Source organism: Aliiroseovarius subalbicans (assembly GCF_022678625.1).
Lineage (GTDB): Bacteria > Pseudomonadota > Alphaproteobacteria > Rhodobacterales > Rhodobacteraceae > Aliiroseovarius_A > Aliiroseovarius_A subalbicans.
Map to the genome: position 1 here is coordinate 1 of NZ_JALBYQ010000003.1, position 455,925 is coordinate 455,925.

At 61.3% G+C, this 455,925-nt stretch carries 434 protein-coding genes, 6 tRNA genes, 5 pseudogenes and 1 riboswitch (1 of these 446 only partly in view); of the genes and pseudogenes, 220 read left to right on the forward strand and 225 right to left on the reverse strand.

Annotation, left to right across the window (positions count from 1 at the left end; all coding sequences use genetic code 11):
* Nucleotides 1-516 precede the first annotated feature (516 nt).
* The 3 genes from msrQ to MN188_RS10440 form a co-directional block, all read right to left on the reverse strand.
* Nucleotides 517-1,113 (reverse strand): protein-methionine-sulfoxide reductase heme-binding subunit MsrQ, encoded by a 597-nt coding sequence (gene msrQ, locus MN188_RS10430; protein ID WP_242108963.1) that lies wholly within the window; start codon nt 1,111-1,113, stop codon nt 517-519.
* A gap of 3 nt (nt 1,114-1,116) precedes the next feature.
* Nucleotides 1,117-2,025, reverse strand: a complete 909-nt coding sequence (gene msrP, locus MN188_RS10435; protein WP_242108966.1) for a protein-methionine-sulfoxide reductase catalytic subunit MsrP — start codon at nt 2,023-2,025, stop codon at nt 1,117-1,119.
* 100 nt (nt 2,026-2,125) lie between these two features.
* Nucleotides 2,126-3,619: an FMN-binding glutamate synthase family protein gene (locus tag MN188_RS10440; protein ID WP_242108968.1), complete on the reverse strand. Its 1,494-nt coding sequence runs from the start codon at nt 3,617-3,619 to the stop codon at nt 2,126-2,128.
* A gap of 313 nt (nt 3,620-3,932) precedes the next feature.
* Between MN188_RS10440 and MN188_RS10445 the strand changes: the two genes are divergently transcribed.
* Nucleotides 3,933-5,873, forward strand: a complete 1,941-nt coding sequence (locus tag MN188_RS10445) for a calcium-binding protein (protein ID WP_242108970.1) — start codon at nt 3,933-3,935, stop codon at nt 5,871-5,873.
* Between the two features lie 19 nt (nt 5,874-5,892).
* Here MN188_RS10445 and MN188_RS10450 read toward each other — a convergent pair whose 3' ends face one another.
* Both MN188_RS10450 and clpB read right to left on the reverse strand, forming a co-directional pair.
* Nucleotides 5,893-6,351 carry an Mpo1 family 2-hydroxy fatty acid dioxygenase gene (locus tag MN188_RS10450; RefSeq protein WP_242108972.1) on the reverse strand — a complete coding sequence of 153 codons (459 nt, stop codon included), beginning with the start codon at nt 6,349-6,351 and terminating at the stop codon, nt 5,893-5,895.
* Nucleotides 6,352-6,439: 88 nt separating this feature from the next.
* A complete protein-coding gene (gene clpB, locus MN188_RS10455; protein ID WP_242108973.1) occupies nt 6,440-9,055 on the reverse strand; it encodes an ATP-dependent chaperone ClpB in 2,616 nt (871 codons plus the stop codon).
* Nucleotides 9,056-9,241: 186 nt separating this feature from the next.
* Between clpB and MN188_RS10460 the strand changes: the two genes are divergently transcribed.
* Together MN188_RS10460 and pyrF are read left to right on the forward strand one after the other, a co-directional pair.
* On the forward strand, nt 9,242-9,514 hold the full coding sequence (locus MN188_RS10460; RefSeq protein WP_242108974.1) for a hypothetical protein: 273 nt from the start codon (nt 9,242-9,244) through the stop codon (nt 9,512-9,514).
* A 54-nt stretch (nt 9,515-9,568) separates the two neighbouring features.
* Nucleotides 9,569-10,273 carry an orotidine-5'-phosphate decarboxylase gene (gene pyrF, locus MN188_RS10465; protein WP_242108975.1) on the forward strand — a complete coding sequence of 235 codons (705 nt, stop codon included), beginning with the start codon at nt 9,569-9,571 and terminating at the stop codon, nt 10,271-10,273.
* Between the two features lie 206 nt (nt 10,274-10,479).
* Here pyrF and MN188_RS10470 read toward each other — a convergent pair whose 3' ends face one another.
* Together MN188_RS10470 and MN188_RS10475 are read right to left on the reverse strand one after the other, a co-directional pair.
* Nucleotides 10,480-10,749 (reverse strand): NfeD family protein, encoded by a 270-nt coding sequence (locus MN188_RS10470; RefSeq protein WP_242109484.1) that lies wholly within the window; start codon nt 10,747-10,749, stop codon nt 10,480-10,482.
* Nucleotides 10,749-11,645, reverse strand: a complete 897-nt coding sequence (locus MN188_RS10475; RefSeq protein WP_242108976.1) for an SPFH domain-containing protein — start codon at nt 11,643-11,645, stop codon at nt 10,749-10,751. The genes MN188_RS10470 and MN188_RS10475 overlap by 1 nt, the downstream gene beginning before the upstream one ends.
* Before the next feature lie 125 nt (nt 11,646-11,770).
* On the opposite strand from MN188_RS10475, the gene MN188_RS10480 reads away from it, so the two are divergent.
* Nucleotides 11,771-13,024 (forward strand): DNA polymerase IV, encoded by a 1,254-nt coding sequence (locus MN188_RS10480; RefSeq protein ID WP_242108977.1) that lies wholly within the window; start codon nt 11,771-11,773, stop codon nt 13,022-13,024.
* Nucleotides 13,025-13,065: 41 nt separating this feature from the next.
* Here the strand turns inward: MN188_RS10480 and MN188_RS10485 are convergent, their stop codons facing one another.
* Nucleotides 13,066-13,926: an N-formylglutamate amidohydrolase gene (locus MN188_RS10485; RefSeq protein ID WP_242108978.1), complete on the reverse strand. Its 861-nt coding sequence runs from the start codon at nt 13,924-13,926 to the stop codon at nt 13,066-13,068.
* A gap of 147 nt (nt 13,927-14,073) precedes the next feature.
* On the opposite strand from MN188_RS10485, the gene MN188_RS10490 reads away from it, so the two are divergent.
* From MN188_RS10490 to MN188_RS10500, 3 genes are all read left to right on the forward strand, one after another.
* A tRNA-Val gene (locus tag MN188_RS10490) sits at nt 14,074-14,148 on the forward strand.
* Between the two features lie 71 nt (nt 14,149-14,219).
* Nucleotides 14,220-14,345: a type B 50S ribosomal protein L36 gene (gene ykgO / locus MN188_RS10495; RefSeq protein WP_005850168.1), complete on the forward strand. Its 126-nt coding sequence runs from the start codon at nt 14,220-14,222 to the stop codon at nt 14,343-14,345.
* Between the two features lie 181 nt (nt 14,346-14,526).
* A complete protein-coding gene (locus MN188_RS10500; protein WP_242108979.1) occupies nt 14,527-16,239 on the forward strand; it encodes a PHA/PHB synthase family protein in 1,713 nt (570 codons plus the stop codon).
* Between the two features lie 52 nt (nt 16,240-16,291).
* Here the strand turns inward: MN188_RS10500 and MN188_RS10505 are convergent, their stop codons facing one another.
* Nucleotides 16,292-17,512 carry a phenylacetate--CoA ligase family protein gene (locus MN188_RS10505; protein ID WP_242108980.1) on the reverse strand — a complete coding sequence of 407 codons (1,221 nt, stop codon included), beginning with the start codon at nt 17,510-17,512 and terminating at the stop codon, nt 16,292-16,294.
* Between the two features lie 145 nt (nt 17,513-17,657).
* On the opposite strand from MN188_RS10505, the gene MN188_RS10510 reads away from it, so the two are divergent.
* Nucleotides 17,658-18,470, forward strand: coding sequence for a hypothetical protein (locus MN188_RS10510; RefSeq protein WP_242108981.1), 813 nt, complete (start codon nt 17,658-17,660; stop codon nt 18,468-18,470).
* Between the two features lie 44 nt (nt 18,471-18,514).
* Here MN188_RS10510 and MN188_RS10515 read toward each other — a convergent pair whose 3' ends face one another.
* The 6 genes from MN188_RS10515 to MN188_RS10540 all read right to left on the reverse strand — a co-directional run bounded on the left by MN188_RS10515 (nt 18,515) and on the right by MN188_RS10540 (nt 25,838).
* The gene (locus tag MN188_RS10515) at nt 18,515-19,339 is read right to left on the reverse strand and encodes an ABC transporter ATP-binding protein (RefSeq protein WP_242108982.1); all 825 of its coding nucleotides are present in this window, start codon (nt 19,337-19,339) and stop codon (nt 18,515-18,517) included.
* Between the two features lie 77 nt (nt 19,340-19,416).
* The gene (locus MN188_RS10520; RefSeq protein ID WP_242109485.1) at nt 19,417-20,697 is read right to left on the reverse strand and encodes an ABC transporter substrate-binding protein; all 1,281 of its coding nucleotides are present in this window, start codon (nt 20,695-20,697) and stop codon (nt 19,417-19,419) included.
* A 77-nt stretch (nt 20,698-20,774) separates the two neighbouring features.
* Nucleotides 20,775-21,851 carry a branched-chain amino acid ABC transporter permease gene (locus MN188_RS10525; RefSeq protein WP_242108983.1) on the reverse strand — a complete coding sequence of 359 codons (1,077 nt, stop codon included), beginning with the start codon at nt 21,849-21,851 and terminating at the stop codon, nt 20,775-20,777.
* 3 nt (nt 21,852-21,854) lie between these two features.
* Nucleotides 21,855-22,853 (reverse strand): branched-chain amino acid ABC transporter permease, encoded by a 999-nt coding sequence (locus MN188_RS10530; protein WP_242108984.1) that lies wholly within the window; start codon nt 22,851-22,853, stop codon nt 21,855-21,857.
* 10 nt (nt 22,854-22,863) lie between these two features.
* Nucleotides 22,864-23,685, reverse strand: coding sequence for an ABC transporter ATP-binding protein (locus MN188_RS10535; RefSeq protein ID WP_242108985.1), 822 nt, complete (start codon nt 23,683-23,685; stop codon nt 22,864-22,866).
* On the reverse strand, nt 23,682-25,838 hold the full coding sequence (locus tag MN188_RS10540; protein WP_242108986.1) for an AMP-binding protein: 2,157 nt from the start codon (nt 25,836-25,838) through the stop codon (nt 23,682-23,684). Before MN188_RS10540 ends, MN188_RS10535 begins: the two co-directional genes overlap by 4 nt.
* 218 nt (nt 25,839-26,056) lie before the next feature.
* On the opposite strand from MN188_RS10540, the gene MN188_RS10545 reads away from it, so the two are divergent.
* Both MN188_RS10545 and MN188_RS10550 read left to right on the forward strand, forming a co-directional pair.
* Complete coding sequence (locus tag MN188_RS10545) at nt 26,057-27,973, forward strand: PAS-domain containing protein (RefSeq protein WP_242108987.1); 1,917 nt, start codon at nt 26,057-26,059, stop codon at nt 27,971-27,973.
* On the forward strand, nt 27,970-28,671 hold the full coding sequence (locus MN188_RS10550) for a response regulator transcription factor (RefSeq protein WP_242108989.1): 702 nt from the start codon (nt 27,970-27,972) through the stop codon (nt 28,669-28,671). The genes MN188_RS10545 and MN188_RS10550 overlap by 4 nt, the downstream gene beginning before the upstream one ends.
* Nucleotides 28,672-28,705: 34 nt before the next feature.
* Here the strand turns inward: MN188_RS10550 and MN188_RS10555 are convergent, their stop codons facing one another.
* Nucleotides 28,706-29,530, reverse strand: a complete 825-nt coding sequence (locus MN188_RS10555) for an alpha/beta hydrolase (RefSeq protein ID WP_242108990.1) — start codon at nt 29,528-29,530, stop codon at nt 28,706-28,708.
* Between the two features lie 186 nt (nt 29,531-29,716).
* Here MN188_RS10555 and MN188_RS10560 point away from each other — a divergent pair, with 186 nt between their 5' ends.
* Complete coding sequence (locus MN188_RS10560; RefSeq protein ID WP_242108991.1) at nt 29,717-30,073, forward strand: VOC family protein; 357 nt, start codon at nt 29,717-29,719, stop codon at nt 30,071-30,073.
* 12 nt (nt 30,074-30,085) lie between these two features.
* Here the strand turns inward: MN188_RS10560 and fdhF are convergent, their stop codons facing one another.
* Nucleotides 30,086-32,845 carry a formate dehydrogenase subunit alpha gene (gene fdhF, locus MN188_RS10565; RefSeq protein ID WP_242108992.1) on the reverse strand — a complete coding sequence of 920 codons (2,760 nt, stop codon included), beginning with the start codon at nt 32,843-32,845 and terminating at the stop codon, nt 30,086-30,088.
* 201 nt (nt 32,846-33,046) lie between these two features.
* On the opposite strand from fdhF, the gene MN188_RS10570 reads away from it, so the two are divergent.
* Genes MN188_RS10570 through MN188_RS10580 form a run of 3 tightly spaced genes read left to right on the forward strand, consistent with a single transcriptional unit; the run spans nt 33,047 to nt 35,904 of the window.
* On the forward strand, nt 33,047-33,697 hold the full coding sequence (locus tag MN188_RS10570) for a histidine phosphatase family protein (RefSeq protein WP_242108993.1): 651 nt from the start codon (nt 33,047-33,049) through the stop codon (nt 33,695-33,697).
* Nucleotides 33,698-33,707: 10 nt separating this feature from the next.
* On the forward strand, nt 33,708-34,757 hold the full coding sequence (locus MN188_RS10575; RefSeq protein WP_242108994.1) for a saccharopine dehydrogenase: 1,050 nt from the start codon (nt 33,708-33,710) through the stop codon (nt 34,755-34,757).
* Nucleotide 34,758: 1 nt separating this feature from the next.
* On the forward strand, nt 34,759-35,904 hold the full coding sequence (locus MN188_RS10580) for a saccharopine dehydrogenase family protein (protein ID WP_242108995.1): 1,146 nt from the start codon (nt 34,759-34,761) through the stop codon (nt 35,902-35,904).
* Nucleotides 35,905-35,955: 51 nt separating this feature from the next.
* On the opposite strand, the gene MN188_RS10585 is transcribed toward MN188_RS10580, so the two are convergent.
* From MN188_RS10585 to MN188_RS10630, 10 genes are all read right to left on the reverse strand, one after another.
* Nucleotides 35,956-36,348, reverse strand: coding sequence for a DUF3775 domain-containing protein (locus MN188_RS10585; protein WP_242108997.1), 393 nt, complete (start codon nt 36,346-36,348; stop codon nt 35,956-35,958).
* 66 nt (nt 36,349-36,414) lie between these two features.
* Complete coding sequence (locus tag MN188_RS10590) at nt 36,415-37,659, reverse strand: DNA recombination protein RmuC (RefSeq protein ID WP_242108998.1); 1,245 nt, start codon at nt 37,657-37,659, stop codon at nt 36,415-36,417.
* The gene (gene mutL / locus MN188_RS10595; protein WP_242108999.1) at nt 37,656-39,503 is read right to left on the reverse strand and encodes a DNA mismatch repair endonuclease MutL; all 1,848 of its coding nucleotides are present in this window, start codon (nt 39,501-39,503) and stop codon (nt 37,656-37,658) included. Before mutL ends, MN188_RS10590 begins: the two co-directional genes overlap by 4 nt.
* 109 nt (nt 39,504-39,612) lie before the next feature.
* Entirely contained in the window at nt 39,613-40,923 is a 1,311-nt protein-coding gene (locus tag MN188_RS10600) for a M16 family metallopeptidase (RefSeq protein WP_242109000.1), read from the reverse strand.
* Entirely contained in the window at nt 40,920-42,260 is a 1,341-nt protein-coding gene (locus tag MN188_RS10605; RefSeq protein ID WP_242109001.1) for a M16 family metallopeptidase, read from the reverse strand. The genes MN188_RS10600 and MN188_RS10605 overlap by 4 nt, the downstream gene beginning before the upstream one ends.
* Before the next feature lie 98 nt (nt 42,261-42,358).
* On the reverse strand, nt 42,359-42,889 hold the full coding sequence (locus MN188_RS10610; RefSeq protein WP_242109002.1) for a DUF3035 domain-containing protein: 531 nt from the start codon (nt 42,887-42,889) through the stop codon (nt 42,359-42,361).
* A gap of 51 nt (nt 42,890-42,940) precedes the next feature.
* A complete protein-coding gene (lspA, locus tag MN188_RS10615; protein WP_242109003.1) occupies nt 42,941-43,411 on the reverse strand; it encodes a signal peptidase II in 471 nt (156 codons plus the stop codon).
* A gap of 4 nt (nt 43,412-43,415) precedes the next feature.
* Nucleotides 43,416-45,005, reverse strand: coding sequence for a bifunctional phosphoribosylaminoimidazolecarboxamide formyltransferase/IMP cyclohydrolase (purH, locus tag MN188_RS10620; protein ID WP_242109005.1), 1,590 nt, complete (start codon nt 45,003-45,005; stop codon nt 43,416-43,418).
* Nucleotides 45,006-45,025: 20 nt separating this feature from the next.
* A complete protein-coding gene (locus MN188_RS10625) occupies nt 45,026-46,798 on the reverse strand; it encodes a heparinase II/III family protein (protein WP_242109007.1) in 1,773 nt (590 codons plus the stop codon).
* Between the two features lie 56 nt (nt 46,799-46,854).
* On the reverse strand, nt 46,855-48,096 hold the full coding sequence (locus MN188_RS10630) for an RsmB/NOP family class I SAM-dependent RNA methyltransferase (protein WP_242109009.1): 1,242 nt from the start codon (nt 48,094-48,096) through the stop codon (nt 46,855-46,857).
* A 69-nt stretch (nt 48,097-48,165) separates the two neighbouring features.
* Here MN188_RS10630 and MN188_RS10635 point away from each other — a divergent pair, with 69 nt between their 5' ends.
* The gene (locus MN188_RS10635) at nt 48,166-48,348 is read left to right on the forward strand and encodes a DUF1674 domain-containing protein (protein ID WP_242109010.1); all 183 of its coding nucleotides are present in this window, start codon (nt 48,166-48,168) and stop codon (nt 48,346-48,348) included.
* A gap of 124 nt (nt 48,349-48,472) precedes the next feature.
* A complete protein-coding gene (locus tag MN188_RS10640; RefSeq protein ID WP_242109011.1) occupies nt 48,473-49,147 on the forward strand; it encodes a hypothetical protein in 675 nt (224 codons plus the stop codon).
* A 19-nt stretch (nt 49,148-49,166) separates the two neighbouring features.
* Here MN188_RS10640 and dapB read toward each other — a convergent pair whose 3' ends face one another.
* A complete protein-coding gene (gene dapB / locus MN188_RS10645; RefSeq protein ID WP_242109012.1) occupies nt 49,167-49,976 on the reverse strand; it encodes a 4-hydroxy-tetrahydrodipicolinate reductase in 810 nt (269 codons plus the stop codon).
* 95 nt (nt 49,977-50,071) lie between these two features.
* Between dapB and rbfA the strand changes: the two genes are divergently transcribed.
* On the forward strand, nt 50,072-50,482 hold the full coding sequence (gene rbfA / locus MN188_RS10650) for a 30S ribosome-binding factor RbfA (RefSeq protein WP_242109013.1): 411 nt from the start codon (nt 50,072-50,074) through the stop codon (nt 50,480-50,482).
* On the forward strand, nt 50,482-51,387 hold the full coding sequence (gene truB / locus MN188_RS10655) for a tRNA pseudouridine(55) synthase TruB (protein WP_242109014.1): 906 nt from the start codon (nt 50,482-50,484) through the stop codon (nt 51,385-51,387). Before rbfA ends, truB begins: the two co-directional genes overlap by 1 nt.
* On the opposite strand, the gene deoA is transcribed toward truB, so the two are convergent.
* Nucleotides 51,377-52,684 (reverse strand): thymidine phosphorylase, encoded by a 1,308-nt coding sequence (gene deoA / locus MN188_RS10660; protein WP_242109015.1) that lies wholly within the window; start codon nt 52,682-52,684, stop codon nt 51,377-51,379. The two genes, truB and deoA, sit on opposite strands and share 11 nt — an antisense overlap.
* Before the next feature lie 102 nt (nt 52,685-52,786).
* Between deoA and MN188_RS10665 the strand changes: the two genes are divergently transcribed.
* Complete coding sequence (locus MN188_RS10665) at nt 52,787-53,293, forward strand: DUF1643 domain-containing protein (protein WP_242109016.1); 507 nt, start codon at nt 52,787-52,789, stop codon at nt 53,291-53,293.
* Nucleotides 53,294-53,405: 112 nt separating this feature from the next.
* Here MN188_RS10665 and MN188_RS10670 read toward each other — a convergent pair whose 3' ends face one another.
* Nucleotides 53,406-54,794 (reverse strand): calcium-binding protein, encoded by a 1,389-nt coding sequence (locus MN188_RS10670; protein WP_242109018.1) that lies wholly within the window; start codon nt 54,792-54,794, stop codon nt 53,406-53,408.
* Nucleotides 54,795-54,921: 127 nt separating this feature from the next.
* Between MN188_RS10670 and MN188_RS10675 the strand changes: the two genes are divergently transcribed.
* Entirely contained in the window at nt 54,922-55,221 is a 300-nt protein-coding gene (locus MN188_RS10675) for a DUF5665 domain-containing protein (RefSeq protein WP_242109020.1), read from the forward strand.
* On the opposite strand, the gene MN188_RS10680 is transcribed toward MN188_RS10675, so the two are convergent.
* Nucleotides 55,222-56,049: a calcium-binding protein gene (locus MN188_RS10680; protein ID WP_242109022.1), complete on the reverse strand. Its 828-nt coding sequence runs from the start codon at nt 56,047-56,049 to the stop codon at nt 55,222-55,224.
* A 322-nt stretch (nt 56,050-56,371) separates the two neighbouring features.
* Between MN188_RS10680 and rpsO the strand changes: the two genes are divergently transcribed.
* From rpsO to yghX, 6 genes are all read left to right on the forward strand, one after another.
* Nucleotides 56,372-56,641: a 30S ribosomal protein S15 gene (gene rpsO, locus MN188_RS10685; RefSeq protein ID WP_242109024.1), complete on the forward strand. Its 270-nt coding sequence runs from the start codon at nt 56,372-56,374 to the stop codon at nt 56,639-56,641.
* A 151-nt stretch (nt 56,642-56,792) separates the two neighbouring features.
* Entirely contained in the window at nt 56,793-57,206 is a 414-nt protein-coding gene (locus tag MN188_RS10690) for a PH domain-containing protein (protein WP_242109026.1), read from the forward strand.
* A 15-nt stretch (nt 57,207-57,221) separates the two neighbouring features.
* Entirely contained in the window at nt 57,222-57,527 is a 306-nt protein-coding gene (locus MN188_RS10695; RefSeq protein WP_242109028.1) for a hypothetical protein, read from the forward strand.
* Between the two features lie 11 nt (nt 57,528-57,538).
* On the forward strand, nt 57,539-57,898 hold the full coding sequence (locus MN188_RS10700) for a hypothetical protein (RefSeq protein WP_242109029.1): 360 nt from the start codon (nt 57,539-57,541) through the stop codon (nt 57,896-57,898).
* Nucleotides 57,899-58,147: 249 nt separating this feature from the next.
* Nucleotides 58,148-60,292 (forward strand): polyribonucleotide nucleotidyltransferase, encoded by a 2,145-nt coding sequence (pnp, locus tag MN188_RS10705; protein WP_242109030.1) that lies wholly within the window; start codon nt 58,148-58,150, stop codon nt 60,290-60,292.
* Nucleotides 60,293-60,545: 253 nt separating this feature from the next.
* The gene (gene yghX / locus MN188_RS10710) at nt 60,546-61,478 is read left to right on the forward strand and encodes a YghX family hydrolase (RefSeq protein WP_242109031.1); all 933 of its coding nucleotides are present in this window, start codon (nt 60,546-60,548) and stop codon (nt 61,476-61,478) included.
* A gap of 26 nt (nt 61,479-61,504) precedes the next feature.
* Here yghX and MN188_RS10715 read toward each other — a convergent pair whose 3' ends face one another.
* The 4 genes from MN188_RS10715 to MN188_RS10730 all read right to left on the reverse strand — a co-directional run bounded on the left by MN188_RS10715 (nt 61,505) and on the right by MN188_RS10730 (nt 65,539).
* Entirely contained in the window at nt 61,505-62,242 is a 738-nt protein-coding gene (locus MN188_RS10715; RefSeq protein ID WP_242109032.1) for a metallophosphoesterase, read from the reverse strand.
* A gap of 90 nt (nt 62,243-62,332) precedes the next feature.
* Nucleotides 62,333-63,925, reverse strand: a complete 1,593-nt coding sequence (gene serA, locus MN188_RS10720) for a phosphoglycerate dehydrogenase (protein ID WP_242109033.1) — start codon at nt 63,923-63,925, stop codon at nt 62,333-62,335.
* Between the two features lie 62 nt (nt 63,926-63,987).
* Nucleotides 63,988-65,130, reverse strand: a complete 1,143-nt coding sequence (locus MN188_RS10725) for a phosphoserine transaminase (RefSeq protein WP_242109034.1) — start codon at nt 65,128-65,130, stop codon at nt 63,988-63,990.
* A 184-nt stretch (nt 65,131-65,314) separates the two neighbouring features.
* Entirely contained in the window at nt 65,315-65,539 is a 225-nt protein-coding gene (locus MN188_RS10730) for a hexameric tyrosine-coordinated heme protein (RefSeq protein ID WP_242109035.1), read from the reverse strand.
* Nucleotides 65,540-65,679: 140 nt separating this feature from the next.
* Here MN188_RS10730 and serB point away from each other — a divergent pair, with 140 nt between their 5' ends.
* Nucleotides 65,680-66,558 (forward strand): phosphoserine phosphatase SerB, encoded by an 879-nt coding sequence (serB, locus tag MN188_RS10735; protein WP_242109036.1) that lies wholly within the window; start codon nt 65,680-65,682, stop codon nt 66,556-66,558.
* Between the two features lie 176 nt (nt 66,559-66,734).
* On the opposite strand, the gene MN188_RS10740 is transcribed toward serB, so the two are convergent.
* Complete coding sequence (locus MN188_RS10740; RefSeq protein WP_242109037.1) at nt 66,735-67,733, reverse strand: asparaginase; 999 nt, start codon at nt 67,731-67,733, stop codon at nt 66,735-66,737.
* A 180-nt stretch (nt 67,734-67,913) separates the two neighbouring features.
* Here MN188_RS10740 and MN188_RS10745 point away from each other — a divergent pair, with 180 nt between their 5' ends.
* The 4 genes from MN188_RS10745 to MN188_RS10760 all read left to right on the forward strand — a co-directional run bounded on the left by MN188_RS10745 (nt 67,914) and on the right by MN188_RS10760 (nt 71,197).
* The gene (locus tag MN188_RS10745; RefSeq protein WP_242109039.1) at nt 67,914-68,438 is read left to right on the forward strand and encodes an invasion associated locus B family protein; all 525 of its coding nucleotides are present in this window, start codon (nt 67,914-67,916) and stop codon (nt 68,436-68,438) included.
* Nucleotides 68,439-68,512: 74 nt separating this feature from the next.
* A complete protein-coding gene (locus MN188_RS10750) occupies nt 68,513-69,523 on the forward strand; it encodes a Hint domain-containing protein (protein WP_242109041.1) in 1,011 nt (336 codons plus the stop codon).
* 53 nt (nt 69,524-69,576) lie between these two features.
* Nucleotides 69,577-70,755, forward strand: coding sequence for a dual-specificity RNA methyltransferase RlmN (gene rlmN / locus MN188_RS10755; protein ID WP_242109043.1), 1,179 nt, complete (start codon nt 69,577-69,579; stop codon nt 70,753-70,755).
* A 238-nt stretch (nt 70,756-70,993) separates the two neighbouring features.
* Nucleotides 70,994-71,197, forward strand: a complete 204-nt coding sequence (locus MN188_RS10760; protein WP_242109044.1) for a hypothetical protein — start codon at nt 70,994-70,996, stop codon at nt 71,195-71,197.
* A gap of 7 nt (nt 71,198-71,204) precedes the next feature.
* On the opposite strand, the gene MN188_RS10765 is transcribed toward MN188_RS10760, so the two are convergent.
* Entirely contained in the window at nt 71,205-72,050 is an 846-nt protein-coding gene (locus MN188_RS10765) for an LOG family protein (RefSeq protein WP_242109045.1), read from the reverse strand.
* Nucleotides 72,051-72,142: 92 nt separating this feature from the next.
* Between MN188_RS10765 and dapD the strand changes: the two genes are divergently transcribed.
* The 3 genes from dapD to MN188_RS10780 all read left to right on the forward strand — a co-directional run bounded on the left by dapD (nt 72,143) and on the right by MN188_RS10780 (nt 74,201).
* Entirely contained in the window at nt 72,143-72,970 is an 828-nt protein-coding gene (dapD, locus tag MN188_RS10770) for a 2,3,4,5-tetrahydropyridine-2,6-dicarboxylate N-succinyltransferase (RefSeq protein ID WP_242109046.1), read from the forward strand.
* Between the two features lie 251 nt (nt 72,971-73,221).
* Complete coding sequence (locus MN188_RS10775; RefSeq protein ID WP_242109047.1) at nt 73,222-73,572, forward strand: hypothetical protein; 351 nt, start codon at nt 73,222-73,224, stop codon at nt 73,570-73,572.
* Complete coding sequence (locus MN188_RS10780) at nt 73,569-74,201, forward strand: HAD family hydrolase (RefSeq protein WP_242109048.1); 633 nt, start codon at nt 73,569-73,571, stop codon at nt 74,199-74,201. The genes MN188_RS10775 and MN188_RS10780 overlap by 4 nt, the downstream gene beginning before the upstream one ends.
* A gap of 4 nt (nt 74,202-74,205) precedes the next feature.
* Here MN188_RS10780 and MN188_RS10785 read toward each other — a convergent pair whose 3' ends face one another.
* From MN188_RS10785 to MN188_RS10800, 4 genes are read right to left on the reverse strand one after another with little or no spacing between them, the layout of a single operon-like run.
* On the reverse strand, nt 74,206-74,808 hold the full coding sequence (locus MN188_RS10785; protein ID WP_242109049.1) for a hypothetical protein: 603 nt from the start codon (nt 74,806-74,808) through the stop codon (nt 74,206-74,208).
* 53 nt (nt 74,809-74,861) lie between these two features.
* Nucleotides 74,862-75,917 (reverse strand): transporter substrate-binding domain-containing protein, encoded by a 1,056-nt coding sequence (locus MN188_RS10790; RefSeq protein WP_242109050.1) that lies wholly within the window; start codon nt 75,915-75,917, stop codon nt 74,862-74,864.
* Nucleotides 75,918-75,977: 60 nt separating this feature from the next.
* Nucleotides 75,978-77,066, reverse strand: coding sequence for a Hint domain-containing protein (locus MN188_RS10795; protein WP_242109052.1), 1,089 nt, complete (start codon nt 77,064-77,066; stop codon nt 75,978-75,980).
* 12 nt (nt 77,067-77,078) lie between these two features.
* Nucleotides 77,079-78,644: a Hint domain-containing protein gene (locus MN188_RS10800; protein ID WP_242109053.1), complete on the reverse strand. Its 1,566-nt coding sequence runs from the start codon at nt 78,642-78,644 to the stop codon at nt 77,079-77,081.
* A gap of 283 nt (nt 78,645-78,927) precedes the next feature.
* On the opposite strand from MN188_RS10800, the gene dapE reads away from it, so the two are divergent.
* The 4 genes from dapE to MN188_RS10820 are packed head-to-tail and all read left to right on the forward strand — an operon-like array spanning nt 78,928 to nt 84,152.
* Nucleotides 78,928-80,067 carry a succinyl-diaminopimelate desuccinylase gene (gene dapE, locus MN188_RS10805; protein WP_242109054.1) on the forward strand — a complete coding sequence of 380 codons (1,140 nt, stop codon included), beginning with the start codon at nt 78,928-78,930 and terminating at the stop codon, nt 80,065-80,067.
* 13 nt (nt 80,068-80,080) lie between these two features.
* Entirely contained in the window at nt 80,081-80,644 is a 564-nt protein-coding gene (locus MN188_RS10810; RefSeq protein WP_420838977.1) for a TIGR04282 family arsenosugar biosynthesis glycosyltransferase, read from the forward strand.
* Between the two features lie 31 nt (nt 80,645-80,675).
* A complete protein-coding gene (rnr, locus tag MN188_RS10815) occupies nt 80,676-82,931 on the forward strand; it encodes a ribonuclease R (protein WP_242109056.1) in 2,256 nt (751 codons plus the stop codon).
* A 42-nt stretch (nt 82,932-82,973) separates the two neighbouring features.
* Complete coding sequence (locus MN188_RS10820) at nt 82,974-84,152, forward strand: lytic murein transglycosylase (protein ID WP_242109057.1); 1,179 nt, start codon at nt 82,974-82,976, stop codon at nt 84,150-84,152.
* On the opposite strand, the gene MN188_RS10825 is transcribed toward MN188_RS10820, so the two are convergent.
* The 10 genes from MN188_RS10825 to MN188_RS10870 form a co-directional block, all read right to left on the reverse strand.
* Nucleotides 84,126-84,794 carry an HAD-IA family hydrolase gene (locus MN188_RS10825; RefSeq protein ID WP_242109058.1) on the reverse strand — a complete coding sequence of 223 codons (669 nt, stop codon included), beginning with the start codon at nt 84,792-84,794 and terminating at the stop codon, nt 84,126-84,128. The two genes, MN188_RS10820 and MN188_RS10825, sit on opposite strands and share 27 nt — an antisense overlap.
* Nucleotides 84,791-85,426, reverse strand: coding sequence for a phosphoglycolate phosphatase (gene gph / locus MN188_RS10830; protein WP_242109059.1), 636 nt, complete (start codon nt 85,424-85,426; stop codon nt 84,791-84,793). The genes MN188_RS10825 and gph overlap by 4 nt, the downstream gene beginning before the upstream one ends.
* Nucleotides 85,426-85,977: a thioredoxin family protein gene (locus MN188_RS10835; protein WP_242109060.1), complete on the reverse strand. Its 552-nt coding sequence runs from the start codon at nt 85,975-85,977 to the stop codon at nt 85,426-85,428. The genes gph and MN188_RS10835 overlap by 1 nt, the downstream gene beginning before the upstream one ends.
* On the reverse strand, nt 85,977-86,921 hold the full coding sequence (locus MN188_RS10840; protein ID WP_242109062.1) for an MBL fold metallo-hydrolase: 945 nt from the start codon (nt 86,919-86,921) through the stop codon (nt 85,977-85,979). Before MN188_RS10840 ends, MN188_RS10835 begins: the two co-directional genes overlap by 1 nt.
* 64 nt (nt 86,922-86,985) lie before the next feature.
* The gene (gene rpe, locus MN188_RS10845; RefSeq protein WP_242109063.1) at nt 86,986-87,681 is read right to left on the reverse strand and encodes a ribulose-phosphate 3-epimerase; all 696 of its coding nucleotides are present in this window, start codon (nt 87,679-87,681) and stop codon (nt 86,986-86,988) included.
* Nucleotides 87,682-87,733: 52 nt separating this feature from the next.
* Nucleotides 87,734-89,122, reverse strand: coding sequence for a ribulose-bisphosphate carboxylase (locus tag MN188_RS10850; protein WP_242109064.1), 1,389 nt, complete (start codon nt 89,120-89,122; stop codon nt 87,734-87,736).
* An 18-nt stretch (nt 89,123-89,140) separates the two neighbouring features.
* Nucleotides 89,141-90,223 (reverse strand): class II fructose-bisphosphate aldolase, encoded by a 1,083-nt coding sequence (gene fba, locus MN188_RS10855; protein ID WP_242109065.1) that lies wholly within the window; start codon nt 90,221-90,223, stop codon nt 89,141-89,143.
* Nucleotides 90,224-90,300: 77 nt separating this feature from the next.
* Nucleotides 90,301-92,286, reverse strand: coding sequence for a transketolase (tkt, locus tag MN188_RS10860; protein ID WP_242109066.1), 1,986 nt, complete (start codon nt 92,284-92,286; stop codon nt 90,301-90,303).
* Nucleotides 92,287-92,298: 12 nt separating this feature from the next.
* Entirely contained in the window at nt 92,299-93,171 is an 873-nt protein-coding gene (locus MN188_RS10865; protein WP_242109067.1) for a phosphoribulokinase, read from the reverse strand.
* A gap of 11 nt (nt 93,172-93,182) precedes the next feature.
* Nucleotides 93,183-94,190, reverse strand: a complete 1,008-nt coding sequence (locus tag MN188_RS10870) for a class 1 fructose-bisphosphatase (protein WP_242109068.1) — start codon at nt 94,188-94,190, stop codon at nt 93,183-93,185.
* A 106-nt stretch (nt 94,191-94,296) separates the two neighbouring features.
* Between MN188_RS10870 and cbbR the strand changes: the two genes are divergently transcribed.
* Nucleotides 94,297-95,220: a LysR family regulator CbbR gene (gene cbbR, locus MN188_RS10875; protein ID WP_242109069.1), complete on the forward strand. Its 924-nt coding sequence runs from the start codon at nt 94,297-94,299 to the stop codon at nt 95,218-95,220.
* Between the two features lie 63 nt (nt 95,221-95,283).
* Here the strand turns inward: cbbR and MN188_RS10880 are convergent, their stop codons facing one another.
* The 3 genes from MN188_RS10880 to MN188_RS10890 form a co-directional block, all read right to left on the reverse strand.
* Nucleotides 95,284-98,247 carry an error-prone DNA polymerase gene (locus MN188_RS10880; protein WP_242109070.1) on the reverse strand — a complete coding sequence of 988 codons (2,964 nt, stop codon included), beginning with the start codon at nt 98,245-98,247 and terminating at the stop codon, nt 95,284-95,286.
* A gap of 62 nt (nt 98,248-98,309) precedes the next feature.
* A complete protein-coding gene (locus MN188_RS10885) occupies nt 98,310-98,795 on the reverse strand; it encodes a hypothetical protein (protein ID WP_242109071.1) in 486 nt (161 codons plus the stop codon).
* Nucleotides 98,792-99,286, reverse strand: coding sequence for an RNA pyrophosphohydrolase (locus tag MN188_RS10890; RefSeq protein WP_242109073.1), 495 nt, complete (start codon nt 99,284-99,286; stop codon nt 98,792-98,794). The genes MN188_RS10885 and MN188_RS10890 overlap by 4 nt, the downstream gene beginning before the upstream one ends.
* A 109-nt stretch (nt 99,287-99,395) precedes the next feature.
* Here MN188_RS10890 and MN188_RS10895 point away from each other — a divergent pair, with 109 nt between their 5' ends.
* The gene (locus MN188_RS10895; protein WP_242109075.1) at nt 99,396-99,800 is read left to right on the forward strand and encodes a rhodanese-like domain-containing protein; all 405 of its coding nucleotides are present in this window, start codon (nt 99,396-99,398) and stop codon (nt 99,798-99,800) included.
* On the opposite strand, the gene MN188_RS10900 is transcribed toward MN188_RS10895, so the two are convergent.
* The 4 genes from MN188_RS10900 to gpmI are packed head-to-tail and all read right to left on the reverse strand — an operon-like array spanning nt 99,797 to nt 104,220.
* Nucleotides 99,797-100,228 (reverse strand): GNAT family N-acetyltransferase, encoded by a 432-nt coding sequence (locus MN188_RS10900; RefSeq protein ID WP_242109077.1) that lies wholly within the window; start codon nt 100,226-100,228, stop codon nt 99,797-99,799. The genes MN188_RS10895 and MN188_RS10900 overlap by 4 nt on opposite strands.
* Entirely contained in the window at nt 100,225-101,559 is a 1,335-nt protein-coding gene (locus tag MN188_RS10905) for a S41 family peptidase (RefSeq protein WP_242109078.1), read from the reverse strand. The genes MN188_RS10900 and MN188_RS10905 overlap by 4 nt, the downstream gene beginning before the upstream one ends.
* Nucleotides 101,560-101,566: 7 nt before the next feature.
* On the reverse strand, nt 101,567-102,703 hold the full coding sequence (locus MN188_RS10910) for a murein hydrolase activator EnvC family protein (protein ID WP_242109079.1): 1,137 nt from the start codon (nt 102,701-102,703) through the stop codon (nt 101,567-101,569).
* Nucleotides 102,700-104,220, reverse strand: a complete 1,521-nt coding sequence (gene gpmI, locus MN188_RS10915) for a 2,3-bisphosphoglycerate-independent phosphoglycerate mutase (protein WP_242109080.1) — start codon at nt 104,218-104,220, stop codon at nt 102,700-102,702. The genes MN188_RS10910 and gpmI overlap by 4 nt, the downstream gene beginning before the upstream one ends.
* Before the next feature lie 190 nt (nt 104,221-104,410).
* On the opposite strand from gpmI, the gene MN188_RS10920 reads away from it, so the two are divergent.
* The gene (locus tag MN188_RS10920) at nt 104,411-104,968 is read left to right on the forward strand and encodes a GNAT family N-acetyltransferase (protein ID WP_242109081.1); all 558 of its coding nucleotides are present in this window, start codon (nt 104,411-104,413) and stop codon (nt 104,966-104,968) included.
* Here the strand turns inward: MN188_RS10920 and rlmH are convergent, their stop codons facing one another.
* The 3 genes from rlmH to MN188_RS10935 form a co-directional block, all read right to left on the reverse strand.
* On the reverse strand, nt 104,969-105,439 hold the full coding sequence (gene rlmH, locus MN188_RS10925; protein ID WP_242109082.1) for a 23S rRNA (pseudouridine(1915)-N(3))-methyltransferase RlmH: 471 nt from the start codon (nt 105,437-105,439) through the stop codon (nt 104,969-104,971).
* A gap of 12 nt (nt 105,440-105,451) precedes the next feature.
* Nucleotides 105,452-105,895, reverse strand: coding sequence for a ribosome silencing factor (gene rsfS, locus MN188_RS10930; protein ID WP_420838978.1), 444 nt, complete (start codon nt 105,893-105,895; stop codon nt 105,452-105,454).
* A gap of 437 nt (nt 105,896-106,332) precedes the next feature.
* On the reverse strand, nt 106,333-107,676 hold the full coding sequence (locus tag MN188_RS10935) for a mechanosensitive ion channel family protein (RefSeq protein WP_420838985.1): 1,344 nt from the start codon (nt 107,674-107,676) through the stop codon (nt 106,333-106,335).
* Between the two features lie 240 nt (nt 107,677-107,916).
* Here MN188_RS10935 and leuC point away from each other — a divergent pair, with 240 nt between their 5' ends.
* The 6 genes from leuC to MN188_RS10965 all read left to right on the forward strand — a co-directional run bounded on the left by leuC (nt 107,917) and on the right by MN188_RS10965 (nt 113,466).
* Nucleotides 107,917-109,323: a 3-isopropylmalate dehydratase large subunit gene (leuC, locus tag MN188_RS10940; protein ID WP_242109084.1), complete on the forward strand. Its 1,407-nt coding sequence runs from the start codon at nt 107,917-107,919 to the stop codon at nt 109,321-109,323.
* Nucleotides 109,324-109,335: 12 nt separating this feature from the next.
* Nucleotides 109,336-109,941, forward strand: a complete 606-nt coding sequence (gene leuD / locus MN188_RS10945) for a 3-isopropylmalate dehydratase small subunit (protein ID WP_242109086.1) — start codon at nt 109,336-109,338, stop codon at nt 109,939-109,941.
* 274 nt (nt 109,942-110,215) lie between these two features.
* Nucleotides 110,216-111,055 (forward strand): hypothetical protein, encoded by an 840-nt coding sequence (locus tag MN188_RS10950; RefSeq protein ID WP_242109087.1) that lies wholly within the window; start codon nt 110,216-110,218, stop codon nt 111,053-111,055.
* A 47-nt stretch (nt 111,056-111,102) separates the two neighbouring features.
* Nucleotides 111,103-112,098: an endonuclease/exonuclease/phosphatase family protein gene (locus tag MN188_RS10955; RefSeq protein ID WP_242109487.1), complete on the forward strand. Its 996-nt coding sequence runs from the start codon at nt 111,103-111,105 to the stop codon at nt 112,096-112,098.
* 60 nt (nt 112,099-112,158) lie between these two features.
* The gene (gene leuB, locus MN188_RS10960; protein ID WP_242109088.1) at nt 112,159-113,265 is read left to right on the forward strand and encodes a 3-isopropylmalate dehydrogenase; all 1,107 of its coding nucleotides are present in this window, start codon (nt 112,159-112,161) and stop codon (nt 113,263-113,265) included.
* 124 nt (nt 113,266-113,389) lie between these two features.
* Nucleotides 113,390-113,466: transfer RNA gene (locus MN188_RS10965), tRNA-Pro, on the forward strand.
* A gap of 290 nt (nt 113,467-113,756) precedes the next feature.
* On the opposite strand, the gene MN188_RS10970 is transcribed toward MN188_RS10965, so the two are convergent.
* Nucleotides 113,757-116,447 (reverse strand): DUF3131 domain-containing protein, encoded by a 2,691-nt coding sequence (locus MN188_RS10970; protein WP_242109089.1) that lies wholly within the window; start codon nt 116,445-116,447, stop codon nt 113,757-113,759.
* A 165-nt stretch (nt 116,448-116,612) separates the two neighbouring features.
* Between MN188_RS10970 and MN188_RS10975 the strand changes: the two genes are divergently transcribed.
* A complete protein-coding gene (locus tag MN188_RS10975; protein ID WP_242109090.1) occupies nt 116,613-120,101 on the forward strand; it encodes a trifunctional glycoside hydrolase family 18/polysaccharide deacetylase/glycosyltransferase family 2 protein in 3,489 nt (1,162 codons plus the stop codon).
* 131 nt (nt 120,102-120,232) lie between these two features.
* Here MN188_RS10975 and MN188_RS10980 read toward each other — a convergent pair whose 3' ends face one another.
* A complete protein-coding gene (locus MN188_RS10980; RefSeq protein WP_242109091.1) occupies nt 120,233-120,703 on the reverse strand; it encodes a hypothetical protein in 471 nt (156 codons plus the stop codon).
* Nucleotides 120,704-121,484: 781 nt separating this feature from the next.
* Here MN188_RS10980 and MN188_RS10985 point away from each other — a divergent pair.
* The 5 genes from MN188_RS10985 to MN188_RS11005 all read left to right on the forward strand — a co-directional run bounded on the left by MN188_RS10985 (nt 121,485) and on the right by MN188_RS11005 (nt 126,556).
* Nucleotides 121,485-122,627, forward strand: a complete 1,143-nt coding sequence (locus MN188_RS10985; protein ID WP_275116183.1) for an alpha-hydroxy acid oxidase — start codon at nt 121,485-121,487, stop codon at nt 122,625-122,627.
* Nucleotides 122,628-122,728: 101 nt separating this feature from the next.
* Nucleotides 122,729-123,592 (forward strand): FAD binding domain-containing protein, encoded by an 864-nt coding sequence (locus MN188_RS10990; protein WP_242109092.1) that lies wholly within the window; start codon nt 122,729-122,731, stop codon nt 123,590-123,592.
* The gene (locus tag MN188_RS10995; protein WP_242109093.1) at nt 123,589-124,068 is read left to right on the forward strand and encodes a (2Fe-2S)-binding protein; all 480 of its coding nucleotides are present in this window, start codon (nt 123,589-123,591) and stop codon (nt 124,066-124,068) included. Before MN188_RS10990 ends, MN188_RS10995 begins: the two co-directional genes overlap by 4 nt.
* Nucleotides 124,068-126,311 (forward strand): xanthine dehydrogenase family protein molybdopterin-binding subunit, encoded by a 2,244-nt coding sequence (locus tag MN188_RS11000; protein ID WP_242109094.1) that lies wholly within the window; start codon nt 124,068-124,070, stop codon nt 126,309-126,311. The genes MN188_RS10995 and MN188_RS11000 overlap by 1 nt, the downstream gene beginning before the upstream one ends.
* Nucleotides 126,311-126,556, forward strand: coding sequence for a MoaD/ThiS family protein (locus MN188_RS11005; RefSeq protein WP_242109095.1), 246 nt, complete (start codon nt 126,311-126,313; stop codon nt 126,554-126,556). The genes MN188_RS11000 and MN188_RS11005 overlap by 1 nt, the downstream gene beginning before the upstream one ends.
* Here the strand turns inward: MN188_RS11005 and MN188_RS11010 are convergent.
* Genes MN188_RS11010 through MN188_RS11030 form a run of 5 tightly spaced genes read right to left on the reverse strand, consistent with a single transcriptional unit; the run spans nt 126,553 to nt 133,889 of the window.
* On the reverse strand, nt 126,553-128,532 hold the full coding sequence (locus MN188_RS11010) for an oxidoreductase (protein WP_242109096.1): 1,980 nt from the start codon (nt 128,530-128,532) through the stop codon (nt 126,553-126,555). The genes MN188_RS11005 and MN188_RS11010 overlap by 4 nt on opposite strands.
* On the reverse strand, nt 128,529-129,251 hold the full coding sequence (locus MN188_RS11015; protein WP_242109098.1) for an NAD(P)-binding domain-containing protein: 723 nt from the start codon (nt 129,249-129,251) through the stop codon (nt 128,529-128,531). Before MN188_RS11015 ends, MN188_RS11010 begins: the two co-directional genes overlap by 4 nt.
* Nucleotides 129,248-130,264, reverse strand: a complete 1,017-nt coding sequence (locus tag MN188_RS11020) for a trans-3-hydroxy-L-proline dehydratase (RefSeq protein WP_242109101.1) — start codon at nt 130,262-130,264, stop codon at nt 129,248-129,250. Before MN188_RS11020 ends, MN188_RS11015 begins: the two co-directional genes overlap by 4 nt.
* Entirely contained in the window at nt 130,264-132,306 is a 2,043-nt protein-coding gene (locus MN188_RS11025) for an NADH:flavin oxidoreductase (RefSeq protein ID WP_242109102.1), read from the reverse strand. Before MN188_RS11025 ends, MN188_RS11020 begins: the two co-directional genes overlap by 1 nt.
* Nucleotides 132,307-132,317: 11 nt before the next feature.
* Nucleotides 132,318-133,889 carry a trimethylamine methyltransferase family protein gene (locus tag MN188_RS11030; RefSeq protein WP_242109104.1) on the reverse strand — a complete coding sequence of 524 codons (1,572 nt, stop codon included), beginning with the start codon at nt 133,887-133,889 and terminating at the stop codon, nt 132,318-132,320.
* Nucleotides 133,890-133,971: 82 nt separating this feature from the next.
* On the opposite strand from MN188_RS11030, the gene MN188_RS11035 reads away from it, so the two are divergent.
* Nucleotides 133,972-134,598, forward strand: a complete 627-nt coding sequence (locus tag MN188_RS11035) for a TetR/AcrR family transcriptional regulator (RefSeq protein ID WP_242109105.1) — start codon at nt 133,972-133,974, stop codon at nt 134,596-134,598.
* A 43-nt stretch (nt 134,599-134,641) separates the two neighbouring features.
* Here the strand turns inward: MN188_RS11035 and nhaA are convergent, their stop codons facing one another.
* Nucleotides 134,642-136,435: a Na+/H+ antiporter NhaA gene (nhaA, locus tag MN188_RS11040; protein ID WP_242109106.1), complete on the reverse strand. Its 1,794-nt coding sequence runs from the start codon at nt 136,433-136,435 to the stop codon at nt 134,642-134,644.
* Nucleotides 136,436-136,587: 152 nt separating this feature from the next.
* Between nhaA and phnN the strand changes: the two genes are divergently transcribed.
* Nucleotides 136,588-137,172, forward strand: a complete 585-nt coding sequence (phnN, locus tag MN188_RS11045) for a phosphonate metabolism protein/1,5-bisphosphokinase (PRPP-forming) PhnN (protein WP_242109107.1) — start codon at nt 136,588-136,590, stop codon at nt 137,170-137,172.
* On the opposite strand, the gene MN188_RS11050 is transcribed toward phnN, so the two are convergent.
* The 4 genes from MN188_RS11050 to MN188_RS11065 are packed head-to-tail and all read right to left on the reverse strand — an operon-like array spanning nt 137,139 to nt 140,043.
* On the reverse strand, nt 137,139-137,822 hold the full coding sequence (locus MN188_RS11050) for a DUF1045 domain-containing protein (RefSeq protein ID WP_242109108.1): 684 nt from the start codon (nt 137,820-137,822) through the stop codon (nt 137,139-137,141). The genes phnN and MN188_RS11050 overlap by 34 nt on opposite strands.
* A 12-nt stretch (nt 137,823-137,834) precedes the next feature.
* Nucleotides 137,835-138,632, reverse strand: coding sequence for an ABC transporter substrate-binding protein (locus MN188_RS11055; RefSeq protein ID WP_242109109.1), 798 nt, complete (start codon nt 138,630-138,632; stop codon nt 137,835-137,837).
* Nucleotides 138,629-139,345 carry an ATP-binding cassette domain-containing protein gene (locus MN188_RS11060; protein ID WP_242109110.1) on the reverse strand — a complete coding sequence of 239 codons (717 nt, stop codon included), beginning with the start codon at nt 139,343-139,345 and terminating at the stop codon, nt 138,629-138,631. Before MN188_RS11060 ends, MN188_RS11055 begins: the two co-directional genes overlap by 4 nt.
* The gene (locus MN188_RS11065; protein WP_242109111.1) at nt 139,339-140,043 is read right to left on the reverse strand and encodes an ABC transporter permease; all 705 of its coding nucleotides are present in this window, start codon (nt 140,041-140,043) and stop codon (nt 139,339-139,341) included. Before MN188_RS11065 ends, MN188_RS11060 begins: the two co-directional genes overlap by 7 nt.
* A gap of 178 nt (nt 140,044-140,221) precedes the next feature.
* Here MN188_RS11065 and MN188_RS11070 point away from each other — a divergent pair, with 178 nt between their 5' ends.
* The 10 genes from MN188_RS11070 (at nt 140,222) to MN188_RS11115 (ending at nt 150,345) form a co-directional block, all read left to right on the forward strand.
* A complete protein-coding gene (locus tag MN188_RS11070) occupies nt 140,222-141,550 on the forward strand; it encodes an NAD(P)-dependent oxidoreductase (protein ID WP_242109113.1) in 1,329 nt (442 codons plus the stop codon).
* A 3-nt stretch (nt 141,551-141,553) separates the two neighbouring features.
* The gene (preA, locus tag MN188_RS11075) at nt 141,554-142,876 is read left to right on the forward strand and encodes an NAD-dependent dihydropyrimidine dehydrogenase subunit PreA (RefSeq protein WP_242109114.1); all 1,323 of its coding nucleotides are present in this window, start codon (nt 141,554-141,556) and stop codon (nt 142,874-142,876) included.
* Between the two features lie 222 nt (nt 142,877-143,098).
* Nucleotides 143,099-144,349: a Zn-dependent hydrolase gene (locus tag MN188_RS11080; protein ID WP_242109116.1), complete on the forward strand. Its 1,251-nt coding sequence runs from the start codon at nt 143,099-143,101 to the stop codon at nt 144,347-144,349.
* 89 nt (nt 144,350-144,438) lie between these two features.
* The gene (gene hydA / locus MN188_RS11085; protein ID WP_242109117.1) at nt 144,439-145,893 is read left to right on the forward strand and encodes a dihydropyrimidinase; all 1,455 of its coding nucleotides are present in this window, start codon (nt 144,439-144,441) and stop codon (nt 145,891-145,893) included.
* Between the two features lie 16 nt (nt 145,894-145,909).
* Nucleotides 145,910-146,680, forward strand: coding sequence for an ABC transporter ATP-binding protein (locus MN188_RS11090; RefSeq protein ID WP_242109489.1), 771 nt, complete (start codon nt 145,910-145,912; stop codon nt 146,678-146,680).
* Between the two features lie 80 nt (nt 146,681-146,760).
* Nucleotides 146,761-147,015, forward strand: a complete 255-nt coding sequence (locus tag MN188_RS11095; protein ID WP_242109118.1) for a hypothetical protein — start codon at nt 146,761-146,763, stop codon at nt 147,013-147,015.
* Entirely contained in the window at nt 147,012-147,887 is an 876-nt protein-coding gene (locus MN188_RS11100; protein WP_242109119.1) for an ABC transporter permease, read from the forward strand. The genes MN188_RS11095 and MN188_RS11100 overlap by 4 nt, the downstream gene beginning before the upstream one ends.
* Entirely contained in the window at nt 147,884-148,729 is an 846-nt protein-coding gene (locus MN188_RS11105; RefSeq protein WP_242109120.1) for an ABC transporter permease, read from the forward strand. The genes MN188_RS11100 and MN188_RS11105 overlap by 4 nt, the downstream gene beginning before the upstream one ends.
* 39 nt (nt 148,730-148,768) lie before the next feature.
* Complete coding sequence (locus MN188_RS11110) at nt 148,769-149,752, forward strand: ABC transporter substrate-binding protein (RefSeq protein WP_242109121.1); 984 nt, start codon at nt 148,769-148,771, stop codon at nt 149,750-149,752.
* Nucleotides 149,753-150,150: 398 nt separating this feature from the next.
* Nucleotides 150,151-150,345 carry a hypothetical protein gene (locus MN188_RS11115; protein ID WP_242109122.1) on the forward strand — a complete coding sequence of 65 codons (195 nt, stop codon included), beginning with the start codon at nt 150,151-150,153 and terminating at the stop codon, nt 150,343-150,345.
* A 38-nt stretch (nt 150,346-150,383) separates the two neighbouring features.
* Here the strand turns inward: MN188_RS11115 and MN188_RS11120 are convergent, their stop codons facing one another.
* A complete protein-coding gene (locus tag MN188_RS11120; RefSeq protein ID WP_242109123.1) occupies nt 150,384-151,481 on the reverse strand; it encodes a TIGR03032 family protein in 1,098 nt (365 codons plus the stop codon).
* Nucleotides 151,482-151,899: 418 nt separating this feature from the next.
* Entirely contained in the window at nt 151,900-152,538 is a 639-nt protein-coding gene (locus tag MN188_RS11125) for a hypothetical protein (protein WP_242109125.1), read from the reverse strand.
* Between MN188_RS11125 and MN188_RS11130 the strand changes: the two genes are divergently transcribed.
* Nucleotides 152,528-153,874, forward strand: coding sequence for a helix-turn-helix domain-containing protein (locus MN188_RS11130; protein ID WP_242109126.1), 1,347 nt, complete (start codon nt 152,528-152,530; stop codon nt 153,872-153,874). The genes MN188_RS11125 and MN188_RS11130 overlap by 11 nt on opposite strands.
* Nucleotides 153,875-154,233: 359 nt before the next feature.
* Here the strand turns inward: MN188_RS11130 and gcvA are convergent, their stop codons facing one another.
* Nucleotides 154,234-155,130 (reverse strand): transcriptional regulator GcvA, encoded by an 897-nt coding sequence (gene gcvA, locus MN188_RS11135; protein WP_338023244.1) that lies wholly within the window; start codon nt 155,128-155,130, stop codon nt 154,234-154,236.
* A gap of 108 nt (nt 155,131-155,238) precedes the next feature.
* Here gcvA and MN188_RS11140 point away from each other — a divergent pair, with 108 nt between their 5' ends.
* A complete protein-coding gene (locus MN188_RS11140; protein WP_242109131.1) occupies nt 155,239-155,946 on the forward strand; it encodes an SDR family oxidoreductase in 708 nt (235 codons plus the stop codon).
* A gap of 62 nt (nt 155,947-156,008) precedes the next feature.
* Nucleotides 156,009-156,863 (forward strand): annotated as a pseudogene (locus MN188_RS11145) (NAD(P)/FAD-dependent oxidoreductase).
* 50 nt (nt 156,864-156,913) lie between these two features.
* Here MN188_RS11145 and MN188_RS17620 read toward each other — a convergent pair.
* From MN188_RS17620 to MN188_RS11155, 3 genes and pseudogenes are all read right to left on the reverse strand, one after another.
* Entirely contained in the window at nt 156,914-157,807 is an 894-nt protein-coding gene (locus MN188_RS17620) for a tyrosine-type recombinase/integrase (RefSeq protein ID WP_338023246.1), read from the reverse strand.
* Between the two features lie 45 nt (nt 157,808-157,852).
* Nucleotides 157,853-157,993, reverse strand: a pseudogene (locus MN188_RS17625) (Arm DNA-binding domain-containing protein); the annotation flags it as partial.
* Between the two features lie 267 nt (nt 157,994-158,260).
* Nucleotides 158,261-158,347, reverse strand: a tRNA-Leu gene (locus tag MN188_RS11155).
* Between the two features lie 154 nt (nt 158,348-158,501).
* Between MN188_RS11155 and MN188_RS11160 the strand changes: the two genes are divergently transcribed.
* Nucleotides 158,502-159,482, forward strand: coding sequence for a complex I NDUFA9 subunit family protein (locus MN188_RS11160; RefSeq protein WP_242109134.1), 981 nt, complete (start codon nt 158,502-158,504; stop codon nt 159,480-159,482).
* Nucleotides 159,483-159,539: 57 nt separating this feature from the next.
* Here MN188_RS11160 and MN188_RS11165 read toward each other — a convergent pair whose 3' ends face one another.
* Complete coding sequence (locus MN188_RS11165) at nt 159,540-160,343, reverse strand: undecaprenyl-diphosphate phosphatase (RefSeq protein WP_242109135.1); 804 nt, start codon at nt 160,341-160,343, stop codon at nt 159,540-159,542.
* 224 nt (nt 160,344-160,567) lie between these two features.
* Between MN188_RS11165 and MN188_RS11170 the strand changes: the two genes are divergently transcribed.
* Genes MN188_RS11170 through gltB form a run of 4 tightly spaced genes read left to right on the forward strand, consistent with a single transcriptional unit; the run spans nt 160,568 to nt 167,652 of the window.
* Nucleotides 160,568-162,001 carry an NAD(P)-dependent oxidoreductase gene (locus MN188_RS11170; RefSeq protein WP_242109136.1) on the forward strand — a complete coding sequence of 478 codons (1,434 nt, stop codon included), beginning with the start codon at nt 160,568-160,570 and terminating at the stop codon, nt 161,999-162,001.
* Nucleotides 161,998-162,696, forward strand: coding sequence for a hypothetical protein (locus MN188_RS11175; protein ID WP_242109137.1), 699 nt, complete (start codon nt 161,998-162,000; stop codon nt 162,694-162,696). The genes MN188_RS11170 and MN188_RS11175 overlap by 4 nt, the downstream gene beginning before the upstream one ends.
* Complete coding sequence (locus MN188_RS11180; RefSeq protein ID WP_242109138.1) at nt 162,686-163,117, forward strand: GFA family protein; 432 nt, start codon at nt 162,686-162,688, stop codon at nt 163,115-163,117. The genes MN188_RS11175 and MN188_RS11180 overlap by 11 nt, the downstream gene beginning before the upstream one ends.
* A complete protein-coding gene (gene gltB, locus MN188_RS11185) occupies nt 163,114-167,652 on the forward strand; it encodes a glutamate synthase large subunit (RefSeq protein ID WP_242109139.1) in 4,539 nt (1,512 codons plus the stop codon). Before MN188_RS11180 ends, gltB begins: the two co-directional genes overlap by 4 nt.
* Nucleotides 167,653-167,690: 38 nt before the next feature.
* Here gltB and MN188_RS11190 read toward each other — a convergent pair whose 3' ends face one another.
* Nucleotides 167,691-168,197 (reverse strand): hydrolase, encoded by a 507-nt coding sequence (locus MN188_RS11190; protein WP_242109140.1) that lies wholly within the window; start codon nt 168,195-168,197, stop codon nt 167,691-167,693.
* A gap of 73 nt (nt 168,198-168,270) precedes the next feature.
* Here MN188_RS11190 and mtgA point away from each other — a divergent pair, with 73 nt between their 5' ends.
* From mtgA to queG, 3 genes are read left to right on the forward strand one after another with little or no spacing between them, the layout of a single operon-like run.
* Nucleotides 168,271-169,035, forward strand: coding sequence for a monofunctional biosynthetic peptidoglycan transglycosylase (gene mtgA / locus MN188_RS11195; protein ID WP_420838979.1), 765 nt, complete (start codon nt 168,271-168,273; stop codon nt 169,033-169,035).
* Nucleotides 169,036-169,092: 57 nt separating this feature from the next.
* Nucleotides 169,093-169,758 (forward strand): FtsZ-binding protein FzlA, encoded by a 666-nt coding sequence (fzlA, locus tag MN188_RS11200; protein ID WP_242109142.1) that lies wholly within the window; start codon nt 169,093-169,095, stop codon nt 169,756-169,758.
* Entirely contained in the window at nt 169,755-170,792 is a 1,038-nt protein-coding gene (gene queG, locus MN188_RS11205; protein ID WP_242109143.1) for a tRNA epoxyqueuosine(34) reductase QueG, read from the forward strand. The genes fzlA and queG overlap by 4 nt, the downstream gene beginning before the upstream one ends.
* Here the strand turns inward: queG and MN188_RS11210 are convergent.
* Both MN188_RS11210 and MN188_RS11215 read right to left on the reverse strand, forming a co-directional pair.
* Nucleotides 170,783-171,187 carry a hypothetical protein gene (locus MN188_RS11210; protein WP_242109144.1) on the reverse strand — a complete coding sequence of 135 codons (405 nt, stop codon included), beginning with the start codon at nt 171,185-171,187 and terminating at the stop codon, nt 170,783-170,785. The two genes, queG and MN188_RS11210, sit on opposite strands and share 10 nt — an antisense overlap.
* 246 nt (nt 171,188-171,433) lie before the next feature.
* Nucleotides 171,434-172,300: a branched-chain amino acid aminotransferase gene (locus MN188_RS11215; protein ID WP_242109145.1), complete on the reverse strand. Its 867-nt coding sequence runs from the start codon at nt 172,298-172,300 to the stop codon at nt 171,434-171,436.
* A 178-nt stretch (nt 172,301-172,478) separates the two neighbouring features.
* Here MN188_RS11215 and MN188_RS11220 point away from each other — a divergent pair, with 178 nt between their 5' ends.
* The 7 genes from MN188_RS11220 to MN188_RS11250 all read left to right on the forward strand — a co-directional run bounded on the left by MN188_RS11220 (nt 172,479) and on the right by MN188_RS11250 (nt 178,020).
* Nucleotides 172,479-172,982, forward strand: a complete 504-nt coding sequence (locus tag MN188_RS11220; RefSeq protein WP_242109146.1) for a MarR family winged helix-turn-helix transcriptional regulator — start codon at nt 172,479-172,481, stop codon at nt 172,980-172,982.
* Nucleotides 172,979-173,680: a response regulator gene (locus MN188_RS11225; RefSeq protein ID WP_242109147.1), complete on the forward strand. Its 702-nt coding sequence runs from the start codon at nt 172,979-172,981 to the stop codon at nt 173,678-173,680. The genes MN188_RS11220 and MN188_RS11225 overlap by 4 nt, the downstream gene beginning before the upstream one ends.
* Before the next feature lie 49 nt (nt 173,681-173,729).
* Nucleotides 173,730-174,665: a histone deacetylase family protein gene (locus tag MN188_RS11230; RefSeq protein ID WP_242109148.1), complete on the forward strand. Its 936-nt coding sequence runs from the start codon at nt 173,730-173,732 to the stop codon at nt 174,663-174,665.
* Nucleotides 174,662-174,904 carry an exodeoxyribonuclease VII small subunit gene (locus tag MN188_RS11235; RefSeq protein WP_242109150.1) on the forward strand — a complete coding sequence of 81 codons (243 nt, stop codon included), beginning with the start codon at nt 174,662-174,664 and terminating at the stop codon, nt 174,902-174,904. The genes MN188_RS11230 and MN188_RS11235 overlap by 4 nt, the downstream gene beginning before the upstream one ends.
* A complete protein-coding gene (locus MN188_RS11240) occupies nt 174,904-175,758 on the forward strand; it encodes a polyprenyl synthetase family protein (RefSeq protein ID WP_242109152.1) in 855 nt (284 codons plus the stop codon). The genes MN188_RS11235 and MN188_RS11240 overlap by 1 nt, the downstream gene beginning before the upstream one ends.
* An 18-nt stretch (nt 175,759-175,776) precedes the next feature.
* On the forward strand, nt 175,777-177,705 hold the full coding sequence (dxs, locus tag MN188_RS11245; RefSeq protein WP_242109153.1) for a 1-deoxy-D-xylulose-5-phosphate synthase: 1,929 nt from the start codon (nt 175,777-175,779) through the stop codon (nt 177,703-177,705).
* A 114-nt stretch (nt 177,706-177,819) separates the two neighbouring features.
* A complete protein-coding gene (locus MN188_RS11250) occupies nt 177,820-178,020 on the forward strand; it encodes a hypothetical protein (protein WP_242109154.1) in 201 nt (66 codons plus the stop codon).
* A gap of 3 nt (nt 178,021-178,023) precedes the next feature.
* Here MN188_RS11250 and MN188_RS11255 read toward each other — a convergent pair whose 3' ends face one another.
* Nucleotides 178,024-178,842, reverse strand: a complete 819-nt coding sequence (locus MN188_RS11255; protein ID WP_242109155.1) for an SDR family oxidoreductase — start codon at nt 178,840-178,842, stop codon at nt 178,024-178,026.
* A 62-nt stretch (nt 178,843-178,904) separates the two neighbouring features.
* Here MN188_RS11255 and MN188_RS11260 point away from each other — a divergent pair, with 62 nt between their 5' ends.
* Complete coding sequence (locus MN188_RS11260) at nt 178,905-179,531, forward strand: class I SAM-dependent DNA methyltransferase (protein WP_242109156.1); 627 nt, start codon at nt 178,905-178,907, stop codon at nt 179,529-179,531.
* A 3-nt stretch (nt 179,532-179,534) separates the two neighbouring features.
* Here MN188_RS11260 and MN188_RS11265 read toward each other — a convergent pair whose 3' ends face one another.
* The 3 genes from MN188_RS11265 to MN188_RS11275 are packed head-to-tail and all read right to left on the reverse strand — an operon-like array spanning nt 179,535 to nt 183,475.
* Nucleotides 179,535-180,317: a carnitinyl-CoA dehydratase gene (locus MN188_RS11265; protein ID WP_242109157.1), complete on the reverse strand. Its 783-nt coding sequence runs from the start codon at nt 180,315-180,317 to the stop codon at nt 179,535-179,537.
* On the reverse strand, nt 180,310-182,322 hold the full coding sequence (locus MN188_RS11270) for an acetate--CoA ligase family protein (RefSeq protein WP_242109158.1): 2,013 nt from the start codon (nt 182,320-182,322) through the stop codon (nt 180,310-180,312). Before MN188_RS11270 ends, MN188_RS11265 begins: the two co-directional genes overlap by 8 nt.
* The gene (locus MN188_RS11275) at nt 182,315-183,475 is read right to left on the reverse strand and encodes an acyl-CoA dehydrogenase family protein (RefSeq protein ID WP_242109159.1); all 1,161 of its coding nucleotides are present in this window, start codon (nt 183,473-183,475) and stop codon (nt 182,315-182,317) included. Before MN188_RS11275 ends, MN188_RS11270 begins: the two co-directional genes overlap by 8 nt.
* A 76-nt stretch (nt 183,476-183,551) precedes the next feature.
* Between MN188_RS11275 and MN188_RS11280 the strand changes: the two genes are divergently transcribed.
* Nucleotides 183,552-184,493 (forward strand): GlxA family transcriptional regulator, encoded by a 942-nt coding sequence (locus tag MN188_RS11280; protein WP_242109160.1) that lies wholly within the window; start codon nt 183,552-183,554, stop codon nt 184,491-184,493.
* Nucleotides 184,494-184,496: 3 nt separating this feature from the next.
* Here MN188_RS11280 and MN188_RS11285 read toward each other — a convergent pair whose 3' ends face one another.
* On the reverse strand, nt 184,497-185,468 hold the full coding sequence (locus MN188_RS11285; protein ID WP_242109161.1) for a sterol desaturase family protein: 972 nt from the start codon (nt 185,466-185,468) through the stop codon (nt 184,497-184,499).
* On the reverse strand, nt 185,458-186,213 hold the full coding sequence (locus MN188_RS11290) for a class II aldolase and adducin N-terminal domain-containing protein (protein WP_242109162.1): 756 nt from the start codon (nt 186,211-186,213) through the stop codon (nt 185,458-185,460). Before MN188_RS11290 ends, MN188_RS11285 begins: the two co-directional genes overlap by 11 nt.
* A gap of 110 nt (nt 186,214-186,323) precedes the next feature.
* Here MN188_RS11290 and ade point away from each other — a divergent pair, with 110 nt between their 5' ends.
* From ade to MN188_RS11320, 6 genes are all read left to right on the forward strand, one after another.
* Nucleotides 186,324-188,129 (forward strand): adenine deaminase, encoded by a 1,806-nt coding sequence (gene ade, locus MN188_RS11295; protein ID WP_242109163.1) that lies wholly within the window; start codon nt 186,324-186,326, stop codon nt 188,127-188,129.
* Nucleotides 188,129-189,613: an AMP nucleosidase gene (locus MN188_RS11300; RefSeq protein ID WP_242109164.1), complete on the forward strand. Its 1,485-nt coding sequence runs from the start codon at nt 188,129-188,131 to the stop codon at nt 189,611-189,613. The genes ade and MN188_RS11300 overlap by 1 nt, the downstream gene beginning before the upstream one ends.
* Before the next feature lie 149 nt (nt 189,614-189,762).
* Nucleotides 189,763-190,050, forward strand: coding sequence for an HU family DNA-binding protein (locus tag MN188_RS11305; RefSeq protein WP_242109165.1), 288 nt, complete (start codon nt 189,763-189,765; stop codon nt 190,048-190,050).
* 79 nt (nt 190,051-190,129) lie between these two features.
* Nucleotides 190,130-191,005 (forward strand): DMT family transporter, encoded by an 876-nt coding sequence (locus tag MN188_RS11310; protein ID WP_242109166.1) that lies wholly within the window; start codon nt 190,130-190,132, stop codon nt 191,003-191,005.
* Between the two features lie 56 nt (nt 191,006-191,061).
* Nucleotides 191,062-191,775: a cytochrome c biogenesis CcdA family protein gene (locus MN188_RS11315; protein ID WP_242109168.1), complete on the forward strand. Its 714-nt coding sequence runs from the start codon at nt 191,062-191,064 to the stop codon at nt 191,773-191,775.
* A gap of 12 nt (nt 191,776-191,787) precedes the next feature.
* Entirely contained in the window at nt 191,788-192,195 is a 408-nt protein-coding gene (locus tag MN188_RS11320; RefSeq protein ID WP_242109169.1) for a thioredoxin family protein, read from the forward strand.
* Here MN188_RS11320 and MN188_RS11325 read toward each other — a convergent pair.
* From MN188_RS11325 to MN188_RS11335, 3 genes are read right to left on the reverse strand one after another with little or no spacing between them, the layout of a single operon-like run.
* On the reverse strand, nt 192,192-193,124 hold the full coding sequence (locus tag MN188_RS11325) for an AEC family transporter (RefSeq protein ID WP_242109170.1): 933 nt from the start codon (nt 193,122-193,124) through the stop codon (nt 192,192-192,194). The two genes, MN188_RS11320 and MN188_RS11325, sit on opposite strands and share 4 nt — an antisense overlap.
* Nucleotides 193,124-194,227, reverse strand: a complete 1,104-nt coding sequence (gene aroC, locus MN188_RS11330) for a chorismate synthase (protein ID WP_242109171.1) — start codon at nt 194,225-194,227, stop codon at nt 193,124-193,126. The genes MN188_RS11325 and aroC overlap by 1 nt, the downstream gene beginning before the upstream one ends.
* Before the next feature lie 51 nt (nt 194,228-194,278).
* On the reverse strand, nt 194,279-195,232 hold the full coding sequence (locus MN188_RS11335) for a DMT family transporter (RefSeq protein ID WP_242109172.1): 954 nt from the start codon (nt 195,230-195,232) through the stop codon (nt 194,279-194,281).
* Between the two features lie 88 nt (nt 195,233-195,320).
* A riboswitch (TPP riboswitch) is annotated at nt 195,321-195,424 on the forward strand.
* Between the two features lie 33 nt (nt 195,425-195,457).
* Between MN188_RS11335 and thiB the strand changes: the two genes are divergently transcribed.
* From thiB to MN188_RS11350, 3 genes are read left to right on the forward strand one after another with little or no spacing between them, the layout of a single operon-like run.
* Nucleotides 195,458-196,438, forward strand: a complete 981-nt coding sequence (gene thiB, locus MN188_RS11340; protein WP_242109173.1) for a thiamine ABC transporter substrate binding subunit — start codon at nt 195,458-195,460, stop codon at nt 196,436-196,438.
* Nucleotides 196,414-197,973, forward strand: a complete 1,560-nt coding sequence (locus MN188_RS11345) for a thiamine/thiamine pyrophosphate ABC transporter permease ThiP (RefSeq protein ID WP_242109174.1) — start codon at nt 196,414-196,416, stop codon at nt 197,971-197,973. Before thiB ends, MN188_RS11345 begins: the two co-directional genes overlap by 25 nt.
* Nucleotides 197,960-198,652, forward strand: coding sequence for a thiamine ABC transporter ATP-binding protein (locus MN188_RS11350; protein ID WP_242109175.1), 693 nt, complete (start codon nt 197,960-197,962; stop codon nt 198,650-198,652). The genes MN188_RS11345 and MN188_RS11350 overlap by 14 nt, the downstream gene beginning before the upstream one ends.
* Nucleotides 198,653-198,700: 48 nt before the next feature.
* Here the strand turns inward: MN188_RS11350 and MN188_RS11355 are convergent, their stop codons facing one another.
* From MN188_RS11355 to dapF, 9 genes are all read right to left on the reverse strand, one after another.
* The gene (locus tag MN188_RS11355) at nt 198,701-199,498 is read right to left on the reverse strand and encodes a cytochrome c1 (RefSeq protein WP_242109176.1); all 798 of its coding nucleotides are present in this window, start codon (nt 199,496-199,498) and stop codon (nt 198,701-198,703) included.
* A 17-nt stretch (nt 199,499-199,515) separates the two neighbouring features.
* Entirely contained in the window at nt 199,516-200,841 is a 1,326-nt protein-coding gene (gene petB / locus MN188_RS11360) for a cytochrome b (protein ID WP_242109178.1), read from the reverse strand.
* Between the two features lie 14 nt (nt 200,842-200,855).
* Nucleotides 200,856-201,419 carry a ubiquinol-cytochrome c reductase iron-sulfur subunit gene (gene petA, locus MN188_RS11365; protein ID WP_242109181.1) on the reverse strand — a complete coding sequence of 188 codons (564 nt, stop codon included), beginning with the start codon at nt 201,417-201,419 and terminating at the stop codon, nt 200,856-200,858.
* A 232-nt stretch (nt 201,420-201,651) separates the two neighbouring features.
* Entirely contained in the window at nt 201,652-202,842 is a 1,191-nt protein-coding gene (locus MN188_RS11370) for an NADH:flavin oxidoreductase/NADH oxidase family protein (RefSeq protein ID WP_242109182.1), read from the reverse strand.
* A 46-nt stretch (nt 202,843-202,888) separates the two neighbouring features.
* A complete protein-coding gene (locus tag MN188_RS11375; protein ID WP_242109184.1) occupies nt 202,889-203,494 on the reverse strand; it encodes a glutathione S-transferase in 606 nt (201 codons plus the stop codon).
* A 5-nt stretch (nt 203,495-203,499) separates the two neighbouring features.
* Nucleotides 203,500-203,778 (reverse strand): hypothetical protein, encoded by a 279-nt coding sequence (locus MN188_RS11380; protein ID WP_242109186.1) that lies wholly within the window; start codon nt 203,776-203,778, stop codon nt 203,500-203,502.
* 52 nt (nt 203,779-203,830) lie between these two features.
* On the reverse strand, nt 203,831-204,451 hold the full coding sequence (locus MN188_RS11385) for an FMN-binding negative transcriptional regulator (RefSeq protein ID WP_242109188.1): 621 nt from the start codon (nt 204,449-204,451) through the stop codon (nt 203,831-203,833).
* A 31-nt stretch (nt 204,452-204,482) separates the two neighbouring features.
* Complete coding sequence (gene mtaB, locus MN188_RS11390; protein WP_242109190.1) at nt 204,483-205,742, reverse strand: tRNA (N(6)-L-threonylcarbamoyladenosine(37)-C(2))-methylthiotransferase MtaB; 1,260 nt, start codon at nt 205,740-205,742, stop codon at nt 204,483-204,485.
* The gene (gene dapF / locus MN188_RS11395; protein WP_242109192.1) at nt 205,742-206,575 is read right to left on the reverse strand and encodes a diaminopimelate epimerase; all 834 of its coding nucleotides are present in this window, start codon (nt 206,573-206,575) and stop codon (nt 205,742-205,744) included. Before dapF ends, mtaB begins: the two co-directional genes overlap by 1 nt.
* A 107-nt stretch (nt 206,576-206,682) precedes the next feature.
* Between dapF and MN188_RS11400 the strand changes: the two genes are divergently transcribed.
* Both MN188_RS11400 and MN188_RS11405 read left to right on the forward strand, forming a co-directional pair.
* Nucleotides 206,683-206,758, forward strand: a tRNA-Lys gene (locus MN188_RS11400).
* A 652-nt stretch (nt 206,759-207,410) separates the two neighbouring features.
* Nucleotides 207,411-208,220, forward strand: a complete 810-nt coding sequence (locus tag MN188_RS11405) for a hypothetical protein (RefSeq protein ID WP_242109194.1) — start codon at nt 207,411-207,413, stop codon at nt 208,218-208,220.
* 455 nt (nt 208,221-208,675) lie between these two features.
* Here the strand turns inward: MN188_RS11405 and MN188_RS11410 are convergent, their stop codons facing one another.
* The 11 genes from MN188_RS11410 to MN188_RS11460 all read right to left on the reverse strand — a co-directional run bounded on the left by MN188_RS11410 (nt 208,676) and on the right by MN188_RS11460 (nt 223,404).
* A complete protein-coding gene (locus MN188_RS11410; RefSeq protein ID WP_242109196.1) occupies nt 208,676-209,515 on the reverse strand; it encodes an alkaline phosphatase family protein in 840 nt (279 codons plus the stop codon).
* Between the two features lie 6 nt (nt 209,516-209,521).
* Nucleotides 209,522-211,159, reverse strand: coding sequence for an ABC transporter ATP-binding protein (locus MN188_RS11415; protein ID WP_242109198.1), 1,638 nt, complete (start codon nt 211,157-211,159; stop codon nt 209,522-209,524).
* The gene (locus tag MN188_RS11420; RefSeq protein ID WP_420838987.1) at nt 211,156-211,968 is read right to left on the reverse strand and encodes an ABC transporter permease; all 813 of its coding nucleotides are present in this window, start codon (nt 211,966-211,968) and stop codon (nt 211,156-211,158) included. The genes MN188_RS11415 and MN188_RS11420 overlap by 4 nt, the downstream gene beginning before the upstream one ends.
* Nucleotides 211,968-212,924, reverse strand: a complete 957-nt coding sequence (locus tag MN188_RS11425; protein WP_242109202.1) for an ABC transporter permease — start codon at nt 212,922-212,924, stop codon at nt 211,968-211,970. Before MN188_RS11425 ends, MN188_RS11420 begins: the two co-directional genes overlap by 1 nt.
* Nucleotide 212,925: 1 nt before the next feature.
* Nucleotides 212,926-214,509, reverse strand: a complete 1,584-nt coding sequence (locus tag MN188_RS11430) for an ABC transporter substrate-binding protein (RefSeq protein WP_242109203.1) — start codon at nt 214,507-214,509, stop codon at nt 212,926-212,928.
* A gap of 123 nt (nt 214,510-214,632) precedes the next feature.
* Nucleotides 214,633-216,618, reverse strand: coding sequence for a CocE/NonD family hydrolase (locus MN188_RS11435; protein WP_242109204.1), 1,986 nt, complete (start codon nt 216,616-216,618; stop codon nt 214,633-214,635).
* Between the two features lie 72 nt (nt 216,619-216,690).
* Nucleotides 216,691-219,345 (reverse strand): TRAP transporter large permease subunit, encoded by a 2,655-nt coding sequence (locus MN188_RS11440; protein WP_242109205.1) that lies wholly within the window; start codon nt 219,343-219,345, stop codon nt 216,691-216,693.
* 13 nt (nt 219,346-219,358) lie between these two features.
* The gene (locus MN188_RS11445; RefSeq protein ID WP_242109206.1) at nt 219,359-220,351 is read right to left on the reverse strand and encodes a TRAP transporter small permease subunit; all 993 of its coding nucleotides are present in this window, start codon (nt 220,349-220,351) and stop codon (nt 219,359-219,361) included.
* A 103-nt stretch (nt 220,352-220,454) separates the two neighbouring features.
* Nucleotides 220,455-221,540, reverse strand: coding sequence for a TRAP transporter substrate-binding protein (locus MN188_RS11450; RefSeq protein ID WP_242109207.1), 1,086 nt, complete (start codon nt 221,538-221,540; stop codon nt 220,455-220,457).
* Between the two features lie 232 nt (nt 221,541-221,772).
* Nucleotides 221,773-223,077, reverse strand: coding sequence for a cytochrome-c peroxidase (locus MN188_RS11455; RefSeq protein ID WP_242109208.1), 1,305 nt, complete (start codon nt 223,075-223,077; stop codon nt 221,773-221,775).
* Between the two features lie 126 nt (nt 223,078-223,203).
* Nucleotides 223,204-223,404: a heavy-metal-associated domain-containing protein gene (locus tag MN188_RS11460; protein WP_242109209.1), complete on the reverse strand. Its 201-nt coding sequence runs from the start codon at nt 223,402-223,404 to the stop codon at nt 223,204-223,206.
* Nucleotides 223,405-223,545: 141 nt separating this feature from the next.
* Between MN188_RS11460 and MN188_RS11465 the strand changes: the two genes are divergently transcribed.
* Nucleotides 223,546-225,177: an alpha-D-glucose phosphate-specific phosphoglucomutase gene (locus tag MN188_RS11465; protein WP_242109210.1), complete on the forward strand. Its 1,632-nt coding sequence runs from the start codon at nt 223,546-223,548 to the stop codon at nt 225,175-225,177.
* Between the two features lie 149 nt (nt 225,178-225,326).
* The gene (locus MN188_RS11470) at nt 225,327-225,809 is read left to right on the forward strand and encodes a fasciclin domain-containing protein (protein ID WP_242109212.1); all 483 of its coding nucleotides are present in this window, start codon (nt 225,327-225,329) and stop codon (nt 225,807-225,809) included.
* 102 nt (nt 225,810-225,911) lie between these two features.
* Here MN188_RS11470 and MN188_RS11475 read toward each other — a convergent pair whose 3' ends face one another.
* The 5 genes from MN188_RS11475 to MN188_RS11495 form a co-directional block, all read right to left on the reverse strand.
* Nucleotides 225,912-226,571: a HEAT repeat domain-containing protein gene (locus MN188_RS11475; protein ID WP_242109213.1), complete on the reverse strand. Its 660-nt coding sequence runs from the start codon at nt 226,569-226,571 to the stop codon at nt 225,912-225,914.
* A gap of 146 nt (nt 226,572-226,717) precedes the next feature.
* A tRNA-Thr gene (locus MN188_RS11480) sits at nt 226,718-226,793 on the reverse strand.
* Between the two features lie 86 nt (nt 226,794-226,879).
* Nucleotides 226,880-228,388 carry a heme biosynthesis protein HemY gene (locus MN188_RS11485; protein WP_242109214.1) on the reverse strand — a complete coding sequence of 503 codons (1,509 nt, stop codon included), beginning with the start codon at nt 228,386-228,388 and terminating at the stop codon, nt 226,880-226,882.
* A 10-nt stretch (nt 228,389-228,398) separates the two neighbouring features.
* Nucleotides 228,399-229,652 (reverse strand): COG4223 family protein, encoded by a 1,254-nt coding sequence (locus tag MN188_RS11490; protein WP_242109215.1) that lies wholly within the window; start codon nt 229,650-229,652, stop codon nt 228,399-228,401.
* A gap of 75 nt (nt 229,653-229,727) precedes the next feature.
* A complete protein-coding gene (locus MN188_RS11495; protein ID WP_242109216.1) occupies nt 229,728-230,435 on the reverse strand; it encodes a uroporphyrinogen-III synthase in 708 nt (235 codons plus the stop codon).
* 73 nt (nt 230,436-230,508) lie between these two features.
* Between MN188_RS11495 and tsaD the strand changes: the two genes are divergently transcribed.
* The 5 genes from tsaD (at nt 230,509) to MN188_RS11520 (ending at nt 233,688) form a co-directional block, all read left to right on the forward strand.
* A complete protein-coding gene (tsaD, locus tag MN188_RS11500) occupies nt 230,509-231,606 on the forward strand; it encodes a tRNA (adenosine(37)-N6)-threonylcarbamoyltransferase complex transferase subunit TsaD (protein ID WP_242109217.1) in 1,098 nt (365 codons plus the stop codon).
* Entirely contained in the window at nt 231,603-232,544 is a 942-nt protein-coding gene (locus MN188_RS11505; protein WP_242109219.1) for an NAD(P)H-dependent glycerol-3-phosphate dehydrogenase, read from the forward strand. The genes tsaD and MN188_RS11505 overlap by 4 nt, the downstream gene beginning before the upstream one ends.
* Nucleotide 232,545: 1 nt before the next feature.
* Entirely contained in the window at nt 232,546-232,812 is a 267-nt protein-coding gene (locus tag MN188_RS11510) for a YciI family protein (RefSeq protein ID WP_242109220.1), read from the forward strand.
* A complete protein-coding gene (locus tag MN188_RS11515; RefSeq protein ID WP_242109221.1) occupies nt 232,812-233,231 on the forward strand; it encodes an EVE domain-containing protein in 420 nt (139 codons plus the stop codon). Before MN188_RS11510 ends, MN188_RS11515 begins: the two co-directional genes overlap by 1 nt.
* A gap of 61 nt (nt 233,232-233,292) precedes the next feature.
* Nucleotides 233,293-233,688: a DUF1761 domain-containing protein gene (locus MN188_RS11520; protein WP_242109222.1), complete on the forward strand. Its 396-nt coding sequence runs from the start codon at nt 233,293-233,295 to the stop codon at nt 233,686-233,688.
* A gap of 264 nt (nt 233,689-233,952) precedes the next feature.
* Here the strand turns inward: MN188_RS11520 and MN188_RS11525 are convergent, their stop codons facing one another.
* Nucleotides 233,953-234,294, reverse strand: a complete 342-nt coding sequence (locus MN188_RS11525) for a DUF2853 family protein (RefSeq protein ID WP_242109223.1) — start codon at nt 234,292-234,294, stop codon at nt 233,953-233,955.
* A 169-nt stretch (nt 234,295-234,463) separates the two neighbouring features.
* Between MN188_RS11525 and lysM the strand changes: the two genes are divergently transcribed.
* The 3 genes from lysM (at nt 234,464) to MN188_RS11540 (ending at nt 237,164) form a co-directional block, all read left to right on the forward strand.
* Nucleotides 234,464-234,880 (forward strand): peptidoglycan-binding protein LysM, encoded by a 417-nt coding sequence (lysM, locus tag MN188_RS11530; RefSeq protein WP_242109224.1) that lies wholly within the window; start codon nt 234,464-234,466, stop codon nt 234,878-234,880.
* Between the two features lie 134 nt (nt 234,881-235,014).
* Nucleotides 235,015-236,220, forward strand: coding sequence for a tryptophan synthase subunit beta (gene trpB / locus MN188_RS11535; protein WP_242109225.1), 1,206 nt, complete (start codon nt 235,015-235,017; stop codon nt 236,218-236,220).
* Nucleotides 236,221-236,393: 173 nt separating this feature from the next.
* Nucleotides 236,394-237,164: a lysophospholipid acyltransferase family protein gene (locus tag MN188_RS11540; RefSeq protein ID WP_242109226.1), complete on the forward strand. Its 771-nt coding sequence runs from the start codon at nt 236,394-236,396 to the stop codon at nt 237,162-237,164.
* A 65-nt stretch (nt 237,165-237,229) separates the two neighbouring features.
* On the opposite strand, the gene ahcY is transcribed toward MN188_RS11540, so the two are convergent.
* Nucleotides 237,230-238,618 carry an adenosylhomocysteinase gene (gene ahcY / locus MN188_RS11545; protein WP_242109228.1) on the reverse strand — a complete coding sequence of 463 codons (1,389 nt, stop codon included), beginning with the start codon at nt 238,616-238,618 and terminating at the stop codon, nt 237,230-237,232.
* Nucleotides 238,619-238,750: 132 nt separating this feature from the next.
* On the opposite strand from ahcY, the gene MN188_RS11550 reads away from it, so the two are divergent.
* The 3 genes from MN188_RS11550 (at nt 238,751) to MN188_RS11560 (ending at nt 240,587) form a co-directional block, all read left to right on the forward strand.
* Nucleotides 238,751-239,437 carry an FkbM family methyltransferase gene (locus MN188_RS11550; protein WP_242109229.1) on the forward strand — a complete coding sequence of 229 codons (687 nt, stop codon included), beginning with the start codon at nt 238,751-238,753 and terminating at the stop codon, nt 239,435-239,437.
* Between the two features lie 65 nt (nt 239,438-239,502).
* The gene (locus tag MN188_RS11555) at nt 239,503-240,096 is read left to right on the forward strand and encodes an HD domain-containing protein (RefSeq protein ID WP_242109230.1); all 594 of its coding nucleotides are present in this window, start codon (nt 239,503-239,505) and stop codon (nt 240,094-240,096) included.
* Entirely contained in the window at nt 240,093-240,587 is a 495-nt protein-coding gene (locus MN188_RS11560; RefSeq protein WP_242109231.1) for a GNAT family N-acetyltransferase, read from the forward strand. Before MN188_RS11555 ends, MN188_RS11560 begins: the two co-directional genes overlap by 4 nt.
* Here MN188_RS11560 and MN188_RS11565 read toward each other — a convergent pair.
* From MN188_RS11565 to MN188_RS11575, 3 genes are all read right to left on the reverse strand, one after another.
* On the reverse strand, nt 240,584-240,913 hold the full coding sequence (locus MN188_RS11565; protein ID WP_242109232.1) for a hypothetical protein: 330 nt from the start codon (nt 240,911-240,913) through the stop codon (nt 240,584-240,586). The two genes, MN188_RS11560 and MN188_RS11565, sit on opposite strands and share 4 nt — an antisense overlap.
* On the reverse strand, nt 240,910-241,464 hold the full coding sequence (locus MN188_RS11570) for an ActR/PrrA/RegA family redox response regulator transcription factor (RefSeq protein ID WP_242109233.1): 555 nt from the start codon (nt 241,462-241,464) through the stop codon (nt 240,910-240,912). Before MN188_RS11570 ends, MN188_RS11565 begins: the two co-directional genes overlap by 4 nt.
* A gap of 86 nt (nt 241,465-241,550) precedes the next feature.
* Entirely contained in the window at nt 241,551-242,171 is a 621-nt protein-coding gene (locus MN188_RS11575) for an SCO family protein (protein ID WP_242109234.1), read from the reverse strand.
* 98 nt (nt 242,172-242,269) lie between these two features.
* On the opposite strand from MN188_RS11575, the gene regB reads away from it, so the two are divergent.
* From regB to trxA (MN188_RS11615), 8 genes are all read left to right on the forward strand, one after another.
* Nucleotides 242,270-243,667, forward strand: coding sequence for a sensor histidine kinase RegB (gene regB, locus MN188_RS11580; RefSeq protein WP_242109235.1), 1,398 nt, complete (start codon nt 242,270-242,272; stop codon nt 243,665-243,667).
* Nucleotides 243,668-243,749: 82 nt separating this feature from the next.
* Nucleotides 243,750-245,336, forward strand: coding sequence for a PAS-domain containing protein (locus MN188_RS11585; RefSeq protein WP_242109236.1), 1,587 nt, complete (start codon nt 243,750-243,752; stop codon nt 245,334-245,336).
* Between the two features lie 46 nt (nt 245,337-245,382).
* Nucleotides 245,383-245,856, forward strand: coding sequence for a tRNA (adenosine(37)-N6)-threonylcarbamoyltransferase complex ATPase subunit type 1 TsaE (gene tsaE / locus MN188_RS11590; RefSeq protein WP_242109237.1), 474 nt, complete (start codon nt 245,383-245,385; stop codon nt 245,854-245,856).
* Entirely contained in the window at nt 245,849-246,862 is a 1,014-nt protein-coding gene (locus MN188_RS11595; RefSeq protein ID WP_242109238.1) for an aminoglycoside phosphotransferase family protein, read from the forward strand. The genes tsaE and MN188_RS11595 overlap by 8 nt, the downstream gene beginning before the upstream one ends.
* The gene (locus MN188_RS11600) at nt 246,838-247,515 is read left to right on the forward strand and encodes a nucleotidyltransferase family protein (protein WP_242109239.1); all 678 of its coding nucleotides are present in this window, start codon (nt 246,838-246,840) and stop codon (nt 247,513-247,515) included. Before MN188_RS11595 ends, MN188_RS11600 begins: the two co-directional genes overlap by 25 nt.
* A complete protein-coding gene (gene addB / locus MN188_RS11605; protein WP_242109240.1) occupies nt 247,508-250,462 on the forward strand; it encodes a double-strand break repair protein AddB in 2,955 nt (984 codons plus the stop codon). The genes MN188_RS11600 and addB overlap by 8 nt, the downstream gene beginning before the upstream one ends.
* Nucleotides 250,459-253,824 (forward strand): double-strand break repair helicase AddA, encoded by a 3,366-nt coding sequence (addA, locus tag MN188_RS11610; protein WP_242109241.1) that lies wholly within the window; start codon nt 250,459-250,461, stop codon nt 253,822-253,824. The genes addB and addA overlap by 4 nt, the downstream gene beginning before the upstream one ends.
* A 38-nt stretch (nt 253,825-253,862) precedes the next feature.
* Nucleotides 253,863-254,183, forward strand: coding sequence for a thioredoxin (gene trxA, locus MN188_RS11615; RefSeq protein ID WP_242109242.1), 321 nt, complete (start codon nt 253,863-253,865; stop codon nt 254,181-254,183).
* Between the two features lie 69 nt (nt 254,184-254,252).
* Here trxA (MN188_RS11615) and MN188_RS11620 read toward each other — a convergent pair whose 3' ends face one another.
* Complete coding sequence (locus MN188_RS11620) at nt 254,253-254,855, reverse strand: L,D-transpeptidase (protein WP_242109243.1); 603 nt, start codon at nt 254,853-254,855, stop codon at nt 254,253-254,255.
* A gap of 167 nt (nt 254,856-255,022) precedes the next feature.
* On the opposite strand from MN188_RS11620, the gene dalA reads away from it, so the two are divergent.
* Nucleotides 255,023-255,535 carry a divisome-associated lipoprotein DalA gene (dalA, locus tag MN188_RS11625; RefSeq protein WP_242109244.1) on the forward strand — a complete coding sequence of 171 codons (513 nt, stop codon included), beginning with the start codon at nt 255,023-255,025 and terminating at the stop codon, nt 255,533-255,535.
* A gap of 7 nt (nt 255,536-255,542) precedes the next feature.
* Here dalA and MN188_RS11630 read toward each other — a convergent pair whose 3' ends face one another.
* From MN188_RS11630 to hslO, 5 genes are all read right to left on the reverse strand, one after another.
* Entirely contained in the window at nt 255,543-256,034 is a 492-nt protein-coding gene (locus tag MN188_RS11630; RefSeq protein ID WP_242109245.1) for a L,D-transpeptidase family protein, read from the reverse strand.
* 75 nt (nt 256,035-256,109) lie between these two features.
* Complete coding sequence (locus MN188_RS11635) at nt 256,110-257,324, reverse strand: class I SAM-dependent RNA methyltransferase (protein WP_242109246.1); 1,215 nt, start codon at nt 257,322-257,324, stop codon at nt 256,110-256,112.
* Entirely contained in the window at nt 257,321-258,478 is a 1,158-nt protein-coding gene (locus MN188_RS11640) for a CCA tRNA nucleotidyltransferase (RefSeq protein ID WP_242109247.1), read from the reverse strand. The genes MN188_RS11635 and MN188_RS11640 overlap by 4 nt, the downstream gene beginning before the upstream one ends.
* Nucleotides 258,475-259,074 carry a CoA pyrophosphatase gene (locus MN188_RS11645; RefSeq protein WP_242109248.1) on the reverse strand — a complete coding sequence of 200 codons (600 nt, stop codon included), beginning with the start codon at nt 259,072-259,074 and terminating at the stop codon, nt 258,475-258,477. Before MN188_RS11645 ends, MN188_RS11640 begins: the two co-directional genes overlap by 4 nt.
* Nucleotides 259,064-260,056, reverse strand: coding sequence for an Hsp33 family molecular chaperone HslO (hslO, locus tag MN188_RS11650; protein ID WP_242109250.1), 993 nt, complete (start codon nt 260,054-260,056; stop codon nt 259,064-259,066). Before hslO ends, MN188_RS11645 begins: the two co-directional genes overlap by 11 nt.
* A 69-nt stretch (nt 260,057-260,125) precedes the next feature.
* On the opposite strand from hslO, the gene MN188_RS11655 reads away from it, so the two are divergent.
* On the forward strand, nt 260,126-260,563 hold the full coding sequence (locus MN188_RS11655) for an NUDIX hydrolase (protein ID WP_242109251.1): 438 nt from the start codon (nt 260,126-260,128) through the stop codon (nt 260,561-260,563).
* On the opposite strand, the gene MN188_RS11660 is transcribed toward MN188_RS11655, so the two are convergent.
* Nucleotides 260,551-261,828 (reverse strand): PP2C family protein-serine/threonine phosphatase, encoded by a 1,278-nt coding sequence (locus MN188_RS11660; protein WP_242109252.1) that lies wholly within the window; start codon nt 261,826-261,828, stop codon nt 260,551-260,553. The two genes, MN188_RS11655 and MN188_RS11660, sit on opposite strands and share 13 nt — an antisense overlap.
* A gap of 163 nt (nt 261,829-261,991) precedes the next feature.
* Between MN188_RS11660 and MN188_RS11665 the strand changes: the two genes are divergently transcribed.
* Nucleotides 261,992-262,303: an Hpt domain-containing protein gene (locus MN188_RS11665; RefSeq protein WP_242109253.1), complete on the forward strand. Its 312-nt coding sequence runs from the start codon at nt 261,992-261,994 to the stop codon at nt 262,301-262,303.
* Here the strand turns inward: MN188_RS11665 and ilvA are convergent.
* Nucleotides 262,296-263,543, reverse strand: coding sequence for a threonine ammonia-lyase IlvA (gene ilvA / locus MN188_RS11670; RefSeq protein ID WP_242109254.1), 1,248 nt, complete (start codon nt 263,541-263,543; stop codon nt 262,296-262,298). The two genes, MN188_RS11665 and ilvA, sit on opposite strands and share 8 nt — an antisense overlap.
* A gap of 132 nt (nt 263,544-263,675) precedes the next feature.
* On the opposite strand from ilvA, the gene MN188_RS11675 reads away from it, so the two are divergent.
* The 4 genes and pseudogenes from MN188_RS11675 (at nt 263,676) to MN188_RS11690 (ending at nt 266,479) form a co-directional block, all read left to right on the forward strand.
* Nucleotides 263,676-264,305 (forward strand): hypothetical protein, encoded by a 630-nt coding sequence (locus MN188_RS11675; protein WP_242109255.1) that lies wholly within the window; start codon nt 263,676-263,678, stop codon nt 264,303-264,305.
* Nucleotides 264,306-264,444: 139 nt separating this feature from the next.
* Complete coding sequence (locus MN188_RS11680) at nt 264,445-265,671, forward strand: argininosuccinate synthase (RefSeq protein ID WP_242109256.1); 1,227 nt, start codon at nt 264,445-264,447, stop codon at nt 265,669-265,671.
* Between the two features lie 131 nt (nt 265,672-265,802).
* Nucleotides 265,803-266,123, forward strand: a pseudogene (locus tag MN188_RS11685) (GNAT family N-acetyltransferase); the annotation flags it as partial.
* Nucleotides 266,124-266,191: 68 nt separating this feature from the next.
* Nucleotides 266,192-266,479 (forward strand): SCP2 sterol-binding domain-containing protein, encoded by a 288-nt coding sequence (locus MN188_RS11690; protein ID WP_242109259.1) that lies wholly within the window; start codon nt 266,192-266,194, stop codon nt 266,477-266,479.
* On the opposite strand, the gene MN188_RS11695 is transcribed toward MN188_RS11690, so the two are convergent.
* The 4 genes from MN188_RS11695 to MN188_RS11710 are packed head-to-tail and all read right to left on the reverse strand — an operon-like array spanning nt 266,469 to nt 271,245.
* The gene (locus tag MN188_RS11695; RefSeq protein WP_242109260.1) at nt 266,469-267,173 is read right to left on the reverse strand and encodes a sulfotransferase; all 705 of its coding nucleotides are present in this window, start codon (nt 267,171-267,173) and stop codon (nt 266,469-266,471) included. The two genes, MN188_RS11690 and MN188_RS11695, sit on opposite strands and share 11 nt — an antisense overlap.
* Entirely contained in the window at nt 267,170-268,081 is a 912-nt protein-coding gene (locus MN188_RS11700; protein WP_242109261.1) for a D-amino acid aminotransferase, read from the reverse strand. The genes MN188_RS11695 and MN188_RS11700 overlap by 4 nt, the downstream gene beginning before the upstream one ends.
* Nucleotides 268,078-268,956: a ribokinase gene (locus tag MN188_RS11705; RefSeq protein WP_242109262.1), complete on the reverse strand. Its 879-nt coding sequence runs from the start codon at nt 268,954-268,956 to the stop codon at nt 268,078-268,080. Before MN188_RS11705 ends, MN188_RS11700 begins: the two co-directional genes overlap by 4 nt.
* A gap of 33 nt (nt 268,957-268,989) precedes the next feature.
* Nucleotides 268,990-271,245, reverse strand: coding sequence for an NADP-dependent malic enzyme (locus tag MN188_RS11710; RefSeq protein WP_242109263.1), 2,256 nt, complete (start codon nt 271,243-271,245; stop codon nt 268,990-268,992).
* Nucleotides 271,246-271,510: 265 nt separating this feature from the next.
* Here MN188_RS11710 and galE point away from each other — a divergent pair, with 265 nt between their 5' ends.
* Together galE and mutS are read left to right on the forward strand one after the other, a co-directional pair.
* A complete protein-coding gene (gene galE / locus MN188_RS11715) occupies nt 271,511-272,521 on the forward strand; it encodes a UDP-glucose 4-epimerase GalE (RefSeq protein ID WP_242109264.1) in 1,011 nt (336 codons plus the stop codon).
* Between the two features lie 92 nt (nt 272,522-272,613).
* A complete protein-coding gene (gene mutS / locus MN188_RS11720) occupies nt 272,614-275,232 on the forward strand; it encodes a DNA mismatch repair protein MutS (protein WP_242109491.1) in 2,619 nt (872 codons plus the stop codon).
* Between the two features lie 81 nt (nt 275,233-275,313).
* Here the strand turns inward: mutS and grpE are convergent, their stop codons facing one another.
* Nucleotides 275,314-275,889 (reverse strand): nucleotide exchange factor GrpE, encoded by a 576-nt coding sequence (gene grpE / locus MN188_RS11725; protein WP_242109265.1) that lies wholly within the window; start codon nt 275,887-275,889, stop codon nt 275,314-275,316.
* Between the two features lie 11 nt (nt 275,890-275,900).
* Nucleotides 275,901-276,962, reverse strand: coding sequence for a heat-inducible transcriptional repressor HrcA (hrcA, locus tag MN188_RS11730; RefSeq protein WP_242109266.1), 1,062 nt, complete (start codon nt 276,960-276,962; stop codon nt 275,901-275,903).
* Between the two features lie 69 nt (nt 276,963-277,031).
* Here hrcA and rph point away from each other — a divergent pair, with 69 nt between their 5' ends.
* From rph to hemW, 3 genes are read left to right on the forward strand one after another with little or no spacing between them, the layout of a single operon-like run.
* A complete protein-coding gene (gene rph / locus MN188_RS11735; protein WP_242109267.1) occupies nt 277,032-277,745 on the forward strand; it encodes a ribonuclease PH in 714 nt (237 codons plus the stop codon).
* Nucleotides 277,742-278,353 carry an RdgB/HAM1 family non-canonical purine NTP pyrophosphatase gene (gene rdgB / locus MN188_RS11740; protein ID WP_242109268.1) on the forward strand — a complete coding sequence of 204 codons (612 nt, stop codon included), beginning with the start codon at nt 277,742-277,744 and terminating at the stop codon, nt 278,351-278,353. Before rph ends, rdgB begins: the two co-directional genes overlap by 4 nt.
* A complete protein-coding gene (hemW, locus tag MN188_RS11745; protein ID WP_242109269.1) occupies nt 278,346-279,491 on the forward strand; it encodes a radical SAM family heme chaperone HemW in 1,146 nt (381 codons plus the stop codon). The genes rdgB and hemW overlap by 8 nt, the downstream gene beginning before the upstream one ends.
* On the opposite strand, the gene MN188_RS11750 is transcribed toward hemW, so the two are convergent.
* From MN188_RS11750 to MN188_RS11780, 7 genes are all read right to left on the reverse strand, one after another.
* Nucleotides 279,488-280,366 carry a ParB/RepB/Spo0J family partition protein gene (locus MN188_RS11750; RefSeq protein ID WP_242109270.1) on the reverse strand — a complete coding sequence of 293 codons (879 nt, stop codon included), beginning with the start codon at nt 280,364-280,366 and terminating at the stop codon, nt 279,488-279,490. The two genes, hemW and MN188_RS11750, sit on opposite strands and share 4 nt — an antisense overlap.
* A 9-nt stretch (nt 280,367-280,375) precedes the next feature.
* Nucleotides 280,376-281,167 (reverse strand): ParA family protein, encoded by a 792-nt coding sequence (locus tag MN188_RS11755; protein WP_242109271.1) that lies wholly within the window; start codon nt 281,165-281,167, stop codon nt 280,376-280,378.
* Nucleotides 281,160-281,783 carry a 16S rRNA (guanine(527)-N(7))-methyltransferase RsmG gene (gene rsmG, locus MN188_RS11760; RefSeq protein WP_242109272.1) on the reverse strand — a complete coding sequence of 208 codons (624 nt, stop codon included), beginning with the start codon at nt 281,781-281,783 and terminating at the stop codon, nt 281,160-281,162. The genes MN188_RS11755 and rsmG overlap by 8 nt, the downstream gene beginning before the upstream one ends.
* Entirely contained in the window at nt 281,780-283,648 is a 1,869-nt protein-coding gene (gene mnmG, locus MN188_RS11765; RefSeq protein ID WP_242109273.1) for a tRNA uridine-5-carboxymethylaminomethyl(34) synthesis enzyme MnmG, read from the reverse strand. Before mnmG ends, rsmG begins: the two co-directional genes overlap by 4 nt.
* Nucleotides 283,649-283,672: 24 nt before the next feature.
* Nucleotides 283,673-284,959: a tRNA uridine-5-carboxymethylaminomethyl(34) synthesis GTPase MnmE gene (gene mnmE, locus MN188_RS11770; protein WP_242109274.1), complete on the reverse strand. Its 1,287-nt coding sequence runs from the start codon at nt 284,957-284,959 to the stop codon at nt 283,673-283,675.
* A gap of 31 nt (nt 284,960-284,990) precedes the next feature.
* Nucleotides 284,991-286,262 carry a transcription termination factor Rho gene (gene rho, locus MN188_RS11775; RefSeq protein WP_242109276.1) on the reverse strand — a complete coding sequence of 424 codons (1,272 nt, stop codon included), beginning with the start codon at nt 286,260-286,262 and terminating at the stop codon, nt 284,991-284,993.
* Nucleotides 286,263-286,382: 120 nt separating this feature from the next.
* A complete protein-coding gene (locus MN188_RS11780) occupies nt 286,383-286,832 on the reverse strand; it encodes a CopD family protein (RefSeq protein ID WP_242109278.1) in 450 nt (149 codons plus the stop codon).
* A 407-nt stretch (nt 286,833-287,239) separates the two neighbouring features.
* On the opposite strand from MN188_RS11780, the gene MN188_RS11785 reads away from it, so the two are divergent.
* Genes MN188_RS11785 through dnaQ form a run of 4 tightly spaced genes read left to right on the forward strand, consistent with a single transcriptional unit; the run spans nt 287,240 to nt 289,989 of the window.
* Entirely contained in the window at nt 287,240-287,839 is a 600-nt protein-coding gene (locus MN188_RS11785; protein WP_242109279.1) for a Maf family protein, read from the forward strand.
* Entirely contained in the window at nt 287,836-288,669 is an 834-nt protein-coding gene (locus MN188_RS11790) for a shikimate dehydrogenase (RefSeq protein WP_242109281.1), read from the forward strand. Before MN188_RS11785 ends, MN188_RS11790 begins: the two co-directional genes overlap by 4 nt.
* Entirely contained in the window at nt 288,666-289,265 is a 600-nt protein-coding gene (gene coaE / locus MN188_RS11795; RefSeq protein WP_242109284.1) for a dephospho-CoA kinase, read from the forward strand. Before MN188_RS11790 ends, coaE begins: the two co-directional genes overlap by 4 nt.
* The gene (dnaQ, locus tag MN188_RS11800) at nt 289,258-289,989 is read left to right on the forward strand and encodes a DNA polymerase III subunit epsilon (RefSeq protein WP_242109286.1); all 732 of its coding nucleotides are present in this window, start codon (nt 289,258-289,260) and stop codon (nt 289,987-289,989) included. Before coaE ends, dnaQ begins: the two co-directional genes overlap by 8 nt.
* Here the strand turns inward: dnaQ and secB are convergent.
* Nucleotides 289,982-290,482 carry a protein-export chaperone SecB gene (secB, locus tag MN188_RS11805; protein WP_242109288.1) on the reverse strand — a complete coding sequence of 167 codons (501 nt, stop codon included), beginning with the start codon at nt 290,480-290,482 and terminating at the stop codon, nt 289,982-289,984. The genes dnaQ and secB overlap by 8 nt on opposite strands.
* A 113-nt stretch (nt 290,483-290,595) precedes the next feature.
* Between secB and idi the strand changes: the two genes are divergently transcribed.
* Nucleotides 290,596-291,117 carry an isopentenyl-diphosphate Delta-isomerase gene (idi, locus tag MN188_RS11810; RefSeq protein WP_242109289.1) on the forward strand — a complete coding sequence of 174 codons (522 nt, stop codon included), beginning with the start codon at nt 290,596-290,598 and terminating at the stop codon, nt 291,115-291,117.
* Here the strand turns inward: idi and MN188_RS11815 are convergent.
* Nucleotides 291,097-291,588: an FxsA family protein gene (locus tag MN188_RS11815; protein ID WP_242109290.1), complete on the reverse strand. Its 492-nt coding sequence runs from the start codon at nt 291,586-291,588 to the stop codon at nt 291,097-291,099. The two genes, idi and MN188_RS11815, sit on opposite strands and share 21 nt — an antisense overlap.
* 105 nt (nt 291,589-291,693) lie before the next feature.
* Between MN188_RS11815 and MN188_RS11820 the strand changes: the two genes are divergently transcribed.
* From MN188_RS11820 to MN188_RS11830, 3 genes are read left to right on the forward strand one after another with little or no spacing between them, the layout of a single operon-like run.
* On the forward strand, nt 291,694-292,356 hold the full coding sequence (locus MN188_RS11820) for a Tim44/TimA family putative adaptor protein (RefSeq protein ID WP_242109291.1): 663 nt from the start codon (nt 291,694-291,696) through the stop codon (nt 292,354-292,356).
* Nucleotides 292,353-293,372, forward strand: a complete 1,020-nt coding sequence (mltA, locus tag MN188_RS11825; protein WP_242109292.1) for a murein transglycosylase A — start codon at nt 292,353-292,355, stop codon at nt 293,370-293,372. Before MN188_RS11820 ends, mltA begins: the two co-directional genes overlap by 4 nt.
* Before the next feature lie 3 nt (nt 293,373-293,375).
* The gene (locus MN188_RS11830; protein ID WP_242109293.1) at nt 293,376-293,972 is read left to right on the forward strand and encodes a Smr/MutS family protein; all 597 of its coding nucleotides are present in this window, start codon (nt 293,376-293,378) and stop codon (nt 293,970-293,972) included.
* Here MN188_RS11830 and MN188_RS11835 read toward each other — a convergent pair.
* Genes MN188_RS11835 through hslV form a run of 3 tightly spaced genes read right to left on the reverse strand, consistent with a single transcriptional unit; the run spans nt 293,949 to nt 296,961 of the window.
* Entirely contained in the window at nt 293,949-295,049 is a 1,101-nt protein-coding gene (locus MN188_RS11835; protein WP_242109294.1) for an alpha/beta hydrolase, read from the reverse strand. The two genes, MN188_RS11830 and MN188_RS11835, sit on opposite strands and share 24 nt — an antisense overlap.
* 53 nt (nt 295,050-295,102) lie before the next feature.
* The gene (hslU, locus tag MN188_RS11840) at nt 295,103-296,407 is read right to left on the reverse strand and encodes an ATP-dependent protease ATPase subunit HslU (RefSeq protein WP_242109295.1); all 1,305 of its coding nucleotides are present in this window, start codon (nt 296,405-296,407) and stop codon (nt 295,103-295,105) included.
* On the reverse strand, nt 296,404-296,961 hold the full coding sequence (gene hslV / locus MN188_RS11845; RefSeq protein WP_242109297.1) for an ATP-dependent protease subunit HslV: 558 nt from the start codon (nt 296,959-296,961) through the stop codon (nt 296,404-296,406). The genes hslU and hslV overlap by 4 nt, the downstream gene beginning before the upstream one ends.
* 94 nt (nt 296,962-297,055) lie before the next feature.
* Here hslV and MN188_RS11850 point away from each other — a divergent pair, with 94 nt between their 5' ends.
* Nucleotides 297,056-297,979: a hypothetical protein gene (locus tag MN188_RS11850; protein ID WP_242109298.1), complete on the forward strand. Its 924-nt coding sequence runs from the start codon at nt 297,056-297,058 to the stop codon at nt 297,977-297,979.
* Here the strand turns inward: MN188_RS11850 and hemH are convergent.
* Nucleotides 297,976-299,010, reverse strand: coding sequence for a ferrochelatase (hemH, locus tag MN188_RS11855; protein ID WP_242109299.1), 1,035 nt, complete (start codon nt 299,008-299,010; stop codon nt 297,976-297,978). The genes MN188_RS11850 and hemH overlap by 4 nt on opposite strands.
* Before the next feature lie 53 nt (nt 299,011-299,063).
* Entirely contained in the window at nt 299,064-299,882 is an 819-nt protein-coding gene (locus MN188_RS11860; protein WP_242109300.1) for a methyltransferase domain-containing protein, read from the reverse strand.
* A 30-nt stretch (nt 299,883-299,912) separates the two neighbouring features.
* Here MN188_RS11860 and MN188_RS11865 point away from each other — a divergent pair, with 30 nt between their 5' ends.
* From MN188_RS11865 to MN188_RS11880, 4 genes are read left to right on the forward strand one after another with little or no spacing between them, the layout of a single operon-like run.
* Nucleotides 299,913-300,629 carry a ComF family protein gene (locus MN188_RS11865; protein ID WP_242109301.1) on the forward strand — a complete coding sequence of 239 codons (717 nt, stop codon included), beginning with the start codon at nt 299,913-299,915 and terminating at the stop codon, nt 300,627-300,629.
* A 27-nt stretch (nt 300,630-300,656) separates the two neighbouring features.
* Entirely contained in the window at nt 300,657-300,914 is a 258-nt protein-coding gene (gene grxC, locus MN188_RS11870; protein ID WP_242109302.1) for a glutaredoxin 3, read from the forward strand.
* Entirely contained in the window at nt 300,914-301,732 is an 819-nt protein-coding gene (locus MN188_RS11875) for a carbon-nitrogen hydrolase family protein (RefSeq protein WP_242109303.1), read from the forward strand. The genes grxC and MN188_RS11875 overlap by 1 nt, the downstream gene beginning before the upstream one ends.
* On the forward strand, nt 301,732-302,178 hold the full coding sequence (locus MN188_RS11880; RefSeq protein ID WP_242109304.1) for a MarR family winged helix-turn-helix transcriptional regulator: 447 nt from the start codon (nt 301,732-301,734) through the stop codon (nt 302,176-302,178). Before MN188_RS11875 ends, MN188_RS11880 begins: the two co-directional genes overlap by 1 nt.
* A gap of 70 nt (nt 302,179-302,248) precedes the next feature.
* On the opposite strand, the gene ubiG is transcribed toward MN188_RS11880, so the two are convergent.
* Nucleotides 302,249-302,989, reverse strand: a complete 741-nt coding sequence (gene ubiG, locus MN188_RS11885; RefSeq protein ID WP_242109305.1) for a bifunctional 2-polyprenyl-6-hydroxyphenol methylase/3-demethylubiquinol 3-O-methyltransferase UbiG — start codon at nt 302,987-302,989, stop codon at nt 302,249-302,251.
* A gap of 51 nt (nt 302,990-303,040) precedes the next feature.
* On the opposite strand from ubiG, the gene pip reads away from it, so the two are divergent.
* From pip to infB, 6 genes are all read left to right on the forward strand, one after another.
* Nucleotides 303,041-304,030, forward strand: coding sequence for a prolyl aminopeptidase (pip, locus tag MN188_RS11890; protein WP_242109306.1), 990 nt, complete (start codon nt 303,041-303,043; stop codon nt 304,028-304,030).
* Between the two features lie 92 nt (nt 304,031-304,122).
* Nucleotides 304,123-304,737 (forward strand): class I SAM-dependent methyltransferase, encoded by a 615-nt coding sequence (locus MN188_RS11895; RefSeq protein WP_242109307.1) that lies wholly within the window; start codon nt 304,123-304,125, stop codon nt 304,735-304,737.
* Nucleotides 304,738-305,215: 478 nt separating this feature from the next.
* The gene (gene rimP, locus MN188_RS11900; RefSeq protein ID WP_242109308.1) at nt 305,216-305,800 is read left to right on the forward strand and encodes a ribosome maturation factor RimP; all 585 of its coding nucleotides are present in this window, start codon (nt 305,216-305,218) and stop codon (nt 305,798-305,800) included.
* 2 nt (nt 305,801-305,802) lie between these two features.
* Nucleotides 305,803-307,440 (forward strand): transcription termination factor NusA, encoded by a 1,638-nt coding sequence (gene nusA, locus MN188_RS11905; protein ID WP_242109309.1) that lies wholly within the window; start codon nt 305,803-305,805, stop codon nt 307,438-307,440.
* 21 nt (nt 307,441-307,461) lie between these two features.
* Nucleotides 307,462-308,094 carry an RNA-binding protein gene (locus MN188_RS11910; protein WP_242109492.1) on the forward strand — a complete coding sequence of 211 codons (633 nt, stop codon included), beginning with the start codon at nt 307,462-307,464 and terminating at the stop codon, nt 308,092-308,094.
* Complete coding sequence (gene infB, locus MN188_RS11915) at nt 308,091-310,589, forward strand: translation initiation factor IF-2 (RefSeq protein ID WP_242109310.1); 2,499 nt, start codon at nt 308,091-308,093, stop codon at nt 310,587-310,589. The genes MN188_RS11910 and infB overlap by 4 nt, the downstream gene beginning before the upstream one ends.
* Nucleotides 310,590-310,659: 70 nt before the next feature.
* Here the strand turns inward: infB and MN188_RS11920 are convergent, their stop codons facing one another.
* The 4 genes from MN188_RS11920 to MN188_RS11935 all read right to left on the reverse strand — a co-directional run bounded on the left by MN188_RS11920 (nt 310,660) and on the right by MN188_RS11935 (nt 313,461).
* On the reverse strand, nt 310,660-310,800 hold the full coding sequence (locus MN188_RS11920) for a hypothetical protein (RefSeq protein WP_242109311.1): 141 nt from the start codon (nt 310,798-310,800) through the stop codon (nt 310,660-310,662).
* Nucleotides 310,801-310,906: 106 nt separating this feature from the next.
* The gene (gene mutT / locus MN188_RS11925) at nt 310,907-311,305 is read right to left on the reverse strand and encodes an 8-oxo-dGTP diphosphatase MutT (protein WP_242109312.1); all 399 of its coding nucleotides are present in this window, start codon (nt 311,303-311,305) and stop codon (nt 310,907-310,909) included.
* Nucleotides 311,302-312,603, reverse strand: a complete 1,302-nt coding sequence (gene argJ, locus MN188_RS11930) for a bifunctional glutamate N-acetyltransferase/amino-acid acetyltransferase ArgJ (protein WP_242109314.1) — start codon at nt 312,601-312,603, stop codon at nt 311,302-311,304. The genes mutT and argJ overlap by 4 nt, the downstream gene beginning before the upstream one ends.
* Before the next feature lie 15 nt (nt 312,604-312,618).
* On the reverse strand, nt 312,619-313,461 hold the full coding sequence (locus MN188_RS11935) for a peptidylprolyl isomerase (protein WP_242109315.1): 843 nt from the start codon (nt 313,459-313,461) through the stop codon (nt 312,619-312,621).
* A 175-nt stretch (nt 313,462-313,636) separates the two neighbouring features.
* On the opposite strand from MN188_RS11935, the gene secA reads away from it, so the two are divergent.
* From secA to MN188_RS11950, 3 genes are all read left to right on the forward strand, one after another.
* Nucleotides 313,637-316,327, forward strand: a complete 2,691-nt coding sequence (gene secA, locus MN188_RS11940) for a preprotein translocase subunit SecA (protein WP_242109316.1) — start codon at nt 313,637-313,639, stop codon at nt 316,325-316,327.
* A gap of 211 nt (nt 316,328-316,538) precedes the next feature.
* Complete coding sequence (locus MN188_RS11945; protein ID WP_242109318.1) at nt 316,539-317,636, forward strand: hypothetical protein; 1,098 nt, start codon at nt 316,539-316,541, stop codon at nt 317,634-317,636.
* Nucleotides 317,637-317,657: 21 nt separating this feature from the next.
* On the forward strand, nt 317,658-319,208 hold the full coding sequence (locus MN188_RS11950) for a substrate-binding domain-containing protein (RefSeq protein WP_242109319.1): 1,551 nt from the start codon (nt 317,658-317,660) through the stop codon (nt 319,206-319,208).
* 35 nt (nt 319,209-319,243) lie between these two features.
* Here MN188_RS11950 and radC read toward each other — a convergent pair whose 3' ends face one another.
* The 3 genes from radC to dnaK all read right to left on the reverse strand — a co-directional run bounded on the left by radC (nt 319,244) and on the right by dnaK (nt 323,188).
* Entirely contained in the window at nt 319,244-320,014 is a 771-nt protein-coding gene (gene radC / locus MN188_RS11955) for a RadC family protein (RefSeq protein ID WP_242109320.1), read from the reverse strand.
* Nucleotides 320,015-320,052: 38 nt separating this feature from the next.
* On the reverse strand, nt 320,053-321,204 hold the full coding sequence (dnaJ, locus tag MN188_RS11960) for a molecular chaperone DnaJ (protein WP_242109321.1): 1,152 nt from the start codon (nt 321,202-321,204) through the stop codon (nt 320,053-320,055).
* A gap of 70 nt (nt 321,205-321,274) precedes the next feature.
* Nucleotides 321,275-323,188, reverse strand: coding sequence for a molecular chaperone DnaK (gene dnaK / locus MN188_RS11965; RefSeq protein ID WP_242109322.1), 1,914 nt, complete (start codon nt 323,186-323,188; stop codon nt 321,275-321,277).
* A gap of 194 nt (nt 323,189-323,382) precedes the next feature.
* Between dnaK and MN188_RS11970 the strand changes: the two genes are divergently transcribed.
* Nucleotides 323,383-324,003, forward strand: coding sequence for an alpha-ketoglutarate-dependent dioxygenase AlkB family protein (locus tag MN188_RS11970; protein WP_242109323.1), 621 nt, complete (start codon nt 323,383-323,385; stop codon nt 324,001-324,003).
* A gap of 6 nt (nt 324,004-324,009) precedes the next feature.
* Here MN188_RS11970 and MN188_RS11975 read toward each other — a convergent pair whose 3' ends face one another.
* Nucleotides 324,010-324,567 (reverse strand): COG3650 family protein, encoded by a 558-nt coding sequence (locus MN188_RS11975; RefSeq protein ID WP_242109324.1) that lies wholly within the window; start codon nt 324,565-324,567, stop codon nt 324,010-324,012.
* A 44-nt stretch (nt 324,568-324,611) separates the two neighbouring features.
* Nucleotides 324,612-325,436 carry an ABC transporter permease gene (locus MN188_RS11980; protein ID WP_242109325.1) on the reverse strand — a complete coding sequence of 275 codons (825 nt, stop codon included), beginning with the start codon at nt 325,434-325,436 and terminating at the stop codon, nt 324,612-324,614.
* Nucleotides 325,437-325,594: 158 nt separating this feature from the next.
* Here MN188_RS11980 and cysQ point away from each other — a divergent pair, with 158 nt between their 5' ends.
* The 7 genes from cysQ (at nt 325,595) to MN188_RS12015 (ending at nt 333,779) form a co-directional block, all read left to right on the forward strand.
* On the forward strand, nt 325,595-326,365 hold the full coding sequence (cysQ, locus tag MN188_RS11985) for a 3'(2'),5'-bisphosphate nucleotidase CysQ (RefSeq protein ID WP_420838988.1): 771 nt from the start codon (nt 325,595-325,597) through the stop codon (nt 326,363-326,365).
* Entirely contained in the window at nt 326,365-327,165 is an 801-nt protein-coding gene (gene kdsB / locus MN188_RS11990) for a 3-deoxy-manno-octulosonate cytidylyltransferase (protein WP_242109328.1), read from the forward strand. The genes cysQ and kdsB overlap by 1 nt, the downstream gene beginning before the upstream one ends.
* A gap of 424 nt (nt 327,166-327,589) precedes the next feature.
* Complete coding sequence (gene galU / locus MN188_RS11995; RefSeq protein ID WP_242109329.1) at nt 327,590-328,486, forward strand: UTP--glucose-1-phosphate uridylyltransferase GalU; 897 nt, start codon at nt 327,590-327,592, stop codon at nt 328,484-328,486.
* 45 nt (nt 328,487-328,531) lie between these two features.
* The gene (locus MN188_RS12000; protein ID WP_242109331.1) at nt 328,532-329,515 is read left to right on the forward strand and encodes a glycosyltransferase family 2 protein; all 984 of its coding nucleotides are present in this window, start codon (nt 328,532-328,534) and stop codon (nt 329,513-329,515) included.
* Nucleotides 329,516-329,685: 170 nt separating this feature from the next.
* On the forward strand, nt 329,686-330,672 hold the full coding sequence (locus MN188_RS12005; RefSeq protein ID WP_420838989.1) for a glycosyltransferase family 2 protein: 987 nt from the start codon (nt 329,686-329,688) through the stop codon (nt 330,670-330,672).
* Nucleotides 330,669-332,366, forward strand: a complete 1,698-nt coding sequence (locus tag MN188_RS12010) for a DUF5927 domain-containing protein (RefSeq protein ID WP_242109335.1) — start codon at nt 330,669-330,671, stop codon at nt 332,364-332,366. The genes MN188_RS12005 and MN188_RS12010 overlap by 4 nt, the downstream gene beginning before the upstream one ends.
* Nucleotides 332,367-332,369: 3 nt before the next feature.
* Nucleotides 332,370-333,779, forward strand: a complete 1,410-nt coding sequence (locus tag MN188_RS12015) for a sulfotransferase family 2 domain-containing protein (protein WP_242109336.1) — start codon at nt 332,370-332,372, stop codon at nt 333,777-333,779.
* Nucleotides 333,780-333,783: 4 nt separating this feature from the next.
* Here the strand turns inward: MN188_RS12015 and MN188_RS12020 are convergent, their stop codons facing one another.
* The 6 genes from MN188_RS12020 to MN188_RS12045 all read right to left on the reverse strand — a co-directional run bounded on the left by MN188_RS12020 (nt 333,784) and on the right by MN188_RS12045 (nt 337,658).
* The gene (locus tag MN188_RS12020) at nt 333,784-334,248 is read right to left on the reverse strand and encodes a PTS sugar transporter subunit IIA (protein WP_242109338.1); all 465 of its coding nucleotides are present in this window, start codon (nt 334,246-334,248) and stop codon (nt 333,784-333,786) included.
* A 40-nt stretch (nt 334,249-334,288) separates the two neighbouring features.
* Nucleotides 334,289-334,861, reverse strand: coding sequence for a ribosome hibernation-promoting factor, HPF/YfiA family (gene hpf, locus MN188_RS12025; protein ID WP_242109339.1), 573 nt, complete (start codon nt 334,859-334,861; stop codon nt 334,289-334,291).
* Nucleotides 334,862-335,081: 220 nt separating this feature from the next.
* Nucleotides 335,082-335,843 carry an LPS export ABC transporter ATP-binding protein gene (lptB, locus tag MN188_RS12030; RefSeq protein WP_242109340.1) on the reverse strand — a complete coding sequence of 254 codons (762 nt, stop codon included), beginning with the start codon at nt 335,841-335,843 and terminating at the stop codon, nt 335,082-335,084.
* A complete protein-coding gene (locus MN188_RS12035; RefSeq protein WP_242109341.1) occupies nt 335,843-336,346 on the reverse strand; it encodes an LptA/OstA family protein in 504 nt (167 codons plus the stop codon). The genes lptB and MN188_RS12035 overlap by 1 nt, the downstream gene beginning before the upstream one ends.
* Before the next feature lies 1 nt (nt 336,347).
* Nucleotides 336,348-336,968, reverse strand: coding sequence for a hypothetical protein (locus tag MN188_RS12040; RefSeq protein WP_242109342.1), 621 nt, complete (start codon nt 336,966-336,968; stop codon nt 336,348-336,350).
* Between the two features lie 78 nt (nt 336,969-337,046).
* Nucleotides 337,047-337,658, reverse strand: coding sequence for a ribonuclease D (locus MN188_RS12045; RefSeq protein ID WP_242109343.1), 612 nt, complete (start codon nt 337,656-337,658; stop codon nt 337,047-337,049).
* Between the two features lie 173 nt (nt 337,659-337,831).
* Here MN188_RS12045 and MN188_RS12050 point away from each other — a divergent pair, with 173 nt between their 5' ends.
* Entirely contained in the window at nt 337,832-338,923 is a 1,092-nt protein-coding gene (locus MN188_RS12050; RefSeq protein WP_242109344.1) for a YeeE/YedE family protein, read from the forward strand.
* A gap of 49 nt (nt 338,924-338,972) precedes the next feature.
* Here MN188_RS12050 and MN188_RS12055 read toward each other — a convergent pair whose 3' ends face one another.
* From MN188_RS12055 to MN188_RS12075, 5 genes are all read right to left on the reverse strand, one after another.
* Nucleotides 338,973-340,070, reverse strand: a complete 1,098-nt coding sequence (locus MN188_RS12055) for an Mrp/NBP35 family ATP-binding protein (RefSeq protein ID WP_242109345.1) — start codon at nt 340,068-340,070, stop codon at nt 338,973-338,975.
* A gap of 23 nt (nt 340,071-340,093) precedes the next feature.
* Nucleotides 340,094-340,969, reverse strand: a complete 876-nt coding sequence (locus MN188_RS12060) for a dimethyl sulfoxide reductase anchor subunit family protein (protein ID WP_242109346.1) — start codon at nt 340,967-340,969, stop codon at nt 340,094-340,096.
* Complete coding sequence (locus tag MN188_RS12065) at nt 340,969-341,709, reverse strand: 4Fe-4S dicluster domain-containing protein (RefSeq protein ID WP_242109348.1); 741 nt, start codon at nt 341,707-341,709, stop codon at nt 340,969-340,971. The genes MN188_RS12060 and MN188_RS12065 overlap by 1 nt, the downstream gene beginning before the upstream one ends.
* Nucleotides 341,706-344,549 (reverse strand): molybdopterin oxidoreductase family protein, encoded by a 2,844-nt coding sequence (locus MN188_RS12070; RefSeq protein ID WP_242109349.1) that lies wholly within the window; start codon nt 344,547-344,549, stop codon nt 341,706-341,708. The genes MN188_RS12065 and MN188_RS12070 overlap by 4 nt, the downstream gene beginning before the upstream one ends.
* 131 nt (nt 344,550-344,680) lie before the next feature.
* A complete protein-coding gene (locus tag MN188_RS12075) occupies nt 344,681-344,983 on the reverse strand; it encodes an ArsR/SmtB family transcription factor (protein ID WP_242109351.1) in 303 nt (100 codons plus the stop codon).
* Nucleotides 344,984-345,135: 152 nt separating this feature from the next.
* Here MN188_RS12075 and dsrE2 point away from each other — a divergent pair, with 152 nt between their 5' ends.
* Both dsrE2 and MN188_RS12085 read left to right on the forward strand, forming a co-directional pair.
* Complete coding sequence (dsrE2, locus tag MN188_RS12080; protein ID WP_242109352.1) at nt 345,136-345,636, forward strand: sulfur carrier protein DsrE2; 501 nt, start codon at nt 345,136-345,138, stop codon at nt 345,634-345,636.
* A 24-nt stretch (nt 345,637-345,660) separates the two neighbouring features.
* Entirely contained in the window at nt 345,661-345,885 is a 225-nt protein-coding gene (locus tag MN188_RS12085; RefSeq protein ID WP_242109353.1) for a sulfurtransferase TusA family protein, read from the forward strand.
* 55 nt (nt 345,886-345,940) lie between these two features.
* Here the strand turns inward: MN188_RS12085 and MN188_RS12090 are convergent, their stop codons facing one another.
* From MN188_RS12090 to dsrA, 15 genes are all read right to left on the reverse strand, one after another.
* The gene (locus MN188_RS12090; protein WP_242109354.1) at nt 345,941-347,902 is read right to left on the reverse strand and encodes a bifunctional 2',3'-cyclic-nucleotide 2'-phosphodiesterase/3'-nucleotidase; all 1,962 of its coding nucleotides are present in this window, start codon (nt 347,900-347,902) and stop codon (nt 345,941-345,943) included.
* 71 nt (nt 347,903-347,973) lie between these two features.
* A complete protein-coding gene (locus MN188_RS12095; protein WP_242109355.1) occupies nt 347,974-349,341 on the reverse strand; it encodes a cobyrinic acid a,c-diamide synthase CobB in 1,368 nt (455 codons plus the stop codon).
* Nucleotides 349,338-350,345 (reverse strand): glycosyl transferase family protein, encoded by a 1,008-nt coding sequence (locus MN188_RS12100; RefSeq protein ID WP_242109356.1) that lies wholly within the window; start codon nt 350,343-350,345, stop codon nt 349,338-349,340. Before MN188_RS12100 ends, MN188_RS12095 begins: the two co-directional genes overlap by 4 nt.
* Nucleotides 350,346-350,354: 9 nt before the next feature.
* Nucleotides 350,355-351,548, reverse strand: coding sequence for an NrfD/PsrC family molybdoenzyme membrane anchor subunit (gene nrfD, locus MN188_RS12105; RefSeq protein WP_242109357.1), 1,194 nt, complete (start codon nt 351,546-351,548; stop codon nt 350,355-350,357).
* A 7-nt stretch (nt 351,549-351,555) separates the two neighbouring features.
* A complete protein-coding gene (dsrO, locus tag MN188_RS12110) occupies nt 351,556-352,296 on the reverse strand; it encodes a sulfate reduction electron transfer complex DsrMKJOP subunit DsrO (protein ID WP_275116185.1) in 741 nt (246 codons plus the stop codon).
* Complete coding sequence (locus MN188_RS12115) at nt 352,293-352,724, reverse strand: hypothetical protein (RefSeq protein ID WP_242109358.1); 432 nt, start codon at nt 352,722-352,724, stop codon at nt 352,293-352,295. The genes dsrO and MN188_RS12115 overlap by 4 nt, the downstream gene beginning before the upstream one ends.
* Before the next feature lie 2 nt (nt 352,725-352,726).
* The gene (locus tag MN188_RS12120; RefSeq protein WP_242109359.1) at nt 352,727-354,670 is read right to left on the reverse strand and encodes an NAD(P)-binding protein; all 1,944 of its coding nucleotides are present in this window, start codon (nt 354,668-354,670) and stop codon (nt 352,727-352,729) included.
* Entirely contained in the window at nt 354,663-356,177 is a 1,515-nt protein-coding gene (gene dsrK / locus MN188_RS12125; RefSeq protein WP_242109361.1) for a sulfate reduction electron transfer complex DsrMKJOP subunit DsrK, read from the reverse strand. Before dsrK ends, MN188_RS12120 begins: the two co-directional genes overlap by 8 nt.
* Nucleotides 356,170-356,901, reverse strand: a complete 732-nt coding sequence (locus tag MN188_RS12130) for a respiratory nitrate reductase subunit gamma (RefSeq protein ID WP_242109362.1) — start codon at nt 356,899-356,901, stop codon at nt 356,170-356,172. Before MN188_RS12130 ends, dsrK begins: the two co-directional genes overlap by 8 nt.
* A 102-nt stretch (nt 356,902-357,003) precedes the next feature.
* On the reverse strand, nt 357,004-357,336 hold the full coding sequence (locus tag MN188_RS12135) for a TusE/DsrC/DsvC family sulfur relay protein (RefSeq protein ID WP_242109363.1): 333 nt from the start codon (nt 357,334-357,336) through the stop codon (nt 357,004-357,006).
* 30 nt (nt 357,337-357,366) lie between these two features.
* Entirely contained in the window at nt 357,367-357,675 is a 309-nt protein-coding gene (gene tusB, locus MN188_RS12140) for a sulfurtransferase complex subunit TusB (protein ID WP_242109364.1), read from the reverse strand.
* A gap of 10 nt (nt 357,676-357,685) precedes the next feature.
* Complete coding sequence (gene tusC / locus MN188_RS12145; RefSeq protein ID WP_242109365.1) at nt 357,686-358,090, reverse strand: sulfurtransferase complex subunit TusC; 405 nt, start codon at nt 358,088-358,090, stop codon at nt 357,686-357,688.
* A gap of 9 nt (nt 358,091-358,099) precedes the next feature.
* Complete coding sequence (gene tusD, locus MN188_RS12150) at nt 358,100-358,492, reverse strand: sulfurtransferase complex subunit TusD (RefSeq protein WP_242109366.1); 393 nt, start codon at nt 358,490-358,492, stop codon at nt 358,100-358,102.
* A 12-nt stretch (nt 358,493-358,504) separates the two neighbouring features.
* The gene (dsrB, locus tag MN188_RS12155; RefSeq protein ID WP_242109367.1) at nt 358,505-359,587 is read right to left on the reverse strand and encodes a dissimilatory-type sulfite reductase subunit beta; all 1,083 of its coding nucleotides are present in this window, start codon (nt 359,585-359,587) and stop codon (nt 358,505-358,507) included.
* Between the two features lie 22 nt (nt 359,588-359,609).
* On the reverse strand, nt 359,610-360,893 hold the full coding sequence (dsrA, locus tag MN188_RS12160; protein ID WP_242109368.1) for a dissimilatory-type sulfite reductase subunit alpha: 1,284 nt from the start codon (nt 360,891-360,893) through the stop codon (nt 359,610-359,612).
* A 412-nt stretch (nt 360,894-361,305) separates the two neighbouring features.
* Between dsrA and MN188_RS12165 the strand changes: the two genes are divergently transcribed.
* The 10 genes from MN188_RS12165 to lpxK all read left to right on the forward strand — a co-directional run bounded on the left by MN188_RS12165 (nt 361,306) and on the right by lpxK (nt 369,222).
* Nucleotides 361,306-362,025 carry a TauD/TfdA family dioxygenase gene (locus MN188_RS12165; protein WP_242109369.1) on the forward strand — a complete coding sequence of 240 codons (720 nt, stop codon included), beginning with the start codon at nt 361,306-361,308 and terminating at the stop codon, nt 362,023-362,025.
* A gap of 1 nt (nt 362,026) precedes the next feature.
* Entirely contained in the window at nt 362,027-362,224 is a 198-nt protein-coding gene (locus MN188_RS12170) for a hypothetical protein (RefSeq protein WP_242109370.1), read from the forward strand.
* Nucleotides 362,217-362,420: a DUF6967 family protein gene (locus MN188_RS12175; protein WP_242109371.1), complete on the forward strand. Its 204-nt coding sequence runs from the start codon at nt 362,217-362,219 to the stop codon at nt 362,418-362,420. The genes MN188_RS12170 and MN188_RS12175 overlap by 8 nt, the downstream gene beginning before the upstream one ends.
* Nucleotides 362,420-363,397, forward strand: a complete 978-nt coding sequence (locus MN188_RS12180; RefSeq protein ID WP_242109372.1) for a siroheme synthase — start codon at nt 362,420-362,422, stop codon at nt 363,395-363,397. The genes MN188_RS12175 and MN188_RS12180 overlap by 1 nt, the downstream gene beginning before the upstream one ends.
* A 66-nt stretch (nt 363,398-363,463) precedes the next feature.
* On the forward strand, nt 363,464-364,462 hold the full coding sequence (locus MN188_RS12185; RefSeq protein ID WP_242109373.1) for an ArsJ-associated glyceraldehyde-3-phosphate dehydrogenase: 999 nt from the start codon (nt 363,464-363,466) through the stop codon (nt 364,460-364,462).
* The gene (gene arsJ, locus MN188_RS12190) at nt 364,459-365,697 is read left to right on the forward strand and encodes an organoarsenical effux MFS transporter ArsJ (RefSeq protein ID WP_242109374.1); all 1,239 of its coding nucleotides are present in this window, start codon (nt 364,459-364,461) and stop codon (nt 365,695-365,697) included. The genes MN188_RS12185 and arsJ overlap by 4 nt, the downstream gene beginning before the upstream one ends.
* Before the next feature lie 18 nt (nt 365,698-365,715).
* Nucleotides 365,716-366,633, forward strand: a complete 918-nt coding sequence (locus MN188_RS12195) for an alpha/beta hydrolase (RefSeq protein ID WP_242109375.1) — start codon at nt 365,716-365,718, stop codon at nt 366,631-366,633.
* A 62-nt stretch (nt 366,634-366,695) separates the two neighbouring features.
* Entirely contained in the window at nt 366,696-366,941 is a 246-nt protein-coding gene (locus tag MN188_RS12200) for a DUF4170 domain-containing protein (RefSeq protein ID WP_242109376.1), read from the forward strand.
* A gap of 8 nt (nt 366,942-366,949) precedes the next feature.
* On the forward strand, nt 366,950-368,227 hold the full coding sequence (locus MN188_RS12205; protein WP_242109377.1) for a 3-deoxy-D-manno-octulosonic acid transferase: 1,278 nt from the start codon (nt 366,950-366,952) through the stop codon (nt 368,225-368,227).
* Nucleotides 368,228-368,229: 2 nt separating this feature from the next.
* Entirely contained in the window at nt 368,230-369,222 is a 993-nt protein-coding gene (gene lpxK, locus MN188_RS12210) for a tetraacyldisaccharide 4'-kinase (RefSeq protein WP_242109378.1), read from the forward strand.
* Here the strand turns inward: lpxK and MN188_RS12215 are convergent.
* Genes MN188_RS12215 through MN188_RS12225 form a run of 3 tightly spaced genes read right to left on the reverse strand, consistent with a single transcriptional unit; the run spans nt 369,219 to nt 371,582 of the window.
* Nucleotides 369,219-370,379 (reverse strand): CaiB/BaiF CoA transferase family protein, encoded by a 1,161-nt coding sequence (locus MN188_RS12215; RefSeq protein WP_242109379.1) that lies wholly within the window; start codon nt 370,377-370,379, stop codon nt 369,219-369,221. The two genes, lpxK and MN188_RS12215, sit on opposite strands and share 4 nt — an antisense overlap.
* A complete protein-coding gene (locus tag MN188_RS12220; RefSeq protein WP_242109380.1) occupies nt 370,380-371,039 on the reverse strand; it encodes a DsbA family protein in 660 nt (219 codons plus the stop codon).
* A 3-nt stretch (nt 371,040-371,042) separates the two neighbouring features.
* On the reverse strand, nt 371,043-371,582 hold the full coding sequence (locus MN188_RS12225; RefSeq protein ID WP_242109381.1) for a DUF721 domain-containing protein: 540 nt from the start codon (nt 371,580-371,582) through the stop codon (nt 371,043-371,045).
* 62 nt (nt 371,583-371,644) lie between these two features.
* Here MN188_RS12225 and MN188_RS12230 point away from each other — a divergent pair, with 62 nt between their 5' ends.
* Both MN188_RS12230 and MN188_RS12235 read left to right on the forward strand, forming a co-directional pair.
* Entirely contained in the window at nt 371,645-372,697 is a 1,053-nt protein-coding gene (locus tag MN188_RS12230; protein WP_242109382.1) for an A/G-specific adenine glycosylase, read from the forward strand.
* Between the two features lie 53 nt (nt 372,698-372,750).
* Entirely contained in the window at nt 372,751-373,890 is a 1,140-nt protein-coding gene (locus tag MN188_RS12235) for an alkane 1-monooxygenase (RefSeq protein ID WP_242109383.1), read from the forward strand.
* Here MN188_RS12235 and MN188_RS12240 read toward each other — a convergent pair.
* The 4 genes from MN188_RS12240 to MN188_RS12255 form a co-directional block, all read right to left on the reverse strand.
* Nucleotides 373,887-374,504 carry a glutathione S-transferase gene (locus MN188_RS12240; RefSeq protein WP_242109384.1) on the reverse strand — a complete coding sequence of 206 codons (618 nt, stop codon included), beginning with the start codon at nt 374,502-374,504 and terminating at the stop codon, nt 373,887-373,889. The genes MN188_RS12235 and MN188_RS12240 overlap by 4 nt on opposite strands.
* Before the next feature lie 113 nt (nt 374,505-374,617).
* Nucleotides 374,618-375,718, reverse strand: coding sequence for a site-specific DNA-methyltransferase (locus tag MN188_RS12245; RefSeq protein WP_242109385.1), 1,101 nt, complete (start codon nt 375,716-375,718; stop codon nt 374,618-374,620).
* A gap of 106 nt (nt 375,719-375,824) precedes the next feature.
* Complete coding sequence (locus MN188_RS12250) at nt 375,825-376,448, reverse strand: ribonuclease HII (protein ID WP_242109386.1); 624 nt, start codon at nt 376,446-376,448, stop codon at nt 375,825-375,827.
* Nucleotides 376,449-376,562: 114 nt separating this feature from the next.
* Nucleotides 376,563-377,003, reverse strand: a complete 441-nt coding sequence (locus tag MN188_RS12255) for a hypothetical protein (protein ID WP_242109387.1) — start codon at nt 377,001-377,003, stop codon at nt 376,563-376,565.
* 186 nt (nt 377,004-377,189) lie between these two features.
* Between MN188_RS12255 and MN188_RS12260 the strand changes: the two genes are divergently transcribed.
* Entirely contained in the window at nt 377,190-377,480 is a 291-nt protein-coding gene (locus tag MN188_RS12260) for a hypothetical protein (RefSeq protein WP_420838980.1), read from the forward strand.
* Nucleotides 377,428-378,156 carry a winged helix-turn-helix domain-containing protein gene (locus MN188_RS12265; RefSeq protein ID WP_275116186.1) on the forward strand — a complete coding sequence of 243 codons (729 nt, stop codon included), beginning with the start codon at nt 377,428-377,430 and terminating at the stop codon, nt 378,154-378,156. Before MN188_RS12260 ends, MN188_RS12265 begins: the two co-directional genes overlap by 53 nt.
* 175 nt (nt 378,157-378,331) lie before the next feature.
* Here the strand turns inward: MN188_RS12265 and MN188_RS12270 are convergent.
* The 5 genes and pseudogenes from MN188_RS12270 to MN188_RS12290 all read right to left on the reverse strand — a co-directional run.
* Nucleotides 378,332-378,643, reverse strand: a pseudogene (locus MN188_RS12270) (carbohydrate kinase family protein); the annotation flags it as partial.
* A 508-nt stretch (nt 378,644-379,151) separates the two neighbouring features.
* Nucleotides 379,152-379,228: transfer RNA gene (locus tag MN188_RS12275), tRNA-Arg, on the reverse strand.
* 35 nt (nt 379,229-379,263) lie between these two features.
* Nucleotides 379,264-380,298, reverse strand: coding sequence for a LacI family DNA-binding transcriptional regulator (locus MN188_RS12280; protein ID WP_242109390.1), 1,035 nt, complete (start codon nt 380,296-380,298; stop codon nt 379,264-379,266).
* Between the two features lie 185 nt (nt 380,299-380,483).
* Nucleotides 380,484-381,263: an inositol monophosphatase family protein gene (locus MN188_RS12285; protein WP_242109391.1), complete on the reverse strand. Its 780-nt coding sequence runs from the start codon at nt 381,261-381,263 to the stop codon at nt 380,484-380,486.
* Nucleotides 381,250-382,596 (reverse strand): TldD/PmbA family protein, encoded by a 1,347-nt coding sequence (locus MN188_RS12290; protein WP_242109392.1) that lies wholly within the window; start codon nt 382,594-382,596, stop codon nt 381,250-381,252. The genes MN188_RS12285 and MN188_RS12290 overlap by 14 nt, the downstream gene beginning before the upstream one ends.
* 115 nt (nt 382,597-382,711) lie before the next feature.
* On the opposite strand from MN188_RS12290, the gene MN188_RS12295 reads away from it, so the two are divergent.
* From MN188_RS12295 to MN188_RS12310, 4 genes are all read left to right on the forward strand, one after another.
* Entirely contained in the window at nt 382,712-383,464 is a 753-nt protein-coding gene (locus MN188_RS12295; protein ID WP_242109393.1) for an SDR family oxidoreductase, read from the forward strand.
* On the forward strand, nt 383,461-384,072 hold the full coding sequence (locus MN188_RS12300; RefSeq protein WP_242109394.1) for an enoyl-CoA hydratase/isomerase family protein: 612 nt from the start codon (nt 383,461-383,463) through the stop codon (nt 384,070-384,072). The genes MN188_RS12295 and MN188_RS12300 overlap by 4 nt, the downstream gene beginning before the upstream one ends.
* A 79-nt stretch (nt 384,073-384,151) precedes the next feature.
* Nucleotides 384,152-385,471, forward strand: a complete 1,320-nt coding sequence (locus MN188_RS12305) for a mechanosensitive ion channel family protein (RefSeq protein WP_242109395.1) — start codon at nt 384,152-384,154, stop codon at nt 385,469-385,471.
* Nucleotides 385,468-386,628 (forward strand): TIGR03862 family flavoprotein, encoded by a 1,161-nt coding sequence (locus tag MN188_RS12310; protein ID WP_242109396.1) that lies wholly within the window; start codon nt 385,468-385,470, stop codon nt 386,626-386,628. The genes MN188_RS12305 and MN188_RS12310 overlap by 4 nt, the downstream gene beginning before the upstream one ends.
* Nucleotides 386,629-386,688: 60 nt before the next feature.
* Here the strand turns inward: MN188_RS12310 and MN188_RS12315 are convergent, their stop codons facing one another.
* From MN188_RS12315 to MN188_RS12335, 5 genes are all read right to left on the reverse strand, one after another.
* On the reverse strand, nt 386,689-387,279 hold the full coding sequence (locus MN188_RS12315) for a glutathione S-transferase family protein (protein ID WP_242109398.1): 591 nt from the start codon (nt 387,277-387,279) through the stop codon (nt 386,689-386,691).
* Nucleotides 387,276-388,301, reverse strand: coding sequence for a DNA polymerase III subunit delta (gene holA / locus MN188_RS12320; protein ID WP_242109399.1), 1,026 nt, complete (start codon nt 388,299-388,301; stop codon nt 387,276-387,278). The genes MN188_RS12315 and holA overlap by 4 nt, the downstream gene beginning before the upstream one ends.
* Entirely contained in the window at nt 388,298-388,783 is a 486-nt protein-coding gene (gene lptE, locus MN188_RS12325; protein WP_242109400.1) for an LPS assembly lipoprotein LptE, read from the reverse strand. The genes holA and lptE overlap by 4 nt, the downstream gene beginning before the upstream one ends.
* Nucleotides 388,770-391,316, reverse strand: coding sequence for a leucine--tRNA ligase (gene leuS / locus MN188_RS12330; RefSeq protein WP_242109401.1), 2,547 nt, complete (start codon nt 391,314-391,316; stop codon nt 388,770-388,772). Before leuS ends, lptE begins: the two co-directional genes overlap by 14 nt.
* Nucleotides 391,317-391,475: 159 nt before the next feature.
* Nucleotides 391,476-392,009 carry a DUF3576 domain-containing protein gene (locus tag MN188_RS12335; protein ID WP_242109402.1) on the reverse strand — a complete coding sequence of 178 codons (534 nt, stop codon included), beginning with the start codon at nt 392,007-392,009 and terminating at the stop codon, nt 391,476-391,478.
* A 280-nt stretch (nt 392,010-392,289) separates the two neighbouring features.
* Here MN188_RS12335 and MN188_RS12340 point away from each other — a divergent pair, with 280 nt between their 5' ends.
* From MN188_RS12340 to MN188_RS12350, 3 genes are all read left to right on the forward strand, one after another.
* Nucleotides 392,290-393,141, forward strand: a complete 852-nt coding sequence (locus MN188_RS12340) for a porin (protein ID WP_242109403.1) — start codon at nt 392,290-392,292, stop codon at nt 393,139-393,141.
* A 105-nt stretch (nt 393,142-393,246) separates the two neighbouring features.
* Nucleotides 393,247-393,900: a YggS family pyridoxal phosphate-dependent enzyme gene (locus MN188_RS12345; protein WP_242109404.1), complete on the forward strand. Its 654-nt coding sequence runs from the start codon at nt 393,247-393,249 to the stop codon at nt 393,898-393,900.
* A gap of 74 nt (nt 393,901-393,974) precedes the next feature.
* Nucleotides 393,975-394,364 carry a YbhB/YbcL family Raf kinase inhibitor-like protein gene (locus MN188_RS12350; protein WP_242109405.1) on the forward strand — a complete coding sequence of 130 codons (390 nt, stop codon included), beginning with the start codon at nt 393,975-393,977 and terminating at the stop codon, nt 394,362-394,364.
* On the opposite strand, the gene MN188_RS12355 is transcribed toward MN188_RS12350, so the two are convergent.
* Nucleotides 394,352-394,849, reverse strand: a complete 498-nt coding sequence (locus MN188_RS12355; protein WP_242109495.1) for a L,D-transpeptidase family protein — start codon at nt 394,847-394,849, stop codon at nt 394,352-394,354. The genes MN188_RS12350 and MN188_RS12355 overlap by 13 nt on opposite strands.
* A gap of 20 nt (nt 394,850-394,869) precedes the next feature.
* Nucleotides 394,870-395,958, reverse strand: coding sequence for a GTP cyclohydrolase II (gene ribA / locus MN188_RS12360; RefSeq protein WP_242109406.1), 1,089 nt, complete (start codon nt 395,956-395,958; stop codon nt 394,870-394,872).
* A gap of 140 nt (nt 395,959-396,098) precedes the next feature.
* Between ribA and MN188_RS12365 the strand changes: the two genes are divergently transcribed.
* The 6 genes from MN188_RS12365 (at nt 396,099) to MN188_RS12390 (ending at nt 400,640) form a co-directional block, all read left to right on the forward strand.
* Complete coding sequence (locus MN188_RS12365) at nt 396,099-396,785, forward strand: response regulator transcription factor (protein WP_242109407.1); 687 nt, start codon at nt 396,099-396,101, stop codon at nt 396,783-396,785.
* Nucleotides 396,786-397,020: 235 nt separating this feature from the next.
* Entirely contained in the window at nt 397,021-398,007 is a 987-nt protein-coding gene (locus tag MN188_RS12370; protein ID WP_242109408.1) for a zinc-dependent alcohol dehydrogenase family protein, read from the forward strand.
* A gap of 30 nt (nt 398,008-398,037) precedes the next feature.
* Entirely contained in the window at nt 398,038-398,826 is a 789-nt protein-coding gene (locus tag MN188_RS12375; RefSeq protein ID WP_242109409.1) for an exodeoxyribonuclease III, read from the forward strand.
* Nucleotides 398,827-398,878: 52 nt separating this feature from the next.
* On the forward strand, nt 398,879-399,790 hold the full coding sequence (gene trxA, locus MN188_RS12380; protein ID WP_242109410.1) for a thioredoxin: 912 nt from the start codon (nt 398,879-398,881) through the stop codon (nt 399,788-399,790).
* A 26-nt stretch (nt 399,791-399,816) separates the two neighbouring features.
* The gene (locus tag MN188_RS12385; RefSeq protein WP_242109412.1) at nt 399,817-400,455 is read left to right on the forward strand and encodes an LON peptidase substrate-binding domain-containing protein; all 639 of its coding nucleotides are present in this window, start codon (nt 399,817-399,819) and stop codon (nt 400,453-400,455) included.
* Complete coding sequence (locus MN188_RS12390) at nt 400,452-400,640, forward strand: Trm112 family protein (RefSeq protein WP_242109413.1); 189 nt, start codon at nt 400,452-400,454, stop codon at nt 400,638-400,640. The genes MN188_RS12385 and MN188_RS12390 overlap by 4 nt, the downstream gene beginning before the upstream one ends.
* A 122-nt stretch (nt 400,641-400,762) precedes the next feature.
* Here the strand turns inward: MN188_RS12390 and MN188_RS12395 are convergent, their stop codons facing one another.
* Entirely contained in the window at nt 400,763-401,989 is a 1,227-nt protein-coding gene (locus MN188_RS12395; RefSeq protein ID WP_242109414.1) for an FAD-dependent monooxygenase, read from the reverse strand.
* An 81-nt stretch (nt 401,990-402,070) separates the two neighbouring features.
* On the opposite strand from MN188_RS12395, the gene MN188_RS12400 reads away from it, so the two are divergent.
* From MN188_RS12400 to MN188_RS12415, 4 genes are all read left to right on the forward strand, one after another.
* Complete coding sequence (locus MN188_RS12400; RefSeq protein ID WP_242109415.1) at nt 402,071-403,399, forward strand: amidase; 1,329 nt, start codon at nt 402,071-402,073, stop codon at nt 403,397-403,399.
* Between the two features lie 129 nt (nt 403,400-403,528).
* Nucleotides 403,529-404,713, forward strand: coding sequence for an aminotransferase class I/II-fold pyridoxal phosphate-dependent enzyme (locus tag MN188_RS12405; RefSeq protein WP_242109497.1), 1,185 nt, complete (start codon nt 403,529-403,531; stop codon nt 404,711-404,713).
* 14 nt (nt 404,714-404,727) lie between these two features.
* On the forward strand, nt 404,728-407,637 hold the full coding sequence (locus MN188_RS12410; protein ID WP_242109416.1) for a DNA translocase FtsK: 2,910 nt from the start codon (nt 404,728-404,730) through the stop codon (nt 407,635-407,637).
* Nucleotides 407,638-407,702: 65 nt separating this feature from the next.
* Nucleotides 407,703-408,305: a LolA family protein gene (locus tag MN188_RS12415; protein WP_420838981.1), complete on the forward strand. Its 603-nt coding sequence runs from the start codon at nt 407,703-407,705 to the stop codon at nt 408,303-408,305.
* 3 nt (nt 408,306-408,308) lie between these two features.
* Here MN188_RS12415 and MN188_RS12420 read toward each other — a convergent pair whose 3' ends face one another.
* Both MN188_RS12420 and MN188_RS12425 read right to left on the reverse strand, forming a co-directional pair.
* Nucleotides 408,309-408,893: a transglycosylase SLT domain-containing protein gene (locus tag MN188_RS12420; RefSeq protein ID WP_242109418.1), complete on the reverse strand. Its 585-nt coding sequence runs from the start codon at nt 408,891-408,893 to the stop codon at nt 408,309-408,311.
* 63 nt (nt 408,894-408,956) lie between these two features.
* Complete coding sequence (locus tag MN188_RS12425; RefSeq protein ID WP_242109420.1) at nt 408,957-409,838, reverse strand: AEC family transporter; 882 nt, start codon at nt 409,836-409,838, stop codon at nt 408,957-408,959.
* A gap of 84 nt (nt 409,839-409,922) precedes the next feature.
* Between MN188_RS12425 and hspQ the strand changes: the two genes are divergently transcribed.
* Complete coding sequence (gene hspQ, locus MN188_RS12430; RefSeq protein WP_242109422.1) at nt 409,923-410,249, forward strand: heat shock protein HspQ; 327 nt, start codon at nt 409,923-409,925, stop codon at nt 410,247-410,249.
* 22 nt (nt 410,250-410,271) lie between these two features.
* Here the strand turns inward: hspQ and MN188_RS12435 are convergent, their stop codons facing one another.
* From MN188_RS12435 to MN188_RS12445, 3 genes are all read right to left on the reverse strand, one after another.
* Nucleotides 410,272-411,855: a gamma-glutamyltransferase family protein gene (locus MN188_RS12435; protein WP_242109424.1), complete on the reverse strand. Its 1,584-nt coding sequence runs from the start codon at nt 411,853-411,855 to the stop codon at nt 410,272-410,274.
* A gap of 276 nt (nt 411,856-412,131) precedes the next feature.
* Complete coding sequence (locus tag MN188_RS12440) at nt 412,132-412,620, reverse strand: ATP-binding protein (protein WP_242109426.1); 489 nt, start codon at nt 412,618-412,620, stop codon at nt 412,132-412,134.
* 13 nt (nt 412,621-412,633) lie between these two features.
* Nucleotides 412,634-412,978: an STAS domain-containing protein gene (locus MN188_RS12445; RefSeq protein ID WP_242109428.1), complete on the reverse strand. Its 345-nt coding sequence runs from the start codon at nt 412,976-412,978 to the stop codon at nt 412,634-412,636.
* A 103-nt stretch (nt 412,979-413,081) separates the two neighbouring features.
* On the opposite strand from MN188_RS12445, the gene MN188_RS12450 reads away from it, so the two are divergent.
* From MN188_RS12450 to rarD, 10 genes are all read left to right on the forward strand, one after another.
* On the forward strand, nt 413,082-414,260 hold the full coding sequence (locus tag MN188_RS12450) for a thiolase family protein (protein WP_242109430.1): 1,179 nt from the start codon (nt 413,082-413,084) through the stop codon (nt 414,258-414,260).
* A gap of 5 nt (nt 414,261-414,265) precedes the next feature.
* On the forward strand, nt 414,266-414,718 hold the full coding sequence (locus tag MN188_RS12455; protein WP_242109431.1) for a GAF domain-containing protein: 453 nt from the start codon (nt 414,266-414,268) through the stop codon (nt 414,716-414,718).
* A 110-nt stretch (nt 414,719-414,828) separates the two neighbouring features.
* Nucleotides 414,829-415,401 carry a helix-turn-helix domain-containing protein gene (locus tag MN188_RS12460; RefSeq protein WP_242109432.1) on the forward strand — a complete coding sequence of 191 codons (573 nt, stop codon included), beginning with the start codon at nt 414,829-414,831 and terminating at the stop codon, nt 415,399-415,401.
* Nucleotides 415,402-415,411: 10 nt separating this feature from the next.
* Nucleotides 415,412-415,792: a GFA family protein gene (locus MN188_RS12465; RefSeq protein ID WP_242109433.1), complete on the forward strand. Its 381-nt coding sequence runs from the start codon at nt 415,412-415,414 to the stop codon at nt 415,790-415,792.
* A gap of 74 nt (nt 415,793-415,866) precedes the next feature.
* A complete protein-coding gene (locus MN188_RS12470) occupies nt 415,867-418,314 on the forward strand; it encodes a GcvT family protein (RefSeq protein ID WP_242109434.1) in 2,448 nt (815 codons plus the stop codon).
* Nucleotides 418,315-418,366: 52 nt separating this feature from the next.
* Nucleotides 418,367-419,326 carry a GlxA family transcriptional regulator gene (locus MN188_RS12475; protein WP_242109435.1) on the forward strand — a complete coding sequence of 320 codons (960 nt, stop codon included), beginning with the start codon at nt 418,367-418,369 and terminating at the stop codon, nt 419,324-419,326.
* A 63-nt stretch (nt 419,327-419,389) separates the two neighbouring features.
* Nucleotides 419,390-420,292, forward strand: coding sequence for a homocysteine S-methyltransferase family protein (locus MN188_RS12480; RefSeq protein ID WP_242109436.1), 903 nt, complete (start codon nt 419,390-419,392; stop codon nt 420,290-420,292).
* Nucleotides 420,293-420,314: 22 nt separating this feature from the next.
* Complete coding sequence (locus MN188_RS12485; RefSeq protein ID WP_242109437.1) at nt 420,315-422,765, forward strand: GcvT family protein; 2,451 nt, start codon at nt 420,315-420,317, stop codon at nt 422,763-422,765.
* Nucleotides 422,762-422,959, forward strand: coding sequence for a hypothetical protein (locus tag MN188_RS12490; protein ID WP_242109438.1), 198 nt, complete (start codon nt 422,762-422,764; stop codon nt 422,957-422,959). The genes MN188_RS12485 and MN188_RS12490 overlap by 4 nt, the downstream gene beginning before the upstream one ends.
* A gap of 42 nt (nt 422,960-423,001) precedes the next feature.
* Nucleotides 423,002-423,895: an EamA family transporter RarD gene (gene rarD / locus MN188_RS12495; protein WP_242109439.1), complete on the forward strand. Its 894-nt coding sequence runs from the start codon at nt 423,002-423,004 to the stop codon at nt 423,893-423,895.
* Here the strand turns inward: rarD and MN188_RS12500 are convergent.
* The gene (locus MN188_RS12500; RefSeq protein ID WP_242109440.1) at nt 423,887-424,303 is read right to left on the reverse strand and encodes a nuclear transport factor 2 family protein; all 417 of its coding nucleotides are present in this window, start codon (nt 424,301-424,303) and stop codon (nt 423,887-423,889) included. The genes rarD and MN188_RS12500 overlap by 9 nt on opposite strands.
* 110 nt (nt 424,304-424,413) lie before the next feature.
* Between MN188_RS12500 and MN188_RS12505 the strand changes: the two genes are divergently transcribed.
* Together MN188_RS12505 and MN188_RS12510 are read left to right on the forward strand one after the other, a co-directional pair.
* Complete coding sequence (locus MN188_RS12505; RefSeq protein ID WP_242109441.1) at nt 424,414-425,058, forward strand: RluA family pseudouridine synthase; 645 nt, start codon at nt 424,414-424,416, stop codon at nt 425,056-425,058.
* 91 nt (nt 425,059-425,149) lie between these two features.
* Nucleotides 425,150-426,277: a beta-ketoacyl-ACP synthase III gene (locus MN188_RS12510; RefSeq protein ID WP_242109442.1), complete on the forward strand. Its 1,128-nt coding sequence runs from the start codon at nt 425,150-425,152 to the stop codon at nt 426,275-426,277.
* A gap of 54 nt (nt 426,278-426,331) precedes the next feature.
* On the opposite strand, the gene MN188_RS12515 is transcribed toward MN188_RS12510, so the two are convergent.
* The gene (locus MN188_RS12515; RefSeq protein WP_242109443.1) at nt 426,332-427,771 is read right to left on the reverse strand and encodes an aldehyde dehydrogenase family protein; all 1,440 of its coding nucleotides are present in this window, start codon (nt 427,769-427,771) and stop codon (nt 426,332-426,334) included.
* A gap of 182 nt (nt 427,772-427,953) precedes the next feature.
* Between MN188_RS12515 and MN188_RS12520 the strand changes: the two genes are divergently transcribed.
* Complete coding sequence (locus MN188_RS12520; RefSeq protein ID WP_242109444.1) at nt 427,954-428,607, forward strand: peroxiredoxin; 654 nt, start codon at nt 427,954-427,956, stop codon at nt 428,605-428,607.
* Between the two features lie 83 nt (nt 428,608-428,690).
* On the opposite strand, the gene MN188_RS12525 is transcribed toward MN188_RS12520, so the two are convergent.
* The 4 genes from MN188_RS12525 to MN188_RS12540 all read right to left on the reverse strand — a co-directional run bounded on the left by MN188_RS12525 (nt 428,691) and on the right by MN188_RS12540 (nt 432,130).
* On the reverse strand, nt 428,691-428,885 hold the full coding sequence (locus MN188_RS12525) for a DUF2783 domain-containing protein (RefSeq protein ID WP_242109445.1): 195 nt from the start codon (nt 428,883-428,885) through the stop codon (nt 428,691-428,693).
* A 5-nt stretch (nt 428,886-428,890) separates the two neighbouring features.
* Nucleotides 428,891-430,501: an FAD-dependent oxidoreductase gene (locus MN188_RS12530; RefSeq protein ID WP_242109446.1), complete on the reverse strand. Its 1,611-nt coding sequence runs from the start codon at nt 430,499-430,501 to the stop codon at nt 428,891-428,893.
* A gap of 146 nt (nt 430,502-430,647) precedes the next feature.
* Nucleotides 430,648-431,598: an MBL fold metallo-hydrolase gene (locus MN188_RS12535; RefSeq protein ID WP_242109447.1), complete on the reverse strand. Its 951-nt coding sequence runs from the start codon at nt 431,596-431,598 to the stop codon at nt 430,648-430,650.
* Between the two features lie 4 nt (nt 431,599-431,602).
* Nucleotides 431,603-432,130 (reverse strand): dihydrofolate reductase family protein, encoded by a 528-nt coding sequence (locus MN188_RS12540; protein WP_242109448.1) that lies wholly within the window; start codon nt 432,128-432,130, stop codon nt 431,603-431,605.
* A gap of 46 nt (nt 432,131-432,176) precedes the next feature.
* Between MN188_RS12540 and MN188_RS12545 the strand changes: the two genes are divergently transcribed.
* A complete protein-coding gene (locus MN188_RS12545; protein ID WP_242109449.1) occupies nt 432,177-432,740 on the forward strand; it encodes a DUF2585 family protein in 564 nt (187 codons plus the stop codon).
* Between the two features lie 21 nt (nt 432,741-432,761).
* On the opposite strand, the gene fahA is transcribed toward MN188_RS12545, so the two are convergent.
* Entirely contained in the window at nt 432,762-434,024 is a 1,263-nt protein-coding gene (gene fahA / locus MN188_RS12550; RefSeq protein WP_242109450.1) for a fumarylacetoacetase, read from the reverse strand.
* A 25-nt stretch (nt 434,025-434,049) separates the two neighbouring features.
* Nucleotides 434,050-435,408 (reverse strand): homogentisate 1,2-dioxygenase, encoded by a 1,359-nt coding sequence (gene hmgA / locus MN188_RS12555; protein WP_420838982.1) that lies wholly within the window; start codon nt 435,406-435,408, stop codon nt 434,050-434,052.
* A 207-nt stretch (nt 435,409-435,615) separates the two neighbouring features.
* Between hmgA and MN188_RS12560 the strand changes: the two are divergent.
* Nucleotides 435,616-435,738, forward strand: a pseudogene (locus tag MN188_RS12560) (chemotaxis protein MotB); the annotation flags it as partial.
* A gap of 203 nt (nt 435,739-435,941) precedes the next feature.
* Here MN188_RS12560 and MN188_RS12565 read toward each other — a convergent pair.
* Both MN188_RS12565 and MN188_RS12570 read right to left on the reverse strand, forming a co-directional pair.
* Nucleotides 435,942-436,295: a flagellar biosynthesis protein FlgN gene (locus MN188_RS12565; RefSeq protein WP_242109451.1), complete on the reverse strand. Its 354-nt coding sequence runs from the start codon at nt 436,293-436,295 to the stop codon at nt 435,942-435,944.
* The gene (locus tag MN188_RS12570; RefSeq protein ID WP_420838983.1) at nt 436,282-436,584 is read right to left on the reverse strand and encodes a rod-binding protein; all 303 of its coding nucleotides are present in this window, start codon (nt 436,582-436,584) and stop codon (nt 436,282-436,284) included. Before MN188_RS12570 ends, MN188_RS12565 begins: the two co-directional genes overlap by 14 nt.
* A 116-nt stretch (nt 436,585-436,700) precedes the next feature.
* Between MN188_RS12570 and MN188_RS12575 the strand changes: the two genes are divergently transcribed.
* A complete protein-coding gene (locus MN188_RS12575; protein ID WP_242109452.1) occupies nt 436,701-438,395 on the forward strand; it encodes a flagellar hook-length control protein FliK in 1,695 nt (564 codons plus the stop codon).
* Between the two features lie 11 nt (nt 438,396-438,406).
* On the forward strand, nt 438,407-439,087 hold the full coding sequence (locus MN188_RS12580; protein ID WP_242109453.1) for a flagellar hook capping FlgD N-terminal domain-containing protein: 681 nt from the start codon (nt 438,407-438,409) through the stop codon (nt 439,085-439,087).
* A gap of 165 nt (nt 439,088-439,252) precedes the next feature.
* Here the strand turns inward: MN188_RS12580 and ubiB are convergent, their stop codons facing one another.
* Nucleotides 439,253-440,782: a 2-polyprenylphenol 6-hydroxylase gene (gene ubiB, locus MN188_RS12585; protein WP_242109454.1), complete on the reverse strand. Its 1,530-nt coding sequence runs from the start codon at nt 440,780-440,782 to the stop codon at nt 439,253-439,255.
* A gap of 1 nt (nt 440,783) precedes the next feature.
* On the reverse strand, nt 440,784-441,536 hold the full coding sequence (gene ubiE / locus MN188_RS12590; RefSeq protein ID WP_242109455.1) for a bifunctional demethylmenaquinone methyltransferase/2-methoxy-6-polyprenyl-1,4-benzoquinol methylase UbiE: 753 nt from the start codon (nt 441,534-441,536) through the stop codon (nt 440,784-440,786).
* 72 nt (nt 441,537-441,608) lie between these two features.
* On the opposite strand from ubiE, the gene mutM reads away from it, so the two are divergent.
* The 9 genes from mutM (at nt 441,609) to gyrB (ending at nt 451,180) form a co-directional block, all read left to right on the forward strand.
* Nucleotides 441,609-442,460: a bifunctional DNA-formamidopyrimidine glycosylase/DNA-(apurinic or apyrimidinic site) lyase gene (gene mutM, locus MN188_RS12595; RefSeq protein ID WP_242109456.1), complete on the forward strand. Its 852-nt coding sequence runs from the start codon at nt 441,609-441,611 to the stop codon at nt 442,458-442,460.
* A gap of 64 nt (nt 442,461-442,524) precedes the next feature.
* Nucleotides 442,525-443,301, forward strand: a complete 777-nt coding sequence (locus MN188_RS12600; protein WP_242109458.1) for an enoyl-CoA hydratase — start codon at nt 442,525-442,527, stop codon at nt 443,299-443,301.
* A 156-nt stretch (nt 443,302-443,457) separates the two neighbouring features.
* A complete protein-coding gene (rpsT, locus tag MN188_RS12605) occupies nt 443,458-443,721 on the forward strand; it encodes a 30S ribosomal protein S20 (RefSeq protein ID WP_242109460.1) in 264 nt (87 codons plus the stop codon).
* A 205-nt stretch (nt 443,722-443,926) separates the two neighbouring features.
* Nucleotides 443,927-444,376, forward strand: coding sequence for a rhodanese-like domain-containing protein (locus MN188_RS12610; RefSeq protein ID WP_242109462.1), 450 nt, complete (start codon nt 443,927-443,929; stop codon nt 444,374-444,376).
* A gap of 77 nt (nt 444,377-444,453) precedes the next feature.
* Nucleotides 444,454-445,803 carry a chromosomal replication initiator protein DnaA gene (dnaA, locus tag MN188_RS12615; protein WP_242109463.1) on the forward strand — a complete coding sequence of 450 codons (1,350 nt, stop codon included), beginning with the start codon at nt 444,454-444,456 and terminating at the stop codon, nt 445,801-445,803.
* 105 nt (nt 445,804-445,908) lie between these two features.
* On the forward strand, nt 445,909-447,027 hold the full coding sequence (gene dnaN / locus MN188_RS12620) for a DNA polymerase III subunit beta (protein WP_242109464.1): 1,119 nt from the start codon (nt 445,909-445,911) through the stop codon (nt 447,025-447,027).
* Nucleotides 447,024-448,136 (forward strand): DNA replication/repair protein RecF, encoded by a 1,113-nt coding sequence (gene recF / locus MN188_RS12625; RefSeq protein ID WP_242109465.1) that lies wholly within the window; start codon nt 447,024-447,026, stop codon nt 448,134-448,136. Before dnaN ends, recF begins: the two co-directional genes overlap by 4 nt.
* Nucleotides 448,133-448,549 carry a VOC family protein gene (locus MN188_RS12630; RefSeq protein WP_242109466.1) on the forward strand — a complete coding sequence of 139 codons (417 nt, stop codon included), beginning with the start codon at nt 448,133-448,135 and terminating at the stop codon, nt 448,547-448,549. Before recF ends, MN188_RS12630 begins: the two co-directional genes overlap by 4 nt.
* Nucleotides 448,550-448,762: 213 nt before the next feature.
* On the forward strand, nt 448,763-451,180 hold the full coding sequence (gene gyrB / locus MN188_RS12635; protein ID WP_242109467.1) for a DNA topoisomerase (ATP-hydrolyzing) subunit B: 2,418 nt from the start codon (nt 448,763-448,765) through the stop codon (nt 451,178-451,180).
* A gap of 6 nt (nt 451,181-451,186) precedes the next feature.
* On the opposite strand, the gene MN188_RS12640 is transcribed toward gyrB, so the two are convergent.
* Nucleotides 451,187-454,966: a translocation/assembly module TamB domain-containing protein gene (locus MN188_RS12640; RefSeq protein WP_242109468.1), complete on the reverse strand. Its 3,780-nt coding sequence runs from the start codon at nt 454,964-454,966 to the stop codon at nt 451,187-451,189.
* Nucleotides 454,963-455,925: the 3' portion of an autotransporter assembly complex protein TamA gene (locus tag MN188_RS12645; protein ID WP_242109469.1), read on the reverse strand. It continues 792 nt past the right edge of the window; only the last 963 of its 1,755 coding nucleotides appear in the window; the start codon falls outside the window, past its right edge — the gene reads right to left on this strand; the stop codon is at nt 454,963-454,965. Before MN188_RS12645 ends, MN188_RS12640 begins: the two co-directional genes overlap by 4 nt.

Here is a 455,925-nt window from a genome sequence, read left to right on the forward strand (position 1 = left end):
TGCAGTTGTTTGTTCATCGAAATAAACCAAACCGCCCACATATCTCTTCAGATATCATCAATGTCAAAGAACGTGGAGACAACATAAACTGAGATGCGCCGTAAGATTCAGCGCGCCCCGCCTGTATCATCTCCGATATTCGTCTGCGTCTCGTTGCCGGTGCGTTTCCGCTGTGGCCCGTCTGGCGCCCCGTTGCTGCGTTGCCGCCGCTTCGGTGAGGGGGTGTTTAGGCCGCAGCTTCCGGGGCCGCAAGTGCTTTTTTTCACAAAGGTGCGTTTTTTTGCGCATCCCCCGTTTTTTTGAGGAAAAAGAGCAGGTTGCGAAAGGAAACAACCGAAACACGTCCGCTGTCGCAACAAAATTTGCCGGTTTCCGGGCGGTGAACCAAGCCCGAATGCTGCGGTGCAGAGTTATCCACAGGGATTGCTGTCGGAAAACCATCTTTCGGGCGACTCGAAGCAAGAATCAAAGCGAGTCGGGCACCGCTCTCAGCCGTCACAGCCCACAAAACGGCCCTCAGGCCCGCGCCAGGGTCCGGCGCGGGGTCAGACGCAGGGCCAGAAGGCCAAGGATAACGCCCAGATAGATCAGCGGCTCCACCTGCCAGCCTTTGACCAGCATCACAAAATGCACGGCCCCCAACACGGCCGCCGGATAGACCAGCTTGTGCAGCTTGCGCCAGCGCGCGCCCAGTTTGCGCACCGACCAATTGTTCGACGTCACCGCCAAGGGGGCCAAAAGCACGAACCCGACCATCCCGATGGTGATATAGGGACGTTTCAGAATGTCGGCCCAGATCTGCGCCAATATCTGCACATCCAGCACCAGCCAGACCAGCAGGTGGCACGCGATATAGTAGAAGGTCAGCACCCCAATCGCGCGGCGAAACCGCATCAGGTTCAGCCCGGCGAACCGTCTGAGCGGCGTGACCGCGAGGCCCAGGATCAGCGCCTGAAGCCCCAGTTCGCCCAGTTCGTGCTCCAAGGCCTTGATCGGCTCGACCCCCAGCCCCCCGGTGAAGCCCTGATACAGAAGCCAAAGCGGCGGGGTGAGGCCGACAAAGTAGACAAGCCAGATCGGGATCTTGCGCAGAAAGTGGTTGAGAATGTTCATCGCTCAGAAGTTCTTGCTCAGGTCCATGCCGTCATAAAGGTGCGCGACCTCGTCGCCATAACCGTTGAACATGAGCGTGTCCTGCTTCTTGGAAAACAGCCCACCACCGATCTTGCGTTCGGTGGCCTGTGACCATCGCGGATGGCTGACGCGCGGGTTCACGTTGGAATAGAACCCGTATTCGCGCGGGTTTTGCATGTTCCAGGTGGCTTCGGGCTGCTTGTCCGTCAGGCTGATGCGCACAATCGATTTGATCGACTTGAACCCGTATTTCCACGGCACAACCAGACGCATCGGCGCGCCGTTCTGGTTCGGCAGGTCCTCGCCATAAATTCCCGTGGCCATCAGGGTCAGCGGGTGCATCGCTTCGTCCAGCCGCAGCCCTTCGCGGTACGGCCAATCCAGAATGGCGCGTTTCTGCCCCGGCATTTCCTCGGGCCGCACCAGCGTTTCGAAATAGACGTATTTGGCGGACGACTGCACGCCCACGCGGTTCAACAGCTGGGACAGCTGGAACCCGTTCCAGGGGATCACCATCGACCAGGCCTCGACACAGCGGAAGCGATAGATCCGTTCTTCGATGTCCACACCGCCCAGGATGTCGGCCAGGTCATAGTTGCCCGGATTGTCCACCAGGCCGTCGATCTTCACCGACCACGGGTCGGTCGTCAGCGTATGCGCATTGCGCGCCGGGTCTTCCTTGCCAGTGCCAAACTCATAGAAGTTGTTGTAGGCGGTGATTTCCTTGAGCGTGTTGGGCGCCTCATCCGTCGAATACTGCCCGGCGCCGAAGGACGGCCCGGCAATTGCCCCCAGGCCAAGGCCGCCAAGACCCACCATCAGTTGCCGCCGGTTCAGGTAATCCGCCTTCGGCGTGATGTCGGCGTATTTCAGATCGGTCTTGAAACCCATGTCAGAGCGTCCTTTTGCTTTGTCCTGATCCTGACCTAAGCCAGCATCCGATCAAAGCCAAAGCACATGATCTCACGAAGGTGTTGGTGCGCTGTAACAATTACCCTTCGGGACGGGGGGAGTAGCTGGGGAACAGCTCGTTCATCGGGATCGAGTGGCCGTCCGATTGCACCAACCGCACGTGTCGCCGCCGCATCTGGCGCGGCTCGGCCACGCCGACGGAATGCGCGATGGTCTCGACCTCATGGGTGATGCAATCGGCATAGGCCGCGACCTTTTCGAACTTGGTCTCCGGCACCAGACCCTTGTGCAACGCCGGGTCATGGGTGGTGATCCCTGTGGGGCAGGTGTTCTTGTTGCACTTCAGCGCCTGGATGCAGCCCAGGCTGAACATGAACCCGCGCGCATTGGTCACGAAATCCGCGCCCGCGCACAGCGCCCAGGCCACGTCGCCGGGATTGACCAGCTTGCCCGAGGCCACCAGCCGGATCCGGTCGTGCAGCCCGCGCTGATCGCGCAGATCGCAGATCAGCGGCAGGCTTTCGCGGATCGGCATGCCGACCAGGTCGATCAGAGGCATCGGTGCCGCGCCCGTGCCGCCTTCGCCACCATCAATGGTGATGAAGTCCGGCGCGCAGGCCTCCCCGCGATGCGAAATCAGATCGAACAGCTCGGCAAACGGCTCAACTGCGCCGACAACGGTCTTGAAACCCACCGGCTTGCCCGTCACCTCGCGGATATGCCCGATCGTGTCCAGAAGGGTGCCCCAATCGTCGATCTCTTCGTGCCGGTTGGGTGACATGCTGGCCTGACCCTCCGGGATACCCCGGATCGCCGCGATCTCGGCGTTGACCTTCGCGGCGGGCAGGATGCCGCCCTTGCCGGGCTTGGCGCCCTGTGCCAGCTTCAACTCGAACATCTTTACCTGATTGTGCGCCGCGACCTCGCGCAGCTTGTCATCGGACAGCTTACCGTCCGCATCGCGCACACCATATTTCGCCGTGCCGATTTGATAGACTATGTCGGCACCCCCTTTCAGGTGCCAGGGGGACAGCCCACCTTCGCCGGTGTTCATCCAGATCCCTGCCTTCCTCGCGCCCATACTCAGCGCCACAACCGCAGGCTGGGACAGCGCGCCATAGGACATGCCGGACAGGTTGAAGATGCTTTTCGCCTCGAACGGCACCCGCGCACCGGCGCCGATCACCAGTGGCGCAGTGCTGGCATATTGATTGTCCAGCGGCGGAAAGGCCGCGTTCACGAAGATCGGCGTGCCAACCACGTTCAGGTTGCGGGTGGACCCGAAGGCGACCGTGTTACCGTGCCCGCTTGCCGCCCGCTCGACCCAATCGCGTTGCGCACGGTTGAATGGCAGCTCTTCGCGGTCCATCGCAAAGAAGTACTGGCGGAAGAACTCGCCCAAGGCGGTGAAGAGGTGCCGAAACCGCCCGATGACAGGATAGTTGCGCCGCACCGCATCCCCAGTTTGAAGCCTGTCGATCAGATAAAGCACGATCACCAGCGCCAAGAAGAAACCTACGGCAAAGACCAGCACAAGTGCCAGAACCTCAAGCACCCAAATCATCGATTCCATTGCGCCCTCCTTCTTTTCTTCAACCTGTCGCAAGCTGCGATCTGAAGCCAGCCCCAGCACCTTTTTACGTGAAAGCGCGGGGTTTATTGTTCGCGAATTCAACCCAGTAATCGCAACATACACGTGATCGTTTTCGCATTGCCACCAAATGCACAACTCACGGATGTGCAAGCAAGAAATGTGTTGAAAATGTGTCAGGCCTCTGTCCACAATGTGGAAAAATATAAAAAGACAAAGTCATTCGAGAGGCATTCCTATCGCGCATCCGGACCCCGTCCGGTCCCGTATTGAGACGCACCATTAGGAATTTGCCATGCCCACGCTGCTTGCGACAATCAACACCCGTCCTGACACCGAGATCTTTGCCAACCTCGTGGCCTTGGTCGATGCCAATACCGGCGCGAACCTGTCCGGCGCGCTGTCCGGTGGCGCGGGTCTTTCGGCCTTCATCCCAACCGACGCGGCGATGATTGCAGCAGCCCAGAGCATGGGTTTCACCGGCAGCGATGAAGCGGGTGCGCAGGCGTATCTGATCGAGTCTGCCACCCTGTTGGGTCAAGGCGATCCCTGGGCGGTTCTGGCGGGCCTTCTGGCCTATCACATCACCGGCGACGCGCCGGGGGCTGCTATGACCACGCTGTCGGGCGCGTCGCTGTCGCTGGTAGGCGGAGTTTTGACTGACAATGACCCGGACACGGCGGACGCAGGCATTCTTGAGACGGCCCCGGCCGACAACGGCACCTTCAACCTGGTTGATGGTGTGCTGGTTCCCGAGGACGTATTCGCCTCGAACGGAGCGGCAGATGTGCAAGTCGTGGTGGGCGCCGACAATGCGGACAACATCGCAACGGGCAATGACGACGATTTCGTGAACGGAAATGGCGGCTCGGACAACATCACGACAAATGGCGGTGACGACACCGTGCTGGGTGAAGGCGGGAACGACACGATCTCGACCGGCGGCGGAAACGACTTCGTGTCCGGCGGCACCGGGCACGACGTGATAGACGGCGGCAACAACAACGATACGCTGTTTGGGGACAATGGCGACGACACGATCCTGGGTGGTGAAGGCGCGGACACGATTGACGGCGGCAACGACGATGACACCTTGTCCGGCGGCGATGGCGGCGACGACATCCAGGGCGGCAATGGCGAAGACGTCCTGAACGGCGATGGCGGCAGCGACACCTTATCGGGTGACGCGGGCAACGACACCCTGAACGGCGGGTCCGGCATGGACACCCTGAACGGCGGCGAAGGGAATGACATGCTGGCCGGCGGCTCGGGTAACGACACCTTCGTGTTTGCCGGGAATGTCGGCTCGGACACGATCACCGATTTCTCGGATGGCTCCGACGTGATCGACGTCTCGGCGCTTGGTATATTCACGACCAATCAGCTGGTCTTCACCCAGATCGGCGGCGACGTGGTGATCGGGTTTGGCAATGGCAAACAAGTGACCGTACTGGGCATCGACGCGGGCGACCTGGACGCCAGCGACTTTGTGCTGGATACCCCCCCGCCGGTCGTGGGCACGGGCAGCGCGGATGTGCTGCACCTGACCGGTGGCGACGACACGGTGGATGCGGGCGACGGGTCCGACAAGGTCTATGGCTATGACGGCAACGACGACATCACAGCTGGCGCGGGCGAAGATTATGTCGATGGCGGCGAAGGCAATGACGTGATCGACGCGGGATCCGGCAAGGACCAGGTCAAAGGCGGGGCTGGCAACGACACGATCTTCGGCATGGCCTCGAACGACCTTCTGTTCGGCCAGGACGGCAATGACATGATCAACGGCGGCGCCAACAACGACCGCATCTATGGTGGCAACGGAGGCGACACGCTGATCGGTGAGCACGGCAATGACAAGATCTGGGGCGACGCTGGGTCCGACACCCTGATCGGCGGGGCTGGCAAGGACGTGATGGACGGCGGATCGGGCAATGACATCCTGATCGGCGGCAAGGGCGACGACAAGATGACCGGCGGCTCCGGCGCTGACGTGTTCGTCTTCGAAGACGACCGCACCCGCGCCGACACGATCATGGATTTCCAGGACGGCACCGATCTTCTGGACGTCGTCGGTCTGGGCATCACCGATGTGAGCGAGCTCAACATGGCCCAGGTTGGTGCCGATGTGGTCATAACCCTGTCGGATCGCGATGTGATCACGCTGAAGGGTGTGGACATGGGCGACCTGGACAACAGCGATTTCATCCTCGCAGACCCGCTGCTGCTGGGTTAAGAAATCGGCGCTGGGGGTTTCAGACCGGGATCCCCAGCCGCCTGTAGACAAAGCTGAGAAGCCATGCAGGCCCGATCAGCAGGAATTGTACATCCTTCAGGAACGACGGCTTCTTGCCCTCGACCATGTGCCCCCAGAACTGCCCGATCCAGGCCAGCACGAAGATCAACGCGGCCACCTGCCACAGCGGCCAGGGCGATGTGGCTTCGATCGTGTGGATGATCCAGTATCCCATCACCAGATAGCCCAACATGCCAATTGCCAGCGTGGGCGACAGGATCACGTAGTAGATCAACGCCAACACCATCACGAGGGTCAGCCAGTTCAACCCAGCTATACCTCCCGGCATGGGCAGTGCATAAAGCCCGGCCATCACGGTCCAGACGATGACGGGCACGCAGACCCAATGCACCACCTTGTTCACGGGGTTCTGGTGGCTTTCGCCGTATTCCTCCAGCAATGCGTCGATACGTTTCATCTGGCCCTCCCGGTTCGCCGGGGTAGCCTACGCAAACGCGCGGCCAAGCTCCTAGCCTGACCGCGCGTCATTTTGGTTTAGCGATGGATCAGTGCACCACCGCGTCATCGGGGGCTGGGCGGTTGGTGTTGCCAACCCGGTCGCCGATGATCAGCCCTTCGGCCCCCGCGCTGACCGCGATCGTGTCGCCGTCCATCACGTCACCCGACAGCAACATCTCGGCCAACCGGTCTTGCACCGCGCGCTGGATCACGCGCTTCAAAGGTCGGGCGCCGAATACCGGGTCATAGCCTTCGTCGGCCAGCCACTTACGGGCATCCGCGTCCATCTCCAACCCGATCCCACGGCGCGACAGCCGTTTGACCAACAGGCCAAGCTGGATATCCACGATCCCGTCCATATCCGGGCGCGAGAGGCGATCGAAGATGATCGTCTCATCCAGACGGTTCAGGAATTCGGGCCGGAAATGTGCCCGAACCGCGTCCATCACGTCGCGCTTGGCGGCGGAACTGTCGGCCTCCTCGGGCAGCTGGCTCAGCGCCTGCGCGCCCAGGTTCGAGGTCAGGATGATCAGCGTCTGCTTGAAGTCCACCGTGCGGCCCTGACCATCGGTCAGCACGCCGTCATCCAGCACCTGAAGCAGCACGTTGAACACATCCGGGTGCGCCTTTTCGACCTCGTCAAACAGCACGACCTGATAAGGCCGGCGCCGCACTGCTTCGGTCAGCACGCCCCCCTCGTCATAGCCCACATAGCCCGGAGGCGCGCCGATCAGACGGGCGACCGCGTGCTTCTCCATGAACTCGGACATGTCGATACGAACCATCGCGCTGTCGTCATCGAACAGGAACTCGGCCACGGCCTTGGTCAGCTCGGTCTTGCCAACGCCGGTCGGGCCCAGGAACAGGAAACTGCCCAAGGGTCGGTTTTCGTCGTTCAGACCCGCGCGCGCCCGGCGCACGGCGTTCGAGACCGCAGTCACCGCAGAGCGTTGCCCGATCACGCGACGACCCAGCTCGTCCTCCATGCGCAAAAGCTTTTCACGCTCGCCTTCCAGCATTTTCGAGGTCGGGATACCGGTCCAGCGTTCGACCACATGGGCGATCTGTTCCGGGCGCACGGCCTCTTCGACCATCGCTTCGGCCTCGGCGCTTTCGGCCTCGTCCAGCTTTTTCTCAAGCTCGGGAATGATGCCGTAAGACAGCTCGCCCGCCTTGGCCAGGTTGCCTTCGCGCTTGGCAATGTCCAACTCGGCGCGGGCGCGGTCCAGATGCTCTTTGAGGTCGCGCGCGCCTTCCAGCTTATCGCGCTCGGCCTGCCACTTGGCGGTCAGGCTGCCAGATTTTTCCTGCAACTCGGCCAGTTCCAGCTCCAGCTTCTCAAGCCGGTCTTTCGACGCCTTGTCATCTTCGGCGCGCAGCGCTTCGGCCTCGATCTGCATTTGCAGGATCTGCCGATCCAGCGCGTCCAGTTCCTCGGGCTTTGAATCCACCTCCATGCGCAGGCGGCTGGCGGCCTCATCCATAAGGTCAATCGCCTTGTCGGGCAGGAACCGGTCGGTGATGTACCGGTGGCTGAGCGTGGACGCCGCCACCAAGGCCGAGTCGCTGATCCGCACCCCGTGGTGCAGTTCGTACTTCTCCTTGATGCCCCGCAGGATCGAGATCGTATCTTCCACGGTGGGCTCTTCGACCATCACCGGCTGGAACCGGCGGGCCAGGGCCGCGTCTTTCTCCACATACTTGCGGTATTCATCCAGCGTCGTGGCGCCCACACAGTGCAATTCACCGCGCGCAAGGGCGGGTTTGATCAGGTTGGCCGCGTCCATCGCGCCATCGCCTTTGCCCGCGCCAACCAGCGTGTGCATTTCATCAATGAACAGGATGATTTCGCCGGCCGCATCGGTGACTTCGTTCAGGACCGACTTCAGCCGCTCTTCGAATTCACCGCGGTATTTCGCACCGGCAATCAAGGCCCCCATGTCCAACGCCAGAAGCTTCTTGTTCTTCAGGCTTTCAGGCACGTCGCCGTTGATGATGCGCAGGGCCAGACCTTCGGCGATTGCGGTTTTACCCACGCCGGGTTCACCGATCAGAACCGGGTTGTTCTTGGTGCGGCGCGACAGAACCTGCATGGCACGGCGGATTTCTTCGTCACGGCCGATGATCGGGTCGATCTTGCCCTGTTCGGCCGCCTCGGTCAGGTCCATCGCGTATTTCGACAGCGCCTCATACGTGTCCTCGGCCGACGCGCTATCTGCCGTGCGCCCCTTACGCACGTCATTGATCGCGGCGTTCAGCTTCTTGGCGTCAACGGCACCGGCATCCAGCGCCTCTTGCGCCTTGGATTTCACAACCGCCAGCGCGGTCAGGAGCCGTTCAACCGGCACGAAGCTGTCGCCCGCTTTCTTGGCCAGCTTTTCAGCCTCGTCGATCACCCGACCGGTGGCATTGTCCATGTAAATCTGGCTGGCATCGCCGGTGACCTTCGGGGTCTTGGCGATGATCGCGTCCACCGCATCGGTCACGCGCTTGGGCTCCCCGCCCGCCTTACGGATCAGGTTCGCGGCCATGCCGTCTTCGTCATCCATAAGGGCCTTGAGCAGATGCTCGGGGGCAAGGCGCTGATGATTTTCGCGCATTGCGATCGTCTGTGCGGCTTGCATGAAACCACGCGACCGCTCGGTGAATTTTTCCAAATTCATCTCTCTCTCCTTCTACAAGCGCCCATCTCCTGGAATGCCCGCCCGGCGGCACATCCCTGTTTCGGGCCTTGAAAGATAGATGGGGTCACGCGCCAAGGGGATCAAGTGGGGGGAGAATGCCGCGATACTTCACCTTTCGGAACGGCGTGTGCGGGGCGAAAGTTTGGCCAGAGTAAAGGGTGCCCCATGCGTGTCACGAATATCGAAGTTTCCGGCCTGCATTTTGACGGTGTCGCCCATGTTGGTCATGTGTCGATGAAGATTTGCGCATCGAACCGATCGGACAACAGCCTCCACTTTCTGTGCCGGGTAAATCAGCCCGAGGATTGTCCTTCAACCCTTGTGCTGTACGATCTGATCACCGACGCCTTGCGGCAGGCCCGACGCATGCCCGGGTTCCGCAATGGCGAAGAAGAGATCAAGGTCGACCTCTCCCAGGCGAAAATCGCTGCGGCTTGACCTTTCGCGATGCGTGGCCCACATCCGGACAACCGCATTCTAAGGAGCCGCCCCATGCCCACATTGCCCGACGACCGCTTGATCGTAGCCCTTGACGTTCCCAACGCACTCGAAGGTCTGCAACTTGCCGACACGCTGGGCGATGCGGTGAGTTTCTACAAGATCGGGCTGGGCATGTTGACCGGCGGCGGACTTGCCCTTGCCAATGAGCTGAAGTCCGAGCGAGGCAAACGTATTTTCCTGGATATGAAACTGTTCGACATCGGCAACACGGTCGAAGCGGCGGTGCGTGGATTGGCGCAGTTCGACCTGGACTTCCTGACCGTGCATGGCGACCCGCACGTGGTGCGCGCGGCGCAGGAAGGCAAAGGCGGAAAGGACATGAAGATCCTGGCGGTGACGATCCTGACGTCGCTGGATCGCAATGATCTGGATGCGTCGCTGATCAAACCCGGCAACGTACAGGACCTGGTGCTGGAACGCGCCGCCATCGCGCTGTCGACCGGGGCGGATGGCGTCATCGCCTCGCCGCAAGAGGCCGCATTGATCCGCGCCTTGCCCGAGGCCGAGGGCAAGCTGATCGTGACGCCCGGCGTGCGCCCGGCGGGGACCGCGCTTGGCGACCAGAAACGGGTCGCAACGCCTGCGCAGGCCATCGCAGACGGGGTGGATCACATCGTGGTGGGGCGCCCGATCCGAAACGCCGCAGACCCACGGGCTGCGGCCGAAGCGGTTCTGGCCGAACTCAAGTCGACATAGACGCGGCGCCAACCCGCTGGATCGCCTCCGCATCAGACGGCTACGCCGTCCTCTTCGGAGTCGACCGGCGCTCACTGCGTTCGCGCATGACAAAGGGGGCCTCGCTTGCGCGCGGCCCCCTTGCCATGTGTCGACGCCTCCCCTCCTCGGAGTGGGGAGGGTGGGCGGGAACTTCGAGGAGGGGAGGCGTTCCGACCTCTACCCCTTCAGTTCTCGTTGATATCAGTGTCCCAGGTTTTCACCTGTCCCTTGCGCACGCCAAAGGCCTGCCGCATCACGATCCAGGCGATCAGCGACACGACCGCAAAACCGACAAGCAGCCACGGCAGTGTCAGACCCAAACCCAGCGCCATCAACCCACCCACAACGGCGGCTCCGATCGCGAAGCCCAGGAAAATGAAACCGGGGGCGAAAATCTCAAGGATGGCCAGCACCAGCGCTCCGGCAACCCACACCCACCAGATATCCCACATCATCACGACGGTTTTCCTTTCAACATGTTGAAGGCGTCCCCAAAGGCGTCCAGCGCATTCGCGGGCACAATCACGGTCGACTTGCCTTCACCAACCCCGACAGCGGTCAGGGCTTCAACCTGCTTCAGGGCAACCTGATACTGCGCCGCTTCAATGCCGTTTTCCTTGATCGCCTTGGCCACGACCTCGGTTGCATACGCCTCGGCGTCCGCGGAAATCCGGCGCGCTTTGGCAATCTGCTCGGCGGCATAAAGCTCAGCATCCGCGTTCAGTTCAACCGCCCGTTTCGACCCTTCGGCCTCGGTCACCTGTGCGCGGCGTGCCCGCTCGGCGTTCAACTGCTGCAACATCGCCTCGCGCGTTGCCTGATCCAGATTCACGTCCAAAATCTCGGCACGGGTGACCTCGATCCCCCAGTCATCAACAGCATCCGCCACCTGCTGCTTGATCTTGTCGATCAATTGCTGGCGGTTCGACTGAACCTCGTCCAGGTCCATTTCGCCGATCCCGGCCCGCACGATGCCTGCCACGGTGGTTGCAATCGCTGCGTCTACGTCACGGATCCGATACACAGTCTTTTCCGGCTCAAGGATCCGATAAAACACCGAGGTTTCGACCTGCACCAAAACGTTGTCTTTGGTGATCGCGTCCTGCGAAGCAGTCGGCAACTGGCGCTCAAGGATCGACACCTTGTGGCGCACCCGGTCCAGGAACGGAACGATGAAGTTGATCCCCGGGCCCAAAACCTTTTGCAACCGACCAAAGCGTTCGACCACGTACTTTTCCGACTGCGGCACGATGCGCACACCCAGAAAGATGCTGACGATAATGAAGACGGCCAGCAAAAGCAGCACGATATCTGCGCCCAAAAGCTGCCCCAGAAGGTCCGATTTGTCCATGATAACTCCTGTCCACTCTTTTTGTTCAATGCAGACGATATGGGGGCAAACCCCAACGTTTTCAAGCAAAACGCGCACCGCGCTTTGCCGTGGAACCCGCCCGGACACTGGTTTATCCTGCCTCCATGCCCGCCCTGTGCAAAGATTGCCTGACCACGTTCGAGACCGGTCGCCGCTGCCCGGCCTGCCGCAGCCCGCGGGTGCTTTCGCACCCCGAGCTGTTCGACCTGTCGATCGCGCATATGGATTGCGATGCTTTTTATGCCAGCGTGGAAAAACGCGACAATCCCGACCTTGCCGACAAGCCGGTGATCATCGGCGGCGGCAAGCGCGGCGTGGTCTCCACCGCCTGCTATGTCGCGCGCATTCGCGGGGTGAAATCGGCGATGCCGATGTTCCAGGCGCTGAAACTGTGCCCGGAGGCCGTGGTGATCAAACCACGCGGATCGCATTATGCAGCCGTGTCAAAACAGATCCGCGCGCTGATGGATGAGCTCTCCCCCGCGATCGAACCGCTGTCGCTGGACGAGGCTTTCATCGACATGACCGGGACCGAGAAACTGCACGGGCAGCCCCCGGCGGTAATGCTGGCCGGGCTGGTGAAACGCATGGATGAGGAGCTGGGCCTGACCGGGTCAATCGGCCTGTCGCACAACAAATTTCTTGCCAAGGTCGCCTCGGATCTCGACAAGCCGCGCGGCTTTTCGGTGATCGGCAAGGCCGAGACCGCTGACTTTCTGCGTGACAAACCGGTGCGGATGATCTGGGGCGTGGGCCCGGCGATGCAGGCGTCATTGGAGAAGGCTGGGATCCGGACCTTCACCGACCTGTTGCGCTGGGATCGTCAGGACCTGCACGCACGGTTTGGTGGCATGGGCGACAGGCTGTGGCACCTGGCCCGAGGCCAGGACCGGCGTCGCGTGTCGTCGCATGAACCGATGAAATCGATTTCGAACGAAACCACTTTTTTCGAGGACACCGCCGACCCGGACATTCTGGACGGCCACCTGTGGCGATTGTCAGAGAAGGTCTCGGACCGGGCCAAGGCCAAGGACATGGCAGGTCGCGTGGTCACGGTAAAACTGAAACGCGCGAACCATTCGGCCCTGTCGCGGCGGGTCAGCCTGCCAGACACGACTCAATCCGCCGACCGCATCTACCGCACCGCGCGTGACCTGTTCGACCTTGTGGCCCGCGAAGGACCCTTTCGCCTGATCGGAGTTGGGATCAGCGACCTTGGTCCAGCCACCGGTTCCGATCTGTCCGGTGACCTGTTGGATCCGGGTGCAGCGCAACGGCGCCGTGCCGAACAGGCCACCGACGCCATCCGCGCCCGATATGGTGACGGGGCAATCCTCAAAGGTCGTTCCATCCGCTAACTTGCGGCACACGGTAATATCCGGGCCAGCGGAGGGAGGCACTATTCGGCGGCGAGGGGAAGCTTGGACCGGCCTATATCTGCCACCTCGGATATGATCTCGGTCAGGATCGCCTGAAGATGGGAAAAGTTGCCGTTCGGGCGGATCTTTCGCTCGTTCATGTACAATGAACGGTCTATCTCGATCTGCACCACGTGCTGCCCGCGCGACGGGCGGCCATAGTGCTGCACCATGTAAGCACCGGCAAACGGTGCGTTGCGCGCCACGGAAAACCCGGCCGCGGCAAACGCCGCTTCGATCCGGTCCACGATCTCTGCGCTGGCCGAGGATCCGAATCGGTCGCCCAAGACGACCTCTGGTTTGCGGCGCTGATTTCGGCATAGGTTGTCGATCGCTTCGTGCGGCATCGAGTGGCAATCGATCAGGATCGCCTCACCAAATAAAGCGAGGCTGCCGTCCAGAAGCTCCTGAAGTTTTCGGTGATACGGATGCCAGTGGTCTGTCAGCCGCCCTTGCGCTTCGCCCAAGGTCAGTTTGCCACGATAAATCTCTCGCCCACCCGCCACCACGCGGGGAATCACTCCAAGCCCAGAGGCGACGCGTGGATTCTGTCCGGTTTTGCGCAACCCTTTGATCAGGGCGGGATCCAGGTCCTCCGCCGCGCGGTTCATGTCCACGAAGGCCCGCGGAGCATTTGCGGCCAGAAACGGTGCGCCATAGTCCGGCGCTGCAGCATAGAGGCGGTCCACGAAGGCGTCCTCGGACGACCGGATCGCGCATTCATCCAGAACCGACCGCCGGGTAAACGACCACGGATAATCCCGCCCGCTGTGTGGCGACGCAAAGACCACGCTGGTCGTCCGGGTGGACGGCATGGTTAGCGTATAGGGCGTTTTCGGCATCCGTGTTCCTTCCGCCTTCATATTAGTGCAAATTTCCCGCATCAAAAGCCCTTGAACACCCGGGCGACTCCTTTTATAGACCAGCGGACCGGCGCGGGTCTTCCCGCGTCGTGTGCGTTTGGGTTCGTCAGCCCAATCGGAAATTCCGGGCGATTAGCTCAGCGGTAGAGCACTTCGTTGACATCGAAGGGGTCACTGGTTCGATCCCAGTATCGCCCACCATGAACCGTCGGCCTGGCCGGCAAAACAGAACTCTAGGCGCAACCGCAGCGCCGCGTTGAAGGAGAAGGACCATGAAAGTCCGCAACTCGCTCCGCTCGCTGAAAAATCGCCATCGCGATTGCCGCGTTGTGCGCCGTAAAGGCCGTGTCTACGTCATCAACAAGACGCAGCGCCGGTTTAAAGCCCGCCAGGGCTAAGGTCATCAGACCTTTCACCGAGCTTTTCATTGAAATGGCCCGCAGGGAAACCTGGCGGGCCTTTTCTTTTGCGTCCACCCGATCGCCCTGCGGCAATCTGCGCAGGGTATTTCTGTTCAATTTCATCGTTTTGCCACATAGTTACGGTCAAATTCTGCAACTGCACAATACTCGGTGAGCCATGTCGGACGAATCCAAAACCCCGCACCCCTATGAAACGCTGGATCGCGTCACCCGCGCGATGACAGCCCGTATGACCGGGGGGCAATCCCCGAATGCGGCGATGGCGGCCTGGGCCGATTGGTTCACCCACATGGCCCGCGCCCCTGGTCGGCAACTGGAGTTGTTAGAACATGCGCGCGAAAACGCGATGAAACTAGCGACCGAAGCAGTAAACGGCGATGCTTTCACCGCTGCGCCCGACGACCATCGCTTTGCCCACGCGGCCTGGAATACCCTGCCCCTATCGCTGTGGAAGCAAAGCTTCCTTGCCACCGAGGACTGGTGGGACGCCGCCACACAGCCCGTGCGCGGCGCGCGTGCGGCGAATATCAACCGGGTGAATTTCATGACCCACCAGGCGCTGGATGCGCTGTCCCCCAGCAACATCCCCGCCCTGAACCCGAACGTGATCGAGGAAACCGCGACGCAGGGTGGTGCCAACCTTACAAAGGGCGCGCAACTTTTGGCGCGGGACCTGCAACTTCAGATGACCGGTGAATGCCCCGAATGCCCGACGGATTTCGAGGTGGGGCGCAACATCGCCTGCACCCCTGGCGAGGTGGTGTATAGAAACGAGCTGTTCGAGCTGATCCAATACGCCCCCAGCACAGACAAGGTGCAGGCAGAACCGATCCTGATCGTTCCCGCCTGGATCATGAAATACTACATTCTCGACCTTAGCCCCGAGAACTCTCTGATCGCTTGGTTGGTTGGTCAGGGCTTCACGGTTTTTGCCATATCTTGGGTCAACCCGACCGATGAGCTGCGTGAATCGTCGATGGATGATTACCGCCGCAAGGGCGTGATGGCCGCCTTGGACGCGATCGGAAAGATCGTGCCGGAACAGAAGATCCACGCCACCGGCTATTGTCTGGGTGGCACGATCCTGTCGATCGCAGCCGCCACGATGGCGCGTGAGAAAGACGACCGTCTGGCGTCGATCACACTTTTGGCCGCACAGACCGATTTCACCGAAGCCGGAGAGTTGATGCTGTTCCTTGACGAAAGCCAGGTGGCCTTCCTTGAGGACATGATGTGGGACCAGGGGATTCTGCAAAGCGACCAGATGGCGTCCGCCTTCCGCTCTCTGCGCGCCCGTGACCTGGTTTGGGGCCGGATGCTCGACCGCTATCTGCTGGGGCAGGAGGACGCCCAGGCCGACATCGTCACCTGGAACGCCGACGCCACCCGAATGCCTTATCGCATGCATTCGGAATACCTGCGCAGCCTGTTTTTGGAAAACCGCCTGACCGCCGGACGCTTCGCGGTGGATGGCAAGGTCATCGCGTTGAAAGATATCGACGCGCCCTTCTTCGTGCTGGGCACGGAAAAGGACCACATCGCACCGTGGAAATCGGTCTATAAGGCCACTTTGTTCACCGAGGGCGACCTGCGGTTCTGCCTGACCTCGGGCGGCCACAACGGTGGCATTCTATCAGAACCGGGTCACAAACACCGGCATTACCGGTTGGGCCATCGCAGGCCAGGGGTGAACTACATGGACCCCGACAGCTGGGTCACAAAGCACGACCCGGTTGAAGGCAGCTGGTGGCAGGCTTGGCGGGACTGGCTGAAGACCCACTCCAGCGGGGAGGCGAAACCGCCGAAGATGGGCGCTAAATCCCTGCCCCCACTTGCCCCGGCCCCCGGCACCTATGTGATGCAGAAATAGAAAAACCCCGCGCCTTTCGGCCACGGGGCTTTTCCGGGAGGCAACCCTTGCGTCAGTCGTAACTGCGCGTGTCTTCGATGACCTTGCCGTCATTGGGCAGGCTGCCCTTGGCGACCAGTTCAACCTTGCCCTTCAGCTTCAGCGTCTCGGCAATGGAGCCTGCATAAGCGGCCGGGTCGGTCGCATCGGTTTCAACCTGCACCACCATCACGTCGCTTTCCCCTTCGCGGGCGGCGATGACGCGGGCGCGGGTCACGTCGTCATGTTTGGCGACAAAAGCGGCGACCTGTTCGGGGCGTACGAACATGCCCTTGATCTTGGTAGTCTGATCGGCGCGGCCCATCCAGCCTTTGATGCGCATGTTGGTCCGACCACAGGGGCTTTCCCCCGGCAGAACAGCGGACAGATCGCCTGTGGCGAAACGGATCAGCGGATAATCGGGGTTCAACGTGGTGACCACGACTTCGCCCACCTCGCCCGGCGCGACCGGATCACCGGTGCCGGGGCGCACGATTTCGACGATCACGTGTTCGTCGATGATCATCCCCTCCATAGCCGGGCTTTCATAAGCGATGTTGCCCAGATCGGCGGTGGCATAGCTTTGCAGGCAGGTGATGCCGCGATCAGCGTATTCTTGGCGCAACGACGGGAACAATGCGCCCCCGCCGACGGCGGCCTTGGTGATCTTCAGCTTCACACCATCGGCATCGGCGCGGTCCAGGATGATCTTCAGATAATCCGGCGTGCCGGCATAGGCGGTGGTGCCGATGTCAGCGGCCGCGCGGACCTGAAGCTCGGTCTGGCCGACCCCGGCCGGCACAACGGCGGCGCCCACGGCACGCGCACCGTTTTCAAAGATCATGCCGGCGGGTGTCAGGTGATAACCGAAACAGTTCTGGACAATGTCGCCTTCGCCAATGCCACAGGCCTTCAGAAACCGGCCCATGCGCCACCAATCGTGGCCCACGCCACCGGGTTCATAGATCGGGCCCGGGCTTTGAAAGATGTGCGCGAACTTGTGCGTCGGCAGGGCCGCATAGCCCCCCAGCGGGCCATCTTCGGCTTGCGCCGCGCCGATCTCGGACTTGCGCAGAACCGGCAGCGATGCGAGTGCTTCCGCCGACGTCACTGCCGAAGGGTCGACATCGGTAAGGCTGGCCGCGTATCCTGCAAGGGTCTTTGCGCGCGCGATTTGTCCCGGAAGGGACGTGGCCAAATCCGCCGCGCGTTCGTCGGACGAGCGGGTCTCCAACGTGTCAAAATACTGGGACATGAACAAAACCCTTTCGTGACTGGCGTGGCAAGAATGCGGCAGTTACCCGCAATCCCGCCGTATGCATTTGTATACTGCGTAGTGTTTCGAGTATCTTTCGCCGCAACGCAGAATATTTCTGCGACGGTGAAAGGACAGGTGCGTCATGACGCTCGATATGGCCCAGCGTATCCGCTTCGACGACGAAGCGCAGATCATGGAGGTCGATTTTTCGAACCTCAGGCTGACCAGTTCGGCGGATGTGAACGCCGTTTTCGACCAGATCGAAGAGCTGATCGACGCGACCGGTGAGGAGAAGTGGTTTTTTCTGGTGAACTTCGCCGGCGAACGCGTCGACCCTGCCGCCTGGTTCACCTACACCCGTCGCGGCAAGGCGCTGCACAAGGCACACAGCCAGGGCGCGGTCCGGTATGATGAAAGCGACGACACGCGGCGCGAGATCGCGCGCACCCAAGGCACCGAGAACTACAACCCGAACCTGTTTGCCGACCGCGACAACGCGCTTGTGCGGCTGAAGGATTTCAAGACCCAGCGACGCGCCAAACTGGACCGCACGCCGCAATACACGGCCCAGGACATCCTGGCGCGGCTGAATTTCGTCGAGGATGACGAGATCATGGAGGTCGATTTCTCGAACCTCGTCTTCCGCCATTCCGGCGACGTCGATCTGGTCTATGACACGATCGAGGATGCGATCATCGCGACCGGGCGCAAGTGGTTCTTTCTGGTGAATTACGAAGCAAGCCGCATCCACAACGCGGCCTGGGTCAGCTATGCCCGCCGCGGCAAGCACCTGAACCTGTCCTTTGCGCTGGGGTCCGTGCGTTACGCCCCGGGCTCTGAGACCGAGGAAACCATCCGTATGCGGGCCGAAAGCCAGGGCTTCCGTCCGAACGTCCGCAACACCCGCGAAGAAGCGCTTGAACGCATCGACGAGATGAAGCGGGAGACTGCGTAGCCCGTTTCCGGTCGCATTCCCATGGTTTGAAAAGGTCTGAAGCATCAGGCCAGCCAACGCTTCCGGCGGCGATAGGACCGCACGTCGCGGAACGATTTGCGCCCCTCGTCAGACATGCCCAGATAGAATTCCTTCACATCCGGGTTTTCGCGCAATTCGTCGGCCGGACCGTCCATCACGACACGACCCGATTCCAGGATATAGCCGTAGTGGGCGAACCGCAGCGCGACGTTGGTGTTCTGTTCGGCCAGCAGGAAGGTCGCGCCTTCCTTTTCATTCAAGTCCTTCACGATGGTGAAGATCTCTTCCACAAGCTGCGGCGCCAGACCCATCGACGGTTCGTCCAGCAGGATGCATTCCGGGCGGCTCATCAAAGCGCGACCCATCGCGACCATCTGCTGTTCGCCACCCGAGGTATAGCCCGCCTGGGATTTGCGCCGCTCACGCAGGCGCGGGAAATAGTTGTAGACCATCTCAAGGTCAGCATTAACCGCAGCCTTGCCGTCGGTGCGGGTATAGGCCCCGGTCAGCAGGTTTTCTTCGACGGTCAGGTGTTCGAAACAATGGCGGCCTTCCATCACCTGGATGACGCCTTTGCGCACCAGCTCGGCGGGGCTCGACATCGCCACGTTCTCACCGCGGTAGTCGATCGTGCCCTTGGTCACTTCGCCGCGTTCGGAATGCAGAAGGTTGGAAATGGCCTTCAGCGTCGTGGTCTTGCCTGCGCCGTTCCCACCCAGCAGGGCGGTGATGCCACCCTTGGGCACCTTCAGGCTCACGCCTTTCAACACGAGGATGACGTGATTGTAGATCACCTCGATATTGTTGACCTCCAGAAGGGTCTCTTGGCTCTCTCCGGCGTCCAGCATCTTGGTCGTCCTGCTTCATGTGCGTTTGGGATATCCGGGCCCCATGACAGGGCCCGGACCTTGTTGCTTCGGGGGGCTTAGTTGCAGCCCGCCTCGATGTTGTTTTCAGCAGCGTAGGCGGCCGAGTCAGCGTCGATCAGCGGCTGGATCACATCCATATCCGACCCACCGAACTCCGAGATCAGCGACCATGTGCCGGCAGCGCCGTCCCATTGCTGGATCGCGCCGGTGCCCGGGCCGCCGTGGTTTTCACAGCTGACCGAGAAGGCCGGACCAAAACCGCCCATGCCCAGCTCGGCCATGCGCGCGTCGGTGATCTCCAGGGCTTCCATGCCGTCGCGCATCATCGCAGCGGTGATGTCCGGCGTGCCGTGGATTTCCTGAGCCTTGCTCACAGCTTCGGCCATCAACATGGCGGCATAGACGCCGCGGTTGTAGATCGCCTTGCCGATGTTGTCGCCAGCGCCAGCAGCCTTGCCGGTCTCGACAACGTGCTTCTGGATGTCGTCAAACACCGGGAAGTCCGAGCCAACCGCGTGGAAGGTCACAGCCTTGTAGCCGGTGGCAGATTCGCCAGCCGGTGCCACATCGTGGTCACCACCCGACCACCACACGCCGACGAAGTTTTCCATCGGGAAACGGATGTTGGCGGCTTCCTGGATCGCAACCTGGTTCATCACGCCCCAGCCCCACATCAGGACATAGTCAGGCTTCTCGCGGCGGATTTGCAGCCACTGCGATTTCTGCTCCTGACCCGGGTGATCCACCGGGATCGCGGTCAGCTTGAAGCCGTGCTTTTCGGCCAGGCCTTCCAGGGTCCGGATCGGCTCTTTGCCGTAAGCGGAGTTGTGATAGACCAGCGCGACCGACTTGCCGTTCAGGTCGCCACCGTTCTCAGCCAGCAGGTGGTTCACGGCCAGCGAGGCAGCGTTCCAGTAGTTGGCCGGGAAGTTGAACACGTGGCTGAACACTTTGCCGTTCGCGGCCGAGGTCCGGCCATAGCCCGGGGTGTACAGCGGGATGTTGTCGGCGGTAGCTTTGGGGATCAGCTGATAGGTGATCCCGGTCGACAGCGGGTTATAAACCAGCGCGCCCTGACCTTTGGTCGACTCGTAGCATTCCACACCCTTTTCGGTGTTGTAGCCGGTTTCGCATTCGATAACCTGGATGGCTGCGCCGCCGATACCACCGTCACGCTCGTTGAGCAGGGTGAAGTAATCGGAATAGCCATCCGCATAGGGGATGCCGCCGGCGGCATAGGGGCCGGTACGGTAGCTGAGCGACGGGAACACCAGGTCCGCCAGGACCGGGGTGCCCACCATCAGGGCTGCAACGGATGCCGCTGCGATTTTCTTCATGTTCATTTGCTTTCCTCCCTAGGTTTGCAAGTGTCGCGCCCGTCGTGGGGTCGCGATTTCGGGTTGGTCCACCCCGCTTAGTGCGGGAAAGGCCACAATCTCAGTTTCTCTTTGGTCAGGCGCCAGAGCTGCGCCAGGCCATGCGGTTCGAGGATCAGGAAGACCACGATCAAACCGCCAACGATGATGAATTCCAGGTGCGCCGCCAGGTCGGTCGGCCAACCCAGGCCACCCACAAGCACGTTCTTCAAAAACACCGGCATCAGCACCATGAAGGCCGCGCCCGCGAAGCTTCCGAAGATCGAGCCCAGACCACCGATGATGATCATGAACAGGATCAGGAACGACTTCTGGATGCCGAAGGCTTCGCCCACCTCGGCCGCGCCCAGGTAGATCGAGAAGAACAGCGCGCCTGCGATTCCGACAAAGAAGCTCGACACGGCAAAGGCGGTCAGCTTCGCCATCAGAGGGTTCACCCCGATGATTTCCGCCGCGATGTCCATGTCCCGGATCGCCATCCATTTACGACCCGTCATGCCGCGCGTCAGGTTGCGCGCGATCCAGGCCAGCACGACCACGAAGATCAGGCAGAACAGGTATTTCGCCCAGGCTTCGGTGTTGGGGCCGGTGACGATGATGCCGAACACGGTGCGCTCGGGTGCGTTGATCTGGCCCGAGGCCGAGTAGTTGTAGAACCACGGCACCTTGTTGAACAGCCACACCAGGAAGAACTGGGCGGCCAGCGTGGCCACAGCCAGGTAAAAGCCCTTGATGCGCAGTGATGGCAGGCCGAACAGCACGCCCACCAGGGCGGTAATGCCACCGGCCAGGACCACGTGGACCAGCATGCTGACTTCGGGGAACATTGTCATCAGCTTATAGCAAGCATAGGCGCCCACAGCCATGAAGCCCCCGGTGCCCAGGCTAACCTGCCCGGCATACCCGGTCAGGATGTTCAGCCCCAGCGCCGCGATCGCGTAGATCAGAAACGGCACGGCCACGGCGTTGGCCCAGTAGTCGTTGATGACGAACGGCACCACCAGAAAGGCGACGACCATGACGGTCCAATACCCCATCCGATCAAACTTGAGCGGAAACGTCTGGCTGTCCTTTTGATAGGACGTTTTGAAATCACCAGCTTCGCGATACAGCATGGATTAGACCCTCTCGATGATTTTTTCGCCGAACAGGCCCTGCGGCCGGAAGACGAGGAAGAGGAGCGCCAGCATGTAGGCGAACCAGTTTTCAGTGGCCCCGCCCAGGAAGGGCGCGCCGATCAGGAATTCAAACAGCTTCTCACCGACACCGATGATCAGACCGCCGACAATGGCACCCGGGATCGAAGTAAAGCCCCCCAGCATCAGCACCGGCAGCGCCTTCAGCGCGATCAGGCTGAGCGAGAACTGCACGCCGGACTTGGCGCCCCACATGATGCCCGCGACCAGCGCCACGAAACCCGCCAGCGACCAGACCAGCACCCAGATGAAGCGCAGCGACACGCCAACCGACAGAGCGGCCTGGTGATCGTCCGCCACGGCCCGCATCGCGCGGCCTTGCTTGGTGTATTGCGAAAACGCAACCAACGAGGCGACGAGGATGGCGGCAACAACGGTCGCAACCATATCCAGCTTGTCGATGAAGAAGCCATAGAAGCCCTCGCCACCAAGCCAGGCGGTGTTTTCCTCCAGCCAGAACGACCCGCCCTGGGGAAGACCCACATCAAGTTTCTTGATGTCCGCGCCCCACATCAGGTCGCCGAAACCTTCCATGAAGTAGGCAAGGCCGATGGTGGCCATGAACAGAATGATGTCAGGCTGACCCACCAGGTGTTTCAGGACATAGCGTTCGACGATCCAGGCGAACAGCACCATCACACAGGCGGTCAGAAGAATCGCCAGAATGGCAGGCACGTGCCACCCGAAATGGTGCACCTCGGTGCCGAACACGGCGTTGATCAGGTGGGCAAACGGCACCTGGCCGTTCTGGATCCCCACCAGTGTCATCGCTGCGAACAGCGCCATCACGCCCTGGGCATAGTTGAAGATGCCCGAGGCCTTGAAGATCAGGACGAAGCCCAGCGCGACGAGCGCGTAAAGCACCCCGGCCATCAGGCCGTTCATGGTGACTTCGATCGCAAAGAGTAGTTGGTCTGGCATATCTCTTCCCTCAGTCGTGCGCCACGCCAAGATAGGCGTCGATCACATCCTGGTTGTTGCGCACCTCGTCGGGCGTGCCGTCACCAATTTTCTTGCCGTAATCCATCACGACCACGCGGTCGGACAGGTCCATGACCACGCCCATGTCGTGTTCGATCAGGGCGATCGTTGTTCCAAATTCGTCATTCACATCCAGAATAAAGCGGCTCATGTCCTCTTTTTCCTCGACGTTCATGCCGGCCATCGGTTCGTCCAGCAGCAAAAGGCTGGGCTCGGCGGCCAGCGCCCGCGCCAGTTCAACCCGCTTCTTCAGACCGTAAGGCAGGCGCCCGACGGGCGTCTTGCGGATCGCCTGAATTTCAAGGAAGTCGATGACTTTCTCGACCTTCTCGCGGTTCTCGAATTCTTCCTTCTGGGCCTTTCCCCACCACACCGCCTGGCTGAGCAGCGAGGCATTCATGCTGTTCAGGCGACCGGTCATGATGTTGTCCAGCACGGACATGCCATCAAACAACGCGATGTTCTGGAAGGTTCGGGCAATGCCCTGCTGGGCCACCTGGTAAGGCTTCATCGGCGGGCGCTTTTCGCCGCGATACATCACCTCGCCTTCTTGCGGTTTGTAAAAGCCGCTGATCACGTTCAGCATCGAGGACTTGCCCGCCCCGTTCGGGCCGATGATCGCACGGATCTCGCCTTCGCGGATGTCGAACGAGATGTCCTTGATCGCCACAACGCCACCAAAGCGCAGGGTGATGTTCTTCATCTCCATGACGACGCCACCAATGGTGCGGCCGTCCTCGGTCACATAGCTGTCGGCACTCATGTCGTTCATTCTGCCGCCATCCCCTGTTTGACGTTCTGCACAGCCGCATCGCGGATCTGCAGGGTCGCGTTGATCGAACCCTTGCGGCCATCCTCATAGGTGACCTCGGTTTCGATGTATTGTTCGTCCTTGCCGCTATAGAAGGCATCGATCAGCGGGGCGAATTTCTCCTCGACGATCTTGCGACGCACCTTACGGGTCCGGGTCATTTCGCCGTCATCAGCATCCAGTTCCTTGTGCAGGATCAGGAAGCGGTGGATCTGGCAGCCCGACAGCATCGGGTCTTCAGCAACCGATTTGTTCACCGTTTCAACGTGCTCCTGGATCGTATCCAGAACCCGCGGGTGACCCGCCAGTTCCTGATACGAGGCGTAGGCGATGTTGTTGCGCTCGGCCCAGTTGCCCACGGCGGTCAGGTCGATGTTGATGAAGGCAGTGCACATGTTGCGTTCGTTGCCGAACACCACGGCCTCAAGAATATCGGGATAGAACTTCAGCTTGTTCTCGACATATTTCGGCGCAAACAGGCTGCCGTCGGCCATTTTGCCAACGTCTTTGGCCCGGTCGATGATGCGCAGGTGGCCTGACGTCTCCTCGAAGAAACCGGCGTCACCCGTGGCGACCCAGCCTTCCGCATCCTTGGTGTCTGCAGTGCTTTCGGGGTTGTTGTAATACTCAACAAAGGTGCCGGGCGAGCGATAGAAGATTTCGCCATTGTCCGCGATGTTGATCTCAACTCCCGGAGCCGGCACGCCCACCGTGTCGTTGCGCACTTCACCATCGGGCTGCACCGTGATGAACACGGTCGCTTCGGTCTGGCCATAAAGCTGCTTCAGGTTGATGCCAAGCGAGCGGTAGAATTCGAAAATCTCCGGCCCGATCGCTTCCCCAGCCGTATAGCCCACGCGCACACGGCTGAAGCCCAGCGTGTTTTTCAACGGGCCATACACCAGCACGTCGCCCATGCGATACTTGAAGTAATCGCGAACATTGCCGCGATACAGGTTCAAAAGGATCGGATCCTTCGCCTTGAAGTGGTCGCGCACGTTCTTGCCGTGACGCATCTTGGCAAAGAACAGGCGAATGGAGTTTTCCACGACGGCTTCCATCGCGAACCCGACGCCCATCGCGTATTTCCACGCGGTCTTGACCCGGCGTTTCAGGTCCGGCTTGGCCAGACGCCGCTTGGGCATGCCGTATTTCTCGCCAGTGGTCTTGGCAAAATCCATGAAGTGATGGAACAACGCGTATTTCAGATCACCGCTGTCGTTCATGCGGATCATGACGTTGGTCAGCTGCGTTTCAAACACCCGCGGCGGCGCGAAGTAATAGGTCGGCCCGATTTCACGCAGGTCGGTCATCATCGTGTCCGGGCTTTCCGGACAGTTCACGCAAAACCCGGTCCAATACGCCTGCCCCAGCGAGAAGATGAAATCACCAACCCAGGCCATCGGCAGATAGGCCAGCACATCTTCGCCGCCGCCCAGCGCGTCGAACTCGCTCGAATTCTTGGCACTTTCAACGATGTTACGGTTGGACAGAACCACGCCCTTGGGCTTGCCGGTCGTGCCCGAAGTGTAAAGCATCACGCAGGTGCTGTCATAGTCCAGCTCGGCAACGCGCGTCTCGATCTCACCTTCCAGGCGGGCATGGGCCGCACGGCCCTCGTCCTGAACGTCGTGATACCAGTTCAGGTGGCTGTGATCGTATTTGCGCATGCCGCGCTTGTCGAAATAGATCACGTGTTCGATGTGATGGATTTTGTCCTGAACCTCGATCACCTTGTCGACCTGTTCCTGGTCTCCGCAGATCACGAAACGTGCGCCGCAATGGTCCAGCACGTATTCCATCTCTTCGGTGACGGCATCCTGGTACAGGGGCACCGGAACGGCCCCAACCTTCTGCGCGGCCACCATGGCCCAGTAGTGCGCCGGGCGGTTGCGACCAATGATGGCCACGTGGTCACCCCGGTTGATCCCCAACGCCAGAAGACCCAGCGCGAGGTTCTGGATTTCCTCGGCCGTCTCTGCCCAGGTCCAGCTCTGCCAGATCCCGAATTCTTTTTCCCGGTATGCCGGGCGATCAGCGAATTCCTTCGCGTTCCGCGCAAGCAGCGCCGGAATCGAAGCAAACGCGCCAGCGGCGGCTAGTTCTTGTGCCAAATTGTCCTCCCACCGTCGGTCTGTCCGACGTTCGCGATCGCTCAGGGCGATTCTTGCCCTTGCAACCCTGCCGTAAAATTTCTGGAGGTCAAAGGTTTCCGCACTTTTTCGCAATCCTAACGAATTGTTACCAGCGCACTGAAGTTGTCCAGAAACGGGCGCGAAGCCTTTTCCTGCGGCGCGCGGGATGCTAGCGACAAGGGCAAGGAGGCGCCGCCTTGGCCCGCAAAACAACGGATACTGCAGCCCTGACACAGGCTGGCCTGAACCTGATTGGGCAGGCCCTGTCGATCTATGACAGCGACCTGAAACTGGTTGTCGGCAACCGGCAGTTCCAGGAAATGTTCGACCTGCCCGATCAGCTGTGTCGCGCCGGAGCTGATTTTGGCGATACGATTCGCGCGTTGGTGGACCGAGGCGAATACGGTGACGTTCTGGACACCGAAGGCTTCGTGCAATCGCGCGTGGAACAGGCGCAGGCGTTTGAGCCGCATTATCTGGAACGCACTCGTGCCAATGGCCGTGTCATCTCGATCGAAGGAAGTCCGCTGCCACAGGGCGGCTGGGTCACGGTCTATACCGACATCACGCCGATCAAGCGGCAAGAAGCGCTCTTGCGCGCCCGGTCCGAGGAATTGTCGGATCAGGTTCTGACCCATACCGAAGAACTGACCCAGACCAACCGCGCTTTGGGTGCCGCCAACGCACAGCTGGAAGAGGCCAAGCGTCAACTTACTGAGATGGAAAGCCGCACCCGCCTGACCGCCGAAATGATGCCGGCCCATATCGCACGGATTGACCGGGAGCTCTACTACACCTTCTCGAACAGACGGCTGAGCACGATCCTGCCCGACCGCCCCGCTGACATTGTCGGCCTGCATGCCGCCGAGGCGCTGGGGGAGGAGGCCTATGACCGCATCCATCCCTATTTTGAGAAAGCCTTTCAAGGCGACGCGTCTGTGTTTGAATTCACCCACGAAGGGACGGGACGGCGCATGCGCGTGGCTCTGACCCCGGATGTCGACGGGGGTGACATCACCGGCGTTTATATCCTGTCGATGGATGTGACCGAGGAAACCCAGGCCCGCGCCGCCCTGAACCAGACCCGCAAACGTGAACTGGCCGCACAGATGACCAGCGGCATGGCGCATGATTTCTCCAACCTGCTGACCATCATCATGGGGTTGCAAAGCCGCCTGGCCGGAATGGACCTGCCGCCTGACGCGCAGGAGCTTGTCACCGCCACAACTGGCGCCGCGCGCAGGGGTGGCACGCTGCTGGACCGGCTTGCCTCGATCTCGGGCCACCGCGACATGCGGCTTGAGGCGACCGATGTCGGGACGCTGCTCCGAACGCTTGAAACGCTGGCCACGCCGACCTTGCCCGATGACGTCGCGCTGGACATTCGTATCACCGGCCTGCCCGACCCGGTGCTGATCGACCCCGGATCGGTGCAGGACGCGCTTTTGAACCTGATCCTGAACGCCACCCACGCGATCGGCGCGGGGCCGGGCACGATCTTTCTGACCGCGCGGGCCATCCGCGAAACCTGGCTTGAGCTGCGCGTGACGGACACCGGTCCCGGCTTCGACCCCCAGGCGCTGGAACATGCGATGGACCCGTTCTTCACCACCAAAGGCGGCGAAGGCTCGGGCCTGGGGCTGGCGATGGTCTATGACCAGACCACGCTGGCGGGCGGGCAGGTCAAACTGTTCAACGGCGACTGCGGTGGCGCGGTCGTGTCGATCCGCCTGCCCCTGCGCATCGCCAGCGCACCCGCCGCGCCGCGCCTTGTGCTGTTGATCGAGGACAACCCGGACATCCGCATGTCCGTGCGCGAAATGCTGACCGATATGGGCCACCAGGTCATTGAAGCCGCCAGCGCCGAAGAGGCCGAGGGGCTGATCGGGCTGGACGGTCTTGGTATGGTCCTGTCCGACATCGTGCTGGAAGGCAGTGAGACCGGGCCGGAATTCCTGGCCCGCCATGCGCGCGACCTGAGCGTACCTGCATTCCTGATGACATCCCTGCCCTCGACCGATCCGCGCCGCAACACCGCGAGTTTTCCGGTCCTGAGCAAACCCTTCACCCAGGCCGAACTATCCGCCTTCCTGTCGAAAGAGGTGCTTGCATGACCCAACCGATGGTTGCCATTCTGGACGACGAGCCCGAAATCCGCCGGATGCTGTCCCACGCTCTGGAGGAGGCCGGGTTTCGCACCGCCACCTTTTCACGTGCCACGGAATTTGAGGCCGCACTGAAGAGAACCGCGCCCGATGTCTGCCTTGTCGACCTGGGCCTGCCGGATCGCGACGGGCTGACGCTGGTGCACCGGCTGGCGCTGGAAAGCGGCGCCTCGATCATCATCATCTCGGGCCGCGCGCAGGTGCAGGACCGGGTAACGGGGCTGGAACTGGGGGCTGACGATTACATCATCAAACCGTTCGAACCCGCCGAGGTCGTCGCCCGCGTCCGCGCCCGCCTGCGACAGGCCAAACCGGGTGGCCCCGCCTCCAACACCGCGCATTTCGCGGGCTGGATCGCCCATTTCGACCGCTATGTGTTGGAGGATGACACCGGCGCAGAAACCGCGTTCTCCCACGCCGAGGGCGAGGTACTGCGCCTGTTCCTCGACGCCCCCAAGCGCCTGATATCAAGGGCTCAAATGCAGGAAACCCTTGGCGGCGTCGCTGGCGAAAGCTTCGACCGCGCCATGGACGTCCGCATCTCACGCCTGCGCACCAAACTGCGCGAAGACCCCAAAAACCCCCGCCTGATAAAGACGATCTATGGCGCTGGGTATATCTTCCTCGGGGATGTGCGTTGGGGGTGAGTGGGTCGCTGTGTCCGGCCCGCCGGCCCGCCTTCTAGCGGGTCTTGTCGTGCGCGTTCGACAGGAATGTGTCGACTGCGGTGCGCAGCGGGGATTCGGGCCGTTCCAGGTCGGACAACAGATCCTCGTGATAGGCATCCTCGACGACAAGAATGTCCACGGCTATCCCTGCCGCAACTGCCGATGCCGCCACCGCTTCAAGGTTGCTTTTGTCGACGAAAAGGTCGTGCGTCCCCCGGATCAAGAGCATCGGGGGATCAGCGGCATCGACGAAATCGGCAACGGGCCAGGCGGGCTTGGTCCCGTCCGGAAAAACCTCGGGGCAGGTTTCCCCTGCACACAGGCCACCATGATAGGGGCCCGCCAGGCCGACGAAGCCCCTGATTGCGCCTGGCGGCGTGCTCACGGCCTCAAGATACCGCCTGTCATAGGCCACGAGCGCGGCGATATAGGCGCCGGCGGACCACCCTCCCAGGACGACAGGGCGCGACCGCCCTTCTGCAGTGCGCAGATTTCGCCAGGCATGGGAAACGGCCAAGGCCGCGTCCTGGACGAAGCCCGGAAAGGCGGTGTTCGGATACAACCGATAGTTCGGCGCAACGACGATCATGCCATCCCCGGCTAGCGATTTCGCGGCCCGGCGGAGATCCGATTTGTCACCATGCGAAAACCCTCCGCCATGAAAGAGCACGAAAACGGGCGTGTCCGGCTGCGTGACTGCGGGGGAGTAGATGTCCAACACATGCCTTGGCAGCAGGCCGAATGAAACGTCCCTTTCGACCGATATCGTGGCGCCGTCAGCGAACGCCCCGCCACACAGCAGCAGAACGCCCAGACGTATGACCTGTTTCAGCACCATTGCCCCACGGTATTCACCCCTTTCGTAAGGGGCCATGATGCAGGTCAAACGGCCAGTTTCCCGCAGCCTCGGATGACCGTGCGGGAACCCTCCTGACACATCCTGTCACCAGTCGCGCCGGGTGGTCTGGCGGCAGGGCGTTGCGGGCTCTATGCAAACCGCAGCACAAACACACGAGGGATCCCCATGAGAATGAATTATTTCGTCGTCGGCACCAACGACATGACCGCCGCCACCAAGTTCTATGATGCACTGTTCGAGGGACAGGGGCTTACTCAGATCCCCGCCTCCGAGCGCATGACCTATTGGATGGGCGACGACTTCGCCTTCGCCGTCGCGATCCCCTTCGACGAAGCCCCCGCCACGATCGGAAACGGCACGATGGTCGGGTTCAGTTTCGGGTCGGCGGACGAGGTCACCCGCCTTCACGCGAAGGCGCTGGAGCTGGGCGGCACGTCCGAGGGCGAACCGGGCCAGCGTGGGCCCATGTTCTCGGCCTATCTGCGCGACCTCGACGGTAACAAGATCTGCCTGTCCGATTAGGGGAGGCATCGTCTACTCCGCCGCCACCTCTTCCACCTTCTCGACCCGCACGGCGGCAAACTTCATCTCGGCGATCTTGCCATAGGGGTCCAGCGCTGGGTTGGTCAGGATGTTGGCGGCGGCCTCGACATAGGCGAAGGGCAGGAACACCATGTCCTCGGCAATCGCTGAATCCGCGCGGGCCATCACCGTGATCGTGCCGCGCCGAGTGGTCAGGCGCACATCGCCGCCAGGCTCTACCCCCATCGCGCGCAGGGTCTTCGGGTTGATCGAACAATTCGCCTCGGGCTCAATCGCATCCAGGACCGTGGCGCGGCGGGTCATCGACCCGGTGTGCCAGTGTTCCAACTGCCGACCGGTGGTCAGAACCATCGGATAGTCCGCATCCGGTTCCTCGGCCGGCGGCAGGATCGAGGCCGGGGTGAATCGCGCCCGCCCGCCTTCGCGCGGGAACCCGTCGCCGAACACGACCGCCTGGCCCGGGTCTTCGGGCGACAGCGACGGATAGGTCACGGCGTTCTGCGCCTCCAACCGATCCCAGGTGATGTTGTTCAGCGACGGCATGAGCTGCTCCATCTCCGCAAACACCTGGCTGGGGTGTGTTTCCCCCCAGTCCAGCCCCAGTCGCTTGGCCAGCTCGATGGTGATCCACCAATCTTCGCGCGCCTCGCCCGGCGGTGGCACGGCGGGGCGGCCCATCTGGACCTGGCGGTTGGTGTTCGACACCGTCCCGGTCTTCTCCGCGAAGGCGGCCGCGGGTAGGACCACGTCGGCATAGCTTGCGGTTTCGGTCAGGAAGATGTCCTGGCTGACCAGGAATTCCATCCGCTCCAGCGCCTCGCGCACATGGGTCACGTCCGGGTCGGACATGGCCGGGTTTTCGCCCAGGATATACATGCCCTTGATGCGACGATCATGCACCGCATCCATGATCTCGACCACTGTCAGGCCGGGATTGGCGTTCAGATTGTCCGCCCCCCAGACCGTGCCGAACCGGGCCAGAACCTCAGGGTCCTTCACCGACTTGTAGTCTGGCAGAAACATCGGGATCAGCCCGGCATCCGAGGCGCCCTGCACGTTGTTCTGTCCCCGCAGCGGGTGCAGCCCGGTGCCCGGTCGGCCCACGTTGCCAGTCATCAGGGCCAGCGAGATCAGACAGCGCGAATTGTCGGTGCCGTGGGTGTGCTGGCTGACCCCCATGCCCCAGAAAATCATGCCGGCCTTGGCGGTGGCAAAGTCGCGCGCCACGGCACGCAGGGTCTCGGCATCCACGCCGCAGATCGGCGCCATCTCCTCGGGGCTGAACGCCTTGAGGTGGTCGCGCATCGCGTCCCAATTCTCGGTATGCGCGGCGATATAGGCGTCGTCCTGCAAACCTTCTTCGGCAATCACATGCATGATCGCGTTCAGCATCGACACATCCGCGCCGGGGCGGAATTGCAGCCGGTGCGTCGCGAAACGTCCCATGCCCACGCCGCGCGGGTCCATCACGATCAGCTTGCCACCGCGCTTGGTGAACTGCTTGAAATAGGTGGCCGCAACCGGGTGGTTTTCGATCGGGTTCGACCCGATCACGATCGCCACGTCGGCATTTTCGATCTGGTTGAACGTCGCCGTCACGGCGCCGGAGCCTACGTTCTCAAGCAGCGCTGACACCGATGAGGCATGGCACAGCCGGGTGCAGTGATCCACGTTGTTGTGGCCGAACCCCGTGCGGATCAGCTTCTGAAACAGGTAGGCCTCTTCGTTGGTGCATTTGGCGGATCCGAAACCGGCCACGGCTTCGCCCCCATGGGCATCGCGCAGCGCGGCCAGCCCGTTTGCGGCCACGTCCAGCGCCTCGTCCCACGACGCTTCGCGGAAATGGGTCAGCGGGTTCGCCGGATCAACGTTCAGCCCCTTGGGCGCGCCCTCGCGCCGGATCAGCGGTTTGGTCAGGCGGTGACCGTGGTTGATATAGTCAAACCCGAACCGCCCCTTCACGCACAAGCGGCCTTCGTTCGCCGGGCCGTTGATACCGTCGACCTGCACCACCTTGTCACCCTTGACCTTCAGGCTGACCTGGCAACCCACGCCGCAGAACGGGCAGACGCTTTCGACGTCGCGGTCATAATCCGCGCTGTCGTTGACAACTGTGGCGGGCAGAAGCGCCCCGGTCGGGCAGGCCTGAACGCATTCGCCGCAAGCCACGCAGGTCGAGGCCCCCATGTCGTCGCCCTGGTCGAACACCGGAAACGCGTCGTGACCGCGCCCGGCCATGCCGATCACGTCATTGACCTGAACTTCGCGGCAGGCGCGGACGCACAGGTTGCATTGAATGCAGGCATCCAGGTTCACGCGCATCGCGACGTGGCTGTCATCGAGCAGCGGAATGCGACCGTCTTCCAGCTTCGGAAAGCGGCTTTGCTCAACCCCCTGTACAGCGGCCATGTCCCAGAAATGGCTCGACGCATCATGCGCCGCGTCTTGCGGCGGCTGGTCGGCGACCAAAAGCTCCATCACCATCTTGCGCGCGGTCTTGGCGCGGGCATTGTCCGACGCGACGACCATGCCCTCGGACGGCGCACGAACACAGGATGCGGCCAGCGTGCGCTCGCCCTCAATTTCGACCATACAGGCGCGGCAGTTTCCGTCGGATCGATATCCGACCTGATCCTTGTGGCACAGATGCGGAATGGTCGTGCCTTCGCGCTTGGCGACTTCCCAGATGGTTTCGCCAACCTCAGCCAGAACCTCGGACCCGTCCAGGGTGAATGTGATCTTGTCCGCCATGAAAGCCTCCGCGCTATCCGACCAATATACACCACGCCGCCCACCGGGTCAGTCCTTCAATCCCGACAACACACGCCTCGTTTGCGCCAGCACACCGGCCCCACCCTTTTTCTTGCCAAAAATATCCCCGCCGGAGGCATCCCGCCCTTTCCCCCCACCCAGCGCTCGCCTACCAATACACCCAGCATAAGGAACCCGCGCATGTCCCAGATCACCCTGATCCGCCACGGTCAGGCCAACACAACTGCCACGGATGAGCAAAGCTATGACAACCTGTCCGACCTGGGTAGGCAGCAGACGCGTTGGCTGGGCGAATACATGCGCGCGCATGGGGAAGAGTTCGACCGCGTTTATGCCGGGTCTCTGAACCGCCAACAACAATCGGCTCAGGAATGGGGCGCAGCCGAAATCATCACCGATGAGCGGCTGAACGAATTCTCCTTTTATGAGATCTCGAACGCGATGCACGCGGCCTTCGACCTGCCTCGTCCGACCACGCGTGAAGAATTTATCGCCCACATGCCACTGGTTTTCTCGGCCTGGCAAGATGGCCATCTGGTGGGAGATTTCGAAAGCTTTCACAGCTTTCAGTCCCGTGTTGACGACGCGTTGCACGACATTGCCGCGGGCGACGGTCGTGCCGCCGTGTTCACTTCGGGCGGGATCATCGGCATGGCGGTGCGGGTGACGATGGGGTTGGACACCGGGACCTTCACCCGGCTGATGCTGTCGATCCTGAACTCGTCCGTGCATCGCATTCATCCGGTCGGGGCGGGCTTGACGCTGACCCAATTCAACGCCATCCCTCATCTTGAAGCCCGTGATCGCCATCACGCGCAGACCTATATCTAAGAGGCACGCCATGACACATCTGTGGGTTCGCGCCGAACAGCGCCTGAACGAAGACCGCGTGGGGCTGACACCGGACGGAGCACGCGCGCTGATCGACGCAGGGCTGCGCGTCACGGTCGAGGAAAGCAAAGTCCGCGCCATTCCGCTGCAAGGTTATATCGACGCGGGGTGCGAGATTGCGAAGGAAAACAGCTGGCCAACCGCGCCCGCCGACGCGATCATCTTCGGGCTGAAGGAATTGCCCGAGGACGGCACACCGCTGCCGCACAAACACATCATGTTTGGCCATGCCTTTAAGGGGCAGCATTCGGGGCGCGCGCTGCTTGAACGCTTCAAGGCCGGGGGCGGCATGCTCTATGATCTGGAATACCTGGTCGACCCGGATGGGCGCCGGGTCGCCGCCTTCGGGTACTGGGCCGGTTTCGCGGGGGCCGCTGTGACCCTGAAAACCTGGGCCGCACAGCAGCACAATGCCATCTGCCCGCCCGTCGGGGCCTACCCCGGCAAGGACGCGCTGATTGCCGAGCTGAAACAGGACGTCGCAGGGTTCGACACGCCCACGGCCATCGTCATCGGTGCGCTGGGCCGCGTTGGCACCGGGGCCTCGGATCTTCTGACCGAAATGGGCATCCCCGTAACCAAATGGGACATGGAGGAGACCGCCCACGGCGGCCCGTTCCCCGAAATCCTGAACCATGACCTGTTCATCAACTGCATCTTCGCGCGCCCTGGCACGCCCGTCTTCGTGCCGAAAACCGCGCTGGACATACCGCGCAAGCTGACCGCCATCGGCGACGTCGCCTGCGACCCCGACAGCGACTACAACCCAATCCCGGTCTACGACCGTGCGACCAGCTGGGAGGCGCCCGCCCTGCGCGTCGCGACCAACCCGGTGCTGGACGTGATGGCGATCGACAACCTGCCGTCGATGCTGCCGGTTGAAAGCTCAATCGACTATGCGGGCCAACTTCTGCCCTCGCTGGCCACCCTGACCGACCTGAAATCGGGCGTCTGGGGCCGGGCCGAGGCCACGTTCAACACTCATATGAAGGATATCTGACATGACCACGATCCACTGGTGCGGCACCGGGTTGTCCGCCATTCCCGGCCTGCGTCGCCTGATCGAGAACGGCCATAATGTCACCGTCTGGAACCGCACAATCGACAAGGCGCAGGACGCGGTGGGCGACATCGCCACCGATATCCGCGCCTTCGACATCGACGCGCTGGGTGCGGCGCTCTCGGCCGGCGACGTGGTCGTGTCGATGCTGCCCGGGGACTGGCACGTGCCGCTGGCCGAACTTTGCATTTCGAAGGGCGCGAACTTCGTCTCGTCCTCCTATATCGCCCCGGAGATGAAGGCGCTGGACCAGGCCGCCAAGGATGCGGGCATCGCCTGCGTGAACGAGGTCGGTCTGGACCCCGGCATCGACCATTTGATGGCGCATTGGCTGATCGCCGATTACCGCGCCTCCAAGACCTATGACGCCGACAACGCGCTGAGCTTCAAAAGCTATTGTGGTGGCATCCCGAAACACACCAACGCGTTCCGCTACAAGTTCAGCTGGTCACCGTTGGGTGTGTTGAAAGCCCTGCGCAGCCCGTCGAAATCCATCCGCGAATACGTGGAACTGGACGTCGCGCGGCCCTGGGATGCGATCAGCAGCTACAGCGCCCCACTGTCCACACCGGAAACCTTCGAGGTCTATCCGAACCGCGATTCGATTCCTTTCATGGAGGACTATGCCTTCGATCCGACCTGGAAAGTGCGCGAATTCGTGCGTGGCACGCTGCGCCTGAATGGCTGGAAAGACGCTTGGGCAGACGTTTTCACCGAGATTGAAACCCTGTCCGGCCCCGCGGGCGATGCACGGCTGAAAGAGATGTCCGACCAGTTCTGGGCCGAAAACGCCTATGAGGATGGCGAGCCCGACCGCGTGGTGATGTGCGTGGCCCTGCTGGCTGAGAAGGACGGCGTTCCAGCCTATCACAAAACCTATGTGATGGATGCCTGGGGCGACGAGCGTGGCACGGCGATGGCGCGGCTGGTGTCCGTTCCGGTATCGCTCGCGGTCGAAAGCGTTCTGAACCGTGAAATTGCGCCGGGCGTCAGCCCCGCGCCGTCAGACCCCAAACTGGTCGCGCGCTGGATGGGTGAGATCGACCGGCTGGCACAGCACCTCCAGGTAGTCGACCACCGCGCCTGACAACACCGCGCCGTGCTCAGTTCTTCTGGACCTCAGTGCGGCGTGGATCGATCAGAGGATACCATCGCCCGCTTCTTCAACCGAGATGCCCAGCGCTTCCAGACCGGATTCCAGATAGTCGGACAAAAGCGGCATGCCCAACAGGTAATCCTCGGTCGGAGAGGAGCGTTCGGACTTGGCTGTTGCAATCGCCTCTTCCAGCTCGGCGGCGTCGAATGTGTCGCGCCCGATCCAGGCGATCGCCACCAAACTGGCCTGTTCGTCACGGTTCATGTCGGCGATGTACGAGCGCAGCTCGCCCTCGGTTCCGTCCGACGACCGGCTTTCCAGGATCGAATCCGCATCGGCCACGTCGCTGGGCGTGTCCCACCGCGCCACTTTTGAGCCAAGCTCACGCGCGCGCAGGATGACGCGGGCGACTTTGCGGGGGCTGATGTCCAGCATATGGCGGTCCTTTTTGTCCGGTATGGGCAGGTTCATCTTGCCAAACCGATGCGCCAAGGGGAAGAGCTATTCACTCTTCGGCGTGGTCAATGGCACGACCTCGGCCCCGACATCGTCCGGCGCCAGTTCCTCAAAGTCGAAATTGTCCAGCCGCTTGGCCCGGCGCCCAGCCTTTTCTGCCGAGATCTTGATCTCGGAAATGTCCTTGGACGCCTGATGGAAATGACGATCCAGGTTTTCGACCCGGGTACCCAGCCGGTCGACATCGCTATACAGCAGCGCCAGTTCCTTGCGGATCGCCCCGGCCTGTTCGCGCATGCGGGCATCTTTCAGAATTGCGCGCATCGTGTTCAGCGTGGCCATGCAGGTGGTGGGCGACACGATCCAGACCCGCGCCTCGAACCCGTCGCGCACCAATTCAGGGAAATTCGCGTGCAGCTCGGCATAGACCGCCTCGGACGGCAGGAACATCAGCGCGCCATCGGCGGTTTCACCCTCAAGAATGTATTTCTCGCTGATCGCCTTGATATGCGCCTTCACCGAGCTGCGCATGGCGCGGGCGGCTTCGGTCACCTGAGCCGGGGTCTCGGCGCGGCGCAGCATCTCATACGCCTCCAACGGAAATTTCGAATCGATCACAATTGGACCCGGCGGGTTCGGCAGATGAATAAGGCAATCCGCCCGTTTGCCGTTCGACAGCGTGTGCTGAAACGCATAGCTGTCAGAAGGCAGCGCCTTGGTCACGATGTCATTGAGCTGAATTTCCCCGAACGCGCCGCGCGTCTGCTTGTTCGACAAGATATCCTGAAGGCTCAGCACATCGCCCGACAGCCGGGTGATGTTTTCCTGCGCCTTGTCGATTGTCGCCAGTCGTTCCTGCAACTGCGTCAGGCTCTGCGTCGTTTTCACGGTCGAGCCCTGAAGCGTTTCGGTCATTCGCCCCTGCATTTCCGCCAGCGCCCGCGCCGATTTCATCGCGTTGTCATGCAACCGATCGTTCATCTGGTGCTGCACGGCGGTCAGACGCGCCTCCATCGTCTGGATCGTCTGGGTTTGCGCGTTCGCCTGCGCGTCAGAGACGCTGCGTAATCCGCCGGTCAATTGGTCCTGCCCTGCGCCCAGAACCTGCACTGCCTGGCCCAACCCGTCCAACTGACGCGCCAGCCCTTGCGCCATCCGCGCCGATTGCCCGGTGCGGCGCACCGACAGGATCAAAAGCACGATAAACAACAGCAGCACCGAAATCCCGGCCAGCGCCGCCAGCATCACCGGGTCATTCCACGCATAGCTTTGTTCGCCAATCTGGATCATGTGCGCCCAAACAGCCTTTCGATATCGGCAAGCTTCAATTCAACATAGGTCGGCCGCCCGTGGTTGCACTGACCGGAATGCGGCGTCGCCTCCATCTCGCGCAGCAGCGCGTTCATTTCCTCGGCCCGCATCCAGCGCCCGGACCGGATCGATCCGTGACAAGCGACCCGGCTCAGAACCGCCTCGATCCGCGCCTGAACGGTCTGGCTGTCGCCCAGATCAGCCAGTTCGTCCAGGATGTCGCCAATCATCGCCGCCGCGTTCACTTCGCCCAGAATGGCCGGGGTTTCGCGCACCGCGATGGCGCTGCCGCCAAAAGGTTCGATGACCAGCCCCAGCAGCGCCAGATCCTCAGCAAACTCCATCAGGCGCGCGGTATCACCCGCCGAAAGTTCAACAATTTCGGGGATCAGAAGCGCCTGACTGGCGACGCCGCTTTCCGCCATCTGGTGCTTCAGCTTTTCATAGACCAGGCGTTCATGCGCCGCGTGCTGGTCAACGATGACGATGCCGTTTTCGGTCTGCGCGATGATGTAATTCTCATGCACCTGCGCCCGCGCAGCCCCTAGGGGCAAATCGGTCGCCGAAGTCTCGTCGCGCCCCGCCTCTACGGGGTCGAACCGGGCCGACGGGGTGCCCATTTCGGCAAAGCCCGGTGTCTGCGCCTGGTATCCGGCGTGGATCGCACCGGGCGATGGGCGATCCATCTGATAGACCCGCGCGGGGCCGGTCTGTTCCGGTTGCATCGCGCCCAGCGTCGCCCCGGCCACGGTGGTCGAGGCCCGGTGCCCGGCATTTGCCAGCGCATGACGCAGGCCCGAAACGATCAGCCCGCGTGCCACGCCGGGGTCACGAAAGCGCACCTCGGATTTCGCCGGGTGCACGTTCACGTCGACCAGATGCGGATCACAGGACACAAACAGCGCCGCCGCCGGGTGCCGGTCGCGGCTGAGGAAATCGAAATAGGCCGCCCGCAGCGCGCCGGTCAAAAGCTTGTCTTTCACCGGACGCCCGTTTACGAACAGGAACTGCGCCACCGCCGCGCCGCGCGAATAGGTCGGAAGCGCGGCGTATCCCGTCAACCGCAACCCGTCCCGCTCGGCATCAATCCGAAGCGCGTTTTCGGAAAACTCCCGCCCCAGGATCGACGCCAGCCGTCCGTGCAGCGCGTCGAACATATCGCCGCTTTCTGGGTCGGCGCGAAAGGTCACGCGCCCCTCGCCGCCACCGGACACGTCGCGCAGGGTAAACCCCACATGCGGTTCAGCCATCGCAAGCCGCTTCACCACATCGCTGATCGCCTGCGCCTCGGCCCGGTCCGTGCGCATGAACTTCAGACGCGCAGGGGTGGCGTGGAACAGATCGCGCAGCTCGACAACTGTGCCACCCGACAGCGCGGCGGGCTTCACCGGGTCCATCACGCCGCCACTGACGCGGATCATCGCCGCATCCCCCTCGGCGCGGCTGGTGATGGTCAGACGCCCCACGGCCCCCAACGACGGCAACGCCTCGCCGCGAAATCCGAAGGTGTGAATGTCCAGAAGGTCGGTGCCGTCGATCTTCGACGTAGCGTGCCGCGACAGGGCCAGCGGCAAATCCCCAGCCGCGATGCCACAACCATCATCCGTCACCCGGATCAGCGTCTTGCCGCCATCGGCATAAGAGACCTCAACCCGGCCCGCGCCCGCGTCCAGCGCGTTCTCGACCAGCTCCTTCACCGCCGAGGCAGGGCGTTCCACAACCTCACCCGCCGCGATCCGATTGATCGCAGCGTCATCCAATTGCCGGATGACCGGGCGGGATTGGTCCCGAAACGGGTCTATATGGGGTTTAGGCTCAGGCATGGCACTAAACCTAGCACGCCCTGCGCCGATTCGACCAACGGAAATGATGGGCAAAAGCCCAGGCAGAACAGACGGGGTGGGCGGGCGGGCGGCTGGCCTGCCTGGGCGCCTATTCGGTGCTCGAAACGCCCTCGGGCCGGCCCACGATCACGAAATGCAGCGCCTCGGGATCATAGATCCGCGCGGCCACCCGGTTCGCCTCATCCAATGTCACCGCCATGATCTGGTCGTTGCGCGTGGCGATGTAATCCAGCGGCAGGCCCTGCATCTGCATACCCACCATGATGTTCGCAATCGGCCCGTTGCCATCGAAGCGCAACGGATAGGCCCCGGTCAGATAGGTCTGCGCGGAGGCCAGCTCCTCGGCGCTCACGCCGGTTTGCGCCATCCGCGCCCATTCGGCGCGCACGACCTCGACGACCTCGGCCATCGTGTCGTTCTGGCTGGAGACCTGCCCGATCATGTATTCGCTCAGGTCCATCGGAATCAGATAAGTACCGATGCCATAGGTCAGGCCGCGTTTTTCCCGCACTTCGTCCATCAGGCGCGAATTGAACCCGCTTCCGCCTAGAATCTCGTTCACCACATAGGCGGCGAAAAAATCGGGATCGTCGCGCGTGATGCCGACATGGCCAAAGCGCGCCACCGATTGTGGCGTGTCGAAATCGACCACAGTCACCCCGTCGCCAAGACTGAACTCCACCCGATCCGGGATCGCCGCGCCGGTTTCGGGCAGATCGCCGAATAGATCATCCAGCAATGTGCCCAGCGCCTCGGCCGAGATGTCCCCCACCGCGCCGACATAAATCCGGTCGCGCGCTATCGCGCCGTTGAAGGCCGCCACAATATCGTTGCGCGTCAGGGCGCTGACGCTGTCCGGCGTGCCCGAGGAATACGAGCCATAGGGATGCTCACCAAAGGCCAACCGGCTGAACCTGTCGCTCACCATCGCCATTGGGTCCGTTTCCCGCGACGTCAGGTGCGACAGAACTTGCCCGCGCACCCGCTCGATCGCATCCGTATCGAATCGCGGTTGGGTCAAAGCCGTGCGCAGAAGCGCCACGGCGGCGTCCCGGTTTTCGGTCAGGAACTGCGCGGAAATCGTGAACGCATCGTCATGGGCATCGAAGCGAAAGCTTGCCGCCAGCGCCTCTCGCGCCTCGGCGAAACCGCGTGCATCCATGTCGCCCGCGCCTTCCTCGATCAACCCCGACATCAACACCGTCGCCCCGCGTTTGCCCGGCGCATCCAGCGACGCGCCTCCGCGAAATCGAATTTCCAGTGCCATGAAGGGCAGCGCGTGTTCCTCAACCAGCCAGGCGGTGATCCCGCCGGGCGAAGTGACCTCCTGAATGGCGATCTCGGCCCGCGCGGGCAGGGTCCAGAACAAGGCAACGACCAGGATCAGAAGACGTTTCATTGCGCGGCCTCCTCGGTTCCAGCACTCACCCAGCCGGTGACCGCGCGACGGCGGTCGAACAGGCGGGCAGCGGCGGCCATCACATCCTCGGCAGTGACAGCTTGCAGGATGTCGGGCCAGGCGGCCACATCCTCCAGCGTCAGGCCCGTGGTCAGTGCGCGGCCATAGCGATCGGCCAGCGCGCCGACGTCATCCAGTGCGTAAATCTCGCTGGCTCGGATCTGCATTTTCAGCCGGGCGAATTGCGCTGCATCCACACCTTGTTCCATGAATTCGGACAGGACCCGGTCCATTTCCGTTTCTGCCGCCTCCAGGCTGACCCCCTGCGCGGGCACCACGACAAGGGTAAACCCTGTGTCGTCCAGCGACGTCGCGCCATAGCTGGCACCGGTATAGACCGCGGTGGTCGTGTCGAATTGCAGCGCCCGGCCCAGCACCGAGGTCGCCCCCGCCCCACCCAGAAGATCGGCCAAATAGACCAGCGCAGCGGCCTCGGCCTGATCGCCACTGTCACGTTCGGGCGCCTGATATCGGCGCATCACGTAAGGTTGCCCCACGCGGGCATCCTTAAAAACCAACCGGCGTTCTGCCAACTGCGGCGGCTCAGAGGGCCGCGCCCGCACCGGCAAATCCGGGGTGGGTTGCAGCGGTCCATAATGCGTGGTCGCCAGCGCCTGTACCTCGTCCGGGTCAACATCCCCCGCGACGATCAAGATCGCGTTGTTGGGCGCGTAAAAGGTTTCATAGAACGCCTGCGCGTCCACCTGGTTCAGCGCCTCGATCTCGTGTCGCCAGCCGATGACGGGAATGCCGTATGGGTGATTCAGATGCGCGGCGGCGTTGAATTGCTCACGAAACAGGGCCCCCGGTTCGCTATCCGTGCGCGTTGCGCGTTCTTCCAGAATCACGTTGCGCTCAGTGATGACCTGATCTTCCGACACGATCAGATCGCGCATCCGGTCGGCTTCCATCTGCATCATCAGACCCAAACGGTCCGCTGCAACCCGCTGGAAATAGGCGGTATAATCCTGCGAGGTAAAGGCATTATCAGATCCGCCGTTGGCCTCGACCACCCGGCTGAATTCACCGCTTTCCAAGTCGTCCGTCGCCTTGAACATCAAGTGCTCGAAGAAATGCGCTATGCCGGATTTGCCCGCAGGTTCATCCGCCGCACCGACGCGATACCAGACCATGTGCACAACGACCGGCGCGCGGTGGTCTTCGATCACCACGACCTGCAGACCATTGTCCAACACGAAGTCGGTGACCTCGCCCGCCCGGGCCGGGCTGGAAAGAAACGTTAGAAGCGGCAGCAACAAACTCAGAAATCGCGTCATGGAATTCTCCCGGAATGTCCGAACAACCTACGCCGTGTTGCGCAGGCTTCAAGCCTTCCCAACGGGGATGTGATCGGGGTTAACCCGGCGTGCGCTGCTTATTGCGTCTGTGCGCCGTCCGGGGGGACGGCCGGGGTCCAGGCCCCGGTGCGCCGCAGCCGCTCCAGCTCTCGATACTGGTCCAGCTCCATCACGCGATAGGCGCGGAAATAGACGTTCACGTTGAACAGGCGCTCCAGCAGGCGGCCATTGTTATCCCTGCGCCATTCCAAGTCTTCGGCGGCCAGCACGTCGCGGATACCCTGAGAAACGCCGAACCGTGTCGCGTGGGTTACCAGCGCGCCTTCGCCAGCGCGCAGCGCATTGGCCTTCGCAGCGTCCCCGCCCAGCGCGGCAATCGCGTCAGCGCGCGGCGTCGGATCGGTGCGATTCGCACCGCCCGGTGTGGGTGTCGGCAATTCGCTGAAGCTTTCGGGGGCTTCTAGCGGTTTTGTGGGAAGGATCTGAAACTCATCTGGCCCCGAAGTCGACGCCTTGATGTTCAAAAGCTTGGGCTCCTTGTCGCTACACGCGACAAGCGCGATCAGCGCAAGACCCACCACAGCCAACTTTCCAAGACCGGTCCGCATGGAACCTCCTTCACCACTTCCCCCGTTTCTTAGCGCATCAGGAAAGGCGCGTCACGGGGCCTTTTTGCCACCTGTGAACAGGATCAGCCCAAAGGCACCTGCGAAGATCGCGATATCGGCGACATTGAAGGCAAACGGGTTCTCAAATCCACAGCATGACATGTTCAGAAAGTCGGCCACGGCACCATAGACCAGACGGTCCAGCACATTGCCCAGCGCCCCGCCGACCAAAAGTCCAGCACTGATCTGCCCCAGCCGACCCAGCCCGTCGCGCAGGACCCAGCTGACGACCCAGGCCGAGATCGCCAGCGCAATGGCGATCAGGATCCAGCGAGTTGCGTCACTGTCACCACTGAACAGGCCGAAATTCACCCCCCGGTTCCACGCCATGTGGAAATTGAGGTAGGGCGGCAGGACCTGAAGCGTGCCCAGCTCTTTCAAGTTCAAAAGCTGGACGACCGCATATTTGCTGGTCTGGTCCAGGACCAGGATCAACAGGGCTATGCGGGTCATCCAAGCCATCGGTTCAGTGCCGGAAATGGCGCATGCCGGTGAAGACCATCGCCAGCCCTGCCGCATCCGCTGCTTCGATCACTTCCTTGTCGCGCATCGAGCCGCCGGGCTGGATCACGCAGGTGCCGCCCGCAGCGGCCGCTTCCAGCAACCCGTCCGGGAAGGGGAAGAACGCGTCCGAAGCCACCGCGCTGCCCTTGGCCAGACTTTCGTCCAGGCCCAGTTCCGCGGCCATGCGTGCGGCTTTTGCCGCGGCCACGTTGGCGCTGTCCAGGCGGCTCATCTGACCCGCGCCGACGCCCACGGTGGCGCCGTTTTTCACATAGACGATGGCGTTCGACTTCACGTGTTTGGCAACCTTCCAGGCAAACTGCAGGTCGGCCATCTGGTCGTCAGTCGGCGCCTTCTTCGTTACGACCTTTAGATCGGCGGCGGGCACATGGCCCACGTCCTTGTCCTGCACCAGCATGCCACCGGCCACCTGCTTATAGGTCTTCATCGCCGCGCGTGGGTCAGGCAGGCCATCGGTCAGCAAAAGGCGCAAGTTCTTCTTGGCAGCGAAAATCTCAATCGCCGCGTCGGATGCGCCCGGCGCAATCACCACCTCAGTGAAGATCTCGGTGATCTTGGTGGCGGTGTCCGCGTCCAGCGGCTGGTTCAGCGCAACGATGCCGCCGAAGGCCGAGGTGCGGTCACAGTCGAACGCCTTCTGATATGCCTCAACCAGGGTCGCGCCCACGGCCACGCCACAGGGGTTGGCGTGTTTGATAATCGCCACGGCGGGGCCATCGGCGGGGGCGAACTCCGCCACCAGTTCAAACGCCGCGTCGGTGTCGTTGATGTTGTTGTAGGACAGTTCTTTGCCCTGCAATTGGCGCGCACTGGCCACGCCCGCGCGGCCCGAGCCATCGGTATAGAACGCGGCTTTCTGGTGGCTGTTTTCGCCGTACCGCAGCGTCTGCACCAGCTCACCAGCAAAGGCGCGGCGCTTGGGGGCTTCCAGCTCCAGCTGTTCGGCCATCCAGGTGCTGACCGCCGCGTCATAGGCGGCTGTGCGGGCATAGGCCTTCTGCGACAACTTCTTGCGGAACTTCGGGCAGGTCGCGCCACCATGCTGCTCCATGTCGCCCAGCAACTTGTCGTAATCTTCCACGTCCACGATCACGTTGACGTAAGCCGCGTTCTTGGCAGCAGCGCGGATCATCGCAGGGCCGCCGATGTCGATGTTTTCGATGCAGGTGTCATAATCGGCGCCTGCGGCCACCGTGGCCTCGAACGGGTAAAGGTTCACGACCAACAGGTCGATGCCACCGATCCCGTGCTCCTCCATCGCCGCCACGTGTTCGGCGTTGTCGCGCAAGGCCAGCAACCCGCCGTGCACCATCGGGTGCAGCGTCTTGACCCGACCGTCCATCATCTCCGGGAACCCCGTCACGTCGGCCACGTCCAGCACCTTCACGCCCGCATCGCGCAGCGCCTTCGCCGAGCCGCCAGTGGACAGGATTTCAACGCCCCGCGTTTCCAATGCCTGTCCAAGCTCGATCAGCCCGGTCTTGTCGGATACGGAAATCAGCGCGCGGCGCACGGGTGTCAGGTCGGTCATGTGGGTCCCCTTGGGTCTTGCTATGGCAGCCCCGCCGGGTCCTCCCGCTCAAGATCGCGTATCGCGGACGGTGTGTCCTGCGCCTTGGCCAGAGACCAGCGGATGCGCGTCGCATAATCCATTGCGACGCCAGATAGAACCACTTGTTTGGTCGCACGGGGCTTCAAACGGTTTTTTTCCAGGTAAACGCTGCTTTCGAGCGTCAATTCGCCCACCCCGTCAAAGCGCAGCACCCAGATTTCTCCGCTTTTCAGCGCCATCGACACGGCGGTGCCGCCCAGGTCCAGCTCGGCGTCGACGTCCGGGTGCAGGTGAAACCGGATGCTGTAAGCGATGCCTTGCAGCGCGACCCGGTCCAACGCCTGGCTGAACAGCTGCTGATCCGCCTCGCCGATCGCGGCCAGCGTATCTTCGCCACGGATGTCGCGTCCATCCACGCTCAACTCAATGCGCCGGATGTGGGTCAAGCCGTGGCTGAGCAGATAGCCGTCATGCCCGGCGACAAAGCCCGAAAGCCCGTCTTCGGCGATGTGCTGAATGCGCACGTCGCGCGGCGCTTCGACAATCAGCGAACGCGCCACCCCGTCCACCGTTTCCGGCGGACCCAGACGAGCTGTGCTCAACCCCTCAATTCCCAGTGTCGAATGCGATGGGGTCGCACGACCCGCCCTGCGCCATGCCTCGCCGAAATGCGCGCCGGAACCGCAGTTCACGATCAAGGGACGCCGCCCGGAGGTCACCTCGATCGCCAGAGTAGAGGCATGGGCGTTGACGGAAGCTGCCCCAGGCGGTGGCGCCGCAGCATCCATGATGATTGAACTGCGACCGGCCGACAGCCTTGCGTAGCCCATCGACAAGCCAACATTCACACTGGCACGCACGCCCGAGGTGGCCAGCGCATGATCCAAACGGCCTTCAAGCCCGCGCCCACCACCGTGAAACCGCGCCAAGCCGCCATCCGAATGGCGCAACGCGCGCAGGGTGGGGGCGATGCGTTCAATCGCGGCCAAATGCTCGCCCGCCGCCATGCGCCCGGCCTCGGACAGGGCCGAAGCGGCCCAGTTCAGCAAGGTGAAGACCTCTAGCAACTCTTCAGGGTTGCGGGTGGGAATGCCACCCTCGGCATCAATCTGGTCGGCACATTCGCGCGCCAGGGCCTGCATGGCAGGGTCGACATGCGCCTCCATCCCGGTCAGGGACAGCCCGGCATAGATCAGCCCGGTCAGCGCCTCGAATCGGGGAAGGCCCGGCGATGCGGCCTGCCAGCGCTTCGATAGGAAAATCGTCTGCTGGCCCAGCGAGCGAAAGAAATCAAAACTTTCGTCGCCCTCCTGCCCGCTCATCAAAAACAGCGCGTGATTGATCCAGCGGATCAGCCGCCGCCCCGTCAGGTCCGGCGTCCAACCCGGCCCCTTGCCCCCGCCATAAAGCGCGATCCATTCCGCCAGCCAAGCCTGCGCCCGCCGGCGCGCTTCAAGATCGCCAAGCGAGGCCAGATCGTCCAGCCAGGTAAAACCTTGAACCTCTTCGGCGAAGCTGGGTGACGGAGGGGTAATCTGCCAGATCGACGCCGCCTCATCCGTCACATGGTGCCCGGCGAACAGGAAGTTGCCCGACACGAGTTGCTTGCCCCGGGCGAACGACCCGATGGTGCGCGGTTCGGGCTGGCTGACGAACCCGGTTGCGGGGCGCGCACGCGCGGCCCGGCGGGCATGCCACCGATTCGCCCAACGCACCCGACGTCGGGAAAGCTTGTCTTGTTTATGCGACACTGCGCGCCTCGCCTTTGCCATTTGCGGCTGTTGTTGGCGCCGATCATACGCGGGATGCCCCGCGCTGTCATGCCCGTTCAGGCCGGTTTGCGCATTGCAGTGATGAAGAACCCGTCCATGCCGCCCTTGTCGGCCCAGAAATCAGGCCGCGTGCGCAGACCTTCATCGCCGATCCAGGCCGGATCGACGCCGGGGATCGCCAGCGCGTCCAGCTCCAGCGTCAGCCCCGGATGGCGGCCTAAAGCGTCGCGCACCTGCTCCTCGCCTTCATCAATCAGAAGGCTACAGGTGCAGAACACCAGCCGCCCCCCCGGTTTGAGCAACCCCAGCGCGCGATCGATCAGGTATTCCTGCAATTCGAACAGGCCCGGAAAGTCGCTGCCGTCCTTGGCATAGGGCAGGTCCGGGTGGCGCCGGATCGTGCCCGTTGCGGTGCAAGGCGCATCCAGCAGCACGGCATCGAATGGCCCGCCTTCGTATTCCAGCGCGTCTGACACGACCAGCTCGGCGCTCAACCCGCAGCGTGCCAGGTTCTCGCCCACCCGCGCCATGCGCGTCTCCGAGATGTCCACCGCAACCACGTCGGCGCCCGTGGCAGCCAGCTGCATCGTCTTGCCGCCGGGGGCGGCGCACAGGTCCAGCACGCGTTCCCCCGTGGTGGCGTTCAACACCTTCGCGGGCAGCGCCGCGGCCACGTCCTGCACCCACCAGGCGCCCGCGTCATAGCCGGGCAGCGCGGTGACCATACCGACATCGCGCACGCGCACAGATCCGGTCGGCAAAGCCTCGCCGAAATCCAAACCCCCCTTAGGTGTCAGGTCCAACGGAGCACCGGCAAAGTGCGCGACCTCCATCGCCTCGACACTGGCCTTGCCATAGTCGTCGATCAGCGGCTTGCGCAGCCATTTCGGCAGGCGCGGCACAGGAAGCGTGTCCCATTTGGCCACGTCGACCTTGCGCAGAACCGCGTTGACCAGCCCGGACATGCGCTGGGTGGCGCCGTTGGCCTTGGCAATCTCGACGCAGGAATTCACCACACCGTGCGATGCCCCGCCGGCGCACAGTTCGACCACGCCCAGGCGCAGGATGTTCAGCACGCGAAGCGGCGGGCGCTTCTTCAAATGCGGACCCAACAGGCGGTCGGCCCGGTCCATGCCACGCAAGGTGGAAAGAACCAGCCGTTGCACCCGCGCACGATCCTCGGGCGGCAGGCTTTCGACCCGTTTCGGCAGCACTTCGGACAACAGCCGCCCATGCTCGATCACATCCCCCAACAGGTCTACCACCACCTTGCGGGGCTTTGCCGCGTCCGACACCATGTGCTGTCCCTTTGCCTTTGTTCGGCCCCCGGCCTATATCAAAGCCGAAACGTCCTCAAGGAATGCCCGATGACTGACGAGCGCAAAGATCTGCCCCCCGCCGCCCAGCGCGCCCTGGCCGAGGCCGACGCGCGCCGCAAAGCGGCCGAGGCGGAGGCCAAGGCCCGCCCCAAGGAATACGGTGGGCGCGACGGGCCAGAGCCTGTGCGCTTTGGCGATTGGGAAAAGAAGGGCATCGCGATCGATTTCTGATCCGTTTCCGATCTGCGTCCTTGCCATAATCTGGCCATCAAAACCCGCTATCGTCCGGACGTCTGCGCCTGAAACGGCCAGACGGGGGCTTTGTTTGTGCGGCGATGCAACGCCGGAGGACCAGATGGATCAGATCAAACCGGACACGGATGACCCGGACATGGCCGCGATTCGCGGCATGATGCAAGCGCAAGGAACACCGCCTGCGCCCCCCCAACCTACGGCCCAGGCCAGCCCCGTCGACACGCCGCGACCGGCGCCACAACCACGGGCCCCACAACAAGAGCCGGATCGCGCGGTTTCACACGCGCCAAAACCGCGTGCTAAAACACGGAAAGAATCGAAGGCAAAAGCGCGGGCGACCAGCCTGATCCGCAAGGCGATGACCGCCCTGTCGCTCCGTATTCACGCCTTTGTCAGCCGACCGGACGCCCCGCGTATGATGGCCCTTGCGATGTTGGTGGTTGTGTTCATATGGCGCCCCGGCTTCGTGGTCGGAATGGCCGTTCTGGCCCTGCTTATCGCCGCAATTGTCTATTTTTCGCTTGGCCCAGAACGGGTGGCCCAAATGGTTGCGGCCTGGCATGGTCGGCTTGCCGCCCGCGATCCTGACCGCGCCGAGGTCCTGCGCCTGCGCGCCGCCTGGGTCAGCAAAAGAATCGCCACCCTGGTCAACCGCCTGCCGAACCGTTGGACCGCCGGGCTGTATCTGCCCGATTTCGAACCCGAAGGTGAAATGCCCGAAGCGATGGACAACGATCCGTTCGACCGACTGGTGCCGCAAAGCGAACTGACCTGAGCCGAGGACGCCCGGGGGACTACAGCCCCAGCACGTCCATCATGTCGTATTCGCCGGGTTTCTGGCCCTGCCCCCACAGCGCGGCCTTCAGCGCGCCACGGGCAAAGATGGCCCGGTCGGTGGCGACGTGGCGCAGGGTGATACGTTCTCCGTCGGCTGCGAACAGCACGTCATGTTCCCCGACGATGTCACCGCCACGAATGGCGCTAAACCCGATGTCGCCGCGCTTGCGTGCGCCGGTGATGCCGTCACGACCCCGGTCGGCGACCCGATCCAGTTTCACGCCGCGCCCTTCGGCGGCGGCCTCGCCCAGCATCAACGCGGTGCCGGACGGCGCGTCGACCTTGTGGCGATGATGCGCCTCGATCACCTCAACGTCGAAATCTTCGTCCAGAGCCGCAGCCACCTTTTTCGTGAGCTGAACCAACAGGTTGACGCCAAGGGACATGTTGCCCGCCCGCACAATCGTCGCATGGCGCGCGGCGGGTTTCAGCTTGGCCAGGTCTTCGTCACTCAGCCCCGTGGTGCCAATCACGTGGACCGCACGGGCCTGCGCGGCCAGTTCGGCCATCGCGATGGTGGCGGCGGGCGCGGTGAAATCGATCACCGCTTGCGCCTTCGACATCGCCTCAAGGGCATCGTCACTGACAACACAGCCCAGCGCTTGCCCGCCCATGCATTCGCCGATGTCACGGCCCAGCCACTCATGGCCCGGGCGCTCCAACGCGCCGACCAGTCGCGCGGCGGGCGACGCCTCAACGGCTTTCACAAGCATCTGCCCCATCCGGCCCGATGCCCCCATCACCACGATCCCCGGCAGATCTGTCATGTCATCTCTCCTTCGCTTGCCTTCGGTCTACCGCGCCGCGGGTCCCCGTGCAAACCCCTGTTGCACAACGCCCCGAACGCGCCTAAATGCCCCCCATGGCAAAGAACCGTTTCAATGAACACGCAGGGCCCTCGCAGCGACAGTTGCGCGTGGGCGAACTGATCCGTCGCACCTTGTCCGAGGTGCTGATGCGCGGCGACATCCACGACCCGGACCTGAACCGCATGTCGATCACGGTCAGCGAAGCGCGGATCACGTCCGATATGCGCATCGCCACGATCTATGTGCTGCCGCTGGGGGGCAAGAACACCGACGAAGCGATCCAGCTGCTGGCGCGCAACGCCTATGAGCTGCGCCGCATCCTGGGCAAGGTCGCCAAGCTCAAGCACACGCCAGAACTGCGCTTCATGCCTGATGAGACCTTCGACCGAATGGACGAAACCAGCCGCCTTCTGGGACAGGACGCCGTTCAGCGCGACCTGGCCAGGGGCGACGAGGAAGACTGATGGCCCGCCGCAAAAAGGGGCGCGACATCCATGGCTGGCTGATCGTCGACAAACCCGCCGGGATTTCCTCGAACGCCGTGGTCAACAAAGTGCGCTGGGCGATGGACGCCAAGAAGGCGGGCCATGCCGGCACGCTGGACCCCGAAGCCACCGGCGTTCTGGCCGTGGCGCTGGGTGAGGCGACCAAGACCGTGCCCTATATCACCGACGCGCTGAAGGCCTATCGTTTCACCGTGCGGCTGGGGCAGGCGACCAACACAGACGACGCCGAGGGCGAAGTAACCGCCGACAGCGACACGCGGCCCGATGATGATGCCATCCGCGCCGCCCTGCCCGCCTTTATCGGCGACATCATGCAAGTACCGCCGAAGTTCTCAGCGGTGAAGATCGACGGCGAACGCGCCTATAAACGCGCACGCGACGACGAAGAGTTTGAGATCGCCGCCCGCCCTTTGTGGGTCGATAAGCTGGTGATGGTCGAACGCCCGGACGCCGACCACGTGACGCTGGAGCTAACCTGCGGCAAGGGCGGATACGTGCGCGCCATCGCCCGCGATCTGGGTGACGCGCTGGGCTGTTTCGGCCATGTGCGTACCCTTCGCCGGATCTGGTCGGGACCGTTCGACGCCGAGGATGGCGTGTCGATGGAGCTTGTCGAAAAGCTGGCTAAGACCGGGGAGCTTGACCAATATCTGCATCCGCTGGAACAAGGCCTGGTCGATCTTCCCGAGCTGAAAACCAACGTGGAAGGCGCGACCCGCCTGCGCCACGGCAACCCGGGGCTGGTGATCACCTCGGACGTGGAATACGGCGACGAAGCCTGGGCGTCCTTCGAGGGTAAAGCGGTGGCCGTGGGCACCTACCGCTCAGGCGAATTGCACCCCAGCCGCGTGTTCAATCAATGATCTTCAAGACCGGCATGGGCACATCCGTGGCCTCGCCAATCTGATAGGCCGCCAGCACCTGCGCCTCGGCGGCGTCTGCTTGCGCCGCGTCATCGGCGTGGATCATGCACAGGGGACCGCCTTTTACGACCTCAACCCCCAGGTCCAGCAAGCCGGTCAAACCGACCGCCGGGTTCACCACATCATCAGCACGGCGGCGTCCGCCGCCCAGCTCGACCACGGCCAAACCGACCTCACGCGTGGCAATCGCCCGCACATGACCGGACGAGGGCGCCAGCACCGGGCGGGTCAGTTTCGCCTTCGTCAGATGGCTTTGGTGGGTTTCGATGAAATCCGACGGCCCACCGAGTGCCGCGACCATGCGGTCGAACACCTCGGCCGCGCGACCGGTTTCCAGTGCGGCGCGCGCGGCGGTAACACCGGCAGCGCGGTCGGGTTGCAGCCCCGCCGTCACCAACATTTCACCGCATAGGGCCAACGTGACCTCCTGAAGCCGCGCATCACGCCGGGCGCCAGTAAGAAACTCGACCGCATTCACCACCTCCAGCGCGTTCCCCGCCGCCGAGGCAAGCGGTTGGTTCATGTCGGTGATCAACGCGTGACAGGGCAGGCCGGCGGCGCGCGCGACCCCGGTGATCGCGCCCGCCAGCTCCTCGGCCCGGTCAAAACTCTCCATGAAGGCGCCGTTGCCGCATTTCACATCCATCACCAGGCTGCCCAGCCCGGCTGCCAGTTTCTTGGACAGGATCGAGGCGGTGATCAACGGCACGCTTTCCACCGTCGCGGTCACATCGCGAATGCCGTAAAACCGTTTGTCCGCCGGGGCGAGGTCGCCGGTCTGACCGATGATGGCACAGCCGACTTCGGCCACGACTTTACGCAACAGGTCATTGTCCGGCTGGGTCGCATAGCCTGGGATCGCGTCCATCTTGTCGAGCGTCCCGCCGGTATGACCCAGCCCCCGACCAGAGATCATCGGCACATAGCCGCCACAGGCGGCCACGATGGGCGCCAGCATAAGGGAAACGTTGTCGCCCACACCGCCAGTCGAATGCTTGTCCACCGCCGGGCCGGGCAGGTCGTCCCATTTGAACACGTCGCCGCTGTCACGCATCGCCAGCGTCAGGGCTGCGGCCTCGTCATGATCCATTCCGCGCCACAGCACGGCCATGGCGAAGGCCGCCACCTGCCCTTCGCTGGCCGCGCCCGAGGTGATCCCCGCCACCATCTCGCCGATATCCTCCCGGCTCAGCGGTTCGGCATCACGTTTCTTGCGAATGATCTCGGCAAACAGCATGGGATGTCCTTTCGTAAACCAACAGTGTTCACGCGCCATGCGAAAACCGCAAGCCCTTGTTGACCCTTGTCATCTGGCGCCTGCGGGGCGAAAACCGGGCGCATGATCACGCGAGAGTTTCAAAAGGGCGATGCCCATTCCACCGCCGTCTATTCGGATTGCGAGAAATACCGCTACATGCTGACCCGAACCTGGGACGCGGCCGGGAAGAAGGCGTTGTTCATAATGCTGAACCCGTCGACAGCGACCGAAGTGCAGAACGACCCGACGGTTGAGCGCTGCGAACGCCGTGCGCGCACGCTGGGATTCGGCGCGTTTCGGGTAACGAACATCTTCGCCTGGCGCGACACCGACCCGAAGAAGATGCGCGCAGCTGTGGACCCGGTGGGCCCGGCCAACGATGCCGCGATCGTCGACAGTTGTCCCTGGGCGGACCAAATCATCTGCGCCTGGGGCGCCCATGGCGACCACCTGGATCGCGGGCGCCAGATCGAGGCGCTGATGCGTGCCACCAAGTTGCCGCTGTTTCACCTGGGCCTGACAAAGGCAGGGCACCCGAAACACCCGCTTTATATCGCCTACAGCCAACAGCCCGAACCATGGGGCTGACACCCCAATCGAACGGGGGCTCCCGCCCGTCGTCGACCCTGAGGGGGCTCCTCCCGTTGGGCTAAGCCCGCGCCAAAGGCGCGGGTCCGGAGCGCCCGCCTGACCCATGTGGTCAGCGGAACACGTCCTCGCGCACTTCAACGTAGACGTCCGCCGTCGTCGCGTTTGCCGCGCCGTGAAGAACGGCCACGATATCGCCATTGACGGTCACCACGCCGTCTTCACCGTCCTCAGACGGCTGCACGTCTAGAATGATATCGCCATAAGTCAGGGAAGGGTTTAGCTGAACCCGCAGGAAATCCTCGCCGATTTCGAAATCCGTCACCTCGGCATGTCCCGCCCCGCTGGCTTCGTCGAAGTAGAGCCAGAACACGTCATTGCCCGTGCCGCCCGTGGCGGTATCGGCGCGGTCGATCACCAGGGTGTCGTTGCCCGCGCCCCCGTCCAGCGTGTCGACCTTGTCGTCGATATGCCAACTGAAGGCGTGCCGTTCGGCGCCGGTGTCTTCGTCCATCACGCCCTTGTGGTCGATCATGTCATCCCCGTCGCCGCCCAAAAGCGTGTCTGCCCCCAGGCCGCCACTGATGTCGTCATTGCCGCCGCCGCCGTCGATCACGTCATCGTCGGGTTCTTCAGACCCGTCGACATGAACGCCGCCCTTGATTATTTCGTCCGCGTCGCCGCCGGTGATCGTGTCGTTGCCCGCCCCACCGTCAAGATAGGCCGCGGCGCCATCGCCGCCGGTGATCGTATCGGCCCCGTCGCCGCCAAAGACCGCCGCGGCGCCTTCGCCTACGTCGATTGTGTCGTCGCCGTCGCCACCGAAAGCATAGGCGGCCTCATCCCCGGTTGAGATCGCATCGTCCCCGTCGCCGCCATCAACCACGTTCAGGTCGCCTTGCGTTTGCACCAGAGGCGTGCCCGAGAAGGCGTCAAGCGACCCTTCGCCCGTACCTTCGATGCCGTCATCGTCCAACGCAAATTCATCCGCGTCGGCGCCCAGCACGTTGTCGGTCGGGTCGTTCAGGAACATGTCGAGGTCTTCCAGACCCGCCACCGCATCCGCGTCCCGCATCAGGCCCTGCTCCAGCGCTGAGGCGTTGGAGGGCATGTCTTCGCCAATCTCGTCAATCGGCTCCAGAACCGTGGCGGGATCGATCTCGGAGCCGGGCTCCTCGGGCGGAGCGTCATCGCCGGTCGAAGGCTTTAGCACCGTGGCGGGATCGACGTCATCGCCCGGTTCGTCTGGGGGGGTATCATCGCCGGTGCTGGGTTGCAGAGAGTTTTCGGCGTCCGGTTCACCGGTCACCCCGGCCTGTTCGGGGGTTTCCGCGATGATGGCAGGGCGCTGGATCATGTCACCGACATCCATGAACTCACCAGTGCCGCCCTCGTCCATCGCGGCGTCATCTTCTTCAGCCTCTGCATCTTCACCCCCGTCAAAAACATCTGACAGGAACATCAGGGGCAACAGACCCAACAACAATAAACCATACATCATGGCGACCACCTTGAAACACCCAACCTCGGTCCGTAGGATAGCAGAAAGCGGTCGTTTCCCAATTAAATTCTGGAAACAATTCAACATTAACAATGAGTTATCAAACAGTTAACGCGAGGCGGGCAAAATGACAGAGACCGGGCAGAAGACCCAGATCAACCCAGATCTTGCGGCAGAAGTTCACGTGCTGCGACAGGAGCTTGCGCGGCTCAACGACCACCGGTTCCTCCGGTTCCAGAACAGCCTCTGGCGGCTGGGCCTCTACCAGTTCTATCGCGGGCTGGCCTTCGGCCTGGGGTCCGTGGTCGGCGCGACGCTTCTGGTTGCGCTACTGATCAACATGCTGTCGTCGATCGATTTCATTCCGGTGATCGGGGATTGGGCGCAGCGAGTCATCGATCAGCTAAACGCCAACAGTCAGCCCTGATCAGGCCACAAGCTCAACCGGCTGCAAGCGAATGCTACCCAAGGCCGGGGTGACACCGCGCACGATGCCAACCTCCTGACCATCGATCAGGATGACCGTGTCGGCGCCAGCCTGTTCCAGTGACACTTGTGGCGACGGGTTCAGGTCCGGGTCGTAGAGCACCACAAGGGCGTCTTCGGCAGGATCGAAATCCTCGATGCTGCCGGCCTGTCCGGGTTGCGTCCAGGTGCCCATGACGAAGGTGTCATTGCCTTCGCCCCCGGTGGCCACGTCGAAGTTGCCCAGACCGATCGCGTCATTCCCCGCACCGCCAAAAAGCATGTCACCTTCATCAAGGTCTGTGTGCGTGATCGCATTGGTCACCCCGGCCGGGCCGTACAGCAGGTCATCACCCGCACCCCCGGACAGCATGTCCGCACCGCCGTTGCCGGCAAGAATATCGTTCCCGTCTTCACCAAACACCCGGTCATCGCCAAGCCCACCGGACAGCCAGTCGGCGCCTGCGCCGCCGACCACAAGGTCGTCACCAGCATCCGCGTAAACGGTATCATCACCGGACCCGCCGTGGACGTGATCGGCCCCGTCGCCCCCGCTCAACTGATCGTTCCCCGGCCCACCATGCAAGTAATCGTCGCCTCCGCCGCCAAGCACGATATCGTCGCCGGGTGTTGCCTCAAGGATGTCGTTTCCGGGACCGCCAACAAGCGCAGTATCGTCATGCGAGGAATCTTCCGCCTCAGCCTCGGATGCGCTGCCCTCGGTCCCGCTGAACGCATCCAGCATGAGGCCAAGACCCAACATGCCCAACAAAAGAAACAAACCAGCCACGGGGCCCTCCAACACCTAAAAGAATTCCACTGAATTTTAGGCTGGGAGGGGATTGCAATCAAGCCAAACGCCATTTTTGCGCATTTTATTAAACATTTATCGTCTTGCTCTGACACTATGCGCGAAGCGGCGACAATCGCACCGCATCGCCTTGGGCGTCGGACAGGTGGCACGCTGCAATCCGACGGTTTTCACTTCCCTTCCGGATCATTTCCCCCTATACGCGCGCATCCGCTGGATTCTCTGGCGGGTATCTCCACGGACCTTGCTGGACGACATCCCGGCTTGCGCCATACACACAAACCTTATGAAGGAGACCCCGATGTCGATCACAGCCGAAGAAAAAGCCCGGATCATGAAAGAGTTCGCAACCACCGAAGGCGACACCGGTTCGCCCGAAGTTCAGGTTGCCATCCTGTCGTCGCGTATCGCGACCCTGACCGAACACTTCAAGACCCACAAGAAGGACAACCACGGCCGCCGTGGCCTTCTGAAAATGGTCGCAACGCGTCGTAAGCTGCTGGACTACGCCCGCGCCAAGGATGAGGCCCGTTACCAGGACCTGATCAAACGCCTGGGCCTGCGCCGCTAATCCAGCGTCGACAGACCGAAATCGAAACGCCCGCCCGGAAACGAGCGGGCGTTTTTTCGTTTTTACGCCCTGACAAGTGCGACGGTTCGCGCGTTGACGCCTTCCTTGAGCGGACTAGAATTACGGGCGAAATAATTGACAGGTGAAGGCCATGAGACCGGTCAGATACAACTCCACACCACCTGTCCTGCGAAACAACCCATGGATCTTTGCAGGATGTGTTGCCGCCCTTGTGGGTGCCGGGGCCTTGTCGGTCGAAATGCCCGAGATTGTGCTGCTGGTCGTGATCCTGTGCATCCCCCTGTGGCTCTTCCTGTTCGTGAAATCAAAGGTCCACCGCCTGATGATCACGGATGAGGAAGTGATCTATGAAAAGGGCCTTCTGTCCAAATCCAGGACCGAGATTGGCCTGAAAAGCGTGCGCGCCATGCGCCTGAACCAAAGTTTCCTCCAACGCATGCTGGGCATCGCGTCGGTTGAATTTTTCAGCGCTGGCGACGTTGCTGAAATCGTGGTGTGGGGCATGCCCAATCCGCACCGCATCCGAGAGCTTGTTGAACGCTAGCCAAAGGAAAACGCCATGCCAAACGACCCTGACCTTGAGGAACGCAAAACAACGACACGCCTGTTCCTGGTGATCGCCGCTGTGGTCGTGGTGCTGGCGCTTGTGGTCGTGTTCGTGATCGCCCCATCCGTGTCGGCTGCGGTGCAGCCCGGCATGGGGTTGAAGGATTCGGCCCTGATCGCCTTTGGCGCCACGGTGGCGGTGATCGTGGTCATGACAGTCGCGGCGGGCGACGGGCTGCTGGGCGAAATCCAGTTCACCCTGCCCGCGTTCTTCGTCTTTTTCATCCTGCTCTGGGTGCTGATCGCCTGGGTGCTTTAAGGAGGTGCCTCATGGGCCCTGAAATCATTGTCCCAATCGTAATCGCAACAATCGTTGCAGCCATTTTCAACGCACGTAGTAAAAAGAAGAAGTCAGACGACGGAACGCGGATCATCGTCGTGAACAATGACGATCAGGTTGTCCTCGGGTCGGGCCGCCAAAGACGATCAGGCATTTCGTGGTTCGCCAAACTGGTTCTGCTGGGCGTGTCGTTTGTGGCTGCCTTCATGCTGACGGGTACGTTTGTCACCAACTTCGGTCAGCGGTCCCTCAACCATTCGATCGGCCTTTGGGACCCGGAAGCGATCATCTGCTACGTGATTGGCACGTTTCTCATCTACGGCGTGCTGCGCGCAATCTTCCGAGGCTGATCCAGCCTGGCATTTCCCGCGCGCCCCGGCTTGCCGGCGTTGTCCTGCACATCAGGCCACCACCGCAGGCTGCTGTGGCGCGCCCCCTTCCCAAACCCCTGATTTTCCTGTATGGCCCGCCCATCCGAACGAGTGCGCCCGGACCCCAGCGCTCGGATGAAGAAAAGACGGGGTCGGCGGCAATGGGGCCGCCATGCAAAAAGCGGGAGACCCGGAGGGCCGGGAGTGCTCCCATCTAGGATACGATACATGTTCAACGAGACGAAAAAATCGATGGAGTGGGGCGAAGAAACGCTCACACTCGAAACGGGCAAGGTTGCCCGTCAGGCAGATGGCTCGGTCATCGCCACCCTTGGTGAGACTTCGGTCATGGCCAACGTGACCTTCGCGCGCGCGCAGAAGCCAGGTCAGGACTTCTTTCCGCTGACGGTTCACTACAACGAAAAGTATTACGCCGCCGGTAAAATCCCGGGCGGTTTCTTCAAGCGCGAGGCGCGCCCGACAGAGAAAGAGACGCTGACTTCGCGTCTGATCGACCGTCCGATCCGCCCGCTGTTCGTCCCCGGCTTCAAAAACGAAGTTCTGGTGATCTGCACCGTGCTGAGCCACGACCTGGTCAACGACCCGGACATGGTTGCGATGATCGCCGCCTCGGCCGCGCTGACCATTTCCGGCGCGCCGTTCATGGGCCCGATCGGCGCCTGCCGCGTTGGTTTCGAAGATGGCGAATACATCCTGAACCCGACCTGCGACGACATGCACAAGCTGCGTGACAACCCCGATCAGCGTCTGGACCTGGTTGTTGCCGGCACCAAAGACGCTGTGATGATGGTGGAATCGGAAGCTTACGAGCTGACCGAGGAAGAAATGCTGGGCGCAGTGAACTTCGCGCATGAGCAGATCCAGCCGGTCATCGACCTGATCATCGAGCTGGCCGAGGAAAGCGCGAACGAACCGTTCGACTTCCAGCCCGCCGATTACTCGGACCTGTCCGCCGCCGTGAAAGCTGCGGGCGAAGACAAGATCCGTGCCGCATATGGCAACACCGACAAGCAGGAACGCGTTGCGGCCCTGAGCGTTGCCAAGGAAGAAATCATCGCCGCACTGAGCGAAGAGCAGCAGGCAGATGCGAACCTTGGGTCCGCTCTGAAGAAGCTGGAAAGCTCGGTTGTGCGTGGCGACGTGGTGAAAACCGGCAAGCGCATCGATGGTCGTGCCCTCGACACCGTGCGCCCGATCGTGTCCGAGGCAGGCATCCTGCCCCGTACCCACGGTTCGGCCCTGTTCACCCGTGGCGAAACCCAAGGCCTGGTCGTGACCACCCTGGGCACCGGCGACGACGAGCAGATGATCGACGCGCTGACCGGCACCTACAAGTCGAACTTCATGCTGCACTACAACTTCCCGCCCTATTCGGTCGGCGAAGTGGGCCGCTTCGGCTTCACCGGTCGCCGCGAAATCGGCCACGGCAAGCTGGCTTGGCGTGCGCTGCAGGCGGTTCTGCCGTCCGCCACCGACTTCCCCTACACGATCCGCGTTGTCTCTGAGATCACCGAGTCCAACGGCTCGTCCTCGATGGCATCGGTCTGTGGTGGTTCGCTGTCCATGATGGACGCCGCCGTGCCGCTGAAAGCCCCCGTGGCTGGCGTTGCGATGGGTCTGATCCTGGAAGACGATGGGTCCTACGCGGTTCTGACCGACATCCTGGGTGACGAAGACCACCTGGGCGACATGGACTTCAAAGTGGCAGGCACCGAAGCCGGCATCACGTCGCTGCAGATGGACATCAAGGTTGCTGGCATCACGCCGGAAATCATGGGCAAGGCCCTGGCACAAGCCAAGGAAGGTCGTCTGCACATCCTGGGCGAAATGAACAAGGCGCTGTCTTCGGGCCGCGAAGAGTTCTCGGCCCACGCCCCGCGCATCGAAACGATGCAGGTGCCTACCGACAAGATCCGTGAAGTGATCGGCTCGGGTGGCAAGGTCATCCGCGAGATCGTGGAAGTGTCCGGCGCCAAGGTCGACATCAACGACGACGGCATCATCAAGATTGCATCGCCGAACAACGATTCGATCCAGAAAGCCTATGACATGATCCACGCGATCGTGGCCGAACCCGAGGAAGGCGCCGTTTACACCGGCACCGTCGTGAAGATCGTCGACTTCGGCGCCTTCGTGAACTTCTTCGGCAAGCGCGATGGCCTGGTGCACGTGTCCCAGATCGAAAACCGCCGCCTGAACCACCCTTCGGACGTTCTGAAGGAAGGCCAGGAAGTGAAGGTCAAGCTGCTGGGCTTCGACGATCGTGGCAAGGTGCGCCTGTCGATGAAGGTTGTCGACCAGGAGACCGGCGAAGAAGTCAAAGCCGAGAAGAAAGAAAAGTCGGACGACTAAGTCGCGCCGTTTTCAAACAGAAAGCCCCGGTGGAAACACCGGGGCTTTTTTGTTGCGGGGATCTGGAACGGCAGCTTTGCGCCAATGCTGTCGGCCCGTCAACTTGCACGAAAGTCCGTTTCGCAGCAGGTTGTGTAAATCTCACAGAGTTTTTACGTAAGCCTTCTGCCAAAGCTGCTAGAATACTTGGATTGTCGCCACGCATATTACTTTTGCTCTAATCAAGTTTGCTCAACTCTAAGACGCAGGGAGAATGCACGATGAACGAACAGACACCGGCCCGCCGCCTGACCGCCGCCTGACCGCCGCAGATTTTGACCAGGACCTTCTGGACCTCTACGACTATTACGCCCACGGAAAAATCACGAAACGAGAGTTCCTTGACCGAGCCGGGAAATGGGCTGTCGGAGGTTTAACCGCCGCAGCGATCCTGAGCACGCTTTCCCCGAACTACGCGCTGGCCCAGCAGGTTGCCGAGGACGATTCAGATATCGTGGGCGAAGATATCGTCTATAGCAGCCCGAATGGCACTGGTGACGTCACTGCGTATCTCGTTCGTCCAGCCGAGATCGACCCCGATCGACCGCCTGCGGCAATTCTCGTAGTGCATGAGAACCGTGGGCTCAATCCCTATATCCGCGACGTCGTGCGTCGTCTTGCCAAGGCGGGTTTCATCGCGATGGGGCCGGATGGCCTGTCTTCGCTTGGTGGCTACCCCGGCACGGACGATGAAGGTCGCACGATGCAGCGCACACTCGACCAAGGCCAACTTCTGAACGACTTCTTTGCGGGCTTCGAATATCTGCAAGCCATGGAAGGGACGAACGGAAAGGTCGGTGCGACAGGCTTCTGCTACGGCGGCGGCGTCGTGAACAGACTTGCAGCGGCCTATCCCGAAATGGCCGCTGGGGTTCCGTTTTACGGCTCATTCCCGGACGCTGATCAAGTGGCGGGGATTGAGGCGCCGCTGATGGTCCAGCTTGCAGCGCTTGACGGGCGCATCAATGCCATGTGGCCTCCTTTCCAGAAGGCGATGGAAGCAAACGACAAGGTTTACGAGGCGCATATCTATCCCGGCGTCAATCACGGCTTCCATAACGACACGACGCCGCGCTTCGACGAAGCCGCTGCAAGGCTTGCAGAGGACCGCATGGTCACCTGGTTCCGCACCTATCTTGCTGGATAGCCCGGGCGCGGCAACATTCGAAGTGCTTATTCTGGTGTGACGGCCACACGCCCGCTTGGCGTCAGTCGCCACACGTCACGCCCTTCGATCACAACCACAGACAGGGCCCGCCCATGCCCGGCGCCGGTGTCGATGTTTACCCGGTTGCCGTAATGCGTGACCTTGTCCACCGGGGTGTGGCCATGGATGATCAGCGGTCCGTGGTCGCGCGGGTCGTTGTGAAACACCCCCCTGATCCAGCACAGGTCGTCTTCGGTCTGATCCTCCAGCGCCACACCGGGGCGGATGCCTGCGTGCACAAAACACAGATCGCCGGAGCGATGCATCGCGGGCAGTTGGTCAAGAAAGCGGCGATGCACTTCGGGCACGGCCTCCAACGCCTCCGCATGAAGCTGATAGGTCCGGATGCCATCCGGCACGGCGACACCGTAGCTTGCCAGCGTTTCAATTCCGCCAATGCGTGGGTGGCACCAGTAGTGGTCAAGCAGAAGTTGGGAATCCGCTTGTGGCGCGTCGCGCAAGAACAGCGCGGCCATGCGGTCATGGTTGCCCTTCAGCACCACCCAGTTTTCCCCGCGCACTTGGCCGTCCAGAAGGAATTGGATCACCCCGCGCGACTGCGGCCCGCGATCGACAAGGTCGCCGACATGCACGATCTCGGCATCGACATCGCCAAACAGGGCGCGATCTTCGACGATCAAAGCGTGGGCAGCCTTGAGTTTGTCCAGATGGCCGTGAATATCGCCGATGGCATAGGTTCTCATGACGGTCTCCTTCATGGCCAAAGTAACGTTGGAGGTAGAAATGAAAAGCCCCGGCACAAGGGCCGGGGCTGGTCAGGATATGGTGTCGGTTCAGACGTCGAATTCCAACGGGCTGACCGAGTGGAACAACTCGGTCTCGCGCAGGGCGTTCAGCACGTCTTCGGGGATCGGGTTGTCGACATACAGCAGCGCGATGGCGTCGCCGCCCACCTCGTTCCGCCCCAGGGTAAAGTTCGCGATGTTCACGCCATGCGCACCCATCGTCGCCCCCAGCGCGCCGATGATCCCCGGCACGTCGTCGTTGGTGGTGTAGAGCATGTGGTTGCCGATCTCGGCATCGATGTTGATACCCTTGATCTGGATGAAACGCGGCTTGCCGTCGCTGAACACGGTGCCCGCAATCGAGCGTTCGCGCTTGTCCGTCACCACGGTCAGCTTGATATAGCCGTCAAAGGTGCCCGATTTCGCCTGCGTGGTGCAGGACGCCTTGATGCCGCGATCCGCCGCAATCACCGGGGCCGAGACCATGTTCACATCCGGGTTCGCCGGCTTTAGGATGCCCGCGATGGCGGCGCAGTCCAGCGCCTTCAGGTTCATTTCGGACACGACACCGTCGTAGAGGATGTTCACAGCCTTGATCGGCTCATCCGTCAGCTGCCCGATGAAGGCGCCCAGGTGTTCGGCCAGCTTGATCCAGGGGCCCATGACTTTGGCTTCCTCGGCCGTCACCGACGGCATGTTCAGCGCGTTGGTCACCGCCCCGGTCAAAAGGTAATCCGCCATCTGTTCCGCCACCTGCAGCGCCACGTTTTCCTGCGCTTCGGTGGTCGCCGCGCCCAGGTGCGGGGTGCAGACCACGTTGGGCAGGTTGAACAGCGCATTGTCCGTCGCCGGTTCTTCGGCGAAGACGTCGAAGGCAGCCCCCGCGACATGGCCGGATTTCAGCAGGTCCGCCAGCGCCACTTCGTCGACCAGACCACCGCGGGCACAGTTGATGATACGCACGCCTTTGCGGGTCTTTTCCAGGTTTTCACGGCTCAGAATGTTGCGGGTGCTGTCAATCAGCGGCACATGCAGCGTGATGAAATCGGCACGATGCAGAAGCTCGTCCAGATCGACCTTTTCGACGCCCATCTTGTCGGCCTTGTCCTGGCTCAGGAACGGGTCGAAGGCGACAACCTTCATCTTCAGGCCAACGGCACGGTCGCAGACGATACCGCCGATGTTGCCGGCCCCGATCACACCCAGCACCTTGCCGGTCAGCTCGGTGCCCATGAACTTGGATTTCTCCCACTTGCCCGCATGGGTCGAGGCGCTGGCCTCGGGAATCTGACGCGCCACGGCGAACATCATCGCAATCGCGTGTTCGGCGGTGGTGATCATGTTGCCGAACGGCGTGTTCATCACGATCACGCCTTTCTTTGACGCGGCAACCTTGTCCACGTTGTCGGTGCCGATACCGGCGCGGCCAATGACCTTGAGGTTCGGGGCGGCGTTGATCAGCGTTTCGGTCGCCTTGGTGGCGGACCGGATGGCAAGGCCGTCATAATTGCCGATGATCTCCATCAGGCGATCTTTGTCCTTGCCCAGGCCGGGTTCGAAATCAACTTCGATGCCACGGTCGCGAAAGATCTGGACGGCGGTTTCAGACAGTTTGTCGGATACGAGTACTTTGGGGGCCATGGTCGTGGTCCTTTGTCAAAGAGTATGGGGGAACGGCCCCGCATCGCGCGGGGCCAGAAATCTTATTGAGCGGCGATCTCGGCGTTGAACGCCCAGTCCAGCCACGGCATCAGCGCAACCACGTCGGACGTTTCGACCGTGCCGCCACACCAGATGCGCAGACCGGCGGGGGCGTCACGATAGGCGCCCACGTCCAGCGCCACACCTTCGACCTCAAGCCGCTTGGCGACGGCCTTGGCAAAGGCGGCACCATCGGTGATGCGGTCGTCGGTGAACTTCAGGCAGACCGAGGTGTTCGACAGCGTCGCCGGGTCATGCGCCAGGAAGTCGACCCAGTCACGCATCTCGACAAAATCCGCGACCGCCTTGGTGTTGGCATCCGCGCGGGCGATCAGGCCCTTGAGCCCACCGACCGAGCGCGCCCAGTCCAGCGCAAACAGGTAATCCTCGACCGCCAGCATCGACGGTGTGTTGATCGTGGCACCGGTGAAGATGCCTTCGATCAGCTTGCCACCCTTGGTCAGGCGGAAGATTTTCGGCAGCGGCCAGGCGGGGGTGTAGCTTTCCAGCCGTTCCACCGCACGCGGGGACAGGATCAGGATGCCGTGCGCGGCCTCGCCGCCCAGCACCTTCTGCCAAGAGAAGGTGGTCACATCCAGCTTGTCCCACGGCAGGTCCATCGCGAACGCGGCCGAGGTTGCATCGCAGATCGTCAGACCTTCGCGATCGTCGGCAATCCAGTCGCCGTTCGGCACGCGCACGCCCGAGGTGGTGCCATTCCAGGTGAACACGACGTCATTGTTGAAGTCGACTGCGGCCAGATCGGGCAGTTCGCCGTACTCCGCCGTTTTGGCCACCGCATCCAGCTTTAGCTGTTTGGTCACGTCGGTGACCCAACCCGCACCGAAGCTTTCCCAAGCCAGCATCTCCACGCCACGCGCGCCCAACAGCGACCAAAGCGCCATTTCCACAGCACCGGTGTCGGACGCGGGCACGATGCCGATCTTGTAATCGACGGGGATGCCCAGCACCTCACGGGTGCCTTCGATCGCGGCCTTCAGCTTGTCCTTGCCAACCGCGGCACGGTGCGAACGACCCAAAGCTGCGTCCGACAGAGCATCAAGAGTCCATGTGGGGGGTTTGGCGCAAGGGCCAGAGGAAAAACGCGGATTAGCCGGCCGCGTTGCCGGTTGTTCAATAGCCATTAATGCTACCCTTCCAGATAAGCGCCTCTCGTTGGGGAGAGGTGTCCCACGGACGCAAATACGGGGGGTGGCGGCGGGGGGCAAGCGTGAAAATGGAGAAAATGCGCCCCTTCAGGGGGCGAAAACGTCACGCTTGTGTCGGATCGGAAACCGAAGACCCTCCGCCGCTTTGGGTGGCAAGGGGTCAGCCACGCCAGAAATCGTTGGCCTGCGCCACGGTCTGGAAATTCGTCGCCACCACCTGTGACACGGCGGTCAGGCTGTCGGCGTTGTTGGCATAATCCGGGCGCATCTTGGTGCGCGCATCGTCGTCAGGCTGCGTTTTCTTCACCGCCATGCGCGACAGCTTGACGGCAAGGTCATAGCCCTCTTCAGGGGTGGCGGTGATCAGGGACGGAAGCCAGGACATGTTCATTCTCCTTGTTGGGAGTGTGAAGCATAGGTCAGTTGTCGGACGGCGGCCACGTGACATTTGCGCGACGACACCCCGGCCTGGTGCAAACCGGCGTAACATGGTCTATGCAGCCGCAAATCACCACGGAGCCGCCCATGTTCACCGCCACCCTGCTGACCGCCCCCACCAACCGCACACTGGACCCCGCGCTGGTCGAAAGCCTGCGCAATGCTTGGGGCGGGGGGGACGCGGATTGGCTGTCACCGGACGAAGCAGCCGAGTTTTCGCTGGGAGAGATGCCGGGAAATCGGTGGGACGTCTGGGCCGACCTTCAGGGCATAGGCGTGGACCTTGTGGTGCAGAAAACCGAAGGCCGGGTGAAAAAGATGCTTCTGGCGGATATGGATTCGACCATGATCCAGCAGGAATGCATCGACGAGCTGGCCGATGAGGCCGGCGTCGGGCCGCGCGTGGCCGACATCACGGCGCGGGCGATGAACGGCGAACTGGACTTCGAAGGTGCCCTGCGCGAACGGGTCGGTCTTTTGAAAGGCCTGGACGCGGGTGTGATCGAGCGGGTGCTGAACACGCGCATCACCCTGATGCCGGGCGGGCGCGAATTGCTGGCAACGATGCGCGACGCGGGGGCCTACGCGGCGCTGGTGTCGGGCGGGTTCACCGCCTTCACCGCGCGCGTTGCCGGGCAGTTGGGGTTTCATGAGAACCGCGCCAACACGCTGAATGTGATGGATGGCAAGCTGGACGGCACGGTGGGGGAACCGATCTTGGGTCGGGCCGCTAAGGTCGCGGCGCTGGAGGAGATATCCGCACGCCTGGGCCTTTCGCATGACGCGGTGATGGCGGTGGGCGACGGCGCCAACGATCTGGGCATGCTGCACCTGGCGGGCGCGGGGGTTGCGCTGCACGCGAAGCCCTCGGTGGCTGCCGAATGTGACATTCGCATCAACCACGGTGACCTGTCCGCGCTTTTGTTCATCCAGGGCTACAACCGCGCGGATTTTCTGGACGCGTAAGGCTCCCGCCCATCGTTGACACCTTCGGTGTCGCCTCTGGTTGGGCGTGGCCGCTTCGCGGCGGATTTCAGGTCTCCGACGGGATGTTCTCAGAAAGGAAAAGTGGCAGACGCGCCGCCAGCCAAGACGCCTTTTCACGCGACGGGGTGGGTGGGTGGGCGGCGCGTGAAAAGGCGTCAGCGTGCCAGGGTGGCGGCCGGGCGGATGGAGCCGGTGACCACGTCCCGCCAGTTTTTCACCGCAGCGTTCATGCGTTTTGCGGTGGCCGGGTGGTCCGCCTTCAACACGCCAAACCGCACCAAAAGCGCCGCGATCGTGCATTCGGCGGCGCGCGTGCCACCGTCTTCGATCTTCACCGCCATGCCCAGTTTCTGTTCCGGCAACATGGCGACAAAGAACGCCTCGGCCCCGGTCTTGATCGAGGCCGCCCCGCCCATTGCGCGCATAAGCTCGGTGCAGGCTCGGCCCTCACCCGCCACCAATTCAGGGTGCAGAGCCATTGCTTCGCGCAGTCGCACCGCGGCGTCCGCGCGCCGACCCTGTCCCGCACGTGCCCCGGCAAAGGCCCCCATCGCCCGCGCCATGCCATGCATCGTGGTGGCGAAATTCGGCGCCGAGCAGCCGTCGATGGCAAAGCCCGGGCTGTCCTGTCCGGTAACCTCTTCGAAGGCTTCGCGCACCGCCTGTTGCACTGGGTGGGTCGGGTCGATGTATTCAGCCCCCGCACCCAGGTGCCGTGTTAGCGTCAGAAAGCCCGTGTGCTTTCCCGAACAATTGTTGTGGCACTGGCAGGGCTGGCTGTCTGAACACAAGAGTTCCTTCATTGTGGGCGGGTCCGAAGGCATTTCCGGGCCACAGCGCAAATCATCATCCGCAAGCCCCAGATCCGCGAGCCACCGCGCCACGCGGTCGGTATGAATATGCGCGCCATTGTGCGAGGCGCAGGCAAGCGCGAGCTGTTCGGTACTCAGCCCCGCCGCATCCGCCGCCCCGCTTTCGATCAGCGGCAGCGCCTGGATCATCTTGGATGAAGAGCGCGGTAAAACCACCTTTTCGGGGTCGCCCCAGCTTTCAACGATCTCACCGGCCGAATCGCACACGACCGCGTGGCCCATATGTTGCGATTCCAGGAAATCCCCCCGCCAGATTTCGGTCAGCACTTCGGCCTGTGTCATCTTTGATCCTCTCACAGCTGTCACGCGCGATTTTCCGCCAACGGGGCTTTCATAAATCGGCGAATTTACGTTAGACTAACCCTGCAGACTTGAAAACGGTCCTTGCACGCGAAAGCCTACGCTAGATTGGGCATGTGTAACGGGCCCCTGAGGCAGAGGCAGCTGGAGGCTGTGGTAGACATGAAATCGATTTTTGCACGGGGTATGTGCACCATTGCGCTGTCGCTGGCCGCGACTGGCGTATTTGCGCAGGAAAGCTCGAACCGGGTGGCGGCGAACACCGATTGGAGCGTTTTCGAAGAAGCGCAGAACAATGAATGCTGGGCCGTTTCGACGCCCAAGGAAAGCACGATCACCCAGAACGGCCGCCTCGTGGCCGCGAACCGAGGCGATATCCTGCTTTTTGTCAGCTACTGGAAAGGCCAGAACGGCACCGGCGAAGTCAGCTTTGCCGGCGGGTATCCGTTTGCCAATGGGTCAACCGTGTCAATGACGATTGGCTCCAGCCGCTTTGACCTCTTCACCGACGGTGAAACCGCGTGGTCCGCCGGACCGGACGACGACCAGAAGATAATCGCAGCCATGAAACGTGGCGCACAGGCAATCCTGGTCGGCCAATCGTCACGCGGCAAGAAAACCGAAGACAAATTCTCGCTTCTGGGGTTCACCGCCGCCGTAGATGACGCCGGAAAACGCTGCAAATAAGTCAAACTCTCGGCGCATTTCTTGGTTAACACCAGCCTGACGCCCGTATTCCGGGCGCAATCAAAGGTGGTGAGATGGCGGAGTTCACGCCCTATCTGTCCGAGATCAGATTCGTGGGGCCCGCGTCCAGCGACTTCATAGAAGTTGTGCTGGACGACGGGGCCGATCCGACAGCAGTGAGCGTCGTTGTCTATAACAAGAACGGCACCATCCGTTCGACCAATGCTCTTGATGCAACCCCCGACAACACGATTGCCGGCAGCGACATCTATTCGGTCGAGGCCGCTATTCACAAGATGGGCGCGGTGGCGCTGGTCGTGGATGGGACAATTGTCGCCTTCCTGTCCTTCAACGGCAGCGTCACGGCCAGCGAAGGCCCGGCCGATGGCCTGACGTCGACCCAATTGGGGACGACCAGCCAAGGGGAAAGCCTGATCTCGACCGACATGGGCACCAGCTACTCGGTCGAAACCGCACCCGACCCCGGCGTGATCCCCTGTTTCCTGGCGGGCACATTAGTGGACACCCCCGAGGGACCTCGCGCCGTCGAAAGCATTGCGCCCGGTGATCTGGTGATGACACTGGACGCGGGCGCACAGCCCGTGCGTTGGATCGGACAGCGCAAACTTACACCCTGCCAAACACGCGAAGAACAGCTTTACCCGGTGCGTATCCCGGCGGGGGCGCTGGACAATGCCGCCGAGATTATGGTGTCGCCCGCACACCGAATTGCGCTTGCACACCCAAACCTTGCCCTTTTGTTCGACCACGACCGCGCATTGGCCCCCGCTGGCACATTGGTCGGTTGGAACGGCATTCACCTGGCCCGGGATGTCGTGGCCCCGACCTATTGCCACCTGATGTTTGATGAACACCACCTGATCACGACCCGGGGCTTGATCAGCGAAAGCTTTTACCCAGGATCTCTGGCCATGTCCGCACTGGGCAAAGCGGCCCGCCAGGACCTGTTCACATCGTTTCCGGCGTTGAGATACCGGCCGGACAGAATTGGTTCGACGACCCGCCCCTGCCTGAAATCGCATGAGGTGCGCGTGGCCCTGGACGTGCTGAGCCACGCGGCGTGACAAGGCACCTGCGTTGAGCTATAGACTGCGCCCCTGTGACAAGGATGCGCGCGATGACACCCGAGACCCCGATTACCCAAGATGTCCTGACGATCCCCCGCAAAGACACGGGGGGCGGCAAGAAGAACCTTGTTGGTCTGACCCGCGACCAGTTGCGTGATGAGTTGATTGCCGCCGGCACGCCGGAAAAGCAGGCCAAGATGCGCACGGGGCAGATCTGGCAGTGGATCTATCAATGGGGCGTGCGCGATTTCGACAGCATGACCAACCTGGCCAAAGCTTACCGTGCGCAGCTGGGCGAACACTTCGTGATCGAGATCCCCGAAGTCGTGACCAAACAGGTCAGCGAAGACGGCACCCGCAAATACCTGGTGCGTATCAACGGCGGACACGAGGTCGAGGTTGTTTACATCCCCGAAGAAGGACGCGGCACTCTTTGCATCTCGTCACAAGTTGGCTGCACCCTGACCTGTTCCTTCTGCCATACCGGCACCCAGAAACTGGTGCGCAACCTGACCGCCGCCGAGATCGTCGGACAAGTGATGGTCGCGCGCGATGACCTGGATGAATGGCCCGTACCCGGCGCGCCCAAGGATGAAACGCGCCTGTTGTCGAACATCGTTCTGATGGGCATGGGCGAGCCGCTCTATAATTTCGAGAACGTGCGCGACGCGATGAAGATCGTGATGGATCCCGAGGGCATCCAACTGTCGCGCCGCCGGATCACCCTGTCGACCTCGGGCATCGTGCCGGAAATTGCCCGAACCGCCGATGAGATCGGCTGCTTGCTTGCCGTCAGCTTTCACGCCACGACCGACGAGGTGCGCAACAAGCTGGTGCCGATCAACAAGAAATACAACATCGAAACGCTGCTGGCCGCGCTGCGTGCCTATCCCCGCGTCGCCAATTCCGAACGCATCACGTTTGAATACGTGATGCTGCATGGCGTGAATGACAGCGACGAGGATGCGCATCGACTGGTCGAGTTGATCAAAGGCATCCCGGCCAAGATCAACCTGATCCCGTTCAACGAATGGCCCGGGTCGCCCTATACACGATCGTCGAACAACCGCATCCGGGCCTTTGCAAACATCATCTATCAGGCCGGCTATGCCAGCCCGATCCGCAAGACGCGCGGCGAGGACATCATGGCCGCCTGTGGTCAGCTGAAATCGGCCACCGAACGCGCGCGCAAGTCGAAACGGCAGATCGAACAAGAGGCAGGGCTCTAATTCTCCGGCCTGACCCCCGACTGCCTGCCCCTGTCCAATCGGACCCGCTCTTTTCCCTGCCTTAGCGACAGGCGGGGAGTGGACCGCCATCGTGTGGGCGCCCTTTGACATGGAAACAGTGACGGTTTCGGAAACGACTGTTTCCAAAAGCCCCACAAAGGCCCCAATTCCGCACATTTTCCGCCATGCTGCCCGATCAATTTAGGATCAACAAAACAAAACCCATCGGAGCAGTCCAATGACCCAGGCACAACACAACGAAACCGCATCGATCCTTGATTTCGTGATGAAGCAGCGCGCGCATGTGCTGTCGTTCCGCGAATGGAAACACCGCCTTGCAGGCTTCGGCTTCTCGATCGACGAGACCGACAAAGGGCCGGTTCTGGCCAAGCTGCCAAGCCATCGCATGGTCTGCGCCTTGCCCGCCGAGTTTTGCGCCTGAGCCGGGGTTAACGGCCTGGGATTTCGCTGCGAAGCTCGCCTTTGCCTTCCCAGGTCATGATCGCCTGAACCGCCTCATCGGCGGTTTCAACGAAGCGGAACAATTCCAGGTCTTCATCCGAGATCGTGCCGGCCTCCGCCAGCGCCTTCCAGTTGATGATCTTTTCCCAGAACGCACGGCCGAACAGCAAGATCGGCACCCGCTTCATGCGGCCAGTCTGAATCAGAGTCAGGCTTTCGAACAATTCATCCATCGTGCCAAACCCGCCGGGGAAACCGACGATCGCCTCGGCCCGCATCAGGAAATGCATTTTCCGGATCGCGAAATAGTGGAAGTTGAAGCACAGGTCCGGCGTCACGTATTCGTTCGGCGCCTGTTCATGCGGCAACACGATGTTCAGCCCGATTGACACGCCCCCCGCGTCCGCAGCGCCACGGTTCCCCGCCTCCATCACGCCCGGTCCGCCACCGGTGACGATTACGTTCTGCTTGTGGCCGTTCTGTTTGCTTTCGATTGTCATCAGCCGGGCAAATTCGCGCGCCTCGTCATAGTATTTCGACAGCTCGGCCAGGGTCTTGGTCCGGGCGCCATCCTTCTTCGCCGGTTCGGGAATGCGCGCGCCGCCGAACAGCACGATGGTCGACTCGACCCCGTATTCCTGCATCAGAACCTCGGGCTTCAACAGCTCAAGCTGCAACCGCACCGGGCGCAGCTCATCGCGGCACATGAAGTCGAAATCGTCATAGGCCAACTTGTAGGCCGGGGCGCGGGTCTGCGCGGTATCCGGCGTCTTGTGCGCGGTTTCCCGGTCCTGATGACTATCCCGCATGGGATGGCGTCGGTCGTCTTTCATTGCTCTACCTTCGTTTCTGCCGCATTGCGCGGACCTGTTTCAGGCACTATAGCCATGCGTTGAAACGACGCCATACACATCTGAGGGATCACATGTCGAACGCCGCACTGGAAACTGCCATCGAAGCCGCCTGGGAGGCGCGCGACACCATCACCCCCGCCACCAAGGGCGAGACCCGAGAGGCGATCGAAGATACGCTGAACGCGCTGGACAGCGGTAAGCTGCGCGTGGCTGAGAAACAGACCGACGGTAATTGGCACGTGAACCAATGGGCCAAAAAGGCCGTGCTTCTGGGGTTCCGCTTGAAGGACATGGAAGAACACACCGGCGGCCCGCAAGGCGCGGGCTGGTGGGACAAGGTCGATTCGAAATTCAAAGGCTGGGGCGACACCCAGTGGAAAGAAGCTGGTTTCCGAGCCGTGCCCAACTGCATCGTGCGCAAATCGGCGTTCATCGCACCGGGCGTGGTGCTGATGCCCAGCTTCGTGAACCTTGGCGCCTATGTGGACGAAGGCACGATGGTCGATACCTGGGCCACCGTGGGGTCCTGCGCCCAGATCGGCAAGAACGTGCACCTGTCGGGCGGCGTCGGTATCGGCGGGGTTCTGGAACCCATGCAGGCCGGCCCGACCATCATCGAAGACAATTGCTTCATCGGCGCGCGGTCCGAAGTGGTCGAAGGCTGCATCGTGCGCGAAGGGTCCGTTCTGGGCATGGGCGTGTTCATCGGCCAGTCGACCAAGATCGTCGACCGCGAAACGGGTGAGTTCACCTATGGCGAAGTGCCCGCGGGCTCGGTCGTGGTCGCAGGCTCCATGCCGTCGAAGAACGGCGTGAACCTCTACTGCGCCGTGATCGTGAAAAAGGTCGACGCGAAAACGCGTTCCAAGACCTCGATCAACGACCTGCTGCGCGACTGACATCGGTCACAGCTGAAAAAATGCGGGCGGGCCTTCGGGTCCGCCCATTTTTTTTTGACAGAAACCCGCGCGTCGCACGTATCACCCTTATCCAACACAAGGGAGGTCCCATGACCCGCATCCTGATCCTGATTGCCCTCATCACTCTCGGCTTTGCCGCCGAAAACGCTCAAGCCGACCCGTCGACACCCTCGGACTTCCAAACCGAGTGCTCTTGATCCCCGCCCCCGAAACAGCCTATGCGCTGGGGCATGAGTGATACACCGAAGAAAAAGAAGCCCTCGCGCCAGAAGGTCTACACCCTGCTGATCCAGGTTGGCCGCAAGGATGGCGACGGGCTGCCCGCCAAGGCCACCGGCGCCGCTATGATCTGTTACGCCTCGGGCGTGGATGAGGCCGAAGCGGTGCGCGAAACCGTGGCGATCCTGAAACAGGCCGAGCTGGCCCCGCTGGACGTGACCGGATACGGCACGCTGGAGGACCGGATCGAGATGGGCCATGACGTGCCCGAGGAAGAACGCGAGCTCATGGCGCGCGCGCTGGCCGAAAACTCGGTCGTCGTCGCGCAGATGGACCCGCTGTTTGACGAGCCGAAGACGTGACGGTCTTTCTGGACCTCGACGGCACGCTGACAGACCCGAAACCGGGCATCACCGGCAGCATCGCCTATGCGATGGACAAGCTGGGCCTACCCTGCCCACCTGCCGACGAGCTGACCTGGGCCATTGGCCCGGCGCTGGTCGATACTTTCACGCTCTTGGGTGCGGCGGATCCCGAACAGGCGCTGGCGCATTACCGCGAAGTCTATACCGTCACCGGCCTGTTCGAGAACCGGGTCTATGACGGTATTCCCGAGATGCTGATCGCCCTGCGCGACGCCGGGCGGATCATGCACCTTGCCACCGCGAAGCCGCACAAATACGCCCGCCGGATCACCGCGCATTTCGACCTTGCCCGGTTCATGACACATGAATTCGGACCCGAGCTTGACGGCACCCGCAACAACAAGGGCGAGCTTCTGGCCCATGCGCTGGACCTGACTGGGGATGATCCGGCGCGCTGCGTGATGATCGGGGATCGGAGCCATGATTTCGACGCGGCGCGGTCCGTGGGCATGGCGTCGATCGCGGTGACCTGGGGTTACGGCGCCCCGGACGAACACGACACCGCCACCCGGATATGCAAAACGCCCGGCGAGGTGCCGGGCGCTGTGCGGGATCTGATCGGCTGACGCTTTATTCGGTGCGCACGGTGACGTCGAAGCTGGACGGCAGGTCCGGCTCTGTCTCCAACATCTCAGTCAGAGGAATGGCAAAGCTCGCGGACTTGCCGTCCGCTGACATTTCACCGTTGGTATCCAGGATCTCCTGCCCAGATACGCGCATGGTGATGCCGTGGCCCGCGAAAGCCTGGCGCAGCATCGCTTCCATCTCGCCCAGTTCTTCATCGGGTTTGGCGTCAGACAGCATTTCGGACAGATCGAAGGACACTTTCACCATGTTGGTGCCGACACGCTCGATCGCATAGCCTTGGGTCATACCGTTGGTCGGCCCGTCCGCATTGCCGTCGTCGCTGGGCGCATTGGCTTCGGCGATCATGTTGTCGATCGTATCGGTTTCCGTGATCGTGCAGAGATAGCTGCCGTCGGCCTGGGCCGCGCCCACGCCTTCTTCGCACGGATCTTCACCGCTTTGCGCCAACATGGCATAAAATTCAGGACCCATCGTCATGACCGCTTCCATTTCGGCATTTTCGTCATCGACGAAGTTGATCGCGATGTCGGCGTCGAAACAGGCTGCCAGCGGCAGGATGAAAAGCAGGGCGAAAAGTTTGCGCATGGTGAAATCCTTATTTACTTCGCCCCAACTTACCCGCCGGGCGCGCGGGAAGTCTAGCGTTCAGCAACCCCGAACCATTTTTGCCGCAGAGCGTCGTAGGTGCCGTCTTCGCGCAGGCGTAGCAGGCTTTGGTTCAGGGGTTCTGCCAGATCCGAACCGGTCGCCAGAGCGATGCCATAGTTCTCACGCAAGAACACGGACCCGACCAATTCCGCGATACCTTGCCCATCCGTGTTGACGTAGAAGGCAAGGATCGGCGCATCAAAGACGACCGCATCCAGGTTACCCGCCTCGAACGCGTCCAGAAGCGCATCAAGATCGGCAAAGCCTTCGTGCCGTAGGTCGCGACGGTCCAGATAGGCCGCCGCAGTCGACCCGGATGTGGTCCCGACGCGCTTGCCATACAGGTCATTGATCGAGTTCACAGAGCCCTGGATCGCGTTCACGGTCAGGGCGGCGGTGATATTGGCCACGAAGATCGACACGATGAACAGGCTGGAGACAACCAGAACAACGCCGAACAGCCGCCCCATCAGGCTGCGCGGTACACGTTCCTCAAAGCCACCGTTCACAACAAGGTTCAGCGCCCACCAGAACGCCGGGAACATCGCGTCGCGGGCTTCGAGGTCGAAGTATTCCTGCGATCGCCGCTCAAAGCGCCACATCATCATACCGACGCCCAGCAGCACGGCAAAGGCCACAAGGATCGCAATCAGAAGATCGGAGTTGAGTAACACGCGCAGCAGGGGCGATCCGCTACTCCCACCGGCGGGCACCATGATCTGCAGGCCACCTTCGAAGATCGGCTGTGAGAAATCCAGCACACGTTCGCGGTCAGCAGTGATCGAAATGTTGGCAACGGCTGCGTCGACCTGCCCTGTTTCCACCAGCGACAACATCTCGCGGAAATCCTGAACCCGCACGACCTCAGAGCCGCGCGACATGTCCTCCATCAACGCCGCCCAAAGATCCAGGCTGAACCCCGTTTGCACCCCGTCCTGTTCCAGTGAAAACGGTGCGCGGGTCACGGTCGCCACACGCAAATCTTGCGCGCTGGCAGGCAGGGCCAGGGTCATGACCGCAACGATGGCCAGAATCAGTTTGTGCATTTGGTATCTCCCCTGTCCTGTCCCATGCCACAAGGCGTGGACAAGGGCAAATTTGACCTACTAGGCCACCATCGACGCCGCCAGCGTGCGCGCCTCGTATCCCGACAGGATTGGTTGAGCAAAAGCTTTGTGACGGGGCATGATCTCGGACGGCATATCGGCCAGGGATGTGGTGGCAATCATCTCGGGGGCGCGGCCCATCGCCCCAACGAACAGGCTTTCCCCGTCCAGCCCGGCAAAGGTCAGGCATTCGTGGGTGTCCAGCAGCACGTGGTAATACCACAGCGTGCCCCCCCCAGCCGTGCGCATCACCGCCTGGCCGTCGACAAGGTGGCGCGCTTCGACGAGAACGCTGTCTTCGCCAAACAGATATTCAGCCTCGGCACCCGCGACCACGACGCGGTGGTCCGGCGCGACAAGGATGTCGCGCGACAGACCAAAGTATGGCGCGCGGATCAGGATTGGGCGAAATCCGCCACGTGCAGGCACTTCGCGACGGGTGATCCAGCGAACGGGGCGGTGCCCGGTTGCGGTCGTCACCAGATCGCCCAGCCGCAGCCGTTCGATCAGGCGCGGCCCGGTCGGAGTCTCGACTGGCGTGCCCTTGGCCACACCGGGGGAAAGTCCCACAGGTTCAACGTGGTCGGAAAGGGCAAGGTAACGGGTTTCGCGCCCGATCCGGGTCGCGTCACCATTCGCAATGATCTCACGCGCATCTGCAACGGGTAAGGGCACCGGCGCATCGAATTCGGCCTGATACAGAGTTTCCTGGTCCAGATTTTCGACGCTGATCCAGCCGCGTCGCGCGGGTGCATCCCAAGCATAGGTCAGCCGCAACCGCGTTTCACGCGGCGGCACCGGCATCGATAGTCGCGCGGTACTTTGCATGTCGCCCTGACACAGATCGATGCTGAGCGCACCGTCTGCTGACAGCAGAACGGACAGGCGGCGCAGCCAAGTATCGCGCCGTTCAAACCGCAAGATGCGCTGCGGAATTCGGTCTTGTGCCACGTATGTGACTTCGATCACCAGGCTGCCGACGGGAAGGATGCCATCGCCCCGGTCCCGGCCAGTGTGTCGGTCACCGCTGCCGACGCCTCGCGTGTCGAACGCGGCCTCTTGCAGATTGGTGATGCCGATCCAAGTCACCGAACGCGTCTCCTACGCTGCGCTTTGCGCCATCAGAACCGCCGCCTCAAACCCACGCAGGGTGCGGCGGGCCGCGGGTGAATACCCCTCCCCGGTTTCGGGGTCGATCTCGGGGAACAGGGCGCAAATCTCATCGACAATGTCACGTTCAAAGCTGTTCGTGGTCTGGGGGCCCGGCAGAAAGCTTTCTGTTGCCAGGCCTTCGGAATAAACGACCTCGTGGCGGTCAAACAGGATATGCACATACTCGACCTCGCCCCCTTCGACGCGGCGCACCGAGTGGTCGTTCACAAGGTCCTTGGCCGAAACAAGAACCTCGGTTTCACCAAACAAAAGCTCGGCAAGCGCGTCACGGATCAACACCCGGTGCTGCGGGGAAAGCAGCAACTCTCCGTGCGTGCCAAACGTGTTTGCCAAAATGCGGATCGGTGCGAAATGGGCCTTTGCCGGCACCACGCGCTGTCCGATCCAGCGCACCGGTTGGGCGCCATGATCATGGGTAATGACAAAATCACCCGGCTTCAGCGCCTCTACCCGGCGTTCACCGTCAGGGGTCGCGATCATCGTGCCCGCCACGAAACAGGGGATCGAATCCACCAGGACAAATCCGGTATCGATGTTGTTCCCGTCGTCAATCGTGTACGTGAAGTTGAAATACTCGCCATTCGTATCAGCCACGACTGTCAGCGTGCCATCGGCGTTCAGAGATACGACCTGTCCAGTGGCCAACGTTACGGTATCGCCAACCGAAACCGCGACGTTGTTGATGTGCGTAATCGTCAAAGTCCCGCCATCGGCGTCATAGTCATTGGCCAGAACGTCGATTGTCTTTGTCTCACCACCCGGCAAGTGCAGGATGTCATCGTTGGCGATAAGGACCGTTTGCACGGAATCGCCTGCGATCAGAAGGTTGGAATCATAGCTGCTGTCGCCAACATCAGCGATCCCGATCCGGATCGAGTTCACCTCGCCAGCGATCACCGGAAAGGTCAGGGTCATGGTGACGGTAAAACCGTCCATTTCGGTGTTGTAGTCGTCCGAAGTATTGTCGACATACAGGTTCTGGTTGATACCCCCGACAAGGTTGCCGGGATTGGCGTCACCGATGGCCATCGTAGCCTGCGTCCCGTTCACCCAGACGCCGACAAAGTCCTGATAGTTCGAATTCGCATATTCCGGGAATTCATCCGACGAAAACACAAACTGCATCGTCATCGTGTCCCCGGTGGGGATGAAGTCGACGTCCAGGAAGGACGCGTCATAGGTCCGCGCACCGGCGGCGGCGTTGAAATCCGAGTTGTTGTTCTGCCCACCGGAATTGGTCGACGTGTTGGTGTCCTGGTTTGCTTGGCCGGATGAGTTTGTGAAATCCGTCGCGCGCCCGGTCGACAAGATGACCCCGCTGTCGCCCGGGGTCACGCCCGGCGACGTGGTATCGCCGCCCGTGTAGATGCCAGAAGAATAGCCGGACCCGGAATAGGACGCCGAAACGACCGTAACGCCATCGCCGAAAATTTCCGACGCCATTGCCGTCGCGTTCGCGCCTGTGTTGATGTTCAGCTCTGATGCTGCAACCATCGTGCCTGTCTCCTACCCATTTCAAGGCAGAACACGTCACGCACCCGGACGACGCCGGGCGTCGCACATCGTGGTCAAACTGCTCGTTTCGGACCGGGCTTTGCGCCTCTGGTGGTCCGGTGCCCTGCCTCGGGTCATTTCATTACGATGGAATATGCCGCAATTCCGCCGACTTGTTAACCCTTTGATAACACATTTGTCCAAGCCACCCGGCCCTGTCGCATGTGGGACACATTTGCAGGGGCGCGCCCGGCGCGCTAACAGGGGGCAAAGGAGAGCCGATATGAGCATCAACCCAGCCGACCTGACCCAACGCCTGATCCAGTGCCCTTCGGTCACCCCCGAAGAAGCCGGCGCGCTGGTGCTGTTGCAGGACATTTTGGAACAGGCAGGGTTCGCCTGCACCCGGGTGGATCGGGGTAAAGTGTCTAACCTATACGCCCGCTGGGGGTCGAAAAACGCACGCACGCTGGGGTTCAACGGCCACACCGACGTGGTGCCCGTGGGCGACACCGGCGCCTGGACGGTCCAACCGTTTGCGGGTGTGGTCAAGGATGGCTTTCTGTGGGGCCGGGGGGCCACAGACATGAAATCGGGCGTGGCCGCCTGGGTGGCAGCAGCAGTGGACTTCGTCGCCGACGCACCCGAGGACGCCAGCCTGGTGATCACCATCACCGGGGACGAAGAGGGCGACGCGGTGGACGGCACCACGGCGATCCTGGATTGGATGGGCGCCAATGGCGAAGCGATGACCGCCTGCATCGTCGGCGAACCCACCTGCCCCAACACGATGGGCGAGATGATGAAGATCGGGCGGCGCGGCTCGATGACCGCCTATTTCACCGCGCGCGGCGTGCAGGGGCATTCGGCCTATCCGCATCGCGCCAGGAACCCGGTGCCCGCCCTGGCCCGTCTGATGGCGCGACTGGACGCGCATGAACTGGACGAAGGCACCGCGCATTTCGATGCCTCGACCCTGGCTGTGACCACGATCGACACCGGCAACCCCGCCAACAACGTCATTCCCGCCGAATGCCGCGCCACGGTGAACATCCGTTTCAACGACGCACATTCCTCGACCGGCATCACCGCGTGGTTGCGTGAGGAAGCAGAGCGCGTGGCGGGCGAAACTGGCGTAGAGATCGACATGCGCACGCAAGTGTCGGGCGAAAGCTTCGTCACCCCGCCGGGGGACTTGTCCGCTTTGGTTGCGAAATCGGTGGCGGCGGAAACCGGCGTGACGCCCGAGATGTCGACCTCCGGCGGGACCTCGGACGCGCGGTTCGTCAAAGACCACTGCCCGGTCGTCGAGTTTGGCCTGGTCGGCAAGACGATGCACCAGGTAGACGAACGCGTGGCCATCGACCAGATCCACCAGCTGAAATCGATCTATGCCCGCATCATGCGAGATTTCTTTGCGTAAACAACTGGTTGTCATGGTGAAGGAACCGCATCCGGGCCGGGTGAAAACCCGTCTGGGACGCGATATCGGCATGACCCGCGCGGCGTGGTGGTTTCGCCACCAGACCGCATCGCTGCTGCGCCGCCTGCCCGATCCGCGCTGGGACATGACCCTGGCCGTCACCCCGGACGGCGAAGGATTGTGCAGCCGCGTCTGGCCCGGCCACCTGCCGCGCATTGCGCAAGGCAGCGGTGATCTGGGCGACCGGATGGGGCGGGTATTCCGCACCTTGACCCCCGGCCCCGTCGCCATCATCGGCGCAGACATTCCCGGCGTCACAAGCGCCCATATCGCCCGCGCTTTCGCAGCCCTGGGCAACCACGACGCCGTGTTCGGCCCGGCCCCGGATGGCGGTTATTGGCTGGTGGGCTTGAAACGAAGCCGCGCGGTGCCCAGATCCCTGTTCAACGGTGTGCGCTGGTCCACCGACCGCGCACTGACCGACACGCTGGCCAGCATTCCTGGCCTCAGCCACACTTTCACAGACATCCTGGACGATGTGGACACGATGAAAGACCTGCAAGGGCTTTCCCGATGACCCCGTCCGCCGACCATGTTAGGCATAATTTATGAAACGTATTCCCTCCAAGGACGAAATCCTGCAATGGATTTCCGACAACCCGACCCTAACCTCGAAACGCGACATTTCGCGCGCTTTCGGGATCAAAGGCGCCGACCGTATCGACCTGAAACGCATCTTGCGAGAGCTTGAGGACGAAGGTCACCTGACCAAGCGGCGCAAGACCTATCGCGATCCCGACAAACTGCCCCCGGTGGCGGTGTGCCAGGTCGAAGAACCCGACGCCGATGGCGACCTCTATGCCAAGCCGATGGAGTGGCAAGGCGAAGGGGATGAACCCCGCATCCTGCTGGTCATGAAATCCTCGGACCCGGCACTGAAACCCGGCGACCGCATCCTGGCCCGTCTGAGCGAGGTCAAAGACCCCGATCACCAATACGAAGGCCGCCTGATCCGCCGCATCGGCACCAACCCGGTGCGCATTCTGGGCGTGTTCCGCAAAACCGCCGAAGGTGGGCGGATCAAGCCAATCGACAAGGGCACCGACAAGGAATGGACCGTTGCGACCGCCGACGTAAACGGCGCCAAGGACGGCGAGTTGGTCGAGGCGCAGCTGGCCGGGCCGAAAACCCGCATGGGCCTGCCCAAGGCGCGCGTGGTGGCCCGGCTGGGCGATCCCACCGCGCCCAAGGCGGTGTCGCTGATCGCGATCCACCAACACGGCATCCCCGATGCCTTCCCCGACGCGGTGATCGCCGAGGCTGACAGTGCCAAACCCGCCCCCCTGGGTGATCGCGAAGATCTGCGCCACCTGCCGCTGGTCACCATCGACCCGGCGGATGCGCGCGACCACGACGACGCGATCTATGCGCGCGCCGACGACAGCCCGAAGAACCCCGGCGGCCATGTGGTCTGGGTCGCGATTGCCGATGTGGCGCATTACGTCGCCCCCGGCACCGCGCTTGACCGCGAGGCCCGCAACCGGGGCAATTCCAGTTACTTCCCCGACCGGGTCGTGCCGATGCTGCCCGACCGTCTGTCCGGCGATCTGTGCAGCCTGCACGAAGGCGTCGAACGCGCCTGTATGGCGGTGCGTCTGGTCCTGAACGAACAGGGCGAAAAGATCAGCCACCGCTTCACCCGCGGGCTGATGAAATCGCATGCCACGCTGAATTACACCGAGGTGCAGCAGGCGCAGGACGGCAATCCGAACGAGAAATGCGCGCCCTTGATGGAAGAGGTCATCGCGCCGCTTTACGCCGCCTATGAGACCACGAAACTGGCACGTGGACAGCGCCAGCCGCTGGATCTTGACCTGCCTGAGCGCAAAATCATCCTGTCCGAGGACGGCCATGTGCAATCGGTCAACTTCTATGATCGTTTCGACGCGCACAAGCTGGTCGAAGAGTTCATGATTCAAGCCAACGTGGCCGCCGCCGAAGAGCTGAACCGCCTGAAACGCCCGCTTTTGTTCCGCGTGCACGAAGAGCCCAGCCCCGAAAAGCTGGAGGCGCTGCGCGAGGTCGCGCAGGCGTCGGGCTTTACCCTGGCCAAGGGGCAAGTTCTGCAAACCCGCCACCTGAACAACCTGCTGGGCCAGGCCGAGGGCAGCGAGTTTGACGAGCTGATCAATATCTCGACGCTCAGGTCCATGCAGCAGGCGTATTACAACCCGATAAACTTCGGCCATTTCGGCCTGGCGCTGAAGAACTACGCGCATTTCACCAGCCCGATCCGGCGCTATTCCGACCTGATCGTGCACCGGGCGCTGATCTCTGGGCATGGTTGGGGCAAGGACGGGCTGTCGCCCGAGGATATCGACCAGCTGGAGGCCACCGCGCAGCACATTTCGGACACCGAGCGCCGCTCGATGATGGCCGAACGCGACACGACCGACCGCTATCTGGCGTCTTATCTGTCCGAGCGTGTGGGCAACGAATTCAGCGGCCGCATCGCTGGCATCCAGCGGTTCGGCGCCTTCGTGAAGCTGGACGAAACCGGCGCCGACGGGCTGATCCCGATCAGCTCGATCGGGGCCGAGTATTTCCGCTTTGACGGCGACGCGCAGACGATCACCGGCGAAAAGACCGGCCTGAAGCTGGGCCTTGGCCTGCCAGTGACGGTGCGCCTGAGCGAGGCGGTGCCTGTCACCGGCGGTCTGATGCTGGAGCTGATCGAGGTCGACGGCAAGGCGCTGCCGCGCTCTTCGGGGCGCAAACGCGGCAAATCGGTGCCACGGCGGGCCAACAAGGCGCGGCACAAAGCCGCCAAGGTGAAGAAAAAGGTTCGCCGATCTCGAGGTTAGGGTATCCTTACCCCACCGGAACAAAACGCCGAGATTTTACCAGTGACCCAAGACCCGTTACCCCCCGCCTTTCAGGACTGGCTGACCGACCTGCGCGTCCGCGCGGTCGAGCGCCAGATCCGTCCCGCCGTGTTCGACCGCGCCCTGTCCGGCGTCACCCCGCTTCAGGACGTCTTGGACCGCCAGGCGCATCAGCCGGAATTCACCCTGTCTGTGCGCGATTACATGGACATCTGTGTGTCCGAGGAGCGGATCCGCAACGGGCGGCTGAAACTGCGCCAGAACCGCAAGCTTCTGAACCGGATCGAGACACAATATGGCGTCGAGGCCGAAGTCGTCATGGCCTTTTGGGGTCTGGAGACCGGGTTCGGGGCCAACCGGGGCACCTATCCGGTGATCCCGGCGCTGACCACGCTGGCCTTCGCCGGGCGGCGGTCCGCGTTTTTCGAAGACGAGTTGATGGCCGCCCTACGCATTGTGCAGTTGGGCGATGCCGAGCCCGAGATGATGATCGGGTCCTGGGCAGGTGCGATGGGGCATGGGCAGTTCATGCCCAGTTCGTTTCTGAATTTCGCGGTGGATTTCGACCGCGATGGGCGGCGTAACATCTGGCACGACGACCCCACCGACGCCCTGGCCAGTATCGCGCACTACGTGGCCAAGCACGGCTGGCGCATGGGCCAACCCTGGGGTGTCGAGGTCACTTTGCCCGAGGGGTTCGACCACGCGCAAACCGGACTGGGTCAGAACCGCACCGTTGCCGAATGGACCGATCTGGGCGTTGTGCCGGCCCGTGACAACATGCCAATCGCGGAATACGGCGCCGCGTCGATCCTGCTACCCGCCGGCGCGCGCGGCTCGGCGCTGATGGTGTTTCGCAACTACCACGTCATCCTGCGCTACAATTGCGCCGAGTCCTATGCGGTGGCGATCGGGCACCTGTCGGACCGGTTCGGGGCGGGCAAGGCGCTGGTCACTGGCTGGCCTGAGGGGCAGCGCGTTCTCAAACGCGAAGAGCTGCGCGAGGTGCAGATGCGTCTGACCAACGCGGGCTTTGACACACAAGGCATCGACGGGTTCATGGGCCCCAACACCGCCGTGGCCATTCGAGCGTTCCAGAAATCGGTCGGGCGCACCGCCGACGGGTTTCCGGGCCTGTGCGTGCTGGAGCGCCTGCGGCAGATACCCGACGGGTCAGAGACCGGCGAGACGCTCGATTGACAACCCGTCCAGGGTGGGCACCACCAGCGCCGCGTCGCTGAAGTCCTGATCGTCGGTATAGATCGACGGCGTCACCACACTGCGCAAGCCAGCCCCGTTGGCCGAAGTCAGCCCGTTCAGGCTGTCCTCAAACGCCACGCAGTCGTTTGCGGGCAGGCCCAGACGCGACAGGGCCAGTTGAAACACGTCCGGCGCGGGTTTCTTGGCCGCCACCTGATCCCCGGCAGCGATCACGTCGAACACCTCATGCGCCGGGCGCGACCAGCAGCATTGCGCCAGCGCTTCGACATTGGGCGGGTTCGTGGTGGTGGCCACAGCCAGTTTTAGCCCCGCCGCACGGGCGCGGGTCATCAACGCCGCCACACCGGGCCGCAAGGGCAGCTTGCCCGCCGCCAGTATGTCACCATAAAGGGCCGTTTTTTCCACATGCAGCGCGGCGATCTGATCAGCGGGCATGTCCGGGGCAAAGGCGCGCATGCGTTCCTTGCCCCCTGTGGTTTTCAGAAGCTCGCGGTAGTCGTCCATGCTCCAGTGCCAGCCCAGCCCGTGCCGGTCGAACACCTGGTTAAAGGCCGCGCGGTGCGCTTCCTCGGTTTCGGCCAGGGTGCCGTCCACATCGAAGATCAATGCGCGCAGGCTCATGCCAGATGCGCGGCCAGCTTGTCGAAATGATCAAAGGCGAAGGCGTGCGGCAGGTCTTCGATCGGCGTCTTGCGATAGCCTTCGGTGAACAGCGCGAAATCTACCCCCGCGCGGGCGGCGGTTTCCGCGTCCACCTCGCTATCACCAACATAAAGCGCGGGGCCGTCGCCCAGTTTCACCAGCGAGTGCAGCAAGGGCTGCGGATCGGGTTTCTTGACCGCAAGCGTGTCGCCCCCGACCACCACATCGAAATGATCCTCTAGGCCCATCTCGACCAGAATGGCCACAGCGGGCTCGAACGGTTTGTTGGTGCAGACGCCCAGACGATGCCCAGCCGCCTTCAGCGCGGTCAAAAGCGCCTTCAACCCCGGATACAACTGCGACAGGGTCGCGGGATCCTGATTGTAATATTCCAGCGTCAGCGCGCTGAGCCGGGGGTGCTCGGTCATGTCCAGCCCGCTGGCGCGCATCGCCCGTTCGACAAGCTTCGGCAGACCGTTGCCCACGAAAGAGGTGATCGTCGCCAGGTCAAGCGAAGCACAGCCCTGATCGGCCAGCATCCGGTTGGTCGCGGCTTGCAGGTCCGGGGCGCTGTCGATCAGCGTGCCGTCCAGGTCAAAGACGATGCGCATCACGTTCTCCACTTGATCGAACAGCCCATCGAGGGGATTTGATCCGCCGGACCCTTGCCGGTTTCGGCCACCTGCTTCATCGCCTCATACAAGTCGCGGCGCAGGTCGTCCGGCCCGGCCTCTTTGCGCGACGCATCCAGACGACCGCGATATTGCAGCTTGCCATCCGCGTTATAGCCGAAGAAATCCGGCGTGCAGATCGCATCATAGGCGCGTGCGACCTGTTGGCTTTGATCGTAAAGATACGGGAACGGGAAGTGCATCTCACCCGCCATGTCGGCCATCTTGTCGGGGCCATCCTGCGGATAAGCCTCGGCGTCATTCGACGAGATTGCCACCACCCCGACGCCCAGCGCGGCCAGATCCTTCGCGTCACGAATGATCCGATCCAGCACTGCCAGTACATAGGGACAGTGGTTGCAGATGAACATGACAAGCGTGCCGTTTTCCCCCGCCACGTCCGAGAACGCATAGCTCTTTCCATCGGTGCCCGGCAGGGAAAACCCCGGCGCGGGCGTGTCGAAATCACAGACGGGGGGGATGGCTGCCATTATTCGAACTCCATTTCCGTGAAGACCTGACCGGCGTTCTTGATCGCCAGTTCCTTGAACGTATCGAGATACTGATAGGCATCCTGGTCGACATAATACGCCTGATCCAGCATGCCACCTTCTTCGATATGCGCCCCAACCGCGGCGCGCAAGTGTTTCAGATAGCCGATGGTATCCTTTTCAACCTGCGCCATGTTGGTCGGGTTGCCGTGGCCGGGGATCACATAGGTCGCGCCAAGCGGGGCGAACACGGTCTCCCAAGTTTCGATCCAACAGCTTGTGCAGGTGTCCTCGAAAATCGGCGTCATGCGGTTGTTGAAGGCGATGTCACCGGCGATCATCATGCCCAGATCGGGGATCCAGACCTGTGTGTCACCCGGCCCGTGCGAGGGCCCAGCATGCATCACTTCGATATGCATATCGCCCATGTCGATCATATACGGATCGCTGAACAGGATCGTGGGTTCGACCAGCGTCGTGCCTTCCGAGTTTTCGCGCGCATAGCGCTCCATCCCGGCAAGGATCTGCGGGCCACGGTCGGCAAACTCATGCGCCGCATCCTCATGCGCCAGGATATCGACACCCTGCGCGGCCCAGTACGAATTGCCAAGCATCGCGTGGCCCTGGCCGTTTTCGTTGATCACCAGTTTCACCGGCTGATCGGTGGCAAGCTTGATCTCGGCGTGCAGCGCTTCGGCCAGCTTGTAGTTCGCGCCGCCGTTCACAACGATCACGCCGTCCCCCGTCACGATGAAGGACAGGTTGTTGTTGTGACCGGTGTTTTCATAGGTCGGCGGGGCCGTGGCCCCGATGGCCGACCAGACGTTCGGGATCACCTCATAGGGTTTGGAATACAGCACATTGCCGGGATACTGGTCGGCAACATCTTCGAACGCGAAAGCAGGGGTGGCCAGCATTACGGCCAGCAGGGCGTGACGGATCATTTTGTCCTCCTCGGATCATGTCCGGCGAAACATAGGACAATTTGCATATGTTTCGCCAGAGGGATCATGAGGACAACGCAACTTCTGCGGCTGCGCGGATCGCGCGGATGTTGTCGCCATAGACGTCGGAGTTCTGAACCGAGCCGCCTTTGAACACGGCGGAGCCTGCAACAAAGCAGTCGGCGCCCGCCGCGACCAGAGGGCCGATGGTGATCGGATCGACCCCGCCATCCACCTGAATGTGAATGTCGCGATCGCCGATCATCTCGCGCACCTGGCGGACCTTGTCGACGCTTGACGGAATGAATTTCTGCCCGCCAAAACCGGGGTTCACGCTCATCACCAGCACCATATCGCACAGCGGCAGAAGGTGTTCGATCACGCTGGCCGGCGTGCCGGGGTTCAGGCTGATCCCCGACTTGGCGCCGGTTGCCCGGATCGCCTGCAATGTGCGGTGCGGGTGCGGCCCGGCCTCGTAATGAGCCACGATCATGTCGGCGCCCGCCTCGGCATAAGCCTCGATATACGGGTCCACCGGCGCGATCATCAGGTGCACATCCATGAAGGTTTTCACATGCGGGCGGAACGCTTTCACAGCGGGCGGGCCGAATGTCAGGTTCGGCACGAAATGCCCGTCCATCACGTCCACATGGACCCAATCGGCGCCCTGCGCCTCGATGGCCCGGATCTCTTCGCCGAAGTTGGCGAAATCGGCGGACAGAATCGACGGCGCGATCTTGATGGAACGATCAAAGGACATGGGGGTCTCCGGTTTGGGTCAGGGGCGCGACGGATGCCGCGCCCCCCTCTTATCAGGCGGCCGAGTTGATCCGCAACGCTTCGCGCCAACCCGGGAAGATGCTGTCGGCATCCTTCGGGAAGCTTTCGAAGGCGCGGGCGAATTCCTTGTGGTCCTTGGCAAACTCGATCGGGTCGGCGCCCTGTTTCCAGCATTGTTCGGCCTGGCGCAGGCTTGTCGCCCCCGCCGCCGCGCCGTCGATATGGCCAAAGCTGCCGCCCCCGGCGGTCAGGACCAGGTTCGAATGCCCAAGATTGGCAAAAAAACCGGGCATCCGCAGCGCGTTCATCCCGCCCGAGATGATCGGCGTGGTCGGGTTCATCCCGCCCCATTCCTGGTGGAAATACGGCCCATCGGCACTGTCATCGGTGATCATGTAGGCCATCAGCTTGTCGGCAGCCTCGCCCTCCATCTTGCCAAAGCCCATCGTGCCGGTGTGTATGCCCGACGCGCCCTGCATCCGCGCCATTTTCGACAGCACAAAAGCGGTATAGCCGCGCTGTGTCTGCGGCGAAGTCACGGCGCCGTGGCCCGCCCGGTGGTAGTGCAGATACTGCTTGGGAAACGCCCGGCGCGCGGTGGTGATCGCGGCAGGGCCGGTGACATAGCCATCAACCAGGAAGGCCACGTGATCGGCGTTCTCGCCAAAGGTCTCCAGGATGAATTCCCCGCGCGCCAGCATTTCATAGTGGTCGTCAGCAGAGATGTTGGCACTGAACAGCTTGGCCTCACCGGTCTTGTCCTGCGCACGTTTCATCGCGTCGGCGACCAGCGGGATGGTTTCCTTCAGCGGTGCGAACAGCTGGTTGCCCTGCGGCTCGTCGTTCTTGATGAAATCCCCCCCCAGCCAGAAGTCATAGCAAGCGTCGGCGAAGGGCTGCGGCCGCAGGCCCAGTTTCGGCTTGATGATCGTGCCGACGATGAAGCCACCATCGACATGCGGCCGGCCCAACACCCGCCACATGTCACTGATCGTCGCCGACGGCCCGTCAAACAGGCGCAGGAACGCGGGCGGCACATAGAAATCATGCATCTTGGCATATTCCACGTCGCCCATGCCCTGGTTGTTGCCGATGGCAAGGGTCAGGAACGAACAGATCATCGCGCGTCCGTCGATGATGTTGCGGTCGAACAGATCCACCGGATAGGCGATCTTCATCAGCTCGTTGGCTTCGTCAATCTCATACACCAGCGCGTCAACGCCGCGGGTGAAATCGTCGGTGGTAGACACGTCCACATTGGTGCCGGTGGAGCTTTCAGCCGCAAAGTGCGCAGCGGTGGCAAGGAAGCCATCGAAGCCCGGCTTTGGCTTCATGATATAGGCGACAAGCACGTGCTTGCCCCCGGCGATCAGATCCTCTTCCTTGAGATCAAGGCGGGCATAGCGGTTTGACTGGTCCATGGGTATTCTCCTCCTGATTTACTCTGCGGCCTGCGCCGTGGCGATCCGGGGATCCAGGTCCCCGGACGCGTAGCGCGCAGCCATGTCGTCGATGTCGATCACAGTGATCTTGTGGGCATTGCCCGCGGTGCCGAAGCGCTCGAACCGGTCACGGCACAGCGTTTCCATCTCGTCCATTGCGGCGGTCAGAAACTTGCGCGGGTCGAACTGCTGCGGGGTCTCGCTGGCGACCTTGCGGAACTGGCCCGTCATGGCCATGCGGCAATCGGTGTCAATGTTCACCTTGCGCACACCGGACCGGATGCCGCGCTCGATCTCTTCGACCGGCACGCCATAGGTCTGGGGCATCTCGCCGCCGAATTCATTGATCAGATCCTGCAAATACTGCGGCACCGAGCTGGATCCGTGCATCACCAGATGCGTATTGGGCAGCTTGGCGTGGATTGCCTCGATCTGGCTCATCGCCAGAATGTCACCGGTGGGTTTACGGCTGAATTTGTATGCCCCGTGCGACGTGCCGCAGGCAATCGCCAAGGCGTCCACCTTGGTCCGCGCCACGAAATCCACCGCCTGATCCGGGTCGGTCAGCAGCTGGTCCTGATCCAGCTTGCCCACCGCACCCGATCCGTCCTCCTCGGCGGCCTCGCCGGTTTCCAGCGACCCGAGCACCCCCAGCTCCCCCTCAACCGAAGCCCCGACCCAATGCGCCATGCGGGTCACACGCTCGGTAATCTCGACGTTGTAGTCGTAAGACGCGGGCGTCTTCATGTCGGCCTCAAGCGACCCATCCATCATCACCGAGGTGAAACCGTGACGGATCGCGGACAGGCAGGTCGCTTCGTTGTTGCCGTGGTCCTGGTGCATGCAGACCGGAATGTGCGGAAACATCTCGGACAGCGCCTGCACCATGTGGCGCAACATGATGTCGCCAGCATATGAGCGCGCGCCGCGACTGGCCTGCAAGATGACCGGCGCATCGCAGGCGTCGGCGGCTTTCATGATCGCCAGCCCCTGTTCCATGTTATTGATGTTGAACGCAGGCACGCCGTAACCCTGCTCGGCCGCGTGGTCCAACAATTGTCGCATCGTTATGAGAGCCATGTTCGTTCCTCCTGTCGCCCGACACAAATTTTCTAGAAAATTTGCACAGGGCCGATTTTTCTAGAAAAATCGGTTTCCTAGATCAGCTGTTTCGCGGCATCTGCGACGACGCCTGCCGTGATGCCGAAATGGTCATAGAGTTCCCTTGCTGGCGCCGAGGCACCAAACCCCGTCATGCCGACAAAAGCGCCGGATGATCCGATCATCGCGTCCCAACCCTGGCGCACGGCGGCTTCGACGCCCACGCGGGGCGCGTCGCCTAGAACCACGTCGCGATAGGCGCCTGGTTGCTGGGCGAAGGTCTCGAAACAGGGCGCAGACACGACCGCGGCCTTGATCCCGTCTGCAGCCAGACGCTCTGCTGCATCCATGGCAATTTCGACCTCGGACCCGGTGGCGATCAGCGTTACATGGCGCGACCCGACGTCGTGCAGCACATAGGCGCCTTTGGCAGTCAGGTTTGCCTCGACATGTTTGGTGCGCAGGCACGGCAGGGCCTGGCGCGACAGGCACAGGACCGTCGGCGTGTCTGGCGTTTCCAATGCGGTCTGCCAGGCTTCGGCGGTTTCCACGACATCTGCTGGGCGAATCACATTCAGGTTCGGCATTGCACGTAGGGAGGCGATGGTCTCAACCGGCTGGTGCGTTGGCCCATCTTCACCCAATCCGATGCTATCGTGGGTCATCACATAGACCACCGGGAGGCCCATAAGGGCCGACAGACGAATGGACGGGCGGCAATAGTCGGCAAAGGCCAAGAAAGTACCGCCGTAGGGCACGAACCCCCCATGCAGCGCGATCCCGTTCATCATCGCAGCCATCCCGTGTTCCCGCACGCCATAGTGAATATAGTCACCGTCGAACCCATCCGCTGTCACCGTTTGCATGTCCTTGGTGCGCGTGTTGTTCGACCCGCTCAGATCAGCCGACCCGCCGATCGTGTTCGGCAAGGTGCCATTGACGAATTCCAGCGCCATTTCGCTGGCCTTGCGGGTGGCGACCTTGGGCGCTTCCTGGCTCATCTGCGCCTTGAAGGCACCCATAGCCGCGTCCAGCGCCACACGATCGGGCGCGGCCTGCGCGGTCTCGAATGCGCCCTGTTTCGGGTGCCCGCCCAGGCGTTTTTCCCAAGCCCGCCGCGCGACCCTGCCGCGTGCGGCGACCGCGTGCCAAGCGTCATAGACATCGGCGGGAATTTCGAACGGCGCATGGGGCCAGCCCAGCACCTCGCGGGTCGCTGCGATCTCGTCATCGCCCAACGGCGCCCCGTGGGTGGCCGAGGTGCCTTGCTTGGTCGGTGCCCCGAAGCCGATCACGGTCCGGCAGGCGATCATCGACGGGCGTCCATCGGCGCGCGCGGCCTCAATCGCCGCCGCCACCGCGTCCTTGTCGTGCCCGTCTACCGCCTGGACATGCCAGCCGCTGGCGGCAAAGCGCGCCTGCTGATCGGTCGAGGTCGACATGTCCGTCGACCCGTCGATGGTGATCCGGTTGTCATCCCACAACACCACCAAGCGACCCAGCCCCATGTGGCCGGCGAAATCGATGGCCTCATGGCTGATCCCCTCCATCAGGCAGCCGTCGCCAGCAATCACATAGGTGAAATGATCCACCAGATCATCGCCAAACCGCGCCTGCGCCATGCGCTCGGCCAAAGCCATGCCGACGGCGGTGGAAATGCCCTGCCCCAGCGGGCCGGTTGTCACCTCGATCCCCTTGGCATGGCCAAATTCCGGATGACCCGCCGTGCGCGCACCCATCTGGCGAAACGCGCGCAGCTGGTCCATGCCCATGTCGTCATAGCCCAGCAAGTGATTGATCGCGTAAACCAACATCGAGCCGTGCCCGGCGCTCATCACGAAGCGATCGCGGTCGGGCCAACGGTCGGCACTCGGGTCGATCTTGATGAACCTGTTGAACAGAACCGTCGCCACATCGGCCAGACCCATCGGCGCGCCGGGGTGGCCGGAATTTGCCGCCTGCACCGCGTCCATCGACAGGGCGCGAATGGCATTGGCCATGCGGTCCTCGGCACTGGTGGAAATATCTCGCTGCACGTTCATCGAATTGCCTCCTCAGGCCCGTTTGCTGTCGCGCACAAGGCGGTCGATCATCGGGGTGAAAATCAGCTGCATCGCCAAGTCCATCTTGCCGCCCGGAATGACGATCGAATTGGCGCGGCTCATCCAGCTGCCCTCGATCATCTGGGTCAGGTAGGGGAAATCGATCCCACGCGGGTTGGCAAAACGGATCACCACCAGGCTTTCATCGGCGGTGGGAATCCAGCGGCTGATGAACGGGTTTGAGGTGTCGACCACCGGCACGCGCTGAAAGTTGATGTCGGTCTGGGTAAACTGCGGCGTGATGCAATGCACATAGGCATGCATGCGGCGCAGGATCACGTCCGTCACCGCCTCGGTCGTATAGCCGCGATGCGCCTTGTCGCGGTGGATCTTCTGGATCCATTCCAGGTTCACCACCGGCACCACGCCGATCTTCAGGTCAGCATATTGTGCCAGGTTCACCTCGTCATTCACGACCGAGCCATGCAGGCCCTCGTAAAACAACAGGTCAGAGCCGTCTTCGAACGCCTGCCAGTCGGTGAAGTTGCCGGGCGCCACGCCGGTGCGCTCGGCCTCGATGTCGTCATGCACATAGGTGCGCGTGCGACCCTTGCCGGTTTCGCTGTATTCGCGAAACACCCGCTCCAGCTCATCCAACGCATTTGCCTCATAACTGAAGTGGCTGAACCCGTGGTCACCTTCGCCATAGCGACGCTCAAGCTCGGCCTTCATGTCGGCGCGGTTGTAACGGTGGAAGGCATCGCCTTCGATGCTGACAGCGCTCACACCCTCACGGCGAAAGATCTGGTCGAACGTGCCCTTCACGGTCGAAGTTCCAGCGCCGCTGGAGCCTGTGACGGAAATGATCGGATGCTTCTTGCTCATGGTGGTTTTCCTCAGGCGCGGAACAGGCCGCGATTTCCGAACAGGGCCGAGACTTCGTCGTCCGGCAGATCCTGATAAGCAGCAACGCGCGACACTTTCTCGGCGCTACCAAAAACGAATGGGGTGCGGGCGTGAAGCTGGTCAGCCTGACCGTCCAGGATACGGTCATGCCCGTCGGTGGCGCGCCCGCCCGCCTGTTCGATCAGAAAGGCAATCGGCGCGCATTCATAGATCATGCGCAGGCGGCCGCGCTCATACCCGTCGCGCGCGTCGCCAGGGTAAAGAAAGATGCCGCCGCGGGTCATGATCCGGTGGGTTTCCGCCACCAGGCTCGCCACCCAACGCATGTTGTAATTCGCATCGCGCGGACCTTCGTCCCCGGCCAGACAATCGTCGATATAGGCGCGAATCGCGGGGCTCCAATGGCGGTAATTCGAGGCGTTGATCGCGAACTCACGGCTGACCTCGGGCACCCGCAAGGCATCGTTCACCAGAACGAAACTCTGCGTGTCCGGGTCCAGCACATGCATCTGCACACCATCGCCGAAAGTGACCACAAGATCCGTCTGCGGCCCGAAGATGATATAGCCGCCGGCAATCTGATCGCGCGCCGGGCGCAGGAAGCTGGCCTCGGCATCCTCCGCAACGTCGAAGATCGAAAAGATCGTGCCGATCGAGACATTCACGTCAATGTTCGACGACCCGTCCAGCGGATCGATCGCCAGGGCAAAGCGGCCATCCGGGTCCATCCCAACCACCGCATCCTGTTCTTCGGACGCATAATATTTCACACCGGTCCCGCGCAGGGCGGCGGCAAAGGCATCGTCGGCCATGACATCCAGCGCCTTTTGCTGATCGCCATCCGTGTTTTCGCCCACAGCCGCACCCAGAGAACCACCCAAAGCACCCCTGCGAATGGTGCGGTTCAAGGCCACGCTCACACGCGCCAATGCCTCCATGATGTCATGAAGGTCGGCTGGGATGTGGCGCTTGTCCGTGATGACATTGCTGGTGGTCATGTGATGTCCCCCTCCTGCCCCTGCGGCAAGAAACACCCTTGTCGTCCCATGCATCTGGCGATTAGAAAATTTAAAAAGCAGGAATGCAGCGAAAGAAAAATTTAATATGCCACGGCCGGACGCGATAACTTTCAAGCAATTACGGGCACTTGAGGCCGTGGAGCGGTATGGCACCATAACCCGCGCAGCTGAGGCAATACGCCTCACCCCACCCGCGGTTCACACCCAATTGCGCCAGTTGGCGGAGAACATGAAGGCCGACATGTTGCGAAGGGGGGACAGCGGACGGATGGAATTGACCGACGAAGGGCGCCTTGTCCTCGCCTCGGCACGGCGCATCGGCACCGAACTTGAGACCTGCATGAAATCGGTCGCAGCCCTGCGGGACGGTCACGCGGGCCTGGTGCGGCTGGGCGTTGTCTCGACCGGAAAGTATTTCGCACCGGCGCTGGTGGCCCGGCTGAAGCGGGAATTCCCCGACATCAAGGTGGAACTGACCGTCGGCAATCGACAGCAGATCATCGCGGCCCTGGATGCACGTCAGGTACAACTGGCGATCATGGGGCGCCCACCGCGCGCGCCCGAAAACACCTCGGTCCTGCTGGGGCCACACCCGCATTTAATCATCACCGCGCCGGATCACCCTTTGGCACAGGACGGCCCGGTTGACCCGCGCGCCCTGCTCAAGGAAACCTTGATCGGGCGCGAGGAAGGCTCGGGCACCCGCATCCTGATGACCCGCTTTCTGGACCGGATCGGCGAAGGCCGGCCCTATGACTGCATCACCATGTCATCGAACGAGACGATCAAACAGGCGGTGATCGCTGGGCTGGGCATTGCCCTTATCTCACAGCACACGGTGGTCGAGGAACTGCATGCCGGACGGCTGGTAGCCCTGACCGTTCCAGGCTTGCCAATCGAGCGCGCCTGGTACCTGTTGCATCGGTCCGACGACGCGCTGAGCGCGGCTGCCAAACGAATCAAAAGCCACGTGGCCGGATTGAAAGGCAGTTTTCTGCCGCAGGTTTGACCGTTGCATCCCCGCGGCACACGCCTGCGACGCGCCCTTGGTGTCGCGGCAAGCTCGCTGCGCTCACACCTCGGGCGCGGCGCCATCCCCCTTGCCCCGGCGCGGCGGGGGCGGGTGGGTGGAAGCCTCGCCGGGGCAAGGCGTCAGGCGCGGGCGCAGAAGCGCCATGGGATGCGCGCGCAGGGTCAGGCGGGTGGCAACGTAGTCCTCGACCACCTGTTCGCCCAGGCTCATCCTGGGCAATTGCACCGGCACCTCATGGATCGCTTCGCCGTCCATGTCGCCGGCAAAAAGCGGCAGGGGCTTGTCGGCCGTGATCGCCTTTGCCGCCCACAGCGCGTCGCGGCGGACAATGCCCAGCGCGGCGAAGGCATCTGCTTCGGCCAGCTTCACGATCAGCTTGGGCGGCGTGCCCGCCCGGCGCCAGATATCCTCGACCGTGACATAACCGTTCCCGCGCGCGGCGGTGATCCAGCCCGCTTCCTCCTCACCAAACCCCTTGATCTGGCGAAACCCCAGGCGCAGGGCCAGCCCGCCCTTGCCGTCGGGTTCCAGCACGTTGTCCCAATAGCTTGCGTTGACGCAGATCGGGCGCACCACGACGCCGTGCTCCCGCGCGTCACGCACGATCTGGGCGGGGGCATAGAACCCCATCGGCTGCGCGTTCAAGAGCGCGCAAGCAAACACCCCCGGGTGGTGGCATTTGATCCACGACGAGGCATAGACCAGCAGCGCAAAGCTGGCTGCGTGGCTTTCGGGAAAGCCGTAGCTGCCGAAGCCCTCGATCTGCGCAAAGCAGCGTTCGGCGAAGTCCTGATCGTACCCGTTCGCGATCATGCCGCGCACGAACCGGCTGTGAAATTCACTGACCGACCCGTGTTTCTTGAAGGTCGCGAGCGAGCGACGCAGCCGGTCCGCCTCTTCGGGCGAGAACCCGGCACCGATGATGGCGATCTGCATCGCCTGTTCCTGAAACAGCGGCACGCCCAGCGTCTTGCCCAGCACCTCGCCCAGCGCGTCCGAGGGCAGCGTCACCGGCTCTTCGCCGTTTCGCCGCCGGATGAACGGATGCACCATGTCGCCCTGGATCGGGCCGGGGCGAATGATCGCGACCTGGATCACCAGGTCATAGAAGCTGCGCGGCTTCATCCGGGGCAGGAAATTCATCTGCGCGCGACTTTCGACCTGGAACACGCCCAGGCTGTCGGCGCGGCACAGCATGTCGTAAACGCGCCCGTCCTCGGCGGGCAGCGAAGCCAGATTATAATCCAGCTGCAAATGCTGCGCCATCAGGCCGAACGCCTTGCGAATACAGGTCAGCATGCCCAGCGCCAGCACATCGACCTTGAGGATGCCCAGCGCGTCGATGTCGTCCTTGTCCCAGCAGATGACCGTGCGGTCCTCCATCGTGGCGTTTTCCACCGGCACCAGTTCGTCCAACCGCCCCTCGGTGATGATGAAACCGCCGACGTGCTGCGACAGGTGGCGGGGGAAGCCCTGAATTTCGTCGCACAGCTCCATTACCTGCATCAGCCGCCGGTCGCGCGGGTCCAGACCGATTTCGCGCAGGCGATCATCGCGCAGCCCGCCGCCACCCCAACCCCAGACCTGGCTGGACATCGAGGAGATCGTGTCCTCAGACAGGCCCATCGCGTGCCCCACCTCGCGGATCGCGCGTTTGCCGCGGTAATGGATCACGGTGGCGCACAGCCCGGCCCGGTGACGGCCATAGCGTTCATAGATGTGCTGGATCACCTCTTCGCGCCGCTCATGTTCGAAATCGACGTCGATGTCGGGCGGTTCATCGCGCGCCTCGGAGACGAAGCGTTCAAACACCATCGTGCCGATTTCCGGGGACACGCTGGTGACGCCCAGCGCATAACAGACCACGGAATTGGCCGCTGATCCGCGGCCCTGACACAGGATGCCGCGGCCCCGGGCGAAGGCCACGATGTCGCGCACGGTCAGGAAATAGGGCTCATATTTCAGCTTTTCGATCAGGGTAAGCTCATGCGCCATCATGCCCGCCACCCGCTCCGGCACACCATCGGGATAGCGGTCGCGCAGCCCGGCCTGGGCCAGACGGGTCAGGCGCGCGGTCGGGGTCTCATCTTCGGTCAGCTCGGAGGGGTATTCATAGCGCAGTTCATCCAGGGAAAAGGTGCAGCGGGCGGCGATCTCAGTCGTACGGCGCACCGCATCCTCATGCCCGCGAAACAGGCGCAGCATCTCGTCCCCAGATCGCAGGCGCTGTTCGGCGTTGGGCTGGGCCAGCCGGCCCAGATTGTCGACCCGCACCCCTTCGCGGATCGCGGTCAGAACATCGACCATGCGACGGCGGCGTGCGTGGTGCATGATCGGCGCGGCCGAGGCGATTGTGGGCACGTCCAGCCGCCGGGCCAAGGCGGCCAGATCGTCGAACCGCGCCGGATCACGCCCGTCATAGTGCGGCGCCATCACCAGCGTGACCTGCCCGGCGAAGCGGCGCGTCAGACGCTTCGCCTGCCCAACCCAGACATCCGCGCCGGGCGGATCCGTCGGTGACAGATGCACCGGGTGAAGCAGCACCTCACAGCCTGCGCCCCATTCCAGAAGGTCGGGCATGCGCAGAAGACAGGAGCCTTTTTCGACCCGCTGACGCCCCAGTGACAGAAGGCGGCACAACCGACCCCAAGCGGCGCGGTCGCGGGGCAGCAGGGTGGCCGAGAACCCATCCTCAAGCACGATCCGTGCGGCCGGGATCAGGCGGGGTACGGTAAAGCCACCCACCCCCGGTGGCGCGGGCAGGTGGTCCGGGCGGGGCGGACCTGTCGGGCCGTGCTCCGCCTCATACCCCCGGCGAAGGTCAAGGTCGCGCGCCACTTCGCGCAGCTGCATATGCGCGCGCACGATTCCCGCGACCGAATTCACATCGGCAACCGCCAGCGCCCCGATCCCCATCGCGGCGGCACGGCTCACGTATTCCTCGGGGTGCGAACCGCCGGTGAGGAAGGTGAAATTCGAGGTTATGGACAATTCGGCAAACATGATGAGTCGCCACTATATTCACGTTTTGTTCTCATGTGGAGTCTGCAGATCACGAAACCCTGTCAGGGGGAAGAGCGCGGGCAGCGTCCGCCACGCTGACAGGTCTGCACCTGGCGCAGCATATCCTTGCTGGGTTGTCCAAAAGCGAACCCGCCGCAGGGATTGGTTTCCAACAGGAACCCACCTTCGGTCTGTTTCAGAAAGGCAAGGTAATCCTGGCCGCTGGTCAGATGGCTGCACCATGGGCCGAAGCACTGCACATCCACCTGGATGGGCTGTGTGAACGGGCTGAAAAACCCATTTCGGGTCAGGGCATGGCCGTCGAACTGCGCTTCGAACAGGGTGTTTTGTGGTGTGTCCTGCTGATGCTCCCAATCGACCTTGGGCAACAGGCCTTCGTCAAAGCTCAGCACACCACGAACGATGACATAGGCATCGGCCGACGCGGCAGCATCGCGATAGGCGTCGCTCACGTGGTACGGCATGCACGACAGGGCCAGTGCGGGGGCGGGCAGGCACAGGGCCAGCGCCGCCAGAAGCGACCTCACAGCCGATCCCCCAATTGCGCCAGAACCTGGCCATACAGCGCGCGCTTGAACGGCACGATGTTGGCAACCACGTCGCCCGCCGGCATCCAACGCCAGGCCGAAAACTCGGGGTGGTCGGTTTCGATATTCACCTGATCATCGGTGCCGTGAAACCGAATCAGGAACCAAAGCTGTTTCTGCCCGCGAAAGCGGCCCTTCCAGATCTTCGGCACCACGTGATGTGGCAAATCATAAGGCAGCCAGTCCTCGGTCTGCGCCTCGATCGTCACAAGGTCCTGTGTAACGCCGGTTTCTTCCCACAGCTCACGCAAGGCCGCGTCGCGCGGGTCTTCGCCCTTGTCCACCCCACCCTGCGGCATCTGCCAGGCGGTTTCGGTGCCCAGTTTCGGCGCGTCGATCCGTTCGCCCACAAACACCTGCCCGGCACGGTTGGCCAGCATGATGCCGACGCAAGGACGATAGGGCAGTTTGGCGATGTCTTCAGGTGTCATGGGGCCTCCGATCCTGGCGCCACTTTACGGAAATGGCGGCGGTTTTCCAGTGTTCCCTTGCCAGGCGGCGCGCCATGTCACACCCTGCCCCGAACCACCGGAGGGACACATGCGCAAACTGACAACATCCGCCGCCGATCTGGTCGCCCGCTCGCGCGCCCGAATCGAGGAAATTGAAACCACGGATCTGATCGCGAAGGTCGGTGACCCGCAGGTGGTCATCGTCGACCTGCGCGACATTCGCGAACGGCAGCGGTCGGGTTTCATCCCCGGCGCGTTTCACTGCCCGCGCGGCATGGCGGAATTCTGGGTCGACCCGGACAGCCCGTATTTCAAGGACGTGTTCGGACAGGACAAGACCTTCGTCTTTCACTGCGCGTCTGGCTGGCGGTCCGCCATCACCGTGGCGCAGTTGAACGATATGGGGTTTCCCTGCGCCCACCTGCGCGAAGGCTTTTCGACCTGGGAGGCTCAGGGCGGGCCGGTTGAGCGGCCTGACGTGGACTGGACCTAAAGCGGTTTCACCATCATGACCTTGGACCCGGTGCGGGAAACCTCGCGCCAGCCAAGGTGGTGATACATGGCCACGTTTTCCGGCATCCCGACATGGGTGGCCAGATGCAGCGCGGTAAACCCCGCGTCTTTGGCAACGCCTTGCACCACGTCGATCAGCGCCCGCGCAATGCCGCGCCCACCGAAATCGGGGTGAACGGCAAGGTTCACAAGGTGGGCGTAATCCCCCAGCCCCAAAACCGCGCCACCGACCACGGCACCATCGGTTTGCGCCACCCAAACCGATCCCGCCGCGATATCGTCGGCAAGTCCGCCGCTGACATCCGGCAAGTCAGGCAAAGTCGCGCGCGCCGGGGCATAGGCCGCGTCAATCACATGCGAAAGGGCGCCGGAATCCGACGCCCCTGCTTTTCTTGTGGTAACGCTCATTGCGCCGGCGTGATGGTCGACAGGCCTTTCAGAAGGTCCACCGCATAGGACAGCTGAAAGTCGTCCTTGCGCAACTTTGCAGCTTCTTCGGCGGCTTCGCGCTCGGATTCGATCTGACGGATCTCATCCTCGCTCAGGCTGTCGTTGTTCAGGCTACCACGCAGGTCGGCCTCGGTGCGCTGATGCGCCGGGTTCTCCTCGGCATCGTCGCTTACGGGCTGGCGCGGCGGTTGCTGCACCACGATATCGGGGCTGACGCCCAGCGCCTGGATCGAACGACCCGACGGCGTGTAATACCGCGCGGTGGTCAGACGCATCGCGCCGCTGCCGCGCATCGGCATCACCGTCTGGACCGAGCCCTTGCCGAAGCTCTTGGTGCCCACAACGATCGCGCGGCGGTGATCCTGAAGCGCGCCCGCGACGATTTCAGAGGCGGACGCTGATCCGCCGTTGATCAACACGACGATCGGCAAACCCTGCGCCAGGTCGCCTTCGCGCGCATTCACCCGATCGCTTTCTTCCGGGTTGCGACCCCGGGTCGACACGATCTCACCGCTTTCCAGGAACGCATCCGACACCGCGATGGCCTGGTTCAGCAGGCCGCCGGGGTTGTTGCGCAGGTCCAGAACGAAGCCTTCGACATTGTCGATCCCGCCCAGGGTCTCGACCTCACGCGCCAGGCCATCGGACATGTTGGGATAGGTCTGGTCGTTGAACGTCGTCACGCGCAACACGATCGTGTTGCCCACGCTGCGCGCCGTGGCAGCGGTCAGCTTGATCGTGTCGCGGATGATCGACACGTCGAAAGGTTCGTCCACGCCTTCGCGCACCACGGTGATGATGATCTCGGACCCGACCGGCCCGCGCATCAGCTCAACCGCTTCGTCCAGCGTGAGGCCCAGAAGGCCTTCGCCGTCCACGTGGGTGATGAAGTCGCCCGACTGCACCCCGGCGGCGTCCGCGGGGGTGCCATCCATCGGCGACACGACCTTCACGAAACCCTCTTCCTGCGTCACCTCGATGCCCAGCCCCCCGAACGACCCACGCGTCTGTACGCGCATGTCCTCGGCGTCGTCCGGCGGCAGGTAACTGGAATGCGGGTCCAGCGAAATCAGCATGCCGTTGATCGCGGCCTCGATCAGGTCGGCCTCGTCCACGTCCTCGACATATTGCGACCGGATGCGCTCAAACACGTCGCCGAACAAGTCCAACTGCTCATAGACATTCGTGTTGCGCTCGGCGTTCTGCGCCAGCAACGGTCCGGCCACCTGGGTGGTCAGCACGGCGCCAGCCAACGTGCCGCCAATCGCGGCCATAACGAATTTCTTCATGTCGTTCTCAATCCTTGCCTGCCGTGAACCACGCGGTCGGGTCTACGGGCTGTGAGTTCCGTCTGAGTTCCATATAAAGCGTTTCCGAACGTTCTGCGCCACCTCCATTGGTGGATGAGATCAAAAACGCTTGAGAATCCACGGATGTGCCACCCATCAGGCCCACCGCGGCGCCTTTCGGCAGGACTTCGCCCACCACGCCATAGGTCTGGCCCAAGCCGGCCAGCACCAAAAGGAACCCTTCGCCTGGTTCCAGGATGACCACATTGCCATAGTCCAGCAGCGGGCCAAGGTAACGGATCGTCGCGGACCATGGCGTGGTGACGATCGATAGGGGGCGGGTGGCCAGCACCAAGCCAGGGCGACGAATGCCCGCCGCGTCGACCTCGTCAAACCTGCGCAGCACCCGGCCCAGGACCGGCATCGCCAGGTTGCCCTTGGCGGCCGCGAAATCCGGCAGGGTGATCGGTTCTTCAATCCCGTCCAGCTGTACGGATAATAGACCCGAGGCGAAGGCCTCAAGGGTTTCGGCGCTGTTGATCAGGCCTTGCACGGCCTCGGGGTCCGCCACGAAACGGCGTGGCAAATCGGTGCGGTCCGAGACCGCTTGCGACAGCTTGGTGCGCGCGTCCTGTACGCCGGACAGCCCGGTCTCAAGCACCCCCACCGCGCTTTCCTGAAGCGCGCGCAGCACGGCGACCTCCTGTAGCGCGGATTTCAACGCTTCCGCCTCCCGCTGCAAGGACGGTGCAATTTCCGACAGGATCATACCGGACCGCGCAGTGCCCATCGGGCCGGTCGGGTGCAACAGCAGAAGCGGCGCGGGTGCGGCCTCCATCGCCTGCAACACGCCCAGAAGCTGCGCCAGACGTTCGCTTTCGGCATCGAACACACCGCGAATGCTGGCTTCTCGAATCGTCGCGCGGCGCAGACCTTCGCGCATCGCGGCCAGCCCGGCCTCATAGGCCTGAACGGTCTGGGTCAGAGCAGCGACCCGGTCGCGCGATTTCTCGGCTTCCTGCAAGGCAACCGACGCGGCCTCAAGCCGGGCCATCGCCGCGCGGGCACTGGCAGCGGGGTCGCTTTCGGCGAAACCCGCAGAGGCCCAGGTGATCACGGCCAGGAGAAACGCGGCGAACTTCACCTGCGGATCAGGCTTATGCCGGTCATCTCGGGCGGCTGTTCCAGCCCCATCAGCTCCAGCAGCGTGGGGGCCAGATCAGCCAGGCGACCATGGGAGAGCGTCGCCCCGTTCGGCCCGCCGAACATCACCACCGGCACCAGGTTCGTTGTGTGCGCGGTGTGCGGCCCGTTGGTCGTCTCGTCCCACATGGTTTCGCAATTGCCGTGATCGGCAGTGACGATCATCGCCCCCCCGGCGTCCTCAAGTGCGGCCAGAACCTGGCCCAAGCCTTCGTCCACCGCCGCACAGGCCGCCATCGCCGCCTGAAGGTCGCCGGTATGGCCGACCATGTCGGGGTTGGCATAGTTCGTCACGATCAAGTCGTATCCGTCGCGGATCGCCCCCACGAAATGTTCCGTTACCTCTGGCGCCGACATTTCTGGTTGCAGGTCATAGGTCGCCACCTTGGGGCTGGCCGCCATATAGCGGTCCTCGCCCTCTTCCGGCGCTTCCTTTCCGCCGTTCAGAAAGAAGGTGACATGCGGGTATTTCTCGGTCTCGGCCAGGTGAAACTGGCGCAGATCATGCTTCGCCACCCACTCCGCCAACGTGTTCACGATGTTACGTTTTGGGAAACAGGTGGTCATGTAGGCGTTGTGGGCGTCGGAATATTCCACCATGCCCAGCACCGCGGCCAGCTTGGGCCGGGCGCCGGTCTGGAACGCATCAAACCCCGGTTCCCCAATCGCACGCAGGATTTCACGGGCGCGATCGGCGCGGAAGTTGATGAAGAACAGCCCGTCACCGTCCTTCATGCCCTTATAGCCTTCGGCCACGAAGGGCTCGATAAACTCGTCCTGCTGGCCAAAGTCATAGCACAGGGCGATACCCTCAACCGGATCAGCCATCGCGTCGCCGTCACCGCGGACAATGGCACCATAGGCCTTGGCGACCCGCTCCCACCGGTTGTCGCGGTCCATCGCGAAATACCGCCCCGACACGCTGACAATGCGCGCCCCGTCCGGCAGCGCGAGGTCAAATCTGGATACCTGGTCCCAGGCCGAGGTCGGCGGCACATCGCGCCCATCGGTAATCACGTGGATCGCGACCGGCACACCGGCATCGGTGATCGCCTTTGCGGCGGCCACGATGTGATCTTGATGGCTGTGCACGCCGCCAGGGCTGGTCAGACCCGCCAAATGCGCGACGCCACCCGAGGCCTTCATGTCGGCGATGAACGTTTGCAGCGCGTCATTTTCGAAGAACGAGCCATCCTCGATCGCCAGGTCGATTTGCCCCAGGTCCATCGCCACCACCCGGCCCGCGCCGATATTGGTGTGGCCGACCTCGGAATTGCCCATCTGCCCTGTGGGCAGCCCGACGTCCGGCCCATGTGTGATCAGCGTGGAGTTCGGGCAGGTCGCCATCAGGCGGTCGAAATTGGGAGTGTCGGCCAGCGCGGGGGCGTTGTTCGCCGTCTCCTCGCGCAGGCCCCAGCCATCGAGAATGCACAGAACAACAGGTTTGGGCGTGGTCATCGAAGGCTCCTCGGAATGCTTGCCCCCTTATCTATTGGCGCAAGGGGAAGGGTGCAACCTTGGCCCTGCGCACGCGTTCGAGGTGGGGCAGATTATTGCAAATAATCTGGCTGCCGGTGGCGCGCTTTGCGCGCGCGGGGGGCGCCGGAAGCTCTGGCCTCAAGCCGCCCTTTCACGCTAGACCCACCCGATGAAACTCACGACTCACCGCACCGTGATCACCCCTGCCCGTCCTGCGGACGCGGCTGCGCTGTCACAGTTCCACACCCGTAATGCAGCGCACCTGGCCGCCTGGGAGCCCGCGCGGGTCGACGGGTATCACGACCCGGACGCCTGGGCGGACCGACTGGCCGCCGAGGTGCGAGAGATGGAGGCGGACCGGTCCCTGCGCTGTGTCGTGCGTCTGACGCAAGGCAGTCCGATCATCGCGAACTGCAACCTCAACAATAAAACCCGCGGGGCGTTTCAGGCGGCGCATCTGGGGTATTCGATCGACGCGGAACATGAGGGTCAGGGTCTCATGTACGAAGCACTGGAGACTTTTCTGGATCATGCGTTCAACGACCGAACGCTGAACCGTGTGATGGCCAATCACAGGCCCGAAAACACACGCAGCGCCGCGCTTTTGGCCCGGTTGGGGTTCGAGCGCGAAGGGTTTGCTCGCAACTACCTCAAGATTTCTGGACACTGGCGCGATCATGTTCTGACGTCGATGCTTGCTGAAGACTGGCAGGCGCGGATACGGTGATCACACCCGGTGATACGGGCTGCCCGCCAGGATCGACGCGGCGCGGTAGAGCTGTTCGGACAGCATCACGCGGGCCAGCATGTGGGGCCAGACCATCTTGCCAAAGCTCAGTTTGAAATCGGCGCGGGCGCGCAAGGTCGGGTCGATCCCGTCCGCGCCGCCAATGACAAAGGCCACATCCGAGCGGCCCATGTCGCGCCATGCCCCCAGCTGATTGGCAAAATCGGGTGAGGTCATCACCTTGCCGCGTTCGTCCATCGCGCAGATCACGGCGCCCTTGGGGATGGCGCGGCCCAGCAGCTCGGCTTCACCCGCCATGCCGCCACCCTTCTTGTCCTCGACCTCATGCATCTGGGCGGGGCCAAGGCCCAGCGCCCGTCCTGTCCGGTCGAACCGGGTCAGGTAGTCGTCAAGAAGCGTGCGCTCGGGTCCCGCCCTCAGGCGGCCCACGGCGCAGATGTGGACCTTCATGGCGCGGACTGCTTAATCGTCGGTCGGCGCGGGGATTGTAGCGCCCGGGTCCATCCACATCTTTTCAAGCTGATAGAACTCGCGCACTTCCGGCCGGAACACGTGAACGATCACGTCGCCCGCGTCGATCAGGACCCAATCGCCCTGATCCTTGCCTTCGACCTTGCAAAAGATCCCAAGCTCCTGCTTCAAGCGGTCCGTCAGCTTCTCGGAAATGGCCGCGACCTGCCGGGACGAACGTCCCGAACACACGACCATGTGGTCCGCCATCTCTGACTTCCCAGCCAGACTGATGGTCACCACATCTTCCGCCTTGTCGTCTTCAAGAGAGCTGTTGATCCGCTCAAGCAAAGCTTTGCTCAAATCGGTTTTCGGGGCTGCTGTCATCGCAGGCTCCCGTTCGGCCGCATCAGCGCTGGCCTTGGATACATGAGACAGGACATTGTCCTCCTTCATCAGCACACCGTAGCGCCCCGGTGCTGGGCATGGGAAAACGGTAACACCGGTTCCGCGAAGATTTCAATCATGGCGGGGGTCACGTTCCTGCGAAGGGATGTATTTGGGCCACGGACCTTGGGTTTGCAAGGGGCAAATCCGCCTGACTGGCAAGGTCTGCCAAGGCGGTAACCCCGCAAAAGACCCCTTTTTGGTTCCGCCCCCTCGTCAGGCGCGCTTCGCGCACTCTCCCGTGGGGTCGGTGCGGGGCCTCGCTGCGCTCGGCATCCTGTCATCCTACTTCAAGAATCCCGGCCGCAGGGCTGAAGACACTCTTGAACTATCGGTAACGGTTTTCATGCTTCCCACAGGGATATCTCCGGACAAGTGAAAGTAAGCGCATAGCCAGCCCCGCGCGACGGGGTGGGTGGGTGGGCGGCGTGCGGGGCTGGCGGGCTTCAGTCTTTCGCCATGTCGCCGGCTGTATCTCCGTCATCCAACATGCGCACTTCACGCTGCGGGAAGGGGATCGAGATCCCGTGCTCCTGGAACGCATCCCACAATGCCAGATACACGTTGCCGCGAATGTTGGTCAGGCCACCAGTCGGGTCGTCGATCCAGAACCGCAGGATGTAATCCACACTGCTGTCACCGAAGCCGACGATATGGCAGACCGGCGGTCGAAAGCTGAGCACCCGGTTCACGCTTTTGGCTGCATCAATCGCGATTTTACGGACTTGATGCGGGTCATCGCCATAAGCAATACCGAAAAAGATATCGAGCCGCACAAAGGCATTTGTGTGCGACCAGTTCACCACCTGGCCGGTGATCAGGTCTTCGTTCGGGATCAGGTATTCCTTGCCGTCCCGCGTCACCACAGAGACATAACGCGCACCCAGCGACTGGATCCAACCAAAGGTTTCGCCCAGGGAAATCACATCCCCCGGCTTGATCGACTTGTCCAAAAGGATGATCACGCCCGACACCAGGTTCGACACGACCTTTTGCAGACCGAAACCAAGGCCAACACCGATGGCACCGGACAGCACCGCTAGGCCGGTCAGGTCCGCCCCGATCGCCTTCAAGCCGATGAAAAACGCCGCGCCATACAAGATCACCTGAAGGAACTTGACCACCAGCACCCGCATTGAGGGCGAGATATCTTCGTTCTTCTGCACCTTCGAGGCGGTGGTTTTCGAGGCAAACCGTGCCAGGGCAAACAGCACACCGGTGATGACAAGCGCGCGCAGCACGTCCAGCGACGAGATGCGGAAATCGCCCATCTCGATCGCGATGTTCTCCATCACCTTGCCGACCGCAGTCGTCAAGCCCAGGTAGTAAACCGTGACGTAGATCCACAAAACCCACATCACCAGTCGGCGCAGGAACCGGTTTTGCAGGAACCAGGCCGCCAACCCGACAAGCAACCAGGCGAAGGCGATCGTCGCGGTCAGCGAAATCAGGTAGGAGCGTGATGGCCACGTCACCTCCCGCATCACCGCGACGGTCAGCCAGGCCAGAATGACGAACACAAACAACGGGATGCGCTTGCGCAGGTGCACCGCCAGCCGCAGCCGCCATTTCGGCCAACCTTCGCGCGACCGCAGCCAGCCTTCAATCCTGGGGCGCAGAATCCAGGTGACCGCAAGGGCCACGACAACAAGGCAGGCGATGATCGCGACCTGGTACAAGCGCCAGGGCTGCAGCAGGCTTTGCCCGAAATCGACCAGCTCGAACAACAGCCCCTCGATCTGCTCTCGCAGCGTCAGGATCGGTTCGACGATCTCTTCTTCCTGCTCCATGCCGCCCCCTTTTTCGCCATACTGCACCGACGCGCCCGACCCGTCCACCCTTGCGACCAAGGAGGGAACCGGGTATTCCCCCGCCATGACTCGTGTTTTCGATATGGATGACCGCGCGCGCCTGCCCTGGCGGTTCTTTGGCGCCACGCTGACCATTCTCGCCAGCCTTCGCGGCTGAGCGACCTTAAACGACGACCAAATTTCGCAAGAATTCAAGACACATCTACGGGAGTAAACCGTATGTCTGCCAAAACGCTCTATGACAAAATCTGGGACGCCCATGTGGCACATGAGGCCGAGGACGGCACCTGCCTGCTGTATATCGACCGCCACTTGGTGCACGAAGTAACCAGCCCGCAGGCCTTTGAAGGTCTGCGCATGACCGGCCGCAAAGTGCATGCACCGGACAAGACCATCGCCGTGCCGGACCACAACGTGCCCACAACTGCGGGCCGTGAAGACCCGGCACAAATGACCGAGGAAAGCCGCATCCAGGTCGAAGCACTGGACAAGAACGCCAAGGAATTCGGCGTGCATTACTATCCGGTCTCGGACGTGCGTCAGGGCATCGTGCATATCGTCGGCCCGGAACAGGGCTGGACCCTGCCCGGCATGACCGTGGTTTGCGGCGACAGTCACACCGCCACCCACGGCGCCTTTGGCGCGTTGGCGCACGGCATCGGCACGTCCGAAGTCGAGCACGTTCTGGCCACGCAAACGCTGATCCAGAAGAAATCGAAGAACATGAAGGTCGAGATCACCGGCAAGCTGAAGCCGGGCGTGACCGCCAAGGACATCACCCTGGCCGTGATCGGTGAAACCGGCACGGCCGGTGGCACCGGCTATGTCATCGAATATTGCGGCGAGGCGATCCGCGATCTGTCGATGGAAGGTCGAATGACCGTCTGCAACATGGCAATCGAAGGCGGCGCGCGCGCTGGCCTGATCGCCCCCGATGAGACCACATTCGAATACGTCAAAGGCCGCCCGCACGCCCCTAAAGGCGCCCAGTGGGAGGCCGCGCTGGCCTGGTGGAAGACGCTGTACACCGACGAAGGCGCGCATTTCGACAAGGTCATCACCCTGAAGGGCGAAGACATCCAGCCGGTCGTGACCTGGGGCACCTCGCCCGAGGACGTGTTACCGATCACCGCCGTGGTGCCCAGCCCGTCGGATTTCGAAGGCGGCAAGGTCGACGCGGCCGCGCGCTCGATCGATTATATGGGCCTGACCCCCGGTCAGAAACTGACGGATATCGAGATCGACACCGTGTTCATCGGGTCCTGCACCAACGGCCGCATCGAAGACCTGCGGGCCGTGGCCGAAATCGTGAAGGGCAAGAAGATCAAGGACGGCATGCGGGCGATGATCGTACCGGGCTCCGGCCTGGTCCGTGCGCAGGCTGAAGAAGAAGGCCTGTCCGACATCTTCGAAGCCGCCGGTTTCGAATGGCGCCTTGCGGGTTGCTCGATGTGCCTGGCGATGAACCCCGACCAGTTGGCGGAAAACGAGCGTTGCGCGTCGACCTCGAACCGCAACTTCGAAGGGCGTCAGGGCTATAAGGGCCGCACCCACCTGGTCAGCCCGGCGATGGCCGCCGCCGCCGCCCTCACCGGTCATCTGACCGACGTTCGTGACATGATCTAAGGAAACCGCACGATGGAAAAGTTTGAAAAACTGCACGGTATCGCAGCGCCCATGCCGCTGGTGAATATCGACACCGACATGATCATCCCCAAGGTGTTCCTGAAGTCGATTCAGCGCACCGGGTTCGGGGCCAACCTGTTTGACGAAATGCGGTTCAACCGCGACGGCACCGAGATCCCTGATTTCGTACTGAACAAGCCACAGTATCGCAACGCCGAGATCCTGGTTGCCGGAGACAACTTCGGGTGCGGTAGCTCGCGCGAACATGCGCCGTGGGCCATCGCGGATTTCGGCATCAAATGCGTGATCTCGACCTCGTTCGCCGACATCTTCTTCAACAATTGCTTCAAGAACGGCATCCTGCCGATCGTGCTTCCGCAGGAGCAGGTCGACATCCTGATGGGTGACGCGGAAAAGGGTGAAAACGCCCGCATGACCGTGGACCTGGAAGCGCAGGAAATCACCACCTCGGACGGCCAGGTGATCCCATTCGACGTGGACGCGTTCAAAAAGCATTGCCTGTTGGAAGGTCTGGACGATATCGGCCTGACGATGGAGAAAAAGGGGGCGATCGATGCGTTCGAAGCGCAGGCCGAACAGGCGCGCCCCTGGGTATAGCTAACTTCTAGTGGTCATAACCCACTGAAACACAACATGAAGGGTCGCCCTACTAGGCGGCCCTTTTTCCGTCACAACATTGATGCAGGAAAGCACCAGTCCCCCCTCATTCCCGTCCAAAATATTTACAAAAGTTAACCAACAACTTGCGGTGGGGCATGAATATGGGCAAGAACAAGGCAATAATGAGGCAACCCGTCACAATTGATGGGGTCAGCGAGGAACAAGGGTACGGCACCGCATCGTACCCGTCCGAGGTTGAGGGTATAGGGCTGTGTATTCACATCTAACCGGCGCCATTGTGCGCGCAATTCTGATGGTGATCCTGATCGCCACCCCGTCACTTCTGGTGCCCGGCACCGGGGCTGATACGGCACAAATCGTGGCACTTGTGTCGATCTTCGTCGCCGCGCTGACGCTGTTCGAATACGCTTCGACCTATCCGGGGCTGGTCGAATTTCGTGACGCACCGCCGTTCAACCGGATCCGTTTCCTCAGCCTGTTCACGACCATCCTGCTGCTGTCCGTCATCGCGCGCGGCGAGACGATGCCGACCACGGGCACGCAATTTGTCGGCGCCATCGGCACACTGATCGGCCAGGCGATGGACTTTCCCTACAGCCCCGTGCGCCTTTTGGTGCTAATGCTGCCGGAAAACGCGGACCTTGGCGACATGGTCGCGCTACGCACCTCAGCTGGCATTTCTTATCTCATCTCGCTGCTGTCGCTCGCGTTCTTCGTGATGTCGCTGCGCCTGATGGGGTGGCCGTCGCAATTCGGCGCCTTCAACGTCTGGGTCAACCTGCCCACCTTCGACCCCACTGCCGGTGGGGACGTGGTCGAGCGATTGGAACGCGACGCGCGTATCAACATCGCGCTGGGGTTTTTGTTGCCTTTCGTGACACCGGCCGTGGTCAAGGCCGCCGGAACCCTGTTCGGTTCGGTTTCTATCAGCAACCCGCAAACCATGATCTGGACGGTGGCCGCATGGGCATTCCTTCCCGCCAGCCTGTTCATGCGCGGCATCGCCATGGGGCGCATTGCCACGATGATCAGCGACCAACGCCGCCGCAACTTGGACGCGGCAAAAGAGAACGGACTACTGCCCGCCTGAGTGCGGCGCTGGCCTGTCTCCTGGCTCTGCCCGCCTGGGCCGAGCCGATCCGTGTCGCAACCTTCAACACCGAATTGTCGCGTAAAGGCCCCGGCCTTCTGCTTCGTGACCTCACCCAAGGCAGGGCCGAGGATATCACCGAGGTTCTGGCGGTCATCACAACCGTGCGCCCCGACATCCTGCACCTGATGGACATCGACCATGACCTGGGCGGCTTTGCGCTGTTTGCGCTGCAAGAGGCGCTGCGCGACGCCGGTCTGGACTATCCCCACGCCTTTTCCGCACGCCCCAATGCGGGCGTTGAAACCGGGCTGGATATGGATGGGAACGGTGAGCTGGGCGAAGCCCGCGACGCGCAGGGCTATGGGCGTTATACCGGCCAGGGCGGCATGGCGATCCTGTCGCGCTTCCCGTTGGGCGAGGTGCGCGATTTCACCGATTTCCTGTGGGCGGACCTGCCCGGCGCGATCCCCCCGCTTGTCGGCGCACAGCCCTTTCCCAGCCCTGAGGCCTTCGCCATCCAGCGCCTGCCGTCCGTCAATCACTGGGATGTCGAGGTGCTGACCCCGGATGGCCCGCTGCACCTTCTGGCCTTCCACGCCACCACGCCGGTCTACGACGGCGACGAGGACCGCAACGGGCGGCGCAACCACGATGAGATCAGCTTTTGGGCGCGGTATCTGGACGGCGACCTGCCGATGCCGCCGCCCGCTGCACCCGTCGTCATCCTGGGCGGTGCCAGCCTTGACCCCGAAGATGGCGAAGGACGCCACGATGCGATCCGCGCCCTGCTGCGCGATCCACGCCTGCAAGACCCGCGCCCAGCCAGCGACGGCGCACGACAGGCAGCCAATTCCGCACATACCGGCGACGCGGCGCTGGACACGGTCGACTACAACGATCCCCGCCCCGGCAACCTGCGGGTGGATTATGTTCTGCCCTCCGCGCAACTGTCCGTGATCGACGCAGGCACGCACTGGCCGGTGGGCCAGGTCGCACAAACCCGCCATCACATGGTCTGGGTCGACGTCACCGTCCCTTGACCCCGCCCCAAGCGCGCTTTACCCAACGGCGAACCGTTTTTTCCGCAAAGGATCGCCCAGATGAGCAACCCCTCCCTCCTTATCCTCGCCGGTGACGGCATCGGCCCGGAAGTCATGGCCGAGGTGCAGAAGATCATCACCTGGTACGGCGACAAACGTGACCTGCAATTCGACGTGTCCGAAGGCCTGGTTGGCGGCGCATCCTATGATGCGCATGGCACGCCCCTGACGGACGAAACGATGGAAGCGGCTCAGAATGTCGACGCCGTTCTGCTGGGCGCCGTGGGTGGCCCGAAATACGACGTGCTGGATTTCAGTGTGAAACCCGAGCGCGGGTTGCTGCGCCTGCGCAAGGAAATGGACCTGTTTTCGAACCTGCGCCCGGCGCAATGCTTCGACGCGCTGGCCGACTTCTCGTCGCTGAAGAAAGACGTGGTTGCCGGGCTCGACATCATGATCGTGCGCGAACTGACCTCGGGCATTTACTTCGGTGAGCCGCGCGGCATCATCGAAGAGGGCAACGAGCGCGTTGGCATCAACACGCAGCGGTACACCGAAAGCGAAATCGCCCGCGTTGCGCGCTCGGCGTTTGAGCTGGCCCGTAAGCGCGGCAACAAAGTCTGTTCGATGGAGAAGGCCAACGTGATGGAGTCGGGCATCCTGTGGCGCGACGTGGTGACCGAAATCCACGAGGCCGAATACTCGGATGTCGAACTGTCGCACATGTATGCCGACGCCGGCGCGATGCAGCTGTGCCGCTGGCCCAAGCAGTTCGACGTGATCGTCACCGACAACCTGTTCGGCGATCTGTTGTCGGATGCCGCTGCGATGCTGACCGGTTCGCTGGGCATGCTGCCCTCGGCCAGCCTGGGCGCCCCGATGGCCAATGGCCGCCCGAAAGCGCTGTATGAGCCCGTGCACGGCTCGGCGCCGGATATCGCTGGCGAAGGCAAGGCCAACCCCTGCGCCTGCATCCTGAGCTTTGCGATGGCGTTGCGCTATTCCTTCGATCAGGGCACCGAGGCCGACCGGCTGGAAGCGGCCGTGGAAAAGGTGCTGGCCGATGGCGTGCGTACCGCAGACCTGTTGAACGACGAAGGCGTAACACCCGCCTCGACCTCCGACATGGGCAACGCGGTGATCGCGGCGCTGGACGCCAGCCTGTAAGCAACCCACAACGTTGAAACGGCCCGCGCGACCCGCGGGCCGTTTTCTTTTGCGCCCCTCGCCCTCTGCCTGAAAGATTGCTCTTGCCAGCAGGGTCAGATGAGGCTATCCCGCCCGCCACGGTCGGGCTGTAGCGCAGCCTGGTAGCGCACCTGCTTCGGGAGCAGGGGGTCGGAGGTTCGAATCCTCTCAGCCCGACCAGATCCACCAGAAATTAGTGAGTGACGCCCCACCCCGGACCGACCGGGCGGCGGCGCCCTGTTTTAGCAAATGCCCCCGAAATCCACCGATTTCGTGTCCTTTGTGGTGAGTGCAATTTCTGCGCTGCTCGGAGTGCTGACGATGAAGCTGGTTGGAATCTTGGACTGCGGCGCCGGTGAGGCTGGCAACAGTTTGCAACGCAATACTTCCGCTACCTGAAAGCCTTACCCTCATTCGCCCCTCTCACCACACTTATCATGTTCTGGATATGGGTTGTGAGCCCAGGGCGGCTATCTCTCCGAATTCCATTCCGCGCAAGGTTTTCCACCGTTCAGTCGATACGCAATCGCCTCCAATATGACGCTGTTCGTATTGATGTCGCTATAGACCTGGTCTGATGTGCCAGTGACCGAGAAGACCCCCGGACTGAAGCCCAACGGACCAGCCTTTGCTTTTTCGCGCACACGGGCAATCAGCAGGTCGCTGTACTCGCCTGGTCGATGAGCGCTCCACAGGAACGCCGCCTTGCTATTCAGCATATCGATTGCCCGGATGAAACCCTTCGTCTTGAAGCGTGGGGAAGGATCGAGCGTTTCAAATGTCCAATGATCCTGATCTTCCCCTATCTGGTATCCTTGGTACACGAACCAAGGTTCGCGGTTTACCGGCCCTTCTGAAACGCAGACCAGTTTGCCGGTTGAAAGGTATTCTTCGACCTGCGCGGCGAAGAGTGCATCCGAGGCAACGCTCGCCAAATCGGAAGCACCTAACTCTACGGCTTCGAGAAGATGGGGTTCTGTCCCGATCGGGCCAAACTCGGCCACTTCATGAAGGACATCGACACCTTGGTCGAACGCAGAACCGGGCTTCGGATCCGAATAGGGTGATGAAACCGGATATCCCCAAAGCCCAAAGGCCCGTGCGATGTACCCCGCATAGTTTGAACGATAGGACGATACCAGGCGACTACCGCGCACAGTCAAAGGAACTCCATCCCGGATGGTTTCGTTTAGATCCCAGCCGTCCAGAATGCCATCAATCCCGAGATCCGTTTTGGCGTATTTCTTAAGAAGATGCAGCGAAACCAGCAGCCTTGCCGTATCGCTGGCATTGTATTTGTCATCGCCGTAAGCTGCCCCGTCGGTGGATGTCAGGCCCTTTGGGAGTCGCAGACCATTGAAAACACCTGTCGCCAAGCCCCCAAGAACCGCCTCTATCCGTGTGGAAAACTCCGCATCGCTCAAAAGGCCAATGCTATGTGCGCTCAAGATGGCAAGCACCAGCGAACCGTTGTCCCACATTGTGCTGAATTCATAGGCGAAAGTCGCATCATTCTCGAGCCAGGCCGTCGCAGGCACCAAACCGGTATCAGGGTTCGTCAAGCGCTCGATAAACGACCAAGCCGATTTGGCGTCGTCGATCAAGAGGCCGCGCTTTGCGGCATTCATTTCGTCCGTGTCCTGCCGGGCCGGCCAGCGCCGCGCAGCCCGCAGGAGCCTCGCCTGTTCGCTCTTGACGGTTACGGTCGCAAGATGCTGCCCCATGTCGAGAAGGTTGAATTGACCGGACTTTCCAATTCCGACAAGTGCCTCCACCAGAGCACTTGCGTCGTCTGGCTTGCTAAATCCCTTTTGCGGAACCAGCAGCACGACGTCTTCACTGGGCGAGGCGGCCAGCTCTATTCGTTCGCGAAGTATTTGGGTTGATAGCCCAGGAAACGGTCCGTCAAGCACCAGGGAAGTGTTCAACCGCAACGCCCCGCACTCGTCGAAACCTGAAAACTGCTCGCCACCGTTCGACAAGCTGAGCACGATTTCAAATCCTGCATGTGCACAGGTGTTGGCAGACGAGTCGTATTCATCGTCCGTCGCTGCACAGGTTACTGGCCCAACGGTGTTGTTTGTCGCGTCTTTCGCGAAGTTTTCAAAGGCGAGCTTCCTCGCCTGTTGCCACTTGCCTTCGTCCGCCTCTGAAACCTGAATGCACTTGTGCGTCTCTTGCCCGTTTGTCTCTTCGGTCACCTCATCGGGCGCCTGACTCTCGATTTCGAATGCCCGCCTGACCTCGGTGAATGGCACCCCCGCAGCAGTTAGCTTTGTTCCGAGCTCTTCCTCCGAGGCGTCAACACCGTCAGATTGGATGCAAAGTACCAGATGGCGCGGGAACACGTCTCCTGATCTGAACCTCAACTCTGACGGCAGGATGAAATAGTTACGGCTGGAGATCAGGTATCGGCGAAAAGCATCTCCGAGGATAGCGCCTTGGTTGAACAGTTCGCCCTCACCTTGCAGGTCATTTCCGGGGAACTTGGCGGCAAAAACGGCCGTCCCCTCACTGGATGTCGCCGTGGTGAAAATTCCAGCTATTTCCTCACTGGTCGGTAATGGCGGCAAACGCCATCCTCCGTTGATCTGCTGAGTGCCATCGCTGTTTCGCCAGATCTCGGGCGTCTCCCCTTCCTCGGGAAGCAAAAAGGTATTCAGAACGCCCGCTGAACGCAGCCCTTCTATGGTTGGAACCTGTCCGCTTGGAAGCCCGGAAACAATCGTATGTGGAACGATCCCCAGCGATTCCTGACCCGCGGCCGCCACGAGAGATCGCCTGAACCTATTGCGCGCCTCGCTCGCTGATCGCATGCGCAGGTATGGTGTAAGAGTGGCGATATCCGGCAGTTCAAGAGCCAAATCAACCAAGCCCGGATATTCGGTGGTCATCGTAAAAAGAAACCGCATCAAATCGACGTTTCGATCTGCCTTTTCTTGTTCTTCTCGGTCGAATTTAACGGTGATGCTTATCGGAACGTTCTGGGAAATGATCGGATCAAGGAACGCGAAAAGATCGGACGGCGAGGTGTCCGGGGTAACGCCGTTGATAAACAGGATGCACGGGAACGTACTAGCCGCGTGTGCCGGTCGCCAGGACGGAGAGATCGCGGCCGCACCGCTGATAAAAGCCCGTGAAAGGAATGTACGGCGATCCATCATCTATCCTCTGCTAGGAAACTGGCACAATATCACCCGCCTCGACCACCAAACCAGATCGCTACACTGCGTCGATATGCGTCCGAAATTGTATTTTGTCAGCGCTCCGACTGTGCCATAATAATTTGAAAAATCAACATGTAAGAACCTTGCGGGAACGGCGAGATGCGGGTGACCAAGCATGAAAAAAATGCAAAAAAAACCGAAGGAAAATCGTCGATCAAACCGATTTTCTTCGACCCGACGTCGCACCGTCTTGTATTCTTAACCTTATTCTCGGGTATCTTCCTGATCTTGGTGTTGGTCTGGTTTTTCCTGTTTATTTCACACCTTTATAACGCGGAACTCCCGGATATTTCCGCAGAAACCACGTCAGCGAGCAGTGAGGGCGCACCAGCCGATGCTCCTCATCTCCCGAGTCGCTGGACAGATGAACCGGCGACGACTTCGCCAACGGCTCCGGGTTCAAATGAAATGCCGGATGTTGCCAGCGACGATACGTCGCCCAATGGAGAAGTCGCAGCGCATCGTGTCTTTCCGAACACCACGGTACACGCATTCATTCCCGCTTGGTCAATTGCCGGTTTGGCTGAAACGCGCGCGAACTTCGCCGCAGTCGACGTCCTGCTGCCGGAATGGTTTTCGATCAGTCCCAGTTCCGACGACCTGGTAAGTCTCCAGTCACCCCATCGTGAAAAGCTGCGAGAGCTTTGGCTACAGGACCGTTTCCGCGTCGAACTTTTTCCCGTCGCAAGGGTCGAATTCAGCAAAGGCGATGAAAGCGCGCCGTGGCTGACCTCCGCACAACGACGAATGGAACTTATCAAGGCAGCATCTTCTCTCGTCCTTGAGGAGGCATTCGATGGCCTTTGCTTCGACTTCGCCGGAGCGGCGCCAAAGGAAACCGAAGCGATCGCCGCTTTTTCCCTGGAGTTGAAGAACGCGTTCGAAAGCGTGGGAAAGGAAAGCTGCATCATCTCGGCAATCGACAGCGCGCTTTTCGAGCACTCGAAGATCGCCGATATGGCCCACCGGTTTATCGGTCTCGCCTTCCAGGAGCCCGGACCGTTCAGCGGACCCACACCCCTTGCAGCGCAGCACTGGTACGAAGACAATCTGAATGAAATTCTGTCCAGGCTCCCGGCGGAAAAACTGGTCATCGCGCTTGGCAGCTTTGGCATGGATTGGATCAGTGGACAGCCCAACCCCGAATACCTGAACTTTTTCGACATCACCGAGGCGGTCGCCCTAAACAACGGCTCCATCGAAATGGACCGCACCAGCCTGAACTCTCGCGCGTCCTTTCTGGATGACCGGAGGCGGAGGCACCAGGTCTGGTTTCTGGACGCTCTGAGCGCCCATAATCAATTGACCCGCGCGCCGCTTGATCGGATCGGCGGGGTGGCGATTTGGCCGGTCACCGGAACTGATCCCGGGTTCTGGGAACTCCTTTCCCCGGCACTCCCGTCCTTGAACACCACCCAGAACCTGCTGCCGACAATCAGTCCGGCCGCTCACGTCAAATACACCGGGAAAGGTCCTCTGCTCACGGTTCAAAACACGGCAGTTCCGGGGCGACGGGTTCTGACGACTGATCCGGAAAGCGGCTTGATCATCGACGCGAATTATCTGGAACTTCCCCGCGCTTTCACGGTCGCCTTGAATGGAGCGTTGCCGAGCAACACCGTCGTTCTTACGTTCGACGACGGGCCGAGCAAGGAATACACGCCGCAGATCCTGGATATCCTGAAGGAATATGACGTTCCGGCGGTGTTCTTTGTCGTCGGGTCCCGTGTTCTGAAATCCCCTGATATTGCCCGACGCATCGTCGAAGATGGGCATGAACTGGGCGTCCATACCTACTCCCACCCCAACATTGCCAAAATATCCGACTTGCGCCTCAAGTTGGAGCTTCATGCTTCTCAGGAGCTTATCGAAAGCGTTACGGGAACAAACACCCACCTGTTCCGCGCTCCTTATGGGTTTGATGAAAACCCTGAGACGCCCAAAGAGGCCGGGGTTCTCAACCTGCTGACCAACGAGAGGTATGTCGTGGTTGGAATTGAGATCGACTCGACAGACTGGACCCGGCCGGGCGCCGAAAAAATTGCAGAGACTGTTACGAGTCTCGTGCAGTCAGGACAGGGCAACGTGGTCCTGCTTCATGATGCAGGAGGAGACCGGGAACAGACGATCCTGGCCTTGCCGAAGATCATTGAGGCTTTGCGGGAAATGGGCATTTCATTTGTTCCCTTGTCCAGCATCACCGAGCAAAACGGTGGCTTTCAACCGGGCACGGGGGCGCAGGACCAAGACCAGATCAGCACCTACTCTTTCTGGGTAATCCGATCCTTGGAGAACGCCTTGACTGCGGCGTTCTTTTTCCTGATCACCGTCGGCATTGCCCGGTCGCTAACGGTTCTGGTGCTGGCGCTCATTAAGGAAAAACGCCCACACAAAAGCGGCGACGCGGTATTGCCCGTCACCGTTTTGATTCCGGCGTTTTGCGAAGAAGCCGTCATCGTCAAGTCCGTGACATCGGTGCTTCAGTCGACCTATCCGATTGACGAGGTGGTCGTCATTGATGACGGCTCTACTGACGAAACCGCCAAGGTCGTGCGTGACCATTTCGGGTCCGATCCGCGCGTCCGTCTGATCCAGCAGGACAACCAGGGAAAGGCAGAAGCCCTGAACGCAGGAATACGTTCGATTGATACGCCAGTGTTTGTCGCCATCGACGCCGATACCCTCATTGCACCCGAGGCGATTGGCCTGTTGGTTAGGCATTTCAACGATGAAACGGTCGGGGCCGTGGCAGGCAATGTAAAAGTCGGGAACCGCCAGAATGCCCTGACACGTCTTCAGGCCATCGAATACATCACGGCGCAAAATCTGGACCGTCGGGCTTTTGAAGTTCTCAACGGAATCATGGTTGTTCCCGGTTCGATCGGAGCCTGGCGCACACAGGCGGTGCGGGAAAGCGGCGGCTACACGACCCAGACTCTCGTCGAAGACGCCGACTTGACGGTATCCATTGTCCGACGCGGGCTCAGGGTCGTCTTTGAACCCAAGGCACACGCCTTTACCGAAGCACCCGAGACAATCCCGCAATGGATGCGGCAGAGGCTGCGCTGGCACTTCGGGATGTTGCAGATCGCATGGAAGCACAAGTCTGCTTTCTTCGAGCGCCGCGCAATGGGAATGATCTCGATCCCGGACCTGGTTTTACATGGGGCGGTATTTTCGCTTTTCGCACCAATTGCGGACATCGTCATGGTCGTCAATTTGTTTGCCCTGTTTGAGAGTTTCACGGCTTCCCCTCAGGTATCGGCGCAATCTTCTCATGCGATTGTCGCAGGTGCCTATATTGCCTACCTGCTCTCAGATTTCGTGCTGGCGACGATTGCCTTCAGTCTTGAGCCGACCGAAAGCAAGCGGCTTTTGCCTTGGGTGCTGACCCAGAGATTTTTCTATCGGCAGATCTATTGGATGGTGGCCCTGCGGTCGATCGCTCGGGTAGCCACCGGGCGCTTTACCGGCTGGCGAAAAATCACAAGGACCTCATCGGTCAAAAGCGCGAACACGCTGGGCCTTTCAAGAGACCAGGCCAGGATCGTCTCGACCAACAAGGTCGCACCTAAGCCCCCAAACTAGATGTCATGTGATGTGTGCGCGGGCATCGGCCCACTAAACCCGGTTCGCAGGGCGCGCGTTGGATGGTGGCCTTAGACGCCTCTTCAGAAGCAGGTTGCCGAAAGGTCGACAACCTGCTTCTGCCGCGCTCATCAACTGCAGAGCTGAAACTGAACCGCACCTGAACCTGAGCCGAACCGCCGCATCGTGTATTTCTCGATGTCGATCAGATATCCATCACCACCCAGGTTGTTGGTGCAACAGCCGTTACAATCAGAATCCGAGCACAGATCGAGCACCTGGACATCGATCTCCCGCGAACCCTGGCGCAGCCGCAGAGTCTTTCCCCCGAACTTGCGCCAATGCTTTTCATGCACAGCTGCGATATTCGAACGCGCCACCCAGCTTTCGGATTTCTTGCCCCGAACACCATAGAACTGACCGGCCCATTTGCAGCCGTTATACTTGACGCATTCCGTGCTTCCCGGGTCGGGGTAGCTTTCGTAATTGGTCAGCCGCGCGGTCTGCCATTCACCTTCGCAGGCCTTCTCGGCCATCGCCGCGGGCGCGACAAAAAAGAGTGTAAGGAACAAAACTCGCTTGATTACCTTTAGCATTGCCATGCTGCTCTCCTCATTCCGGGATTCGTTTCCGTTTCCCTCAATCCGTTTCGCTGGGATGGTGGGGTCCCTGATCGTATTTTGGAATTCTTCGATCGCTCTTTTTTGGGTTTTCCTGTTTACCCTTTTCCGTTCAGGGTGGTCAGAATATCGGCCAAGCCTGACGTCAGGGCAAAAGATGAAATCCTGAAGTTGTGAGTACCGCTCACTCGCCCTGAATATCCATTCATGTTCTGCGTCTCCTCCAGGGTGCTCACGGGACAACCGGTGGTTTTGCACCTAAACGATATTCATGAATCTGGTTATTATTGTGTTCATTTGATGGATTCCATGTGCGATTGCAGCCTCAGCAGAAATCCGCCCAGCGTGCCCTCGACGAAAACACATGCCCCTCTGCGCTGGATCTAGCTCAAACCGCATATCTCACCGCAAACAGGACGTACAAAGAATGTCCGCCGCAAGATGTCAGTAGATCGAAGTCCGCACGACGGCTCTTCGTTCACAACGCAGCGCCCGGCCGACGCCAACTTGAAGCAAATCAGTGTGAAACCTTCCTGGGAAAAACACCCCGTGCCGCTTTCAAATCTATCGGAAAACAAGCGGATTAACGGGCGAACAAGGCGTGCAATCAAGCAAAGTTGTGAGTTTTCAGGAGCGATGGTAAAGCTTCTGTTCTAGCAAAGCTCGCGCCGCATCATCGACATGATTTGGAGCACCCACTGTACAACGCTTGGATTACTCATATCCGATGCCGTTGAACGGGTTCACGACCAGAGGGACCAACATGGCCATTGACCGTGACCTGACCCACCCGGCGATTTCGGACCTGCGCCACAGCGCGAAGCAGCGGCTTCCAGGTTTTGCCTTTGAATACCTCGACAGCGGCACCGGGCGTGAACTGGGCGTGGCGCGCAATCGGCAAGCGCTGGACGACATCTTGTTTCTGCCTGCGATCCTGCATGGCAACCTTGTCCCGGACCTGCGTTGCAAGTTTCTAGGCCAAGATTTCGACTTACCGATCGGAATTGCCCCCGTGGGTATGTCGGGGATGATCTGGGCGGGTGCCGAGACTCTGCTGGCCAAGGGCGCGGTCTCAGCCAACATCCCCTATTGCCAATCCACCGTCGCCGCCGAAGGGCCCGAGGAGGTCGGGCCGCATGTCGGCCAGAACGGCTGGTTCCAGCATTACCCGGTGAACAGCGCCGACATCCGGCGTGACATGTTGAAACGCATTCGCGCGGCAGGATTCACAAAATTGGTTATGACCGTGGATGTGCCAGGCGAAAGCCGGCGTGAGCGTCAGCGCCGCGCCCATGTGGCCATGCCTCCGAAACTAACCGCCAAGGTCGCCTGGCAGGTCCTGACCCACCCCGCCTGGGCGCTGGCAATGGCCCGTGTCGGCGCCCCGCGCATGCCCTTCCCCGAAAGCTATGTCGAGGCATCGGGCAGCGACGCTTTCGTGCACGCGGGTCGGGTGATCCGTGGCTGGCCCGACTGGGACTACCTTCAGGCTCTGCGCGACGACTGGCAGGGCGACCTGATCGTGAAGGGTGTGCAAGACCCCGATGACGCCCGCCGGATGGCCGCGCTGGGGGTGAACGCCGTCTGGGTGTCGAACCACGCCGGGCGCCAGTTCGAAGCTGGCCCCGCCGCGATCCACCGCCTGCCACTGATCCGCGAGGCTGTCGGCGCCGATCTGCCGCTGATCTATGACAGCGGAGTCGAAAGCGGTCTGGACATCATGCGCGCCATCGCCCTGGGTGCCGACATGGTGTTTCTGGGCAAGGCGTTTCATTTCGCTCTGGCGGCCCTGGGCGCCAAGGGCATTGCCCACCTGTTGCATATCCTGCGCGCCGACATGGTCGCGAACATGTCGCAGATCGGCGCCGCCCGACTGGACGACCTGCCCGCGCGCCTGCTGCCCTGAAACGTTCCCGTATCGGATTTCTCAACTCGACATTTCCAATACGTCAGGTAGGGTCAGGGCTTCCCCGGCATTGACCGGGTCGGGCTGTGCAGGGAGGCACCATGAAATATCATACTCCGGCGACATTCGAGGACGCCGTGGGCATCGCCGCAAACGCCACGGGCGTAACGCGGTTTCTGGCGGGTGGCACCGATGTTCTGGTGCAGCTGCGCGCCGATATCGTGACCCCGGATGACCTGATCGACGTGAAACACATCCCCGGCGTGCGCGACATGACGCAAAACCCGGACGGCAGCTGGACAATCGGCGTGGCCGTTGCTGGCGCCGAAATGACGGAAAACCCCGCCTTGATCGCCGACTGGCCCGGCGTGGTCGAAGGCATGGACCTGATCGGATCAACCCAGGTGCAGGGCCGCGCCACACTGACCGGCAACCTGTGCAACGGATCGCCCGCAGGGGACGCAGTGCCCGGCATGATCGCCGCAGGCGCCAGCGTGTCCGTGACCGGACCTGATGGCAGCCGCGAGGTCGCGGTGGAAGACATTCCCACCGGACCCGGCCGCACTTCGCTTGCCAAAGGCGAGATGGTGACCGCCGTGCACCTGCCCGCCCGTGGGCAGAACGGCGGCGATGCTTACCTGCGCTTCATTCCGCGCACGGAAATGGACATTGCCGTGGTCGGCTGTGCTGTGAACCTGCGTGTTGACGGGGACACGATCACCGAGGCGCGCGTGGCCCTGGGCGCTGTCGCCCCCACCGCGCGTCTGGTCGAAGACGCCGCCACGGCGCTCATAGGCTCCAAGCTGGACGACGCTGCGTTGGAGGCTTTGGCCGCAGCAGCGTCCGCCGCCTGCAACCCGATTGACGACAAACGCGGCACGATTGAATTCCGCACCCACGTGGCCGGGGTTCTGGCCCAGCGGGCCGCCAAGATCGCTTATGCCCGCGCACGAGGTGAAAAATGACACAAGTACATGTGACAACGACAGTAAACGGCGACGAGGTCGAGTTTCTGGCCGATCCGCGCGAAACGCTGCTGGATTGCCTGCGCGACAAGGTCGGTATGACCGGTGCCAAGGAAGGCTGCGGCACCGGCGATTGCGGCGCGTGCTCGGTCACGCTGGATGGCCGCCTGGTCTGTTCCTGCCTGGTGCTGGGGGTCGAAGCCGAAGGCAAAGACATCGGCACGATCGAAGGTATGGCGGATGGCGACGACCTGCACCCGCTGCAGGCAAAGTTCATCGAATACGCCGCGCTTCAGTGTGGCATCTGCACGCCAGGCATCCTGGTCGCGACCGAAGCCTTGTTGAAGAAGAGCCCGGATCCGTCCGAGGAAGAAGTCCGGTACTGGCTGGCGGGCAACCTGTGCCGCTGCACCGGCTATGACAAGATTATCCGCGCCGTTCTGGACACCGCGCGTGACCTGCGGGAGGGCGTATAATGGCTTTGGATAGCAAAACCGAATTCAAGTATATCGGCACCCGGCCCGACCGCCCCGACGGGATGGACAAGGTCACCGGCAAAGCGCGTTATGGCGCCGATGCCTATGCGCCCGGCATGTTGCACGGCGCGGTGGTGCGCAGCCCGCATGCCCACGCCAAAATCGTGAAGATCGACGCGTCGAAGGCGCTGGCGATGAAGGGCGTGAAAGCGGTCGTGACCCGCGCCGATTTCGCCACCGATCTGGAAGGCGAAGACTGGGATCTGCTGGAAAACACCATCGCCGGTGAAAAAACGCTTTATGACGGGCACGCAGTGGCCGCCGTGGCCGCGACATCGGCGCTGATCGCCAAGGACGCCGCCAAGCTGGTCGAGGTCGAATACGAGATCCTGCCCTGCGTCACCGATGTTGATGCGGCGATGGCCGACGGCGCGCCGGTGATTCGCGACGGTGCCGCCGACCATTCGGTGCCCGAAGGCCTGCACCCCAACGTGGTGCGCTATACCGAATTCGGACGCGGCGACGTCGAGGCAGGCTTTGCCGCGGCTGATCTGGTCGTCGAGCGCGACTTCAAGACCGAGGCCGTGCACCAGGGCTATATCGAACCGCATGCCTGCCTGGCCAACCTGGGCGCAGACGGCAAGGGTGAGCTGTGGTGCTGCACCCAAGGCCACTGGTTCGTGCGGCGCATGTGCACAGCACTTCTGGGCTTGGAAACCACGCAGCTGCGCGTGACCGCGTCGGAAATCGGCGGCGGTTTTGGTGGCAAGACCACGGTGTTCATCGACCCAATCGCGCTGGCCCTAAGCCGCGCGGCCGGTAAGCCGGTAAAGCTGGTGATGAGCCGTTCGGAGGTTTTGAAAGCCTCTGGCCCCACCTCGTCGGCTTCGATGAACGTGAAGATGGGCATGACCAAGGACGGCAAACTAACCGCCGCCACGGCCGTGTTCCGGATGCAAGGCGGGGCCTTCCCCGGCGCGCCGATGGACATGACCACGATGCTGGCCTTCAGCTGCTATGACCTCGACAACGTGCATCACGAAGGTTTCGACGTGATGACGAACCGCCCGAAACAGGCCGCCTATCGCGCGCCCGGCGCGCCGATGGGCGCGTTCGCGGTGGAAAGCGTGATGGACGAGCTGTGCCAGGGGCTGGGGCTGGACCCGATCGACGCGCGGCTGACCAACGCCGTGAAGGAAGGAACGAAATCCTCCTTCGGTCCGCGTTACAAGGCCGTGGGTCTGATCGAAACCCTGGAAGCTGCCAAGGCGCATCCGCATTATTCCGCGCCGCTTGCGGAAAACACCGGGCGCGGCATCGCATCCGGGTATTGGATGAACTGGGGCGGCGAAACCTCGACGTCGTTGGCGATTGGGGAAGACGGCACGGTGCAGGTTGGGGTTGGAACCCCGGACATCGGCGGCTCACGCGCCTCGATGGCGCTGATGGCGGCTGAAACCCTGGGCATCCCCTATGAAAACGTGCGCGTCGACGTGGTCGACACCGCGTCGCTGGGCGTGAACGAACCCTCGCACGGGTCGCGCGCGACCTATGCTTCCGGGCTGGCGGTAATCGAAAGCGCGCGCGAGGCGATCACCAAGCTCAGCAAACGCGCCGCCGACAAGTGGGGCATTGATGCCGAAGCGGTCGAATGGCGCGACGGCGCGGCGCATCCTTCCGGGCCGAACGCGGGCGATTTCACCCCGCTGTCCATCGCGGACATCGCCGGAGAGATGGGCTCGACCGGCGGGCCGATCACCGGTCACCACGACGCCAGCCCCACGGGATTTGGCGGCAGCTTCGGTACCCATATCGTCGATGTGCACGTGGACCCGGACACCGGAAAATCGACTGTCGTGCGCTATACCGTCGTTCAAGACGCAGGCAAGGCGATCCACCCGTCCTATGTCGAAGGGCAGTTCCAGGGCGGTGCCGCGCAAGGCATCGGCTGGGCGCTGAACGAGGAATACATCTATGACGACGATGGTCGCCTGCAAAACGACGTGTTCCTGGATTACCGCATCCCGGTGGCTAGCGACCTGCCGATGATCGACACGGTGATCGTCGAAGTGCCGAACCCCGGCCACCCCTATGGTGTGCGCGGTGTGGGCGAAACGGGCATTACCCCGCCCCTGCCCGCCGTTGCTTGTGCAATCAGCCATGCCATCGGCCACCGCATGACCCGCTTGCCTATATCCCCGCCTCGCGTGTTGCGCGCAATCCAGGGCAAAGGCATCAGCTGATGGTCGAAGTGAACCTCTGGTCCGGCCTGCGCCGGTTTGCCGATGGGCAGGAGGCGGTCGAGGTCGAAGCCAAGACCGTCGCCGAGGTTCTTCAAAAACTGGTCGAGGCCCACCCGGGCCTTGACCCCGTCATCAAGGCGGGCGTGTCCGTGGCCGTGGACGGCGAAATCGTCCAGCGCGCGCTCAACCATCCGGTGCAGCCGGACAGCGAAGTGTTCCTTCTTCAGCAGTTTCGGGGCGGTTAGACCTCCAACCCCGCCTTGCGCCCTTCGAAAATCGCCGCCGCGGCGTTACGCGGCGCGTTCGCGTCCCCGATCAGTATTGGCGCAATCCCCGCCGCTGCAAGCTCCTGCGCCAGGGTTGTATCCACCACGTTTCCGGTCGCCAGCACCAGGGACCCGGCTTCGATCACCCGGCTGGTCCCGTCCAGAAGCGACGTGACCTCGGCCCCCTCCGGCCCCCAACGCGTAATCACGCTTTCGGTCACAAAGCGCACGCCCAGCTGCGCCAACGTCTGCCGCGCCGGGGCATCGGTGGCCGAGCGGTGCAAGTCCTGCGCAACACAGGCGTCCGGCGTGACGATGGTCACGCGCCGGCCGTCCTCAGCCATCGCCCAAGCGGTGCCGACACCGCGCCATGACCCGCCTTCATCCAGCACGATCACATCATCGGAAAGGCGCGCGGCACGCCCCATCACATCCTCACTTGAAAATACCTCTCCGGACGCGATGCCAGGCAGATCTGGCACATGCGGCAACGCCTTCTGAAACCCGTTTTCCGGTGGAATAGAACCTGTTGCGAGCATCACCACATCCGCATTCATCGTCGCGATGTCCTCTGCCTCCAGATAGGCATTATAGCGCACCTCGACACCCAATTGCGCCAACTGGCGACCATACCAGTCGATCAGATCCGTGATCTGCGCCCGGCGTGGTTGCAGCCCGGCCAGGCGAAACTGCCCGCCCAAGGCCGGCCCGGCCTCGCTTAAGGTCACGCGATGCCCGCGCTCAGCGGCGACCCGCGCGGCCTCAAGTCCGGCAGGACCAGCACCGACGATCAGGACGCGTTTGGGCGCATCAGTTAGGATGAACCGATCGCCACCCCACGCATGTTCACGACCCACCGACGGGTTGATCAGGCAGGAAATCCAGTAGTCCCGGCCACGCCGTCCCCAGCATTGCTGGTTGCAGGACAGACAGCCTCGAATGTCCGTTTCGCGCCGGGTTAGAGCCTTATTCACCCACTGCGGGTCCGCAATCTGCCCGCGCACGATCGACACCAGGTCTGCCTCATCCGCCCCCAGCACGGTGTTGGCGTTCTCTGGCGTGCGCACATGGCCTTCGACCGTGACCAAAGCGTGCTGCACGACGGATTTCAGTCGGGTGGACAGGTCCACACCCAGCTTTTCGCCATACTGGAACGACGGAATGATCTTGTAGAAGTCGAAGTAGCTGCCGGTGCCGCAGGTGACATAGTCCATCAGCCGCTCCGCATCATGCAGCGCGACGATCTCAGAGGTATCTTCGCGGCTCAAAGCAGCCTCGATGTCCGGTTCGTCATTCACGGACAACCCGATGATGAACTCCGGGCCACATGCGGCTCTAATCCGCCTTAAAACCTCACGCGAGAGCCTTGTTCGGTTCTCAAGACTGCCGCCCCATTCGTCCGTGCGCTGGTTGGAAAACGGCGTCCAGAATTGGTCCAGCAGGCAGTGATAGGCCGCCCAGACCTCGACCCCGTCGAACCCCGCCTTCTGACATCGTAGGGCTGCCTGAACGAACCCCTCAATCGTCTCTTCGATCTCCTCCCCAGTCATCTCATGACTGCCGTCATAATCGTGATAGCTGGGCCCGCCGGACGGCGACCAGTTCGCGTGCCAGGAATTGTCCCAATCGCCATGTGCGCCAACATGATACAGTTGTTGGATCATCACCGTGCCATGTTCGTGACAGGCGTCCGTGATGCGGCGGAAATGCGGGATCACATCGTCGCTGGCGTGCCGGAAATTCCCGCGCGTCAGGATCGCTGCGGCGTGGACCGGCATCGGTTCAACCACGATCATCGCCGCACCACCCATGGCGCGTTCGCGGTAATAGGCGAGGTGCTGGTCACCGGGAAGGCCCTCAACCGCCATGTTGGTCGTATGCGCCCCGAAAACAATACGGTTTTTCAGGGTCTTGTGCCGAAGTTCAACCGGGCTCGCGATGTGTTTGAAACTCATGTCTGTTCCAGTTCGTCCAACCCTTCCAGCAGAAGAGCATAAGCTGCCTCAAGGCGCACGCGCAGGCGTTGGTTGTATCCCCCCGGCGTGTCCAGCGCGGTAAGGGTGTCCGCCAAAGGCGCGGCCTTCATCGAGTTTGCCACCAATGTGGTCAGGAAAGCCTCGGCCAGGTCGGCATCCCCGGTTCGCTTGGTCAGCCAGTCGGTGGCGGTCGCGACCAGCGTCAAAGCTGGGGACAGGGTGGCCTGCGCCGCCAGGAATGGGGACATCTGCGAGGGGTCATCAACGTCAACGACCATGTTGCGCGCGCCGACCAGGGCCGTGACCACGGGGGACGGCGGGCAGACAAGAACCGGTGAACCGCCCGTTGCGATAACCGGGAAAGGGATCATCGTGGCCTGTGCGTCAGCGGGCGCCACAAGTTTTGCCACATGGGACAAGGGCATATCGCCCATCAATGAGATCACGATGTGGCTAGAACGAAAGGTCAGCGGCGTCAGCGCAGCGTCAGCCTGCGTCCCGGTGGTGCCGATCAGGATCACATCCGAGCGGTCTAAAACAGCCTGATTGGCTGCAATAGAGACGTTTTCAAAGGTCTCATTCAGGATTTTCGCACGACCTGTGGACCGCTCTGAAATTGTGATCACATGGCCATCGGGCGCAATGCCCCGCACCACCGCGCTGGCAATCGTGCCAGTTCCGATCACGCCGATCTTCATGACGCGCCCCAGGTATCTGAAAGCCTGTAGCCGCCCGGCCAGGGATCATCCGGGTCCAGCATGTGTTGATGCGTGCCGGTGATCCAGGCGCGGCCCGATATCTCGGGAATGATGGCAGGCGTGCCGTTCAGATCCTGCGCGGCCACGATGCGGCAGGTAAATTGCCCGTCGATGATCGAACGGGTAGAGATCTCATCCCCCACGACCATCCCCCCCTTGGCCGCCAGAACCGCAACGCGCGCCGACGCCCCTGTGCCACAGGGCGAGCGGTCGATTTTGCCCGGCTTGATCGCGACCGCAGACCGGGTTTCGCCATCCACCACAGGGGTCACGAAGTTGCAAAAGCTTATATGTGTCCAGTTGGGGTTGGTTGGATGTGAAAAGCCAAGCTGTTCGTTGGCCGCGTCCACAATCCGCACCCCAAGCCGCGCGATATCGCCGGCTTCGTCCGGGGCGATGGAAAAGCCCAGCGCCGGGGCGTCAACCAGAACGAAACTGTCGCCGCCAAAGGCAGTGTCGACAGTGATCGCACCCAGCCCTTCAACCTCCAGCGTCGCATCCAGATGTTGCGCGAACGAGGGCAGGTTCTGAACGGAAATCCGCTTGGCCTTGCCGTTCTCGCACTCAGCGCGCACTCGGACCAAGCCGCCGGGCGCCTCTAGCGTCAGTTCGGTCACCGGTTCGACCATCGGCACGATCCCGGTGTCCAAAAGCACCGTCGAGACGCAGATCGAGTTCGAGCCTGACATCGGCGGCGTGTCCTCGGGCTCCATGATGATCCAGGCGGCGTCGGCATCCGGGTGTTTCGGCGGCACCAACAGGTTCACGTGGCGAAACACCCCGCCGCGCGGTTCGTTCAGGACGAAGTTGCGCAAGGTTTCATCCTGCGCGATCCAGGCACGTTGGTCCCACAACGTGTCACCGGGCGGGGGTGCAACTCCACCTGTGATCACATCGCCGACCTCGCCCTCGGCATGGGCCGATACGACGTGGATGACCTTGGTGCTGCGCATCAGATGTCCTTCATCAATCGCAGCGCATCATAGATCGCGGCGTGCGTGTTGCGGGCAGAGACAGCATCGCCAATGCGAAACAGCTGAAACGCGCCGTCGGGGTTGGACTTGATCGTCTGCGGGCGGCCCTCGATCAACGCGTTATAATCCACCGCCCCGCCGTTTGAAGACACGTCTTTCAAGGCGAAATAGAGACTATCCATTGGCAAAGTGCCGTAGTTCACCACGACCTGATCATAGTCCGCCTGATGCGTGTGGTCAGAGTAATCCGTGCCGATCGTCGCGGTCAGTTTGTTGCCGGATTTGGCCACGTCCAGAAGGCGGCGGGTGACAGTGAAGGTCACGTCCTTGTCCTGAAGCGTGCGCATGTAGGGCACCAGGTTCATCGCCATGATGTCCGGGGCGAACACGCGATCAGGTGTCATCACCTCGACCTTGGAGCCGGCTTGCGCGACGATCTCGGCGGCTTGCAGTGCCGGGTGGTCGCCGCTTTCGTCATAGATCAACACGTTCTGCGCGGGCTTCACATCACCCGAGATGATATCCCAGGCCGTGACCACGTTCTGCGCCTCGTCGCCCTCGAACAGCTCGGTATTGGGCAGGCCCCCGGTGGCGATGATCACCACGTCGGGGGTCAGCGCGGTCACGTCGCCCGCCTCGGCCCAGCTGTTGAAGTGGAAGGTCACGTCACGCGCCGCGCATTGCGCCATGCGCCAGTCGATGATCGAGATCATTTCCCGCCGCCGAGGCGATTGCGCAGTCAGACGAACCTGACCACCGGGGTCAGGTTGGGCTTCGAACACAGTCACGTCATGGCCGCGTTCAGCCGCAATGCGCGCGGCTTCCAGCCCGGCGGGTCCGGCACCGACGATCACGACCTTCTTGCGCTCTTCCGCAGGCGCGATGTCGTGCGGCATGGTCAGTTCACGCCCCGTCGCCGCGTTGTGCATGCACAGCGCGTCACCGGCCTGATAGATCCGGTCCAAACAGTAAGTTGCCCCAACGCAGGGTCGGATATCCTCTTCCCGCCCCTCGACGATCTTGCGCACGATATGCGGGTCGGCCATGTGCGCGCGGGTCATGCCGACCATGTCCAACAGCCCCTCGGCCACCGCATGGCGCGCGGTTGCCACATCGGGGATCTTGGCAGCATGGAACGTCGGCATCCCGGTTGCTTTCTTCACTTCGCCCGCGAAATCCAGATGCGGCGCGTTCGCCATGCCCTGAACCGGGATCACGTCCGTCATGGCCGGGTCAGTGTGGATACGCCCACGGATCACATTCAGGAAATCCACCTGCCCCGTCGCGGCCAGACGTTTGGATATCTCGATACCGTCCTCGGCGGAGATCCCGCCCTTCTGCGCCTCGTCCGCTGTGTAGCGAAGACCGACGATGAACTCGGATCCGACGCGTTTGCGGATCGCCTCAAGCACGTCCATCGGGAACCGCAGGCGGTTTTCCAGCGTGTCAGCCCCATATGGGCCAACCAGATCATTGGTGAGGGGTGACCAGAACTGGTCCAGCAGGTGGCCATACACTTGCAATTCGATCCCGTCCATACCACCTGCCTTCATACGCTCGGCAGCATCGGCAAAGTCAGAGATGATCCGCACGATATCCCAGTCTTCGATCAGCTTTGGAAACGCCCGGTGCGCCGGTTCGCGGTGCTTTGACGACGACACGGAAGGCAACCAGTTGCCTTTGTTCCACGTGGTGCGTCGCCCCAAATGGGTCAGCTGGATCATCGTCGCGCAGCCATGTTCGTGGCAGGCGTCGGTCAGGTTCTGGATCCACGGCACCACCTCATCACGATAGGCCAGGATGTTGTTGAACACCGGGGGGCTGTCCTTCGATACGGCGGCGGACCCGGCGGTCATGGCAAGGGCAACGCCGGCCTTGGCGCGCTCGGCGTGGTAGGCCGCATAGCGCTCTTTCGGCATGCCGTCTTCGGGATAAGCCGGTTCGTGACTGGTCGTCATGATCCGGTTCTTCAACGTCAGGTGCTTCAATTGAAACGGTTGCAGCAGGGGGTCTTTGGACATGGTCATGATCCTTAATACCACATGTCTTTCATCGAGGATTTCTTGCGATCCATGAAGTCACGAAGCGCCTCGTCAATCGCCGGATCCAACGGCGGCGCCTCATATTCGGCCAGCAGCTTTTTCCAACGGGTGTTGGCGCGCGCGGCCATGTCGACCTCGCCCTGTTCATCCCAGGTTTCCCACGGCTGGTTGTCATCCAGCGCGCTATCGTAATAGGCGGTCTGGTAATGGCGCAGCGTGTGCTGGGTCGAGAACAGATGCTCGCCCGGTCCGAACTCGGCCAGCGCGTCGAAGCCCAGGCTGTCTTCGTCCGTCTTGACCCCGTTCAAATAGGCATGCAGCGCGCCGCACAAGTCGGTATCCAACACGAATTTCTCATAACTCATCGACAAAAGCCCATCGAGGAACCCGGCCGAATGCAGCACATAGTTCGCGCCGCATTGCACGGCGGACATCATCGACATCATCGCCTGCTGCATCGCCTGCGCATCGGGCAGTTTCGAGGTCGAAAAGTTCCCCGCACAGCGCAGGGGCAGTTTCAACCGCCGCGCCAATTGCCCCATGACAAGCGATCCCAACGCGGGTTCCGGTGTACCAAAGGTCGGTGATCCTGACCGCAACGACATCGACGACAGGAACGACGCCAGCACCGTCGGCGCGCCGGGGCGCACCAGCTGGGTCAAAGCGCAAGAGACCATGCTTTCCGCCAGGCATTGCGCCACCGATCCGGCCATTGTCAGCGGCGACACCGCCCCGCCCAGCAGAAACGGCAGATGGATCGAACCCTGATTGGCCGCCGCATAGGCGCGGATGCCCTGCGTCGTCACCCCGTCCAACACCAGGGGCGAGGTCGTGTTGAAATTGCCCATGATGACGCAGTTCTGATCGACGTGCTCAGCGCCAAACAGAATACGCGCCATCTCGATCGAATCCTCGGCCCGCTCGGGCGCCGTGATCGACCCAAGAAAACCGCGGTCGGAATACTTGATGTGCGAATACACCATGTCCAGGTGCCGCTTGTTCACCGCAATGTCCGTGGGTTCGCAGATGGTGCCGCCGGAATGGTGCAGCCACGGCGACGACTGGCCCAGCTTGATCAGGTTCTGAAAATCCTCGATCGTGCCGTAGCGACGCCCCTTGTCCAGATCCATCACGAAGGGCGAGCCATAGGACGGCGCGAACACCACGTTGTCGCCGCCGATCTCTACATTGTTTTTTGGATTGCGGGCGTGTTGGGTGAACACCTCGGGCGCGGTTTGCAGGATCTGCCGGATCATGCCGGGCGCGAATTTGATGTTCCAGCGCTCAGGCCCCAGATCGGTCACCTCGCCGCCTGCCGCCCGGAACAGCGCGACCGCTTCCGGATCGTCGCGAAACTCGATCCCGATCTCGGCCATGATGCGATCTGCGGTCGCCTCGATCTTCTCAAGACTGTCTTCGTTCATGAGGTCATAGGTCGGAATGCCGCGTTTGATGAAGGGCACTTCGAGGTGCGGGTTTTGCCCCGGCTCGGCCGATCTTTGCGTGCCGCTGCCCCTGGATTTGCTGCCGCGCCTCCCGCGCCGCACGGTTCCGTCGCTCATCGCTTCCTCCCTCACGAGTCGTCTGACTGACATATCTGTCACCACGATTGACATACCTGTCAAGTTTTTCTAGCGTGCCGCCATGGACGGATCGACACCGCAAAAACCCCAAAAACCCAAAGGGTCTGAGGACCTGTGGCTTTCGGCCGCCTACGAGGTGTTGACCGAAAGCGGTGTCGAGGCGGTGAAAGTCATGCCGCTTGCCAAGCGCCTGGGCCTGACACGCACCGGGTTTTATTGGCATTTCAAGGATCGCGATGCGCTGTTGGAGGCGATGATCCAACGCTGGGAGGATCGCAACACCGGCAACCTTGTCGCGCGTTGCGAGGCCTATGCCGAAACGATCTGCGAGGCGATGTTCAACCTGTTCGATTGCTGGCTCGACAACGACCTGTTCGACGCGCGGCTGGATCTGGCAATCCGCAACTGGGCCCGCAATGATAAAGCGCTGGCCACGCGGCTGGATCGCGCGGATGCCACCCGGCGCGCAGCGATCATTGCAATGTATGAACGTTTCGGCTTTTCGGGCGACCAGGCCGAGGTGCGCGCGGGCACGGTCATTTACACCCAGATCGGCTATATCTCGATGCAGGTGTCAGAGGGTCGCGATGAACGGATCGCACGCATGCCGGCCTATATCGAGGTCTATACAGGCAAGGCGCCGACCGACGGTGAAATCGCCCGTTTCCTGGCGCGCCATAACATGTGAAACGCCTGCTCCGTGCGACGGGGTGGCTGGGGCAAGCGTCGCCTCAGCGCGTCCGCCCTGCCATCCACAAAACCGCGGCCCCACCGACAGCAGACACCAAGCTTGCGATCAGAATGGCCAGCTTCACACCGTCCAGCTGCGGCCCTTCGAAACTGGCCGTGCCGATGAAGATCGACATGGTAAATCCAACCCCGGCCAACATGCCTGCCCCAAGGATTTGAACCCAGTTCACATCGTCCGACATCTGCGCCAATCCCAGTTTCACAGCCAGGAAAACGGCCAAGAATACACCCAACGGCTTGCCGATAACCAGCCCGGCCATCACACCCAATGCCTCAGGTGCAAAGGCGTCGAAACTTGATCCCAGAATGACAATACCGGTGTTGAAGAAGGCAAACAGCGGCAAAATCAGGAAGTTCGACCAGTTCTCCAACGCGTGTTGCAAGTGGAACCCCGGGTCGCGCAACCGGTCGATACTGGCCTGCAACCGGGCGACTGTTCCGGGTGTCACGGGAACATCGGGCCGTTGTGCTTCGAGCTTGAACAACGCCGAAGTCTGTGCCGCGATACCTTCGACATTGGCCGACCGACGCGACGGAATCGCAGCGGCGGTCAACACACCGGCAAGCGTTGCATGCAGCCCGCTTTCGTGGATGAAATACCACATGAACACCATCAGGATCAGATAGGGGAAACGGGCGTAAATCCGCCCTCTGTTCAAGGCCAACATGACGATGAACAGGGCGACGGCCACCAAGAATGCATCCAGATGGAACCCGTGACCATAGAAGGCAGCGATAACAAGGATCGCACCCAGGTCATCGGCGATGGCCAGCGCGGACACGAAAACCTTCAACGATGTTGGCACGCGATCGCCCAACAGCGCCATGATCCCCAATGTGAAAGCGATATCCGTTGCCATCGGAATGCCCCAACCGTGTGCGGTTGGTGTTCCATAGTTGATGGCAAAGTAGATTCCCGCCGGAACCAGCATACCACCGATTGCGCCGACGATCGGCAGGGCCGCGTGTGACAGATCTGAAAGCTCTCCGCCTACCATTTCGCGTTTGATTTCAATCCCGACCAACAGGAAAAACAGCGCCATCAGCGCGTCGTTGATCCACATTTCAAGCGGTAGGTGAAACCCCCAGTTTCCGGCCGAAAGCCCGATAACCGTTTCTCGAAGGTGTTCATAGCCGTCGTGAAGCCCAACGTTCGCTACCACCAACGCGGCCAGCGTCGCCAACACCAGGGCAAAGCCGGCACTCGCCGCCCATTGCACGAATTCGGTCGAAACCAGGTGCAGCCGCACGCCCAGCGGCTTCCTGATCGCCTCGATCAAGCTGGTTTCATCCCAGGCGCCGTCATATTCCCGATCACCGATGAACAGGGCCGGTGTTTGCAACGCACCCATTTCATCGGCGGTGGCGAGATCCTCGGCCAGACGGCGGGTTGTTTCTTCTGATTTCAGGTCGGCCCGGAACTGTTGAATGTCCAAGTCCAGCAACTCGGCCAGTTCGATCACCAAATCCTTGGAATACCTGCGTCCGCTGGAAAACAGGGCGTTGTGCATCGCCATGTGCTTGCCCTGCGCATGTGCGGCAATGGCCGCGCGGGCGGCAATTTCCGACCCCCGTGTCGATCGAGGAAGATACCGGATCACCAATGCAGCACGTTTTTGCGCAAATCGCGCAGCCGAGCGTTTGATCACACCGCGCATCCGACGCGTTGGGCGATCGGTGAAATCAACGAACCAGACAAGGGTCGTGGTCGCGTCCGGGTCACCAATTACAAAGTCTCGTTCAACGTCAAAGTCGGGGGGTTGCTTGCTCGCCATGGGGGTCTTTCTTCAGGTCTCGCGAATTTGCGCCCAACGGGGGTAAAAGACAAGTGGGACCATTGCCGCGCCCAGAAGCACGGACACCTCACATCGGTTCCGCTGGACGGAGCCTGAGACAGCCGCCTATTGTGCACTTTATGGACCAGTCCTTGATCACATCTGGGTACCAGGCCAAGGCTCGACGCGGGTGCTTCATCGCGGTTGTCGGCCCGTCCGGTGCGGGCAAGGACACGTTGATGCACCGCGCCTCGGACCAAGCCGGGTTCGCACTCGCACGCCGTGTGATCACAAAACCGCCCGCCGCGACAGGTGAAGCCTTCGAAAGCGTGTCCAAGCATGAATTTATCCGCCGTCGACAGGCGCGGTGTTTCGCCTTGCACTGGACCGCTCATGGCTTTGATTATGCGATTTCTGCTGAAATAGAGACTGATTTGGCCGCTGGGCAACATGTTTTGGCGAATCTGTCCCGGGCCGTTTTACCAAGGCTCCAGGAAGTGTTCTCACCCGCTGGGATCATTCTGGTCACTGCTCCGCCCGAGATTCTGGCGCAACGCCTGACCCAAAGAAATCGCGAAAGCCGGGCCCAGATCGAAAGCCGCCTGGCCCGCGCCTCGTTTCAGGTTGACCCATCCCTTTCGCCCGTCGTGGTGGAAAACTCCGGCGACCTGGGTGACGCTGTCACCGCCTTCATCGCCGCCTGTCACGCGGTCATCGGCACACGTCGGATCAAGTGAAACAGACCCTTGTCGTCCTCGCCGACCAAGCACAGGGACGAGACCTGAAACGGACCATTCAATACGGGCGACAAATACCGCTCCAATGCCGCTTGTACCGGCGCAGCGCCCCCTTCCTCCAGCGAGCCGGTCAATGTGATGTGGAAGCGAAAGGCCTCCCTCACGAAGGGATACCCCCACCGCTGCAAAAGCACATCCTGGCCTGGCGTCAGTCCGGGCTTTCTGCGCGTTTCCAACTCTTCGGGCGTCAGGGCCGCGCGAAATGCGTCAAGGTCGGCGACAACGCGGGCCGCCAATTGCGCCATGTGTTCACTGGGAGAGGCAGGCACCAGCGCCAGGAACCGGCCGACTTGGGCCACCTTCAGCGCGGGCAAGGAAACCGGCGTCAAAAGGGCAGATAGCTGAGACACCGCGGCCTCAAGGTCTTGCAGGCTTCCCCCTTGCGCCAGTCGAAATGGCGGCTTGAGGGTTGCGTGCGCGCCGTATCTGCGTGGGGTTTGGGTAAGGCCGGATACGTCCAGCCCAGCGATTTGAGGCTGATCGACAAACGTGCCTGTGACAATGTCCCACCCCAGCCACGCCGTCAGCCGTTCTGCAAGATCACCCGGCTCTGGCAGGGCATACACGGCATATCGAAGAAAGGATTCCATCCAGAATAGTCTCTATTCCACCGCGTTTGCTGTAAACAATGTCTCTCCGTTGATTTGATACGCCGCAATCATCGTCTGAGCTTTTTCGCTGACAAGCCAAGCCTCAAGCAGCGCATTAAGGTCCGATTTCACATGGGGGTGTCTCTCCTGGTTGACCGGCAGGAACGCATATTGATTGAACAGAACCGGGTCGCCGGTGAACAAAAGCGCAATCCCGCGCGGGTTCCCGAAGTTCAGCCAACTGGCCCGGTCGGCCAACACGTACGAACCCAGCGCCGCCGCAGTGTTCAGCGTGGCCCCCATCCCGGACCCTGCTTCGCGATACCAAGCCACGTCCCGGTCTGCGATCCCAGCCGCCACCCACAGCGCCAGCTCTTTCTTGTGGGTCCCACTGTCATCACCGCGCGACACGAAAGGCGCACGGGTTTCAGCAATGGCGGTCAGGGCGGCGATCGCATCCGGGGCGGCGGCAATCCCTGCCGGATCGTCCGCCGGTCCGATCAACACGAAATCATTGTACATGATCTCACGTCGGTGACGTCCAAACCCCTGGGCGAGGAACGCCTCTTCCGCCGTACGGGAGTGCACCAGGATGGCGTCGACATCCCCGGCCTCGCCCAACCGGATCGCTTGCCCGGTGCCGACGACGATCAGGTGCACATTCAGACCGATATCCGCCTTGATGACGGGGAGCAGGATGTTGGACAGGCCCGAGTTGTGAAACGACGTCGTCACGGCCAGTTTCAAGTCACCAGCAATGGCTGGCATGCCAATCAAAAGCGTGATCAGGGCAGCAAACAAACGGGTCATTCCAGAATATCTCCGTTCAGGAAGGCGGTGGCCTCAGGGGTCTGTGGGTGCGTGAAAAAACCGGTGGCGGGGCCAGTTTCAAAAACCTGGCCCTGATGCAGGAACACGATATCGCTGCCCAGGCGCCGGGCCTGTCCCATGTCATGGGTGGACATCACCAGCCGCGTGTCGCGGGCCACGGCGTCCAGCAGGATCGCCTCGACTTCACGGGTCGACCGGCCATCCAGATGCGCAGTGGGTTCATCCAGGATCAGCATCTGCGGCGCGCGGATCAGGGCGCGGGCAAGGGCCATTTTCTGCCGCTCCCCCCCGGACAGGGACGAGGCAGGTTGGCGCGCCTGTTCTGTCAGTCCGACGCGGACAATCCAGTCGTCAACCACGTCGTCCGTAGTGCTTGAACGCCCAAACGTCAGCCTGGCGGCATAGGCGATATTATCGCGGACCGAGCGCCGCATGAGCACGGGATTTTGGAAAATGAATGCCTGTGCGGCGCGCGCTTCATCAACCCCAACAGCCCAGTTCTGCGTGCCGCCAGATTGGCGCTGCAACCCATGTATCAGGCGTAATAGGGTCGTTTTTCCAGCCCCATTCGGGCCAATCACCATGGTCACCCCGGCCTGACCAAGAGTTAAGTCCACGGGTCCGAGGATTCGCTTGCCATGCACCTGTGCGGTGGCACCTGAAAGCGTCAGGGGAAGGATCGTTGTCACCATCTCCGCCCCCGTTCCGTACCCGACAGGATATGTGCAAGAAGGTTAACCGTGATGGACAGGCCGATCAGGACAAAGCCAAGCGCCAGTGCGAGCGAAAAGTTTCCCTTCGAGGTTTCCAGCGAAATCGCAGTGGTCAGAACCCGCGTTAGCTGATCGATGTTGCCGCCGACGATCATGATCGCCCCCACCTCACCAATAGCGCGACCAAACCCGGCCAGGGTGGCCGTCAGCAGTGACCGGCGGCCATCCCAGATCAGCGTGATCAGGCGCTGACGTCGGGTCGTGCCAAGAGAGATCAGAAGATCATGGTATTCCGCCCACAGCTCTCGCGAGGCCTGATGGGCGATCGAGGCGATGAGCGGCGTGATGATGATCACCTGCGCGATGATCATCGCGGTGGGGGTGAACAGAAGGTTCAGTACCCCGAACGGTCCCGCACGCGACAGCATGAGATAGACCAAAAGCCCGACCACGACCGGCGGCAATCCCATCAGCGCGTTCAGAACCGCGATGGTCAGGCGGCGCATGCGAAACCGGTTCAGCGCCAGCCAGACGCCGAATGGCACGCCCAGCGCCGTGGCGATCACCACTGCGGTCAGGGTCACGCGCAGCGACCGCGCCGTGATCTCGATCAACGTCGGATCCAGCGTGATAAGCAGCCAGAACGCCTGCAATATGCCCTGCCAAATATCGGTCATGTTCCGTGGCTAGCATGATGTTCGACACCCGGCCACCGCCGATCGCGTCGCCCCAAGCCCCGAAATCGACACGAGAAAACCCGGGCGAGCCTCGATGATATTTTACCAATTGATAAAATTTTCAACTCGTGCCACGCTGAAAAGAAATCGGACACCAACTTCAGAGAGGGAGGGACCCTTGGCCAATTCCCCCGCAACACCCGGCCTTGCCGCCGGCCGCCTGGCGCCTCAGGCGTATCAGGATAATTTCACCGACCTGCATCCGCCGCTGAACGATCACGAGGCTCTGGTGGCCGCTGATCGCTGCTATTTCTGTCACGACGCGCCATGTATGGACGCCTGTCCGACGACGATCGACATACCGCTGTTCATCCGCCAGATCGCGACCGGCACGCCCGAGGCGGCGGCCACGACGATCCTGACCCAGAACATTCTGGGTGGCATGTGCGCGCGGGTCTGCCCAACCGAAACCTTGTGCGAAGAGGTCTGCGTGCGCGAAGTTGCCGAAGGCAAGCCGGTCACGATCGGCCAGCTGCAACGCTTTGCCACCGACAAGGTCATGGAGTCCCACCCGTTCACCCGCGCCACACCCACGGGGAAAACCGTGGCCGTCGTCGGTGCGGGACCTGCGGGCCTGTCCGCTGCGCACCGCCTTGCGATGCACGGTCATGACGTGGTGCTGTATGACGCCCGCGCCAAGGCCGGAGGGCTGAACGAGTTTGGCATTGCAAGCTACAAAAGCGTCGACGGCTTTGCGGCACGCGAGGTCGACTGGCTGCTGTCCATCGGTGGAATAGAGGTCAAGCTGGGTCAGGCGCTGGGCAACGGATTGCAGCTGGACGAGCTGGCGAAACGCTATGACGCCGTGTTTCTGGGTATCGGCCTGACCGGCGTGAATGCCCTGGGCTGCGACGGCGAAGACAAGGACGGCGTTTTAGACGCTGTCGATTTCATTTCCGACCTGCGGCAGGCGGACACTCTATCCACGCTCCCTGTGGGCCGTCGTGTCGTCGTCATTGGCGGCGGCATGACGGCAGTGGACGCGGCCGTGCAGGCAAAGCTGTTGGGGGCCGAGGACGTGGCGCTGGTCTATCGCCGCGGGCGCGACCGGATGAATGCAAGCCGGTTCGAACAGGATCTGGCGGCGTCGAAAGGCGTGCGCATCATCACACATGCCAGCCCCAAGGCGATCCACGGCAACGGCGCGGTGGTCGAGATCGAGTTCGCCTATACCCAGGACGGGCCGGGCGGGCTGGCGGAAACCGGAGAGACCTTCCGCCTGAAGGCCGACCAGGTGATGAAGGCCATCGGTCAGACCTTGGGCGATGCCAATGGGCTGAAGCTGGAGGGCCGCAAGATTGCGGTCAACGACACCGGACGCACCAGTCACACCGGCATCTGGGCCGGGGGCGACTGCGCATCGGGAGGCGATGATCTGACCGTGACCGCCGTGGCTGAAGGTCGCGACGCCGCCGAAGACATCCACGCAACATTGATGGGGGGCTGAGACATGGCAGACCTGCACAGCAAATTCCTGGGCATCGAAAGCCCGAACCCGTTCTGGCTGGCCTCGGCCCCGCCCACCGACAAGGAATACAACGTGCGCCGCGCGTTTGAGGCCGGCTGGGGCGGCGTGGTCTGGAAGACCCTGGGCGAAGCCGGGCCGCCAATCGTCAACGTCTCGGGCCCGCGTTATGGTGCGATTTTCGGTGCGGATCGTCGCCTGCTAGGCCTGAACAACATCGAGCTGATCACCGACCGCCCGCTTGAGGTGAACCTTGAGGAAATCACGCGGGTCAAGCGCGACTATCCCGACCGCGCAGTGATCGTCAGCCTGATGGTCCCGTGCGAGGAAGAACCGTGGAAGAAGATCCTGCGTGAGGTCGAATTGACCGGCGCGGACGGGGTCGAGCTGAACTTCGGCTGCCCGCATGGCATGGCTGAACGCGGCATGGGGTCCGCCGTGGGGCAAGTGCCGGAATACATTGAAATGGTCACGGGCTGGGTCAAGAAGCACTCGCACCTGCCGTGCATCGTCAAGCTGACGCCGAACATTTCTGACATCCGTCTCCCCGCTCAGGCCGCCAAACGCGGTGGCGCGGATGCGGTCAGCCTGATCAATACGATCACCTCGATCACATCGGTCAATCTGGACGCGATGGCGCCTGAGCCGATGATCGACGGCATGGGCACCCACGGCGGCTATTGCGGCCCGGCGGTGAAGCCAATCGCGCTGAACATGGTGTCGAAGATCGCCACCGACCCGGAAACCCAGGGCCTGCCGATCAGCGGCATTGGCGGCGTGACCACCTGGCGTGATGCGGCCGAGTTCATGGCTTTGGGCGCGGGCAACGTGCAGGTATGCACCGCCGCCATGACCTTTGGCTTCAAGGTGGTGCAGGAAATGATTTCGGGCCTCAGCCAGTGGATGGACGAAAAGGGCTATACCTCAACCGCCGACTTTGTCGGCGCCGCCGCGCCCAAGGCGACCGAGTGGCAACACCTGAATCTGGATTTCGTCACCAAGGCGGTGATCAACCAGGACGACTGCATCAAATGCGGGCGCTGTTACGCGGCGTGCGAGGATACCTCGCACCAAGCGATCGAGATGTCGGACGACCGCGTGTTCAGCGTGAAGGACGACGAATGCGTTGCCTGCAACCTGTGCGTCAACGTCTGCCCGGTCGAAGGCTGCATCACCATGCGCACGCTGGACCCCGGAGAAGTAGATGAGCGTACCGGCATGGTCATTCCCGACGATAAGCGCAGCTGGCTGGAGCACCCGAATAACCCTTCGGCTGACCCGAACATGTGCATCACGCGCGGACAATAAGCATTGATCTACCCCGGCGCTGTGCTAGCGTCGGGGCTGACCAACTGGTCAAAGAACACAACGCGACAGACCCCGCAAACGGGGCACACGCGCAACAGGGAACAGAGGGTATGCCAAACGCCCCTTACACCGCCCCGGTCCTGACCGGATCACCGCCCGTTTCGGCGGTGCGACGCGCTGTTTCCTGCCCTGCGTCCTTCATTCCCGACAGGAGATCGTGACATGGCAGCCCCCGGCGAAAACATGAAGATCAATGGCGACCGGCTGTGGGACAGCCTGATGGAGATGGCCAAGATCGGCCCCGGCATCGCCGGCGGCAACAACCGCCAGACCGTGACAGACGAAGACGGCGTGGGCCGCCACCTGTTCGCCGACTGGTGCAAGGCCGCGGGCATGACGATGGGCGTGGACACGATGGGCAACATGTTTGCCCGGCGCGAAGGCACCGACCCCGACGCCCTGCCCGTCTATGTCGGCAGTCATCTGGATACACAGCCTACCGGCGGCAAATATGACGGTGTGCTGGGCGTGCTCGGCGGACTGGAGATCATCCGCACCCTGAACGACCTGGGCGTGAAGACGAAGCACCCGATCGTGGTCACCAACTGGACCAACGAAGAAGGCACGCGCTTCGCCCCCGCCATGCTGGCCTCGGGCGTCTTTGCAGGCGTTCACACACAGGACTGGGCATACGATCGTGAAGATCACGACGGCAAGAAGTTCGGCGATGAACTGGCCCGGATCGGCTGGAAGGGCGACGAGGAAGTTGGCGCGCGCAAGATGCACGCGATGTTCGAGCTGCACATCGAACAAGGCCCCATTCTTGAGGCCGAGGGCAAGGACATCGGCGTCGTCACCCACGGTCAGGGCCTGTCCTGGACGCAAGTCACCATAACCGGCAAGGACAGCCACACCGGGTCCACCCCGATGCCGATGCGCAAGAACGCAGGGCTGGGCATGGCGCGGGTACTGGAGGCGGTGGACCAGATCGCATGGTCGCACAAACCCCATGCTGTGGGCGCGGCCGGACATATCGACGTCTACCCGAATTCGCGCAACGTGATCCCCGGCAAGGTCGTGTTCACCGTCGACTTCCGTTCGCCCGACCTGTCGGTCATCGAAGACATGGAGGCGCGGCTACGCGTTGAGGCCCAGAAGATCTGCGACGACATGGGCTTGGGCATTGAATTCGAAAAGGTTGGCGGCTTTGACCCGGTGACCTTCGACGAAGGCTGCGTGACAGCGGTGCGCAACGCAGCGGAGCGGCTGGGCTACAGCCACATGAACCTGATTTCTGGCGCCGGGCATGATGCCTGCTGGGTCAACAAGGTCGCGCCAACGGCGATGGTGATGTGCCCCTGCGTGGACGGGTTGTCCCATAACGAGGCGGAAGAGATCTCGAAAGAATGGGCCACAGCGGGCGCGGATGTGCTGATGCACGCCGTGGTCGAAACGGCGGGGATTGTTGAATAGGGCGCAACCGGGGGGCCAGCCCCCCGGACCCCCCGGGATATTTTCGGCAAGAAAATGAGAAATGCCGATCCGAGATAGGGAGAGACACCATGAGCACTGTCATCAAGAACGGGACCATTGTCACCGCCGACCTGACCTACAAGGCCGATGTCCTTGTGGAGGGCGGCAAGATTGTCGAGATCGGCCCGGACCTGAAGGGCGACAAGGCGTTGGACGCCACGGGCTGTTACGTGATGCCGGGCGGGATCGACCCGCATACGCATCTTGAGATGCCGTTCATGGGGACGTACTCCAGCGATGACTTCGAGTCAGGCACCCGTGCGGGGCTCGCGGGTGGCACCACAATGGTGGTTGATTTTGCCCTGCCCAACCAGGGTGAAAGCCTGCTGGATGCGCTGAAACGGTGGGACAACAAGTCGACCCGCGCGAATTGCGATTACTCGTTCCACATGGCGATCACCTGGTGGGGGGAACAGGTCTGGAACGACATGGAAACGGTCGTGAAGGAACGCGGCATCAACACGTTCAAGCATTTCCTTGCCTACAAGGGTGCGTTGATGGTGAATGATGACGAGCTGTTTCACAGCTTCACCCGCTGCGCCGATCTGGGCGCGACGCCGCTGGTGCACGCCGAGAACGGCGACGTGGTGGCCGAGCTGTCCGCGCGTCTGCTGGCCGAGGGCAACACTGGCCCCGAGGCGCATGCCTATTCCCGTCCGCCACAGGTTGAGGGCGAGGCGACCAACCGCGCGATCATGATCGCCGACATGGCCGGCGCGCCATTGTATGTGGTGCATACATCCTGCGAGGAAAGCCACGAGGCGATCCGCCGCGCGCGGATGCAGGGCAAGCGGGTCTGGGGCGAACCGTTGATCCAGCACCTGACGCTGGATGAAAGCGAGTATTTCAACGAAGACTGGGACCACGCCGCGCGCCGCGTGATGAGCCCGCCGTTCCGCAACAAGCAGCATCAGGACAGCCTGTGGGCGGGTCTTCAGTCCGGCAGTTTGAGCGTCGTGGCCACCGACCACTGCGCCTTTACCACCGAGCAGAAGCGCTATGGTGTCGGCGACTTCACGAAAATTCCCAATGGAACCGGGGGGTTGGAGGACCGCATGCCGATGCTTTGGACCCACGGGGTGAACACCGGGCGCATCACGATGAATGAATTCGTTGCCGTCACCTCGACCAACATCGCCAAGATCCTGAATTGCTACCCCAAGAAGGGTGCGATTCTGGTCGGCGCGGATGCGGACCTGGTGGTTTGGGATCCTGAGAAGGAAAAGACCATCGGCGCGGATATTCAGCAATCGGCGATCGATTACAACGTGTTCGAAGGCAAGCACGTCAAGGGCCTGCCGCGCTATACCCTGACACGTGGCCAGGTGGCCGTGATGGACGGTGAAATCAATACCCAGGAAGGCCACGGCAAGTTCGTTGGTCGCCAGCCGAACGCCACGGTAAACCGCGCCCTGAGCCAATGGAAAGACCTGACCGCCCCGCGCCCAGTGGAACGGTCCGGCATCCCCGCAACCGGAGTATGACGTGACTGCACCCCCCGTGATCGAGGCGAAAGACCTCGACCTGACCTTCCAGACCAATGACGGTCCGATCCATGCGCTGAAGGGCGTGGATCTGACCATCGACAAGGGCGATTTCGTCAGCTTCATCGGCCCGTCCGGTTGTGGCAAGACCACGTTTCTGCGGGTGATTGCGGCGTTGGAGCATCCGACCGGCGGCACCATTACCGTCAACGGCATGACCCCGGACGAAGCGCGGCGCCAGCGCGCTTATGGCTATGTGTTTCAGGCCGCCGGGCTTTACCCGTGGCGCACCATTCGCGGCAACATCAAACTGCCGTTGGAGATCATGGGATATTCCAAGGAACAGCAGGACGAGAACGTCGAAAAGGTGCTGGAACTGGTCGACCTGAAGGGGTTCGGCAAGAAGTTCCCCTGGCAGTTGTCGGGCGGCATGCAGCAGCGCGCCTCGATCGCCCGTGCCTTGGCGTTTGACGCGGAAATCCTGCTCATGGATGAACCGTTCGGGGCGCTGGATGAGATCGTGCGGGATCATTTGAACGAACAGCTTTTGGCGCTGTGGGCGCGCACGAAAAAAACCATCGGCTTCGTCACCCACTCGATCCCCGAGGCGGTGTATCTGTCGACCAAGATCGTGGTGATGAGCCCGCGCCCGGGGCGGATCACCGATGTGATTGAAAGCCCGCTGCCCAAGGAACGCCCGCTGGATATTCGCGACACGCCCGAGTTTCTGGAGGTCGCACACCGGGTGCGCGAAGGTCTGCGCGCGGGGCATGCCTATGACGACTGAAACGCGAAAGTTTAAACCTTTTAAAGCGGGCAACGGCCCGCAGTTTAAACTGTTTAAACCGTTTAAAGAGGGGCGCGCGGATGGCTGAAATGACCCCCGACGATGTGCGCCGCGTGCGCAGCGCCTTCATCTTCCGCATGGGATATGTGGCGGTGCTTTGGCTGGGCTGTGCCCTGTTGCTGCACCGCTTTGGCCTCCAGGGGCTGACCCTGACCATCGTGGTCCTGGCCCTGCCCATCGCAATAGCCCTGATCGCGCCGATGGACTGGCGCTGGCTGAACAAGCACCCGCGATCGGTAAACCGGTTCGGGCTGCGCATGGGGGCGCGGGAATGAACAGGATCGTGCCCATCCTGACCGTCGTTCTGGCCATCGTCGTGCTGTGGTATGGCGCGGCGATTGGCATGAACAAAAAATGGGCGCTGGATCAGGCCGGGCGCGCAGGCGTCGAGTTGAGCACCAGCGAGGTGATCGCGGACACCTGGAGCCAGGACCGCCCGGTCCTGCCCGCGCCGCACCAGGTGGCGCAGGAGCTGTGGAAGACCACCGGCGCGATGGTCCTGAAGGGCCGCGCCATGTCGAAACGCAGCCTGATCTTTCACGGCTGGATCACCCTGTCGGCCACCCTGTTGGGCTTTGCCATTGGCACCGGGGCGGGCATTCTGCTGGCCGTCGGCATCGTGCACAACCGCGCGATGGATATGAGCGTTATGCCCTGGGCGATTGCGTCGCAAACCATCCCCATTCTGGCGATTGCACCGATGATCATCGTGGTTCTGAACAGCGTCGGCATTCAGGGGTTGCTGCCCAAGGCGTTCATCTCGGCCTATCTGTCCTTCTTTCCGGTCGTGGTCGGTATGGTGAAGGGGCTGCGCAGCCCCGATGCGATGCAGCTGGACCTGTTGCGCACCTATAATGCCTCGGGGGGTGAGACGTTTCGCAAGCTGCGGCTGCCGTCCTCGATGCCGTATCTGTTCACCAGCTTGAAAATCGGTATGGCCGCGTCGCTGGTCGGTGCCATCGTGGGCGAACTTCCCACCGGCGCCATTCGCGGACTTGGCGCGCGGATGTTGACCGGCAGCTACTACGGTCAGACGATCCAGATCTGGAGCGCGCTGTTCGCCGCCGCCATTCTAGCCGCCAGCCTGGTGGGCATCATCGGCTTGATCGAACGGCGGATGCTGAAACGGATGGGGGCAAAACAATGATCTGGATTGCTTTCGCCATCGTCTTTTGGGCCGCAACCTGGGGACTGAATTCCTGGATCGCCAATGGCCCCTTTGCCGCCACCCGCGCCGCGCGTCTGGCGGTGCCGGTGATCTTCGGCGTGACCATCATCGTGGTGTGGGAGGCATTGGTGCGCGGCTTGGCTGTGCCCAGCGTGATCCTGCCCCCGCCCAGCGCAATTGCCGCGAAATTCGCGACCTCGATCCCGACCTTGTGGGAGGATTTCGTGCAGACCTTCGTGAAGGGCGCGCTGAGCGGATATCTCATTGGCTGCGGATCCGCCTTCGTGACAGCAGTGCTGATCGATCGCTCGCCATTCCTGCAACGCGGGCTGTTGCCTGTGGGCAATTTCATCGCCGCCCTGCCGATCATCGGCACCGCGCCGATCCTGGTGATGTGGTTCGGCTTCGACTGGCACTCCAAGGCCGCCGTGGTTGTCGTGATGGTGTTCTTTCCGATGCTGGTGAACACGGTGCAGGGCCTGGCCGCGACGGATGCGATGCAGCGCGACCTGATGCACACCTATTCCGCGTCCTATTGGCAGCGCCTGCTGAAACTGCGCCTGCCCGCCGCCATGCCCGCGATCTTCAACGGGCTTAAAATTGCGACAACCCTTGCGCTGATCGGTGCTATCGTTGCTGAATTCTTCGGCAGCCCGATCAAAGGCATGGGCTTTCGCATTTCGACCGAGGTGGGTCGGCTGGGCCTTGATATGGTCTGGGCAGAAATCACGGTCGCAGCACTGGCCGGCTCGGCGTTCTATGGGATCGTCGCAACAATCGAGAAGGGGGTCACCTTCTGGCACCCCTCGCAAAGAGGTTGAGCAAAAGCAATCAACCAATAACCAACGGGAGAAGACGACATGATGAAAACACTGAAAGGCACGCTGGGGGCGATGGCCCTGATGTCCACCTCGGCGATGGCCGCGGATGACGTGACACTGCAACTGAAATGGGTCACGCAAGCCCAGTTCGCGGGGTATTACGTGGCGCTGGAAAACGGGTTCTACGCCGATGAGGATCTGAACGTGACGATCAAGCCCGGTGGCCCCGACGTGGCCCCGGTGCAGGTTCTGATGGGCGGTGGCGCCGACGTGATGGTCGACTGGATGCCCTCCGCCCTGGCCGCCCGCGAACAGGGCGCGCCGGTGGTGAACATCGCCCAGCCGTTCAAAAGCTCAGGCATGATGCTAACCTGCCGCAAGGACACCGGCATCACCAGCCCCGCCGATTTCGCCGGCAACACGCTGGGCGTCTGGTTCTATGGCAACGAATACCCGTTCCTGAGCTGGATGAGCAGCCTTGGCATCTCGACCGAGGGCGGCGATGGCGTGACGGTTCTGAAACAAGGCTTCAACGTCGATCCGCTGCTGCAAGGTCAGGCGGCCTGCGTGTCCACCATGACCTATAACGAATACTGGCAGGTGATCGACGCGGGCCTGTCCGCCGACGATCTGGTGACCTTCAAATACGAAGATCAGGGCGTGGCGACGCTGGAGGACGGCCTGTATGTGCTTGAGGACAAGCTGGGCGACGACGCCTTTGTCGGCCAGATGGAGCGCTTTGTCCGCGCCAGCATGAAGGGCTGGAAATGGGCCGAGGAGAACCCGGAAGACGCCGCGATGATCGTGCTGGAATATGACGAGACCGGCGCCCAGACCGAAAAGCACCAGGTGCGCATGATGGGTGAGATCGCCAAGCTGACCGCAGGCTCGACCGGCGCGCTGGACGTGGCGGATTATGATCGCACCGTGGCCACCCTGATGGGCGGCGGGTCCGACCCGGTCATCACCAAGATGCCCGAGGGTGCATATTCCCTGGCCATCACCGACGCGGCGCTGAAGTAAGCCCCGCCAATAGACCAAGCCAACGCAAGGGCCGCGCCACCCCGGTGCGGCCCTTTTGTTCCGTCGACTTACCGAGATGCGTTGTGGACCTGTTAAACCTTTAGCAAAATGCGTGCAGCGGGACCGGAAGAACAGGTTTTGAGATCCGAAAACCAGCTGCAGGAGGCAGCCAGAAGGGTGACCGGCGCAAAGCGTCTGGCGCCGTTGGTTAATGTCTTTCTAACCGTTGTGATCGTAGCAGTGTCTTCCGACCGCCAACGCACCTTTCTTGAGCTTCAGCACGAACGCGAGAAAGTCCGCGCCAAGATCAGCGCCTTGCGCGTCCGGCTTGAGGCCAGCCTGGACGCGCATTTCAAGGCGGTTCGCGGTGTGGCGCCACCGTGTCGACAAAGTCCGACATGTCGCATGAGCGTTTCATCTACCCCCGGCTGATCGAACTTGTGCTCGATCCGACGCGCATCACGCTCGGACAGCTCGAAAGCCCACTCTTGGATGAACGCGACCAGTCGCCAAGCCAAGGTATTCAGGTAGCCAAATTGATGGAGGTCGACTTTTTGTCGCGGCACCTGCAACAGCGCAAGCCAACGGCCTGAACACCCGATCGATATCCTGCGTCCGCCTCTTATCTGCTTTATGTTGGCGGCGGCGTGGCGATCATGCCGCCATAGGTGATCAGATTGGCGGCCTCCTCCGAGACCGGCGGCACCGCGATCGGGCAAACCGAACCCGGAATCACCGCGACATCAAAGAGCTCACCCACGCCGCCATCGACGCGAAGCCAATCGGTGCAGCTTCCCTTGGACAGATCAATCACCTGCACGCCGCACCAGGCGTCACTGTCCGCATCCCGCAGCCGTTGATCCAGCGCCAGCCCCTCAAAGCGCTGATAGCGCGGGCGCGACAGGCCGACGAAGGCCAGGTTGCCGGCAAAGCTCAGACCGCGCAGGAAGCCCGGGCAAAACACTTTCGGCTTGAACCGCCCCATGCCACCGGGCGTGTCGAAGGCGACGAACCCAAGCTCTCCGGTCCCCGAGTTCAGCAGCCACAGCTGGCCGTCATGCATCCGCGGGCTGTGCGGCATCGACAAGCCTTCGCAGACGACTTTGCCGGTTTCGACATCCACGACGATGCCCCCATCCGCGCGACGATCTCGCCAGCCGTCGATTGTATCCGAACGCGACACGGCGGTGACATAGCGCGGCCTGCCGTTCTCCATTGCCAACCCGTTCAGGTGGCAGCGGTCCTCATCCACAAGGGCCGAGATGAACGGCGGGCGCCAGATCTCCTCAAAGGAATGCCTGGCCGACGGCACCGCCAGGCAGTTGAACCGCGTGTTCACGAACACCGCCCGGCCCTGATCATCAATGCCAATATCATGGGCGTCCAGCGCGCCAGTGACATGAGTCACGCGCGGCACGAAACAGGTGTCGAACGCGCCGTTCACCATTTGACCGGGGTCCAGGATGTTCTGAAATCTGAGGATCTGGTAGCCCGCCGTCATCGTCAGCCCGCCGTCATCGTCCAGACACAACCCCATCGGCTTCGGCATGGCCGCTTGATGAATGTTCACCCCGTCCTGCGCATTGCGCCCGACCAGATATAGAAAGCCTGACTGGTAAGACGTCACTGCCAACGACGCATTCAGCCCCGCCAACCGACCGGCCAGATTGGCGGACACGGAAAAGGTGGTCTCTTCCCCCGGAGGTTCTTCGCGACCGCATTGCGCCATGACGTGTGTTTTCCCAAGCCGACTCGCCCAATGGCAGTTTCGCGGATTTGTGCGCCCGGAACCACTGAAATCAAGCCTGAATGCGCCACGCAAACGGGGCCCGGTATGGCGAAAGCGTTTTCTGTGTCGGGAGAATGGTGCCCAAGAGAGGCATCCAAACTGTATTTTAGTAATTGAATATCAATAACTTACATGAGGCTGATTCCTGAATGCGGTCCCAAAAGTGGTTCCGATAATACTGAATCCCAGAGTTCGGTTCGCATGGCAGACGTTCGCGCTGACTGGTACAAACGTCTGCAATGCGGGGCAAAGCACCATTTGGTTGAAGCTGGACCAGTGTCTGCTTTTTGAAAGGGTTGACCTGATCGACCTGTTTGAAGACTTTTCTGTCCCTTATCCGCTGATGGGGACGAGCAGCCTAGTGACTGGCAACCAACGGCCGAGGTTGGCGCACTGTTTTCCAGAGCCAAAACAGCATAAGGAGCATGATTGTCAGTTCAGGCAGTGACAAAACGCCCGAATTTTGCACCGCGTCTGGAAACACAGAAGCCCCCGGTCCGGTAAATGCTGATCCAGCCGCGATGAAAAAACCGATACACATCCGCAAAAGATGCTGGGCGATCCGATGTCTGTTTGAAATCTGTGTTCCAAAAACCATGCGCATATCGCCGACAAAGGCGACGGCAGCCATACCGAACAAGAAAAAGTAATCCTCAGCCGCGAAGCCGTACAAGCGCGCGTCTGGCATTGTCGTGGCGTACCAGCCTGCACTGAAAAGAGCGACCGCGTTGAGGGCATTCAACCCTGCGATAGCGATGAACCATCTTCTTGCGCCTCGCGCACGAATGCGCACAGCCAATACACCGCTTGAGACCAGGGTTGCTCCAAGGATACCCGCATGAAATGTGATCCAGAACGTTTCGTATTTTAACGCTCCAAGGATGGCGCCCAGCACGGATGCCACCCCCATGCTGATGACAAACACACGGCCAGCGCTCACATGCACCTTGCGCCCTTTGCGCGATCCGAGGGCGATGGTGCCCACAATGACGGCCAATGTGCCGAGCGTAACATGTGCAAACAATGTGATGATATCTGGGGTGGGCATAACGTATTCTTTCCGCTGTGATGGTTTCGCCCGGTTATGCGCATCCTTGCCATCCCTGTCGTCCGCGCATGACGGCGAGGACATTTTATTTCTGCCCTTTCGAACCTGCGGTTGCGTTGATGAGGTCGGTGAAACCAGCGTATCAATGAGTATGGAAAACGCTGCCGTTCTGACCCTCGCCGGACTTTGTCTTGGCATTGCCCTGACCGGGCTCCTTGCCGTTGTGTTGCGGAAAGGAAGCCTGCGCGAACGGCTCAGCCTCGGGGTGGTCTACGTCGCATTTATTGGAATGATCGCACTACCAATCGTCAGAACTTTCACTGGAGCCGCTTTGATCAACTACATGCCGTTGTTGCTGGTCATGCTGCTGGCGCTGCCGCCGGCCTTTTTTCACTACATCGCGGCCAAAACAGCAACGGCATCACACTCGCAAATCCCATGGCGTGATCTGGCATTGCCATTGACGGGCGGCGTGGTCTGCATCGGGTTTTGGATCCTCCCGGCGCAAGCCAAAAGAACAATGCTTATATCAGGCGAATTGCCTCCGGGGTTTTGGCCAGGTGTTCTCGCCCTGTCGACATTTGTGCTGATCCTGATCTGGTTGATCGCGTCCTTCGCCTACCTTGTCGCGATACTGCGCCGCCTCACGACCTACCGTGCCCATATCCGGCAACTCTACTCGGACGTCGAAGAACGGGATCTACGCTGGGTCGATGTGGTGATGGTCCTGCTGATCCTGATCTGGGCCGCAGGGGCTTTTTCCCTCGCCGATGAAAACTTTGCGGACGGCACTTTGTTCGTCGAAGAGCTGCTTCTTGCGCTGATCGCCGGCGGCTTGTTGGTATTGAACGTTTTTGCCCCGATCACACCACCAGACGTCAACACTGCGGTTGAAGAAGACGAGCAAGATCTCAAATATGCCCGCTCTGCGTTGACGTCTGCCCACGCGCAAAAGTTGGCCGTCCGTCTCGAGGCGGCGATGCAAAAAGATACGCTTTACCTCGACCCCAACCTGTCGTTGCAAAAGCTGTCGCAGCAAGTGGGCGCGCTGCCAAACCAAGTGTCACAAACACTAAATCAAGAGATCGGCGCAACCTTCTTCGACTATGTTGCACGCTGGCGGATAGAGGCTTCAAAGCCTCTGATCACGGCAGGCGATGCATCGGTGCTTACTGTTGCCCTAGAGGTTGGCTTCAACTCCCGCTCAACATTCTACAAGGCCTTCAAACGTGAAACGGGCATGACCCCGAAAGGTTTTCGCGCCTCGCAACTTAACACAGGTTAGAAGCTGACAGTCAGGCAAGTTGCAGCATTGATCAAAATGGGCTCGGAGCCGCCGTTCGCTGCAACTTGCCCCGATGGCCATTAAGCGGGACAAACGGACTCGTGCGAGCGCGGCTAGTGCTCGTGAAGAAATTCCTCGCCATTGCAGCGCGCTTCTCTCTGCGATGCAGCCCATTTCGTCGAAGCGGTCGTTGAGCCCAGCAAAGCGGCGCCAAATCCATACCGACCATTCGCTGCGAGCCGCCTGAACTGGAAGGGAGCGGGACTTGTCTGCCGTTTGCACGACCGGATACCTGCATTGCAAAGTCTTGCCGACAAATTCGCGTTTTCGAACTGGATATTCTTTTCAACACACGGAAATCAAACGGGGCAGGCCTGCCCGATAAGCCAATCCCTCATGATCGCAACAATCGTTGGATTTCTTGGTTCGCGCGGAGCGACCACATAATACCCCTCGTCTGTCTCCATTGAGTATTCAACTGGTTGGCATAAGCGGTTGGCCCGAAGATCAGCCGCCACGAATTCACGGTTGGCCAAGGCAACACCCTGGCTTGCCAATGCGGCATCAATGGCCATGGACGTTAGGCTGAACGCCATGGTCTTCATGTTAGATACTGGCTGTTCCCCAAGAGCAGATTCAAGGAACAGGGGCCATTGGCCATGGGAATCCTCAAGCAGTACGTGGTTGAGCAGATCTTGTGGCGACTGGATCGGGTTCTGTCCGGTGGCAAGATCCGGGTGGCAGACAGCGATCAGTTTGGCAGTGAACAACGGTTCAGCCACAAGACCAGGGCCAAAAGGCGGCTTTCCCTGCCGGATAGCAATGTCGACCCCGTCGCTCTGGAAGTTGGCAAGGCTGTTCGACGCGTCCAGGCGCACGCTGATCTCGGGATGATCCTTGGCTAATGCGCCCAGTTTTGGCACCAGCCATCTTGTCGCAAAAGAAGGGGTGGAACTAATCGTCATGACGGCGTTTTGAGGTTTCAGATTGCTCGTCGCTTCACCGATCATATCAAATGCGCGACGAATGGGCGGCAGGTATTTGCGGCCCTCATCCGTTAAGGCAAGCCCTCTGGCATGCCTGTTGAACAACTTGATTTTCAACAAGTCTTCGAGCCCGCGCACCTGTTGGGCAACGGCGCCTTGCGTGACGCCAAGCTCTTTGGCGGCAAGCCTGAAGTTCAGATGTCGCCCAGAGGCTTCAAACGCCTTCAAAGAATTCAATGGCGGGAGCTTACGCAATCTGGGCCCAATCAAGTCAGTAGAATTTCTATAGAGTTATGGCAGAATTACTGGTTAGTCAAACAGCCGAAAGAACGCCAGGTTGGAGCCAGATCGACAACATGGGCTTTACGGAGACGGAAAATGGCTGACAAGAAAGTGGCAATCATCATGGGTGGCGGCAGTGGCATGGGCGCGGATAGTGCGCGTCGGCTTGCGGCTGATGGCTTCAATGTCGCCATCCTGTCTTCTTCCGGTAAAGGCGAGGCACTGGCCAGGGAACTGGGCGGGATCGGCGTAACCGGCACCAACAAATCCAGCGAAGATATGCAGAAACTTGTCGACGCTGTGATGGAGAAATGGAGCCGCGTTGATGTGCTGGTCAATTCCGCAGGTCATGGGCCTCGTGCACCGGTTCTAGAAATCAGCGATGAGGATTGGCACGAAGGCATGGAGGTCTATTTCCTGAATTCCGTACGTGCCACGCGGATTGTTGCTCCGATCATGATTGCGCAGAAATCCGGCACGATCATCAACATCTCGACCTTTGCCGCCTTTGAACCCGACGCGGTTTTCCCGACCTCGGGCGTGATGCGCGCCGGTCTGGCAGCATACTCTAAACTGTTTGCTGACAAGTATGCGGCTGACAATGTTCGTATGAACAACGTTCTGCCGGGCTTTATCGACAGCCTGCCGGAAAACCCGGATTTCATGGCAAAGATCCCCATGGAGCGCTACGGCAAATCCTATGATGAAATCGCCGCGACCGTGGCGTTCCTCGCCTCCGAAGGCGGCGCCTACATCACCGGCCAGAACATCCGCGTCGACGGCGGCATCACCCGCTCGGTCTGATCCGGTCCCCAACCACGAAAGACAAAATCATGAAACCGACTTCGAAGGACTCCTCGTGGGAGATGGACCTCCCTGTGTTTTCCGCCACGCCGAAACACGAAGCCTATGACGTTGTTATAATCGGCGGGGCCACCATGGGGGCCTGCACCGCCTGGTTTCTGGCCTCCAACCCGGATTTCAAGGGAAAGGTGCTGGTGGTTGAGCCTGATCCGACCTTCTCCAAGGCGCAGACCGGGGCCTCGAACAACTGTATGCGTCAGCAGTTTGCCAACCCGATCAACGTGAAAATCGGCCAATATGCGGCGGAGTTCGTGCGCAATTTCCGTGAAAACCTTGGTGGCGACCCCAATGTGCCAGAGTTGAGCATTCGCAACTTTGGCTATCTCTATCTGTCCGATAACGCCGACCTAACCAAGGTTCTGCAGAGAGATCAAAGTGTACAGGAAGAATGTGGCGCAGGTACTCGGATGGTCGCACCGCAAGAAATTGCCGATGCCTACCCGTTCTAAAAGCTGGACGACATCGAAGCGGGCAGCCTGAACACAATTGACGAGGGGTATTACAATGCCCCGCTGATGGTTGAATGGCTGATCAAGAAGTCGGTCGAGGCGGGCGTTGACTATGTCCAGAATTCGGTCACCGCAATCAGCCGCGAGGGCGACAAGGTCACCGGCGTAACCCTTGCCACCGGCGAGGTTATCCATGCAGGCGCCATCGTCAATGCGTCCGGCAGTCGAAAACGTGAACATCTAGAGGCCCTATCGACTTCCAAGGCCTTGTCGCTAGGCACTCAAGACAACCAGCAGTTCGATCGTCTCCAAAAGAAGCTTGAGAAAACATTGCACCAGCCACAGTGCTCGGCATTTGGCGTAGAAGGGAAAAAACCGTTCCGGAGCCAATTTGGGACCCGAAACTAGTTGAATACTTTTATTCGCTGTTGCTCAGGAAAGAACGCAGTTCGGTTCCTTCAAAGTGATCTGAATTCATCACATAGGTCCGCCCAGATCTGCCCTAGTTCTACGCGCTGATTCCAGTAGGTCGTGCGGTTGTAAGTCCGCCTGATCACGTTTGTGTCTTGATGTGCTAATATGGCTTCAATGACATCAGGGTTATACCCACGAGAATTTAGAACTGTGCTGGCGGTTACTCGGAAGCCATGCGCGGTGACCTCATCACCGGAGAAACCGAGCCGTCTCAAATCGGTATTGAAGGCGTTTTCGGAAACCAGTTTCCGGTTCGAAATCAAGGACGGGAACAGCAACTCGACGCCTTTGATTTCGGACCAGTTCTCCATGACGATTTCAAAGGCCTGGTCAGAAAGTGGTACCTTGTGTTCACGCCGCATCTTCATGCGTGTGGCTGGGATCGTCCATGTTCGGGCATCAAGATCGAATTCCTGCATTCTCGCGCCTCGGGTTTCGCCAGGGCGTGTGCAGGTCAAAATCTGGAACTTCATGGCCGCCGGAATAACCGGCCAGCCTGGATAGTCATCAAGACGACGCAGTAACTGCCCGAATTCCTTCTCGTCAGTGATGGCTGCGCGACCTTTCACTTTGGGCGGCAGCAACGCATCCTTCAAAGCCGCTGAAGGATCAGCAGGCGCGCGCATTGTGACCATAGCGAGACGGAAGATTGCCGAGATGGTTGCACGCAGTTTCTTCGCTGTTTCGCGCCGGCCGCTGCGTTCGATCGGTTTCAGGAGATGCAGGAGCTCGGCAGCGGTGATTTGGTCGATTGGACGGTTGTGCAGTGGTTTCGCTAGGTCTTCGATATGCCACCGCTTCTTGCGTAGGGTTGCCGGGGCCAGTTCCCGATCTACCAAGCTTTCGTAGTATTCATCGGCCACCTCCTTGAACGTCATGCGCGCCTTCGCATGGGCGTCAATTCGGTCGAGCTTCTTCTGGATGGAAGGGTCTGTATCTTCGGCCAAAAGCCTTTTGGCTTCATCACGTTTGCGGCGAGCATCTGCCAACGACATCACAGGATACGGCCCGATGGTGAGAGTTTTCTCTTTTCCCATGAATTGGTAGCGAAACTGCCAGGATTTCGTACCGGTCGGTCAAACCAACAAATACAGGCCCCAACCATCATGGACGCGAAAGGGTTTATCCTTTTGTTTAACTTACGTATCTGAAGGTCCGACAGGGGCATATTGGACACAGGATTCCCGAATTGCTCGTTTTGCGAGGCCGTGCCCAGATCTGTACCCAGGAATGGGTGCGATTTGCTGGGTACAGGGGGTCAGCTGTGAGCAGCAGAATACCGCAAATACCCTTGTTTTTCAAGGTTTTTGAGCATCTATGTTTGGGATGAATGGTGCCCAGGAGAGGACTCGAACCTCCACATCGTTGCCAATACTAGCACCTGAAGCTAGCGCGTCTACCAATTCCGCCACCTGGGCAGGTGTCGTCGTGAAGCCGCGATGTAAAGACAGTCGCGAGGGGTGTCAACGGGATTCGTGCTGGTTCTTCCATAGAAAATTGCATCTGCTTTGCGACTTGTTCAAAACGCCTGAAAAAGATAAGCAAGGCCCAACGAATTCAAGGAGACCGCCCATGTCGAAACTCGTCACCATCTATGGCGGATCGGGCTTTGTTGGCCGCTATATCGCGCGCCGCATGGCGAAACAGGGTTGGCGCGTGCGCGTCGCCGTGCGCCGTCCGAACGAGGCATTGTTCGTGAAACCCTATGGCGCCGCTGGTCAGGTCGAACCGATCCTGTGCAACATCCGTGATGACAACAGTGTGCGGGCCGCAATGCAAGGCGCCGATGCGGTGGTGAACTGCGTCGGGGTGCTGTTGTCGATTGGCAAAAACAGCTTTGACGCCGTGCAGCACGAAGGTGCGGGCCGGGTGGCACGCATCGCCGCCGAGGAAGGCGTGGGCGCCTTGGTGCACCTGTCCGCCATTGGCGCCGATGCCGGCAGCGACTGCGAATACCAAAAATCCAAGGGTGAAGGCGAAGCGGATGTAACCGCGGCCTTCCCGAACGCCGTGATCCTGCGCCCGTCGCTGGTCTTCGGATCCGAAGACGGGTTCTTCAACCGGTTCGCCGGGATGACGCGGTTTGGCCCGATCCTGCCGATCGTCGGCGCCGACACCAAGTTCCAACCGGTGTTCGTGGACGACGTGGCCGCAGCTGCCGAGATGGGCGTTCTGGGCCAGGCCGATGCTGGCGTCTATGAGCTGGGCGGCCCCGACGTGGATACGATGCGCGGCCTGATGGGCCGGATGCTGGACGTGGTTCAACGCCGCAGCCTGGTTCTGAACATCCCGTTTTGGATCGCACGCATTAAAGCCTGGTGGTTCGACCTGTTTCAGAAACTCTCGGGTGACCTGATCCCCGCGCTGTTGTCGCGCGATCAGGTGAAGGCGCTGCGTTGCGACACCGTCGTAGCGGACGATGCGCAGGGCTTTGACGCGCTTGGCATCACTCCCACGGCAATGGGCGCGATTTTGCCCGATTACCTGTGGCGGTTCCGCCCCTCGGGGCAATATGCGGCGATCAAAAATTCGGCCAAGAACCTGAAGGCCTGAGCCCTGCCCCAATTCGAAACGGCACCCGTCGGCCCCACGGTCGGCGGGTGTTTTCGTTCAGGAATAGGCGATGACCAACAAGGCGACGCCCAAAATCACACGATAGATCACATAGGGCGTGAAGCTGACGGATTTCAAAAGCCGCATCATCAAGCTCAGCGCCAGAAGCGCCGAGACGAAGGCAAAGCCCGCCGCGATCGCCCCATCGCGTGCGGCCTGTGCGTTGGCCGTCGTGGCAACCTCAAGTCCAAGAAGCACGCCCGAGGCGATGATGGTCGGGATCGACATCAGCATGGCCAGCTTTGCCCCGCCTTCGCGGTCATAGCCCAATGCCCGCGCACCCGAAATGGTCGCGCCTGAGCGTGAAGTGCCGGGGATCAGCGCGATGGCCTGCCACAGCCCCATGATGATCGCGTCTTTCAGGCTCCAGTCGGTGTCGGTTTTTTCCGTGCCACCGCGCTGATCGACCACGTAAAGCACGATGCCGAAGCCCAGCATGGTCCAGCCAATCACGGTGATCGAGCGCATTGCGTCGTTCAACCCGGTCAGTTTCAGCACCAGCCCGGCCAGAATGACCGGCACCGTCGCCACCGCCAGCAGAAAAGCCAGCCGCGACCCCGGCGTGTCGATGCGCCCCGTCAACAAGCGCGGAATGCCGGCAAGCCCCTGCCGGACGTCGGCCCAGAAGTATCCGATCACGGCAAACAGCGTGCCCACATGCACCGCCACATCGATCACCTGGCCTTGATCCTCCAACCCCGTGAGCGAAGGAATCAGAATCAGGTGGCCCGAGGACGAGACCGGAAGAAACTCGGTAAGCCCCTGAACAACGGCGATAATGAACAGATGGATGAGTGACATGTTGCCCCGGCCTGACTTCGGTTTCGCGTAAGCTAACCGACCGGAATCAAAAGGAAAGCAGATAAATACATATCAGTTCGGACCCATTTCTGCGCCCACATGCTGCAAAATCAACGATGTGAACGTGCATTTCTTGATATTAGGTCAGCAATTATGCCTTTTCTTTTCCTCCATCTCGCAATAGACAGACGATCCGAGAGATCAGACCGACCGGAGGCCCTGGGATGGCAAAGCAGCCGATGCTGAAATTCGTGAACGTGGACCGGGACATGCCCGAAAAGCGGGATGCCGATACGCGCAGCCACGACTTCAACGAAATTTACGCCGAATTCGCCAAGGCGAAGGCCGAGGAACAAGCCAGCCGGTGCAGCCAGTGCGGCGTGCCCTATTGCCAGGCGCATTGCCCGCTGTCCAACAACATCCCCGACTGGCTGCGCATGACGGCCGAGGGGCGGCTCAAGGAAGCCTATGAGCTGAGCCAAGCCACCAACACCTTCCCGGAAATCTGCGGCCGCATCTGCCCGCAAGACCGCCTGTGCGAAGGCAATTGCGTGATCGAGCAATCGGGCCATGGCACGGTCACCATCGGCTCGGTCGAGAAATACATCACCGACACAGCCTGGGAAAACGGCTGGGTTGAGGACATCGTGCCCGGTGCGGACCGCGGCGACAGTGTAGGCATCATCGGCGCGGGCCCCGGTGGCCTGGCCGCTGCCGACGTGTTGGTGCGCGCGGGCGTGCAGGTCACGGTCTATGACCGCCATGACCGCGCGGGCGGGCTGCTGACCTATGGCATCCCCGGCTTCAAGCTGGAAAAGGACGTGGTCATGCGCCGGATTGCCCAGCTGGAAAAGGCAGGCGTGAAATTCGTGTTGAACTGCACCGTGGGCGAAGACCTGTCGTTCCAGGCCATCCGCGGCCAGCATGACGCAGTGCTGATCGCCACCGGCGTGTACAAGACGCGTGACCTTGGCGGCCCAGGCGCGGGGGCGGCGGGCATCGTGAACGCGCTGGATTACCTCACCTGCTCCAACCGCCTGAGCTTTGGCGACGAGGTGCCGGAGTTTGACAGCGGCGAGCTGAACGCCGAGGGCAAGAAGGTTGTCGTGATCGGCGGCGGGGATACTGCGATGGATTGTGTGCGCACGGCCATTCGTCAGGGTGCCACGTCGGTCAAATGCCTGTATCGCCGCGACCGCGCGAACATGCCCGGATCGCAGCGTGAAACCCAGAACGCGGAAGAAGAGGGCGTGGAATTCGTCTGGCTCGCCGCGCCGAAAGGGTTCTCGGGCGATCCCGTCACGGGCGTGATGGTCCAGAAAATGCGCCTGGGCGCACCGGATGCGTCGGGCCGTCAAAGCCCCGAGGTGATCGAAGGCGCGGATTACGTCGAAGACGCCGATCTGGTCATCAAGGCGCTGGGGTTTGAACCCGAAGACCTGCCCACCTTGTGGGGTGAGGCCGACCTGCCGGTGACCCGCTGGGGCACGGTGAAGGCCACCTTCACCACCGGCCGGACCGAGTTGGACAACGTCTGGGCCGTGGGCGACATCGTGCGCGGTGCCTCCCTTGTGGTCTGGGCCATCAAAGACGGGTGCGACGCAGCCGAAAACATCCTGGCCAGCCTGGACGCGCAGGCCTCTGTGGCGGCCGAGTGAGCAAAGCCGCGCATATCGCCCTGGCCGCTCTGGCCCTGAGTGCTGTCCCCGCCGGGGCCGCGGAGTTCGCCGTGCCGAAAGGCTGTGACGCCTTCCTGACCGTGCAGACGAAATCCTGCGAAGTGGCATTGCTGTGGCGCTGTGACGTGGCGCCCGAGGGCGACCACTGGGAAGCCCGGTTCGACCGCGACGGTCTGTTGGCCATCACCGCCTATGACGCAGAATACCAGTGGCTGGAAAGCACCTTCATGTGGGACGGATCGCACGAGATGCTGTTGACGTCCGAAGACCCGATTTCCTTTTCGGAACTTCTGGAAACCGGCACCGACACCTTTGCCTTTTCGGTCCAGCGCAATGATCAGGACGGAACCGAGCTTCAGTTGGTGATCGGGGTCGACCAGCTGACCGGGGAAACCACCGAAATCGACGGCGTGCCGCTGGAACTGACGGTGACCGAGCACAAGTACCTGACCGATGCCGGCAAGGTGGATTACCACGCCCGCGGCCAGCAATACGTGAGCCGTGAGATGGGCCTGTTCTTCCTGGGGCGCGACGAGTTGATCGAGGGCGACCGGGTGACCGAGTTCGACAGCTCTCCGGTGGATTTCATGTTCCCCGGCGACACAGGGTTCGGTGGCACAACGCCGCTTTACGGCTGCGACGAAATCAAGGCGAGGTATCACGATGCAGGGTAAATGCATGTGCGGCGCGGTCACCGTGACCGCCACCCCGACCCGAAAAAGCCTGTCGGCCTGTCATTGCGACATGTGCCGGGCCTGGACCTCGGGCGCGTTCATCGCGATGGAATGCGCACCGGGGAACGCCAGTGCCGACGGGCCGGTGAAAGTGCTGGAAACCAGCGACTGGGCCCGCCGCGCGGCCTGCGCCCACTGCGGCAGCCCGCTTTGGTACGAGCTGAAAGTCGGCCCCGTGGCCGGTCAGCGGCAGGTGGCTGCCGGATTGTTCCCGGACCTGGGCGACATGCGCCTGGGGTTGGAGCTCTACATTGACAAAAAGCCGCATGGCTATGCCTTCGCAGGCGCAGACCAGCGCAAACAGATGACCGAGGCCGACATGATCGCCATGTTCGCCCCGAAGGACGGAGAAGACAGATGACTAAATTCGATGCCGATTGGGCCGCAAACGAAGAAGCCCGCCGCGCCTATATGGCCGAACATTCGCTGTACCGCGCAGAGGATGAGCATTCGTCCTGTGGTGTTGGCCTTGTCGTGTCGATCGATGGCAAACCCTCGCGCAAGGTCGTGGACGCGGGCATCGACGCGCTGAAGGCGATCTGGCACCGGGGTGCTGTGGATGCGGACGGCAAGACCGGCGACGGCGCCGGTATCCACGTACAGATCCCCGTCAACTTCTTCTATGACCAGATCCGCCGCACCGGGCACGAACCGCGAATGGATGAGCTGATGGCGGTCGGTCAGGTGTTCCTGCCTCGCACCGATTTCGGCGCGCAGGAGACCTGCCGGACCATCGTGGAAACCGAAGTTCTGCGCATGGGCTACTACATCTATGGCTGGCGCCACGTGCCGGTGAACATCGAATGCCTGGGCGAAAAGGCCAACGCCACCCGGCCCGAGATTGAACAGATCCTGATCTCGAACACCAAGGGCGTGGACGAAGAAACCTTCGAGCGCGAGCTTTACGTGATCCGCCGCCGGATCGAAAAAGCCGCCATCGCTGCAGGCGTGCGCGAGCTGTATCTGGCAAGCCTCAGCTGCCGCTCGATCATCTACAAGGGCATGATGCTGGCCGAGCAGGTCGCGGTTTTCTATCCCGACCTGATGGACGACCGGTTCGAAAGCGCCTTTGCGATCTATCACCAGCGCTATTCGACCAACACGTTCCCGCAATGGTGGCTGGCCCAGCCGTTCCGCATGCTGGCCCACAACGGCGAGATCAACACCCTGAAGGGTAACGTGAACTGGCTGAAGTCCCACGAGATTCGCATGGCGTCCGCCTCGTTCGGCGACCATGCTGAAGACATCAAGCCGATCGTCGCCAGCGGCGCATCGGACAGCGCCGCGCTGGATGGTGTGTTTGAGGTTCTGGTGCGCGCGGGCCGCTCGGCCCCGATGGCAAAAACCATGCTGATCCCCGAAAGCTGGTCGAAACAGGCGGTGGAACTGCCGCAGGCCTGGATCGACATGTATTCCTATTGCAACAGCGTGATGGAACCGTGGGACGGCCCCGCTGCGCTGGCAATGACCGATGGTCGCTGGGTTTGTGCCGGGCTTGACCGCAACGGCTTGCGCCCGATGCGTTACGTCGTGACCGGCGATGGCCTGGTCATCGCGGGTTCCGAAGCGGGCATGGTGCCCACCGACGAAGCTTCCGTGGTGGAAAAAGGCGCATTGGGTCCGGGGCAAATTCTGGCCGTGGACATGAAGGACGGCGCGCTGTTCCATGACACCGAGATCAAGGACAAGCTGGCCGCCAGCCAGCCGTTCGGCGAATGGGTCGGCAAGATCAAGGAACTGGACGCTGACCTGGCCTCGGTCGAGGAAAAGCCGTTGTTCGCGGGTGAAGACCTGCGCCGCCGCCAGATTGCCGCCGGGTATACGTTGGAAGAGCTGGAGCAGATCCTGGCGCCGATGGCCGAGGACGGCAAGGAAACGCTGGCCTCGATGGGCGATGACACGCCCAGCGCGGTGCTGTCGACCAAGTACCGGCCGCTCAGCCACTTTTTCCGCCAGAACTTCTCCCAGGTGACCAACCCGCCGATCGACAGTCTGCGCGAATTCCGCGTGATGAGCCTGAAAACCCGGTTCGGCAACCTCAAAAACGTGTTGGACGAAGACAGCAGCCAGACCGAGATTCTGGTGCTGGACAGCCCCTTCGTGGGCAACGCGCAGTTTGACGAACTGGTCGCCGGCTTCAATGCGCCGATGGTCGACATTGACTGCACCTTCCCCGTGGACGGCGGCGACAGCGCCCTGTCCGCCGCGCTGTCCGCGATCCGCGAACAGGCCGAAGAGGCCGTGCGCTCGGGCGCCGGCCATCTGGTTCTGACCGATCAGGGGCAGGGCGAGGGTCGCGTCGCCATGCCGATGATCCTGGCCACAAGTGCCGTGCATTCGTGGCTGACCCGCAAGGGACTGCGCACTTTCACGTCGCTGAACGTGCGGTCCGCCGAATGCATCGACCCGCATTACTTTGCGGTTCTGATCGGCTGCGGCGCCACGGTGGTGAACGCCTATCTGGCCGAAGACAGCCTGGCCGACCGGATTGGCCGCGGGCTGCTGGACTGCACCCTGACCGAGGCCACGCGGCGGTACCGCGAGGCGGTGGACCAAGGTCTGCTCAAGATCATGGCGAAGATGGGGATCAGCGTGATTTCGTCTTATCGTGGCGGTCTGAACTTCGAGGCCGTAGGCCTGTCGCGCGCCATGTGTGCCGAGTATTTCCCCGGCATGACCAGCCGCATTTCCGGCATCGGTGTCGGCGGTATTCAGCGAAAGCTGGAGGCGGTGCATGCACAGGGCTTCGGTCACGCGGGGAACGTGCTACCGGTCGGTGGCTTCTACAAGGCGCGCCGGTCGGGCGAGACCCATGCTTGGGAAGCGCAGACCATGCACCTGATGCAATCGGCCTGCGACCGTGCGTCTTACGAGATGTGGAAGCAGTATTCGGCGCGCATGCAGTCGAACCCGCCGATCCACCTGCGCGACCTCTTGGACATCAAGCCGCTGGGCAACCCGGTGCCGCTGGAAGAGGTTGAAAGCATCACCGCGATCCGCAAACGCTTTGTCACCCCCGGCATGTCGCTGGGCGCGCTCAGCCCCGAGGCGCACAAGACGCTGAACGTCGCGATGAACCGGATCGGCGCGAAATCCGACTCTGGCGAGGGCGGCGAAGATCCGGCGCATTTCCACCCGGAACCCAACGGCGACAACCCGTCGGCGAAGATCAAGCAGGTCGCGTCGGGCCGGTTCGGTGTGACCGCCGAATACCTGAACCAGTGTGAAGAGCTGGAAATCAAGGTGGCCCAGGGCGCCAAGCCCGGCGAGGGCGGCCAGCTGCCCGGCATGAAGGTCACCGACCTGATCGCCCGCCTGCGGCATTCGACCAAGGGTGTCACGCTGATTTCCCCGCCGCCGCACCACGACATCTACTCGATCGAGGACCTGGCGCAGCTGATCTATGACCTGAAACAGATCAACCCGCGCTGCAAGGTGACGGTGAAGCTGGTGGCCTCGTCCGGCGTTGGCACGATCGCCGCCGGTGTGGCCAAAGCCAAGGCCGACGTGATCCTGATTTCGGGTCACAACGGTGGCACGGGTGCCTCGCCCGCCACGTCGATCAAGTTCGCCGGTCTGCCCTGGGAAATGGGCCTGACCGAAGCGCATCAGGTATTGGCAATGAACAACCTGCGCGAGCGGGTGACTTTGCGCACCGATGGCGGCCTGCGCACCGGCCGCGACATCGTCATGGCCGCGATGATGGGGGCCGAGGAATACGGCATCGGCACCGCAGCCCTGATCGCGATGGGCTGCATCATGGTGCGTCAGTGCCAGTCGAACACCTGCCCGGTGGGCGTCTGCACCCAGGACGAAGCCCTGCGCGGCAAGTTCACCGGATCGGCGGACAAGGTGGTGAACCTGATCACCTTCTACGCCCAGGAAGTCCGCGAAATCCTGGCCCGGATCGGCGCCCGGTCGCTGGATGACGTGATCGGCCGTGCGGACCTCTTGAGCCAGGTCAGCCGCGGCTCGGCCCACCTGGATGATCTGGACCTGAACCCGCTGCTTCTGACCGTCGATGGTGCGGATCGCATCGTTTACAACCGGGGCAAGGACCGCAACGTTGTGCCCGACACGCTGGACGCCGAGATCGTGCGTGACGCGCATCGGTTCCTGGAGGACGGCGAAAAGATGCAGCTGTCCTATGCAGTTCAGAACACGCACCGGACGGTCGGCACGCGGGTCTCCAGCCACATCGTGCAGAACTTCGGCATGCGCAATTCACTGCAGGCCAACCACCTGACGGTGAAGCTGACCGGGTCCGCCGGCCAGTCGCTGGGTGCCTTCGCGGCGCCGGGGCTGAAGCTGGAAGTGTCCGGCGACGCCAACGATTATGTCGGCAAGGGCCTGTCGGGCGGCACCGTGGTGGTGCGCCCGCCGATGGCCTCGCCGCTGGTGGCCAGTGAAAACACCATCATCGGCAACACGGTGCTGTACGGTGCCACAGACGGCTTCCTATTCGCCGCCGGGCGCGCCGGCGAACGCTTCGGCGTGCGCAACTCGGGCGCTTCGGTGGTGATCGAGGGTTGCGGCACCAACGGCTGTGAATACATGACCGGCGGGGTTGCGGTGATCCTGGGCTCGATCGGCGCAAACTTCGGCGCCGGGATGACCGGCGGCATGGCGTATCTTTATGACCCCGATGGCGTGGCACAGGATTACATGAACCTTGAAACGCTGGTGACCTGCCCGGTTGCGGTGGATCATTGGGAGGCACAGCTGAAAGGTCTGATCGAGCAGCACCTTGAGGAAACCGGATCGGCCAAGGCCGCCGAGATCCTGCAACACTGGGACCTTGAAAAGGGTCATTTCCTGCAGGTCTGTCCGAAGGAAATGCTGGCCCACCTGCCCGCCCCGCTCAGTGAAGACGCGGGTGCCATTCCGGCAGAATAAGACACAAAGCGGCGGCCTGATCGGGCCGCCGTTTTTCGTTACAACTCAGCCACCCCGACGACGTAGTTCTTGCCGTAGACCTTCGCGCATTTCGGGCAGGTCGTGTAGAAGAACCAGACCTTGGCGTTCGCGGTGCCCCGTTTGGCCGCCTCGGCCTGCATGGCGTAGTGCCAGTGCTTTGCGTCGCGATACGGACCTTCGAACACCTTGGTGAAGAAGTCGCCCGACAGCGTCACCATCTCTTCCCCCTCAAGCGGCTCTTCGGTGGCAAACAAGTGTTCCGCCCGCCACGGGGTTTCTTCGCGGCTGAGCACGATGAAGTTATCTTCGCCATAACCGCCGTGTGCGTCGATCTTCCCCAACACGCGGGAAAACACCGACCCCATGTTGACGGGGATATGCATCACAGATCGCGTTTCGGCGCGAGCAAAGCTTTTGCCTTCAAAATGCAACAGCGCGTCCTCCCAACTTTCGGTGTGGAAACGCGGGCAACATCCGGTGGGATTGTCACTCATGTCATAGCGCGGCAAGGCGTTGGTTCTCATGGCAAACCCTCCTTTCCATGCGCCCAGTATACCACCCTCGCGAACCTCGCACCTTGACCAGGACCGGGTCGGCATGGTCATTGAACCCGTGGCAAAGACAGCGAAGAAGAAACCCCCCGCGAAAAAGCGATCGCCGCGCGAGGCACTGACCGCGACACGGCGGTTTCGACCCGTGCGCTGGATGCTGCGCCAGATCAGGCGTGTGCTGCTTCTGTTGATCGGCATCTTCGCCCTGGCGATCAGCGCCTATGTCTTCGTAAACCCACCCACCACGATTTATATGACCCAAGAAAGCCGTCGCTTGGGTGGGATCGACCACCATTGGGTGCCGTTGGAGGACATCGCGCCGGTCATGGCGCGTTCGGCCGTTGCCGCCGAGGATGCGAATTTCTGCACCCATTGGGGCTTTGACATGAGCGCGATCCGGGATGCGATCGAAGGTGGCGGCAATCGCGGCGCGTCGACGATCAGCCAGCAGGTGGTGAAAAACACCTATCTGTGGCACGGGCGGTCCTGGGCGCGCAAGGCGCTTGAGGCGTTGATCACCCCGGCAATGGAGCTGGTCTGGACCAAACGCCGGATCATCGAGGTTTACCTGAACGTGGCGGAATTCGACGAAGGCGTGTTTGGCGTCGAAGCCGCCGCGCGACATTATTTCGGGATCGGGCCCGAGCAGCTGTCCCCGATCCAGGCTGCGCGCCTGGCCGCTATCCTGCCGGACCCCAAAGGGCGCTCGGCCTCGCGCCCCACTGGGTTTGTCAAACGCCGGGCGGCAAGTATCCGCGACGGGGCGGCAACGATCCGTGCAGATGGTCGCGCATCCTGTTTCGAGGATTGATCCCACGCCCGCCATGCGGCAATACGGGGGGCAAGCACCACCATTTGTGATAGAGCCATGAACCGTCTGTTCCACGTCCCCCTGTCCCCGTTCTGCCGCAAGGTCCGCCTGTCGCTGGCCGAAAAGAAGATCGAGGTCGAGTTGGTTGAGGAACGATACTGGGAAAAAGGCCCCGAATTTCTGCGCCGAAACCCGGCCGGAAAGGTCCCGATCCTGAAGATGGCCGGAAAGACCCTGACCGAAAGCGCGGCGATCTGCGAATACATCGAAGACATGCACCCGACCCCGGCGCTGATGCCGGCCGACCCCGAAGGCCGGTATGAAGTGCGCCGCCTGGTCACCTGGTTTGACGACAAGTTCCACCAAGAGGTCACCTCAAAACTGCTCTATGAGCGGGTGAACAAAAAGGTGATGGGCCAAGGATACCCGGATTCGACCGCCGTGAAAGCCGGCGCCAAGGCCATCAAGTATCACCTGGACTATATGGGCTGGCTGCTGGACCTGCGCCGTTGGCTGGCAGGCGATCAGATGACGCTGGCCGATTTCGCCGCCGCCGCGCATCTGTCGTCACTGGACTACATCAGCGACGTGGATTGGACCCGGAACGAAAACGTGCGCGAATGGTATGCCAAGATCAAATCGCGCCCCGCGTTCCGCTCGATCCTGGCCGACCATGTCTCCGGCTTCCCGCCGCCCGCGCATTACGCGGACCTTGATTTTTGAGCACAAACGCCAAATCCGCCATCATTGACAAGGCCCTTGCGGAGGGGTTTGCCAGCGCCGGGATCTGCCGCCCGGATGCGGTGCCCGAAATCGCCGCGCGGCTTGAGGCCTTCGTGGCCGAGGGCATGCATGGCGACATGTCCTGGATGGGCGACCGCATGCATTGGCGCGGCAACCCGGCAGCGCTGTGGCCCGAGGCACGCTCGGTCATCATGCTGGCCGAACCCTATACCCCCGACCATGACCCGCGCGATGTGTTGGCCCTGCGCGATCGCGGCGCGATCAGCGTCTATGCGCAGAACCGCGATTACCATGACATCGTCAAGAAACGGCTGAAGCGGGTCGGGCGCTGGATGGTCGATACCTATGGGTGTGACATCAAGGTGTTCGTGGACACCGCCCCAGTGATGGAAAAACCGCTGGCCCAGGCCGCCGGGTTGGGTTGGCAGGGCAAGCACACCAACCTGCTGTCGCGCGATTTGGGCAGCTGGTTCTTTCTGGGCGCGATTTTCACCACGCTGGAATTACCGCCTGATACGCCAGAGCAGGAAAACTGCGGCAGTTGCACCGCCTGCCTGGACGCCTGCCCGACCGACGCCTTTCCAGCCCCGTTCCAGTTGGATGCACGGAAGTGTATTTCCTACCTCACGATTGAACACAAAGGCCCGGTCGACGAGGCTCTACGTCCGCTGCTGGGAAATCACATCTATGGCTGCGACGATTGCCTTGCCGCCTGCCCCTGGAACAAGTTCGCGGTGACAGCGCGCGAGCTTCGCTATGCCGCACGCGACGACCTGAAAGCGCCGCATCTGGCAGAGTTGTCCGTGCTGGACGACACCGCGTTTCGCGCGCTGTTTTCAGGCTCGCCGATTAAACGGTTGGGGCGGGATCGCTTCGTGCGAAATGTGCTCTATGCGATCGGGAACAGCAATGACGCCGGCTTGCGGACAAGTACGGCCCAATTGGTGAACGACCCCAGCCCGGTGGTCGCCGATGCCGCCCGCTGGGCGATGGCGCAGCTGGATCATTCATGAGGCGGCGGCACGGTCATGCGATAGGCTTCAACCGCTGCGGATATGCCATCTGCGGCGCGTGATTGTGGGAAAGGACCGACAGTCGACGGCCCGATCTGGTACGTCACCCAAGTTCCCGCCGCGCCGGTATCCTTGAACGCCACGCGCACATTCACACCCTTGGCCCGGAACGCGTTCATCAATGACGTCGCGAACACCCGCCGCGACACGCCGCCTGATCGACGGTCATCGAAACTGACCAGTGCGACAATTTCAAAGGCCTGCACATCGCCGGTCTCAAACGCTTGCAGGCTTTGCTGCGTGATGCCCAACGGCCGCACGGTCGGGTCGTTGGACAGGTAGTAATACAGCAGCGCGCCTGCTGTTGGCAGGACGATCACGGTGATCAGAATCATCAGATGAACCGCGCTTCGTTGCAAGACCATGGACTGCCCCCGTTTCACATGCCGTCACCTTACCGCCGCAAGGTTTAGGTTTCGTGAAGCCGGGCTGACCAATCTCTCGTCGCAGCCCTGGTCCTGTCGGCCCTGGCCACCTTCGGCATGTGCGCCTTCCAAAAACGACGCGGCGGCGCCGATCCTCATCGCCGCCGCCGTTTTCGGGATCATTCTGGTCCTTTGCCGGACGCTTCTGGCCTTGGCCTAGGCGCGCACCAGCCGTTCATAGCTTTCCGAGATGTCGCGGGTCAGCGCGCCGACCTCGAACATGTATTCCCCGATCTGCCCCACCGGCGTGACCTCGGCGGCCGACCCGGTCAGCCAGCATTGTTCGAAATCCGCCAGCTCTTCTGGCATGATGTAACGTTCGTGAACGGTCACGCCCTTTTCCTTCAGCATCTTGATGACGGTCTGACGAGTCAGGCCGTTCAGGATCGCGTCGGGCAGCGGCGTGTGCACCTCTCCGTCCTTCACAAAGAAGATGTTGGCACCGGTCGCCTCGGCGACATAGCCGCGGTAATCCATGAACATGGCATCCGAACAGCCCTTCGCCTCGGCCGCGTGTTTCGAGATCGTGCAGATCATGTAAAGCCCGGCGGCCTTGGCGGCGGTGGGAATGGTTTCCGGTGACGGGCGCTTCCATTTGGCGATGTCGAGCTTGGCGCCCTTCATCTTGGCATCGCCATAATAATTGCCCCATTCCCAGGCGGCCACGGCCATGCGAACCGGGTTCTTGGCCGACGCGACACCCATGTCTTCGCCAGCCCCGCGAAACGCAACCACGCGCACATAGGCGTTGGTCAACCCGTTGGCATCCAGCACCGCGCGCTTGGCTTCTTCGATCTGATCGACGGTCCACGGGATTTCCATGTCGATCAGTTCACCCGATTTCAGCAGGCGTTCGGAATGCTTGCGGCTAAGGAAGATCTTGCCGTCATAACACCGCTCGCCCTCGAACACCGACGAGGCATAGTGCAGCGCGTGCGTCAGGATGTGCACGTTGGCGTCACGCCAATCGATCAGCTTGCCATCCATCCAGATCTTGCCGTCGCGGTCATCATATCCACTCATGGCCCTGTTCCTTTCTACACGTGACCCTGCGGTCAGATTTGCATTTGTTGCGTCAATAAGGTCCGGTTCGGACATTAAATTGCGCCAAAACTGAAAATCGCTACCAATTGATTCTTGGAAAGTCAACAAGGCTGACATAAAATCAAACCGTGAAACATGAATTGTGATCGGACGCAGTATGAATGACGGGCGGGCACCGGGCGGGCAGGCGCTTCTTTTCCTCACGGATGAACAATTGCGCAAAGGGATCGAGGCGATGTTCTTTGCCTATCGTGGATTTACCGCCGACCCCGATCGCATCCTGGACGAACGGGGCTACGGCCGGGCGCATCACCGCGCGGTGCATTTCATCAGCCGGACATCGGGCACCACGGTGAACAACCTCTTGTCGATCCTGGGCGTCACCAAGCAAAGCCTGAACCGCGTGCTTCGTACGTTGATCGAAGACGGGCTGGTCGAAAGCCGGGTCGGCAAGCGCGACAAGCGAGAACGCAACCTTTTCCTGACCGACGCCGGGGAGGAGCTGGAACGCGCCCTGTCGGACGCCCAGCGCGAGCGCATGAAAGCGGCTTATCGCGAAGCCGGGCCCGAAGCGGTGCAGGGCTTTCGTGCCGTACTGGAGGCGATGATGGACCCCGAGCTACGCCGCCGCTTTAACCGCCTGAAGGATGATGTGTCATGAGCGACGGAACCGACGCCCACCTTCTGATCGTCGATGACGATGAACGCATCCGCGGGTTGCTTCAGAAATTCCTGATGCGCGCCGGGTTTTGGGTCTCCTCAGCCCGTGACGCCGCCCACGCGCGCCGCCTGCTGGACGGGCTGGAATTCGACCTGATCGTGATGGACGTGATGATGCCGGGCGAGGACGGGATCAGTCTGACCAGGTCCCTGCGTGACCAGATCGCCACGCCGATCCTGCTCTTGACCGCCAAGGGCGACACGGAAGATCGTATCAAAGGGCTGGAGGCCGGCGCCGACGATTATCTGGCAAAACCCTTTGAACCGAAAGAGCTGCTGCTCCGTATCAACGCCATCCTGCGCCGGGTGCCACAGGTCGCCGCCGATGTCGCGCCGAAGATGCTGCAACTGGGGCCGGTGCGCTATGATGTCGAACGCGGGGAATTGTGGGCGGGCGAGGATCTGGTGCGCCTGACTGCCACCGAAAGCCAGCTGATGAAGATCTTCTCGGCCACGCCGGGGGAACCTGTCACACGCGCGGATCTGGTCGAACAACTTGGTCGGTCGGAAGGTCAAGCTCAGGACCGGGCGGTGGACGTGCAGATCACCCGCCTGCGCCGCAAGATCGAGACCGATCCGAAACAGCCGCGATACCTGCAAACGGTGCGCGGCGCGGGCTATATGCTGGCCCCTGATTGACCTACCGTCTTCCCTTGTTGCCCCGTCGGAATTGGCCTAGCGTCCGCGCATGACAACTGCGCTTTTTACCCACCCCGCCTGCCTGAACCATGTGAACCCGCCCGGCCACCCGGAGCAGGTTGCCCGCCTTGAGGCGATCGAGGCCGCGCTGGCCGCCCCCGACTTCGACACACTGGATCGGCGTGAGGCGCCGCTGGGCGCGCTGGCCGAAATCCGGCGCGGGCATTCCAAGCTCTATTACGACAAGATCGTTGCTGCCTCCCCGAAAGAGGGCTGGACCCAGCTGGACGCCGATACCTCGTTGTCGCCCGGGTCGCTGGACGCGGCGCTGTTTGCCGTCGGTGGCTGTCTTGCTGCGGTCGATGCGGTTCTGGATGGCGAGGCGCAAAACGCCTTCGTTGCCTGTCGCCCGCCCGGCCACCACGCCGAAAAGGCCCGCCCGATGGGGTTTTGCCTGTTTTCCAACGTCGCCATCGCGGCGCTTCATGCGATCGAGTTTCACGGCCTCATGCGCGTGACCGTGTTGGATTTCGACGTGCATCACGGCAATGGCACCCAGGATGTGTTGTGGCACGAAAGCCGGATCAAATTCGCCTCGTCGCACCAGATGCCGCTGTTTCCCGGAACCGGCGGACCGCATCAGAAAGGCGCGTTCGGGCAGATCATCAACGTCCCGCTGGAGGAAGGCACCGGCGGCGAGGTGATGCGCGAGCTGTGGGACGAAAAGATCTTTCCGGCGATGCGCGAGTATGATCCGCAGCTGGTCATCGTTTCGGCCGGGTTCGACGCCCATTCGCGCGACCCGTTGGCGGGCCTGCATTGGGAAACCGAAGATTTCGCATGGCTGGCGCATCGCATCTGCGATCTGGCTGACGAATGCTGCGATGGCCGGGTGGTTTCGTCGCTTGAAGGGGGCTATGATCTGGACGCTTTGGCCGATAGCGTCGAAGCCTATGTCCGAGTCATGATGGAGCGGGGCGCATGAGCGATAAACCTGTGGAAGAGATGAGTTTTGAGGAAGCAATGCGCGCGCTGGAAGGCGTCGTGGGCCAGTTGGAGCGCGGCGATGTCGCGCTTGAGGACAGCATCACGCTGTACGAACGCGGCGCGGCCCTGAAAGCCCGCTGCGAGGCGAAGCTGAAAGAGGCCGAGGAAAAGGTCGCCGCGATCACGCTGGATGCAAGCGGCGTCCCCACCGGCACCACGCCCGTCGACGGCATGTGATGTTCACCCAGCGGCTGGATGATACCTCGGCCGCCGCGCGGGCCTGTCTCCATGGGGCGATCCATGCTGATGGTGCACTGGATGCGGCGATGCGCTATGCCACCAGTGGCGGCAAGGGGCTGCGCGCCTTTCTGGTGATGGAAACCGCCCGGTTGCATGGTGTCAGTGATGACGTTTCCGTATGGCCCGCCGCCGCAATCGAGGCGATCCACGCCTATTCTCTGGTGCATGACGACCTGCCCTGCATGGATGACGACGACCTGCGCCGGGGCCAGCCCACGGTGCATGTGAAATGGGACGAGGCCACGGCCGTTCTGGTCGGCGACGCGCTTCAGTCGCTGGCGTTTGAGCTGGTGACGCACGATACGGTGGGCCACGCCCGCGTGGCGCTGACCGCCACACTGGCCCGCGCGGCTGGGCAAGAAGGCATGGTGCACGGCCAGGCGCTGGACATTGCCGCCGAAACCGCAGGCCGCCCGCTGACGCTTGAGGAAATCACCGAGCTTCAGGCTGGAAAGACCGGTGCGCTGATCCGGTGGAGCGCCGAAGCTGGCGCGTTTCTGGCCGGGGCCGATCCCGCACCGATGAGCGCCTATGCCACCGCGCTGGGTCTGGCCTTCCAGATCGCCGATGACATTCTGGACGTCGAAGGCGACGCCACCGCCGTCGGCAAGGCCGTGGGCAAGGACGCGGATGCGGGCAAGGCGACCTTCGTGTCGCTTCTGGGACTGGACGGCGCCAAATCGCGCGCGCGCGCGTTGGTATCCGACGCTTGTGATGCCCTGTCCCCGTTCGGGTCGAACGCCGATACCTTGCGAGAAGCCGCCAATTTCGTTATCTCGCGGGACAAGTAACCGCCTTTGGAGGACAATATGTCCGACCGCCCCGTCACCCCGATCCTAGACCGCGTGCAAGCCCCCGCCGACATGAAGGCGCTGTCGGACCGCGAGCTGGCGCAGCTGGCGCACGAGGTGCGGGCCGAAACCATTTCCGCCGTGTCGGAAACCGGCGGGCATCTGGGGGCCGGTCTGGGCGTCGTGGAACTGACCGTCGCGCTGCACGCGATCTTTGACACCCCGCGCGACCGGCTGATCTGGGACGTGGGGCACCAATGTTACCCGCACAAAATCCTCACTGGTCGCCGCGACCGCATTCGCACCCTGCGCAGCAAAACGGGACTGAGCGGTTTCACCAAACGCACCGAAAGCCCGTTCGACCCGTTCGGTGCCGGGCATTCCTCGACCTCGATCAGCGCAGCACTGGGCTTTGCCGTTGCCCGCGACCTGGGCGGCGCGCCCGAACACGGGATCGGCGATGCGATCGCGGTGATCGGCGATGGCTCCATGTCCGCCGGCATGGCGTTCGAGGCGATGAACAACGCGGGTCACTTGGGCAAACGCCTGTTCGTGATCCTCAACGACAACGAGATGTCCATCGCGCCGCCGACTGGCGCACTGTCGTCCTATCTCTCGCGGCTTTATGCTGGCGAGCCGTTCCAGGAGATGAAAGCTGCCGCCAAAGGCGCGGTCAGCCTGTTGCCTGAACCGTTTCAGGAAGGCGCCCGCCGCGCCAAGGAAATGCTGAAGGGCATGACCGTCGGCGGCACCCTGTTCGAGGAACTGGGGTTTTCCTATGTCGGTCCGATCGACGGCCACGACATGGAGCAGCTTCTGAGCGTGTTGCGCACGGTTCACGACCGCGCCACCGGGCCGATGCTGATCCACGTGCTGACCAAAAAGGGCAAGGGCTATGGCCCGGCAGAGACCGCCGACGACAAGGGCCATGCCACTGCGAAATTCGACGTTCTGTCCGGCAAGCAGCACAAGGCACCCTCGAACGCGCCCAGCTATACCTCGGTGTTTGGCAAGGCGCTGGTCGATCTGGCCACCGAGGATGACAAAATCTGCGCCGTAACCGCCGCGATGCCCGATGGCACCGGGCTGGGCCAGATGCTGGACCGCTACCCGTCGCGCACCTTCGACGTGGGCATTGCCGAACAGCACGGCGTGACCTTCGCCGCCGCGCTGGCGGCGGGCGGAATGAAACCGTTCTGCGCGATGTATTCGACGTTTCTTCAACGTGGCTATGACCAGGTGGTGCATGACGTGGCGGTGCAGCGCCTGCCTGTGCGCTTTGCCATCGACCGCGCGGGCCTGGTAGGCGCCGACGGCGCGACCCATGCGGGCAGCTTTGACATCGCCTTCCTGGCCAACCTGCCCGACATCGTGGTGATGGCCGCCGCGGACGAGGCCGAGCTCATGCACATGGTCGCCACCGCCGCCAGCATCGACGACCGCCCCTCGGCCTTCCGCTATCCGCGCGGCGAAGGCGTTGGCGTTGACCTGCCTGACCGCGGCGAAGTGCTGGAGATAGGCAAGGGCCGGATGATCCGTGACGGCAGCCGCGTTGCGATCCTGTCGTTCGGCACGCGCCTGTCCGAGGTCGAAAGGGCGGCCGAGAAACTGGCAGCCAAGGGCATCACGCCAACCGTCGCCGACGCCCGGTTTGCCAAGCCACTGGACCGCGACATGATCCTGGCGCTTGCCGCCGATCACGAGGCGCTGATCACCATCGAAGAAGGTGCGGTGGGCGGATTCGGATCCCACGTCGCCCAGCTTCTGTCCGACGAAGGCGTGTTCGACGCGGGGCTGAAGTTCCGCTCCATGACCCTGCCCGACACGTTCATCGACCACGCCAGCCCGGCCGACATGTATGCCACCGCCGGCCTGTCAGCTGCAGATATCGAGGCGAAGGTGCTGGAGGTTTTGGGTGTCACGGCGATCGAAACCCGGCGCGCTTGACGTTTGTTTGCAACAGATAACAGGGAAAACCGGGGGAAAACCCGTAGGAACGTGGACTTTCCACGCGTTTTAACCTTTATCCACTCCAAAGTTTAACTCTTACGAGGCAAGACCATGAAAAAGTTTCTCCTGGCATCCGCGATCACCCTGACTGCCACCTCCGCCTTTGCTGGCGCGCTGAGCGACCCGATCGTCGAAGCAGACGTTATCGTGGAAGAGGCCGCAGGGTCCTCGACCGACGGCAGCTGGCTGGTCCCGGTGATGTTCCTCATCCTGCTGCTGTCGACCATGGGCAACAACGGTCCCCAGGGCTGATCTTCAGATCTCGGCTGCAAGCAAGGCGCGCAACCCGTCCTGATAGGTCGGGTAGCGCAAGACGACGCCCAGGTCTTCCTTGATCCGGTCGTTTTGCACACGTTTTGATTCCGCATAAAAACTGCGTGCCATGGCGGACATTTCCGCTGTGGCATAATCCTCTTTTGGCGGCAACGGCTGGCCCAAAAGCGTGGCTGCAAAGCCCAGCACATCTTCAGGTGGGGCAGCCAGGTCATCACAGACATTATAGACCGCGCCCGGACCAGGCCGCGCAATCGACGCCGCCAGCACCTGCGCGATGTCATCGACATGGATGCGCGAAAACACCTGACCCGGCTTGATGATCCGCCGCGCCGTACCCGCCCGCACTTTTGCAAACGGCCCACGCCCAGGGCCATAGATGCCCGCAAGCCGGAAGATGTGCAAAGGCAGCCCCAGGGCGCGCCACCCGGCTTCGGCCGCCACACGGTGGCGCCCACGCGGGGTTGAGGGGGTTAGGGGCGTTGCCTCATCCACCCAGCCCCCATTGTGGTCACCGTAAACCCCTGTGGTCGACAGATACCCAACCCAGTCGAACGTCTTGGCCGCGATCTTGTCGCCAAGTGCGCTCAGAACCGGATCCCCGTCAGCCGACGGGGCAATTGAGATCAGCAAGTGCGTGGCGCGCGCCAAGGCATCGGACATGTCCGTGCCCGGCCAACGCAAGGTTCCGTCCCGCCCGTTTCGGGTGGTTCCGATGACCTCCCACCCCTGCGCGCTCAGGCGCTCACCCAACGCACGCGACGTGTAGCCATAACCGAAAATCAGAAGCGTTTTACTCATAATAGACCCTGTTTTGCCGGAAAGCTCTTGATTTGACTGCGTCCCTGCCGCCTGATGGCAGCATGACCCAAGATGATGAGCTGAACAACGCCTATGCGTTGAAATCACCCGAGGACAACCGACGCCTCTATGCCCGGTGGGCCGACAGCTATGACAGCACCTTCGTGGCCGAGATGGATTATCAACTGCCGTTCCATGCCGCCGATGCCTTCGTGAAGGCGGGTGGACACGGGCCGGTGCTGGATGTCGGGGCGGGCACCGGGTTGGTGGGGGAACGATTGACTTCGCAGGGCGTGGGTCCGGTCGATGGCACCGATATTTCCCCGGAAATGCTGGCCGTTGCCGACGAAAAGAAGACCTATCGCTCCTTATTTGCCAGCGACATCACCCAGCCGATGGACGTGAAAGACGGCACGTATGCAGGGATCATCAGCGCGGGAACCTTTACCCTTGGCCATGTCGGACCAGATGCGTTCGATCAGCTGCTCCGCATCGCCGCCCCCGGCGCGCTGTTTGTGATCACAATTAACGGAGAGCATTTCGAAAGCGAAGGCTTCGCCGCGAAACTGGCCGCACTGCACAGCCAGATCCATGATCTGAAGCTGGTCCCTGTGCGATACTACGGCGCGAACGCCCAGGGCGATCACGCCAAGGACGAAGGCAAAATGGCCATTTTCCGCAAGGTTTAAGCCTTATTCGCCTTTCCAGACCGGGTCACGCTTTTCCGCAAAGGCGCGCGCGCCTTCCAGCTGATCGTCGCTGTCATACAGCACGTCAACACTGCGCAATTGCCGCTTGGTAATGCGATTCATCGCGTCCTGGAACTTGGCATCCTCAGCGTCGCGCACGATTTCCTTGATCGCGGCATAGACCAGAGGCGGACCACTGGCGAGCAGGCGGGCAAGCTCCCAGGCGCGGTCCATCAACTGGTCAGCCGGCAGAATTTCATTCACCAGCCCCCAGCGGTGCGCCTCGTCGGCATCGAACCAACGCCCTGTCAGCAGAAGCTCCATCGCGATGTGATAGGGAATTCGTTTCGGCAGCTTCACACTGGCCGCGTCTGCAACGGTGCCCGAGCGGATTTCGGGAAGCGCGAAACTGGCGTGATCGGCCGCAAGGATCATGTCCGCTGACAACGCCAGTTCCAGCCCGCCGCCACAGGCAATGCCGTTCACGGCGGCGATCACCGGTTTGTTCAGATCGCGCAGTTCCTGCAACCCACCAAACCCGCCGACACCATAGTCGCCATCCACCGCGTCCCCGTCAGCAGCCGCTTTCAGGTCCCAGCCGGGGCAAAAGAACTTGTCGCCGCCGCCAGTGATGATCGCCACCCGCAGGTCCGGGTCATCGCGAAAGTCGCGAAACACCTCGCCCATGCGACGGCTGGTCATCAGGTCAATTGCATTCGCTTTAGGGCGGTCCAGGGTCACATGCAGGATTGCGCCGTCGCGCTTTGTTTTCACAGGGTCAGTCATCGGGGGCCTCTTGGATCAGCGCATCTGCGGCCACCGCGCGGGTGGGGGTACAGATCAGCGGGTTCACTTCAACTTCTTCCACGCGGGACGCATTGGCAAGAACGTAAGCCTGCACCGCCGCAACCGCGTCCAGAATGCTGGCCAGATCCGCCGCGGGTGCACCGCGGTAGCCTGTCAGCAACTTCCACATTTTCAGGCGGGTTAGAGCCTGTTTGATCGCCTCAGGCGTCACCGGGACAAGCAACGAGACGCTGTCTTTCAACAGCTCGGTCAATGTGCCCCCGGCGGCGAGGGTCAACACGAAGCCATGCGCCGGGTCGCGGGTGATGCCGATCAAAAGCTCGGCCACTCCGTCAGCGACCATTTCCTCAACCAAAAAGCGCTCGGTCGGCATAACGGCTGCGGCTTGCGTGACGTCAGAGGCCGTCCGAAGGCCAAGCGCCACCGCGCCCGCTTCGGTCTTATGCGCGATCCCTTCGCCCTTCAGCGCGACGGGAAAGCCAACTTTTTCAGCCATCGTTGCCGGGTCAGGGCCGGATCGGCTTTGTGGCACGACAAGCCCGTGATCCGCCAACCGCGCCTTGGCCGCAGCCTCGGACAGGGTTTCGCCCTGGCGGTCAGCCCCCGGAAGACACAGCGGAACAGGCTCTGGCGCGCGGATCGCGGCGGCTGCCTCTGCGGCCTGGATGGCTTCATCCAGACCCAAAATTGGCACCACCCCGCCCGCAAGAAGCTGCTGTGATATCTCCTCAGGAAGGAGTTCGGGCAAGGTCGCGACCATGGCGACATTCGCCCCGGTCCGCGCCTTGGTCGCAATCGCCGCCTGCGTTGCACAAACCCAGTCGCCCGCATCGCAGCGATCGGTGCGCGGATAGTCGACAACAAGCATCGTCAGCGCCAGCGTTGGGTCGACAATGGCCGACCAGGCATCGGTCATCGCCTCCGTATCGCGCCAGATATATGTGTGGTAATCCAACGGGTTCGCCAGGGCGACCATCGGACCAAGCGCTTTGCCGAGCGCCTGCTTTTGGTGCGCGTTTAGCGGTGGAAATTCGACATTTCGCCCATGTGCAGTGTCCGCGGCCAGGCTTGCCTCCCCCCCGGAACAGGACACAGAGGCCAAGCGGTTTGACGGCAAAGGCCCGGTCACATGCAGCAACTTCAGCGTCTCGATCAGAGTGGGCAGACTGTGCACGCGGGGAATGCCCAAGCGGTCCAGAAACGCCTGCGCCCCGGCATCCCCACCCGCAAGCGACGCGGTGTGCGACACGGTCGCAGCCTGTGCCTGCGCGCTGCGCCCAACCTTCAACGCGATCAGCGGCACGCCCTTGTCATACACCTTGCGTGCTAAGGCCTCCCACGCCCGCAAATCGCCGAATCCTTCGACGTGCAGACCGATGGCCGTGACGCGCGGGTCATCCAATAGGCCGATGGCGATCTCGGCCTGCCCGGTCTGCGCCATGTTTCCGCAGGTTACAGTATAGGCCAATGGCAGGCCGCGTGCCTGCATGGTCAGGTTGATGGCGATATTTGAGCTTTGGGTAAGGATCGCCACCCCCCGCTCAACCGGTACGACACCGTGTTGATCGGGCCACAATAGCGCGCCGTCCAGCGCGTTGATGAAGCCATAACAATTGGGACCCAGGATCGGCATGTCGCCAGCGGCGGCTAAAAGCTCGGTCTGCAGGTCATGGCCCTGTGCGTCCTCGGCTGCGGCCTCGGAGAACCCGCTGGCAAAGCAGACCGCACCGCCCGCGCCCATGTCAGAAAGGACCTGAACCGCCTCAATCGTCGCGTGGCGATTGATGCCAATGAAGGCCGCGTCTGGCACGCCGGGAAGCGATTCCAGGGTGCGATAGACACCTTCTCCGCCTTTCGGGTGCACCCGCCAGACATCGCCGGAGAAGCCCATCTTGTGGCATTGCTTCACGACCTCTCCACACCAGGCACCGCCACCGATGACAACGATGCTGCACGGTCGGAACAGTCGGTTGAGCTTACGCACCGAGCGGCCTCAGAAGGTCACGGGCGATGATGTGGCGCTGGATCTCGCTGGTGCCATCCCAGATCCGTTCCACCCGCGCGTCGCGCCAGAAACGCTCCAACGGAAAATCGTCCATCAATCCCATACCGCCGTGCACCTGGATCGCAGCGTCGGTCACACGCGCCAGCATCTCGGACGCATAGAGCTTGGCCGAGGCGATTTCACGGTTTGAGGGAAGCCCTTTGTCCAGCCGATCAGCGGCGGCAAGGGTCAGAAGATCTGCCGCGTCAATCTCGGTGATCATGTCGGCGATCTGGAAACCGATGCCCTGGAATTTGCCAATCGGTTGACCGAATTGTTCACGCTGCGCGGCATAGTCCAGCGCATAGTCGAACACGCGCCGCGCCCGACCCACGCACATGGTCGCGACGGTGATTCGGGTGGCATAGAGCCAGGTGTTCATCACCTCAAACCCGCCATCGACCTCGCCCAGCACCTGCGCGTCAGGCAGGCGGCAATCGTCGAACTCCAGGATCATGTTCTTGTAGCCGCGATGCGACACCGACTTGTAGCCATCGCGCACGGTGAAGCCCGGGTGGCCGCGATCAACCAGAAACGTGGTGATGCGTTTTTTCGGCCCGCGCGGCGTGTGATCTTCGCCGGTGGCCACGAAAACGATGAAGAAATCCGCGTGATCCGCGCCCGAGATGAAATGCTTGGTGCCATTCAGCACCCAATCGCCACCATCGCGCACGGCGGAACACTTCATGCCGCGCACATCCGACCCGGCACCCGGTTCCGTCATCGCCAGCGCGTCCATCTTTTCGCCGCGCACGGCAGGCATGAGGTATCGGTCGACCTGATCCCCGTCGCAGGCCATCAGGATATTCTGCGGCCGCCCGAAAAAGTGGTTCAGCGCCATCGACCCACGTCCAAGCTCACGTTCGACAATGGCGAAATCCATGTGCGACAAGCCCGCACCGCCCACGCTTTCGGGGAAATTGCAGGCGTAAAATCCAAGGTCCAGCGTCTTTTGCTTGATCTCCTGCGCGATCTCGGCGGGGACTTCGCCGGTTCGTTCCACCAGATCCTCGTGCGGGTAAATCTCGTTCTCAACAAAGGATCGCACGGTCGCGGCGATCATTTCCTGTTCTTCGGTCAGGCCGTATTGCATGGGTCACATCCTGTTTGCGTGTCCGAACAGGCTGCCGTGACTTGCCCCCCGGTATCATGCAAGGTTAGTAATAATCATGCGATCTTGGGCAAAACAACACGCCGCACCGCAGCAGGTGGATGTGCTTCTGTTCGACGAATTCTCGGCCCTGTGTCTGGCAAACACGGTCGAGCCCTTGCGCGCGGCCAACGCGCTGGCGGGGCTTGACCTGTATCACTGGCGGTTCCTGACCCTTGATGGCGGGCCCGCGACGTCCTCCAGCGGGATGCAGGTCACGGCGCATGGGCGGGTGGGCGATTGTCGCGGTGACATGCTGATCGCCATGCCCAGTTACCGGTTTCAGGACCTCGCCGGCCCCACCGCCCGCTCACTGCGGGCCGCGTCAAAGCGCTGGCACACGATGGCGGGGTTCGACACCGGAAGTTGGCTGTTGGCCGCCGCCGGGCTGCTGGACGGCGCCCGCGCCACGATCCACTGGGAGGAGTTGGAGCAATTCGCCGAGGCATTTCCCGAGGTTGACGTTACCCGCGAACGCCATGTGATCGACGGCAATCGGGTCACATGCTCCGGCGCGCAGGCCGCGTTTGACCTGATGGTGGCCCTGATCGGACAGCGCCAGGGGCAAGCCTTGCGCCTTGAGGTCGCGACCCTGTTCATGAGCGCCGCCGCCGCCGGGCCGCAGGATGCCCCGCTGGCCCGCAACCGCTCTGTCGCGCGGGCGGTTAGCGAAATGCAGACCAATCTGGAACACCCGCTGACAATTCGCGAAATCGCCCGACGCGTGGGCCGGTCGCAAAAGGATCTTGAGGCCCGCGTGGCCCAGGAGCTGGGTGCCACGCCGCAGGCGATCTATCGCCGCCTACGCCTGATCTCGGCGCGCAAACTGGTGTTGGAAAGCGATCTTCCGGTGGCCGAGATTGCCTTGCGCGCCGGATATCAGGACGCCAGCGCCTTCACCCGGGCCTTTCGCGAAGAGTTCGGCCAAACCCCGCGGCAGATGCGTTTTCCGGTGCGTTAGAGCCTATTCATACATCTTCTTCTTGCGCGCGCGTGTGGCCTGCGTGGCCTCGGACGAGCCGTCATGGAAGGTGCCAAACCACCGGTCCCAGGGCATTTCCTGATTGCCATAGTTACACTCGTAAAACCGGTGATGCAGCTGGTGATAAAACGTGCCCAACGCCAACCGCCGCTTGTCGCGGATCAACAGGTCTTCGTAACCCGTGTGGGTCATCGCAGCCCCCGGCCCCTGATAGAAAACGTGGAAAATCAGATGAATTGGATGGCTGGCCACGACCCAGTGCAGGCACAGGGTGGTCAGGTAAATGAAATGCTCAACCGGATGCATGGAAAACCCGCTCCACGGTCCGATGTTCACGTTCCGGTGGTGTAGGGAATGCACGCGTTTGTACAGAAACGGCACATGCAACAGGCGGTGCACCCAATAGAAATGAAACGCGGACCAGATCGGGATCAGCACCAGAAACGCAACGAACCAGACCGGGTTAGACCCCAGCGTGATCATCGGCGTATACCCGTTCGCCATCAGCCACATGGTCACGATCTGAAACAGGGTCAGTTGCGCGACACCCGATCCCAACGACCAGAACATGTTGTCATGAACCTGGTTCTTGAAATTCCACAGTCGGTTGCCCCTCGCCTGATCACGAGGATCGAATTTCAGGGTCTTTCCCTGCCCTTTTCGCATGTAGAAATACAAATGCAGCCCCCCGGCAGAGGCGATCATGATGCCCATGTTGACCAGCCAGACCTGCAAAACCCAGCCAAAGGCGAAGCTTTGCGCCGTTTCCAGTGACGGATAGAGCAAATACCACGCCGCGACGGCCAGGATCAGCAAGATCACACGTTCCGACAGGGTCAGCCAGTTGCGCGCAAACCAGCGGACCAGAAACCCGGGATCGGGCGGCCATTTGAAGATCGAAGGATCGTCCAACGGCAGCTCCGGGTGGTAATTCCACTCCTTGCTACTGGGCATAGTCCGACCCCTCATCGTCCAGGATCGCCTTGAGCTCGGCCAGATGCCGCACATCCTGCTCTGGATAGCTTTCAAGCTCACGCGCTGTTTTCTCGGCGATGTCGTCGGGCAGCACGCGCAGGGGCTGGCCGGTTTGCAGCGCGCGGATATAGGTCTCGGCGGCGCGTTCGAAATAATACAGCCGATTGAACGTTTCGGCGACACTTGCACCAGTGACCATGACGCCGTGATTGCCCATGATCAGGGTCTTTTTCTGCGGGTCGGACAACAGCTCGGCGCAGCGTTCGCCTTCCTCTTCAAACGCCAGCCCGCCGTATTGATCGTCGATCACATAGCGGTTGAAGAACGTTGCACAATTCTGGTCGATTGGCGGCAGGCGACTGTCGGCCAGGGACGCCAGAACCGTGGCGTGAATCGAATGCACATGCATGGCGCAGCGGATGTGCGGACAGCGGCGGTGCAGCGATCCGTGCAGACCCCAGGCCGTCGGGTCCGGCGCATCGGAACCCGCCAACGTTCCCGGGTCATTCGCATCGAGAAACAGCAGGTTTGAGGCTCTAACCCTGCTGAAATGCACCTGGTTCGGATTCATCAGGAACTGTGTCCCATCATCATTCACGGCCAGTGAAAAGTGGTTGGCCACGCCTTCGTGCATGTTCAGTCGCGCGGTCCAGCGAAACGCGGCGGCCATGTCCACGCGCTCTTGCCAATGGTTCATGTTCGGTTGCAGGTCGGTAACGCTCATGTGCAATCTCCTTGTTGTCACAAGTTGGGCACGACGATCGCGACAGGGCTATCACAATCGCGACAGAGTTTCGGGCTTGCGCAAGACTGGGAAATTTGAACAATTGGTCCATGGAAAAGACATCATTCAAAACTTGGCCTGAAAGTGCGGCGCGGCTGGTGGCCGTGGCTGCGGGACGCGACGCCGCGGACAGTGTGATCTGTGGCGGGCGTGTCGTGAACGTGCACACGCGAGAGGTGCTGGATGGCTGGCAAGTGGCCATCGCCGACGGGCGCTTTGCCTATGTCGGCCCGGACGCCAGCCACTGCATCGGACCGGAAACCGAGATCATCGAGGCCGACGGACAATACCTGATCCCCGGCCTGTGTGACGCGCATATGCATATCGAAAGCGGCATGTTGACCCCGGCAGAGTTCGCCCGGGCGGTCACGCCGCACGGCACCACCAGCATGTTCACCGACCCGCACGAGATCGCCAACGTGCTGGGGCTGGAAGGCGTGCGATTGATGCATGATGAGGCTCTGATGCAGCCCGTTTCCATCTTTACCCAGATGCCCAGCTGCGCGCCCAGCGCGCCGGGGTTGGAGACGACCGGCTTTGAAATCACCCCCGAGGACGTGGCCGAAGCGATGACCTGGTCCGGCATCATCGGACTGGGGGAAATGATGAATTTCCCTGGCGTGATCAACGCCGACCCCAAGTTGCTGGCGGAAATCGCCGCGACACAGAACGCGCGCAAGACCGTGGGTGGGCATTATGCCAGCCCCGACCTTGGCCCCGCCTTCCATGCCTATGTCGCCGGGGGTCCGGCGGATGATCACGAAGGCACCTGCGAGGCCGACGCGGTGGCCCGCGTGCGTCAGGGCATGAAGTCGATGATGCGATTGGGCAGCGCCTGGTATGATGTGGAAACACAGATCAGCGCGGTCACCGAAAAGGGACTGGATCCGCGCGGGTTCATCCTGTGCACCGACGATTGCCATTCCGGCACCTTGGTGAATGACGGCCACATGAACCGCGTCGTGCGTCATGCGATCGACTGCGGCTGTGACCCGTTGATCGCGCTGCAAATGGCGACGATCAACACCGCCTGCCACTTTGGGCTTGAGCGTGAGCTTGGACAGATCGCGCCCGGACGGCGGGCCGATGTGATCCTGACCGATGACCTGCGCACATTGCCCATCAACCGGGTGATCGCGAAAGGCATGACCGTGGCCAAGGCCGGCAAGGTCACTGTCGACTTTCCGCATCTTTCCTGGCCCGACCATGCCCGCAACACGGTGCATCTGGGCAAGGATCTGGGCGCCGTAGACTTCGAAATCCACGCCCCCGAGGGCGCCAATTCCGTCACCGCCAAGGTGATCGGGGTGATCGAAAACCAGGCGCCGACCAAGGCGCTGACCGCCGATTTGGCCGTCATAGACACTGTTGTAGAAGGCGACGTGGCGCAGGATGTCTGCCAAATCGCACTGGTCGAACGCCACCGTGCGACCGGTGATGTGACAAACGGGTTTGTGTCCGGCTTCGGCTACAAAGGTCGAATGGCGATGGCCTCGACCGTTGCCCATGACAGCCACCACATGATCGTCGTCGGCACGTCACGTGAAGATATGGCGCTGGCGGCGAACCGGTTGGGCGAGGTCGGCGGCGGCGTCACCGTCTGGCAGGACGGGCGCGAACTGGCGCTGGTGGAGCTGCCCGTCGCCGGGTTGATGTCCGACGATCACGCAGAAACCGTCGCCGCCAAGGCGCAAAAGATGGTCGAGGCGATGGAGGCCTGTGGCTGCACCCTGAACAACGCTTATATGCAGCATTCCCTGCTGGCGCTTGTCGTGATCCCAGAACTCAGGATCAGCGACCTTGGCCTGGTGGATGTGACGAAATTTGAACTGACCGACCTGTTTGAGGACACATAATGCCCGCAAGTGACCTGCGCCTTCCCGTCGAAACCCCGCCCATGGGCGACCACGAAGTGTTCACCGATGCCCGCGCCGCGGTGGATCGGCTCAAGACACTTTATACCGACGCCTGCGCCTTCCTGGTGGACCGGTTTTCAAAGAACGCGACCGGGGCGCAACCGGCCACCCGGTTTCGCGCGTTTTACCCGGAAATCCGCCTGACCACGACCAGCCACGCCCAGGTCGACACAAGGCTGAGCTTTGGTCACGTCAGCGCGCCGGGCACCTACTCCACCACGATCACGCGGCCAGATCTGTTTGAGCATTACCTGGTGCAGCAGATCGGGCTTTTGTTGGAGAACCACGGCGTGCCGGTTCTGATCGGCCTGTCGCACACGCCCATTCCAGTGCATTTCGCCGTCGCGAACGACCCCAGGGTCACCGTCCCGCAAGAAGGCGCGATGGCCTTCCCCTTGCGGGACGTGTTCGACGTGCCCGATCTTGCGACCACCCACGATGACATCGTGAACGGGCTTGGTTTCGCGCATGAGGATGGCTCGGGCCCGCTGGCGCCGTTCACCGCGCAGCGCGTGGATTATTCCCTGGCGCGCCTGTCGCATTACACCGCCACACGACCAGAAAGCTTCCAGAACCACGTTCTGTTCACGAACTACCAGTTCTATGTCGAGGAGTTCGAGGCCTATGCCCGCGCCATGCTGGCCGATCCCGACAGCGGCTATGACAGCTTTGTCGGGCCGGGGTATCATGAGATCACCGATCCGACTGCCGTTCTGCCGGTGCCCGAGAAGCTGCCGCAGATGCCGTCTTATCACCTGACCCGCGCCGATGGGGGTGGGATCACCCTGGTGAACATCGGCGTCGGACCATCGAACGCCAAGACCGCGACCGACCACATTGCCGTGCTGCGGCCGCACGCCTGGCTGATGGTCGGGCATTGCGCCGGGCTGCGCAATTCGCAGCGTCTGGGCGACTTCGTCCTGGCACATGCCTATCTGCGCGAAGACAAGGTGTTGGACGACGATCTGCCGATCTGGATCCCGATCCCGCCGCTGGCGGAAATTCAACGGTCGCTGGAACAGGCGGTGGCAGATGTGACCAAGCTTGAGGGGTTCGAACTGAAACGGATCATGCGCACCGGCACCGTGGCCAGTCTGGACAACCGCAACTGGGAGTTGCGCGACCAGGACGGGCCGGTGCAACGGTTGAGCCAGTCCCGCGCCATCGCCTTGGACATGGAAAGCGCGACGATCGCCGCCAACGGGTTCCGCTTCCGGGTGCCCTATGGCACCCTGCTGTGCGTCAGTGACAAACCGCTGCACGGCGAATTGAAGCTGCCTGGCATGGCCAGCGACTTTTACAAGGATCAGGTCGGGCGGCACCTGAAGATCGGCATCCAGGCGATGGAGATCTTGCGCGAGATGCCGCTGGAACGCATCCACAGTCGGAAACTGCGCTCGTTCGAAGAAACTGCGTTTCTTTAGGATGGGTGACGCTGCGGAAGCGGGGAAAAACAGCGAAAAACCACTGATTTTTCGCACATTCGGCACACAAATGATTGTGCACAACAACCATATCCAGTTAAATGCGGCCAATGAACCCCTATAACAGGGCATAGTGAGGAGAAAATTACATGGCAAGACCGATGACCAAGACCCAGCTCGTAGCGGCTCTGGCGGAAGAAATGGGCGCTGACAAGAAGTCCGCCTCTGGCGCGTTGGACGCGATCATCGCGATCATCACCAAGGAAGTTTCCGCTGGTGGTGCCGTGACTCTGCCCGGCGTTGGCAAGATTTACTGCCGCGAGCGTCCGGCCCGCATGGTGCGCAACCCTGCCACCGGTGAGCAGATCCACAAAGACGCCGACAAGGTCGTGAAAATGACCATCGCCAAAGCGCTGAAGGACAGCGTGAACGGCTGAACCGGCCGGGCTTGCGCCCGATCATGAATTCGGAGAGGGTCGCCTTTGGGCGGCCCTTTTCATTTTACCCGGAGACCACATGGACCTGCGCGCGATCTTCATGGGCCTGGCCTTTGCGCTGATCTGGTCGTCGGCCTTCACGTCGGCCCGGATCATCGTGGCGGACGCACCGCCGTTGGCGTCGCTGGCCGTTCGCTTTCTGATCTCGGGTCTGATCGGTGTGGCGATTGCCCGCGCGTTGGGCCAAAGCTGGACCCTGACCCGCAACCAGTGGCGCGCGGTTGTTATCTTCGGTCTGTGCCAAAACGCGCTCTACCTTGGACTGAACTTCGTCGCGATGCAGTGGATCGAGGCGGGGCTGGCCGCAATCATCGCCTCAACCATGCCGCTGATGGTCGCCCTTGCCGGACGGATCGTGTTCGGTGACCGGCTGCGCCCGATGGCGGCGGCAGGACTGGCCGCAGGCATCATCGGCGTCGCCCTGATCATGGGGTCGCGTCTGACGGGTGGCGTGGATGTGACCGGCGTTATCCTGTGTTTCGTCGCCGCGGGCGCGCTGACAATTGCCACGCTTTCGGTGCGCATGGCGTCCTCGGGCGGGAACCTGATGATGATCGTCGGGCTGCAGATGTTCGTCGGTTCGTTCTTCCTTGCCATCGCCTCTGTCCTCACCGAAACCATCGCGGTTAACTGGACCTGGCAACTGGGCGTCGCCTTCACCTATACGGTGCTGGCCCCCGGCCTTCTGGCAACCTGGATCTGGTTCGCCCTTGTCGCCCGGATCGGCGCCATTCGCGCGGCCACGTTCCATTTCCTGAACCCGTTCTTCGGCGTCGCCATCGCAGCACTTCTGCTGGGCGAAGCGCTGGGGTGGCTCGACGTTTTGGGCGTCGCGATCATCACCATCGGCATTCTCATGGTTCAGCTTTCGAAACAAAACCCCACGCGGACGTGATTGCGCAGGCGCCTCTTGTGAGGTGACAATCACGCCGGCCCGGTTAGGTTGACGGCATGGAAATCGTCTTTGCATATGCCGCCGGTCTACTGACCCTGATCAACCCCTGCGTTCTGCCGGTGCTGCCCATCGTGCTGGCCACCGCGTTGAACGCCAGCAGGTTCGGCCCGCTGGCCGTGGCGGCGGGCATGTCGCTGTCCTTCGTCGTGCTCGGTATGCTGGTCACCGTGGCTGGGCATGCGCTGGGCATCGATGAAAGCATGATCGCAAATGCTGGCGCAGTGCTGATGATCGGCTTTGGCCTGATCCTGCTGGTGCCCCGGTTTTCCGAAGGCTTCGCCACCGCGACCGCTGGCGTGTCCGCCCGCGCAGATGCGGGGTTGGAGGACGTTGACCGCTCTGGCCTGCAAGGTCAGTTTCTAGGCGGCATGTTGCTGGGCGCCGTCTGGTCCCCCTGCATCGGTCCCACCCTGGGCGGCGCGATCAGCCTGGCCAGCCAGGGGCAAAGCCTGCTCTGGGCCACCACCATCATGATCGGTTTTGCCCTGGGCGTGTCGACCATCATCATCGCGCTGGGCTATGGCGCCCGCGCCGCCATCATGCGCCGGCAGGCCACCCTGCGCGTTATCGCGCAAAAATCGCGCCCCATCATGGGCGCCATCTTCATCACCGTTGGCGCCGCCATCCTGCTGCGCGTCCATCACATGATCGAAGCCTGGGCGGTGCAAACCCTGCCCGCCTGGCTGATCGATCTATCCGTTTCACTGTAAGGAGCTCACACCATGAAACGTCGCACTTTCCTCACCCTTTCCGCTGGCGCCGCGTTGGCCCCGCTGGCCGCCCGCGCCGCCGTGATGGACTATACCCCCGGCCTGGTAACCGAGGCGCTTGAGCGCGGCGAAACCGTGTTTCTGGACTTCAAAGCCAGCTGGTGTTCGACCTGCGCTGCGCAGGAACGCGTAATCAATGCCCTGAAGGGGGAAAACCCGGCCTATGAGGCGATCACTTTCATCAACGTGGACTGGGACGAACACGGCAAAAGCGCGCTGGCCAAAAGCCTGAACATCCCACGCCGGTCGACCCTGGTCGTGCTGAAAGGCGATCAGGAACTGGGCCGCATCGTGGCAGGCACCGGCAAGGATGAGATCAAAGCGCTGATGGACACGGCCCTGACCGCCGCCACAGCCTAGGTCAAAAACCCCAGCAGGATCGTGAGGGTCGCAAAACTTGCGACCGTCGTGCCCAAAAGCGCCAGCGAGGCGATGCTTTCGCGACCATGTTCCATCGCGAACAGCGGGTAGATCGTGAAAATCGGCATGGCCGCGGACAGGATGACCGCGGCCTGCAGGTTGGACGACAGGCCCGCCCCCAGGCAAACCAGCGCGGCAAACACCAGCGTCGGGTGCAGCACCAGCTTGCCCAGTGTGATCTGCACCGCAAGCGCACGATTGCCCCTAAGCGGAAGCCCGACCAACGTGCCGCCGATCGCAAACAGCGCCAACGCCGAGGCGGACGCGGCCAACATGCCAAGAAAACGCAGGCCCGGTTCGGGCAGGGTTAGACCCGAAATCGACACGCACAGCCCCAGTATCAGCGCGATTACCATCGGGCGTTTCACCACGCCCAAAATGACGGCGCGCAGCTTGGCGAACAAGCTCTCATGCGCCCCGTCGCGCCCCATTTCCATCAAAATCAGGCTGGTCGGGATCAGCACAAAATTTTCCACCAGCATGTTCATCGCCAGGATCGACCCGGCTAGGTCGGGAAAAGCCAACAACATGACCGGATATCCGACAAAGCCCGAATTCGGGCAGCTCGTGCCCATAACCGCCACCCCCCGGCGCGAGGCCTCGACGCTGGTCAGGCGAAACCAAATCCAGGCCATCAAGATCGTGCCCAGCCCACCCAGCAGGAACACGGACATATAGGCGGGATTGAAAACCTCTCCGACAGGTCGGGTCGCGACCGCATGAAACAAAAGCGCGGGGAGCGCGACGTTCAGAACGTATCCGCCCAGCACTTTCATGTCCGAAGGTTTGAACCAGCCTCGGCGCGTCAGGGCAAAGCCCAGCGCAATCGCCGCATAGATCGGGAATGTGATCGAAAGGATCGCCAGCATCAGCCGATCTGGCCGCGCGGTCCGTCCCCGACCTGACCGCGATGAAGCAGCAGGTGATCCAACACGACACAAGCCGCCATCGCCTCGCCCACCGGCACGGCGCGGATGCCGACACAGGGGTCATGGCGGCCTTTGGTCACCACCTCGATCGGCTCTCCGGTCTTGGTGATCGACTGGCGCGGCGTCAGGATCGAACTTGTCGGCTTCACCGCAAAGCGCACCACAATGTCCTGTCCGGTCGATATCCCACCCAGGATGCCCCCGGCGTGGTTCGAGCTGAACTCCGGGCCGTTTTCGCCCATGAAGATCTCATCGGCATTGGCGGTGCCACGCAGCGCGGCGGCGGCCATGCCTTCGCCGATCTCGACACCCTTAACAGCGTTGATCGACATCATCGCGGCCGCCAAATCAGTGTCTAACTTGGCATATACCGGCGCGCCAAGGCCCGCCGGGGCACCACGCACGACGACCTCAATTGCGGCGCCAACGCTGTCGTGCTCCTTGCGGATGGTCTGAAGGTAATCCTCCCACGTCGCCGCAGCGGTCGCGTCGGGCAGCCAGAAAGCGTTGCCGTCAATCGCGTCCCAATCAAACTTCGCGCGGTCCAGGTGCAAGTCGCCCATCTGGGTCATGTAACCCTTGACCTCAAGCCCCGGCGCCAGCGCCTTCAGCACCTCACGCGCGACTCCGCCAGCGGCAACACGGGCGGCGGTTTCACGGGCGGACGACCGCCCCCCGCCACGCGGATCGCGAATGCCGTATTTCTGCCAATAGGTGATATCGGCATGCCCCGGACGAAAGGTCTTTTCGATCTCGCCATAATCCTTCGACCGCTGATCGGTGTTTTCGATCATAAGCTGGATCGGCGTGCCCGTGGTCACCCCTTCATAGACACCCGACAGGATGCGCACCGCGTCCGGTTCGTTGCGCTGGGTCATGTTCTTGTTCTGGCCGGGTCGACGCTTGTCCAGCCAGACCTGAAGCATCTCAGGCGTCAGCGGCACGCCCGGCGGGCAGCCATCGACCGTCGCCCCCAGGGCAGGCCCGTGGCTTTCACCCCAGGTGGTGACGCGAAAAAGATGTCCAAAGCTGTTCATCGACATGGGCAATGCTCCTTTCCCCGCGTGATAACGGGTCGGCAGGCGGTTGGAAAGTCAGCTTGGACGACGATGCTTGGGCTTGGGCGACGGACCCGCATCAAAACGCGGGTTCGGGTTGCGCAGAACCGGGTTGCGCTCGGACACGTTGGACCGGCTTTCGCGCCAGACGACGAACACGCCTGAGGCGATGATGATCGCAGCCCCGAGGGCAACCATGCGGTCGGGCAATTCGTCAAAGAACAACACGCCAAAGCCCGTGGCCCACAGGATTTGCGAATACTGGACCGGCGCCACAACCGCCGCCGGCGCGGCACGATACGCGGTGATGATGGCAAGCTGCGCCAGCACGGTCAAAAGCCCGACCCCCGCAACCATGCCAAGGTCCGGCAGCGCCATCGGCACATAGACGAAAGGCAGGATCACTCCCATCACCAGGATTGACGACAGCATCGGGTACAGGATCATCACCGCCGTGCGCTCCTCGCCCCCGATCCGCCGCACGATGATCGACGCAAAGGCCGATGCAACCGCAGCGGTCAGCGCGCCAGCATGACCTAAGGTGAATTCGGTCATGCCCGGACGCAGCACCACCATGACGCCGGCAAGGCCCACCAAGACCGCCGCCCAACGCTGCAAACGCACCGTTTCGCCCAGTAATAGAGACGAAAGTGCGGTGATCAGAAGCGGCGTTGCAAACAGCAGGGCATAGACCTCGGCCAACGGCAGAACGGTAAAGGCATAGAAAGCCGACGACATCGCGATCAGCGACATCAACGCACGCAGCAGGATCAGCCACGGATGGTGCGGGCGGAAATTGTCGACCTGGCGATCCGCCAGCATCATCACCGCCATGGGCACAAAGGCGAACAGCATGGCGAAAAAGATGATCTGGAACACGGCATAGGTCGCGCCCAGCGACTTGATCAGCGCGTCGTGGGTGGCAAACAATGCAAAACTGGCAAATGCGAACCCCAGGCCGCGCAAGGGGGATTGATGCGTCTGAGGCATGATTATTCTCCGGGTGTTAGCGTTCACATCGCGTCAATCCACCCCCCGCGTCAAGGGTCTTGCTTTCCGACCGGGTTGGCGTCAGACAGGTGCCACCTCGGGGAGCCTGCACGCCAGGCTGAGATGCAATGATGCGAACCCGTTGAACCTGAACCGGTTAAGACCGGCGGAGGGAAGGTCGGATCATCCAACCCGAACACCGTCCGGCGCATTTGGAGGATGACCATGAAAACCCTTTCATTTGTCGCAGGCGCCTTGATGGCCACGACAGCGGGGGCGGAAACGCTGACCGTATATACCTATGACAGTTTCGTTTCCGACTGGGGCCCCGGCCCGGCCGTCAAGGAAGCGTTCGAGGCCGACTGCGGCTGCGACCTGAAATTCGTGTCCGTTGGTGACGGCGCCGAGATCCTGTCGCGTTTGCGGCTGGAAGGCACGCGCAGTGACGCGGATGTCGTGCTGGGCCTCGACACCAACCTGACCGCCGCCGCGCGTGACACCGGCCTGTTTGCCCCGCACGCCCTGGGCGAAACCGACTGGACCCTGCCGATTGCATGGGAGGATGACACGTTCATTCCCTTCGACTGGGGTTATTTCGCTTTTGTCTATGACACCGAAAAAGTCTCTAACCCGCCTAAATCCTTCGCTGAGCTGATCGCCTCGGATCTGTCCATCGTGATCCAGGATCCACGCTCGTCGACCCCCGGTCTTGGCCTGCTTTTGTGGGTCAAGTCGGTATTCGGCGACAAGGCTGGCGAAGCTTGGGCCGGGCTGAACGATCAGGTCGTGACCGTGACCAAAGGCTGGTCCGAAGCCTATGGCATGTTCCTTGAAGGCGAGGCTGACATGGTCCTGTCCTACACAACCTCTCCCGCCTACCATCTGATTGCCGAGGAAGACGCCAGCAAAGCCGCCGCCGCGTTTTCGGACGGGCATTACCTTCAGGTTGAGGTTGCCGCGAAGGTTGCGACCACGGATCAACCCGACCTGGCAGACCAGTTCCTGGCATTCGTTGCCTCGGATACCTTTCAAAGCATCATTCCGACGACAAACTGGATGTATCCCGCAGTTACGCCTTCAGGTGGGCTTCCGGATGGGTTTGAGACCCTGATCCAGCCCGAAACAGCCCTGTTGCTCCCTGAAGCGGATGCACAGGACGTGCGGGATGAGGCCCTAGCCGAATGGCTGAGCGTATCCTCAAACTGAACCGCACCAATGTGCTGGGCGCACTGGCGCTTACGGGTGTCTTGGGTCTGACCCTGGGCACCCTGATCGCTGTCGCCCTGCGCGCTGACGGGGCGGGCGCGTTCGGCCCCGCTGATTGGGCCGCGATCCGCTTCACCCTATGGCAAGCGGCCCTGTCTGCGGTGATTTCCGTCATTCTGGCCATTCCCGTCGCCCGCGCCCTTGCAAGGCGCAGCTTTCCGGGACGCGGGTTTCTGATCACGCTTTTAGGCGCACCCTTTATCCTGCCCGTCATTGTCGCTGTGCTGGGTCTTCTGGCCGTGTTCGGGCGCAACGGAATCGTCTCGCAAACCCTGATTTGGGCCGGATTAGAGCCGATTTCTATCTATGGACTTCACGGCGTGGTCATCGCGCATGTGTTTTTCAACCTGCCATTGGCAACCCGGCTGATCCTGCAAGGGTGGCTGACAATTCCAGCCGAGCGATTTCGCTTGGCCGCGTCGCTGGGCTTTGGCCCGGACGACATCCAACGCGTGTTGGAGCGCCCTATGCTACGTGGGGTGCTTCCGGGCGCGCTGCTTGTGATCTTTCTGATCTGCCTGACCTCGTTTGCCGTCGCGCTGGCGCTGGGTGGTGGGCCGCGCGCCACGACCGTTGAGCTGGCCATCTATCAGGCGTTCCGGTTTGACTTTGACCTTGGCAAGGCCGCGTTGCTGGCGCTGGTGCAATTCGCAATGGGTGCCACCGCCGCACTGATCGCGCTTCGGGTCGCGGTTCCGGGCGGAATCGGCACCGGGCTTGACCGAGCTGTGCGGCGCTGGGACGGCGGCATAGCGCTAGTGCTTCAGGATGTCCTGTGCATCGGTTTTGCCACCCTTTTCCTGGTTCTCCCTCTGACCATGATCTTGCTTGACGGGGCGCCGGGGCTGGTTCGGTTGCCTCACCCTGTGCTGTGGGCCGCCGGGCGATCGATACTGGTCGCGCTGGCCTCCGTGATCCTGACCCTGTCGCTGGCCCTGCCCATTGCCGCCCTGGCCGTGCGGCATCGCTCGCGCTTGGTGGAAGGGATCGGGACCCTGACCATCGCGGCCTCGCCGCTGGTCATTGGCACCGGGTTGTTCATCGTGATCTTCCCTTTGGCCGACCCTTTCGCGTTGGCGCTGCCAGTCACTGCGCTGGTTAATGCGGCGATGGCCCTGCCCTTCGCCTTGCGTGTCATTGTGCCCGTTTTGGCCGGAATAGAGACTGATTATGGCCCCTTGGCCGACCAGATGGGTCTGACCGGAACCGCGCGGTTTCGGCACCTTTGGTTGCCCCGCCTGCGGCGCCCGCTAGGGTTCACCGCAGGCCTTGCCGGAGCACTTTCGATGGGAGATCTGGGGGTCATCGCCATGTTCGCTGACCCAGAGCGCGCCACCCTGCCGCTTCAGCTTTACCGCCTGATGGGCGCCTATCGCATGGAGGACGCCGCCGCCGCTGCGCTGTTGCTTTTGATGCTGTCGCTGCTCATGTTCTGGGCATTCGACAAGGGGGGACGCGTGGATGCTGACGCTTGAAGACCTGCATATCGTGATGGATGATTTCACGCTGGACGCCGACCTGTCGGTCGAGACCGGCGCTTGCGTGGCTGTTTTGGGACCGTCCGGTGCGGGCAAATCCACCTTGCTGATGGCCATCGCGGGGTTTCTGCCCTTAACCTCGGGGCGCATTCTGTGGGGCGGGGCGCCGATGCCCGACACCCCCGCCAAACGCCCGATCAGCATGGTGTTTCAGGACAACAACCTGTTTCCCCACATGACAGCCTTTGACAACGTCGCCCTGGGCCTGCGCCCGTCACTTCGGCTGACCGGCCCCGAGCGCGGCCAGGTGGAAAATGCCCTGGCCCGCGTTGGGCTGACCGGCCTTGGTGACCGCAAACCGGGGCAATTGTCAGGCGGTCAGGCGGCGCGTGTGGCGCTGGCGCGCGTGCTGTTGCGCAATCGGCCCCTGTTGCTGCTGGACGAACCCTTTGGTGCGCTAGGACCGGCGCTCAGGACCGAAATGGTGGCTTTGGTGAAAGACCTGGTGACAGAAACCGGCGCGACGCTGTTGATGGTCAGTCATGAGCCAGAAGACGCCCGCGAGATCGCCGATCAGGTCATTCTGGTTGCGGAGGGAACGGCCCATGCCCCGGTACCGACGGCAAAGATCTTTGCCGATCCGCCCGCAGCACTGCGCGAATATCTGGGCAAATGAAAAGGGCGCCGCAATGGGCGCCCTTTTCGAAATCATCTGACAGAAGGTTTACTTCTTGCCCTTGTGCGGGGCCCAAAGCTTCTTGTTCGTCAGGTAGAGCAGCGAGGTCAGGATGACCAACAGCAGCACGGCCACGAAGCCCGCGTGCTGACGCTCCATCATCTTGGGTTCGGCCGCCCACATCAGGAAGGCCGAGATGTCCATCGCTTCGTGGTGCACGTCGTTGGCGTGACCATCGTCGAAATCGACATCTTCGCCGTAAAGCTGCGGCGCCATTGCGGTCCAGCCCCCCGGGAAGGCAGTGTTTTCATACAGGACCGAACCGGCGACTTCTTTCTCTTCACCGGTGAAGCCCTGCAGGAAGGCCGAGATATACTCGGCGCCACCCATGCCGCGGAACAGCTGGTTCAGACCGGTGCCCGCCGGGCCGTGGAAGCCCGCGCGCGCCTTGGCCATCAGGCTGAGGTCAGGGGCCAGCGGATCGGCGCCTTTCGGGAAATGGTCAACCGGCTTGGCGGGGCGATAGTCGCCGTCGCCATCGGCCAGATCCGGGTCCCAGACTTCGAAGTTTTCAGCCGCGTAAGCGCGCACCTGGTCTTCGGTGAAGCCAACGCCGCCTTCGTCTGCCAACGAGCGCAGGGGCACGTATTGCAGACCGTGGCAGGACGAACAGATCTCGGTATAGATCTTAAGCCCGCGCTGCAGCTGGTTCTGGTCATAGGTGCCGAACGGGCCTTCGAACGAAAACGCTTCGTCATGGATGTGTCCACCGTCACCGGCTGCCAGCGCGCCACCAGTGGTGAGCGCCAGAGCCACGAGAGCGGATGTGGTGAGTTTCCTGATCATTGTTCCTTGATCCTTTCTCACTCGCCCGCGGCGTCGGAAGCGCCGGGATAGTGGGCATTGAAGTCGTCTTCGATGGTCGCCGGCGGGGTCGTCGGCTTCTCGATCACACCCAGCAGGGGCAGGATGACCAGGAAGTAGGCGAACCAGTAGGTCGCACCGATCAGCGAAATCCAGTCATGCGGGAAGTTCGTGTCACGGGCACCGACCCACATCAGAACGATGAAGTCGAGCACCAGCAGGCGGAACCACCACTTGAACATCGGGCGATACTGACCCGAGCGGACCGACGAGGTGTCGGTCCAGGGGGCCAGGGCCATCACGAAGATGGCGCCGAACATGGCCAGCACGCCGAAGAACTTCGCGTCGACGATGCCGCCGGTCAGGAAGCTGACAAGCTGCACAGCCCAGACATCAGCGGTGAAGGCCCGCAGGATGGCGTAGAACGGCAGGTAATACCATTCCGGCACGATGTGCGCGGGCGTCACCAGCGGGTTCGCCTCGATGTAGTTGTCGGGGTGACCCAGGTAGTTCGGCATGAAGCCTACGATCGCAAAGAACACGATCATCACGATGCCAAGGGCAAACAGGTCCTTGATCACGAAGTAGGGCCAGAACGGCAGGGTGTCTTTCTCGGCGTCTTCCTTCGACCCACGACGAACCTCAACACCCGTGGGGTTGTTGTTGCCGGTGGTGTGGAAGGCCCAGATGTGAACGGCCACCAGGGCGGCGATCACGAAGGGCAGCAGGTAGTGCAGCGAGAAGAATCGGTTCAGCGTGGCGTTGTCCACCGCCGGTCCACCCAGCAGCCAGGCCTGAAGACCTTCGCCGATGAACGGAATGGCGCCGAACAGGCCGGTGATCACCGTTGCACCCCAGAACGACATCTGACCCCAGGGCAGAACGTAACCCAGGAAGCCGGTCGCCATCATGGCAAGGTAGATCAGCATGCCGATGATCCACGTGATTTCGCGGGGCGCCTTGTAGGAGCCATAGAACAGGCCGCGGAACATGTGGATGTAAACCGCCACAAAGAACAGCGACGCGCCGTTCATGTGGACATAGCGGATGAAGTGCCCGCCGTTCACGTCACGCATGATGTGCTCGATCGAAGCGAACGCCATGTCGACATGCGGGGTATAGTGCATCACCAGAATGATACCGGTGACAATCTGCAACACCAGGCAGAACGCCAGGACGATGCCCCAGATCCACCACCAGTTCAGGTTCTTCGGGGTGGGGATCATCAGGGTGTCATAAGCCAGGCCGACAATCGGCAGGCGCGAATGCAGCCATTTTTCAAAACCCGTCTTGGGTTCATAGTGGTCGTGGGGAATACCAGCCATCTCGTGTCTCTCCCTTAGCCCAGTTTGATCGTCGTTTCGTCGACGAATTCGGCGACGGGAACGGGAAGGTTTTCAGGCGCAGGGCCTTTGCGGATACGACCGGACGCGTCGTAGTGCGAACCGTGACACGGGCAATACCAGCCCTGGTAGTCACCGGCACCGTCACCCAGAGGCACACAGCCCAGGTGGGTGCAAACACCCATCATGACCAGCCATTCGCCAGCTTCGTCCATCGTGCGGTTGGCATCGTCGGCCGACAGGGTCGGGTCCGAGTTGTCGTTGCGGGCGAACTTGTCCGGCATGTCCTCGGCGTCTTGCGTGCGCGCCAGGGCAATCTCGTCTTCGGTGCGGCGGCGGATGAACACCGGTTTACCCAGCCACTTCACAGTGACCTGCGTGCCCGGCTCGATCGCCGACACGTCCACGCGGATCGAGCTGAGCGCTTTCACGTCAGCCGAGGCGTTCATCTGGTCGATCAGAGGCCAAACCGCGGCACCCGCGGTCACGGCGGCCGCACCGCCGGTTGCGTAATAAAGGAAATCCCGGCGGGTTCCTTCGTGGTCGTCAGCGTGTGACACGTGCGCATCTCCCTTGCTAGGTCGCCTGCGCGACCGATACGACGAGAGGCCGCAGTCGCCCACAGCCCATTCACGCGGTGTTTAGCCAAGGAAACAGCCTGCGTCCAGCGGTCAATAGGGCGCATGGGACCAAAAGCAAGGGGGGCGTGGTGTGAAAAACACCCTGCGTCGCATTGGTTAGCGCAAACGAGGCGAATCGTTCATGAGTTCGGTCAAGCGAGAGCCAGCGCGATCACCGGTGGAAATGGCTCAGCCAGGTCTTGGTCCGACGTTTATCACGCGCGTCATAGTCGCGAATGGCCTGGTCCATGTCTCCGACTGCTGACAGGTCACGACCGGCCCCGATCTGGGTCATTCCCATCGTGTACCACGCCGTAATTCCACCCTCAGGCGCATGGGCGAACCGCGGGAAGGTCGGCGTGTCGGTCTGCCCGTCCTGCCAGAGATCCGGCAGGGAAGGCTCCAGGACAAACGCCCGCGCCAGGCCGACAACATCCGCCACGCCATCGGCAACGGCGGCCTGCGCCTGCGCATGGGTCTTGAACCCGCCCGTCACCATCAAGGGTTTCGTCGTGACCGCGCGGGCGCGCCGGGCGAAGTCCAGGAAATACGGCCCGCGACCTGCCCCGTCCGAGGCCGCCTTGGCGCCCGGGAAATAGGTTCCCCCGCTGATATCGATCAGGTCGATCGAAGACCCGTCTAACGCCGCGACGACCTTCAGCGCGTCATCTGCGCTCAGCCCGCCCTCCAGCTGGTCAGAGGAATTGAGCTTGATGGCAATCGGGAACTGCGGCCCCACCGCGTCGCGCACCGCCTGGATCGTCTCAAGGACCAGCCGCATCCGGTTGTCGATCCCCCCGCCATAGGTATCCTGGCGCTTGTTGAACAAGGGCGACAGAAACTGGCTCAGCAGAAATCCGTGCGCCGCGTGGATCTGCACGCCCCCGAACCCAGCCTGTTGCGCCAGCCGGGCCGTCGCGGCGAATTCACCGGGCACCTTGCGGATGTCCTCCAGGCTCAGCCCTTCGCAGTGCAAGTCCGGCAAGTCCAGCGCGCTTGGTCCCTTGGGGTCGCTTGTGGGCGCATAGGCCAGCGCCCCGGCGTGCCCCAGCTGCAGCCACAGCTGCGCACCGTTCTGCCCCCCTTGTGCGGCAAGGTCGCGGAACCGGGCAAGGTCGCTGTTCGCGTTCAACACCAGATTGCCGGGCTTTTCGGCAAAGCCAGGGCCGCCCTGAACCTCGCCAATGATGGACACCGCCAGGCCGCCATCGGCCCAGCGCCGATAAAGCGTGACCTGGTCCGCCGTGGGGTGGCCGGTGCCATCCCCCAGGGAATCCGACATTGCGGATTTCGCGATCCGGTTCTTCAGGACAACGCCACAGGGCAGCGTCAGCGGCTTGAACAAAGGATTTGGGTTGGCCAAGTCAGCCTTCTCCATTTCTTGAAAGATTCCACACAGCGACCAGGGCTTACCCGACCGGTTTCGTCGCCTGCATGCTGTCGCGTTGGCAGAATACGGCGAACCAGTCGTCCAGCTCATCGCGACCCTTGCGCCATTCGCGGTCCGGGTGGCGGAAATCGAGGTAGCCCAGCGCGCAGCCCACGGCGATCTGGCCCATGTCCAGCGGCCCGGCCAGGTGGCTCATCCAGCGTTCGTTCAGCGCGTCCAGCGCGCCTTCGATCTTGGACCATTGCGCGTCCAGCCAGCCCTTGTCCTGTTTGTCCTCGGGGCGGCAGCGGCCTTCATAGACCATCAACACGGCGGCATCCAAAAGCGCATCGGCGGTGGCTTCAAGCGTCAGAACCTCCCAGATCCGCGCGTCCGGGTACAGCGCGCCGCCCGCGCGGGCGTCCAGATACCGGGTCACCACTCGGCTGTCGTAAAGCGTCGGGCCGTCCGGGCGGATCAAGGCGGGGATTTTCGACAGGGGGTTGGCCGCTGTCACCTCGGCGGCGGGGGCAATCGGGGTAGTGGCCACGACGATCTGTTCAACGTCGTCCTCCTGCCCGGTTTCAATCAGCACAACGCGCACCTTGCGCACGAAGGGCGAAGCGGGGGAGGAAATGAGTTGCATGGTGGTCAGACCTTTCTGAAACGGATGCGGGTCAGCGTGGTTGCGTCGATCTCGACACCCGGGCCGTTCGCGCCAAGGCGGATAACCCGGCGAAACCGGTGCGTGGCGTTCAACGCGTCGCTCTCGCGGCGGGCGGTCAGACCCTCCGGCGTGTCGTCCAGCGCATCCTCGGCACGCTGGTCTCGGCGACCACGCTCAACACTGCGGGCCACGGCATAGGTGGCAACGGCAACGGTGCCATAGCGCAGGGCAACGGCGGCGATGGGGGCAAGGGGCAAGGCCATGTGTCTACTCCTCCTACTTAGGAATGTAGGAACCCGTTCGGGCAAAGTCCACTCAACTGCCATCAGCGGCCTGCATCAGCGCAGCCAGTTCGGTAAGTTCATGCCCGACTCCGCCAAGGACGGCGGCCGCAGCCCCGATCCGCGCTGCGTCAGGTTTGTTCTGGCCCAGCTTCCAAGTGCCGTCGACCGCACCGATTTGCAGCCGCACCGGTTGAATCATCCGCATCATCCGCGCCAGGGCGTCAGCGGACATCTTGTCGGAAAGCCAGGGTGGCTTTGGCGCCAAACGTGCCTCAAAGTCGGCAGAGAGCCTGTCCAGCACATCACGCAATGCGGTATCCGGCATCGGCGACAGCACTCCACGCAAATGCACGGCGACATAATTCCAAGTCGGCACCTGATCGTCCGCACCATACCAATCCGGCGAGATGTAGCCATCGGGCCCAGACACAGACACCACCGCTTGCAGGTCTTGCGACAAGGCCCGCGCGATTGGGTTGGAGCGGACCAGGTGCAGATGGACCTCGGTCCCGTCTTCAGACACCAGAAACGGCACATGCGCCAGCATGGGCCCGCTGTCGCCATTCACACACAGGGTCCCGAAACCGCGTGTGCGGGCAAAACCCAGATTTGTGTCGCGGGGCGTTTGGCGAAAGGCGGGGTTCGGGTGCATGGCGTGTCCTGATCTGTTCAGGCCCAGACAATCAGACGATCAACTGCCCGTCCAGCACACCCTTGATTTGCGCTTCAACAATTGCACCTTCGACCTGATCGGCGCCAAAGGCGACCTCGGCAAATTGTTCCGTGCGCCCCATGCGGGGGTTTTCCATCAGGATGGCGTGCGTCTTGCCCTGCTGTGCGGCCAGATGCGCCGCAACCTGGGCGCTCCCGGCGGCCCTGAGCCGCGCCGCACGATCCTTGATTGCGCGCCCGTCCACCGCGGGCATGCGCGCGGCGGGCGTGCCTTCGCGCGCGGAATAGGGAAAGACGTGCAGCCATGTCAGGTCGCAATCGCGCACCAGCTTCAGGCTGTTTTCGAAATGCGCCTCGGACTCGGTTGGGAACCCCGCGATGATATCGGCACCGAAGGTGATGTCGGGCCTGAGCCGCCGCGCCTCTTCGCAAAAGGCAATTGCATCGTCGCGCAGGTGGCGGCGCTTCATCCGCTTCAGGATCAGGTCGTCGCCATGCTGCAGCGACAGGTGCAGATGCGGCATCAGGCGCGGTTCACTCGCGATGGCCAGCATCAGGTTTTCGTCCGCCTCGATCGAATCGATTGAACTGATCCGCAGCCGCGGCAGGTCCGGCACAAGGCGCAGGATGCGCATCACCAGATCGCCCAGGCGCGGTTCGCCCGGCAGGTCCGCGCCCCAGCTGGTCAGGTCCACGCCAGTCAGCACGACCTCGTTGAAGCCCTTGTCCACCAGTCGCTTGATCTGGTCCACCACGACACCCGCCGGCACGCTGCGCGAATTGCCCCGACCATAGGGGATGATGCAGAAAGTGCAGCGGTGGTCACACCCATTTTGAACCTGCACATAGGCGCGGCTTCGGGTGCCGAAGCCGTCGATCAAGTGCCCGGCCGTTTCGGTGACCGACATGATGTCGTCCACCTGCACGCGTTCGGTCTGGCCGATCAGGTCCGGCGCCAGCCCGGCCCAAGTCGCGGGCGACAGCTTTTCGTGATTGCCGATCACTGCGTCGACCTCGTCCATCGCTGCGAAGGTCTCAGGCTCGGTCTGCGCGGCGCAGCCGGTAACGATCACTTTCGCATCCGGGTTGTCGCGCCTGAGCTTGCGGATCTCCTGTCGCGCCTTGCGCACGGCCTCGGCGGTGACGGCGCAGGTATTGACCACCACGGCGCCTTCGACCCCGGCCTCGTCGGCCAACGCTTTCATCGCCTCGGTTTCATAGGCGTTCAGGCGACAGCCAAGCGTCGCGAAGATGGGCGGTTTCGCTGCCATCACAGACCCGCCAGGAAGTCCGGTGTCAGCTTCGCTTCGAACACAAACGCCGTCGGCCCGGTCATCCAGACGCCATCGTCGCGCCAATCCAGTGTCAACCAGCCGCCGTCGACCTCCATACGCACGCAGGCGTCAGTCAACCCGCGCTGCACGGCCGCCACAGCGGTCGCACAAGCGCCAGACCCGCAAGCCAGGGTGATCCCTGTGCCGCGCTCCCAAACGCGCATGCGAATCTCGCCCCGCGATCGGATTTCGGCAAACTCGACGTTGGTCGCTTCGGGAAACAGCGGGTCATGCTCGATTCGCGCGCCGATCCCGGCGACGTCCACCGCGTCGACATCATCGATGAAGAACACGCAATGCGGGTTGCCCATGCCGACGGCGACCGGATCACCGTCCAGGGGCAGATGTTGCAAGTCCACGTCACGGGCCAGCGGCACCGTCTGCCAGTCGAGCAGAGGTTTTCCCATGTTGATGGAAACCTCATCCCCCGCAGAAACGGCCTCGAGAATTCCTCGCTCGGTGCGAATGGTCAGGGCATCCTTTCCGGTCTGCCCCATCATGTAGCGCGCCACGCAGCGGGTCGCGTTGCCACAGGCCCCGGCGCGGCTTCCATCCGCGTTCCAGAAATCCAGATCAATATCGGCCACGTCCGAGCTTCTGATCTCGGCCAGTTGGTCAAAGCCAACGCCGCGATGGCGGTCGCCCAACGCCGCCGCCAGATCCCGCGTGACCACAGAATCCCGCCTCCGAGAATCGATCATCACGAAGTCATTTCCAGCCCCGTGCCATTTCATGAAGCTCAGGGAATCTGATGTGCGCACATCTGCCATAAGCGGCGATATACGCGCTTGCCCAAACTTTTGCCAGAGATCACAAGGATTCCCGACTTTTTGCTCTTGACCCAAACCGTTCCGGGCTTTAGGCACCGCTTCGCAGTGGGCCGTTAGCTCAGTTGGTAGAGCAACTGACTTTTAATCAGTGGGTCGAAGGTTCGAATCCTTCACGGCTCACCACTGAACCTCCAAAGATATCAAAGAATTACACCCCATCGGGGGCGGATACTGTTGTCCTCTTCAGTGCTACGCTCCGGTCTTGGGGGACATATGGGGGACAATTGAAGCGAGTTATCCCCTTTCCTACCAGCCGCCATGTGGCTTCCGCCGAACAGCGGAATGGCGTATCCAAACCCCATGGAGATGAGGGCTGGACCGGCTTACTTCGGGAATTTCCTGTGCATTCGAAGCATGACCGACTGGTCGATTAGGTTGAGAATTTCTCCCCACCCGCTCCGTCATGCAAGCATGCAGGACCTCAATACTATTGACCGGGCCCAGAAACGATAGAACAGCAATCAGGCCAAACAGGGGGAGAATTGGGATAATAGTTCACCATCGAAAACTCCCTTACGGAAAGGACCATGTAGACGCTGTGAGTGGTTAAACGGAAGACAGAGATAACCACGCGCTGATGATTCTGGGGGCGCGGCGCAAGGTTGAAGTCATAGACATGTGGGGAGAACCTAGCGGTGCCCCCGTTGTTCGCATCGATATGTGGTAGAGTCGCCGCAGTGCTGGCTAATTTGACCCATGACGGACTTGTACAGTTGCAATCGAGTGCTGAAGGCAAAAAAAGGAGGTGGATATGGAGAACTTTTGGAGACTACCAATGAAAAAGACATATTTGCTCGCCAGTGCCAGCGCACTTTTGCTTTCGGTTGCACCGGTCGCGGCACAGGACGCCGCACTCGTGGAACTGAACCTCAACTACATGAACCTGGCAACCGCCAGTGGCAATGACGGCGATTTTGACAATGCGGCCGTCGGCGTTCTGAATGGGCAGGGTTTCTTTCGGACCGGCGATTTTGTGATCGAGCTTCAGGGCACGACAACCACTTCGGTTGACGATACTGACAACGCTGAAAACTCCACCTCATTCGGGGTGGTCGGGCATTACATGTTGCCCTACAGAAACGGCACTGCCGGTCTTGCATTTGGCCTTCAGGGTGGCACGAATGTCGAAGAAAGTGACGGCGCAATCTATTCGCTGGCCGCTCTCAACTACGCTGAAAACAACTGGATGGTTGGGCTCGGCGCAACCGGGGTTGTCTATGGTCAACGAGGCGATGACCAAGTTACGGCACTCGGCTATTTGCAAGGGGCCTATGACTTTGACGTGGCGCCCGATATGAGCGTTCGGGTCGGTGGCTACCTTGGGTTGGGGCAAACAAGCGACGATACGGTGCATGCGGGCGAATTGAGCGCGACCCTCTATCGTGACTTCTCTGACACGATGGCCGGGCATGTCGGGGTTTCGGCATTCGCGCTTCAGACAGATTCAAAGCAAGCGAATGGCTGGAGCATCAACGCTGGCATTTCGATTGCAATCGGTGGTTCGAACAGCGGAGTACGCGACAGCATTCCGTTCGACACGCCCAACTTGCATCGTGAGATGACTTGGGCTGACGAAGCACTCTGATCGGACGAAATTCTTAAAGAACGGCCCTCCAGCAGGAGGGCCGTTTTTGTTTGCGTTGCGCCAGTTCTCCCGCGCCAACGGCCTGCTTGCCCCAAGCACAAATGGTGCAAAAAATCTGGCCTTTGACTTCAAAAAAAACAGTGCCGCCGGGGATGTTAAACGCTGGCCGGCTTCAACTCCGGCGCCGTTAACCAATCGAGAGCGATCGAGTTCTTCACGAAATCGACACCTGACACGCGCAAGCTACTTTCTCTCTCTCATGGCTTCGGAAACCAAACGCCCGCACAAACGCGCCGGGCGATTGAGAAATTTGAGGGCTCCACGCCCGACGCGCTTGCCCAACTCTGCGCCCGTTCTCGCCCACACAACTAATGAACCGGCAGGTCGAAGGTTCGAATCCTTCACGGCTCACCACTTGCACCAAAGGCCGGGCGGAAATGTCCGGTCTTTGGCGTTCAATCCCTCAGAAAAGGCTTGGCTTTCATCGTATCCGGGATCGGCACGCCAAGGCGTGTCAGGATCGTCGGTGCAAGCTGGAGTTGGTCTAGGTGCGCGTCAGCATCCGGCCCCTGTGCTGGCCCAAAGTAGTAGAGCGCGAAGTCCTGTTGCAGATCTTCCCGCCCGCCATGGTGGCCGCGATCGGTCTGGCCATGGTCGGCCGTCACGATCACTTCATACCCAGCCTCAAGCCATTTGGGGATGAAGGGTGCCAGCATTTCGTCGGCGACAAAACAGGCGTGGTCCATTTCGCCGCAATCATGCCCGAACCGGTGCCCCATACTGTCCAGCGTGCAGGTGTGCAGGATGCCATAGTCCAAGCTGTGCTTGTGGGCCAGCATGGTGAGCGTGGCGAACAGGTCCACGTCCGATGGCGTCATCTGATTGGCGTGGCCATAGGCGGTCATGGTGTGAAACCGACCGTGGTTGATGCTGGCGCTATCGGGTTCGTCATACTCGATGTCCCGGACATAATCGAACGGCGCGCGGTTGAAAAACTCGGACCAAAAGGAATGCGTAACAGCTCCGGTCACCCCGCCGGCGCGGCGCACTTCCGAAAAGATATCGGGGTGCGACAGGCGAAAGACGTTTCCGTTACCAGTGCAGCCATGTTCCTGCGGCGTAACGCCCGTGTGAATCGAGGCATAGCAGCTGGCGGAAGTGGACGGCAGCACCGATCGCATCTTCCAACGCTGCGCTAGGCCACTGTCGACCCAGCCTTCAAGGTTGCCGAACAGGCGTTGCCAGTTGCGCCAGGGCACGCCGTCCAGGATGATCAAAAGTAGTTTGCGGTCCATGCGCCGTTAGTTCCCTGCCGACTCCATCTTGCGGTTGGCGATGACCTCTTCCAGCCAGCCCAGCTTCATCTCGGGAACCGAGGACAGAAGCAGGTCGGTGTAATCGTCAAACGGCGGCGACAGGACTTCGGATTTCGAGCCATAGCGCACCACGCGACCCTGATACATCACCGCGATCGAATCGGCGATGGCGCGGACCGTCGCCAAGTCGTGGGTGATGAACAGATAGGCCACGTTTTCAACCTTCTGCAGGTCCAGAAGCAGCTTCAGGATGCCGTCTGCCACCAGCGGATCCAGCGCCGAGGTCACCTCGTCACAGATGATCAGCTTGGGCTGAGCCGCCAGCGCACGCGCGATGCAGACACGCTGTTTCTGGCCACCGGACAGCTCGGCCGGGTAACGGTCGATGAAGCCGTCGCCCATCTCGATCTCGTCCAGCAGCTCTTTGATCCGCTTGCGCTTCTCTTCGCCGCGCAGGCCGAAATAGAATTCCAGCGGCCGCCCGATGATCGTGCCGACCGTCTGGCGCGGGTTCATCGCGACATCGGCCATCTGATAGATCATCTGGAGCTCGCGCAGGTCATCGCGCGTGCGCCCGGCAAGGTCCGGCGACAGGGTGCGGTCGGAAAACTCGATCCGCCCGTCACGCGGCGGCAGAAGGCCGGTGATCACCCGCGCCAGCGTGGACTTGCCCGATCCGCTTTCGCCGACAATGGCCAGGGTCTGGCCCGGGTGCAGTTCGACATTCACGTCGTTCAGCACGTCGAAATTCGTGCCCTTGTACCGCGCGGTGATGTTTTCGACTTTCAACATCGGGTTGTCGGTCGGCGTCTTTTCTTCGTGGTCGATCGAGCGGACGGAGACCAGCGCTTTGGTATAGTCTTCCTGCGGCGCGTTGATGATCTGGTCGACACTGCCGTATTCGACCATTTCGCCCATCTTCAGCACCATGATGTCGTCGGACACCTGCGCCACGACCGCCAGGTCATGGGTGATGTAAAGCGCGGCAACGCCGGTGTCGCGGATCGCTTCCTTGATCGCCATCAGAACGTCAATCTGCGTGGTCACGTCCAGCGCCGTGGTGGGTTCGTCGAACACCACCAGGTCGGGCTCGGGACACAGCGCCAGCGCAGTCATGCAGCGTTGCAACTGCCCCCCCGACACCTGGTGCGGATAGCGTGAACCGATGTTTTCCGGGTCCGGCAGGCCCAGCTTGGCAAACAGCTCCACCGCCTTGGCCTCGGCGTCAGCACGGGAAAACTTGCCTTGGCTGACCGAGGCTTCGGTCACCTGGTCCATGATCTTCTTGGCTGGGTTGAAGCTTGCAGCAGCGGACTGGCTGACATAAGTCACCTCGGTCCCACGCAGGGCGCGCAGGCCCTTCACGCTTTCCTGCAGGATGTCGCGGCCATTGACCCAGACTTCCCCGCCGGTGATCTCAACCCCGCCACGGCCATAAGCCATGGCGGACAGGCCGATGGTGGACTTGCCCGCGCCGCTTTCACCGATCAGGCCCAGTACCTTGCCGGGGGCAAGATCGAAGCTGACCCCATGCACGATCTGGATGTCATGCGGTTTCTCGCCGGGCGGATAGACGGTCGCGCCAATCTTCAGATCGCGGACTTTCAACAATTGGTCGCTCATCCCCGACCCCCTTTCAGGCTGGTCGTGCGGTTCAGCACCCAGTCGGCCACCAGGTTCACGGAAATTGCCAAGGTGGCAATCGCCACGGCGGGCCACAGTGCGGCGCCGATGCCATAGACGATGCCATCTTTGTTTTCCTTCACGATCCCGCCCCAGTCAGCCTGCGGCGGTTGCACGCCCAGGCCCAGGAAGGACAGGGTCGACACGAACAGCACCATGAAGATGAAGCGCAGGCCCATCTCGGCCACCAGCGGTGACAGGGCGTTCGGCAGGATTTCGCGGAAGATGATCCAGATCCGGCCCTCGCCGCGCAGCTTGGCGGCTTCGACAAAGTCCATCACGTTGATGTCCACCGCAACGGCACGTGCCAGGCGATAGACACGGGTCGAATCAAGGAACCCCATCACCATGATCAGCATCGGAATGGTGACCGGCATGACCGACAGGACCACAAGGGCAAAGATCAGGGTCGGGATCGACATCACCAGATCGACAAAGCGGCTCATCGCCTGATCAACCCAGCCGCCGATCACGGCGGCGGTAAAGCCCAGGATCGACCCGGTGGTGAAGCTGACGATCGTCGCCACGGTGGCGATGAAGATCGTCGTGCGCCCGCCGTAAATCATGCGCGACAGCAGATCACGACCGATGTTGTCGGTGCCCAGCCAATGCTTGGCGCTCATCGGTTCCCACACCCCGCCGACGATTTCGGTCATCGGATAGGGCGCCAGAAGCGGCGCAAAAATTGCCATCAGGAAATACAGCGAGGTGAAGAAGATGCCGATCATTGCGGCCAAGGGAAGTCGCATCATTTCGGGTGCCTCAGTCGCGGATTGGCCAGGATCGACACGATGTCGGCCACCATGTTCAGGCCGATATACACGGCGGCGAAGATCAGGCCGCAGGCCTGCACCACCGGCACGTCACGTTTCGACACGTGATCGACCAGGTATTGCCCCATGCCTGGATAGACGAACACAACCTCGACCACCACGACGCCGACGACCAGATAGGCCAGGTTCAGCATCACAACGTTCACGATCGGTGCAATCGCGTTGGGAAAGGCGTGGCGGGCGATGACCTGAAGACCAGACAGGCCCTTCAGCTCGGCGGTTTCGATATAGGCCGATTGCATCACGTTCAGGATCGCGGCGCGGGTCATGCGCATCATGTGCGCCAGAACAACCATGGTCAGGGTCAGCGCCGGCAGGATCACGACCGACAGGCGGTCCAGAAACCCCATGCCATCGTAAACGGTCGCAACGGACGGGAACCAACCAAGGTTCACCGCGAAAATCAGGATCAGCACATAGCCGATGAAAAATTCAGGAAGCGAGATCGACGCCAGTGTGACGGCCGAAATCAGCTTGTCGGGCCAGCGTTCGCGATAACGAACGGCCAAAAGACCCAGCAGGATCGCCAATGGAATGGCAATCACAGCGGCCACTCCAGCCAGGAACACGGTGTTGCCCAAGCGTGAACCGATCGACTTGGAGATATCGGCACCAGAGGTCAGTGCGGTGCCCAGATCCCCGGTCAGGGCGCCGCCCAGCCAGCTGAAGTAACGGCTGACGGCAGGCTCGTTCAGACCCATGTCGCGGCGCAGGTTGGCCAGCGCTTCGGGGGTGGCAGATTGTCCAAGGATGGACTGGGCCACATCACCCGGAAGAATTTGTGTCCCGGCAAAAATCAGAACCGAAACGGCGAGAAGGAGCAGGAGGCCCAGCGCAAGACGCTGGGCCACAAGTTTTAATGCAAGGTGCATATCAACCGACGAGCCACATTTTGGCAGGGGCGTAGTTGTTCATGATATCGAACCCCTTGGTATCGGCCCAACCAGCAACATCGTCCGTCGTCGCGTCGACGAAGTCGTTGAACATCGGGCAGATCAGACCACCCTCCTGGTTCAGGATCATGTTCAGGTCGGCATACATCCCCTGACGCTTGGTATCGTCAAGTTCGCCACGGGCGGCGACCAGCAGCTGGTCGAACTGTTCGTTGAAGAACCGGGTGTCGTTCCAGTCCGCCGTCGACAGATAGGCGGTCGAGAACATGGCATCCTGGGTTGCACGGCCCGACCAGTAGCTGGTGCAGAAGGGCTGCTTGTTCCAGACTTCCGACCAGTAGCCATCGTTCGGCTCACGCTTGATCTCAAGGTTGATGCCTGCCGCGCCAGCGGATTGCTGGAACAGGGCGGCCGCATCCGGTGCACCGGGGAACGAGTTGTCCGAGGTGCGCAGGAGGACCGAACCTTCGTGGCCCGAGGCCTTGAGGTGATGCGCCGCTTTCTCGGGATCATATTCGCGCTGCTCCATCTCCGAATAGAACGGATAGGAGGCGTTGATCGGCGTGTCATTCCCGACCGAGCCATAGCCGAACAGGATCTTGTCGACCATTTCCTGACGGTTGATGCCGTATTTCAGCGCCATCCGCAGGTCCTTGTTGTCAAACGGTGCGGTATTGGCGTGCATGATGAACACATAGTGGCCGGGGCCAGGGGTCGAGCGAACTTCGACACCACGGGCACGGGCCACCAGGCTTGCAACCTTCGGCGGCACGCGGTTGGCGATGTGCACCTGACCGGACTGAATCGCGGACATCCGCGCGGTGTCGTCGTTGATTGCCAGAAGCTCGACCGACTCGGCGTGACCCATCGTGTCCAGCCAGGCATGCGGGTTGCGTTCAAACACGGTGCGAACGCCGGCTTCGTGTTCCTTGATCATGTAAGGACCAGTGCCGATCGCGGCGGTCGGATTATCCTTGCCGCCGTTGGGCTGGATCATCAGGTGATAATCGGACAGAAGATACGGCAGGTCGGCGTTTGCGGATTCCAGTTCAAGCACAAAGCTGCCGTTATCGACGCGCATATCCTTGATGCCGCGCAGGATGCCCAGCGCACCGGACTTCGATTCCTCGCCCGCATGGCGCTCCATCGTGGCCAGCACGTCATCGGCGGTCAGCGGCTGACCGTTCGAGAAGCTGATGCCCTGACGGATCTTGAAGGTCCAGATCTTGGCGTCCGGCGAGGCCGAGAATTCCTCGGCAATGATGTTGTCCAGACCACCGGTTTCACCCAGCTCGACCAGCGGCTGGCCCCACATGCGGGTGATCGTGGTCATGGTGGTGTTGGTCGACAGCGCCGGGTCAAGGCTGTCGGTGGCCGAGCCACCGGATACGGCAATCTTGATCGTGCCGCCCTTAACCGGACCAGCGGCATGTGCCGCGGTCGACAGCAGGGTGCCAGCGGCAGCAGCTGACATGCCCAGGGCCGAGGCCCGGCCCAGGAAATCACGGCGGTTCAGTTTGCGCTGGATCACACGCTGCGACATATAGTCGAGTTCTTTTTTCATGGATATCTCCCTGATATTTGGGCCATTCGCGGCCCTTGTTGTTTTTGTCCCCGACAAGACTTGCGCATATCCCGCCTTGTGGCAAGCATTCTGTCGCTATTCCCGTCCCGGAAACGCATGGCCTCACAGGCAATGACGTGGAATGCTCTCCTCTTCATCACGCGCATAGACAAGCTCGTCCCCGGCGAACGCTTCGATTCGCGCCGTCAGGTGAAAATGCGTCGCGTCCGACCACATCTGGGCAAAGGTTTCGGTCCGCACCGACCAGTCGCCGCGCTCCAGCGTCTGGGTCCAGTGGGTTTCGCCACGCGCCGACAGCGGATCGTCGGGGTGGATCGACCAGGCCTCGCGTGCGATGCCGCCTGTGGTCAAACCGTGCTCCAGATCCTCGGTTTCGCCGAAGTCGTCGGTGATGCGCAGCGTCGAGATGCCGGTGGCGTGGTCGGTCTCTGTGATCCGCGAATTGGTCGCCTCGCGCAGGCTGCGGATGCGCCAGGGCTCGGCGGCTTCGGGCGGCTCGAAGGTGCATTCATCACCCGTGGCAGTGTGCCGGACGGGCAGATCCAGGAACCCCCGCGTCAGGGTCAGTTGTGTCTTGCCAGGCGCGGGCCAGATCAGCGGCCAATAGGCGTTTGAGATCGACACCCGCAAATGGTGCCCCGCCGGAATGCGATAGGCGATCTGGTCCAGTGACAATGTCACGCCAAACTCCTTGCCGACGGGCACAGGTTTCGGCTTGGCCGACCCTTTGCGATGGGCCAGGTTCAACACGCCATAGGTGATCCGGGTTGATGCTCCGTCCGGGTGCACGTGACACAGGCGCACGGCGATTTGGCCCTGCGGTTGATCGGACTGCAGCCGCAGACGGATCCGGGGCGCCCCGACGATATCCGTGTCATCGGGCATCGGCGCACTGTCGAAACAGACACTCAGCGCATCATCGTGACGCTGATCGCCCGGCATTTCCGGGCCAAGCCAGATGGCGCAATACTCGCCCGCATCCGCGCCGGTATCTGCCGGAGAGGTGATCTGTTCCGACAGATCCGCCCCGCCATCGCCCAAGGTCCGGTCGCGCCCCAGGGGCAAGCGAAGCTCGGACACGTCGGCCTGATCTTTCGACATGGTAATCCAGCGCCCCGGACGTTCCTCGTACCACGCCGCCGGACGCACGCCGTCCATCAGGTAATAGCGCAGATCCGGGTCGTCCTCGACGCCGGTGTCGATGCCCTTGAGCCAGCGATCCCACCAGCGCAAAGCCTCTTGCAGAAAGCCGATACGCGGCTCTGGCACAGCGAAATGCGGGTATTTGTGCACCCAGGGCCCGATGATCCCCTTGGCGGGCGCAGACAGGTTTTCCACCAGCGCCGGCACCGCATTCTTGTAAGCATCACCCCAGCCGCCCACAGCCAGCGTGGCTGCTTTGATAGCCGAATAATCCTCGCACACCGAACCGTGTTGCCAATAGGCGTCCCGCGCCTGGTGGCGCAGCCAGACGGACGGTAGGAAAGGCTCCGCCTCCAACCGTTCCAACCACATCTCGCGCCACTTGTCGCCGACCAGCGCCGGGTCGGGCGGGCGTGAGGAATAGCTCCACATCGTCGCGCCCCAGCCCAGGTTCTCGTTCAACAGGCAGCCGCCCTTGTAGTGGATGTCATCCGCGAACCGGTCCACGGTGGAACACAGCGTGATGATTGCCTTCAACGGGTCCGGCTGAAGGGCTGCAACTTGCAAGCCGTTGAAGCCGCCCCAGCTGATCCCCATCATGCCCACGTTGCCATCGCACCAGGGCTGCGCGGCCAGCCAGTCGATGACCTCAAGCGCGTCGGCCTGTTCCTGTGGTGCGTATTCGTCCAGCATGAGGCCATCACTGTCGCCATTGCCGCGCATATCGACACGAATACAGGCATACCCCCGCGCCGCGAAATAGGGATGCGTCAGCGCATCGCGCGCGCAGGTGCCGTCGCGTTTGCGGTACGGCAGGTATTCCAGGATCGCAGGAACGGGATTGTCGGTCGCATCGGTCGGGCGCCAGATACGCGCCGACAGGCGGGTGCCGTCGGACAGGATGATGCCTTCGTCGGGCAGCTCGGTAATGTCATGCAAAGTCATACGCCCATGGGCTGCCGAAAGGGGCGCGGCGTCAAGTGCGCAGCGCCCCTTTTGCTGTTGTTTTTCGCCGGATCAGAAGTTCAGCGAGATATCGCGGTGATACGAGTTGCACGACGCCATCGCCAGCGCCTGTTCACGGGTGAAGCGTGGCTGAACTCGGATACCCAGCGTTTCCTTGATCCCGTCAAGATAGGCGGTCAGACCCGGTCGCAGCGTGGCGTCCGCCTCAACGCGCCAGATCTGTTGCGCCTCGAACTCGGCCACGGCTGCGTCGTACTGCTCCAGTGCAGCGTCGCGGTCCGGGGTCTTGTTCTTCAGCGCCTTGCGGGCCTTGGACAGAAGCGATTTCACATCATCCGCGCCATCGACTTTGCCGAACAACTTGGCCAGATCATTCACCGGGCCTTCGGTCTCAGCCTCGGGCAGGGTCTCGATCGTTGCGCGCATGTCGCGCAAGGGCGTCTCAAGCGCGGCAAACTCCGCGTTCGCATCCAGCACCGCCAACACCTCGGCCGGGTCTTCCCAGGCCTGATCGGCAGCCCTGCGGTATTGCGCACGCGCCGTGTTCTCGGCCTTTGTCAGTTCGGCAAAGGTATTGTGCACCTCTTCCCAGGTATCGGGAACCTGTGCGTGCAGATGCTCGATCTCGGCTTCAAGCACGGCGATCTCGGCCTCAAGGGCTGCACGCTCCTCGGCCTGAGCTTCGTCACGCATCCGACCGGCAAGGGTCTTCATCTCCTTCACCTCAGCCTCGATCGCGCGGATCTGCTTTTCGATCCGACGCACCACGGTCAACTGCGGCCGATACAGGCCTGCGGCCTCTTCAACCTGACCGGCGGCGACAAAGGCGGCGTCCAGCTGGGCAACGGCCTTGTCGGCGGCGTCCAGGCCGCCTGTCAGATCCTTGACCAGATCCTTGGGCAGAACCGACAGGTTCAAGCCACGCGCGGCCGCGATAGCGTCGGTCGTCACGCTTGATTGCGACAGTTGCTGTCCAACGTAATCCTCAAGGCACAATTGCAGCTTGGGATTGCGCGGCGGCGGGCTGCTTTCCGACAGGAAACTCACGCGGTTGGGCAGATAGTTCACCAGCGGCGGATACAGCCCCACGATGGACAGCGCGATCAACTGCAGCGTGATGAAGGCGATGACGCCTTTGTACATCTGCACCGTTTTCACCACCGCTGGCGCCACGCCGCGCAGATAGAACAGCGCAAAGCCAAAGGGCGGCGTCAGGAACGAGGTCTGGATGTTCAGACCGATCATCACACCCAGCCACACGGCGGTGATATTCGCCTGCGGGTCGGCCAGAAGGATCGGCGCCACGATCGGCACCACGACCACCGCGATCTCGATGAAATCCAGGAAGAAGCCCAGGACGAAGATCACCAGCATCACGATGATGAACTGGGTCCAGAACCCGCCGGGCAGTGAGTTCAGGAAATCGCGCACCAGCTCTTCGCCGCCAAAGGCGCGGAAGGCGGCGGTCAGCATAGCGGCGCCCAGCAGGATGATGAACACAAGCGCCGTGGTCTTGGCGGTCTCCAACATCACACCCTGAAGCGTTTCTTCCAGCTTGAACACCCGAACACCGGACCAGATCAGCGAAACCATGAACATCAGGGTCGCGATCGCACCTAGGGCAATTCCAAGCCGGTCCGCCCCCGTATTCATTGCCTTCACGTTCATTTCGAAATTGGCCAGCACAAAGGCAATCATAACCAGCGCGACGATCGCCAGAAGTGCCGGATAGTACAGAGACTTGCCAGGTTTCGGCAGGCGATATCCGGCCATGATCATGGCCCCTGCCGCGCCGATCGCACCGGCCTGGTTCACCGTGGCAACGCCCGAAATGATCGAACCCAGAACCAGGAAAATCAGGGCCAGCGGCGGCACCAGGGTGATCAGAACGGTTTTGAGGAACTTGCTGTCATACTTGCCATCATATCCCACCGCCGGGGCCTGTTTCGGCCGCAGAATGGCAAAGACGAGGATATAGACCATGTAGAGCCCGACCAACACCATGCCGGGGATGAACGCGCCCAGGAACATCTCGCCCGCCGAGGTCGAGGCGACGTCGAAGGTCGACGGCATCGAAAGTTCTCCGGTTGCCTCCTTGTGGAGCAGTTTGCGTGCTGTCGACGCCTGGTCCACCGCGCTGGCCAACTGGTCAGCTAGGATGATCAACACGATCGAGGGCGGAATGATCTGCCCCAGCGTGCCGGACGCGGCAATCGTGCCAGTCGCCAGCGACGGCGAATAATTGTTGCGCAGCATCGCGGGCAGCGAAATCAGGCCCATCGCGACCACGGTGGCCCCGACGATCCCGGTCGTGGCAGCCAGAAGAGCACCAACGAAGACAACCGAAATGCCAAGGCCCCCCGGCACCGGGCCGAACAACTGCGCCATGGTGACCAGAAGGTCCTCGGCGATCTTCGAGCGTTGCAGCATGATGCCCATGAAGATGAACAGAGGGATAGCGATGAGCGTATCTCGCTCAACCTCCCAAAACACGCCACGCAGGTTCGTCACCCCCGCCGACAACCATTGCTGTGGCCCGCCAGAGTGGAAGAATGCGTCGGTCGACCCGGTAAAGATGTATCCGGTGGCAGCGGCCGCGCTGATCGTGATGATTGCAGCGCCCGGCAGCGCGAAAGCAACCGGAAAGCCGGAGCCCAGCGCCATGGCCATGATCAGGATGAGAAGGGCGAGGAAATAGAGTTCCATATCTGTGTCCTACTCAGTGCGCCGCTGGGGCGATTTCGCGGTGACCGGGTTCTTCCCGTTTGTCCGCAACCGCGTCGAAGAAATAGCTGACGAACTGGATCAGCATGGTGATGGCAAACAGCCCCAGGAAGGCGGCCATCTGGTATTTGATGAACATGCCCACGGTGCCGGTCTGCGACACTTCGAAATTGGCAATCGGGCTGTTGATGATCGACCGCGATCCGTTGAAGCCGATGCCGATGATGACCCAGCAGGTGGTCATGCCCAACAGGATCGACCCCACCGCGTTCACGAACCCGCGCGTCGACCGCCCGAACCCGGCATAAAGCACATCAACGCGTACATGGCCTTCCTCAAACAAGGTATAGGCCGAGGCGAACAGGAATAGCGCGGCGTACCAATACCGCACCAGATCGCCCATCAGCGCCTGCTCATAACTGAAGACAAAGCGCGAGATGACGATCAGAAGCTCGGCCACCACGACCATCAGCGCGAGCCAGGTGAAGCCCAGCGTGCGGGTGAAAAACGCGATGACAAAGCCCAAGATGATCAGCGGCATGTGAATATACGGCCCGACCCAACGCGCCTTGGCAAAGATGCGCGCCGCGTCCTCGGACATGAAAAACAGAAACAAGCCTTCGACCCGCATGAATGCGATCGTGGCGTCCACGATGCCGACCAGAAGGACCGACCAGAACAAGCCACGGATCAGGTAGACATTGAAGCGGTGTATCAGATGCGCGTCCCAGCGAAGCGCGGTGGTGCCCGACCTCAGAACGTAGCTCGCTGCGGCGACCAACGCGGCAACATAGATTGCAACCTGAAGCCAGGTGCCTCCGGTCGCGCCTCCACTAAACAGCGTGTGCAGGCCCGGTAAGCCGACACCAACCACCAGAATGTTGTTGATCATAAAGGCGAACAGGACCGCCAACATGCCCCAACCGAACAGGCGGGTGACGGTGGCGGGTGCGCCGGTGCGCGGAATGTCGGTGGACGTGCTGGCCATGTGTGCCCCTCAGCTGGCAGCGCGCAACAGGTGCTGGACCTGTTCGCTGGTAAAAGAGCGGGACCGAAGCCCCGCTCTGATATTTTTCCTAAACCAAAACGGCTTACAGCAGGCCGCGAACCCGGTTCCGCTGGTTCACAAAGGTGCCTTCGAACAACGCCATTGCCTTGCCGATTTCGACCAGGTTGGTCTGGAAGTGGTCGTCGATCTCGGCTGCCAGCGCCGAGTGGTCACGGGTTTCCGCAAACACTTCGGTGGCGGCTTCGCCGAACGCATCCCAGATGTCATCGTTGAACGCGCGCACTTCGACGCCCTGTTCATCGATCAGCTTGTTCAGGTACTCGCCGTTCAGAGCCATCGACTCTTCGTACTGGGCCGCGTGCTCTTCGTGCGACGCTGCGGTGATCACCGCCTGCTCCCACTCGGTCAGGCTGTCCCACCAGGCTTTGTTCATGCCCAGGGCCAGGCCGCCGCCCGGCTCGTGCATACCACCGGTATAGTAGTACTTGGCCGCTTCATAGAACTTCATGAAGTAGTCATTGTAGGGACCAACCCACTCGGTCGCGTCGATCGCGCCCGACACCAGGTTTTCATAGATCTGGCCACCCGGAAGCGACACGGTCGAAACGCCCAGCTTGGACATCACGTTGCCGCCCAGTCCCGGGATACGCATCTTCAGACCCTTGAAGTCGTCCGGCGATTCAACTTCCTTGTTGAACCAACCGCCAGCCTGGGTGCCGGTGGCGCCACAGGGAAGGGCTTTCAGGCCGAACTCGCCCGACAGCTTGTCCCACATTTGCTGGCCGCCCTTGAATTTGATCCAGGCGTTCCATTCCGTGGTGGTCATGCCGAACGGCACGGCAGTGAAATAGGCGAACCCCGGGTGCTTGCCGACCCAGTAGTAGTCAGCGGCGATATAGGCTTGCGAGTTGCCAGAAGCGACCTCGTCAAACGAATCGAATGCGCCAACGCGTTCGCCGGCTGCGAAATACTCAACGTTCAGCGCACCGTCCGACAGCTGCGCGATACGCGCGGCCAGGCGTTGAGCCGAGGTACCCAGACCCGGGAAGTCCCGCGGCCAGGTCGACACGATGGTCATGGTCTTACCGCTTTGGGCCAGCGCGGGCGTGGCCAGCGCGGTTGCACCGGCACCAAGCGCGGCGCCTTTCAGGAATTTACGACGTTCCATCTGAATTCTTCTCCTCCGAGTTTCAGTTTTCTTTTTGTCAGGTGGCGTGAAGCCGGATCCCCGGACACGCTGCCTCGTCAATTACTACGGATGTAGAGCCGGAATTCAAATGTATTTTTTGGCAAGTGGTAAGTTTTGTTTACCAGTTGGCTGCGGACCGCGTGTTAAATACCCTTGAAGAGGCCACAATTCTGCCGGTCGGTAAGCAAGTCGGACGCTTAGCTTTCAGGCCCTATTCCACCGGAAATCCGCTGGGGACCTGTGCCGGGACGCCCATCCGCCCGCTCACGCTGATCGGATCGGTCAGGGCGTGAAGGAACTGCACAAGCGACTCGACCTCACTGTCGGACAGGTCCACTGGCGCCAGTTCGTTCGCCTCGCCTATTGCCAGAAGCTCGTTCAGACTGGCCATCACCACCAGGTCCCACTCGCTGGCTTCTTCGAAAACCGGCAGAACGGCTTGCGTCGCGTCATAGGTCATCAGCGCTTTCACCGGGTCCAGGTGGTGACGCACCACAGCCTCAAGCGTCGCATAGGCCCCCGCATGCCCATAGGGTGCGGTCAGCGCGACGTTGCGCAAGCTGGGGGTTCGGAACCGAAAGGCATCCTCGGAGCGCCCGGTCACCCGCATCCGCCCCTCATCGCGGTTGTGCGTCTCGAAACGCTCGACTTTCCCCGGCCCAAGTTGCGGCATGGCGATGGCATGGAAGCCCTGATCGGTCTGAAATGGGCCAGAGTGGCAGCCAGAACAGCCCGCCTTACCATAGAACAAGTCCATGCCAGCCTTTGCTTGCGATGAAAGGGGCTCAATTCCCCGCACATGGCGGTCAAAGGGGCTGTTGTCCGCGCGCCATTCGACCGTGATGAAATCCGCCATCGCATTGGCAATATCGGTGAACCTGATCACCCGTGATCCGATAACCGCATCAAAGGCATTGCGGTAGGCGGGGATTGCCTCAACTTTCGCTGCGATAAGATCCCAGGCGCCACCTTCGTGCGCCAGCATCCCCATCCTGACCGCTCGGGCAATTTCGTTTTCACTGTAGTGTCCGGCCATTTCGTCGCCGGACAACACCGGAAACATGGTCTGGGCCGACAGAACACTGTCAAACCCCTCGACCATTTCCTGACCCAGGGGGGTTCGAATGCCCCCCGGTTTCGTGTCGTCCGCCTCAAGCCGACCATCGTGAAACAGGCTTGTGAACTCGCGGGCACCAAGATTGAACAATGCCGGGGCGTTACGTGGAATGCGCTTTTCAGGGAGGTTTTCAGGCTGCACGACCCGATCCGGGCCCAACCCGGCACCCCCATCGCCCAGCCCCAGACTCAGCCCGTCCGACGTGCCCAGCGATGGATGGTGGCAAGTGGCGCAAGAGACACTATTACTGCCCGAAAGCACCGGATCATAGAACAGAAGCTGCCCCAGGGCGACGCTTTCCGGGGTCGTGGGAAGATAATCCGAATCCACAACCGGCGCGGGCAGATCACCCGCCCAGGCGGGGCTTGTGATCACTAACAGGGCCAAGATGCGGATCATGTGACCTCCAAAGCCGAAACCCGGCAAGATGGGCGGAAACTGCGCCCTCGTGCCGCTCCGAAGACGGGCAATGGGGGCGCCCACCCCGATCCAGTCCGAAAAGCTTTGCCCGCCATGGTGAGGGCGTCAAGTCTGAACGTTGCTGGGATACCCCTCTGCGTCCAAAAGTGCGCCCAGCGCCGCATCATCCAGCTGGCTCGTTATCGTGACTTTCCGGGCGTCCATATCGAAGGCAAGCACCGCAGCTGCGTCCGCTTGGGCCACAGCGTCTTCGATGGCCGCCTTGCAATGACCGCAACTCATGTCGGGCACGTGGAATATCGTCATCTGTCGTCCTCCGGTTTGTCACTTCTTGCTACGGTGAAGCGCCCCGGAAGGTCAACGCCCCGCAGGGTGCTGGCGATCTTCGTCAAGATGTTGGATACAGAGTGCGGGCCCTGGCCCGACATGATTGCAGGAGCGTGTGTGATGACCCCCCAGATAGTCCCGACAAAGCCGATCGAGGGGCAAAAACCCGGCACGTCCGGCCTGCGCAAGAAAACACGGATCTTCATGCAGCCAGGGTATCTTGAAACCTATGTGCAGGCCACGTTCGACGCGCTGGGCGGGGTGGTTGGCAAGACGCTGGTGGTCGGCGGGGACGGTCGGTTCTTCAACGCCGAGGCGATCCAGACCATCCTGAAAATGGCTGCTGGAAACGGGGCAAGCAGGGTGATCGTTGGTCAAAACGGACTGCTTTCCACCCCCGCCGCGTCCCACCTGATTCGCCTGAACGGGGCCGACGGCGGTCTGATACTGTCTGCCAGCCACAATCCGGGCGGAATCGACGCTGATTTCGGCGTGAAATACAACATCGCCAACGGTGGCCCGGCCCCCGAGGCGGTGACCGACGCGATCTTCCAGCGCACGCTTGAAATCGACGCCTATGTCACGCTGGGCACGCCCGACATCGACCTGTCGCAGCTGGGGGAGATTGCGCTGGGCGGCATGGTTGTTCAGGTCGTGGACCCGGTGGCGGACTATCTGGCGCTGATGGAGACGTTGTTCGATTTCGACGCCCTTCGCGCGCTGTTCGGGTCGGGGTTCACCCTGCGGTTCGATGCGATGCACGCGGTCACCGGCCCCTATGCCAAGGCGCTGTTCGAGGACCGGCTGGGCGCCCCGGCGGGCAGTGTCGTGAACGCGGTGCCACAACCGGACTTTGCCGGCGGTCACCCGGACCCCAACCCGGTCTGGGCCAAAGAGCTGATGGACCTGATGATGTCAGACAGCGCACCGGATTTCGGCGCCGCCTCGGACGGGGACGGCGACCGCAACATGGTGGTGGGGCGTGGGCTCTATGTCACGCCATCCGACAGCCTGGCGGTTCTGGCCGCCAACGCGCATCTGGCACCGGGTTATGCGAAGGGCCTCGTCGGTGTGGCGCGGTCGATGCCAACCAGTGAAGCCAGCGACCGGGTTGCCGCCAAACTGGGGATCAAAAGCTATGAAACCCCGACCGGGTGGAAGTTCTTCGGCACCCTTCTGGATATCGGTCACGTCACCATCTGCGGCGAGGAAAGCGCGGGCACCGGGTCGGACCATGTCCGCGAAAAGGACGGGCTTTGGGCAGTGCTGTTGTGGTTGAATATCCTGGCCGAACGACGCCAATCCGTGGCTGAGATCCTGACCGATCACTGGGCAACCTTCGGCCGTGACTATTTCTCCCGTCACGATTTCGAGGCGGTGCCAAGCGACGCGGCCAACGCGCTGATGGACAAATTGCAGGGCACCCTTTCGACCTTGCCTGGCCAAAGTTTCAACGGGCTTACCGTGACCCGCGCCGACAGCTTTTCCTATCTTGATCCTGTCGACGGGACGACCAGCGCCAACCAGGGCCTGCGCCTGTTCTTTGAAGGTGGTGGGCGCGCGGTTCTGCGCCTGTCGGGAACCGGGACCGAGGGTGCGACCTTGCGCGTTTACCTGTCACAATACGCACCCAAAGGCGCGGACCATCACCGTGACACACAAGAAGCCCTGCGCCAGATCAGCGACGCCACCGCGACGCTGTGTGATTTCCCGGATTTCCTGGGACGAACCACGCCTGATGTGATGACCTAGGTCGCACTCCACATGTAATTTCAGCATTAACGCAATATGTTACTTACTTTTCGACGCGCTTCACGGAGACGTGAATGATCCATGCGTGATCCCCCCCCGTAACACCATCATTGCCAATGACGGCACTGACACAGACCGGGAGATATCAAATGATCCGCAGAACTTTCCTCGCCCTCGCCGCCTCCACCGCTTTCGCCGTGCCGGCGTTTGCCGATGGGCACTCGAAAGACATCGTCGACACCGCAGTCGGCGCAGGCGCCTTCACCACCTTGGTTGCCGCCGTTCAGGCCGCAGGCCTTGTGGACACTCTGAAAGGCGACGGTCCGTTCACCGTCTTCGCCCCCACCGATGACGCGTTTGCCGCGTTGCCCGCCGGCACCGTCGAAGACCTGCTGAAGCCCGAAAACAAAGACACGCTCACCGCGATCCTGACCTACCACGTCGTTGCCGGCAAGGTCATGTCGGGTGACCTGAGCAACGGCATGAAAGCCGCAACTGTTCAGGGTGGCGAGGTCACGATCATGACCGAAGGCGGTGTGATGGTCGACGGCGCCAACGTCGTGACCGCCGACATCGAAGCATCGAACGGCGTGATCCACGTCATCGACGCGGTGATCATGCCGACGATGTAAGTCCCCCAAAGATCGGGGTAGCCTCCTCTCTGCCCCGGTCACACGATGGCCGTGCCGTTTTCGGCGCGGCCATCTCGGTTTTCACCTATCGGGACGGTTAACCTATTTCGTCGCCCGGATCGTTTCTGCGATGTCGCGGGCACGCACGGCCATCAGGCGGTCGTCGTTCGTGGCAAAGCCGTCCAACCCCCCAAGCGCATCTGCCCCGATAGCGATCAGACCCTGGGTCGCGGCCGCGATCACCTCAGGCTCTTCACCCTCATCCAACCCGGTGATCAGCACTTCAACCGACGAAGGCGCGGCGATGCGGGCCAGCGCCATTATCACATCTGTGCGCACCGCAAAGATGAACGCCTTGGGTTCCAGATACGCCACGTCCTCGGGCCCGGCCATCGCGGCAAGGGCCGAGATCGCCATGTGATCCATGCCTGCAAGGTGCTCTTCGCGCAAATCTCCAATGAGGCGCAACTGCGGCACCGCACGCCGGTCACCGATCTTGCCCAAGAGCGGTATGGCACAGGCCCAGAAGCCGTGCCGTTCCTCAAGATCCACTTCAAGCATCGCCATCACGGCTGGCACCGAGGCTTCGGTGGCAACATCGAACAGGGCGCAAACCGCTTCCATCCGCTGTTCGGACGGCACCGATGTGTCTGACATGGTGTTCTCCAACGTCACCCGGTCCAGTGCGGGATCGGCGGCAAACAGCGGCACTGAACCCAGGAAAAGCAACGTGGTCAGTAGGGTGCGGATTGGTCTGAACATGATCTAACCTCTGCAAAGGGATCTAGTATAATTCTACTCCATCCGCGGCCCTTGGACCAGAACCCCGCGCAAGGGAAGGCAATCTGACACACGGGCAGTTTGAGCGAGTGCGATTAGATGTCGCCGGTGTTTGGGAAGCCCAAAAGTGGTGCCGCTGATAGGACTCGAACCTACGACCCCATCATTACGAATGACGTGCTCTACCATCTGAGCTACAGCGGCACTGCTGCTTCGGTGCGCGGGTCTTTAGCACCCTCGCGGCCCGGTGTGTAGCCCCAAAATGCCGGATGGCAGTCCGGGACCACGGGTCAGTGTTTACCTTCGACCTCGGGGGCGATGATCTCGGCCTCTTCGGTAACCTCTTCGACGAAATCCGCGGCGGGCGCGTGGGGGTCATCGTCGCTGGGGGTTTCGATGATTTCCGGCTCAGGCTCTGGGGTCGGGGCGGCGACAATCAGCGGCAGCATGTCGGTGCCACCGGGGATCGAAACTTCGCCTTCTGGCGGGACTTTCCACGACAGCGTGTCGAAGCCCTGACAATTGTCACAGGTCGGCGCCCAATGGCCGTGGATGTGGTTGCAGTTTTCGCAAACCCACTGCGGACCACGCGACGCGGTCACGGCGCGCGCTAGCCAGCCGCGCACCACGGCATCGTCGGCGCCTTCGCCCCGCTCGATTGCCGCCATCAAGGTCAGCGACCGTTGCGTTGGTTCGTTGTCTGGCAAACCGCCCAGCGCCTTGCGGGCGGCGGGGAAATCCTCGGCTGAAATATGCAGCTCGGACAAAAGCATCCTCGTTTCTGCGTCGCCTTCGCGGTGCTTGGTCAAGGCGCGGAACCGTTTCAGCCGCGCGGCGGGTGTTTCGTCCGGCACGATCGCGGCAAAGGCGGCGGCCAGGTCGGGGTGCGGCTGTGCGGTCCAGGCCTTGGTCAGAACCCGGGTCGCGTTGCGGGGTTTTTCGGCGTCCATGTAAGCACGGGCGGCCATCACGGCAGCAGGCACCAAATCCGGCGATAGCCGGTTTGCCTCGATCGCGGCCTCGCGCGCGCTAACGCTGCTGCCTTCCTCCAGAACATCCTTGGCTTCACTCAGCGCCAGAACTGCATCGCGCCGCTTGTGCACATCACGCGGAAGCGCGCCGTATTTCAGCTTGGCGCCCAGCGTCTTGCGCGCGCCTTTCCAGTCGCCCTTGTCCGCCTGAAGCTGCAACAAAACGTCCTGAGTATCCTCATGCCGGGGTTTCAGTGCGAAGGCCTTTTCCGCCAGCTTCATCGCGGTGTCGGTGTCGCCCTCGACCAGCTTTTGCTTCATGATCCCGCGCACACCGACGAACCGGGTCCGGTCGTCGCGCAGCAGCTTCTTATACGCCTGCTGTGCCCGGATCTTGTCGCCCGACATCTCGGCCGCCTGAGCGGTCAAAAGCGTCGTCAGCTCGGGCCGACGCAGATACCGTTCGGCCCGTGTCGCCTTGGAAATCGCGGTCGAACCATCGCCCGACGCCAGCGCCATCATGCCGTCGGCCAGCGCCTCGTATCCCTTCTTTTCGCGCGACCGATCGAAATACCGCGAAATCGCGGTTTCATCGCCGTTCAGGAAGCGCACGAAAGCGACCACAAGCCCAATGATCACGATCAAAAGCCACACGGCAATGATCAGCGCTATCGCGGCAATCGCGGCCTGCAACGGGCCCATGTTCAGCTCGAGACCACCGAATCCGATGCGAATACCGCCTTCGGTTTCCATCAACATGCCGGCACCGATTGTCAGAAGTGCGATCGCAGCCACGAACAGGATAATCTTGAAAAGGGACCAGAACATCAGAGTATCCTCAGCTTTCGTTCACGTGTGCGGCCAGGGCCGAACTGGCCTCAAGCGCATCCAGGCGCGCCGTCGCCGTTGCAATCCAATCGGTCAGGGCGGGCTGCCCAGCCTCGGGCATCGCGGCCAATTCCGTCAGAGCGCCCGCAATGTCACCCGTTTTCAGGGCATGTTCAGCGCGCGACAGGATCGCGTCGGGGTCGTCGCCCTCTTTCGGCTCCAACGACCGAACGCCCAGCTGTGTGCGCAGGAAGGCGGTCATGCGATCCATGCTGCCATCTTCTACGGCGGCGCGGATGCTGGCCTCAAGCGAGGCGCGCGCGGCGTCGGGGAAATCGGCTTGAAGGGTGGCGAGCGTCGGCACGCCTTCCTTTGCCAGACCGGCCAGCGCCGCGGGGGCGTCCAGCCCTGTCGCCTCGCCCAAATCGAACAGCGCGTCGTCAAAGGCGCGCCCGGTGTCCAGTGCGGCCATGATGCGTGATAGCGCAGCACGGCCCGCGGCGGCCTTCGCGGCCTCGGCGGCACTCACTTCCAGCGTCTGCGCATCCTCCTGAACCGTGCTGATCCGCTCAAGCTCCCGATCCAGCATCGCGCGCATCTGTTCCAATTCGCGTTCATAAGCTGCGGCGGCGGCCACCGCCGCTTCGGCCCCGGCACCTGTAGGCAGTTTTTCAACCGCCAAAAGCCGTGCCTCGATCTCGTCAATGCGCGTCGATACCGCTTCAATCTGCGCCACGATCGTTTTGAACTCACCGTTCACTTCGCCGCGCAACGTGACAAGGCCGTCGTCGGCTTGCAACCCGGCCACCGCTGTGGCGGTTTCGTCGTTGGCGGTCTCCAAGGCATTCAAGCGCCCGGCCTGAGCCGCGACCGCTTGCGCAATCGGGTCCACCTCGGGGGCAACACCGGGAAACGGCCAACCCTCGGGCACCACATAGCGCGCGGCGCCGAAGCCGATTACCGCAGCAATCACACCACCCAGAACCAACGGCACAAACCCGCTGCGTTGGGCGTTTTCCGGCGGCGCCATGCCCTGAGGCACTTCTCTTGCCTCACGCAGGCCAGCATCGCCAGCCGCCGCTTCCACGTCGGTCTGTTCATCGGTGGCTTCCGACAGTGCGGTGTCCGCACCGTCAGGGTTGTCATCAGGAGTCATGTCCGCAGGTCCGACCGAAGCCTCCTCCGGTGCGCGTTCATCAACAACAACGGCGTTCTCGACCGTGTCTTCAACCTTGTCCTTCGGGGGTTTCGGGGTCTTGGCCACTTTGAATAACCTTTCGAATCTCACCGGTAACGACGCTGGCGCGCCCTTAGAATGTATATGGGGGCACACCGGGTCTCAAGCAAAGTCGGATGTCAGCGCTGCGACAATCCTGCTCACCATTTCGGCCCCGTTCGGCACTGCGCAAACCTCGGGGGTCACCCCGGTTTGCACCGTGAACCCCTCAGCCACCGCCTGTGACAACGCGATCACGCGGACCCTTGGCCCGATCATCGTGACCCCCTGCCCAACCCACACTGCCGACAGTGGCGAATAAAGGGGAAGTACGACTGGCTCGTCCCCTTCGATCAGGGCTTTGGCCTCCGTCGTCAGGGGGACCGGATCCTGGGTATAGGTCACCGTTTCATCTGTCTCTATTCCACCTGAATTCAGCCGTTCAGCAATATCCCCGCGCGCAGTTTCTCCGCGCAGGTGCAGCAGGCGACCTACAGGCGGGGCGGCCATAAGACGCTGCACCAGTTCGTCGGCATCTTGGGCCACCACGCCGATATCAGCCCCCTTCGCCCGGGCGGCGGAGGCTGTGCGCGGTCCGACACAATGCGCTGTCACGCCTGACGCATCATTCAGGGACGCCGCGCCGTTCGCAGACGACAGGATAATGCCGCCATATCCCGCAATCGCCACCCTTTCTGCGCGCGGCTTGATCTGCATCACCGGGGAAAGCACCACGTGAACGGACTGCTTCAACCGCGCCTCAACCGCCGCGACCACACGCAGCGCCTGGGCCTTTGGCCGGGTCAGGACAAGCGTGGGGAATTGGGGCATAGGAACCTGCCGGGATTGTCTGGAACGCCCCACGGTGTTACCCCGCAGGGACCGATTTCGCAACTGGTGCACCATGACACGGACCTTGACCATCCTGGGGCTGGAAAGCTCTTGCGACGATACCGCCGCCGCGGTTGTGCGTCACACGCCGGGCAGGGCGCCAGAGGTGCTGTCCGCTGTCGTTGCGGGCCAGACCGAATTGCACGCGGATTTTGGTGGCGTGGTGCCGGAAATTGCCGCGCGGGCACATACCGAAAAGCTCGACCTTTGCGTTGAACAGGCTCTAACGCAGGCGAATTTGCCCCTATCCGAGCTGGACGCCATCGCCGTGACCGCTGGCCCCGGCCTGATTGGTGGTGTGCTGGCCGGCGTCATGTGCGCCAAGGGTTTGAGCGCCGGCAGCGGCCTGCCGCTGGTTGGTGTGAACCACCTGGCGGGGCATGCGTTGACCCCGCGCCTGACCGATCAGGCCACGTTTCCTTACCTGATGCTCTTGGTCTCGGGCGGTCATTGCCAGTTCCTGATCGCAAAAGGTCCCGAAAAGTTCACCCGCCTTGGCGGCACGATCGACGACGCGCCGGGCGAGGCATTCGACAAGACCGCGAAACTGTTGGGCCTTGCCCAACCCGGCGGACCCTCGGTCGAGGCCGAGGCGCGCACGGGCAACCCGACCCGGTTTCGCCTTCCCCGCCCGCTGTTGGATCGCCCCGGATGCGACATGTCCTTTTCCGGTCTGAAAACCGCGCTTTTGCGCGAACGCGACAGGTTGGTGGCTCAATATGGCGGGTTAAGGGTTCAGGACCGCGCCGACCTCTGTGCCTCATTCCAGGCCGCCGTGGCCGATGTTCTGGCCGAGAAATCCCGCCGTGCCTTGACGCAGTACCTGGATCTGGCCCCGGTCACCCCGACCCTTGCCGTTGCCGGAGGCGTCGCGGCAAATCAGACCATTCGCGCAGCGTTAGAGACTGTGTGCGCCGAGTCAGGCACTCAATTCTTGGCCCCGCCACTGGCCCTGTGCACAGACAACGCCGCGATGATCGCCTGGGCCGGAATTGAACGGTTTCGCGCAGGGCATCGGGATGACATGAGCCTGTCGGCGCGTCCCAGATGGCCACTGGACCTAACCAGCCCGTCCATGCTTGGATCGGGCAAGAAAGGGGCAAAAGCATGAGCATTTCGGTTCTGGGCGCAGGGGCATTCGGCACCGCGCTGGCGATTTCCCTGGCGCGGGACGGGCGGCCGGTCACCCTGTGGGCCCGTGATCTGTCTGGAATGGATGGCGAGAACACACGCCGCCTGCCCGGTCATGCCTTTCCGCCGACACTGAAGGTCACCGATAATTTGGTCACGGCCAGCCAGGCGGAAACCCTTCTGATCGCCACGCCGATGCAACAGCTTGCGCCGTTTCTGGAGGCAAACAAGACCCTGTTTGCGCGCAAAACGCTTGTGGCCTGCTGCAAGGGCGTGGATCTTTCCAGCGGGCGCGGCCCGGCCGAAATCATTGCCCAGACCTGCCCCAGCGCCACGCCCGCCATCCTGTCCGGCCCGTCCTTTGCCGTGGATATCGCGGCAGGCTTGCCCACCGCGCTGACCCTGGCTGCCGATGACGGCGTGGCGCTGCAACAGGAGCTGTCCACCGCCAATCTGCGGCTCTATCGCTCATCGGACCTGATCGGCGTAGAACTGGGCGGTGCTCTGAAGAACGTCGTCGCCATCGCTTGTGGTATTGCCATAGCTGCAGGTCTGGGGGAAAGCGCGCGCGCCGCCTTGATGACACGCGGCTATGCCGAAATGCAGCGCTTTGCCGCCATGAAGGGCGCGCAACCCGAGACTTTGGCAGGCCTATCAGGCTTTGGCGATCTGGCGCTGACTTGTACATCTGAGAAATCGCGCAACTATGCCTTTGGGTTGGCCTTGGGCCGCGGACAAACGCCGGCAGAGAACACCACAGTTGAGGGCAAAGCGACCGCAAAAGCAGTCTCTCAAACAGCCCGAAACGCAGAAATCGACATGCCGATCGCGGACATGGTCGTTGCCGTTCTGGATCAACACATCACCATTAGAGAAGCCGCAGAGATGCTGCTGTCCCGACCGCTTAAGGAGGAATGAAATGCTTGCTGCCCTGATCTGCACCGACAAACCTGGTGCCCTGGACATCCGAAAGGCCAACCGCGACGCACATGTTGCGTATTTGAAAAGCACCGGCGCTGTTCAGGCCGGGCCGTTCCTGGACGAAAACGGCGACATGTGTGGGTCGCTGGTTATTCTGGACGTCGCCGACCTGAGCGCCGCGCGGGATTGGGCGGCGCAGGACCCCTATGCCAAGGCTGGTCTGTTCGCCGATGTCCGTATCGAGCAGTGGAACAAGGTGATCTGATGGCGCACTGGTTGTTCAAATCCGAAGTTTCAACCTGGTCCTGGGATCAACAGGTCGCCAAGGGCGACGTGGGAGAGGAGTGGGACGGCGTTCGAAACTACCAGGCGCGCAATCAGATGCGGGCGATGAAAGTGGGCGATCTGGGCTTCTTTTATCACTCGCAGAAGGAAAAAGAGATCGTCGGAATTGTCGAAGTGATCGCCGAAAGTCACCCTGACAGCACCACCGACGATGAGCGCTGGGACTGCGTGGACATCAAGGCCGTGCGCGCCCTGCCCAGACCCGTGACCCTGGCCATGTGCAAGGAAGATCCGCGCCTTGCCGGCATGGTTCTGGTCAACAACACGCGCCTGTCTGTGCAGCCTGTCACCGATACCGAATGGGCCGTGGTGTTGGAGCTTGCGGGCGACGAAACCTAGCCGCGAGCGCCCCTTTCTGACATTCTGACCGCAGTGAAACGCGAACAGGAAGGGAAATCCAATGGAATTTGTTGCAGTTCTGGCGGCCGCTGTTGCCGCCTATGCCTTCGGATCACTCTGGTACATGACGTTGGCCAAGCCATGGATGGCTGCCACTGGCATCGAAGTCGACGAAAGTGGGCGGCCACAGAATGCATCGGACCCGAAGCCGTATATCGTCGCCTTCATCATGGCGGTTTTGGTGGCTGGGATGATGCGCCATGTGTTCATGATGTCGGGGATCGACACACTTGGAAAAGGCTTCACCACCGGGCTTGGCCTGGGACTGTTCATCGCCGCACCGTGGATCGTGAACAACGTGATGTTTTCCAACAAGCCGAAAGTTCTGGCGCTGATCGATGGAGGCTATGCCGCGGGCGGCTGCACCGTCGCGGGCATCGTCCTGGCCTTGTTCTGACAGCAAACAAAAGGAGGGATCCGACCCCTCGGACCCCTCCTTTCCACCCCACGTGCTCCCTCAGCACCACACGTGTCTCTGAAATTCGAGGTCCGGCCGTCCTAGCCTTCGATTAGAAACCTAGAGAATACGGCCCGCGTGCGCAAGGATGTTTCCCTGCAAAATTCGTTCAAATACAATGAGTTATGCTTAATTCGACGTTAACCAAAGGAAAGGGGCGCACAGTTTCCTGCACGCCCCTGAATTCGTTCGGATTTCCGTGGATCAGCCGTAGACCGATTCCTTGCCGAAATGCTTGGTCAGCATGTAATAGACCACGGCGCGATACTTGTTACGCTCGCTTTTGCCATAGGTCTCGATCACCGAGTCAATCGCATCCATCAGCTGTGGACCGTCGGCCAGGCCCAGCTTCTTGATCAGGAAATTGTCCTTGACGGTCTCCAGCTCGCTCGGCTGGCTGCCGGCCACAGTCGAAGCGTCGTCGTTGTAGATCGCGGGGCCGCAACCGATCGTGACCTTCGTCAGCAGGTCCATATCGGGGGTCATCCCACATTTGTTCTTCAGATCGTCCGCGTATTTGGCGATCAGATCGTCACGTTTTCCCATGTCAAACTCCTGATTTTAACTACAGGGCCCAATGCCCCTCACCTTGTGCAGCCTAGGGTGAAATCTGCGCAGGACAAAGGGAAACATTGCCGCGCCTTTCCCCCTAGGCAATCAGACATACTTGGCGCAGGATACAGGTTAGTAAACACCATATTGCAAGGAGGCTGTTATGGGTCTGTGGAATTTCGTGAAAGGTGCCGGCAAATCCCTGTTCGGCGGAAATGATGAGGCGACCCCCGAGGCGCTGACCACTGAAGTGGCCGAGCTGGGTTTTGATACATCCGATCTGGATATCAAGATCGACGGCGAAAAGGTCACTGTCGCCGGTGGCGCGAACCTGACCGCAGAAGAGCGTGAAAAGGTCATTCTGGCCGTGGGCAACGTCGAAGGCGTGGCCGAGGTCGAAAGTGACCTGGAAACCGCCACCGTGTTCCACACTGTCGAAAAGGGCGATACGCTCTGGGCCGTATCGAAAAAGGCGCTGGGCTCCGGGTCGCGCTACATGGAGATCTTTGAGGCCAACAAGCCGATGCTGTCGGATCCCGACAAGATCTATCCGGGCCAGGTGCTGCGCATCCCCACCTAAAACATTCCTGCGGCCGGGCATCACGTCCGGCCGCAATTTTCTTTCAATTCCGACCGCTCAGTCGCAATTAATGCTTGTTCCCATCTGGGAATCCCTGTCAGATCAGCGCGAAATTCAATGCGAGGGATGACAGCATGAGCTACCTGAAAAGTACTCCGAACCGGGACGGTTTCTTTGGTGAATATGGCGGCGCGATGCTGCCCCCGCCGCTGGAGCCTCATTTCAAGGAAATCCGTGAAGCCTATGACCGGATCTCCAAGTCGGCTGATTTCATCGCTGAGCTGCGCCACATCCGCAAGCATTTCCAGGGACGCCCGACCCCGATCAGCTATCTCAAGAACCTGTCCGACATGTGCGGCGGGGCGCAGATTTATGCCAAGCGCGAAGACCTGAACCACACCGGCGCACACAAGTTGAACCACTGCATGGGCGAAGGTCTTCTGGCCAAGTTCATGGGCAAGAAAAAGCTGATGGCGGAAACCGGCGCCGGGCAGCACGGCGTGGCTCTGGCCACTGCGGCGGCCTATTTCGGGCTGGAATGCGAAATCCACATGGGTGAAATCGACATCGCCAAAGAGGCGCCGAACGTGACCCGCATGAAACTGCTGGGTGCCGAAGTAGTGCCCGTGGGCTTCGGCGGCCGGTCGTTGAAGGAAGCTGTGGACAGCGCCTTTGGCAGCTATATGGAGCAAGCCGACACCGCCTTGTTCGCGATTGGGTCCGTCGTGGGGCCGCATCCCTTCCCGCTGATCGTGCGCGACTTCCAACACATCGTTGGTGTCGAATCCCGCGAGCAGTTCCTGGAGATGACCGGCGACCTGCCCGATATCGTCGCGGCCTGCGTCGGCGGTGGTTCAAACGCGATGGGCCTGTTCTCGGGCTTCATCGAAGACGAAGGCGTCGAGCTTTATGGCGTGGAGCCGATGGGCACTTCGTCCAAACTGGGTGAGCACGCCGCCACCATCACCTTTGGTGAAGATGGCGATATCCACGGCTTCCGCACGATGGTTCTGAAGGACGACAAGGGCGACCCGGCCCCGGTCCACACCGTCGCCTCGGGCCTGGATTACCCCGGTGTCGGCCCCGAGCACGCGCACCTGTATCGCACCGGCAAGGCGAATTATACCTCGGCCAACGACAAGGAGGCGCTGGACGCCTTCTATGCGCTCAGCCGCCACGAAGGCATCATTCCGGCACTGGAAAGCGCCCATGCCGTTGCCTTCGCGATGCGTGAAGCCAAGGCAAACCCCGGCAAGTCGATCCTGTTCAACCTTTCGGGGCGCGGTGACAAGGACATCGATTATGTCACCGAAACCTTCGGGTTTGGCGACGACGCCTGAAATTGAGAAGGGGGCTTCGGCCCCCTTTTTTGCCTGCGGCGCAATGACACGAGCCTTGCCCTTGGGTAAGGAAAGCCATTGTGATTTCCGCACCCTTGGCCGATAGAAACACATGGTGTGACGCAGATCGGCGGAAGCGCTTTGGACCTCAAGAGCATCCGCGTCAGGACACCATGACAAACGACACTTCCTCCTACGCCACGACCGCGATCGACCCGGCCCCTGTCCGGCTGCTCAAACGCGCGGTCCTGATCCTTTTGGGCCCGGTCTATTTCACCTATATCGCCTTCGTGCCACTTCTGTGCGCCCGGCGTAAGGGGTTTCGCGGCTGGTATTGGCGGCGGGTAAAGCGGGCCTGTTCGCGGCTTTTGTGGCTGCTCAGCATCCGCGCGGAAATGTCCGCGGAAAACCGGCGCGCGCTGGCCGAGGACACCGACAGCATCATCGTCATCAATCACCGCAGTCATCTGGACGGGTTCACCCTGATGGATGTGGTGCCGGATGAAAAATGGTTCACCTTCGCCGCCAAGAAAGAGCTGTGCGATGCCGCGCTTCTGAGCACCGGGTTCAAGGGCGCAGGCCTGGTCGAAATCGACCGCAACAGCGGCAAGGTCGCGATGGCCACGCTCAGCGACGCGGTGAATGCGATGCCTGCGCGGCGCTCGGTCGTGCTGTTCCCCGAAGGCACTCGCACCAAGGGCGAAAGCCTGGGTGAGTTCAAGGCGGGCGCAGTGCTGGTCGCGCGCGAAACCGGTCGCACGATCCGCCCCATTGTGATCCATGACAGCGACCGTTTGCTGCCGCGTGGCAGGTTCATGCCCAAAAGCGGCACGATCCGGGTCGAGGCCTTGCCGCCCTTCACCTGCGATCTTGAGGTCAGCGTTGACGAAGATGTTGCCCGCCTGCGCGCCACGATGATGGCCGCGTTCGACGACCAGCGATAAGCGTCCAGACAGGAAAAAGGGCGCCGCCCGGTCAGGCGACGCCCCGTGTTCGGATCCGTAATGGATCAGTAGCGGTAATGCTCGGGCTTGAACGGCCCTTCCGGCGTGACCCCGATATACGAGGCCTGCTCGGCAGACAGTGTCGACAGTTTCACGCCGATCCGATCCAGATGCAGACGCGCGACCTTTTCATCCAGATGCTTGGGCAGGATGTAGACGTCGTTCTTGTAGTCATCACCCTTGGTCCACAGCTCAATCTGCGCCAACACCTGATTGGTGAAGCTGGCGGACATCACAAACGACGGGTGGCCGGTGGCATTGCCCAGGTTCAACAGGCGGCCTTCGGACAGCAGGATCAGACGGTTGCCATTCGGCATCTCGATCATGTCCACCTGGTCCTTGATGTTGGTCCACTTGTGGTTCTTCAGGTTCGCCACCTGAATTTCATTGTCGAAATGGCCGATGTTGCCGACGATCGCCATGTCCTTCATCGCGCGCATATGCTCGATGCGGATCACGTCTTTGTTGCCGGTGGTGGTGATGAAGATGTCGGCGTCTGCGACGGCATCTTCCAGCGTCACAACCTCAAACCCGTCCATCGCCGCCTGAAGCGCGCAGATCGGATCAACCTCGGTCACCTTAACACGGGCACCTGCGCCCCGCAGCGAAGCGGCCGAGCCTTTGCCGACGTCGCCATAACCGCAGACCACAGCGACCTTGCCGGCCATCATGGTGTCGGTGGCGCGGCGGATACCGTCGACCAGACTTTCCTTACAGCCGTATTTGTTGTCGAACTTCGACTTGGTGACGCTGTCATTCACGTTGATCGCCGGGAATGGCAGTTGGCCCTGTTTCACCAGCTCATACAAACGATGCACACCGGTGGTGGTTTCCTCGGACACACCCTGGATCGCGTCGCGCGTCTTGGTGAACCAGCCGGGGCTTGCCGCCATGCGCTTCTTGATCTGGGCGAACACCGCGACTTCCTCTTCCGAGGTCGGCGTTTCGATCAGACCGGTTTCCCCGGCTTCCACGCGGGCGCCCAAGAGAACGTAAAGCGTCGCGTCGCCGCCATCGTCCAGGATCATGTTTGCCCCTTCGGGGAACATGAACGAGCGGTCCAGGTAGTCCCAATGCTCTTCCAGCGACTGACCCTTGATCGCAAACACCGGCACGCCGGCCTCGGCAATCGCCGCCGCCGCGTGGTCCTGGGTCGAGAAGATGTTGCACGACGCCCAGCGCACATCGGCACCAAGTTCGACCAGCGTTTCGATCAGAACTGCGGTCTGGATCGTCATGTGAAGCGATCCAACAATGCGCGCACCCTTCAGTGGTTTGGCGTCGCCATATTCCTCACGCAGCGCCATCAGCCCCGGCATTTCGGTTTCGGCGATGTCCAGTTCCTTACGGCCAAACTCGGCCAGCGCGATGTCTTTAACGATGTAATCGGTCACTTGAATGCCTCCTGATTTCCCGTCGCATGTAACACCACTTTGGAAATCAAACAATGCTAGAGCGTTGGTCATAAATGCGCCACATTCCGTCCCTACCCATTGTTGCGAAAAGGGAAACAAAGGGGTTTGATCATGCAAACTGCTGTCGCGGAAAACACCTATGGCCGCTATTCGGTGCCAGAGAACCTGGACCATCGGCCCGCCGTGCGCTTGATCAAGGCCGGTGAAGTGTATGAGCCCCAGACAATCCGGTTCATGGCACAGCATGCCGGGGATGGCGACATCATCCATGCGGGCACCTTCTTCGGGGATTTCCTGCCGGGCCTGTCCAGCGCGATGGCACCAGGTAGAAAGATCTGGGGCTTTGAGCCGAACCCGGACAGCTTCCACCACGCCCGAAAAACCGCAAAGCTGAACGGGCTGAAGAATGTGAAAATCCAGAATTTCGCCCTGTCCAACAATGACGGGGAAATCCTGTTCAAGACCCGTGACGATGCGGGCAATCCTATGGGTGGCCACAGCCATTTCGTGACCGATCCCGGTCCTGGCGTCGAAACGGTTGCCGCAGTGCGCCTGGACAAGGCCGTTGGGCTGAAGCGCAAGATCTCGCTCCTGCAACTGGACGTCGAAGGCCACGAACGCGCGGCCCTGTTGGGGGCCGAGGAGATCATTCACACATGGCGCCCGATCCTGGTGTTGGAAGAATTCAAACGCCCGCGCTGGCTCCGTCTCAATTTCGGTGGATTGGGCTACCGCCTGGTCGGTCGCCTGCATGGCAACCGGATTTTCGCCACGCATGACATGGACGTGCACGCCTGATCTGCGCCTTTACTCGGACCGCCAGGATCGGTAGCCAAGACCGATAGGCGGCGAAGGAAAGCAGGATGGCGAAAACTCCACGCGCATGGCAACGGATGCTGTCGGGCCGCAGGCTGGACCTGCTGGACCCAACTCCGATGGATATCGAGATCGAGGACATCGCCCACGGGCTGGCCTTCGTGGCCCGCTGGAATGGTCAGACCTTTGGCGATTTTCCCTATTCCGTGGCCGAACATTCGCTGCTGGTCGAACAACTTTTCACCCGCATGAACCCCAAGGTGCCGGTAAAATGGCGGCTGGCGGCGCTGTTGCATGACGCGCCAGAATACGTGATCGGCGACATGATTTCCCCGGTCAAATCGGCCGTGGGTCCGGGCTATGGCGCGTTGGATGACAGGTTGGCGGCGGCGATCCACATCCGCTTTGGCCTGCCCGCGCAGGTGCCGGTAACGATCAAGAAGGCGATCAAGAAAGCTGACCGCATTTCCGCCTGGCTGGAAGCCACCCAGATCGCCGGGTTCGAGGTCGCGGAATCGAACAAATTCTTCGGCGTGCCTGACCCCAAGCTGATCGACGGGCTGTCGATTTCCCTGCGCCCACCGGTCGAGGTGCGCAGCGACTTCACCACCCGCCACGCAGAGCTGATTGCCCAGCTGTGAGCGGACTGTTCATCACACGGATCTGCCCTGCCGATGCCCGCGAAATGGCCGAACTGTTGAACCAGATCATCGCGATCGGCGGCACCACCGCATTTCTGAACCCTTTGACCAGCGCTGAAATTCAGGACTGGATGACAAGCGCCGGACCCGCTGGCGTTGGTTTCGTGGCCCGTAAAGGGGATGGGCAGATGGTCGGGTTTCAATGGGTCGACCCACACCCGACCCTGGGCGAAGGCGTTGCCCAGATCGCCAGCTTCGTGCGTCCCGGCGCGATGGGGATCGGTATTGGCAGCCAGCTGTTCGACGCCACCCGCGATGCGACCCGTGCCCTGGGCTATGCTTGGATTGACGCCACGATTCGCGCCGACAATGAAAGCGGGCTGACATATTATCAAAGTCGTGGGTTTGAGGCCTATCGCACCGACCCCGACGCCCGGCTCAGCGATGGGCGGCGCGTGGGTAAGATCAGCAAACGATACGATCTGGTCTAACCAGCGCAGACGACGCCGTGTTGCCCGTCTGCTGTTTTCCAGCCAACAAACCGTTCCGCAGTGAATGTCAGCTCCAGATCGCCCCAGCCGGACCGATCCATGATCTGCGCCGGGCAGGGTTCCAGAGCCAAGTGATCATGCGGTCCAAGCACACGATCAAGGGCGGCTTCGACCCCGTCAGGAGAGCGTCCAAAATCGATGCGCAACCCGGAAGGCTCAACCGCCAGACCGCTTGCATCGGGAATGAACTGAACCGATGGGGCAGGGGGCGTGGCCGACGTGCAGGCTGCCAGAAGCAGGCAAAACGCCGGTGCGGCGCGTGTCACCGCGGCGACCGCTTGGCCAGGATCCGCTGCAGCGTGCGCCGATGCATGTTCAGCCGCCGCGCCGTTTCCGATACGTTGCGGTCGCACAGCTCATAGACCCGCTGGATATGTTCCCAACGCACCCGGTCGGCCGACATCGGGTTTTCCGGCGGCGGGGGAAGCTCATCCCCTTTGGTCAAAAGCGCGTTCATGATGTCGTTGGCATCGGCGGGCTTGGACAGGTAATCCGTCGCCCCGGCCTTCACCGCCGCCACTGCCGTGGCAATCGCGCCATAGCCGGTCAGCACGACAATGCGCACATCCGGGCGGCGTTCGCGCAGAACCTCGACGACATCCAGGCCATTGCCATCCTCAAGCCGCAGGTCCACCACCGCATAGGCCGGCGGGCGGGCGGTTGCGATGGCCTTGCCGGCCGCGACCGATCCGGCCAACTCTGGCTCAAACCCGCGTTTTTCCATTGCGCGCGACAGGCGCCGCAGAAACGGTTCATCGTCATCTACTAAAAGCAGAGTCTTATCTTCGCCGAGTTCATCGAGCTCGTGGTCCGACATGGAAACCCCCAAGGCCTGTTCGCATATTCAGATAACTTTATGCGTTCCGCCCGAGGCGGTCAATTTATACGCGACGTAACGTCAGCTTATTTCGCGGCATCCAGGAAACAGGACACGCGGTCCGCCATGCTTTGCGGTGTCTCGTCCCGCTTGAAGAATTCCAGGAACCCGTATTCCGGCAAAACCAGATAGGTAAACGTTGAATGGTCCACCAGGTAATACTCAGGGTCCCCGTCCTCTTCGACCTTGTAATAGGTCTTGTAGGCACGGCTGGCCGCCTTCAACTGTTCGGGCGTGCCGGTGATGCCGATCATGTCGTCATGCAGATAGCTGGTGAAATCCGCCAGTTGTTCGGGCGTGTCACGCTGCGGGTCGATCGAATAAAACGCCAGTTGCGCGTCGTAGCCGCTGGCCTGCAACAGATCCAACGCCTCGGCGTTGCGGGCATTGTCCAGTGGGCAGACATCGGGGCAGAAAGTGTAGCCGAAGTAAAGCAGCGTCGGCTTGGTGATGATATCGGCATCTGTAACCGGCTTGCCGGTTTCATCCACACCTTCGAACGGCCCGCCAATTGACGACACACCGGTTCCGATGGCCGAACCGCGGCATTGCGCGAACTGATCGTCGGGGCCGGAGGTGATGTACCAAGTCACCCCCAGAAGGGCGGCGATGGCTGCAAGGGCAGCGACAACATAGGCACGAACCATGAAACAAACTCCTGCGTGATTCCGATGCATTGATCCGATACACGGGCGCGACTAACAAGGGAACAGGATGACGCATCACATTTTCACATGGGCCGCGCATGGCTGACCTGACTCCGACCCTGTTCCAGGCCAAGCCCGAGCAAAGCTGGGTACGCTTGCGCACGCTGATCGTGCTCCGCTGGGTGGCGATCCTGGGGCAGATTGTGGCCTTGTCGGTTGCGCAGAATTTTTTTCACCTTGATCTAGACTTGGGCCTGTGCGCCTTCGTGGTCGGACTGTCGGTGGTCGCGAACCTCATATCGCTGGTCGTCTATCCAGAGAACACGCGCCTGAACGAATGGCATGCGACCGGGATGCTGCTGTTCGACACCGCGCAGCTGGCAATGCTGCTGTTTCTGACCGGCGGATTGCACAACCCTTTCGCGATGCTGATCGTGGTGCCGGTCACGGTGGCGGCCACCGCCCTGTCGCTGCGTGCCACGCTGCTGATCGGGGCCACAACGATCATCCTGGCCACCCTGATCGCCCTGTATCACGTCCCTCTGCGCAACCAGATGGGGCTGATTCAGCGGATGCCCGAAATCTTCGTGTTCGGTCACTGGGCCGCCGTGGTCATCGCCGTTTTCTTCGTCGGGCTCTATACCCGCCGCATCTCCTCGGAAATGCAGTCGATGTCGCAAGCACTTTTGGCAACACAAATGGCGCTGGCCCGCGAACAGAAACTGACCGATCTGGGCGGAGTCGTTGCGGCGGCGGCGCATGAGCTGGGCACACCGCTCGCCACGATCAAGCTGGTCAGCTCGGAATTGTCGGATGAGCTGGAGGGCAACGAAGTGTTGTACGAAGACGCGCGCCTGATTGGTGAACAGGCCGACCGTTGCAAAGTCATCCTGCAATCGATGGGCCGGGCCGGAAAGGATGACCTGCTCCTGCGCCAGGCACCGCTGTCCGCCGTGATCGATGAGGCCGCCGAACCACATTCGGGTCGCGGCAAAGAGATCGTGATCGAAACTGGCGGTGGGATGATTGATCCGCATGATCAACCGACGGTTCTGCGCCTCCCTGAACTGGTGCACGGCCTGCGCAACCTGATCCAGAACGCGGTGGATTTTGCCGCCACGACGGTGTGGGTCGAAACCAGTTGGAGCGACAGCACCATCACCCTGCGTGTGATCGACGACGGGCGCGGTTATTCACCGAACGTCATCGGCCGGATCGGTGACCCCTTTATGCGCCGCCGGCGCAGTAGCCAGGACCAGGACCAGCGCCCGGAATACGAAGGCATGGGGCTGGGCCTGTTTATCGCCAAAACCCTGTTGGAACGCACCGGCGCCGAGTTGAGCTTTGCAAATGGCGCCGAACCCTATACCGGGCGCACACGACCCGGGCAGAAGTCCGGCGCGATTGCCGAAATCGTCTGGGCACGTGGCCCCGATGGGATCGAAGCGGACGAAAAGACCCCGGTTCTTGGGGAAAACGCGCCCTTCGCCGTGTGAATCACCCAGAGCGTTAAATCCTCGTTAACCTTCTCAACCTTAGGGTTATTGGGCAGAAATCACGATTCCCGGATCCCGACCGATGCTCAACACACTGCTGGCCCTTGCCCTTGTCATCACAGCTTTTGCCACGGCCCTTGCCGCGCTGCTGGTCCTATCGTTCCTGACCAACCGTCGCTCTCACAGCCTGCGGCGGTTCAATGCTGACGATCAGAATACCGTGGTGTTCCTGTTCGAAAACGAACATCTGGTCGATGCCACGAAAGAGGCACAAACGCTGCTGGCCTCGGGTCCGCGCACAGTGACAGAATGGACGCATCTGACAACGCTGCTTTTGCCCCGCTTCCCTGGGTTTCCGGACTGGATCCGTGATCTTGTGGATATGGGCGAGATGAGCATGACCTCTTCTGACGGGACCAGCCGGCTCGACGCGGAATGGCATGACGGGGTGGCGCGGATCGCCCTGGTTGATGTCGAAACAGGAGATGCGCAGGTTGATCTGGATCGCCACGCCCTGACCGCGATGCGGCATGAACTGGACACATTGCGCGCCACTGCCGAACACGTGCCCTATCTGGTCTGGCGCGAGGATGAACAGGGCGTGATCACCTGGGCCAATCGGGCCTACCTGGATCTTGTCGACAACACCGACCAAAGCGCCGATATCGCGCCCTGGCCGCCGCGCCACCTGTTCGACCTTCCGCACCTCGCAGCGGTCGACGGTAACGCGCCGCGCGATCAGCGTCGGGTTGCCCTGTCTTTGCCTGAGGACGACCAGCGTCACTGGTTCGATATTCACGAAACCATGTTGGACGGTGAAATCCTGTTCACCGCCACGCCCGCCGACAAGGTTGTGCGCGCAGAAACGGCATTGACCGAATTTGTCACGACGCTGACCAAAACCTTCGCGCACCTGCCCATAGGCCTGGCCATCTTCGACCGCGACCGCAAACTTGTCCTGTTCAACCCGGCCCTGAACGACCTTGTCGCTTTGCCGATCGAGTTTCTCTGTGGCAAGCCAACGCTGTTTTCTTTCCTCGACCGGATGCGCGAAAAACGGATGATGCCCGAGCCCAAGGACTACAAGTCCTGGCGCCAGCAGATGAGCGATCTTGAAGCGCAGGCGATCGACGGCACCTATGAGGAAACCTGGGCCCTGCCCACCGGCCAGACCTATCGCGTCACCGGCCGCCCGCATCCCGACGGCGCCGTGGCGTTCCTGTTTGAGGATATTTCGGCGGAAATCTCGCTCACCCGCCGGTTCCGGACCGAACTGGAAATGGGTCAATCCGCGTTGGACTGCATGCCCGAAGCGGTGGCGATTTTTCGACCCAGCGGCGTTCTGGCCATGTCGAACTCCGCCTATGCTGACGTGTGGGGCAGCGACCCGTCGACCACGTTTGTAGACCTGAACCTGAGCGATGCGGTCGGTGGTTGGAAACGCCAATGTACCCCGACCCCGGTCTGGGAACGGTTGAAAACTTTCGTTTCGCACCAGGGGGAACGTACTCCGTGGACTGCAAGCATCGCTCGCAAGGATGGCCGCATACTGGACTGCCGTTTTGAACCTATGGCGCGCGGCGCTACGCTTGCCGCCTTCAAACTGGCAAGCGACGGGGTCAAGGACCTCCCAGCGGATGCCGAACCCCTGGCCATCGCCAAGGTCTGACCCGTTCTCTCTTGCGGGTGGGGCAGGGTGCGCTAAAACTTGTGGCATGATCATCCGCCACACGTTTTCCTCGCCCGATGCAACCGCCGCCTTCGCGCGGGCGCTGGCACCAACCTTACAGGCCGGAGACGTGGTTCTTCTGAGCGGTGCAATCGGCGCGGGAAAGACCCATTTCGCACGCAGCCTGATCCAGGCACGGCTGACAGCGGCAGGGCGGTTCGAGGATGTGCCATCCCCCACCTTCACCCTGGTTCAGACCTATGACGATGGGGTTGGCGAACTGTGGCACGCCGATCTTTACCGCCTGACCCACCCGGACGAGGTTGAGGAGTTGGGGTTGATCGATGCCTTTGAAACCGCGATCTGCCTGGTCGAATGGCCCGACCGCCTGGGCGACCTGATCCCGCGCACCGCCTTGACGCTGGAGCTCAACGCGACCGAAACACCGGGTGAACGGATCATAGTGGCAACTGGTCCGCCGCCCTGGGAGGCCCGTGTGAAGGCCGCGCTCGATGCCTGATCGGGCCCGCGATATCGCCGCGTTCCTGGCTGGCGCCGGATGGGCTGACGCCACGCGCACGCCGCTGGCCGGGGATGCCTCGGCCCGGCGATATGAACGCCTGACCCAAGGTGCGGAAAGTGCGATCCTGATGGACGCCCCCCCGGCGGCGGGTAACGACACCCGGCCCTTCGCCCGGATCGGCAAACATCTTCTGGGCGGCGGCCTGAGTGCCCCGCACATCCTTGCCCATGATCCAGCCTTGGGGTTGATGCTTCTGGAAGACCTTGGCGACGCCCTGTTCGCCCACGTGATGGCGCAGGATCCGTTCCAGGAACGGGCGCTCTACTTCGCCGCCGTCGACGCGCTTGCTGCCTTGCATCGCCTTCCGATCCCGCACGGCGTTCCCAGCTTTACCCCGCGCCAAATGGCCGAAATGACCGACCCGGCTTTCCTTTGGTATGCAAAAGGCATCACCGGCACGGCGGCCGGGCTGAATGAGGTCATCGACCAACTTGAAACCCACCTGAAAGCGGCCCAGACCGCGCCGGTTCTTGCCCTGCGCGACTTTCACGCCGAAAACCTGCTGTGGCTGCCCGACCGCGACGGGGTGCAGCGCGTTGGCCTACTGGATTTCCAGGACGGCTTTGCGGGTCACCCGGCCTATGACCTCGTATCCCTGACCGAGGACGCGCGGCGAGACGTCGACCCGACGCTGGCCGATGACCTGCTGGCGCACTACATCGCCCAAACCGGCCAGGATACCGCCGCATTTCGCCAGGCCGCCGCCACCAGCGCCGCCCAGCGCAACCTGCGCATTCTGGGCGTGTTCGCCCGCCTGTCTCTGCACTTTGGCAAACCGGATTATGTCGACCTGATCCCACGTGTCTGGGATCAACTGCAACGTGACCTGAGCCAGCCGCACCTGCGTGACCTGCGCGACCTGATCACGGTGCACCTGCCCGCCCCCAGCCCCGAAAACCTGCAAATTCTGAGGGACAAATGCGCCACCATCCCGACGCTGTGATGATCTTTGCCGCGGGCTTTGGCACCCGGATGGGGGCGTTGACGCGCGCGACGCCCAAGCCGCTGATCAAGGTGGCTGGCCGACCATTGATCGACCATGCGCTGGACCTGACGCGCGACATCGGCACGGTGGTTGCCAACACGCATTATCTGCCCGAACAGCTGTCCGCTCATCTTGCCCCCAAGGGCGTGCTGCTGTCGCATGAGGCCGAGATTCTCGAGACCGGAGGTGGTCTGCGTGCAGCATTGCCGCTTTTGGGTTCGGGGCCGGTGTTCACGCTGAACTCCGACGCGGTCTGGGCCGGAGCCAACCCGCTGACCAGCCTTTCCCAACACTGGAATCCCGATGAGATGGACGCGCTTTTGATGCTAATCCCCCGTAAACATGCGCTGGGTCATGCTGGAGAAGGGGATTTCATGATCGACGAAAACGGACGTCTGGAACGCGGACCCGGCCTGATCTACTCTGGTACGCAGATTATCAAGACAAGCCTTTTGAGCCAGATTGAGGATGACGTGTTTTCCCTGAACCTGCTGTGGAACATAATGGCCAAAAGGGACCGCCTGTTCGGAATGGTCCACGACGGCAAGTGGTGCGATGTCGGGTCTCCCGAAGGGATCGTCAGGGCCGAGACCATGTTGCGCGATGTTTGACCCCGCGCCCTCCCCCCGACTTTTCGGCTTGGCCCCCGGCGTGGATTTCCCCGCCGCCGTGGTCCGTGGCCTGACCGACAGATTTCGCGACCAACCGCCCGAGGCGCTGGCACGGGTCGAGCTTTACGTGAACACCCGCCGGATGCAGCGACGCATTCGTGAGCTGTTCGACGCCGGACCCGCGCTTTTGCTGCCCCGCATTCGACTGGTGACGGACCTGTCCGGCGACCTGATTGCCGCCGACATTCCGCCCGCAGTTTCGCCCCTGCGCAGGCGGTTGGAGCTGTCGCAGCTCATCGCCGACCTGCTGGATCGCGAACCCGATCTTGCCCCCCGCGCCGCGATCTATGATCTGGCCGACAGCCTTGCGGGGTTGATGGACGAAATGCAGGGCGAAGGCGTCGACCCGGCGGCCATCCACGCCCTGGACGTCAGCGACCAATCCGGGCATTGGGCGCGCAGCTTGGCCTTCGTTTCCATCGTCGAGCGGTTCTTTGGCGAACACAGCACCGAAGCCCCAGACACCGAGGCGCGGCAACGCCGCGTGGTCGAACGCTTGGTCGAGCGCTGGAAACACACGCCCCCGGATCACCCCGTGATCGTCGCGGGTTCGACTGGGTCGCGCGGCGCCACGGGGCTGTTCATGCGCGCGGTGGCTGGGCTGCCTCAGGGTGCGCTGATCTTGCCGGGGTTTGATTTCGACCTGCCCTGCCCGGTCTGGTCCGCCCTTGATGACGCGATGGCCAGCGAGGACCACCCGCAATACCGCTTCGCTCACCTGATGCGCGGCTTGAACGTCCGCCCAGAGGACGTCCGCCCCTGGACCGAAGACACTGCACCGAACCCGGCCCGCAACCGGCTTTTGTCCCTTGCGCTGCGCCCCGCGCCAGTCACGGATCAATGGCAGACCGAAGGCGGAGCGTTTGACGGCATTGACCAGGCCACCGATCGCATGACGTTGATCGAGGCATCCTCACCCCGAGGTGAGGCCAGCGCGATTGCCCTTGTCCTGCGCAAAGCCGTCGAGGACGGGCGCCGCGCCGCCCTGATCACTCCCGACCGCACGCTGACGCGGCAGGTCACCGCGGCGCTGGACCGGTGGCGAATCGAACCTGACGACAGCGCCGGGCGGCCGCTGCCTCTGACCGCGCCGGGCCGGTTCCTGCGCCATGTGGCAGAGCTTTTCGGGCAACGCCTGACAGCCCCCGCCTTGCTGACCCTGCTGAAACATCCGCTGACAAACACCGGCGGTGACGGGCGCGGCGATCATTTGCGGTGGACGCGCGACCTTGAACTGGAACTCTTGCGCCCCGGCCTTCCGTTTCCGGGCCCCGACGACTTGACCGTCTGGTGCGAGGCCAGGCACGAAGACGACGCGCCACGTCGTGACTGGGCACTTTGGATCGGGGAACTTCTGTGTGGCCACGAAGACCCTGGCAAGCGCGACCTGACCGACCACCTGTCGGAGCATCTGCGGATTGCCCGCGCTCTGGCTGCTGGGCCCGATGACAGCGGCACCGGCGAGTTGTGGGAAAAACCCGCGGGACAGGAGGCATTGCGCGTCGTGACCACGCTGGAGCGCGAAGCCGAGTTCGGCGGCCGTTTTACCCCCAGCGACTATCGCGATCTGTTCATGGCGGTGCTGAATTCCGGCGAAGCGCGCGACCCCGTGTCGCCGCATCCCGACGTGATGATCTGGGGCACGCTTGAGGCCCGCGTACAGGGCGCCGACCTGGTGATCCTGGCCGGGCTGAACGATGGTATCTGGCCCGAGACCCCCTCGGCCGACCCGTGGATGAACCGCAAGATGCGCCATGATGCCGGGCTGCTTCTGCCCGAACGTCGCGTCGGCCTGTCGGCGCACGATTTCCAACAGGCGATCGCGGCGGACGAGGTCATCCTGACCCGCGCCATCCGCGATGCAGAGAGCGAAACAGTGCCGTCACGCTGGGTCAACCGGCTGACCAACCTGCTGGGTGGCATGTCGGATGAGGGCGCGGCGGCCCTTACTGCGATGCGGGCGCGGGGGCGGGACTGGCTTGATCTGGCTCAGGTGCTGGACCTGCCACCCATCGGCACGGTCCCACCCGCCAATCGGCCGTCACCGCAGCCGCCGGTTGTGGCCCGGCCCGATCAGCTTTCTGTCACTCGCATCTCGAAGCTGATCCGCGATCCCTATTCGATCTATGCCGAGCGTATCCTGAAGCTGCGGCCGCTGGACCCGCTGAACCACCAGCCCGACGCGCCCCTGCGCGGCACCATCCTGCACCATGTTCTGGAGCGCTTCATAACCGAACGCACCGACATGGGCCGCGCGGCAGACCGTGCCCTGTTGATGCAGATCGCGGATGAGGTTCTGGCAACGGACGCCCCCTGGCCCGCCACCCGTGCGCTGTGGAAGGCAAAACTGGCTCGTGTCGCCGACTGGTTTCTGGATCAGGAGGACGCCCGACGCAGCTGGTCGCGCAATCTGGCAAACGAGGTCCGGGCGCGGTTCACTTTTCAGGACATCGGCTTCACCCTGACCGGCTATGCCGACCGGATCGACAAGGCGCATGACGGCAGTTTGGTGATCTATGACTACAAGACTGGCGCGCCGCCCAGTGCCGAAATGCAGGAACATTTCGACAAGCAGCTTCTGCTCGAAGCAGTGATCGCCGAAGCGGGCGGGTTCGAAGGGCTCGCACCCGAAACCGTTTCTTCGGTCGCCTATATCGGGCTGGGGTCATCGCCCAAGGAGGCCCGGGTCGATCTTGAGCCCAACAATGTGCGCGAAATCGCAGACGAGTTCTGCGCCCTCATCCGGCGGTATCAAGACCGCGACCAAGGCTATACCTCGCGCCGCGCCGTGTATCGCATGCGTTTTGCCGGGGATCATGACCACCTGGCGCGCGCGGGCGAATGGGACGATAGCCAGGACCCCGTGCCCGAGGAGGTTGGAGAATGACCGCCCCCACCGCCGCAAGTCAGCGCCAGATCGACGCCGCAAGCCCGCAGACAAGCACCTGGCTGGCCGCCAATGCGGGATCCGGCAAAACCCGCGTTCTGACCGACCGCGTGGCACGGCTTTTGCTGGGTGGAGTGTCACCGCAAAACATCCTGTGCCTGACCTATACCAAGGCCGCCGCCAGTGAGATGCAGAACCGTCTGTTCGCCCGGCTCGGCGACTGGGCGATGAAGGACGACGACGCCTTGCACGCCGCGCTGGCGGAACTTGGCGTTGAGGAAACCGACGACCTGCCGCGCGCGCGTCGCCTGTTCGCCCGTGCCATCGAAACGCCGGGTGGGTTGAAGATCCAGACGATCCACTCGTTCTGCTCATCGCTCCTGCGCCGCTTCCCGCTTGAGGCCGGCGTGTCCCCGCAATTCACCGAAATGGACGAACGCGCGGCCAAGATTCTGCAAGGCGAGATCGTCGAACAGATGGCGGACGGCCCTGACCGGGCGCTGGTCGACACATTGGCGTCGTTTTATACCGGCGAGGATTTCTCGGCCCTGACCGCGCAAATCGCCGATAACCGGCTATCGTTCTCCGCGCCTGGTGACGCAGGCGAAATCTGGTCCTGGTTCGACCTTGCGCCCGGATTTGACGAAGGCGCCGCGGTTGCGATGGCCTTTGACGGGCAGGAGCAGGCGCTGATCAAACAAGCTGGCCCGATCCTGGCGCAGCAAAGCCCAACGATGGTGACCCTGGCGCAGGGGTTGGCCGAGCTGAACCTGAGCCAGCCGGACCGCATAACGCTCGACACGCTATTTAACCTGTTTCTCCGCAAAGCCGACAACGTGCCCAAAACCGGCTCGGTTCCGACCAAGAAAGGGCAAGAAGCCCTAGGTCCACTCCTGGCCCCCTTCCATGCCTTCATGGAGCGGGTTGGTGCCGCAAAGTCGGCTTTAAACAGTCTCTATTCCGCCGAAAAAACACTTGCGCTACACCGCTTTGCCCATCGTTTCGTGGCCCAGTATGAGGATCGGAAACAGGACCGAGGCTGGCTGGACTTCGACGACCTGATCCAGAAGGCCGGTCAGCTTTTGACCGACCCGGCGGTTGCGGGCTGGGTGCTGTATCGTCTTGACGGCGGCATCGATCACATTCTGGTCGACGAAGCGCAAGACACCAGCCCCGCGCAATGGAGGGTGATCGACCGGCTCGCGGCCGAGTTTACCAGTGGCGAAGGTGCCAAATCCGATATTGAGCGCACGATCTTTGTCGTGGGTGACCCCAAACAGTCGATCTATTCATTTCAGGGCGCCGACCCTTCCGAGTTCTCCCGCATGCGCGATCATTTCGACGACGGCTTGCGGCAAGTCCAGCAGCCGTTTCAAAGCATGCAACTGGAATACTCCTTCCGCTCGTCCCCAGCGATTCTCGCGCTTGTCGACATGACCCTGCACGGGCACGACGGGCTGGGGGACAGCTTCAAGCATCGCGCCTTTTTCGGGGACAAACCCGGGCGCGTCGATCTGTGGCCGGCCCGTGAAAAAGTCACCCATGACGAAACCCGGAACTGGTATGATCCGGTCGATCAACCAACACCCGAGGATCACAACGTAAGTCTTGCGCGCGAAATTGCACAAGATATCGCCGACAAACTGGAAGCAGGCTCTATTTCGCCTGAAAACAAGGGGCCGCGCCGGATTGAACCCGGCGATATCATGGTGCTTGTACGCCGCCGGTCCCCCCTGTTCTTCGAAATCATACGCGCCTGCAAGGAGCGTGGACTTCCAATTGCCGGGGCCGATCTGCTTCGTATTGGTGGCGAACTGGCGGTGAAGGATCTGATTGCGCTGCTTACCTTCTTGGCCACGCCAGAAGACAGCCTGTCACTTGCCGCTGCGCTGAAATCCCCCTTGTTTGGTTGGGGCGAGGGCGACTTGTATGACCTGGCCCAGGGCCGCGAGAACAAGTTTCTGTGGCGCGAGCTGGCTGACAAGGTTGAGGCCTTCCCGGAAACGGTGAGCATCCTGCACGACCTGCGCAATGCGGCAGATTTTCTGCGCCCCTATGACCTTCTGGAGCGCATTCTGACCCGCCATCGCGGGCGATGGAACCTGTTGGCCCGTCTTGGGCCCGAGGCCGAAGACGGTGTTGATGCCCTGCTGTCCCAGGCGCTCGCCTTCGAACGTATGCAAGTGCCCAGCCTGACCGGGTTCCTGATGTGGCTTGAGGCCGAGGACGTGAAGATCAAGCGTCAGGTTGATCAGGCGTCGAACCAGATCCGGGTGATGACCATCCACGGCTCAAAGGGGCTTGAGGCACCGATCGTTTATTTGCCCGACACGACCAAGCCACGGCACGGAAATCGCAGCGAGCTGGTCCGGATCGAGGGTGGCAATCTGGTCTGGAAGCCGCCGTCGGCAATGTCCCCGCCGGCTGTGCGCAGCGCACTGGATGAAATCAAGACACGTGATCATGAGGAATGGACCCGGCTGCTTTACGTGGCCATGACGCGGGCCGAACAATGGCTGATTGTCACCGCGGCGGGGGATGTCGGCGAAGACGGGGACAGCTGGTATCGCATGGTCGAAACCGGGTTGAAAAGGGCCGGGGCCGTGACCCTTGACGCGCCCTCCGGCGAAGGGTTGCGATATGAGGTCGGAGAATGGCCCAGCGCGCCGAAAGAGGCGGCCACGAGGGACGTCAACCAGGCTCCAATCCTGCCCGATTGGGCGCAGACGCAGGCAAGAACGCCCAAGGAAGATCAGCAAAAGCCCCTGTCGCCATCGGCCCTGGGCGGTGCGAAAATCATCGGGGGGGACGACGGTGCGACCACCGCAGAGGTCGCCATGAGGCGCGGCTCGCACATTCATGCGCTTCTTGAACATTTGCCCGCGCATTCCCGCGATCATTGGGCCGCGCGAGCCAAAGACCTTTTGACCACCGGAGAGGACCCGGCCACGCCCGACGAGATCGCCGAAGCGCTGGATGAGGCGAGAGGCGTGCTCACCTCCCCGGACCTGGCCCACTTGTTTCACCCTGAAACCCTTGCCGAGGTTGATGTGACTGCAGCCATCCCGACGCTGGGCGACCGGCGGCTTCACGGGGCGATCGACCGGCTGGTCGTGACCGACGACCACATCCTGGCAGTGGATTTCAAGACCAATGCCACGGTTCCGACCCGGCCAGATCAGACCCCAGAAGGGCTTTTACGCCAGATGGGGGCCTATCTGGCCGCGCTTGAACAGATCTATCCGACCCGGAAGATCCGCACCGCGATCCTGTGGACTCGCACGGCAGAACTCATGCACTTACCCAACGATCTTGTGATGTGCGCGTTTGGTCGCCTTGACGATCCCGACGCCGGTTCATAGGTTCACCACCAACACATAATTCCCTAGGAGCACAAGATATGGCAACTGTCGCAGTCACAGACGCAACCTTTGACGAAGAAGTCCGCAACTCGTCCATCCCCGTCGTGGTGGATTTTTGGGCCGAATGGTGTGGGCCCTGCAAGCAGATCGGCCCAGCGCTGGAAGAGCTTTCCGCAGAATATGACGGCAAAATCAAGATCGTGAAGGTCAATGTCGACGAGAACCCGAACTCCCCCGCCCAAATGGGTGTGCGCGGCATTCCCGCCCTGTTCCTGTTCAAGGACGGCCAGGTCGTGTCGAACAAGATCGGTGCCGCACCCAAGGCCGCACTTCAGGGTTGGATCGACGAAGCAATCTGATCTTTCCCCAGGCGAACAAAAAAAACCCCGCTCGAATGAGCGGGGTTTTTTTGTTTCAGCCTGTATCGCTCAGATCAAGAGGACCTGTGTGCCGTGTTTGGTCAGCCCGTACAACTCTTCGATATGTTCGTTGTAAAGACCAATGCAGCCGTTCGACGACCGACGCCCGATCTTGCGCGTGTCGTGCGTGCCGTGGATGCGATAATACTTCCACGACAGATACAGGGCATGCGTTCCCAGGGGGTTATCGGGGCCGGGCGGGATATAGCTGGGCCATTCCGGATTGCGAACGCGCATCGCCGGGGTCGGCGACCAACTGGGCCCTTCGACCTTGCGAATGATCGAGGTGCGGCCGCGACGGGTCAGGTCCTCGGTCAGCGGCACGGAGGACGGATAGAGCTTGTAAATCGCCTCATCCTCGGACCAGAAATGAAGCGCCCGCGACGTCGTATCGACCAGAATTGCACCGTTTTTCAGGCTGCTGAAATAGGGGCGCCATTCCAGCGAGCGGAAGCTGGAGATGTTACGGCGCACCGTTTCCGTCACCTCTTCCTCAATCTCAGTCGAATCCTCGGTCTGCGCCAAGGCTGGCATGGTCAGACCGCCAGCGGCAGCTAGCGTCGTCCCAAGGAACACGCGGCGGTTAAACTTGTCTTGATCGTCCTGCGACATCTCGCATCTCCGGAACCAGGAAATTCAATAAACCGTTATATATGACCCGAAAGTCGCAGTCGCAAATCAAACAAGCGTCATTTCGCCAGAATCAACCGGTCTGGGTTTGATTGGCCACGCTTCTGTCTATAGGAATTGCTGGAACTTGTCCTTTAGGTGAATGATCGATGAAACGACTGATTTTGGTTCTGGTTGCCGCAATTATTGGCCTTTCCGCCTGCGATACGCCGACAGGAATGCCGATGGGCACAGACGGAAAACCGTTGCCCAAGCTTTACAAGATTTCATCGCGCAATGCGTCAAAAGTGCAGTTCAGCATGCTTGATTCGGTCAACGCGCTACGACTGGCTGCCGGGGCAACCGAGGTATCGTTTGACAGCAAACTGAACGCCGCCGCCGCCACCCATGCACGCGACATGTCTGTGCAGAACCGGCCCTGGCATTTCGGGTCCGACGGGTCGTCACCTCTGGACCGTGTGGCGCGCCTTGGCTATCCGGGCATCATGCTTGGCGAAAACATCTCGGAGACCTTCGAGACCGAGCTGGAAACCTTGTCCGCCTGGATGGATCAGAAGGACACGCGCGACGTGATCCTGGATCCGCGCGCAACCAACATGGGGTTTGCATGGCATCAGGAATCGAACGGCAAGATCTGGTGGACACTGCTGATGGGCAGCTAAGTCTGCCTCAAGGATAGATATCGATCGGCGTGCCGGTGCGCACCATCGCGTAAATCGTTTCGATCTCTCTGTTTTCCACAGCGATACAACCGGCCGTCCAATCGGGTCCTTTCGGGTCAATCGGCCGACGTCCCCCGTGGATGAAAATATCGCCCCCGGCGCTGCGACCTTTTGACGATGCAATCGCACGGTCCTGCGGGTTGGGATAGGATATGCCCAGGCTGCGGTGAAACAGGCTGTTGGGATTGCGGCGGTCGATGTAATATCGGCCTTCCGGCGTGCGCCCATCGCCCTCAAAGCTCTTGTCGCCCTCTGGCGCAAACCCCAATTCCACATCGTAGGATTTAATCGCGGTGTTACCGTGCATGAGGAAAAGCTTGCGCTCTTCTTTCAGCACAATGACGCGGGTGACCGCGGGGCCACGATAGGTTTTTGAGGTTGAGCAAGATGCCAGGCCCAAAAGCCCGACCACCGCCACCATCATAACAAGGATGCGCATACTGCTGCCCGATCGTTTGTTTTTTTGGGTCATACAGGAAACCCACGTTCTGAAAAAGCCCCCGGCGATCACGTTTCAGCGGGTAAGCGCCGCTGCCACTTCGACATGGGTCGACCAACGAAACTGATCAACCACCTGAACCGGGCCCAGTTTGAACCCCGCATCGCGCAATACGGCGACGTCACGGGCAAAGCTGACGGGATTGCAGGACACCATCGCCAGACGTGTGAGTTTTGAAGCCGCAATCTCGGCAATCTGAGCCTCGGCACCAGCACGAGGCGGGTCGATGATAGCCGCATCAAACCGGTTCAGCTCATCTGGCAGCAAAGGGCGGCGGAACAGATCGCGCGTTTCGGTTGAAACGTGCTTCAACCCCTGCGCCTTGCGCCAACCGGCATCCAGCGCACTCATCATGCTCTCAAGTCCCTCGACCGCGTGGACCTCACTGTCTTGGGCAACCGGAAGGGTGAACGTGCCGCAGCCGGCAAACAAATCAACGACGCGCCGCGCACCCTGAACCGCATCGCGCACGACGGTCAAAAGCGCCTGCTCTCCAGACTTCGTGGCCTGAAGGAATGCGCCAGGTGGAGGTACCACTTGCGCCTTGCCAAACAGTTGAACAGGGGCGTGGCGTTCCACGACCAATTCGCCGTCCCAGGCCAGGCGCGCCAAACCATGTTCACCCGCAAGCTGCGCCAAGCCGACCTCAAGATGTCGATCCAGTGGTTTACCACCGTTCACTGCGACATCCACACCCGCGATCGATTGTGTGATCGTTGCGCTCATTTCACCCTTGCGCGACCCACCCAGAACCGCCAGCGCCTCAAGCGCAGGAAAACTCGCGGTCAAATCCGGGTGCAGCAAAAGGCAATCGGGAACGGCGGTCAGGACATCGGACCGTGGCGCATGAAAGCCGACCAAGGCCCCTTTCTTCGTGCGCCGCATCGACATCGTCGCCCGGCGGCGTTCATGCGGTAAAGACGTCTCTATTCCAGCCAAATCCGCCGATATCCCGTGGGCCGTCAGGGCCGCGCGCACGACATCCGATTTCCACCCGGCCACGAAATCATCCGCCGCATGTTGCATCGCACAGCCGCCACAGGCCCTCACGTGCCGACACGGCGGCCGAACCCGGTTGGGCGACGGGGTCAAGATGCGGGGGCTGGCAATTCGATCCCCGTCCAACGTGCCCTCGATCACCTCACCTGGGAGAGTGCGCGCGGCAAAGATTGGTCCTTCGGCGATCCCGTCCCCAAGGTGGCCCAATCGCATAATGGTCGCTTCGGTCATGACAACAAGGCCTCCCGGTCCAGGGCAAAGCCTGACTTGATCCAGCGTGATTCAATTTCGGTCAAACGCGCGCCCAGCGCAGCGCCTTGCAGGTCTGGCATCAGGTCGCGGGCGGACACCGGAAAGGTACCCTGTGCCGCTGCGCCTTGAGCAAGCGCGCGCTCCAGCGTCCCGGAAACCTGCGCATCCGACAGCGCGGCCCGCAACAGCGCGATATCCCGCGCAGCCTCGGTGCCATATCGGTATGCAAGTTCACGCGCATCACGCCCCGACCCGATCTCTTCCAGCATCCGCGACAGGTCGCGTTCTTCTGCTTTCGACAACCGAAGTCCGTCCTTCTGATCTTCTCCGCCCAGACACGCCAGTCGCCGCATTGCGGACGGGGCAACGCCATTGGCTTGCTCCACATGGATCAGGATCGGGAGAAACTGCGCGTCTGCCCCTGCCAAAACCTGGGCCAGAACACCGCTTTTCGCCATGGAAGCTACCGATTGCGCAGGGTTAGGCGCAGCCAACAGCCGCTTCATCTCGGCGCCAACCCTTTCGCGCGAAAGCGTCTCTATTCCGGCCGAATGTGCCGCAACTGCCGCCAAGCCATCCGCATCCAGACCGCCCTCTGGATCGCCATACCAGGCGTGAAACCGGAAGAACCGAAGAATGCGCAGGTAATCCTCGCGGATACGCTGTTCTGCATCATCAATGAACCGCACCCGCCGCGCCGATAGGTCAGGCAGGCCCTTCAGCGGATCAACCACCGTGCCATCGGGGCGGGCATATAGCGCGTTCATGGTGAAATCACGCCGATGCGCGTCATCTTCGACACGGCTGGCAAACGCGACCGTCGCACGTCGGCCATCGGTTTCGACATCCTTGCGAAAGGTCGTGACTTCAAACGGGTGGTGATCGACAACCACAGTGACCGTGCCGTGGTCATAGCCTGTCGGAACCGGCTTGAACCCAGCCTGCGTCGCAAGCTCGATGACCTGGTCCGGCGTCGCGTCCGTGGTCAGGTCGATGTCCGCGATCGGCGCGCCCAACAGTTCGTTCCGCACGCAACCCCCGACGAACAGCGCCTGATGACCTGCATCGGTCAACATTGCACAAACGGCCTGCGCCTGCGGTTGGATCAGCCAGTCCGAGGCGATCTTCGTCATACCGCCACCCGCTCGGCCAAGGCGCGCAGAATGCGCGCGGTGGCACCCCAGATGTAATAGGGGCCGAACGGAACGGTGTAATAGTACCGCCGCTGTCCCTGCCAGATCCGGCTTTCGACTTTGAACCGGGCCGGGTCGGCCAGATGTGCGAAGGGAACGGTGAAGACTTCCGCCACCTCACCTGCTTCGGGAATTGGGTCAAAAGCGTCTCTAATCCGTCCCAAAACCGGGGTGACGGTGAAGGATGTCACGGTTTCGTGGCTGGGCAGCGTGCCGAACACCTCGACATTGTCGCGCCGCAGCCCGATCTCTTCTTCGGCCTCACGCAGGGCTGCGGCCTGAACATCCGCGTCCCCCGCATCGACCTTTCCACCGGGAAAGGCGATCTGCCCAGGATGGTGTTTCAGCGCTGATGAGCGTTTGGTCAGCACAACGCGAAGGTCATCCCCCACCTGCAAGAACGGCACCAAAACCGCCGCAGGCCGCAGCTTGCGCCCCGCGGGCAGCACAACATCCGGGTTCAGATCGAAATCCGACGACGTGGCGCCGGGCTGACCCAACGCCGCGCGGATGGGGACAATGGGATCAGCCGTCATCGCCCTTGGCCTCAAACCCCAACATGCTGGGATCGAATTCGAAATGCGCGCCGCAGAACTGGCAATCTGCGGTGACGATCCCATCGTCGGTCGTCATGTGTGCAATGTCCTTCTGGCTGTAGATCGACAGGCTTTCGACAACCTTTTGCTCGGAACAGGTGCATCCGAACTTGACCGCCTGCGGATCAAATACGCGCGGCTCTTCTTCGTGGAACAACCGAACCAGCAGTTCGGTGGGCTGGACCGTGGGGCCGACCAGCTCCAGATCCTCGACCGTATCCAACAGGATGTTCGCGCGGTTCCAGTTCTCCTGATCACCGTCATTCAGAAGGTCGACCGCCTCAAGCAACCCGTCCTCGCCAGAGCCACCTTCACCCGTGACAAAGGGCGAGGCTTTCGGCATGTGCTGCAACATCACGCCACCCGCGCGCCAGCCTTCCGGGCCACCGGGCAGGGTCGAGCGGCCGAACGACAGGCTGAACCGCGTCGGCAATTGCTCGGACTGGGCGAAATAAGTCTGGGCGCAATCGGACAGGGACGCGCCGGCGATCGGCGTCATACCGGTATAGGGCTTTTGCTCGCCGCCCTGGTGGATCAGCACCGCGAAAAAGCCGTCGCCGATTTGCTCAAACGCCGGGCCGGTCGGGTCCAGCCGCTCTTCATCATAGCTGGCCCAGGCGCGGACGCGGGCGGGTTCCCCTTCCGCTTCGGGCGCATAGTAATCGGTGGCGATCAGGCGTGCGGCACCTTTGCCCCGGATTTGTAGCGACAGCTTCCACTGCATCTTGATCGTCTGACCAATCATCGCGGTCAGCATCGCGGCTTCGGCCACCAGCGCTTCGATCGCCGGAGGGTAGTCGTGCTGCGACAGAAGTTGATCCAGCACGCCGTCCAGGCGCAGCACCCGCCCGCGCACGTCCGAACGGTCGAGTTGAAATGGCAGGATGGTGTCATCCCAGGCGATCTGTGATCCAAGGGTCATTGGGTTTCCTAAAGGTGTTCAGCTTGGCATACCGCGTCTATATGGGGGCGGCAACCTGGGGGAAAAGGGATGATCCGGCGATTTGGCGAATCGGTGCAGGCCGGCCGGCGGTATACGCGGCGCCCGGGCGTCTATGCAATCCTGCCGCGTGGGGGTCGGATGCTGTTGACCTATCAGGGGCCCCCACATGATGAAATCCAGCTGCCGGGCGGAGGGATCGATCCGGGCGAATCCCCGCTTGCCGCGCTGCATCGTGAGGTGTTTGAGGAAACCGGGTGGCGTATCGCCCGTCCCCGTCGTCTGGGTGCCTTTCGCCGCTTCACCTTCATGCCGGAATACGACCTGTGGGCAGAGAAACTGTGCCACATTTTCGTTGCCCGCCCGGTGCGCAGACTGGGACCACCAACGGAACCGGATCACGATCCTGTCTGGGTCGATATCGACGGTGCCGCCCGGATTTTGGCGAACGACGGCGATCGGGACTTTGTGGCGCGCTATTTCGGCTGAGGCTGAAACTCGATCATCGTGCCGGACAGATCATCACCGAAGTCCTGACTGCCGCAGAACATGTCCAGATCCCAAACCAGCGCCTCAAAGAAATCGCCGCCATCAAGGTCGGCGTTTTGCATGACCAAGCGTTCCAGCCCATCTTCCTCCAGCTGGACACCAGCATCATTCTCACATTCGGTGAAGCCGTCGGAATAGAAAAACAACCGGTCCCCCGGTGACAGATGAACCGTGAACTGATCGTAGTCCGCGTCGGGGATAAGGCCGATGGGCAAACCACCCTCGCCGACATACTCCATCGTACCATCGGCATGCAGTATGGCAGGATTCGGGTGGCCACATTGCGTGAGATCAACCCGCCCGGTTTCAAGGTCGATACATCCCAACAGCAGCGTGCAATAGAGGTCCGATTGCATCTCCTCCAGCATCAGATCGTTCAGGAGGATAGCCACCTCATGCGGCGGACGGGACACATAGGTGCCATCGGTATCACGCACCAATGCGATGTTCTGTTCGGGCGCCCCGTCGGACAAATACGACGCCAGCCGCGCGGTCAGAAGCGCCGAGGCGATGCCGTGGCCGGATACGTCGATCGAATAGACCGCAACCTTGTTCGGACCGGCCTTGAAGAATCCAACAAGGTCCCCGCCAACATGGCCGCAGGGCTTCAACAACAGCGACAGCTGCGCGGTGCCAAAGTCACGGAACCGTTCACGCACCAGAGATTGCTGCATCTTGCGTGCTTCGATCAGGTCGCGATCGAGCGACTCATACAGCGCGCTGATTTCGGCAAGCGTCGTGCTGACCAGCCGGTTCTTTTCCTGAAGCTCCCGTTCCATCCGCAGAATGCGGTCACCGGCGGCGATGCGGGCGCGCAATTCCTCTGGGTTCGGGGGTTTGTTCAGGAAATCATCCGCCCCCACATCCAACCCTTGGGCCACCGCGCCCTTTTCGGTCTTAGAGGTCAGCAGGATGAAATATGTATAGGTATCGCGCTGAAGATCGCGCAGTGCTTGACACAGTTCCAGCCCGTCCATGCCGGGCATCATCCAGTCGCTCAGGATCAAGTCCACATCGTCGATTTCAAGACACGCCAACGCCTCACCACCTGAACCGGCTTCAATCACCTGGTAGCCCTGCCGGGTCAAAGATGCGCTGAGCACACGGAGTTGCGCCCGGCTGTCATCGACAACCAGGATCGTGCGAACCGCACTTTCGCCCCTTGATTCAGTGATCGGGGCCTCATGTGAGACCAAAGCACTCACGACAAAACCTTCTTTCGTTACCAGACCGGTGGGTCCAGGCCGTGGTTTACCCCACCGCGGTTTAACAGGCGTTTAATGCTAAAATTGCAATTGAATCTGCGGGTTGGATAACGTGATGTTAAGGCAGGCCGGTCAAGGTGGCACAACTGATCTGGAGGCCAGGATGATAAGCTGGGACCGTGTGAACGAGCTGCGCGATGAAATTGGCGAAGAAGATTTCGCCGAGGTGGCCGAAATGTTCCTGGAAGAGGTCGAACAGGTCATCGACCGCCTGCGCAGAGATCCAAAGCCGGAATTGTTCGAACAAGACCTGCATTTCCTGAAAAGTTCATCATTAAATCTGGGATTTGAGGCGCTGTCGAAGCTCTGCCACGATGGCGAACGGCAAGCGGCGACCGGTCACGCGGACAATGTTCAACTGGGCCCGGTTTTTGAAACCTATGCAGCGTCGAAACAAGCCTTCGCCACTAGATGACGAATTCTGCCACCGTTTCATCGTTGGTAATATCGGTATAGGCGAATCCCGCCTCATTCAGCTTTCCAAACAACAGGTCGAAGTTTTTCGGCAGCTTTGTTTCGATCCCGATCAAGACTGTCCCGAAGTTGCGCGCGGACTTCTTCAGGTATTCGAATCTTGCGATATCATCGTCCGGCCCCAGCATTTCCAGGAAATCGCGAAGCGCACCGGGGCGTTGCGGCAGCCGTAGCAGGAAATACTTTTTCAGACCCGAAAACCGCTGCGCGCGCTCCTTCACTTCTGGCAACCGCTCAAAATCGAAATTACCGCCCGACGTGACACAAACCACGCTTTTGCCCCGAATTTGTTCGGCCAAGTCGCCCAGCGCATCGATCGACAAAGCGCCTGCGGGTTCCAGCACCACACCTTCGACGTTCAGCATGTCCAGAATGGTTGTGCAGATGCGATCCTCAGGCGCGGCCAGCACGTGATCCACCGGCGTGTTTTTCAAAGCCTCAAAAGTCAGCGCGCCAATCCGCGCCACCGCCGCCCCGTCAACGAAGCTGTCCACCTTGGACAGGGACACAGGATTGCCCGACAGCAACGCCGCCGCCAAGCTGGCGCCACCCGCCGGTTCGACATATCGGATCGCAGTGTTGGGGGACGCGTCCCGCAGATACCGGGTGATGCCAGCCGACAAGCCACCCCCGCCGACAGGCAGCACGATCATGTCCGGCGCATGCCCCAACTGGGTCATCACCTCGGCGGCCACAGAGGCCTGGCCCTCGATCACGTCAGCGTCGTCAAACGGCGATAAGAAGTGCCCGCTCGCCTCTGTGCAATACGCCTGCGCCGCGGCCAGGGTGTCGTCAAAATAGTCCCCGATCAGGCGAATCTCGATCGCGTCGCCGCCAAAGATCCGCGTCTTGTCGATCTTCTGCTGCGGCGTGGTCACCGGCATGAAGATCACCGCCCTGACCCCGAAATGGCGCGCAACAAAGGCCACGCCCTGCGCATGATTTCCCGCGCTTGCACAGACGAACAGACGCCGTTTCGGGTCGACGGCCAGCACCTTGCGCATCGCATTCAGCGCGCCGCGGATCTTATAAGATCGCACCGGCGACAAATCTTCGCGCTTCAGCCAGATGTCAGCACCATATCGCGCGGACAGGTGGTCGTTCCGCTGCAAGGGCGTTGCGGGAAACAACGCCCGTATCTCATGCTCGGCGCCATGCGCCTTGTCGGTAAAATCGCTCATACCCCGCAGTTTGCGGTTTTCCGCCGTACTGGCAAGCGGGGATCCCCCACTGCCACACTTTCGCCTATAAACTGCTCCATCTTTGCCTTTACTATCCGTTATCAGGCCCCTGTGCATCCAATGGAGATCCCAATGCAGTTCAAACGAAGCCTTATCAGCTCGACACTCATGATCGCGCTTGCCCTTCCGGTCGCAAGCATCTCGGTCGTGGCCTTTTCCGCAGAACCCGCCTTCGCTGGAAACGGCAAATCCGACAAAGCGCGTGGGAAATCAGAGCGCCCCGAAAAGACCAATAACGGTCGTGGGTCGATCCGCAGCGAGCTGAAGGGCGCGAACGCCTCGAATGCCAGCGAAACGGCCTTGGCCAATGCGAGCCCGAACAGCCGTGTCGGAATGGCCGCCGCTTATCGCGATGCCTCGGTCGAAGCTCTTGCAGCCGCGCAAACGGCCGAAGACTCGGCAGCCGCGATCAATGCCCTGATCGCCGGCTATGCCGGTCGCAATTCCTCGGACATTCAGACCGAAATCGACAACCTGGCCGAAGCGGTTTCGCAGGAAGAGCGCGACGCTCTGGACCTGGAACTCGCAGCTGCCCAAGCTCACGAGAGTGAATTGAGCCGCCTTGAAGGCGAAGCGCAGCAAGCCGCTCAGGCTGCCGCCGAGGCCGCTCTGGCCGAGGAAGACACGCTGGCCTCATTGACAGACGGGCGCAGCCTGTCGGACGCGGCTCTGGCCGAGCTTCGGTCCAATCTGGGCCTCTAACCCGAAGCGAAATCTCAATACAGGAGGCGGCCATTCGGTCGCCTCTTTTGCATTTGTCGACACCCCCGGCCCCCCGCCAATCTTGCCCTCACGCAAAAAACCGGATAACCGCGCGGAGAAACCCGTGTAGGAGACGAAAATGTCCGCGCCCAAGAAAGTTGTCCTGGCCTATTCCGGTGGCCTTGATACCTCGATCATCCTGAAATGGCTGCAAACCGAATACGGTTGCGAAGTCATCACCTTCACCGCCGACCTTGGCCAGGGTGAGGAACTTGAGCCTGCCCGCAAGAAGGCCGAGTTGCTGGGCATCAAGCCCGAAAACATCCACATCGAAGACCTGCGCGAGGAATTCGTGCGCGACTATGTCTTCCCGATGTTTCGCGCCAATGCGCAATACGAAGGGCTGTATCTGCTGGGCACCTCGATCGCCCGCCCGCTGATCTCCAAACGTCTGGTGGAACTGGCCGAGGAGCACGGCGGTGACGCGGTCAGCCACGGCGCGACCGGCAAGGGCAACGACCAGGTTCGTTTCGAACTGGCCGCCTATGCGTTGAACCCCGACATCAAGGTCATCGCGCCTTGGCGGGAATGGGATCTGGGGTCGCGCACCCGCCTGCTGGAGTTCGCCGAACAACACCAAATCCCGGTCGCCAAGGACAAGCGCGGCGAAGCGCCGTTCAGCGTGGACGCGAACCTGCTGCACACCTCGTCCGAAGGCAAGGTTTTGGAAGACCCGGCCGAGGATGCGCCCGACTACGTCTATCAGCGCTCGGTCCACCCCGAAGACGCGCCGGACACGCCCGAGTTTATCGAAATCGGCTTTGAGCGCGGCGACGCGGTGTCGATCAACGGCGAAGCCATGTCGCCCGCGACGATCCTGACCAAGCTGAACGAATACGGCGGCAAGCACGGCATCGGCCGCCTTGACCTGGTCGAAGGCCGCTATGTCGGCATGAAGTCGCGCGGCATCTATGAAACGCCCGGCGGCACGATCCTTCTGGATGCGCACCGTGGTATCGAATCGATCACGATGGACCGCGGCGCGATGCACATGAAAGACGAGCTGATGCCGCGCTATGCCGAGCTGATCTACAACGGCTATTGGTTCTCGCCAGAGCGTGAGATGCTGCAAGCCGCGATCGACCACAGCCAGGAACACGTAACCGGCACTGTGCGCATGAAGCTCTACAAGGGTCTGGCGCGCTGCGTGGGCCGTTGGTCCGACCATTCGCTTTACTCCGAAGAACACGTGACGTTCGAGGAAGACATGGGCGCTTATGATCAGACCGACGCGGCGGGCTTCATCCAGCTGAACGCCCTGCGGCTCAAGCTGATCGCGATGCGCAACCGTCGGATCAAGCCCTGATGGAGCGCCGGGTCGTCACGCATGATAATGTGGATGCCCTGATTTCACTGAAAGTCCGGGGCGATCAGGAAAACCTGGTCGCCCCGAATGCTGTTACCCTTGCGCAAGCGGCCTAGAAACCCGGCTCGCATGTCTGGGGCCTGTTCGACGGCGACAGGCCCGTTGGCCTGATGGCCATGATCCATCCGCACCACGGCAACCTGGTCAAAGGCGAAGACCCGGACGCGGCCTATTTGTGGCGCTTGCTTGTATCGGCGGATGTCCAAAGACGCGGTGTGGGTCGGTTTGCCATTTCCGAATGCATCGCGCAGGCACGTGAATGGGGGCTGCCCCGGCTCGCCTCATCCGTGGTCGACGCCAAGAACTCCAACATGGGTTTCTACGAACGCGTTGGGTTTCACCAAACCGGGATCATGATTGGTGCTGAGCGGCAAATCCTCATGGATGTCTGACGTCGCGCAACGTCACCATTGCCCGCGCACTCCGCCGCCCGTATTCCCGACCCAAACAAGAGGTTCACATGTCAGTTCAAGCCATCGCAGACGGGATCAACGCCAACATGCCTGGGGGCGGGTTTGACGGGTCCCTGAAATTCGATTGCGGCGATGACGGCGTGATCGTCCTGTCGGGTACCCAGGCCACGACCCAGGATCAGGACACCGACTGCACCATCCGCATCACGCAGGACAACCTGACCAAGCTTCTGACCGGCAAGCTGAACCCGATGACGGGCGTGATGATGGGCAAGTTGAAAATCTCGGGCGACGCGACCGTGGCCATGAAGCTGGGATCCCTGCTCAAGGGCTGATCTTCACCGCCTTCAGCCTCTCGTAAAACGGCAATGCCGCCTGCAACACGTCCTGCAAGTCGTCAGGAACCTCGGGCAGCGGCCCCTCGGCCCCAGCGAACCCGGTTGAATTCCACACCGAGCCATACCAATGCGACGCCCAGACGCCGTCGTCCTTGTGCCCGCCCTTGGGCCAGGACAGCATCGCCGCATCCCAGTCCAACCCGATCGCATCGCACAACTTGCGCAACATGGCTTCGGGGCCGTCGCGAATGTCGTGGCTGTCGATCACCACGCCGCCGACCTCGTCAAACAACTCGGCCTGTTGCCGGAACCCGATATCCCCAAGCGTGGGGTTTTCGCGTTTCGCCGCATAGCTGGCGATCACCCGTGCCGGGTGGCGGATCAGGAACACGTTGGTCACATCCGCCATCCAGTCTCGCGGCACGCCGTGCACCATGTGTTGCGTCATGTGTTTCTGATAGAAATGCGGCTTGCCGTCCGGGTTTGGACCCATCAGCCCACGGATGACCTGCGCCGGATCCTTCGATTGTGCGGCCAGGATTTCATCATGCATCGGGTGCGGAATGCCGGTCAGTTCCAGATAGGCCGCATAGAGCGGCTCATCCACCACCGCGCAATCGGCGCGGTTGCCGAACGCATACATCATCGCCGTCGACAGGTTGCGCGGCCCGGACCACATCGCAATCTTCATTTCGCCATTTCCTGCTGAATTAGAGCCTTATACAGGTCGCGCAGTCGTTTCGTCACCGGCCCCATCTGGCCGGTTCCGATCTCCCGTCCGTCGATCTGCCCCACGGGGGTTTGCGCCCCGAACGTGCCGGTCAAGAACGCCTCCTCCGCGCCATAGGTATCGACCAGCGAGTAGTTGCGCTCAAAAACCGGGATGTCATTCGCGCGGCACAGGTCAATCACCTTTTGCCGCGTGATCCCGTTCATGCAGTAATCACCCGTGCTGGTCCAAACGGCGCCCTTGCGCACAATGAAGAAGTTGCAGGCATTCGTCGTGTTCACGAACCCGTTCACGTCCAGCATCAACCCCTCATCCGCCCCGGCCTTTTCCGCCGCGATACAGGCCAGGATGCAATTCAGCTTGCTGTGCGAATTCAACTTCGGGTCCTGCGTCATCGGCAAGCCGCGAATATGCGGCACGGTCGCCAACGCGATCGGGCGCGGGATCGAGGGGCGTGAATGCTCCATGATGATCGTGATGGTCGGGCCCTGTTGCGACAGACCCGGATGCTGGAACGGGCGGGTTTTCACCCCCCGTGTCACCATCAACCGCGCATGGGCGTCGGTCGTCATGCCATTGGCCTTTTGTGTCTCGAACACGGCAGCAATGACTTGATCGCGCGTCATGCCAATATCCAGATCGATGGCCTTTGCGGCCTCGAACAGCCGGTCCATGTGTTCATCGATGAAGGCCCAATGCCCGTCATACAACCGAAGCCCTTCCCAGACCCCGTCGCCCAGCATGAACCCGCTGTCATAGACCGACACGACCGCCTCGGCCTTCGGCACCACGCGGCCATTCAGCCAGATCTGGATCTGATCGTTTCGCGCATCTTCCTCGGCCTGGTGGGTGGTAACGTGATCGCTCATTGCGGTCCTCTTTCTTTCAGAAATGCATCTACTTCGTCGCGCGCCGGGATCGCGTCTGCGGTGCCCGCGCGGGTAACCTTGATCGCTGCGGCAGCAGCCCCCAGCCGCATCGCGCCCTCGGCATCCAGGCCCTGATCCAGCCCGGCGACCGTGTAGCCGATGAAGCAATCCCCCGCGCCGGTCGTGTCCACTGGATCGACCGGGAAGGACGGCACGAAAACGTCCTGCCCCCCCGCCGGTTTGCGCCAGGTGGAACCTTCGGCGCCTTGCGTGACAAGAAGATTGGGCACCTCAAACGTATCGCCCAGCGCCTGGGTCAACTGAGCGGCTTCGACCTTGTTCACGACAAGCAGGTCCACAAAAGGAAGTACCGCACGAACCGCATCCGCGTGAAACGGGGCGGCGGAATAGACCACGAACATACCCTTTTCATGTGCGATGCGCGCCGCGTCGACCTGGAGGTTGGTTTCGTTCTGTATCATCAGCATATCACCCTCGGCGGCCTGCGAAAGCGCGGCATCCAGGCGGGTTAGAGACTGTTCTACATTCGCGCCGGGAAAAATAACGATAGCATTCTCACCCGCATCATCGACATTTATGATCGCATGTGCGGTGGGTCTATCGGCCGTCGCAACATGAGTCGTGGTTACACCGAATCCCTGCAAGCGTGTGACCGTCCAGCCGCCATCGGACCCGATGGCCCCGATGTGGAACACCGGCGCTCCGGCTTGTGCAACTGCGACCGATTGGTTTGCCCCCTTACCGCCAAGCCCGGTCCAATGGTCCATAGCCGCAAGCGTTTCACCGGGCACCGGCAAATGCGGCACCCGATAGAAATGGTCGATGTTGATCGAGCCGAGGTTGTAGACGGTCATGACCCCTCCGGTTTTTCCGGAGGGGACCATGCCTTAGCCGACTTTACAAGCCGCCAGAACCGCCATGTTCATGATGTCATTTGCGGTCGAGTTGGTCGAACAGATCTGGATCGGCTTGTCGATGCCTGACAGGATCGGACCGATCACCGTCGCGCCCGCAAGCTCCTGCATCATCTTGACCGAGATCGACGCCGAGTGACGCGCGGGCACGACCAGGATATTCGCAGGGCCGGACAGGCGGCAGAACGGATATTGCGCCATGACGTCGGGGTTCAGGGCCACGTCCGCGGTCATTTCGCCGTCGAACTCGAAGTCGACGCCGCGCGCTTCCAGGATGGCCGGGGCTTCGTGCATCTTTTCGGCACGTTCCGAAATCGGGTAGCCAAAGGTCGAGAAACTGACGAAGGCCACGCGCGGATCCAGGCCGAATCCGCGGGCGACAAGCGCGGCCTGTTCGGCGATATTCGCCAAGTCTTCCGCTTCGGGCCATTCGTGCACCAAGGTGTCGGCGATCAGAACAATGCGCCCGTTGTGCAGGATCGCGGTGATGCCCACCGCCCCATCCGACGCACGGGCATCGAAGACGTGGTTGATCAACTCAAGCACATGCGCGGATTTCCGAGTGGCGCCGGTGACAAGCCCGTCACCATGACCATGTGCCAACATCAACGCGGCGAACACGTGACGGTCGCGCGCGGCAAGGCGGTGAATGTCGTGAAGGTCGAAACCCTGACGCTGCAGCCGGTCATACAGGAACGATTTGTACATCGGCAGATGTTCGGTATTCGCCGCGTTCACAATTCGCAGCTCGCGCACGGCATCGCCCAGACCGGCGGTTTCCAGCTTTGCCTTCACGTCGTCTTCGCGCCCGACAACAAGGGCACGGCCAAAGCCGTTGCGCTGATACTGCACGGCGGCGCGCAGAACGTGGGGATCGTCGCCCTCGGCAAAGATCATCGTCGCCTGTGCCTGCCGCGCCCGCGCGTTGATCCCGCGCAGGATCGACGCAGTCGGATCCATCCGCGATTTCAGCGTCAGCTCGTACCGCTCCATGTCGATGATCGGGCGGCGGGCGGCCCCGCTATCGATCCCGGCCTTCGCCACGGCGGGCGGGATCGTAAAGATCAGGCGCGGATCAAACGGGGTCGGGATGATGTAGTCACGGCCGAAGGTCAACTTCTTGCCATAGGCCATCGCGACCTCGTCCGGCACGTCCTCGCGCGCCAGTTTGGCAAGCGCCGTTGCGCAGGCCAACTTCATCTCGTCATTGATCGCACGGGCGTGGATGTCCAGCGCGCCCCGGAACAGGTACGGAAAGCCCAAAACGTTGTTCACCTGGTTCGGATAATCCGAGCGCCCGGTGGCTACAATCGCATCGGTGCGCACTTCATGCGCCTCTTCCGGGGTGATTTCCGGGTCAGGGTTCGCCATCGCGAAGATCACCGGGTTATCCGCCATCGAGGCGACCATGTCCTGCGTCACCGCCCCTTTGACTGACACGCCCAGGAACACATCGGCGCCGTCCATCGCTTCCTCAAGTGTGCGCAGGTCTGTGTTGGCCGCGTGGGCCGATTTCCACTGGTTCATGCCGTCTTTGCGGCCCTGAAAGATCACGCCCTTGGTGTCGCAGACGATGCAATTGTCGTGCTTTGCGCCCATCGCCTTGATCAGCTCGATGCAGGCGATCCCCGCCGCCCCGGCACCGTTCAGAACGATGCGGCAATCTTCGATTTTCTTGCCCGACAGGTGCAGCGCATTCATCAGGCCGGCGGCGCAGATCACCGCGGTACCGTGCTGGTCGTCATGGAACACCGGGATGTCCATTTCTTCCTTCAGGCGCTGTTCAATGATAAAACACTCGGGCGCCTTGATGTCCTCAAGGTTGATGCCGCCGAACGTCGGACCCATCAGCCGCACCGCGTTGATGAATTCTTCTGGGTCTTCGGTGTCCAGCTCGATATCGATCGAGTTCACGTCCGCGAACCGTTTGAACAGAACCGACTTGCCCTCCATCACCGGCTTCGACGCCAACGCGCCCAGATTGCCCAGACCCAGAACCGCCGTGCCGTTCGAAATAACCGCCACAAGGTTGCCCTTTGTGGTGTAGTCATATGCCGTTTCCGGGTTCTCCGCGATCGCCTCACAGGGCACGGCCACACCGGGGGAATAGGCCAGCGACAGGTCGCGCTGCGTGGTCATCGGAACCGACGGGGTGATCTCGAATTTCCCCGGTTGCGGGTCCAGGTGATAGGCAAGCGCCTCTTCTGCGGTGATGCGGGTCTTGGGCATGGGGCGGGCTTTCTTTCTTTGGGCGACAGCGCACCCGTCTTACAGGGGCCGTCGGGGCGGCTCAACTGCTATTCCATACATATTTGTTCATGAAATTGCCGCGTTGGGTATTTTTCGCAAAGTAGGGCGGCACTTCACGCAATTTTCGATCTATCATAGGGGTGATTCCGCAACTTGGCGGAAATCCACCCTACCCCAGCGAAAAGGGCTGCTTTCCGACCCGTTCCGGCCTAATGTCGCCCAAAAGAAAAGACGGAGCAGCTTCGTGACCCAGAAAATCCTTTTGACCGGCGGCGCTGGCTATATCGGATCGCACACCTATGTCGCTCTGAAAGCGGCGGGTTATGACGTGGTGATCCTCGACAATTTCTCGAACGCACATCACGATGTGATCGACCGACTTGAGGTCATCACCGGCGCCCCGGTGCCCGTCTATGAAGGTGACGTTCTGGACCCTGCCATCCTGCGCAAGATTTTCACTGAACACGAGATTGCAGGCGCGGTGCATTTCGCGGCGAAAAAGGCCGTGGGCGAAAGCACCGAGATTCCGCTCGATTACATCGAAACCAACGTCTCCGGCCTTGTCACCCTGCTCAAGGAAATGCGCGCGGCGGGTGTGTTTCGCATCGTCTTTTCCTCCTCCGCCACGGTGTATGGCGAGGCCGACGTGGTGCCCACGCCCGAGGACAGCCCACGCAGCTACTCCAGCCCCTATGCGTTTACGAAACTGGCCAGCGAACAGATCCTGGAACAGGTGGCGGCGGCCGATGATCGCTGGGCGATTGGCATCCTGCGCTATTTCAACCCGGCAGGCGCCCACCCGACCGGGTTGATCGGGGAGGACCCGGACGGCATTCCCAACAACCTCATGCCCTATATCGCCAAGGTCGCGATGGGCGATCTTGAACGGCTGTCGGTCTTCGGTGACGACTATCCCACCCCCGACGGCACCGGCGTGCGCGACTATATCCATGTCGAGGACCTGGCCCGCGGTCACGTCCTGTCGATCGACGCGCTGACGCAAACCGGCGACAGCCACACCGTGAATCTTGGCACCGGCCAGGGCTATTCGGTGTTCGACATGCTGAAATCCTATGAGCGCGCCTGCGGTCAGGATCTTGCCTTCACCGTCACGCCGCGCCGCGCCGGCGACGTGCCCTACTACATCGCCAACCCCGACAAAGCGAAGGACGTTCTGGGCTTTGCCGCCGAAATGGGGCTGGACGACATGTGCGCCAGCAGCTGGAACTGGATTTCCCGCCGGAAAAACAGCTGACACCCCTTCCACCGCCCGCGCGGGGGTTCTAGTCTGCCGGGGACCGCAACCGGGGGGTAAAGGTGACCAAGGCGAACGCTGCCATGACGCCGATGATGGCGCAATTCCTTGAGATCAAGGAACAACATCAGGACGCGCTCTTGTTCTATCGCATGGGCGATTTTTACGAGATGTTCTTTGACGACGCCGTGGCCGCCGCCGCCGCGTTGGACATTGCGCTGACAAAACGCGGCAAACATTTGGGCGAAGACATCCCGATGTGCGGCGTCCCGGTCCATGCCGCCGAAGGGTATTTCCTGACCCTGATCCGCAAAGGGTTTCGCGTCGCGGTCTGCGAACAGATGGAAAGCCCCGCCGAGGCGAAAAAGCGCGGGTCGAAATCGGTTGTGAAGCGCGAGGTCGTGCGCCTGGTCACCCCCGGCACCCTGACCGAAGACAGCCTGCTGGACGCCCGCCGCCATAACTTCCTGGCGGCTTATGCCGAGGTCCGCGACGACGCGGCGCTGGCCTGGGTCGACATCTCCACCGGCGCGTTTCGCGTGATGCCCTGCTCCCGCCTGCGCCTGTCGCCGGAACTGGCCCGCCTCGCCCCGCGTGAGGTCATCGTATCGGACAGCCAAGAGCGCGATCTTGACGTGCTGATTTCCGAAACCGGCGCCGCCATGACGCCCCTGTCGCGCGCTGCGTTTGACAGCACCGGGGCCGGTGAACGGCTGATGGACCTCTACAAGGTCGGGTCGCTGGACGCCTTCGGCAGCTTTTCACGTGCCGAGCTTGGCGCGATGGGCGCGATCGTCGAATACCTGGATATCACGCAAAAGGGCAAACTGCCCCTTTTGCGCCCACCGGTGCGCGAAATGGCCCACGGCACGATGCAAATCGACGCCGCCACCCGACGCAACCTGGAACTGACACACAGCTTGTCGGGTGGGCGTGAAGGGTCGCTTCTGTCCGCCATCGACCGCACCGTGACCGCCGGTGGCGGGCGCCTACTGGAGCGCCGTCTATCCAGCCCGTCGCGCGACCTGACCGAAGTGCACGCACGGCTGGAAAATGTCTCTTTTCTGCTGGATCAGAGCCGTTTATGCGCCGATCTGCGTGAGGCATTGCGCAAAGCGCCCGACATCGACCGTGCCCTGTCGCGCCTTGGTCTGGAACGCGGCGGCCCCCGTGATCTTACCGCCATTCGCGCAGGCCTTGGCGCCGCCGAGGACATCGCCGCACAGCTTCCCGACGCGGCACCCGACGCTCTCGCGTCTGCCGCCCGCGCACTGGTTGGTCACGACGCGCTTCTTGCCTTGCTCAAAGAGGCGCTGATCGCTGAACCCCCGCTTCTGGCCCGTGACGGCGGCTTCATCGCGCCCGGCTATGATGCCGATCTGGACGAAGCCCGCCAGCTGCGCGACGAAGGGCGCGGCGTGATTGCAGGCATGCAGGCGGAATATGCCGACCAGGCGGGGATTTCGTCGCTCAAGATCAAGCACAACAACGTGCTGGGCTACTTCATCGAAACCACGGCCACCCATGCCGAAAAGATGCTGAACCCGCCGCTGTCGGAACACTTCATCCACCGGCAAACCACCGCCAATGCAGTGCGCTTCACCACCGTTGCCCTGTCCGAAATGGAAACGAAGATCCTGAATGCGGGCAACAGGACGCTTGAGATCGAAAAGCGGCTCTATTCCAGCCTGAGTGCTGCCATTCTGGACCACGCCGCCGCTCTGGGCGATACCGCGCGCGCCCTGTCCGAAATCGACTTGGGCGCCGCCTTCGCAGACCTCGCCCGTGCCGAGGGCTGGTGCGCCCCTCTTGTCGATGACAGCCGCATGTTTCACATCGAAGGCGGCCGCCACCCGGTTGTCGAGCGCGCGCTGCGTCAACAAGGCGGCGCGCCCTTCGTGGCAAACGACTGCACCCTCGCCGATGGATCGGACGGTGCCGATATCTGGCTTTTGACCGGCCCGAACATGGCCGGTAAATCGACCTTCCTGCGCCAGAACGCCTTGATCGCCCTTCTGGCCCAGGCCGGAAGCTATGTGCCGGCCCGAAAGGCGCATATCGGTCTGGTCTCGCAATTGTTCAGCCGCGTGGGCGCGTCCGATGACCTTGCCCGCGGCCGCTCCACCTTCATGGTCGAAATGGTCGAAACCGCCGCGATCCTGAACCAGGCGGACGATCGCGCGCTGGTGATCCTGGACGAAATCGGCCGCGGCACAGCGACCTATGACGGGCTTTCCATCGCCTGGGCCACGCTGGAGCACCTGCACGAAACCAACCAATGCCGCGCCCTGTTCGCGACCCATTACCATGAGCTGACCCAATTGGCCGGCAAACTTGACGGCGTGGACAACGCCACAATCGCGGTCAAGGAATGGGAAGGCGAGGTCATCTTCCTACACGAGGTGCGCAAGGGGGCTGCCGACCGAAGCTATGGCGTTCAGGTTGCCAAGCTCGCCGGTCTGCCAGAAACCGTCGTGGACCGTGCCCGCATCGTGCTTGAGGCGTTGGAAAAGGGCGAACGTGAAGGCGCGCAGCAGAAGGCGATCATCGATGATCTGCCGCTGTTCACCGCCACACCGGCTGTGCCGGCCAGGTCGCCCAGCGCTCCCTCACCGGTCGAGGACAAGCTGTCCAACATCCACCCGGATGAGTTGACTCCGAAAGAAGCGCTCAGCCTGATCTACGACCTTAAGTCCCTGATCAAACCCTAAGTCTTTCATCTTTCCGGAAGTGTCCCGGGGGATCCGGGGAGTGAAGCCCCCCGGTTGGTCGGATTGCGAAGCAATTCGAAATCAGGCGGGGGTCGAGCTCACCCCAACCTGAGCCGGGCGCAACAGCCGGTCATGCAGCATGAAGCCTTCGGCCATCACCTGAATGACATCCCCGGCCTTGGTGTTCGGTACTGGCGCTTCGAACATTGCCTGGTGGTATTCCGGGTCGAACTTGTCGCCCACTTCTGGCGACAACAGACGAATGCCGTGCTTTTCGAAAATGTTCAGAAGCTCGCGCATGGTCAGCTCGATCCCTTCGATCAGGGCCTTCGACGCCGCACGTTGCTCTTCCGGCACTGCCTCCATCGCGCGCTTCATGTTGTCGAACACCGGCAGCATGTCGCGCGCCAGCTTCGATCCACCGTATTGCTCGGCTTCACGGCGGTCGCGGTCGCCACGCTTGCGGGCGTTTTCCGCATCCGCCAGCGCACGCATGAAACGGTCACGCATGTCGTCGCGCTCGGCGCGCAATTGCTCGACCTCGTCGACCTCTTCCAGCTCGGTTGCTTCGGGCGCGTCCTGCGACGCTTCGTTCTGCTCGGCCATCAGCTCTTCGATCGCCGATTCCACATCGATATTGTTCTTTGCGTCCGTCATCTTCTCTACCTTTACCCCCGGTCCGAGATCAGCTTCCCGACCAGCTGCGCCGTGTAATCCACGATGGGCACGATCCGCCCATAATTCAGCCGTGTGGGACCAATCACGCCCACGGCGCCAATGATCTTACGGTCAGCGTTCATATAGGGGGAAACCACCAGAGAGGAACCCGAAAGTGAGAAAAGTTTGTTCTCTGAGCCGATAAAAATGCGCACACCGTCGCCTTGCTCGGTCAGTTCAAGGAAATCCGCGATGTCGCGCTTGCGTTCCAGGTCGTCAAACAGCGTGCGAATCTTGTCCAGGTCGGCCTCTCCAGCCGCCTCCAGAAGGTTTGATCTGCCACGCACGATCAGCCGCTCATAAGGCTGGCCTTCGTTCTCCCACAAGGCCGCGCCGCTTTCGACAAGTTCCGCCGCCAAGGAATCCAACTCTTGTCGACGGGTGACAATCTCGGCCTGCATAACCCCGCGCAGCTCGCTCAATGTGCGACCCTCGGCAAGCGCGTTCAGGAAGTTCGCGGCCTCGCGCAGCGAGCTTGGCGTTTGCCCGGGCGGCGGTGTGAACACGCGGTTTTCCACGTGTCCATCAGCAAAGACCAGCACCACCAGGGCGCGATCATGGCCCAGCGACACGAACTCGATATGCTTGATCGGCGCTTCGTGTTTCGGGGTCAGAACCAGGCTGGCGCCCGCCGTGATCCCGGACAGGGCCGAACCGACCCGGTCCATCATCGTGCCGACATCCGGGTCATTCGTGCCGAGAGTCGCGTCGATCTTTTGCCGGTCTGATCCGTCCAGCTCGCTCACCTCAAGAAGCCCGTCAACGAACATGCGCAGGCCCTGTTCGGTCGGTATACGGCCCGCCGAAACATGCGGACTGTCTAAAAGCCCCATAAATTCAAGGTCTTGCATCACGTTTCGGATTGTCGCTGCGCTGACTTTTTCATTCAGGGTTCGGGTCAGGGTTCGGGACCCCACGGGCTCACCGGTTTCAAGGTATCCTTCCACCAGGCGCCGAAACACCTCGCGCGATCGCACGTTCATCTCTTCTAAAAGCTTCGATGCGTCCACCATGCTCAATCGCCTTGCCTTTTCTGGGGCACCATGTGAATCACGTCTGAACATGAAACAAAGGGGAATACCATGCGCCCGTCTGGTCGAAAGATAGATGAAATGCGCCCGATTTCAATTGAAGTCGGTGCCACGAAGCACGCCGAGGGGTCCTGCATGATCAAGATCGGCGATACGCACGTTCTGTGCACCGCCACGCTTGAAGAACGCGTGCCCCCCTTCCTGCGCAATTCCGGCAAGGGCTGGGTCACCGCCGAATACGGTATGCTGCCCCGCGCCACCAACACCCGGATGCGCCGCGAAGCCGCTGCAGGCAAGCAAGGCGGCCGCACTGTCGAAATCCAACGTCTGATCGGTCGCTCGCTGCGCGCCGGTGTCGACATGCGCGCGTTGGGTGAGCGTCAGATCACCATCGACTGTGACGTGATCCAGGCCGACGGCGGCACGCGCTGTGCCGCGATCACCGGGGGCTGGGTCGCGCTGCGCCTAGCGGTGAACAAGCTGATCAAGGCCGGTGACGTCTCGATGGACCCGCTGGTTGATCCGGTCGCGGCCGTGTCCTGCGGCATCTACGCAGGCCAGACCGTGCTTGACCTCGACTACCCCGAAGACAGCGAAGCGGGCGTGGACGGCAATTTCGTCATGACCGGCTCCGGTCGGTTGATCGAGGTTCAGATGTCCGCCGAAGGATCTACCTTCACACGCGAACAGATGAACGGGTTGATGGACCTGGCCGACAAGGGCGTGTCTGAATTGGTCACAGCACAGCTGGACGCCACGAAATGACCCGCCGGTTCACCGAGGGCAAGCTTGTCATCGCCTCGCACAACGCGGGCAAGATCCGCGAAATCGGCGCACTTCTGGCCCCGTATGGGGTGCAGGTCGTGTCCGCCGGTGACCTTGGCTTCGATGAACCTGAAGAAACCGAAGATACCTTCGTTGGCAATGCGCGGATCAAGGCGCATTTTGCCGCGAAGGCTTCGGGCCTGCCTGCCCTGTCCGATGACAGCGGCATCACTGTCGACGCGTTGGATGGTGCGCCGGGCGTTTACACCGCGGATTGGGCGGAAACCCCGGACGGGCGAGATTTTCCGATGGCAATGACCAAGGTTTGGGCGCTACTTGAAGACAAGAACGCGCCAACACCGCGCACCGCAGCCTTCAATTGCATCCTTTGCCTTGCCTGGCCTGACGGGCACGACGAAGTGTTCGAAGGCAAAGTTTCGGGCCACGTCTCCTGGCCGATGCGCGGGGATCAGGGCTTTGGCTTTGATCCGATTTTCGTGCCTGACGGCCATACGGAAACCTTCGGTGAAATGGATCCGGCCCAAAAGCACGCGATGAGTCACCGCGCCGACGCTTTCGCCAAGCTGGTGGCAGGCTGTTTTGCCTGAGAACTGGCAAGAAGCAGGCTTTGGCCTCTATCTGCATTGGCCATTCTGCGCCGCCAAATGCCCCTATTGCGATTTCAACAGCCATGTTTCATCGTCGATTGACCAGGACGCGTGGCAAGCGGCCTATTTGTCCGAAATCGACCGCTACGCTGCCCTGACACCGGGGCGCGTTCTGGATTCCGTTTATTTCGGTGGCGGCACCCCCAGCTTGATGCGCCCCGATGTTGTCAGTGCGCTCCTTGACCGTGTTGCATCGCACTGGACGCTGGCCAACGATGTTGAAATCACCCTTGAGGCCAATCCGACATCGATCGAAGCTGCAAACTTCGCCGGATACCGCGCGGGTGGTGTGAACCGGGTTTCCATTGGTGTTCAGGCCTTGAACGATGAAGACCTGCGTCGCTTGGGCCGCATGCATTCGATGGAAGAGGCCAAACAAGCCCTAATCCTTGCCAAAACCACGTTTGAGCGTGTGAATTTTGACCTGATCTACGCCCGTCAGGACCAGTCCCTGGACGCATGGCGCGCGGAATTGACCCAGGCGCTTGCGATGGAGCCGGATCATTTGTCGCTTTACCAGCTGACAATCGAACCTGGGACTGCATTTGGTGATCGGTTCGCCGCCGGTGGGCTTCACGGCCTTCCGGGCGATGACCTTTCCGTGGATCAATTCTTTCTGACGCAAGAGCTGTGTGAAAAAGCCGGCCTTCCGGCCTATGAAGTCTCTAATCACGCCAAACCCGGTCAGGAATCACGTCATAACCTTGTCTATTGGCGCGGCGGTGACTGGATCGGCATTGGCCCGGGTGCCCACGGCCGCCTGACCCTCGGCGGTTCACGCATCGGAACCGAAACCGAGCTTAACCCCTTGAAGTGGCTGGCAAACCCCGCACAGAATATTCGTGAGACCCTTGCCTTGGATGAACAGGCCACGGAATACCTTTTGATGGGCCTCAGGCTGCAGGAGGGTATCGACCTGCTCCGCCTTCGGACGCGGTATGGCGTTACCCTAAAAGATAGCAAAATCAAAGACTTGCTTGAACTGTCTCTGATTGAGATTGAAGGTGACATTCTCAAAACCAGCCGGGAGGGCCGACCGGTTCTGAATGCAATCCTGAGAGAGCTGGTGCCGGATTAGCCGCCCAATTTGGCGCAAAGATCGTCGAGGTCATCCAGCGTCGCATAACGTACGCTCAGTTGTCCCGACTGACCACCGACCTTGTGGTCGATCGATACCTTCATGCCCAGCGCCGCCGACAAATCCGCCTCCAAAGCCCGCGTATCCGCGTCCTTTTCGGGTTTTACCTTTGTTTTCGCAGGCTTTTCCGCCTTTGGAGCTTTCGCAAGCCGCTCAGCTTCGCGCACGGACAGGCCTTTGGACACAATCTGCCGTGCAAGAGCTATTGGATTTTCGGCCGTAACCAGGGTTCGCGCGTGCCCGGCGGTAAGTTTGCCGTCAATCACCAGATCCTGGACCTCGTCCGGGAGGTTCAGGAGTCGCAGAAGATTCGCGATGTGGCTGCGGCTTTTTCCAAGCGCTTCGGACACCTTCTCCTGCGTGTGGCCAAAACGGTCCATCAAGTCACGATAGCCTGCGGCTTCTTCAATCGCATTCAGGTCCGCGCGCTGGATATTCTCGATTATCGCGACCTCAAGGGCTTCGGTGTCGCTGTAGTCGCGCACCAATGCGGGCACGTCATGAAGCTGCGCCATCTGCGCGGCGCGCCAGCGCCGCTCCCCAGCAACAATCTCAAAAGTTCCATCGTCTTTGGGGCCCTTCCGCAAGATCAGTGGTTGAATAACCCCCTTTTCGCGGATCGACCGCGCAAGATCCTCAAGCCGTTCCTGAGTAAAATGCCGCCGCGGCTGGTCCGGGTTGGGCACGATTTTCTCCACCGGGATCATTTGGTCGCCCCGGCGCGGTCGCTCTTCGGATTCCGTTTTTTCTGGCGCGACATCAGCCATGAGCGCGGACAGGCCGCGACCTAATCCTCCACTGGGTTTCTTCGCCATTTCAGCCTCCTATCGCTCGGTGAGTTCTTGCGCCAAGGCAAGATATGCCTGACTGCCTTTTGACGTTGGGTCGTATGCCAGAACAGGCAATGCGAAGGACGGCGCCTCGCTCACCCGTACATTCCGGGGTATCATCGTCTTGAAAACAAGGTCCCCCAGGTTATCCCGCGCGTCCGCCTCGACCTGCCGAGACAGATTGTTACGCGCATCGTACATTGTCAGAACGATCCCCTCGATCCGCAAATTCGAATTCGCGGTTGCGCGCACTTCTCTCACCGTCAGCATCAGTTGCGACAGCCCTTCAAGCGCAAAAAACTCACTTTGCAGCGGGACAAGAACACTATCTGCCGCAACCATCGCATTGACCGTCAGAAGGTTCAGGGATGGCGGACAATCGATCAAAACATAGTCAAAGGCGAAGTCATCAATCGCGTGCTGGCGCAATGCGTCATGGAGCAAGAAGCTCCGTTTTTCGTTGGAAAACAGCTCGATATCCGCTGAGGATAGGTCTGTGGTCGCCGGCGTTATCCATAGGTTTTCAAAACCAGTTTCCATGATGACCTCAGCCAGCGGCGCCTCGTCTACCAACAGGTCGTAGGTCGTGCGCTTGCGGTCGTGGACATCAACGCCAAGCCCGGTTGACGCGTTGCCCTGAGGGTCCAAATCAACCAGAAGAACCGCCAGACCCTTTTCGGCCAAGGCCGCACCAAGGTTGATGGTCGTCGTGGTCTTGCCGACACCGCCCTTTTGGTTGGTTACTGCAATGATTTTCGGCCCCTTAGGGCGCAGTCTGTCAGGCACGTCGGATGCCTCCTAGGCTCAGGATGACCGCATCCGGGTCGGTTTTGCTAGGGTATGTATCCGCTTGAAACTGCCATTTTTCAAGCGCTTCCTGCATTTCTCTTTGGTGGTTTGCGCCCTTAAGGAAAATCGCTCGCCCATTGGGCGCCAGGTGGTGTTCGGCAAAATCAAGCAAACGCACCAAGGGCGCCAACGCTCGCGCTGAAAGGATATCAGCTTGCGCAGGAACCAGGTCCTCAATCCGTTTTGACTGGATATCAACAGCCAGCCCAAGTTCGCGCGCAGCGGTTCTGAGGAAAGTTGCTTTGCGCTGATCGCTTTCAACGCATGTCATTTTGAGTTCCGGACGCATTTCGGACGCAAGAACTGCCACGATCAGTCCAGGAAACCCGCCCCCGGTTCCGATATCCATCCATGTCTCCCCCGGCGGGGCAAGGTCTAGCACCTGCGCGGAATCCAAAAAATGGCGGGTCCAGAGGTCTTTAATGGTAGACGGGGCCACCAGATTGATTGCGGGATTCCATTTTTCCAAAAGGCTGGCATAGGCGTCCAGACGCTCAGTTGTTTCACGTGAAACACTCAGTTGCTGCAATACCTGCTCGCGCGCGTTGCTCATGCTTTCATCTGCCTTTGCACCTGACGTAGCTTTACAAGGATCAGCGTCAAGGCTGCGGGTGTAACCCCCTCCACCCGCGCGGCCTGTGCAAGTGTGCGCGGACGTGCTGCCGTCAGTTTCGAAGCAAGTTCATTGGACAGACCATCTAGACCAACATATTGGAAATCCTCGGGTATTTCCTGCGCTTCGTCTCGACTCAATGCCTCAACATCGCGCTTCTGCCGCTCAATGTAGTTGGCGTAGAGTGCGTCTTTCGCTATCTGATCGCGAATACCGGAAGCGACACCGCCGAATTCCGGGGCGATTTCGACAAGCTTGTCAAAAGTGATGTCTGGAAACGACAGCAGTTCGAACCCACTGCGACGCGTCCCGTCCTGCCGCACTTGAACGCCTGTTGTGGAAACGTCCTTCGGAGTGAATTTCCGCCCATCCAAAAGAACACGTGCTTTGGCAAGGGCATAGGCTTTGCTCTCAAATGCAATCCTTCGCCCCTCGCCTACGCAGCCAAGCGCTATGCCCATTGGAGTCAGGCGTTGATCAGCGTTGTCCGCACGAAGAGACAGTCGGAATTCGGCCCGGGATGTGAACATGCGATAGGGCTCAGTCACGCCCCGCGTAATTAAATCGTCAACCATCACACCGATATAGGAATTTGACCGCGAAAACACCGCCGCGTCGCACCCCCGCACCGCCAAAGCGGCATTCAGGCCAGCCACGAGCCCTTGTGCAGCGGCCTCTTCATACCCCGTTGTTCCGTTAATCTGCCCCGCCAGATACAAGCCCGGCACATCCCGCAGGCAAAGCGTTTCAGTCAAGGCCCGGGGATCAACGTAGTCATATTCAATTGCATAGCCAGGTTGAAGAATGCGCGTCTCCTCTAGCCCATAGATCGAACGGACATACGCTTCCTGCACCTCGATCGGCAGGGACGTGGAGATCCCATTCGGGTAAACCGTGTCATCATCAAGACCTTCTGGCTCAAGAAAAACCTGGTGAGAATTCTTGTCCGCAAAGCGCACGATCTTGTCTTCGATTGAAGGGCAGTACCGTGGACCAACGCCATCGATGTGCCCACCATACATCGCAGAACGTGTTAGGTTTTCCCGAATGATGTCATGGGTTTGTGCGTTCGTATGTGTGATGCCGCAGGACACCTGCTTTACTTGCGGCTTGGTGTTGAGAAAGGAAAAGACCACAGGGTCCTCATCACCAGGCTGCTCTTCCAGAGCGGTCCAGTTGATTGTTTTTCCGTCCAAACGAGGTGGCGTACCGGTTTTCAGCCGTCCCAGCGGAAGACCAAAGTCATCAATTCGCTCGGCAAGTTTGATCGACGGGGCGTCGCCCATCCGACCACCATCGCGCCGTTCGTCCCCGATGTGTATTACACCGCGCAGGAACGTGCCGGTGGTCAGGATGACAGCACCCGCTTTGATCTCAGACCCGTCTGCCAACATCACGCCACTGACACGGTTGCCCTGCATCATCAGGTCGGCAACTTCGCCCTCAATTATGACCAAGTTTGGCGTCTTCCCCAGCTCGGCCTGCATCCCGTTGCGATACAGCTTGCGGTCGGCCTGGGCCCTAGGCCCCTGAACAGCGGGACCTTTGCGCCGATTCAACAGCCGGTATTGAATACCGGCCATGTCCGCGACCCGGCCCATAAGCCCGTCCAGCGCGTCGATCTCACGTACCAGGTGGCCTTTGCCAAGCCCGCCAATCGCCGGATTGCACGACATAACACCAATTCCAGCCGCTCGCAGAGTAACCAGGGCGGTTTTTGCGCCCATCCGGGCGCTTGCGTGGGCAGCATCGGCCCCAGCGTGGCCGCCACCAACAACGATGACGTCGAAATCAGGATGTTTCACGTGAAACACTCCCTCCTATGCGCGCTACTTTCCAAGACAGAAACTGGCAAATATCTCATCCAGTATGTGCTCTACATCAACCCGGCCGACCAGGGAATCAAGGGCACGAATTGCTGTTCGCAGCTCCTCAGATGCCAATTCGGCGCGGTCCGGCCCGTTCAATACCTCGATTCGCGCCATTCCCAAAGCGTCACCGGCGGCAACAATGGCCAACCGATGCCGTTCGCGTGTCGCCGATCCGGCATTGGCAACCCGTCCCCGCAGCGTTTCCGAGGCGCGGGCGATCAGCTCATCCACACCCTGTCCGGTCTTGCCGGATAAGGAGAACCCCTCCGCCCCGCGCAAATCAGCCTTACCTTGCGCAATTACGTCACCGTCACGCGGCTCAACACCTTGAACGTTTCCGCTTTCGTCCAGCAGGAAAACACGCAGATCCGCCTGACTGGCCCGATCGCGCGCGCGCGCGATGCCGATGCCTTCAACCTCGTCTGTGGTGTCACGCAGCCCTGCAGTGTCCAGAACCGTCACGGGTAGCCCGTCCAGATCCATCCGCACCTCGATTACATCACGCGTGGTGCCCGCGTGTTCCGAGGTTATCGCCGCATCCCGCCCGGCCAGCGCGTTCAGAAGTGTTGATTTACCGATGTTCGGAGGGCCGACAATGGCTATTTCGAACCCTTCGCGCACACGTTCCGCGATATGCGCGCCAGCGGCCTCTTGCTCCAGGCTGCTTGCCACCTGGTCGATCAGCGCCAGAACCTCGGGCGACACGTCGACCGGAACGTCTTCGTCTGCAAAATCGATTGTGGCCTCAAGTAAGGCAGCAGCGCGGATCAAGTCAGTGCGCCACGCTTCGGCTTTGTCGCCCAACGCACCCGACAGAACGCGTTGCGCCTGCCGCCGTTGCGCTTCAGTTTCTGCGTCGATCAGATCCGCCAGACCTTCGACCTGTGCAAGGTCAAGACAGCCGTTCTCCAGAGCTCGACGGGTGAATTCCCCCGGTTCAGCCAGGCGCAGGTCCTTCTTGGCCCCCAATTCCCGCAAAACCGCATTCACGACCGCAGTGGATCCGTGCAGTTGAAACTCAACCACATCTTCGCCGGTAAAGCTGGCCCCGGCTTGAAAGCACAGGACAAGCGCTTCATCCAGGAGAGTACCGTCAGCCGCCACTAGCCGCCTAAGTCCAGCCACGCGCGGGTTGGGCAATCGTGTCAGGTCCGACGCGGCCAAAAACCCCGCCGGTCCGGAAATGCGAATAACTGCGACACCGGCCTTACCGTGTGCCGTTGCCAGGGCATAAATCGTATCCATTTCGTTTAACCCATTGTTAAAGAACAATAAGTTACGTGTTCATCGAATCGAAGAACTCGCTGTTCGATTTGGTTTGTTTCAGCTTGGAGATCAAGAACTCGATCGCGTCCGTGGTGCCCATCGGGTTTAGAATCCGGCGCAGGACATAGGTCTTTTGCAGGTCCTTTGAATCGACCAGCAATTCCTCTTTCCGGGTGCCGGATTTTAGGATGTCCATTGCCGGGAACACGCGCTTGTCGGCCACCTTGCGGTCCAGCACGATCTCGCTGTTGCCGGTGCCTTTGAATTCTTCAAAGATCACTTCATCCATGCGCGACCCTGTGTCGATCAGTGCGGTGGCGATGATGGTCAGCGACCCACCCTCTTCGATGTTCCGCGCAGCACCAAAGAAGCGCTTGGGACGCTGCAGGGCGTTCGCATCCACACCACCGGTCAGAACCTTGCCCGACGACGGTACTGTCGTGTTGAAGGCGCGTCCCAGGCGGGTGATCGAATCCAAAAGGATGACGACATCCCGCTTGTGTTCCACCAAGCGCTTGGCTTTTTCGATGACCATCTCTGACACCGCAACGTGACGCGTCGCGGGTTCATCAAAAGTCGACGACACGACCTCCCCTTTGACCGAGCGCTGCATGTCGGTAACTTCCTCGGGACGTTCGTCGATCAACAGCACGATCAGGTAGCATTCCGGGTGGTTCCGCTCGATCGAATGCGCAATATTCTGCAACAGAACCGTTTTACCCGTGCGCGGCGGTGCAACAATCAGCGACCGCTGACCTTTACCGATCGGCGATACCAGGTCGATGATCCGGGCCGAGCGATCCTTGATGGTCGGATCCTCGATCTCCATTTTCAGACGCTCATCCGGATAAAGCGGCGTCAGATTGTCAAACGCCACCTTATGCTTGGCTTCTGCCGGATCTGCGAAGTTGATTTTCTCGACCACCGTGATGGCAAAATAGTTTTCACTCTCCAGCGGCGCTTTGATGATCCCCTCGATCGTATCCCCGGTGCGCAGGGAATACTGGCGGATCATTTCCGGCGAGACATAGATGTCATCGGGGCCGGGAAGATAATTCGCTTCGGGCGAGCGCAGGAAACCAAAGCCATCCTGAAGCACCTCAAGCACCCCGTCGCCACCGATGACCCACTCATCCTCGGCGCGCTCTTTCAGGATCGAGAACATCATCTCGCCCTTACGCATGGTTGATGCGTTTTCGATTTCCAGCTCTTCAGCCATCGCAACAAGGTCTTTGGGGCTTGTTGCCTTCAGCTCGGACAGGTTCAGACGGTCTTCGGACATGGGAATACTCACCGACGGCGCGAGAAAGGGCGCGGTCATATCAGAAATGGGAAACAGCGTACGGCCGGACGGCCTGCTTGGCGGCTAGATAGGCCGCTGGGCGTCGCGAGTCAAGAAATCCTAGAACTTGAAGATAACCGAGAAGACGATGACCAGCATCAGAAGCGTCGGAAATTCGTTCATGATGCGATAGCGGCGACCGGTCAGCGTGTTGGTTCCCGCAACGAAATCCTTGCGCCGCATGGCAAGCCACATGTGAAACCAGGTCATCGCAATCACAGACGCGCCCTTGGTCCAGGGCCAGACGAAATCCCACCCAACAATCCCCGGCGTGAAGACAAGGATCAGACCGAACAGCCAGCTGGCTATCAACGACGGGTTCATGATTGCTTTCAACAGGCGCCGTTCCATTGTCTGAAACAAAATGTCCGTTTCATTGCCTGACCCGACTTCCTCGGTGTGATAGACAAAAAGACGGGGCAGATAGAACAGACCGGCCATCCAGGCGATCACCGATACGATATGGAGCGCTTTGGCCCAAGGGTAAAACTCGATCAGCATGTCTGTCATTTTCTAAGCCCTTCTTTGTGCAATCCCAGGCGGGACCGGTCAGGCTTTCTAATAATAAAAAAGAAAAGAAAGAAAGAGATGATGTTTTTGTAGGTCCTGTGGATAGTGGGGATTATTCATTTATCCCCGAAAACGTCCCGACCATTCCCGCTCTGATGACGACTTTGTGGAAAACCTGAAAATCCCCGAAGTTTAAACAGTTTAAAGATTTGAAACTCTGGGGCCAAAACCCGGCAAAAGTTTAAAGTTCCCGGTTTTCCACGAAACCGAAACTTCCTTGTCCACGGTGGATCGTCGGTTGAAAGTGGGTTAGGAATTTCATGGAATCTGGGGGTAACGCGGGGTGAGTACATAACCACGCTTTTACCCCTCGCGAACAAACAGCAAATATCCACAGGGTTGTGAACATGGGGCGCAAGATCACATTGGCTTCGGCCTCGGAAATCCGGGCGGATCTGTTGCGCAACGCGGGGATCAGTATTGACGTCATCCCAGCGCGGATCGACGAAGAAATGATCCGCGCGAGCCTTGAGGCGGACGGGGCTGGCCCTCGCGATATCGCTGATGCTTTGGCGGAGTTCAAAGCACGCAAGATCAGCGAAAAGCACCCCGATGCCTTGGTTCTGGGCTGCGATCAGGTCGCCGAGGTGAACGGTGAAATCCTGGCAAAACCTGGTGGGCCTGAACAGGCGGTGACGCAACTGCGCCTTTTGTCGGGCCAGACACACCGCCTGTTGTCCGCCGCTGTCTTGTTCGAAGGGGGTAAGCCAATTTGGCGTCATGTCGGCATCGTGCGCCTGAAAATGCGTGAACTTTCTGATGGTTACATAGACGACTATGTGGCCCGCAACTGGGATAGCGTCCGCTGGGCGGTGGGCGCCTACAAGCTTGAGGAAGAAGGCGTGCGCCTGTTTTCGCGCATCGAGGGCGACTATTTCAACGTTTTGGGTTTGCCGCTGACCGAACTGATATCGTATCTCATTGTTCGGAAGGAGCTTGAGATATGAGCGAGCGCAAAATCCCCCTGGCGGGCGTTATTGGCGACCCGGTGGCACATTCCCTTTCCCCGCGACTGCATGGTCACTGGCTGAAATCCATGGGCCTGCCCGGTCATTACATCCCGATGCAGGTGGGCCGAGACGACCTTGAGGACGTCATTCGCACCCTGCCCAAAGCCGGGTTCATGGGCTGCAACGTTACCCTTCCGCATAAAGAGGCGGTGTTGGGAATTGCCGACCTTGTAACCGACCGTGCGGCGCTGATTGGAGCCGCGAATACTCTGATCTTTCGCAAGGATGGCAAGATTCACGCTGATAATACAGATGGTTACGGCTTCATTGAAAACCTGCGCCATGGCGCGCCGGGGTGGAACCCGAAGGCGGGTCATGCGGCTGTGTTTGGTGCCGGCGGGGCTGCGCGGGCCATTTTGGCTTCGCTGATCGAAGTGGGCGTCACTGATATTCGCCTTGCAAACCGCACCCGTGCGCGCGCCGAGGCGTTGCAGCATGAGTTCGGGACCAAAATCACTGTGGTCGATTGGGTTCAGGCCGGAAACATGCTGGATGGCGCAACGACAGTGGTAAATACCTCGTCCCTTGGCATGGTTGGCAAGCCCGAGTTTCGCGTGCCTCTGGATGGGTTGATGCCGGGCGCAGTTGTCACCGACATCGTCTATACCCCGCTGATCACCCCGCTTCTGCAAACCGCTGCCAAGGCGGGCTGCATCACCGTGGATGGTCTGGGCATGTTGTTGCACCAAGCCGTACCAGGGTTTGAGCGCTGGTTTGGCGAACGCCCGGTGGTCGATGACGCGCTGCGTAAGGCCGTGCTAAGATGAGCGACCCGTTCATCATCGGCCTGACCGGGTCCATCGGAATGGGCAAAAGCACGACGGCGGCGATGTTTGCCGATCTGGGCGTGCCCATCTGGGACGCGGACGCGGCGGTGCATCGGATTTATGCCCCCGGTGGCGCGGCGGTCGGACCCGTGGGCGCGCTGTGCCCCGATGCGATCGTTGAGGGCCGCGTGGACCGGGACCAGCTCAAAGACTGGATGGGCCGTGACGATACAGCTTTGAAACAACTTGAAAAAATCGTGCACCCCCTGGTGGCCGACGACCGCGCGCGGTTTCTTGAGGACACGGACGCGCCTGTCGTGCTGCTCGACATGCCGTTGCTGTTTGAAATCGGTGCAGCGGATCAGGTTGACCTGGTCGCTGTCGTCTCCGCTCCGGCGGACATCCAACGCAGACGCGTGTTGGAGCGCGGCACGATGAACGCGGCGCAATTCGAGAACATTGTGGCCAAACAGGTGCCCGATGCGCACAAACGCGCTCGGGCGGATGTCATCATTCCGACCGATACGCTGGACGGCGCCCGCGCGGCGGTGGCTGAGGTGATGGACCACGTTCAAGAAAGGCTGACCCTTGCGTGAGATCGTGCTGGATACGGAAACCACCGGGTTTGAGCCGGAAAGCGGCGACCGCATCGTTGAAATCGGTTGCCTTGAGCTGCTCAACCACATGCCGACCGGCAAGACGTTTCACGTTTATATCAACCCGGAACGCTCGATGCCGCAGGGCGCGTTTGAGGTGCACGGCATCGGCCCGGATATCCTGGAACCACCCCGTGCGGCGGAAGGGGGCGAAGTCACCCTGCGCGACAAACCGGTTTTCGCCAAGGTTGGGCAGGATTTCCTGAACTTTGTCCAGGACGCCAAGCTTGTGATTCACAACGCGAAATTCGACATGCGCTTTTTGAACGCAGAACTAAAGTGGATGAACCTGCCGCAATTGCCGATGGAACAGGCGATCGACACATTGGAGATTGCGCGCAAGAAGTTTCCCGGCGCGCCCGCGTCGCTGGACGCCCTGTGCCGGCGCTTCAGCATCGACAATTCGTCGCGCACGCTGCACGGCGCGCTGCTTGATTCCGAGATCCTGGCAGAAGTGTATCTGGAATTGATCGGCGGGCGTCAGCCCGACCTTGTTTTGGCAGCGGATACCGGCGCGGCAACCCAGGCTGGGGGCGGCGGTGACTGGCGCCCAACCGCACGGCCCACGCCGCTTCCCTCACGTCTGAGCGAGGAAGAAGCCGCCGCCCACGCCGCCTTTGTTGACGGTCTGGGCGACGACGCGCTTTGGAAAAAGCTCAGCTGACCGGCTGACCTTCTTTTTCGGCGGACGCGCGGCGCTCAAGCTCGTGGCGATACAACGCAAGGAAATCCACCGTGTCCAGGTTCAGCGGCGGGAAGCCGCCGTCACGGGTCACGTCCGAAACAATGCGGCGCACGAAGGGGAACAGCATGCGCGGGCATTCGATCATCAGGAAGGGATGAAGCTGTTCTTCCGGCACGTTCTCGATCTGGAAAATGCCCGAGTATTCCAGTTCCAGCAGGAACAGCTGTTCGCCACCGGCCTTGTTTTTGGAGGACACGGTGTATTTCGACATCACCTCATACTGGTTGTCGGTCGGGCGCTTCTTGGCGTCCAGGGCGACCTCGACATTGATGTCGGGCTGCACTTCGCCGGATACACCCTTTTGCGCCAGGATGTTTTCAAACGACATGTCGCGAATGAACTGGCCCAGAACTTGCATCTTGGGCGGCACCGGGGTCTGAGGGGCGTCTTGTTTGGGGGCGTCGTCGGCCATATCGCATTTCTCCTGCGTGAATACTTGGTCGGAACCGTCCTTAGCAGGTCATGCGGGGGGTCTCAACGCCTTGGGGGTTTTCGCAGGCCCGCGGACGGGATATGTCGCGGTGCATGAGAGATATGATCCCAGCCTGGGTGGGCGACACCCTTCAACCTGTCGAGAAACTGGCAGCCCATCTGGACGGGCTGCGCCACAAGGCCGTGTCGGTTTTCGTTGTGCAGGATGGTGAGGTTCTGATCCAGCAACGCGCGGCGGGCAAGTATCATACGCCGGGTCTGTGGGCGAACACCTGTTGCACCCATCCGCATTGGGACGAGGACCCGCGCGACTGTGCGGTGCGGCGGTTGGAGCAGGAGCTGGGGCTGGTCGGGGTCGATCCGGTCTGGAAGGGTCAGATTGAATATCGCGCCGAGGTCGGCGGTGGAATGGTGGAGCATGAGGTTGTGGACCTGTTCCTGGCCGCCCCCGCCACGCGCCCCGCGCTGGATCTGAACCCCGAAGAGGTTCAGGCGGTTCGCTGGGTGTCACTGGAAGATCTGGAAGCCGAAGCGGCCAGCGCACCCGAGAAATTCACCCCCTGGCTGCGTATCTATCTTGCCGAGCACAAGGCGTCAGTGTTTGGTCCAGCCTGACGGACCCTGAACGCCCGGGTGCGTCGGTTTCTTCTCTGGCGTCACATCGGTGAAATCGCCATCAATCACGTCCTCGCCCTGTGGCGCGCGTTGGTGCATTTCAGCCCCCATCGTGAAGCTTTGCACCTTCACCCGCGCGGCGAAGTACTTGAAGACCGCGCGCCGCACGGGTGGGATGAGAAGCGCAAAGCCGACCGCATCGGTGAAAAACCCCGGTGTCAGCAGCAAAGCGCCGGAGAACAGGATCATCGCGCCATGGGCCAGCGGCTCGGTCGGATCGTTCAGCTGGTTGAAGCTGTCGCGCAGCTGCCCCATTGCCATCGCACCCTGTGCACGCACCAAGGACGTGCCAAGAATGGCCGTTACAACGACAATCGCAAGCGTCGGCCACAGGCCAATCGCGCCGCCCACTTGAATGAACAGGCCGATCTCAATCAGCGGTACCGCCACGAACAGCGCAAAAAGCCACATATGATCCTCTTTTCTTGATCTGGGGTGTGGTGGACTTGACCCCGTGCCTGCCCTACATATGTCCCGTTAGCGCATGTTTCAAACCGCGCCTGAAAAGAGGTTATGATGAGCTCACCCGTGATCCAACTTCTGGTCCTCGCCGGAATTGCTATTTTTCTGATCCTGCGCCTGCGCGATGTGCTGGGCACGCGGGAGGGGTTCGAGAAACCCGCCGTAACCCGCAAGCCCGATAATGCTGAAACGCAACGCGGCACCTTCGAGGTGATCGAAGGCGGGCCAGACAGTGACATCGTGGATCACGTGGATGCTGACAGCGATGCCGCCAAGGCGCTGGCCGCGATGAAGCTTGCCGATGCCGACTTCCATGTCGGCGATTTCCTGAACGGGGCGCGCGGGGCTTACGAAATGATCCTGATGGGGTTCGAAGCGGGCGACATGGCCAAGATCAAGCCGTTCCTGTCCGAAGAGGTCTATGAAAGCTTTGCTGGCGTCGTCGAGGCGCGTGAAAAGCAGGGCCTGACGATCGACGCGAATTTCGTCGGCCTGCGTGAGATGAAGCTGATGGGCGCCGAGTTCGACCGCTCGACCAATGAAGGCGAAGTGACCGTACGTTTTGTCGGTGAACAGACCTCGGTCGTGCGCGACAAGGCGGGCAAGATCATCGAGGGCAACCCGAACGAGGTGAAGCGCCAGAAAGACGTCTGGAGCTTTGCGCGCATCATGGGCTCGGACAACCCCAACTGGCAGCTTGTCGCCACGGGTGAATGACCTTGCGCCGCCTGGCAACCGTGTTGGCCCTTGTGGCCACCCCGGTTCTTGCCGGGCTGGACGAGGCTGACGTCACGATACTGTCGTTCGATGATTTGCAGGGCTGGGATCAGGATGATCACCAGGCTGCGCTGGGCGTGTTTTTGGACACGTGTCGCCTGTTGGATGACCCGGAATGGGCGCCGATTTGCACATTGGCAAAAACTCAGGACAGCGGACGCACCTTCTTTGAACTGTTCTTTCGCCCGGTCTTGATCGAGGATGGCAAGGACGGGCTGTTCACCGGGTATTTCGAACCGGAAATTCGCGGCGCCCGGGCCCCCGATGCGCGGTACCGCCACCCAGTCTATCGCAAACCGGCGGGTGAGGCGGGCTATACCCGTCGTCAGATCGAACAGGAGGGCGTGCTGCGCGGCCGCGGGCTGGAAATCGCCTGGGTCGAGGACCCGATCGAACTTCAATTTCTGCAAATTCAGGGGTCTGGCCGCATTCTCCTGCCGAACGGTGGCTCGATCCGGCTGGGCTATGCCGGGTCAAACGGGCATCGGTTCCGCTCGCTTGGTGACAAGCTGGTCGAGATGGGTATCTACAACCGACATCAGGTGTCCGCGCAGGTGATCCAGTCCTGGGTGCGCCGCAACCCCGAAGCGGGGCAGGAGCTGATGTGGCACAATGGGTCATATGTCTATTTCCGGGAACTCGGCCGGATGCCGACGTCGAAGGGCCCGGTGGGCGCGATGAACCGGTCGATTACCGCCGAGCGCACGCTGGCGGTCGACCCGGTTTTTACCCCGTTGGGCGCGCCGGTCTGGCTGGAGAAGGGTGGGGCCGGGGCGTTCAGCCGCCTGATGGTGGCGCAGGATACCGGGTCGCGCATCAAGGGCGCCCAGCGCGCTGATATCTTCTTTGGCACCGGCGACCAGGCCGGGCTGCGGGCCGGCAAGGTGCGTGATCCGGGGCGCATGGTGGTTCTGTTGCCAATCCAGCGGGCCTATGCCCTGTCACCGGAGGGTTGAGGAATGGCCCGAAAGCCCCGCAATCTGCGCCCCGATGAGCGAGAGCTTTGGAACAAGGCGACGGAAAATACCACCCGCACCCTGCCCGAGCGCCCTGAAGTTTCGGCCGCGCACCCCAAACCCACACCCAATCTGACGCCACCAAAGGTTGCAAACCCCCGGTTCCGCGTTGGCGAAGCTGCCAAGCCTCGCGCCCGCCCGCACGATCTGGCACCGTCAATCTCGCAGCATGTCGCAAACCACCCGGTCGCGATGGACCGCAAAGCCTTTGGCAAGATGAAGCGCGGACGTCTGGCGCCTGAGGCGCGGATCGACCTGCATGGCATGACCATCGCACAGGCCCACCCGGCGTTGTTGAATTTCATCCTGAACTCGGTCGCGATGGATCGGCGCCTGGTTTTGGTCATCACTGGAAAGGGCAAATCGAAACCTCATGACGGCCCGATGCCGATGCGTTACGGCGTGCTGCGCCACCAGGTTCCGCATTGGCTGCATTCGATGCCACTCAGACCGCATATCCTTCAGATCGCCGAGGCACATCTGAAGCACGGTGGTCAGGGTGCGTATTATGTTTATCTACGGCGCGCCCGTAGCCAATAGCGGGGTCAGGATGATGGCCGTGGCATTCTGAACCACTAGAACCGTTCCGGGCAAAAGGCCAATCCGTTGCGACGGATCCCCCTGCAACGACGAGTCAATCTCACCCATGCTGTCGATCAGCCGCAGGAAGGCGGGAGATGCAATTGCGGTGATGTGACTGCTTTCGGCGTCCGTAAAGGCCGACACATCGACCACGGTCACATCAAGCTCGGCCAATTCTTCGAAATCTTCGATGTTGCCCAACCGGTCCTTGCGCCCGGTCAGCGACGCCGACAATCGCAACAGCACATCGCGGCTGGAACTGAAGATCACGAACGGCTGTGGTAGCGGGCCAATGCGCTGGGCCTGTTTCTTGAACAGGTCAATGTCCACATCCGGCGACACCAGGATCACGCCATCCAACGCCTTGTCGAAGCCTTTCGGATCACGGATCGCCATCTGACGTATCGTTTCCATGATCAGAAGCGATCCCATGGAATGCCCGACCAGCACGATGCCTTCGGCCCCGGCATCCACGACCGCATTGATCATTTCCTCTAACCCGTCGCGCGCAAAAAGCATGCTGTCGCGGTCATAGACATACCCAAAAGGGTTGCCGCCGCTGGGCCAGGAGTAATGTACCGCAACATCGGGAATGCCGACATCTGTCCGCATCTGGGCAAAGCGGTATAGACCCTCGGCAAACAGGGAGTTGTAGCCATGAACAAACAGGACGACCTGACGATCACCACGCGGTCGCCCACGCAATTCGCGTGACAACGCGGCCTCGAATCCAGCGACGCCACTCAGGTTCGTCGCCGATTGGGTCAGGAAATGCTTGGTCGGGTCGGGGTTGCTATAGGGCCACTCGATCTTGCCCGGCTCATGCGCGGGCGGGATCGAAACCTCGAACCGCCCATAGTGCATGCCCTCGGCGCGTGCAGTGCCCGGTTCGTCCTTGTCGTTCAGTTCGCGTGATGAGCCGACCAGAATCGTTTCGATCTGTCCGACCTGACCCGCGTCCGGGTCAATCGTCAGATGCCCACGCGGGGCGCAGGCAGTCAGAACGATCAGACACAGGGCAACATATCGGGGCATGTGGGCAAACCAGGTAACGTCTGCCCACAGCTATCGCAGCTTTAGCCTGGTTGCTAGAGCACGTAGCGGCTCATGTCCGCCGATTTCATCAGCTCACCCAGGTTGGCATCGACGAATTGGGCATCCACCACGACCTCATCCCCGGACCTGTCCGGGGCGGTGAAAGACAGCTCTTCAAACACCCGCTCCAACACGGTGTAAAGTCGCCGCGCGCCGATGTTTTCGACGCTCTGGTTTACCTCGGCCGCGATCTTGGCAAGGGCGGCAATACCGTCCTTGGTAAAGGTCACGGTGACCTCTTCGGTGCCCATCAACGCGGTGTATTGCCGGGTCAGCGCATTATCGGTTTCCGTCAGAATGCGCACAAAGTCACCCTCGGTCAGCGGTCGAAGCTCGACCCGGATCGGCAGGCGGCCCTGCAGTTCAGGCAACAGGTCCGAGGGCTTGGCAATGTGAAACGCGCCCGAGGCGATAAACAGGATGTGGTCGGTTTTCACCGCGCCATGTTTCGTCGAAACGGTGGTGCCTTCGATCAATGGCAAAAGGTCGCGCTGTACGCCCTCGCGGCTGACATCGCCTCCGCGGGCATCAGACCGGGCGCAGACCTTGTCGATTTCATCCAGGAATACGATGCCGTTCTGCTCAACCGATTCCAGCGCGGCCTTGGTGACGGTTTCTTCGTCCAGAAGCTTGTCAGCCTCATCAGCGATCAGCACGCCGTAGCTATCGCGCACTGTCATCTTCTTGCGCACGGTGCGCCCGCCGAAGGCTTTGCCGAAGATGTCACCCAGGTTCATCATGCCCGGCTGACCCGGTTGACCGGGAATTTCCATGCCGCCCATCGGGTTGGAATTGTCGGCCACGTCCAGCTCGATCTCATGGTCGTCCAGGTCCCCGGTGCGCAGTTTCTTGCGAAACATCTCGCGGGTGGCCTCGCGCGCATCGGTGCCGGCGATGGCTTCGATTACGCGGTCCTCGGCGGCGGCTTCGGCGCGGGCCTTCACGTCCTCACGCATGTGTTCGCGGACCTGCAGAATGGCGGCGTCGACCAGATCACGCACGATCTGTTCCACGTCACGGCCGACATAGCCGACCTCGGTGAACTTCGTCGCCTCGACCTTGATGAAAGGTGCGCGGGCCAGCTTGGCCAGGCGGCGGCTGATCTCGGTTTTGCCGACACCGGTCGGGCCAATCATCAGGATGTTCTTGGGATACACCTCTTCGCGCAGGTCATCGCCCAGCTGTTTGCGCCGCCAGCGGTTGCGAAGGGCCACGGCCACGGCGCGCTTGGCGTCGCTCTGGCCAATGATGAAGCGGTCCAGCTCGGACACGATCTCTCGCGGGGTCAGGTCGGTCATTTTGAAATCTTCTCCACGGTCAGGTTGCCGTTGGTGTAAACGCAAATGTCGGCGGCGATCGCCATTGCCCGGCGCGCGACACTTTCCGCGTCGCCGTCCGTTTCCATCAGCCCGCGCGCTGCGGCCAGGGCAAAGTTGCCCCCCGATCCGATTGCGGCCACGTCATGTTCAGGCTCCAACACGTCGCCCGCGCCGGTGATGATATAAAGCTCGGTCCCGTCCGTGACGATCAGCATCGCCTCCAGCTTTTGCAGATACTTGTCCGTGCGCCAGTCTTTCGCCAGCTCGACCGACGCACGCTGCAATTGCCCCGGCGTGGCCTCAAGCTTGGCCTCCAGCCGTTCCAACAGCGTGAAGGCGTCGGCGGTCGACCCGGCAAAGCCCGCGACAACGTCATAGCCGCCGGGCGACAGGCGCCGCACCTTGCGGGCGGATCCCTTAATGACGGTTTGGCCGAGGCTCACCTGCCCGTCGCCTGCCACCACAACTTCGTCGCCCTTGCGCACGCCGATGATCGTGGTGCCGTGCCAGCCTGGAAATTCGCTCTCTGCCATGTCGTCTCCAATTCCGATTGCGAAGATATATGGACACGGGCGCCGCTGCGCACAAGCGTTTGCGTCCGACTGTCGGCTTGGATAGCGTGCAGGCATGGCCGAGCCGAAAATTCTTCGCATCTATCTTGACCCTTCCTCGCTGGACCACGCGCGAGATGGGGCGTTTGGAATCGTAAGCCGTGTCACGGCGGCCTTTGAGGGTCAGGGGTTCCGGGTCGAGCTGAGAAAGAACAGCGAAAGCGAGATGCGAAAATCCGCAACCCGCAACGGGTATTCGCTGTTTTTGATGGATGACCCTTTTCACGCCAAAGCGCTGACCTTGCGCCGCGCTTATTACTACCCGTTCTGGCGTATCGAAGCCTCGGCCAAACGGTGGGAGTTCGAGGTGGCGCAGCAGCGGTTCGATCCGGCAAAAATAGACCCTATTAAGGCAGAGAACTGGGCAAACCGTTGGCGCAAGTGGATCTTCAAGGCCAAAACACTGGACGGTGTGACCCGCAACGGCCCCGTTTACATCCCGCTTCAAGGTCGCCTGTTGGAACGGCGCAGTTTCCAGACCCACAGCCCGGTCAACATGATCCGCGCCACGCAGGATCAGGTTGGTGACAAGCCGATTTTGTTGGGCCTGCATCCGGGGGAGGCCTATTCACCGGAAGAATTGTCAGCGGTCCAGGGCATCGCTGACGCTGACCCCCGAATTATGCTGCAAACTGGCGGGATGGATCAGGCGCTGAGGGTTTGTGATCACATTGTCACAGAGAACTCGGCGGCTGCCCTGTCGGGCTTCTTTTTCCACAAACCTGCGGTGCTGTTCGGGCAGATTGATTTTCATCATCAGATGGCGAACGTTTCCGAATTGGGCCTGAATAGAGCCTTTTCCGAGATGAAAAAACGAACCCCTGCTTTTGACAAATACCTGTATTGGTTCATCCAGATGAACGCCATCAAGGCAGACATCGACAGCGCCGAAAGCGCCATTCTGGACCGCGTGCGCCGGCATGGGTGGCAGGTGGATTAATCCACCCAACCCATAAGATTGCGCTGAATGATTCCCGACAGCGCCGCGATATGCGCATCGTCGTCATTCAGGCAGGGGATATAGGTAAAGCTTTCGCCGCCTGCTTCGATGAACGCTTCACGGATTTCTTCTTCGATCTCTTCCAGCGTTTCGATGCAGTCGGCAGAAAAGGCCGGGGCAATCACGGCGATGTTCTTTTTCCCCGCCTTTGCCAGCCGCGCGACCTCTTCGACCGTATAGGGTTTCAGCCATTCCTCGGGGCCAAAAACGGATTGGAAAGTCGTGGTGATATCGTCATCTGACCAACCCAGGCGCTCTTTCAACAGGCGCGTGCTTTTCTGGCACTGGCAATGATACGGATCGCCTTCGGTCAGATAACGGATGGGCATTCCGTGGTACGATACGACTAGAGTGTCAGGCCGCACCTCGATCTGTTCATAAGCGCGTTCAACCGATCCGGCGAGGGCATCAAGATAGGCCTCATCCTCGAAATACGGGGGCACGGTTCGGGCGGCGGGCTGGGCCTTTTCTTCCATCAAGGCCCGAAAGAACTGGTCGTTCGCCGTTGCAGATGTGGCCCCGGCGTATTGTGGGTAAAGCGGGAAGAACAACACCTTGTCACAGCCCGCGTCCACCAACGCGCGCAGCTTGGACGTGGTCGACGGATTGCCATAGCGCATGCAGAAATCCAGCACGACCCGTTCCCCGTACCGCTTTTCCAACGCCGCACGCAGCTTTTCGGTTTGCGCCTTGGTGATCGTCATCAGAGGGCTTTCGCCTTCGTCGTGGTTCCAGATCGACTTGTAGGCCGCACCTGACGTGAACGGGCGCTTTGTCAGGATGACCGATTGCAGCAGCGGTTGCCATTTCCAGGACGGGTAATCGATGACGCGCTTGTCCGACAGGAACTCGTTCAGATACCGTCGCATCGGCCAGTAATCATAGCTGTCCGGCGTACCGAGATTGGCAATCAGGACGCCAACCTTGCGGGGTTGGATTTCGGGATGATCGGCAGGTTTGGTTTGGGTCATGTCAGAGTCCGCTTGGCGTGAGTCAGGGTTGAATAAGGCTTTTTCAATTACGGTCAATCACACAGTTTGGTTTCATCTGTGCCCAGCGCATCGGCCAATCGTGCCGCCGCAGACCCGGGGCGGAGCGGTTTTTGCTGGCTTTCATCCGGGGCCCAGCCAGTCAGGAAGATCATCTCGAACGTCGCAGGAATGCGCCCATCAGCGCCGAAATGAGCGGCGTAGCGGTCCGCAACATCCCGAAACATCGCCCGTGGTGTCATGTGCCTGCGCCGCTGTGCCAGCGCATTTGCCTCGCCCATCGCGCGCAGATCGTGCATCAGCGACATCGCGTTTTCATACGACACATTGCGCAGGGCGCTGTCGGCGACAGGTAGCGCGAACCCGGCGCGTTGCAGCAGTGCGCCCAGGTCGCGAATTTCACCCATTGGTGCGATGCGGGGCGACAGCCCGCCGGTCAGTGCGACTTCGGCCTCGGACAAGATGCCGCGCAGCTCACTCAACGTCTGTCCGCCGAACATAACGCCCAAAAACAATCCGTCAGCCCTTAAGGCTCGGCGGCACTGGATCAGCTGACCCACCGGGTCATTTGCCCAATGCAGCGACAGGCCGTGGATCACCAGATCATGCGCCTGCGGCTCAAGATCCAATACCTCATCATCGTGCACAATCTTGGCATCGGGGAAGAAATTCGCCCAAAAGTGCGGAAAACCCGTCACAACGGCCGGGTTGGTAAACGTTCTGTTAACCTCTGTTAAGCGATCCTGCACTTCGTCGGCGGCGTCTTCCTGAAGGAACATGCCACGGGGCGTCGCGCGGGCGCGGTTGCGCGCCAGTTGGTCGCGGTCGGTCAATTTCGGAGGGGTCTGCGTCATGGACGCGGACCATAGAAGGAGCGTTGGAAAATGCAATCGCCCCTGGCACTGCTGTTTCCGCCACAATGCGTGAGCTGCGGCGAACCGGTCGAGACCGCGTTCGGCCTGTGTGGCCCCTGTTGGCGCCAGACTCCTTTCATTGACGGTTTGATCTGTGACACCTGCGGAACCCCGCTTCCGGGCGAGGATGATGGCCACGTCACCCATTGCGACGACTGCATGAGCATTGCGCGGCCTTGGGCGCGGGGGAGGTCGACGCTGATCTACAAGGACAATGCGCGCAAACTGGTGCTGGCGTTGAAACATGGCGACCGGTTGGATCTGGCCCGACCTGCGGGGGCCTGGATGGCGCGAGCCGTAGCGGATATTCTGGATCCGAACATGGTTGTCGTTCCGATCCCCGCCCATTGGACCCGGTTGTTTCAACGCCGCTATAATCAGGCGGCGGTTCTGGCCAAGGCGCTGGCGGCGGAAACACAGCTGGTCTTTGCCCCTGACGCCCTGATCCGCCCACGCCGCACCAATCCGCATGACGGGATGAGCCTTGAGGCACGCTTTACCAACATGCAGGACGCAATCCAGCCGCACCCGAAGCGGGGTGTTCAACTGTCGGACCGTAAGGTGCTGCTGGTCGATGACGTGATGACCTCAGGCGCGACCTTTGCCGCGGCGGCCGAGGCCTGCCAAGTCGCTGGTGCCACCGAGGTGCGCACGCTGGCACTGGCGCGGGTCGTCAAGGATGCTTAGATAGGGCGAAACCCAAGGGGATACGCCATGCAACCTGTCACGATCTACACCACTCAAATGTGCGGCTTTTGCCATGCCGCAAAGCGCCTTTTGACCTCGAAAAACGTTTCGTTTGATGAAATCGACGTGGCCCGCGAACCCACGCGTCGCGAAGAGATGATGACGCGCGCCAACGGTGGATACACAGTGCCGCAGATTTTTATCGGCGACCAGCACATCGGCGGCTGCGACGACCTTTATGACCTGGAGCGTTCGGGCAAGCTCGATCCGCTTCTGGCGGGCTGATGCGCGTCGGCCTGGTCCAGATCACGGCCACGGATGACCCGGCAGCGAACCTGCCGGTCACCGTTCAGATGCTGCGCGATGCGGCGGCGGGCGGGGCCGAGTTCGTGCTGACGCCCGAAGTCACCAACATCATCTCGACCAGCCGCAAGCATCAGAAATCGGTCCTGCATCACGAAGCGGATGACCCTACGCTGGCGGCCCTTCGGGCCGAGGCAAAGGCGCTGGGCATCTGGCTGCTGATCGGATCGCTCGCGCTGAAGACGAATGACTCGGACGGTCGCTTTGCCAACCGGTCGTTTCTGATCACGCCCAGCGGCGATATCGTCGCGCGTTATAACAAGATCCACATGTTTGATGTTGAGATCGACGCGACCGAGAGTTACCGCGAAAGCGCGGGTTATCGCCCTGGCACCCGCGCAGTTCTGGCGGAAACTTCTATGGGCCTGATCGGCCTGACGATCTGCTACGATATGCGGTTTCCCGATCTCTATCGCCGGCTGGCCAAGGCGGGTGCGCAGATCATCACTGTGCCTGCGGCGTTTTCTCCGGTTACTGGACGTGCACATTGGGAAACCCTGCTGCGCGCGCGGGCGATTGAAACCGGGTGTTTCGTGCTGGCACCGGCGCAATGCGGCCAGCATTCTACGGCGCGCGCGACCCACGGACACAGCCTTGCAGTGGCCCCCTGGGGGGAGGTTCTGGCCGACGCCGGTGTCGCACCTGGCGTCACACTGGTTGATTTGGACCTGTCAGACGTGGAAAAGTCGCGCCAACGTGTCCCGTCCCTGACCCATGATCGCGAGTTCAAAGGCCCCTGATGTCCGACCATACGACAGATAGCCTCTCCGTCGCCCTGTTCAGTGAAATGTTCATGGCCGATCAGCTTGCGCGCAATCGCCTGTCCAAGGTGCTGCCCAAAGGTATGGAACTGAGCCATTTTTCCGTGCTCAACCACCTGGCGCGCGCGGGTGAGGAGAAAAGCCCGGCGCAACTGGCCAAGGCATTCCATCTAACCCGTGGTGCGATGACGAACACACTGAATAAACTGGAATGGGCGGGGCATGTGCACATCCGCCCCGACTGGGATGACGCCCGACGCAAATTCGTGACGATCTCACCCGCCGGGCGCGCCGCGCGGGATGCAGCGCTTCAGGCCATCACGCCCATCATCGCGGATGTGGTCAGCTCGATTGGCGTTGACAAAGTGCGCGCGGTCCTGCCGGTGTTGCGCGAAGTGCGCGAACGCTTTGACGAAGACCACTGACAACCGCGCCGCAGGCGCGGCCACGCCCAACAAGAGAAGGCCGCGCAGCGGCTGACGATTGGCGGGAGCGCTACGCCCCGGGTTTCACGCTGGCGGTGACATAGTTCACCGACAAGTCGCGATCCGAGATTGACCAGCTCCAGGTGATCGGGTTGAAAACGAATCCCTTGCGGTCGACATTTCTCAGCCCGGTCTCGGCGGTCATTGCCTGCAATTCGTCCGGCGTGATGAATTTCGACCATTCATGCGTGCCCTTGGGCAGCCAGCGCATCACGTGTTCGGCGCCGACAATGGCCACCATGAAGCTTTTCGGGTTCCGGTTGATCGTGGACGACAGCATCAGGCCACCTGGCTTCAAAAGCTGCTGACATGCGGTCAGGAAGGTTTGCGGATCGGCCACGTGCTCGACGATCTCCATCGCCATCACCACGTCGAAGGTCTCGCCTTCGTCCACCAGCGCTTCGGCCATCGTGCAGCGGTAATCGATCTCAAGCCCCATCTGTTCGGCATGCACAGACGCGGTCTTGATATTGCCTTCGGCGGCGTCGGCGCCAACCACAGTTGCCCCCAGTCGCGCCATCGGTTCGGACAACAGCCCGCCGCCGCAACCGATGTCGAGGATGCGCAGCCCTTCAAAAGGCGCCGGCCCCGTCAGGTCACGGGCAAATTCCGCCGCGATCTGCGTGGTGACATAGTCCAGTCGGCAGGGGTTCATCATGTGCAGCGGCTTGAATTTGCCCGTCGGGTCCCACCATTCGGCGGCCATGGCCTCAAACTTGGCGACTTCAGCGGGATCTATCGTGGATTGCATCACTCATTCTTTCTGATGGCGGGACACTCGCCCGCGTTATATAGGTCAAATATGGACAAGGCCGCAGGAAAAAACAGCACAGGCGGAGATTTGTTTCCGCGGGTTGAGCCCTTTGCCCGGCGCATGCTGGATGTCGGCGATGGCCATCAGGTCTATTACGAACAGGTTGGCAATCCGGATGGAATTCCGGTCGTGGTTTTGCATGGCGGCCCGGGGGGCGGCTGCAGCCCGACCATGCGGCAGTTTTTCAATCCCGACTTGTTTCACGTCATCCTGTTCGATCAGCGCGGCTGCGGCCGATCGCGGCCCCATGCCAGCATCAAGGCCAACACGACCTGGCACCTGATCGAAGACATTGAAGAAATCCGCCGCGCCGTAGGTGTCGACCGCTGGATCGTCTTTGGTGGCAGTTGGGGCGCAACACTTGCGCTGATCTATGCCCAGACCCACCCCAATCGTGCCGCCTGGTTGGTGTTGCGCGGCATCTTCCTGGCCACGCCGGGCGAACTGGACTGGTTCTATGGTGGCGGTGCGGGGCAGTTCTGGCCCGACCTGTGGCAGCGCTTTGTCGATCTGGTCCCGGAAGAAGAGCGCGGCGACTTGATAACGGCCTATTCCAAGCGCCTGTTTTCGGGCGACCGGAGTGTGGAAGTGACCTTTGCCAAGGCCTGGACGGCTTGGGAAAACGCGCTTGCCTCGATCGACAACAACGGCGCGACGATGGACAGCCCTGCGGAATATGCCCGCGCCTTTGCCCGGCTAGAGAATCATTATTTCGTCAACAACGCCTTTTTGGATGACAGTCAGCAGATCCTGAAAAACATGGTTCGGATCGCCCATGTGCCCGGTACCATTGTGCAGGGCCGTCACGACATGATCTGCCCGCCGCACATGGCCTGGCGCCTGCACAAATCATGGCCGACCTCGGAATTTCGGATGATCCCGAAGGCCGGCCATGCCCTGTCAGAACCCGGCATTGCATCGGAACTCGTGCGGACAATGAACAAACTGGCCCGCCAACGCGGAACCTTGGGGTTGTAGAGTGAAATCACTCGCATCCCGCAAGTCACCCGCCCGTTTGGACCAGCTTGAATGCCCTGCCTATTCGCAAACCCGTTGAAAAAGGATCGCCCATGACAGACCCGGTCAAATTTTGGAATGCGACCGCCGCGAAATACGCGGCTTCTCCCATCAGTGACCCTGGGGCCTATGAGCGAAAGCTGGCCGTGACCCGGACTTACCTGCGTCCCGACATGGCCGCGTTGGAGTTCGGCTGTGGCACCGGTGGCACGGCGATTTCCCACGCACCTCATGTGGCAAGCTACCGCGCGCTCGACATTTCTGAGAACATGATCGACATCGCCCGCGCAAAGGACGGCGCGGATCAGGTTCAGTTCGAGGTTGCGGATTTCGACCAGGTCGATATTGCCCCCGGATCTCTGGACGCTGTGCTGGGCCTGTCGATCCTGCATCTGGTTGCGGATTCCACGGCCACGATCGGCAAGGTTTTTGCCAGCTTGAAACCCGGCGGTGTCTTTGTCAGTTCAACCGTTTGTCTGAAGTCCGCGTGGTATCTGCGCCCAGTGATCGGCATCGGAAAAGCTCTGGGCAAAGTGCCGCCAGTGAAATTTCTGGGCGTTGATGAGCTGCGCGCGGCCATGACCAGCGCGGGATTCGAATTGGTGGAAGACTGGGTGCCGGAAGGAGGCTTCCAGACGCTGTTCCTGGTGGCGAAGAAGCCTGGCTGAGCCGAGGCCTCCTTGTTGCGACGGCGAACATCGGCCAGACAATGCAGGGCGAAAAACGGTGCCCATACGATGTCGACCCAAATGGAAATCTGGAGCGTCAGATAGGCGACCCAAACGCATGACGCGACAGAGCACCGGGGTCGAGCCGCCTCCAGACAAACCAGTTGAACCCCCGATCGGGAGCAAAGGCGATGCTGTTATAGAAGGACGGAGCGTCAGAAGGCTTGCAGTTGCCAGCACGGCGAGCCCAAGGTAGATTCTGAAAACACGCCTGAGTTTGTCGGACATTTCACCCCCTCTCGACCACACGCTGTCATAGTGACTTGCACGGCCAATGGGCCAAGAACAGGTGCCCCTTGCAGTTCTGCCCGTTCCACTCTATATCCACATCAACAGCGGCGTGTTGGCCTCCACCCCCAACGCTCCACCGGGAAAGATCGACGGGCCGCGCGCCCGTTTTTTTGTGCTTGGATGAATGATGAACGACCTGGTTGCCAAAACCTCGATTGACCGCAAGCTTGCGGGCCTGCTGACCCCCGTGATCGAGGGCATGGGGTACGAACTTGTGCGCCTGCGCCTGATGGGGGGCGACACGCCCACGCTTCAGATCATGGCCGACAAGCCTGAGGGCGGAATCGAAGTGGACGACTGCGCCGAAATCTCAACTGCGGTCAGCGCCACAATGGATGTCGAAGACCCGATCGAAAACAACTATACGCTGGAAGTGTCTAGTCCGGGCATCGACCGACCGCTGACCCGGTTGAAGGATTTTGATGCCTGGAATGGCTATGTCGCCAAGCTGGAAACGTCCGAGATGATCGACGGGCGCAAGCGGTTCAAGGGTAACCTGGCCGGCACCGAGGGTGACGAGGTTCTGGTCGAGATCGAAGACCACGGCAAGCCCGTGACCATTGGCCTGACCTTTGAGCTTCTGGCCGAGGCCAAGCTGGTTCTGACCGACGACCTGATCAAGGAAATGCTGCGCCAGAAGAAAGCCTCTGGCGCAATTGACGAAACCAAATTCGACGAAATCGAAACCGAAGCCGGTTCTGAGGAGGACTGACGATGGCAATTACTTCTGCTAACCAGCTGGAGCTACTCCAGACTGCCGAGGCCGTGGCCCGCGAAAAGATGATCGACCCCGTGCTGGTCATCGAGGCGATGGAAGAAAGCCTGGCGCGTGCTGCCAAGAGCCGTTACGGCGCCGAGATGGACATTCGTGTCACGATCGACCGCAAGACCGGCCGCGCGACCTTCACCCGTGTGCGCACCGTTGTCGCGGATGAAGAGCTGGAAAACTATCAGGCCGAGTTCACCGTCGAACAGGCCAAGCAGTATATGGAAAACCCGGAAATCGGTGCCACCTTCGTGGAAGAGGTTCCGCCGGTTGAGATGGGCCGCATCGCCGCGCAAAGTGCCAAGCAGGTGATCCTGCAGAAGGTGCGCGAAGCCGAGCGTGACCGCCAGTACGAGGAATTCAAGGACCGCGCCGGCACGATCATCAACGGTCAGGTCAAGCGCGAAGAATACGGCAATGTCATCGTCGATGTGGGCGCGGGCGAGGCGATCCTGCGCCGCAACGAAAAGATCGGCCGCGAAAGCTACCGCCCGAATGATCGTATCCGCTGCTACATCAAGGATGTGCGCCGCGAAGTGCGCGGGCCGCAGATTTTCCTGTCACGCACCGATCCGCAGTTCATGGCCGAGCTGTTCAAGATGGAAGTGCCGGAAATCTACGACAACATCATCGAGATCAAAGCCGTTGCCCGCGACCCCGGTTCGCGCGCCAAGATTGCCGTGATCTCCTATGACAACTCGATCGACCCCGTTGGCGCCTGCGTCGGTATGCGCGGCAGCCGCGTGCAGGCCGTTGTGAACGAGCTTCAGGGCGAAAAGATCGACATCATTCCGTGGAACGAAGACACGCCCACCTTCCTGGTGAACGCGCTTCAGCCCGCCGAGGTGACCAAAGTTGTGTTCGACGAAGACGCCGAGCGAGTCGAAGTTGTCGTGCCCGATGAGCAGCTGAGCCTTGCCATCGGTCGCCGTGGTCAGAACGTCCGTCTGGCCAGCCAGCTGACCGGGATGGACATCGACATCATGACCGAGGCCGAGGAATCGGAGCGCCGCCAGAAAGAATTTGCCGAGCGCACCCAATTGTTCATGGACACGCTGGATCTGGACGAATTCTTCGCACAGCTTCTGGTGTCTGAAGGCTTCACCAACCTCGAAGAGGTCGCCTATGTCGAGCTGGATGAGCTTCTGGTCATCGACGGTGTCGACGAAGGCACCGCCGAAGAGCTTCAAGCCCGCGCCCGCGACTATCTGGATGCGCAGAACAAGAAGGCCCTGGACCACGCCCGCGAGCTGGGGGTGGAAGACAGCCTGATTGCCTTCGAAGGCCTGACCCCGCAGATGGTCGAAGCCTTGGCCGAGGACGACGTGAAGTCGCTGGAAGACTTCGCAACCTGCGCCGATTGGGAACTGGCCGGTGGCTGGACCACGCAGGACGGTGAGCGCATCAAAGATGACGGCGTGCTGGAGAAATTCGGCCTGTCGCTGGAAGACGCGCAGGACATGATCATGACCGCCCGCGTGATGCTGGGCTGGGTCGACCCTGCCGATCTTGTGGCCGAGGAAGAGGAAACCGAAACCGAAGGCGAAGACGGCAGCGACGTGGCAGACGCGGAGGCTGAGGCCTGATCTCAGGCCTCAGGTATGCGCATGACGCGCGGTGGCCAGAAAATGCGGCCGGAAGAGCCCGAACGGCGCTGTATCGCGACGGGAGAAACCCAGCCCCGCGCTGGGCTGATCCGCTTTGTCGTGGCGCCGGACGGGTCGGTGGTGCCCGACCTGTTGGGCAAACTGCCGGGTCGTGGCATCTGGGTGTCAGCGGATCGCGCGGCACTGGATCTGGCGGTCAAGAAAGGCCTGTTTTCGCGCGGGGCCAAGCGCAAGGTGACAGTGCCCGACGGCATGGCCGACAGGCTGGAAGCAGCCTTGGCAGACCGGGTGGTCCACCTGATCAGCCTGGCTCGTAAGGCAGGCGATGCGGTTGCCGGATACGAGAAGGTAAAAGACTGGCTGGTCAAGGGAGAAGCCCAAGTGCTGATCCAATCCAGCGATGGGTCCGAACGTGGCAAATCAAAGCTGCGGCCGCCCGAGGAAACCGGCCTGTTCGTGGGGGTTTTGACCGCCCAAGAATTGGGTTTGGCTTTCGGGCGGGAAAATGTGATACATGGCGCGCTCGCCGCTGGCGGACTCACGACGCGTGTTGTAGAGGAAGCCGCAAAGCTTGAAGGCTTGCGCGGGAAAGACGGGGGGAAGGCCCCTCGGAAAGGTACGAAGACCAGATGAGCGATAATGACGGCAAAAAGACCTTGGGTGTGCGTGGTGGCGGTGGCCGCCCCGGCCAAGTGAAGCAGAGCTTTTCCCACGGGCGCACGAAGAACGTGGTCGTGGAAACGAAACGCAAGCGCGTTGTCGTGCCCAAGCCGGGTGCGGGAACGGCGGCTGGCAGGACGTCGGGCGTGCCGAAGGGTGATCCCTCGAAACGTCCCGCCGGGATTTCCGATGCGGAAATGGACCGTCGCCTGAAGGCGCTGAAGGCCGCCAAGGCACGTGAAGTCGAAGACGCCGCCAAGCGCGAGGCCGAAGAAAAGGCCCGCGAGGAAGAGCGTCGCCGCCGCCGCGAGGAAGCCGAAGCGAAAGAACGCGCCGAGCGTGAACGCGAAGAGGCGCTGAAAGCGAAAGCCGAAGAAGACGCCCGCAAACTACGCGAAGTCGAAGAAGCCAAAGTGCGCGCCAAGGCTCCGGCACCGGCTGCCGATCCGGCTGCCGCTCAGGCCGCCGAAGCACGCGGCACCGGCAAGACATCGTCGGCCCCGCGCAAGACGGACCGCGAACAGCCGAAACAGCAGCCCCGTGGCAAGGGTGGTCACAATGACGGCCGCCGCTCAGGCAAGCTGACCCTGAACCAGGCGCTGCGCGGCGGTGAAGGCGGGCGTCATCGTTCGATGGCCGCAATGAAGCGCAAACAGGACCGCATGCGGGCCAAAGCCATGGGCAATGGCGAGCCGCGCGAAAAGGTCGTGCGTGACGTGAAGGTTCCCGAAACCATCGTGGTTTCGGAACTGGCCAACCGTATGGCCGAACGGGTCGCCGATGTGGTCAAATCGCTCATGAACATGGGCATGATGGTCACGCAGAACCAGGCGATCGACGCGGACACCGCGGAACTGATCATCGAGGAATTCGGCCACAAGATCGTCCGCGTGTCGGATGCAGACGTGGAAGACGTCATCCACTCGGTCGATGATGCCGAGGAAGACCTGGAGCCGCGCGCACCGGTGATCACCATCATGGGTCACGTTGACCACGGCAAAACCTCGCTGCTGGATGCAATCCGACATGCCAAGGTGACTGCTGGCGAAGCGGGCGGGATCACCCAGCACATCGGCGCCTATCAGGTGACGACGGATGACGGGGCGCTCTTGTCCTTCCTGGATACACCGGGCCACGCTGCGTTTACCTCGATGCGTGCCCGTGGCGCGCAGGTGACCGACATCGTCGTGCTTGTGGTTGCCGCAGATGACGCGGTGATGCCGCAGACGATTGAGGCGATCAATCACGCCAAGGCCGCTGAAGTTCCGATGATTGTTGCAATCAACAAATGCGACCTCCCGGCTGCCAACCCTGACAAAGTGCGCACGGACCTGCTTCAGCACGAAGTGGTGGTTGAAAAGATGTCGGGCGACGTACAGGACGTGGAAGTTTCGGCGCAAACGGGTCAAGGCCTGGACGATCTGCTGGAAGCCATCGCGCTGCAGTCTGAAGTTTTGGAACTGAAAGCGAACCCGAAACGCGCCGCTTCTGGTGCCGTGATCGAAGCACAGCTGGACGTGGGCCGCGGCCCCGTTGCCACCGTTCTGGTTCAGAACGGCACGCTGAAGCGCGGTGACATCTTTGTTGTCGGCGAACAGTGGGGCAAGGTCCGCGCGCTGGTCAACGACAAGGGTGACCGGGTCGAGGAAGCTGGCCCATCGCAACCGGTTGAGGTTCTGGGTCTGAACGGCACACCCGAAGCGGGCGACGTTCTGAACGTGGTCGATACCGAAGCTCAGGCGCGTGAAATCGCCGAGTATCGCGAAGACGCCGCCAAGGAAAAACGTGCCGCCGCTGGTGCTGCAACCACGCTGGAACAGATGATGGCGAAAGCAAAGGCCGACGAAACCGTCGCCGAGCTGCCCATCTTGGTGAAGGCCGACGTGCAGGGCTCTGCGGAAGCTATCGTTCAGGCGATGGAAAAGATCGGCAACGACGAGGTTCGCGTAAGGGTGCTGCACTATGGCGTTGGCGCGATCACAGAAACCGACATCGGCCTGGCCGAAGCGTCGGGTGCCCCGGTCATTGGCTTCAACGTCCGTGCCAACACGTCGGCCCGCAACACCGCCAACCAGAAAGGTGTCGAGATCCGCTACTACTCGGTCATCTATGACCTGGTGGACGATGTGAAGGCCGCCGCGTCCGGCCTGTTGTCGGCCGAGGTTCGCGAGAACTTCATCGGCTATGCCCAGATCAAGGACGTGTTCAAAGTGTCCAACGTCGGCAAGGTCGCCGGCTGTCTCGTCACCGAAGGTGTGGCGCGCCGCTCTGCCGGTGTGCGCCTTCTGCGCGACAACGTGGTGATCCACGAAGGCACGCTGAAGACGCTCAAGCGCTTCAAGGACGAAGTTGCCGAAGTGCAGTCGGGTCAGGAGTGTGGCATGGCGTTCGAGAACTACGACGACATTCGCGCAAACGATGTGATCGAGATCTTCGAGCGCGAGGAAGTCGAGCGCACGCTGGACTGATCAGTCATCGCGACGAAAAAGAAAAGGGACGGCGCTACGCCGTCCCTTTTGCTTTTCATGGTCGAAATCCTCAGGCGGCTTGCGCCAGGTCGACCGGATACCCTTGATACAGGCGTTCACCGACACGGACGACGATCTTGCCGCCCTTCAGTTCACGCACGAACAGTCCTTGGACTGAGACACAGCTGCCCAAAACGATGGTACGCATCATGCCTTTTTCTCCCCCAGGTAGAAATCGGTTGCTTCACTTTACGGCAGACCGCTTATGAAATCATCCCCAATTCGAAACAAAAGCCCGCAATTCAGCGGATTGTTGATCAAAGCCAGTCGCGCAGAACTGCGATCAAAGGGACGTCGGCGGCGGGCATTGGGTAGTCACGCAACTGATTCACGCGCGCCCAGGACAGCTTTTGCCCCTCGCGGGGATGAGGGGTTCCGTTCCATTTCCGGCAAGCAAAGACCGGCATCAGCAGGTGAAAATCGTCATAGCTGTGGCTGGCGAACGTCAGCGGCGCAAGGCAGGATTCCCAGGTGTCGATGCCCAGTTCTTCATGCAGCTCGCGAATCAGGGCGTGTTCAGGAGTCTCGTCCGCTTCGACCTTCCCGCCGGGGAACTCCCACAGGCCCGCCATCGACTTGCCCTCAGGGCGTTGGGCCAGCAACACGCGCCCATCCGGGTCGATCAGTGCAACCGCAGACACCAGAATGGTTTTCACGACCGATAGTCCGCGTTGATCTGAATATAGCCGTGGGTCAAATCGCAGGTCCAAACTGTCGCTGTCCCGCCCCCCAGGCCCAGGTCGGTGTGGATCAAAAGCTCATCGTGCTTCATGTAATGCGCGCCGTCTTCTTCACGGTAGGACGGGGATACCCAGCCGTTTTCTGCCACCAGGATGTTGCCGAAGGAAATCGACAGCTTGTCGCGCTCTGCATAGGCGCCGGATTTGCCCACAGCCATGACAACTCGGCCCCAATTCGGGTCTTCACCCGCCACGGCGGTCTTCACCAGAGGTGAATTGGCGATCGCCATCGCGTGGGTCCGCGCGTCTTCGTCGGTTTTGGCGCCTGTCACACGCACTTCGACGAATTTCGTCGCTCCCTCGCCGTCGCGCACAACCTGGTGCGCAAGGTCCAACATCACGCTTTCAAGCGCCTCGACAAAGGCTGCGTCTTCGGCGTCCACCTCGACCCCGGACGCCCCGGTTGCCGTCAAAAGCAGCGTGTCGGAAGTAGACGTGTCGCTGTCCACGGTGATGTTGTTGAAGGTCTTGTCGGTCAGCGAAGACAGCATCGATTGCAGCACGTCCTGATCTACCTTCGCGTCGGTGAAGATAAACACAAGCATCGTCGCCATATCTGGCGCAACCATGCCGGATCCCTTGGCGATGCCCGCGATATGCACGATGCGGTTGCCAATCTTAACCTCGGCCTTGGCGCCTTTGGCGAAGGTATCGGTGGTGCGGATTGCTTCGGCGGCTTGTTCCAGCGCGTCGGGAACAAGCGTGCCTTTCAGCTCATCCAGACAGCTGGTGATTTTTTCAAAAGGCAGAGGTTCGCCGATAACGCCGGTCGAGGCAGAATAGACCCTGTTTTGCGGCACATTCAGGGATTTGGACACACGTGCCGTGATTTCTTCGACCGCATCGAAACCGCCGCCGCCGGTGAAAGCGTTCGAGTTGCCCGCGTTCACGATGATCGCGGCGCCTTGCGAGGGATCCGAGCCAAGCTTGGCCTGACAATCCAGCACCGGAGCAGACCGGGTCGCCGACCGCGTGAACACACCGGCAATCGAGGTGCCAGGCCGCAACTCGGCAAGCATCAGATCCAGCCGGTCGGCGTATTTCACACCGGCCTTCACAGCCGAAAATCTGGCCCCGGCGATCACCGGAAGTGCGGGGAAGGCGGCCGGCGCAAGCGGCGCGACCGCATGAACATGGGTTTGGGCCGCCTTCAGCTTGCGCTTGAGCTTTTTCAGCTTCTTCTGAAGCTTTGTGATTTTGGCGGTCTTACCCATGGATCCCCTCCGTCGTTAGTCGATCAGCGTAAGGTCTTGCAGCGTTGCCGGGTCGACGCCTTCAAGGTCTGCGCGGGTTACCTTGGCATCCTCCATCAGCGTCGCAATCGCCTGTTCGGCCGCAGAGTTTTGAATCTGCGCAACCAGATCTTCGCGAACTTCGTCCAGCGCAGGCGCGCCCTGCATGCGGCTTTCGTTGAGCTTTACGACATGCCAGCCAAATTGCGTCTGGACCGGCGCGGAGACTTCCCCGTCTTCAAGCGTCATGACCGTGTCTTCAAACGGTTTCACCATCATCCCGGCGCTGAACCAGCCCAGTTCGCCGCCATTCGGACCGGACGGGCCGGTGGACTTTTCCTTGGCAAGCCCGGCGAAATCTGCGCCGCCGGTCAGCTCTTCGACCAGGGCTTTGGCTTCGTCTTCGGTTGCCACCAGGATATGCGAGGCATTCCATTCCTTGGTCGGTTCCGCCGCAGCATAGGTTTCATCATAGGCGGTCTGAAGCGCTTCTTCGGTCACGGCCTCATCAACCACACCCTGTAGCATCTCAGACGCAATCAGCGCGCGGCGTTCGTTCTCAAGCTGGATTTCAGTACGTCGGCTGAGTTCCCCCATCGCCTGGCCCAACACAGTCTGTTGGATCAGCTGGTCCAGCAGGCCTTCGAACAGCACATCGTCCGGCAGGCTCTGGTATTGTTCGGGCAAGGCTGCGCGGGCGGCGACCATGTGGGCGAGGGTGATTTCATCGCCGTTGACAGTTGCAACAACGGTCTTGCCGGTGACTTCTTCGGCAGCCAGCGGCAGTGCCATGGATAGTGCCAGCGCGGCACCCATCAGAAAGCTGTGACGTTTCGACATGAAATGATCCTCAAAGAGCGCCGGAACCCCCGGCAACATTGACAGTTTTCCACCTGGCGCTTACATGCGAGAGGCTTGAGAGCGCTGGTTCTTGAGGTCCTAGATACGGGGCCGGACAAGGACGGGCAAGGACCCTCTCATAAAGAACTCGTTAGAACCTGTTAGGGCGGAAAACATGCTTGGTATCGGAACGCTTGCACGCAAAGTCTTTGGCACGCCGAATGACCGCAAGATCAAGGCAACCCGCCCCCTCGTGGCGCAAATCAACGCGCTGGAACCTGAGTTCGAGAAACTCACGGACGAAGGGTTGAAGGACAAGACCGAGGAACTGGCCAAAAGGGCAATGGGTGGCGAAAAGCTGGACGACTTGCTGCCCGAAGCCTTTGCCAATTGTCGCGAAGCTGCAAAGCGTGCGCTGGGTCTCAGGGCGTTTGATACACAGCTGATGGGCGGTATTTTCCTGCATCAGGGCAACATTTCCGAAATGAAAACGGGTGAAGGCAAAACGCTTGTCGCCACCTTCCCGGCCTATCTGAATGCGCTTGGCGGCAAGGGCGTGCATATCGTTACGGTCAACGACTACCTCGCGCGGCGTGATGCCGACTGGATGGGCAAGGTGTATGGTGCGCTGGGCTTGACCACCGGTGTGGTCTATCCGCAGCAGCCAGACGACGAAAAGCGGGCCGCCTACAAGTGTGACGTCACCTATGCGACCAACAACGAACTTGGCTTCGACTACCTGCGCGACAACATGAAGTCCGAGCTGAAGGACATGTTCCAACGCGATCACAACTTCGCCATCGTGGACGAGGTTGACTCGATCCTGGTGGACGAAGCACGGACGCCGCTGATCATCTCAGGCCCTGCCCAAGACCGGTCCGAGCTTTATGTCGCCATCGACAAGGTCATTCCAGAACTGACCGACGAGCATTACACGCTGGATGAAAAGACCCGCAACGTGACCTTCACGGACGAGGGTAACGAGTTCCTGGAACAGCGCCTTTTGGGTCTGGGCTTTCTGCCCGAGGGTCAGACTCTGTATGACCCCGAAAGCACCACGATCGTGCATCACGTGAACCAGGGGCTGCGCGCCCATGTTCTGTTCACGCGCGACAAGGATTATATCGTGCGCGACAATGAAATCGTGCTGATCGACGAGTTTACCGGCCGTATGATGGCCGGGCGTCGCCTGTCCGATGGTCTGCACCAGGCGATCGAGGCCAAAGAGGGCTGCAAGATCCAGCCCGAGAACGTGACGCTGGCACAGGTGACGTTCCAGAATTACTTCCGCCTATACGACAAGCTTTCTGGCATGACCGGCACCGCGCTGACCGAGGAAGAGGAATTCTCGGAGATCTACAAGCTGGGTGTGGTCGAAGTGCCGACCAACAAACCCATCACCCGGGTCGATGAACATGACGCGGTTTACCGCACCGGGGACGAGAAATACGCCGCCGTGGTCGAGGCGATCAAGGAATCGTCCGAGAAAGGGCAACCGGTCCTGGTCGGCACCACCTCGATTGAGAAATCGGAAATGCTGTCGAACATGCTGACCGCCGCAGGCATCAAGCATGACGTTTTGAACGCCCGTCAGCACGAACGCGAAGCGCAGATCGTGGGCGACGCCGGCCGATTGGGCGCGGTCACCATCGCCACCAACATGGCTGGTCGCGGCACAGACATTCAGCTGGGCGGCAACGTCGAGATGAAGGTGATGGAGGCGCTGGCCGCCGACCCCGACGCCGACCCGGAAGCCGTGCGCGACAGAATCGAAGCAGAACACGCCGAGGAAAAGCAGAAGGTGCTGGACGCCGGTGGCCTTTACGTTCTGGCCACCGAACGCCACGAAAGTCGCCGCATCGACAACCAGCTGCGCGGTCGTTCCGGCCGTCAGGGCGACCCCGGACGCTCGGCCTTTTTCCTGTCGCTCGAAGACGACCTGATGCGCATTTTCGGGTCCGAACGGTTGGACAAGGTTCTGTCCTCCCTTGGCATGAAAGAAGGCGAAGCGATCGTGCACCCCTGGGTGAACAAATCGCTGGAGCGCGCACAGGCCAAGGTCGAAGGCCGTAACTTCGACATTCGAAAGCAGCTTTTGAAATTCGACGACGTTATGAATGACCAGCGGAAGGTGATCTTTGCCCAACGCCGCGAAATCATGGAAACCGAGGACCTGTCCGAGGTTGTCCAGGACATGCGTCACCAGGTGATCGACGATCTGGTCGATAGCTTCATGCCGCCGAAATCCTATGCCGACCAGTGGGACACGCAGGCGCTTTATGCTGCCGTGATCGAAAAGATTGGCATGGATGTGCCGGTGATCGACTGGGCCGCCGAGGAAGGCGTGGACGACGACAGCATTCGCGAACGCTTGTATGATGCGTCGGATGAGATGATGGCGAAAAAGACGGTGGATTTCGGCCCCGAAACCATGCGCACGATCGAAAAACAGGTTGTGCTGCAAACCATCGACAAGAAATGGCAGGAACACCTGCTGACGCTGGAGCATTTGCGGTCCGTTGTCGGATTCCGTGGCTATGCGCAGCGAGATCCGTTGAACGAATACAAGACCGAAAGCTTCCAGCTGTTCGAAGGTCTGCTGGACGGGCTGCGTGAAACCGTGACCGAGCAGTTGTCGAAGGTTCGCCCGATGACCGAGGAAGAGCAGGCCGCGATGATGCAGCAGATCCTGCAACAGCAGGGTGGTGTTGACCCAGCCGCCGCCGGTGCTGCCAAACCGGCAGCGGACGCAGCGCCAGGGTTTGACGAGAATGACCCCTCCACTTGGGGCAATCCCGGGCGCAATGACGCCTGCCCTTGCGGATCGGGCAAAAAGTTCAAACATTGCCACGGCCGCCTCGCCTGACTCGCACAAACTGAAACAATCCCATCGGCCCCGGCTTGCTGTTTCGCAAGCACGGGGCCGAAATCTGTCTGGATCATGGCGCCAAGGTGGCGGTCGGCCTGTTTTCAAGGGGAATCCCGTCTGCAGGCGGAGCGGAAAGCCATGTGATCTCCATCAATTCGGCCCAATCGAATGCGACATTCACCGCGGGTTAGAGTGAGAGGAGATCGCCATGATCGGCAAGATCGCCAACATCGGCAGTATCAGCAAGATCGCCACGATCGTGAAGTTTGGCAAGATCGGCAAGATCAATAGAAAGCGGGCGTTGACTGCAGGGGCCGCGCTGTGCATCGCCGCCAGCTCCGGGTTTTTCATGCAGAACTCTGCTGGCTTGGTGGAGCCGACGCGCCCAGTTGTCAAACCGCGAGTGGCCAGTGCCTCGGCCGGACCGGGGCTGGTTGCGCCGGCGGAACCCACCGCGCCCATCGTTGAAGTGACTCGCGCCGAAACCGTGCCCTTTCTCACGGTGCCGAACGCACCCGTGTTGCCCTTTGCCGACCCTGCAAACGGCGAACCGGTAAAACTGGCGGCGCTCAATACCGAAATCATGCCAGATCCCGAACCTGATACACCCGTGGTCATCGCGGATGTCGCGAGCTGTGACGTTGGCTTTACCGCCACGTCCGAACCGGCCGCCATGGTCGCCCTGACGCTTGAGGCGCCCTGCTACTCCGGCCAGATAGTCGATTTCTTTCACGCGGGATTGCGCTTTTCCGAGCAGACGGATGAAAACGGCCTGGTCCGTGTTCAGGTTCCCGCGCTTGAGGAAGAGGCTCTTTTTGCTGCGACCTTCCTTGATGGCCGCACTGAAAGTGCGGACATTCTGATGCCGACCCAGGCCGATTATGAACGCGTAGCATTGGTTTGGAAGGGTGGAACCGGGCTGGGCTTGCATGCGCTGGAAGGCGGCGCAGACTATGGCGACGCGGGCCATATCAACGCACAAGCTCCGGCGATTCCTGCCCGCGCGACCAAAGGAGAAGGCGGGTTCATGACCGTTCTGGGGTCCGCCCCGGATGGCTGGGCGGCGGATGTCTATTCGTTCCCGTCGCGCTTGATGTCCAGCGACATGGCCCCCGAGGTTTCTGTCGAAGCACAAGTACTGGACACGACATGCAATGCAACGGTCGAAGGGCTTTTGCTTCGCACTGAACCGATTGGAACGCCGACAGAAAGTGATCTGACGTTCGCGGCGCCGGGCTGTGATGCGGTGGGCGAATTTCTTGTGTTGAAAAACCTGCCCCAAAGCTTGAAGATCGCGCGCAACTGACGCGACCGTTCGGGGCCTTTTATGAGCATCCTTCGTGCGGCGAGCTTCGCCGCACTTTTCCTTGTGACCGCCCCGTGGGGCGCGATGGCCGACGATGTGACCCTGACCGCTCGCGATGGGTCGGTTGAGCTGAATGGCACCCTTCTTGGGTATGACGGCGAGTTCTACCGCATCGATACCGATTACGGCATCCTGACCGTGGATGGGTCCGGTGTGACCTGCGATGGGCCGGGGTGTCCGAACCTCGGTGCTTTCGTCGCCGAATTCACCATCTCCGGCGCGCAAGAAATGAACACCGTTCTGATCCCCGCGCTGGTCGAAGGGTTCGCCCTGCGCCACTCCTATGCGCTGAGCCGTGAGGAACAGGCGGGTGGCGTTGTGCTTTATACCTTGTTCGAAGGAGATGGGAGTCAAACCGCCGCGCGTATCACCATCAAGCGGACGTCATCTGACGAAGGGTTCGCCGATCTGTTGGGCAATCAGGCCGACATGATCGTTTCCATGCGCGAGGCAACAGGGCGCGAACGCGCGATGGCGCGCGAAGCCGGGATGGGTGACTTGCGATCTTTGCGGCAGGTGCGCGTACTGGCCTTGGATGCCCTGGTGCCTGTGGTTGCGCCGGGCAACCCTGTTCGCCGCTTGTCGATGACACAGCTAATGCAGATTTACTCTGGGCAGGTGACGAACTGGGCCGAGTTGGGGGGCGAAGACGCGCCTATCACACCCTATTTAAGTGACCCAGAGGTTGGCTTTGGACGCGTGTTCGTGACGGGCGTCGTGCGCGCACGCGGCGGCACGCTGTCGGACAGGGTCCAGACCCATGCCAGCGATGGTGGCCTTACCGATGCAGTGGCGGGCGACCCGTTCGGAATCGGTATCACTGGCTTTTCGCAACCAGGAAATGCCGAGGTGGTGACGCTTTCCGGCCCCTGCGGGTTCGACCTGTCGGCCACGCCGCTGTCGATCAAGGCCGAGGATTATCCTCTGACCACGCCAATGTACCTTTACCTGCCCGCGCGACGTCTTCCAAAGCTGGCACGCGATTTCCTGCGCTATATGCGGTCGGACGCCGCGCAATTCGTCGCGCGTCGCGCGGGTTTCGTGGATCAGGCTTTCACCGAAAGTGCCGTGGGGGTTCAAGGTGACAGACTGGCCAATGCCATTCGCGCCGCAGGACCCGAGGTGAAGTTGGATGAATTGAAACGGATTGCCGAAGTGATGGCCGAGGTGAACCGCTTGTCGCTGACATTTAGGTTCGAAGGCGGCTCTGTGGTTCTGGATGCACCGTCGCGGTCCAACGTGGCCCTGATTTCAAGGGCGATCGAGGCCGGGCGCTTCGACGGGCGCGCCGTGACCCTTGTTGGGTTCGGTGACGGACAGGGTAGCGCGACGCAGAACCTGAAAATCGCCCGCCGCCGGGCCGAGGTTGTGCGTCGGGCGATCCTGGCCGAAGTCGAAGGCGTGGCGCCGGATCTTTCCGTCGATGCCTTCGGTGAGGCTCTGCCGATGGCCTGTGACGACAGTGCCTGGGGGCGAAGTGTGAACCGGCGCGTCGAGGTCTGGATCAAGTAAGCGGCTTGCAGGCGTTCCCGAAGTAAGCCACGTGACTAGAGAAACCCTTCGGCTCGAAAACTGAGTTCGCGGGATTTTCCGATAATCAAATGGTCATGCAAGGTCAGGCCCAGCGCCTTTGCGGCGCTGTTTACCTGACCGGTCATCGAAATGTCGCTGTCCGATGGCGTCGGGTCACCGGATGGGTGGTTGTGAACCAGGATCAGCGCCGAGGCGTTCAGCTCTAACGCCCGCTTGACCACTTCGCGCGGATAGACCGGCACATGATCCACCGTGCCCTGCGCCTGTTCTTCGTCAGCAATCAGCACGTTTTTGCGGTCCAGGAACAGCACCCGGAATTGTTCGGTATCACGGTGCGCCATTGTCGTGTGGCAATAATCCAGCAACGCATCCCAGGATGCCACGACATGACGCTTTAGCACCCGCGACCGCGCCAGTCGGTGCGCTGCGGCTTCCACGATCTTTAGCTCCTGAACAACCGCCTCGCCGACGCCTTTCACGGCTTTCACCCGCTCGACCGGGGCCGACAGGACCCGGTTGAAATCTCCGAACGTATCAAGCAACAGGTGCGCAAGCGGTTTCACGTCCTGACGCGGGATGGCGCGAAACAGGACAAGCTCAAGCAACTCATAGTCGGGCAGGGCCGCCGCCCCGCCTTGCAGGAAGCGCGCGCGCAGGCGTTGTCGGTGGTCCTTGATATAGGACGGCAACTGTCCGTTCGTTTTGGCAACCGGCACAACGGGTGCCTCATCCGTGTCGAACAGGCTTTGCGGCATTTCGCCAAAGGAAAAGGGTCGGCGTGTCATGCGCCGACCCTTTCATGCCTCGGTTAACCGATGGTTAATCAGCCCTTCATGCTGTCCCAGAAGCTTTTCACCTTGGTGAAAAAGCTCGAGCTTTCGGGGTTGTTCTCTTCAGACATCTCCTCGAACTCGCGCAGCAATTCTTTCTGCTTCGAGGTCAGGTTCACCGGCGTCTCAACGGCCAGCTCGATGTACATATCCCCCTGACCGCCGCCGCGCAGGGCGGGCATGCCTTTGCTGCGCAGGCGCATCTGGCGGCCCGATTGCGATCCGGCAGGGATTTTCACCCGGCTGCGGCCGCCATCAATGGTCGGAACTTCGATGTCACCGCCCAATGCGGCCGAGGACATGGAGACCGGAACACGGCAATGTAGATGGTGACCTTCGCGATCGAACAAAGCGTGATCTGCCACGTCGATGAAGATGTAGAGATCGCCCGCGGGCCCGCCGCGCATCCCGGCCTCACCTTCGCCAGCCAGGCGAATGCGGGTGCCGGTTTCGACACCAGCGGGAATGTTCACGGACAGGGAGCGTTCTTTTTCGATCCGCCCGGCGCCGTGGCAGGATTTGCACGGATTCTTGATCGTCTGGCCCATACCCTGACATGTCGGGCAGGTGCGTTCGACGGTAAAGAAGCCCTGCTGCGCACGCACCTTGCCCATGCCAGAACAGGTCGGGCACATCTGCGGCTCGGCGCCGCTTTCCGCACCCGTACCGTTGCATTCCCCACAGCCGACCGAAGTCGGCACGTTGATGGTTTTCTGCAGGCCGGAATAGGCTTCCTCAAGCGTCACGCGCAGATTGTAGCGCAGGTCGGACCCGCGTGCGGCACGCTGTCCACCGCCGCCGCGCTGCCCGCCCATAAAGTCGCCGAACAGGTCGTCGAACACGTCTGAGAAGGCGCTGGCGAAATCGCCCTGACCGTGGAATCCACCGCCGGGCCGTCCGCCGCCACCGCCCATGCCACCTTCGAATGCCGCATGGCCATAACGGTCATAGGCCGCTTTCTTTTCCGGGTCCTTCAGGACGTCGTAGGCCTCGTTCGCTTCTTTGAACTGGGCCTCGGCATCCGGGTTGTCGGCATTGCGGTCGGGGTGGAGTTCCTTAGCCTTCGTGCGAAAGCCTTTCTTGATCTCATCCGCCGACGCGCTCTTGGCGACGCCCAGAACCTCGTAATAGTCACGCTTTGACATGGAATATGTCCCCCTTGGGAACGGGGGACCGGCCAGAGGAAACCCCGGGCCGGTCCTTTACCGAAACGACTTACGACCGCTTGTCGTCGTCGAGGTCTTCGAAATCGGCATCGACGATGTCGTCATCTACACCGCGCGGACCCTCTTCCTCTTCCGGAGCTTCACCGGCCGCCTCTTCCTGGCTGGCCTTGTAGATCGCTTCGCCCAACTTCATCGCGGCATCTGTCACGTTCTGGATGCCGGACTTGATCTTGTCGGCGTTTTCGTTCTCCAGCTCGTCGTTCAGCGCGGCAATGGCCAGCTCGATCGCTTCGATCGTGGTCGGGTCGACCTTGTCCTTGTGCTCCTCCATCGACTTCTCAGTCGAGTGGATCAGCGACTCGGCCTGGTTCTTGGCTTCGACCAGCTCCTTGCGGTCCTTGTCGGCCTCGGCGTTGGCTTCGGCGTCCTTGACCATGGCGTCGATATCGTCATCCGACAGACCACCCGAGGCCTGGATCGTGATCGACTGTTCCTTGCCGGTGCCTTTGTCCTTGGCGCCGACCGACACGATGCCGTTGGCGTCGATGTCGAAAGTCACTTCGATCTGCGGCAGGCCACGCGGCGCGGGTGGAATGTCTTCCAGGTTGAACTGACCCAGGATCTTGTTGTCCGCGGCCATCTCACGCTCACCCTGGAACACGCGCAGGGTCACGGCGTTCTGGTTGTCTTCGGCGGTCGAGAAGATCTGGCTTTTCTTCGTCGGGATCGTCGTGTTGCGGTCGATCAGGCGGGTGAACACGCCACCCAGCGTTTCGATGCCCAGCGACAGCGGGGTCACGTCCAGCAGAACCACGTCTTTCACGTCACCCTGCAGCACACCGGCCTGAATGGCGGCGCCCATGGCAACGACTTCGTCCGGGTTCACACCCTTATGGGGCTCCTTGCCGAAGAACTTGGTGACCTCTTCGATCACCTTCGGCATGCGGGTCATGCCGCCGACCAGAACGACCTCATCGATGTCATCCTTGGACAGGCCGGCATCTTTCAGAGCGGCCGCGCAGGGCTTCATCGAGGATTTGATCAGGTCACCCACCAGGCTTTCCAGCTTGGCGCGCGTCAGGCTCATCACCATGTGCAGCGGCTGACCGTCAGCGCCCATCGAGATGAACGGCTGGTTGATTTCGGTCTTGGCCGAGGAGGACAGCTCGATCTTTGCTTTTTCAGCGGCTTCTTTCAGACGCTGCAGGGCCATCTTGTCCTTGGTAAGGTCGACGTTGTTCTCTTTTTTGAACTGGTCGGCCAGGTACTGGACGATGCGCATGTCGAAGTCTTCGCCACCCAGGAAGGTGTCGCCGTTGGTCGATTTCACTTCGAACAACCCGTCATCGATCTCCAGGATGGTCACGTCGAACGTGCCACCGCCAAGGTCATAAACCGCGATCGTCTGCGTTTCTTCCTTGTCCAGACCATAGGCCAGTGCGGCCGCAGTCGGTTCGTTGATGATGCGCAGCACTTCGAGGCCCGCGATCTTGCCGGCGTCTTTGGTGGCCTGGCGCTGGGCGTCGTTGAAATACGCCGGGACGGTGATGACGGCTTGCGTCACGTCTTCGCCAAGGTAGCTTTCGGCGGTTTCTTTCATTTTACCCAGAATGAAGGCCGAAATCTGCGAGGGGGAGTATTTCTCACCACCTGCTTCGACCCAGGCATCCCCATTGCCGCCATCAACGATGGCATAGGGCACAAGGTTTTTGTCTTTCTCGACAGCCGGGTCGCCCATGTTGCGACCAATCAGGCGCTTCACTGCGAAAACGGTGTTGTCAGGGTTGGTCACGGCCTGGCGTTTTGCCGGCTGCCCAACCAGGCGTTCGTCGTCCTTGAAGGCGACGATGGAGGGCGTCGTGCGCGCCCCTTCGGAGTTCTCGATGACCCGCGGTTGCGAGCCGTCCATGATGGCGACACAGGAGTTGGTGGTCCCGAGGTCGATACCGATGACTTTAGCCATGCTCAAAATCCTCTCATAGGCGATGTTATAGGGAACCGACCTCTTGAAGCATCGGCCCCTGATCCCAGAATTTGGCCGGGGCGGAGTGGTCCGTTCCCGACGTCTCGGCGTATATAAGAAGCGGTAATGCCCCCTGCAAGCGCCTGACGGGCGTGAAATGGGCAAAAAAGCGAGTCATTTTCAGGGTTTTGTGCATGAACGGAGTTTTTGGGAAGCCGAATGTCATGCTGGGCGGGGCGTCGGTGTGGAAAGGTCTTGTGGACGGCCCGGCGCAGGTCGCGATGATTGACGCGCTGCGCGACGTGGTCGCCGCGGCGCCCCTGTTTCGTCCCCGCACGCGCTGGGGCAAAGAAATGTCGGTGCGCATGACGTCTTGCGGGCGCTATGGCTGGTATTCAGACGCGCGCGGTTATCGCTATGTCGACACGCATCCTGCAGGAGGCGCCTGGCCGGACATTCCTGATTGTATCGTCGCGCTGTGGCATCAGGTGACCGGGTTGGAGCGGCGGCCGGATTGCTGTCTGATCAACCTCTACAGCGAAGGCGCGCGAATGGGGCTGCATCAGGACCGCGACGAGGCGGATTTCTCGTTCCCCGTGCTGTCCGTGTCCCTGGGGGATGACGGGTTGTTCCGCATTGGTGGGGACAAGAAGGGCGGGGCGACGCAGTCGCTCTGGCTGGCATCGGGTGATGTGCTGATGCTGGGCGGTGCGTCCCGGCTGGCCTATCACGGGGTGGATCGCATCCGGTTCGGGTCGTCCAGCCTGCTTTCGGGCGGCGGGCGCATCAACCTGACGATGCGGGTGGTGGACTGACCGGGTCTAGCGGGTCAGCGAACAGCACCCGGAATAATGCGTATACCCAGCGGCGGCGCGCAGGATCACGTCGATCGTCAGGCCAAACTCCATGTCCGACATGCCGTCATTGCAGGCGCTGCGACTAATGACGCTGTGCATCGTGCCATCCGAGCCATCCGCGACCACGGAATAGCGATAGGGCATGCCGTTGGCGGTCATCGTGGTCTTGGTTTGAAAGCTGTAGTTTTCTCCCGCCGCGCTTTTGAAGGCGACCGGCCCGGCTTTGGGCAAGGTCATGCTCCAGAACGGCTCGGTTCCGAAACATGTGGCGGGCATGGGAAACAGGCCCTGATCCGGGTGACGCGCCATGAAGCGCATCGACACCCACCCGGCCCATTCCTGCGTGTTGACCAAACCCCAACTGCCCGTGTCCGACAGGCGGATCACCTCGACCCCTATGGCATTCGGCGCAAGCGATCCGACAAGATCACTGCTGGCGGCGGGGGATTGGCGGATGTTCAGAACATCATCGCTTGCCACGCCTGTGACGTCATACAGCGCCGGCATGGTATCAAGGGCCATGGCCGAGAAGGGCAGCAGCACAAACAGAAGGGCAAAGAGGGGTCTCATCGACGGGCCTGCCAGGAAATGGACACGTGTTTGCGGGTATAGCTCTCGCCCATGAGTCCCACCATCAAAAGCGTTGTGGCGACGATCAGTGGGTAGGATACGGTGGAGTAATGCGGGTTGTAGTTGATGAAGGCGAAGCCGCGCGCCTGATCGATGATGTGAAACAGCGGGTTCCAGTCAAACATCTTGAGAATGTAGAACGGCAAGGTATTGGCCACGAACATCTTGCCCGACGCCAACATGTTCGCACGGGCATATATCGTTGAAACGATGGCGACGAATTGCGGAAACCAGGGTTTGAGCGCGAGAAACACCAGACCCACAGCAGCGCCCGAATACCAGGCCAGCAGCAGCATGCCCAGCACCGCCATCGGCTGATCGAATTCCACCGGTGACACCGCAACGTGATAGATGAACAGCACACAGACCGCAGACAGAACCTGGATATACAACGCGCCCAGCGCCGACGAGGTGATTGAGACAAAGGTCGTCATTGGCGCGTGTTGCATCATTGGTGAGGCCGGGCCTTCGGATCCGGCCACCGCACCCATCGTCTTGGTGTGGGTCATGTAAAGGAAGATGCCTGACATGATATAGATCAGGAAATCACCCCGGATCGCGTTGCCGCGCAGGCCCAGGATCGAAAACATGACGTAGAACACCATGACCAAGATCATGGTCTGCACCATGTTCACCAGCAGTCCGATCAGCGCGTTGGCATGGCTTTTGCGCACGCTGCGCACGGTCGCGTGATAGATCACATCAAGGATGCCGAGCGCACTTTGCCCGGTGGTCGTTGACCGAAAGTCGGCCTGAAACATGGCGTTTGCCCTTTGCCTGCCCGAACCCATAAAGACAGGGAATTCTTGCCGTTCCCTTACGCGCAAAGCATAAGAGGGCGGACGGCGTTAATCAACAGACGCCGCTGGTAAGGAATATGAGGAGCGAGCCATTGGATTTTAACCGGCTGGAAACCGTGATGCGCAAACTTGCGTTGGAAGCGGGCGATGTGATCATGGAGATCTACAATTCGGACGATTTCGAGGTGAAATCCAAGTCCGACGACAGCCCGGTGACGGCGGCGGACGAGGCCGCGGATGCGTTGATCTCGGCCGGGCTGCGCGCTGAATTTCCCGACGTTCTGCTGGTGACCGAGGAACAGGCGGACAGCCACGCTGCCACGGCTCCCGAATTCCTGATCGTCGACCCGCTGGACGGCACAAAGGAATTCATCCACCGCCGTGGCGATTTCACCGTGAACATAGCCTATGTCGTCGACGGCACACCCATTCGCGGCGTGGTTTATGCCCCCGCCAAGGGTCGCATGTTCTTCACCCGCGCCAATGGCGCGACGGTTGAGGAGCTGGGCGCGCTGGAAAAGGATGCGATGGGTGAGCTGAAGCCGATCAGCGTGTCCAAGCCCGACAATGCCGCGCTGATGATCGTCGCGTCCAAATCGCACCGCGATCAGGCGACCGAAGATTACATCAACAAATACGCGGTGAAAGACTCTAAATCAGCCGGATCGTCGCTGAAATTCTGCTTGGTCGCAACGGGCGAGGCGGACCTGTATCCCCGCGTCGGGCGCACGATGGAATGGGACACGGCCGCCGGTCACGCCGTTCTGAAAGGCGCCGGTGGGGACGTGGTGCGGTTCGACGACCACACGCCGCTGACCTATGGCAAACCGATCTATGAAAATCCCTTCTTCATCGCCTATGCGCCTGGGGTCGAACTGAAGCCCGCCTGATGTCGGTCCTGATCGTCATTCCCGCGCGCTATGCCTCGGTCCGTTATCCGGGCAAAGCGCTTGCCGAATTGCAGGGTGCCACCGGTGTGGCCAAACCCCTGATCCGCAGGTCATGGGAGGCCGCGCAGGCGGTGCAGGGCGTTGACCGGGTGGTTGTCGCGACCGATGACACGCGCATTCGCAACCGGGCCGAGGCTTTCGGCGCCGAGGTCGTGATGACCTCGGAAAGTTGCCGCAATGGCACCGAACGCTGTGCCGAGGCGCTGGACAAGCTGGGCGGCGACTATGACATCGTGGTGAACCTGCAAGGCGACGCCCCACTGACGCCGCATTGGTTCGTCGAAGAGCTGGTGGCGGCGTTGAAGGCACACCCGACGGCCGAGGTTGCGACCCCGGTCCTGCGCTGTGACGGGCGCGCGCTGGCTGGGTTCCTTGAGGATCGCAAGGCCGGGCGCGTCGGGGCGACCACGGCGGTGTTCGGCGCCGAGGGCAAGGCGCTCTATTTCTCGAAAGAGGTCATTCCCTACACCACGCACGGCTGGCCGGATCACGAAATGACGCCGGTGTTTCACCACGTCGGCGTTTATGCCTATCGTCCCGGTGCGCTTGCGGCGTATCCGCGCTGGGCACCGGGTGTTCTGGAGGATTTGGAGGGGCTGGAGCAGCTCAGGTTCCTAGAGCGTGAACGCCCCGTGCAATGTGTCGAAGTGGACGCGAAAGGGCGCCAGTTCTGGGAACTGAACAACCCCGAAGACGTGTCCCGGATCGAAGCTATGCTTGCAGCGATGGGGGTGGAGTAAGAATTGCTCCCCCGTTTGCCGTCCTTGTTGCCAATCGAACCGGCTGCACAGTGAAGGTTTGTCGTGGCGGTGCTCGTCTTGCTGAGCAGTGAAAAGACCATACAATTTTGACCGCTATGCGGCGCTAGTTGACGAAGTTTGTTGCCACCTGTTTGGGTATTCGGTCAAGCGTAGTGGGTTGCGCGGCCCTGCGGCGCGTCCGCATAAAGTGTTCAAACGTATGGGCTTTATCGCCATGCGGGAAAGAGCCGCATATTGTGGCTTTGCTGCGTCACTTGCCGGAAAGGTTAACGCCTGTGGATGACGAGATTCCTCCAACAGATTAGCGTTAGGGAAAATGAAAGCAAAAAGCCGGACAATGGTGTAGAAAGCTGGGGTAACCAGTAACACCAACTCAACCGGCACCAAATGAGGCGGGATAAACATGAGACGTAAGGTCACGAAAGCGATCTTTCCGGTCGCGGGATTGGGCACGCGATTCCTTCCGGCAACCAAAAGCATTCCAAAAGAAATCATGACGCTGGTCGACCGGCCGTTGATCCAATACGCGATCGATGAAGCCCGCGCCGCTGGCATCAAGGAATTCATATTCGTTACATCGCGCGGCAAAGGCGCGTTGGAAGATTACTTCGACAATTCCCCCGTGCTTGAGCAAGAGCTGCGCAAAAAGGGCAAGACCGACCTGTTGGACACCCTGAAGGATACCAACATGGACTCGGGCGCCATCGCCTATATCCGCCAACATAAGGCGCTGGGCCTGGGCCACGCGGTTTGGTGCGCGCGCCGCTTGATCAACAACAACGAACCCTTCGCGGTCATCCTGCCAGACGACGTCATCGCGGCCGAAAAACCCTGCCTGCAGCAGATGGTCGAGGCCTATGAAGACACTGGTGGCTGCATGGTCGCGGCAATGGAGGTTCCGGCGGAAAAGGCACCGTCTTACGGCGTACTGGACGTCAAGGACGACATGGGCACGATGGTGTCGGTCAAAGGCATGGTTGAAAAACCGGCAATGGACGAAGCACCGTCGAACCTGGCCGTGATCGGTCGCTATATTCTGACACCGAAAGTGCTGCAAAGCCTGAACCGGATGAAATCCGGTGCCGGGGGTGAAATTCAGCTGACCGACGCGATCGCCGAGGAAATTGCGCAAGAGCGTGATGTCTATGGCTATCGTTTCCGTGGGCAGCGTTTTGATTGCGGCTCCAAGGCAGGATTTCTGCAAGCCACTGTGGCCTTCGGAATGGCGCGAGAGGATCTGCGGGATGAATTCACCGCTTATCTTCAGGAAATGACCGCGCTGTCGAAGGCTGCCGAGTAGGCGAAAATGAGGGATTGGAAACCGGGATGGGCGTTGGCGTATGAAATGCGCCGACGACGCCGGCGGTTGCTGTATCGCTCGATACGGGCGCGACGGCAGTTAACCCGCGTCACCCACCGGCCCGGTCTTTCTCGCCCTGACCAGATCCTTGGATTTGCGACCCTTCGCAATGAAATCCAACGCCTGCCCTTCTATCTGGCGCATTATCGAGCGCTGGGCGTCGGTCATTTTCTGATTGTGGACAACGACAGCGACGACGGCACAGCCCAGTTTCTGTCCGAGCAGACCGATGTTTCGCTCTGGTCAACACGCCACAGCTACAAGGCGTCGCGATTTGGTGTGGATTGGCTGACCTGGCTGCAGTTTCGATATGGCCACGGTCGATGGTGCCTTACGGCGGATGCGGATGAGATCTTGGTTTTCCCCCACATGGGTGCGCGCAATCTGCATGATCTGACGCAATGGCTGGATCAACGCGGCGCGTCATCTTTCGGCGCCGTGATGCTGGATTTGTATCCCAAGGGTCGGGTGGGTGATGCACCCTATGAGCCCGGAACAGACCCCACGCAGGTGTTGGACTGGTTCGACGCGGATAACTACTCCCAAACTTACAATGCGCGGTATCAACACATCTCCGTGCGAGGCGGCGTGCGTGAACGGGCTTTTTTCGCTGACAAGCCAGACCACGCCCCGCATTTGCACAAGCTTCCACTGGTGAAGTGGAGCCGCCGCTACGCCTATGCCAGTTCGACCCACATTGCGCTGCCCCGTCGGCTCAACCACGCGCTTGACCCCGACTTGCGCCTGCCCACGGGCGTGTTGTTACACACAAAGTTTCTGAACTCGATCATCGAAAAGTCGGCTGAAGAGCAGCAACGGCAAGAGCATTTCACGCATCCCGATCGCTACGGCACCTACTACACCTCCCTTACGGCCAACCCGGTGCTGTGGCACGAAGGCTCCGTGCGCTATGAGGGGCAAGAGCAATTGGAGCACCTGGGGTTGATGACGTCTGGTGATTGGAAGTAACGCAATTTGCTTAGATTTGGTTTTACCTCATGCCTTCCGCCGCTTAGTGTGTCGGGAGTAGCGACAATGACTCGTGCATTGGCAAGATTGTGTTAATTTCGCCATGATAAACGGGGCATGGCGCGAGGTGGGGCAAAGGATCGTCCTTGTCTGTTATTAAGTCATATCGGCTGCGGTTGCGGCGCAAACGGTGGCAGGCTCGTGCGTTTCGCAAGCGGCGCGAACTTGCAACTGTTGTCGATCGGACAGAGCAGATCAAACCCGGCGGCGTGCTGCTTTTCTCGACGCTTAGAAATGAAAAGATCCGCCTTCCCTACTTTCTGAAATACTATCGCGACATGGGCGTTACCCACTTCTTGATCGTCGACAATGACAGCGATGATGGAGGGCGCGAGTACCTGGAAAGCCAGCCGGACGTCTCGCTGTGGACCACGACCGGTAGTTATAAGCGGTCGCGGTTTGGGGTCGACTGGCTGAATTGGCTGATGCGCAAATACGCGCATGATCATTGGTCGCTGGTCGTCGATCCGGACGAGTTTTTCGTCTACCCGTTCTGCGATACGCGTCCGCTTCAGGCGCTGACGGATTGGCTGGACGCATCTGGGATCAAGTCCTTCGGCGCCATGCTTCTGGACATGTACCCTAAAGGTCGGATGGACGCGCAACCCTATCGCGAAGGGCAGAACCCGATCGACATCGCCTGCTGGTTTGACAGCGGTAACTACATGATCGAAAAGAACACGCGCTTTCGAAATCTGTGGATTCAAGGCGGCCCGCGAACACGGGTCTTTTTTGCCGATGCGCCTGAGCGCGCGCCGGCTCTGAACAAGATTCCGCTGGTGAAATGGCAACGTAGCTACACCCTGGAAAGCTCGACACATATGTTGCTGCCCCGCACCCTGAACGTGACATATGACGAATGGGGGGGCGAAAAGGCGTCGGGCTGCCTACTGCACGCGAAATTCCTGGACACGTTTAGTGCCAAGGCCGCTGAAGAACTTGAGCGCGGCCAGCACTATGCGGCCAGCCATGAATACCGCGCCTATCACACTCACCTGAAGGACGACCCGAACCTGTGGTGTAAATGGAGTGAGAAATACATCAACTGGCGCCAATTGGAGATTCTGGGTCTCATGTCCAAGGGGAACTGGGCATGACACTGGGAATTGTCATGTTGGTTCACGATGCGCTGGACCGGGCCGAACAGATCGCCCGGCACTGGGCCACAAACGGCTGCCCGGTCGTGATCCATGTCGACAAGCGGGTGAAGCGCCCAATCTATTCGGGCTTCGTGAACAGCCTGAATGACCTCGACAACGTGATGTTCTGTGGCCGCCATCGCTGTGAATGGGGCACCTGGTCCCTGGTGGCGGCCAGCCAGACTGCATCGGAAATGATGCTGCGCAATTTCGATGACGTGCGGCATGTTTTCCTGGCCTCAGGCTCGTGCCTGCCGTTGCGGCCAATCGAAGAGATGGTCGAATATCTGGCCGACCGTCCCCTGACCAACTTCATTGAGAGTGTCACGACCGAAGACGTGCCCTGGACCGTTGGTGGGTTGGATCATGAACGCTTCACCCTGCGGTTTCCGTTCTCATGGAAACGCCAACGTCACCTATTTGACGCCTATGTGAAACTGCAACGCCGGGTTCGGCTGAAGCGCAAGGTGCCAGACGGCATCGTGCCGCATCTGGGCAGCCAGTGGTGGTGTCTGACGCGCCAGACTTTGAGCGCTATTCTGGAAGACCCCGAGCGTGAAAACTATGACCGGTATTTCAAGAAGGTCTGGATCCCCGACGAAAGCTATTACCAGACGCTGGTCAGGCTTTATTCAACGAATATCGAAAGCCGGTCCCTGACTCTGTCAAAGTTCGATTTCCAAGGCAAACCGCATATCTTCTATGATGATCACCTGCAGCTTCTACGCCGGTCAGATTGCTTCGTGGCGCGCAAGATCTGGCCACGGGCGGACAAGCTTTATACCTCGTTTCTGTCGGATGCGGCCAAGCTGATGACCGGGGCCGAGCCGAATCCGGGAAAGATCGACCGCATCTTTTCCAAGGCGGTCGAGCGGCGCACCAAAGGCCGGTCGGGCCTGTACATGCAAAGCCGGTTCCCGAACGAAGGTTGGGAAAACGGCACGACCTGCGCACAGTATTCGGTGTTCGAGGGGTTCAGCGAGCTGTTCGAGGATTTCGACCAATGGCTGAACCGTATGGTTGGCGCCCGCGTTCACGGTCACCTGTTTGGCCCCGACAAGGTTGCGTTCGCCAACGGCCAAGCGGTGTTTTCCGGCGCGCTGTATGAAAGTGCGGCGGTTCGTGACTACAACCCCAAGGCATTTCTGACCAACCTGATCTGGAACACCCGTGGTGAACGGCAATGCTTTCAGTTCGGGCCGCGTGACACCCAGGATCTGTCCTGGTTCATGGCAAAGGACCCGAATGCGCAGATCAGCGTGATTTCGGGTGCTTGGGCGGTGCCCTTGTTTCATTCGAACAAGAATTTTTCGGACATCCGACGCGAAGCCGCGCGATTGCAGAAGATCGAAGCCGAACACCTGAGTGTTCTGCGCAGTAACTATTCGAAGGCGCGGGTGCGCATCTGGACCATGGCAGAGTTCATTGAAAACCCGATGGAGCCCTTGCAGACCATCGTTGATGAAATCGGCGCACGCAGCGCGCACCGCCTGGCCGAAGCCCCGAAAATGGTACCGCTGGAGGGGTTCGGACAGTTCCTGCAAAACCTCAAGAACCAGGGCATGCATCCGCATCTGATGGGGGATTTCCCAACCGGTTCGGACCCTGTCTATAACCCGCGCAAGGCGCGCAAACCCTATCTGGTGAAGTGATCCATGGCCCGCAAATTCGACTACTTCATCATCTTCGCCGAAATGCGCACCGGGTCGAATTTCCTTGAATCGAACGTGGATCAGTTCGAAGGGCTGAAATGCTATGGTGAGGCGTTCAATCCCTATTTCATGGTGACACCCAAGACGAAGGATCTGTTCGGCGTGACCGTGAAGATGCGGGATGCCGACCCGATGCTGCTGCTTGAGCGGATGAAGGAAAACACGTCCGGCATCCCGGGCTTTCGGTTCTTTCACGACCACGACCCCCGCGTGTTCGATGCCGCGATTGATGACCCGCGCTGCGCCAAGGTGGTGCTGACCCGAAACGTGGTGGACGCCTATGTCAGTCGCAAGATCGCCTGGGCAACCGATCAGTGGGCGCTGAACAACGTGAAGGATGCGAAGAAACAGAAGGTCACGATTGATCCTGAGGAATTCGAGCGCCTGGTCTACCGCCTCAAGGGGTTCCAGCTGAAGGTGAAGGACCGGCTACAACGGACCGGGCAGACTGCGTTCCACATCGATTATGACGAAACGCAGGACCTTGATGTGCTGAACGGGCTGGGCCGGTTCCTGGGTGCAGATCATGAGATCACCGAATTCGCCGGCAAGTACAAGAAACAGAACCCAGAACCACTGTCGGAAAAAGTCAGGAACTATGACGACTTGGTGCAGGCCGCCGCCGACATCGACCTGTTTGATTTGGGGCGCGTCCCCAGTTTTGAACCGCAACGCACGCCTGTGGTGCCGACCTATGTCAGCGCGGGTGACGCACCGCTGATCTATCTGCCGGTTCGGGGTGGGCCCGAAGACCGGGTGCGGTCGTGGATGACCAGCCTGGGCGAGGTCGGTGACGGGTTCACCCAAAAAACCCTGAGGCAGTGGAAACGTCGGCACAAGGGACACCGCAGTTTTACGGTCTTGCGTCATCCGGTGGCGCGACTGCACGCGGTGTTTTGCAAGCATTTCTTGCAGGATGGTCCAGAGACTTACTGGGAAATCCGCAATGTGCTGCGTAGCACGTATGACGTGCCGCTGCCCGAACAGATACCAGACAAAACCTATGACCGACGCACCCATCACGCGGCGTTTCTGGGTTTTGTCGATTTCGTGAAAACGAACCTGACTGGCCAAACCGGCATTCGGGTCGACGCGACCTGGGCGACGCAATCGTCTGTTATTCAGGGGTTTGGGCAATTCATGCTGCCCGACCACATTATGCGCGAAGATCAGCTGGAAGGCGGGCTGGCGAATATCGCGCGGGAGATCGGGGTCGACATGCCGCCGCTGCCCGCCCAAGCACCGGATGCGCCGTATGCCTTGGCGGATATCTATGACAAGACGATAGAGGCCGCTGTGCGCAGCGCCTACCAGCGCGACTATATGATGTTCGGGTTTGGACCCTGGGCCTGAGGCCTCATGCGGCTCGGGTTTTTTGCGTTTCTGTCAATAAAGCGTGCAGCGTCGTCGGGTCGCCATTGGCACGCAGCTTTGAACAGACCGCGCTGTCGCGCATCGTACGCGACACAAGGGCCAGCGCTTTGAGGTGCTCGACTCCGGCGCCCTCGGGGGCGAACAAGGCAAAAACCAGATCAACAGGCTGACGATCCACGGCATCGAAATCAAACGGACGCTCGACCCGCACAAAGGCGCCGATCACATTCGTGATGCCTGCAATGCGGGCATGGGGCAAGGCGACACCATGGCCCACGCCAGTCGGGCCAAGGCTTTCGCGTTCCTGGAGCGCGCTGAAAGCGATCGCGCCATCAATGTCATGGATGCCGGCCACCATGTCACCCAGGTCCTGAAACAGGCGCTTTTTACTGGTGACGGTTCCAAAAACCTTGACGGCCTCGGGCCGAAGAATGTCCGAAAGTTCCATATTCCAACACTTTCCTGCGGCCCGGGGCCTTGTTCGGCGCTTACGCGTCCTTCGGGTCGATCCAGCCGATATTGCCGTCTTCGCGGCGATACACGACGTTCACGCCATCGGTTTTCTCATTGCGGAAAACCAGAACCGGGGCATGGGCCAGCTCCATCTGCATGACAGCTTCGCCAACGGACAACGACGGGATGCGCGTTTCCATTTCGGCGATGATCATGGGCGTGAGCGTGGCGTCGTCCGATTCCTCGTGGCCTTCCTCTGCGGCGAGGATATACGAGGCACCGCCGAAAACTTCAACCGGGTCCGCACGATCTTTGTGGTGATCCTTCAACCGGCGCTTGTAGCGGCGCAGTTGTTTTTCCATTTTTTCGGCGCAGAGGTCGAAGGCGGCATAAATCTCGGTGGCGTGGGCGCTGGCCTGCGCGGTCAGGCCGGTCGACAGGTGAACCACGGTTTCGCACACGAACTCATGCGCGTTTTTCGAAAAGATCACCTGAGCGTCGGTCGGACGCTCGGCATATTTCTGAACCACACCGGACAGCTCGTCTTTCACGTGTGTTTGAAGGGCCTGACCGATTTCGATCTGCTTGCCACTGATTTGGTACTGCATCCTGTCTCCTTTTGGATTTGCAGGTGACGTTGCCGCCATCCCCTTACGGGGTTGTCGGGCTTCTAAAGACTTTTGGTTTGAGTTTCCAGCCCGGTCCGACAAGATCGGACGCGTTAAGTGCAAACCCCCTGTTCCGGGGCGGCACGAACGGGAAACGGCATGTTCATGCATCCCCTGTATTTGGCGCCACAACGCCATGCCTTGTCAACTGAAAGCCCTCTCACGTGATCTTGAAATTCTGGCCAAGATAGACCCGGCGCACGTTTTCGTCTCGGATGACCTCGTCAGTCGTGCCGCTCATCAGAACCCGGCCATCGTGCAGGATATAGGCGCGATCGACGATATCAAGCGTCTCGCGCACGTTGTGGTCGGTGATCAGAACGCCGATGCCACGATCCTTGAGGTCATGGACCAAGGTGCGGATTTCGCCCACGGCGATCGGGTCCACCCCGGCAAAGGGTTCGTCCAAAAGAAGGTATTTCGGGTCGGCGGCTAAACAGCGCGCGATTTCGACTCGCCGACGTTCGCCGCCAGACAGGGCCAGCGCCGAAGCGCGGCGTAGGTGGCCGATTGAAAACTCGCTCAGAAGCTCTTCCAACCGTTCGCGTCGCTTGTGTCGGTCCTTGATGGCGATTTCCAGAATGGCAAGGATGTTGTCTTCGACCGATAGCCCGCGAAAGATGGACATTTCCTGCGGCAGATACCCAATGCCGAACTTGGCCCGGCGATACATCGGTAGAAGTGTCACGTCGCGCCCGTCGATCATGACCTGCCCGGCTTCGGGCGTGACCAGTCCGGCAATTGCATAGAACGTCGTCGTCTTGCCTGACCCGTTTGGTCCCAGAAGCGCGACAACTTCGCCACGGTTCAGCTCCATCGAGAAATCAAGGATGACGGGTTTTTTGCGATAGCTTTTGCGCAGACTAACAATGCGAAGCCCGGCGCTACCGTCTTCGACGGAAAGATCAGGCGCCTGTGCCATCACTGGTCTCCGGTTTGCAGGATCGTCTTGACCCGCCCGTCCATCGTGCCGGTGCCCGCCTTTAGGTCCACGGTCAGCCGGTTAGCGGACAACGCGTTTGCGCCTTGGGTCAGGATTACGTCGCCGGTCATGACAACGGTCCCGGTTGCGATGGTATAAACGGCTTCGCGCGCTTCGGCTGCTTCGGCGGCGTTTACCAAGGTCACACCGCCCGACGCATGCAGGCGTGAAATCTCACCCGTGACGTCTTCGCCGGTCGTGTACTCGACCCGGACTTTGGCGGCGGTCAGGCGCATTTCGCCTTGGCCAATCATGACATTGCCTTGAAACGTAGCGGTGCCGTCGCCCTGGTCCACTTGCAACTGATCCGCCGAAATCTCGATGGGAAGTGAGCTGTCGTGCTTCAATCCGCCGAACGCGATTTGCGCGCCCTGCGCCGATGCTGCGACCGGACCGACAAGGCTCAGAAGAACGGCGGTTACAATTCCCAGGAATACTTTCACGTCACTGGCTCCCTTGCCCTTTGGGTGTGTATACCAGTTTCACGCCGTGCTTGAAAACCAGAAGATAGGTCGTGGCATCACCGTCGTGTTTGATCACGCTGGCCTCGCCCGCCACGATCCGGCCCATGGGGCCGGTTGCCGTAATCGGGCCGTCGGTAACTACGCGGGTCGAATCCAGTGCCGCCGTCAACCCCTCGGCTTCGATCAGGTAGTCAGTCGAAGTGGCCAAGGTCACGCCATCCGACAGCGTCACCTCTTGTTTGTCACCATCGATCAGAGCGGTTCTTGCCACGATATCAACAAGCGCCCCGTCAGGGGTTTCAATGCGGGCGGTCAGTTGATCGGCACTGACCCGGTTCATGTTACCCCCCTCGGGTCGCGCGGTATCGGCGTGAAAGGAAATGGCTGCGCCATCTTCGGTGACGCCGGAAAAACTGGGCCCCGAAATCCGCTGATCGCGCGCCAGGTCTTCCACATCCACGCCAGAATAGGTGATCGCCTGAGTCGGGTCGATTGACCGAGAGATCAGGAACATGGTCGACAACAGCGCAAGCGCGATGACCGGAAGGAGGACCTTCAGCCAAGCGACCACGCGCGAATAGGTGTTGTCATGGGCTGCCATACGGGATCCGCCTGCCTTTCCAAGGCTATGTAACATGCGCGCAGGGCTTTCCAATGGCTACGCGTCCCTATCGGCGGATCAATGCGCGAAGATGTCGATCTCGGGCCAGCCGGCCAGGTCCAGCTTGGCGCGGGTCGGCAAGAAATCAAAGCACGATTGCGCAATGTCCATGCGCCCCTCGCGGGCCAGAAGCACATCCAGCTTTTCGCGCAGGCGGTGCAGGTAAAGAACATCAGACGCGGCATAATCCAGCTGTGCCTCGGTCAGGTTTTCGGCACCCCAGTCGCTCATCTGCTGCTGTTTCGAGACATCGACTTTCAACAGCTGATCCAGAAGGTTCTTCAGCCCGTGCCGGTCGGTATAGGTGCGGATCAGCTTCGATGCGATCTTGGTGCAATAGACCGGCGCGGTGACAACGCCGAACGCGTTCAACAGCGCGGCAATATCGAACCGGCCAAAGTGGAAAAGCTTCAGCACCTCCGGGTCGGCCAGCATCCGCTCCAAGTTCGGCGCCGAGGTCTGGCCTTTTGCGATCTGCACCAGATGGGCGTTGCCGTCACCGCCGGACATCTGCACCACGCAAAGACGGTCGCGATGTGGGTTCAGCCCCATGGTTTCGCAGTCAATCGCCACGACCGGTCCCAGGTCCAGACCATCAGGAAGGTCGCGCTTGTAAAGATGATTGGCCATGGAATGCTCCCGGTTGATTGCCTGTGTCCGTGATACGCCTGCCACCCCTGCGGTTCAACGCCCAACAACAGCCATTTTTTTACGCATATATGAAACGCAATGTGATAATGTGTTGGCAGATGCCCGGCGCAAAGACCGGCACAACAACGAAAAAAGAACCAACGAGGGAAAATATGATCGACCTTTGGAAGGAAGTCATGGTCGAGAACGCCGCAGCCTGGATTGGCTGGGGTGGTCTGATCATCGGTATCATTTTCGGCTTCATCGTTCAGCGCACGAATTTCTGCACGATGGGGTCCATATCCGACATTCTGTCATTCGGAGACTGGCGCCGGTTTCGCGCCTGGCTGATGGCGACGGGCGTGGCCATCATCGGGGTCGCCGTGCTGGAACGCACGGCCATCGCCGACATGAGCTTTTCAATGTATGTCACCCCGAACCTGACCTGGGGCGGCCACATCATTGGCGGCTTCATCTTCGGGATCGGCATGGTTTTTGGCGGCGGATGCGTCTCAAAGAACCTTGTGCGCGCGGGCGGGGGTGATTTGCGGTCACTGATCGTGTTGGTCGTGATCGGCATCTCGGCTTACATGACCATCGGCGGGCTGTTCGGCCCCACACGCGTGGCCTTGGTTGAGCCGATGACGGCGGACCTGACCGCAGCGGGCTTCGATGACCAACGCATCGGCACGATCCTGTCCGGGGTGACCGGCATGGCATCGGGCACCGCGAACCTGATCGCGGTAATCCTGTTTGGCGGTGGTTTCGTGGCCTATGGCTTGGCGAACAAGGCGTTCCGCAGTTCCCCCAGCCACATGATTGCGGGCATCGGCATCGGCTTGTGTGTGATCGCCGGTTGGCTGCTGACGGCGATGACCTTCGACGAATTTGCTGACAACCCGACGCTGGCCTCCCTGTCCTATGTGCGCCCGGCCGGGGACAGCATTGATTACTTCATGCGCTTCACGGCCTTTGACGGGATCAGCTTTTCGGTGGTGACCACGCTGGGTGCGCTGATCGGCGCCTTTATCGGCGCAGTTACCCAGAAGCGGTTTCACCTGGCCACGTTCAGCGACGCGCCCGACACGTTGCGCAACCTTGGCGGCGGTGTCCTGATGGGGATCGGTGGCGTCGTGGCGCTGGGCTGCACGGTGGGGCAGGCGGTGACCGGGTTCTCGACCCTCGCGGTCGGATCCCTGCTGACCTTCATCTTCATCATCATCGGCGGGATCGTCGGGATGAAGGCGATGGAAGCCATGGCCTGACCTGAACTGGCCTGAATTGGAAAGGGCCCCGAAAAGGGGCCCTTTTTCGTCAGTCGTCCGCTTCACCCAGAAGCGTCGCAACCTTCAGCGCAAGTTTCTTGTAGATATCCGCGTGCACTCCGTCGGGCTCCCCGATGATCAGCGGTGTGCCAGCGTCCGAGTTTTCGCGGATCGCCATATGCAGTGGCACGGCCCCTAGGAACATCACGCCCAGTCGTCGCGCGTCAGCCTCGGCGCCGCCATGGCCAAAGATCTCGGAAATCTCGCCGCAATGGGGGCAAACGAAGGACGACATGTTTTCGATGATGCCCAGGATCGGCACATCGACGTCCTTGAACATCTTCAGCCCTTTGCGTGCGTCAACCAGCGCCAGGTCCTGGGGGGTCGACACGATCACCGAGCCGGACAGCGGTACCTGCTGCGCCATGGTCAGCTGCGCGTCACCCGTGCCGGGCGGCATGTCGAGGATCAGGAAATCCAGCTCGCCCCACACCACTTCGCGCACCATCTGCATCAGCGCCGAGACGACCATCGGCCCGCGCCAGATCACCGGGCTTTCCTCATCCATCAGGAACCCCATCGACATGACCTTCATGCCGTATTTCTCGATCGGGATGATCTTTTCGTCCTCGATCGCGGGGCGGTCGGTGATGTCCAGAAGCCGCGGGATCGACGGGCCGTAGATGTCGGCATCCAACAGGCCGACCTTGAAGCCAAGGCTGCGCAGCGTGGCGGCCAGGTTCACGGCAGTGGTGGATTTCCCCACCCCGCCCTTGCCCGAGGCAACGGCGACAATGTGCTTGATGCCGGGAATACCAGCCTGTGCCGGGCGCATGTCGGGGCCGGGCACGCCGGGATTGGTCGGCGGTGACGGGCGCAGGCTGGGTGCAGCGCCTTCGCCCTTCTCGGCGGTCAGGACGACCAGCAGGCTTTCGATCTTGGGCATGTTGTCACCCAGACGCTGCTCAATCTCGGCCTTTATCGCGCCCAAGTCGCCCGGAAAATCCGGGGGCACATTGACGGTGACGACGACCTTGTGGCCAGACACCGAGATGTCCTTTTCGCCGACCAGCCCGGCCTCGACGATATTGCCTTTAACGCCGTCAACTTCGATATGCGCCAGATGCGCAAGGATGCGTGTGATCATGTGTTTGCCCGCTTGTCCGTTTTTCAGTCGCGTGAGTAATACATGCCGACGACGTGCTCTGCTTCCGCAAAGAACAGCCAGCGCCCGACGATAACCCCCAGGATATGGCAGGCCAATGCGACAAAGCTGGTCACGTGGCCCGCGGGGGTCAGGAGCAAGATCGCGGCCGGAAGCGCGCCGATCAGAATGCCTGCGATCATTCGCAGTTTCTGCGCGTGCTTGCGGCCGATGATGTGCACCATCTCGTCCAGGATATAATTGCGCGCGGTGTGCGCGCTTTCCAGCATCCGAACCGTGCCGATCGACCCCAACCCGGTGGCGGTGCCTTTGTCGGTGCCAGTCGACGACAGGCGGTCATCGCCCATCTTCCACGCAGCCACTTGCAGCAGGGTCAGAAGCAGGATCAGAACGCCGGCCACCTTCGCCTCGCCTGCCATGAGCGCGCCGCCCGACAGGGCGTAGAGCAGGAACAGAACCGGGTTCAGCGGCATGTTCCAACGCGGGATCGTTTTCAGCTGGGTATAGATCATCGAGGTGGTGAACACCGTGATCAGCGCCAGGATCGACCCGAGATAGCCAAGAAACGGCAAGGCTGTGTCTGCGAAGATCAGCGACAGCGCATAGGGCGCGAACACCAGAAGCGTCATGACCGACGCGATGCCTTCGCGCGACAGCCACGAGGTGCGCCATTGGCTGAACGCATAGATCGCGTTCTTGCGATTGCCCAGGTGGAAGGTCGAGGCCAGCAGTCCGCCCACCGCCAGCGCATAGGCGATGAAGAAAAACGCGAACGCGGTGCCGCCGCTTACGTCCGGAAACCCCAGGCCAAGCCAGGCCAGAAGCCCGAACCCAAGCCCGGAAAACGTGGTGAAGATGATTACGGAAGGTGCCGGGTGCATCAGAGTTTCTCCAGCGCTTTGTCAAGCCAACCAAGGAAGCCTTTGGCCTCGGTCGCGACAGGTTTCAGGTCGGGAATGCCTGCGGTTTCCATCGTGTCCTTGGGACGCGGCGGCAGGTATTTGTTCACGGGCTTGGTGCCTTGTTCAGGCATCAGGTCAAATCCGCCACGCTCGGCCACCAATTTGGACACATCGCTGTCCGGATCGCCAAGATCGCCAAAGTGCCGGGCGCCTGCGGGGCAGGTCCGCACGCAGGACGGTACGCGGTCCACTTCCTCAAGGTTTTCGTTGTAAATCCGGTCGACGCACAGCGTGCATTTCTTCATCACACCCGCCGCCTGATCCAACTCTCGCGCGCCGTAAGGGCAGGCCCAGGCGCACAGGCCACAGCCGATGCAGCGGTCTTCGTTGACCAGAACGATCCCGTCCTCGGTGCGTTTATAGCTGGCCCCGGTCGGGCAGACCGTGACGCAGGGCGCGTCTTCGCAATGCAAGCAGGATTTCGGGAAGTGCACCGTCTGGGCGGGCTTGTCCGCGGGCTGCACCTCATAGCTGAACACACGGTTCAGGAAGGTGCCCGACGGGTCCGCGCCATAGGCGTCCATGTCGGACAGCGGCACGCCATAATTCTCGGTGTTCCAGCCCTTGCAGGACGTCACGCAGCCGTGGCAACCCACGCAGGTGTCCAAGTCGATGACCAGCCCCAGTTTCTTGTCGGTGGATGCAGGAAGAGCCGTCATTTCACTTTCCTCGCCACGTTCTTGGGACCTTTGCCAACCGGCGATTTGATCGGCGGATAGGCGGGTTGCGATTCAGGTGGCGGCGGATCGGCCTTCGCGATCTTCACCCGCAGATCGAACCACGCGGCCTGGCCGGTGATCGGGTCGGAGTTGGCCCAGCGCATCCCGTCCGCTTTGGGCGGCTGAAGCTCGTGAATGATGTGGTTCAGAAGGAAGCCTTCGGTGGCCTCTGACGCGCCTTCGTCTAGTGCCCAGGCGCCTTTGCGCTTGCCGATCGCGTTCCAGGTCCAGATTGTGTTTTCGTTCAACCCGGCCTGATGCGCCACCGGTACGGTGATCGATCCATGCGCCGAGGTGACGGTGGCATAGTCGCCATCTTCGAACCCGTTCGCCTCCCAAATCTTGGTGGGCAGATACAGGCGGTTCTTGCCGGTGATCTGGCGCAGCCAGGCGTTCTGCGTGCCCCAGGAATGATACATGTGCATCGGCCGCTGGGTCAGCGCGTGGATCGGGAACTCGTCCGGGTCGACATTCGAATCCTCGAACGGCGCATACCAGATCGGCAGCGGATCCATCGTGTCTTTCACACGCTGACGCAGGTTCTCGGGCGGTTGCACATCGCCGTGCCCTTCGGCGGCCAGCTGCAACTTGCGCAGCGGCTCGACATACAAGTTGAACACATAGGGCGCGGGGGCATCAAAGATGCCGCGCTCCACCGCCCAATCCTGATAGCCCTGGTTCCAGGGTTTATAGAACTGCGTTTCCTCGGGCAGGTGATCGACCCAGAAGCCACCGTTTTCGATATAGCGGTCCAGCTGTTCAGGGTTCGGCGCGCCGCGCCCCTTGCCGGTCCCGTCCTCACCACGCCAGCCGGCCAGTGGGCCAACACCGGGGCGGCGTTCGTGGTTCACCAGATAATCGGCGTAGTCCTTGAACTTCTGCGACCCATCTTCGTTCACGAAACCGGGCAGGCCCAATTTGGCGCCCAGCTCGACCAGCACGGACTGGAAACCGCGCACGTTGCGGTCCGGTTCAACCACCGGCCACCGGATTGCATCGGCCAGCCCGTCAGCCTCGCAGATCGGGCGATCCAGCAGCGAAATGCAATCGTGCCGTTCTAGATAGGTCGTGTCGGGCAAGATCAGGTCAGCATAGGCGACCGTTTCAGAACTGTAAGCATCCGAGTAGATGATATGCGGGATCACATAATCGCCGTTCTCATCCTTGTCGGTCAGCATGCGCATGACCTCAGATGTGTTCATCGACGAATTCCACGCCATGTTCGCCATGTACAAAAACAGCGTGTCGATCTTGTAGGGGTCCCCCGCGTGAGCGTTCGAGATGACCATGTGCATCAGCCCGTGGGCCGACAGCGGGTTTTCCCAGGTGAACGCCTTGTCGATCCGTTTCGCGCTTCCGTCTTCGTTGATCAGCAGGTGCTCCGGCCCCATCGGATAGCCCAAATGCGGACCGTCCAGCGGCTGACCGGGGGTGACGCCGGCGTGGGGTTTCGGATGCGCTTCGGGCGGTTTCGGATAGGGCGGCTTGAAGCGGAAGCCGCCGGGCACTTCGACCGACCCCAGGATGATCTGCAACACATGCAGCGCGCGGCAGGTCTGGAAGCCGTTCGAATGTGCCGAAATCCCGCGCATCGAGTGGAACGAGACCGGGCGCCCGACCATCTTGTCGTGCTTTTCGCCCTTCCAATCGGTCCAGGGCTGGTCGATGACGATCTCTTCCTCGAACGCCACGCGGGCCAGTTCGGACGCGATCGCCTTGATGCGCGCGGCGGAAATGCCGGTGCGTTCGGCCACGGCCTCGGGGGCGTAATCGTCGGACAGATACCGGTCGGCCATCAGTTGCAGAACCGGGCGATGGGTGACACCCGCCTTGCGGATATTGCCCGCCAGATCGGGCATCACGCCCTTCTTGTCATAATCCGCCAGCTTGCCGGTGGCGCGGTTGAGCACCTGCGGCTTGCCGGATTTGCCGCGCAGGAACAGGCCGAACTCCGGCGAGCTTTCGTCGCCGTTCACCATGAAGCCCGCGTTGGTATAGCGGCTGAGGTAGTTCAGATCGATGTTGCCCGATTTCATCAGCGCGTGGATCAGCGACAGGATGAACAGCCCATCGGTGCCCGGCGTGATGCCGACCCATTCATCGGCAATGGCGTTGTAACCCGACCGGATCGGGTTCACGCCGATGACCTTGGCGCCGCGTTCCTTCAGCTTGCCCAGCCCGATTTTGATCGGGTTGCTGTCGTGGTCCTCGGCCACGCCGAAGATCATGAACAGCTTGGTGCGGTCCCAATCGGGTTGGCCAAATTCCCAGAACGCCCCGCCCATCGTATAGATGCCGGCAGCGGCCATGTTGACCGAGCAGAAGCCACCATGCGCGGCATAGTTCGGCGTGCCATAGGCCTGCGCGAACCAGCCGGTGAAGCTTTGCGACTGATCGCGACCGGTGAAGAATGCCATCTTCTTCGGGTCCGTGTCGCGCAGCGGCCCCATCCAGCCCGCAGCAATGTCCAGCGCCTCGTCCCAGCTGATTTCCTCGAACTCGCCCGAACCTCTTGGTCCCACGCGTTTCATCGGGGCGTTCAGGCGGGACGGCGCATAATGCTGCATGATCCCGGCCGAGCCCTTGCCGCAGAGCACGCCCTTGTTCACCGGGTGATCGCGGTTGCCTTCGATATAAGCGACCTGGCCGTCCTTCATGTGCACGTTGATGCCACACCGGCAAGCACACATATAACAGGTCGTCTGGCGCACCTCGTCGGATACGGGCGGCGATGTCTCGACTTTGATGTTCTCAGGCTTGGTCATCGGTTCATATCTCATCATTGCGATATTTGAATGAACATGGCACAGAAATTCCTTCGGTCAAAAGGAAATCATGCCACGCCGGGTGCGAGCGAAACAGGCTGCGTTGTCGTCGGGTAGGGCCAGATGACGGCGACATTAAGTCCAGCTTAGCAGTTGTCGTCGCAGTAAAGCCGATAGAGCGTTTCGATCACCGCCATCGCTTCGGGACTGGACATCGAATAGAACACCGATTGCGCTTGCCGGCGGGCAGTCACAAGTTGTTCGCCGCGCAGTTTGGCAAGCTGTTGTGACACCGTCGATTGCCCCAATCCAGTGGCCTCTTGCAACTGCTGCACAGATTGTTCGCCATTGACCAGTTTGCACAGAATCAACAGACGTTTTTGGTTGGAGAGCACGCGCATCAACTCGCTGGCCTTTTCCGCCGTTTCGCTGAGATCATCGATTTCCACGCGCCATGCCCCCGGATTTAAATACTTTTCCCAGTTTGACCAGCGAAGAACCCGGCGTCAATGCGCCTGAATCAGAGTTTCCTTGACCTCACCCGATAAGTATTCAACAATTTTGATGTAAAGATACACGGGCGATCAGGGAGGGTTTGCCAATGCTGGACCAGATGGACAACGCGAAGTCGATGTCGATTATCGTGACCAAAGGGACGCTGGACTGGGCATATCCGCCCTTCATCCTGGCGACCACGGCGGCGGCGATGGATGTGGAGGTGACGATGTTCTTCACCTTCTACGGGCTGCAATTGCTGAAGAAGGACCTTGATCACCTGAAGATCTCGACGCTTGGAAATCCGGGCATGGAAATGCCGATGATGGGCGGGCACATGTCGATGCCCAACATGGTGTCGATGCTGCCAGGTGTGGACCGCGCCGCCACCACCATGATGAAGAACCTGATCAAGAAGAAGGGCGTTGCCTCGATCCCCGACCTGCGCGAAGCGGCGGTGGATCTTGAGGTCAACATGATCGCCTGCCAAATGACGCTGGACCTGTTCGAGTTGAGCCAGGATGACCTGATTGACGGGCTCGAAATCGGTGGCGCGGCGACCTATATGGAAAACGCGCTCAAGTCCGACATCAACCTTTACATCTAAACGACCATTGAGGGAGGAAACCACATGGCCAACCAGGAACTGAATGCAGAAGGGCTGAATTGCCCGCTGCCGATCATCAAAGCCAAGAAGGCGCTGAAGGGGATGGATGTAGGTGACGTTTTGTCGATCCGTGCAACCGACCCCGGCTCGGTCGCTGACTTTGCCGCGTTCTGCAACCAGACGGGTAATGAACTTGTAGCACAAAGTCAGGACGGTGACGTCTTCACATATGAGATCAAACGCGCCTGAACTTACGTGCGTGATGTGAAAGGCCCCGCCAGATCGGCGGGGCCTTTTGCGTTTTCTAGAGGCTGATACGGAACCGCGCAAACCCGTCTGGGCCTTCGCCCGCAGGTTCGATCGTCACACCCTTCACATCGCCCATATAGGCCGATGCGGCCGGGCCGGTATCGAAAAGAACCGTTGTGCCGGGTAGGGCCTTGAAGTGCCAGTTCGCATCGGCCGACGGGTTGATCGTGCCCTGCTCGACGATATAGCGCACAATTACATCGCGGTTTGTGTCGGGCGCCTCGAAAACGGTGGTTTCGCCGCCCGTGCCGGGGAAGCTACCGCCGCCACCCGCGCGATAGTTGTTGGTTGCCACGATGAACTCCATGTCGTCCGACACAGGATTTCCATTGTGCATCAGGTTCACGATCCGGGTGGCGTCCGGGTTCAGCGGCTCGCCTTTCGGACCAAAGCGCGATGGTTGCGACAGGTCGATCTCATAGGTCACCCCGTCGATCACATCGAAATTGTAGCTCGGGAAGGACGGGTTCAGCAGCACTTGGTCAGCGTCGCCGGGAGTCACCTGGTTGAACATGCCAGCCGAACGCTCCAACCAACCTTTCAGCTGCGCACCGTTGATGCGAACGGCGCGCACGGTGTTGGGGTAGAGATACAGATCGGCCACGTTCTTGATCGCGACATCGCCCGCAGGCACGTCGGTGAAATACTCTGGGCCGCCGCGGCCACCGGCCTTGAAGGGTGCAGCAGCAGACAGGATCGGAAGGCCTTCGTGCTCGGTGCCCTTCATCATCTCGGTCACATACCAGGCCTGGGCGATTGACACGATCTGCACCGACGGGTCGTCGGCGACCAGCGCGAAGTAGCTGTGCAGTGGCGCCGAGGTCTTTCCCACCGCGCGGCGGATATAGGCGAGCGTTTCGTCGTGTTCCTGCGCGACGGCATCCAGCACTGGCTGATGATCCCCCACCAACGCGGTATAGGACCGGTCTTCGTTCCGCTTGGAAATCGGCCGGGTCTCCGAGGCATGGCTGACCACGCGCCATTCCCCGCCCTCGTGCTCCAGCATCAGGTCGATCACGCCCAAGTGCGATCCCCAGAAGCCGCCCATCACGGCAGGCACCCCGTGGATCGTGCCCTTGTCGACGTCACAGCCTTCGAAATCGGCATAAGTCGGCGACGGGAAGACCAGGTGGCTGTGCCCCGTCATCAGCGCGTCGATCCCCGGCACCTGTGCCAGCGGCACGGAGGCGTTCTCCATCCCGTCGGTGCGGGTGGCCGATCCGATGCCCGAGTGGCTGAGTGCGATGATGATGTCCGCGCCGGCCTCTTTCATCTCGGGGATCCAGGCCTCGGCGGTCTCAACGATATCGCGCGCTTCGACCTTGCCTTCCAGATGGCGGCGATCCCAGTTCATGATTTGCGGCGGGACGAAGCCGATGATGCCGACCTTGATCGCTTGCTCGGCACCCGATCCGTCCTTCAGCATCCGGTCAAGGATCACATAGGGTTTCAACAGGGTCTTGTCGTCGCGCGGGCCCGCCCCGGCTTCTTTGGCGACGTTGGCCGATACGACCGGGAAATTCGCGCCCGCAACCGACTTCATCAGGAAATCGAGCCCATAGTTAAACTCATGGTTGCCCAGCGTCGAGGCGTCATAGCCTAGCGTGTTCATCGCGGCGATGATCGGGTGCATGTCACCTTCGGCCATTCCGCGTTCATAGGCGATGTAGTCGCCCATCGGGTTGCCTTGCAGGAAGTCACCGTTGTCGACCAGCATCGTATTGGTCGCCTCGGCGCGGATGTCCTGGATGATCGACGCGGTGCGCGAAAGGCCAACCGTGTCACGCGCCTTGTCAGCGTAATAATCATACGGGAACACGTGCACGTGCAGATCCGTCGTTTCCATGATGCGCAAATGCGCCTGGTTGGCCGCGGCGCGGGCGGAAAACGGGTGCAGGGCAATCAGCGTGGCCCCGGCGGCAGAGCCCAGGAATGTACGGCGGTTGAATGTGGTCATGGCAGCCTCTCTCTCTGAATTCGCGCGAAAACTATGAGGGCAGCGTAGCAGGTGACCCACAAAACCGGAGTCTATTTTTTCCAATCGGTCAGTTTCAGCCGACGCACGAAGTCGACGAAACGCGGCACCCAAGGGCGGCGTCCGGTCGCGCGCAGGTGGCAGAACCCGGCCAGCGTATTGTGCACCAGGATGCCATCATGCTTGCCATCCACGCCATAGCCGCGCGTGATGTTGCGGGCATAGCCCAGCGCGGGGTCGAGATTGTCCAGCCGAGCATAGTGAAACTCATGCGCCGCGCGCACTTCGGGGCATTCTGGCCAGGGGTGCTCCGCCCGGTTCGAAAACCGGGTATAGCCACGCCCCTGCGGTCGCCGTTCCATGATCGCATCGGCGCCAATTGCGCCCACCATTGGGGCGGTGGTCCCGTTGTGGGTCATCGACCGGCACAGATACATCAGCCCCCCACATTCCGCATAGGTGGGCATCCCCGCTGCGATCTTGTCCGCGATGTCCGCGCGCAGGCTTTCGTTGTCCGACAGCTCCTCGATGAACATCTCAGGAAACCCGCCGCCGATGAACAGCCCGTCACATTCCGGGAGAACGGGGTCGCGCATCGCGTCAAAAGGGACCAGTTTTGCGCCTGCTTGGGCAAAGGCCTCTAGGTCGTCGGGGTAATAAAACCCGAATGCCCGGTCCCGCGCGATGGCGATGGTCACGTCCGGGTCCGGCGCCGGTTTTTGCGCGGGCGGGTCGGGCAGGTCGGGCGCGGTATCGGCGATCTTCAGCAGCGCCTCGATGTCGACCGATCCTCCGACGATTTCGCCAAATCCCGAGATCATCGCCTCCAGCTCACCGCTTTCGGCGGGCGTGGTCAGGCCCAAATGCCGTTCGCCGATTTCCAGTCGTCGGTTGCGATGCACCGCGCCGACAACAGGGATGTCGGTGTATCGCGCCACCGCCTCGCGCAGCTTCTTTTCGTGGCGCGGACCGCCGACCTTGTTCAGGATCACGCCTGCGATGTTCACCCAGGGGTCAAACGTCCGATAGCCCAACAGCAAAGGCGCAATCCCGCGCGTCATGCCGGCACAATCGATCACCAGGATGACCGGAAGCTCAAGGTATTTGGCAAGCGCGGCGTTCGAATCCGCCCCGTCCATCGCGACACCGTCGTAAAGCCCCTTGTTCGCCTCGACCAAAGTCAAATCGCCCGCGCGGGCGGTGAAGAACGGCAGAAGGTCCTCGCCACACATCGTGTTGAAATCGAGGTTGTAGCAGGGCCGCCCGCTGGCCTGCGACAGCCACATCGGGTCGATGTAGTCCGGCCCCTTCTTGAAGGTCGTGATGCCCCGCGCGGTAAAAGCGGCGGCAAGCCCGGTTGACACGACGGTCTTGCCCGAGCTTTTGTGCGCCGCCGCGATCATGAAGCGGGGCGCTTTCATCCGCGTGCGGCCGGGATGCGGGTCTTGTCGCGACCTGCCCAGATCTCCTCGGCCATCGCTTGCGCGGCGTCCATGCTGTCGGCCCGACCCATCGTTTTCAGGGCGATGGCCATCGTGCCGGTGACCGCACCGGTGGCATAGCTGTCGTCCTCGTCCCCTGCCCAGATGCGGGCCAGGCGGGTGATATCCATGTCTTCATCCTTGGGCGCGTGCCCGTCGTCCAGAAGCGCGGGCCAGGTTTCCACCTCGGGATCGTCCGTGCCGCGTGTGGTCCAGACCTGGGTGGGCTTGTTCGGGCGGCGTTCGACCTCTCCGCCATCGCCGCGAAACACCGACATGGCCGGTTCATCCATGATCTGCGCGGCACCTGCGTGAATGTCCATGAAACCCCGGTGGAAGATTCCGACCATCGTCGCGGCTGCGTTGAACGGGTTCAGCATTCGGGTGAAACTGTGAACGGGGCTGCGAAGCCCAAGGATCGGACGCAGGTTGATCATGTCGCGCAGAGGCGGCGAAAGAACCTCAAGCGGGACATAGGCGAAGCCGTCTTTGCGGATGCTGTCAGCTGCCTGCGTGAAACTGTCTGCGATCGGTATGTTCAACCGCTCCAACACGTCGCTGGTGTAGACGCGGCCGGGTGTGTGCCCTTCGGTCCCGTGCATGAACACGCGCACGCCGTGATCCACCAGCGCCAGAACGCTGAGGATGTAATACGGAAGCTGCACCCGTTTGCCTGCATAGGACGACCAGTCCAGATCCACTTCGGGCAGACCATCCGGCAGGTCGAATGTCGCCTTTGTCCCCAGCACAAAGCCCGCGATTTCGGTCGGTGCCTCTTCCTTAAGGCGTAACAGCATCAGGAAGGCGCCGATCTGCTCCGGCTCGGCTTCGCCGCGCAGAAGCATTTCCATCGCCTCGGTGCTTTCCTCAAGCGTCAGGTGCCGCTGTTTGGTCTTTCCGCGGCCCAGGATGGCCACGAATTTCGAAAAGGGATGTTGTGTCATGATACTGCCTCAGCTGTCGCCGGGCACGTTCGCATCCGACAGGTTGGTTGGCAAGACGCGCAGGACCTTGGCGCCCAGTCCAGCGGCGAAAAGCGCGATGGCGACGCCACCCAGACCCAACAAAATCTCATAGAACGACGGGGTATAGGTGTTCACGACGCCTTCGTTGAAGCCCTCGACCACCTCGAAGCCCGGGAAGATGTCCAGCGGATAGGCCTGACCGCCGATCACGATCACATAGACTTGCGCGATGCCGCCGATCACCACCAGCGTTGAGGCCAGCATGGTCGAGCTGCGTGACGGGTTCAGAAACACCAGCGCCATCGGGGCGAGCCCGCCGATCATGACCTGCACGATCCAGAACAGCGCGGTGAAGATGCCGCCGTCTTTCAGGATGAACCATTCGACCCCGCCATGTTCGGTGGCGTAAAGGTTGGTCAGGTGCTGCACGGCGGTGAAATAGAGAACCGCGGCGGCAAAGATGCCAAGAAGCCGCCCCAGCCGGATCAGGATCGCGTCGCCAATCATCCGGTCCGACAGTCGAAACAGCGCCATCAGGACCAGCAGGAACACGGCAAGCCCGAAGGCAAAGCTCATCGCGATGAACAGCGGCGCCATGATCGCGGCGTCGTATCCGGGGCGGGCCACCAGCCAGCCGAAGATCGACCCGGTGCCGGTGGTCAGAGCCAAGCGCCAGACGAAGGCGATGACACCCGCCGCCTTAACCCAGCGCGCATCGACCTTGCGCATCATCTGCAACACCAGGTATCCGCCGACAATGACGATGAAACCGTTATAAAGCAGCACGTTCCAGGCGAAGATCGAGCTGAAGTTGTAGGTCGTCATGGCGACGATCAACCGGTCCGGGCGGCCAAGGTCCAACACGACCACCGCGAGCCCGCCAACCAGCAGCGTGATCGCAAGAAGCGACGAAAACCGCGCCATCGGCTTGTAAGCTTTCTGCCCGAACACAGACGCGATCGAGGCCACGTTCAGCGCGCCTGAGGCCGCGACGATAAGGAATATCGCGAAGACATGTGGCAGGCCCCAGACGATCTGGTTGTTCATGCCGGTGATGACATGGCCGTGGTGTTCGACCGTCCAAACGCTCCAGAGGGCTGCCAGGATGAAGGCGATCATCAACCCGCCCAACTGCCACAGCGCCGGTGTTGCCTTGATCTCGCGATAAATCGTGCGGTCCATCTGTGCCTCACATATTCTGGTATCGGACGCCGGGGTTCAGCCCCAGATCGTCGCGCAGCGCGATCGAGGGATAGCTTTCCAGCGCCTTGGAAATCGGGCTTTCGGGGTCATTCAGGTCACCGAACAGGATGGCCGAATGTCCGGCCTGTTCGCAGGCCTCGACGCAGGCCGGGATACGGCCCTTGTCGACGCGGTGCACGCACAGGGTGCAGCTTTCGACCGTACCGGTGCCACGCGGCGCGCCCACTTTCTGATCCGTCACCGGTTCATGCACGAACGATCGCGCCTTGAACGGGCAGGCCATCATGCAATAGCGGCAGCCAATACAGGTGTGTTTGTCGACCAGAACAATCCCGTCAGGCCGCTGCATGCTTGCCCCGGTCGGGCAGACATCGACGCACGGCGGCGCCTCGCAATGCTGGCACATGACGGGGGCGGACACGGTGCGACCAGTGGCCTTTTCCTTCAAGGTCACCTTGCGGATCCACTGCACATCCGTTTCCGGCGTGCCGTGATCGCTGTGCCCCCACCCGTTCTCGGTGGAGCAGGCGGTCACGCAGTCATTGCAATTCGCGTCGCATTTGCCGGCGTCAATCAACAGACCCCAGCGCTTGCCCGCGTCCGCGCCCTTCGCGTCCGCCGTCCCTCCAAAGGCCATCAACGTGACACCCGACGCCAGCGTGACCGAGGCAACAGCCGCACCTGATTTCAGGATATCGCGGCGTGTGAGTTCTGCGCGGTTGGTCATTGGCTTTCCTCCGCAACGCGCGCCAGATAGGCCGCGATGGAATCCGCATCTTCGGGCTTGGCCATCGCCCGGTTCAGGTCATCTTCGGCGGGCGTCGAGCGGTGGCACATGAAGCAATCGACCTTCACCGCCGCATAGTCGTGGCAGGTCCGGCAGAAATGCTTTTCGTTGTCATAGGTCACGGGCGCGCCGTCCTCCACCACCGCGTGGCAGTCGAAACACTGGCCAAGGCTTGCGTCGATGTCCCGCTCGCCCTCGCGCAGGGTCAGGTCGCGACCGTGCTTCATCATGTCCATGTGGTTGCGCCGCATGAAGTCGTTGCCCTCGGGGTGCGGATCACCAATGGCGGTCGGCACGATCGGCAACAGGTCGTTGGCCAGCGCCGGTGCGCCGAATGCCAGAGCCAGGACCAGAAGGATCAGCCGCATGTCTATTCCCCAAGTCCCATCTTGATGTACCCGGTCGGGCAGACATCCGCACAGATGTGGCAGCCGATACAGCGGGTATAGTCCGTTTCGACATAGCGACCGACGGTACGGTCGGCCTTCTTGACCCGATGCACCGCATCTTGCGGGCAATAGATCACGCAATTGTCGCATTCAAAGCACATGCCGCAGGACATGCAGCGCTCACCTTCCTTCTGCGCCTGTTCCTCGCTGAACGCGATGATGCGTTCTTCGAAGTTGCCCAGAACGGCCTCACCCTCGATATGAACCTCGCCGCGCACTTCGCGCGGGACGAAGTTGAAGTGGCCCTTGAACAGCTCCGAATGCGGAATGATCTGGCCTTTTGAGCGGTCTTCGTAGTTGTGCACGGCATAGTCGGCCGAGGCCGTGCCGCGATCCTGAACGTGGTTGTATTCCCCGGGCTCCTGACCCCGACGCGTGAGTTCCTCCATCAGGTTGAAGTGATGCACGTCCACCTTCGGGCGCTTGGCCACGTCGCCGTCATCCAGGAAATCGGTGATCGTCTCGGCGGCGATGCGGCCCTGACCGATGGCGGTGGTCAACAGGTGCGGGCGAATGATGTCGCCACCGGCAAAGTGCTTTTCACGCCCCTTGACCTGATAGGTCGGCGAGGTGTCGATGAAGCCGCGACCGTTGTCCAGCTCCTCAACCCCGGTCATGTCACCGAACTGACCGATGGCCGAGATGATGATGTCCGCCTCAAGGGTGAACTCGGTGCCTTCGATGGGTTCGGGCGTCATGCCCTTCATCGTACATTCGCACATCTTCAGGCCCACGGCCTTGCCGTCTTTCAGGATCACTTCAAGCGGCATGACACTGCCCTTGATGTCCACGCCTTCACGCTTGGCGTCCTCACGCTCATGCTCGGCGGCGGTCATCTGTTCGATCGGGAACAGCGACGTCAGGGTCGCCTCCATCCCCTCGCGGGTCAGGCTGCCGGCCACGTCATGGGCGGTGAAATCCACCGCGCTGCCCGAGGGATGCTCGGAGGGTTTCACTTCGGTGATGTGACCCAAGCGACGGGCAACGGACGCCACGTCGATCGAGGTATCACCCCCGCCGACCACGACGACCTTGCGCGCGGTGCCCAGGACGTAGCCCTGGTTAAACGCGTCCAGGAACTCGATCCCGTTGATGCAGTTTTCCGCCTCGTCCCAACCGGCGATCGGCAGGCCGCGCCCGTTCTGTGCGCCCATCGCCCAGAACACGGCGTCAAACGCCTTGTCCAGTTCACCCATCGACACGTCGGTGCCGACGCGAATGCCGGTGCGCACTTCGACACCCATGTCGATGATGCGGCCGATTTCGGTGTCCAGCATGTCGCGCGGGGTCCGGTAACCGGGGATGCCATAGCGCATCATGCCACCCAGCTTGTCATGCGCTTCGAACAATGTGACGGCATGGCCATCCAACCGCAGGAAATAAGCCGCTGCCAGGCCGGCGGGGCCGCCGCCGATCACCGCGACCTTGCGGCCCGTGTCGGCGCCCGGTTCGGCCATCTTCACGTTGTTGTCGTTGGCCCAATCGCCCACGTATTGTTCGACCGCGTTGATGCCGACATAGTCGTCGACCTCGTTGCGATTGCAGCCTGCTTCGCACGGGGCGGGGCAGACGCGGCCCATCGTGGCCGGGAACGGGTTGGCCTGAACCATGCGCTGGAACGCGTATTCCTGCCACGGCGTGTTTTCGTCCGCGGGCTTGTCCATGCCGCGGGCAATCGCCAGCCAGCCCCGGATTTCATGGCCGGACGGGCACGATCCCTGACAGGGCGGCGTCTTGTGAATGTAGGTCGGACATTTATACGACTTGTCGGCCTGGAAGATCTTTTCCTCCAGGTCCCAATCCGCGTCGGTTGCACCTTCTTCAAAGCGCCGGAACGTGGCTTTCGCGTCCTTGAGTTCAGTCATTGTCTTCCTCCGCGTCGTCGGTCTCTTGCCCGGTCAAAATGATCGCGTTCGAGACGAGTTGGTGCACCGACAGGATCGAATCCATGTCGTATCCGTATTTTGGCATGACCTTGGAAAACTGCGTTTTGCAGATGGCGCAGATCGCGGCCATGTGGGTCACACCGTGGTCTTCTGTCACTTGTTGAAGCGCGGTCATGCGGGGGCTGGCCCCCTTGACGCGCAGGTCCATCAGGTCGTCGGTCAACAGCCCGCCACCGCCGCCGCAGCACAGGGTGCTTTCGCGCGTGGTGTCGCGGTCCATGTCGAAATAATTGTTGCAAACGGACTTGATCACATTGCGCGGGATTTCGAACTGGCCGCCGGGTTCATCGCCCATGCGGCTGGCCCGCGCGACGTTGCAGCTGTCGTGATAGGTCAGGCGAATATGGTCGTTCTTCGACTTGTCGAACTTGAACGTACCCTTCTGGATTTCATCCCAGGTGAATTCCAGGATGTGCTGAGGGATCGGATAGTTTTGGTCGAGGAAATCGAATGGCCCTGCCAGCGTGTCCAGGAAGCTGTAGGCAACACGCCATGCGTGGCCACATTCGCCGAAGATGATGCGCTTCACACCCAGATCTTCGGCGGCCTTGCGAATGCGCAAGGAGACTTCGCGCATCTGGTCCTGGTTGCCGATGAACAGGCCGAAGTTCGCAGCCTCGGAGGCGTAAGAGCTGACCGTCCAGCTGACGCCGGCCTCATGAAACACCTTGGCATAGCCCAAAAGCCCGTCGATATGCGGCTCGGCAAAGAAATCCGCGCTGGGCGTGACCAGCAGAATGTCGGCGCCTTTCTCGTCCAGCGGAATGCGGACGGACACGCCGGTTTCATCCTCGATGTCTTCCTCAAGGTCCTCAAGCGTGGCGCCCAGCGCCTTGGCGGGCAGGCCAAGGTTGTTGCCGACGGTGTGGACCTTGCCGATGATCTCGTTTGAGTATTTCTGCCCGATCCCTACATGCGCCAGGATATCGCGCGCGGCCATGGTGATTTCCGCTGTGTCGATACCGTACGGGCAAAAGACCGAACAGCGGCGGCATTCCGAGCATTGGTGGTAATAGGAATACCATTCCTGCAGCACGTCCTCGGTCAGGTCACGCGCGCCGACCAGCCAGGGAAAGTATTTCCCCGCGAAGGTGAAATACCGGCGATAGACGCTGCGCAACAGGTCTTGTCGCGCGACCGGCATGTTCTTCGGATCACCCGTGCCCAGGAAATAGTGGCATTTGTCCGTGCAGGCGCCGCATTTCACGCAGGTGTCCAGATAGACTTGGAAGGCGCGGTTGGTTTCGGCCATTTCGGCCATCTTCTCCAACGCCTTTTCTTTCCAGTTGGGCACCAGTTCACCGGGGAAGCCCAACGCCTCTTGGTGATCGGCCCCGGCGATGAAAGGCTTCAACCCTTCCATTGCGCCAACCTTCAGACAGGGAATGTCCAGGGCGTCTTCCATATTCGGGATGTCTTCAGCCACGGCTTGCCCCCTCTTCGTTGTCCCAACGGCCCACGTGACGCACATCGCGTGCGTTGTCGGCCTGCACACGGCTGGGGGCAAAGAACAGGCCCGGTGCGTGTAGCAGTTTCGAGATCGGGAAGATGATCATCAGGATCGCGACCAGCCCCAGGTGGATCATCAGGAACGGGTCGGCGGGCAGGTCGCCGATGCGCAACCTGAGCAGGCCCAGCATGAACGCCTTGACCGCGATGATGTCGGTATGCGCGACGAAACGCATGGTCAGACCGGACAGGCCGATGCCGATAATCAGCGCCAGCATCAGGTGGTCCGACGGGCTTGAGATATAACGGATGCGCTCGACCAGAAAACGGCGCGCCCACAGGCCAGCCAGGCCCGCAACCATCGCGAACCCGGCATAGGTGCCGAAGGGTTGCACGATTTGCACCCACCACCAGACGTCGAAGGTGAAATAGCGGATGTGGCGGGCCAGAACCAACCACATGGACATGTGAAAGACCCAGCCAAAGGCCCAGATCCACTTGTTCGACTTGAACAGGCTTTCGAAAAATACGACCTCGCGGATCATGCGAAGGACCACGCCTTTGCGGGTGGTCGGCGAAGGGGTCGTGGGAATGCGCAGCGGCGCGGGCGTCCGGGCGTATCTGCGGATTTTCGCAGCCAAGCCCACGACCATCAGCGCGGTCGCGACATAGAACAGCAATGCGTAAATCGTGCCCAGCACGCGGACTCCTCCCGTAGTCTGCCCCGTTATTGTTGTTTTTCAGGGCGTTAGTCTGGTCGGCGGCGCAAGCTCCTCCTCCTGCGCCGCCTGGGTTGTGTCAGATCAGACGCAGCCGGTCGGCTTGGGCAGACCTGCGATCTTGCAGGCCTGTTTCGCCGGGCCATAGGGGAACAGCTCGTACATGTACTTGTTGTTGCCCTTTTCCGGACCCATCGTCTTTTTCAGCGCCTTGATCAGAACACGCACGGCCGGCGCGATCTGATATTCGTCGTAGTAGTCGCGCAGGAAATTGACGACTTCCCAGCGTTCGTCGTCCATCTCAATCTCTTCCGCCGCCGCGATGACATCGGCCAGTTCCACCGTCCAATCGCCAAGATTGGTGATGTAACCTTCTTCGTCATGCTCAACGGTCGCGCCGTTCACTTCATATGCCATGTTCGCTTTCCTTCGGTTTGAATTCTTTGTTTACAGCCAGTTCTGAGTCCGGTCGTGTTTGGCGACCAGATCGACAAACCCCGCATAGTCCACGCCCTGAACGCCCTCCATCAGGCGCGAGGCATCGACGCCACGCGCATTCAGATCGGGCGACAGAACGAACAGTTCCACGGTTTTGGCCGCGTTCGCCATGATTTCGGTCAATCCGGTGCCGCCAAGACCGCCATAGACGCCGTCCTCGATCATCAAAACGGCATCGCCGTCCTTGCAGTGACCCAGGCAGCTGATCAGCGTCTGGTTGGCGAAGGGCGATTTGTTCACGGTGTGCAATGTGGACATTGGACCCTCCTTAAAAGCTGAGCACGACGTCGGCGCCTGCCATGACGTCGGCCATTTCGGCGCGCGAGATGATCTTGATCGACGGTTTTTCCGCCCAATCGTCATCTTCGTCTTCATACATGACCTCTTGCAGGTCATCCGGCGTCAGCCCGCGTTCCGCCAGGCTTTCCGCCTCCACGAACAGCTTGGTCACGTCATAGTCGCCCAGCGCCCGGAAGGTGGGTGAGAAGTTCTTCACCCCGATCCCGTCGGTGTTCTGACCTTTGGTCAGCTGGAACACGCCGTCATCCACAAAGGCCAGGCTCACGTCCTGATCAAACGCCGCGCCGATCAGAACGACCTCAAGGCTTTCCAGGGCATAAATCGTGCCATAAGGCGCCTTGCGGTTCACATAGAGGAAGTTTTTGACTGTCATGATCCGCCCCTAGTCCCCGAAGGTCACCAGACGGTCGGTCTGGATCCCCATTTCGATCAGCTGCCCCAGCCCGGAAATCCGGAAGCCGTCAGCAATGTTATTGGCGTCCTTGCCCTGACGGGTCGCCTCGTTTTCGTCCAGCAGGCCACGGCGCTGGGCGGCGGCGATGCAGACGACCAGGTCGACCTCATGCTCTTTCGCCAGCGCGGTCCAGTTCACCTGGATATTGCGCTCGTCCTGCGGTGGGACCGACAGACGGGTCGAGACATTGACCCCGTCGTGATAGAAAAAGACGCGCGGCACCTCGTGCCCGGCCTCAAGCGCGGCCTTCACGAACAGATAGGCACTGTCGGCCGCCTGATGCGTGTAAGGTCCTTCGCTGACAACAACTCCGAATTTCAACGGGTCGCCTCCTTAGAAGTGGATGTGGGCGGACATGTTCATGGTCTTGCGCGACCCCGTCCATGTATCCAGATGGTGTTTGGTGAACGCCAGGTCGGTCATCTCGAAGAACCGGTTCCAACCGATCCGCTCGATCCATTCGCCCATCCGCTCCCAATGCTTGGCATCGGCCTTGTAGGCGTCGACGATCTTACGAACGACCGCGCGAACCTCGGGCCAATGCGGCGGGTTGTTGGGCAGGTTGGCGACCGCCAGCTTGTGGAACGTCGGCTTCGAGCGCGCGTTCGAGTGCTTGCCGCCGACCCAGATCGCGATCTTGGTCGATTCTGCGCCGTTGATCTGCATCGGCGGGCAGGGCGGGTAACAGGCGCCACAGCAGACGCATTTCTTTTCGTCCACTTCAAGCGACGGCTTGCCGTCCACCATCGCAGGCCGGATCGCCGCCACCGGGCAACGGGCAACAACGGCGGGGCGTTCACACACGTTGGCAACCAGATCGTGGTTGATCTTGGGCGGCTTGGTGTATTGCACGTTCACGGCGATATCGCCCTGGCCACCACAGTTGATCTGGCAGCACGAGGTCGTGATGCGCACGCGGTTTGGCATCTTTTCTTCGACGAAATCCTTGTGAAGATCGTCCATCAGACCCTTCACAACACCAGACGCGTCGGTGCCCGGAATGTCGCAGTGTAGCCAGCCCTGGGTGTGCGAAATCATCGACACCGAAGCGCCGGTGCCGCCGACCGGAAAGCCGTTATCCTCAAGCGCTTCGATCAGCGGGGCCACTTTGGCCTCATCCGCCACCATGTATTCGATGTTCGACCGGGTGGTGAAACGCACGTGGCCGTCGGCAAACTCGTCCCCGATATCGGCCAGCTTGCGGATCGTGAACACGTCCATCTGGCGCTGGGTGCCGGCGCGCACGGTCCAGACCTCTTCGCCGGATTTCGACACGTGGTGCAGCACGCCGGGGCGCGGACGATCATGCCAGTCCCAATTGCCGAAGTTCTTCTTCAGCGTCGGGTGCATGTACTGAAACGGATCCGGGACACCGACTTCATCCGGAGTGCGGGGTTTGTTCGCTTGATCGTTCATGTCTGTTCCTCCCTCGACCGGATTATTCTGCGCTGACGGTCAGGCCCGCCTCACGCGCTTTCTTCTCGAACCACTCGTCGGCGGCCTCGTCGAAATCGTCCGTACGGACATAGGACGAGGTGCGCGGGTGGTTGACCATGTTCGGGTCCGGGTCGACCTCGACGGCCTCCAGAAACGCCGGAAGGCCAATCCGGTCGATGGTTTCACCGATGCGCTCATGCTCCAGCGCGTTGTCGGCGAAGAACTCGATGCAGGTTTCCGCGAAGTCTTCCAACTTCTCGTAATCCTCATCGGTGTCCAGCTTCATGAACGGGACGATCATCGTGCCCATCAGGTCACCGACCTTCAGCGACCGCTTGCCGCCGATCATGATCGAAACGCCCTTGTCATCACCCGGGCTCAGCGCCTTGGTCATCACGTTGATGCAGTGCATGCACCGCACGCAGGAGCGGTTATCGATGTCCAGCGTGTCGTCATCATTGAGGCTCAGCGCACGGGTCGGGCACATCGAGATCACCGTGTCGATCGTGTATTTACGACCTTTTTCGGCGACGTGCTCTTTCACCTTCTCCTGATCCACCTTCATGTCATCGCGCCAGGTGCCGATCACGGCAAAGTCGGCGCGGTGAATGGCGTTCACGCAGTCGTTGGCACAGCCCGAGAATTTGAACTTGAACTTGTAGGGCAGCGCGGGGCGGTGCATCTCGTCCAGGAACTTGTTGATGATCTGGCGGTGCGCTTTCTGCTCGTTGTAGCAGCTCTGTTCACAGCGGGCCGAGCCCACACAGGACATCGCGGTGCGCAGCGCAGGACCCGCACCGCCCAGGTCGAAACCCATCTCGTTCAGCTCATCAAACGCCTTTTGGGTGTTCTCGGTTGAACAGCCCTGGAACATGATGTCGCCCGACTGGCCGTGGAACGCGATCAGGCCCGAGCCGTGACGTTCCCACACATCCGCCATCTGGCGCAGCAGGTCAGTGGAGTAATGATAGCCCGCCGGCGGCATCACGCGCAGCGTGTGAAACTCCTTGGACGCGGGGAACCTGTCCGCCACTTCCGAAAAGCGCGGGATGATCCCGCCGCCATAACCGAAGACCGACACGGTGCCGCCCTTCCAGAACCCCAGCCGCTCCTCATAGGAATGGTTCAACTGACCCAGCAGGTCGTTCATCATTTCCTGGTTGTTCGGCGCACCTTCGTCACGCAGACGTTTCAGGCCGGTGACGAAGCTGGGCCATTTGCCCCCTTCGAGTTCATCCAGCATGGGTGTCGGATTGATGTCCTTCTTGGATGCATCGTCTTTCATGTCGTTCCTCCCTCACGAGCCCGTTCGCGCTTGCGGCTTTTTCGGCCAATCACCATGACCAATCACAGGTGCAGACCCCAGCTCCTCCCGGTTTCTGCACGTGCAAAATGACCTTGTGTCATTGCCTTTCAATCTACACATCACGATAATCGAATGTAAGAAAAAAGTTGTCACACCTTTGAAAAACAAGGATTTCGTTGACAGCGGTTTGGAAAAGGACCTGGGAATGGAACAACAGATCGGGGATAACTCTCGCAAAGATAACGTCTTTTCCTGGCAGACGGCAAAGGCCGATGATTTCTATCGGAAATGGCGTGATGAGAGGCTGAAATCGGCTGAGTGGGCAAAAAGTGCCCAGTTCGTTGAGATCAAAAACTTTGCCGATCCCTCCGAATCCGAAAGATTCGAACTCATGCGGCGCTGCAGCATTTCAAATATTGCCTTGTACCAGGTCGATCCCACCCCCGATCCGCGACCTGCCTTGCGTGATTTCGCAGAGGCGTTCAGCCTTCGGATCGCAGAAAAACACCGCTCGGCGGGTGGTGACGGGATCGTCGCTTTGCGCGAAAGCGATGCGCCCGGGCAGGTCGGTTATATCCCTTACTCCAAGCGCCCAATGAACTGGCACACCGACGGGTATTACAACGCGCCGGACGATCGCATCAGCGCCATGGTTCTGCACACCGCCCAGCCGGCCGGTGACGGCGGGGCGAACCAGTTTCTGGATCACACGATCACCTTCATCCGCCTGATGGATGAAAACCCAGCGTTTGCCCGCGCGCTTATGGCGCAGGACGTCTTGTCTATCCCTGCCGATGAAGCGACCGGCCGGCCGGTATCCACCGGACCGGTTTTCTTTGCGGACCCGGAAACCGGCGCGCTGCAAATGCGCTACACCGCGCGCACCCGATCGATCACCTGGAAGGATGATCCGCTGACGCAGGAGGCCGTCGCCTGCCTGCGCGAGGCTTTGGCGAGCGACCCTCTGACGATCACCTTGCGTTTCGCCGCGGGTCAGGGTGTTCTGTGCAACAACGTGCTTCACGACCGGACAGGATTTGACGCCGAGGCCGACCAATCGCGCCGCCTGGTCTATCGTGTTCGTTTCCACAATCGGGTGAAAGGAACCTGACATGGCCAAACTGAGCGACCTGATCATTTCACATCCCAACGTGACCAGTTTCACCGAGCTGGAAAAGCTGGTGGCGCACGCGGGGGAAGACGGCATCATGCATCTGGAGTTCGATCTGAAGCCGGATTACCGCGACACGCCACGCAAATGGGAATGGCTTTTGGAAGCCGCTTTCACCCGAGGCACGAAATATGACTGAGCCGATCCGCGATATCGCGAAATACGAGCTTCCTTACATGCGCCGGGCCGAGTTGCGCGAGGCGGAGTTCGACAGCGGCATGAAAATGCTTCGGCTGGTCTTGCGCGAAGGCAAGAGGATCACACAGGTGGATCTGGACCCGGAAACCGCTCGCGCCATTGCTGCCGAGATGACCGCCTGGGCCGAGGCGCAGTGATGGACTACCTTCCCGTCTTTCTGGACATTCGCGGCAAAAAGGTCGTGGTCGATGGCGGTGAAACGCTGGCCGCGCGCCGGGTGGAACGGGCTCTGGATGCGGGCGCAATCGTCACTGTATTCGACCCTAACCCAGCGGAAGAGCTTCGAAATCTACTGGACCGCCCACATGTGAACCACCATGCCCGTGTGCCTGAGGCCGGGGACTTCCTGGATTGCCTGGTCGCTTATGGCGCGTCCGAAGATGACGCGCGCGACGCGCTGTTGCACAAAGCCGCGAAGCAGGCGGGTGCACTTGTGAATGTGGCAGACAACAAACCCTTTTGCGATTTCATTACGCCGTCGATCGTGGACCGCGCGCCGGTCACCGTGGCGATTTCGACCGGTGGGGCCGCGCCGGTCATCGCCCGCATCCTGCGCGCCCGGATCGAGGCTTTGCTGCCAGCCGCCTATGGCCATTTGGCGCAGTTTCTGTCCGGGTTTCGCCGTGACATTGAGAAAGCGGTGCCAACAGGGCGTGGCCGTCGCAGGTTTTGGGAGAACATGATCGACGGGCCCGCCGCCGATGCCTTTCTGGCAGGTCAAAAGGATGACGCAGTGGCCCAGATCAAGGGTGACCTTGCGCAAGGTGACCGCACCGTTGGCGCGCTGTGGCAGGTGGGCACCGGGCCCGGGGACCCCGATCTTTTGACCTTCAAGGCGCTGCGCCTGATGCAGCGGGCTGATGTTGTTCTGTATGACGACAGCGTTCCCCCCGCGGTGCTTGCTTTGTGTCGGCGTGATGCGGAACGATTGGCCATTTCTGGCAAGGTTAGAGACCAAATCACCCCGTTGCTCGCCGATGGAAACCGCGTGCTTCACCTGTCGGCAATCTTGCCTGACGGTCCGGCGGACATGCGGGTTCCGGGTGTGATCACAAACACGGATGTGCCGGATAAAAGCCATGAGATGAGCTTGACGCCACGCGATACGCTCTAGAGTTTGTCACCGATCGCTTTGCGGCATATCCTGTCGCCTGAGCCAACGTTGCCAAAGGAGCATGCCATGACCAAGATTGCCATAAACGGCTTGGGTCGGATCGGAAAACTTGTGCTGCGCACGCTGTTCGACGACGGCGCACCCGGTGAGATCGTTCTGTTGAACGACCCGGTTGGCGATGCCCGTCAGCACGCGCACTTGTTCGAATTCGACACCGTTCACGGGCGCTGGGACGCGCAGATAAGTCATGACGACGACAGCGTCACGGTGAATGGTCAACGCATTAGTCTGACGAATTCCTGGTCCCTAGAAGACCTGCCCTTGGACGGGATCGACATGGTGATCGATTGCACCGGGGCGTTTCGCACGAATGAGAAACTGGCACCCTACTTTGCGGCTGGGGTAAAGAAGGTCATCGTGTCCGCCCCGGTTAAGGAAGACAACGCGTTGAACCTGGTCTATGGCGTGAACCATCACCTGTATGACGACCAAAACCTGGTCACGGCCGCGTCCTGCACCACGAACTGCCTGGCCCCGGTGGTGAAGGTTGTGCTTGAAAACCTCGGCATCAAACATGGGTCGATGACCTCGATTCATGATGTCACCAACACGCAAACCATTGTAGATCGCCCGCACAAGGACCTGCGCCGTGCCCGCTCTGCCCTGAATTCCCTGATCCCGACCACGACCGGGTCGGCCAAAGCGATCACGCAGATCTTTCCGGAGCTTACGGGGCGGTTGAACGGACATGCCGTGCGCGTGCCACTTTTGAACGCCTCTTTGGTCGACGTCGTGTTCGAACTGGAGCGGGAAACCACCGCCGAAGAGGTGAATGCGTTGTTCAAGGCGGCGGCAGGCGGCCCCCTGAAAGGCATTCTGGGCTATGAAGAACGACCATTGGTATCGACAGATTTCACCAACGATCCCCGTAGCGCGATCATCGACGCGCTATCGACGATGGTGGTGAACGGGACGCAGCTGAAGGTCTATGCCTGGTATGACAACGAATGGGGTTATGCCTGCCGCCTTGCGGATGTTGTTCGGCTGGTTGGCGCGTCGCTTTGACCACACACTCCGGCCTTCGCGCCTATCTGGCGGTTACCATTGCCTATTGGGCGTTCATGCTGACCGACGGCGCCCTGCGTATGCTGGTGTTGTTGCATTTCCACACGCTGGGCTTCTCGGCCTTTTCGCTGGCGTGGCTGTTTCTTCTGTATGAATTCATGGGTGTGATCACAAACCTTTCCGCGGGATGGCTTGCGGCGAGATACGGACTGAATTCCACCCTATATGCGGGTCTAACACTGCAGGTTTTCGCCCTTTTTGCGCTGTCCCAACTGCCGTCGGACTGGACCATGGTCGCTTCGTTGACTTTCGTCATGCTGGCGCAGGGGGTATCAGGCGTCGCCAAGGATCTGACGAAAATGTCGTCGAAAAGTGCGGTAAAACTCTTGGCGCCGTCCGAGCAAGGCGGGCTGTTCAAATGGGTTGCGATTCTGACCGGATCGAAGAACGCCATTAAGGGGCTGGGCTTCTTTCTAGGCGCAGCGCTCTTGGCGACACTCGGCTTTTCGACCGCGCTGATCGTGATGGGGGCTGTCCTGGCGGTGATCGGGATCTGTGTCGCTCTTACCATGCCTGCCGGCCTGCCAAAGGGGTCACGAAAGACGAAATTCGCGCAAGTTTGGTCGAAGGATGCAAACATCAACCGCTTGTCGCTTGCGCGCATGTTCCTATTCGGCGCGCGGGATGTTTGGTTCGTGGTGGGAATCCCAGTCTATTTCCACAGCCTTCTGAGCAACGGAACCTTGGAAGGGGACCGGGAAGCATTTTTCATGATCGGTGGCTTTATGGCGTTGTGGATCATCGGCTATGGGGCGGTTCAGGCTTGGGCGCCGCGGCTGTTGCAAGCCGGGCGCCGGTCTGAGGGGTGGATCGTTCAGGCCGCCCATCGCTGGGCTGGTATCCTCACTCTCGTGATCACGCTGTTGTTCCTTGTATCCCTCACGAACCAGGCTTGGCTTGCTCCTGTTTTGGTGGTCGGATTGCTGCTTTTCGGATTCGTCTTTGCGATGAATTCGGCGCTGCACTCGTACCTGATCCTCGCATTTACGTCGCAGGCACGTGTCACGCTGGACGTTGGGTTCTATTATATGTCTAACGCTTCTGGCCGACTGATCGGAACGCTCTTGTCCGGTCTCAGTTACCAAATCGGAGGATTGTCACTTTGCCTGGCAACCGCAGCGGCCATGGCCTGTGCCAGCTGGCTTGCAGCCCGATGGCTTGCCAAGGCTCCCTAGGGTGCCTAGCCTTTCTCTATGGATTACGCATCACTGATCGACGCCGAGACTTGGGCCTTCATTCACAAAACTGGCGAATATTACCCGCCGGAAGCGGTTGAGTTTTCGATTTCCGATCAGCGCCGGGTCTACGATACGATGTGCCGGGCCTTCTTTCAGGGCTACCCCAAAAGTGTATCGGTAACGGACGGCGACGTGAACGGCGTGCCAATCCGTGTCTACGGTGTAGGCGCACCCCAAGCGACGGTGGTCTATTTCCATGGTGGGGGCTTCGTGGTCGGCGGGCTGGACAGCCATGATGACGTGTGCGCAGAAATCTTTGACCGAACCGGATTCCGCGTGGTAGCCGTGGACTACCGCTTGGCCCCGGAACACAAACATCCCGCACAATTTGAGGACGCTTGGGCGGCCACGCAATATGTGGCTCTAACATGGCCCGGAACGATCATGTTGGCCGGTGACAGCGCAGGCGGAAACCTGGCGGCGGCAGTTGCGCATCAGGCACGAGGGCGCATCAACATTGCCGGGCAATTGCTTGTCTATCCCGCGCTGGGGGGCGACATGGGCAAAGGGTCCTATGTAGTGCACGCCAATGCGCCGATGTTGACGCGCGCCGAGGTGGAGTATTACGCGGCAATCCGTGTGGAAGGGGGTGAACCGACAGGGGACCCGACCTATGCTCCGTTGCATGACATCACATTCGCCAACCTGCCGCCAACTTTTGTGATCACAGCAGAGTGTGACCCCTTGGCGGACGATGGCCGTGACTATTGCGACCGAATTTGCGCCGCGGGTGGCACGGCCCAATGGCACAATGAACAGGGGCTGATCCACGGCTTTCTGCGCGCCCGGACCAGCGTAACCCGCGCGCGCGAAAGCTTTGACCGCATGATCGCGGCACTAAGGGGGTTCGGCGCGGGAGATGGCCCCAACTGACCCTTTTCGCTGCCGCCGCATTCCGATAGATTGCCGTGGAACCCATATTTGCGGAGAACACGATGACCCAGCGCTTGCACCTTGTCTTCGGCGGAGAGCTTGTCGATCCGACGAAAAACACCTTCAAGGACGTCGATGCGATTGAGGTTGTTGGCATCTTTCCAGACTACCAAAGCGCATACGACGCTTGGAAATCCAACGCTCAACGCACCGTGGACAACGCACACATGCGGTATTTCATCGCGCATCTGCACCGGCTACGTGACGAGGCGGCCGAAGCTTCCTCTACCGAGGAATTGGGCAACTGAGCCGAAAGATGCGTTACGCACCGGGCCTGCAACTTTACTTGGCGCAGCAGAAGCGTCGGGGTTTGGCTTGGTGCGAAACGCAAATTCGAGTCCACAAGGAAGACCCGCTCCGGATCCGCGAGCGGCTTGGAGAAACCTCTCAGCAGCGCCCCGTCGGGCCGCTGATCTGGTTCCATGCCGGCGGCGAAAGCGAGGCGATGGCCTTGTCCGAGTTGATTTCCCGCCTGATGTTGGAACGCGACGACCTGAACTTTCTCATCACCACCACCCGCCACATTGAAAAGCATCAGCAAGAACAAATTCTGATGGGGCAGGCGCTCCACCAATATGCGCCCTGTGATACGCCCCAAACAGTGGCGCGGTTTCTAGACCACTGGCGCCCGGATATGGCGATTTGGGTTGATCGAGAACTTCATCCGGCGCTGATTACTTGCGTGTTCGAACGTCAGGTCCCCATGGTCATGATCGACGCGCGGATGAGTGACGAGGCACAACAGAAATGGCGCTGGCGCCCCGGCATGGCGCGCAACTTGCTGCGTTGTTTCCAGCATATTTTGGCTGCTGACGGCGCCAGCGCACGCAACTTCAAGCGCTTGGGTTTCCCCCCTGAAAATGTCGAAGTGACAGGGTTTTTGCAAGAAGGTGGTGCGCCTTTGAATTGTGTTCAAAGCGAGCGCGACGATCTTGCCGCCCTTCTTGCCGCGCGCCCGGTTTGGCTGGGGGTGAATGTCACGGCAAAGGAACTTGACGTGGTTGTGGACGCGCACCGCAAGGTCGTACGTCGGTCACACAGGTTGCTTTTGCTCTTGAATCCAACTGACCTTGTGGATGGACCGAAGATTGCCGAAGACCTTCGCGCCGATGGATGGATTGTAGCGGTGCGGTCACAGGAGGAAGAGCCGGACCAGGAAACACAAATCATGATCTGTGACACGCCAGGAGAGCTGGGCTTGTGGTATCACTTGTCGCCAGTCACGTTCATTGGGCAGACGTTCTACGGTGATGACCCTCGCAATCCACATGAGGCTGCTGCCCTTGGGTCTGCCATCCTGTTCGGGCCGAATCCAGCCCGCTATCGTGAAAGGTTCAACCGCCTGGAAGAAGCTCACGCAGCGCGGCGTGTGTCGACCCCAGTTAAGCTGGCGTATGAATTGGAGCACCTGTTGGCACCGGACAAGGCAGCCGCTCTGGCGACTGCGGCCTGGGAGGTGTCCACCGCGGGCGCGGACGTGACTGACAGAGTCAGCAGGTTGATTTTCGATACGCTGGACGAGGTAGGAGTTTGACCATGCAGACACCCCGTTTCTGGTTCACAAAACCCACCCAACCGGATTGGCGCGCACGCGTCCTGGCTCCTTTGGGAAGGCTCTATTCCACCGCAACAGCGCGCAGACTGGCGAAAGGCACAGCCTTTCATCCCGGGGTGCCTGTCATCTGTATTGGCAACATCAATGCAGGTGGGACTGGCAAGACCCCAACCACGATCGCTTTGGCACAACGCCTATTGGATCGCGGACTTAACGTGCATGTTGTGTCACGGGGGTATGGCGGATCAGAGCAAGGACCGATCTTGGTCAGAGAGCGTGATCACAAAGCTGACGAAGTGGGGGATGAACCGCTTTTGCTGGCGGCCTTCACCCCGACCTGGGTTGCCAAAGATCGTGTTGTGGGGGTCCAAGCGGCGGCGGAGGCAGGCGCGCAGGTCATTTTGTTGGACGACGGGTTCCAAAACCCCGAAGTAACCAAGGACCTGTCGATCGTGGTTGTCGACGCGGTGAAAGGGTTTGGAAACGGACGCTGCATTCCTGCAGGTCCCCTGCGTGAACCGGTAAACGTGGGCCTAACCCGCGCAGACTTATTGTTATCTATCGGACCACGACCCGCGCAGCAGGCGTTTCGTGCCGACTGGTCCCCCTTTCCCTGCCCGGATGTTGCCGGACATCTGGCGCCGTTGGAAACCGGAATGGACTGGCAGGATCTGGACGTGCTGGCCTTCGCAGGAATCGGTCACCCTGAGAAGTTTTTTGCCACCTTGCAGAGCATGGGCGCCAATCTGCGCCGAGGTGAGGCGTTGGCCGATCACCAACCGTTGACAGAAGCACTCATGCGGCGCCTGGAGCTTGAAGCGACCGCATTGGGCGCGCAGCTTGTGACGACTGAAAAGGATGCCGTGCGCCTGCCGGTGTCGTTCCGGCGCAAGGTTCTGGCTGTTCCTGTTCGATTGGAGCTTGACGGCTGGGCGCGAATAGATGCCGAGTTGGCACGCATTGGGTTGGACTAGGGTCGCCGAGGCGCCGCCCCCTGTTCTATTTCATCCCGGACTTCCTGATCGTGCTCCCCCAGCTTCGGGCTGGCACGACTCATAGACAGTTCGGCCCCTGAAAAGATAAAGGGCGCACGCACGGTAGGCACCCCATCAAGGTCTTGTTGCATGCCCCTGGCCTGAACTTGTGAATCTGCAAAGACCTCCTCCAAATCGTTGATTGGTCCTGCGGGAACGCCGTGTGTTTCGCAGGCGGACAGCAGATCCGCCTTTGAGAATGTGCGTGTTGCCTTGGTCAGGCGTTCAGTCAGCGTCTCGCGGTTCGCGATTCGGTCTGCATTGGTCAGATAGGCTGGGTCGGTGGCCAGCTCTTTCAGACCCAGAAGCCCGCAAAGCCGACCGTATTGCGCGTCATTCCCCGTGGCGATGATGATCCAACCGTCGGCGCAGTCAAACACTTGATAGGGCGCCAGGTTCTGGTGCGCATTGCCGATCCGGCCCGGCGCCTGGCCTGTTGTCAGGAAATTCATTCCCTGGTTGGCCATCACGGCCGTTGCGACGTCCAACAGTGCCATGTCGATCTGTTGTCCAAGCCCGGTTGTGGCGCGCTGGTGCACTGCAGCCAGGATTGCGGTAACCGCATACATGCCGGTGAAAATATCCGTTACAGCTACGCCAACTTTCTGTGGTTGGCCGGCAACGTCGCCTGTGACTGACATGAGACCGGACATGCCTTGAATGATGTAGTCATACCCGGCGCGATGCGCATAGGGTCCGGTTTGCCCGAACCCGGTGATGGAACAATAGATCAGGCGCGGATTGAGGTGGGTTAGGGACTCATAGTCCAAGCCGTACTTGGCCAGCCCACCCAGTTTGAAGTTCTCGATCAGGATGTCAGCGTCGGCCACCAGGTTGCGCACCAACGCCTGACCTTCCTCGGTCGAAAAGTCGGCGACGACCGATCGTTTCCCACGGTTGCAGGCATGAAAATAGCTGGCCGAGCGATCCTCGTCGCGCTCAATGAACGGAGGCCCCCATTTGCGCGTATCGTCCCCGGCCGGGCTTTCGACCTTGATGACATCCGCGCCCAGATCGGCAAGTGTCTGACCGGCCCACGGGCCGGCCAGAATACGCGCAAGTTCGACGACTTTCAGCCCTGCAAGAGGAGTGGACATTTAGCCGCCCAGTTTCTCGTCAAGCATGGCGGAAAGGTCGGCGTAGGACATGTTCGAGAACTTTTCGCCATCGATGACGAGGGTGGGAGTCGCGTTGATCCCGTCGGCCTCGGCGTTGGTCTGGTAGGCTGCGACCATGCTTTTCGCCATGTCCTCGTTTTCCAGGCAGGCGTTCATTTCGTCGTTGCTCATCCCTGCGGTTCGGCCAAGTTTTCGCAGGTTAGCCAGCACTTCCTGCGGGTCACCTGACCCGATCCAGTCTTTCTGATTGCCATAGATCAGGTCATTCATCCCGGCATAGCGCATGTCGCCACCGCACCGGGCGATCATCCCGGCCCACAGGCCGAACCGGTCGAAATAGACTTCGCGATGGATGAACTTGACCTTGCCGGTGTCGACATAATTCGTCTTCAGGTCTTTCAGCACGGTGGTGTGAAAGTTCGCACAATGCGGGCAGGTGTAAGAGGCATATTCGATCACCGTGATCGGCGCATTCGGGTCGCCCATGATGATATCGGGGGCAAGTTCGACGCCATGCGATGATTGCGCCACGGCGGGGTTCACACCCGGAAGCGCGCCGTTCGTGCGGTTCAGAAGTAGAGCCCCGCCTCCGGCAACTGCGACTGCGCCAAGAGAGAGAGTGAAAGTACGACGGTCCATGTTCTAGCCTTTTCTGGTTTCCTGCCGAGATAAGATGTTTTGACCCAAAGCTTCAAGGGCGGCGCGTAGCCGGTCGTCCTTTACTGGGGCTGCGGTTTTGCGTGCTTTTGCCTTCGTTTCGGGGTTCGGCCCGGGCTTTGCCTTCGGGGCCGGGGTGAATTGCGCTTGCCCTTCGGCAAAGCCGGTGGGCGCTGTCTGCGTGATACGCACACGCGCAATCGCGGCATAACCATAAACCGCGTTCACCTTGTCACGAAGCTGCTCTTTCTGCATTTCCAGCATCGGGGCCTGTGCCCCGGTGGTCAGAACGGTCAAAGTGGCGCCCAGACCTTCGCGACCGTATTTTACATCGACCGGCCGGGCGATGGCGGCGATCTGTTCGCCGGCAATATCAGGCCAGTGCGTCAGCAACCGGGTCACGGCAAAGCCACGCGATTCACCCACCTTGCGGATACGCGCAGTCAGAAGGGTCGCGGTGCGTTCAAACCCTCGTTTGCGGCGGGCTGGCTTGCCTTTGCCCTTATTGCTGGCGTGTTCTGTCATGGGGCCTATTCTAGTGTGCTGGGGGCGCTATGCCATAACAAAGCCGGTGAGGGGCCAAACAAATGTGTGATGCGGTGGGAAATGCGGGGCGCGCGACCAGGATTTTGACCTGGTACGACACCCATGCGCGCGACATGCCGTGGCGCGTGGGTCCGGCGGACCGGGCAAAGGGCGTACAACCTGATCCCTATGCAGTCTGGTTGTCCGAGGTCATGTTGCAGCAGACCACCGTGGCCGCAGTCAGAAACTATTTCACCCGCTTTCTGTCGCTTTGGCCCACCGTGCAGGATCTCGCCGCTGCTGACGATGCGCAGGTCATGGGGGAATGGGCGGGGCTTGGATACTACGCCCGTGCCCGCAATCTGCTGAAATGCGCCCGTGCGGTGGTCGCGTTGGGCGGGTTCCCGACCACGCGCGACGGACTGATGCAACTGCCGGGGATCGGTCCCTATACCAGCGCGGCGATTGCTTCGATCGCGTTTGATGCACCCGAGACGGTCGTCGATGGCAATGTTGAGCGGGTAATGGCGCGGATGTTTCGCATCGAAACGCCGCTCCCCGCGGCCAAACCCGAAATGAAGGCAAGGGCGGAAAGCCTGACGCCTGATCTCAGACCCGGAGATTATGCTCAGGCGGTGATGGATCTGGGGGCCACGATTTGCACGCCGAAAAGCCCCGCATGCGGCTTTTGCCCGTGGAATAGAGACTGTCAGGCCCGTGCCGCCGGGGTACAGTCGACGCTTCCGGCGCGCGTACCCAAAGCGCCGAAACCCGTGCGTTATGGCATCGCCTTCCTCGCACGTCGTGCCGACGGCGCATGGCTGCTCGAACGGCGGCCAGATTCTGGACTGTTGGGCGGCATGCTGGGGTGGCCCGGCGCGGCTTGGGGCGATGTGGCGACCGAATCACCGCCGATGTCCGCAGACTGGCAGGATCCCGGCGTTGAAGTGCGTCACACTTTCACCCATTTCCACCTGCGACTTGGTCTGCGCATCGCCCAAGTGCCGGCAGACGCTGTGCCGGAGGCTGGCCTTTTTCAAACGATACGACCCTCGGACCTGCCGACGGTCATGCGCAAGGCCTATGATCTGGCCCGCAGCACGTTGCCCGATTGAGGCAGCTTCGTGATCAGCGTATAAGGCGCGCGGGGAATGAAAGGATTTCGCTCATGGTCCCGGCATCCACAATCGCCAAGTTCAGCCACGCGGCGCCGTTCGCGTTGTCCTTTCTGATGGTTGCGTTGGTTGCGACCTCTGCTGCCTTCGGGGGTTGGGCACTGCTTTTACCACCCTTGGGCACCTGGTGGCTGTATGCCGTTCTTGACGCGGCACTGGGGCGAAACAGGCAAAATGCAGACCCGAATACGCCGGAACAGCAGTTGTTCTGGTATCGCCTGATCACGATGGTCTGGTTCCCGGTGCAAGTCGTGATGATCTATGGCGCGATCTGGTACGTGACCGACGCCGAGCATCTGAACGGCTGGGAAAAGCTGGGCGTTTTCTTTGGTGTCGGCGTGTTATCCGGCACCGTCGGCATCGTCTTTTCGCATGAGTTGATGCACCAGACGAACCGAGCTGAACGCTGGCTGGCGGATCTGTTGCTGGCAACCGTTCTCTATTCGCATTTCCGCACTGAGCACCTGTTGGTGCACCACCCGTTCGTAGGCACACCGCGTGACGGGGTAACCGCGCGGTATAACGAAGGGTTTCACCGCTATTTCTTTCGGGTTTTGGTTCACGGACCGATCTCGGCCTGGCAGGCCGAAGCCGCCCGCCTTGCGCGGCGCGATCTCAGTGCGTTCGACGCCGCCAATCCGTTTTGGCGCTATGGCGCGCTTCAGGTTGCAGCGCTTTTGCTGGCGCTTTTGATTGGCGGTTGGGTCGGATTGGGCCTGTTCCTGTTCCAGGCGCTTGTCGCGATCTGGCAGTTGGAGCTGACGAATTACGTCGAGCATTACGGCCTGACCCGCAAACACCTGGGGGATGGAAAGTACGAACACGTGCGACCGCATCACAGTTGGAACTCGGACCAAATGGCGTCGAACTGGCTGTTGATCAACCTGCAACGCCATTCCGATCACCATTACAAACCGGCGCGCCGGTTCCCCCTGCTGCAAACCTATCCCGACAGCGAAGCACCGCAGCTGCCGCATGGCTATCCGGTGATGACGATCGCGGCGATGATCCCGCCGGTCTGGCGCCGCGTGATGAACAAGCGCGTGCGTAAATGGCGGGGGATGTATTATCCCGAAATCACCGATTGGACGCCTTATAAAACTGGGAAGCTTCCGATGCCCAAGGGTCGTTAGGGAAACGAAACCGGCGCGTCGCCCGGCACCCAGGCGGCGCGTTTTTGCATCACATCAGCCAGGCGGTGACTGGCCAAAAAGGTCTCTAACCAGGCCGAAACATGCGGTGTTGCCTCGCGGTCGAACCGGGGTTTGTCGATCATCGCGAACTGCCGCACGAAGGGCAGAATGGCAAGATCCGCCAGACGTGGCGCATCGCCGAACAACCAGCCGCCCTCAAGCCGGTCGTCCAGCGCGCCCAGCATACCCATCGCCTGAGCGCGGGTCAGTTCAGGGTCACTTTCCGGGTGGCGCACGGCGTATTTCGTAAGATCCAGCGCCCGTTTGAACGGGCCGTCGAATTGTGCGACCAGTTTGGTGTGATCTGCGTCCAACAATCCCTCGGGGTCGCTTTGCCCCAACGCCCACAGCATGACGTCCAGGCTTTCATCCAACACGGTCGCACCGTCCACCAGACATGGAACAGTCGCCGAGGGCGAAGCCGCAAGGAACGCCGCGGGTTTGTCGCGCAGCACAACCTCGCGCAGCTCGACCCGCACACCGGAACTGGCCAGGGCCAGGCGGGCGCGAATGGCATATGGGCAGCGGCGAAAGGAATACAGGATTGGGGTCATCCTTTGGTTACACACCAAAAAAAACCCCGCCACAATGGGCGGGGTCAGTCAAAGTGCCGTGGATTTGCCACAGGCACAGGCGGTACCTCGTGTGCGGGGTCGCCCCCGCGAATTCAGGTCATTTCAGCGCGAATTTGCTGGCGCAGCACGTCGATCGGGACTTTTTTGCCCTCGCTCTTGTAGTGCCAGTAGGTCCAGCCGTTGCAGCTGGGGGCACTTTCCAAAGCGGCGCCCACCTGGTGGATCGACCCGCGCACGTCGTCCGAGATCAGCGTGCCATCGGCGCGCACCTTGGCGGTCTTGCCGCGCGGGGACACCAGCATTTCACCGGGGCGCAGCATGCCGCGTTCGACCAGTTGGCCAAACGGCACGCGCGGCTCGGCGCGTTTCGACGGCGTGGTGGTCAACGCTTCTTTGTCGAATTTGCGGATCTTCGCGATGCGTTTCTCGGCAACCTTGCGGTAAGCTTCTTCGCGCTCGATCCCGATGAAATCGCGGCCCAGCATCTTGGCCACGGCGCCGGTGGTGCCGGTGCCGAAGAACGGGTCAAGGATCACGTCACCGGGGTTGGTCGAGCCGACCAGAACGCGGTGCAGCAGGCTTTCGGGCTTCTGCGTCGGATGCGCCTTGTCGCCGTTTTCGTCCTTCAGGCGCTCGTGCCCTGTGCAGATCGGCAGCACCCAGTCGGACCGCATTTGAATGCCTTCGTTCAGCGCCTTCAGCGCTTCGTAGTTGAAGGTGTATTTTGCGCCCTCGGCCTTGGAGGCCCAGATCATCGTTTCATGGGCGTTGGTAAAACGTTTCCCGCGGAAATTCGGCATCGGGTTCGACTTGCGCCAGACCACATCGTTCAGGATCCAATAACCTTGGTTCTGAAGCTCGGCGCCCATGCGAAACACATTGTGATACGAGCCAATCACCCAGATCGCCCCGTTGGGTTTCAACAGGCGGCGCGCAGCCTTCAGCCAGGCGCGGGTGAACTGGTCATAGACCTTGAAACTGTCGAATTGGTCCCAGTGGTCATCGACCGCGTCGACCTTGGAATTGTCCGGGCGGTGAAGCTCACCCTTCAACTGCAGATTATAGGGCGGATCGGCAAAGATCAGGTCAACGGAATTGGCCGGCAGCGCGTTCATCACTTCGATGCAATCGCCGTCCAGAATCTGGTTCAGGGGCAGCTTTTCAGCCGCTTTCGTCTTGGTCTTTGTTGTCATGTCTCGCCTCGTGTCCCCGGCGCATTTTGCGCTCGTCTTCTTGGGGTCAAAGATGAGTCATTGGCGATTCGCCGTCAAATTCTTTTTTGAATCAGTGACTTAGAAATTATTCTTGATACAAGATATTGTGGACGGGTTTGAACGAACGTCTATGGTGTGGGGTCACCCCAAGATTTCGGAGCGCAGAAAGATGCTCTTTTGTCCCATATCCGGCATTTCGCTCCCAACCATAGCCCGGGTGCTGTTGCGCCAAATCCACCATCATCCGATCACGACATATTTTCGCCACAATTGAGGCCGCCGAAATCGACACCGACCGCGCATCACCTTTCACGATCGTTTCGTTCGAAATCGTCAGCCCGCGCGGCACCTGGTTGCCGTCGATCAAAAGGTGGTCGGGCGGAGTCTTTAGCCCGGCGACCGCACGTTCCATAGCCAGATGGCTCGCACGCAAAATGTTGATGTCGTCGATCTCTTCAACGCTTGCATGTGCAATCGAGACATCGGCGGTTTCATGGATCACGTCCCAAAGGGCCTCACGTCGTTTCGCGGTCAGCGCTTTGGAATCGTTCAGGCCCGGCGGGATGCGCGCAGGGTCCAGAATCACGGCGGCCGCAGTGACGGGGCCGCACAGCGGGCCGCGCCCGACCTCGTCCACACCGGCAATGCACAACAGGCCGCGATCCATTGCGGCTTGTTCGAAACTGAAATCGGGGGTCTGTTTTTTCATGCCCCGTGGTCGCCCATCCGGAATGCGAGGACAAGAAAAAAGGGAGGGCCAAAGCCCTCCCAGTTCTGGACGCAGCTGGATGCTGGGGACGCTCTGCGTCCTGTCGTGGCCGCCTTAGCGACGACCAGCGATAAAGTAGCCTTCGCGGCGCAGGCATGCGGGGGTGTAAACATCGCGGCGAACACGATCGCCGGCCCGGTTGCGAGTCTTGATCCGAATTTCACAGCGCTCGGGCAAACGATTGGCAAAGCGGAAGTTGCGCTCCAGGCAGCGCGACCCGAAGTAGCGTTTCGTGCCGCGGCGGGTTTCGAACCGCTTGAGGCATTGCTCCGGAAGCGCGCGGGTGCGGCGCGGGGCAATTCGTTCGCGGGAACTGCGGCGTTCGTACACGACATCGTTGTTGCTGTTGCTGACTGCTGTACCGACAATGATGAGGCCCAGAAGCGCCGCGATCGCGGCCGCATTGTCATTGTTGTCGGCCCGCGCAGGCGCGGCTGCCATCGGGGTCAGGGCAATGCTGGCGGCCAGGGTCAGGGCAATCAGCGGGCGGATCATCAGGGGTTTCATCTTTCATCTCCTGTTGGGGGCATGTGTTCAGGCATGGCGACATGCGGTGGTGATGAAACAACGATGGGGTTTGCAGGCTGTGACGCTCAATATCAGCGCAGTGTTATGGCATATCAGGGGGTCTGGGGGCCTTTTGATATTGAATAACCCGGCCCCGCCGCACATTCTTGGACCATGATGAAACACATCCTTCTTTCCCTTGGCCTTGTCGCCGCCCTGGCTGTGCCCGCACAGGCGGAATGCTATGCAGACTACAAAGCCAAGCGCGACAACCCGCTGAAGCTGCACTATGGTGTGATCGAATTACCCGACACGGCCTGTGGGTCGCGTCAGGCTGCTGCGTCGCAGATTGCGCAACGCATCGGTCGCGACGGCTGGACGCTGCTGAACGTGCTGGGCCTGTTTGACTCAAATGGATTGGATCAAAGGAAAGAAAGTGCCGGAGCCTACTTCCTTCGCTACTGATGCGCGCCGGTCCGGGGGACGGGTCGTGGCCTTCGGGATCGGGGCAATTGTCTTGATCCTTCTTGTGGCCGCCGTTCTTCTGTTCATGAACCTGCCGGATGCGAACGCATTCAATGCGCGGGTCGAACAGATATTCGTGGAAAACGATGATCTGACGTCGGGGGCTGAAATCAAGCTTCTGGAGATCCTGGCGCAAAGCGGCACGTCCTTTGCCGACACGCTGACCAGCTATCGCATGGTGATCTTCGTACTTTTGCTATTTTCCACCGCGCTTCTGATCGCCGCCCTGGTGTTTCTGGTGACCATCATCGCGCTGAACCGCCGGATGGGCGAGGTCGAGCGCGCGGGCATCCAGGTGAATTCCCTGCTGATCAGCCGGGAAGAGCGCGCCGTCTATCTCAACAACATGGAATTCAACCTGACCGAAGCCGCGATCGAAACCCTTTCGGTTCTGGCCGAGGCGCGGATGGACGAAGACGTGCTGACGGGCGCCGAGATCGAAGCGGTTATTTCGGGCCGCGATCCATCCGATTGCGAAGAGGCCGCCGGTGCGACACGTATCAAGCGGCTGCGCGATGCGCTGGGCAATCAGATGATGTCCGAACTTTTGGTTAAGACCATCGCGCGACGTGGTTACATGCTGTCGATCGACAAAGACGTGATCCGTATGATCTGAGGGTACTCAAAGCGCCCGGAAACAGCCAAACCACCCGGCGCCAGGAATGTAAAAAGTCGCACACCTTCGCCGGGGCAAGGCGGCGATCGAAACGAACTTTCACCAGCCAAGTCACCTGGAAAGCATCATGAGAGAAGGGCGTCGAGCCTATCCATTTGCATCGCCAGTTGCTTTCTTAAAGTTCATCACGCCAGGGCGGATTTGCACCAGCACGGCCGACATTGATTGCAGCGGCTCTCGCACCGAATCCAATCGCTTCTGAGACATCGTGTTCCGACACCGTCTCAATAGCAGTTTTGGTAAGCAGGCCTGCTTCAGACAGGCTTGCCAATACACCGGCATTGAACGTGTCACCTGCACCGACGGTGTCGACGACATCGACCTTCTGACTGGCGACAAGGACTGATCGTCCATCCGGCAACCATGCCTGGGCACCGGATTTGCCGCGCGCCAGGATCACGATCGAGGGTCCGAGCTTTTGCAGTTGTGCGGCCTTCGTCTCAAGCGGCTCCGTCGTTTTTTAGGATCCAGTTCAGGTCCTCGTCCGAGACTTTCACAATATCCGCCAACTTGATAATCCGCCCTGCGGAGTTTTCGTCAAAGAACGAATATGACGCATGTCCATCGGACAGTTTGACAAACGCCAAGGTCGTTGGGCGATCCGCCGAATGACATATCGGGTGTCGACATTGCTTTCCCTCAAATCGGCCATAAGCTGATGGTCGAACACATCGGTCGAAGTGCCGCTCTACAAGCCACTTCGCAAAGCTGTCTGCGGACCCAGGTTCGTCCGCGAGATCCCCGTAGATTTGGTGCATCTCAAGCCACGCATGCGCTACCAGCCAACTCATTGGAAGGTCCCAAAAAGGGACTGACGCGAGAGTTTTGTACGAGTCTTCGCCCTTTTCAGGCGAGTTCGGTACAAAAACTCGTGGGACTTTCCGCAAGCTTCTGCACAATGTTCAGAAAAACAAGCCATATTTTTCAGGTGTTTTTGGCGACCCCGGCAGGATTCGAACCTGCAACCTGCCCCTTAGGAGGGGGCTGCTCTATCCAGTTGAGCCACGGGGCCATTCGGTTCGGGATAATCGCGCGGGGCGGGCTTGTCTAGCGTCGCTTCAGCGTGTCGCCGATCTCGATCTTCGGGCTCAGTTCGATCCGTTCGCCCCCGCCTTCCCCGCTTTCGGTGCGTTCGGCGATGATCTTCGCGGCAGCACGGCCAACTTCGGATCGGCAGGCGTCCATTGTTGCAAGTTTCCGCGGCAGACCGTCCAGCAATTCAACCCCGTTGAATCCGGCCAAGCCGACCTGACCCGGCACGTCGATGCCCTGATCAAGGCAATAGAGCAGCCCACCCGCACCAATCATGTCGTTGGAATAGTAGAGGAAATCAATGTCCGGGGTGCGCGTCAGCATCGCCTCGGTCATCTCGCGCCCCTTGGCCAGGGCCGATCCGCCTTCATAGAATTCCTGGTCAGCGATTTCGACGCCCTCTTTGGCTAGGGCTTCGGTAAAGCCCTCGAACCGTTTGCGCGCGCGGTGGTCCAGCGGCATTTTCGTGCCCAGGAAACCGATCCGGCGATGCCCAGCCTTCAGGATCGCTTGCGCCATCATACGTCCGGCCCGACGGTGGGAAATACCGACTGCGGCGTCAATCGCTTGACCGTCGGTGTCCATGATTTCGACCACCGGAATTCCTGCGGCTTTCAGCATTGCCTTTGAGGCGTCCGAGTGTTCCAGCCCGGCGATGATCACGCCCGAGGGGCGCCAGGACAGCATTTCGTAAAGCACTTTCTCTTCGCGCTCGGGCTTGTAGTTCGTCACGCCGACGACCGGTTGCAACGGAGTTTCGTCCAGCACTTCGCTGATTCCCGTCATGACTTCGGGAAACACCATGTTGGACAGGGACGGAATGATGACCGCGACCAGGTTCACCCGTTGCGACGCCAGTGCGCCCGCGATCTTGTTGGGCACATAGCCAAGCCGTTTCGCAGCCTCCAGCACCTTTTCGCGGGTCGCTTCCGACACGTCGCCCCGGTTGCGCAGCACCCTGCTGACAGTCATTTCACTGACGCCCGAGGCTTCGGAAACGTCACGCAATGTCAGCGGGCGGCGGGTCGGGGCAATCTTCTGGTCAGTCACGCGGGCTACCTTATGTGTTCTTCAGCTTCCTTGTTAGCGTTAAAACGGGGGCTTGTCCAAGGGGGAAGCGTGTCGTATGTTATCGCTAACATGTTTTTGCGTCAGTCGTTGAAACGCATTCATCCGGGACCTTCGGGTTTTGGTGAGAAGGGGGCAGGTGGGCCAAAACCAGCCCCCTTTTCCGTTCAGGCCAGTCGCGTGACCAGAGCAGGATGGATCTGTGCCCCACCCGCGACAACGCCGGGAAGTTGCGGAACCTCGTTGTTGAAGCAAAGCGCGGCCCCGGTCTTGTCCGTCACGCGCCCGCCAGCTTCCTCAACAATCAGGGCGCCGGCGGCAATGTCCCATTCCCAGGTCGCCCGCAGGGTCAGCATCGCGTCGAATCGCCCCTGACCCACCAGCGCCATGCGATAGGCTAGGGAGCTGCGGAAGTTGCGCTTAACCGGCGGCACCAGGGCGTCTTTCCAATGCCAGGGTTCGAATGCCGGACGGGCGGCCAGCACGCTGGCGCCGCCCAGATCGTCGCGCGGGCTTGCGGTGATTGCTTCGCCATTCAGCGTCGCGCCCTGGCCCTTAGTGGCGGCAAACAGACGGTCTGTCATGGGCAAATAGACGACAGCGGCGGTGACCTGCCCCCTGTCCACGACCGCCAGCGAATGGGCCCAGGTCGGGCTGCCCTCGATAAAGGCGCGGGTGCCGTCGATTGGATCAACGATGAACACGCGATCCGCTTTCAGCCGGTCCAGGTCATCCTCGGTCTCTTCGGACAGCCAGCCATAGCCGGGCCGCGCCGCACGCAGATCGGTGCGCAGCAAGCGGTCGACGGCGATGTCGGCCTCGGTCACCGGGCCCTGGCCATCGGCCTTTTCCCAGATCTCATGCGCGTTTTCGAAAAAATGCCGGGCAATGCGCCCGCTTTCGCGTGCCGCGTCGATCAGAAGCTGAAGGTCATCACGCGCCGGCAAGGGTCATCCCCTCGATCAACAGCGACGGCACCTGCCGCGACAGGTGCGGTTTGGCGTCGTTTGCTGGAATAATCCGCATCAGCATGTCGCGAAGGTTCCCCGCGATGGTGCATTCGTTCACCGCATGGGTGATCTGGCCGTTTTCCACCCAGAACCCCGATGCGCCACGCGAATAATCCCCGGTTGTCGGGTTGATCGTCGATCCGATCATTGACGTCACGATCAGCCCGGTGCCCATCTGCGCGATCAGATCATCACGTGTAGACTCGCCCGGTGTCAGGGTCACATTTGAAATGCTGGGCGAGGGTGGCGCCGAGGTGCCGCGCGACGCATTCGCCGTGCTCTCCATGCCAAGGTTACGGCCAGTGGCAAGGTCCAGCGTCCAGCCGGTCAGCACGCCGTTTTCCACCACCGCGCGGCGGTGGGTCGGCAGGCCTTCACCATCAAATGGGCGTGAGCCGGAAATGCGCGGACGGTGCGGATCCTCAATAAGCGATAGATGCGCGGGCAGCACTTGTTCGCCCAGCGCGTCCCGCAGCCAGGATCCCCCGCGCACGATTGCAGACCCGTTCGCGGCGGACAGCAGATGACCGATCAGAGAACTGGCGATACGTTCGTCGAACAGCACCGGAAAGGCGCCGGTGGGCGGCTGTTTTGCACCTGCGCGGGCCACGGTGCGGTCGCCCGCTTCGGTGCCGATCTCCTCGGGGCTGGGCATATCGGATTGAAAGATACGACCCTCGCCCGCCCAATCCCGCTCCATCGATGCGCCTTCGCCGGTAATCGCGGCCAAGGACAGGCCCATGTCGGTGCGGCCATAGCCACCCTGAAACCCGTTCGACGCGGCCAGGTGCAGGGTGCGCTGTCCGTATCCGGCCGAGGTTGATTGAACCTGGCTGACACCTTTCACCGCAAGGGCGGCGGCCTCGGCGCGGCGTGCCTGATCTTCCAGAAATGCGGGGCTGGGTTCGTCCGACGGGTCGCGCAGGTCCAGCGCATCGATGTCCCAATGTGTTGCGAACTGCGCCGGGTCCGCCAGGCCGATATGCGGGTCTTCGGGCGCTTCCTTTGCCATTGCCACGGCGCGTTCGGCCATCGTCGCAATCGTGGTGTCGGAATTGTCCGAGGCTGAAACGCAGGCCTGTCGCTGCCCGATCAGCACCCTGAGCCCGATATCCACGCCTTCGGACCGTTCTGCGTGTTCCAGCTTGCCGTTCAGAACGTCGATGGACACAGACGTGCCCTGCACCGCCAACGCATCGGCAGTGTCGGCCCCCGCCTTGCGGGCAGCATCCAGAAGCTGTTGGGTCAAACGGTCAAGCTGTGCGGTCATCGGGCGTCCTTTCGTTGCCCTTTCAGGTAACCCCCGACAGGGCGCACTGCAAGTCATCGCATCTGGTCCCCACGCGGACGATGCGATAGCACTTGGGCAAACAGGAGGAACAGACATGACCGACATGACAGGCAAAACCGTTGTCATCACAGGGGCCAGCCGGGGCATTGGTGAGGCTGCGGCGCATATATTTGCCGGTGCAGGCGCGAATGTGGTGCTGTTAGCGCGCGGCTCCGACCAGATCGGCGCGATCGCGGCAGCCATCGGTGACCAAGCCCTGGCCGTGCCCTGTGATGTGGGCAACTGGGACAGCGTGAAGGCGGCCATCGACGCCGCAGTGGCGCGGTTTGGCGGTGTGGACGTTCTGATCAATAACGCGGGTTTGATCGAGCCGATCAGCACCTTGATGGACAGTGACCCGGCCGAATGGGGCCAGGTGATCGATGTGAACCTGAAAGGCGTCTATTACGGCATGCGGGCCGTGATGCCGTTGATGGTGGGCAAGGGCGGTTCGATCCTGACGATCAGCTCGGGTGCGGCGCATAACGCGCTGGAAGGGTGGAGCCATTACTGCACCTCGAAGGCGGGCGTGCACATGCTGACCCAATGCGTTCACAAGGAAGGCGCGGGGCGCGGTATACGCGCCATCGGCCTGTCGCCGGGCACCGTTGCCACTAAAATGCAGCGCGAGATCAAGGCCTCGGGTGTGAACCCGGTGGCGGCACTGGACTGGTCCGACCATATCCCGCCTGAATGGGTTGCGCGGGCGCTGTTGTGGATGTGCACCCCGGATGCGGATGAGTTTCTGGGGCAGGAGATTGCCCTGCGTGACGACGCAATCCGTGACCGCGCCCAGGTGCGCGGATGATCGAGCTTTCCAAACAAGACGGGCTGTGGACCGCCACGATCAACCGTCCGGACAAGGCCAATTCACTGACCAAGGCGATGCTGAGCGAGCTTGCGGACATTGCCGACGCCGCAGCCGGCGAAGCCCGCGTGCTGATCCTGACTGGCGCGGGCCGGGTGTTTTCCGCAGGCGCCGATCTGGACGAAGCCCGCGCCGGGTTGGCCACCGACGCGGTGTGGGAACGCCTGTCCGGCGCGCTGGCCGCCGCGCCCTGCCTTACCATTGCCGCCCTGAACGGCACCCTGGCCGGGGGCGCCTTCGGCATGGCGCTGGCCTGTGACTTGCGCGTCGCTGTGCCTGAAGCGAAGTTCTTCTATCCAGTGATGAAGCTGGGCTTTCTACCACAGCCTTCGGACCCGGTCCGTTTGGCCGCCCTTGTCGGTCCGGCCCGCACCAAGATGATCCTGATGGCCGGTCAAAAGGTGCAGGCGGACGAGGCTTTGGCCTGGGGATTGGTGGATCGCGTGGTCGATTCCGAGACACTGATCGACACTGCCCATTCTTTGGCGCAAGACGCACGCGCTGCCACGCCGGCCCATGTCGCGGGGATCAAGGCGCTGGTGCCCTAGGTCCACGCCCCTTGTTTCACCCGGTCGATCCATGTCACAGGGGTGTCCGGCGAAGTGCACAAGTTCAAGGGGTCGTCCCGTGGAAAACCAACCGGAAATCATCACCAAGGCCATCGCGTTCTTCGACGAAGGGTGGGAGATCGCTCAGGGGTGGCTGTTGTCCCCCGCCGCTTGGTCGCAATTTGCCCTGCTGGTCGTGGCGTTCCTGGCGGCCCTTGTTGCGACGCGAAAGGTATCGCCGCTTATCAAGCGCGTGCTGACGCCGTCCGGGGACAAGTCCACCTTTCTGTCACGCGGGCGCCTGTTCGTGCTGATCTTCTTGCCGCTACTTCTGCCAGTTCTGGCCTGGGGGTTTACCGCACTGGGTGAACAGGTCACGCGGTCGATCTTCGGCTCGGGCGCCGTCATCGCCTTTGGCAAACGTGTGTTTCTGTTCCTGGCCGCGCGCATTCTGGTGCGCGAAGTCATTTCCGATCCGTTCCTGAAGGTTTTGGGCAAATACGTGCTGATTCCGGTCGCCGCGATTTATGCGGTCGGACTGCTTGGCCCAGCGGTGACCTGGCTGGAAAACACCGTGGTGCCGCTTGGCAACATGAGCTTTTCGCTGCTGTTCGCCATCCGCTTTGCTGCCGCTGGTGGCATCATCTTCTGGCTGGGACGCTGGTCGAATGAACAATCGTCAAGCTTCATCAAGCAACAGAAGGAAATGCGCCCGGCCACCCGTGAGCTGGCCGCCAAGGCCGCCGAGATCGCCATCTTCGGCGCGGCCTTCCTGGTCTTGATGAACATCATGGGGATCAGCCTGACATCGCTTGCGGTTCTGGGGGGTGCTATCGGTGTCGGTCTTGGCTTTGGCCTGCAACAGATCGCCGCGAACTTCATTTCCGGCGTCATCCTACTGATCGAAGGGCAGGCCACCGTCGGCGATTACGTCGAGCTGGACGGGGGCGAGGCTGGGACCATCGTCAAGATGACCGCCCGCGCGGCGATCCTTGAAACCTTCGACGGGCGCTGGATCGTGGTGCCGAACGAACATTTCATCACCACCCGTGTTGTGAACTACTCGGACGCGGGCAGCGCGAACCGCTATGAGGCGGAGTTCAGCGTGTCCTATGACAGCGACGTGGAGGCGATCCCGGCGCTGATCGAGGCGGCGGTTGCCAAGCTGGATTTCGTCATGACCGAACCAGAGGAACACGCGCCCGATTGCGAGCTGCGGGCCTTTGGCGACAGCGGAGTCGAGTTCGCGGTGGAATTCTGGGTGAACGGCATCGACGACGGCAAGAACAAGTTCACGCCAAAGGTCCTGATGGAAATCTGGAAAACGCTGAAGGCCGAAGGCATCGAAATCCCCTTCCCGCAGCGGGTGGTCGAAATCAAGGGCGGGTTCCCGCAGTGAAAACCGCCTGTGTCATTGGGGCCGGCCCCGCCGGGCTGATGGCGGCCGATGAACTGGCGCAAGCCGGGGTGGCCGTCACAATGATCGAGGCGAAACCTTCGCCCGCCCGCAAATTCCTGATGGCTGGGAAAAGCGGGTTGAACCTGACCAAGGACGAACCGCTTGAGGCGTTTCTGAACCACTTTGGCGACGCCGAGCACATGCGTGACATCGTGGCAGAATTCGGTCCGGGTGCGGTGCAAGCCTGGGCGCGGAATTTGGGCCAGCCGGTGTTCACCGGATCATCTGGCCGGGTGTTTCCCGACGTGATGAAGGCGTCCCCGCTGTTGCGCGCCTGGCTCGCGCGTTTGGATGGGCTGGGGGTGACCTTGCGCACGCGCTGGCGCTGGACCGGGTGGGACGGCGCGGCGCTGTCTTTCGACACGCCCGAAGGTATGCGCTTTGAAACCCCCGATGTCGTGGTTCTGGCGCTGGGTGGCGCCAGCTGGGCGCGGTTGGGGTCGGACGGCCACTGGGCCGATTTGCTCGCGGCAAACGGCGTGGCGCTGACCCCGTTCCAACCGGCGAATGTCGGTCTGTCGGTGGATTGGTCTGACCACATGGCCCGCCATTTCGGCGCGCCGGTGAAAGCGGTGCGGGTAAGGGCCGGCGAAGTGTCGGTGCGCGGTGAATTCGTGGTGTCGGCGCGCGGGCTTGAGGGTTCGGCGATCTATGCCGTGTCGCGCCCGGTGCGCGAAGGCGCGGCGCTGTGCTTGGACCTGTGCCCCGACTTGAGCCTGGAGCAGGTGCGTGCGCGGCTGGCGAAACCGCGCGGCAAGGCGTCGATGGCGAACCACTTGCGCAAGGCGTTGCGGCTGGACCCGGTTCGGATCGCGCTTTTGAACGAGTTTGGACGGCCTTTGCCAGACGATCTGGCCCCGCTGCTCAAAGCACTGCCGGTGCGCCACGCCGGACTACGCCCGATGGACGAGGCAATCTCGACCGCCGGCGGCGTGCGGTTTGACGCGGTGGACCCCGGGCTGATGCTGAACGCGGTGCCGGGGGTGTTCGTCTGCGGCGAGATGCTGGATTGGGAGGCGCCGACAGGCGGCTACCTGATAACCGGCTGTCTGGCGACGGGCCGTCATGCCGGGCGCGCAGCAGCGGCGTGGGTTTGATCCAGCGGACTGCGCGTACCGCGCAGGCATGTTTTTTGATTTGGCGCCCGGACGCGGCGGTCAGGCTTTCCGCGCCCGTTTGAATGCCTCACGTGCGCGGATGTTGCTGCAATAGGCGGCGAATTCGTCATTTTCGACCGGGAATTTCGCGCCGACAGCCCAGTTGCCGCAATGCACCGCCACGATGTCGGCCACGGTCATCGTGTCGCCCATCAGAAACTCACCTTCGCCTTTGCGGCGCATCAGTTCCGCGACCGAGCGGTTGAATTCCCATTTTAACGAAGGTTTCACTTCGGGCACGCGTTTGTCTTCGGGCAGGATAAAGCTGTGGCGCGCGGCGGTCCACAACACCGCGTCCAACTCGTCCAGAACGAACTGGGTGAACCCGTCCTGCCGGGCGCGATCGATCGTGCCGGCGGGAAAGGTCAGCGCGCCGTGCTTGTCGGCCAGGAACTGGATGATCGCGGTCGAATCGGTCAGGGCCACGCCGTCGACCAGAAGAACCGGCACCTTGCCCGCCGGGTTATGCGCGCGCACCGCGTCCGATTGCGGGGGTTCGTCCAGGTGGACATAGTCCAACCCCAACTCCTCAAGCGCCCAGAGCACCCGGAACGCCCGCGACGCCACTTTGCCGACCACAGTATAGCTCATCGTCTTCCTCCCAACATGGCCAAGCGGATCAGCGTCCGCTCCATCAGCGCCATTTGAGGGGCACGCTGGGACGAACGCAAGGCCAGATCGGTTTCGATCAGCACCTCAAGCGCCTGTTCCAGCTTGTGAATGCCCCAGCCCTGCGCCTGACGCACCATGCGGTCGCGGTTCTTGAAATGCACCGGAGGGCGCAGGCGGTTGATGCCCTGGGCCGGCCCGCAGGGATCGGCGCTGGCGGCGTGCAGCGCGCGGAAATGTCGGGTGGCGCCGATGCACAGGCCCACAGGAGCGACGCCCTGCGCCTGCAGCTTGCGCAGCACCGGGCCGATTTCGCCCGAGCGCCCCTCGGCGACGATATGCAGGATATCGTCCAGCCCGGCCTCGGTCGAGGTGGGCGCCATCGCCAGCACGTCTGCCGGTGTCAGGGGCGTCGGGTCGGACAGCTTGTAGAGCGCGATCTTTTCCAATGTCTGCCGGAAATCGCCCGGATCCAGGCTGCGCGACAACGCGGTCAGATCGTTCATCGCCTCCGGCTCGATCTCACGCAGGCCTGCCTTTTGCAGGTCAGCCTGGATTTCATCACGCGAGGGCGGGTCGTCATAAATGCCTGCGGCATAGGCGTTCGGGTGTTTTTCGAACAGTTTGCGCAAGCCGCCGGTGGGCTTGAGGTTGCCGCCGGTGATCACCACCTGCGCATCGCCGTCCTGCCAATCCTCAAGTGCGGCTGTCACGATCTTGGCGATCACCTCGGTCGCGTCTTCGATGAAGGCCACGCGCGGGCCGGGAAAAAACCCCTGCGCTTTGATCGCATCAGTCAGCATCGCAGGATCTTTGCGCAGCTCGCCCGCCTGCATCCGGGTCAGGCGCATTTCTTCCTCACCAGTCGGGCCGATCAGGTTCGCGATCAGCTCTTGCCGCTTCAGCGCCACGCGCATTGCATCGGTGCCAAAGATCAGAACGCCCGTGCGATGCGCCTCGGGCTTGGCGAAGTACCGCGACGCGTCCCGTGGCGAAAGCTTCATGCCAGCCAGTCCGGCGCGGTGGCGATCAGGCGGGTCGACATCAGGTCGGCCAGCGCCACCATCAACCGGCGATGTGCGTCACGCTCGGTAGAGGAAGTCGACACGGTCGATCCTTCGGCCGAGTAGCTGGTAAAGGTCGAGACGCTGCCTTTGTCGACCACCTTTCCAGTTGCCAATTCGGTCACGGAGTAGGTCACCGCACCACGCACCTGGACACGTTTGATTTCCTGATCCGGTGTTACGCCCACGCCTTCTTCGCGCGTCGTGATCTGGTAATCGAGTGTGTAGCGCGCACCGTCCTGACGACCCAGCCGCTCCTCCAACCGCTTGACCAGCTCATAGCTGTCGCGATCGTCCGGTGCAGTGATGGCGATGGCGCCAGGCAGGGTCTGCGCCCCGCCGCCGGGGCCATACACCGGAGTGAAACCGCACGCGCCCAGCGCCAAAGCGAACAGAAGGAAGGAGCGTTTAGACAACAACATTGATGATGCGACCCGGAACAACGATGACTTTTTTGGGTGCTTTGCCGTCCAGCGCCCGTTTCACAGCATCGGTCTCCATCGCCAGCTTTTCAACCTCGTCCTTGCCCAAGTCCTTGGGCACGCTGATTTCCGCGCGGCGCTTGCCGTTGACCTGGATCGGCAGGGTCACGGTGTCTTCGACCAGCATCGCGGGGTCGGCAATTGGCCACGGTGCGTGGATCACAAGACCTTCGCCGCCCAAAAGCTGCCAAATCTCTTCGGACAGGTGCGGGGTCATCGGCGCCATCAGCTGCGCCAGAACCCGCGCGGCGGTGCGTTTGGCATCCGCGCCTGCCTTGGATTTCTGCAATGCGTTGGTGAAGGCATAAAGCTTCGCGATCGCCGCGTTGAAGCCGAAGCTTTCGACGCCGCCGGTCACTTCGTGAATGGCCTTGTGCATCTCGCGCAACAGGTCGTCGTCGCCCTGGCCCGTGGCATCGCCCATTTCGGCGATCTCGGCGGTGATGCGGTGCACGCGGTTCAGGTGTTTGAACGCCGCATCCGCGCCCGAGGCGGTCCATTCCACATCGCGTTCCGGCGGGCTGTCGGACAGCACGAACCAGCGCGCCGTGTCCGCACCATAGGCCGAGATGATGTTGACCGGGTCCACCACGTTCTTTTTCGATTTCGACATCTTGGCCGAGGGAATCACCTCAACCGGTGAGCCGCAGGCACCCAGGCGCGCACCGTTCTCGGTCCACTCGATATCCTCGGGCAGGTGATAGACCGGGCGGTCGTTTTCATCGCGGGTGACATAGATTTCGTGCGTCACCATGCCTTGCGTGAACAGCGCGTCGAACGGTTCCTTGGCGCTATCGGGCAGGTGACCGGTGATGTTCATCGCGCGGGCGAAAAACCGCGAATACAGCAAGTGCAGAATCGCGTGTTCGATGCCGCCGATATACTGGTCGACGTTCATCCAGTATTCCGCATCGGCCAGATCCGTGGGCGTGTCAGCGCGCGGCGCGGTGAAGCGCGCGTAATACCAGGACGAATCGACGAAGGTGTCCATCGTATCGGTTTCACGCTTCGCATCCGCGCCACAGGACGGGCAGGCACAGTCGCGCCAGGTCGGGTGACGGTCCAGCGGGTTGCCGGGCTTGTCGAGCTCCACGTCATCGGGCAGGCGGATCGGCAGGTTTTCCTTCTTCTCCGGCACCACACCACAGGCATCGCAATGCACGATCGGGATCGGACAACCCCAATACCGCTGGCGGCTCAGCCCCCAGTCGCGCAGGCGGAACTTGGTCACGCCTTCGCCCCACCCGCCCTTTTCGGCAAAGTCGATGGTTGCGTCGATGGCGTCCTCGCCCGTGGCAATATCCAGCCCGGCGAAATGGTCCACGAAACGGACCTTGTCGGTCTTGGCGGGCACGAAAGCCTCTGTTCCAACGGGCGAATTATCATCTAGCGCAAAGAACGTGTCGATCACCGGCAGGTCGTATTTGCGGCAGAAATCCAGGTCGCGCTGATCGTGCGCCGGGCAGGCGAAGATCGCGCCGGTGCCGTAATCCATCAGGATGAAATTCGCGATCCAGACCGGCAGCTCGGCCCCGGTCAGCGGGTGTTTCACCCGGATACCGGTGTCAAAGCCCAGCTTCTCGGCGGTCTCGATCGCCTCTTCTGTGGTGCCACCCTTGCGGCACTCCGCGACAAATGCGGCCACGTCGGCGTTTTCGGCCTCCAAGGCTTTCGCAATCGGGTGATCGGGCGAAATGCCCACGAATGATGCGCCGTTCAGCGTGTCGGGGCGGGTGGTGTAGACCTCGATCGCTTCACCGCCATCCACGCGGTCGAACGCAAATTGAAGCCCGCGCGATTTGCCGATCCAGTTCGCCTGCATCAGCTTGACCTTGGCCGGCCAGTTGTCCAGCCCGTCGATCGCGTCCAGCAATTCGCCCGCCATGTCCGAGATCTTGAAGAACCACTGCGTCAGCTCACGCCGTTCAACCAACGCGCCGGACCGCCAGCCGCGGCCCTGTTCGACCTGTTCGTTGGCCAGCACCGTCATGTCGACCGGATCCCAGTTCACCACCGCGTTCTTGCGATAGACCAGACCGGTATCCAGCATATCCAGAAACAGCGCCTGCTGTTGGCCGTAATACTCCGGGTCACAGGTGGCAAACTCGCGGCTCCAATCAATCGACAGGCCCAGCGGCTTCATCTGCCCGCGCATGTCGGCAATGTTGCCATAGGTCCATTCCTTGGGGTGACCGCCAATGGCCATTGCGGCGTTTTCCGCTGGCATCCCGAAGGCATCCCAACCCATCGGATGCAGCACATTATGCCCGGTGGACATTTTGTAACGCGCGATCACGTCGCCCATCGTATAGTTGCGAACGTGGCCCATATGGATGCGGCCGGAGGGATACGGGAACATCTCAAGCACGTAATACTTGGGCTTGCCGCCTTCGCGGGTGGCCTTGAAGACATCGGCCTTGTCCCAGGCCTCCTGCCATTTCTGTTCGATCTGTGCTGCGTCGTATCTGGACATGGTCGCGGTCCCTGAAAAAATGTGCCCAAGGCGGGTTTTTGCGGTGTTACCCATGTTTCGGGGTCAGGTCCACAGGGAAGGGGTGCGAGCGGCGTAGTCTGGAACGCAAAAAGGCGCGGGATTTCCGCGCCTTTCAACCTTGTGCCGGGCATGGGTGCCTCAGCGTTTTCCGTCTGCGATTCGCAACTGCCGTGCGCGGGTCAGGATCGCATCCTCGATCGCGCGGGTCGCCTCGGCGCTGGCAGGGCCGCCGCCGCGTGTGATCAACGCAACCGACAAAGACCGCGCGTCCAGCGAGGGATCGCGCACATAAACGGTCGCCTTATAGGCCCGTCCGCCACCCGGCGGTGTGCCATATCCAAACACGATGATGCCCGAGAAGGGGTCGGCGGCTTCGACCGGCATGAAGTTTAGAATGTCCAGCGCGGCGTTCCAGATGTACTTGTTCACTTCGACCGTGGTGTTCGGGTCGTCCACGTTCTCGAACAGGTCCCAGATGGTGCTGCGCTTTTCTTCCGCCTTGGGCTCATGGCGCAAGCCGCCAGTGGCCGTGGTTTCTTGTTTGGCGCCACCGCCGCCGAAGATATTCCCCGATCCGATTGATCCGACCGATCCACGACCGCCGCCACAGGCGGACAGGGCCACGAGGCCGACGCTCAGAACGCCATATGCAATGTAACGTTTCATGCCCATGACCAGGCCCCGCTTTCCTAAAACACCTTTTAACTACCCAAGCCCCAAGGGGCGGGCAAGCGTTTTCCCCAGCTTGGGTGTTTTGTCCACTATAAGGAATCTCGGCGGTGTTTGGCCGACGCGCAGTGGGACTGTGGCAAAGCTGCACCATTGCGACGGGCAATGAACCAGGCCGGGTGCGCACAGCTTGCATTGAAAGGGCTGGTGGGTGAGAGAAACGCATACTCAATTCGGATTCCCTGAATTGAGGTGCACTTTTGAAACTCGAGGGAAAAACGAAATGAAAAAGATTCTCTTCGCATCGACCGCTCTGGTCATGACCGCTGGCGTCGCAGCCGCGGAAGTCACGCTGTCCGGTTCGGCCAACTTTGGTCTGAAGTACAACGAAGACATCACTGCTTCGCCGCTGGGCGACCGTGACCTGTGGGCCCACTCGGAAGCCGATCTGACGATCGCTATGTCCGGTGAAACCGACAACGGCCTGACCTTCGGTGCATCGTTCACCGTCACCGCTGGCGCTTCGACTGTTGGCGCTCAGACCGTCTGGATCTCGGGCGGCTTCGGCACGCTTTCGGTTGGCGACGTTGACAACGCAATCGACGCCGTTGTTGGTGGCCTGGCCGACCTGGGCTTCGACGGCATCGGCATCGACGATCCGGCCGAAACCCACATCGGTACTTCGGGCGCTGTTGCTCTGTACGAAGGCACCTTCGGTGATTTCACCGTTGCTGCTTCGCACAACCTGGACATGACCCCGACCCCGCTGCTTAGCGAATGGGCGATCGCCGCTGCTTACTCGTTCGGCGACTACACGATCTCGGCTGGCGTTGAAGAAGCTGGTGGCGACACGCTCTATGCAGTTGGCGTTGGCGCAACCTTCGGCGACATCGCTGTGAACGCACGTTACGCTGCGAACGACACCGCCAACACCGACTCCTTCGGTCTGAACGCTGCCTACACCATGGGCGCAGTGACCATCTCGGCTGGCTACGGCGTGGACAACAACACCGGTGACGAATCCTACGGTCTGGGTGCTTCCTATGACCTGGGTGGCGGCGCTGCGATCGCTGGTGCGGTCGGTCAGGTTAACGGCTTCATGGTTGCCGACCTCGGCGTGACCATGTCCTTCTAATCCTATCGGATTGGATGAATAGGGAAGAGCGGGCCTTGTGCCCGCTCTTTTCTTTTGTGCCCCGCTGTGGCCTAAAGCGGGAAACAGCATTTCGAAGGCCACAATATGCCCCTTTCCGACATCCAGGACCGCATCGCCAAGGAAGAGGCCCGCGTTGGCCGCATCCCCGGCGCGACCACGCTGATCGCCGTGTCCAAGGTGCAGCCGCTTGAGCGCGTGGTGGACGTGCTGGAACAAGGCCACCGGGTGTTCGGTGAAAACAAGGTGCAGGAAGCCGCCGGCAAATGGCCCGACCTGCGCGAAAGCTTCCCGGGTGTTGAACTCCACCTGATCGGCCCGCTGCAAACCAACAAAACCCGCCAGGCAATGGCGCTGTTTGACGTGATCCAGACCGTTGACCGCCCCAAACTGGCCCGCACTATCGCCCGCATCGCGACCGAAGATGGGCACTGCCCGCGCCTTTACGTGCAGGTGAACACCGGCGAAGAAGACCAGAAGGCGGGCGTCAGTCCGGCCGAGGCGGACGATTTCCTTGCAGAATGTCACGCGCTGGGCCTCAAGATCGAAGGGCTGATGTGCATCCCGCCTGCGGGCGAAGAACCCAGCCTGCATTTCGCGCTTTTGGCAAAGATCGCCAAGCGCAACGGGATCGACAACCTGTCGATGGGGATGAGCAGCGATTTTGAGCGCGCCATCGCGCAGGGCGCAACCCATGTGCGCGTCGGTTCGGCCATCTTCGGCGAACGCGCCTACGACTGAACGGGCAGATAAGCGCCCGGCAATAATTCGTGCTATGCTTGGACGTGTTCGTCCTGCCCTGATCGGAGCTTCCCATGCGTATCCCAGCCCTTGCCACCGCCGCCCTTCTGATCGCCAGTGCCCCGGCGCTTGCGGATTTCAGCATCAGTTTCACCTGGGGCGACATCCCCAGTTGCACCACAGGTCGCCCCGGCAAGGTCAACAACCCGCGCTTCGTGGTCGAAGACCTGCCCGAGGGCACCACACGCATCGTGTTCCGAATGAAGGATCTGGATGTGCCCGGCTACAACCACGGTGGCGGCAAGGTGGCAATGGACGCTGATGGAACGATTGAGCCTGGCGCGTTCCGCTATAAAAGCCCGTGTCCGCCGAACGGCACCCATACCTATGAATGGACCGCCAAGGCGCAAAACGGGACGAAGGTGTTGGCAACCACGACGGCCACCCGGCCTTATCCTGAATGACGCACGAAAATGCGTGACCTGGGCGTCCAGCGCGCCGCGATCCATTCCAGATCAACCCGACAAAAGGCAAGGCAGCCCGCGGTGGGATACCGGGGCCGTCGCCACAGGTGCACGAACAGGGCGGACCCCTTGCCCGGCACCGCATCCGGCCAGTTCCAGTCGCTCATCAGCACGATGTCATAATTGCGCGCGCTCCGACGCAACTTTTCGTGCCCATAGGGGTGCGCAGCCGCCCGAAGCCCGTGGTTATACTCCGGATCTGCCGGGTCGTCTGACCAGATGTCCTGAGGGCCGATCGTCTTGAAGTGAAGAGCACCGGCAGGTTCTGCAATCCGGTCCGCGCGGTAACGGGCATCAACGATCCGCCAGACGCCTACCGGCGTGGCCCAGTCGCCCTCGGTCTTGTCCGAAGTCATGCCGCCCCGGCCAATCGAACACGGAAACCGTCGCCCGCGAAACCGCGCGCTCCAGCGGGTCACGATCATGTCGTCTCGGGTCGGAAAGGTCACAGCAGATGCCCCGATTTCGCCGCCTTGGTGGCCAGATAATCGGCATTGTGCGCCCCGTGGCCGACTTTCAGCGGCACACGCTCGGTGACCTGAATGCCGGTGGCCTCCATCATCGCGACCTTGCGCGGGTTGTTCGTCATAAGCCGCACCGCACCAAAGCCCAGGCGTTTCAGAATGTCCGCACCGATCTGGAAATCCCGCTCGTCATCCTCGAAGCCCAGGCGGTGGTTAGCCTCGACCGTGTCAAAGCCCTGATCCTGCAGCGAATAGGCGCGCATCTTATTGGCCAGGCCAATGCCGCGCCCTTCCTGGTTCAGGTACAGCAAAACGCCCGCGCCCTCATCGCCCATCGCTGCCATTGCAGCGCGCAGCTGCGGCCCACAATCGCATTTCAGGCTGCCCAACACGTCGCCGGTGAAACAGGCCGAGTGCAGCCGCGCCAGAACCGGCGCGTCGCGGTCCGGGCGTCCGATCTCGATTGCGTAATGCTCTTCGCCCCCGTCTTCTGGACGGAACACATGCAGGCGCCCGGCCTCGTGGACCTCAAGCGGCAAGCGCGCGGCGACGACCGGGGACAGAGGGCTTGTCGCATGCAGAACGTCCTGCGCGGCGCCGGCGTCCAGGCAAGTCAGCCCATGCGTGGCGGCAAAGCCTGGCCCGTCGGGAATGTCGACGACAACCGCCGCCGGCAACAGGCGCGCGGCCTTGCAAAAGGAAACTGCGGCGCGGGAAAGGCGTTCGTCCCCGTCGCGCAAAGTGGCCAGCGGGCCTTTCATCGGCATCGCCAGGTCATTCGCGGGATCGGCAATGTTGCGCACCCAGTCACGGCCCGCGTCTGCCGGGATACGCACCCGCGCCACATGGTCAGAATAGGCCCGCGCCTTCAGCGTTTCGGCCCGGCGCGTGGTGATGGCAAGAACCAGATCCCCCAATTCGCGCAGGTCCACCAGCCGCGCTGCGGTCAGCGTCTCGGCGGCGGCCACGACCGACCAGCTGCCTTCGAAGCCCAATACGACGGGCACGCCCATGCGCAGGTCGGCCTGCGCGCGGGCCTGAAGTTCAACAATATCCGGGGTCAGTGTCATGGCGCCCTTTCTAGGCGCTTCGTGACACGAAGTGAAACATTTCCACGCGATCGGACACGAGGGCGTGAGCCAGTGCAGCAAAACTTGTCATCGCCGGGATGCGCCCGCATGTCTATGCCAACACAAGGAAGGAAATCGCCATGACGAACGTGAAAAAGATCCTGCTGGTTGATGATGACGAAGACCTGCGCGACGCACTTGCCGAACAATTGGTGATGACCGAAGACTTCGACGTGTTCGAGGCCGGGACCGGTGCCGATGCCATGGTGAAGGCGAAAGAGGCGCTTTACGACCTTGTCATCCTGGACGTGGGCCTGCCCGATACGGATGGGCGCGAACTATGCCGCCTGATGCGTAAATCCGGGGTGAAATGCCCGGTTCTGATGCTCACGGGTCATGACAGCGACGCCGACACCATCCTGGGTTTGGACGCGGGCGCGAATGACTATGTGACCAAACCGTTCAAGTTCCCGGTTCTTCTGGCTCGCATCCGCGCCCAACTGCGCCAGCACGAACAAAGCGAAGACGCGGTGTTTCAGCTTGGCCCGTACACGTTCAAACCGGCGATGAAGATGCTGATCACCGAAGACGATCGCAAAATCCGCCTGACCGAGAAGGAAACCAACATCCTCAAGTTCCTGTATCGCGCGACCGAAGGCGTCGTGGCACGCGATGTGCTGTTGCATGAGGTCTGGGGCTATAACGCCGGCGTCACCACCCACACGTTGGAGACCCACATCTATCGCTTGCGTCAGAAGATCGAGCCCGATCCTTCAAACGCCCGTCTTTTGGTCACCGAATCTGGCGGGTATCGCTTGGTCGCGTGAAAAAGTGACCAAAGGTAAGGTTTGCCATAATTTCGGCAAGATCGTGAACTATCTATGGTGCAACCAAAGATTGTTTACCCTCCGGGAACAATTCCCCTCCGTGTCGGGGTGATGACACGGATCCTCCCTGTTGGACTGGCCCGGCATCCTGCCGGGTCTTTTTTTTGTCGTGACGGAACCCTTTCCTTCCAGGGACCGGGCGGGCAGGGTCGGGGGATCTCAAAAAGGACAGCCCATGAAACGCGCCACCTATGCCCAGAACGGCACGCCTGCCAATGTCGTGACCCTTGAAGCCGTCGACCTGCCGCAGCCGGGGTCGGGCGAGGTGCGCCTGTCGATCGAACGCGCACCGATCAACCCATCGGACCTGTTGCAGGTGCAGGGACTTTACGGCATCCGTCCGCCGCTGCCTGCGGTGCCGGGCAACGAAGGCATTGGCCGGGTCACGGCGCTGGGCGATGGGGTGACGGGCGTGGTTGTGGGCCAACTGGTCATCGCACCCGCTGGTGGCGGCACCTGGCAGGAACAGGTGATCGCAAACGCCGCAGGTCTGGTGCCGTTGCCCGAGGGGGACCTGGACCAACTGGCCATGATCACAGTGAATCCGCCCACCGCCTTTTTGTTGCTGGACGATTTTGTTGATCTGCAGGCCGGGGACTGGGTGATTCAGAACGCCGCCAACTCTGCCGTCGGGGGTTATGTCGTGCAACTGGCCGCCGAACGGGGGGTCAGAACGATCAACATCGTGCGGCGCGAGGGCGCGGTGGCACCGTTGAAGGCGCTGGGCGCCGATGTGGTTCTGGTCGATGGCCCGGACCTGGGCGCGCAGGTGCGCGCCGCGATCGGTGACGGCAAATTGCGCCTTGGTCTCGACGCCGTGGGCGGCCCGGTGTTCGGCGTGATGGCGGACCTGTTGTCGCCGGGCGGTGTGATGGTCAGCTATGGGTCGATGTCCGGTCAGCCTGCAACGCTGTCTGCTGTGGCCACGATTTTCCGTGACGTGACCGTCAAAGGCTTCTGGCTGGCCCGCTGGTTCGAGCGCGCGGATCAGGCCCGCAAGGCCGAGGTTTTCGGCAACCTGATCATGCGCATCGCCAAGGGTGCGCTGTCAACCAAGGTCGAAGCGGTCTATCCGCTGGAGGAAATCACGCAGGCCCTGACCCACGCGGCACAGGGGGAACGCACGGGCAAGGTGTTGCTTGCGCCTGCCGCAAAAGGCTAGGGTGGCGCGACCCGAAAACAGGAGCGCGCCATGTCCTTCACCCTTGCCACTTGGAACATCAACTCGGTCCGCTTGCGCGAACCTATCGTGTTGAAATTGCTGGAAGAAGAGGCGCCCGACGTGTTGTGCTTGCAGGAATGCAAGAGCCCGGTCGACCTGATCCCGACCGAAGGCTTTGCAGCTTTGGGCTATACCCACATGGTGGCGCGTGGGCAGAAGGGATACAACGGCGTCGCGATCCTGTCGCGCCTGCCGATCCGCGAGGTGGCAAGCCACGATTTCGCCGATCTGAACCACGCCCGCCATGTTGCCGGGCAGTTGGAAAACGGCGTCACGATCCACAATTTCTATGTGCCCGCAGGCGGTGACAAACCGAACCGCGAGGTGAACGAGAAGTTCGGGCAAAAGCTCGATTATCTCACCCAGATGCGCGACCACTTCCATGCGGAGAAGCCCGAGAAATCGATCCTGGTCGGCGACCTGAACATCGCCCCGCGCGAAGATGATGTGTGGAACCACAAGCAGTTGCTCAAGGTGGTGTCGCACACTCCGGTTGAGGTAGAGCACCTGGCCCAGGTGCAGGACGCGGCGGGCTGGGTCGATATCACGCGCCAGGATATCCCCGAGGGCAACCTCTATTCCTGGTGGTCCTACCGATCCCCGGCCTGGGACGAGGCCGACAAGGGCCGGCGGCTGGACCACGTCTGGGCCACATCGGACATTTCAAACGCTGGTCACGGATCGCGCGTGTTGCGCGATGCGCGTGGGTGGGAGAAACCCAGCGACCACGCGCCGGTCTTTGCCACCTTCGACCTTTAAAACCGGGGCCGCAGCCGTCATATAGACTGCAACGCATATGAAGGAGCCGATCATGCTCGAAATGATGAACGCACAAGCCGGCGCTGGCGGTGATCAACCGCTGGTCAAAGACATCACTGAAGCCACGTTCATGGAGGACGTTGTCGAGGCCTCCAAAGACACGCCGATCATCGTCGATTTCTGGGCGCCCTGGTGTGGCCCGTGCAAGACGCTGGGCCCGGCGCTGGAAGCGGCTGTGCAGGCGGCTGGCGGTAAGGTCCGGATGATCAAGATCAACGTGGATGAAAACCAGCAGGTCGCAGCACAGCTGCGGGTGCAGTCGATTCCGACAGTTTATGCCTTCAAGGATGGTCAGCCGGTCGACGGGTTCCAGGGCGCGTTGCCACCGTCCGAGATCAACACCTTTGTCGAAAAGGTCGTGGCCCTTGCCGGGGATGACGGGCTGGACGAAGCCGTGGCCGCCGCCGAGGAAATGCTGGAGGCTGGCGAAGCCGCCGATGCCGCGCAAACCTTTGCCGCGATCCTAGAGGCTGATCCGACGATGGCTGCCGCCTATGCCGGTCTGGCCCGCGCGCAGATCGCGCTGGGCGATGTCGAGCAGGCCGAGGCAGTGCTGAACGGCGCCCCCGCTGAGGTTTCCGACGCCCCCGAACTTGAGGCAGTCCATGCGCAGATCGAACTGGCCAAACAGGCCGCGGATGCGGGTCCGGTCGGTGAACTAAAGGCGGCGGTTGAGGCGAATGCCGACGACCATCAGGCTCGGTTCGACTTGGCCGTGGCGTTGAACGCAGCCGGGGACACCCAGGACGCGGTCGATGAATTGTTGGAGCTGTTCCGTCGCGACCGCGACTGGAACGAAGGCGCCGCCAAGGCGCAGCTTCTGACAATTTTTGAAGCGCTTCAGCCGCAGGATCCGATCGCTCTCAATGGCCGGCGCAAGCTTGGCTCGATGATCTTGGTCTGATCGGGCTGACGGTGTAGGCTGACCATATGTTCTCGGCTGCCGACCTTCCTGATACGCTTCCCATCTTCCCGCTAGCGGGCGCGCTGGTTTTGCCGCGCGGCCGCTTGCCGTTACACATTTTCGAACCCCGGTACCTGGCGATGTTCGACGATGCGCTGAAGACGAATGGGCGCCTGATCGGTATGGTGCAGCCCCTTGAGAGGCCGGACGGCGCGACGCTTCATGCGATTGGCTGTGCAGGGCGGATCACGTCGTTCACCGAAACTGACGACAATCGCTACATGGTGACCCTGTCCGGGGTCAGCCGGTTTCGCATCGGGGCACAGGTCGAGGGCTTTACGCCCTATCTGCGTCACCAGGTTGACTGGAGCAGTTTTGAACGTGATCTGGGAAAAGCCGAGCGCGACCCAGCATTGAATCGCGACAGTTTTCTCGCGCTGCTTGCACGCTATTTCGACGTGGCCGAGCTACAAACCGACTGGGACAGTTTGAAAGAGGCCGAGGATGAGCTTCTGATCAACTCCCTGTCGATGATGTGCCCGTTCGATCCCGAAGACAAACAGGCGCTGCTTGAGGCCCCGTCGCTGGAGGTCCGGCGCGAAACTCTGGTGACATTGATGGAATTTGCCCTGCGGGGCGGCACGGGCGAGGAGCGGGTGCAATGAGTGATGATGAGCCGACGTTTGATCGCCATATGATCGAGGCGCTGGTCTGCCCCCTGAGCCAGGGGCCGCTGACCTATGACGCCGAGAAACAGGAGTTGGTTTCCAAGGCGGCCAAGCTGGCCTTCCCGATCCGTGGTGGCATTCCCGTCATGCTGATCGACGAAGCGCGGAAATTGGACGGCTAGGCGGTTTCTGAGTGTGCGGCGGTGCCACGCAGGTTGGTATCCGTTCAGGCCACGGAGGCACAAAAACCTATTCCGGGGTTTTGCCCCCAAACCCCCAGGTTATTTCCGGAAAGATGAAAGGCTCAGATCTGGCGCCCTTGCAGAAGCTTCGGCAGGTCACCGGTCAGCCCAGCAGCTTCGCGGATGAAGCCGCGGCGTAGGCCCGGCATTGCGTTCACAACGCCCAGCCCGATCTCACGCACCCCGCGCAGGATGGGGTTGTCGTTGGAAAACAGCCGGTTGGTGGCTTCTGTCATGGTCACCATCGAGGTGACGTCGAAGCGACGCCATTCCTGATACCGCTCCAGCACGTCGATCCGCCCGAAGTCTTCGCCACGCCGTTTGGCCAGCGTTAGAACCTCGGCCAAAGCGCCGACGTCCTTCAGCCCCGCGTTCAGGCCCTGCCCGGCAATCGGGTGCATCCCGTGCGCGGCGTCCCCCACCAGCGCCAGCCGATCAGCGACGAAACTGTTCGCGACGGTCAGGTTCAGCGGATAGGTGAAGCGTTTTCCGGCCAGAGAGATCTCGCCAAGGAAATCACCAAAGCGGGGGCGCAGGACCTCAAGGTATTCTGCATCGCTCAGCGCCTGTATCCGCGCGGCATCTTCGTGGGTTTCGGTCCAGACGATCGAGCTTTGGTTGCCCGGAAGCGGCAAGATCGCCAGCGGGCCGGGCGGCATGAAGAACTGGTGCGCGACGCCGTTGTGAGGAAGCGCGTGATCAATGGCGCAGACCAGAGACGTCTGGCCGTAATCATGACCCCAACGCCCAATCGCAGCGCGCTCGGCGGTGCCCGAACGTCGCCCGTCACAGCCCACGACCATGCTGCCGGTCAGGGTTTTCCCCGATCCGAGGGTGAGCGTCACGCTGGCCGGTCCGACCTTTTGTGCAACGACGGTTTCACCGTCCAGAAGCGTTACCTTTGGGTGCGCCCGCACATTGTCCAAAAGCGCGCGCGACAGAAAGCGGTCTTCGACCATGAAGCCCATCGGGCCCTCGTCGATCTCGGCGTGGTCGAATTCCAGCACGAAGGGCCCGGGCCCTTCGCCCGCGCGCCCGTCGGAAATGCGGATGTCCAGCAAGGGCTGCGCATGGTCGCCCACCGCGCTCCAGACCCCGATCGCTTTCAGCAGACGCTGTGAGGCAAGCGCGAGCGCATAGCCGCGCCCGTCGAAGGCGTCTTCTCCACGGGCGCCCGCAGGCAGCGCGTCGATGATGGTCACGGTAAAGCCGGCGTCACCCAAGGCCAGCCCAAGCGCCGGGCCATTCAATCCGCCGCCAACAATCAGGATATCCGCATCATGTGTCATGCGCCTGTTCTGAACTTCTGAAACGGGATTGTCCATGCGATGCCCTGCCGCTACCGTCATCTCAAGTGATCGGAGGATGTGATGAGCGACAGCTGGCTGATGATGAGCATGGGGGATCTGGGCCGCGGCATTGCGCGTGGCGAGATCGACCCGGTCGACCTGACCCGCACCTATCTGGATGCCATCGCCGCGCATCCGCTGCGCGACCGTATCTACGCGCGCGTTACCGAAGATCGTGCGATGTCCGAAGCGCGGGCTGCGTCTGCGCGCGCCAAGGCGGGCCAGCGTCTGGGCCTTCTGGACGGCGTGCCAATCAGCTGGAAAGACCTGTTCGATACGGCAGGGATCGAGACCGAAGCCGGGTCCGCCTTGTTGAAGGATCGCGTGCCATCCGAGGATGCCGAGGTTTTAAAGGCCGCCACCGCGCAAGGTCTGGTGTGTCTGGGCAAGACGCATATGAGCGAACTGGCCTTTTCCGGCCTGGGCCTGAACCCGGTCACCGCCAGCCCGCCCTGCGTGAACGATTTGGATGCAGTGTCCGGCGGGTCATCCTCGGGGGCAGCCACGTCTGTGGCCTTCAATCTTGCCTCATGCGGCATCGGGTCAGACACCGGCGGATCGGTGCGAATCCCTGCGGCCTGGAATGATCTTGTCGGGCTGAAAACCACGTCGGGCCGGGTGTCGCTGAAGGGCGTCGTGCCGCTTGTCGCAAGTTTCGACACGGTCGGCCCACTGTGTCGCAGTGTCGAGGACGCAGCGTTGATGCTGGCCGCGATAGAAGGGGAAAAGGCCCCCGATCTGCGCGGCGCGACCCTGACCGGACGTCGTCTTCTGGTTCTGGAAAACGGGCTGGATGAGGCGCGCGACCAACCGCGTGCGGGGTTTGACAGTGCGGTTGAACGCCTGCGCAATGCCGGTGCGCTGGTGAAAAGCGCACGGCTGGATATCGTGGACGAAGCCTTGTCCTTGTCCGCCATCCTGTTCACCACCGAAGCTTATGCCACCTGGCGCGACCGGATCGAGGCGCAGCCGGATCTGATGTTCGGGGAAATTCGCGACCGTTTCCGCGCAGGTGGGCAATTCTCGGGCACGGATTTTGTCGCCGCCTGGCAGCGGTTGGAGCAGATCCGCGCCGAATACCATGACCTGACCGCAGGCTATGACGCGGTGATCTTGCCGACCTCGCCGATCCTGCCGCCGAATATGGCGCGGCTCGGGTCGGACCATGACTATTACGTCACCGAAAACCTGCTGGCGCTGCGCAATACGCGGGTGGGCAACCTGATGGGCAGTGCGGGCTTGTCGCTGCCAACCGGCCTTCCGTCTTGCGCGATCATGTTCCTGACCCCGCCCAACAGTGAGGAATTCCTGCTTCGCCTTGGGGCCGCCGCCGAGGCCGCATTGGCGTAAAAGCCACAGATCGCACCGGCAAGCGGTGATTTTTGTTGCCTTTTTCTGGACCGCGCCGGGAATGGCCGCTATCCTGACCTTAATCGAAGCGACATGACTTCGAACCTTGAGGCAGTAACAGACGGTCCGATGACCTATCCCGAGCGGTTCGCCGCCCTACCAGAATATGCATTTCCGCGCTTGCGGACTCTGTTGGACGCCCACGCGCCCGGCGGTGAGGTCACGCATATGACCATCGGAGAGCCGAAACACGCGTTTCCGGCTTGGGTTACTGATATCATTGCAGAAAATGCCGCTGGCTTCGGAAAATACCCGCCCAATGACGGCGCGCCCGAGCTTTTGGGTGCCATCGCCGACTGGATCGCGCGCCGCTATGGGGTGGCGGTGGATCCGGCGACGCAGGTCATGGCCCTGAATGGGACGCGTGAAGGATTGTTCAACGCGGCCATCGCGCTCTGTCCCGAACGCACCGCGCGGGGCGAAACACCTGCCATTCTGATCCCAAACCCGTTCTATCAGGTTTATGCGGTGGCAACTGCAACGGTGAATGCTGAGGCGATTTTCGTCCCGGCGACGTCGAACACCGGGTTCTTGCCGGACTACGCGTCGCTGCCGGCTGATGTGCTGAACCGCACCGAAATCGCCTATGTCTGTAGCCCCGCCAACCCTCAGGGCGCGGTGGCCGATCGTGATTATTGGGCAAATCTGATCGCGCTGGCAGAAAAGTACGATTTCCGCATCTTAGCCGATGAATGCTACTCGGAAATTTACCGCGATGCGCCGCCCCCCGGCGCGCTTGAGGTCGCGACCGAAGGCGGCGCCGACCCCGAACGCGTGGTGATCTTTCACTCGCTGTCGAAACGCTCAAACCTGCCCGGCTTGCGCTCGGGTTTTGCTGCTGGCGGGCCGGAGACGATCCGCCACATCAAACAACTGCGCGCCTATGCCGGTGCGCCGCTGCCGCTGCCGTTGCAGATGGCCGCCGCCCGCGTCTGGGCGGACGAAGCCCACGTGGTCGAAAACCGCGCGCTGTATCAAGAAAAATACGTGATCGCCGATCAGGTATTTGCGGGCATCGAAGGCTATCAAGGCCCCGAGGCCGGGTTCTTCCTGTGGCTTCCGGTCGAGGACGGCGAACAGGCTGCATTGAAATTGTGGACCGAGACTGGCGTGCGGGTTTTGCCCGGTGCGTATCTGTCGCGGGACGTGGCCGGGGTAAACCCCGGCAAAGGATATATCAGGGTCGCGATGGTGGCCGAAAAACAAGAAATGCAGCGCGGGCTGATCCAACTCCGCGACTGTCTCTTTACGTGAGGACGAGGTGAAACATGGCGTATCAGGCCCGGCAACGTGACCCGATTTTCGACGCAACCACACAGGCGGTGATCGAACGACGCAGCAAGGAATTGCTGGGCGTTGGACTGATTGTCCTTGGCATTTTGGTTGCGTTGGTCGTGGGCAGCTATGCGCCCGAAGATCCCGGCTGGTTCTCGGCAACCGAAGCGCCGGTGCAGAATCTGCTGGGTCGCCTTGGGGCGGTCATCGCCTCGCCACTGGCGATCATCGTGGGCTTTGGCGCATGGGCGCTGGCCGCAGCCCTGGTCGCCTGGGGCGTGCGTTTCGTCCTGCACGCGGGCGAAGAGCGCGCGGTGCAGCGCTTGGTGTTTGCCCCGGTCGCCGTTGCACTGGTGTCGATCTATGCTTCGACCATGGTGCCGGGTGCGGGCTGGACCCATTCCTTTGGCCTTGGCGGGTTGTTCGGAGACACCGTTCTGGGCGCCGTCCTTGGTGTGCTTCCTGTTGACCCGTCCTTCGGACTGAAGGTCTTGTCTGTTCTGGTGGGTTTCGCCGCTCTGGCAATGTTGACCTATGTGCTTGGCTTTACTTGGGCCGAGCTGAACCGGGTGTCCCGTTTCCTGATGGGCGGCGTGGTGCTGGCTTATGATTTCACCCTGCGGCTTCTGGGCAAAAGCGCCCGGGGCGCGGCGTTGGCAGGTGTCGCCGGAGTGGCCGGTGCCGCCAGGGGTGCGCAAGGTATGCGTGCCCGTGCCGCCGAACGCCGGGCCTCCCGCGCCGAAGCGGCCCATCCGCTGGTAGAGGACGATGATACGTTCTCGGCTCCGCCGCCGCTGGCCGCCAACCGTGTTTTACGTGCCGAGCCGCCGATGGAAGCCCCTGATCATAATGCGGCGGTAGGCCTGCCAATGGCCCCGCTCACGCCGGTTGTTGAAGACCCGAAGCCGAGCCTTTTGTCGCGTATCGCGCTGATGAAACGGCAACCGGACCCTGAACCCGAATTGGTTGAACAGCCTGTTTTTTCAGGGGAACTTCCGGAAGGTGCGGGTGAAGAAGACCGTATCAAGGCCAAGATCGCGCAAGCGCTTAAGCATCGCGCCCGCGCTGTTCCGACCATGACCGCCAGCCGTGCAGAGCCCGCCATGACCCGTCGTCGCGGCCCCGATCCGATGATTTTGAACACCGCCATCCCGCCGCAGCCTGTGCTTGAGGAACCCAACATCTTTGCCGAGGATCCGGTCGAAGACGAGTTGGTCATTGAACCGGTGGAATATGCAGCGCCCGCGGCACAGGTGTTCACGCCGAGCCCGAAACCTGCTGTTCCCGAAAGCAAGCGCGTCGTGCAGCACGCGCCTAGGAAGGCGGTGGCTCAGTCCACCAAGGCCAAGGCCGAGGCGCAGCCGAGCCTGAAATTTGACGACAACCGCGCGGAGTATGAATTGCCGCCGCTGAACCTGCTGACCAACCCGGTCGCCATCGAGCGCCACCATCTGTCCGACGACGCGCTGGAAGAAAACGCGCGTATGTTGGAGGTCGTGCTGGATGACTACGGTGTGAAGGGCGAGATCGTCAGCGTCCGCCCCGGCCCTGTTGTCACCATGTACGAACTGGAACCGGCTCCGGGCCTCAAGGCCAGCCGCGTAATCGGCTTGGCCGACGATATCGCGCGTTCGATGTCGGCCTTGTCTGCCCGCGTTTCGACCGTTCCGGGGCGCAGCGTGATTGGTATCGAATTGCCGAATGTAAACCGTGAGAAGGTGGTTCTGCGAGAGATCCTCTCGGCCCGTGATTTCGGTGACGGTAACATGAAACTGCCGCTGGCGCTGGGCAAGGACATCGGTGGTGATCCCATCGTGGCAAACCTGTCCAAGATGCCCCACCTGCTGATCGCAGGAACCACCGGCTCCGGTAAATCCGTCGCGATCAACACGATGATCCTGTCGCTCTTGTACAAGCTGACGCCGGAGGAATGCCGGTTGATCATGATCGACCCCAAGATGCTGGAGCTGTCTGTTTATGACGGCATCCCGCACCTTCTGAGCCCGGTTGTCACCGACCCGAAAAAGGCAGTCGTGGCCTTGAAATGGGTCGTGGGCGAGATGGAAGAACGCTATCGCAAGATGTCCAAAATGGGCGTGCGCAACATCGACGGCTATAACAGCCGCGTGGCCGATGCGCTGGCCAAGGACGAAATGTTCTCGCGTACCGTGCAGACCGGATTTGACGAAGATACTGGCGAGCCGATTTTTGAAACCGAGGAATCACAGCCCGTCAAACTGCCCTATATCGTCGTTGTCGTAGACGAAATGGCCGACCTCATGATGGTTGCGGGCAAAGAGATCGAGGCCTGCATCCAGCGCCTGGCGCAGATGGCGCGTGCCTCTGGCATTCACCTGATCATGGCCACCCAGCGTCCGTCGGTGGATGTTATCACCGGCACGATCAAGGCGAACTTCCCGACCCGGATTTCGTTCCAGGTCACCTCGAAGATCGACAGCCGCACCATCCTGGGCGAACAGGGGGCCGAGCAGCTTTTGGGCATGGGCGACATGCTTTACATGGCTGGTGGCGCGCGCATCACCCGTGTGCACGGGCCGTTCGTTTCGGACGAAGAGGTCGAGGAGATCGTCACCTATCTGAAATCCTATGGCCCGCCCGAGTATGTCGGTGGTGTGGTCGACGGCGTGGACGACGACAAATCCTCGGATATCGACGCGGTGCTGGGCCTGGGTGGCAACACCGATGGCGAAGACGCGCTGTATGATCAGGCCGTCGCGATCGTCATCAAGGACCGCAAGTGCTCCACCTCTTACATTCAGCGCAAGCTGGCCATCGGCTACAACAAAGCCGCGCGGCTGGTCGAGCAGATGGAGGACCAAGGTTTGGTATCCGCGTCGAACCATGTCGGCAAACGCGACATTCTGGTTCCGGAACAGCAATAAGCGGGTCTCTGCCTTGTGAACACGTTGGGGGTGCGCTGACGCGTTGGAGTGCCTAGATATGGGATATGAAAATGTTTCGAGTAACCATGGCCGCCGCCGCTTTGGCGCTGACGGCTTGGCCTGCGGCGGCAGACAAGCTGACTTTGGGTCAGATTTCCAACTATCTGAACGGGCTGAAAACGGCCGAGGCTGAATTCACCCAGATCAACAATGATGGCACGATTTCGACCGGCCGCATCCTGATCAAGCGTCCCGGCAAAGCGCGGTTCGAATATAACCCACCGGTCGAGGCTCTGGTGATTGCGGGTTCGCAGCAGGTGGCGATCTTCGACGGAAAATCGAACACCGGCCCCACGCAATACCCGTTGAAGCGCACGCCGCTGAACCTGATTCTGGCCCGCAACATCGACCTGAACACGGCACGCATGGTGGTTGGGCACGAATATGACGGCACCGCGACCAGCGTGATCGCGCAGGATCCAGAACACCCAGAGTACGGTACGATCAAGTTAATGTTCTCGGCCGCACCGGTTGAGCTGCGTCAGTGGATCATCACCGACAACGCTGGGGAACAGACCACGGTGATCCTTGGGGAAATGTCCAAGGGCGCATCTCTGGCCAATTCGCTGTTCTCCATCACCGGCGAAAAGAACCGCCGCAACAACTGACGCTTAACGGCGCCGACAGCTTTTCAGCTGGGCGTCATAGGTGACAGCGCGCACCGCAACTTCGTCCGCAATACGCACCAGCCAGCTTTTACTTTTGTATGTCCCGCGCAAAAAGCCGTTTCGACCGTCGTGATAGGCTAGGTATTGATTGCGTGCGTCGGACAGGGAAACGCCCGTGACCTCGCGCGTCTGTGTCATGTACCAGCCCATGAAATCGGTCGCGTCCTTGATGTCGTCGCGCTTGGCGCCCCGTCCACCTTCGGCGCGCTGGTATTCACGCCAGGTCGCGTCCAGAGCTTGCGAATAGCCGTAGGCCGAGCTTTGCCGCCCCATCGGCAACACGCCTAGCACATACTGGATCGGCGTTCGGTTGTTTCCGATAAACTTTGATTCCTGATAGATGATCGCCATCTGAACCGGCACCGGAACGCCCCATTTACGTTCGGCGCGCTTCATCGCCTTCAGGTAGGCGGGTCGCTGTTTCACGATGCTGCACGCGTTGTCCAGATTGCGTGGCGCGGAATAATTTCCGCTGCCGCAGGCGGCAACCAGTAACAACAGAATGCTCGTGCGAAGAAGTCTGCCCATTTGCCCCTCGCTATGTTTGTTTTGCGGCAGTCTAACCCAGCTGCAGCCCGGTGGAAATGCCCCTCAGATCACAAAGGCCAGGGTGAGTGGTAAAGTGCCAACAGACAGCAACGTCGAGACCACAACCAGGCCGGCCACCGCATCCGAATCGGCACCGTATTTTTCGGCCAGAAGATAGGACGTGACAGCGACCGGAGTGGCGATCTGAACAACCAGAACGGCAAATGGGATCGGCGGTAGGGCAAAATAGATGCCGACGCCCCACGCCCCCGCAACGCAGATCGCGGCCTTCGCCAGGCTCAGCCATACCGCCCGACCCAACCGCGCCGGATGCAGCCGCGCCATCGCGACGCCAAGCGTCAACAGCATCATCGGAATCGCCAATTGTGCGACAAGGTCCAGCGTGTTGGTCAGAAACCGGGGGGTCTGCCACCCTTGCCACAGAAACAGCGCGCCCAGAAGGGTCGCGCCAACCAAGGGTTCTTTCAGCACTTTCAGAATCGATCCGCCGCCCGAGACAAGCCAAACGCCGAAGGTAAACGACAGGATGCCCATCACCGCGAAAACTACGACGGCATAGCCAAGCCCCTCTTCCCCAAAAGCGAACAGGGCAAGGGGCAGGCCCAGGTTCCCGGTGTTGCCGAAGATGATCGGCGCCAGATAGGTGCCGGCATGCAAACGGGTGATGCGCACCAGCAAAAACGACAGAATTGTCACCACCGCATAGGCGCACAGCGACGCCAGCGTCATTGTGGTCAACGCCGCCGGCTCAATGTTCGTTTTCATCAGTGCGGTGAAGATCAGCGCAGGCACCGATAGCGTCATTGCCAGCCGGGTGATGAACTGGATCCGGTATTCATACCCAAGCTTCACCCATGAGAAGCCGATCGCGGCCAACAGGAAAACCGGCGCCACGATCTCCAGCACTGTTAGAACTAGTTGCACAGTTTGTTTCCCAGAAAGTGGGCCTGCCCACATGGACAAGCGCTTGTTGAACGCAGTATTAACAAGGCCGGGGGCTGAAAGACCATGCTTAGAACACGTGCCAAGTACCATTTGGGCCAAGTTGTCCGCCATCGTAAACACCCCTTCCGCGGGGTGGTTTTTGACGTGGATGCGATGTTTTCAAACACCGACGAATGGTATGATGCGATCCCCGAGGACAGCCGTCCGAAAAAGGATCAGCCGTTCTATCACCTGCTCGCCGAGAACGACCAAAGCTACTATGTCGCCTATGTGTCCGAGCAGAACCTGGTCGCGGATTATTCCGGCGAACCGGTCAGCCACCCGGATCTGCCGGATCTCTTCGGTGACTTCGAAGACGGGCATTACCCGCTGCATTTCCAGCTAAACTAAGCCGCTGCGACGGTTTTCACCCTCAGTACCCGATCGCACAGCCATCCTTACGCGGGTCCGAAGCACCAATCAGCACACCGTCATCCCAGTCGATCCGGATGGCCTGACCACCACCCAGCGGAGTTTCGGGCACCACGACCGTGTGACCCATCTCGGCCAGCTCGGCGCGCACGGCTTCGGAATAGCCACGTTCAACCTTCAACTCCCCCGCATCGCTGAAGCAACGTGGTGCGTCCAACGCGGCCTGCGCGTCCAACCCGTGATCGACCATATTGGTGACAAAACGTGAATGCCCGCTGGGCTGAAACGCCCCGCCCATCACGCCGAACGGCATCGTGACCTTGCCGCCCTGCATCAACATGCCGGGAATGATCGTGTGCATCGGCCGTTTGCCGCCGCCCGCTTCGTTCGGGTGGCCCGGCTCCAACGTGAATCCTGCGCCACGGTTCTGGAACAGCAGGCCGAACCGGTCCGATGCCAGGCCCGAGCCGAAGGCGTGATAGATCGAATAGATCAGGCTGACCGCCATCTGGTCGCGGTCGACCACGGTCAAAAGAACCGTGTCCTTGTGCACGCTTTCCGTCAGCGGCGCGGCAGCGGCCATCGCCCGTTTCGGATCGATCAGCGCAGCAAGCTGGGTGGCGGTTTCTGGCGCAAGCATATGGTCGGTCCGGGTTGCATGATCGGTGTCGGCAATGAACCGGTTGCGCGCGTCATAGGCCAGCTTGGCTGCCTCGGCCTCGATATGCGCACGCTGGGCGGACCAGGGCGGCGCCACGTCAAACTGTGCGATGATGTTGTTCATAAGGATCGCCGTGGCCCCCTGGCCGTTTGGCGGATGCTCGACCAGGTCTGTGCCCTTGTAGTTGCCCGCCAGCGGCAGGGTATAATTGCACGCCGTGGACGCGAAATCCTCCAACGTGTGGGCACCGCCCATCGCACGCAGGCTGGCCACCATATCTTCGGCCACCGGGCCGTCATAGAACCCGGCCCGCCCCTCACGCGCGATGCGTTTCAGAACATCGGCTTGGCCCGGCGCCGCAAAGATCTGACCGGCGCGAAAGGCATGATCGCCGTGACACATGTAAAATTGCTTGGCGCGTCCGCTCAGATGCCCCTCGCGCTCCGAGATCTTCCAGTCGAACGCCACCCGGGGGGCCACGGGAATACCGTCCTTAGCGTATCGGATCGCGGGCGACAGGACTTCGGCAAGGTCAAGGTGACCCCAGTCCGCGTGGAGGCGGCAGAAAGCATCGACTGCGCCTGGTACGGTGACGGACCGGATGTCGCGAATCGGCATTGTGGTCAGCCCGTCGCCCCGCAAAGCGTCGGCGTTGAGCGCGGCAGGCGCCCGCCCTGATCCGTTCAGCGCGACCACCCGATCCTCGCCTGCCGGTTTCAGAAGCACGAAACAATCGCCGCCCAAACCGGTCATATGAGGTTCGGCGATTCCCAGAACGGCAGCGGCAGCAATGGCCGCATCAACCGCGTTTCCGCCGTCTTCCAATACGCGAATTGCGGTGCGCGCCGCTATCGGGTGCGACGTGGCGCACATGCCGTTCGTGGCCAAAACCGGTGACCGGCCCGGAGAATGAAAATCGCGCATGAAATGCCCCCGAAAGTGATCTGACGCTCAGCCTAGGTGACTTGCGCAAGGATGCAACCATGTGGGGGAAAAACCTCGACGCCGCGCACTGGGTGGGGGCTGTAAAACGCGACGCCGAGGGAAGCCTATGCAGCTACCCAGCCTGTATCGAGGTGCATTCAGGCCGGCCTGTGGAGGCAATGGGGCATTTTCGCGGCAATTGTTGCGGTCTTTCGCGAAAGAAAAAAAGCGCGTCAGGACGTTCCTGCCACGCTTCGCCAGTCTTTTGGCGGCCGGTCAATTCGGCCGGTATTTGTCCCCGAGTCGCATCTTGAAACTCAGGTGATTCCGGTTGCCATCGCGCCGGTAGGTCAGGTCTTGGGTCAGTTCCCGGATTAAGAACCAGCCAAACCCGCCTTCGGGCAGATCCTGTTCAGCGCATGTGTCAAGATCAAGCGGCCTGCCTGCCGGTGTTTCACCATCTGGCATGGGCAGGCCGTCATCCAGCACGTCAAACACCAAAATGTCGTCGTCACGCGACACGTCCAGTTCGATCACGCCCTGACCGGCCCCGCCATAGGCGTGTTCGACCACGTTGTTCAGAACTTCGGCAAGAACCAGCTCCACCGTGCCCTTTTCATCCGCCGACATATCCATATGCGCCAGCCCGGCCATCGAGCTTTTCAACGCCTTGCGCACCGCCAGTTCATCACTGGGAAACACCAGGTGAAGCCGAGGGCAAGTGGGCAGGATACTGCCCTTGTGAAGATCGCGCGCGTGACCCATGAAGGAGAGCCGTTCAGGACGCATTTGCCAGCCCGCCACCCAAGGCAGCGGCCGCGCTTTCATGGATGACAAAGACGGAATCCATGCGGGTCAGCCGGAACACTTTCAGGACCGTGGGGCTGAGCCCGGCCAGTTCCAGTGCTTTGCCACTCGCCTGTTTCATCGAGGCGACAACCGCACCCAGGCCGGAGGAATCGATGAACATGACCTGTGACAGGTCCAGGATTACGCGATCTGGTCCATCCTCACAAAGGTCGCGCATTTTGTCCTTGAAGGTGATTGCGACCGCCGCGTCGACGCGGTCCTCGTGCACCGTGATGGTCCGCACGTTGGCGGTGTCGTGATAGTCGAGCTGCAAAGGTCTTCTCCTTCCGGGGATAATTCTTGCGATTCAGGCTAGACGCGGATCGTTACCATTCAGTAAGCGTGAAACGGAAAAACGACGCAGACCGGAGGAATTCATGAAGAACGTGGTGATCGCAGGGGCGGCGCGCACGCCGATGGGCGGCTTTCAGGGGGCATTTTCAGGCGTGACGTCTGCCATGCTGGGCGGCACGGCCATCAAGGCCGCGCTTGAGGATGCAGGCGCGGCCCCGGCCGATGTTCAGGAGCTTCTGATGGGCTGCGTTCTGCCCGCGGGTCAGGGTCAGGCGCCCGCGCGCCAGGCCGGGTTCGCTGCCGGATTGGGTGAAGAAGTGCCAGCCACCACGCTGAACAAGATGTGCGGATCGGGCATGAAAACCGCGATGATCGCCTTCGACCAGATCGCGCTGGGCGGGGCGGACGTGATGGTTGCAGGTGGCATGGAGAGCATGACCGAGGCGCCGTATATCCTTCCGAAAATGCGCGCGGGCGCCCGAATCGGGCACGGCGCGGTGGTTGATCACATGTTTCTGGACGGGCTGGAGGACGCCTATGACAAAGGTCGCCTGATGGGCACCTTTGCCGAGGATTGCGCCGAGAGCTTTCAGTTCACCCGCGAGGCGCAGGATGAATATGCGCTGAAATCCCTGTCGAACGCATTGGAGGCCCAGGCCTCGGGCGCTTTCGAGGGCGAAATTGCGCCCGTGACCCTGACGACCCGTCGCGGCGAAACCGTGGTGGGTGAGGACGAGCAACCCGGCAACGCGCGGCCTGACAAGATCCCGACGCTGAAACCGGCCTTTCGCAAGGATGGCACGGTGACGCCTGCCAATTCCTCATCCATCTCGGACGGGGCGGCGGCTCTGGTTGTGGCCTCGGAGGAGGCCGCAAAGGATAAAGGCCTGACCATTCGCGCCCGCATTCTGGGCCATGCCAGCCACGCCCAGGCACCCGGCCTGTTCACCACCGCCCCTGTGCCCGCAGCGCAGAAGCTGTTGGATCAGATCGGCTGGTCGAAGGATGACGTCGACCTGTGGGAGGTGAACGAAGCCTTTGCCGTGGTGCCGATGGCGTTCATGCACGAAATGGGTCTGTCGCGGGATATCGTGAACGTGAACGGCGGCGCCTGTGCGCTGGGCCATCCGATTGGAGCCTCGGGTACGCGCATCATGGTGACGCTGCTGAACGCGCTTGAAAAGCGCGGGTTGAAGCGCGGCGTTGCGGCGATTTGCATTGGTGGCGGCGAAGGCACCGCCATTGCGATTGAGCGGGCCTGAGACCCTTGCGCGCAGACTATCCCGCCCTTGCCGCCGCCATCGCATCCCTGACCGAAGGCGAGGAGGATGCGGTGGCCCTGATGGCAACCGTTGCCTGTGAATTGCACCACGCGGATGATCGGTTCGACTGGACCGGGTTTTACCGCGTGGTCGCGCCGGAATTGATGAAGATCGGCCCCTATCAGGGCGGGCATGGTTGCCTGCAAATCCCGTTTTCGCGTGGGGTTTGTGGTGCGGCGGCCCGCACCGGACAGGTGCAGCTGGTCTCTGATGTTGATGCCTTTGCCGGGCATATCGCCTGTGCCTCCTCGACCCGGTCCGAGATCGTTCTGCCGGTGTGGGACAAGGCCGGCAAGGTGATCGCAGTGCTGGATATCGACAGCAACCAACCGGATGCGTTCAACGATGAGGACGCGCGCGAACTGGCTTCCATCCTGGACGCGACCTTTTCCCGGTGACCCGATCCATGCTGCAGGTGCGGCGATGAATTTTCTTGCTGCGAATCGCAATTCCGCGCTTTGGTGAAAAAAGACGTGAAAATTTCACGAAAACTTTCATCGGAGGCGGGATGCTTCACAGCGATCCGAACAGCACGAAGACCTTGGGCGCCGATATCCGGGCGCTGCGCAAAGGGCGTGGTCTGACTCTGTCGGACCTGGCAACCACGTTGGGTCGGTCGGTTGGCTGGCTGTCTCAAGTCGAGCGAGACATGTCCGAGCCGTCGATTTCCGACTTGCGCGAACTGGCGCAGGCACTGGGCGTGCCGATGTCGTTTCTGTTCGCCCATGCCTCGGCCCCGGTAGAGGAACAAGGGTATGTCGTGCGCGCCGGATCGCGCCGCAGAATGGGGTCGGACGAAGAGGGTCTGATTGAGGAGCTGCTGTCCCCGGACCTGACCGACGATTTCGAAATGGTGCATTCGACATTCGCGCCGCATTCCGCGATGCAAACGCCGGCTGACCGCCCGACGCAAGAGGTCGGGTATCTGGTGTCCGGCAAGCTGGACCTTGAGATCGGTGGGCGGCGGTTCACCGTTGGCCCCGGCGACAGTTTTCGCATCAAGCACGAACCCTATTGCTGGGCCAACCCCTATGACACTCTGGCTGTCGCGATCTGGGTGATCGCGCCACCGGTTTACTAGGAGCGTGGGCATGACAACCGGATCCTGCCTGTGCGGTGCTGTAACCTTCGAGATTGCCGGGGTGCTTCCGGCGCCGAATGCGTGCCACTGCAGCCAATGCCGCAAGCAATCGGGTCATTTCTGGGCCTCGACCGATATCCGCGAACGTGACCTGACCCTGCATGGAGTTGAAAACCTGAGTTGGTTCCAGGCGTCCGAGAAGGTGCGCCGGGGCTTTTGCAAAACCTGCGGCAGTTTCCTGTTCTGGGACCCGATCCACCACGACACGATCGCCGTGGCGATGGGCGCGATCGACGCGCCGACCGGCACGCACCTGGCCCTGCATATCTTCACCGACGACAAGGGCGATTATTACGACATCGCCGACGACCTACCGCAGAACGGGCAATGACATGACAGGTTTTTGCCCCGCAGTCCCCGTATCACACAGCTTCCCACCCCCATCTTCGACAAAGAGGTAATCCCATGTCCGATTTTCCCAGCAGAGCACGCGTTGTCATCATCGGCGGCGGCGTTGTCGGCGCGTCCACCCTGTTTCACCTGGCCAAGAAGGGCTGGACCGATTGCGTTCTCTTGGAAAAGAACGAGCTGACCGCCGGGTCCACCTGGCACGCAGCGGGCAATGTACCAACCTTTTCGACCAGCTGGTCGATCATGAACATGCAGCGGTATTCGACCGAGCTTTACGCCCGTCTTGGGGAAGAGGTCGATTATCCGATGAACTATCACCAGACCGGATCAATCCGCCTGGCCCATTCCAAGGAGCGGATGCAGGAATTCGAACGCGCCTGTTCGATGGGCCGGTATCAGGGCATCGAGATGGAAATCTGGACACCCGAGGAAGCCAAGTCGCGCTATCCTTTCCTGGAAACGCACGACCTGGCCGGTGTGCTCTGGGACCCTTCGGATGGCGACATCGACCCCGCGCAGTTGACCCAGGCCCTTGCCAAGGGCGCGCGCGACATGGGTCAACAGATCATCCGCTTCTGCCCGGCCACCGGTGTCACGCAGCATGACGACGATAGCTGGACCGTGCACACGGACAAGGGCGACATCGCCTGCGAATATGTTGTGAACGCGGCCGGGTATTATGCCCAGCGCGTGGGCGAATGGTTTAAGCCCTATGGCGGACGCACCGTGCCGATGATGGTGATGGAACACCAGTATCTGCTGACCGAACAGATCCCCGAAGTCGAAGCCTGGACCAAGGAGAACGGGAAGAAACTGCCGCTGATCCGCGACGTAGACGTGTCTTATTACCTGCGCCAGGAAAAGGGCGGCTATAACCTTGGGCCGTATGAGCCAAACTGCAAGGCGCACTGGACTGACAGCAGCGACCAAATGCCGGACGACTTCAGCTTCCAGCTGTGGCAGGAGGATCTGGACCGGATCGAGGATATCGTCGTCGACGCCATGGCCCGCGTGCCGCTGATGGAAACGTCGGGTGTGTCCAGCGTGATCAATGGCCCGATTCCATACGCCCCCGACGGGTTGCCCCTGATGGGGCCGATGCCCGGCGTAAAGAACGCGTTCGAGGCCTGTGTGTTCACCTTCGGCATTGCCCAGGGTGGCGGCGCCGGCAAGGTGATGGCGGAATGGATCGTCGATGGCGCGACTGAGTGGGATATGTGGGCGGTCGATCCGCGCCGCTATACCGATTACACCGATCACGATTACTGCGTGCAGAAGGGCATGGAGGTTTACGGCAACGAATACGCCATGCATTTCCCGCACCACGAATGGCCCGCCGCGCGCGACAAGAAACTGTCGCCGGTGCATGACAAGGTGATTGCCGCTGGCGGCGTCATGGGGGCCTACAACGGGTGGGAGCGCGCAAATTGGTTCGCGCAGCCGGGCGATGACACCTCGCTTGAGGCGACCCACACCTGGAACCGATCCGGCCCCTGGCAACAGCGCATCAAGGAAGAATGCGAGGCGGTGCGCGATGGTGTCGGTGTTCTGAATCTGCCCGGCTTCTCGCGCTTTGAGGTTTCGGGCGACGGGGCGGCCGAGGCGCTGCGCGGGCTGGTCACGGGTGGCCTGCCCAAGGTGGGCCGGATGAACCTGGTCTATATCGCCAACGATCAGGGCCGTATCCTGACCGAGATGTCCTGCATCCGCAGGGGCGAAGACGATTTCCTGATGATCACCGCCGCAACCGCGCAATGGCATGACCGCGATGTGCTTTCTGCCGCCATGCCCGCAAGTGTGACGGTGAGGGACGTGACCACGACCCGTGACACCTTGATCGTCACCGGCCCGAAATCGCGCGATCTGTTGGCGGGGCTAAGCGATGCCGATCTGTCCACTGGCTGGCTGACCCATCAAACCACGACGGTGGCCGGGCAGCCTGCGTTCCTGATCCGGGTGTCCTTTGCCGGTGAGCTTGGCTGGGAAGTCCACGCGCTGAACGACCACATGCCCGCGATCTATGACGCGGTCGTGGGCGCCGGGGCAAAGTCTTTCGGCATGTGGGCGCTGAACGCCCTGCGGCTTGAAAAGGGCTACCGCGCCTGGAAGGGCGACCTTTCCACCGACTATTCGCTGCTGGAAGGCGGGCTGGAGCGGTTTGTGAAGCTCGACAAACCGCAGGATTTCCCGGGCAAGGCCGCGATCCTGGCCGAAAAACAGCAGGGTGTGAAGAAACGCTTCGTCACGCTTGTCGTTGACGCCGGCGAGGCCGATGCGCCCTACATGTCCTGCCTGTGGCACGGCGGAAAGATCGTGGGCGAAACCACGTCTGGCGGTTGGGGTTACCGCGTGAACACGTCGATCGCGCTGGGCATGCTGCGGGCCGACCTGGCGGTGCCGGGCACCGAGCTGGAGGTCGAGATCTACGGCGAGAAGTACAAGGCGGTGGTGCAGGAGGACCAACCGCTTTGGGACCCCTCCAACGAACGTATCCGGGCCTGAGCAATTGGGCGCCGCCGTTGTCAAACAGCGGCGCCCGACAAAGTGCAGCGTGATGACACAGCAAAAGACAATTCACCCAGTCCGTTTCGACATTCTTGTCAGCGACGGTTTTGTCCTGACCGAGCTTGCTGGTGTTGTGGAACCTCTGCGCCTGATGAACCGTGTGACAATGTCGGACGGGTTCGCGTTCCGATATCTCAGCCGTCAGGGCGGACGTGTCGCCAGTCGAGCGCTGGCCGAGGTTGCGACCGACCCGGTGCCGGAAAAGCCTTTGGCGGACTACCTTGTCGTGGTCGGAAACACCGACCCCGCAGCGCCCGAGCTTTCGGTGCAAGATATAGTTAGAAACTATACCCATCGGGGGGCCAAGGTCGTTCTTCTGGCCGAAGCCGCCAGTCGTCACATATCCGAAACTGACCCAGACAGCACCCACACAACACATTGGGAAAACTCGACCATTCTGACCGAAGGGAATGTCACGTTCGACCCGAAATTCGCCTTGGCGGTCGAGGATGGTGCAATTCTGACCTGTGCCGGCATGGGGGCGACCGTGGACCTCACCCTGTCGCTGCTTAACCGCTACGCGCCGACGGCGCAGGTGATGGCGGTGGCGGGAATTCTGCTTCATGATCGCATTCGCGACTTTGATACCCGCCAGCCTATCGGCGGCCCGGCCGCATCGGCGACTGGCGAACACGATCTTGATGCCGCGATCCAACTGATGCAAGCGAACACGGAGGAACCCATCCCGATTCACGAGCTTGTCGCGCTGCTTGGCTTATCCAATCGGTCCCTGGAGCGTAAGTTCAAACAACACCTGAATACGACGCCGCACCAATTCTATCGCAGCCTTCGTCTGAACAAGGCGCACAACCTGCTTTTGAATACCGGGCTTTCGATTCAGGAAATCGGTCTTGCTTGCGGGTTCCAGGGCGGGTTCTCTGGGCCGTTCAAGGCCGTGTTTGGCACTACGCCACAACAGCTGCGTGCGCGCAAAAACCGACAGGTATGACGCTTTTGGCCAGCTGCACGATCTGGCATTGTGGCATCAACCAAGGAATGGAGGGGTCATAGGATGAATATTACCTTGAAAGACGGTGGCACCGGGCAGGAATTGATCCACCGATCAACCAGGCCTGCGCACCCATTGTGGTCGGCCAAGGTGATGATGGAGGAGCCAGATCTGGTTCAGCAGGTGCACGAGGATTACATCCGCGCGGGCGCCCGGCTGATCACGCTCAACACCTATTCCACCACGCCCGAACGGTTGGAGCGGGAAGGTGCGGGTGACATGTGCGATGCGCTGTACGATCAGGCTCGCATGTTGGTCGAACGGGCCCGCGATGCCACCGGCATTGAAGTGAAGATCGGCGCCTGCCTGCCGCCTTTGCATGGGTCCTATAACCCCGACATGTCGCGCAGCCATGACGACCTGTTGCCAGCCTATCGCGAGATTGCCGAAAAGCAGGCGGGCTGTGCGGACGTGATGTTGTGCGAAACGATGTCCAGCATCTCGGAACTCACGGCCTCAGCCCGCGCGGCGCAGGAAACCGGGGTACCGACCTATGCCTCCATGTCGTTGATGGACGACGGGTCGGCCCGGTTGCGATCAGGCGAAAGCCTGGCCGACGCGCTGGAGGCTTTGGGTGCCGTGGCCCCAGATGCCATCGGCCTGAACTGTTCAAAGCCCGAAGTCGTGTCACGGCACCTGCCGCAGCTTGCGGACACCGGTCTGCCGGTCGGCGCCTATGCCAACGGTTTCACGGGCATCGACGCACTGACCATCGGCGGCACCGTGGACGGGCTTTCAGCACGCACGGACGTGACCCCGGCCCGCTACACCGAATTTTGCCAAGGGTGGATCGACATGGGCGCAACCCTGCTGGGCGGCTGCTGCGAAGTCGGCCCTGCGCATATCAAACACCTGGCGAACCACCTGAAACAGAACGGACACACGATCATCGGCACCCTGGCCTGATCGCAACTCAAGGAGCGCTCACATGGCGGATCTTCCCACCCACGCCCGCGTCGTCATCATCGGTGGCGGAGTCATCGGCTGCTCGGTCGCCTATCATCTGGCGAAGCAGGGCTGGACCGATGTCGTCTTGCTGGAACGCAAGCAATTGACCTCGGGCACGACCTGGCACGCTGCCGGTTTGATCGCGCAATTGCGTGCCACGGCGAACATGACAAAGCTCGCGAAATACTCGCAGGAGCTATACGGCAACCTTGAGGCCGAGACCGGCGTGGCCACAGGGTTCAAGCGCTGCGGGTCCATCACCGCAGCCCTGACCGACGAGCGGCTTGAGGAGCTGCACCGCCAGGCGGCGATGGCGCGGGCCTTTGGCGTGGAGGTCGAGGAGATTTCACCCGCCGAGGTGAAGGCCAAGTACGAACATCTCAACATCAACGATGTGACTGGCGGTGTCTTTCTGCCGCTGGACGGGCAGGGCGACCCGGCCAACATCGCGCTGGCCCTGGCCAAGGGCGCGCGCCAGAACGGGGCGGTGGTGAAGGAACGCACAAAGGTGACCGGCGTCGCCCGCCAGGGCCGCCGCGTGACCGGGGTCGATTGGATCAGTGATGATGGCACTGCGCAGGGGCATATCACCTGTGACCACGTGGTGAACTGTGCTGGCATGTGGGGGCACGAAGTTGGGCACATGACCGGCACCAACGTGCCACTGCACGCCTGCGAACATTTCTATATCGTGACCGAGGCCATCTCGGGCTTGACCCAGATGCCGGTGCTGCGCGTGCCGGATGAATGCGCTTACTACAAGGAAGACGCTGGCAAGATCCTTCTGGGCGCGTTCGAACCCAACTCCAAGCCCTGGGCGATGGACGGCATTCCGGACACGTTCGAATTCGATCAGCTGCCTGAGGATTTCGACCATTTTGAACCGATCCTTGAGGCCGCGGTGAACCGCATGCCAATGCTGGCCGAGGCGGGTATTCACACGTTCTTCAACGGGCCGGAAAGCTTCACGCCCGACGACGCCTATCACCTGGGTCTTGCGCCCGAAATGGATAATGTCTGGGTCGCGGCCGGGTTCAACTCGATCGGGATCCAGTCGGCGGGCGGCGCGGGCATGGCGCTGGCGCAGTGGATGCAGGATGGCGAAAAGCCGTTTGACCTGGGTGATGTGGACATCAGCCGGATGCAGCCATTCCAGGGCAACAAGACCTACCTGTTCGAGCGTTCCAAAGAAACGCTGGGCCTGCTCTATGCCGACCACTTCCCGTTCAGACAAAAGGCCACCGCGCGCGGGGTGCGACGCACGCCGTTCCATCATCACCTGAAAGACCAAGGCGCCGTGTTCGGAGAGCTTGCCGGCTGGGAGCGCGCCAACTGGTTCGCAAACGCGGGGCAGAACGCTGAATACGAATACACCTGGGGCCGCGCCAACTGGTTTGATAACAGCGCCGCCGAACACCGGGCGGTGCGCGAAAACGTCGGAATGTATGACATGTCCTCATTCGGCAAAATCCGCGTCGAAGGCCCGGATGCCGAAGCATTCATGAACCACGTGGGAGGTGGTGACTATACGGTGCCGAATGGCAAGATCGTCTATACCCAATTCCTGAACAGTCGTGGCGGGATCGAGGCCGACGTGACGGTGACGCGTCTGACGGAAACCTCGTATCTGGTCGTCACACCCGCCGCCACGCGCCTGGCCGACCAGACTTGGATGGAGCGCCACCGGGGTAATTTCAACGTGGTCATCACCGACGTGACAGCGGGCGAAGGCGTGCTGGCCGTGATGGGCCCAAAATCGCGCGAGCTGTTGCAGCGCGTGAGCCCGGCGGATTTCACCAACGATACCAATCCCTTCGGCACCGCGCAGGAGATCGAGATCGGCATGGGCCTGGCCCGCGCCCACCGCGTGACCTATGTGGGCGAGCTTGGGTGGGAGATCTATGTCTCGTCCGATATGGCGGGCCATGTGTTCGAAACGCTGCACGCGGCTGGGCAGGACATGGGTCTGACGCTGTGCGGCATGCACATGATGGACAGTTGCCGGATCGAAAAGGGCTTTCGCCACTTTGGTCATGACATCACCGCCGAGGATCACGTGCTGGAGGCCGGGCTGGGCTTTGCCGTGAAGACCACGAAACCCGAATTCATCGGGCGCGATGCGGTGCTGGCGAAAAAGGAGGCCGGGCTGGAAAACCGTATGGTTCAGTTCAGGCTGACCGATCCTGAACCGCTGCTCTATCACAACGAACCGATCCTTCGTGACGGTGAGATTGTTGGCTATCTGTCTTCAGGCAACTACGGCCACACGCTGGGCGGTGCGATGGGCATGGGCTATGTGCCCTGCAAAGGGGAAAGCGTGGCAGAGGTGCTGGCGTCCAGCTATGAGGTCGACGTGGCAGGCACGCGGGTGAAGGCTGATGTGTCGCTGAGGCCAATGTACGACCCCAAAGGGGAACGAGCCAAGGCATGAATTTTGACAATCAACCCAGTCTGACCAATGGGTTTATAACCCTGCGTCCGCTGGCGGCTGCGGATTTCGAGGGCGTGTTTAAAGCCGCCTCGGACCCAGTGACATGGGCCGGGCACCCGACCAGGAATCGACACCAGCGTGACGTGTTTCGCAGCGCCTTCGATTTCCTGCTTCAGGCGGTTGAAAAGGGTTAAACCGCCTCTGGCCTCAGCCAAGGAACCTGTCATAACGCCGGGATGACGCATATACCTGACAACACCGACAGCCCCCGGGGCCTGGCCTTTGCCATCACCGCTTATCTGCTGTGGGGGGTTCTACCCCTTTACATGAAAGCGTTGGCGCATATTCCCCCGACCGAGGTTGTTGCCCACCGGATTGTCTGGTCGGTACCAATCGCAGGTTTGCTTCTGGTGCTGCTTGGCCGCACCCGTGACATCGCCACCGCGTTTCGGTCTCCGCGCACGCTGGCGATGGGCTGCGTGACCGCCGGTCTCGTCTCGGTGAATTGGGGTGTCTATGTTTGGGCGATTGCCACCGACCGGGCGCTGGATGCCGCTCTCGGCTACTACATCAACCCGTTGTTCTCGATCTTCCTGGGTGCGGTCCTGTTGGGCGAGCGCCTGACCCGAGCGCAGATGGTCGCCATCGCGCTGGCGGCTGCTGCGGTGGTGGTTCTGACCATTGACGCGGGCACATTGCCGTGGCCCGCACTGGCGCTGACGTTCAGCTGGGGCATGTACGCGTTCTTCAAGAAAAGCCTGCCGATCGGCCCGAACCAGGGTTTCATGTTGGAGGTTCTGATCCTGCTGATCCCCGCGCTGGGCTATCTGGGATACCTCACGGCCACCGGTGCCAGCCATTTCACCGAAACCCCATCCAACACCGCGTTGCTTCTTGGCTGCGGGCTTGTCACGGCTGTGCCTTTGATCACCTATGCCAATGGCGCCAAGCTTCTGCGCTTGTCGACTGTCGGCATCCTGCAATACATCGTGCCGACGATGATCTTCCTGTTCGCGGTGTTCTGGTTCGGAGAACCCTTTGGCCGCGCCCGCATGATCGCTTTTCCGATGATCTGGGCGGCGCTGGTGATCTATACGTGGTCGATGCTGCGCAGTGCGCGCTCAGCCTGAGGCAAGCGCCTTTCGGTATTTCAGAAACCGGGCATCCGTCATCACGCGGGCATTCATCGCGTCGCGCAGCGCGCCGATCGTCTTGTGCGGCTGCATCACGACCTCGAATGTCTGGATCAGCCCGACGTCGTTCAGGGTCAGAAGGTCCACGCCCACCGCGTCCAGGTCCCCGACCTTGCATTGGAACTCCAACGCCCAGTCCGGGCCGTCGCCCATGATGCGCCGGTATCCGAAATCCGAAAAGACCTGGATCACATGGCCCAGCACAGCAGCCACCGGTTCGCGCCCAGTCCAGGTTGCCCAATAGGTCGGCGGCATGAACCGCACATCTTCGGCCAGAACCGCCATCACGGCGGCTTCGTCCCGGGCGGCGACGGCGGCTTTGAACTGGGTGATGGTCGGATGCATGGCGGTCCCCTTTTTGACTGGGTCACCCTGCACGGCGAATGCCCTGCGCGGCAAGTCTGACGTTGCTGCACCCCCTTGCCCGCCGCAAGCCGCCCCGGTATTGCGCCCCTATGGACACCTATGCGCCCCCGGATACCCCGCTGGAGATCATCCACCAGGATCATGAGCTTTTGCTTGTGAACAAGCCGTCCGGGCTTCTCTCGGTGCCGGGCAAAGGCGAACACCTCGCCGATTGCCTGATCGCACGGATCCAAGCGGTGTTTCCCGACGCGCTTTTGGTGCACCGGCTGGACCGCGACACCTCGGGTGTCATGGTGTTCGCCATGACACCGCATGCGCAACGGCACCTGGGTCTGCAGTTCGAAAAACGGCAGGTGAAAAAGGTCTATGTTGCTCGGGTGTTCGGGCATGTCGCAGAACGGGAAGGCACCGTCGATCTGCCGCTGATCGTCGACTGGCCAAACCGCCCGAAACAGCATGTGAACTTTGAAACCGGCAAGCCTGCCGTCACCGACTGGAAAGTGGTGAAATACGAAGACAACGCCACCCGCATGCGGCTGTTTCCCCAGACCGGGCGCAGTCACCAGCTGCGCGTGCACATGTTGGAAATCGGGCACCCGATCCTGGGCGATCCGTTCTATGCCAACGGCCCGGCGCTGGACGCGCCCCGGCTGATGCTGCATGCCGAAAGCCTGCGCCTGCGCCACCCTGACGGGGGGAAAGGCCTGACCTTCAAGGCAAAGTGCCCGTTCTAGTGGCTTTGCCTCGCGTCAACCGCGCCCCGGCACCTTGCCCTTCCCGGCCTGACCTGTTTGAGTGAGTGGACGTTGCAAAAGGGGCCTTCGCATGTTCAATCCCGTCATTTCCGGCACTGGTGTGTATACTCCGAACGAGGTCATCTCAAACGCCGAGCTGGTCGTTGCGTTCAATGCTTATGCGGACAAGCAGAACGCCCTGAATGCCGACGCCATCGCGGCGGGCGAGGCAGAAGCGATGGGGCATTCTTCAGAGGAGTTCATCGTGCAAGCCTCGGGCATCGAACAGCGCTATGTCATGGACAAGTCGGGGGTTCTGGACCCGGACCGGATGTATCCGGCGCTGCGCGAACGGGCGGATGACGAACCAGGGATCATGACGGAAATGGCAGTGGATGCCTGCAAAAAGGCCTTGGCCGCCGCTGGGCGCGAGGCGGATGAGGTCGACCTGATCATCTGCGCGGCCTCGAACCACGAACGCGCCTATCCGGCCATTGCGGTGGAAATCCAGCAGGCGCTGGGCGCAGGTGGGTTCGGCTTTGACATGAACGTGGCCTGCTCCTCGGCGACGTTCGGCATTCAGGCCGCGTCGGACATGGTCCGATCCGGGTCGGTGACCCGTGCTTTGGTCGTGAACCCAGAGATTTGTTCGGGCCATCTGGAATGGCGCGACCGCGATTGCCATTTCATTTTCGGCGACGTGGCGACCGCGACGCTGATCGAACGGAAAGAGCATGCCAAGGGCGCGCATTTCGAGATCATCTCGACCCGCTGCCTGACCCAGTTCTCCAACAACATTCGCAACAACAACGGTTTCCTGCGCCGGTCGCGGGAACAGACCGGGGCGTTGGATGACCGGCGTGACATGCAGTTCATGCAAAACGGCCGCAAAGTGTTCAAGGAAGTGCTGCCGATCGTATCGAAACACATCCTTGGCCACATCGAAGAGGAAGGCGTGTCGCGCGATGAGCTGAAGCGGCTTTGGCTGCACCAGGCCAACAAGGCGATGAACGACTTCATCGGCAAAAAGGTTCTGGGGCGGGTGCCCGAGCCAAGTGAACAGCCGAACATTCTTCAGGAATACGCCAACACGTCGTCGGCCGGGTCGATCATCGCGTTTGACAAGTATTCCAAGGACCTGGCGCCCGGAGACCTGGGCGTGATCTGCTCCTTCGGCGCGGGCTATTCCGTGGGATCCGTTCTGGTCAAACGCGCCTGAACACGAAAACGGCCCGCAAAATGGCGGGCCGCTTGATGATGTGAAGGGTGAGGGTCAGTCGTTCGACCAGCCCGACACGGCTTTGACTTCCAAAAAGTCCTCGATCCCCAGCACACCGCCTTCGCGCCCGTTACCGGACTGCTTGTAGCCGCCGAACGGCGACCCCGCGGCCCGCGATGTGCCGTTCATCTCGACCATGCCCGACCGCATCTGGCGCGCCACCCGGTTGGCTTTCGAACCGTCCTGGGTCTGCACATAGTTGGTCAGACCATAGACCGTGTCATTGGCGATCTCGATGGCTTCTTCTTCGCTGTCGAACGGGATCATCGACAGGACCGGGCCAAAGATTTCCTCGCGCGCGATGGTCATTTGGTTGGTTACATCGGCAAACACGGTGGGTTTGACGAAAAAGCCTTTGTTCAGCCCCTCGGGTCGCCCGGTGCCGCCCGCGATCAGACGGGCGCCTTCGTCGATGCCCTGCTGGATCAGGTCCTGGATCTTGTTCCACTGCAATTCGCTGACCACCGGGCCGATGTGGCGACCTTCCTCATGCGCAGGACCAACGGTGACCTTCTCAGCGGTTTCGCGCGCGATCTCGACCGCCTGGTCATAGACGCCGCGCTGCACCAACATGCGCGAGGGCGCGTTGCAGGACTGGCCCGTGTTGTTCATCATGTGCAGAACGCCCCGCTTGACCGCCTTGTCGTCGGCGTCGTCAAAGATGATGTTCGCGCCCTTGCCGCCCAGCTCAAGCGACACCCGCTTCAGCGTGTCCGCCGCCGCCTTGGAAATCGCGATGCCGGCGCGGGTCGAGCCCGTGAAGCTGACCATGTCGACATCCGGGTGGGTCGACAATTGCGTGCCAACGCCCATGCCGTCACCGTTCACCATGTTGTAGACACCCGCCGGGAAGCCGGCTTCGTCCACGATCTCGCTCCAGACGATCGAGGACAGCGGAGAGACCTCGGAGGGTTTCAGAACCATCGTGGCCCCCGCGGCCATCGCCGCCACGCATTTCAGCGTGACCTGGTTCATCGGCCAGTTCCACGGCGTGATCATGGCGCAAACGCCGATGGGTTCATACAGAAGCCGGTCGTTCGGCGCATGGGCGCCCAGCATCTTTTCGAAACCGAAATCCTTGAAGGCCTTGATGAAGTTCGAGATGTGCCAGCTTCCGGCCCCCACCTGACTTTGCCGCGCCATGTCGATCGGCGCGCCCATCTCAAGGCTCATCGCCTCGGCCAGGTCGTCGCCGCGTTTCTGGTAGACCTCCAGCAGCTTCTCGATCAGCGCAAGGCGGTCTGCCTTCGGGGTAAACGCCCAACTGTCGAAAGCTGCCTTTGCGGCGGCCACCGCAGCGTCGGTATCGGCCTGGTTCCCCAGCGAGATGACTGCGCAGGGCTCCTCGGTCGACGGGTTGATCACCTCAAGGTCATTCGCGGCCGCGGGGGCAACCCACTGGCCATCGATATAGAAGTCGCGTTTCTCGATCATGGTCGGCTCCTGTCCGGAATTTCAGCGCAGATTGGCACCGCAGTTGAGGTCGTGCAAGGTGGATTCGACTTAATTTGATCAAATTTTTCATCGGCGGTGAAAATATTTTGAGCAAGGACTTCAAAAGCTAGTTTTAGAATACATCTAACCTGTAACGGACAACGAAATGACAGGAGAATGATATGGGGCTGCGACTCAACGAATTGGTACCGAACTTCACAGCAATGACGGATCAGGGCGCGATCACCTTCCACGATTGGATCGGTGACAGCTATGCCATTCTGTTTTCACACCCGAAAGATTTCACGCCGGTTTGCACCACCGAATTCGGTGCTGTGGCGCAGCTGGCCGAGGAGTGGGAAGCGCGCGGCACCAAGGTGATTGGCCTGTCGGTGGACAGCGCCGAGGAACACGTGAAGTGGAAGACAGACATCGAAGGCTTTGCCGGGGCAAAGGCGGGGTTCCCGATTATCGCGGATGAAGACCTGGCAGTGTCGAAAGCGTTCGACATGCTGCCCGCCGAGGCCTATTTGCCGGATGGTCGCACGGCGGCCGACAGCGCGTCGGTGCGGTCCGTGTTCATCATTGGGCCGGACAAGAAGCTTCGGCTGTCGATGACCTATCCGATGTCGGTCGGGCGCAACTTTGCCGAAGTTTTACGCGCGCTGGACGCGGTGCAGGCCACGGATGGCCAGCCGATCGCGGCCCCCGCGAACTGGGTCAAAGGGCAGGACGTGATCGTGTCGCTGGCGCTGTCGGACGACGAAGCGAAAGCGAAATACGGAGAGGTCGACGTGAAGTTGCCCTATCTGCGCACGACCGCTGACCCCAGCTGACGCGAGACGCTGTTAAAAGGAAAAACGCCGCCCCCATGAAGTATGGGGGCGGCGTTTTGCTTGATCCTGATTTAGCGCCCGGCCTAGCCCGCGGTCTTTGCCACAGCGATGGCGTCGTCCAGGATCGCCCGATCCCCGACGTGGTTTGCCAGCACCAGCACAAGACGCGCGTTCAGTGCGTCGCTTTCTGCTTTTGTCAGGCCTTCGTGCGCGGCCAGCAGGCTGGCATAGAAGTCGTCGGCGCCGGGGATGTTCGGTTGAAGGTTCAGATCGGACATGGGTCTTACTCCTTGCCTGTGGCGCGGCGGATCGCAGCGCGGAACAGATTTTCGTCAAAAGATGCGCGGCGTGCGGCGACGTGTTGGTCGGGGCGGATCAGGTAGACCGCCGACGGCTCGTCCCCAAGGTATCGCGCCTTAAGTGCGCCCGACGTGTCATCCTTGGCCGACAGCGCCAGGCGGGTGACCTTGATCCCGTCTTCTTCGATCATGTCCGGCGCGTCGGCGTCTATGGTCAGCAGCGTGAACTGGTCGCCGAGTTTGCGCAGCAGATAATCGTCCCCCAGCTTCACGTCCGGGCAGGGCGATCCTGGCCGGGTACGCTCCGGCCCGTTTAGGGCGTCCGCCGTGTTCAGGGGCGAGCCGTCATAGGTGCAGGGCACCGACAGGCGGCCGGCATTGACCAGCGGGCGGGCGAAATCGTGAGTTTCCGCCAGGTCCAGTACCGCGTCACGCAGGATGCGGGACATGTCCGACTTCGGCGTGATGAAATCGGTCGAGCGCGATGAGTTCATGATGTTCTCATCCGCGCCGTGCACGCGTTCGTAATCATAGCTGTCCAGCAGCGCCTCGGGGGCCTTGCCGTCCATCACCAGTTTCAGTTTCCAGCCAAGGTTGTCGGTATCCTGAAGGCCGGAGTTGGCCCCGCGAGCGCCGAATGGCGACACCTGGTGGGCGCTGTCCCCGGCGAAGACAACGCGACCGTGGCGGAATTTCTCCATCCGGCGGCATTGGAAGGTATAGATCGACACCCATTCCAGTTCGAAATCCACATCTTCGCCCAGCATCGCCTTGAGGCGGGGGATGACGTTTTCGGGTTTCTTTTCCTCTTCCTTGTCGATGTCCCAGCCCAGTTGCAAGTCAATGCGCCAGACGTTGTCGGGCTGTTTGTGTAGCAGGGCAGACTGGCCCTTGTTGAAGGGCGGATCGAACCAGAACCAGCGTTCGGTTGGGAAGTCCGCCTCCATGATCACATCAGCGATCAGGAAGTTGTCTTCGAACACGCGACCGACGAAATCGAGCCCCATCATCTGCCGGGTGGGGGATCCTGCACCGTCGCAGGCAATCAGCCAGTCGGCTTCGAGATTGTAGGGTCCTTCCGGCGTGTCGATCTCAATCGTTGCGTGGTCGTCGTGGGCGCCCACCGCCGAGACCTTGTTCTTGCCCCGGATCTCGATCTGCTTGCCTTCGGCTTGCAGTTCATGAACCCGGTTCACCAGGTATTCTTCGAAATAGTATTGCTGCAGGTTGATGAAGGCGGGGCGTTCGTGGCCGTCTTCGGGAAGCAAGTCGAATTCATAGATCTTGCGTTCGTCAAAGAAGACCTTGCCGACATTCCATTCGACACCCTTGTCGACCATCGGTTGGCCGCAGCCCAGGCGGTCGAGGATCTCCAGCGGGCGTTTGGCGTAACACACGGCGCGCGACCCGAAGGACACCTTGTCGTTGTCATCCAGGACTACAACCGGCACGTCCTGTTGCGCCAAGTCGATCGCAGCACCCAGACCGATGGGGCCGGCGCCGATGATGACGACGGGGCGGCGGACAGGCATTTCGCTGTCCTGGTCCTTGCTGCGCGTATACGCATACATCGGAACTTCGAAGATCTTGTTCATGGGGTCCTCCAGCGGCGGGCAGATTCTGTCTTAACTTAGCATGACGCATATTATTGCGTCTGCAACGAATTGGATGGACCGCTCATCGGCCGTGACCGGCCTCTTCGCGAAGAGCACCTGTCAGGGTGCGATGAGCGGCCCGAGGATCAGCCTTGCAGGGCTGCCCACATCTCCAGATCGCGTTCAGCGGTCCAGATGCGGGGCGTGTCGATGCCGCGGGCTTCGTCATAGGCGCGGGCGACGTTGAACGGCAGACAGTGTTCATAGATCGCATAGTCGGCGAACTTGGGGTCGCAGGCTTCGCGCACCGCGTCCCAGGCTTCTTTCAATGTGCCACCGCGTGCGGCGACTTTAGCGGCCGGGAAGTATGTGCTTTCGACGAAATCGCGGGTGCTTTCGATGGCGGATTCAACTGCGGCCTTGCCGATCAGTGCGGCACCGCGACCCGGCGCAATGGCGTCCACGTCGAAGGATGCGATGTTGTCCAGCGTGCTGCCCCAGTCGCCGAAGTGACCATCGCCGCAATAACAGGCCGAGTGGTCTTCGACGATATCGCCGGTGAACATGACGTTCTGGTCCGGCACATGGATGACGATATCACCCGCCGTGTGGGCGCGGCCCAGGTGCATCAGGTCGACCCGGCGGTTGCCAAGGTACACGGTCATGTCATCCGAGAAGGTCGTGGTCGGGTAGGTCAGGCCCGGAATGCTTTCATGCCCTTCGAACAGGCGGGGAAAGCGCTGGAACTCGCTGTCCCAGTCTTCCTGCCCACGCTCAACAACCATCGCACGGGCGGTGTCGCCCATGATGATCTGGCTGGCGCCATAGGCTGAAGCCCCCAGCACGCGCACGGCGTGATAATGGGTCAGAACCACGTGGGAGATCGGCTTGTCGGTGACGGTGCGCACGCATTCGATCACCTTGTTGGCCAGACGCGGGGTGGCCTGTGCTTCGACGATCATCACGCTGTCGTCGCCGATGATGACGCCCGAGTTCGGGTCGCCCTCGGCAGTGAAGGCGTAGACGCCGTCACCAACCTCGTCAAAAGTGATCTTCTTTTCCGTCATGTCCCCCTGGGACGCGAAAGCCTTGGCCATGTGTTTAATCCTTGATGTCGTAGGTGAGGTCGAGAATGCCGCCCGGTCGCGCGGAACTGGCAGTCAAAGTCAGGTTGCGGGTTAGGCCGGTGGTGAACAGCGGGCGACCGCCGCCCAGCACCACCGGCATGATGAAAACGCGCAGGCTGTGAAACAGGCCCGCATCCAGAGCGGCGCGTTGGGTTTCGCCGCCGCCCATGATCCAGACGGTTTCGTGACCGTCCTTTGCGATTGCGCGACGCAGGGTGTCGATGTTCCCGGCCGCGGCGATGTGATCGCCCGAGAAATCCTTGCGATGGCTCAATACATATCCGGGTCGGTCCTCATAGGGCCAGCCCCAGCCCATCACCTGGTCGTAGGTCGGGCGCCCCATGACAAGGGCGTCCACACCCTTGATGAAATCACCATAGCCGCCATCATCCCCGCCGTCGCTCATCGCGGCGTTGAACGGGTCCAGCCAGGCCACGCCGCCATCCGGCGTGGCGATGAAGCCATCAAGGCTCATGGCGATATATCCAACAAAGCGCGTCACTGCATACTTCCTAGACATGGGCGGGGGCGTGTGATTCCATCCCCGCATGTTTGAACGTCGTTTTCTGCCCTATTGGGCCACCGGTTTCGTGTTTGTCGCAACCCTTGTGATTCTGTGGGCGATGGGGCGCAATCTGATCTGCCCGTGTGGCGACATCCGTTTGTGGTATGCGGGCGATGACAGCGGGCAGAACTCTCAGCACCTGTTGGATTGGTATGCGCCCAGCCACCTGATCCACGGGCTGCTGTTCTATGGCGCGACCTTCCTGGTGATGCGCAAGTTGGCGCTTGGCTGGCGTTTGCTGGCGGCCACGCTGGTCGAATGCGCCTGGGAGGTTGTCGAAAACACCGAGGCCGTGATCAACCGCTACCGTGAATTCACCGTGAGCGGCGAATACTGGGGCGATGCGGTGATCAACTCGGCGATGGACATCGGCGCGATGTTTCTGGGCTTCTGGCTGGCCCTGCGCCTGCCGGTCTGGCTGTCCGTGGCGATCATCGTGGGGTTCGAACTGATCACTATATTCGTGATCCGCGACGGGCTGGCGCTGAACGTCATCATGCTTTTGTGGCCCAGCGAAGCAATCCTGAACTGGCAAAGCGGTATATGACATCCAGCGCCCCACGATCCTTTAGCGCTTGAAGGGGTCGGTCAGCGCCGGCAGCACCGTGCCGGCGCAATCGCCAAAGCCGATCTGATAGCCATTGCCCTTGGCCGCACCCTTCAGGGTCAGCGTATCACCATCCTCAAGGAAGGTGCGGGTCTCACCGGTGTCCAGCGTCAGGGGTTCCTTGCCGCCCCAGCTGAGTTCCAGAAGCGAGCCGCGCTCGGGCTTCGTTGGGCCGGAAATGGTGCCGGAGCCCAAAAGATCGCCCACGTTCATCGCGCAGCCTGACGTGGTGTGATGTGCCAATTGCTGCGCGGCCGAATAATACATCTGCGCATAGTTCGTGCGCGCGATGGTGGTTTCCGCTTTGCCTTCGGGGGCAAGCGTCACCTCCAAGTCGATGTCGAACAGGCCGGGCTTGGGCTCGGCCAGGTAAGGCAGAAGCTCTTTCTCACGCTCGGGCGTGGTGGTGCGGAACGGCTCCAACGCGATGGCGGGCACGATCCACGGGCTGATCGTCGTCGCGGTCGCCTTGGCCTGAAACGGGCCAAGCGGCTGGTATTCCCAGGCCTGGATGTCGCGCGCGGACCAGTCGTTCAGAAGGACATAGCCGAAGATATTCGCGTCCGCTTCGCCCACCGTGATCGGGCCGTCCGAGGGCTGACCGACGATGGCGCCCATCTCCAGCTCCAGATCGAATCGTTTGCACGGGTCGAACGACGGCATCTGAGCGTCCGGCGCCTTCAACTGCCCCCAGGGGCGGCGCACATCGGTGCCCGACACGACGACGGACGAGGCGCGACCGTTATACCCGATCGGGATGTGCAGCCAGTTCGGCGGCAGCGCGTTCTCAGCGCCCCGGAACATCGTGCCCACGTTCACGGCGTGGTTTTTGCCAGCATAGAAATCGGTGTATTCCGACACGGCGAAGGGCATGTGCATCTCTGCATCCGCCTGCGCCACCAGGTAGCCTTTCAGTGCCGCCTGCGTGTCAGCATCCGCATCCGCGCCCAGCAGCTCCTGCAGGGAGTCGCGGAACCCGGTCCAAACCTCGGCGCCCATGTCCATGAATTCGTTCCACATCGGCAGATCGAACACCGGAACCTCGTCGATCTTGATCACGCCGGCTTCTTCCAGCGCGGTCACGTCCAGGATCATGTCCCCGATCGCCACGCCGCAATGCGGGTCGCTGTCGTCGGTGGAAAACACGCCATAGGGCAGGTTGTTCAGCGGAAACGGGGTGTCGGCAGTGTTGGCTGAAGCCACCCAGGATTTCATCAGGCTCACGTTGGTATCCTTTCCCAAATCGGGGTTATTTCTTGCCGGGGGTGCCGTCGAATTTCTTTTCGATATCCGACCAGCAATCGATGTAGTCATCCTGCAACGGCGCGTCCTTGGCGGCAAAGGCCGTCAGGTGCTGCGGGAACCGGGTTTCGAACATGAAGGACATGGTGTTGTCCAGCTTGTCAGGCCCCAGGTTCGCGTTCGAGGCCTTCTCGAACGCCTCCTTATCGGGCCCGTGCGGCAGCATCATGTTGTGAAGGCTCATCCCGCCGGGAACAAAGCCCTGCGGTTTGGCGTCATATTCGCCGTAAATGTTCCCCATCAGCTCGGACATCACGTTCTTGTGGTACCACGGCGGGCGGAACGTGTCCTCCATCACCATCCAGCGTTCGCGGAACAAGACAAAGTCGATGTTCGCCGTGCCGGGCTGGCCTGACGGCGCGGTCAGCACCGTGAAGATTGACGGGTCCGGGTGGTCGAACAGGATCGAGCCAACCGGGCAATAGGTGCGCAGGTCGTATTTCACCGGGGCGTAGTTGCCGTGCCAGGCGACCACGTCCAGCGGGCTGTGGCCGATATGGGTGACGTGGAATTGGCCGCACCATTTGATCGTGACGGTCGAGGGCACCTCGCGGTCCTCGAACGCGGCCACGGGTGATTTGAAATCGCGCGGATTGGCCATGCAATTCGCGCCGATCGGGCCACGGCCCGGAAGCTCATATTTCTGGCCATAGTTTTCGCAGACAAACCCGCGGGCCGGGCCGTCAACGACCTCAACCCGATACAGCAGGCCACGGGGCAAAATGGCGATTTCCTGTGGCGCCAGGTCGATCACGCCCAACTCGGTATAGAACCGCAAGCGGCCCTGCTGCGGCACGACCAGAAGCTCACTGTCGGCCGAGAAGAAATAGTCATCCACCATCGACTCGGTCACCAGATAGATGTGCGAGGCCATGCCAACCTGCGTGTTCACGTCACCTGCCGTGGTCATCGTGCGCATCCCGGTGATCCAGGTCAGACCCTCTTCGGTCGGGACCGGGTCCCAGCGATATTGGCCCAGCGAGATGACATCGGGGTCCACGTTCGGAGCGGATTTCCACAGCGGTACGTCAACCTTTTCGTAACGGTGCGAATGCTTGACCGACGGGCGGATGCGATAGCACCAGGTGCGTTCGTTCTGATGCGCGGGCGCGGTGAAGGCGGTGCCAGACAATTGTTCGCCATAAAGGCCATAGTTGCACTTCTGCGGGCTGTTCATGCCTTGTGGCAGGGCCCCCGGAAGCGCCTCGGTTTCAAAGTCGTTGCCGAAGCCGGGCATATAGCCTTCTGTCGTGCCGACACTGGTCTCGGCACGCGTCATGGCGCGCGTCGCGGAACTGGTGGTCATCGCGTTTCCCCCAAAATGATGCACATGTTATGCATTTCCTGTTTGCAGGTCGGACAGTATCGTTTCAGTTGCAACGAAGTCAAGTGTGGGCCGCCGCCGCGCGCCCGTCGCCGCTGCCCTCGAATCTCCCGACAATTTGAAAGGTTAAGCTTCCGGTCACGCCAACCTGATATCCACGGACTTGGGTGAAATAAATGAGGTGGTGGGATGAGTGCGCAGTCAAATGCGCCCATCGTCATCAAGAAAGTCAAGAAAGTGGTTGCCGGTGGCCACCACGGTGGTGCCTGGAAGGTGGCTATTGACTTTATTCCTTCAGTCATGCGGCGCTTTTGCGCCGGGTTGGAGATCCGCCCACAAGGAACGGGTTCAAGAGCCATTCTGACTTCTACGGATGTTCGGCTTGGCCGATCCGCGCCACCCCCTCAGGATGCCGGGACACCCTGCGCCGAAGTGCTGAACGAACTCTAAACGTGAGCGTTCAGAATGCATCGGATTTGAAGAAAAACGTGTGAACTTGGTGATGTCCTGCGGCGTCAGGCCCGCCGCTCAAAGGTGGACTTCGCCGGCATGAGGTTGGCGCTTTGCCCTCCTGCATCGTATGTGCGCAATTGGGATTTTCGGGTCTTCAGCGCCTCAAGTTGGCGCGAAACGGACTTGATACCACGCGCAACGGCAACCAAAAGTTCCTGATTGCGGTCTGCCTTCGTACGAATGCGTTCGACAACCGATGCGTCGTCGGTCGCGCCTTGTAACCGCGCCAGCAGTTTGTCCTTTTCCGGCGCCACGCGCACCAGGCCATCAAAGTTGCCCAACAGGATCAACTGGCGTTCATGGTCCAAAAGCCGTTCCAACGCGGCTGGAATATCCGGAAGATCAAACAGCACCATCGGCCCGCTCCTTTAGCGCTTCAAACAAGCTTTGCGCCAGGCCGATACCGCCGGATTCGACCATCTGTTCCGCCTGTGCCTGTCGCAGGAAGGACCCGAACTGATCCTCCCCGCTGCCTCCACCGAACAGATCAGGCGTTTTGCCCAGACCCGCGCTTTTCAGCATTTCGGCCAGGAAGCTGGCCTCCAGATCCCGCGCGGCCTGCATCAGGGCCTGATCTCCGGATGGTGCCCTCTGGGTCGTTTGCGCGATCGAAGGCGCGTGTGTCGTGGGCAGAATCTGGGTCATGGTGATTCTCTCGAATTGGAAGCACTTCCGTCGAATATGGCTTCAGTCGGTAAAGATTGAGTAACCCCGTTCTGCCATAGTCCCTGCAAACGGTGTCAGAATACCCGGAACAGAACATGCAGATTGCCTTGCCCACCCTTGCGTCTTTCCTTCCCGAAGAAACGGGAAAGGATGGTGCCGGAATCGTAACCCCTGAGCATGGATTGGAATTCGCCGCGCTTGTCTTGCACGCGTCTGACCGGGCTCAGCTCGGGCCTCCAAATCAGGAGTTTTTCGGCGCTAGCAGCCTTGCAGGCACAGAACAGGCTTCGCCCGATGTGCTGACGACCGAATTCGAGTTGCAAACCTTGCCAACGCGAAAGGAAAGCGGCCCCGTGGTGTTTGGCTTCGAGAGCCCGCTGTATCCGGTGCAAGAAGACGCAATATCCTACGGTCCAGAGTTGGCATTTGTATCACCGCCTTCTGAGGGTGAGATTGATCCGAGTCCTTCATCTCCTCTGCCGGTGGCGCTTGCACCGCCAGCGCAATGGGCCGGGGAATTCTCACCACCAAACCCGGTTTCGCCGTCTCCCTTGGCAATGTCATCGGGGTCAATGTTTGTCGCGCAGCCTCAAACCGAGGGTTTGCAAGTGAAGGCTGCAATGCCCGCGCCCACTTCCCTTGCGCCACCGACGCCCAATCCGATGATAGAAGAGGAGGGGGACCGGGCGTCAGATGCGCGCGTGTGGTCCAAGGCATCCCGAGATCCGAACTTGCCCGCCCATGTGAACGCGCCGCAGACAACCGCTCCCCAGCCCAATAACAACGCGACGCCAGGTCAGGTCGCTTCGTCTGTTGTCACCGATGCAGGCCTTGCATCCGGCCAGCGGCCGGAGCCTCTCGAATCGAATGTTCAAGGCGCGGCCCCTGTTGAAGGGCGAAGCCAACGCGCCGGGCAGGGCTTTATAAGTGCTCCAGCTCAGATCTTACATCCGCCTGCTTTGACGAAAGAGCCTGACAGAGGTCGCCCGCCGGAGTCGTCGTCTCGCGGTGTGGAGCGGAACCCTTCTTCGCCCACTGGAGCGGTCCAAACGAATGTCAGCGAGGCAAAAGCGCAAGGGCAACCCCTGACCACCACGCAGGTTCACCTGTCCGCCCAGATGTCTACACCGCCAGCGCGTCGCGTGGACCGGGAGTGGCAGGCCGAAGGGAATTTCGACCCGTTGCCCAGTCGGGAAGAACGGACACAGGTCCCGGCTATGTCACCGGTCTCCCCGCCGCTGCGGGCGGACTTGAGTCTTTCGCCGCCCATGCAAACGCTTGAGGTCATCGATACCTTCGTGCCCGAACAGGGGGTGTTGGAAATTCAATCCACGACGCCAGGGGTCACGCGGGAAGGGAGTGTTTCCGCGCAGCCGGATATTCCACGCCATATTGCCCAGCAGTTGGTCGAAGTTGCCCGCGCGCTACCGGATCGCCCGGTTGAGCTGACGCTCAATCCCGAGGAGCTCGGCCGTCTGCGCCTGACATTCACTGTTGAAAGCGGAGCCATGGCTGTCGCCGTGACTGTCGAGCGCCCCGAAACGCTTGATCTCATGCGGCGTCATATCGATCTTTTGGGCCAGGACCTGCGCGAGCTTGGTTATCGCGAGGTCAGCTTTGCCTTTTCGCACGGCGCTGCGGGGGGTGGTTCAAATGCGGATAAAGACGGGCGGTCACCCGGCACACCTTCACTTGATCCCGAAGAAGCCACCGAAACCGCGACCAATCGAGAGCCCCCTCCGATGCGCCTGACGCTTGGGGCCGGGGCTGGTATCGACATTCGCATCTGAGGAAACGGAAAATGGACATCTCTCAAACCACCCAAGCGGCATCCGCCGCGCAAGTCGCCACGAAAACCGCGCAATCTACCGCGTCAGAGGCGATGATCAGCTCGGATTTTGAAACTTTTCTGAAGATGCTGACAGCGCAAATGGAAAATCAGGACCCCCTCAATCCGATTGAATCGACAGATTATGCGGTGCAGCTGGCAACGTTTTCGGGGGTCGAACAGCAGGTGCAGACCAACGACCTTCTGAAAGGCCTGGCCGGTCAGCTGGGGTTGATGGGCATGTCGGACCTGGCGGGCTGGGTCGGGATGGAGGCGCGCGTCGCCGCGCCAACCTACTTTGACGGAAGCCCTGTCACCCTGTCGCCGACGCCGCCAAGCACGGCAGACCAGGCGGTGCTGGTGGTGCGCGACAGATCCGGTGCCGAGGTCAGCCGAACCCCCGTGCCCGCGTCGTCTGACCCAATGGAATGGGCCGGGATGGACCCCTATGGCAACCCCCTGCCGAAGGATACTTATACGTTCGAGCTGGAAAGCTATGGCAACGGATACCTCCTGTCGACCGAACCCGTGAAGGCTTACTCCCTCATCACGGAAACCCAGATGCGCGGCACTGAAATGGTTCTGGTCCTGGAAGGGGGCGCGACGATTGAGGCTGACGCTGTGTCCGCGCTGCGCGATCCGTCCCTAAGGTAATCCGGCAAGGCCGCTTGGCGCAGGACATGATGGCGGTCCGCCACGCCCAAACTGCCTTGAATGCCCCTTGTTGATTGTCTGACCGACCTGGCCCGGCGCATCTGGGGTGCTGCGGAGAGCACACCAGTGAACATCGTCATGCCCCGGCGATGTGGAAAAAACCGATCAGAGCAGGGTTGAGACCCAGATTGCCACAAGCGTCAGGCCACTGCCCAAAATCACATACCCCATGGCGCGCAATGGGCGCGCCCGATCGGGCTCTGGCAGCGGTGTGGATTGGCGGATCAAGGCGGCCTCGGCCAGGGCAGGAAGCCGCGGACCGAACCGGGCCAGAATCTTTGCGGTTTTGGCAAGATCGGCCATCAGCGCCTTGGGACCAATCGAGTTCGAAATATAGCTTTCAACCACCGGGTGGGCGACCTGCCAGATGTTGATGTGCGGATTGAGCGAGCGCGCGACGCCTTCAACAACGACCATCGTACGTTGCAGGTGGATCAGCTCGGTTCGGGTTTCCATACCGAACTTTTCCGTCACTTCGAACAAGTAGTTCAACAGCCGACCCATAGAGATTTGCGTGGCATCCATACCGAAAATCGGCTCTCCCACCGCACGCAGGGCGCGGGCAAATTCTTCAACATCCTGGCCCGCGGGCACGTAGCCGGCTTCGAAATGCACCTCGGCGACGCGGGTATAGTCGCGCATGATGAAGCCATAGAGGATCTCGGCATAAACCCTGCGCGTGTATTCGTCGATCCGTCCCATGATCCCGAAATCCAGCGCAATGATGTCGCCGTTGTGGGCGAATTTGAGATTGCCCTGGTGCATGTCCCCGTGAAACAGCCCGTCGCGCAACGCATGGGACAGGAACAATTGCAGCACCCGCTCGCCCAGCCGATCCATGTCCAGGCCCGAGGCGCGAATGTCGTCCAGTTTGTTGGCCGGGATGCCTTCGCCCCAGCCCAGGGTCATCACCGTTTTACCGGACAGGCCCCAGTTGACCGCGGGCACGATAAAGCCTTCGTCGCCTTGCGTGTTTTCGGCAAATTCACTGGCTGAGGCGCTTTCCAGCCTCAAGTCCAACTCGCCCATCACCACGCCTTCGAAATGGTTCACCACATCCTGCGGGCGCAGACGGCGGGTCGAGGGCAGAAGCCATTCGATCACCTGGGCGGAAAAGTGGAACGCGTCCAGATCGGTGCGGAAGGCGCGCTCGATCTTCGGGCGCAGAACTTTAACGGCGACCTCGCGTCCGTCACTGGCCAGCCGCGCGCGGTGCACCTGTGCGATCGACGCGGCAGCAACCGGTTCGCTGAATTCGGAGAAGACCTCATCGATGCGAATGCCCAGTTCCGCCTCGATCATCCGTCGGGCGATTTTGGTCTGGAAGGGGGGCAGCTTGTCTTGCAGGTATTGCAGTTGGTCGGCCAACTCTGGCCCGACCACGTCAGGGCGGGTCGACAGGATCTGCCCGAACTTGATATAGGCCGGCCCCAGCGCCGTGATCGCACGGGTGACCGGCGGCAGCGAGGTGTCGCCCTTCTTGCCCAAAAAGGCGAAGGGGAAGCCGATCACGCGGGCCGCGATGCGCAGGGTGGCGGGCGCGTCCAGCGCGTCCAGCACAACGCCCATCGCGCCGGTGCGTTGAAAGGTGGCGCCGGTGCGGATCAGGCGCCAGATGTTGTGCGGCCCCTTCATCTCAGATCTTCCAGCCGGAATGCAGCGCGGCGATGCCCATCGACAGGTTGCGATACTTCACGTTCTCGAACCCCGCGTCGCGGATCATCGCGGCAAAGCGCTCTTGGTTGGGGAACTTGCGGATCGATTCCACCAGGTATTGGTAGCTTTCGCTGTCATTCGCGATCAGCTTGCCCATGCGCGGGATCACGTTGAAGGAATAGAGGTCGTAAAGCTTCTGCATGCCATCATTGGGCAGCTGGCTGAACTCCAGCACCATCAAACGCCCGCCGGGGCGCAGCACGCGGAACGCTTCTTTCAGGGCGTCGGGGATACGCGTCACGTTCCGAATGCCGAAGCTGATCGTGTAGACGTCGAAGGAATTGTCGGCGAACGGCAGTGCCATCGCGTCGCCGACGACCCAGTCCAGCCGATCCGCCATGTTGCCGGCCTCGGCGCGTTGGCTGCCTTCGACCAGCATGCTTTCGGTCATGTCACAGACCACCGCGCTGGCGCCCGGGGCGCGGCCCAGGAACTTGAACGACACGTCACCGGTGCCCCCCGCCACGTCCAGCAGGCGTTGCCCGTCGCGCGGGGCCAGCCAATCCATCATCGCCTCTTTCCAGACGCGGTGGATGCCCACCGACATCACGTCGTTCATGATGTCGTATTTCGAGGCCACGTTGGTGAACACCCCGTGCACCATCCCGGCCTTGTCGTCCTCGGCCACGGTCTGGAACCCGAAATGGGTGGTTTTGTCGTCAGAGCTGCTCATCGGTCTTGCGATCCCTTGCAATCTGCCCCCTCATATCCCGGACGCAACAGGCGCACAATGGAGAGGGGCAATATGCCGGAACTACCCGAAGTCGAAACTGTCCGGCGCGGATTGGCACCGGTGATGGAAGGCCAGATGATCACCCGCGCCGACGTTCGTCGCGAGGGGCTGCGCTGGCCATTTCCCGACCGGATGGCCGAGCGCCTGACCGGCGCGCGGGTGCTGCGGCTGGGGCGGCGGTCGAAATACATCCTGGCGGACCTGGATACCGGCGAGACCGCGATCATCCACCTGGGCATGTCGGGGCGCATGCTGATCTCGGGCACCGAACTGGGCAAGTTTCACCACGATCACCCCGCGCCCGAAAAGCATGACCATGTGGTGATCGATATGGAAAACGGCGCGCGCGTGACCTTCAACGATGCCCGGCGCTTCGGCGCGATGGACCTGTGCGCGACCGACGCGGTCAACGATCACAAGCTGATCGCGACGTTGGGGCCCGAGCCATTGGGGAACGATTTCAACGATTCCTATCTGGTGGAGGCCCTGAAGGGAAAAAACACCCCGATCAAATCCGCGCTGTTGGATCAGGGAATCATCGCCGGTCTGGGCAACATTTATGTTTGCGAGGTGCTGTATCGCGCCCATATCCACCCCGCCCGCAAATCCGGGCGTATCGCCGCAGGGCGGATTGCGGGGCTGGTGCCGATCATCCGCGATGTGCTGTCCGAGGCGATCGAAAGCGGTGGCTCGTCGTTGAAGGATTATCGCCAGGCGGACGGCGAACTGGGTTATTTCCAACACGCTTTCCGAGTTTATGGTCGCGAAGGCGCGCCGTGCCAGGGCGAGGGGTGCGGTGGCACGATTGCCCGAATCGTCCAGGGGGGACGCTCATCTTTCTACTGTCCGCAATGCCAAAGATAACTTGATCGGCGTCGCGGTCGGAATTACGACTCACCGCCAGCATATGAGACAAAGGCAGGACCCAATGGCCTACAAGAACATCATCGTCGAGATCGCCGACCACATTATGCTGGTCAAGCTGAACCGACCCGAGGCGCTGAACGCGCTGAACCTGGATCTTCTGGGAGAACTGGGCGAGGCGCTGGCGGATGGTCAGAAGAACGACAAGGTGCGCTGTTTCGTCATCACCGGGTCGGAAAAGGCATTTGCCGCTGGCGCTGACATCAAGATGATGGCGGAAAAAAGCTTTGTGGATGCCTTCGCTGGCGACCTGTTCACACCGGAAGAGGCTGCGATCATGCGGATCCGCAAGCCGATCATCGCCGCTGTGTCCGGCTATGCGCTGGGCGGTGGCTGCGAACTGGCCATGATGTGCGATTTCATCATCGCTTCGGACACCGCCAAATTCGGCCAGCCCGAGGTGAACCTGGGCGTGATGGCCGGCATGGGCGGCACTCAGCGCCTGACCAAGCTGGTGGGCCGGGCCAAGTCGATGGACATGAACCTGACCGGCCGTTTCATGGATGCCGAAGAGGCCGAGCGTTCGGGCTTGGTGTCCCGTGTCGTGCCCTGCAAGAAGCTGATGGACGAAGCGATGGCGGCGGCAGGCAAGATTGCTGAAAAATCGATGATCACCGTCATGGCGATCAAGGAATCGGTGAACCGCGCCGAGCAGCTGCCACTGACCGAAGGCATCCTGTTCGAACGCCGCGTGTTCCATTCGCTGTTCGCGACCGAGGACCAGAAGGAAGGCATGGCGGCGTTTTCGGAAAAACGCGAAGCCCAGTTCCGCGACAAGTGAGCTGAAATAGCTCTTTCCTTGGTGGCGCCTTTGTTCTATACGCGCCGCCAGACATGCGTGTGAGGCCCGCTTTGGCCAGAATCAGCCGGTTCAGAACCCGGTCGGGCGTTTCACGCGAACAGTTTAGAAATAGATCCGACCCAAAGGACCACACACATGGCAAATTCGCCCCAAGCTAAAAAACGCGCCCGTCAGAACGAGCGTCGTTTCGCCGTCAACAAAGCCCGCCGTTCGCGCATCCGCACCTACCTGCGTAAAGTGGAAGAAGCGATCGAAGCCGGTGACCAGGCCGTTGCCGCGGCTGCGCTGAAAGAGATGCAGCCCGAGCTGATGCGCGGCGTGGCAAAAGGTGTGATGCACAAGAACACCGCAGCGCGCAAAATGTCGCGTCTGTCGTCCCGCGTGAAAGCGCTTGGCTAAGCCAGCCAGACCTGGATTTGATTTTGAAAAGGGCGTCCTTCGGGGCGCCCTTTTTGCATCTTTCCTGAGGAAAAATCGCAATTGTGCAACCCGGTTGGGATTCGTTTCAACAAACAAAGAGTCAAGCGTGAAGTTCTGTTGCGCGGTCCACTTTTGACGGGCTAGCTTGAGCCTGCGATTCACATCGTCGACTTGGGGATATGGTATGGACTCGGTAGCAAAGCCGCGTGTCAAAGAGGTTTTGCCTGAGGCTGCCTGGGATGTTCTGGAGGGGGATCCCGGTGCCGTTCTGGTAGATGTCCGCACACGCTCGGAATGGGCGTTTGTGGGTGTTCCGGATTTGTCTGCGCTCCACCACCCGCTTTTGCAGGTGGAGTGGGCACAGCTGCCAAACATGTCTCAAAACCCACGCTTCGTGGGCGAGGTTCTGGAGCAATTGGGGGATCATATCCCGCATACGTTCCTGTTCCTGTGCCGCAGCGGTGTGCGTTCGGAAGCCGGTGCCCTTGCGGTGCAGGCGCATCTGGCCGGGATGGGCCAGGATGCCGAATGCATCAACATTCTTGGTGGGTTCGAAGGGGACCTGGACGAGAATGGGCACAGGGGGTCGAAGAACGGGTGGAAAGTGGCGGGGCTGCCCTGGCGGCAGTCCTGAACAGGGATAGTTTTTAAACGGTGACGGGGCTGCGCTTGCGTTCAGTCTGGATGGGAAATTTGCGGGTCGGAGTAGAAATGACAAACGAACAATGGGGACTGGTCCGAAACAAGCTGCAGAAAGCAGTCGGACAGAACAATTACACCAATTGGATCGAACCCCTTGAATTTGCACAGGTCGAAGACGGCGTAGCCACCTTTCTTGTGCCGACGAATTTCATGGGCAACTGGGTTGATCGCAATTTCGGCGACAACATCCTGAAGCATATGCTCGGCGAAGGCGTGGCCGTTTCGCGGCTTGAGTTCTCGGTTCCAAGCGTCGCCGCCCCGCGTAAGACAGCCCCGACAAAGGCAGTGTCTGCGCCGAAGCTGGCCGACAAGGAAGAGCTGCCCGGAGCCTCGTTGGATGCGCGCTTCACCTTCGATAGCTTCGTAGTCGGCAAGCCGAATGAGCTGGCCCATGCGGCGGCCCGCCGGGTTGCCGAAGGCGGTCCCGTCACTTTCAACCCGCTGTTTCTGTACGGTGGCGTTGGCTTGGGCAAAACTCACCTGATGCACGCGATCGCCTGGGAAATGCAGGCCCGCAACCCCGAGTTGCGCGTTGTGTATCTGTCCGCCGAACAATTCATGTACCGTTTCGTTCAGGCCATCCGCGAAAAGCAGATGATGGACTTCAAACAGCTGTTCCGCTCGGTCGATGTGCTGATGGTTGATGACGTGCAATTCATCGCCGGCAAGGATTCAACGCAAGAGGAGTTCTTCCACACCTTCAACGCGCTGGTGGATCAGAATAAACAGATCATCATCTCGGCCGACCGCGCGCCGGGTGAAATCAAAGACCTGGAAGACCGGATCAAAAGCCGCCTGCAATGCGGCCTGGTCGTGGACCTGCACCCGACAGACTATGAATTGCGTCTGGGTGTGCTGCAGACCAAGGTCAGCCAGTTCCGCGAGCAATACAAGGACCTGGTGATTGCCGAGGGCGTTCTGGAATTTCTGGCCCACCGCATTTCGACCAACGTGCGGGTGCTGGAAGGCGCGCTGATGCGTCTGTTCGCCTTTGCCTCTCTTGTGGGCCGTGAGATCACGCTTGAACTGACCCAGGATTGCCTGGCCGATATCCTGCGGGCGTCCGACCGCAAGGTCACGGTTGAAGAGATTCAGCGCAAGGTCAGCGAGCATTACAACATCCGCCTATCGGACTTGATCGGCCCGAAGCGCGTGCGCACCATTGCGCGGCCGCGTCAGGTGGCAATGTATCTGGCGAAACAGCTGACATCACGCAGCCTGCCTGAGATCGGCCGCCGTTTCGGCGGGCGCGATCACACCACTGTCATGCACGGGGTGAAACGCATCGGAGAGCTGAAGGGCGTGGACAACCAGATTGCGGAAGACTTGGAACTTCTGCGCCGCGCACTGGAAGCATAGGCCTTCAAGGCCTTGACGCCCCTGCGAAACCGGGGGACATTCCAACAAAACCAATTTCCGGGTGGGGGAGCTTTCCTCCGCCCCGGTTGTCGTCAGGAGTGGGACATGAAGATCAGTATCGAACGCGGCACGCTGCTCAAGGCCGTTGGGCAGGCACAATCTGTCGTCGAACGCCGCAACACCATTCCGATCCTGGCCAACGTGCTGATCGAAGCGGAAGGCGATACGGTGTCGTTCCGCGCCACGGATCTGGACATCGAAGTCGTGGACAAGACCAACGCGGTCGTGGAGCGCGCGGGCGCAACCACCGTGTCGGCGGTGACCTTGCACGAGATCGTGCGCAAGCTGCCCGATGGGGCGCTGGTCCAGCTCACCGATGACGGTGCCTCGGGGCGCTTGACGGTTGAGGCCGGGCGCTCGAACTTCTCACTCGCCACCCTGCCCAAGGAAGATTTCCCGGTCATGGCGTCGTCCGACTACTCGGCGAATTTCTCGGCCCCGGCGCCGGTGCTGCGCCGCCTGTTCGACAAGTCGAAATTTGCCATTTCGACCGAAGAAACCCGGTATTACCTGAATGGTGTCTACATGCATGTGTCCGACGCCGAGGGCGGCAAGGTGCTGCGCTGTGTGGCCACCGACGGTCACCGCTTGGCCCGGATTGACGCCGATCTGCCCGCAGGCGCCGAAGAGCTGCCGGGCGTGATCGTGCCGCGCAAGACCGTGGGTGAACTGCGTAAGCTTCTGGACGATGACGACGCGACGATCGCGGTGTCGGTCTCGGAAACCAAGGTTCGCTTTGCGACGCCGGAAATCACCCTGACCTCAAAGGTCATCGACGGTACCTTCCCGGATTATACCCGCGTCATTCCTGTGGGAAACACCCGCAAGATGGAGGTGGACGCCGCCGAGTTCGCACGGGCGGTGGACCGTGTGGCCACCGTGTCCAGCGAACGGTCGCGCGCAGTGAAACTGGCGCTGGACGAAGACCGCCTGGTCCTGTCCGTGAACGCACCCGACGCAGGCGCGGCCGAGGAAGAGCTTGCCGTGGCCTATGGCGACGAACGGCTGGAAATTGGCTTCAACGCGAAATACCTGCTGGAGATTGCCAGCCAGGTGGATCGCGAAAACGCCGTGTTCCTGTTCAACAGCTCGGGCGACCCGACCTTGATGCGCGAAGGTAATGACACCTCAGCCGTTTATGTCGTCATGCCGATGCGCGTGTGACGACGCTTGCCGTCAAGCACCTGACCCTCAGCCATTTTCGCAGCCACAAGGCGGCGCGCCTGTCGCTTGACGGGCGCCCGGTGGCCATTCACGGCGCAAATGGGGCCGGCAAAACCAACATCCTTGAGGCTGTCAGCCTGCTGAGCCCGGGGCGCGGCCTGCGCGGCGCCAAGGCTGAGGATATGGCCCGGCGCCCCGAGGCGCTGGGCTGGAAGATTACCGCCGTCCTGCAAAGCCTGCATCAGCTACACGAGGTCGAAACCTGGTCCGAGGGTGGCGCTACACGACAGGTGCGGATTGATGACAAGTCAGCAGCGCAGGTGGCGTTGGGCCGCATCGCGCGGGTTTTGTGGTTGGTGCCATCGATGGATCGGCTCTGGACCGATGGGGCCGAAGGTCGGCGCAAGTTCCTGGACCGCATGACGATGAGTTTCGAGCCGTCCCATGCCGAGGCGGTGCTGACCTATGAAAAGGCGATGCGTGAACGCAACCGGCTGTTGAAGGACGGGCAGCGTGACGCGCATTGGTATCACGCGCTGGAGGTGCAGATGGCCCGCGCGGGCGGGCAGTTGCACGCCAACCGTCTGACCGCTCTGGGTCAACTAGCCGCTGCACAGGCCGAAGCGGAAACCGCCTTTCCGGTGGCTGATCTGTCCCTGTTCCACGCCGATGATTTCGACATGCCGCACGAGGTAGATGCGCTGGCCGAGGCGTTCGAGGCAAGTCGCCCGCGCGACCTGATGGCCGGGCGTACGCTTGTCGGGCCGCACCGCGCCGATCTGGGCGCCGTCTTTGCTGCCAAGGGGGTCGTTGCGCGCGATTGTTCAACCGGTGAGCAGAAAGCGCTTTTGATCAGCCTGATCCTGGCCAATGCCCGCGCGCTTGCGCAAACGTTCGGCGCGCCGCCGATCCTGCTTTTGGATGAGGTCGCCGCGCATCTGGATGCAACCCGCCGTGCAGCGCTGTATGATGAAATCTGTGCCCTGGGCGCGCAGGCGTTCATGACGGGTACCGGGCCAGAGTTGTTCGACGCGCTGGGCGACCGCGCGGCTTTTTACGAAGTCAGCGACGACGACGGAACGTCGCAAGTCAGGAAGGGAACCCTATGACGATGAACCGTGTGACCCTGATCACCCTGGGCGTGAAGGACATCGCCCGATCCTGCGCCTATTACGACGCTATCGGATGGGTGCCCGAGAACGTGTTGGATGATGTGGCGTTCTACGACATGGGCGGCTCCAAGTTTGGATTCTTCCGACTCGACATGCTGGCAGCAGAACAGGGTCGCCCTGTCGAGGAACTTTCGAATGGCGCGATGACGCTGGCCCAGAATTTCGGCTCCGAGGCCGATGTGGATGCGCAATTCGCAAAGGCATTGGCAGCGGGTGCGCGCAAGGTTGCGGCGCCGGTAAAGACCGACTGGGGGGGCTATTCCGGTTATGTCGCCGACCCCGACGGCCACATCTGGGAATTTGCGTTCAACCCGTTCTGGGAACTTGATGACGAGGGGCACATCGGTTGAGAAAAATCTCGTCGAGGTTGCCACGGATGGACCGGCCCGGGCGAAAGGTCGAGGAACGCAAACCAAAAGGTGCCTTCGTGGCTGAGGCGCTAGTGTTACGGGTGGATTTGTGTTGTTCTGGCGCTGGAACCAACCACAAAATCTTGTGCCATTTGCGTGACATCCCCCCCGTGAATCACTATAAGTGGCGGGAAGCAGAACAGGACTTTCCGAATGTCTGATGACACGCAGAACAACGCCGAATACGGCGCTGAATCCATCAAGGTTCTCAAGGGGTTGGAGGCGGTTCGCAAACGCCCCGGCATGTATATCGGTGACACCGATGATGGATCGGGCCTGCACCACATGGTGTATGAGGTTGTGGACAACGGCATCGACGAGGCGCTGGCGGGTCACGCTGACGCCGTGACGGTGACAATTCATGCGGATTCGTCGGTTTCCGTCTCGGACAACGGCCGTGGTATTCCGGTGGATATCCACCAAGAGGAAGGCGTGTCTGCCGCCGAAGTCATCATGACCCAGCTGCACGCGGGCGGCAAATTCGACTCGAATTCCTATAAGGTGTCGGGCGGTCTGCACGGCGTGGGCGTTTCTGTCGTGAACGCGCTGTCGGTGTCGCTGGAACTTCGGGTTTGGCGCAATGGCAAGGAACACTATGCCAAGTTTTCGCATGGCGAAACGGTTGAGCATTTGAAGGTCGTTGGCGACTGCGGTGATCGCACCGGGACCGAAGTCCGTTTCATGGCGTCGACCGACACGTTTTCGAACCTTGAGTACAATTTCAAGACGCTGGAAAATCGGCTGCGCGAACTGGCCTTCCTGAACTCAGGCGTGCGCATCATCCTGCGCGATGAACGCCCGGCCGAACCGCTTGAGGCGAACCTGTTTTACGAGGGCGGCGTCAAGGAATTCGTCAAGTATCTGGACCGGCACAAGACCCCGATGGTCGAAGAGCCGATCTTCATCCTTGGGGAGCGTGACGACATCACGGTCGAGGTCGCGATGTGGTGGAACGACAGCTATCACGAGACGGTTCTGCCCTTCACCAACAACATCCCGCAGCGCGATGGTGGCACGCACTTGGCGGGCTTCCGGGGCGCGCTGACGCGCACGATCAACCTCTATGCCAACAGCTCGGGCCTGGCGAAAAAGGAAAAGGTGAACTTCACCGGCGACGACGCCCGCGAAGGCCTGACCTGCGTGCTGTCAGTGAAAGTGCCGGACCCCAAGTTCAGCTCCCAGACCAAGGACAAGTTGGTCAGTTCCGAGGTGCGCCCGGCGGTCGAAAGCCTGATGAACGAAAAGCTTCAGGAATGGTTCGATGAACACCCGACCGAAGCGCGAATGATCGTTGGTAAGATCCTCGAGGCAGCCCATGCCCGCGAAGCGGCCCGCAAGGCGCGCGAAATGACGCGCAAGAAGACCTCGCTTGATGTGGCCAACCTTCCGGGGAAACTGGCCGATTGCCAGGAAAAGGATCCGGCAAAACGTGAATTGTACCTGGTCGAGGGTGACAGTGCCGGCGGCTCGGCCAAGCAGGGCCGATCGCGGCACAACCAGGCCATTCTGCCCCTGCGCGGCAAGATCCTGAACGTGGAGCGTGCGCGGTTTGACCGGATGCTGTCGAGCCAGGAAATCGGCACGCTGGTAACCGCGCTGGGCACTGGAATCGGGCGCGATGAATTCGATATTTCCAAGCTGCGCTACCACAAAGTTGTCATCATGACCGATGCTGACGTGGATGGCGCACACATCCGCACGCTGCTGCTGACGTTCTTCTTCCGTCAGATGCCGGAGCTGATCGAAGGCGGCTATCTCTATATCGCGCAGCCGCCGCTGTATAAGGTCAGCCGAGGTAAGTCCGAGGTTTACCTGAAGGACCAGGCCGCGCTGGATGATCACCTGATTGAAATGGGGCTGGAAGGCACCGTTCTGCGCTTGAAATCCGGCGAGGAAATCGCCGGTCAGGACCTGTCCCGCATCGTCGAGGCCGCGCGCAGCTTCAAGCGGATCCTGGCGGCGTTCCCGACCCATTACCCGCGCAATATCCTGGAGCAGGCCGCCTTGGCGGGCGCCTTCGATCCGGGACGTGCGGATCAGGACTTGCAAGCGGTGGCCGATACCGTGGCGCAGCGCCTGGACCTCGTGGCGGTCGAATACGAAAAAGGCTGGCAGGGGCGCATCACCCAGGATCACGGCATTCGCCTGACCCGCATTCTGCGCGGTGTCGAAGAAATCCGAACGCTGGATGGTGCCGTGCTGCGCTCGGGCGAAGCCCGCCGCCTGTCCGAGGTGTCACAGGACTCCCGCGACATCTACAAAGATCCGGCGCGTCTGAGCCGCAAGGAGCGCGAGGTTGTCATTCACGGTCCGATGGACCTTCTGAACGCGATCCTGGCCGAGGGCGAAAAGGGTCTGACCCTGCAGCGCTACAAGGGGCTGGGCGAGATGAACCCGGACCAGCTGTGGGAAACCACCCTGGACCCCGAAGCGCGCATTTTCCTGCAGGTGAAAGTGGACGATCTGGCTGACGCCGATGATATTTTCACCAAGCTGATGGGCGACGTGGTTGAACCGCGCCGCGAGTTCATCCAGCAAAATGCTCTGTCGGTCGAAAACCTGGATTTCTGACAGGTCTCAGTAGTCGCGCTCGAAGAAGACCCCGACGCTGCTTTCCCCGTCTGAGGCTGCGCTGCCCCGGGCGGTGAAAGACGGCGAGATGTTGAGGTTCAGGTTGATCTCACTGCGCCCATCCGACCCGATCGTTATATCGGTATAGATGTTCTCGGTGATGTACTTGCCCGCCCGTGCCTGGGTGGTGCCGTCCTGTTCGGTCGTCACGTCCAGATCGTCCAACCCGAACTGCGCGCGCACCCGGTTCAGAAGGCCCGAGTTGCCACCAGCCAGGGTCTGCACGGCAGCGGCCAGTTGAACCGCCTGAAGCGGTGAAATCTTGGTCAGGTCACGACCGAACAGAAGCCGGGCAAGCACTTCATCTTCGGGTAATTCCGGACTGGAGGAAAACGTGATTTCCGGTGCCGAGGCCGGGCCTTCGACGATGACCCGGACGTCTGTGTCATCCGCGCGGGTGCTGGCGACAAGCCGCAGGACCGGGTCGAAACTGCCGCGCAACTGCGCGTACCCTTCGGTCATCGTCAGGCGTTTGCCCAGGATATCCAGCCGCCCGCGGATCAGGTCGAACCGCCCCTGGGTCACGACATTGGTGGTTGACCCTGTCACCTGCACCTGCCCACCCAGTTCGGCGTCCAGTCCACGGCCACGAACGAAGACCCGCGACGGTGCCCGAAGCGTGATGTCCAGCGGCCAGGCCCGCCCGGTGCCACCGCCGTCCTCTGTTGCCAACAGCCCGGCGCGCACCCGGGTTTGACGCACCTGCCCCGGTTCGTTGAGATGCTCAAGATTGGCCAACACCGGGGCAACACTCAGACTGCTTTCCGGCACCTGAAGTTCGGTGGGGCCAAGCGTCAGGTCGGCTGAAATGCTAGCCCCACCGCTCAGCGGACCGCGCAAAGTGACCTGCCCGTCTACGGTGGTGTCGTAGAGCCGGGCATCGCTGAGCCCGAGCGCATTCAGTTCAATCGCCAGATCGGCGGCATAGGGTGGGGTCAGCACAACTGGCCCGGTCACGCGCAGATTGCCGCCACCAGACCCAACCCCTTGCGCTTCGATCCGCGCCTGTTCGCCGGTAAATCTAACCGTTGCGGTAAGGGGGGAGAGGGTCAGCTGCTGCGCGGGAAGGGCCAGGCGCGCACCCTTCGTTGTGGCCTGTCCTGATAGAGAGGACAGCGCGAAGGGGCCGTTCAGCGACAGATCGAACGCTATCGGGCCAGCCACGCGATTAGGTGCGACGAAGGCATTGGCCAGGGCCAACGGCGCCGACCCGGTGATCTCCAGATCCGCCCGTGTCCCATCGGCCAACACTTGCCCGGTTACCTGCGCCATGCTTGCACCCGGTCCCGTGCCATTGGCGGACACCTGCCAGGCGTTGCCGGACAATTTTGCCGTTCCCTCGGCCTCCGCCGGGCCGGTCACGCCGGGCGCGACCACTCCTAGGTCGCGAAGCTTGGTGTTGAAGGTCAGGGCCGTTGTGTCGGGTGAGATGCTTCCGGTGATTTTTGCCATGACCTCAGGTGTGGCGAGTTCAAGTTCGCGGATGACCAAAAGCCCATCGTCCCCGCGTTGGATTTTGGACGTCACCCGGCTGCCCCCTCGCAGCAGACGATCCGCCAATTGCGTGCCAAGCCCCAAGTCCTGCCCGGTTGCTGTCAGTTCGGCCTGAAACGCGCCCGCCCCCGGGTCGCCCGCGCCGCCAATGGTCAGGTCCAGAGCACCCGAAAGTGGACGACCGGCCAGCTTGGAAAAGGGCGCCAGGGTTGCGATGGTGGCGGTTGCAGAGCCGCTGACCCGTGTTAGCGTTGCGTGGGTCAGCTCTGCCAACCCCTTGGCTTCCAGTTTCGTTCCCCCTGGCGCGGTGGCATCCAGTGTGACGGACCAGCCTGTCGGCACCTGTGTTGCGGCCAGGGACAGGGCTGCCGGCCCCCTGGTTCCATGTTCCAGGATCGCAGTTTCGGGAATATCCGCCGTCAGCGAGACACTGCTGTTTTCGGCGGCCAGAGTCGCCGACGCGGCCACAGTGGCGTGGTCGGTTGCGATGCTGAACCTGTTGATATTCGTGCCAGCCTCATCCCGGCGTGCCGTAGCCGACAGGCGGCTTGGCCCGGCCAGAACCGCATCCACCTGCGCCTGGCCGATCGCGATATCGTGGCCTTCGCCCGTCATGACCAGCGTGAAGCCCCCGCTAAGGGGCAGAACATTGCCCTCGGCTTCCAGTGTAGCCTCACCGGTCAATGTTTGACCGGTGAGGCCTGAAAACTGCGACAGGTCCGTCGTGGTCAACCGGGCGTCGCCGGTGACGGACAGATCGAAAAGGTCGGTCGCGCCCTGAACCTGTCCTTTTCCGGTCAAGCCAAAGCTTTCCCCGGTGACCTCCAGTTCGCTGAACGCAAGCGGCGCGCTCTGACTCCAGTCGAAGTCGAACCCGGCCTCAAGTGAGCGGCCGAATGCCTTGGCAAGGGCCGGGGTGCCGAGGTTTAGACCCCGGGCTTGCGCCGTGACTGAACCCAGTACCTGGCCAAGCGTTGCTGGGCTTTCTCGCAGCAATTGCCCGGTTGCCTCAAGCACCATTGTTTCAACTTCAAACCCCTCGCGCGACAGCTCTGCCGCCGAGAAATTGGCGCGCCAGCTGTCGTCGGTGGCCGCGTCGAAATTCAGCGCAAGGTCCGCGGATTGCACTCGTGTTTGCGCCCCACTGAGCGGTAGCAGAACGGCTGACCCCTCTGGCCTGGCAATCCGGCCGGATAGGGCAATGCGGGTTGGCCAGCCACCCGGCGCAAGGGCCGCCTGACCGTCAAGGCGCAGGGCATCGGTGCCCAGAGACAGATCCTCCAGCCGAATTTCGCCGTCGCCATTGTGTTCACCGGTCAACGCAAGACGGATATCGTCGCCGAAGAAATCGCGGTATTCCGGCAGGAACAAAGGGGCGATGTCGCCGCCAAGCTGCGCGGCAAAGCGACGTGTGCCGGTGGTGTTGTCCTGTGCCCCAGTCGCCCCGCTTACCTTGACCTGACCGGACAACCGCCGTTCGCCGTCGGTGTTCAGCGCAATACTGGCGGCGAAATTGTCCAAAGCTCCGCTGCCGTCAACCTCCAGCCTCACCGAGGGGCGCCCGGGCAAGTTCAGCAGGTTTGCGGCGATGCCGTCTGGCTGTTCGATCAGCGCCAGGGACAGGTCAATATCCTGGGTTGTGGCGTTATAGGCGGCCGTGAAGGTCAGCGCGCCCTCTGGCCCGTCGATCCGGGTGGCGGTCAGAGTGGCCTGCCCGGACCCGCTCTCCAGTTGCGCAGCCCCCTGCAGAGTCACCGTCGCTGCCGCTCCAAACAATTCCTGTCCCAGCACGACCCGGTCAGCACGGACCTCTTGAATTTCGATGCCGACGGGCAGGGCGGGCAGGGCGAAACTTGAGGCTTCGGGGTCGGGAATGGCGTCGGCGGGCACGGGTGCGCGCGGAAGCAGGATTTCGGCGGCTGATAGTCGCGTTATATCAAGCCGCCCGGTCAGAAGTGCCGCGCGGTTCCAGTTCAGAACCACGTCCCGCAAGGTCAGCCAGACTCCGTCGTCGTCTGCGATGGTCAGCTCGTCCAGGCTGGCCTGCGCACTCAAAGCGCCGACAAATCCGACAATGCGCACCTCACGCCCAGCGTCGGACAGGTTGTCCTCAAGCCAGGCCTGAAGATATCCGCGATCATCCGGGCTGTCGTCGGATTGTGCGACAAGCATCACCGGCAGCGCCAGCACCAGCAGCACCAAGGCGCTTAGGAAGGGGCAGACCCGGTTCAAAACGCTTGTCCTATGCCGACATAGATTTGCACGCCTTGCCCGGTCGTACCGTGGATCGGAGTGGCCACATCCAGGCGGATGGGTCCGATACCGGTGTCATAGCGCACGCCAACCCCGGCGCCAGCATGCCACGCCATGTCACCGAAACCATGCGCGCCGATGAAACCTGCATCGACGAAGCCGACCAACCCGATCGTCTGGGTCACATTTGCACGCAACTCGGCCGATCCAGCCAGGAAGGCCTTGCCCCCGGTGAAGTTTCCGCCCCCCAGATCGATGCCCAGCGACTGATAGGGGTGGCCGCGCACAGACCCGCCGCCACCTGAAAAAAACAGGAACTCGGCCGGAACTGCGGTGGCGTTGGAACCATAGGCAGCGCCAGCCTGAAGCCGCCCGGCCAGCACGACCCGGTCACCGGCGCCAAACCCGTGATAGGCGCGCCCATCTGCGGTCAGCTGCAGTCCGGTTCCGGTTCCGCCAAGCCCGACGAACGGCGTGGCCAACAGGTCCAGAAAAGTCCCCGCCTTCGGGTTGAGCTGATTGTCGCGCCGGTCCCAGGTTGCACCTGCGGGCAGGGTCAAAAGCGTGTAGGTCCGATCCCCGGAACCGTCGCGCGTCCTCGAATGGCGCAATGCGACGCCTAGTTCGGCGGTGAGCGTGTCCGAAAGGATCCAGCTCACGCCGCCGCCCAGCCGCGCCTGCCAGGATTGATAGACCGGATCGTCGACATAGGACGCCCCCGCGAAGACAAAGGCGTTGATGTCCGTGCCGAAGGCCGCCGGGATGTCCAGACGGGCATTCAGGTCATAGTCGATGCCTCCGGTTTCCCCACCTATGCCGGTGATCTCGCCATCAATCCGAAACCGTTCGGCCCCGCCCAACAAGTTGCGATGCAACCAGTAGCCTGAAAGGCTCAACCCGTCGAAGGTCGAAATCTCGGCACCGAAGCCGAAACGGCG

Excerpts from the sequence above, each read along its gene's own strand:
- msrQ (WP_242108963.1), bottom strand. The coding sequence starts at position 1,113 with ATGAACATTCTCAACCACTTTCTGCGCAAGATCCCGATCTGGCTTGTC.
- msrP (WP_242108966.1), bottom strand. The coding sequence starts at position 2,025 with ATGGGTTTCAAGACCGATCTGAAATACGCCGACATCACGCCGAAGGCG.
- MN188_RS10440 (WP_242108968.1), bottom strand. The coding sequence starts at position 3,619 with ATGGAATCGATGATTTGGGTGCTTGAGGTTCTGGCACTTGTGCTGGTC.
- MN188_RS10445 (WP_242108970.1), top strand. The coding sequence starts at position 3,933 with ATGCCCACGCTGCTTGCGACAATCAACACCCGTCCTGACACCGAGATC.
- MN188_RS10450 (WP_242108972.1), bottom strand. The coding sequence starts at position 6,351 with ATGAAACGTATCGACGCATTGCTGGAGGAATACGGCGAAAGCCACCAG.
- clpB (WP_242108973.1), bottom strand. The coding sequence starts at position 9,055 with ATGAATTTGGAAAAATTCACCGAGCGGTCGCGTGGTTTCATGCAAGCC.
- MN188_RS10460 (WP_242108974.1), top strand. The coding sequence starts at position 9,242 with ATGCGTGTCACGAATATCGAAGTTTCCGGCCTGCATTTTGACGGTGTC.
- pyrF (WP_242108975.1), top strand. The coding sequence starts at position 9,569 with ATGCCCACATTGCCCGACGACCGCTTGATCGTAGCCCTTGACGTTCCC.
- MN188_RS10470 (WP_242109484.1), bottom strand. The coding sequence starts at position 10,749 with ATGATGTGGGATATCTGGTGGGTGTGGGTTGCCGGAGCGCTGGTGCTG.
- MN188_RS10475 (WP_242108976.1), bottom strand. The coding sequence starts at position 11,645 with ATGGACAAATCGGACCTTCTGGGGCAGCTTTTGGGCGCAGATATCGTG.
- MN188_RS10480 (WP_242108977.1), top strand. The coding sequence starts at position 11,771 with ATGCCCGCCCTGTGCAAAGATTGCCTGACCACGTTCGAGACCGGTCGC.
- MN188_RS10485 (WP_242108978.1), bottom strand. The coding sequence starts at position 13,926 with ATGCCGAAAACGCCCTATACGCTAACCATGCCGTCCACCCGGACGACC.
- ykgO (WP_005850168.1), top strand. The coding sequence starts at position 14,220 with ATGAAAGTCCGCAACTCGCTCCGCTCGCTGAAAAATCGCCATCGCGAT.
- MN188_RS10500 (WP_242108979.1), top strand. The coding sequence starts at position 14,527 with ATGTCGGACGAATCCAAAACCCCGCACCCCTATGAAACGCTGGATCGC.
- MN188_RS10505 (WP_242108980.1), bottom strand. The coding sequence starts at position 17,512 with ATGTCCCAGTATTTTGACACGTTGGAGACCCGCTCGTCCGACGAACGC.
- MN188_RS10510 (WP_242108981.1), top strand. The coding sequence starts at position 17,658 with ATGACGCTCGATATGGCCCAGCGTATCCGCTTCGACGACGAAGCGCAG.
- MN188_RS10515 (WP_242108982.1), bottom strand. The coding sequence starts at position 19,339 with ATGCTGGACGCCGGAGAGAGCCAAGAGACCCTTCTGGAGGTCAACAAT.
- MN188_RS10520 (WP_242109485.1), bottom strand. The coding sequence starts at position 20,697 with ATGAAGAAAATCGCAGCGGCATCCGTTGCAGCCCTGATGGTGGGCACC.
- MN188_RS10525 (WP_242108983.1), bottom strand. The coding sequence starts at position 21,851 with ATGCTGTATCGCGAAGCTGGTGATTTCAAAACGTCCTATCAAAAGGAC.
- MN188_RS10530 (WP_242108984.1), bottom strand. The coding sequence starts at position 22,853 with ATGCCAGACCAACTACTCTTTGCGATCGAAGTCACCATGAACGGCCTG.
- MN188_RS10535 (WP_242108985.1), bottom strand. The coding sequence starts at position 23,685 with ATGAACGACATGAGTGCCGACAGCTATGTGACCGAGGACGGCCGCACC.
- MN188_RS10550 (WP_242108989.1), top strand. The coding sequence starts at position 27,970 with ATGACCCAACCGATGGTTGCCATTCTGGACGACGAGCCCGAAATCCGC.
- MN188_RS10555 (WP_242108990.1), bottom strand. The coding sequence starts at position 29,530 with ATGGTGCTGAAACAGGTCATACGTCTGGGCGTTCTGCTGCTGTGTGGC.
- MN188_RS10560 (WP_242108991.1), top strand. The coding sequence starts at position 29,717 with ATGAGAATGAATTATTTCGTCGTCGGCACCAACGACATGACCGCCGCC.
- fdhF (WP_242108992.1), bottom strand. The coding sequence starts at position 32,845 with ATGGCGGACAAGATCACATTCACCCTGGACGGGTCCGAGGTTCTGGCT.
- MN188_RS10570 (WP_242108993.1), top strand. The coding sequence starts at position 33,047 with ATGTCCCAGATCACCCTGATCCGCCACGGTCAGGCCAACACAACTGCC.
- MN188_RS10575 (WP_242108994.1), top strand. The coding sequence starts at position 33,708 with ATGACACATCTGTGGGTTCGCGCCGAACAGCGCCTGAACGAAGACCGC.
- MN188_RS10580 (WP_242108995.1), top strand. The coding sequence starts at position 34,759 with ATGACCACGATCCACTGGTGCGGCACCGGGTTGTCCGCCATTCCCGGC.
- MN188_RS10585 (WP_242108997.1), bottom strand. The coding sequence starts at position 36,348 with ATGCTGGACATCAGCCCCCGCAAAGTCGCCCGCGTCATCCTGCGCGCG.
- MN188_RS10590 (WP_242108998.1), bottom strand. The coding sequence starts at position 37,659 with ATGATCCAGATTGGCGAACAAAGCTATGCGTGGAATGACCCGGTGATG.
- mutL (WP_242108999.1), bottom strand. The coding sequence starts at position 39,503 with ATGCCTGAGCCTAAACCCCATATAGACCCGTTTCGGGACCAATCCCGC.
- MN188_RS10600 (WP_242109000.1), bottom strand. The coding sequence starts at position 40,923 with ATGAAACGTCTTCTGATCCTGGTCGTTGCCTTGTTCTGGACCCTGCCC.
- MN188_RS10605 (WP_242109001.1), bottom strand. The coding sequence starts at position 42,260 with ATGACGCGATTTCTGAGTTTGTTGCTGCCGCTTCTAACGTTTCTTTCC.
- MN188_RS10610 (WP_242109002.1), bottom strand. The coding sequence starts at position 42,889 with ATGCGGACCGGTCTTGGAAAGTTGGCTGTGGTGGGTCTTGCGCTGATC.
- lspA (WP_242109003.1), bottom strand. The coding sequence starts at position 43,411 with ATGGCTTGGATGACCCGCATAGCCCTGTTGATCCTGGTCCTGGACCAG.
- purH (WP_242109005.1), bottom strand. The coding sequence starts at position 45,005 with ATGACCGACCTGACACCCGTGCGCCGCGCGCTGATTTCCGTATCCGAC.
- MN188_RS10625 (WP_242109007.1), bottom strand. The coding sequence starts at position 46,798 with ATGGCAAAGGCGAGGCGCGCAGTGTCGCATAAACAAGACAAGCTTTCC.
- MN188_RS10630 (WP_242109009.1), bottom strand. The coding sequence starts at position 48,096 with ATGGTGTCGGACGCGGCAAAGCCCCGCAAGGTGGTGGTAGACCTGTTG.
- MN188_RS10635 (WP_242109010.1), top strand. The coding sequence starts at position 48,166 with ATGACTGACGAGCGCAAAGATCTGCCCCCCGCCGCCCAGCGCGCCCTG.
- MN188_RS10640 (WP_242109011.1), top strand. The coding sequence starts at position 48,473 with ATGGATCAGATCAAACCGGACACGGATGACCCGGACATGGCCGCGATT.
- dapB (WP_242109012.1), bottom strand. The coding sequence starts at position 49,976 with ATGACAGATCTGCCGGGGATCGTGGTGATGGGGGCATCGGGCCGGATG.
- rbfA (WP_242109013.1), top strand. The coding sequence starts at position 50,072 with ATGGCAAAGAACCGTTTCAATGAACACGCAGGGCCCTCGCAGCGACAG.
- truB (WP_242109014.1), top strand. The coding sequence starts at position 50,482 with ATGGCCCGCCGCAAAAAGGGGCGCGACATCCATGGCTGGCTGATCGTC.
- deoA (WP_242109015.1), bottom strand. The coding sequence starts at position 52,684 with ATGCTGTTTGCCGAGATCATTCGCAAGAAACGTGATGCCGAACCGCTG.
- MN188_RS10665 (WP_242109016.1), top strand. The coding sequence starts at position 52,787 with ATGATCACGCGAGAGTTTCAAAAGGGCGATGCCCATTCCACCGCCGTC.
- MN188_RS10670 (WP_242109018.1), bottom strand. The coding sequence starts at position 54,794 with ATGATGTATGGTTTATTGTTGTTGGGTCTGTTGCCCCTGATGTTCCTG.
- MN188_RS10675 (WP_242109020.1), top strand. The coding sequence starts at position 54,922 with ATGACAGAGACCGGGCAGAAGACCCAGATCAACCCAGATCTTGCGGCA.
- rpsO (WP_242109024.1), top strand. The coding sequence starts at position 56,372 with ATGTCGATCACAGCCGAAGAAAAAGCCCGGATCATGAAAGAGTTCGCA.
- MN188_RS10690 (WP_242109026.1), top strand. The coding sequence starts at position 56,793 with ATGAGACCGGTCAGATACAACTCCACACCACCTGTCCTGCGAAACAAC.
- MN188_RS10695 (WP_242109028.1), top strand. The coding sequence starts at position 57,222 with ATGCCAAACGACCCTGACCTTGAGGAACGCAAAACAACGACACGCCTG.
- MN188_RS10700 (WP_242109029.1), top strand. The coding sequence starts at position 57,539 with ATGGGCCCTGAAATCATTGTCCCAATCGTAATCGCAACAATCGTTGCA.
- pnp (WP_242109030.1), top strand. The coding sequence starts at position 58,148 with ATGTTCAACGAGACGAAAAAATCGATGGAGTGGGGCGAAGAAACGCTC.
- yghX (WP_242109031.1), top strand. The coding sequence starts at position 60,546 with ATGCACGATGAACGAACAGACACCGGCCCGCCGCCTGACCGCCGCCTG.
- MN188_RS10715 (WP_242109032.1), bottom strand. The coding sequence starts at position 62,242 with ATGAGAACCTATGCCATCGGCGATATTCACGGCCATCTGGACAAACTC.
- serA (WP_242109033.1), bottom strand. The coding sequence starts at position 63,925 with ATGGCCCCCAAAGTACTCGTATCCGACAAACTGTCTGAAACCGCCGTC.
- MN188_RS10725 (WP_242109034.1), bottom strand. The coding sequence starts at position 65,130 with ATGGCTATTGAACAACCGGCAACGCGGCCGGCTAATCCGCGTTTTTCC.
- MN188_RS10730 (WP_242109035.1), bottom strand. The coding sequence starts at position 65,539 with ATGTCCTGGCTTCCGTCCCTGATCACCGCCACCCCTGAAGAGGGCTAT.
- serB (WP_242109036.1), top strand. The coding sequence starts at position 65,680 with ATGTTCACCGCCACCCTGCTGACCGCCCCCACCAACCGCACACTGGAC.
- MN188_RS10740 (WP_242109037.1), bottom strand. The coding sequence starts at position 67,733 with ATGACACAGGCCGAAGTGCTGACCGAAATCTGGCGGGGGGATTTCCTG.
- MN188_RS10745 (WP_242109039.1), top strand. The coding sequence starts at position 67,914 with ATGAAATCGATTTTTGCACGGGGTATGTGCACCATTGCGCTGTCGCTG.
- MN188_RS10750 (WP_242109041.1), top strand. The coding sequence starts at position 68,513 with ATGGCGGAGTTCACGCCCTATCTGTCCGAGATCAGATTCGTGGGGCCC.
- rlmN (WP_242109043.1), top strand. The coding sequence starts at position 69,577 with ATGACACCCGAGACCCCGATTACCCAAGATGTCCTGACGATCCCCCGC.
- MN188_RS10760 (WP_242109044.1), top strand. The coding sequence starts at position 70,994 with ATGACCCAGGCACAACACAACGAAACCGCATCGATCCTTGATTTCGTG.
- MN188_RS10765 (WP_242109045.1), bottom strand. The coding sequence starts at position 72,050 with ATGAAAGACGACCGACGCCATCCCATGCGGGATAGTCATCAGGACCGG.
- dapD (WP_242109046.1), top strand. The coding sequence starts at position 72,143 with ATGTCGAACGCCGCACTGGAAACTGCCATCGAAGCCGCCTGGGAGGCG.
- MN188_RS10775 (WP_242109047.1), top strand. The coding sequence starts at position 73,222 with ATGAGTGATACACCGAAGAAAAAGAAGCCCTCGCGCCAGAAGGTCTAC.
- MN188_RS10785 (WP_242109049.1), bottom strand. The coding sequence starts at position 74,808 with ATGCGCAAACTTTTCGCCCTGCTTTTCATCCTGCCGCTGGCAGCCTGT.
- MN188_RS10790 (WP_242109050.1), bottom strand. The coding sequence starts at position 75,917 with ATGCACAAACTGATTCTGGCCATCGTTGCGGTCATGACCCTGGCCCTG.
- MN188_RS10800 (WP_242109053.1), bottom strand. The coding sequence starts at position 78,644 with ATGGTTGCAGCATCAGAGCTGAACATCAACACAGGCGCGAACGCGACG.
- dapE (WP_242109054.1), top strand. The coding sequence starts at position 78,928 with ATGAGCATCAACCCAGCCGACCTGACCCAACGCCTGATCCAGTGCCCT.
- MN188_RS10810 (WP_420838977.1), top strand. The coding sequence starts at position 80,081 with ATGGTGAAGGAACCGCATCCGGGCCGGGTGAAAACCCGTCTGGGACGC.
- rnr (WP_242109056.1), top strand. The coding sequence starts at position 80,676 with ATGAAACGTATTCCCTCCAAGGACGAAATCCTGCAATGGATTTCCGAC.
- MN188_RS10825 (WP_242109058.1), bottom strand. The coding sequence starts at position 84,794 with ATGAGCCTGCGCGCATTGATCTTCGATGTGGACGGCACCCTGGCCGAA.
- gph (WP_242109059.1), bottom strand. The coding sequence starts at position 85,426 with ATGCGCATCGTCTTTGACCTGGACGGCACGCTGATCGACAGCGCCCCG.
- MN188_RS10835 (WP_242109060.1), bottom strand. The coding sequence starts at position 85,977 with ATGGCAGCCATCCCCCCCGTCTGTGATTTCGACACGCCCGCGCCGGGG.
- MN188_RS10840 (WP_242109062.1), bottom strand. The coding sequence starts at position 86,921 with ATGATCCGTCACGCCCTGCTGGCCGTAATGCTGGCCACCCCTGCTTTC.
- rpe (WP_242109063.1), bottom strand. The coding sequence starts at position 87,681 with ATGTCCTTTGATCGTTCCATCAAGATCGCGCCGTCGATTCTGTCCGCC.
- MN188_RS10850 (WP_242109064.1), bottom strand. The coding sequence starts at position 89,122 with ATGGACCAGTCAAACCGCTATGCCCGCCTTGATCTCAAGGAAGAGGAT.
- fba (WP_242109065.1), bottom strand. The coding sequence starts at position 90,223 with ATGGCTCTCATAACGATGCGACAATTGTTGGACCACGCGGCCGAGCAG.
- tkt (WP_242109066.1), bottom strand. The coding sequence starts at position 92,286 with ATGAACGTGCAGCGAGATATTTCCACCAGTGCCGAGGACCGCATGGCC.
- MN188_RS10865 (WP_242109067.1), bottom strand. The coding sequence starts at position 93,171 with ATGAGCAAGAAGCATCCGATCATTTCCGTCACAGGCTCCAGCGGCGCT.
- MN188_RS10870 (WP_242109068.1), bottom strand. The coding sequence starts at position 94,190 with ATGACCACCAGCAATGTCATCACGGACAAGCGCCACATCCCAGCCGAC.
- cbbR (WP_242109069.1), top strand. The coding sequence starts at position 94,297 with ATGCCACGGCCGGACGCGATAACTTTCAAGCAATTACGGGCACTTGAG.
- MN188_RS10880 (WP_242109070.1), bottom strand. The coding sequence starts at position 98,247 with ATGTTTGCCGAATTGTCCATAACCTCGAATTTCACCTTCCTCACCGGC.
- MN188_RS10890 (WP_242109073.1), bottom strand. The coding sequence starts at position 99,286 with ATGACACCTGAAGACATCGCCAAACTGCCCTATCGTCCTTGCGTCGGC.
- MN188_RS10895 (WP_242109075.1), top strand. The coding sequence starts at position 99,396 with ATGCGCAAACTGACAACATCCGCCGCCGATCTGGTCGCCCGCTCGCGC.
- MN188_RS10900 (WP_242109077.1), bottom strand. The coding sequence starts at position 100,228 with ATGAGCGTTACCACAAGAAAAGCAGGGGCGTCGGATTCCGGCGCCCTT.
- MN188_RS10905 (WP_242109078.1), bottom strand. The coding sequence starts at position 101,559 with ATGAAGAAATTCGTTATGGCCGCGATTGGCGGCACGTTGGCTGGCGCC.
- gpmI (WP_242109080.1), bottom strand. The coding sequence starts at position 104,220 with ATGACCACGCCCAAACCTGTTGTTCTGTGCATTCTCGATGGCTGGGGC.
- MN188_RS10920 (WP_242109081.1), top strand. The coding sequence starts at position 104,411 with ATGAAACTCACGACTCACCGCACCGTGATCACCCCTGCCCGTCCTGCG.
- rlmH (WP_242109082.1), bottom strand. The coding sequence starts at position 105,439 with ATGAAGGTCCACATCTGCGCCGTGGGCCGCCTGAGGGCGGGACCCGAG.
- rsfS (WP_420838978.1), bottom strand. The coding sequence starts at position 105,895 with ATGAAGGAGGACAATGTCCTGTCTCATGTATCCAAGGCCAGCGCTGAT.
- MN188_RS10935 (WP_420838985.1), bottom strand. The coding sequence starts at position 107,676 with ATGGAGCAGGAAGAAGAGATCGTCGAACCGATCCTGACGCTGCGAGAG.
- leuC (WP_242109084.1), top strand. The coding sequence starts at position 107,917 with ATGTCTGCCAAAACGCTCTATGACAAAATCTGGGACGCCCATGTGGCA.
- leuD (WP_242109086.1), top strand. The coding sequence starts at position 109,336 with ATGGAAAAGTTTGAAAAACTGCACGGTATCGCAGCGCCCATGCCGCTG.
- leuB (WP_242109088.1), top strand. The coding sequence starts at position 112,159 with ATGAGCAACCCCTCCCTCCTTATCCTCGCCGGTGACGGCATCGGCCCG.
- MN188_RS10970 (WP_242109089.1), bottom strand. The coding sequence starts at position 116,447 with ATGGATCGCCGTACATTCCTTTCACGGGCTTTTATCAGCGGTGCGGCC.
- MN188_RS10975 (WP_242109090.1), top strand. The coding sequence starts at position 116,613 with ATGCGGGTGACCAAGCATGAAAAAAATGCAAAAAAAACCGAAGGAAAA.
- MN188_RS10980 (WP_242109091.1), bottom strand. The coding sequence starts at position 120,703 with ATGGCAATGCTAAAGGTAATCAAGCGAGTTTTGTTCCTTACACTCTTT.
- MN188_RS10985 (WP_275116183.1), top strand. The coding sequence starts at position 121,485 with ATGGCCATTGACCGTGACCTGACCCACCCGGCGATTTCGGACCTGCGC.
- MN188_RS10990 (WP_242109092.1), top strand. The coding sequence starts at position 122,729 with ATGAAATATCATACTCCGGCGACATTCGAGGACGCCGTGGGCATCGCC.
- MN188_RS10995 (WP_242109093.1), top strand. The coding sequence starts at position 123,589 with ATGACACAAGTACATGTGACAACGACAGTAAACGGCGACGAGGTCGAG.
- MN188_RS11000 (WP_242109094.1), top strand. The coding sequence starts at position 124,068 with ATGGCTTTGGATAGCAAAACCGAATTCAAGTATATCGGCACCCGGCCC.
- MN188_RS11005 (WP_242109095.1), top strand. The coding sequence starts at position 126,311 with ATGGTCGAAGTGAACCTCTGGTCCGGCCTGCGCCGGTTTGCCGATGGG.
- MN188_RS11010 (WP_242109096.1), bottom strand. The coding sequence starts at position 128,532 with ATGAGTTTCAAACACATCGCGAGCCCGGTTGAACTTCGGCACAAGACC.
- MN188_RS11015 (WP_242109098.1), bottom strand. The coding sequence starts at position 129,251 with ATGAAGATCGGCGTGATCGGAACTGGCACGATTGCCAGCGCGGTGGTG.
- MN188_RS11020 (WP_242109101.1), bottom strand. The coding sequence starts at position 130,264 with ATGCGCAGCACCAAGGTCATCCACGTCGTATCGGCCCATGCCGAGGGC.
- MN188_RS11025 (WP_242109102.1), bottom strand. The coding sequence starts at position 132,306 with ATGTCCAAAGACCCCCTGCTGCAACCGTTTCAATTGAAGCACCTGACG.
- MN188_RS11030 (WP_242109104.1), bottom strand. The coding sequence starts at position 133,889 with ATGAGCGACGGAACCGTGCGGCGCGGGAGGCGCGGCAGCAAATCCAGG.
- MN188_RS11035 (WP_242109105.1), top strand. The coding sequence starts at position 133,972 with ATGGACGGATCGACACCGCAAAAACCCCAAAAACCCAAAGGGTCTGAG.
- nhaA (WP_242109106.1), bottom strand. The coding sequence starts at position 136,435 with ATGGCGAGCAAGCAACCCCCCGACTTTGACGTTGAACGAGACTTTGTA.
- MN188_RS11050 (WP_242109108.1), bottom strand. The coding sequence starts at position 137,822 with ATGGAATCCTTTCTTCGATATGCCGTGTATGCCCTGCCAGAGCCGGGT.
- MN188_RS11055 (WP_242109109.1), bottom strand. The coding sequence starts at position 138,632 with ATGACCCGTTTGTTTGCTGCCCTGATCACGCTTTTGATTGGCATGCCA.
- MN188_RS11060 (WP_242109110.1), bottom strand. The coding sequence starts at position 139,345 with ATGGTGACAACGATCCTTCCCCTGACGCTTTCAGGTGCCACCGCACAG.
- MN188_RS11065 (WP_242109111.1), bottom strand. The coding sequence starts at position 140,043 with ATGACCGATATTTGGCAGGGCATATTGCAGGCGTTCTGGCTGCTTATC.
- preA (WP_242109114.1), top strand. The coding sequence starts at position 141,554 with ATGGCAGACCTGCACAGCAAATTCCTGGGCATCGAAAGCCCGAACCCG.
- MN188_RS11080 (WP_242109116.1), top strand. The coding sequence starts at position 143,099 with ATGGCAGCCCCCGGCGAAAACATGAAGATCAATGGCGACCGGCTGTGG.
- hydA (WP_242109117.1), top strand. The coding sequence starts at position 144,439 with ATGAGCACTGTCATCAAGAACGGGACCATTGTCACCGCCGACCTGACC.
- MN188_RS11095 (WP_242109118.1), top strand. The coding sequence starts at position 146,761 with ATGGCTGAAATGACCCCCGACGATGTGCGCCGCGTGCGCAGCGCCTTC.
- MN188_RS11100 (WP_242109119.1), top strand. The coding sequence starts at position 147,012 with ATGAACAGGATCGTGCCCATCCTGACCGTCGTTCTGGCCATCGTCGTG.
- MN188_RS11105 (WP_242109120.1), top strand. The coding sequence starts at position 147,884 with ATGATCTGGATTGCTTTCGCCATCGTCTTTTGGGCCGCAACCTGGGGA.
- MN188_RS11110 (WP_242109121.1), top strand. The coding sequence starts at position 148,769 with ATGATGAAAACACTGAAAGGCACGCTGGGGGCGATGGCCCTGATGTCC.
- MN188_RS11115 (WP_242109122.1), top strand. The coding sequence starts at position 150,151 with ATGTCGCATGAGCGTTTCATCTACCCCCGGCTGATCGAACTTGTGCTC.
- MN188_RS11120 (WP_242109123.1), bottom strand. The coding sequence starts at position 151,481 with ATGGCGCAATGCGGTCGCGAAGAACCTCCGGGGGAAGAGACCACCTTT.
- MN188_RS11130 (WP_242109126.1), top strand. The coding sequence starts at position 152,528 with ATGACGGCCAATGTGCCGAGCGTAACATGTGCAAACAATGTGATGATA.
- MN188_RS11140 (WP_242109131.1), top strand. The coding sequence starts at position 155,239 with ATGGCTGACAAGAAAGTGGCAATCATCATGGGTGGCGGCAGTGGCATG.
- MN188_RS17620 (WP_338023246.1), bottom strand. The coding sequence starts at position 157,807 with ATGACGTTCAAGGAGGTGGCCGATGAATACTACGAAAGCTTGGTAGAT.
- MN188_RS11160 (WP_242109134.1), top strand. The coding sequence starts at position 158,502 with ATGTCGAAACTCGTCACCATCTATGGCGGATCGGGCTTTGTTGGCCGC.
- MN188_RS11165 (WP_242109135.1), bottom strand. The coding sequence starts at position 160,343 with ATGTCACTCATCCATCTGTTCATTATCGCCGTTGTTCAGGGGCTTACC.
- MN188_RS11170 (WP_242109136.1), top strand. The coding sequence starts at position 160,568 with ATGGCAAAGCAGCCGATGCTGAAATTCGTGAACGTGGACCGGGACATG.
- MN188_RS11180 (WP_242109138.1), top strand. The coding sequence starts at position 162,686 with ATGCAGGGTAAATGCATGTGCGGCGCGGTCACCGTGACCGCCACCCCG.
- gltB (WP_242109139.1), top strand. The coding sequence starts at position 163,114 with ATGACTAAATTCGATGCCGATTGGGCCGCAAACGAAGAAGCCCGCCGC.
- MN188_RS11190 (WP_242109140.1), bottom strand. The coding sequence starts at position 168,197 with ATGAGAACCAACGCCTTGCCGCGCTATGACATGAGTGACAATCCCACC.
- mtgA (WP_420838979.1), top strand. The coding sequence starts at position 168,271 with ATGGTCATTGAACCCGTGGCAAAGACAGCGAAGAAGAAACCCCCCGCG.
- fzlA (WP_242109142.1), top strand. The coding sequence starts at position 169,093 with ATGAACCGTCTGTTCCACGTCCCCCTGTCCCCGTTCTGCCGCAAGGTC.
- MN188_RS11210 (WP_242109144.1), bottom strand. The coding sequence starts at position 171,187 with ATGATTCTGATCACCGTGATCGTCCTGCCAACAGCAGGCGCGCTGCTG.
- MN188_RS11215 (WP_242109145.1), bottom strand. The coding sequence starts at position 172,300 with ATGAGTGGATATGATGACCGCGACGGCAAGATCTGGATGGATGGCAAG.
- MN188_RS11220 (WP_242109146.1), top strand. The coding sequence starts at position 172,479 with ATGAATGACGGGCGGGCACCGGGCGGGCAGGCGCTTCTTTTCCTCACG.
- MN188_RS11225 (WP_242109147.1), top strand. The coding sequence starts at position 172,979 with ATGAGCGACGGAACCGACGCCCACCTTCTGATCGTCGATGACGATGAA.
- MN188_RS11230 (WP_242109148.1), top strand. The coding sequence starts at position 173,730 with ATGACAACTGCGCTTTTTACCCACCCCGCCTGCCTGAACCATGTGAAC.
- MN188_RS11235 (WP_242109150.1), top strand. The coding sequence starts at position 174,662 with ATGAGCGATAAACCTGTGGAAGAGATGAGTTTTGAGGAAGCAATGCGC.
- MN188_RS11240 (WP_242109152.1), top strand. The coding sequence starts at position 174,904 with ATGTTCACCCAGCGGCTGGATGATACCTCGGCCGCCGCGCGGGCCTGT.
- dxs (WP_242109153.1), top strand. The coding sequence starts at position 175,777 with ATGTCCGACCGCCCCGTCACCCCGATCCTAGACCGCGTGCAAGCCCCC.
- MN188_RS11250 (WP_242109154.1), top strand. The coding sequence starts at position 177,820 with ATGAAAAAGTTTCTCCTGGCATCCGCGATCACCCTGACTGCCACCTCC.
- MN188_RS11255 (WP_242109155.1), bottom strand. The coding sequence starts at position 178,842 with ATGAGTAAAACGCTTCTGATTTTCGGTTATGGCTACACGTCGCGTGCG.
- MN188_RS11260 (WP_242109156.1), top strand. The coding sequence starts at position 178,905 with ATGACCCAAGATGATGAGCTGAACAACGCCTATGCGTTGAAATCACCC.
- MN188_RS11265 (WP_242109157.1), bottom strand. The coding sequence starts at position 180,317 with ATGACTGACCCTGTGAAAACAAAGCGCGACGGCGCAATCCTGCATGTG.
- MN188_RS11275 (WP_242109159.1), bottom strand. The coding sequence starts at position 183,475 with ATGCAATACGGCCTGACCGAAGAACAGGAAATGATCGCCGCGACCGTG.
- MN188_RS11280 (WP_242109160.1), top strand. The coding sequence starts at position 183,552 with ATGCGATCTTGGGCAAAACAACACGCCGCACCGCAGCAGGTGGATGTG.
- MN188_RS11285 (WP_242109161.1), bottom strand. The coding sequence starts at position 185,468 with ATGCCCAGTAGCAAGGAGTGGAATTACCACCCGGAGCTGCCGTTGGAC.
- MN188_RS11290 (WP_242109162.1), bottom strand. The coding sequence starts at position 186,213 with ATGAGCGTTACCGACCTGCAACCGAACATGAACCATTGGCAAGAGCGC.
- ade (WP_242109163.1), top strand. The coding sequence starts at position 186,324 with ATGGAAAAGACATCATTCAAAACTTGGCCTGAAAGTGCGGCGCGGCTG.
- MN188_RS11300 (WP_242109164.1), top strand. The coding sequence starts at position 188,129 with ATGCCCGCAAGTGACCTGCGCCTTCCCGTCGAAACCCCGCCCATGGGC.
- MN188_RS11305 (WP_242109165.1), top strand. The coding sequence starts at position 189,763 with ATGGCAAGACCGATGACCAAGACCCAGCTCGTAGCGGCTCTGGCGGAA.
- MN188_RS11310 (WP_242109166.1), top strand. The coding sequence starts at position 190,130 with ATGGACCTGCGCGCGATCTTCATGGGCCTGGCCTTTGCGCTGATCTGG.
- MN188_RS11315 (WP_242109168.1), top strand. The coding sequence starts at position 191,062 with ATGGAAATCGTCTTTGCATATGCCGCCGGTCTACTGACCCTGATCAAC.
- MN188_RS11320 (WP_242109169.1), top strand. The coding sequence starts at position 191,788 with ATGAAACGTCGCACTTTCCTCACCCTTTCCGCTGGCGCCGCGTTGGCC.
- MN188_RS11325 (WP_242109170.1), bottom strand. The coding sequence starts at position 193,124 with ATGCTGGCGATCCTTTCGATCACATTCCCGATCTATGCGGCGATTGCG.
- aroC (WP_242109171.1), bottom strand. The coding sequence starts at position 194,227 with ATGTCGATGAACAGCTTTGGACATCTTTTTCGCGTCACCACCTGGGGT.
- MN188_RS11335 (WP_242109172.1), bottom strand. The coding sequence starts at position 195,232 with ATGCCTCAGACGCATCAATCCCCCTTGCGCGGCCTGGGGTTCGCATTT.
- thiB (WP_242109173.1), top strand. The coding sequence starts at position 195,458 with ATGAAAACCCTTTCATTTGTCGCAGGCGCCTTGATGGCCACGACAGCG.
- MN188_RS11345 (WP_242109174.1), top strand. The coding sequence starts at position 196,414 with ATGGCTGAGCGTATCCTCAAACTGAACCGCACCAATGTGCTGGGCGCA.
- MN188_RS11350 (WP_242109175.1), top strand. The coding sequence starts at position 197,960 with ATGCTGACGCTTGAAGACCTGCATATCGTGATGGATGATTTCACGCTG.
- MN188_RS11355 (WP_242109176.1), bottom strand. The coding sequence starts at position 199,498 with ATGATCAGGAAACTCACCACATCCGCTCTCGTGGCTCTGGCGCTCACC.
- petB (WP_242109178.1), bottom strand. The coding sequence starts at position 200,841 with ATGGCTGGTATTCCCCACGACCACTATGAACCCAAGACGGGTTTTGAA.
- MN188_RS11375 (WP_242109184.1), bottom strand. The coding sequence starts at position 203,494 with ATGCAACTCATTTCCTCCCCCGCTTCGCCCTTCGTGCGCAAGGTGCGC.
- MN188_RS11380 (WP_242109186.1), bottom strand. The coding sequence starts at position 203,778 with ATGGCCTTGCCCCTTGCCCCCATCGCCGCCGTTGCCCTGCGCTATGGC.
- MN188_RS11385 (WP_242109188.1), bottom strand. The coding sequence starts at position 204,451 with ATGCACCCGAACCCCGCCTTTCGCCAAACGCCCCGCGACACAAATCTG.
- mtaB (WP_242109190.1), bottom strand. The coding sequence starts at position 205,742 with ATGGCAGCGAAACCGCCCATCTTCGCGACGCTTGGCTGTCGCCTGAAC.
- dapF (WP_242109192.1), bottom strand. The coding sequence starts at position 206,575 with ATGGCAGATGTGCGCACATCAGATTCCCTGAGCTTCATGAAATGGCAC.
- MN188_RS11405 (WP_242109194.1), top strand. The coding sequence starts at position 207,411 with ATGAAAAAGACATATTTGCTCGCCAGTGCCAGCGCACTTTTGCTTTCG.
- MN188_RS11410 (WP_242109196.1), bottom strand. The coding sequence starts at position 209,515 with ATGGACCGCAAACTACTTTTGATCATCCTGGACGGCGTGCCCTGGCGC.
- MN188_RS11415 (WP_242109198.1), bottom strand. The coding sequence starts at position 211,159 with ATGAGCGACCAATTGTTGAAAGTCCGCGATCTGAAGATTGGCGCGACC.
- MN188_RS11420 (WP_420838987.1), bottom strand. The coding sequence starts at position 211,968 with ATGCGACTTCCCTTGGCCGCAATGATCGGCATCTTCTTCACCTCGCTG.
- MN188_RS11425 (WP_242109202.1), bottom strand. The coding sequence starts at position 212,924 with ATGCACCTTGCATTAAAACTTGTGGCCCAGCGTCTTGCGCTGGGCCTC.
- MN188_RS11430 (WP_242109203.1), bottom strand. The coding sequence starts at position 214,509 with ATGAAAAAAGAACTCGACTATATGTCGCAGCGTGTGATCCAGCGCAAA.
- MN188_RS11435 (WP_242109204.1), bottom strand. The coding sequence starts at position 216,618 with ATGACTTTGCATGACATTACCGAGCTGCCCGACGAAGGCATCATCCTG.
- MN188_RS11440 (WP_242109205.1), bottom strand. The coding sequence starts at position 219,345 with ATGGAACTCTATTTCCTCGCCCTTCTCATCCTGATCATGGCCATGGCG.
- MN188_RS11445 (WP_242109206.1), bottom strand. The coding sequence starts at position 220,351 with ATGGCCAGCACGTCCACCGACATTCCGCGCACCGGCGCACCCGCCACC.
- MN188_RS11450 (WP_242109207.1), bottom strand. The coding sequence starts at position 221,540 with ATGGAACGTCGTAAATTCCTGAAAGGCGCCGCGCTTGGTGCCGGTGCA.
- MN188_RS11455 (WP_242109208.1), bottom strand. The coding sequence starts at position 223,077 with ATGATCCGCATCTTGGCCCTGTTAGTGATCACAAGCCCCGCCTGGGCG.
- MN188_RS11460 (WP_242109209.1), bottom strand. The coding sequence starts at position 223,404 with ATGACGATATTCCACGTGCCCGACATGAGTTGCGGTCATTGCAAGGCG.
- MN188_RS11465 (WP_242109210.1), top strand. The coding sequence starts at position 223,546 with ATGACCCCCCAGATAGTCCCGACAAAGCCGATCGAGGGGCAAAAACCC.
- MN188_RS11470 (WP_242109212.1), top strand. The coding sequence starts at position 225,327 with ATGATCCGCAGAACTTTCCTCGCCCTCGCCGCCTCCACCGCTTTCGCC.
- MN188_RS11475 (WP_242109213.1), bottom strand. The coding sequence starts at position 226,571 with ATGTTCAGACCAATCCGCACCCTACTGACCACGTTGCTTTTCCTGGGT.
- MN188_RS11485 (WP_242109214.1), bottom strand. The coding sequence starts at position 228,388 with ATGTTCTGGTCCCTTTTCAAGATTATCCTGTTCGTGGCTGCGATCGCA.
- MN188_RS11495 (WP_242109216.1), bottom strand. The coding sequence starts at position 230,435 with ATGCCCCAATTCCCCACGCTTGTCCTGACCCGGCCAAAGGCCCAGGCG.
- tsaD (WP_242109217.1), top strand. The coding sequence starts at position 230,509 with ATGACACGGACCTTGACCATCCTGGGGCTGGAAAGCTCTTGCGACGAT.
- MN188_RS11505 (WP_242109219.1), top strand. The coding sequence starts at position 231,603 with ATGAGCATTTCGGTTCTGGGCGCAGGGGCATTCGGCACCGCGCTGGCG.
- MN188_RS11510 (WP_242109220.1), top strand. The coding sequence starts at position 232,546 with ATGCTTGCTGCCCTGATCTGCACCGACAAACCTGGTGCCCTGGACATC.
- MN188_RS11515 (WP_242109221.1), top strand. The coding sequence starts at position 232,812 with ATGGCGCACTGGTTGTTCAAATCCGAAGTTTCAACCTGGTCCTGGGAT.
- MN188_RS11520 (WP_242109222.1), top strand. The coding sequence starts at position 233,293 with ATGGAATTTGTTGCAGTTCTGGCGGCCGCTGTTGCCGCCTATGCCTTC.
- MN188_RS11525 (WP_242109223.1), bottom strand. The coding sequence starts at position 234,294 with ATGGGAAAACGTGACGATCTGATCGCCAAATACGCGGACGATCTGAAG.
- lysM (WP_242109224.1), top strand. The coding sequence starts at position 234,464 with ATGGGTCTGTGGAATTTCGTGAAAGGTGCCGGCAAATCCCTGTTCGGC.
- trpB (WP_242109225.1), top strand. The coding sequence starts at position 235,015 with ATGAGCTACCTGAAAAGTACTCCGAACCGGGACGGTTTCTTTGGTGAA.
- MN188_RS11540 (WP_242109226.1), top strand. The coding sequence starts at position 236,394 with ATGACAAACGACACTTCCTCCTACGCCACGACCGCGATCGACCCGGCC.
- MN188_RS11550 (WP_242109229.1), top strand. The coding sequence starts at position 238,751 with ATGCAAACTGCTGTCGCGGAAAACACCTATGGCCGCTATTCGGTGCCA.
- MN188_RS11555 (WP_242109230.1), top strand. The coding sequence starts at position 239,503 with ATGGCGAAAACTCCACGCGCATGGCAACGGATGCTGTCGGGCCGCAGG.
- MN188_RS11570 (WP_242109233.1), bottom strand. The coding sequence starts at position 241,464 with ATGTCGGACCACGAGCTCGATGAACTCGGCGAAGATAAGACTCTGCTT.
- MN188_RS11575 (WP_242109234.1), bottom strand. The coding sequence starts at position 242,171 with ATGGTTCGTGCCTATGTTGTCGCTGCCCTTGCAGCCATCGCCGCCCTT.
- regB (WP_242109235.1), top strand. The coding sequence starts at position 242,270 with ATGGCTGACCTGACTCCGACCCTGTTCCAGGCCAAGCCCGAGCAAAGC.
- MN188_RS11585 (WP_242109236.1), top strand. The coding sequence starts at position 243,750 with ATGCTCAACACACTGCTGGCCCTTGCCCTTGTCATCACAGCTTTTGCC.
- tsaE (WP_242109237.1), top strand. The coding sequence starts at position 245,383 with ATGATCATCCGCCACACGTTTTCCTCGCCCGATGCAACCGCCGCCTTC.
- MN188_RS11595 (WP_242109238.1), top strand. The coding sequence starts at position 245,849 with ATGCCTGATCGGGCCCGCGATATCGCCGCGTTCCTGGCTGGCGCCGGA.
- MN188_RS11600 (WP_242109239.1), top strand. The coding sequence starts at position 246,838 with ATGCGCCACCATCCCGACGCTGTGATGATCTTTGCCGCGGGCTTTGGC.
- addB (WP_242109240.1), top strand. The coding sequence starts at position 247,508 with ATGTTTGACCCCGCGCCCTCCCCCCGACTTTTCGGCTTGGCCCCCGGC.
- addA (WP_242109241.1), top strand. The coding sequence starts at position 250,459 with ATGACCGCCCCCACCGCCGCAAGTCAGCGCCAGATCGACGCCGCAAGC.
- trxA (WP_242109242.1), top strand. The coding sequence starts at position 253,863 with ATGGCAACTGTCGCAGTCACAGACGCAACCTTTGACGAAGAAGTCCGC.
- MN188_RS11620 (WP_242109243.1), bottom strand. The coding sequence starts at position 254,855 with ATGTCGCAGGACGATCAAGACAAGTTTAACCGCCGCGTGTTCCTTGGG.
- dalA (WP_242109244.1), top strand. The coding sequence starts at position 255,023 with ATGAAACGACTGATTTTGGTTCTGGTTGCCGCAATTATTGGCCTTTCC.
- MN188_RS11630 (WP_242109245.1), bottom strand. The coding sequence starts at position 256,034 with ATGCGCATCCTTGTTATGATGGTGGCGGTGGTCGGGCTTTTGGGCCTG.
- MN188_RS11635 (WP_242109246.1), bottom strand. The coding sequence starts at position 257,324 with ATGACCGAAGCGACCATTATGCGATTGGGCCACCTTGGGGACGGGATC.
- MN188_RS11640 (WP_242109247.1), bottom strand. The coding sequence starts at position 258,478 with ATGACGAAGATCGCCTCGGACTGGCTGATCCAACCGCAGGCGCAGGCC.
- MN188_RS11645 (WP_242109248.1), bottom strand. The coding sequence starts at position 259,074 with ATGACGGCTGATCCCATTGTCCCCATCCGCGCGGCGTTGGGTCAGCCC.
- hslO (WP_242109250.1), bottom strand. The coding sequence starts at position 260,056 with ATGACCCTTGGATCACAGATCGCCTGGGATGACACCATCCTGCCATTT.
- MN188_RS11655 (WP_242109251.1), top strand. The coding sequence starts at position 260,126 with ATGATCCGGCGATTTGGCGAATCGGTGCAGGCCGGCCGGCGGTATACG.
- MN188_RS11665 (WP_242109253.1), top strand. The coding sequence starts at position 261,992 with ATGATAAGCTGGGACCGTGTGAACGAGCTGCGCGATGAAATTGGCGAA.
- ilvA (WP_242109254.1), bottom strand. The coding sequence starts at position 263,543 with ATGAGCGATTTTACCGACAAGGCGCATGGCGCCGAGCATGAGATACGG.
- MN188_RS11675 (WP_242109255.1), top strand. The coding sequence starts at position 263,676 with ATGCAGTTCAAACGAAGCCTTATCAGCTCGACACTCATGATCGCGCTT.
- MN188_RS11680 (WP_242109256.1), top strand. The coding sequence starts at position 264,445 with ATGTCCGCGCCCAAGAAAGTTGTCCTGGCCTATTCCGGTGGCCTTGAT.
- MN188_RS11690 (WP_242109259.1), top strand. The coding sequence starts at position 266,192 with ATGTCAGTTCAAGCCATCGCAGACGGGATCAACGCCAACATGCCTGGG.
- MN188_RS11695 (WP_242109260.1), bottom strand. The coding sequence starts at position 267,173 with ATGAAGATTGCGATGTGGTCCGGGCCGCGCAACCTGTCGACGGCGATG.
- MN188_RS11700 (WP_242109261.1), bottom strand. The coding sequence starts at position 268,081 with ATGAGCGATCACGTTACCACCCACCAGGCCGAGGAAGATGCGCGAAAC.
- MN188_RS11705 (WP_242109262.1), bottom strand. The coding sequence starts at position 268,956 with ATGACCGTCTACAACCTCGGCTCGATCAACATCGACCATTTCTATCGG.
- MN188_RS11710 (WP_242109263.1), bottom strand. The coding sequence starts at position 271,245 with ATGCCCAAGACCCGCATCACCGCAGAAGAGGCGCTTGCCTATCACCTG.
- mutS (WP_242109491.1), top strand. The coding sequence starts at position 272,614 with ATGATGGCGCAATTCCTTGAGATCAAGGAACAACATCAGGACGCGCTC.
- grpE (WP_242109265.1), bottom strand. The coding sequence starts at position 275,889 with ATGACGGACGCAAAGAACAATATCGATGTGGAATCGGCGATCGAAGAG.
- hrcA (WP_242109266.1), bottom strand. The coding sequence starts at position 276,962 with ATGGTGGACGCATCGAAGCTTTTAGAAGAGATGAACGTGCGATCGCGC.
- rph (WP_242109267.1), top strand. The coding sequence starts at position 277,032 with ATGCGCCCGTCTGGTCGAAAGATAGATGAAATGCGCCCGATTTCAATT.
- rdgB (WP_242109268.1), top strand. The coding sequence starts at position 277,742 with ATGACCCGCCGGTTCACCGAGGGCAAGCTTGTCATCGCCTCGCACAAC.
- MN188_RS11750 (WP_242109270.1), bottom strand. The coding sequence starts at position 280,366 with ATGGCGAAGAAACCCAGTGGAGGATTAGGTCGCGGCCTGTCCGCGCTC.
- rsmG (WP_242109272.1), bottom strand. The coding sequence starts at position 281,783 with ATGAGCAACGCGCGCGAGCAGGTATTGCAGCAACTGAGTGTTTCACGT.
- mnmE (WP_242109274.1), bottom strand. The coding sequence starts at position 284,959 with ATGGATACGATTTATGCCCTGGCAACGGCACACGGTAAGGCCGGTGTC.
- rho (WP_242109276.1), bottom strand. The coding sequence starts at position 286,262 with ATGTCCGAAGACCGTCTGAACCTGTCCGAGCTGAAGGCAACAAGCCCC.
- MN188_RS11780 (WP_242109278.1), bottom strand. The coding sequence starts at position 286,832 with ATGACAGACATGCTGATCGAGTTTTACCCTTGGGCCAAAGCGCTCCAT.
- MN188_RS11785 (WP_242109279.1), top strand. The coding sequence starts at position 287,240 with ATGGGGCGCAAGATCACATTGGCTTCGGCCTCGGAAATCCGGGCGGAT.
- MN188_RS11790 (WP_242109281.1), top strand. The coding sequence starts at position 287,836 with ATGAGCGAGCGCAAAATCCCCCTGGCGGGCGTTATTGGCGACCCGGTG.
- coaE (WP_242109284.1), top strand. The coding sequence starts at position 288,666 with ATGAGCGACCCGTTCATCATCGGCCTGACCGGGTCCATCGGAATGGGC.
- secB (WP_242109288.1), bottom strand. The coding sequence starts at position 290,482 with ATGGCCGACGACGCCCCCAAACAAGACGCCCCTCAGACCCCGGTGCCG.
- idi (WP_242109289.1), top strand. The coding sequence starts at position 290,596 with ATGAGAGATATGATCCCAGCCTGGGTGGGCGACACCCTTCAACCTGTC.
- MN188_RS11815 (WP_242109290.1), bottom strand. The coding sequence starts at position 291,588 with ATGTGGCTTTTTGCGCTGTTCGTGGCGGTACCGCTGATTGAGATCGGC.
- MN188_RS11820 (WP_242109291.1), top strand. The coding sequence starts at position 291,694 with ATGAGCTCACCCGTGATCCAACTTCTGGTCCTCGCCGGAATTGCTATT.
- mltA (WP_242109292.1), top strand. The coding sequence starts at position 292,353 with ATGACCTTGCGCCGCCTGGCAACCGTGTTGGCCCTTGTGGCCACCCCG.
- MN188_RS11830 (WP_242109293.1), top strand. The coding sequence starts at position 293,376 with ATGGCCCGAAAGCCCCGCAATCTGCGCCCCGATGAGCGAGAGCTTTGG.
- MN188_RS11835 (WP_242109294.1), bottom strand. The coding sequence starts at position 295,049 with ATGCCCCGATATGTTGCCCTGTGTCTGATCGTTCTGACTGCCTGCGCC.
- hslU (WP_242109295.1), bottom strand. The coding sequence starts at position 296,407 with ATGACCGACCTGACCCCGCGAGAGATCGTGTCCGAGCTGGACCGCTTC.
- hslV (WP_242109297.1), bottom strand. The coding sequence starts at position 296,961 with ATGGCAGAGAGCGAATTTCCAGGCTGGCACGGCACCACGATCATCGGC.
- MN188_RS11850 (WP_242109298.1), top strand. The coding sequence starts at position 297,056 with ATGGCCGAGCCGAAAATTCTTCGCATCTATCTTGACCCTTCCTCGCTG.
- hemH (WP_242109299.1), bottom strand. The coding sequence starts at position 299,010 with ATGACCCAAACCAAACCTGCCGATCATCCCGAAATCCAACCCCGCAAG.
- MN188_RS11860 (WP_242109300.1), bottom strand. The coding sequence starts at position 299,882 with ATGACGCAGACCCCTCCGAAATTGACCGACCGCGACCAACTGGCGCGC.
- MN188_RS11865 (WP_242109301.1), top strand. The coding sequence starts at position 299,913 with ATGCAATCGCCCCTGGCACTGCTGTTTCCGCCACAATGCGTGAGCTGC.
- grxC (WP_242109302.1), top strand. The coding sequence starts at position 300,657 with ATGCAACCTGTCACGATCTACACCACTCAAATGTGCGGCTTTTGCCAT.
- MN188_RS11875 (WP_242109303.1), top strand. The coding sequence starts at position 300,914 with ATGCGCGTCGGCCTGGTCCAGATCACGGCCACGGATGACCCGGCAGCG.
- MN188_RS11880 (WP_242109304.1), top strand. The coding sequence starts at position 301,732 with ATGTCCGACCATACGACAGATAGCCTCTCCGTCGCCCTGTTCAGTGAA.
- ubiG (WP_242109305.1), bottom strand. The coding sequence starts at position 302,989 with ATGCAATCCACGATAGATCCCGCTGAAGTCGCCAAGTTTGAGGCCATG.
- pip (WP_242109306.1), top strand. The coding sequence starts at position 303,041 with ATGGACAAGGCCGCAGGAAAAAACAGCACAGGCGGAGATTTGTTTCCG.
- MN188_RS11895 (WP_242109307.1), top strand. The coding sequence starts at position 304,123 with ATGACAGACCCGGTCAAATTTTGGAATGCGACCGCCGCGAAATACGCG.
- rimP (WP_242109308.1), top strand. The coding sequence starts at position 305,216 with ATGAACGACCTGGTTGCCAAAACCTCGATTGACCGCAAGCTTGCGGGC.
- nusA (WP_242109309.1), top strand. The coding sequence starts at position 305,803 with ATGGCAATTACTTCTGCTAACCAGCTGGAGCTACTCCAGACTGCCGAG.
- MN188_RS11910 (WP_242109492.1), top strand. The coding sequence starts at position 307,462 with ATGACGCGCGGTGGCCAGAAAATGCGGCCGGAAGAGCCCGAACGGCGC.
- infB (WP_242109310.1), top strand. The coding sequence starts at position 308,091 with ATGAGCGATAATGACGGCAAAAAGACCTTGGGTGTGCGTGGTGGCGGT.
- MN188_RS11920 (WP_242109311.1), bottom strand. The coding sequence starts at position 310,800 with ATGATGCGTACCATCGTTTTGGGCAGCTGTGTCTCAGTCCAAGGACTG.
- argJ (WP_242109314.1), bottom strand. The coding sequence starts at position 312,603 with ATGGGTAAGACCGCCAAAATCACAAAGCTTCAGAAGAAGCTGAAAAAG.
- MN188_RS11935 (WP_242109315.1), bottom strand. The coding sequence starts at position 313,461 with ATGTCGAAACGTCACAGCTTTCTGATGGGTGCCGCGCTGGCACTATCC.
- secA (WP_242109316.1), top strand. The coding sequence starts at position 313,637 with ATGCTTGGTATCGGAACGCTTGCACGCAAAGTCTTTGGCACGCCGAAT.
- MN188_RS11945 (WP_242109318.1), top strand. The coding sequence starts at position 316,539 with ATGATCGGCAAGATCGCCAACATCGGCAGTATCAGCAAGATCGCCACG.
- MN188_RS11950 (WP_242109319.1), top strand. The coding sequence starts at position 317,658 with ATGAGCATCCTTCGTGCGGCGAGCTTCGCCGCACTTTTCCTTGTGACC.
- radC (WP_242109320.1), bottom strand. The coding sequence starts at position 320,014 with ATGACACGCCGACCCTTTTCCTTTGGCGAAATGCCGCAAAGCCTGTTC.
- dnaJ (WP_242109321.1), bottom strand. The coding sequence starts at position 321,204 with ATGTCAAAGCGTGACTATTACGAGGTTCTGGGCGTCGCCAAGAGCGCG.
- dnaK (WP_242109322.1), bottom strand. The coding sequence starts at position 323,188 with ATGGCTAAAGTCATCGGTATCGACCTCGGGACCACCAACTCCTGTGTC.
- MN188_RS11970 (WP_242109323.1), top strand. The coding sequence starts at position 323,383 with ATGAACGGAGTTTTTGGGAAGCCGAATGTCATGCTGGGCGGGGCGTCG.
- MN188_RS11975 (WP_242109324.1), bottom strand. The coding sequence starts at position 324,567 with ATGGCCCTTGATACCATGCCGGCGCTGTATGACGTCACAGGCGTGGCA.
- MN188_RS11980 (WP_242109325.1), bottom strand. The coding sequence starts at position 325,436 with ATGTTTCAGGCCGACTTTCGGTCAACGACCACCGGGCAAAGTGCGCTC.
- cysQ (WP_420838988.1), top strand. The coding sequence starts at position 325,595 with ATGCGCAAACTTGCGTTGGAAGCGGGCGATGTGATCATGGAGATCTAC.
- kdsB (WP_242109328.1), top strand. The coding sequence starts at position 326,365 with ATGTCGGTCCTGATCGTCATTCCCGCGCGCTATGCCTCGGTCCGTTAT.
- galU (WP_242109329.1), top strand. The coding sequence starts at position 327,590 with ATGAGACGTAAGGTCACGAAAGCGATCTTTCCGGTCGCGGGATTGGGC.
- MN188_RS12000 (WP_242109331.1), top strand. The coding sequence starts at position 328,532 with ATGCGCCGACGACGCCGGCGGTTGCTGTATCGCTCGATACGGGCGCGA.
- MN188_RS12010 (WP_242109335.1), top strand. The coding sequence starts at position 330,669 with ATGACACTGGGAATTGTCATGTTGGTTCACGATGCGCTGGACCGGGCC.
- MN188_RS12015 (WP_242109336.1), top strand. The coding sequence starts at position 332,370 with ATGGCCCGCAAATTCGACTACTTCATCATCTTCGCCGAAATGCGCACC.
- MN188_RS12020 (WP_242109338.1), bottom strand. The coding sequence starts at position 334,248 with ATGGAACTTTCGGACATTCTTCGGCCCGAGGCCGTCAAGGTTTTTGGA.
- hpf (WP_242109339.1), bottom strand. The coding sequence starts at position 334,861 with ATGCAGTACCAAATCAGTGGCAAGCAGATCGAAATCGGTCAGGCCCTT.
- lptB (WP_242109340.1), bottom strand. The coding sequence starts at position 335,843 with ATGGCACAGGCGCCTGATCTTTCCGTCGAAGACGGTAGCGCCGGGCTT.
- MN188_RS12040 (WP_242109342.1), bottom strand. The coding sequence starts at position 336,968 with ATGGCAGCCCATGACAACACCTATTCGCGCGTGGTCGCTTGGCTGAAG.
- MN188_RS12045 (WP_242109343.1), bottom strand. The coding sequence starts at position 337,658 with ATGGCCAATCATCTTTACAAGCGCGACCTTCCTGATGGTCTGGACCTG.
- MN188_RS12050 (WP_242109344.1), top strand. The coding sequence starts at position 337,832 with ATGATCGACCTTTGGAAGGAAGTCATGGTCGAGAACGCCGCAGCCTGG.
- MN188_RS12055 (WP_242109345.1), bottom strand. The coding sequence starts at position 340,070 with ATGATCACACGCATCCTTGCGCATCTGGCGCATATCGAAGTTGACGGC.
- MN188_RS12060 (WP_242109346.1), bottom strand. The coding sequence starts at position 340,969 with ATGCACCCGGCACCTTCCGTAATCATCTTCACCACGTTTTCCGGGCTT.
- MN188_RS12065 (WP_242109348.1), bottom strand. The coding sequence starts at position 341,709 with ATGACGGCTCTTCCTGCATCCACCGACAAGAAACTGGGGCTGGTCATC.
- MN188_RS12070 (WP_242109349.1), bottom strand. The coding sequence starts at position 344,549 with ATGAGATATGAACCGATGACCAAGCCTGAGAACATCAAAGTCGAGACA.
- dsrE2 (WP_242109352.1), top strand. The coding sequence starts at position 345,136 with ATGCTGGACCAGATGGACAACGCGAAGTCGATGTCGATTATCGTGACC.
- MN188_RS12085 (WP_242109353.1), top strand. The coding sequence starts at position 345,661 with ATGGCCAACCAGGAACTGAATGCAGAAGGGCTGAATTGCCCGCTGCCG.
- MN188_RS12090 (WP_242109354.1), bottom strand. The coding sequence starts at position 347,902 with ATGACCACATTCAACCGCCGTACATTCCTGGGCTCTGCCGCCGGGGCC.
- MN188_RS12095 (WP_242109355.1), bottom strand. The coding sequence starts at position 349,341 with ATGAAAGCGCCCCGCTTCATGATCGCGGCGGCGCACAAAAGCTCGGGC.
- MN188_RS12100 (WP_242109356.1), bottom strand. The coding sequence starts at position 350,345 with ATGACACAACATCCCTTTTCGAAATTCGTGGCCATCCTGGGCCGCGGA.
- nrfD (WP_242109357.1), bottom strand. The coding sequence starts at position 351,548 with ATGGACCGCACGATTTATCGCGAGATCAAGGCAACACCGGCGCTGTGG.
- dsrO (WP_275116185.1), bottom strand. The coding sequence starts at position 352,296 with ATGACCAACCGCGCAGAACTCACACGCCGCGATATCCTGAAATCAGGT.
- MN188_RS12115 (WP_242109358.1), bottom strand. The coding sequence starts at position 352,724 with ATGCGGCTGATCCTTCTGGTCCTGGCTCTGGCATTCGGCGCACCGGCG.
- MN188_RS12120 (WP_242109359.1), bottom strand. The coding sequence starts at position 354,670 with ATGACTGAACTCAAGGACGCGAAAGCCACGTTCCGGCGCTTTGAAGAA.
- MN188_RS12135 (WP_242109363.1), bottom strand. The coding sequence starts at position 357,336 with ATGGCATATGAAGTGAACGGCGCGACCGTTGAGCATGACGAAGAAGGT.
- tusB (WP_242109364.1), bottom strand. The coding sequence starts at position 357,675 with ATGTCCACATTGCACACCGTGAACAAATCGCCCTTCGCCAACCAGACG.
- tusC (WP_242109365.1), bottom strand. The coding sequence starts at position 358,090 with ATGACAGTCAAAAACTTCCTCTATGTGAACCGCAAGGCGCCTTATGGC.
- dsrB (WP_242109367.1), bottom strand. The coding sequence starts at position 359,587 with ATGAACGATCAAGCGAACAAACCCCGCACTCCGGATGAAGTCGGTGTC.
- dsrA (WP_242109368.1), bottom strand. The coding sequence starts at position 360,893 with ATGAAAGACGATGCATCCAAGAAGGACATCAATCCGACACCCATGCTG.
- MN188_RS12165 (WP_242109369.1), top strand. The coding sequence starts at position 361,306 with ATGCGGCGCTGCAGCATTTCAAATATTGCCTTGTACCAGGTCGATCCC.
- MN188_RS12170 (WP_242109370.1), top strand. The coding sequence starts at position 362,027 with ATGGCCAAACTGAGCGACCTGATCATTTCACATCCCAACGTGACCAGT.
- MN188_RS12175 (WP_242109371.1), top strand. The coding sequence starts at position 362,217 with ATGACTGAGCCGATCCGCGATATCGCGAAATACGAGCTTCCTTACATG.
- MN188_RS12180 (WP_242109372.1), top strand. The coding sequence starts at position 362,420 with ATGGACTACCTTCCCGTCTTTCTGGACATTCGCGGCAAAAAGGTCGTG.
- MN188_RS12185 (WP_242109373.1), top strand. The coding sequence starts at position 363,464 with ATGACCAAGATTGCCATAAACGGCTTGGGTCGGATCGGAAAACTTGTG.
- MN188_RS12195 (WP_242109375.1), top strand. The coding sequence starts at position 365,716 with ATGGATTACGCATCACTGATCGACGCCGAGACTTGGGCCTTCATTCAC.
- MN188_RS12200 (WP_242109376.1), top strand. The coding sequence starts at position 366,696 with ATGACCCAGCGCTTGCACCTTGTCTTCGGCGGAGAGCTTGTCGATCCG.
- MN188_RS12205 (WP_242109377.1), top strand. The coding sequence starts at position 366,950 with ATGCGTTACGCACCGGGCCTGCAACTTTACTTGGCGCAGCAGAAGCGT.
- lpxK (WP_242109378.1), top strand. The coding sequence starts at position 368,230 with ATGCAGACACCCCGTTTCTGGTTCACAAAACCCACCCAACCGGATTGG.
- MN188_RS12215 (WP_242109379.1), bottom strand. The coding sequence starts at position 370,379 with ATGTCCACTCCTCTTGCAGGGCTGAAAGTCGTCGAACTTGCGCGTATT.
- MN188_RS12220 (WP_242109380.1), bottom strand. The coding sequence starts at position 371,039 with ATGGACCGTCGTACTTTCACTCTCTCTCTTGGCGCAGTCGCAGTTGCC.
- MN188_RS12225 (WP_242109381.1), bottom strand. The coding sequence starts at position 371,582 with ATGACAGAACACGCCAGCAATAAGGGCAAAGGCAAGCCAGCCCGCCGC.
- MN188_RS12230 (WP_242109382.1), top strand. The coding sequence starts at position 371,645 with ATGTGTGATGCGGTGGGAAATGCGGGGCGCGCGACCAGGATTTTGACC.
- MN188_RS12235 (WP_242109383.1), top strand. The coding sequence starts at position 372,751 with ATGGTCCCGGCATCCACAATCGCCAAGTTCAGCCACGCGGCGCCGTTC.
- MN188_RS12240 (WP_242109384.1), bottom strand. The coding sequence starts at position 374,504 with ATGACCCCAATCCTGTATTCCTTTCGCCGCTGCCCATATGCCATTCGC.
- MN188_RS12245 (WP_242109385.1), bottom strand. The coding sequence starts at position 375,718 with ATGACAACAAAGACCAAGACGAAAGCGGCTGAAAAGCTGCCCCTGAAC.
- MN188_RS12250 (WP_242109386.1), bottom strand. The coding sequence starts at position 376,448 with ATGAAAAAACAGACCCCCGATTTCAGTTTCGAACAAGCCGCAATGGAT.
- MN188_RS12255 (WP_242109387.1), bottom strand. The coding sequence starts at position 377,003 with ATGATCCGCCCGCTGATTGCCCTGACCCTGGCCGCCAGCATTGCCCTG.
- MN188_RS12260 (WP_420838980.1), top strand. The coding sequence starts at position 377,190 with ATGATGAAACACATCCTTCTTTCCCTTGGCCTTGTCGCCGCCCTGGCT.
- MN188_RS12265 (WP_275116186.1), top strand. The coding sequence starts at position 377,428 with ATGGATTGGATCAAAGGAAAGAAAGTGCCGGAGCCTACTTCCTTCGCT.
- MN188_RS12290 (WP_242109392.1), bottom strand. The coding sequence starts at position 382,596 with ATGACCGCACAGCTTGACCGTTTGACCCAACAGCTTCTGGATGCTGCC.
- MN188_RS12295 (WP_242109393.1), top strand. The coding sequence starts at position 382,712 with ATGACCGACATGACAGGCAAAACCGTTGTCATCACAGGGGCCAGCCGG.
- MN188_RS12300 (WP_242109394.1), top strand. The coding sequence starts at position 383,461 with ATGATCGAGCTTTCCAAACAAGACGGGCTGTGGACCGCCACGATCAAC.
- MN188_RS12315 (WP_242109398.1), bottom strand. The coding sequence starts at position 387,279 with ATGAGCTATACTGTGGTCGGCAAAGTGGCGTCGCGGGCGTTCCGGGTG.
- holA (WP_242109399.1), bottom strand. The coding sequence starts at position 388,301 with ATGAAGCTTTCGCCACGGGACGCGTCGCGGTACTTCGCCAAGCCCGAG.
- lptE (WP_242109400.1), bottom strand. The coding sequence starts at position 388,783 with ATGTTGTTGTCTAAACGCTCCTTCCTTCTGTTCGCTTTGGCGCTGGGC.
- leuS (WP_242109401.1), bottom strand. The coding sequence starts at position 391,316 with ATGTCCAGATACGACGCAGCACAGATCGAACAGAAATGGCAGGAGGCC.
- MN188_RS12335 (WP_242109402.1), bottom strand. The coding sequence starts at position 392,009 with ATGGGCATGAAACGTTACATTGCATATGGCGTTCTGAGCGTCGGCCTC.
- MN188_RS12340 (WP_242109403.1), top strand. The coding sequence starts at position 392,290 with ATGAAAAAGATTCTCTTCGCATCGACCGCTCTGGTCATGACCGCTGGC.
- MN188_RS12345 (WP_242109404.1), top strand. The coding sequence starts at position 393,247 with ATGCCCCTTTCCGACATCCAGGACCGCATCGCCAAGGAAGAGGCCCGC.
- MN188_RS12350 (WP_242109405.1), top strand. The coding sequence starts at position 393,975 with ATGCGTATCCCAGCCCTTGCCACCGCCGCCCTTCTGATCGCCAGTGCC.
- MN188_RS12355 (WP_242109495.1), bottom strand. The coding sequence starts at position 394,849 with ATGATCGTGACCCGCTGGAGCGCGCGGTTTCGCGGGCGACGGTTTCCG.
- ribA (WP_242109406.1), bottom strand. The coding sequence starts at position 395,958 with ATGACACTGACCCCGGATATTGTTGAACTTCAGGCCCGCGCGCAGGCC.
- MN188_RS12365 (WP_242109407.1), top strand. The coding sequence starts at position 396,099 with ATGACGAACGTGAAAAAGATCCTGCTGGTTGATGATGACGAAGACCTG.
- MN188_RS12370 (WP_242109408.1), top strand. The coding sequence starts at position 397,021 with ATGAAACGCGCCACCTATGCCCAGAACGGCACGCCTGCCAATGTCGTG.
- MN188_RS12375 (WP_242109409.1), top strand. The coding sequence starts at position 398,038 with ATGTCCTTCACCCTTGCCACTTGGAACATCAACTCGGTCCGCTTGCGC.
- trxA (WP_242109410.1), top strand. The coding sequence starts at position 398,879 with ATGCTCGAAATGATGAACGCACAAGCCGGCGCTGGCGGTGATCAACCG.
- MN188_RS12385 (WP_242109412.1), top strand. The coding sequence starts at position 399,817 with ATGTTCTCGGCTGCCGACCTTCCTGATACGCTTCCCATCTTCCCGCTA.
- MN188_RS12390 (WP_242109413.1), top strand. The coding sequence starts at position 400,452 with ATGAGTGATGATGAGCCGACGTTTGATCGCCATATGATCGAGGCGCTG.
- MN188_RS12395 (WP_242109414.1), bottom strand. The coding sequence starts at position 401,989 with ATGACACATGATGCGGATATCCTGATTGTTGGCGGCGGATTGAATGGC.
- MN188_RS12400 (WP_242109415.1), top strand. The coding sequence starts at position 402,071 with ATGAGCGACAGCTGGCTGATGATGAGCATGGGGGATCTGGGCCGCGGC.
- MN188_RS12405 (WP_242109497.1), top strand. The coding sequence starts at position 403,529 with ATGACCTATCCCGAGCGGTTCGCCGCCCTACCAGAATATGCATTTCCG.
- MN188_RS12410 (WP_242109416.1), top strand. The coding sequence starts at position 404,728 with ATGGCGTATCAGGCCCGGCAACGTGACCCGATTTTCGACGCAACCACA.
- MN188_RS12415 (WP_420838981.1), top strand. The coding sequence starts at position 407,703 with ATGAAAATGTTTCGAGTAACCATGGCCGCCGCCGCTTTGGCGCTGACG.
- MN188_RS12420 (WP_242109418.1), bottom strand. The coding sequence starts at position 408,893 with ATGGGCAGACTTCTTCGCACGAGCATTCTGTTGTTACTGGTTGCCGCC.
- hspQ (WP_242109422.1), top strand. The coding sequence starts at position 409,923 with ATGCTTAGAACACGTGCCAAGTACCATTTGGGCCAAGTTGTCCGCCAT.
- MN188_RS12435 (WP_242109424.1), bottom strand. The coding sequence starts at position 411,855 with ATGCGCGATTTTCATTCTCCGGGCCGGTCACCGGTTTTGGCCACGAAC.
- MN188_RS12440 (WP_242109426.1), bottom strand. The coding sequence starts at position 412,620 with ATGGGTCACGCGCGCGATCTTCACAAGGGCAGTATCCTGCCCACTTGC.
- MN188_RS12450 (WP_242109430.1), top strand. The coding sequence starts at position 413,082 with ATGAAGAACGTGGTGATCGCAGGGGCGGCGCGCACGCCGATGGGCGGC.
- MN188_RS12460 (WP_242109432.1), top strand. The coding sequence starts at position 414,829 with ATGCTTCACAGCGATCCGAACAGCACGAAGACCTTGGGCGCCGATATC.
- MN188_RS12465 (WP_242109433.1), top strand. The coding sequence starts at position 415,412 with ATGACAACCGGATCCTGCCTGTGCGGTGCTGTAACCTTCGAGATTGCC.
- MN188_RS12470 (WP_242109434.1), top strand. The coding sequence starts at position 415,867 with ATGTCCGATTTTCCCAGCAGAGCACGCGTTGTCATCATCGGCGGCGGC.
- MN188_RS12475 (WP_242109435.1), top strand. The coding sequence starts at position 418,367 with ATGACACAGCAAAAGACAATTCACCCAGTCCGTTTCGACATTCTTGTC.
- MN188_RS12480 (WP_242109436.1), top strand. The coding sequence starts at position 419,390 with ATGAATATTACCTTGAAAGACGGTGGCACCGGGCAGGAATTGATCCAC.
- MN188_RS12485 (WP_242109437.1), top strand. The coding sequence starts at position 420,315 with ATGGCGGATCTTCCCACCCACGCCCGCGTCGTCATCATCGGTGGCGGA.
- MN188_RS12490 (WP_242109438.1), top strand. The coding sequence starts at position 422,762 with ATGAATTTTGACAATCAACCCAGTCTGACCAATGGGTTTATAACCCTG.
- rarD (WP_242109439.1), top strand. The coding sequence starts at position 423,002 with ATGACGCATATACCTGACAACACCGACAGCCCCCGGGGCCTGGCCTTT.
- MN188_RS12500 (WP_242109440.1), bottom strand. The coding sequence starts at position 424,303 with ATGCATCCGACCATCACCCAGTTCAAAGCCGCCGTCGCCGCCCGGGAC.
- MN188_RS12505 (WP_242109441.1), top strand. The coding sequence starts at position 424,414 with ATGGACACCTATGCGCCCCCGGATACCCCGCTGGAGATCATCCACCAG.
- MN188_RS12510 (WP_242109442.1), top strand. The coding sequence starts at position 425,150 with ATGTTCAATCCCGTCATTTCCGGCACTGGTGTGTATACTCCGAACGAG.
- MN188_RS12515 (WP_242109443.1), bottom strand. The coding sequence starts at position 427,771 with ATGATCGAGAAACGCGACTTCTATATCGATGGCCAGTGGGTTGCCCCC.
- MN188_RS12520 (WP_242109444.1), top strand. The coding sequence starts at position 427,954 with ATGGGGCTGCGACTCAACGAATTGGTACCGAACTTCACAGCAATGACG.
- MN188_RS12525 (WP_242109445.1), bottom strand. The coding sequence starts at position 428,885 with ATGTCCGATCTGAACCTTCAACCGAACATCCCCGGCGCCGACGACTTC.
- MN188_RS12530 (WP_242109446.1), bottom strand. The coding sequence starts at position 430,501 with ATGAACAAGATCTTCGAAGTTCCGATGTATGCGTATACGCGCAGCAAG.
- MN188_RS12535 (WP_242109447.1), bottom strand. The coding sequence starts at position 431,598 with ATGGCCAAGGCTTTCGCGTCCCAGGGGGACATGACGGAAAAGAAGATC.
- MN188_RS12545 (WP_242109449.1), top strand. The coding sequence starts at position 432,177 with ATGTTTGAACGTCGTTTTCTGCCCTATTGGGCCACCGGTTTCGTGTTT.
- hmgA (WP_420838982.1), bottom strand. The coding sequence starts at position 435,408 with ATGACCACCAGTTCCGCGACGCGCGCCATGACGCGTGCCGAGACCAGT.
- MN188_RS12565 (WP_242109451.1), bottom strand. The coding sequence starts at position 436,295 with ATGGTGCTGTTTGATCTTCCGGATATTCCAGCCGCGTTGGAACGGCTT.
- MN188_RS12570 (WP_420838983.1), bottom strand. The coding sequence starts at position 436,584 with ATGACCCAGATTCTGCCCACGACACACGCGCCTTCGATCGCGCAAACG.
- MN188_RS12575 (WP_242109452.1), top strand. The coding sequence starts at position 436,701 with ATGCAGATTGCCTTGCCCACCCTTGCGTCTTTCCTTCCCGAAGAAACG.
- MN188_RS12580 (WP_242109453.1), top strand. The coding sequence starts at position 438,407 with ATGGACATCTCTCAAACCACCCAAGCGGCATCCGCCGCGCAAGTCGCC.
- ubiB (WP_242109454.1), bottom strand. The coding sequence starts at position 440,782 with ATGAAGGGGCCGCACAACATCTGGCGCCTGATCCGCACCGGCGCCACC.
- ubiE (WP_242109455.1), bottom strand. The coding sequence starts at position 441,536 with ATGAGCAGCTCTGACGACAAAACCACCCATTTCGGGTTCCAGACCGTG.
- mutM (WP_242109456.1), top strand. The coding sequence starts at position 441,609 with ATGCCGGAACTACCCGAAGTCGAAACTGTCCGGCGCGGATTGGCACCG.
- MN188_RS12600 (WP_242109458.1), top strand. The coding sequence starts at position 442,525 with ATGGCCTACAAGAACATCATCGTCGAGATCGCCGACCACATTATGCTG.
- rpsT (WP_242109460.1), top strand. The coding sequence starts at position 443,458 with ATGGCAAATTCGCCCCAAGCTAAAAAACGCGCCCGTCAGAACGAGCGT.
- MN188_RS12610 (WP_242109462.1), top strand. The coding sequence starts at position 443,927 with ATGGACTCGGTAGCAAAGCCGCGTGTCAAAGAGGTTTTGCCTGAGGCT.
- dnaA (WP_242109463.1), top strand. The coding sequence starts at position 444,454 with ATGACAAACGAACAATGGGGACTGGTCCGAAACAAGCTGCAGAAAGCA.
- dnaN (WP_242109464.1), top strand. The coding sequence starts at position 445,909 with ATGAAGATCAGTATCGAACGCGGCACGCTGCTCAAGGCCGTTGGGCAG.
- MN188_RS12630 (WP_242109466.1), top strand. The coding sequence starts at position 448,133 with ATGACGATGAACCGTGTGACCCTGATCACCCTGGGCGTGAAGGACATC.
- gyrB (WP_242109467.1), top strand. The coding sequence starts at position 448,763 with ATGTCTGATGACACGCAGAACAACGCCGAATACGGCGCTGAATCCATC.